302 protein-coding genes, 4 tRNA genes, 6 pseudogenes and 1 riboswitch (2 of these 313 cut by a window edge) are annotated in these 361,801 nt (G+C 71.7%); of the genes and pseudogenes, 173 read left to right on the forward strand and 139 right to left on the reverse strand.

Going from position 1 to position 361,801, the window contains the following annotated elements:
* Positions 1–565, reverse strand: partial view of a GlxA family transcriptional regulator gene (locus O7595_RS18805; RefSeq protein ID WP_269729812.1) — the 5' portion only. Its footprint begins 509 nt before the window's first position; only the first 565 of its 1,074 coding nucleotides appear in the window; the start codon lies at positions 563–565; its stop codon lies beyond the left edge, outside the window.
* A 71-nt stretch (positions 566–636) separates the two neighbouring features.
* On the opposite strand from O7595_RS18805, the gene O7595_RS18810 reads away from it, so the two are divergent.
* On the forward strand, positions 637–1,956 hold the full coding sequence (locus tag O7595_RS18810) for an MFS transporter (protein ID WP_269729813.1): 1,320 nt from the start codon (positions 637–639) through the stop codon (positions 1,954–1,956).
* A gap of 183 nt (positions 1,957–2,139) precedes the next feature.
* Here the strand turns inward: O7595_RS18810 and O7595_RS18815 are convergent, their stop codons facing one another.
* From O7595_RS18815 to O7595_RS18825, 3 genes are all read right to left on the reverse strand, one after another.
* Entirely contained in the window at positions 2,140–2,457 is a 318-nt protein-coding gene (locus tag O7595_RS18815) for a helix-turn-helix domain-containing protein (protein WP_269729814.1), read from the reverse strand.
* Positions 2,447–2,749, reverse strand: a complete 303-nt coding sequence (locus tag O7595_RS18820; RefSeq protein WP_269729815.1) for a type II toxin-antitoxin system RelE/ParE family toxin — start codon at positions 2,747–2,749, stop codon at positions 2,447–2,449. Before O7595_RS18820 ends, O7595_RS18815 begins: the two co-directional genes overlap by 11 nt.
* 151 nt (positions 2,750–2,900) lie before the next feature.
* Positions 2,901–3,500, reverse strand: coding sequence for a flavin reductase family protein (locus O7595_RS18825; protein WP_269732536.1), 600 nt, complete (start codon positions 3,498–3,500; stop codon positions 2,901–2,903).
* A 223-nt stretch (positions 3,501–3,723) separates the two neighbouring features.
* On the opposite strand from O7595_RS18825, the gene O7595_RS18830 reads away from it, so the two are divergent.
* From O7595_RS18830 to O7595_RS18840, 3 genes are all read left to right on the forward strand, one after another.
* Positions 3,724–4,344, forward strand: coding sequence for a phosphoribosylanthranilate isomerase (locus tag O7595_RS18830; RefSeq protein WP_269729816.1), 621 nt, complete (start codon positions 3,724–3,726; stop codon positions 4,342–4,344).
* Between the two features lie 201 nt (positions 4,345–4,545).
* Entirely contained in the window at positions 4,546–5,139 is a 594-nt protein-coding gene (locus O7595_RS18835) for a GNAT family N-acetyltransferase (RefSeq protein WP_269729817.1), read from the forward strand.
* A gap of 46 nt (positions 5,140–5,185) precedes the next feature.
* Positions 5,186–5,824: a LysE family translocator gene (locus O7595_RS18840; RefSeq protein ID WP_269729818.1), complete on the forward strand. Its 639-nt coding sequence runs from the start codon at positions 5,186–5,188 to the stop codon at positions 5,822–5,824.
* Positions 5,825–5,866: 42 nt separating this feature from the next.
* Here the strand turns inward: O7595_RS18840 and O7595_RS18845 are convergent, their stop codons facing one another.
* From O7595_RS18845 to O7595_RS18855, 3 genes are all read right to left on the reverse strand, one after another.
* Positions 5,867–6,850: an enoyl-CoA hydratase/isomerase family protein gene (locus tag O7595_RS18845; protein ID WP_443071655.1), complete on the reverse strand. Its 984-nt coding sequence runs from the start codon at positions 6,848–6,850 to the stop codon at positions 5,867–5,869.
* On the reverse strand, positions 6,841–9,063 hold the full coding sequence (locus tag O7595_RS18850) for an acetate--CoA ligase family protein (protein ID WP_269729820.1): 2,223 nt from the start codon (positions 9,061–9,063) through the stop codon (positions 6,841–6,843). The genes O7595_RS18845 and O7595_RS18850 overlap by 10 nt, the downstream gene beginning before the upstream one ends.
* 541 nt (positions 9,064–9,604) lie before the next feature.
* On the reverse strand, positions 9,605–10,753 hold the full coding sequence (locus O7595_RS18855; protein ID WP_269729821.1) for a flavin-containing monooxygenase: 1,149 nt from the start codon (positions 10,751–10,753) through the stop codon (positions 9,605–9,607).
* A 118-nt stretch (positions 10,754–10,871) separates the two neighbouring features.
* Here O7595_RS18855 and O7595_RS18860 point away from each other — a divergent pair, with 118 nt between their 5' ends.
* Both O7595_RS18860 and O7595_RS18865 read left to right on the forward strand, forming a co-directional pair.
* Entirely contained in the window at positions 10,872–11,324 is a 453-nt protein-coding gene (locus O7595_RS18860; protein WP_269729822.1) for a DoxX family protein, read from the forward strand.
* Positions 11,325–11,509: 185 nt separating this feature from the next.
* Positions 11,510–11,968 carry a Zn-ribbon domain-containing OB-fold protein gene (locus tag O7595_RS18865; protein ID WP_269729823.1) on the forward strand — a complete coding sequence of 153 codons (459 nt, stop codon included), beginning with the start codon at positions 11,510–11,512 and terminating at the stop codon, positions 11,966–11,968.
* A gap of 1 nt (position 11,969) precedes the next feature.
* Here O7595_RS18865 and O7595_RS18870 read toward each other — a convergent pair whose 3' ends face one another.
* Both O7595_RS18870 and O7595_RS18875 read right to left on the reverse strand, forming a co-directional pair.
* Positions 11,970–12,179: a hypothetical protein gene (locus O7595_RS18870; RefSeq protein WP_269729824.1), complete on the reverse strand. Its 210-nt coding sequence runs from the start codon at positions 12,177–12,179 to the stop codon at positions 11,970–11,972.
* Between the two features lie 11 nt (positions 12,180–12,190).
* The gene (locus O7595_RS18875) at positions 12,191–12,601 is read right to left on the reverse strand and encodes a hypothetical protein (protein WP_269729825.1); all 411 of its coding nucleotides are present in this window, start codon (positions 12,599–12,601) and stop codon (positions 12,191–12,193) included.
* A gap of 132 nt (positions 12,602–12,733) precedes the next feature.
* On the opposite strand from O7595_RS18875, the gene O7595_RS18880 reads away from it, so the two are divergent.
* The 4 genes from O7595_RS18880 (at position 12,734) to O7595_RS18895 (ending at position 16,404) form a co-directional block, all read left to right on the forward strand.
* The gene (locus tag O7595_RS18880) at positions 12,734–13,510 is read left to right on the forward strand and encodes a helix-turn-helix domain-containing protein (protein WP_269729826.1); all 777 of its coding nucleotides are present in this window, start codon (positions 12,734–12,736) and stop codon (positions 13,508–13,510) included.
* On the forward strand, positions 13,507–13,761 hold the full coding sequence (locus tag O7595_RS18885; protein WP_269729827.1) for a DUF397 domain-containing protein: 255 nt from the start codon (positions 13,507–13,509) through the stop codon (positions 13,759–13,761). Before O7595_RS18880 ends, O7595_RS18885 begins: the two co-directional genes overlap by 4 nt.
* A gap of 321 nt (positions 13,762–14,082) precedes the next feature.
* Positions 14,083–14,307: a DUF4287 domain-containing protein gene (locus O7595_RS18890; RefSeq protein ID WP_269729828.1), complete on the forward strand. Its 225-nt coding sequence runs from the start codon at positions 14,083–14,085 to the stop codon at positions 14,305–14,307.
* Positions 14,308–14,643: 336 nt separating this feature from the next.
* Entirely contained in the window at positions 14,644–16,404 is a 1,761-nt protein-coding gene (locus O7595_RS18895) for a hypothetical protein (protein WP_269729829.1), read from the forward strand.
* A 3-nt stretch (positions 16,405–16,407) separates the two neighbouring features.
* Here O7595_RS18895 and O7595_RS18900 read toward each other — a convergent pair.
* From O7595_RS18900 to O7595_RS18920, 5 genes and pseudogenes are all read right to left on the reverse strand, one after another.
* A pseudogene (locus O7595_RS18900) lies at positions 16,408–16,605 on the reverse strand (hypothetical protein); the annotation flags it as partial.
* An 84-nt stretch (positions 16,606–16,689) separates the two neighbouring features.
* Complete coding sequence (locus O7595_RS18905; protein WP_269729830.1) at positions 16,690–18,297, reverse strand: alpha/beta hydrolase; 1,608 nt, start codon at positions 18,295–18,297, stop codon at positions 16,690–16,692.
* Positions 18,298–18,620: 323 nt separating this feature from the next.
* Positions 18,621–19,310 (reverse strand): pyridoxine/pyridoxamine 5'-phosphate oxidase, encoded by a 690-nt coding sequence (locus O7595_RS18910; protein WP_269729831.1) that lies wholly within the window; start codon positions 19,308–19,310, stop codon positions 18,621–18,623.
* Between the two features lie 10 nt (positions 19,311–19,320).
* Positions 19,321–19,749, reverse strand: a complete 429-nt coding sequence (locus O7595_RS18915; RefSeq protein WP_269729832.1) for a pyridoxamine 5'-phosphate oxidase family protein — start codon at positions 19,747–19,749, stop codon at positions 19,321–19,323.
* A 174-nt stretch (positions 19,750–19,923) separates the two neighbouring features.
* The gene (locus O7595_RS18920) at positions 19,924–21,099 is read right to left on the reverse strand and encodes a thiolase C-terminal domain-containing protein (protein ID WP_269729833.1); all 1,176 of its coding nucleotides are present in this window, start codon (positions 21,097–21,099) and stop codon (positions 19,924–19,926) included.
* Positions 21,100–21,233: 134 nt separating this feature from the next.
* Between O7595_RS18920 and O7595_RS18925 the strand changes: the two genes are divergently transcribed.
* A complete protein-coding gene (locus O7595_RS18925; protein WP_269732537.1) occupies positions 21,234–22,508 on the forward strand; it encodes an acyl-CoA dehydrogenase family protein in 1,275 nt (424 codons plus the stop codon).
* Positions 22,508–22,999 carry a nitroreductase family deazaflavin-dependent oxidoreductase gene (locus tag O7595_RS18930; RefSeq protein ID WP_269729834.1) on the forward strand — a complete coding sequence of 164 codons (492 nt, stop codon included), beginning with the start codon at positions 22,508–22,510 and terminating at the stop codon, positions 22,997–22,999. The genes O7595_RS18925 and O7595_RS18930 overlap by 1 nt, the downstream gene beginning before the upstream one ends.
* 424 nt (positions 23,000–23,423) lie before the next feature.
* Here O7595_RS18930 and O7595_RS18935 read toward each other — a convergent pair whose 3' ends face one another.
* Entirely contained in the window at positions 23,424–24,071 is a 648-nt protein-coding gene (locus O7595_RS18935; RefSeq protein ID WP_269729835.1) for a TetR family transcriptional regulator, read from the reverse strand.
* 272 nt (positions 24,072–24,343) lie between these two features.
* Here O7595_RS18935 and O7595_RS18940 point away from each other — a divergent pair.
* Both O7595_RS18940 and O7595_RS18945 read left to right on the forward strand, forming a co-directional pair.
* Positions 24,344–25,132 (forward strand): annotated as a pseudogene (locus O7595_RS18940) (VOC family protein); the annotation flags it as partial.
* A gap of 370 nt (positions 25,133–25,502) precedes the next feature.
* Complete coding sequence (locus O7595_RS18945; RefSeq protein ID WP_269729836.1) at positions 25,503–27,887, forward strand: outer membrane protein assembly factor BamB family protein; 2,385 nt, start codon at positions 25,503–25,505, stop codon at positions 27,885–27,887.
* A 58-nt stretch (positions 27,888–27,945) separates the two neighbouring features.
* Here the strand turns inward: O7595_RS18945 and O7595_RS18950 are convergent, their stop codons facing one another.
* Positions 27,946–28,650, reverse strand: coding sequence for a hypothetical protein (locus O7595_RS18950; RefSeq protein WP_269729837.1), 705 nt, complete (start codon positions 28,648–28,650; stop codon positions 27,946–27,948).
* 236 nt (positions 28,651–28,886) lie between these two features.
* Between O7595_RS18950 and O7595_RS18955 the strand changes: the two genes are divergently transcribed.
* Entirely contained in the window at positions 28,887–29,756 is an 870-nt protein-coding gene (locus tag O7595_RS18955) for a hypothetical protein (protein WP_269729838.1), read from the forward strand.
* 10 nt (positions 29,757–29,766) lie between these two features.
* On the opposite strand, the gene O7595_RS18960 is transcribed toward O7595_RS18955, so the two are convergent.
* From O7595_RS18960 to O7595_RS18970, 3 genes are read right to left on the reverse strand one after another with little or no spacing between them, the layout of a single operon-like run.
* Positions 29,767–30,546 (reverse strand): enoyl-CoA hydratase/isomerase family protein, encoded by a 780-nt coding sequence (locus O7595_RS18960; protein WP_269729839.1) that lies wholly within the window; start codon positions 30,544–30,546, stop codon positions 29,767–29,769.
* Positions 30,546–30,992: a Zn-ribbon domain-containing OB-fold protein gene (locus tag O7595_RS18965; RefSeq protein ID WP_269729840.1), complete on the reverse strand. Its 447-nt coding sequence runs from the start codon at positions 30,990–30,992 to the stop codon at positions 30,546–30,548. Before O7595_RS18965 ends, O7595_RS18960 begins: the two co-directional genes overlap by 1 nt.
* A gap of 8 nt (positions 30,993–31,000) precedes the next feature.
* Complete coding sequence (locus O7595_RS18970; RefSeq protein WP_269729841.1) at positions 31,001–32,149, reverse strand: lipid-transfer protein; 1,149 nt, start codon at positions 32,147–32,149, stop codon at positions 31,001–31,003.
* A 72-nt stretch (positions 32,150–32,221) separates the two neighbouring features.
* On the opposite strand from O7595_RS18970, the gene O7595_RS18975 reads away from it, so the two are divergent.
* On the forward strand, positions 32,222–33,802 hold the full coding sequence (locus O7595_RS18975; protein ID WP_269729842.1) for a FadD3 family acyl-CoA ligase: 1,581 nt from the start codon (positions 32,222–32,224) through the stop codon (positions 33,800–33,802).
* A gap of 62 nt (positions 33,803–33,864) precedes the next feature.
* Here O7595_RS18975 and O7595_RS18980 read toward each other — a convergent pair whose 3' ends face one another.
* Positions 33,865–34,182, reverse strand: a complete 318-nt coding sequence (locus O7595_RS18980) for a hypothetical protein (protein WP_269729843.1) — start codon at positions 34,180–34,182, stop codon at positions 33,865–33,867.
* A 203-nt stretch (positions 34,183–34,385) separates the two neighbouring features.
* Positions 34,386–37,349: an AfsR/SARP family transcriptional regulator gene (locus O7595_RS18985; RefSeq protein ID WP_269729844.1), complete on the reverse strand. Its 2,964-nt coding sequence runs from the start codon at positions 37,347–37,349 to the stop codon at positions 34,386–34,388.
* A 183-nt stretch (positions 37,350–37,532) separates the two neighbouring features.
* Here O7595_RS18985 and O7595_RS18990 point away from each other — a divergent pair, with 183 nt between their 5' ends.
* The 9 genes from O7595_RS18990 to O7595_RS19030 all read left to right on the forward strand — a co-directional run bounded on the left by O7595_RS18990 (position 37,533) and on the right by O7595_RS19030 (position 50,458).
* The gene (locus tag O7595_RS18990) at positions 37,533–38,753 is read left to right on the forward strand and encodes an amidohydrolase family protein (protein ID WP_269729845.1); all 1,221 of its coding nucleotides are present in this window, start codon (positions 37,533–37,535) and stop codon (positions 38,751–38,753) included.
* A gap of 79 nt (positions 38,754–38,832) precedes the next feature.
* Positions 38,833–39,246 (forward strand): PaaI family thioesterase, encoded by a 414-nt coding sequence (locus O7595_RS18995; RefSeq protein WP_269729846.1) that lies wholly within the window; start codon positions 38,833–38,835, stop codon positions 39,244–39,246.
* A 250-nt stretch (positions 39,247–39,496) separates the two neighbouring features.
* A complete protein-coding gene (locus O7595_RS19000) occupies positions 39,497–41,014 on the forward strand; it encodes a helix-turn-helix domain-containing protein (protein WP_269729847.1) in 1,518 nt (505 codons plus the stop codon).
* Between the two features lie 662 nt (positions 41,015–41,676).
* Entirely contained in the window at positions 41,677–42,600 is a 924-nt protein-coding gene (locus O7595_RS19005; RefSeq protein WP_269729848.1) for an LLM class F420-dependent oxidoreductase, read from the forward strand.
* 9 nt (positions 42,601–42,609) lie between these two features.
* On the forward strand, positions 42,610–43,362 hold the full coding sequence (locus O7595_RS19010) for an SDR family NAD(P)-dependent oxidoreductase (protein ID WP_269729849.1): 753 nt from the start codon (positions 42,610–42,612) through the stop codon (positions 43,360–43,362).
* Between the two features lie 116 nt (positions 43,363–43,478).
* Entirely contained in the window at positions 43,479–44,597 is a 1,119-nt protein-coding gene (locus O7595_RS19015; protein WP_269729850.1) for an LLM class flavin-dependent oxidoreductase, read from the forward strand.
* A gap of 701 nt (positions 44,598–45,298) precedes the next feature.
* Complete coding sequence (locus O7595_RS19020; protein WP_269729851.1) at positions 45,299–47,038, forward strand: N-acyl-D-amino-acid deacylase family protein; 1,740 nt, start codon at positions 45,299–45,301, stop codon at positions 47,036–47,038.
* 140 nt (positions 47,039–47,178) lie between these two features.
* On the forward strand, positions 47,179–48,666 hold the full coding sequence (locus tag O7595_RS19025) for an aldehyde dehydrogenase family protein (protein WP_269732538.1): 1,488 nt from the start codon (positions 47,179–47,181) through the stop codon (positions 48,664–48,666).
* Between the two features lie 232 nt (positions 48,667–48,898).
* Positions 48,899–50,458: an APC family permease gene (locus O7595_RS19030; protein ID WP_269729852.1), complete on the forward strand. Its 1,560-nt coding sequence runs from the start codon at positions 48,899–48,901 to the stop codon at positions 50,456–50,458.
* Between the two features lie 169 nt (positions 50,459–50,627).
* Here O7595_RS19030 and O7595_RS19035 read toward each other — a convergent pair whose 3' ends face one another.
* Entirely contained in the window at positions 50,628–51,644 is a 1,017-nt protein-coding gene (locus O7595_RS19035; protein WP_269729853.1) for an alpha/beta fold hydrolase, read from the reverse strand.
* Between the two features lie 333 nt (positions 51,645–51,977).
* Positions 51,978–52,439, reverse strand: coding sequence for a MarR family winged helix-turn-helix transcriptional regulator (locus tag O7595_RS19040; protein ID WP_269729854.1), 462 nt, complete (start codon positions 52,437–52,439; stop codon positions 51,978–51,980).
* A 106-nt stretch (positions 52,440–52,545) separates the two neighbouring features.
* Here O7595_RS19040 and O7595_RS19045 point away from each other — a divergent pair, with 106 nt between their 5' ends.
* Positions 52,546–53,409: an SDR family NAD(P)-dependent oxidoreductase gene (locus tag O7595_RS19045; RefSeq protein ID WP_269729855.1), complete on the forward strand. Its 864-nt coding sequence runs from the start codon at positions 52,546–52,548 to the stop codon at positions 53,407–53,409.
* A 57-nt stretch (positions 53,410–53,466) separates the two neighbouring features.
* On the opposite strand, the gene O7595_RS19050 is transcribed toward O7595_RS19045, so the two are convergent.
* On the reverse strand, positions 53,467–54,990 hold the full coding sequence (locus tag O7595_RS19050; RefSeq protein ID WP_269729856.1) for a CehA/McbA family metallohydrolase: 1,524 nt from the start codon (positions 54,988–54,990) through the stop codon (positions 53,467–53,469).
* A 254-nt stretch (positions 54,991–55,244) separates the two neighbouring features.
* On the opposite strand from O7595_RS19050, the gene O7595_RS19055 reads away from it, so the two are divergent.
* From O7595_RS19055 to O7595_RS19065, 3 genes are read left to right on the forward strand one after another with little or no spacing between them, the layout of a single operon-like run.
* On the forward strand, positions 55,245–56,075 hold the full coding sequence (locus tag O7595_RS19055) for an LLM class F420-dependent oxidoreductase (RefSeq protein ID WP_269729857.1): 831 nt from the start codon (positions 55,245–55,247) through the stop codon (positions 56,073–56,075).
* 41 nt (positions 56,076–56,116) lie between these two features.
* The gene (locus tag O7595_RS19060; RefSeq protein WP_269729858.1) at positions 56,117–56,401 is read left to right on the forward strand and encodes a hypothetical protein; all 285 of its coding nucleotides are present in this window, start codon (positions 56,117–56,119) and stop codon (positions 56,399–56,401) included.
* Positions 56,398–56,796, forward strand: a complete 399-nt coding sequence (locus O7595_RS19065) for a hypothetical protein (RefSeq protein ID WP_269729859.1) — start codon at positions 56,398–56,400, stop codon at positions 56,794–56,796. Before O7595_RS19060 ends, O7595_RS19065 begins: the two co-directional genes overlap by 4 nt.
* Before the next feature lie 315 nt (positions 56,797–57,111).
* Here the strand turns inward: O7595_RS19065 and O7595_RS19070 are convergent, their stop codons facing one another.
* The 6 genes from O7595_RS19070 to O7595_RS19090 all read right to left on the reverse strand — a co-directional run bounded on the left by O7595_RS19070 (position 57,112) and on the right by O7595_RS19090 (position 65,285).
* The gene (locus O7595_RS19070) at positions 57,112–58,350 is read right to left on the reverse strand and encodes an IS256 family transposase (RefSeq protein ID WP_269729860.1); all 1,239 of its coding nucleotides are present in this window, start codon (positions 58,348–58,350) and stop codon (positions 57,112–57,114) included.
* A 156-nt stretch (positions 58,351–58,506) separates the two neighbouring features.
* Positions 58,507–59,001: an Imm50 family immunity protein gene (locus O7595_RS33905; RefSeq protein WP_443071658.1), complete on the reverse strand. Its 495-nt coding sequence runs from the start codon at positions 58,999–59,001 to the stop codon at positions 58,507–58,509.
* Entirely contained in the window at positions 58,898–59,437 is a 540-nt protein-coding gene (locus O7595_RS19075) for an Imm50 family immunity protein (protein WP_269729861.1), read from the reverse strand. Before O7595_RS19075 ends, O7595_RS33905 begins: the two co-directional genes overlap by 104 nt.
* Positions 59,382–64,073 carry a putative T7SS-secreted protein gene (locus tag O7595_RS19080; protein ID WP_269729862.1) on the reverse strand — a complete coding sequence of 1,564 codons (4,692 nt, stop codon included), beginning with the start codon at positions 64,071–64,073 and terminating at the stop codon, positions 59,382–59,384. Before O7595_RS19080 ends, O7595_RS19075 begins: the two co-directional genes overlap by 56 nt.
* Positions 64,073–64,720 carry a hypothetical protein gene (locus tag O7595_RS19085; RefSeq protein ID WP_269729863.1) on the reverse strand — a complete coding sequence of 216 codons (648 nt, stop codon included), beginning with the start codon at positions 64,718–64,720 and terminating at the stop codon, positions 64,073–64,075. The genes O7595_RS19080 and O7595_RS19085 overlap by 1 nt, the downstream gene beginning before the upstream one ends.
* Positions 64,701–65,285: an SseB family protein gene (locus O7595_RS19090; protein WP_269729864.1), complete on the reverse strand. Its 585-nt coding sequence runs from the start codon at positions 65,283–65,285 to the stop codon at positions 64,701–64,703. Before O7595_RS19090 ends, O7595_RS19085 begins: the two co-directional genes overlap by 20 nt.
* A gap of 364 nt (positions 65,286–65,649) precedes the next feature.
* Between O7595_RS19090 and O7595_RS19095 the strand changes: the two genes are divergently transcribed.
* Both O7595_RS19095 and O7595_RS19100 read left to right on the forward strand, forming a co-directional pair.
* Complete coding sequence (locus O7595_RS19095) at positions 65,650–68,259, forward strand: bifunctional FO biosynthesis protein CofGH (protein ID WP_269729865.1); 2,610 nt, start codon at positions 65,650–65,652, stop codon at positions 68,257–68,259.
* 214 nt (positions 68,260–68,473) lie between these two features.
* The gene (locus O7595_RS19100; protein ID WP_269729866.1) at positions 68,474–69,589 is read left to right on the forward strand and encodes an ADP-ribosylglycohydrolase family protein; all 1,116 of its coding nucleotides are present in this window, start codon (positions 68,474–68,476) and stop codon (positions 69,587–69,589) included.
* Between the two features lie 268 nt (positions 69,590–69,857).
* Here the strand turns inward: O7595_RS19100 and O7595_RS19105 are convergent, their stop codons facing one another.
* Positions 69,858–70,640, reverse strand: a complete 783-nt coding sequence (locus O7595_RS19105) for an SDR family oxidoreductase (protein ID WP_269729867.1) — start codon at positions 70,638–70,640, stop codon at positions 69,858–69,860.
* Positions 70,641–70,740: 100 nt separating this feature from the next.
* On the opposite strand from O7595_RS19105, the gene O7595_RS19110 reads away from it, so the two are divergent.
* The 3 genes from O7595_RS19110 to O7595_RS19120 all read left to right on the forward strand — a co-directional run bounded on the left by O7595_RS19110 (position 70,741) and on the right by O7595_RS19120 (position 74,536).
* The gene (locus tag O7595_RS19110) at positions 70,741–71,583 is read left to right on the forward strand and encodes a hypothetical protein (RefSeq protein WP_269729868.1); all 843 of its coding nucleotides are present in this window, start codon (positions 70,741–70,743) and stop codon (positions 71,581–71,583) included.
* 131 nt (positions 71,584–71,714) lie between these two features.
* Positions 71,715–72,128, forward strand: a complete 414-nt coding sequence (locus O7595_RS19115) for a hypothetical protein (RefSeq protein WP_269729869.1) — start codon at positions 71,715–71,717, stop codon at positions 72,126–72,128.
* A 266-nt stretch (positions 72,129–72,394) separates the two neighbouring features.
* Positions 72,395–74,536: a tetratricopeptide repeat protein gene (locus tag O7595_RS19120; protein ID WP_269729870.1), complete on the forward strand. Its 2,142-nt coding sequence runs from the start codon at positions 72,395–72,397 to the stop codon at positions 74,534–74,536.
* 40 nt (positions 74,537–74,576) lie between these two features.
* Here the strand turns inward: O7595_RS19120 and O7595_RS33665 are convergent, their stop codons facing one another.
* From O7595_RS33665 to O7595_RS19135, 3 genes are all read right to left on the reverse strand, one after another.
* Positions 74,577–74,900 (reverse strand): DUF397 domain-containing protein, encoded by a 324-nt coding sequence (locus O7595_RS33665; protein WP_332328194.1) that lies wholly within the window; start codon positions 74,898–74,900, stop codon positions 74,577–74,579.
* A gap of 57 nt (positions 74,901–74,957) precedes the next feature.
* Positions 74,958–75,815 (reverse strand): helix-turn-helix domain-containing protein, encoded by an 858-nt coding sequence (locus O7595_RS19130; RefSeq protein ID WP_269729872.1) that lies wholly within the window; start codon positions 75,813–75,815, stop codon positions 74,958–74,960.
* Positions 75,816–76,400: 585 nt separating this feature from the next.
* Positions 76,401–77,120 (reverse strand): GOLPH3/VPS74 family protein, encoded by a 720-nt coding sequence (locus O7595_RS19135; protein WP_269729873.1) that lies wholly within the window; start codon positions 77,118–77,120, stop codon positions 76,401–76,403.
* A gap of 215 nt (positions 77,121–77,335) precedes the next feature.
* On the opposite strand from O7595_RS19135, the gene O7595_RS19140 reads away from it, so the two are divergent.
* A complete protein-coding gene (locus tag O7595_RS19140) occupies positions 77,336–80,242 on the forward strand; it encodes a hypothetical protein (RefSeq protein WP_269729874.1) in 2,907 nt (968 codons plus the stop codon).
* 805 nt (positions 80,243–81,047) lie between these two features.
* A complete protein-coding gene (locus O7595_RS19145; RefSeq protein WP_443071842.1) occupies positions 81,048–82,715 on the forward strand; it encodes an MFS transporter in 1,668 nt (555 codons plus the stop codon).
* A gap of 390 nt (positions 82,716–83,105) precedes the next feature.
* On the opposite strand, the gene O7595_RS19150 is transcribed toward O7595_RS19145, so the two are convergent.
* A complete protein-coding gene (locus O7595_RS19150; RefSeq protein WP_443071659.1) occupies positions 83,106–83,960 on the reverse strand; it encodes a MerR family transcriptional regulator in 855 nt (284 codons plus the stop codon).
* A gap of 463 nt (positions 83,961–84,423) precedes the next feature.
* Here O7595_RS19150 and O7595_RS19155 point away from each other — a divergent pair, with 463 nt between their 5' ends.
* The 4 genes from O7595_RS19155 to O7595_RS19170 all read left to right on the forward strand — a co-directional run bounded on the left by O7595_RS19155 (position 84,424) and on the right by O7595_RS19170 (position 88,753).
* The gene (locus O7595_RS19155) at positions 84,424–85,371 is read left to right on the forward strand and encodes an adhesin (RefSeq protein ID WP_269729876.1); all 948 of its coding nucleotides are present in this window, start codon (positions 84,424–84,426) and stop codon (positions 85,369–85,371) included.
* Positions 85,372–85,606: 235 nt separating this feature from the next.
* The gene (locus O7595_RS19160; protein WP_269729877.1) at positions 85,607–86,407 is read left to right on the forward strand and encodes an adhesin; all 801 of its coding nucleotides are present in this window, start codon (positions 85,607–85,609) and stop codon (positions 86,405–86,407) included.
* Positions 86,408–86,815: 408 nt separating this feature from the next.
* Complete coding sequence (locus O7595_RS19165; RefSeq protein WP_269729878.1) at positions 86,816–87,955, forward strand: hypothetical protein; 1,140 nt, start codon at positions 86,816–86,818, stop codon at positions 87,953–87,955.
* 165 nt (positions 87,956–88,120) lie between these two features.
* On the forward strand, positions 88,121–88,753 hold the full coding sequence (locus O7595_RS19170) for a MarC family protein (protein ID WP_269729879.1): 633 nt from the start codon (positions 88,121–88,123) through the stop codon (positions 88,751–88,753).
* A 280-nt stretch (positions 88,754–89,033) separates the two neighbouring features.
* Here the strand turns inward: O7595_RS19170 and O7595_RS19175 are convergent, their stop codons facing one another.
* Positions 89,034–90,389, reverse strand: a complete 1,356-nt coding sequence (locus tag O7595_RS19175) for a macro domain-containing protein (protein WP_269729880.1) — start codon at positions 90,387–90,389, stop codon at positions 89,034–89,036.
* 286 nt (positions 90,390–90,675) lie between these two features.
* On the opposite strand from O7595_RS19175, the gene O7595_RS19180 reads away from it, so the two are divergent.
* A complete protein-coding gene (locus tag O7595_RS19180) occupies positions 90,676–91,485 on the forward strand; it encodes a macro domain-containing protein (RefSeq protein ID WP_269729881.1) in 810 nt (269 codons plus the stop codon).
* Between the two features lie 81 nt (positions 91,486–91,566).
* Here O7595_RS19180 and O7595_RS19185 read toward each other — a convergent pair whose 3' ends face one another.
* The 3 genes from O7595_RS19185 to O7595_RS19195 are packed head-to-tail and all read right to left on the reverse strand — an operon-like array spanning position 91,567 to position 94,671.
* The gene (locus O7595_RS19185; protein WP_332328354.1) at positions 91,567–92,259 is read right to left on the reverse strand and encodes a nucleotide-binding protein; all 693 of its coding nucleotides are present in this window, start codon (positions 92,257–92,259) and stop codon (positions 91,567–91,569) included.
* Between the two features lie 17 nt (positions 92,260–92,276).
* Positions 92,277–93,893 (reverse strand): hypothetical protein, encoded by a 1,617-nt coding sequence (locus tag O7595_RS19190; protein WP_269729883.1) that lies wholly within the window; start codon positions 93,891–93,893, stop codon positions 92,277–92,279.
* Between the two features lie 34 nt (positions 93,894–93,927).
* Entirely contained in the window at positions 93,928–94,671 is a 744-nt protein-coding gene (locus tag O7595_RS19195; RefSeq protein ID WP_269729884.1) for a hypothetical protein, read from the reverse strand.
* Between the two features lie 426 nt (positions 94,672–95,097).
* Between O7595_RS19195 and O7595_RS19200 the strand changes: the two genes are divergently transcribed.
* Positions 95,098–95,409 (forward strand): hypothetical protein, encoded by a 312-nt coding sequence (locus O7595_RS19200; RefSeq protein ID WP_269729885.1) that lies wholly within the window; start codon positions 95,098–95,100, stop codon positions 95,407–95,409.
* An 825-nt stretch (positions 95,410–96,234) separates the two neighbouring features.
* On the opposite strand, the gene O7595_RS19205 is transcribed toward O7595_RS19200, so the two are convergent.
* Together O7595_RS19205 and O7595_RS19210 are read right to left on the reverse strand one after the other, a co-directional pair.
* Positions 96,235–97,317 (reverse strand): serine/threonine-protein kinase, encoded by a 1,083-nt coding sequence (locus O7595_RS19205; RefSeq protein WP_269729886.1) that lies wholly within the window; start codon positions 97,315–97,317, stop codon positions 96,235–96,237.
* Between the two features lie 146 nt (positions 97,318–97,463).
* Positions 97,464–98,831, reverse strand: coding sequence for a serine/threonine-protein kinase (locus O7595_RS19210; RefSeq protein ID WP_269729887.1), 1,368 nt, complete (start codon positions 98,829–98,831; stop codon positions 97,464–97,466).
* A gap of 106 nt (positions 98,832–98,937) precedes the next feature.
* On the opposite strand from O7595_RS19210, the gene O7595_RS19215 reads away from it, so the two are divergent.
* On the forward strand, positions 98,938–99,540 hold the full coding sequence (locus tag O7595_RS19215; RefSeq protein WP_269729888.1) for a TetR/AcrR family transcriptional regulator: 603 nt from the start codon (positions 98,938–98,940) through the stop codon (positions 99,538–99,540).
* Positions 99,541–99,662: 122 nt separating this feature from the next.
* On the opposite strand, the gene O7595_RS19220 is transcribed toward O7595_RS19215, so the two are convergent.
* Positions 99,663–101,375 carry a serine/threonine-protein kinase gene (locus O7595_RS19220; protein WP_269729889.1) on the reverse strand — a complete coding sequence of 571 codons (1,713 nt, stop codon included), beginning with the start codon at positions 101,373–101,375 and terminating at the stop codon, positions 99,663–99,665.
* A gap of 321 nt (positions 101,376–101,696) precedes the next feature.
* Positions 101,697–102,521 (reverse strand): SDR family NAD(P)-dependent oxidoreductase, encoded by an 825-nt coding sequence (locus O7595_RS19225; protein WP_269729890.1) that lies wholly within the window; start codon positions 102,519–102,521, stop codon positions 101,697–101,699.
* A gap of 152 nt (positions 102,522–102,673) precedes the next feature.
* Here O7595_RS19225 and O7595_RS19230 point away from each other — a divergent pair, with 152 nt between their 5' ends.
* The 5 genes from O7595_RS19230 to O7595_RS19250 all read left to right on the forward strand — a co-directional run bounded on the left by O7595_RS19230 (position 102,674) and on the right by O7595_RS19250 (position 107,022).
* A complete protein-coding gene (locus tag O7595_RS19230) occupies positions 102,674–103,210 on the forward strand; it encodes a hypothetical protein (RefSeq protein ID WP_269729891.1) in 537 nt (178 codons plus the stop codon).
* Between the two features lie 353 nt (positions 103,211–103,563).
* Positions 103,564–104,019, forward strand: a complete 456-nt coding sequence (locus O7595_RS19235; protein WP_269729892.1) for a hypothetical protein — start codon at positions 103,564–103,566, stop codon at positions 104,017–104,019.
* 80 nt (positions 104,020–104,099) lie between these two features.
* Positions 104,100–105,122: a DUF2599 domain-containing protein gene (locus O7595_RS19240; RefSeq protein ID WP_269729893.1), complete on the forward strand. Its 1,023-nt coding sequence runs from the start codon at positions 104,100–104,102 to the stop codon at positions 105,120–105,122.
* An 844-nt stretch (positions 105,123–105,966) separates the two neighbouring features.
* Complete coding sequence (locus tag O7595_RS19245) at positions 105,967–106,416, forward strand: helix-turn-helix domain-containing protein (RefSeq protein ID WP_269729894.1); 450 nt, start codon at positions 105,967–105,969, stop codon at positions 106,414–106,416.
* A gap of 57 nt (positions 106,417–106,473) precedes the next feature.
* Entirely contained in the window at positions 106,474–107,022 is a 549-nt protein-coding gene (locus O7595_RS19250) for a PIN domain-containing protein (protein WP_269729895.1), read from the forward strand.
* Positions 107,023–107,160: 138 nt separating this feature from the next.
* Here the strand turns inward: O7595_RS19250 and O7595_RS19255 are convergent.
* Positions 107,161–107,233: transfer RNA gene (locus O7595_RS19255), tRNA-Arg, on the reverse strand.
* A gap of 205 nt (positions 107,234–107,438) precedes the next feature.
* Positions 107,439–107,759: pseudogene (locus tag O7595_RS19260) on the reverse strand (SAM-dependent methyltransferase); the annotation flags it as partial.
* Positions 107,760–107,992: 233 nt separating this feature from the next.
* Here O7595_RS19260 and O7595_RS19265 point away from each other — a divergent pair.
* Positions 107,993–109,729, forward strand: a complete 1,737-nt coding sequence (locus O7595_RS19265) for a class I adenylate-forming enzyme family protein (protein WP_269729896.1) — start codon at positions 107,993–107,995, stop codon at positions 109,727–109,729.
* Positions 109,730–110,002: 273 nt separating this feature from the next.
* Here the strand turns inward: O7595_RS19265 and O7595_RS19270 are convergent, their stop codons facing one another.
* Positions 110,003–111,271, reverse strand: a complete 1,269-nt coding sequence (locus tag O7595_RS19270) for a M6 family metalloprotease domain-containing protein (RefSeq protein WP_269729897.1) — start codon at positions 111,269–111,271, stop codon at positions 110,003–110,005.
* 300 nt (positions 111,272–111,571) lie between these two features.
* On the opposite strand from O7595_RS19270, the gene O7595_RS19275 reads away from it, so the two are divergent.
* Both O7595_RS19275 and O7595_RS19280 read left to right on the forward strand, forming a co-directional pair.
* The gene (locus O7595_RS19275; RefSeq protein WP_269729898.1) at positions 111,572–112,222 is read left to right on the forward strand and encodes a TetR/AcrR family transcriptional regulator; all 651 of its coding nucleotides are present in this window, start codon (positions 111,572–111,574) and stop codon (positions 112,220–112,222) included.
* A 195-nt stretch (positions 112,223–112,417) separates the two neighbouring features.
* Positions 112,418–113,986 (forward strand): MFS transporter, encoded by a 1,569-nt coding sequence (locus tag O7595_RS19280; RefSeq protein ID WP_269729899.1) that lies wholly within the window; start codon positions 112,418–112,420, stop codon positions 113,984–113,986.
* A 310-nt stretch (positions 113,987–114,296) separates the two neighbouring features.
* Here O7595_RS19280 and O7595_RS19285 read toward each other — a convergent pair whose 3' ends face one another.
* The gene (locus O7595_RS19285; RefSeq protein WP_269729901.1) at positions 114,297–114,803 is read right to left on the reverse strand and encodes a MarR family winged helix-turn-helix transcriptional regulator; all 507 of its coding nucleotides are present in this window, start codon (positions 114,801–114,803) and stop codon (positions 114,297–114,299) included.
* A gap of 160 nt (positions 114,804–114,963) precedes the next feature.
* On the opposite strand from O7595_RS19285, the gene O7595_RS19290 reads away from it, so the two are divergent.
* Together O7595_RS19290 and O7595_RS19295 are read left to right on the forward strand one after the other, a co-directional pair.
* The gene (locus O7595_RS19290; protein WP_269732540.1) at positions 114,964–115,731 is read left to right on the forward strand and encodes a dioxygenase family protein; all 768 of its coding nucleotides are present in this window, start codon (positions 114,964–114,966) and stop codon (positions 115,729–115,731) included.
* 608 nt (positions 115,732–116,339) lie between these two features.
* Positions 116,340–117,341, forward strand: coding sequence for a sigma-70 family RNA polymerase sigma factor (locus O7595_RS19295; protein WP_269729902.1), 1,002 nt, complete (start codon positions 116,340–116,342; stop codon positions 117,339–117,341).
* 347 nt (positions 117,342–117,688) lie between these two features.
* Here O7595_RS19295 and O7595_RS19300 read toward each other — a convergent pair whose 3' ends face one another.
* Positions 117,689–118,651 carry a helix-turn-helix transcriptional regulator gene (locus tag O7595_RS19300; protein ID WP_269729903.1) on the reverse strand — a complete coding sequence of 321 codons (963 nt, stop codon included), beginning with the start codon at positions 118,649–118,651 and terminating at the stop codon, positions 117,689–117,691.
* A 62-nt stretch (positions 118,652–118,713) separates the two neighbouring features.
* Between O7595_RS19300 and O7595_RS19305 the strand changes: the two genes are divergently transcribed.
* The 4 genes from O7595_RS19305 (at position 118,714) to O7595_RS19320 (ending at position 124,894) form a co-directional block, all read left to right on the forward strand.
* Positions 118,714–120,381, forward strand: a complete 1,668-nt coding sequence (locus tag O7595_RS19305) for an MFS transporter (RefSeq protein WP_269729904.1) — start codon at positions 118,714–118,716, stop codon at positions 120,379–120,381.
* Positions 120,382–120,900: 519 nt separating this feature from the next.
* Entirely contained in the window at positions 120,901–121,662 is a 762-nt protein-coding gene (locus O7595_RS19310) for a DeoR/GlpR family DNA-binding transcription regulator (RefSeq protein ID WP_269729905.1), read from the forward strand.
* The gene (gene pfkB, locus O7595_RS19315; protein WP_269729906.1) at positions 121,659–122,612 is read left to right on the forward strand and encodes a 1-phosphofructokinase; all 954 of its coding nucleotides are present in this window, start codon (positions 121,659–121,661) and stop codon (positions 122,610–122,612) included. The genes O7595_RS19310 and pfkB overlap by 4 nt, the downstream gene beginning before the upstream one ends.
* The gene (locus O7595_RS19320) at positions 122,609–124,894 is read left to right on the forward strand and encodes a PTS fructose transporter subunit IIABC (protein WP_269729907.1); all 2,286 of its coding nucleotides are present in this window, start codon (positions 122,609–122,611) and stop codon (positions 124,892–124,894) included. Before pfkB ends, O7595_RS19320 begins: the two co-directional genes overlap by 4 nt.
* Before the next feature lie 191 nt (positions 124,895–125,085).
* Here the strand turns inward: O7595_RS19320 and O7595_RS19325 are convergent, their stop codons facing one another.
* The 3 genes from O7595_RS19325 to O7595_RS19335 form a co-directional block, all read right to left on the reverse strand.
* Positions 125,086–125,919: a DUF6227 family protein gene (locus O7595_RS19325; protein ID WP_269729908.1), complete on the reverse strand. Its 834-nt coding sequence runs from the start codon at positions 125,917–125,919 to the stop codon at positions 125,086–125,088.
* Between the two features lie 195 nt (positions 125,920–126,114).
* Positions 126,115–127,158: a P1 family peptidase gene (locus O7595_RS19330; RefSeq protein WP_269729909.1), complete on the reverse strand. Its 1,044-nt coding sequence runs from the start codon at positions 127,156–127,158 to the stop codon at positions 126,115–126,117.
* Between the two features lie 145 nt (positions 127,159–127,303).
* Positions 127,304–128,539 (reverse strand): low temperature requirement protein A, encoded by a 1,236-nt coding sequence (locus O7595_RS19335; protein WP_269729910.1) that lies wholly within the window; start codon positions 128,537–128,539, stop codon positions 127,304–127,306.
* 191 nt (positions 128,540–128,730) lie between these two features.
* Between O7595_RS19335 and O7595_RS19340 the strand changes: the two genes are divergently transcribed.
* Entirely contained in the window at positions 128,731–128,940 is a 210-nt protein-coding gene (locus tag O7595_RS19340) for a hypothetical protein (protein WP_269729911.1), read from the forward strand.
* A gap of 52 nt (positions 128,941–128,992) precedes the next feature.
* On the opposite strand, the gene O7595_RS19345 is transcribed toward O7595_RS19340, so the two are convergent.
* The 5 genes from O7595_RS19345 to O7595_RS19365 all read right to left on the reverse strand — a co-directional run bounded on the left by O7595_RS19345 (position 128,993) and on the right by O7595_RS19365 (position 134,827).
* Positions 128,993–129,307: a hypothetical protein gene (locus O7595_RS19345; RefSeq protein ID WP_269729912.1), complete on the reverse strand. Its 315-nt coding sequence runs from the start codon at positions 129,305–129,307 to the stop codon at positions 128,993–128,995.
* 721 nt (positions 129,308–130,028) lie between these two features.
* Positions 130,029–130,880 carry an S-methyl-5'-thioadenosine phosphorylase gene (locus O7595_RS19350; RefSeq protein ID WP_269729913.1) on the reverse strand — a complete coding sequence of 284 codons (852 nt, stop codon included), beginning with the start codon at positions 130,878–130,880 and terminating at the stop codon, positions 130,029–130,031.
* A 235-nt stretch (positions 130,881–131,115) separates the two neighbouring features.
* Positions 131,116–131,457 (reverse strand): FmdB family zinc ribbon protein, encoded by a 342-nt coding sequence (locus O7595_RS19355; RefSeq protein WP_269729914.1) that lies wholly within the window; start codon positions 131,455–131,457, stop codon positions 131,116–131,118.
* Between the two features lie 68 nt (positions 131,458–131,525).
* On the reverse strand, positions 131,526–132,686 hold the full coding sequence (locus O7595_RS19360) for an MFS transporter (protein ID WP_332328355.1): 1,161 nt from the start codon (positions 132,684–132,686) through the stop codon (positions 131,526–131,528).
* A gap of 602 nt (positions 132,687–133,288) precedes the next feature.
* On the reverse strand, positions 133,289–134,827 hold the full coding sequence (locus tag O7595_RS19365; RefSeq protein ID WP_269729916.1) for a potassium/proton antiporter: 1,539 nt from the start codon (positions 134,825–134,827) through the stop codon (positions 133,289–133,291).
* A gap of 195 nt (positions 134,828–135,022) precedes the next feature.
* Here O7595_RS19365 and O7595_RS19370 point away from each other — a divergent pair, with 195 nt between their 5' ends.
* Positions 135,023–137,800, forward strand: coding sequence for a penicillin acylase family protein (locus O7595_RS19370; RefSeq protein WP_269729917.1), 2,778 nt, complete (start codon positions 135,023–135,025; stop codon positions 137,798–137,800).
* Here the strand turns inward: O7595_RS19370 and O7595_RS19375 are convergent.
* Complete coding sequence (locus tag O7595_RS19375; RefSeq protein WP_269729918.1) at positions 137,790–138,383, reverse strand: 5-formyltetrahydrofolate cyclo-ligase; 594 nt, start codon at positions 138,381–138,383, stop codon at positions 137,790–137,792. The genes O7595_RS19370 and O7595_RS19375 overlap by 11 nt on opposite strands.
* Before the next feature lie 106 nt (positions 138,384–138,489).
* Between O7595_RS19375 and galU the strand changes: the two genes are divergently transcribed.
* From galU to O7595_RS19410, 7 genes are all read left to right on the forward strand, one after another.
* Complete coding sequence (gene galU, locus O7595_RS19380) at positions 138,490–139,392, forward strand: UTP--glucose-1-phosphate uridylyltransferase GalU (RefSeq protein ID WP_269729919.1); 903 nt, start codon at positions 138,490–138,492, stop codon at positions 139,390–139,392.
* 90 nt (positions 139,393–139,482) lie between these two features.
* Positions 139,483–140,772: a molybdotransferase-like divisome protein Glp gene (glp, locus tag O7595_RS19385; protein WP_269732541.1), complete on the forward strand. Its 1,290-nt coding sequence runs from the start codon at positions 139,483–139,485 to the stop codon at positions 140,770–140,772.
* Positions 140,773–140,827: 55 nt separating this feature from the next.
* A complete protein-coding gene (gene moaC / locus O7595_RS19390; protein WP_269729920.1) occupies positions 140,828–141,319 on the forward strand; it encodes a cyclic pyranopterin monophosphate synthase MoaC in 492 nt (163 codons plus the stop codon).
* Complete coding sequence (locus tag O7595_RS19395; RefSeq protein WP_269729921.1) at positions 141,316–141,918, forward strand: MogA/MoaB family molybdenum cofactor biosynthesis protein; 603 nt, start codon at positions 141,316–141,318, stop codon at positions 141,916–141,918. Before moaC ends, O7595_RS19395 begins: the two co-directional genes overlap by 4 nt.
* Before the next feature lie 17 nt (positions 141,919–141,935).
* A complete protein-coding gene (locus O7595_RS19400; RefSeq protein WP_269729922.1) occupies positions 141,936–142,541 on the forward strand; it encodes a GNAT family N-acetyltransferase in 606 nt (201 codons plus the stop codon).
* Between the two features lie 142 nt (positions 142,542–142,683).
* Positions 142,684–143,739 carry a divisome protein SepX/GlpR gene (sepX, locus tag O7595_RS19405; RefSeq protein WP_269729923.1) on the forward strand — a complete coding sequence of 352 codons (1,056 nt, stop codon included), beginning with the start codon at positions 142,684–142,686 and terminating at the stop codon, positions 143,737–143,739.
* 107 nt (positions 143,740–143,846) lie between these two features.
* A tRNA-Ala gene (locus tag O7595_RS19410) sits at positions 143,847–143,920 on the forward strand.
* A 73-nt stretch (positions 143,921–143,993) separates the two neighbouring features.
* Here the strand turns inward: O7595_RS19410 and O7595_RS19415 are convergent.
* From O7595_RS19415 to O7595_RS19445, 6 genes are all read right to left on the reverse strand, one after another.
* A complete protein-coding gene (locus tag O7595_RS19415; protein WP_269729924.1) occupies positions 143,994–144,692 on the reverse strand; it encodes a site-specific integrase in 699 nt (232 codons plus the stop codon).
* Positions 144,693–144,874: 182 nt separating this feature from the next.
* On the reverse strand, positions 144,875–145,099 hold the full coding sequence (locus tag O7595_RS19420; RefSeq protein WP_269729925.1) for a hypothetical protein: 225 nt from the start codon (positions 145,097–145,099) through the stop codon (positions 144,875–144,877).
* The gene (locus O7595_RS19425; RefSeq protein ID WP_269729926.1) at positions 145,096–145,305 is read right to left on the reverse strand and encodes a helix-turn-helix domain-containing protein; all 210 of its coding nucleotides are present in this window, start codon (positions 145,303–145,305) and stop codon (positions 145,096–145,098) included. Before O7595_RS19425 ends, O7595_RS19420 begins: the two co-directional genes overlap by 4 nt.
* Positions 145,306–145,776: 471 nt before the next feature.
* The gene (locus O7595_RS19435) at positions 145,777–146,613 is read right to left on the reverse strand and encodes a DUF6461 domain-containing protein (RefSeq protein WP_269729927.1); all 837 of its coding nucleotides are present in this window, start codon (positions 146,611–146,613) and stop codon (positions 145,777–145,779) included.
* 252 nt (positions 146,614–146,865) lie between these two features.
* The gene (locus O7595_RS19440) at positions 146,866–147,195 is read right to left on the reverse strand and encodes a hypothetical protein (RefSeq protein WP_269729928.1); all 330 of its coding nucleotides are present in this window, start codon (positions 147,193–147,195) and stop codon (positions 146,866–146,868) included.
* A 16-nt stretch (positions 147,196–147,211) separates the two neighbouring features.
* The gene (locus tag O7595_RS19445; protein ID WP_269729929.1) at positions 147,212–151,228 is read right to left on the reverse strand and encodes a polymorphic toxin-type HINT domain-containing protein; all 4,017 of its coding nucleotides are present in this window, start codon (positions 151,226–151,228) and stop codon (positions 147,212–147,214) included.
* 450 nt (positions 151,229–151,678) lie between these two features.
* Here O7595_RS19445 and O7595_RS19450 point away from each other — a divergent pair, with 450 nt between their 5' ends.
* Positions 151,679–154,207 (forward strand): FG-GAP-like repeat-containing protein, encoded by a 2,529-nt coding sequence (locus O7595_RS19450; RefSeq protein ID WP_269729930.1) that lies wholly within the window; start codon positions 151,679–151,681, stop codon positions 154,205–154,207.
* A 76-nt stretch (positions 154,208–154,283) separates the two neighbouring features.
* Here the strand turns inward: O7595_RS19450 and O7595_RS19455 are convergent, their stop codons facing one another.
* On the reverse strand, positions 154,284–154,436 hold the full coding sequence (locus tag O7595_RS19455; protein ID WP_269729931.1) for a hypothetical protein: 153 nt from the start codon (positions 154,434–154,436) through the stop codon (positions 154,284–154,286).
* 463 nt (positions 154,437–154,899) lie between these two features.
* On the opposite strand from O7595_RS19455, the gene O7595_RS19460 reads away from it, so the two are divergent.
* Positions 154,900–155,808, forward strand: coding sequence for an aldo/keto reductase (locus O7595_RS19460; protein ID WP_443071843.1), 909 nt, complete (start codon positions 154,900–154,902; stop codon positions 155,806–155,808).
* 51 nt (positions 155,809–155,859) lie between these two features.
* Here O7595_RS19460 and O7595_RS19465 read toward each other — a convergent pair whose 3' ends face one another.
* The 4 genes from O7595_RS19465 to O7595_RS19480 form a co-directional block, all read right to left on the reverse strand.
* On the reverse strand, positions 155,860–156,846 hold the full coding sequence (locus O7595_RS19465; protein ID WP_269729933.1) for a 2-hydroxyacid dehydrogenase: 987 nt from the start codon (positions 156,844–156,846) through the stop codon (positions 155,860–155,862).
* Positions 156,843–158,018: a lactate 2-monooxygenase gene (locus O7595_RS19470; protein WP_269729934.1), complete on the reverse strand. Its 1,176-nt coding sequence runs from the start codon at positions 158,016–158,018 to the stop codon at positions 156,843–156,845. Before O7595_RS19470 ends, O7595_RS19465 begins: the two co-directional genes overlap by 4 nt.
* An 86-nt stretch (positions 158,019–158,104) precedes the next feature.
* Positions 158,105–159,076: a trypsin-like serine peptidase gene (locus O7595_RS19475; protein ID WP_269729935.1), complete on the reverse strand. Its 972-nt coding sequence runs from the start codon at positions 159,074–159,076 to the stop codon at positions 158,105–158,107.
* Positions 159,077–159,336: 260 nt separating this feature from the next.
* Positions 159,337–159,822, reverse strand: a complete 486-nt coding sequence (locus O7595_RS19480) for a GNAT family N-acetyltransferase (protein ID WP_269729936.1) — start codon at positions 159,820–159,822, stop codon at positions 159,337–159,339.
* Between the two features lie 52 nt (positions 159,823–159,874).
* Between O7595_RS19480 and O7595_RS19485 the strand changes: the two genes are divergently transcribed.
* Positions 159,875–160,684, forward strand: a complete 810-nt coding sequence (locus O7595_RS19485; protein ID WP_269729937.1) for an exodeoxyribonuclease III — start codon at positions 159,875–159,877, stop codon at positions 160,682–160,684.
* Between the two features lie 214 nt (positions 160,685–160,898).
* Here the strand turns inward: O7595_RS19485 and O7595_RS19490 are convergent, their stop codons facing one another.
* Positions 160,899–161,561, reverse strand: a complete 663-nt coding sequence (locus O7595_RS19490; RefSeq protein WP_443071663.1) for a MerR family transcriptional regulator — start codon at positions 161,559–161,561, stop codon at positions 160,899–160,901.
* A 138-nt stretch (positions 161,562–161,699) separates the two neighbouring features.
* Between O7595_RS19490 and O7595_RS19495 the strand changes: the two genes are divergently transcribed.
* The 4 genes from O7595_RS19495 (at position 161,700) to O7595_RS19510 (ending at position 165,415) form a co-directional block, all read left to right on the forward strand.
* Entirely contained in the window at positions 161,700–163,232 is a 1,533-nt protein-coding gene (locus O7595_RS19495; RefSeq protein WP_269729938.1) for a flavin-containing monooxygenase, read from the forward strand.
* Positions 163,229–164,188, forward strand: a complete 960-nt coding sequence (locus O7595_RS19500; RefSeq protein ID WP_269729939.1) for an alpha/beta fold hydrolase — start codon at positions 163,229–163,231, stop codon at positions 164,186–164,188. Before O7595_RS19495 ends, O7595_RS19500 begins: the two co-directional genes overlap by 4 nt.
* A complete protein-coding gene (locus O7595_RS19505; RefSeq protein ID WP_269729940.1) occupies positions 164,185–165,066 on the forward strand; it encodes an SDR family oxidoreductase in 882 nt (293 codons plus the stop codon). Before O7595_RS19500 ends, O7595_RS19505 begins: the two co-directional genes overlap by 4 nt.
* Before the next feature lie 97 nt (positions 165,067–165,163).
* Positions 165,164–165,415 carry a hypothetical protein gene (locus O7595_RS19510; RefSeq protein ID WP_269729941.1) on the forward strand — a complete coding sequence of 84 codons (252 nt, stop codon included), beginning with the start codon at positions 165,164–165,166 and terminating at the stop codon, positions 165,413–165,415.
* 191 nt (positions 165,416–165,606) lie between these two features.
* On the opposite strand, the gene O7595_RS19515 is transcribed toward O7595_RS19510, so the two are convergent.
* On the reverse strand, positions 165,607–169,221 hold the full coding sequence (locus O7595_RS19515; RefSeq protein WP_269729942.1) for a S41 family peptidase: 3,615 nt from the start codon (positions 169,219–169,221) through the stop codon (positions 165,607–165,609).
* A 187-nt stretch (positions 169,222–169,408) separates the two neighbouring features.
* On the opposite strand from O7595_RS19515, the gene O7595_RS19520 reads away from it, so the two are divergent.
* The gene (locus O7595_RS19520; protein WP_269729943.1) at positions 169,409–169,996 is read left to right on the forward strand and encodes a TetR/AcrR family transcriptional regulator; all 588 of its coding nucleotides are present in this window, start codon (positions 169,409–169,411) and stop codon (positions 169,994–169,996) included.
* A 136-nt stretch (positions 169,997–170,132) separates the two neighbouring features.
* Positions 170,133–172,295, forward strand: a complete 2,163-nt coding sequence (locus O7595_RS19525) for an MMPL family transporter (RefSeq protein ID WP_269729944.1) — start codon at positions 170,133–170,135, stop codon at positions 172,293–172,295.
* Positions 172,296–172,486: 191 nt separating this feature from the next.
* Here the strand turns inward: O7595_RS19525 and O7595_RS19530 are convergent, their stop codons facing one another.
* Complete coding sequence (locus tag O7595_RS19530) at positions 172,487–172,852, reverse strand: SsgA family sporulation/cell division regulator (RefSeq protein WP_269729945.1); 366 nt, start codon at positions 172,850–172,852, stop codon at positions 172,487–172,489.
* A gap of 184 nt (positions 172,853–173,036) precedes the next feature.
* Here O7595_RS19530 and O7595_RS19535 point away from each other — a divergent pair, with 184 nt between their 5' ends.
* The 4 genes from O7595_RS19535 to O7595_RS19550 all read left to right on the forward strand — a co-directional run bounded on the left by O7595_RS19535 (position 173,037) and on the right by O7595_RS19550 (position 176,947).
* The gene (locus O7595_RS19535) at positions 173,037–174,110 is read left to right on the forward strand and encodes an energy-coupling factor ABC transporter permease (protein ID WP_269729946.1); all 1,074 of its coding nucleotides are present in this window, start codon (positions 173,037–173,039) and stop codon (positions 174,108–174,110) included.
* An 18-nt stretch (positions 174,111–174,128) separates the two neighbouring features.
* A complete protein-coding gene (gene cbiQ / locus O7595_RS19540; RefSeq protein ID WP_269729947.1) occupies positions 174,129–174,890 on the forward strand; it encodes a cobalt ECF transporter T component CbiQ in 762 nt (253 codons plus the stop codon).
* Positions 174,887–175,663 (forward strand): energy-coupling factor ABC transporter ATP-binding protein, encoded by a 777-nt coding sequence (locus O7595_RS19545; protein WP_269729948.1) that lies wholly within the window; start codon positions 174,887–174,889, stop codon positions 175,661–175,663. Before cbiQ ends, O7595_RS19545 begins: the two co-directional genes overlap by 4 nt.
* A 123-nt stretch (positions 175,664–175,786) precedes the next feature.
* Positions 175,787–176,947, forward strand: a complete 1,161-nt coding sequence (locus tag O7595_RS19550) for a serine hydrolase domain-containing protein (protein WP_269732543.1) — start codon at positions 175,787–175,789, stop codon at positions 176,945–176,947.
* On the opposite strand, the gene O7595_RS33910 is transcribed toward O7595_RS19550, so the two are convergent.
* Complete coding sequence (locus O7595_RS33910) at positions 176,922–177,167, reverse strand: DUF6193 family natural product biosynthesis protein (RefSeq protein ID WP_443071844.1); 246 nt, start codon at positions 177,165–177,167, stop codon at positions 176,922–176,924. The genes O7595_RS19550 and O7595_RS33910 overlap by 26 nt on opposite strands.
* A gap of 347 nt (positions 177,168–177,514) precedes the next feature.
* The gene (locus O7595_RS19555; protein WP_269729949.1) at positions 177,515–179,134 is read right to left on the reverse strand and encodes a penicillin-binding transpeptidase domain-containing protein; all 1,620 of its coding nucleotides are present in this window, start codon (positions 179,132–179,134) and stop codon (positions 177,515–177,517) included.
* A 137-nt stretch (positions 179,135–179,271) separates the two neighbouring features.
* On the opposite strand from O7595_RS19555, the gene O7595_RS19560 reads away from it, so the two are divergent.
* Positions 179,272–179,946, forward strand: a complete 675-nt coding sequence (locus O7595_RS19560) for a histone deacetylase (protein ID WP_269729950.1) — start codon at positions 179,272–179,274, stop codon at positions 179,944–179,946.
* A gap of 87 nt (positions 179,947–180,033) precedes the next feature.
* Here O7595_RS19560 and O7595_RS19565 read toward each other — a convergent pair whose 3' ends face one another.
* On the reverse strand, positions 180,034–180,189 hold the full coding sequence (locus O7595_RS19565; RefSeq protein ID WP_171053047.1) for a DUF6131 family protein: 156 nt from the start codon (positions 180,187–180,189) through the stop codon (positions 180,034–180,036).
* Between the two features lie 265 nt (positions 180,190–180,454).
* Positions 180,455–182,218, reverse strand: a complete 1,764-nt coding sequence (locus O7595_RS19570; RefSeq protein ID WP_269729951.1) for a dolichyl-phosphate-mannose--protein mannosyltransferase — start codon at positions 182,216–182,218, stop codon at positions 180,455–180,457.
* 74 nt (positions 182,219–182,292) lie between these two features.
* On the opposite strand from O7595_RS19570, the gene rsmI reads away from it, so the two are divergent.
* The 7 genes from rsmI to O7595_RS19605 all read left to right on the forward strand — a co-directional run bounded on the left by rsmI (position 182,293) and on the right by O7595_RS19605 (position 189,857).
* The gene (gene rsmI, locus O7595_RS19575; RefSeq protein WP_269729952.1) at positions 182,293–183,171 is read left to right on the forward strand and encodes a 16S rRNA (cytidine(1402)-2'-O)-methyltransferase; all 879 of its coding nucleotides are present in this window, start codon (positions 182,293–182,295) and stop codon (positions 183,169–183,171) included.
* Positions 183,172–183,329: 158 nt separating this feature from the next.
* A complete protein-coding gene (locus O7595_RS19580) occupies positions 183,330–183,842 on the forward strand; it encodes a hypothetical protein (protein WP_269729953.1) in 513 nt (170 codons plus the stop codon).
* A gap of 122 nt (positions 183,843–183,964) precedes the next feature.
* Positions 183,965–184,891, forward strand: coding sequence for a TatD family hydrolase (locus tag O7595_RS19585; RefSeq protein ID WP_269729954.1), 927 nt, complete (start codon positions 183,965–183,967; stop codon positions 184,889–184,891).
* Between the two features lie 166 nt (positions 184,892–185,057).
* Positions 185,058–186,620: a resuscitation-promoting factor gene (locus O7595_RS19590; protein WP_269732544.1), complete on the forward strand. Its 1,563-nt coding sequence runs from the start codon at positions 185,058–185,060 to the stop codon at positions 186,618–186,620.
* Positions 186,617–187,492, forward strand: coding sequence for a 16S rRNA (adenine(1518)-N(6)/adenine(1519)-N(6))-dimethyltransferase RsmA (gene rsmA, locus O7595_RS19595; RefSeq protein ID WP_269729955.1), 876 nt, complete (start codon positions 186,617–186,619; stop codon positions 187,490–187,492). Before O7595_RS19590 ends, rsmA begins: the two co-directional genes overlap by 4 nt.
* Positions 187,489–188,382, forward strand: a complete 894-nt coding sequence (locus O7595_RS19600; protein WP_269729956.1) for a 4-(cytidine 5'-diphospho)-2-C-methyl-D-erythritol kinase — start codon at positions 187,489–187,491, stop codon at positions 188,380–188,382. The genes rsmA and O7595_RS19600 overlap by 4 nt, the downstream gene beginning before the upstream one ends.
* Before the next feature lie 149 nt (positions 188,383–188,531).
* A complete protein-coding gene (locus tag O7595_RS19605; protein ID WP_269729957.1) occupies positions 188,532–189,857 on the forward strand; it encodes an acyltransferase family protein in 1,326 nt (441 codons plus the stop codon).
* On the opposite strand, the gene O7595_RS19610 is transcribed toward O7595_RS19605, so the two are convergent.
* Positions 189,825–190,070, reverse strand: a complete 246-nt coding sequence (locus O7595_RS19610; protein WP_269729958.1) for a DUF397 domain-containing protein — start codon at positions 190,068–190,070, stop codon at positions 189,825–189,827. The two genes, O7595_RS19605 and O7595_RS19610, sit on opposite strands and share 33 nt — an antisense overlap.
* Positions 190,067–190,900, reverse strand: coding sequence for a helix-turn-helix domain-containing protein (locus O7595_RS19615; protein WP_269729959.1), 834 nt, complete (start codon positions 190,898–190,900; stop codon positions 190,067–190,069). The genes O7595_RS19610 and O7595_RS19615 overlap by 4 nt, the downstream gene beginning before the upstream one ends.
* Positions 190,901–191,355: 455 nt before the next feature.
* Between O7595_RS19615 and O7595_RS19620 the strand changes: the two genes are divergently transcribed.
* The 5 genes from O7595_RS19620 (at position 191,356) to O7595_RS19640 (ending at position 197,045) form a co-directional block, all read left to right on the forward strand.
* A complete protein-coding gene (locus tag O7595_RS19620; protein ID WP_332328199.1) occupies positions 191,356–192,051 on the forward strand; it encodes a S8 family serine peptidase in 696 nt (231 codons plus the stop codon).
* Between the two features lie 501 nt (positions 192,052–192,552).
* Positions 192,553–192,714: a hypothetical protein gene (locus tag O7595_RS19625; RefSeq protein WP_269729960.1), complete on the forward strand. Its 162-nt coding sequence runs from the start codon at positions 192,553–192,555 to the stop codon at positions 192,712–192,714.
* 67 nt (positions 192,715–192,781) lie between these two features.
* On the forward strand, positions 192,782–194,365 hold the full coding sequence (locus O7595_RS19630) for a hypothetical protein (RefSeq protein ID WP_269729961.1): 1,584 nt from the start codon (positions 192,782–192,784) through the stop codon (positions 194,363–194,365).
* A 677-nt stretch (positions 194,366–195,042) separates the two neighbouring features.
* Complete coding sequence (locus tag O7595_RS19635; protein WP_269729962.1) at positions 195,043–196,056, forward strand: hypothetical protein; 1,014 nt, start codon at positions 195,043–195,045, stop codon at positions 196,054–196,056.
* A 695-nt stretch (positions 196,057–196,751) separates the two neighbouring features.
* Positions 196,752–197,045, forward strand: coding sequence for a hypothetical protein (locus O7595_RS19640; RefSeq protein ID WP_269729963.1), 294 nt, complete (start codon positions 196,752–196,754; stop codon positions 197,043–197,045).
* Between the two features lie 25 nt (positions 197,046–197,070).
* Here O7595_RS19640 and O7595_RS33915 read toward each other — a convergent pair whose 3' ends face one another.
* A complete protein-coding gene (locus O7595_RS33915) occupies positions 197,071–197,367 on the reverse strand; it encodes a recombinase family protein (RefSeq protein ID WP_443071666.1) in 297 nt (98 codons plus the stop codon).
* Positions 197,368–197,388: 21 nt separating this feature from the next.
* On the opposite strand from O7595_RS33915, the gene O7595_RS19650 reads away from it, so the two are divergent.
* The 7 genes and pseudogenes from O7595_RS19650 to O7595_RS19680 all read left to right on the forward strand — a co-directional run.
* A complete protein-coding gene (locus tag O7595_RS19650; protein ID WP_269729965.1) occupies positions 197,389–199,218 on the forward strand; it encodes an ABC-F family ATP-binding cassette domain-containing protein in 1,830 nt (609 codons plus the stop codon).
* Positions 199,219–199,449: 231 nt separating this feature from the next.
* On the forward strand, positions 199,450–201,303 hold the full coding sequence (locus tag O7595_RS19655; RefSeq protein WP_269729966.1) for an outer membrane protein assembly factor BamB family protein: 1,854 nt from the start codon (positions 199,450–199,452) through the stop codon (positions 201,301–201,303).
* A gap of 79 nt (positions 201,304–201,382) precedes the next feature.
* Complete coding sequence (locus tag O7595_RS19660) at positions 201,383–203,236, forward strand: outer membrane protein assembly factor BamB family protein (RefSeq protein ID WP_443071667.1); 1,854 nt, start codon at positions 201,383–201,385, stop codon at positions 203,234–203,236.
* A gap of 207 nt (positions 203,237–203,443) precedes the next feature.
* A complete protein-coding gene (locus tag O7595_RS19665) occupies positions 203,444–204,148 on the forward strand; it encodes a helix-turn-helix transcriptional regulator (RefSeq protein ID WP_269729967.1) in 705 nt (234 codons plus the stop codon).
* 170 nt (positions 204,149–204,318) lie between these two features.
* Positions 204,319–204,669 (forward strand): annotated as a pseudogene (locus O7595_RS19670) (galactose-1-phosphate uridylyltransferase); the annotation flags it as partial.
* A complete protein-coding gene (gene galE, locus O7595_RS19675; protein WP_269729968.1) occupies positions 204,666–205,631 on the forward strand; it encodes a UDP-glucose 4-epimerase GalE in 966 nt (321 codons plus the stop codon). The pseudogene O7595_RS19670 and the gene galE, both read left to right, overlap by 4 nt.
* Positions 205,632–205,644: 13 nt before the next feature.
* Positions 205,645–205,839, forward strand: a pseudogene (locus tag O7595_RS19680) (galactokinase family protein); the annotation flags it as partial.
* Between the two features lie 206 nt (positions 205,840–206,045).
* On the opposite strand, the gene O7595_RS19685 reads toward O7595_RS19680, so the two are convergent.
* Complete coding sequence (locus tag O7595_RS19685; protein ID WP_269729969.1) at positions 206,046–206,492, reverse strand: GNAT family N-acetyltransferase; 447 nt, start codon at positions 206,490–206,492, stop codon at positions 206,046–206,048.
* Between the two features lie 249 nt (positions 206,493–206,741).
* On the opposite strand from O7595_RS19685, the gene O7595_RS19690 reads away from it, so the two are divergent.
* Entirely contained in the window at positions 206,742–207,521 is a 780-nt protein-coding gene (locus O7595_RS19690; protein ID WP_269732546.1) for a LuxR C-terminal-related transcriptional regulator, read from the forward strand.
* Here O7595_RS19690 and tamR read toward each other — a convergent pair.
* A complete protein-coding gene (gene tamR / locus O7595_RS19695) occupies positions 207,480–207,977 on the reverse strand; it encodes a MarR family transcriptional regulator TamR (RefSeq protein ID WP_269729970.1) in 498 nt (165 codons plus the stop codon). The genes O7595_RS19690 and tamR overlap by 42 nt on opposite strands.
* Before the next feature lie 132 nt (positions 207,978–208,109).
* Here tamR and O7595_RS19700 point away from each other — a divergent pair, with 132 nt between their 5' ends.
* Both O7595_RS19700 and O7595_RS19705 read left to right on the forward strand, forming a co-directional pair.
* Complete coding sequence (locus O7595_RS19700; protein WP_269729971.1) at positions 208,110–208,931, forward strand: trans-aconitate 2-methyltransferase; 822 nt, start codon at positions 208,110–208,112, stop codon at positions 208,929–208,931.
* A 25-nt stretch (positions 208,932–208,956) separates the two neighbouring features.
* On the forward strand, positions 208,957–209,319 hold the full coding sequence (locus O7595_RS19705) for a VOC family protein (protein ID WP_269729972.1): 363 nt from the start codon (positions 208,957–208,959) through the stop codon (positions 209,317–209,319).
* A 192-nt stretch (positions 209,320–209,511) separates the two neighbouring features.
* Here the strand turns inward: O7595_RS19705 and O7595_RS19710 are convergent, their stop codons facing one another.
* Complete coding sequence (locus O7595_RS19710) at positions 209,512–210,192, reverse strand: TetR/AcrR family transcriptional regulator (protein WP_269729973.1); 681 nt, start codon at positions 210,190–210,192, stop codon at positions 209,512–209,514.
* Positions 210,189–211,169 carry an acyl-CoA desaturase gene (locus O7595_RS19715; RefSeq protein ID WP_269729974.1) on the reverse strand — a complete coding sequence of 327 codons (981 nt, stop codon included), beginning with the start codon at positions 211,167–211,169 and terminating at the stop codon, positions 210,189–210,191. Before O7595_RS19715 ends, O7595_RS19710 begins: the two co-directional genes overlap by 4 nt.
* 216 nt (positions 211,170–211,385) lie before the next feature.
* On the opposite strand from O7595_RS19715, the gene ppc reads away from it, so the two are divergent.
* Positions 211,386–214,115 carry a phosphoenolpyruvate carboxylase gene (gene ppc, locus O7595_RS19720; RefSeq protein ID WP_269729975.1) on the forward strand — a complete coding sequence of 910 codons (2,730 nt, stop codon included), beginning with the start codon at positions 211,386–211,388 and terminating at the stop codon, positions 214,113–214,115.
* Between the two features lie 215 nt (positions 214,116–214,330).
* On the opposite strand, the gene O7595_RS19725 is transcribed toward ppc, so the two are convergent.
* The 7 genes from O7595_RS19725 to O7595_RS19755 all read right to left on the reverse strand — a co-directional run bounded on the left by O7595_RS19725 (position 214,331) and on the right by O7595_RS19755 (position 219,967).
* Complete coding sequence (locus O7595_RS19725) at positions 214,331–214,801, reverse strand: hypothetical protein (RefSeq protein ID WP_269729976.1); 471 nt, start codon at positions 214,799–214,801, stop codon at positions 214,331–214,333.
* A 65-nt stretch (positions 214,802–214,866) separates the two neighbouring features.
* A complete protein-coding gene (gene pth / locus O7595_RS19730; protein WP_269729977.1) occupies positions 214,867–215,466 on the reverse strand; it encodes an aminoacyl-tRNA hydrolase in 600 nt (199 codons plus the stop codon).
* A 92-nt stretch (positions 215,467–215,558) separates the two neighbouring features.
* Positions 215,559–216,170: a 50S ribosomal protein L25/general stress protein Ctc gene (locus tag O7595_RS19735; RefSeq protein WP_269729978.1), complete on the reverse strand. Its 612-nt coding sequence runs from the start codon at positions 216,168–216,170 to the stop codon at positions 215,559–215,561.
* 193 nt (positions 216,171–216,363) lie between these two features.
* Complete coding sequence (locus O7595_RS19740) at positions 216,364–217,338, reverse strand: ribose-phosphate diphosphokinase (protein ID WP_269729979.1); 975 nt, start codon at positions 217,336–217,338, stop codon at positions 216,364–216,366.
* A 117-nt stretch (positions 217,339–217,455) separates the two neighbouring features.
* Positions 217,456–218,904: a bifunctional UDP-N-acetylglucosamine diphosphorylase/glucosamine-1-phosphate N-acetyltransferase GlmU gene (gene glmU / locus O7595_RS19745; RefSeq protein WP_269729980.1), complete on the reverse strand. Its 1,449-nt coding sequence runs from the start codon at positions 218,902–218,904 to the stop codon at positions 217,456–217,458.
* Positions 218,905–219,017: 113 nt separating this feature from the next.
* Positions 219,018–219,088: transfer RNA gene (locus O7595_RS19750), tRNA-Gln, on the reverse strand.
* Positions 219,089–219,094: 6 nt separating this feature from the next.
* Positions 219,095–219,967 (reverse strand): hypothetical protein, encoded by an 873-nt coding sequence (locus O7595_RS19755; RefSeq protein WP_269729981.1) that lies wholly within the window; start codon positions 219,965–219,967, stop codon positions 219,095–219,097.
* 155 nt (positions 219,968–220,122) lie between these two features.
* Between O7595_RS19755 and O7595_RS19760 the strand changes: the two genes are divergently transcribed.
* A complete protein-coding gene (locus O7595_RS19760) occupies positions 220,123–221,469 on the forward strand; it encodes a sensor histidine kinase (RefSeq protein WP_269729982.1) in 1,347 nt (448 codons plus the stop codon).
* Between the two features lie 338 nt (positions 221,470–221,807).
* Here the strand turns inward: O7595_RS19760 and O7595_RS19765 are convergent, their stop codons facing one another.
* Both O7595_RS19765 and O7595_RS19770 read right to left on the reverse strand, forming a co-directional pair.
* Entirely contained in the window at positions 221,808–222,302 is a 495-nt protein-coding gene (locus O7595_RS19765) for an SUKH-3 domain-containing protein (RefSeq protein ID WP_269729983.1), read from the reverse strand.
* Between the two features lie 10 nt (positions 222,303–222,312).
* Positions 222,313–222,834, reverse strand: a complete 522-nt coding sequence (locus O7595_RS19770) for a YwqJ-related putative deaminase (RefSeq protein ID WP_269729984.1) — start codon at positions 222,832–222,834, stop codon at positions 222,313–222,315.
* A 227-nt stretch (positions 222,835–223,061) separates the two neighbouring features.
* On the opposite strand from O7595_RS19770, the gene O7595_RS19775 reads away from it, so the two are divergent.
* The 3 genes from O7595_RS19775 (at position 223,062) to O7595_RS19785 (ending at position 227,815) form a co-directional block, all read left to right on the forward strand.
* On the forward strand, positions 223,062–224,069 hold the full coding sequence (locus tag O7595_RS19775) for an SMI1/KNR4 family protein (RefSeq protein WP_269729985.1): 1,008 nt from the start codon (positions 223,062–223,064) through the stop codon (positions 224,067–224,069).
* 8 nt (positions 224,070–224,077) lie between these two features.
* Positions 224,078–226,621: an SUKH-4 family immunity protein gene (locus O7595_RS19780; RefSeq protein WP_269729986.1), complete on the forward strand. Its 2,544-nt coding sequence runs from the start codon at positions 224,078–224,080 to the stop codon at positions 226,619–226,621.
* Positions 226,622–226,927: 306 nt separating this feature from the next.
* Positions 226,928–227,815 carry a hypothetical protein gene (locus O7595_RS19785; protein WP_269729987.1) on the forward strand — a complete coding sequence of 296 codons (888 nt, stop codon included), beginning with the start codon at positions 226,928–226,930 and terminating at the stop codon, positions 227,813–227,815.
* Between the two features lie 295 nt (positions 227,816–228,110).
* On the opposite strand, the gene O7595_RS19790 is transcribed toward O7595_RS19785, so the two are convergent.
* From O7595_RS19790 to O7595_RS19800, 3 genes are all read right to left on the reverse strand, one after another.
* On the reverse strand, positions 228,111–229,724 hold the full coding sequence (locus O7595_RS19790) for a sodium/solute symporter (protein WP_269729988.1): 1,614 nt from the start codon (positions 229,722–229,724) through the stop codon (positions 228,111–228,113).
* Positions 229,721–230,254, reverse strand: a complete 534-nt coding sequence (locus O7595_RS19795) for a DUF485 domain-containing protein (protein WP_269729989.1) — start codon at positions 230,252–230,254, stop codon at positions 229,721–229,723. Before O7595_RS19795 ends, O7595_RS19790 begins: the two co-directional genes overlap by 4 nt.
* 190 nt (positions 230,255–230,444) lie before the next feature.
* A complete protein-coding gene (locus O7595_RS19800; protein ID WP_269729990.1) occupies positions 230,445–230,588 on the reverse strand; it encodes a hypothetical protein in 144 nt (47 codons plus the stop codon).
* Positions 230,589–230,923: 335 nt separating this feature from the next.
* On the opposite strand from O7595_RS19800, the gene O7595_RS19805 reads away from it, so the two are divergent.
* The gene (locus O7595_RS19805; RefSeq protein ID WP_269729991.1) at positions 230,924–231,712 is read left to right on the forward strand and encodes an ABC transporter ATP-binding protein; all 789 of its coding nucleotides are present in this window, start codon (positions 230,924–230,926) and stop codon (positions 231,710–231,712) included.
* A complete protein-coding gene (locus O7595_RS19810; RefSeq protein WP_269729992.1) occupies positions 231,709–234,282 on the forward strand; it encodes an ABC transporter permease in 2,574 nt (857 codons plus the stop codon). The genes O7595_RS19805 and O7595_RS19810 overlap by 4 nt, the downstream gene beginning before the upstream one ends.
* A 100-nt stretch (positions 234,283–234,382) precedes the next feature.
* Here the strand turns inward: O7595_RS19810 and O7595_RS19815 are convergent, their stop codons facing one another.
* Together O7595_RS19815 and O7595_RS19820 are read right to left on the reverse strand one after the other, a co-directional pair.
* Positions 234,383–234,895, reverse strand: coding sequence for a hypothetical protein (locus O7595_RS19815; RefSeq protein ID WP_269729993.1), 513 nt, complete (start codon positions 234,893–234,895; stop codon positions 234,383–234,385).
* Positions 234,888–235,412, reverse strand: coding sequence for a SigE family RNA polymerase sigma factor (locus O7595_RS19820; RefSeq protein ID WP_269729994.1), 525 nt, complete (start codon positions 235,410–235,412; stop codon positions 234,888–234,890). The genes O7595_RS19815 and O7595_RS19820 overlap by 8 nt, the downstream gene beginning before the upstream one ends.
* A 209-nt stretch (positions 235,413–235,621) precedes the next feature.
* On the opposite strand from O7595_RS19820, the gene mfd reads away from it, so the two are divergent.
* The 3 genes from mfd to O7595_RS19835 all read left to right on the forward strand — a co-directional run bounded on the left by mfd (position 235,622) and on the right by O7595_RS19835 (position 242,389).
* Positions 235,622–239,152: a transcription-repair coupling factor gene (mfd, locus tag O7595_RS19825; RefSeq protein WP_269729995.1), complete on the forward strand. Its 3,531-nt coding sequence runs from the start codon at positions 235,622–235,624 to the stop codon at positions 239,150–239,152.
* Positions 239,153–239,562: 410 nt separating this feature from the next.
* Positions 239,563–241,254, forward strand: a complete 1,692-nt coding sequence (locus O7595_RS19830) for a hypothetical protein (RefSeq protein WP_269729996.1) — start codon at positions 239,563–239,565, stop codon at positions 241,252–241,254.
* Positions 241,255–241,627: 373 nt separating this feature from the next.
* The gene (locus O7595_RS19835; RefSeq protein ID WP_269729997.1) at positions 241,628–242,389 is read left to right on the forward strand and encodes an HNH endonuclease family protein; all 762 of its coding nucleotides are present in this window, start codon (positions 241,628–241,630) and stop codon (positions 242,387–242,389) included.
* Positions 242,390–242,535: 146 nt separating this feature from the next.
* Here O7595_RS19835 and O7595_RS19840 read toward each other — a convergent pair whose 3' ends face one another.
* Entirely contained in the window at positions 242,536–243,300 is a 765-nt protein-coding gene (locus O7595_RS19840) for a hypothetical protein (RefSeq protein WP_269729998.1), read from the reverse strand.
* A gap of 71 nt (positions 243,301–243,371) precedes the next feature.
* The gene (locus O7595_RS19845; RefSeq protein WP_269729999.1) at positions 243,372–244,181 is read right to left on the reverse strand and encodes a DUF4190 domain-containing protein; all 810 of its coding nucleotides are present in this window, start codon (positions 244,179–244,181) and stop codon (positions 243,372–243,374) included.
* Positions 244,182–244,425: 244 nt separating this feature from the next.
* Here O7595_RS19845 and O7595_RS19850 point away from each other — a divergent pair, with 244 nt between their 5' ends.
* From O7595_RS19850 to O7595_RS19860, 3 genes are all read left to right on the forward strand, one after another.
* A complete protein-coding gene (locus O7595_RS19850; RefSeq protein WP_269730000.1) occupies positions 244,426–246,483 on the forward strand; it encodes an N-6 DNA methylase in 2,058 nt (685 codons plus the stop codon).
* A 457-nt stretch (positions 246,484–246,940) separates the two neighbouring features.
* Complete coding sequence (locus O7595_RS19855; RefSeq protein WP_269730001.1) at positions 246,941–247,591, forward strand: hypothetical protein; 651 nt, start codon at positions 246,941–246,943, stop codon at positions 247,589–247,591.
* Complete coding sequence (locus O7595_RS19860; protein WP_269730003.1) at positions 247,588–249,126, forward strand: serine/threonine-protein kinase; 1,539 nt, start codon at positions 247,588–247,590, stop codon at positions 249,124–249,126. Before O7595_RS19855 ends, O7595_RS19860 begins: the two co-directional genes overlap by 4 nt.
* A 73-nt stretch (positions 249,127–249,199) precedes the next feature.
* Here O7595_RS19860 and O7595_RS19865 read toward each other — a convergent pair whose 3' ends face one another.
* Positions 249,200–250,096, reverse strand: a complete 897-nt coding sequence (locus O7595_RS19865; RefSeq protein ID WP_269730004.1) for a class I SAM-dependent methyltransferase — start codon at positions 250,094–250,096, stop codon at positions 249,200–249,202.
* Between the two features lie 162 nt (positions 250,097–250,258).
* Complete coding sequence (locus O7595_RS19870; protein WP_269730005.1) at positions 250,259–250,906, reverse strand: DUF4230 domain-containing protein; 648 nt, start codon at positions 250,904–250,906, stop codon at positions 250,259–250,261.
* 236 nt (positions 250,907–251,142) lie between these two features.
* Between O7595_RS19870 and O7595_RS19875 the strand changes: the two genes are divergently transcribed.
* Together O7595_RS19875 and O7595_RS19880 are read left to right on the forward strand one after the other, a co-directional pair.
* Positions 251,143–251,796 carry a SurA N-terminal domain-containing protein gene (locus O7595_RS19875; protein ID WP_269730006.1) on the forward strand — a complete coding sequence of 218 codons (654 nt, stop codon included), beginning with the start codon at positions 251,143–251,145 and terminating at the stop codon, positions 251,794–251,796.
* Between the two features lie 176 nt (positions 251,797–251,972).
* A complete protein-coding gene (locus tag O7595_RS19880) occupies positions 251,973–252,971 on the forward strand; it encodes a nucleoside triphosphate pyrophosphohydrolase (RefSeq protein WP_269730007.1) in 999 nt (332 codons plus the stop codon).
* A gap of 31 nt (positions 252,972–253,002) precedes the next feature.
* Here O7595_RS19880 and O7595_RS19885 read toward each other — a convergent pair whose 3' ends face one another.
* Complete coding sequence (locus O7595_RS19885; RefSeq protein WP_269730008.1) at positions 253,003–253,632, reverse strand: Uma2 family endonuclease; 630 nt, start codon at positions 253,630–253,632, stop codon at positions 253,003–253,005.
* A gap of 108 nt (positions 253,633–253,740) precedes the next feature.
* On the opposite strand from O7595_RS19885, the gene O7595_RS19890 reads away from it, so the two are divergent.
* The 7 genes from O7595_RS19890 (at position 253,741) to O7595_RS19920 (ending at position 260,907) form a co-directional block, all read left to right on the forward strand.
* A complete protein-coding gene (locus tag O7595_RS19890) occupies positions 253,741–254,991 on the forward strand; it encodes a cytochrome P450 family protein (protein WP_269730009.1) in 1,251 nt (416 codons plus the stop codon).
* A 163-nt stretch (positions 254,992–255,154) separates the two neighbouring features.
* On the forward strand, positions 255,155–256,135 hold the full coding sequence (locus tag O7595_RS19895) for a transglycosylase family protein (RefSeq protein ID WP_443071671.1): 981 nt from the start codon (positions 255,155–255,157) through the stop codon (positions 256,133–256,135).
* 256 nt (positions 256,136–256,391) lie between these two features.
* Positions 256,392–256,555: riboswitch (cyclic di-AMP (ydaO/yuaA leader) on the forward strand.
* A gap of 3 nt (positions 256,556–256,558) precedes the next feature.
* Positions 256,559–257,209: a transglycosylase family protein gene (locus O7595_RS19900; protein ID WP_269730011.1), complete on the forward strand. Its 651-nt coding sequence runs from the start codon at positions 256,559–256,561 to the stop codon at positions 257,207–257,209.
* 321 nt (positions 257,210–257,530) lie between these two features.
* Positions 257,531–258,811, forward strand: a complete 1,281-nt coding sequence (eno, locus tag O7595_RS19905) for a phosphopyruvate hydratase (protein ID WP_269730012.1) — start codon at positions 257,531–257,533, stop codon at positions 258,809–258,811.
* 116 nt (positions 258,812–258,927) lie between these two features.
* Positions 258,928–259,392, forward strand: coding sequence for an FtsB family cell division protein (locus O7595_RS19910; RefSeq protein ID WP_269730013.1), 465 nt, complete (start codon positions 258,928–258,930; stop codon positions 259,390–259,392).
* A gap of 37 nt (positions 259,393–259,429) precedes the next feature.
* The gene (locus O7595_RS19915; RefSeq protein ID WP_269730014.1) at positions 259,430–259,984 is read left to right on the forward strand and encodes a DUF501 domain-containing protein; all 555 of its coding nucleotides are present in this window, start codon (positions 259,430–259,432) and stop codon (positions 259,982–259,984) included.
* The gene (locus O7595_RS19920; RefSeq protein WP_269730015.1) at positions 259,981–260,907 is read left to right on the forward strand and encodes a Ppx/GppA phosphatase family protein; all 927 of its coding nucleotides are present in this window, start codon (positions 259,981–259,983) and stop codon (positions 260,905–260,907) included. Before O7595_RS19915 ends, O7595_RS19920 begins: the two co-directional genes overlap by 4 nt.
* 37 nt (positions 260,908–260,944) lie before the next feature.
* On the opposite strand, the gene O7595_RS19925 is transcribed toward O7595_RS19920, so the two are convergent.
* Together O7595_RS19925 and O7595_RS19930 are read right to left on the reverse strand one after the other, a co-directional pair.
* Positions 260,945–261,214 (reverse strand): type II toxin-antitoxin system RelE family toxin, encoded by a 270-nt coding sequence (locus O7595_RS19925; RefSeq protein ID WP_269730016.1) that lies wholly within the window; start codon positions 261,212–261,214, stop codon positions 260,945–260,947.
* The gene (locus tag O7595_RS19930) at positions 261,211–261,483 is read right to left on the reverse strand and encodes a type II toxin-antitoxin system Phd/YefM family antitoxin (RefSeq protein WP_269730017.1); all 273 of its coding nucleotides are present in this window, start codon (positions 261,481–261,483) and stop codon (positions 261,211–261,213) included. Before O7595_RS19930 ends, O7595_RS19925 begins: the two co-directional genes overlap by 4 nt.
* A 505-nt stretch (positions 261,484–261,988) precedes the next feature.
* On the opposite strand from O7595_RS19930, the gene O7595_RS19935 reads away from it, so the two are divergent.
* Both O7595_RS19935 and O7595_RS19940 read left to right on the forward strand, forming a co-directional pair.
* Positions 261,989–263,368 (forward strand): NAD(P)/FAD-dependent oxidoreductase, encoded by a 1,380-nt coding sequence (locus tag O7595_RS19935; RefSeq protein WP_269730018.1) that lies wholly within the window; start codon positions 261,989–261,991, stop codon positions 263,366–263,368.
* Between the two features lie 199 nt (positions 263,369–263,567).
* Positions 263,568–264,875 carry an SAM-dependent methyltransferase gene (locus O7595_RS19940; RefSeq protein ID WP_269730019.1) on the forward strand — a complete coding sequence of 436 codons (1,308 nt, stop codon included), beginning with the start codon at positions 263,568–263,570 and terminating at the stop codon, positions 264,873–264,875.
* 102 nt (positions 264,876–264,977) lie between these two features.
* Here O7595_RS19940 and O7595_RS19945 read toward each other — a convergent pair whose 3' ends face one another.
* Both O7595_RS19945 and O7595_RS19950 read right to left on the reverse strand, forming a co-directional pair.
* The gene (locus tag O7595_RS19945; RefSeq protein ID WP_269730020.1) at positions 264,978–267,509 is read right to left on the reverse strand and encodes an ABC transporter permease; all 2,532 of its coding nucleotides are present in this window, start codon (positions 267,507–267,509) and stop codon (positions 264,978–264,980) included.
* Between the two features lie 52 nt (positions 267,510–267,561).
* Positions 267,562–268,332 carry an ABC transporter ATP-binding protein gene (locus O7595_RS19950; RefSeq protein ID WP_269730021.1) on the reverse strand — a complete coding sequence of 257 codons (771 nt, stop codon included), beginning with the start codon at positions 268,330–268,332 and terminating at the stop codon, positions 267,562–267,564.
* 425 nt (positions 268,333–268,757) lie between these two features.
* Between O7595_RS19950 and O7595_RS19955 the strand changes: the two genes are divergently transcribed.
* Both O7595_RS19955 and O7595_RS19960 read left to right on the forward strand, forming a co-directional pair.
* Positions 268,758–268,839, forward strand: a tRNA-Leu gene (locus O7595_RS19955).
* Between the two features lie 377 nt (positions 268,840–269,216).
* Positions 269,217–270,104: a Bax inhibitor-1/YccA family protein gene (locus O7595_RS19960; RefSeq protein WP_269730022.1), complete on the forward strand. Its 888-nt coding sequence runs from the start codon at positions 269,217–269,219 to the stop codon at positions 270,102–270,104.
* Between the two features lie 94 nt (positions 270,105–270,198).
* Here the strand turns inward: O7595_RS19960 and O7595_RS19965 are convergent, their stop codons facing one another.
* The gene (locus O7595_RS19965; RefSeq protein WP_093656142.1) at positions 270,199–270,429 is read right to left on the reverse strand and encodes a DUF4287 domain-containing protein; all 231 of its coding nucleotides are present in this window, start codon (positions 270,427–270,429) and stop codon (positions 270,199–270,201) included.
* A gap of 99 nt (positions 270,430–270,528) precedes the next feature.
* Here O7595_RS19965 and O7595_RS19970 point away from each other — a divergent pair, with 99 nt between their 5' ends.
* On the forward strand, positions 270,529–270,852 hold the full coding sequence (locus O7595_RS19970; RefSeq protein WP_269730023.1) for a hypothetical protein: 324 nt from the start codon (positions 270,529–270,531) through the stop codon (positions 270,850–270,852).
* Between the two features lie 54 nt (positions 270,853–270,906).
* Here the strand turns inward: O7595_RS19970 and O7595_RS19975 are convergent, their stop codons facing one another.
* The 3 genes from O7595_RS19975 to O7595_RS19985 all read right to left on the reverse strand — a co-directional run bounded on the left by O7595_RS19975 (position 270,907) and on the right by O7595_RS19985 (position 274,900).
* Positions 270,907–271,761, reverse strand: a complete 855-nt coding sequence (locus tag O7595_RS19975; protein ID WP_269732547.1) for a hypothetical protein — start codon at positions 271,759–271,761, stop codon at positions 270,907–270,909.
* Between the two features lie 386 nt (positions 271,762–272,147).
* Positions 272,148–273,368, reverse strand: a complete 1,221-nt coding sequence (locus tag O7595_RS19980; protein ID WP_269732548.1) for an acetyl-CoA C-acetyltransferase — start codon at positions 273,366–273,368, stop codon at positions 272,148–272,150.
* Between the two features lie 524 nt (positions 273,369–273,892).
* Entirely contained in the window at positions 273,893–274,900 is a 1,008-nt protein-coding gene (locus O7595_RS19985) for an SGNH/GDSL hydrolase family protein (protein WP_269732549.1), read from the reverse strand.
* Between the two features lie 143 nt (positions 274,901–275,043).
* Here O7595_RS19985 and O7595_RS19990 point away from each other — a divergent pair, with 143 nt between their 5' ends.
* Positions 275,044–276,429, forward strand: coding sequence for a cystathionine beta-synthase (locus tag O7595_RS19990; RefSeq protein WP_269730024.1), 1,386 nt, complete (start codon positions 275,044–275,046; stop codon positions 276,427–276,429).
* A gap of 615 nt (positions 276,430–277,044) precedes the next feature.
* Entirely contained in the window at positions 277,045–277,884 is an 840-nt protein-coding gene (locus O7595_RS19995) for a MurR/RpiR family transcriptional regulator (protein WP_269730025.1), read from the forward strand.
* A gap of 132 nt (positions 277,885–278,016) precedes the next feature.
* Here O7595_RS19995 and O7595_RS20000 read toward each other — a convergent pair whose 3' ends face one another.
* The 7 genes from O7595_RS20000 to O7595_RS20030 form a co-directional block, all read right to left on the reverse strand.
* Positions 278,017–278,391, reverse strand: coding sequence for a hypothetical protein (locus O7595_RS20000; protein ID WP_138054836.1), 375 nt, complete (start codon positions 278,389–278,391; stop codon positions 278,017–278,019).
* Positions 278,392–278,552: 161 nt separating this feature from the next.
* A complete protein-coding gene (locus O7595_RS20005; protein ID WP_269730026.1) occupies positions 278,553–278,936 on the reverse strand; it encodes a roadblock/LC7 domain-containing protein in 384 nt (127 codons plus the stop codon).
* A gap of 38 nt (positions 278,937–278,974) precedes the next feature.
* Positions 278,975–279,721: a transcriptional regulator gene (locus O7595_RS20010; RefSeq protein WP_269732550.1), complete on the reverse strand. Its 747-nt coding sequence runs from the start codon at positions 279,719–279,721 to the stop codon at positions 278,975–278,977.
* 11 nt (positions 279,722–279,732) lie between these two features.
* Positions 279,733–280,143: a hypothetical protein gene (locus O7595_RS20015; protein ID WP_269730027.1), complete on the reverse strand. Its 411-nt coding sequence runs from the start codon at positions 280,141–280,143 to the stop codon at positions 279,733–279,735.
* Positions 280,144–280,557: 414 nt separating this feature from the next.
* Positions 280,558–281,934 carry an APC family permease gene (locus tag O7595_RS20020; protein ID WP_269730028.1) on the reverse strand — a complete coding sequence of 459 codons (1,377 nt, stop codon included), beginning with the start codon at positions 281,932–281,934 and terminating at the stop codon, positions 280,558–280,560.
* Positions 281,935–282,082: 148 nt separating this feature from the next.
* On the reverse strand, positions 282,083–282,547 hold the full coding sequence (locus tag O7595_RS20025) for an SRPBCC family protein (protein WP_269730029.1): 465 nt from the start codon (positions 282,545–282,547) through the stop codon (positions 282,083–282,085).
* A 36-nt stretch (positions 282,548–282,583) separates the two neighbouring features.
* Positions 282,584–283,909, reverse strand: a complete 1,326-nt coding sequence (locus O7595_RS20030; protein WP_269730030.1) for a diaminopimelate decarboxylase — start codon at positions 283,907–283,909, stop codon at positions 282,584–282,586.
* A 190-nt stretch (positions 283,910–284,099) separates the two neighbouring features.
* Here O7595_RS20030 and hutU point away from each other — a divergent pair, with 190 nt between their 5' ends.
* The 3 genes from hutU (at position 284,100) to O7595_RS20045 (ending at position 288,402) form a co-directional block, all read left to right on the forward strand.
* Positions 284,100–285,764 carry a urocanate hydratase gene (gene hutU / locus O7595_RS20035; protein WP_269730031.1) on the forward strand — a complete coding sequence of 555 codons (1,665 nt, stop codon included), beginning with the start codon at positions 284,100–284,102 and terminating at the stop codon, positions 285,762–285,764.
* Positions 285,765–285,868: 104 nt separating this feature from the next.
* Positions 285,869–287,059 carry an allantoate amidohydrolase gene (locus O7595_RS20040; protein WP_269732551.1) on the forward strand — a complete coding sequence of 397 codons (1,191 nt, stop codon included), beginning with the start codon at positions 285,869–285,871 and terminating at the stop codon, positions 287,057–287,059.
* Entirely contained in the window at positions 287,050–288,402 is a 1,353-nt protein-coding gene (locus O7595_RS20045) for a formimidoylglutamate deiminase (protein WP_269730032.1), read from the forward strand. The genes O7595_RS20040 and O7595_RS20045 overlap by 10 nt, the downstream gene beginning before the upstream one ends.
* A gap of 5 nt (positions 288,403–288,407) precedes the next feature.
* On the opposite strand, the gene O7595_RS33920 is transcribed toward O7595_RS20045, so the two are convergent.
* Positions 288,408–289,052 (reverse strand): helix-turn-helix domain-containing protein, encoded by a 645-nt coding sequence (locus O7595_RS33920; protein WP_443071672.1) that lies wholly within the window; start codon positions 289,050–289,052, stop codon positions 288,408–288,410.
* A gap of 31 nt (positions 289,053–289,083) precedes the next feature.
* Here O7595_RS33920 and O7595_RS20055 point away from each other — a divergent pair.
* The 8 genes and pseudogenes from O7595_RS20055 to O7595_RS20090 all read left to right on the forward strand — a co-directional run.
* A pseudogene (locus O7595_RS20055) lies at positions 289,084–289,233 on the forward strand (PPOX class F420-dependent oxidoreductase); the annotation flags it as partial.
* Between the two features lie 189 nt (positions 289,234–289,422).
* The gene (gene hutI, locus O7595_RS20060; protein ID WP_269730033.1) at positions 289,423–290,595 is read left to right on the forward strand and encodes an imidazolonepropionase; all 1,173 of its coding nucleotides are present in this window, start codon (positions 289,423–289,425) and stop codon (positions 290,593–290,595) included.
* A gap of 256 nt (positions 290,596–290,851) precedes the next feature.
* On the forward strand, positions 290,852–291,928 hold the full coding sequence (locus O7595_RS20065; protein ID WP_269730034.1) for a GNAT family N-acetyltransferase: 1,077 nt from the start codon (positions 290,852–290,854) through the stop codon (positions 291,926–291,928).
* 262 nt (positions 291,929–292,190) lie between these two features.
* Positions 292,191–293,555, forward strand: coding sequence for a glycosyltransferase (locus O7595_RS20070; protein WP_269732552.1), 1,365 nt, complete (start codon positions 292,191–292,193; stop codon positions 293,553–293,555).
* 308 nt (positions 293,556–293,863) lie between these two features.
* Positions 293,864–294,622 carry a polysaccharide deacetylase family protein gene (locus tag O7595_RS20075; protein WP_269730035.1) on the forward strand — a complete coding sequence of 253 codons (759 nt, stop codon included), beginning with the start codon at positions 293,864–293,866 and terminating at the stop codon, positions 294,620–294,622.
* Between the two features lie 107 nt (positions 294,623–294,729).
* A complete protein-coding gene (locus O7595_RS20080) occupies positions 294,730–296,631 on the forward strand; it encodes a hypothetical protein (protein ID WP_269730036.1) in 1,902 nt (633 codons plus the stop codon).
* 6 nt (positions 296,632–296,637) lie between these two features.
* Positions 296,638–297,141: a hypothetical protein gene (locus O7595_RS20085; RefSeq protein WP_269730037.1), complete on the forward strand. Its 504-nt coding sequence runs from the start codon at positions 296,638–296,640 to the stop codon at positions 297,139–297,141.
* Positions 297,138–298,247, forward strand: a complete 1,110-nt coding sequence (locus O7595_RS20090) for a glycosyl hydrolase (protein ID WP_269730038.1) — start codon at positions 297,138–297,140, stop codon at positions 298,245–298,247. Before O7595_RS20085 ends, O7595_RS20090 begins: the two co-directional genes overlap by 4 nt.
* On the opposite strand, the gene O7595_RS20095 is transcribed toward O7595_RS20090, so the two are convergent.
* From O7595_RS20095 to O7595_RS20105, 3 genes are all read right to left on the reverse strand, one after another.
* Complete coding sequence (locus tag O7595_RS20095) at positions 298,222–300,405, reverse strand: lipopolysaccharide biosynthesis protein (RefSeq protein WP_269730039.1); 2,184 nt, start codon at positions 300,403–300,405, stop codon at positions 298,222–298,224. The two genes, O7595_RS20090 and O7595_RS20095, sit on opposite strands and share 26 nt — an antisense overlap.
* Positions 300,398–301,606 carry a DegT/DnrJ/EryC1/StrS family aminotransferase gene (locus O7595_RS20100; RefSeq protein WP_269730040.1) on the reverse strand — a complete coding sequence of 403 codons (1,209 nt, stop codon included), beginning with the start codon at positions 301,604–301,606 and terminating at the stop codon, positions 300,398–300,400. The genes O7595_RS20095 and O7595_RS20100 overlap by 8 nt, the downstream gene beginning before the upstream one ends.
* 124 nt (positions 301,607–301,730) lie before the next feature.
* A complete protein-coding gene (locus O7595_RS20105) occupies positions 301,731–302,711 on the reverse strand; it encodes an RNA polymerase sigma factor SigF (RefSeq protein ID WP_269730041.1) in 981 nt (326 codons plus the stop codon).
* 226 nt (positions 302,712–302,937) lie between these two features.
* Between O7595_RS20105 and O7595_RS20110 the strand changes: the two genes are divergently transcribed.
* The 6 genes from O7595_RS20110 (at position 302,938) to O7595_RS20135 (ending at position 308,109) form a co-directional block, all read left to right on the forward strand.
* A complete protein-coding gene (locus tag O7595_RS20110) occupies positions 302,938–303,306 on the forward strand; it encodes an STAS domain-containing protein (RefSeq protein WP_269730042.1) in 369 nt (122 codons plus the stop codon).
* A 159-nt stretch (positions 303,307–303,465) separates the two neighbouring features.
* Positions 303,466–303,966, forward strand: coding sequence for an ATP-binding protein (locus O7595_RS20115; protein ID WP_269730043.1), 501 nt, complete (start codon positions 303,466–303,468; stop codon positions 303,964–303,966).
* Between the two features lie 156 nt (positions 303,967–304,122).
* Entirely contained in the window at positions 304,123–304,797 is a 675-nt protein-coding gene (locus O7595_RS20120; protein WP_269730044.1) for a peptidase, read from the forward strand.
* Positions 304,761–305,633 (forward strand): COG1470 family protein, encoded by an 873-nt coding sequence (locus O7595_RS20125; RefSeq protein WP_269730045.1) that lies wholly within the window; start codon positions 304,761–304,763, stop codon positions 305,631–305,633. The genes O7595_RS20120 and O7595_RS20125 overlap by 37 nt, the downstream gene beginning before the upstream one ends.
* Positions 305,634–305,728: 95 nt before the next feature.
* The gene (locus O7595_RS20130; protein ID WP_443071846.1) at positions 305,729–306,757 is read left to right on the forward strand and encodes a hypothetical protein; all 1,029 of its coding nucleotides are present in this window, start codon (positions 305,729–305,731) and stop codon (positions 306,755–306,757) included.
* Between the two features lie 14 nt (positions 306,758–306,771).
* The gene (locus O7595_RS20135) at positions 306,772–308,109 is read left to right on the forward strand and encodes a hypothetical protein (RefSeq protein WP_269730046.1); all 1,338 of its coding nucleotides are present in this window, start codon (positions 306,772–306,774) and stop codon (positions 308,107–308,109) included.
* Positions 308,110–308,321: 212 nt separating this feature from the next.
* Here the strand turns inward: O7595_RS20135 and O7595_RS20140 are convergent, their stop codons facing one another.
* Positions 308,322–309,824: a peptide MFS transporter gene (locus O7595_RS20140; RefSeq protein WP_269730047.1), complete on the reverse strand. Its 1,503-nt coding sequence runs from the start codon at positions 309,822–309,824 to the stop codon at positions 308,322–308,324.
* Between the two features lie 465 nt (positions 309,825–310,289).
* Between O7595_RS20140 and O7595_RS20145 the strand changes: the two genes are divergently transcribed.
* Together O7595_RS20145 and O7595_RS20150 are read left to right on the forward strand one after the other, a co-directional pair.
* Positions 310,290–310,967 carry a response regulator transcription factor gene (locus O7595_RS20145; RefSeq protein WP_269730048.1) on the forward strand — a complete coding sequence of 226 codons (678 nt, stop codon included), beginning with the start codon at positions 310,290–310,292 and terminating at the stop codon, positions 310,965–310,967.
* 157 nt (positions 310,968–311,124) lie between these two features.
* Positions 311,125–312,393, forward strand: coding sequence for an ATP-binding protein (locus O7595_RS20150; RefSeq protein ID WP_269730049.1), 1,269 nt, complete (start codon positions 311,125–311,127; stop codon positions 312,391–312,393).
* 60 nt (positions 312,394–312,453) lie between these two features.
* Here O7595_RS20150 and O7595_RS20155 read toward each other — a convergent pair whose 3' ends face one another.
* Positions 312,454–312,963, reverse strand: a complete 510-nt coding sequence (locus O7595_RS20155; protein WP_269730050.1) for a GtrA family protein — start codon at positions 312,961–312,963, stop codon at positions 312,454–312,456.
* 107 nt (positions 312,964–313,070) lie between these two features.
* Here O7595_RS20155 and O7595_RS20160 point away from each other — a divergent pair, with 107 nt between their 5' ends.
* The 3 genes from O7595_RS20160 to O7595_RS20170 are packed head-to-tail and all read left to right on the forward strand — an operon-like array spanning position 313,071 to position 316,009.
* The gene (locus O7595_RS20160) at positions 313,071–314,267 is read left to right on the forward strand and encodes a 5-(carboxyamino)imidazole ribonucleotide synthase (RefSeq protein WP_269732554.1); all 1,197 of its coding nucleotides are present in this window, start codon (positions 313,071–313,073) and stop codon (positions 314,265–314,267) included.
* Complete coding sequence (gene purE, locus O7595_RS20165; RefSeq protein WP_269730051.1) at positions 314,264–314,803, forward strand: 5-(carboxyamino)imidazole ribonucleotide mutase; 540 nt, start codon at positions 314,264–314,266, stop codon at positions 314,801–314,803. Before O7595_RS20160 ends, purE begins: the two co-directional genes overlap by 4 nt.
* A gap of 9 nt (positions 314,804–314,812) precedes the next feature.
* Positions 314,813–316,009, forward strand: a complete 1,197-nt coding sequence (locus tag O7595_RS20170) for a dipeptidase (protein WP_269730052.1) — start codon at positions 314,813–314,815, stop codon at positions 316,007–316,009.
* Between the two features lie 137 nt (positions 316,010–316,146).
* Here O7595_RS20170 and O7595_RS20175 read toward each other — a convergent pair whose 3' ends face one another.
* The gene (locus tag O7595_RS20175; RefSeq protein WP_269730053.1) at positions 316,147–316,659 is read right to left on the reverse strand and encodes a CGNR zinc finger domain-containing protein; all 513 of its coding nucleotides are present in this window, start codon (positions 316,657–316,659) and stop codon (positions 316,147–316,149) included.
* Positions 316,660–316,756: 97 nt separating this feature from the next.
* Between O7595_RS20175 and O7595_RS20180 the strand changes: the two genes are divergently transcribed.
* Positions 316,757–317,119 (forward strand): VOC family protein, encoded by a 363-nt coding sequence (locus tag O7595_RS20180; RefSeq protein WP_269730054.1) that lies wholly within the window; start codon positions 316,757–316,759, stop codon positions 317,117–317,119.
* Positions 317,120–317,162: 43 nt separating this feature from the next.
* Here O7595_RS20180 and O7595_RS20185 read toward each other — a convergent pair whose 3' ends face one another.
* The gene (locus tag O7595_RS20185) at positions 317,163–318,503 is read right to left on the reverse strand and encodes a UDP-glucose dehydrogenase family protein (RefSeq protein ID WP_269730055.1); all 1,341 of its coding nucleotides are present in this window, start codon (positions 318,501–318,503) and stop codon (positions 317,163–317,165) included.
* Between the two features lie 184 nt (positions 318,504–318,687).
* Here O7595_RS20185 and O7595_RS20190 point away from each other — a divergent pair, with 184 nt between their 5' ends.
* Positions 318,688–319,845 (forward strand): acyl-CoA dehydrogenase, encoded by a 1,158-nt coding sequence (locus tag O7595_RS20190; protein ID WP_269732555.1) that lies wholly within the window; start codon positions 318,688–318,690, stop codon positions 319,843–319,845.
* A 329-nt stretch (positions 319,846–320,174) separates the two neighbouring features.
* On the opposite strand, the gene O7595_RS20195 is transcribed toward O7595_RS20190, so the two are convergent.
* The 3 genes from O7595_RS20195 to O7595_RS20205 form a co-directional block, all read right to left on the reverse strand.
* Complete coding sequence (locus O7595_RS20195; protein ID WP_269730056.1) at positions 320,175–320,750, reverse strand: HAAS signaling domain-containing protein; 576 nt, start codon at positions 320,748–320,750, stop codon at positions 320,175–320,177.
* Positions 320,747–321,139: a PadR family transcriptional regulator gene (locus O7595_RS20200; protein WP_269730057.1), complete on the reverse strand. Its 393-nt coding sequence runs from the start codon at positions 321,137–321,139 to the stop codon at positions 320,747–320,749. Before O7595_RS20200 ends, O7595_RS20195 begins: the two co-directional genes overlap by 4 nt.
* Positions 321,140–321,215: 76 nt before the next feature.
* Complete coding sequence (locus tag O7595_RS20205; protein ID WP_269730058.1) at positions 321,216–321,656, reverse strand: ATP-binding protein; 441 nt, start codon at positions 321,654–321,656, stop codon at positions 321,216–321,218.
* 154 nt (positions 321,657–321,810) lie between these two features.
* Here O7595_RS20205 and O7595_RS20210 point away from each other — a divergent pair, with 154 nt between their 5' ends.
* Both O7595_RS20210 and O7595_RS20215 read left to right on the forward strand, forming a co-directional pair.
* Positions 321,811–322,683, forward strand: coding sequence for a helix-turn-helix domain-containing protein (locus tag O7595_RS20210; protein ID WP_269730059.1), 873 nt, complete (start codon positions 321,811–321,813; stop codon positions 322,681–322,683).
* A complete protein-coding gene (locus O7595_RS20215) occupies positions 322,680–322,886 on the forward strand; it encodes a DUF397 domain-containing protein (protein WP_269730060.1) in 207 nt (68 codons plus the stop codon). Before O7595_RS20210 ends, O7595_RS20215 begins: the two co-directional genes overlap by 4 nt.
* An 88-nt stretch (positions 322,887–322,974) precedes the next feature.
* On the opposite strand, the gene O7595_RS20220 is transcribed toward O7595_RS20215, so the two are convergent.
* Complete coding sequence (locus O7595_RS20220; RefSeq protein ID WP_269730061.1) at positions 322,975–324,201, reverse strand: LCP family protein; 1,227 nt, start codon at positions 324,199–324,201, stop codon at positions 322,975–322,977.
* A gap of 119 nt (positions 324,202–324,320) precedes the next feature.
* Here O7595_RS20220 and O7595_RS20225 point away from each other — a divergent pair, with 119 nt between their 5' ends.
* Positions 324,321–324,869, forward strand: coding sequence for an acyl-CoA thioesterase (locus tag O7595_RS20225; protein ID WP_269730062.1), 549 nt, complete (start codon positions 324,321–324,323; stop codon positions 324,867–324,869).
* A gap of 148 nt (positions 324,870–325,017) precedes the next feature.
* Here O7595_RS20225 and O7595_RS20230 read toward each other — a convergent pair whose 3' ends face one another.
* On the reverse strand, positions 325,018–326,601 hold the full coding sequence (locus tag O7595_RS20230) for an LCP family protein (protein WP_443071674.1): 1,584 nt from the start codon (positions 326,599–326,601) through the stop codon (positions 325,018–325,020).
* Between the two features lie 188 nt (positions 326,602–326,789).
* Here O7595_RS20230 and O7595_RS20235 point away from each other — a divergent pair, with 188 nt between their 5' ends.
* A complete protein-coding gene (locus O7595_RS20235) occupies positions 326,790–327,827 on the forward strand; it encodes a glycosyltransferase family 2 protein (protein WP_269730064.1) in 1,038 nt (345 codons plus the stop codon).
* Between the two features lie 143 nt (positions 327,828–327,970).
* Here the strand turns inward: O7595_RS20235 and O7595_RS20240 are convergent, their stop codons facing one another.
* The 4 genes from O7595_RS20240 to O7595_RS20255 all read right to left on the reverse strand — a co-directional run bounded on the left by O7595_RS20240 (position 327,971) and on the right by O7595_RS20255 (position 333,883).
* Positions 327,971–329,653 carry an LCP family protein gene (locus O7595_RS20240; RefSeq protein ID WP_269730065.1) on the reverse strand — a complete coding sequence of 561 codons (1,683 nt, stop codon included), beginning with the start codon at positions 329,651–329,653 and terminating at the stop codon, positions 327,971–327,973.
* A gap of 67 nt (positions 329,654–329,720) precedes the next feature.
* A complete protein-coding gene (locus tag O7595_RS20245) occupies positions 329,721–331,448 on the reverse strand; it encodes an LCP family protein (protein WP_269730066.1) in 1,728 nt (575 codons plus the stop codon).
* 232 nt (positions 331,449–331,680) lie between these two features.
* Complete coding sequence (locus O7595_RS20250; RefSeq protein WP_269730067.1) at positions 331,681–332,940, reverse strand: LCP family protein; 1,260 nt, start codon at positions 332,938–332,940, stop codon at positions 331,681–331,683.
* A gap of 190 nt (positions 332,941–333,130) precedes the next feature.
* Positions 333,131–333,883 carry a TIGR03089 family protein gene (locus O7595_RS20255; protein ID WP_269730068.1) on the reverse strand — a complete coding sequence of 251 codons (753 nt, stop codon included), beginning with the start codon at positions 333,881–333,883 and terminating at the stop codon, positions 333,131–333,133.
* Between the two features lie 127 nt (positions 333,884–334,010).
* Between O7595_RS20255 and O7595_RS20260 the strand changes: the two genes are divergently transcribed.
* From O7595_RS20260 to O7595_RS20270, 3 genes are all read left to right on the forward strand, one after another.
* A complete protein-coding gene (locus O7595_RS20260) occupies positions 334,011–335,462 on the forward strand; it encodes a peptidoglycan recognition protein family protein (protein WP_269730069.1) in 1,452 nt (483 codons plus the stop codon).
* 138 nt (positions 335,463–335,600) lie between these two features.
* Entirely contained in the window at positions 335,601–336,692 is a 1,092-nt protein-coding gene (locus O7595_RS20265) for an NDP-sugar synthase (RefSeq protein WP_269730070.1), read from the forward strand.
* A gap of 337 nt (positions 336,693–337,029) precedes the next feature.
* A complete protein-coding gene (locus O7595_RS20270) occupies positions 337,030–338,037 on the forward strand; it encodes a DNA-3-methyladenine glycosylase family protein (protein ID WP_269730071.1) in 1,008 nt (335 codons plus the stop codon).
* A gap of 157 nt (positions 338,038–338,194) precedes the next feature.
* On the opposite strand, the gene O7595_RS20275 is transcribed toward O7595_RS20270, so the two are convergent.
* The 3 genes from O7595_RS20275 to O7595_RS20285 all read right to left on the reverse strand — a co-directional run bounded on the left by O7595_RS20275 (position 338,195) and on the right by O7595_RS20285 (position 341,085).
* Positions 338,195–339,493, reverse strand: a complete 1,299-nt coding sequence (locus O7595_RS20275; RefSeq protein ID WP_269730072.1) for a coenzyme F420-0:L-glutamate ligase — start codon at positions 339,491–339,493, stop codon at positions 338,195–338,197.
* Positions 339,490–340,446: a 2-phospho-L-lactate transferase gene (cofD, locus tag O7595_RS20280; RefSeq protein ID WP_269730073.1), complete on the reverse strand. Its 957-nt coding sequence runs from the start codon at positions 340,444–340,446 to the stop codon at positions 339,490–339,492. The genes O7595_RS20275 and cofD overlap by 4 nt, the downstream gene beginning before the upstream one ends.
* A 135-nt stretch (positions 340,447–340,581) precedes the next feature.
* Positions 340,582–341,085, reverse strand: coding sequence for a cysteine dioxygenase (locus tag O7595_RS20285; protein WP_269730074.1), 504 nt, complete (start codon positions 341,083–341,085; stop codon positions 340,582–340,584).
* Positions 341,086–341,768: 683 nt separating this feature from the next.
* On the opposite strand from O7595_RS20285, the gene O7595_RS20290 reads away from it, so the two are divergent.
* From O7595_RS20290 to O7595_RS20300, 3 genes are all read left to right on the forward strand, one after another.
* Entirely contained in the window at positions 341,769–342,032 is a 264-nt protein-coding gene (locus O7595_RS20290) for a WhiB family transcriptional regulator (protein ID WP_017945871.1), read from the forward strand.
* A 753-nt stretch (positions 342,033–342,785) separates the two neighbouring features.
* Positions 342,786–346,565 (forward strand): glycosyltransferase, encoded by a 3,780-nt coding sequence (locus tag O7595_RS20295; RefSeq protein WP_269730075.1) that lies wholly within the window; start codon positions 342,786–342,788, stop codon positions 346,563–346,565.
* A complete protein-coding gene (locus O7595_RS20300; RefSeq protein WP_269730076.1) occupies positions 346,562–348,133 on the forward strand; it encodes a DUF5719 family protein in 1,572 nt (523 codons plus the stop codon). Before O7595_RS20295 ends, O7595_RS20300 begins: the two co-directional genes overlap by 4 nt.
* Before the next feature lie 167 nt (positions 348,134–348,300).
* On the opposite strand, the gene O7595_RS20305 is transcribed toward O7595_RS20300, so the two are convergent.
* A complete protein-coding gene (locus O7595_RS20305) occupies positions 348,301–348,729 on the reverse strand; it encodes a metallopeptidase family protein (protein ID WP_269732556.1) in 429 nt (142 codons plus the stop codon).
* A gap of 397 nt (positions 348,730–349,126) precedes the next feature.
* Between O7595_RS20305 and O7595_RS20310 the strand changes: the two genes are divergently transcribed.
* The 6 genes from O7595_RS20310 to O7595_RS20335 all read left to right on the forward strand — a co-directional run bounded on the left by O7595_RS20310 (position 349,127) and on the right by O7595_RS20335 (position 355,850).
* Positions 349,127–349,558, forward strand: a complete 432-nt coding sequence (locus tag O7595_RS20310; RefSeq protein WP_269730077.1) for a DUF3499 domain-containing protein — start codon at positions 349,127–349,129, stop codon at positions 349,556–349,558.
* Between the two features lie 507 nt (positions 349,559–350,065).
* Positions 350,066–351,442 (forward strand): phosphomannomutase/phosphoglucomutase, encoded by a 1,377-nt coding sequence (locus tag O7595_RS20315; protein ID WP_269730078.1) that lies wholly within the window; start codon positions 350,066–350,068, stop codon positions 351,440–351,442.
* A gap of 506 nt (positions 351,443–351,948) precedes the next feature.
* Positions 351,949–352,131: a Trm112 family protein gene (locus tag O7595_RS20320; RefSeq protein WP_138054901.1), complete on the forward strand. Its 183-nt coding sequence runs from the start codon at positions 351,949–351,951 to the stop codon at positions 352,129–352,131.
* Positions 352,132–352,183: 52 nt separating this feature from the next.
* The gene (locus tag O7595_RS20325; RefSeq protein ID WP_269730079.1) at positions 352,184–353,317 is read left to right on the forward strand and encodes an SIS domain-containing protein; all 1,134 of its coding nucleotides are present in this window, start codon (positions 352,184–352,186) and stop codon (positions 353,315–353,317) included.
* Positions 353,318–353,598: 281 nt separating this feature from the next.
* The gene (manA, locus tag O7595_RS20330; protein ID WP_269730080.1) at positions 353,599–354,750 is read left to right on the forward strand and encodes a mannose-6-phosphate isomerase, class I; all 1,152 of its coding nucleotides are present in this window, start codon (positions 353,599–353,601) and stop codon (positions 354,748–354,750) included.
* Between the two features lie 122 nt (positions 354,751–354,872).
* Positions 354,873–355,850, forward strand: coding sequence for a cation diffusion facilitator family transporter (locus tag O7595_RS20335; protein ID WP_269730081.1), 978 nt, complete (start codon positions 354,873–354,875; stop codon positions 355,848–355,850).
* 267 nt (positions 355,851–356,117) lie between these two features.
* On the opposite strand, the gene O7595_RS20340 is transcribed toward O7595_RS20335, so the two are convergent.
* Positions 356,118–358,313: a fructose-specific PTS transporter subunit EIIC gene (locus tag O7595_RS20340; RefSeq protein WP_443071847.1), complete on the reverse strand. Its 2,196-nt coding sequence runs from the start codon at positions 358,311–358,313 to the stop codon at positions 356,118–356,120.
* Positions 358,314–358,765: 452 nt separating this feature from the next.
* Between O7595_RS20340 and ahcY the strand changes: the two genes are divergently transcribed.
* Complete coding sequence (gene ahcY / locus O7595_RS20345) at positions 358,766–360,223, forward strand: adenosylhomocysteinase (RefSeq protein WP_269730083.1); 1,458 nt, start codon at positions 358,766–358,768, stop codon at positions 360,221–360,223.
* A gap of 132 nt (positions 360,224–360,355) precedes the next feature.
* On the forward strand, positions 360,356–360,970 hold the full coding sequence (locus O7595_RS20350) for a hypothetical protein (RefSeq protein WP_269730084.1): 615 nt from the start codon (positions 360,356–360,358) through the stop codon (positions 360,968–360,970).
* A gap of 101 nt (positions 360,971–361,071) precedes the next feature.
* Here the strand turns inward: O7595_RS20350 and O7595_RS20355 are convergent, their stop codons facing one another.
* On the reverse strand, positions 361,072–361,801 hold the 3' portion of the coding sequence (locus O7595_RS20355) for an RDD family protein (protein WP_269730085.1). It continues 329 nt past the right edge of the window; 730 of the gene's 1,059 nt are visible here — the last part of the coding sequence; its start codon lies off the right edge, out of view; it ends in the stop codon at positions 361,072–361,074.

The raw sequence follows: 361,801 nt of genomic DNA on the forward strand, positions 1-361,801 counted from the left end.
CGTCGTCGATGAACAGCACGTCCGCGTCCACCTGGACCTTCGGGAACGTCCTCTGGAAGTGCTCGGCCGACGACCAGTGCGTCGTCGCGGGCCGGCCGTCGAGGAACCCGGCGGCGGCGAGGACGTACCCGCCGGTGCAGATCGACACCAGCCGGGTGCCGGGCCGCAGCCGGGCCAGGGCGGCGGCCAGTTCGGGGGTGAGCCTGCCCTCGGTGTGCACGGGGCCGAGCTCGTACGACGCCGGCACGATCACCGTGTCGGCCCTGGCCAGCGCCTCGGGGCCGTTCTCCACCAGCACCGCGAAGTCGGCGTCGGTGCGGACCGGACCGGGCGGCCGCACCGAACAGGTCACCACCTCGTACAGCTTCCGCCCGGTGGCGTCGGCCGCGCGGCCGAAGATGCGCTGCGGAATGCCCAGCTCGAAGGGGAGGCAGCCGTCCAGCGCCAGGACGACGACGCGATGCGGGCGCGTGGCGCTGTGTGGCGCGGCGGATTCGGGAGGCGGGGCGGATGCCTGGACCTCGGCGGTTCCCGGAGGCGGGGCGGATGCCTGGTGACGAGCCATGGCCCGATCGTATCGAATGCTGTCCTTCAGGCCACTCGTTCCCGACGGTCCGCCGCGCGGATGCTGGTGACGTGACCCAGACAAGCGATATCCCCGCAGCTCCGGCCGCCTCCCCCACGGGGGAGGCGGTTCGCCGCCGCCGTCGCGTCCACCGCGCGTGGTTCGTCGCCGCCGTCGCGTTCGTGACGATCATCGGCGCCGCTGCCTTCCGCTCCCTGCCGGGGCTGCTGATCGACCCGCTGCACCAGGAATTCGGCTGGTCACGCGCCACGATCGGGCTCGCGGTCTCCATCAATCTCGCGCTGTACGGACTCACCGCGCCGTTCGCCGCCGCCCTGATGGACCGGTACGGCATCCGCAGGGTCGTGGCGGCCGCGCTGACGGTGATCGCGCTCGGTTCGGGCCTGACGGTCTGGATGACCGCGGCCTGGCAACTGCTGCTCTGCTGGGGCCTGCTCGTCGGCCTCGGCAGCGGCTCGATGGCACTCGCCTTCGCGGCGACCGTGACGAACCGCTGGTTCACCGAGCGCAGGGGTCTGGTCACCGGAATCCTGACGGCGGCCGCCGCGTCCGGGCAGCTGATCTTCCTCCCCCTGCTGTCCTGGATCGTCCAGGAGCACCAGTGGCGTCCCGCGGCCGTCACGGTCGCGCTCGCCGCCCTGGCCGTCGTCCCGTTCGTCTGGCTGCTGCTGCGCGACCACCCGGCGGACGTCGGGCTGGCCCCCTACGGGGCGAAGGAGTTCGTGCCCAAGCCGCCGCCGGTGCCGGGCGCGGCCCGGCGCACCCTGTCCGTCCTGTTCTCGGCCGCGCGGACCGGGCCGTTCTGGCTGCTGGCGGGCACGTTCGCGATCTGCGGCGCCTCGACGAACGGCCTCGTCCAGACCCACTTCGTCCCGGCCGCCCACGACCACGGCATGCCCATCACGGCCGCGGCCTCCCTCCTCGCGGTCATCGGCGTCTTCGACGTGGTCGGGACCGTCGCCTCCGGCTGGTTCACCGACCGCTTCGACACCCGCCGGCTGCTCGCCGTCTACTACGCGCTGCGCGGCGTCTCACTGCTCTTCCTGCCGATGCTGCTGGCGCCGTCCGTGCACCCGCCGATGATCTTCTTCATCGTCTTCTACGGCCTCGATTGGGTCGCGACCGTCCCACCGACGATCGCACTGTGCCGGGAGCACTACGGCGACGACAGCGCGATCGTCTTCGGCTGGGTCCTCGCCTCCCACCAGGTCGGCGCCGCGGCCGTCGCCTTCGCGGGCGGCCTCGCCCGCGACGTGTTCGGCACCTACGACGTGGTCTGGTACGCCTCGGGCGCCCTGTGCGCGGCGGCGGCCCTGATGGCGCTGGTGATCCGGCGGGGCGCGCCTTCACGGGCGGTGGCGGCGGTCTGAGGCCCGGGGGCGCCGTGCGTGTCCGGCGTCGATCGGTCGCGGCCTCGCCTGCGGTGGGCGAGGTGCGTTCGGGCCGCTGCAGGGGTCATCTCCGCGCCGTGCCGCCCCGGGCGGGCGGGGATTGCCACGAGGTGGGACGTGTTCCGCGCGGGCGGCCGCCCGCGCGGGGTCCCACCGCTTGTGTCAGCCCGCACGGTCGAGCGGTTCGAATCCCACCTGGAGACGCATGCCCAGCGCGATCGCGAGCCGGTCCAGCATGGGCAGCGTCGGCATCGTGCCCCCGGCCTCGAAGCGGGCGACGGCGGGCTGCTGCAGCCCGGCCGCCTGAGCGAGCTGGGCCTGACTCATTCCGAGCGCTTCCCTGCGCTCACGGACGGCCCGCCCCAGCTCGAAACGGAACCGCGTCGCCTCATAGGCCGCTCGTGCGCCCGGATCGTCGAGGGCCTCGGCCCTCAGCTCCCCCCACGTCTTCCGCCCGGCCATTGCGTCATCACCCTTCATCAGCTGTGTGCTCCTCGGCGATGCATGTGCGCATCGCCCTCAGGGCCCGCTGGATCTCCACCGGCTCCCACATGCGTTGCTTGCGGAACGCGGTCAGCAGGATGATGCGGCGGCCGCTCCCGATCCAGTAGGTGATACGCATGGCGTCGCCGTCCAGGTGGAACCGCAGTTCCCGGAGTTTGCCGGCAAGCTGCTTGGTGTAGGGCTCGCCCAGGAAGACGCCTGCTCGGCAAGCAGGTCGACGTAGAACGCGACCGTACCGCGGTGCCGCGGACTCAGCCCGAGGAACCATTTCTCCACCTCCGGCTCGACTTCGACCCCACCCCATGCCATAACGAGGACGTTATGGAGAGCCTAGCGCCGTCCGGTCGAGAACGCCCGTCGTTCATCCGCCCGAGTGTCGCGCCCGCGGCACTTGACGGGCGCCAGACGGCCCTCCCGCCCTAAGCCTCGAAGCGCCCGAACCGCCCCCGGTGGAACAGCAGCGGATCGCCGTCGGCCTCCGCGCCCAGGGCCTCCACCCTTCCCACCACGATCAGATGGTCGCCGCCGGTGTGGACCGCGCCGATCGTGCAGTCGATCCAGGCGGGCACGGAGGCGAGGCGGGGGGAACCGGTCGCCGGGGCGGGGGTGTGGGCGACGCCCTTGAACTTGTCGGCGCCGCTCACGGCGAACGCGCGGCAGAGGTCACCCTGGTCCGCCCCGAGGACGTTGACGCAGAACGCCCCGGCGCGAGCGATGCGCGGCCAGGTCGTCGACGTACGGGCGACCATGAACACCACCAGGGGCGGGTCGAGCGACAGCGAGGCGAAGGACTGGCAGGCGAAGCCCGCCGGGCCGCCGCCCGCCGCGTCGTGGGCCGTGACGACCGTGACGCCGCTCGCGAAGTGCCCCAGTACACGGCGGAATTCGGCGGGGGCTACCGGTAGCCGTTCGTCCTCCCCGACGGTGCGCAGCGCGGGACGCGGCAGCGCGTCGAAGGACGGTTCGCCCGGCGGGGCGGTGCCGGTGGTGCGGAGGTAGCGGACGGCGGTCGCGGCCATCCCGGCGTGTCCCATCACGCCCCTCATTGAACCTGACGGTACGTCAGATGAGAACCCTCCGCACTCGCTCGCCCTCTTGTCGTGAAGGGCCGCCCCGGTGGACCCCACCAGGCACCGGTCCGCGCGCGCCTTCGTTCCGCGCGGCAGCGGTCCCCACCCGGCAGCGGCCCGTGCCAGGTAGCGTGGAGCCGACCAGTCGCCGCCGTCACGGAGAAGCACCGACATGGGCACACCCCTGTTCGTCAAGGTCTGCGGTCTGCGCACGGAACGGGACGTGGACACCGCCGTCGAGGCCGGAGCCGACGCCATCGGCTTCGTCTTCGCCGCGAGTCCGCGGCGCATCGACGCCGGTACCGCGCGGCGCCTCGCCGCCCGAGTGCCCGACGGCGTACTGACGGTCGGCGTCTTCCGCGACCAGCCGCTCGATTCCGTCCGCGCCCTGCTGGGCGAGACCGGCATGCGCGCCGTGCAACTGCACGGCCAGGAGGACCTCGCGTACTTCGACGCCCTGCGTCCGGACGGCCGCACCCTGATCCGGGGGGTCGCCGTCAGGGGCGCGGTACCGCGGTACGGCGAGCGCGGCGAGGACGTCCTCCTGCTCGACGCGCCCGTGCCCGGCGCGGGCGAGACCTGGGACCGCAGCGGCAAGCAGCTCCCGGCCCCCGGCCGGCGCTGGCTGCTCGCCGGTGGACTCGACCCGCACAACGTCGCGGACGCGGTGCGCACGGCCCGCCCCTGGGGCGTGGACGTCTCCAGCGGCATCGAGGTCAGCCGCGGGGTGAAGAGCCCCGAACTGATCACGGCGTTCATCGCGGCAGCGCGCGGCGCCTCGACGGTGTCCTGAGCGGCGGCAGCGTACCGAGCGTCTCCCCGGCGTCCCGGGCGTCCCGGGCGTCCGGCCCCCCGGCCTCCCGGGCCCCCCGGCCTCCCGGGCCCCCGGGCCTCCCGGCGTCGCCCGCGCCCTCGTCCGTCACCGCCCTCCGCACCGACCGAGGAACCGCTAATCCGATTGCCGCGGGCCGGTCCGGCCGGATAGGAAGCCTGCATGCTACGAGGCGGCAAAGTCGGGCTCAGGGCCCGGTACGAGGACGACATCCCGATCCTGCGGGCAGAGCTCTACGACGACGTGGTCAACGCCTCGCGGGCCGAAAGCGGGCCGTGGCGGCCGATCACGCCCGGCGCGAAGGATCCGCGGCTCGTGGTGGACGACGAGGAGCAGGGGAGCGTCCCGTTCTCCGTGGTGGAGCTGGACGGCGGCACACTGGTCGGCACCGCGACGCTGTGGGGCATCGACGACCACAACCGGTCCGCGCACATCGGGCTGGGGCTGCTGCCGTCCGCCCGCGGCAAGGGCTACGGCACCGACGTGGTCGCGGTGCTCTGTCACTACGGTTTCGTCGTGCGCGGCCTGCAGCGGCTGCAGATCGAGACGCTGTCCGACAACGAGGCGATGCTGCGCTCCGCCGAGCGCAACGGCTTCGTCCGCGAGGGCGTACTGCGCTCCTCGGCCTGGGTGATGGGCGAGTTCCTGGACGAGGTGCTGCTCGGCCTCCTCGTCCGGGACTGGAAGCAGGGCCCGCAGGTCCGGACCGCCGTCCGGCCGGCAGGTGCGGGGCGCGCAGCGGCCGAGGGCGGCTGAGGAAAACGGGTCGCGGGGGGCGGCCGTCCCCGGGTTCCATGAGCCCATGGTGTCCATCGACCGTCTTTCGGCCTTCGCGGCCATGTCGTTACTGCTGATCGTCATCCCGGGCCCCAGCGTGCTGTTCGTCATCGGGCGCGCACTGGCGCAGGGGCGCCGTGCCGCGCTGACCACGGTCGTCGGGAACACGCTGGGCGCCTGTCTGCTCGTCGTGACCGTCGCCCTCGGGATCGGCACCGCCGTGGAGCGGTCCGTCCTCGTGTTCACGGCGCTGAAGCTCGCGGGCGCCGCGTATCTGGTGTACCTCGGGGTCAAGGCGGTACGGGAGCGGCGGTCCCTGCAGTCCGCGATCACGGCGGGCGGCCCGGGGCAGGGGAGTGCTCGGACGCTGTGGGAGGGGTTCGCGGTCGGGGTGGCGAACCCGAAGACGATCGTGTTCTTCGCCGCCGTGCTGCCGCAGTTCGTGGACCGCGAGTCCGGGCACGTCGTCCTGCAGATGCTGCTGCTGGGGCTGGTCTTCAACGTCATCGCGCTGGTCTCCGACAGTGCCTGGGGCCTGGTCGCGGCGACCACGCGAAGCTGGTTCGCCCGGTCGCCGCAGCGGCTCGCCGTGATCGGCGGGGCCGGCGGACTCACGATGATCGGCCTCGGTGTCACCGTCGCGGCGACGGGCCGCGAGGACTGAACGCGCGAGGCCGGGAGCCCCGTAGGTGGGGGCGACGCGCCCCTATCGTCCCCGGTACTCCGGCGCCCGGCGCTCCACGAAGCCCGCCACGCCCTCGTTGGCGTCCCGCGTCGTCATGGCGATCTCCACCGCCGACGCCTCCGCCGCGAAGGCGGCGGCGCGGTCGACGTCGAGCGAGGCGTTCACCAGCTGTTTGGTGAGCGCGAGGGCGCGGGTCGGGCCGTGGGCCAGGCGCTCGGCCCACGCGCGTGCGGTCCTCTCCAGTTCGTCCGCCGCGACGACCCGGTTGACCAGCCCCATCCGCTCGGCGTCGGCCGCGGACAGCGCCTCCCCGAAGAACATCAGCTCCTTCGCGCGCTGCGGTCCGACCAGTCGCGGCAGAAGATACGCCCCGCCCCCGTCCGGGACGAGCCCGCGCCGTACGAACACCTCGATGAAGCGCGCGGATTCGGCGGCCAGGACCAGGTCGCAGGCGAAGGCCAGATGGGCGCCGATGCCGGCCGCCGTGCCGTTGACGGCGGCGATCACCGGCTTCTCGCAGTCCAGGACGGCGGAGATGAACCGCTGCGCGCCGAGCCGGATCATCCGGGCCACGTCGCCGGGCACGCGCTCCCGCCCGCCCGCCGAGGGCGAACCGGGCGCGGAATTCGCGGGTACGTGCTCCTGCCCGCCCGCTGAGGGCGAAGCGGAGCTCGCGGGCGCGGGATCCCCGCCCGCCGAGGGCGAACCGGGCGCGGAATTGGCGGACTCGGAATTCCCGGGAGCGGGGTCCCCGATCGCGGATGTCCCGGGATGCTCACCGCGCAGGTCCGCGCCGGCGCAGAAGCCCTTGCCCGTCGCGGTGATCACGACCGCCCGGACGTCCGGATCGGCGGTGGCGTCCGCGAGGAGCGTGATGATCCGCTCGCGCTGGTCCCAGGTAACGGCGTTCATCACCTCGGGCCGGTCGAGTGTGATCCACGAGACGCCGTTCTCCGTGCGGTGCAGTACACCGCGCGTCACCGGCTCCGGCTCGCTCACCGGCACACCGCCAGCGCGTCCAGTGCCACCGCGCCCTGGCCTCGGGGCAGCACCATCAGCGGGTTGATGTCCAGTTCGGAGAGGTCCCCGCCGAGCTCCAACGCCATCCGCTGGACCCGCAGGACGACTTCGACGAGCGCGTCCACGTCGACGGGAGGCCCGCCCCTGACCCCGTCGAGCAGGGCTCGCCCGCGCAGTTCGGCGAGCATCGAGCGCGCCTGGTCCTCGCCGAACGGCGGGACCCGCACCGCCACGTCCCGCAGCACTTCCACGAGCACCCCGCCGAGACCGACCGTCACCGTGGGCCCGAACAGCTCGTCCCGCGTCACGCCGACGACCATCTCGACCCCGCGCTCGACCATCTGGCAGACGAGGACGCCGTCCAGGTCCACGCCCTCGTACCGGGCGATGTCGGTCAGTTCGCGGTACGAGTCGCGGACCTGACTGGCCGACGTCAGTCCGATCTTCACCAGGCCCAGCTCCGTCTTGTGCGCGAGCTGCGGCGCGGACGCCTTCATCACCACCGGATAGCCGACCAGCCCCGCCGCCCGGACGGCGGCCGCCGCGCTGGTCACCAACTGCTCGCGCGGAACCCGGATCCCGTACGCGCGCAGCAGCTGCTTCGCCGCGTGCTCGCTGAGCCGGTGGCCGGGTCGGAGCAGTGCCTGTGCCTTGCGGAAGGAGGGGGAGAGGGTGCGGGGCGCCTCGTCGAAGGGGGAGCGGTAGCAGGTGGTGAAGCGGTGGTGGTCGAAGTACGCCTTGACCGCGGTGATGCAGTTGCCGAACGTGCGGAAGGTCGCGACCCGGGACGAGCCGAGCAGTGTCGTCCGGTACGCGTCCTCCGTCCCGACCGGTGAACCCCACACCACGCACACCAGCTTGTCCGTGGTCTCCGCCGCGTCCACCAGATCCTGGGCGAGCTTGTCGCTCATGGGTGGGAAGGGGCCGGTGATCGGGCAGATCAGCACCCCGACGCCGGGGTCGGCGAGGATCGCGTCGATGATCCTCCGGCCGCGCCAGTCGCCGACGGGGTGCCCGCCGTTGTCGACCGGGTTGGCGACGCTCAGGTATTCCGGTATCCACTGGTGCAGTTCGGCCTGGCGGTCCGCGGACAGCGGGGGCAGCCGCAGCCCGGCCGCGGTGGCGAGGTCCGCGAAATGGGCGCCCGTGCCGCCGGAGATCGAGTAGACGACGACCCCGTCGGCGGCGGGCCTGCGGGCCCGGGCCAGGAGGGCCGCGGTGTCCTGGAGTTCGTCGAGGCCGTCGACGCGGATCACCCCGTACTGGCGCATCGCCGCGTCCACGACCCGGTCCGCGCCGGTGAGTTTGCCGGTGTGCGAGGCGGCCGTCCGGGCGCCCGCCTCGGTGCGGCCCACCTTGACCGCGACGACCGGGACGCGGCTGCGGGCGGCCCGGTCCGCGGCGAGCAGGAACGAGCGGCCGTCCTTGAGGCCCTCCACGTAGCAGGCGATCGCCCCGACCTCGGGCCGCCCGGAGAAGTACGAGATGAAGTCCGCGGTCTCCAGGTCGGCCTCGTTGCCCGTCGGCGCCCAGTGGGAGAGCCGTACGCCGAGTTCCTGCAGGGCGAAGACGGGGCGGCCCTGGTGGCCGGACTGGGTGACCAGTGCGATGGCGGGGCCTTCGAGATCGTCGCGGAACCGCTCGAAGGCGTTGAGGTTGGTGTTCGGGCCGAGCAGCCGCAGCCCGGTCCGCTCCACCGCGGCGGCGAGCCGTCGCTGGGCGTCGGCGCCGGCCTCGCCGGTCTCGGCGAACCCCGACGCGAAGGCCACGGCGAACTTCACCTTCGCCTGGCCGAGTTCCTCGATGACGGGCAGCGGGTCGCCGACGAGGAGCACGGCGAGGTCCACGGGCCCGGGCAGTTCCGCGACGGACGGCACACACGGCAGACCGAAGACGGCGGTACGGGTCGGGTGGACCGGGTGCAGTCTCGCCCCGACGCGCTCGGACCAGGCGATCAGCCGGCGGGTGATCCCGGTGTTGGGCCGGCCGTCCGCGTCGGAGGCGCCGACGACGGCGACCGCCTCGGGCCGGAAGAAGCGGTCGAGATCGGGTACGGGCGCGTACAGCGGACGGCCGCTGACGTCGAGATCGCCCTCGCCCGCGGTGACGCCGCGGACGGCCGCCCCGGTCTGCTGCCCGCAGGCCACCACTCGGGCGCGGAGGTCGGTGGTCAAGGTGCCGTGGGTTGATCCAAGCATCGTTCCGCCGCTCCTTGCTCGTCGGCCATGTTACTGACGCATAGTCAGATTACAGAACTGACGGCATGTCAGGAACGGTCCGTGCGCGGGGAACCGCCTGGGAGCGAGCCCGCCCGGGCAGGACGCCCGGGCATGCTGCCCCGGGCGGCCCGGAAGGAACCCGTCCCCCGGCGATCGGGCCCCAGGATGGCCGGATGTACGGGAGGGGCTGGCCGGATCACCGGTACCGGTGGGGCTGCGGGGGCCCCGCGGCGGGGCCTCGCACGTACCGCTCCGAACCTCCCGCGGGCGCTCTGGAGCCCGGTGCGCCGATGTCGATCCCGAAGTCGAAGCCGAAGCCGATGCCGGCGCCGAGGCAGGCGCCGATGCCGATGCCGATGCCGATGCCGATGCCGATGCCGGAGCCGGCGCCGGGGCTGCCGCGAGCCGATGCCGGCGCCGATGTCGATCCCGGCGCCGAGGCAGGCGCCGACGTCAGGACTGCCGCGAGCCGGTGCCCGGTCCGCCCCCGAGGGGAAACTCCCCGCCCCGGGACGGGGAGTCACTTCGACAGGGCCTTGGCGATCTTCCGCGCGTCCAGCGCCATCTCGCGGAGCATCCCGCTGATCGGGTTGGTGAAGCCCGTGAAGTACAGGCCCGGGGCCTCGCGAGGGGTCCGGCCGCCGTGGACGGCCGGCCGGCCACGGTCGTCCAGTACACCGAGATGCCCCAGCAGCGGTTCCAGTGCGCGGTGGTAGCCGGTGGCCGCGATGACCGCGTCCGGCGATATGCGGGAGCCGTCCGCCAGGACCACCTTGCCGTCGTCGAACGACTCGACGGCGGCGACAGGCTCCACCGTCCCGCCGCGGACCGCGTCGATCAGGCCCACGTCCTGCACCGGGATGGCGCCCTGCCGGACCCGGGTGTACAGGCCCGCCCTCGGGCGCGGCAGACCGTGCTCGGACAGATCCGGCACGGCGACCCGGGCCAGCAGCCGGCCCGCCGCGTCCACCAGCCGCACCGGCAGCCGCCGGACGAGGATCCCCGTGCGCTGCGCCGGCCAGCCGGCGGTCGAACGGCGGACGATGTGCGGCGCGGTCCGCACCGCCAGGCGCACCCGCGAGGCCCCGGCCCCGGCCAGGTCCGCCGCTATCTCCGCACCCGTGTTGCCGACCCCGACGACGAGCACGTCCTTGCCCGTGTAGGGGGAAGGGTTGCGGTACGCCGAGGCGTGCAGCAGGTCGCCCGTGTACGTGTCCCGTCCGGGCCAGTCCGGCATGCGGGGGGTGTGGTTGAACCCGGTCGCCACGACGACGGCCCGCCCGGTGAGCCGGCGCCCGCCGCTCGCGTGGAGCACCCAGTCCGGGCCCTCGGGCTCGATCCTGGACACCTCCACGCCCGTCACCAGCTCCAGCTCGTGGAACTCGGCGTACTTCTCCAGGTAACGGACCACGTCGTCCCGGGCGACCCAGCGCCCGAAGCGGCGAGGCATGGGCAGACCGGGCAGCCCCGACAGGCGCCGGGTCGTGTGCAGCCGCAGCCGGTCGTAGTGCCCGCGCCACGACGCCCCGACGGTGTCCGACTTCTCCAGGACGACCGCTCTCACCCCGCGCTCCCGCAGTGCGGCGGCGACGGCGAGTCCGCCGGGTCCGGCCCCGATGACGTACACGGGGCGGTCGTTGGTGAGGTCGATGGCTCTGTGGTCGGGCATGAGTGCTCACTGTAGTGCCGCGCGGTTGCGAAACGGTCACGGCCGGCTACCTCTTGCGTACACGGAGCGCTTCCGGTGAACTGACGTACCGTCAGAATCTGTGGGGAGGGGACCGGCGATGCGGACGATCTGGCTCACCGGCGCCGAATGGCTCGCCGTCCTGCGCATCGGCCTCGGCCTGTGGTGGCTGGAGAGCTGGCGGCACAAGGACAGGAAGGGCTGGCTCCAGCGCGGCACCGGCATCGCCTGGGCCTCCGACATCGCCGCCAAGCACCGCTGGACGGCGGTCAGGTCCGGCTTCGACCGGATCGTGGCCCCGCGTCCCAGAGTGATGGCGTACGTCGTCGTCCACGCCGAACTGGCCCTCGGCCTCGGGCTGATCACCGGCTTTCTCACCCCGATCGCCCTGATCGGAGGACTGGTCCTCAATCTCCTCTACCTGGTCCTGATGATCCACGACTGGGCCGAGCAGGGGCAGAACGCGATGATGGCGCTGATCTCGCTCGTCGCACTGCTCGCCATGTCGTGGCAGGCGTGGTCCCTCGACAGCGCGCTGGGACTCTTCCCGTGAGCGCGGGACGGAACGACGACATGAGCAGCACCGACCGAACGGCCGCGGCCCCCACCCGGGCCGTGTCCCCCTCGGCCCCGACCGTGTCTCCGGCCGCCGGGGCCCCTTCGTCTGCCCGGCCCCCGTCGCCTGCGGACCGGCAGGCCTCGGCCCCGGGCCGAACCGCTTCCCCCGCGGCCCGGACCGTGACGGCTCCCGCCCGGACCGGGTCTTCGGCTGACCGGACCGTCTCCCTCCCACACAGGACCGCGGCGACCCCGGACGTCGACGACTTCACCCGCCCCTGGTGGGACGCCGCGGCCGAGGGCCGGCTGCTGGTCCGCCGCTGCGGCGCGTGCGGCCGCGCCCACCACTATCCGCGCGAGTTCTGCCCGCACTGCTGGAGCGACGACGTCGCCTGGGAGCCGGTGAGCGGCCGGGCGACGCTCTACACCTGGTCCGTCGTGCACCGCAACGACCTGCCGCCCTTCGACGCCCGCACGCCCTACACCGCCGCCGTCGTCGATCTCGCGGAGGGCCCGCGGATGATGACCGAGATCGTCGAGTGCGCGGAGGCGGACCTGCGGATCGGGATGGAGCTGGAGGTGGCCTTCCGGGAGGAGGGCGGGGGAGTGGTGGTGCCGGTGTTCCGGCCGGTGCCGTAGCTCAGCCGGCCGGCTCCGCCATCCGGCGCATGACGGGGACGGGGATCGTCGGGTTCACCAGGGCCGGTTCCGTGCCCATCGCGGCGACCGGCCGCCAAGCGGTCCGCGGCGGCAGGACGCCCTCGTCCCCTGGCCGGTCGCCCACGATCTCCAGCCCGGCGCGTTCCATCAACCCGGCGAACTCTTCTCTCCACCCCGTCATTCCGGCCATGATCCCCCTCCTCAGCCCTCCGGCGACAGGCACAGCTGCGCGGTGACCACGGCGAACAGCAGCTCCGGGTCCACGAACTCGCCCACGGCAGGCGGCCCCGAGCGCCATGACAGCGGATACGTGTTGCCGTCTGCGGCCGGGACGCCGACGTACTGGTCCCGGGCGCACGGGCCGAAGCAGGCGGCGCCGGGCGGCCAGGGATGCTCCTTGCTGCTGCCGGGAGGGATGAGGAAGTACGTCCACCTCCCGCGCCACATCTCCCGTACGACGGGCCCGGGATGCCCACCGGTGGCCCGTACGAGGTGGTGCAGCACCGCCTCGCCGCGGACCCCGCGGACGCGTACGGCGTCGAAGTGGACCCCCGCGAGTCGTAGCCGCACACCGGACGCCGGGACCCAATCGGGCAGTTTCTCGCTGGTCATGCCCCCGAGGATCGCCTCGGTTGCGTAGCGTGACCAGAGGGACACGGTCCACATCGGGCTGATGTGGGAAGGGCGGTGGGAGCTGTGGGATCGGCGGGATCGGGCAGGGAGCCTTCGCCCGCGCGCAGGCACGTGGGCGAACTGGTCAAGCTGTTCCGGGGCCTCGCGGACATGACGCAGCGGGACCTGGCGGAGCGATTGCTGATGTCGGAGTCGCTGCTGGGCGCGTACGAGCGGGCCGAGCGGATCCCGACGACGGCGTTCCTGGTGGAGGCGGACGCGGCACTCGGGGCGAAGGGGGTGCTGGCGTCGTGCGTGGCGATGATGGAGGAGGAGAAGTACTCGCCGAAGTTCCTGAGCTGGGTGCGGACTGTGGTCGATGCGGCGAGCTTCAGCGCGTACGAAACCATGGTGGTCCCCGGCCTGCTGCAAACTCCCGCGTACGCGCGGGCGCTGTACGAAGTCCGAGTGCCGACGTACGAGCCGGAGGAGACCGACCGATACGTCGAGGCACGGCTGGAGTTGCAAGCCATGCTGGATCGCAAGCCAAGGCCGACGATCAGTTACGTGGTCGAGGAGTCGGCGTTCCTCCGGCCGATCGGCGGTGAGGCGGTCCTCAAGGAACAGCTGCGACACCTCATTGAGTCGGTCCGTGCCAGAAACCACCTCACGGTCCAGGTGATGCCGACCCAGCGGTCCGTACACGCGGGCCTGCACGGCCCGTTGCAGCTCCTGAGCACCCTGGAGGGTCGGAATCTGGGGTTGGCCGAGGGACATGGCGGAGATACCTTGATCTCGAAGCCCGAAGAGGTGAACAGGCTCATCGATCTCTTCGGCGTACTGCGTGCCCAGGCCCTCACCCCCTGGGATTCCGTAGACCTGATCGAGAGAATGGCGGCGAAGCTATGACCCCGGGCCTGGTCTGGTTCAAGAGCAGCTACAGCACCAACGAGGGCGGAAGCTGCATCGAGATCGCCTACGACTGGCGCACCTCCAGCTACAGCAACAACGAGGGCGGCGAGTGCGTCGAGGTCGCCGCCTGTCCCCACACCGTCCACGTCCGCGACTCCAAGGTGCCCGGCGGCCCCGTGCTCGACGTGGCCCCGGGCGCCTGGGCCGCGTTCGTCTCCACGACCGCCGCCCCGCCCGCGGCACGGTAGTTCGGCAGAGCGCCCGCGTCGGCTCCATCCACGTCGGCCCGCCCGGACCGGGCGGGCTCGGGCATGTGCGCTCCGTCCGGCGTGCGGGCTTCGGGCCGTTGGCGGCCTCTGCCCCTCCGACCACGCGGCGCTGTTGCCGACGTCCTGGACGTCCTGCTGTCCGAGTCCCCGGGCCCGTCGCGCCCGCCGCGAATGTGATGCAGGTCTCACAGGTCGACCGGTCACTTCGGCGCGCCCCGTCGGTCATACCCGCAACAGCACCGCATACCAACGGTGTTGGCACCCACGTAGGACGCGCACGGACGACAGGAGACCGCCGCCATGACCACGCAGAGCAGCAGCGCCGTGAAGGGCCCCGCCAGCTACTTCCCCTCGATCGAGAAGAAGTACGGCCGCCCGGTGGCGCAATGGAAGGAGCTCATCCGCTCGTCCCCGCTGACCAAGCACATGGAACTCGTCTCCTGGCTCAAGACCGAGCACGGTCTGGGCCACGGCCACGCCAACGCCCTCGTCGCGCATACCCTCGCCGAGAGCGGGGCTGCGTAGCGAACGGTCGTACTCGGTCGGTTCATGCCCGGCGGCGTCCGGCGGTGAGTCGGTCGTCGAAGGTGATGTCGAGTCGAAGCGACAGTCCGGGTGACAGGGCGAACCGGGATGCGGGCAACGGGGCTCCTCGGCGACCAGCAGCAGTCCCGGCGGACCATCTGATCACCGCTGACCGTTGCCGGCGTGTGGGCGTGAACCCGTATGGCGTAGTGCGGCGACTCCACTCCCTAAGTACTCGATTTTGTCGCTTATACGATGGTTTGATGTGTGCTGCGACTCGAAGGGGGGATCGCACCTGACCAGCCATCACACGGCCCACCGGCCGAAGGAGTCGACATGCCTCGACCGCAGGAACCAACCCCCCACCCGGACTCAGGTGCGGCTGCGCAGCCCGCCGCCGTACGGACCGCCGGGCTCAGCAGGCACTGGGCACTGACCGTCATCGCGGCCGCCGGGCTGGCCACCGCCGCCACCACCGCGACCCTGCTTCCCGCCACCGCCGCCACACCGGCCGGAACCGATCGAGGCGCCCGTGCCACGGCCGTCGATGTGCAGGCGTCCGCACATCCGGCGGGCGTGTCCGGCAAGGGAGGCGGCGCGGTCGAGGACGAGGACGGGGAGCACTGGGTCGAATACACAGGCGACCCCGGCCGGCCCCGCTCCGCCGACACCGGTGGGCCCCGGGATGGCCTGGAACAGAGCCAGGGCCAGGGCTGGAGCGGCGAGGCCGGCACGGGCCGGACCGTGAGCGGCAAGAGCGGGGAAGGTCACGCCAGGGGGGATGAGAGCGGGACCAAGGGAGACGGGGGCGGGGACGGGCAGGCGAAGAACGACCAAGGCCGGGGTGAGGGCGAGGGCCATGCCCCGGGGCGTTCAGGCAAGGGCGACGGCCCTGCCGTACCGGTTGCGTGCAGTCCCAACGCGCTGATCGCCGCGATCACGGTTGCCAACCAGCAGGGCGGCGGCCACCTCAGTCTCGCCTCTCACTGCACCTACACCCTCACCGCCAACGAAGACGGCAACGGCCTGCCCGTCGTCATCCAGCCCATCACCATCGACGGCAACGGCGCCACCATCGCGCGGGCCGCCAACGCCGACCAGTTCCGCATCTTCAACGTCGGCACCGGCGGCGACCTGAAACTGCGCCATCTCACCGTCGCTCGCGGCAAGACCGCCGGCACTGACACCTACGGCGGCGGCGCCTACGTCAACGCCGCGGGCCGTCTCGACCTCGACTGCGTCACCTTCGAGAACAACACCGCCAAGGGCGTTGCCACCGGCACTACCACATTGGACGGTTTCGGCGGCGCCATCTACAACCAGGGCATCACCCGTATCCACCGCAGCACCTTCACCCGCAACAACGCCGTCAGCGCCACCCCCGCCGAAGGCAACCCCGCGGAAGGCGACGGCGGCGCCGTCTACAACGACAACGGCAAACTCGAAATCGCCAAAACGGAATTCACCCGCAACACCGCCGGCGATGACGGCGGCGCCATCTACAGCGCCGGCTCCACGACCATCGGCAAGAGCCTGTTCAAGAGCAACACCGCCAGCGGCACCACCGGCTCCGGCGGCGCCGTCCACGTCGCCGAGGGTGGGCCGACGGATATCGACAGCAGTGCCTTCCTCTACAACTACGCCGAAGGCGGTGGCGGCGCCTTCTTCACCGACCTCAACGGGACCCTGTACGTCCGCAGGAGCACCGTCGCCCGCAACACCAGCGACTTCGGTGGCGGCCTCTACGCCGACAACGACTCCCACACGGTGATCTCGGACAGCCGGTTCCGTGGCAACACCACCTTCGAAGGCGAAGGCGGCGGCATCTACCAGGACGGCGATCTCGCCCTCCGGCGCACGGTGGTCAGCGGTAACCAGGCCCCGACCGACGGTGCTACCGGTGGCGGCATCTACATCGAGACGGGCGAGGTCCTGAACCTGACCGACAGCAAGATCATCGATAACACCTCCGACACCGCACCCGGCGGTATCGACAACAACGGAACCGTCAACACCTACGGCACCAACACCATCGTGGACAACGTGCCGACCAACTGCGACGGCAGCACCAACCCCGTCCCGGGCTGCTTCGGCTGACGCTCACCCCCTTGCCCCGGGCCGGGATGCGCCGCGAGCGGCCCCCGCCCGGGGCACCCACGACCGCACGCACACCCCCGCCTCCATCCCGACGGACACGCTCCCGTCGCTGCCCGCCAGGTGGGCCGGGTCGAGCGGGGAGTAGCCGAACCAGGGTGATGCGCGGGGCAAGGGCGGCGTGTCGCCGAGGGCGACGGCGAGCACTCCCGCGGACGCCCGACCTGCGACGTGGGGCCCCGCCCGGCGGGAGCCCCACGTCCACTCACTCCACTCACCCCCGCCGGGTCAGAAGCGGTCGCGCGTCCCCTGCAGCCCCGGGACTCCCGGAGGTGTCGGCAGCGGAAGCCGCAGCCGGTCCTTGCGCTGGCCGGCCGGGGTCCGGCAGGTCAGGTCCTTCGCCGGGAGCCTGCCCGTCGTCAGATAGGCGGTGGCCGTCTTGTCCGCGCAGGACTTGGAGCCGTAGATGCCGTGGCCCACGCCGCCGAGTACGGTGACCATGCGGGAGCCCTTCATGGCCCGGCGCAGGCCCTGACCGCTGGTCAGCGGCGTCTGGGAGTCCCACTCGTTCTGCAGGACGAGCGCGCCGACCCTGTTGTCGATCCTGGTGGCCTGCTCGGGGCCGTTCTTCCAGAACGCGCACGGCTTGATGGTGGACGCGAAGTCCCCGTACAGCGGGTACCTGGCCTTGTCGCGGATCGCGTCACGGCGGTACTGCTCGGGGTCGCGCGGCCAGGAGCGGGTGTCGGCGCACACCACGGCCCAGAAGCTCGCGTCCGTGTTGTCCGAGGGCACGGCCCGGGCGAACGACGGCGGGACGGGGCTCGGCGAGGAGCTGCGCTCGCGGGACGGCGCTGGCTTCCTGCCCGCGGCGGCCTTCTTCAGGTCGGCGACCGTCTGCGCGGCGCCGGCCACGTCGAAGAACATCGCCCGTCCGGAGCGGATCTCGTCGCCGGTGACGGGCGTCCCGTCCAGGTCGATGGGCTTGCGGTCGGCCTGGGCGACGAGGCCCCAGAAGGTCTTGCGGACCTTCGCCGGGGTGTTCCCGAGCCTGTACGTGGCGTGCCGCTTGGCCGTCCACTCGCTCCAGTGCGTGAAAGCGGGCTCGGTGCCCTCCGCCCACACCTGGATCATGCCCCGCCAGATCCGCTGCGGGTCGACGGCGCTGTCCAGCACGAACCGGTCGGCCCGCTTGGGGAACATCTGCGTGTAGACGGCGCCGAGGTAGGTGCCGTAGGAGTACCCCAGGTAGGAGATCTTCTTCTCGCCCAGCACGGCGCGGATGACGTCCATGTCGCGCGCGGTGTTGCGGGTGGTGAACCGGAGCAGCGCGTCACCGCCCTTCGCCCGGCACTTCTCGGCCACCGTACGGGCCCACTTCACGTCCTTGGCGAACGTGGCGGCCTTGTACGGGCGCTCCCAGTTGCGTTCGTCGTCGTTCAGCCCGCAGCTCACGGGGGAGCTCTGGCCGACACCCCGCGGGTCGAACCCGATGAGGTCGTACTGCCTCTTCACGGACGCGGGCAGTTCGCCCGACAGGAACAGCGGCATGCTCAGGCCCTCGCCGCCGGGGCCGCCGGGGTTGAGCAGCAGCACTCCGCGCCGCTCCTTGGCGCTGGTGGCCTTCATCCGCGACACCGCGATCTCGATCTTCTTGCCGCCGGGACGGCCGTAGTCGAGCGGCACCTTGACCGTCGCGCACTGGAAGCCCGCCGGGTTCTGCGCGTCACAGCGCTTCCAGCGCGGCTTCTGCTGCGTGTACTGCTTCAAGGGGTCCGCCGCGGCAGGGGCCTTGCGCGCCGGGACGGCCGCCGAGGCGACGGCGGGGGTGAGCGCGGGGACGAGGGACGCGACGGCGCTGACGGCCAGAAGGGGGGCTATTCGTCTGCTTCGCACAATGATGCGGTCCTTGTGAGGGGGGTGGTCGAACGTCATCCACCCTTTCGCAGGACGCAGTTGGGCGAATCCCTCGCCGGGCCCGAGGTCGGTCCGACCGCAGGAGGAGGGCGCGCCACGGCGAATGGTCCCCCCGGCTGAGAACGGAAGCGGCCGATTTCCCGTCGGGGGTCCGTAGGCGTTCGGACGAACGTCCTTCCGGTGGGCGGGGACTGACGGCGTCTCCGGGGAGCCGGAGGGGAGGCGGCGCGGAGGCAGGGCGAAGCCGCCGGAGTCAGGACGCAGCCCTCACGGCCCCCTGTCCGTCTCGTGGCCCGCCCCCTCTAAGGCCAGAGCATTTCCCGGACCCACGCGTCCGCGTCGTCCTCTCGCCGGTAGCGCAGCCGGACGTGCCGGCGTCGCGCGTCCCCCTGGAAGAACTCGACCTCGGACGGGACGAGCACGTACACCGTCCAGGTCTCCGCCGCCGCCTCCGGATCGGTCTCGGCACGCTCCCACGCGGCCGCGCTCGCCCGCCGCAACTCCTCCTGCGAGCCGAGGACCTCGCTCTGCCGGCCGACGAGCGCCGCCGCCAGCGCCCCGGTCGACCGGGCGTGCAGATCGGCGTACGCCTCCTCCGGGGTGCCCGACACGACCCGGCCGCGGACGCGTACCTGCCGGCCGTGCACGGGCCAGTAGAAGCCGAGCGCGGCCCCCGGGCGGGCCGCGAGCTGGCGGCCCTTGGCGCTGGTCGCGTGGGTGGCGAAGTGCCACCCGTGGGCGTCCGCGCCGTGGAGCATGAGCGTCCGCAGGTCGGGCCGGCAGTCCTCGTCCACGGTGGCGAGGGTCATGGTGTGCGGTTCGGGCTGGCCGGCGGCCGCGGCCTCCACGAACCAGCGGTGGAACAGCGGCAGCGGCTCCGCCGGGGCGCCGTCCGGGTCGAAGGAGGGCAGGTCCGTGTCCCAGACCTTCAGCGACCTGAGCAGCTCACGGAACTCTCGGGCGGTGCCGTCGCCGCCGGGATCGTGCGTCATGCCCCGATCATCACACCTGGCCCAGGTCGGACGACAGCCACCGCTGCGGCCGCATCCGCAGCACGACCGTTTCGCCGTGCTCCTTCAGCGCGAACTCGACGTACCCGTCGACCTTGTCCGGCGGCAGGTAGCGGGTGGCGAGCTCCCGCAGCGCCGCCTCGGTGCCGGGTTCCGTCGAGGTGACGGGCCCCTCGACCTGGACGTAGCGGACCGTGGGCTGCAGCCGGTCGACCATCAGCGAGAACCGCCCCGCCGCGCCGATCAGCCGGTGCTTGCGCGAATCGCGCCCGGTCAGGATCCAGACGTCCCCGCCGGGTTCGTACTGGTACCAGATCGGCACGCTCAGCGGCGCCCGGCCCTCCTCGCCGGAGTCGATCGCGATCGCCGCGACATGGGGCTCCGCCAGGAACTGCTCACGCTCTTCGCGACTGAGGGCCACCGGAATCTCCTCACGGGCTCGTGAACGGTCTGCGGGAAGGCGTCGCCCTCCCGTCCTCGTCCCACTGTGCCGCAAACGCCGCCCGGGCCAGGCCCCGGACGCGCGGGGGAACCGGGGCCGGGCACCGGGGACCGGTTCGTGGCCCCGGGCCGCCCCCGTGCCCGCCCGTGTCGTTCAACGGCCCAGTACCACCGTCCCCGACGAGCAGAACCAGCCGCCCGTACCCGAGGCCACGGCCAGTTCCGGAACTCTGCCGTCGGCCCGCCGCACCTGGTGCCCGCCCGCCTCCCCGCGCAGTTGGCGCACCGCTTCGACCATCAGGAACAGGCCGCGCATGCCCGGATGGCAGGCGGAGAGGCCACCACCGTCGGTGTTCACGGGCAGCTCCCCGTCCAGCCGCAGCCGGCCCTTCTCCACGAACGCCCCGCCCTCTCCCTTCGCGCAGAAACCCAGGTCCTCCAGCGTCACGAGCGTCATGTAGGTGAAGGCGTCGTAGATTTCGGCGATGTCGACGTCCTCCGGTCGTACGCCCGCCCGCTCGAACGCCAGCCGCCCGCTCACCGCGGCCGGTGAGACCGTGAAGTCGTCCCACTCCGACATCGTCGTGTGGGACACGTGCTCGCCGCTGCCGAGGACCCACACCGGCTCCTTCGCGGTGTCCGGGACGTACTCCTCCGCCACGAGCAGCACCGCGCAGCCGCCGTCGCTGCGGACGCAGCAGTGCAGCTTGGTGAACGGGTCGGCGATGACGGGCCCGGACAGCACGTCGTCCACGGTGATCGGGTCGCGGAACATCGCCTCCGGGTTGCGGGAGGCGTTCGCCCGCGCCTGGACGGCGACTTCGGCCAGCTGCTCCGCCGTCGTCCCGTACTGGTGCATGTGGCGGCGGGCGGCCATGGCGTACTTGGCGATCAACGTGTGCCCGTACGGCACCTCGAACTGCAGCGGCCCGCGGGCGCCGAAGGAGAGGTTGGAGGTGCGCCGGCCCGCGCGGACGTCGGCGCGGGCCGTCGAACCGTAGACGAGGAGCACCGCGTTCGCGTGGCCCGCGGCGATGGCGTCCGCGGCGTGCGCGGCCATGACCTCCCAGGTGGCGCCGCCGACGGAGGTGGAGTCCACCCAGCGCGGCCCGAGTCCCAGGTAGTCGGCGACCTCGGCCGGGGCGAGGGTGCCCAGACCGGCCGAGGCCAGGCCGTCGACGACGTCGCGGCCGAGCCCCGAGTCGGCGAGGGCGCGCCGGGCGGCCTGGGCGTGCAGTGCGTACGGGGTGGTGCCGTCGACGCGGCCGCAGTCCGAGAGGGATATGCCGACGACGGCGACCTTGCGGGGGTGGCGCTGACTGCATGGCATGAATCTGACGGTACATCAGGTATATGTGCGGCGGTACGGCCCTCGGCGCCCGCGGTCCCCGCCCGCCCCCGCTCTGGGCTTCTGCCGTCACCACCTCTAACATGACGGCCCGTCAGAAGACGAGGGGAGCACCGATGGACGCCGCGTTCACCCCGGAGCAGTGCGAGATCCGCCGTACCCTGCGCGCCGCCCTCTTCGAAGGCGGCCCGCCGGGACCGCCCCGACGCGACGCCACCGCCCCCACCGCCGGGCCCGGTTACGACCCCGACCTGTGGGCACGGCTCGCCGACGGACTCGGACTGCCCGGACTCGCCCTCGACGAGAGGTACGGCGGCGCCGGCTGCGGCATCACGGAGCTCGCCCTCGCCTCCGAGGAGACCGGCCGGGCACTCGTACCGCTGCCGCTGTTCGCCACCTCCGGACTCGCCGCCCCACTGATCGCCGCACTCGGCACCGAACGGCAGCGCGCCGAGCTCCTGCCCGGAATCGCCGGCGGCTCGCTCACCGCCGCCCTCTGCGTACCCGGCACCGCCCTCGCCACCGCCCTCGCCCTCACCGGCGGCGACGCGCACGGCACCTGGGCCGGCGGCGGCCGCGCCGGCGGCATCCAGGCCCGGCCCGAGAGCCACGGCGGCTGGCGGCTCTACGGGGAGGCCGAACAGGTCCTCGACGGGCACAGCGCCGGACTCCTCCTCGTCGCCGCGCGCACCGGCGGCTTCATCCGAGGCCGCACCCTCCTCTTCCTCGTACGCGCCCGGGACGCCGACGGCCTGCGCCGCGCCCGGTGGACCGCGCTCGACGAGACTCGGCCGCAGGCCCGCGTCCAACTCCGCGACACACCGGCCGAACTGCTCGGCGACGACCCCGGCGCGGACGTGCCCGCCGCGCTCGCCGCCACCGGCCGCACCGCCGCGACGCTGCTCGCGGCGGAGGCCGTCGGCGCGGCCGCGGCCGCACTGGCCCGCACCGTGGAGCACGTGAAGGACCGGCAGCAGTTCGGCCGGGCCGTCGGCTCCTTCCAGGCCGTCAAACACCGCCTGGCCGACCTGTACGTACGCGTCCAGGCGGCCAGGTCCGCCGCGTACTACGCCGCCTGGGACCCCGGCGAGAGCACGCTCGCCCTCGCCCAGTGCCTGGAGGCGCTCCGGACCGTCACCGGCGAGGCGATCCAGCTGCACGGAGGCATCGGCTTCACCTGGGAGCACGTGGCCCACCGGTACTTCAAGCGGGCCGCCTCCGACGAACTGCTCTTCGGGCCCGTCCACCGGCTGCGCGCACGGGCGGCGGAGACGGCGGGCCTGCTCGCCCCGGCAGCCGCCGCCCCCGCAGCCGCGACGGCGGCGCTCGCCCACGGGTCCCGGGACGGGACCGGGGCGGGACCGGGCGCGCGAGAGGCGGCGGGCGTCTGATGCGCACCGGAATCCGCATGGTCCGGAAGATCTCCTCGACCCGTGCCTTCACACGGCTCGCCCCGCACGTCATCCCCGCCCTGGACCGGGCCGTCCACCGGATCACCCGGGGCAAGGTGCTGCCCAGCGCGCGGATGCTGCCCGGGCTCGTGCTGACCGCGCGCGGCGCGAGGACCGGGCTCCCGCGCCGGACGCCGCTCGCGTGCATGCCCGAGGAGGCGACCGGCGGCTGGATCCTCGTCGGCTCCAACTTCGGCCGGCCGGGTCACCCGGCGTGGACGGGCAATCTGCTCGCGCACCCCGAGGCGGAGATCAGCTGGCGGGGTGGGGACGTGCCGGTCCGGGCGGAATTGCTGACCGGCGAGGAACGCGCGGCGGCCTGGGGCGCGGCGCTCGCGTTCTGGCCCCCGTACGCGACGTACCAGGCGAGGATCGACAGGGAGATCCGGCTCTTCCGGCTGACGCGGCGGAACACCGAGGCGGACGACTGACGCCGCGGGGCCGCGCGGGCGTGCCCGACCGTGCGGAGCGGCCACGACGGACCTGCCGGGACGTGCCGGGGCAGGGGCGTGGGCCCGTAAGGGGTTCGTGCGGGCGTGCCGGGGGAGGGGCGTGGTCCCGTGAAGGGGTTCGTGCGGGTCGGCGGAGGCGCGTCCCCCGCCGGTGCGGGCCTCCGCAGTGGTCGGCGGGGGCGTGCTCGGCCGGTCCGCGGCCCCGCGTGCGGACCGGTCAGGGTGTACGCGCGGGAGGCGGAAGGTGCGACGGCGAGAGGGCGTGCCGGTGGAGCGCGGGCCGCCGCGGGCGCGGTCATGACGGCGACGAGCCGCCGCTGCCGACGGCCGACGTGGCCGGAGGTGAACGGGCGTGCCTGTGACAGGACTTGGCGCGAGCGCACCCGTCATCGCGGCCCGCCCGCTACTTCGTCGGCTTCCTGCCCGTGATACCCAGGTGCACCAACAGCGCCAGGTTCGGCCTCAGTTCGGCCTGCTTGACGCCCCACGTCTGGAAGCCCTTCTGGTGCGAGGCCACCGAGGCCAGCATCGCCACCAGCGAACCCGACACCGCCATCGGGCTGACGTCCTTGTCGACCTTGCCCTTGGACTGGAGCTCCTTCACCGCGTCCGCGAGGGAGTTGGTGACCGAGTTCAGGATCTTCATGCGGAGCTTGTAGAAACGTTTGTCGCCCTCGGCCGCGCCGAGGTCCACCACGCGGAGGATCGCGTCGTGCCTGCGCCAGAAGTCGAGGAATCCCTCGACGAGTTGCTCCGCGGTCTGCCAGCCCGCCTTGCCGACCCAGGACCGGCCCGCGACCAGGTCCGTCAACGCGGCGCCCTCCGTGGCCATTTCCTCCGCGAGTTCGAGGACCGCGCCCTCGACGTCGGGGAAGTACTGGTAGAAGGTCGCGGGTGAGGTCCCCGCTTTCCGGGCCACATCGATGACCTTGACGTCCCGGTACGGCGAGGAGCTGAGCATCTCGCTGAGACAGTCGAGCAGCTTCTGCCGCGTCGCCTGTCCGCGACGGCCGGCGACCCGGCCGTCGACGGTGCGTACTTGTCCTGTCATGCCGTCAGCTTACCGAGGGGTGATCGGCGCGCGATTCGGCCGAGTGCAAATGGGGTGCTCCCGCACCGTCCCCCGGGTGGGCCAACAGTGTTATCAACAGCCTGTGGATAATTTCGGTGGACAACTCAACGAACGGGCCCCTCTGCGTGCGGCGCATGCCGCAGTCCGATTGACTGTGACTGACATCACACCCTGTGTCGAGGGCTCTGCGCCGTGGAATCCGCACCAGGAACCCGCCCCCGCGGAACCCGCGCCGAGGAAGGGGCCGGACCATGGCCGCATTCACCGAGGGCACCCCCTGCTGGGTGGACGCCCAGCTGCCCGACCTCGAAGCGGGCAAGCGCTTCTACGGCGAACTGTTCGGCTGGACGTACGGCGGGAAAAGCGCTGATCACGGCCCCTACCCGCACTACACCGACGCCCTCCTCGACGGGAAACCCGTCGCGGCCCTCGCCTCCAAGAGCGACGGCCGCATGCCCACCACCTGGGGCGTCTACTTCGCCACCGGCGACGCCGCCGCGACCGCCCGGAGGATCAGGGACGCCGGCGGTCAGGTGATCACCGCCCCCACGCCCGTCGACGGCCTCGGCACCGTCGTCCTCGCCGCCGACCCCGCGGGCGCCGTGTTCGGCCTCTGGCAGAAGGGCGAACGCGACGGCTTCGCCCTCCGGGGCGAGCCCGGCTCGTTCTGCTGGACCGAGGTCTACACCCGCGACAAGGACGCCGTCGACCCCTTCTACCAGGAAGTATTCGGCTTCCAGGGCACCCCGCTGCCCGACGACACCGTCGACTACCTGATGTGGTCGCCCGCCGGGACCGAACCCGGTGAGGACACCGCCGTCGGGGCCCGCAGCGTCATCACCGACGCGTTCCCCGCGGAGATGCCCGGCCACTTCCTCGTCTACTTCACCGTCGGCGACACCGACGCCACCGTCGAACACGCCACCCGGCTCGGCGCCCGCGTCACCGCGCCGCCCTTCGACATCCCCTACGGACGTATGGCCGTCCTCACCGACGACCAGGGAGCCGCCTTCGCCGTACTGGCGGAGCCCGGGCCCGGGGCGCCCCTCGGACCCGCATCCGGGAACGCGCTCGAACAAGAGCCCGAACAAGAGTCCGACCGGAAGTCCGAACGGCAGCCCGAGAAGCCGGCCGGGCCCGACGCGGAACCGCCCGGAAACAACCGGGCCGGACCTCGAACCGAACGCGCGGACGAGCCCACATCCGAACAGCGGCCCGACACCCCGGACCGGCCCGCCGACTGAAGCCGCCGAACCCACCGAACCCGCCCACCAACCCCCCGGCAGCCCGGCAAAATAGCCCGAGACACCCCGATACCGCCCCGGGTTCGCAACCGTGCCCTCCGGCAGGAACAATCAGGTGGCGACGGGGCCGTACCTACATGGCCCCTACGGGGAGGTGGCAAGCGAAGTGGAGCAGCTGACGCAGCACGACCCGAGGCGGATCGGCCCCTTCGAGGTGCTGGGACGGCTCGGCGCCGGCGGCATGGGGCTGGTCTATCTCGCACGGTCGGCGTCCGGCCGGCGCGTGGCGATCAAAACGGTGCGCACGGAGCTCGCCGAGGACCAGTTGTTCCGCGTCCGCTTCACACGCGAGGTCGAAGCGGCACGAGCGGTCTCCGGCTTCTACACCGCGGCCGTCGTGGACGCCGACCCGCGCGCCGCCGTGCCCTGGCTCGCCACCGCCTACGTCCCCGCCCCCTCCCTCGAGGAAATAGTGAACGAGTGCGGGCCCCTGCCCGCCCAGGCGGTCCGCTGGCTGGCGGCCGGAATCGCCGAGGCCCTCCAGTCCATCCACGGCGCGGGCCTGGTCCACCGCGACCTCAAGCCGTCCAACGTCCTCGTCGTCGAGGACGGCCCCCGCGTGATCGACTTCGGCATCGCGTCAGGCGTCTCCAACACCCGCCTCACCATGACCAACGTCGCCGTCGGCACCCCCGCCTACATGTCGCCCGAACAGGCCCGCGACTCCCGCAGCGTCACCGGCGCCAGCGACGTCTTCTCCCTCGGCTCCACCCTCGTCTTCGCCGCCACCGGACACGCGCCCTTCCACGGCGCCAACCCCGTCGAGACCGTCTTCATGCTCCTGCGCGAAGGCCCCGACCTCGCCGGGCTCCCCGACGAACTGCGCCCCCTCATCGAATCCTGCATGCAGATGGACGCCACCCTCCGGCCCAGCCCCGAGGACCTCCAGGCACAACTCGCACCCCACCTCTTCTCCTCCGGCGGCGACGACAGCGGCACCGCCTCCGCCTGGCTGCCCGGGCGCGCCGTCTCCCTCATCGAGGACCGCCGCGGCGGACGGCTGCCCGGCGCCGGCGGCCCCGCAGCCCGGCCCCGCCCCCACACACCCCCCGTACCCCCCAGGCCCGAACACGCCCCCGCCCGGCACACCGGCGGACCCGACCCCCGCAACACCGCGCCCGTACGCCCCCAGCACGCCCCGCCCGGCCCCGACCACGGACCCGTCCAGCTGCCCGGCGCCAAGGTCCCCATCGGCCCCGGCCCCCGCGCCGCGGCCGACGCCCGAGCCGTCGCCGTCGACGCCGGCCCCGCCACCGGCTGGATCCGCCCGCCCGGCGGAGAAGCCGCCACCAACGCCATGACCGCCGCCCCGCCCGTACCCGCACCCACCACACCCCCGGACACCGGCCCCGCACGCTGGCGCCCCTGGCGCTTCCGCATGTCCAACGACGTCTGGGGCACCCCCGTCGTCGACGGCGACCTCCTCTACGTCACCTCCTTCGAGGTCCACGCCCTCGACGTCGCCAGCGGCCGCCGCCAGTTCAAGACCCGCGACGTCGCCTGGGCCATGACCGTCCACGGCGGACGCATCCACGCCTCCGACGGACCCACCCTCTACGCCCTCGACGCCAACGACGGCAGCGAACGCTGGCGCACCCAGACCGACGCCTGGGTCTACTCCCTCGAAGCCGCCCGCGGCACCGTCGTCACCGCCACCCGCGGCGGCGGCGTCCAGGGCCGGGAAGCCTCCAACGGCGAAAAACTCTGGGAGATCACCGGAGCCCAGAGCGACTTCGAAACCCCCGAAGCCGGACCCGCGCTCCGCGACGACACCGTCTACGTGTGGCGCAACGCCCGCCTCCAGGCCCTCGACGCCCGCACCGGCACCGAACGCTGGTCCTACCCCGTCGGCGACGCCGCCTCCTGCGGCGGCGCACCCGTACGCGTCACCCAGGCCCCCGACGGCTGCACCTACCTCGCCGCCGGCACCCGCGTCCTCTGCGTCGACACCATCACCGGCCACGTGCGCTGGCACTTCGAAGCCCCGGCGGTCTTCCTCTCCCCACCCGCCTTCGCCCCAGGCCCCGCCGTCACCGGCGGCGGCATCTACCTCGCCGACTACCTCGGCACCGTCTACGCCCTCGACGCCACCACCGGAAAGGACCGCTGGCGCATCGCCACCGAGGCCCGCCAGTCCATCGAACCCGTCCTCGTCGCCGACGGCAGCATCCACGTCGGCAGCGGCAGCGCCCTCTACACCCTCGACGCCGTCACCGGCACCCCCAAATGGAGATTCGCCGCCGGCGGCGAGGTCACCGGCAGCCCCGCCGTGGCCGACGGCCGGATCCACTTCGGCTCCGCCGACCACGTGCTCTACACCCTCGACGCGGCCGGCGGACAACTCCGCTGGAAACTCGCCACCGGCGGCGAGATCACCGGCTCACCCGTCGCCCGCAACGGCGTCGTCTACGCCTGCTCCAAGGACCGCTGCGTCTACGCCCTCGACGCCGCCAAGGGAACCGCCACCGGCCGCACCGCCGCACCCCGGTAACCCTCGACGGACCCCCCGGCCGGGAGCCCCGGCGCCCCGGCCGGGACGACCGCGAGAACTACGGCCCCCGCCCCTCGTCACGGAACGGATCCTGAGCCGGACCAGCACCGTACGGGTCCCGCCGAGGCTGCCGCGGCCCCGACCCGTACGGCGGAGGAGGCGGATACGCCGGCAGCCGCTGCGTGTCGTCCGGCTCAGGCGACCACGCGTACGGACCCGCCACCTCCGGCGGATACGCCCCCGGATCCCCCGGCGGATAACCGGCCGGATACGCCCTCGGATCCCCCGGATACCCGGCCGGATCCTCCGGCAGGCCGTCGTAGCCCGGCTCCTCGAACGCCACCACCCTCGGCGCACGCCCCCGCATCACGACCGCCGCCAGCAACAGCAGAAGACCGCCGCCCAGCGCCGCCGCGACCCCCTCACCCAGCCCAGGCAGCCCACCACCCACCGACAGATAGCCCGCCGCCTGACCCTGGCGCACCATCCACAGGACCGTAAACCCCAGCACCACAAGCCCCGCCAGCGCCACCAGCAACCGCGACCGCAACACCACACCGAGCAACGTCACCAGCGCGGCGAACGCATACGGCAGCACGATCGACGACACGACCTCCGTCTGCGCGTCCGTGATACCGCCGAACAGATCCTGGATCCGGTAGTCGATGCCGAGACGGCCGTCGTACCAGGCACGGAAGGGGCTGCATACGGCGGCCGCCGCTCCGGCGAGAGCCAGGACCGACCCGATGACGTTGCGGACCATGGCCGGCCTCCTCTCCGCAGCACGACGCTACGCCCGTGGTACCCCGATCGCGACCCCTGAACCGACCCCCGCCCCGCACCCGCCCCGCCCGGGACGGACCCGGCCACGGGCAACGCCGGCACACGGTCCTCACCCTCCATACGGCCGACCGGGCCCCCGCACTCACCACCGGACGCCCCAACCGCCCCACCACCCCCCGCCGCTACATTGGTGGCCGCCCCACCGAGGAGAAGCCCGTGCCCGCCCGCCCCAGCGTCCTGTACGTCACCGACCTCGCCTACCCGGCACGCGGACGGCGCTACTGCGACGAGGACATCCACCTCACCTCACGACTCCGCGCCGACTTCGACCTCGCCCTCTGCCACCCACTCGACACCGCCGCCCTCATGGACGGCTTCGACGCCGTCGTCGTCCGCAACAGCGGCCCCGTACTCCACCACCGCGACGCCCACGACACCTTCCGCGCCCGGGCCACCGCCCACGGCACCCGCGTCTACAACCCGCTCACCGGCCGAGGCGACATGGCCGGCAAGCAGTACCTGCTCGACCTCACCCGGGCCGGACACCCCGTCATCCCCACCGTCGACCGACCCGAGGACCTCCACCTGCTGCCCCGGGCCGACCAGTACGCGGTCAAGCCCCGCGACGGAGCCGACTCCATCGGCCTGCGATTCCTGACCCACGACGAACTCGCCACGTCCATCCGGTCCACCGAGGCCACCGGCCCCGACCACGGCGACGTCCTCGTCCAGCCGCGCATCGACTTCCGCTACGAGGTGTCGTTCTACTACGTCGACCACACCTTCCAGTACGCCCTCCACGCCCCCGACCCCGAACGCCGCTGGGCCCTGGAACGCTACGAGCCCACCGACGCCGACCTCGCCTTCGCCCGGCGCTTCATCGACTGGAACACCCTCGACCACGGAATCCAGCGCGTCGACGCCTGCCGCACCCGCGAGGGCGACCTCCTCCTCGTCGAACTCGAGGACCTCAATCCCTACCTCTCCCTCGACCTCCTCGACGAACCGACCCGCGACGCCTTCGTCGCCGCCATGACCGCCTCGCTCCACCGGTTCCTGGACACGACGCCGCCGGCGTACCGGTGATCCCGCGGCGTCAGCGCAACCGGAACCCCGGCCGGCGCGCGGCGAACAGCTCCGCCTGCCGCTCCGGCGGCAGATTCCCCAGCGACACCAGCTGCGGCGCCTGCGCCAACGCCTGCGCGCGGACCGCCTCCTTCGCCGACCACACCGCACGGACCGTTCCCTGCACCGCCTCCGTCGGGTACGAGGCGATCACCTCCGCGCAGCGCACCGCAGCCGGCACCTCGTCGCCGGGCGGGGTCAGCTCGCTGACCAGCCCGGTCTCGTACGCCCGCCGGGCCGACAGCCGCTCGGCCGTGCCCATCAGCGCCGTCCTGGCCACCTCCCCGAACGGCATGCGCATCGCCATGTACACCGACTCGTACGCGCTGACCATGCCGTACGTGGTGTGCGGGTCGAAGAACACCGCGTCCTCGGCGGCGATCAGGAACTCCGCCTCACCGAGCAGATAGAACGCGCCGCCGCACGCCAGCCCGCGCACCGCGGCGACCACCGGTTTCCACAGGTCGTTCGCCTTCGGCCCGATCCGCACCAGCGGATCGTCCACCGAGTACGGCGACGCCGGCTGGGGCACGACGGCGGACCGGTCGACGCCCGTGCAGAACGCCTTCCCGCCGGCGCCCGTGACCACCACCGCGCGCACGGAGTCGTCGAAGCGGAACCCGCGCCAGACGCCGGACAGTTCCGCCGCCATGGCCAGGTCCACGGCGTTGTGCCGACCGGGCCGGTCGAGGGTGACGACGGCGACCCCTGACTCCTCGTCCCGCTCCACCCGCACGCCGGACCCCGGCATCACCGCTCCAGCAGCCAGCGCGGCACGGCCACCCCGCCGCCCGCCACCGCGAACGTCACCCGCACCGGGGCCCCGACGCGCAGCCGCGCCGGGTCGACCGAGTTCAGCGGGGCGTCCGCGGCGGCCACGACGTTCCCGACCAGCCGGATGTGGGGGGCGTCCGCGAGCTCGACGACGACCGCGTTGTAGGGGGCCTGCTCGGCGTAGCCGGGGAGCAGCGGCGGATGCGGAAGCACATACGACCAGATCCGGCCCCGGCCGCTCATGCGCCGCCAGGTGCTGTCGAAGGACTGGCAGTGTGGGCAGCAGGGGCGGGGAGGGAAGCGCAGCTCGTCGCAGGAGGCGCAGGCTTGGACGCGGAGTTGTCCTTGGGCGGCGTAATCCCAGAAGGGAGCGCCGTCCTCGTCGATGACGGGTGTCAGATACCCGGTATCAGAATCTGTCATCTGTCAGTTCAGCTCCTCAGAAGCAACGCCGAAGTCGGGACACCCTCGCCCGCCGTCACCAGACACGTCGACGCGTCCGGCACCTGAGCCGTGGAGGCACCGCGCAACTGCTTCACGCCCTCGTTGATCAGGTTGAAGCCGTGGACGTACGCCTCGCTGAGCCCGCCGCCCCCGGTGTTGAGCGGCAGCCGACCGCCGATCTCCAGGGCGCCTCCCTCGGTGAACGGCCCGCCCTCCCCGCGCTCGCAGAAGCCGTATCCCTCCAGTGACAGCGGGATCAGGGGGGTGAACGCGTCGTATACCTGGGCGACATCGACGTCCTGCGGCCCGAGGTCGGCGGTCTTCCACAGCTGCCGGGCCGCGGTCCAGGCGGGCCCGGTCAGCGGGTCGTCGTTCCAGTAGTTGACCATGCCGTGGTGCTGGGCGGGCAGACCCTGGGCGACGGAGTGGATGTAGACGGGCCGGTGGCGGCAGTCGCGGGCGCGCTCGGCGCTGACGACGACGCAGGCGAGCGCCCCGTCCGTCTCGAGGCAGTTGTCGAAGAGGCACAGGGGTTCGCTGATCCAGCGGGCCGTCATGTACATCTCGCGGGTCAGCGGCCGGTCGTACATGATCGCGGCCGGGTTCTGGTTGGCGCGGTTGCGGCAGGCGAGGGCGACGTTGAACAAGTGGTCGCGGGTGGCGCCGTACTCGTGCATGTAGCGCCGGGTGAGCATGCCGATCTCGTCCGCCGGCCGCAGCAGCCCGAAGGGCCGGGTCCACTGCCCGGGGGTGGGCAGTTGTACGGAGGTGTTCTTCCAGGGGCGGGGTCCGGAGCCGCGCTTCCGGGAGCGCCAGGCGACGCCGACGGAGGCCTGCCCGGTGGCGATGGCCGCGGCGAGGTGGGCGACGGTCGCGCAGGAACCGCCGCCGCCGTATCCGGCCTTGCTGAAGAAGGTGACGTCTCCCGCACCGATCGCCTTGGCGATCTCGACCTCGTCGGTCTCCTCCATGGTGTAGGAGGCGAAGGCGTCGACCTCGGCGGGGCTCACTCCGGCGTCGTCGAGCGCGGCGAGGATGGCCCGGCAGGCCAGGGTCCGCTCGGGTTCGAGGAGGTGTTTCGCGAAGGCGGTCTGCCCGATTCCGGCTATCGCGGTCGCGTCCTTGAGGGTCGCCATGCGGGGGAGCGTACAGCTAATCTGACGGGTAGTCAGCTAGTGGGACGCAGTCGAGGGCGGGAGGTTCGGGCTATGCGCGGCGACCTGGAGTGGGGCTCCATCCCGAGGCTGGTGAGGAGCGCCGCGGAGCGCCACGGCGACCGGGAGGCGGTGGTCGAGGGCCGTAACCGGGTGAGCTACGCCGAGCTGGGCGAACGCGTCGAACGTGCGACCGCCGCCTGTGTCGCCGCGGGCGTGGAACCGGGCGACCGGGTGGCCGTCTGGGCGCCGAACACGCTCGAGTGGATCGTCTCCGCGCTGGGCGCGGTGTCGGCCGGCGCGGTGCTCGTGCCCCTCAACACCCGGTTCAGGGGTACGGAGGCGGCGTACGTCCTGGCCCGGTCCCGGGCGAAGCTGCTGTTCGTCACCGGCACGTTCCTCGGCACCTCGTACGTGGCCTCATTGCGGCGCGCCGAGGTCGAACTGCCGTATCTGGAGCAGGTGGTGGTGTTCGCGGACAGTGCGCCGGAGGACTACCGCACCTGGAAGGACTTCCTCGCGGGCGGGGACGGGGTGCCGGTGTCCCGGGTGCGTGCCCGGGCGGACGCGGTGGCGCCGTCGGCCCCGTCGGACATCGTCTTCACCTCGGGCACGACGGGGGCGCCGAAGGGCGCGGTGATCACTCATGCGCAGACGCTGCGCTGCTATGCGGTCTGGGCGGAGCTGGCGGGCCTGCGGCGGGGGGACCGCTATCTCATCGTGAACCCGTTCTTCCACACCTTCGGCTACAAGGCGGGGATCGTGGCGTGTCTGATGCGGGGTGCGACGATGGTGCCGCAGCCGGTGTTCAGCGTGGACACGGTGCTGGCGAACATCGCGTCCGAGCGGATCTCGGTCCTGCCGGGCCCGCCGACGCTCCACCAGTCCCTGCTGGACCATCCGGCCCGGGACGCGTACGACCTGTCGGCGCTGCGGCTGGTGGTCACGGGGGCGGCCGTGGTGCCGCTGCGTCTCGTGGAGCGCTTGCGGGAGGAGTTGCGCATCGGGACGGTGCTCACGGCCTACGGGCTGTCGGAGGCGTCGGGCATCGTGACGATGTGTCGGCGCGGGGACGACCCGGCCACGATCGCGTCGACGTCGGGGCGTGCCATTCCGGGCACGGAGGTGCGGGTCGGGGCCGGGCCGGGGGAGCCGGGGGAGCCGGGGGAGATCCTGGTGCGCGGCCACAACGTGATGCGGGGCTACTTCGAGGACCCGGCGGCCACGGCGGAGGCGGTCGACGCGGACGGCTGGCTGCACACGGGCGATGTGGGGGTCCTCGACGCGGCGGGGAACCTGCGGATCACCGACCGGATCAAGGACATGTTCGTCGTGGGCGGCTTCAACGCGTATCCGGCGGAGATCGAGCAACTCCTGGGCGTGCATCCGGATGTGGCGGACGTAGCGGTGATCGGCGTGCCGGACGGGCGGCTGGGCGAGGTGGGGAAGGCGTACGCGGTGCGCCGGGCGGGTTCGACGCTGACGGCGGACGATCTGATCGCCTGGGCGCGGCGGGAGATGGCGAACTACAAGGTGCCGCGGTCGGTGGAGTTCGTCGCGGAGCTGCCGAGGAACGCGAGCGGCAAGGTGCTGAAGACGGAGCTGCGGGCGCGCGCCGAGGCGCACGCCCGCTGAACGCACCGCGGCCGCGGCGGCTCCCCCTCCGCGCCGCCGCGGCCGCACCCCGTCGTGTGCGGTCAGGGCTTCGGTGGGGCGGGGACGTGGTTGTCCATCGTGGTGATGGGGCCGTCCTTGGGTGGGGCGGGGACGTGGTTGTCCATCGTGGTGATGGGGCCGCCGTCCTTGGGTGGGGCGGGGACGTGGTTGTCCATCGTGGTGATGGGGCCGTCCTTGGGTGGGGCGGGGACGTGGTTGTCCATCGTGGTGATGGGGCCGTCCTTGGGCGGGGCGGGGACGTGGTTGTCCATCGTGGTGATGGAGCCGTCCTTGGGCGGGGCCGGCACGTGGTTGTCCATCGTGGTGAAGGTCTCGTCGCTCTTCTGTGCTTCGCTCATCGTCTGCTCCCCGTAGTGTCTCGGATCCGGTCGGTGACGCCCGTTCGGCGACTCCCCCGTGGGTCGCCGAACGGGCGCCTCGGGACCGCTCACCTTAGTGGTGAGTCCCCCGTGACCCGTCTGCCCCCCGATGTGACGGACCGATGAGTACGAGAGTGCCGTGCCGGCATAAACAAACGCTGAACGTGCGGGTCGGGGGTCCGTCAGGCGGCGGCGAGGGGTGTGAGCAGGGCGCGCACCTGGTCCGCGTCGGACACGCCGAGTTGTTCGTAGACGGACAGGGCTTCCCGCCAGCAGGCGCGTGCGCGGTCGGTCTGGCCGAGGGTGTCGAGGGCGCGGCCGAGGAGGGTGAGGACGTTGCCGCGCATGCGGTCGCCGCCGATGCAGCCGCCTGCGAGGGCCTGTTCGGCGTGCTGGGCGGCGATGGCCGGTTTGCGGGCCTTGAGCTGGGCCTCGGCCATGCGGAAGTGGGTGGTGCCCTCCCACAGGCGCTGGCGGTCGTCGGCGAACATGCGCAGGGCGTCGCCGAACTGTTCCAGGGCTTCCGCATGCCGTCCCGCGTGGGTGAGGGCGACGCCGAGGGCGTAGCGGCCGTTGGCGAGGCGCACGGTGATGCCCATGCCGTCGTAGATGGCGATGCCCTGCTGGGCGAGGTCTATGGCGCTGGCGGTGCGGCCGAGGAGGAGGTGGACGCGGGAGAGGTTGCACAGGGCGCTGGCGGCGCCGACGAGGTTGGCGTCGGCGCGGAAGCCTTCGACGGCTTTGAGGAGGTGCTCCTCGGCCTGTTCGTAGCGTTCCTGGACGATGGCGATGATGCCGCGGTCGTTGTCGGACCAGGGGACGGGGGCGTGGTCGCCGGTGCCGGACGCGAGGGTGCGGGCACGGGTCGCTTCGTCGTCGGCCTCGTCGTAGCGTCCCGCCACGAGGTGGACGCTGGTCAGGGTCGTTCGTGCGCGTCCTTCCGCGTGGGCGTCGCCCGACGCGCGTGCGGCCTCGCGTGCGGCGAGGGCGGCGGATTCGTACTGCTTGCTGTTGGCTCCGGACTCGGCGAGGTCCTTGGCGGCCCACAGCAGGTCGACGGCTCGGCGCAGCCGGGTGCCGACGAAGGACTGGCGGGCGCAGGCGAGGAGGGAGTTGGCCTCGCGGTAGAGCCAGTCGAGGGCTTCGTGGCGGTCGGTGAAGGCGAGTCCGGCGTAGACGGTGGAGGCGAGGTGGTCGACGAGCCGGTCGCCGGGGCGTTCGAGGGCGAAGACGCGGGCCGTGGTGGCGAGGTAGAAGTCCAGCAGGCGGGACAGGGCGGCTTCGCGCTCCGCGGGGGGTTGTTCGTCGCGTTCGGCGCAGGCACGCGCGTAGAGGCGGACGAGGTCGTGGAAGCGGTAGCGGCCGGGGGCGGCGGATTCGAGGAGTGAGGTGTCGACGAGGGCTTCGAGGAGGTCCTCGGTGTCGTGTTCGGGGAGTCCGAGGGTGGCCGCGGCGGCGGTGAGGGAGATGTCGGGGCCGTCGGCGAGGCCGAGGAGGCGGAAGGCGCGGGCCTGGGCGGGTTCGAGCTGGCCGTAGCCGAGTTCGAAGGTGGCCTTGACGGCGAGGTCGCCGGCCTGGAGTTCGTCGAGTCGGCGGCGTTCGTCGGCGAGTTTGGCGGCGAGGACGGACACGGTCCAGGTGCGGCGGGCGGCGAGGCGGGAAGCGGCGATGCGGATGGCGAGGGGGAGGAAGCCGCAGGCGCCGACGACGTCGAGGGCGGCTTCGCGTTCGGCTGTGACGCGTTCTTCGCCGACGATGCGGGTGAAGAGCTGGAGGGCTTCGTCGGGGGACATGACGTCGAGGTCGACGAGGTGGGCTCCGGCGAGGTCGACCATGCGGACGCGGCTGGTGACGAGGGCGGCGCAGCCGGCGGTGCCGGGCAGCAGGGGCCGGATCTGGGCGGCGTCGCGTGCGTTGTCGAGGAGGACGAGGACGCGGCGGCCGTCGAGGAGGGAGCGGAAGAGGGCGGCGCGTTCGTCGAGGGTGTCGGGGATGGCGGTGTCGGCGGTGCCGAGGGCGCGGAGAAAGGCGCCGAGGACGGTGTCGGGTTCGGCGGCGCGGGCGCCGGCGCCCTGGAGGTCGACGTAGAGCTGCCCGTCGGGGAAGTGGGGTTTGGCTTCGTGGGCGACGTGGACGGCGAGGGTGGTCTTGCCGACGCCGCCGATGCCGGCGAGGGCGGAGACGGCCATGACGGAGCCTTCGGCGGAGGCGAGGCGTCGGCCGAGTTCGCGGACGAAGGAGGTGCGGCCGGTGAAGTCGGGGACGGTGGCGGGGAGCTGGGCGGGCCGTGCGGGTTGGGGGGTGGTGGGGGCGGGCTGTTCGGCGGGGCGGGCGAGTTCGGCGTCGGCCTGGAGGATGCGCTGCTGGAGGGCGGCGAGTTCGGGTCGGGGGTCGACGCCGAGTTCGTCGGCGAGGAGTCGCCGGGTGTCGGCGTAGACGGCGAGTGCCTCGGCCTGGCGTCCGCTGCGGTAGAGGGCGAGCATCAGGAGTTCGCGCAGGCGTTCGCGCAGGGGGTGTGCGGCGGTGAGGGCGGTGAGTTCGGAGACGGCTTCGGCGTGGCAGCCGACGTCGAGGTCGAGTTCGAGGCGGGTCTCCAGGAGTTGGAGGCGCCATTCCTCGAGGCGGGCGCGCTGGGTCTCGGCGTAGGGGCCGGGGACGGAGGCGAGTGGTTCGCCGTCCCAGAGGCCGAGGGATTGGTTGATGAGGGCGCGGGCGTGGCAGCGGTCGCCGCCGGCGCGTGATTTCTCGGCTTCGGCGACGAGTTCCTGGGCGATTTGGAGGTCGAGGGTGTCGGCGGGGATGCGGATGGCGTATCCGCCGGATTCGCTGACGAGGACGCCGGGGTCGAGGATCTTGCGCAGGCGTGAGGCGTAGGTGCGTACGGCTGCGAGGGCCTGGGAGGGCGGGTCCTCGCCCCAGATGGCGTCGATGAGTTCGGCGGCGGTGGCGGTGCGGCCCTCGCGGAGGAGGAGGGCGGCGAGGAGGGCGCGCTGCTGGGGTGAGCCGGGGGGCAGGGCCTGTCCGGATCGCCAGGCGCGGACGGGCCCGAGCACGCTGAAGCGCAGGTGCCGGTCGTCGTCCGACGGGTCCGGAGTCCGCGGCTCCGGAATGTGTGGCTGTGCGGAGGGCCCGTCCTCGCGGTGCATCGCTACCCCCTGCCGGTACCGCCTTCGTCCCGCTTCGTTCCGCTCGTGTCGCGGGTTCGCCCCCGACAGTCTGCCTTGTGTGGGCCTGCCTCGTCAGCAAGGGGTGACGCTCTGCACAGGATCTGCGGGTTCCCGTCCACCGATGAGCTGACGATCCGTCAGATCGGCGCTACCGTGGGAGACATGGAGACCTTCCCGAAGATCATCTCGGTGGACGACCACACGGTGGAGCCTCCCGGCGTCTGGCGGGACCGGCTCCCGTCGAAGTACCGGGACAGCGGCCCCCGTGTCGTCCGCGCGCCGCTGAAGGAGATGACGTTCCTCGGTGGCAGGTTCGCCCCCGTCATGGGGGCGCCGGGCGACGAGGGGCCGGTGGGGGACTGGTGGGTGTACGGGGATCTGCGCCGGCCGCTGACCAGGCTCGACACCGCCGTCGGCTATGACCGCGACGAGATCAGGCTCGAGGTCATCACGTACGAGCAGATGCGGCCTGGTTCGTACAGCGTGCCGGACCGGCTGGCCGACATGGACGTCAACCACGTCCAGTCCGCCCTGTGCTTCCCCACCTTCCCGCGCTTCTGCGGCCAGACGTTCACCGAGGCGAAGGACCGTGAGCTGGGGCTGCTCGGGGTGCGCGCCTACAACGACTGGATGGTGGAGGAGTGGTGCGGGCCCGAGGCGCGGGGCCGGCTGATCCCGCTCACCCTGATCCCGCTCTGGGACGCGGAGCTCGCCGCCGCGGAGGTGCGGCGCAACGCGGCGCGCGGGGTGCGGGCGGTGGCGTTCTCCGAGATACCCCCGCACCTGGGCCTTCCGTCCGTCCACACCGACGCGTGGGACCCGTTCCTGGCGGCCTGCGACGAGACCGGCACGGTCGTGGCCATGCACATCGGCTCCTCCTCCCGGATGCCGTCGACGTCCGCCGACGCCCCGCCCGCCGTCGGCTCCACCATCACCTTCGCCAACTGCTGCTTCTCGATGGTCGACTGGCTGATGAGCGGCAAGTTCGAACGCTTCCCGAATCTGCGGGTCATGTACGCGGAGGGCCAGATCGGCTGGATCCCGTACATCCTGGAGCGCGCGGACGTGGTGTGGGAGGAGAACCGAGGCTGGGGCGGTGTCGCCGACAAGGTGCTGCGTCCGCCCTCGGAACTCTTCGCCGGGCACGTCCACGGCTGCTTCTTCGACGACGCCTTCGGCCTCCGGAACCTCGACGCGATCGGCGTCGGCAACGTCCTGTACGAGACGGACTACCCGCACTCGGACTCCACCTGGCCCAAGTCCCGCGAGGTCGGCGAGGCGCAGATGGGGCATCTGGCGCCCGACGTGGTGGAGCGGATCGTGCGCGGCAACGCCATCGAGCTGCTGGGGCTGACGGAGGACGGGCTCTGGGCCGGACCGTGATCGGCCGGCGCGGACGGGCGTACGGCCCTCGCGGTCGATGGCGTGGACATCGGCCCGTGACCGCCGCCACCATCGGGACATGACGCTCACTCCGGCCGAAGCCGACAAGATCCTCGCCGACAACTTCGCCCCCTGGGTGCTCGACCTCGGGCTGACCGTGGTCGGGACGGGCGAACTGCACGCCGTCCTGCGCCTGCCGTGGACGGACCGGCTGGCCCGGGAGGGCGGTGCCCTGTCCGGCCAGGCGCTGATGGCGGCGGCCGACACCGCCACGGTGATCGCCGTGTCCTCGGCCCGGGGCGCCTTCGTCCCCATGACGACGGTCCAGCAGTCGACGACGTTCCAGCGGGCGGTGGCCGGCGCGGACGTCCTCGTCGACGCCCGGATCTCCAAGCTGGGACGGCGCATGGCGTTCGCCGACATCACGATGACGGCGCACGGCACCGAGGAGCCCGCCGCACGCGCCTCGACCGTGTACGCGTTGCTCGGGTAGGGCCGTCGCCGCTCGGGTAGGGCCGTCTAGGGTTCTGCTGTCGGGTCCGCTGTCGGGTTCCGGGCCTGCAGGTTCGGGCCTGCAGGTCCGGCCGTCCGGCGGAGCCCGCCCCCGTGTTGCGCGGCTCCACGGGGGCGGGCAACGCCGGGAGCGGGGAACGGCGTTGCCCGCCGGGTCCGGCCCGCGGACGGGCGCCGTCCGCGGTGTGTCGTGGGGGAGGCGGCGGGAGGGCCGCGGGAGAGTGGGAGTGGTGGTGCAGGCGGGAGCGCTCGGGGCGGAACTCGACGAACTGCTGCGTGTGGTGCGGCGCCGGAGCCCGGCCTCGGTACTGGCCTGGCTGGGCGGCAGAATCGGGGCGGACGTCGCATGGGTCGGCAGGGCGGGCTCGGTCGACGCGGCGACGCCCGGCTTCCCGCCCGGGATCGCCCGGGTGCTGCCCCAGCACACCGGCCCCCTCGCCGGCGGAGGGCTGGTCGCGGCCACGACGCACCTGAACGGCCGGGAGGTGCGCCTGGAGGCGTTCGGCGGACGGGCGCCGCGCCCGGTGCTCGTGACGGCCGCCTCCGCGCCGCTCCCGCGCGACTGGGTGGTGCTCGCCTCGCACGCCGGCGGCCTCCTCGAACTGCTCGACCGGGCGGGGGCGGCCGACGAGGACGCCCACGGCTACGAGGCGAAGTCCCGCCAGCTGCGGTTCGCGGTGCTCACCGCGCTGATGAGCGGCGATGTCACCCTGGCCCGGCGCATGACCACGGGCGATGTGCCGCCGCTGCTGGGCGCGGAGCGCATACGGGTCCATCTGCTGCACTGCACGCCGGCCGACCGCGACCGGTTGGCCCGGACGTATCTCGACCCCGCCGGCTACCACGGGGCCGCCCTGATGGTGCACTGCCCGGCGTTCAAGGAGCATCTGATCTGCCCCATCGCCGAGGACGCCGAGCCCGTGGGCCGACTGCGGCAGGGCGAGGTGCTGCGCAGGCTGGTCCGGGAGAACCCCGGATACGCGCTGGGCGTCAGCAGGCCGCATCCGCTCGCCGCGACGGCCGACGCATACGGAGAAGCGCTGCACGCGCTCACGGTCGCCCGCAACTCCCCGGACCGGCTCGCCGTCTACCGGGGCCGGCCTTCGCTGGTGCAGGTGCTCGACCGCCGGCCCGCCGCCGCGTGGGCTTCCGCCTTCCTGGAGCCGCTGGCCGCCGTGCCCAAGCCGACGGTGGACATCACACGCCTGGCGGTGACGTTCCCCCGCGCCGCCGTGGCACGGCTGCTGCAGATCAGCCGCACCACCGTGGCGGCGCACTGCCGCCGGGCGGAGGAGGCGCTGGGCGCCGACCTCGGCGACGTGCGCACCCGTGCCGCACTCGATCTGGCCCTGTCGCTGACCGCCGTCCACCCCGGCCCCGCCGACGACCGCCGGCCCGCGCCGACGCTGCCCGAACTGCTGCGTACCGTGCCCGCCGTGAGCTGGGCGGAGAGCTTCGTGGGTCCGCTGCGCGGCAGCCGGCACGGTGATCTGCACCGCACCGCGGAGGCGTGGATCGGCGCCGGTACGGATGCCCGGGCGGCGGCCGAGCGGCTGGGGCTGAGCCGGAACACGGTCCGGGCGCGGCTGCGCGCCGCGGAGCGGCTCCTCAACCGCGATCTGCTGACGACCGGTTCGGGGATCCACGACCTCGTCCACGCGCTGGAGGTGACGGGTGGGCAGCGTGCACGGCCCGCCGCCGAATCTGATCACCGTGCACGGTGGCCCGGGGGCCGGGTCGCCTCCTAACGTGCTGATGGCGCGGAGGACTTCCTTCCGCGCGGCCGCGAGCACGTGCCGCCGCGGGGTGAGGGCGTTCGCGTTACGGGGGTACGCGCATGCCCGTACGCCCCCGGCCCGTGCACGGTCCGCCCGCGGCCCCCGGCGTCGCCTCCGGCGCCGGGCCCGGTCCAGGACCGTGACCCTCCCGGTTCCGGCTGGGCTCCTCCCGGTCCCGGCCCGACCCCTCCCGGTCCCGGCCGGGCCCCTCCCGGTCGCGGACCGACCCGGTCGGAGTCCCTTGTCGCTCCGGCCCTGCACGCCCGCGCGCCCGCGGCCCCGTACACCGCAGTCCACTGCGCACGCTCGTACGCCGCACCCCGATCGGAGTCCCTTGCCGCCCCGGTCCGCCTCACACGCCCGCGACCCGCGCCTCTACGCCGCGCCCCCACGCCCACGCCCCCACGCCCGCGGCCCCGCCGGCCCCCACACCTGCGCCCCGCGCCCCCACGCCCGCGCCCCCGCGCCCGCCGCCCCCGGTCCGCCCCGTCCGAGCGTGACCCGCAGACCCCTTGCCCGATCAGACGCCGGCCAAGACCATGGAGACTCAACAGATATGACGATCTGTCAGATCGTTGCTCCGGGCGGCGCCCGCCGGACGACGTCGGATCCAGTGGCGAAGGGGCCGAACCATGGTGGTCTACGGGATGCAGCTCCCGGTTCAGTCGCAGAGCACCATCTACGCCGAGTCCTGGGAGGCGGCCGCGGGCCCGGACGATCTCGTGGCGATCGCGCGCACCGCCGACCGCGCCGGGTTCGCGTACATCGCCGTATGCGACCACGTCGCCATCCCGCTGCGGCTCGCCGGGGCGATGTCCACGGTCTGGTACGACCCCGTCGCCACGCTGTCCTTCCTGGCCGCGGCCACCGAGCGGGTGCGGCTGCTCAGCCATGTCGCCGTCGTCGGGCTGCGCCATCCGCTGGTCACCGCCAAGCAGTACGCGACGCTCGACCACCTGTCCGGCGGCCGACTGCTCCTCGGGGTCGGGGCGGGGCACGTGCGCGAGGAGTTCGAGGCGGTCGGCGCCGACTTCGAGGGGCGCGGCGCCGTGCTCGACGAGACGATCGACGCGCTCCGGGCGGCGCTCGGACCGGAGGAGTTCCCGCGCTTCGCGGGGGAGCGGTTCGCCTTCGAGGGGCTCGGCCAGAGACCGCGGCCCGTCCAGGCCCGGGTGCCGCTGTGGGTCGGCGGCTCCTCGCCCGCCGCCGTGCGCCGGGCCGCCCTCAAGGGGGACGGCTGGCTTCCGCAGGGCGATCCGCGAGACCGCCTCCCGCGGCAGATCGCCCGGCTCCGGACGCTGCGAGAGGAGGCCGGAGTCGAGGGCCCCCTCGTGATCGGCGCGATCACCGAGCCCCTGTACGTCGGCGACGCCGGCTGGGACACGGGCCGGCGCACGCTGACCGGCAAGCCCGACGCGCTCGCGGAGTCGCTGCGCGAGTACGGCGCCATGGGCGTGGACCAGATCCAGGTGCGGTTCCGAAGCCGGAGTCGCGGCGAGCTCATCGACCAGATGGCGGCCTTCGCCGCCGACGTGGCTCCGCACCTCGACCGTTAGGAGTACGGCATGGGAAAGCTGGACGGGCGCGTCTTCGTCGTCACGGGCGCGGCGCGCGGGCAGGGCGAGCAGGAGGCGCGGCTCTTCAGCGCGGAGGGCGCCCGGGTGGTCCTCGCGGACGTGCTCGACGACCGGGGCGAGGCGCTGGCCAGGGAACTGGGGGGCCTGTACGTCCATCTCGACGTCGGCGACGAGGCCGGCTGGGCGGCCGCCGTCGCCGCCGCCAAGGCCGCCTTCGGCCGTATCGACGGACTGGTCAACAACGCGGGCATCCTGCGCTTCAACGAGCTGGTCAGCACGCCCCTGGAGGAGTTCCAGCAGATCGTCCAGGTCAATCAGGTCGGCGCGTTCCTGGGAATCAAGACGGTCGCGCCCGAGATCGAGGCGGCGGGCGGTGGCACGATCGTCAACACGGCCTCGTACACGGCGCTCACGGGCATGTCGTACGTCGGGGCGTACGCCGCGACGAAGCACGCGATCCTCGGTCTGACGCGGGTCGCCGCGATCGAGCTCGCGGCGAAGGGGATCCGGGTCAACGCGGTGTGCCCGGGGGCGGTGGACACCCCGATGAGCAACCCGGACGGCGCGGACCCGGACGCGCTGGACGGGCTGTACCGGCAGCTCGTGCCGCTCGGGAGGGTCGGGCAGCCGGAGGAGGTGGCGCGGCTCGCGCTGTTCCTGTCCTGCGACGACTCCTCCTACATCACCGGGCAGCCGTTCGTCATCGACGGCGGCTGGCTGGCCGGCGTCAGCGTGCTCTGACGAATCGTCAGACAGGCCGCCCTCCCTCTATTGACGCCCCGGACGCGCGGTGGAACAGTCGACGGAGTCAAATCTGACGATGCGTCAGAAAAGCAGGGACGGGACGGTGAACCCCCTTGGAATTCGGGCTCTTTGTTCAGGGTTACGTCGGCAAGCGCGCCGAGACCGACCCGCTCGCCGAGCACAAGGCGCTCATGGAGGAGACCGAGTACGTCGTCCAGGCGGACGAGTCCGGCTTCAAGTACGCCTGGGCCTCCGAGCACCACTTCCTGGAGGAGTACTCCCACCTCTCCGCCAACGACGTCTTCCTCGGCTACCTCGCCCACGCCACCGAGCGGATCCATCTCGGCGCGGGCATCTTCAATCCGCTCGCCCAGGTCAACCACCCGGTCAAGGTCGCCGAGAAGGTCGCCATGCTCGACCACCTCAGCGAGGGCCGGCACGAGTTCGGCTCCGGGCGCGGCGCCGGCTCGCACGAGATCCTCGGCTTCCTCCCGGGCATCACCGACATGAACCACACCAAGGAGATCTGGGAGGAGACCATCGCCGAGTTCCCCAAGATGTGGCTCCAGGAGGAGTACCAGGGCTTCCAGGGGAAACACTGGTCACTTCCCCCGCGCAAGGTGCTGCCCAAGCCGTACGGGAAGTCCCACCCGCCCATGTGGTACGCGGCCGGATCCCCGCCCTCCTACGCCATGGCCGCCCGGAAGGGGCTCGGCGTGCTGGGCTTCAGCGTCCAGAAGGTCTCCGACATGGAGTGGGTGCTGGAGCAGTACAAGACCGCGATCCGCGAGGCCGACCCCATCGGCGACTACGTCAACGACAACGTCATGGTGACGTCGACCGCCGTCTGCGCCCCCACGCACGAGGAAGCGGTGCGGATAGCGGCGGGAGGCGGGCTGCACTACCTCCAGTCGCTGGTGTTCCGCTACCACGACACCTTCCCGCGGCCCGAGGGGTTCCCCGTGTGGCCGGAGACCCTGCCCGAGTTCAACGAGGAGCTCATCGAACTCCTCATCCAGGAGGAACTGCTGATCTGCGGCGACCCGGACGAGGTGCTGGCGCAGTGCAAGCGGTGGGAGCAGGCGGGTGCGGACCAGCTCTCGTTCGGCCTGCCGATCGGGATCTCCAAGGAGGACACCCTCCAGACGATCCGGCTGGTCGGCGAGCACGTCATCCCGAAGATCGACACGGACCCGGTCCACCGCACGACCCGCTTCCGCGAGTCCGCGTGAGCGGGTACCGACGGCCCGCCCCCGACCGGCCCGGACGGTCCGATGGACGCCCCGCCCGAGCGGGACGACCTGCCGGGACGGTCCGCAGGACCCGCCGTCCGCGTGCCCGCCCCGCCGTCCGGCGGCCCTGAAACCGTGGGGACGGACGGCCTGACCCGTGGGGACGGACGTGCCTGACCGTCGGTACCGAGGGGACCGCGCCGAAACCCGACCGGTCGCTACCGACCCGGACCGTCCACCCGGCGGCCGCCGCGGGCCGTCGGCGGGTGCGCGGCACCGGTGGCGCTCATGACCGACGGAGGGGCCGCCTCCCGAGCGGGGGTTCGTGGCGCGCGTCCCGTGCACCGAGGACCGCGGGCGGTGGCATCCCGGGCCGCCTCCCGCTTCCGGCCCGGTCGGAGGGCCACGCGGCCGCGGCCGGCCGCGGCGCCCCCGACCGGGCCACGCCCGTACCCACCACATCCCGTCCACCCACGCCACCGGACAGCACCACCCGTCCACCGCGTCACCCGGCCACCCCCACCCGTCAACCCCCCACCCGGCCGGCAGCCCCCCGCGAGCACCGCCCCGAGCCGATCGACCGATCGACCGATCGACCGACCGACCTACCGCCCCAGCCGACCGCACCGCGCCCGACGCCCACGGCGCCGACGCCCGTACCCCGATGCCGGCGCGGCGCCCCGCACGCGAAAGGGACGACCATGCTCGACCACCTCATCACGCGCGCGACCGTCGTCGACGGCACCGGCGCCCCCGCCTACACCGCCGACGTCGGCATCCGCGACGGCCGTGTCGCCGTCATCGCCGAACCCGGCACCACCACCGAGGAGGCCCGGTCCACCGAGGACGCGACCGGGCTCGTCCTCACGCCCGGCTTCGTCGACCCGCACACGCACTACGACGCCCAGCTGTTCTGGGACCCGTACGCCACCCCGTCCCTGAACCACGGCGTGACGACGATCGCCGGCGGCAACTGCGGGTTCACCCTCGCGCCGCTCAACCCCGACCGCCCCGAGGACGCCGACTACACGCGGCGGATGATGTCCAAGGTCGAGGGCATGTCCCTGGTCTCCCTCGAAGAGGGAGCGCCGTGGAACTGGCACACCTTCGGCGAGTACCTGGACGCACTCGACGGCCGCATCGCCGTCAACGCCGGCTTCATGGTGGGCCACTGCGCGCTGCGCCGGCACGTCATGGGCCCGGACGCGATCGGCGGTCGGCCCACCGGGGAGCAACTCCGGCAGATGCTCACGCTCCTCCACGACGCCATGGACGCCGGTGCCTGGGGGCTGTCCACGACCCAGTCGGCCACGCACTCCGACGGTGACGGCAACCCCGTGGCCTCCCGGCACGCGGAGCCCGCCGAACTCCTCGCGCTCTCCCGTGCCGTCGGCGAGCACGAGGGCACCCAGCTCGAGGCGATCGTCGCGGGCTGCCTCGACCGGTTCGCGGAGGAGGAGATCGACCTGCTCGTCGAGATGAGCGCCGCCGCGGGCCGGCCGCTCAACTGGAACGTGCTGACGGTCGACGCCGCCGTACCCGAACGCGTCCCCCGCCAGCTCGTGCCGAGCGAACGGGCCCGCCGCGCGGGCGGCCGGATCGTCGCCCTCACCATGCCGATCCTCACCCCCATGAACATGTCGCTGGGCACCTTCTGCGCCCTCAACCTCATCCCGGGCTGGGGCGAGATCCTGGGTCTGCCCGTCCCGGAGCGGATCGCGAAGCTCCGCGACCCGGACGTCCGCGCGGAGATGCTGCGCCGCGCCGGGTCCAGGGAGGCGGGCGTCTTCCGCAGGCTCGCCGACTTCGAGCGGTACGTCATCGGCGACACCTACTCCGCCGGGAACGAGGGCCTCACCGGGCGCGTCGTGCGCGACATCGCCGCCGAGCGGGGCCAGGACCCCTTCCGGTGCCTGGTGGAGATCTGCGCCGACGACGGTCTGCGCACGGTCCTGTGGCCGATGCCCACCGACAACGACCCGGCCAGCTGGGCGCTGCGGGCGGAGACCTGGCAGCACGAGGACGTACTGCTCGGCGGCTCCGACGCGGGCGCGCACCTGGACCGGATGTGCGGGGCGCCGTACACGACGAGGTTCCTCGGCGACTGTCTGCGCGGCCGGGGGCTCCTGGGACTGGAGGCCGCGGTGAAGATGCTCACCGACGACCCGGCGCAGCTCTTCGGGCTGCGCGAACGCGGCCGGATCGTCCAGGGCCACCACGCGGACCTGGTCCTCTTCGACCCGGAGCGGATCGACGCGGGCCCGGCGACCCTCGTCCACGACCTGCCCGGCGGCAGCCCGCGGCTGGACTCGCGCGCGCTGGGCGTCGTGTCCGTGCGCGTCAACGGGGTCGAGGCGATCCGCGAGGACCGGGTCACCGGAGCCGTGCCGGGGCGGGTGCTGCGCTCGGGCCGTGACACCAGGACGGTGAGCACCAAATGACCAGAGATCGCCAAGTGGCCGGGGAGCACCGGGCAACCGGAGAGCGCCAGGTGGCCGGCGGGCGGCAAGTAACCGGAGAGGGCCGAGTGGCCGGAGAGCGCCAGGTGGCCGATGGGCGGCAAGTGGCCGGCGGGCGCCGGGTGACCGGGCGGTCCGCCGTTACGCGGACGGTCCCCGAGCAGCGGCTCTTCATCGGCGGGGAGTGGGTCGAGCCGGACCGCGGCCACTACGAGGTGATCGACCCGGCCACCGAGGAGGTCGTAGGCCTCGCACCCGAGGCGAGCCGCGACCAGGTGTACGAGGCGGCCGCGGCCGCCCGGGACGCGTTCGAGGAGTGGTCTCGCACGGCCCCCGAGCAGCGGGCGGCGGTCCTGGACCGGGCCGCGGACGTCATCCAGCGCGAGTTCGACGCGTACGCGGAGCTGGCCCGCGCCGAGACGGGCGCCACCACGGGCACCGCGCGGGGCATGCAGGTCGCGGTCGGCTTGTCCCGGTTCCGCCGGTACGCGAGGGGTGCGCTGGAGCCGGTCGAGCAGGGCCTGCCGCCGCAGGTCAACGAGGCCGGGCCGATGGGGCGGGCGGGTGTCCTCGGCGCGCTCGCCGCGCGTCGCCCGGTCGGCGTGGTCACCTGCATCACCTCGTACAACAACCCGTGGGCGAACCCGGCGGGCAAGGTCGCCCCGGCACTCGCGATGGGCAACACCGTCGTGGTGAAGCCGGCCCCGCAGGATCCGCTGTCGGTGTACCGGATGGCCGAGGCGCTGGCGGAGGCCGGCGTCCCGCCGGGGGTGGTCAACGTGGTGAGCGGTTCCCGTACGGAGGCAGGGGAGGCGGCCGTGGACTCGCCCGACGTCGACATGGTCAGCTTCACCGGTTCCACGGCCGTCGGGCAGCGCATCGGCGAAGTGTGCGGGCGGAGCATGAAACGGCAGCTGCTGGAGCTGGGCGGCAAGGGCGCCGCGCTCGTCTTCGACGACGCCGACCTCGACTCCGCGGTCCTGGGCATCGGTACGACGTTCGCCTTCTACAGCGGCCAGATCTGCACCGCGCCGACCCGGGTGCTCGCCCAGCGCGGGGTGTACGAGCGGCTGGTCGAGCGGCTGGGCGCCTTCGCCGGGCGGCTGAAGGTCGGCGACCCGGCGGAGCGGGACACGGTGGTCGGCCCGGTGATCTCCGCCGCCCACCGGGAGCGGGTCGAGTCGTACGTCGAGCTGGGGAGGAAGGAGGGCGCGCGTCTGGTCGTGGGCGGGGAGCGCCCCGATGCGGCGCGCGGCTTCTATGTGGCGCCGGCGCTGCTGGCCGACTGCGGCAGCGGAATGCGTGTCGTCCGGGAGGAGATCTTCGGCCCGGTGGTGGTCGTGGTGCCCTTCGGCGACGAGGAGGAGGGCGTGGCGCTGGCCAACGACAGCGACTACGGACTGATCGACTACGTCTGGTCGGGCGACGTCGCCCGGGCGTTCCGGGTGGCGCGGCGGCTGCGGGCCGGCGGCGTCGGCGTCAACACCGTCGGCCGGAACATGGAGGCCCCGTTCGGCGGCTTCAAGAAGAGCGGGGTGGGGCGGGACGTGGGCTCGTACGCGCTCCACGCCTACAGCGAGCTGCAGGCGATCGTGTGGCCCGGTGGGTGAGCCGCCAGCCGGGCGACGAAGTTCACGGGAAATTTTGCAACCGGCACAAAACGGACACGGCTGCGGTTTTCGCAATCCGGAACACTTCGCTCGTTGCCTGTGAATGCAGCGAGATTGGGCTTGTGGATCTTCAAAGTTATGGCAAATGGTGCATGGATTGATGGATGTAAAGGCCCTGTCTCCGAAGTTGATGCCTCCGGATACGGGAACCGCAGCACTTAACGTCCTCCTCATGACTCAGCTGGAGACGCGGCCCCAGGTCGGAGACACGGTAGGGGGACGCTCCGAAGGGGGCGTCCGGGCCAAGGGGCTGGAGAAGAACTCCGTCGGCCTCCTCGGCAGTGCCGTCATCGGAATCTCGACGGTCGCCCCCGTGTACTGCCTGACCTCGACGCTCGGCTCCACGGCCGGCGAGGTCGGGCTGCAGATGCCCGCCGTGTTCCTGGCCGGCTTCCTGCCGATGCTGCTCGTCGCCTTCGCCTACCGCGAGCTGAACCGGGTGATGCCGGACTCCGGCACCTCCTTCACCTGGACGGTGAAGGCCTTCGGCCCGCGCGTCGGCTGGATGTGCGGCTGGGGCCTGGTGATCGCCACGATCATCGTGCTCTCCAACCTCGCCGGCGTCGCGACCTCGTACTTCTGGCTGCTGGCCGGAGAGATCACGGGCAGCGGGTCGGTCGCCGCCCTCGACGGCAACAAGGCCGTCCACATCCTCACCTGCCTCGTCCTCATCGCCGTCGCCACCGCCATCAGCTACCGCGGCATGACCGCCACCAAGCGCGTGCAGTACAGCCTGGTCGGACTCCAGCTCGTCGTCCTCGCCGTGTTCGTCGCGATGGCCCTCCAGAAGGCCGGCAGCGGCGCGTTCGACACCGGCATCGACTTCTCCTGGTCCTGGATGAACCCCTTCGCGGTCCAGTCCTTCGCGGCCTTCACCGCCGGCCTGTCGCTGTCGATCTTCATGTACTGGGGCTGGGACGCCTGCCTGTCGACCAACGAGGAGACCACCGGCTCCGACCGGACCCCCGGCCGCGCCGCCCTCATCGCGATGGTCGTCCTCGTCGGCTCCTACCTCGCCACCGGGGTCGCCGCCCAGATGGCCGTCGGTTCGGGCGACAAGGGCCTCGGCCTCGCCAACCCGGACACCTCCGACAACGTCTTCGCCGCGCTCGCCGGCCCCGTCATGGGCCCGCTCCTCGGCGTCGCGCTCTTCGTCGCCGTGCTCGCCTCGGCCGCGGCCAGCCTCCAGACGACGTTCATTCCGGTCGCCCGCACCGTGCTCGCCATGTCCTCGTACGAGGCGCTGCCCGAGTCCTTCTCCAAGGTCCACCCGCGCTTCAAGGTCCCCGGCCGCGCCACGGTCGTCGCGGGCGTCGCCACCGGCGCGTTCTACACGGTGATGACGCTCGTCAGCGAGCACGTCCTGGTGGACACGATCTACGCGCTCGGCCTCATGATCTGCTTCTACTACGCGCTGACCGCCTTCGCCTGCGTCTGGTACTTCCGCGCAGAACTCTTCCGCTCCGGCCGCGACTTCGCCTTCAAGGGCCTCTTCCCCGTCCTGGGCGGTGTGCTGCTCTCGGCGGTCTTCGGCAAGACGCTCTACGACATGTGGGACCCGGCCTACGGGTCCGGCTCCGCGGTCTTCGGCGTCGGTTCGGTCTTCGTGATCGGCGTCGGTCTGCTGCTGCTCGGCGGAGTGATCATGCTGGTGATGCAGCGGCGCAGCCCGGCGTTCTTCCGCGGAGAGATCCTGACGAAGGACACCCCGTCCCTGGTGATCCCGGACTGAGTCGCGGTGGTCCGTGGCCGGGACCCCGGACCGGGTCGCCGGTGGTCCTGGAGTCTCCCCGGCCCGGACGGTATGCCCCCGAAGGGCCGGCCCGCGTCCCCGGCGCTCTCCGGGGGCCGGGGCCGGGCCCTTCCGGTGCTCGGCGCCCTTCCCGTGCTCGGCGCCCTTCTCAGGGCTGCCCGGGGCCGCCCGGCAGGGATCGCAGCCAGTCGACCAGCAGCGTGCCGACCTCGTCCGCCCGTTCCTGCTGGACCCAGTGACCGCAGCCCTCCAGGATGTGTGAGGACACCAGGCGGGGCAGCGTGGTCGGGTAGGCCTTGATGGCGTCCGCCATCCACAGGGTGGGCCCGTCGCGCTCCCCGCCGATGAACAGGGACGGCTGGGTGATCGGCGCCCCGTCCCAGGCCGCGAGATCCACCCAGTCCCGGTCGATGTTGCGATAGCGGTTGAGCGGGCCGGTCAGGCCGCCGCGCTCGAACTCGCCCGCGTAGAAGTCCAGATCGTCCTCGGCCAGCCAGGAGGGCAGCGGGCCGGTCGGGAACCGGTCGGAGAGCCTGCCCCCCGGCGGGACGGAGAAGCGCGGGCCGTCGGTGGAGGGCTGCACCTCGCCCGAGGCGCCGGCGTAGAACCCGGCCAGCCAGGACCTGACGTCCGGCTCGATCTCGGCCTCCGCCCTGCCGGGAGTCTGGAAGTACTGGATGTAGAACTCCTCCGCCCCGCCGAGCAGTGCCAGCGCCTCCGTGGGAGGCAGCCCACCGCCCCGCGGCGCGTAGGGCACGCTGAGCAGCGCCACGGCCGTGAAGAGATCCGGTCGCAGCAGGGCGGTGTTCGCCGCGATGGGCGAGCCCCAGTCGTGCCCCACGATCACCGCGGACTCCGCGCCGAGGGCCTTCACCACCGCGACGTTGTCGGCGACGTGCGCCAGCATCCCGTACGCGTCCGGGTCGACCGGCTTCGAGGACCGCCCGTAGCCGCGGACGTCGATCGCGACCGCGTGATAGCCCGCGGCGGCGATCACCGGGAGCTGGTGGCGCCACGAGTACCAGGACTCGGGGAATCCGTGGACCATCAGGACCAGGGGTCCCGAGCCCTGTTCCACCAGATGGATGCGTCCACCCGGGGTGTTCACCAGGCGGTGCCGCGGCGGCTGCCCGGGCGCGGCGGAAGAGCTGACGGGGTGCGACATCCGGCCTCCTGGAGTGCCCTCGGGCCCCGGCGGGGTAGCCGGACGGCGGCCCGCGCGCAGATCATGGGTACGCCTCAGGCATACCGCCCGGCGGCGCTCCTCGCACGTGCGGCACCGAGGCGGGGTACTCGCCGGCGGCCCGGCCCCTGGAGGCCGTGCCCGGCTCCCGTGCGGCCCGGTTCGTATGCCCCGGCTCCCGTGTGCTGGCTCCCGTGTGGCCGGGTTCCTGCGGCGCGGTTCTGTGCGGCCCTGCCCCCGCGGCCCCGTTCCCGGCGGCCGTGCCCGGCTCCCGTGCGGCCGGTCCCCGCTCCCCGGCGCCCGTGGCCTTCGCCGTCAGGCGTCCTTGTGCGCCTTCAGTTTGCGCCAGACCGCGCCCAGGGCCGCCATGTCCCGCTGGTCCAGGACGTCGGTGAAGACCGGTGCCAGGCACGCGCGCCGGGTCGCGTCGGCCTCCTCGAACACCCGGCGCCCCTCGGCGGTGAGCGCCACCTCCACCGAACGGGCGTCCCTGGCCGACGGCGTACGGGAGACCAGCCCGCGGGCCTGCAGCGCGTCGAGGACGCGGGAGACCTGGCTGCGGCTCAGCATGGTGCTGTTGCCGAGTACGGAGGCGGCGACGGGCTCGTCGCTGCTTGCGAGCCAGAGCATCACCTCGAACCAGGAGACGGGCAGGTCGTGGGCCTTGGACAGGGCGCGGTCGACGCGCTCCGTGAGCACGGTCCCGGCCCAGACCAGGCCGTAGAAGGCGTGGTCGGCCTCGGACATCTCGGCCGGGGTGAGTTTCCTGGTCGCCATGCGTCCGATCATACCGGCTTGCGTGTGTGCACACACAATGTTTAAGGTGTGTGCACACACACGAATTTCCCTGGTGTGCTTCCCCTCCACTTCCGAAGGAACCCTCATGTCCTCCTCCACTACCCCCTCCACCACTCCCAAGGTCGCCCTCATCACCGGCACCTCCTCCGGCATCGGTCTGGCCGCGGCGGTCGCAGCGGCCAGGGCCGGCTGGCGCACGGTCGCCACCCTCCGCGACCCGGGCCGCGCCGACGCGCTCCGCAAGGCCGCCGCCGAGGCCGGGGTCGAGCTCGACATCCGGCAGCTGGACGTCGTTGACGAGGCCTCCGTCACCGCCGCCGTCGAAGGAGTGATCGCCGACCACGGCCGGCTCGACGCCGTGATCAACAACGCGGGCGCCGGACAGCTCGGCACCCTGGAGAACCAGACCGTCGCCGACGTCCGCAAGGTCATGGAGGTCAACTTCTTCGGCGTCCTCAATGTCTCCAAGGCCGCCTTCCCCCATCTGCGCGCCACCGGCGGCCGACTGATCACCGTCACCAGCGTGGGCGGAGTCGTCGGCCAGCCCTTCAACGAGGCATACTGCGCAGCGAAGTTCGCCGTCGAGGGCTACATGGAGAGCCTTGCGCCGGTCGCCGCGTCCGTCGGCGTGAGCGTGTCCGTCGTCGAACCGGGCGCCGTGGCGACCGAGTTCGTCAACAACGTCGGCCTCGACCTGGAGGCCGAGATCGCGGCGGCCGGCCCCTACGCCCCCGCCCTCGACGCCTATGTCAACCGCACCGTCGCCCAGTTCCTGACCGGCGCCCAGACCCAGGACGAGGCCGCCGTGGCCGTACTGGAGGCACTGACGGCGGACCGTCCCGCGTTCCGCCTCCAGACCTCCGACTGGGCACGCGAATTCACCGGTATGAAGCTGAACGACCTGGACGGTTCCGCGGTGCTGGCCACCACGGGCGGCTGGGTGGCGTGACGGTCCCGGCGACGGGCCGAGCCGGGCGGGCCGCCCGGCTCGGCCTCTCACGCCGGCCTACCCCTGGTGGCGCCCCAGGAACACCGGGTTCGTGAACGCGGCCAGCGGCCCGGGGAAGCCCGGGATCGGCACGAGCGCCGGGTGGCGCACCTCCGCGCGGACGTACGCCGCGTACGCCGCCGTCGTACGCCACTCCACCGTGCCCGTGCCCTCCACCGGGAGCGTCGCCGTGTGCAGCACCCCCTGGTCGGTCACGATCCGGGCGGTGCGGCCCGGGGCGCCGGTGACCTCCAGACGGACCGTCACCGGGTCGTCGGCGCCGACCCGGAGCCGCTCGCCGATGCCCGCGCGCCGGCCCCGGCCCCCGTGCGCGGCGAACGACAGCGACACGGCCGACGACTCGGCGACGTACGAGCGGCCCGCGCGCAGACCCTCCAGGATCGCCTCGCGCGCCAGGTCGTCGGCGAGGACGACGGTCTGCGGGGTGCCCACCACGTCCGGGTCCCGGTGCGCGTCGCTGCTGCCCATCGCCGGGGTCCAGCGGCCGCCCGAGCGGACGGCGGCCACGAGGGTGCTGTCCCAGTGAGCGAGGGACACGTCGTCGTCCGGGGTGTAGGGGCCGTTCCACACCTCCACCGCGTCCGCCTCGCCGAAGCCGAACTTCCAGTTGCAGCCGATGCAGGTGGCGTGCGGATGGGCGGGCACGACGAGGCCGCCGGCGCGGCGGATCGCACGGGCGTAGTGGCCGAAACGGTTGTCCCTGGCCCGGTAGCGCCAGTCGACGAAGGTGCCCGGGTCGGTGCCGAGGGCCACGACGTGGCCGTTGCGGGTGGTGACCTCCTCCCCGAGGAGCACCAGCAGGTCGTCCCCGGCGGCGTCCGCCCACGCCCCGTGCCCCGCGTGCGTGTTGTGCTCGCTGCTGTTGACGAAGTCCAGCCCGGCGGCGCGGGCGAGGGCCGCGATCTCGTCGGGGGTGCGGCGGCCGTCCGAGTACCACGAGTGCAGATGGCAGTCGCCCCGGTACCAGGCCCGGCCCCGGCCCTTCGCCCGCTCCGGTGGGTACACGGGCTTCGGCGTCGGCGCCGGCCCGCCGAACGCGAGCGTGACGGCCACGGTGTAGGCGAGGCCCTGCGGCGCGATCGTGTACGGGCCGAGCGCGATGTGCCATGTGCCCGCCCGGACCGGCCCGGGGACGTAGCCGGGCGTCGCCTCGTCGCCCCGGATGAAGAACTCGCTGCGCGCCCCGCCCGACCAGCCGCGGAAGCCATCGCCGCCGAGCGCGGTGCCGCGCTCGTCGAAGATGCCGATGTCGAGGGCGTTGCCCTGTGTGCCGGCCGGGACCTGCGGCCTTTCGTACGTGTACGACACCCTGATCTCCGCGACCCCGCGCGGGACCTCGACGGGCAGGTACACGAAGTCGGGGGAGCCGGGCGGCAGGGTGCCGCGCACGACTTCGGTGGTCTGTCCGGCCGCGGTGCCCGCTGCCTCGGCGAAGCTCACACCGCCCAACGTAAGCGCGGCGGCGGCTCCCGTCACGAACAGTCCGCGTCTGCTGAGGTCCGCGTCGTCCTCGTTGCCCATGCCGTCGGCTCCCCGGGGGTGGTGAGAGGGACAGGAGTGGTCTCGTGCCTGGTGTCCTCAACCTCGTACCCGGCCGTGAACGGCTCGGCAAGGGGCGGGGGGCGACCGATGACCGGGACATGGCGCTCCGCCCTCCCGCACGCGGGGGGACGCGCGCCGTCCCCCGTCCGGTCCCGGGCCCTCGGAAACTCGCGCCGCAGCGCGTAGCTTGGGCCCCGGCCACCACGACAGCCGACGAGGGCGGAGGAGCCGCTGTGCGGATCTCGACCACGATCTTCCTGACGGACGAGACGATCACCCCGCCGCGGCTGGCGCGGGAACTGGAGGAACGCGGCTTCGCCGGTCTGTACCTGCCCGAGCACACCCACATCCCGGTCGAACGGACCTCCCCGTACCCGGCGGGCGGCGACCTGCCGCCCGAGTACGGCCGCACCCTCGACTCCTTCGTCGCCCTCGGCCAGGCCGCGGCGGTCACCACCACCCTCGGCCTCGGCACGGGCATCACGCTCCTCGCCCAGCACGACCCCATCGCCCTCGCCAAGCAGATCGCGACCCTCGACCACCTCAGCGGCGGTCGCTTCACGCTCGGCGTCGGCTTCGGCTGGAACAGGGAGGAGGCGGCGGACCACGGCGTGGAGTGGTCGACGCGACGTGACCTCAGCCGCGACCGCATGCACCTGATGCGCGCCCTGTGGGCCGCGGAACCGACCGCCTACGAGGGCGACTTCGGCTCCGTCCGCGCCTCCTGGGCCTACCCCAAGCCGGCGAACGGCCCCGCGCCCCGCACCCTGGTCGGAGGCGCGGCCGGCCCGAAACTCTTCTCCCACATCGCCGACTACGCCGACGGCTGGCTCCCCATCGGCGGCCGGGGCCTCACGGAGTCGCTGCCGGTTCTGCGGGAGACCTGGTCCGCGGCGGGCCGCGACCCGAAGGCCCTCCAGATCGTCCCGTACGCGGTCCTCCCCTCGGCGGGCAAGCTCGCGCGCTACGCGGAACTGGGCTGCGAGGAGGTCGTCCTGCAGCTGCCCCCGGCGGGGGAGGGGGAGGTGCTGCGGGTGCTGGAGGAGTACGGGAAGTACGTGTGAGAAGTCAGTATCCTCAACCATCATCGCGCTATAGTGACGCTATGGCGTCAACGACGATTCAGGTGTCCCGTGAGACCCGCGACCATCTTGCGGCGCTCGCGGCCGAACGTGGCCTCACCCTCGGGCAGCTCGTCCAGCAGCTCGCGGAACGTGAGCCGACCCAGGCGCAGACCGCCGAGCGGCTCCACGCCGACCGCGATGCCGCACGCCGGAACATGGGGACGGACATGAGTGACGACGAGTTCGAGCATGCCCCCGACATTCTCGGCAACATTTACAAGATTGCGGCGGAAAAGGTTCGAGCGGCACGGGGCACCGCAGCGTGATCATTCTTGACGCCACGGCTGTCCTGGCATTGGCCGAGGGGCACAAATCTCTCAATCAGCTCGCAGCCAACATGGCAAGGACCCCCGGTGACGCCTTGTGGGTACCGGCCCTGTGCCTGGCTCAGGCAGAGGCGGACAGCGCGGACGCCGGGCGTGCGGCACTGGCCTTCTCCTCCGTCATGGTGGACGCGCTTGACACAGTGGCCGCAGTCACCGTCGGCACTCTCGTCCGCGACGGCTTCGGCGGCCCTGACACCTGCCACGCCCTCTACTGCGCCTCCCCCCGCCCCCAGTTCACCGGAATGTCCATCCTGCTGACCGCTCGCGAGGACCGCTATCCGCCCGGCATCGTCTCCGTGGACATCGACTCACCGGGGATGCTGGGCTTTCACTGAAGGAACCCGTTGGGGCTGCACGAGTGCGCCAGGCATACGTCATACGTCGCACGGCATCCTCGCTCCCGCCTTAGTGGACGAGCCCCGCCATGTCGTAGTTCAACCGTCACGCTGGCAACAAGATCCCTGTCGGCAGCATGTCCATCTGACGGCCCCAAACCTCGCGGCAGTGACTACATTTTCAGCTCCAATCCCTATTGCTTGACCACCCGCCGTTTCGCAACGTGACGCTCTCGACGCCCCCTCATGAAGTCGGGGCGGTCACGTCCGCTGGAGTGGTGTATCGACGGCCACTCGGTGATCTCGTATTTGAGGCTATGCGGTGAGTTCGGTGGGCAGGACGGTGTCGTCGGTTTCTGACTCGATCGGGTGGAGTCGGGCCTTGGCGAGGAGTTCGCGGCCCATGTAGCGGCGGGCTTCGGTCCACTCGTCGTTCTGCTCGGCCAGGACCGCCCCGACGAGCCGGATGACGGCGGTGCGGTCGGGGAAGATGCCGACCACGTCGGTGCGGCGGCGGATCTCCTTGTTCAGCCGCTCCTGCGGGTTGTTCGACCAGATCTGCCGCCAGATCTCCCTCGGGAAGGCGGTGAAGGCGAGCAAGTCGTGCTGCGCGGCGTCCAAGTGGGCTGCAGCCTTGGGGAACTTGGCCTCGAGTGCGTCCAGGACGTGCCGCATCTGTGATTGGACCGCGTCGGTGTCGGGCTGTTCGAAGACCGTCCGCAGCAGCGTGGCCACCCAGGGCTGGGCCGACTTCGGGACCTGGCTCAGCAAGTTCCTCGCGTAGTGGGTGCGGCAGCGCTGCCACGAGGCGCCGGGCAGAACGGCACCGATGGCGTCGACGAGGCCGGCGTGGGCGTCGGAGATGACGAGCTGGACGCCGGACAGGCCACGGGCGATCAGGGAACGCAGGAAGGCGAGCCAGCCGGCGCCGTCCTCGGCGGTGGCGACGTCCAGGCCGAGGATCTCGCGGTGGCCGTCAGCGTTGACGCCGACCGCGATCAGTGCATGCACGTTGACGATGCGGCCGCCCTCGCGGACCTTCTGCGTGAGCGCGTCGACCCAGACGAACGAGTACGGGCCGGCGTCCAGGGGACGGTTACGGAAGGCGGTGACCTGCTCGTCCAGGTGCTTGGCCATCGCACTGACCTGGGACTTCGACAGCTGCGTCACCCCGAGGGACTCGGCGAGCTTCTCCACTCGGCGAGTGGAGACACCGAGCAGGTAGGCGGTGGCGACCACCGAGATCAGGGCCTGCTCGGCCCGGCGGCGCCGTTCCAGCAGCCAGTGCGGGAAGTAGCTGCCCTGCCGCAGCTTGGGGACGGCGAGCTCGACGGTCCCGGCGCGGGTGTCCCACTCGCGCGGGCGATAGCCGTTGCGGTGGTTGACCCTCACGTCGCTGACCTGCCCGTATTCGGCGTTGCAGAGCGCGTCGGCCTCCGCAGACATGAGCGCGTCGGCGAACGTTTTGATCATCGCGCGCAGCAGATCGGGACTCGCCGCGGCGAGATTCTCCTCGGCGAGAGCGTGCAGGGGCAGACTGTCGGATGCGGTCATCGTGCTGATCTCCTTCGAGCTTCGACAACTCGAAGATCAGCCGGTGGCCGTTCTCATATCCGGACCCTCACTCCGACGCCGGGCCAAACACCCGGATCAGGTGGGAGTCCGTACACCACTTCCCTGGACGCAACCGTCGGGGCTGTCGGCACCTCTCTATTCGCTCGCCGCGGCCAGGTAAACCCTGGAGTGGCATACGGAGGCAGATTCCGCTTCAAGTGAAATTGACTCGCTGGAGTTCTCGATGCGCACCGAGATCCCATCGCGAGTTGACCGAGCGAGTGTCACTGATCTATTGGTAATAGAATTCCAGCCAGAGATGGATAGTTCCCTTACCTGACTGAATGTGACGAAGAACTCGAAAGCGTTAAAATTCTTCCGCACCCACTCGGGTCGGGGCCTGTCGGGGATTGATCGAGTGTCGAATCCCAAGGTAACCCCGTTGCGTTCGTCGATGTGAAAATAAAATAGGAAGCAATCGCTCAGGGCGGGCACCTTAGTGTAGATATCCTCCAGGTCCTCAGGGTTCGAGAGGAATTGAATCCAGTCAGATGTGTTCATAAAAGGTCTTCTCGTGGACCGGTGGGATCGCGTCATACTTCTTTGTGTCGAGTTTTCTGACGAACTGGTGAGGCCCGCCGTCGGATCCATTCGGGAGCGCCCTATAAGCGCTCATGTGCCCCACCAGGATCGAGTCAGTCGCTACGAAGGAAAGATGGAAGCCATCCGACTCCATGCGCGCAAGGATTTTGTTGTGATTGTGCATGTGAAGCTCAAGGCTCGCGTGGCCATGGGGAATCCATCCCTTCAGTTCGAGGTTTTCGATGGCGATGAACTCCAGGTGGCATTGAAACTGGTCGAGTCCGGCGTCGACCCATTCGGGTGGCGGATTCTGAGGGAAAACCGGTAGGTCGATCCGAAGCGTGAGGCATGGCCCGAAGTGGTTCAGGTGGATTGATCTGACGGTCAGGTCTGTCAGTGAGGGCGTATCTGTGTAGAGGCTCTGCAAGTCCGCTGAATTACGAACGAGGTCAGCCCAGTTTCGGATCGTAATAGTAGTGCTCCTCGCAGCCTGGTATCTGTCCATTGCGCGTATCATCGTAGGGTCGCACATGAAGATGTGGGGGCTGATATCCCTCCTCTCCCGGCTTCCTGTGGCCGAACCAGTGATCCTGGAAAACGACTATATTCCCATCAAGGGTCTCGTACCATTCCTCGCGGTAGAAGATAGGGCGTCCCGCCTCGTCGAGTTCTGCTCCTCCGCCCTGCCACTCAGGCTTCCGAGCCATGGCATAGTCGGTTGAGTCGAAAGGCTCCTGTCCCTCGGGCACTCCTGCATCCCGCAATGCGTCCGCCTTCCTTTCGGCGAGGCTTGCATTCGGGCACGGGGTGAGGCCGAGCGGGTCTGCCCACAGGTGTGGATTGTTTACGTATCGCGAAGGGTGTGGCGCCGGCCTCAACCCAAGCGGGTCTAGTGATGTGTACCGCGCCGTCTCAGGATCGTAGTACCGGAAGTAGTTGTAGTGCAGCCCCGTCTCCGGGTCGAAGTACTGCCCCGGAAACCGCAGCGGCGTGTACGCCGTGCTCGACCGCGCCCATGTCGTCGTGCCCCACAGCGTGCTGCGCGTGTGCCACGCCAGTTCGCCGGACTCGTCGATGAGTTCGCTCGGCGTTCCCACCAGGTCCGTGACGATGGCGAAGAAGCGCTCGTCGATCGCCTCCTGCGAGGCCCGCGACGCCTGCGATGTCCGCGACGCCTGCGATGTCCGCGACGTGCCCGCCGGGAGGATGCGTTCCGTCTGGGCGAGCGGGTGGAGGCCGTCGTGGTCCCAGGTCAGCGCCACCGGGTGGGGCAGGTCCACGGACTCCGTGGTCTGCTCGCACAGTGTCGCGCCGTCCCAGGTGAACGACACCTGTTCGACCACCGTGACGCCGTCGTCGCCCAGGCGCTGCTTCGCGATGCGGCGGCCCAGCGCGTCGTAGCGGTAGCGCCACACCGTGCCGTCCGGTGTGGTGACCGATGTGAGCCGGTCCTCGGCGTCCCATACGTAGCGCCAGGTGTCCGGCTTGCGTGACAGGCGGGTCTTCTGGCGCAGTACGACCCGGCCCTGGGCGTCGTGCTCGTAGCGGACGTTGCCGGCGCGGGTGATGCGGGTGCCCGTGTAGGCGCGGGGGCCGGTGGCCTCGTGGCCCGGATGCGTGGCGGGCCAGGACGCGTCGGTCTGGTTGCCCGCCGCGTCATAGGCGTAGCGCTCGGTCCAGTTCGCGGCGTGGACGGCGGTGACGCGTCCGTCGGCGTCCAGGTCGAACGTCCTCGTTCCGGAGAGCCGGTCGTCGACGCCGACGAGGTGGCCGTCCGCGCGGTAGGAGTAGCCGCGTCGCTGGAGGCTGCCGCTCGCGCCCATGACGTGCTGGTCCGTGAGCCGGCCCATCGGGTCGAAGACGTGGTGGAGCGTGACCGTCCCGCCGATGCGGCGGGCCAGTTCCTGGCCGGCCGCGTCACGGTCGAAGCCGATCGTCCGTCCCGAGGTCGTCAGCTCCGCGCGGTGCCCGGCCGCGTCGTACGACCAGGAGCTGGCCGCGCCGCCCGGCGTCGTCCGTCCGGTCCGCCTGCCCAGGGTGTCGTACGCGAACGTCGTCTCGCGGCCGTCCACCGACTCCGACCTCAACCGCCCGTAGCGGTCGCGCAGCCGGGTCAGCGTCGCGTCCGGGCCCGTCGCCACGGCGAGTTCGTCGAAGATGTCGTACTCGTACGTGGTGACGGATCCCTCGGCGTCCTTGCGGACGATCTGGCCGAGCGCGTTGCGTGTGAACCGCACGCGCTGGCCGAGGCCGTTGCTGCGGGACGCGAGGCGGCCGGCGGCGTCGTACTCGTATGCGAGGGTCCGGTCGTCGAAGTCGGTCTCGGACTTCAGCAGGCCGGCGGGGTCGTATTCGTAGTCCCAGGTCAGGCCCTGCGGGTTGGTCACCCGGGTCAGACGCAGATTGGAGTCGTGGGCGAACTCGTACCGCACCCCGTCCGGTCCCGTCCGTGCCACGAGGAGGTCGAAGTCCGTGTACTCGAAGGTGGTGACACCGCCCATGGCGTCGGTGTGGGAGGTGCAGTTGCCCTCGCCGTCGTACGTCCAGGACTGCACGCCGCCGTCCGCCTCGACTCGCCGCGCGAGCCTGCCCTCGACCGTCCATTCCAGTCGTGTCACCGCGCCCAGCGGGTCGGTGATCGCGACCGGCCGTCCGAACCGGTCCCGTTCGCAGCGTGTGGTCGCGCCCAGCGGGTCGGTGATCTCCAGTGGAAGCCCGGCCCTGTCGCAGCGCACGCGCGTGGTGTGCCCCAGGGCGTCCGTGACCGACGTCGGGTGACCGGCTCCGTCGTACGTGAAGTGCGTCGTCGCGCCGGCGGCGTCGGTGGCGGAGGTGCGGTTGCCGCGTTCGTCGTAGGTCCGGCGCACCACCGTCCCGTCGGCGCCCCGGACGCGCACCGGCAGGCCCAGGCCGTCGTACTCGACCGACAGTTCGCGGCCGTCCGGGCGGCGTACGGTCACCGGGCGGCCGGCCTCGTCGTACGTGGTGCTCGTGACGTGGCCGAGCGGGTCGGCGGTGGCGAGGAGCCGGTTGAAGGGGTCGTACTCGAAGCGCGTGACGCGGCCGTTCGCGTCGATCTCGGCGACGACCTGCTGCCGCTCGTTGACCAGGTGGCGTTTGGTGTGGCCGAGGCCGTCGGTCATCGAGGTCATGCGCAGCCCGGTGTCCGGGTCCGTGTCGTCCCAGGTGAAGTGGGATTCGACGTGGCCGTTCGTGCCGGACTGATGGACGCACCGGTCGAGGCCGTCGTAGACGTAGTCGTAGTGACTGCCGTTGGTGTCGGTCCACGACGTCATGCGGCCGAGGTCGTCGTACCCGAACCGCACCGGGAGACCGGTGGAGTTGACGACCTCGGTCAGATGGCCGTCCGTGTAGCCGTACCGGAGGAGCTCCTGGTCCGATCCGTCGGCGGCCGCCCCCGCGAGGTGCAGGGCGGTGACCCTGCCCTCGTCCGTGGTGAGCTTCAGGTGGTAGCCGCCGTGGTGCACGATCGACGTCGGTGCGCCGGACTCGTCGTGGTCGAAGCTGATCCAGCGGCCGTTGCGGTCGTCGATCCGGTCCAGGAGCGCCAGTTCGTCGGTGTGGTCGGTGAAGTGCCACACCCGGCCGGTGTCGGGGTCGGTGACCGTGTAGCCGTCGTCCGTACGGTCCAGGGGCCAGCGCCTGCCGTGCGTGGGCAGCACGGGAACGCCCGGCGCGGGATGCGGATAGGCGAGCAGACTGCCTTCGTCGCAGGCGAGGACGACGCCCTCGGAGTCGATCTCCAGGCGCTGGTCCACGGTGCTGGACCAGGTCGGGCCGAACCAGCGTCCCGCCCGGTACGAGGAGTCGAAGGTGCGCCGGAACACCAGCGGCAGCGAGCCGGGGAGGGCGATGTCCGTCTGCGGCAGCAGCACGCGGCCGCTCGCGATGTCGACCGGGTCCCCGTCGCACTTGGTCTCACTGCACTGCTTGCCCTTGCCGTCGGGATCCTTGGTGTGCCCGTCGCGGACCTTCGACGGGCTGTCGGGAACGCCCTTCGTCCCGGCCCTGATGCCGCCGCGGACGAGCCCTGCGCCCTTGCTGCCGACGATCTCCGGGATGAGGCGCCCCAGGAACTCGGCCGGGTCGCCCTTCGCCGCCTCCCAGGCGTTCTTCAGCGCACGGTCGGGGTTCGCGGCGGTGGAGACGAGCCCGGCGAGGGTCATGTTGAGACCCTTGTAGTACTCGGCCGGGTGCGTCAGGTTGTACGCATCGAGCGGGTTGACCGAACGGACGAAGTTGACGAGGCCGGCCGCCCCCTTGACGACACCACCGGTCAGATGGGTCATCTCCACGCCCTGGGCCAGACCGTAGTCCGCCAGCTCCAGCTTGACCTTGTCGCGGCCCGTGGGCTCCTTCGGGGCATGGGCCATGGCCGCCGTGACAGCCGTCTTCGCGGTGTCCGCGGCCTCGTTGCGGTGCCGGCGGGCCTCCTTCAGGATCTCCTGCGCCCGCTGCCGCTTGGCCTTGCCGGGGTCGGTGAACGGTCCGGGCCTGGGCGGGGGACTGTCGCTGTTGCGGGCGGCGTTGTAGGCGTCGACCTTCTTGTTGTACGCGTCGGCCGCCGTCCTGGAGTCCGCGTCGCCCTCCTTGTGGAGGGCGATGGCCTCCCGGGCCTTGCCCTGGGCGCCGACGACAGCCTTGGAGTATGTCTCCAGCGCCTTGGCCGCGGCCTCGAAGGCATCGGCGGCGTGCAGCCAGTCAGTCGGCAGCGTCTCGAACTTCTTGCGGAAGGTGTCCGCCGCCTCGCCCTTCCAGTGGGCCGGGTCGAGCTTCTTCATCCCGGCGCCGACGAGGTCGAACGCCTTCTGGAAGTCGCGGAGGTTCTTCACCGTCGAGGCGATCGCCTCCGGGTTGCCGTGGATGAGCTCGTTGGCCTCCTCGGTCTGTCCCAGCTGCTGCTCACCCACGTCCGCGCCGAGCGAGGAGGCGGCCTCGTCGCCCCAGTCCTCGACGCTGTCCGCCCAGTCGTCCGCGCCGACCTTCTGCAGGCCCTCGCCGATCCGGTCGGTCGTCCAGTCGACTCCCTCGCCGACCTTCTCCTTGGCCTTGTCGATGCCGCTGTCGACGACGTCGATGCCTCTGTCGAGGGCCTTGCCCAGATCGCCCAGATCCACCATCAGCGGCGCTCCCCCCAACGCGGCTCCTCGGCCTGCGCGACCGTCTCCTGGGACGGATCGAGCGTCTCGCGCAGCCGGGCGTCCGTCGCCTCACGCAGTCCGGGGTCGATCAGCCCCTGCCGCTCGAAGGCGTCCATCTGCGCGTCCATCACGTCGTAGCCGGTGTTCTTCCAGGTCTGCTTGACCTCCTGGTGTGCCTCGGAGAACGACTCGGCGCTCCAGTCGGGGTCGTCGGTGGCGGACTGGGTGCTGATCTCTTCCCAGCTCTTGCCCTTGACCTCGTCCTCGCTGAGGTGCGGGTTGCCGTTCAGCGAGTTCACGCCGATCTTGATGGAGTCCTTGACGTACTGCTCCTGCTCGGCGAACGACCCGGCCGACAGGCCCACGGCCTGCGCGAACCCGTTCCCCTTCAGCGTCAGCGCCCGGACGCCCCACTCCCAGCGGTCGCAGAAGGTCCCGAACTCGTCGGCGAGACCGCCGTGGCCGAGTTCCACTCCCGACAGGGAGAGTTCCGAGAAGCCGCGCCCCGCGGTCGCCTCGCCGATCATGCCGAGGTCCTTGAGTTCGGAATGGGCGAGGTCGATGCCCTTCACGATGGCCGCGAGCGCCGCCGGCGGCGCCTTGAGATCAGGATTCTGCCCGCTCATCGCTTCCTTCCCCCGTCTCCCCGAGATCCACTGCCACCGCTTCGGGCACGATGCCCCTGACCGGTGGGAACAACATGCCGTCGGCACTGCCCGCGTCCAGGGCCACGCCGCCCGGCCCGGGCAGCACGGGCACCATCGCGTCCAGCAGACGGGCGCCGAGCACCGTCCGGTACTTCCACTCGCGGCGTGTCTCTCCCCGCGCCAGGGCGAAGCGCGCCAGGGCCTCCTCGTTGGAGAACGCGCAGATCCAGCGGACGCCGTTCTGGTCGGCGGTCCACAGGCTGTCGTGCTCGTCGAACGGGACGAGTACGGCGGTGCGTCGGAATTCCCCGAGCAATCGCGCAAACTCCCGGCGAGCGGATTCCAGTTCGCTGTCCGCCGCCGCACCGGCTATGGTGCCCGTGGTGGTCGAATACGGTGTTTCTGCGGATAATTCGGGCGCTGTGCGGTCGCCGGTGGCGCCGCTCGAAGGTTCGGGCGCCGTCCAACTGGCCAACTCGGCCAGTTTGGAGGCCCGATCGGGCTTTGTGGTGCCGTTTGTGGCGTCGTCCCCGTTCTGACTCACGGGGGAATGCTGCCATGGGCTCGTTCCCGACTGCAACGCGTAATTCCCGCTCAGAGCGGGGCGATTCGGGTGTGTGGGGCTCCCTCGTGCGGACGCGGACGCGGACGCGGAAGCGGAGGTGGACGCGTGTGCGTGTGCGTGTGTGGGTGCGGACGCTGGTGCGGGGTCGGGGTCGGGGTCGGGGTCGGGGTCGGGGTCGGGGTCGGGAGCCGTGGGCTCCGTGCGCTGTTCCTCGCCGGGTGGTACGTCCGCCCCCGCGCGCACTCCCTTCGGGCGCGCCCCCCGCCCCTCACCACCGACCCTTTTCGGCGCATACGCCCCCACCCCCCGTCCCGTTTTCCGCTCGCGCTCGTATGCTCGCTGCATGACGGATCACCAGGCCGGAGACCGGGTCGGAGACCAGGCGGGTCGTCCGACCGCCAACGCGATGCGCCGTGCTCTCAAGCGGGCCCGGGACGGTGTCGCGCTCGACATCGGCGAGGCCGCCGTGCTGCTGCAGGCGCGCGGCGCGGACCTGGAGGACCTGTGCGCGTCCGCGGCGCGGGTGCGGGACGCCGGGCTGGAGGCGGCGGGGCGCCCCGGGGTCATCACGTACTCGAAGAGCGTGTTCATCCCGCTCACGAGGCTGTGCCGGGACAAGTGCCACTACTGCACCTTCGCCACCGTCCCCGGCAAGCTCCGCCGCGCCGGTCAGGGGATGTTCATGTCGCCCGACGAGGTGCTGGACATCGCGCGACGCGGTGCCGAACTGGGCTGCAAGGAAGCCCTCATCACCCTCGGCGACAAGCCGGAGGACCGCTGGCCGGAGGCGCGCGAGTGGCTGGAGGCGGAGGGGTACGACGACACCATCGCCTACGTACGGGCCATGGCGATCCGCATCCTGGAGGAGACCGGGCTCCTGCCCCACCTCAACCCGGGCGTGATGACCTGGACGGACTTCCAGCGGCTCAAGCCCGTCGCCCCCTCCATGGGCATGATGCTGGAGACCACCGCCACCCGCCTCTGGTCCGAACCCGGCGGTCCGCACCACGGATCGCCCGACAAGGAGCCGGCGGTGCGGCTGCGGGTGCTGGAGGACGCCGGGCGCAGCTCCGTCCCGTTCACCAGCGGGCTGCTGATCGGGATCGGTGAGACGTACGAGGAGCGCGCGGAGTCGTTGTTCGCGCTGCGCCGGGTCTCCCGCGCCTATCACGGCATCCAGGAGCTGATCGTCCAGAACTTCCGCGCCAAGCCCGACACGGCGATGCGCGGCATGCCGGACGCCGAACTGGACGACCTCGTCGCCACCATCGCCGTCGCCCGGCACATCATGGGCCCCTCCGGCTGTCTCCAGGCACCGCCGAACCTCGTGGACGAGGAGTACGGACGCCTCATCGCCGCCGGCATCGACGACTGGGGCGGTGTGTCGCCGCTGACGCCCGACCACGTCAACCCCGAGCGGCCGTGGCCCCAGATCGACACGCTCGCCGAGCGGTCCGCGGCCGCCGGATTCCGGCTGCGCGAACGTCTCGCCGTGTACCCGGAGTTCGTCCGGCGCGGCGAGCCCTGGCTGGACCCCCGGCTGCTCCCGCACGTGCGGGCCCTCGCCGACCCCTCGACCGGCCTCGCGGACGAGGCCGCGCTGCCCGCCGGCCTTCCCTGGCAGGAGCCGGACGAGGGCTTCGTCGCGAGCGGACGGACCGATCTGCACCGCACCATCGACACCGACGGCCGGACCTCGGACCGCCGGGACGACTTCGACGAGGTGTACGGGGACTGGGGCGCCCTGCGCGAGGCGGCGGCGCCCGGCATGGTGCCGTCGCGCATCGACACCGACGTACGGCACGCGCTGGCCACGGCGGCGGACGATCCGGCGAAGCTCACCGACGACGAGGCCCTCGCGCTGCTGCACGCCGACGGGCCCGCGCTGGACGCGCTGTGCTCGATCGCCGACGACCTGCGCCGTGACGTCGTCGGCGACGACGTCACGTACATCGTCACCCGCAACATCAACTTCACCAACGTCTGCTACACCGGTTGCCGCTTCTGCGCCTTCGCCCAGCGCCGCACGGACGCCGACGCGTACACCCTGTCGCTGGACCAGGTCGCCGACCGCGCCCAGCAGGCCTGGGACGTCGGCGCGGTGGAGGTGTGCATGCAGGGCGGTATCCACCCCGACCTGCCCGGCACCGCGTACTTCGACATCGCCCGGGCCGTGAAGCAGCGCGTTCCCGGCATGCATGTGCACGCGTTCTCCCCCATGGAGGTCGTGAACGGCGCGACGCGCACCGGCATGTCGATCCGCGAATGGCTGACCGCAGCCAAGGAGGCGGGACTGGACTCCATCCCGGGGACGGCCGCGGAGATCCTCGACGACGAGGTGCGCTGGGTACTGACGAAGGGCAAGCTGCCGACCGCCACCTGGATCGAGGTCGTCACCACCGCACACGAACTGGGCATCCGCTCGTCGTCGACGATGATGTACGGGCACGTCGACCAGCCCCGGCACTGGCTGGGCCACTTCCGCACCCTGTCCCGCATCCAGCAGCAGACGGGCGGGTTCACCGAGTTCGTGACGCTGCCCTTCATCCACACCAACGCACCCGTCTACCTGGCCGGCATCGCCCGGCCCGGGCCCACGACCCGCGACAACCGCGCCGTCACGGCGATGGCCCGGCTGCTGCTCCACCCGCACATCCCGAACATCCAGACCAGCTGGGTGAAGCTCGGCGCGGAAGGCGCCGCGGAGATGCTGCGCTCCGGCGCGAACGACCTCGGCGGCACGCTGATGGAGGAGACCATCTCCCGGATGGCCGGGTCGAGTTACGGCTCGTACCGCTCCGTCCGCGACCTGATTGCCATCGCCGACGCCGCCGGACGCCCGTCGAGGCCCCGCACGACGCTGTACGGCGAGGTCCCCGCGGAGCGGCAACGCGCCGCGGCGGACTCCGACGGCCACCTCCCGGAGCTGCTGCCGGTACTGGAACAGGGCTGAGGAGCCCCGGTCGGGGCTTCCCGGTCCCGTCCCGGAAGGGCGTCCTGGAAGAGCACCGCGGAAGTCGTCGCGTGCCGCGTCTCGGGCGCGATCGGAACCGGCCCGAAGCTGACCGTGGCATTCCGCTTCAGAGTCCGTTCCGGCTGGATTCCGCCCCATGAAGCGATCTCTCGCGGTCGATTACAGTGCTGCGCACGAGAAGGTAGGGAGCCGCGTGACCACACCAGCCGCAGCCGTCTGGGGACGTGCCGAGCAGCAGGACTTCCGCGCCCGGGTGCGCGGCTGCCTGCTGGGCGGGGCCATCGGCGACGCTCTGGGCGCCGGGGTCGCCGCGCTGTCCCTGGACGAGATACGCGCCGCCCACGGTCCGGACGGGGTCACCGATCTCGTTCCCGCCTACGGCCGCCGCGGCGCGGTCACCGCCGCCACCCAGTTGACCCTCTTCACCGTCGACGGCCTCATACGCGCCCAGGTCCGCCGCGACACCGGCGCCTGGCACCCGCCGACCGACGTCCACCGCGCCCATCTGCGCTGGGCGGCAACCCAGCGCGACTGGGGGCCCGACGAGCGTCGCAAGGACAACGGCTGGCTCGCCCGTGAGGAATGGCTCTACACCCGCCGCGACCCGACCCCCGCCTGTCTCACCGGTCTCGCGGACGAGGTGCTCGGCACCGTCGACAAGCCCAAGAACCCCACCGCCCGCGACGCCGGTGCGCTCGTCCGCTCCGCTCCCTTCGGGCTGCTCGTGGGCTGGGAGCCGCAGCTGGTCTGCCAGCTGGCCGTGGAGTGCGCGGCGCAGACCCACGGCCACCCCACCGCGTACCTCTCGGCCGGCGCCTTCGCAGTGATCGTCCACGGGCTGGCCCGGGGCGAGACCGTCGACGGGTCCGTCCAGCGGGCGCTGTCCCTGCTCACGCCCAGGCCAGGGCACCAGCCCGTGAGCGACGCGCTCAAGCAGGCCCTGGGCGCCGTACGCCAGGGCATTCCGAGTGCCGCCCGCATCGACGCGCTCGGTGACCCCGAGAACGCCGAGGACGCTCTCGCCGTAGCCGTCTACTGCACCCTCGTCAGCGAGGACGTCCGCCACGGGCTCCGTCTCGCCGTCAACCACGACGGTCCCTCCCACACCACCGGCACTCTCTGCGGCGCCCTGCTCGGCGCGCTGCACGGAGAGACGGCCCTGCCGCCCGCCTGGCTGTCCGAGATCGAGGGCCGCTCCACGGTCCTCGAACTCGCCGACGACTTCGCCATGGAGATGACGCAGGGCCCGGCGCTCCACGGTCCCGCCGCCTCCGCCCCCGGCTGGCTCCAGCGCTACCCGCGCGGCTGAGTGCGGCCGGCCCCGGCCTGCTCGCACGACGGTCGAGGGCGGTCGGCCTCCGGGCAGTCGGCACGCGCTCCGGCCCGAGCGCCGGGGCGGGGCGGCTTCCACTACGGGTGAGCGCTCCGGCACTCCCCGGGCGACTGGGTCCGGACCGTAGTGGTGCCGCCCGGTCCGATGTGGTGACTGCCGTACTGCCCGGGTCTGCGGCGGTGGGGGCAATGCTGCCTGGTCTGCGGTGGTGGATGCCGTGTCGTCCGGTTTGTGGCGGTGGCGGCTACCGCATCAGTTCTCCGGCGTTGACCAGGAGGGACTGGCCCGTGATCGAGCGGGCGCGGTCCGAGGCAAGGAAGGCGACGGCCTCGGCGACGTCCCCGTCGGTGGCGAGTTCCGGGAGGGCCATGCGTTCCGTGAGGCGGGACAGCACCTCGGACTCGGGAACGCCTTCGGTGCCGGCGGTGAACCGGACGTACGCCTGGACCGGTGGGCCCCACATCCAACCGGGGAGCACCGTGTTGACCCGTATCCGGTGCGGGCCGAGCTCGCGGGCCAGGGAGTACATGGCGGAGGTCAGCGCGCCCTTCGACGCCGCGTACGCCGCCTGCCGGACCTGGGAGGGGGCGGCCACCGCGGACTGGGTGCCGATGATGACGACCGATCCGCCGCGCTCCTTGAGGGCGGGCAGACAGGCGCGTGTCATGCGCAGGGTGCCCAGCAGATTGACGTCGACGATCTGCTGCCAGGTGGCGAAGTCTGCGTCCTCGACGCCGCCGAAGTGGGTGTCCCATGCAGCGACGTGCGCGACGGCGTCGATGCGCCCGAAGCGCTCCAGCGCGAGGGCGGCGAGCGCTTCGCACTGGGCCTCGTCGGTGATGTCGGTGGGGCGGTGGGCGGTGTGGGTGCCGGCGGGGTCGATCTCACCGGCGGTCTTCACGAGGTTCGCCTCGGTGCGGGCACCGAGGACGGCGTTGCCGCCGTCCCGTACCACGGTCTCGGCGACGCGGTGTCCGAGTCCGGCGCCGACGCCGGACACGATGACGGTCTTCTTCTGCAGCAGCATCTCGGCGGCTCCCGGCTCTGGCCCTTTACCTGACGGTGCGTCAGAGTAGGTCCGTCGACCCCGGGAGGGAAGGGGAGCGCCGTGCTGGGAAGGGAGCGTCGTGAGCGAGGACACCCGGTCCGGGCTGTACGCGGAACTGGCGGCCGTCGGCCCTTACGGGGTGCGTCCCGGCCATGCGCTGATCACCATGGTCGAGCCGCGTCCCGGCCATGAGTACGCGTACAACCGCTGGTACGAGGACGACCACTACTACGCGGGCGCCATGGCGATGCCCTGGGTGTTCGCGGGGCGCCGCTGGGTCGCCACCCGCGATCTGCAGCTGCTGCGCTACCCGGAGAAGTCGGCGGTGGCACAGCCGGTCACCGCAGGCTGCTACATCTCCACCTACTGGATCACCGAGGGGCGTTACGACGACCACATGCGCTGGACGGTCGGGATCAACAGGCGGCTCAATCGCGACGGCCGCGTCCACCAGGCCCGCACCCATGTGTTCACCGCCTTCCAGGACCATGTGGCGACCGTCTACCGGGACGGCGCCGCGGGTCCGCGCGACTACCACGCGCTCGACCATCCGTACGCGGGGCTGGTCGTGGAGGTGGTCGACGCGGAGAGTCCGGAGTGCCGGGCGGAGCTGCTGGAGTGGCTGCGGTCGCGGGAACTGCCGAAGCGGCTCGCGCCGAAGGGCGACACCGTCTGCCCGGCGGCGATGGTGACCGTGTTCCGGCCCACGCCTCTGCCGCTGGACCGGATGACATACGTGAAACAGGTGGAGGGCGTCGACACCCGGCTGACGCTGCTGTGGTTCCTGGAACAGGACCCGAGACACGGCTGGGAGGAGCACTTCGCCGGGCTGGAAGCGGGAGAGCTGGGGAGGATCGAGCTGGTGGCGCCGTTCATTCCGACGGTCCCCGGTACGGACCGCTATGTGGACGAGCTGCGTTAGCGGCGTTTCGTGCAAGACGGTGAGGCCGCTCAACGGGGGCCGGCAACCACCTGACAGTGATCGCAGTCCCACCTATTGTGGTCGTTCGGACCTGTTTCTGACGGGCGGATTGTCGGGCAAGGGGGACTTGCGTGGAAGCACAGATGATGGATCTCGCGCGCACCGCCGGGACTGCAGTGGTGACACTCATGGCCACTGATGCGTGGGAGAGAACCCGAGAGGGAGTCGTCGCGCTGTGGCGGCGGGTCAGTCCCTCCCGCGCAGACGGCGTGGAGGGGGAACTGGAAGCCGCTCGGGACGATCTCCTGCTCGCGCGGGAGAACGGCGACGAGCTCGTCGAGCAGGAATTGAGCGAGGAGTGGGCAGGCCGCCTTCGCCGTCTTCTTCGTGACCGGCCGGATGTTGCGGTGGAGCTTCGCCGGATTCTCGCGCACCTAGACCCGGATGAGCAGACCCAGACCAGAACGGTTCGGATGAGGGCCGAAGCGTCAGGGAGTGGACGTGTCTATCAAGCCGGTCGCGACCAGCACATTGCAGAGAGGTGACTGAGCCACCACGCGCGGAGGGCGTGGTACACGGCCGTGCGTCGGGCCAGGGGCGTGTGTATCAGACCACGGGCGACCAGCACATTACGGAACACCATCACTATTACGGGGCTGGCGAGGCCGGATCGCTTTTTGGATCGTCAGTGCCGCGCCGTATCGTGCACGCCCATGCGGACGTGCTGCGGAATGGGCCAGCAGCACCCGACTCCGTCCGGTTGCCGCTCGTCGGGAGGATGCCACGCCACCTCCGGGACCGTAAGGCCCTCATGGCAGGGCTGCTTGAGGCTGCCGGTGGCCATGGAGGGATCCACGTGCTTCACGGGACGGGGGGATGCGGCAAGACGGCAGTCGCGCAGGCGCTGTTCCACTCGGTGACGAGTCGCCTCGACGCTGTCGGTCTCTGGGTCAATGCGTCGGAGCGAGCCACGTTCCGGGCAGGCATGCTGGCAGTGGCCGCAGATCGCGGCGCGCAGTCCGTGGAATTGGCCTCGGCCTACGCGGGCCAGCGTGCGGCAGCAGATCTTGTCTGGCACTACCTGGACAGCTCGCCGCAGAGGTGGGTTCTTGTACTGGACAACGCGGACGATCCTGCGGTGCTGGAAGAGGGTAGGTGGCTGCGGGCCAGCCAGCAGGGAACCGTCGTCGTTACTACCAGACAAGGAACGTCGCCGGTATGGCAAGGGGCGCAGTTGCACCGAGTAGGCACTCTGCCGGTGGAGGACGCCGCACTCATCCTTCGAGATCTCGCACCCGACTCCGGCACGCTTGAGGAGGCACGGTCCATGGCTCAGCGGCTGGACTGCCTACCTCTCGCTCTGACGCTGGCGGGGTCGTTCTTGTCCCGGCAACTCCTGGAGAGCTGGTCCATGAGTGACTACCAACGCCGTCTTGAGGACGACTCTACGGAATTGATCGACCGAGGGGCGGATTCCGAGGGAGACGCACGGCATATGGTCGGCAGGACCTGGCAGATCTCTCTCGACAGGCTGGAGAGGGCTGGAGCGCCTGAATCAGTCACGCTCATGCGGCTGTTGTCGTGCTTCAGTTCCGACCCGCTGCCCCTGGCGTTGCTCCACCCACGGAAACTGGCCATGACCGACCTGGACCATGCCACGCCCTCTCTGAAGGCCCAGCGAGTGGAGGTCGCCCTGCGCGGCCTCTTGGACCATTCCCTGGTCGCACTCGTGGACGTCGAGCGTGGTGACGTCGGGGTCCGGTGTATCAGGGCTCACGGGGTACTGCTGGACAGCATTGCCGCCTCGGTACCGGACAACCAGAGGGTGCTCCTCATGACATCGGCGGTTCGCCTGCTCGCCGAGGAGTTCCCCGAGGATCTTCGGGCGGCTCGGGCGGTCGGTGGTGTTGGGTGGCTGGCGCCTCACGTGGTGAATCTGCTGCGTCGGGTTCCTGACTCGGAGGTTACCCTGGAATTGGTCGAGCTGGCCGTTCGATTGGCCGCCTTGACGTTCGACATGGGTGACTATCACGCGTCATCCTCGGTGGCACGTTCTGCAGCCGAGGCCGGCCAGCGGCAGCTGGGTGGGGACCATCATGTGACATTGAGGGCTCGTCATCGGTTGGCCCTTGCGCTGTTCAGGCTAGGCCGATTCGAGGAATCCGAGAGATTGCACCGGAATGTCCTCGAGGTCCGGGTCCGGCTCCTTGGTCAGGAGCATGGCGAAACACTGGCGAGCCTGCAGGACATTCACGAGCCGCTAGGTCAGTTGGGCAGGCTAGAGGACTGCGTGGCCTCGCTTCGGGAGGTCGAGGCGATCCGAGCGCGGATTTTGGGTTCTGATCATCCTGACACTCTCCACGTGCGTGCCCTTCTCATTGAATACTTGGCGAATCCAGGCTCGGAGGAAGAGTTCGACGAATTCGCGCCCGCTGCGGTCGCGATATGTGAGGAACGCTTGGGGGATGAATCCTTCACAACGGTAACCGCTCGCCATAATTTCGCTTACGGACTCTACGTCTTCGGTCGATGGGCGCAAGCGGAGGAAGTGGCTCGTATGGCGGTGTCGGACCGCGAGCGGTTCCACGGTGCGGAGCACTACCTCACCCTCTCGGCGAAGGTCCTCCTGAGTTGGATTCTGGAGAAGCGCGGGCGCCGTGAGGAGGCCGTCATCCTTGCGCGAAGCGTCGTCGAAGGGCAGGAAAGGGTGCTTGGTGTTGAGCATCCGTACGTGCTGGCCAATCGGGCCAGCCTCGCGGCTTCTCTCGCTGCGAGCGGCCGCGTCGCGGAGGCGGTTGCCCTGGCGGCCCGGAATCTCCCACTGTGTGAGCGGACTCTCGGTCCCAGTGATCCTGTGACCGTCAAATCTCGTGCCGTCGTGGACGAACTGGGCGGAGCCGGGGCAGAAGGCAGCCCCCTCGGCCAGGACGGCGGGCCGGTCGAGAGGGCTTGACTGCAGGTTCTGCTGAGACGTGGTCGGCGAGGGTTGCCGGTCAGCCCTCGCAGCTGATTCCGGTGATGAATGCCGACCATGTCTCAGCGGTGAAGCCCAGCGGAGGGCGGTGAGGCGCCTTTGAATCACGCACGGCTACCAAGATCTGATCTTTCGCCTTGATCTCCACACAATCGCCGTTGACGGCAGAGTACGAGGACTTGGTCCATTCCGTCAGGGACGCAGCTTGCCGGATGTGCATAGTGACTCCGATGGTTGTGCCAGGTGTGCGGGTGCCTCGAGCCGCTGTCTCCAACGGCTCCGAGATCGAAGCTACGCTCCAACATCCCTTACGGCAGGGTGTGTTCACCCATCCGGATGGCATTATCTGTCGAAGTCTATTCAGCCTGAGCTCATGAGTGTATAGTGCCCGCGCTCCCGGTCAGCCTCCGTAACTCTCCGATACCTGGTGGATGAATTCCATCGACTGCTCGGCGCTGAGTGCCTTGGCTCGAAGATGCTCGTACATGACTGTGTAGCTTTGTACGTCGTTGGGCTTCTCAAGGTAGAGGTCGCTGGTCACACCCTCGAGGTAGACGACGCTGGCGTCCATGGCGTCCTGGAACTCCAGGATGGCGAATTTTCCGTACATGCCAGGATGAGCCCCTACGGCATAGGGCAGGACCTGCAACGTCACGTGCGGCTGCAGGCTCAGCTCAGCGAGGTGTTTGAGTTGGTCTGCCATGATCCGGTCATTGCCGACTACGCGGCGCAGCAGGGCCTCGTCGATGACGGCCCAGAACCGGAGTGGGTTGTCGGGGTCCTTGAGGCGGTCCTGTCGCTTGAGTCGGATCTGAATGCGCTTGTCGATCTCGCTCTGTGTGGCTTCGGGCCACATCCCCTCGATGACTGCATGGGCGTAATCGTGTGTCTGGAGTAGGCCGGGCACGATCAGCGATTCGTAGACCCGGAGGCTGGCCGCGTCCGTCTCCAGGCCGATGTAGACGCTGTAGGGGATGTCGCCGAAGGCGTGCCACCAGCCCTGCTGGCGCGAGTCCTTGGCCATCTGCATCAGAGAGTCGACCACGCGGTGGTCCTCGACCTCGTACACTCCGCAGAGGTCGCGCACATCGCGCTGGCTGATCGAGCGCCTGCCGTTCTCCAGTCGACTGATCTTCGACTGGGAGACGAGCAGGCGATCCGCCACCTCCTCCGCGGTCATGCCCTTGAGTTCGCGGAGCCGGCGCAACTCCTGGCCCAAACGGCGGCGCCTGACGGTGGGGTTGACGTTGGACGCCACGGGAACTGCACCTCCGGCTGTGGACTGCTGTGCTGTCCTTGTTGCTGTGCGTATCTACGTCTCAGCAGACTGCCACCAAAGGTGCTGCTCGCGCTGGAAAACGACGACACGCACGCACAATGCGGGGGACAAAACACCGGCTGCGCGCGGCGCGTGGTGGAGGCGCGCACCCGTGGGCGCGCGAGGAGGGCGCGGGTGCGCGCGTGTGAGCCCGCAGCGGGCGCGGTCGCATGCGTGGGAACGCGACGCCGGCGCGGGGTCATGCGTACCCGAGTGTCCTCGTGAAGTGGGCGCGGGACTGAGGGCGCGAGGGCGGGGTGCGCGCGTCAGGTGTGCGCATGCCGAAGAGAGAGCGCGGGGCGGTCGACGGTGCGACTGCCCCGCGCTCTCTGCGGCTCCCGAACCGGTCTCGTGCGACGCCGGTGCGGCGGTTCTCCCGGGCGGGCGGGCGCGCTAACGGGTGGTTCACGGCCGCGTCCACCGTCGCGCGGGTGCGTCGTGCGCATCCGTGCGACGTGTCCGCTTCCGAGTGCCCAGCCCGGTCCGTACCCCTACGCGTATCCGGGCCGTTGGCCTCTACGGGTACTAGTGAGCGGCGGCGCGGGCCATGCTGCCGCGTCCTGACGGCATCTGGACGGCCGACTGCCGACCCGGTGCCGCCGAACCACGGCGCGGCTGCGCCGATGCGCCGTTCTGAACGTCCATCACGGCGTGCGCCACGAGTCCGCCCATGGGGTCGTGCCTGATCAGATCCCGGAGCCGGGAGCGGGATGACCGCCCCTCGTTGCCGGGATAGAGGTGCTTGCCCAGGCCGACCGCGTGCGCCAGTGCGGCGAGTGCGGCCGTCCGGGGGTCCGGCGGTACGCCGGTGCGGATCGCGCTGTCCAGCCGGGCCCTGATCTCCCGGCTGATCGTCGTGTCCGTCGCCTGGTAGCGAGTCGTCGGCAGCACCCCGCACATCTGGCCCGCCACGGCATGGACCATGCCGCACCTTTCCAGATGTGAAAGGTAGGTCTGGCGCAACCCCAGCCGGGGCCCGCCGATCCAGTGGACAGCGCGGACCGGACTGCCGCGCCTGCGCAGCAGTTCCAGTGCGGAGTCCAGTGTCGGATCTCCTGTCGGCCGTGGCATCACCACGGCGATACGATCCCCGTCTGGGGCTATCCGTCCTGCCAGGGCCAGCTCCACTAGCTGTGCTCCGGCCAGGCCGAGGTCGAGCGACTGCGGCTGCGCTGTGGTACCCGTGGCCGGGTCCAGAGCGAGCAGCAGAAGCTCCTCCGGAAGTGTTCTGCGGCTCCTGCCCATCCATGCCTCCCCGCGTGGATGAATGACAGAGTGACGCCTCTCACATTGGTCTGTCGAGAGCGCCTGGGTGCTTCGTGTGGGAACCGGCAGGTATGTCGTTCTCGTCTAGCACGGGGGCCAAGGGGTTCACACAGGACACTGAGAGATGGTTCGGACAGTGGTGCGGGTGGTACCAGCGCCACGGCGGATTCAGTTTGAGGCACGGAGGAGGCACGGTGGCGGGCGAGTCCCCCGACAAGTCGGAGCAGCAGAAGTCGTCGGGGGAGACGACTCCGGGCGAACGTGATCCGCGGCTTGCCGTGGCCCGTTCGGCGGGGGCGTCCACCGAGGGGCGTGCCGACCAGCCGACGGCGGTGTTCAGGACGCTGCCGTCGGAGCCGGAGGAGCGCGCCGCGGCCTCGAAGTCGTCCGAACCGACGTCCTCGGACCCGTCCGCCGGCGCCGACGCCGACGGGCGCACGGGCACGGGCACGGGCACGGATGGGGACGCACCCGAGTCCGCGACCGTTTCCGACGACCCGGCCGGTTCGGCCACCTCCGGGGACCGCCCCGCCGACGGCGACGACCGCCTCCGTGCGGCGGTGGCCGCGTGGGTCTCCGGCAAGGGCGACACGGCGGACGAGACCGCGGACGAGACCGCGAAGGCGGGTCCCGCCGCGGACGGAGGTACGAGCGAGGGAACGCGTGATGGGCAGGCCCCGGCCGCCGCACCCGCCGCCGCACCCGCCGGCGAGGCCTCCGACGACGACGAGGCGGACGCGGACGTTCCGGGGGCGGTGGAGGGCGAGGACGCCCCTGAACGTGCCTCCAGCGCCCACCAGGCGGCCGACAGGGCAGGGAAGAGGTCCACGGCGCCCCCGCCCCGCAAATCCGTGGACGCGGAAGCGTCGGCCGACACGGACCAGGGCGAGGACGACGAGGACACGGCCGGCAGGAACGCGGCCGGCAGGAGCGCGGTCGGCAGGAGCGCGGGCGCTTCGACCTCGGACGGTTCGAGCCCGAGCGAGCAGGGCTCCCGGACGAGGGCGCCCAGCTGGGCCGCTGCCCGGAGCGCCGACAAGGACACCGCCACCGCCGAGAACGGCCCCGCGGAGGGGCCCGCGAGCGGTACCGACGGCGCCGTCGCGTCGACGGGTTCCGCCAGGGCGGCCGATGACGACGCCGGGAACGCCGGTGACACCCGGGACCGGACGGCCGTCGACCAACCGACGGCCGTCTTCAAGGCCCTGTCCCGGCCCGCCGTGGACCAGCCGACCACCGCGTTGAAGATCACTTCGCAGCCCGCCGCACCGAAGCGGGCCGCGACGTCCTCCGACTCGTCCGCCGGCTCGGCGCAGTCGGACGCGGACGGCGCGGATGCGGAGCGTCCGGGCTCGGAGGGTACGGAGAAGGAGGCCGAGCGCACCACTGCGCTCAGGGTCACCGGGCCCCCGAGCGAGAGGTCGGGGCCCGAGTCGAGGTCCGGCGCGAAGTCGGCGTCCGACGACGGGGCCGGGGCCAGGGGCACCACTGGCGAGAAGGCGGCGTCCGGCCGCAGCGGTGCCTCCGGGTCCGCGCCGGCCGCCCCGGCGTCCGGGTCCGCCCTCGACCGGACTTCCGGCGACGCCCCCGAGTCCGCTGCCGAAACCGCCGGCGAAACCTCTGCCGACTCCGCTCCCGAGGCCGCCGCCGAGCGGACCAGCACGTTCGTACCGCTGCGGCGCGACGACGTACGCCCCGCCCCGCCCCCTGCGCGGTCGGCGCCTCCGACCGCGAAGCCGGCCGGGCCCGTGGCGTCCCCCGCCGCCCCGCCCGCCGCGCTCACCGAGCCCGAGCGCACCAAGCAGCAGCCGCTGCCGCCCAAGCCGCCGCTCGATCTGCTCGCCGAACTGACGAACACCCCGCCGCCCCCCCAGACCCCCGTCCGCACCCTGGTACGGCGGGTCAGGATCTGGACGCCGCTCGTCGTGCTGCTCCTGATCGTCTTCGCAGTCGTACAGACCGTACGTCCGCTCCCGGACCCCACTCTCTCGCTGACGGCCGAGCCGACGTACGAGTTCGGAGGGGCCGCCCCGCAGCTGCCCTGGCCCGCCAAGGGCCAGGCGTACATGGCCGCGTCCGGGCTCGGCACGCTCGGCTCCTCCGGGGAGCAGAAGCCCGTGCCGATCGCGAGTGTGACCAAGTCCATGACGGCGTACGTGATCCTCAAGAACCACCCGCTCAAGCCGGGCGAGCCGGGTCCCATGATCGAGATCGACGCCAAGGGCGAGGCGGAAGGACAGCTCGACAAGACGGACAACGAGTCGACGCTCAACACCGTCAAGAAGGGCGACAAGATCAGCCTGAGGGACGCGCTGGCGGCGATCATGATTCCGTCCGCGAACAACATCGCGCGCCAGCTCGCGCGCTGGGACTCGGGCTCCGAGAAGGCGTTCGTCGAGAAGATGAACGCCGCCGCGGACGAGCTCGGGATGGAGAACACGACGTACACGGACCCGTCCGGGCTGGACGCGACGACGGTCAGCACGGCCGAGGACCAGGTCAAGCTGGGGCTGAAGCTGGTCGAGATCAAAGCCCTGATGGACATCACCAGATTGCCCGAGTGGACGGACCCGTCGGGCAAGACATGGCGGAACTACAACGAGCTGCCGCCCTACGACGGCGCGCTCGGAATCAAGACGGGCAGCACCACCAAGGCCGGTGGCAACCTCCTGTTCGCCGCCCACAAGATGGTCGGCGACACGGACCAGCTGATCGTCGGTGCCGTGCTCGCGCAGTACGACACCCCGATCCTCGGTACCGCGATCAAGGCGAGCAGGGAGCTGATGCTCGCGACGCAGGACGCCCTGAAGAACGCGACGATCGTCAAGAAGGGCCAGGTCGTCGGCGTGGTCGAGGACGGCCTGGGCGGTTCGGTCCCGCTGGTGGCCACCAAGGACGTCAAGGCCGTCGGCTGGTCCGGGCTCACCGTCAAGCTCGAGTTGACGAACGGCGGCAAGCTCCCGCCGCACGAGGCGGCGGCCGGCACGGTCGTCGGGTCGCTGACCGTCGGCGAGGGCGCCAGCCAGGTCACCGTGCCGGTCGCCCTCCAGGAGGCCCTCGTGGAACCCGGGTTCGGTGCCAGGCTGACCCGCCTGGGCTGACATCGGGCGGCCGGACGGGGGGCACGGACCTCCGTGCCCCCGTCCGGCGCATCAACACCGTGCTAGCGTCCCCGGATCGCGGCGTCTCCCGGCCCGGGGGCACTTCGCGAAGCCGGGACGGCGTCCCCGAGCACGGGAAGCGACCACGGGAGCCGCAGTGACCACCGTCGAGCCGACACACGCGGGCGAGAGCAGCGCCGTGAGAGGTCCACGAGCCGCGAAGGACCCACGAATAGGGGAGGATTCCGGATCCGGATCCCCTGAGTCCGTCGCGTGCCCCGTCTCCTCCGGGCGCCCCGCACCCCACGAGACCGCAGCATCGGCCGCGTCCGTCGTGGCTGCTGCGCCCGCCGTGACTGCCGGATCCGTCGTGCTTACCGGGTCTTTTGCTCCCTCGTCCGCCTCGTCCACCTCGTCCGCGTCCGCCTCGGCCTCCGGGACCCGCGTGGCTCCGGGGCCGCGTGAGGCCGCCGCGAGCCGGGAGTTGTCCACGTCCCCTGGAATCCCCGCACCTCATGGGCCGGTCGGGACGTCCGAGGCTCCCGCGTCTGGCGAGGCTCCCGTGTCTTCCCGGCGCCCGGCCTCGCGCGCGGCACGGCTCGACGGTTCGGAACGCGGCTCCGAGGCCCAAGGCACCGACTTCGACGGCTCAGGCGTCGAAGGCGCCGGGCTCGACGGTGCTACGCGCGACGGCTCTGGGCCCACCGGCTCCCGGTTCGCCGGCGCGCGGCCCACCGGCTCCCTGTCCGCCGGCTCCCGGTTCGTCGGCGCGCTGTCGCCGCGCCCCGTCCTCGTGGCAAGCGGGCTGGCGGCCTTCCTCCACCTCGGGTGGTTCTTCTTCTTCGCCAACAGCGGCGGTGACATCGCCGCTCAGGACGCCTGGGCCGAGTTCGTCGGCCGGCACCCCGACTCGGCGTACAACCTCGCCTGGTACGGCGGGATGCACCCGGTCTCGTACAGCGTGGTGTCCCCGTACCTGATGTCCCTCCTCGGCGTGCGCACGACGATGATGGTCGTCGGCACCCTTTCCGCCGCGCTGACCGCGCTGATCCTGACGCGAGTACGGGCGGTCCGGAACCCGCTGGCATGCGCGCTGGCCGGGGTGTTCGCGTTCTTCTGCAACGCGCTGTCGGGGCGGGTCACGTTCGGGCTGGGGATGGTGTTCGCCCTCGGGGCGGTCGCCGCGGTGTTCTGCTGGCCCCACCGCTGGCGGCGGAAACGCTGGGCCAAGGCCGCGTTCGCCGCGCCGCTGGCCGGCCTCGCGACCGCATCGAGCCCGGTCGCGGGCCTGTTCCTCGGGGTCGTCGCCGCGGCGCTGTTCCTGAACGGGCGCCGTCCGGGCGCCTACGCGCTCGGGATCGCCCCGGTCGTGGTCGTGGCGCTGTCGGCGTGGCTGTTCCCGTTCTCCGGTACGCAGCCGATGTCATTGGGCTCGACCTCGCTGCCCTTCCTCTTCGGGGTCCTCGTCCTCGTCCTCGTACCGCGTGAGTGGCGCACCGTCCGTACCGCGGCCGGGGTGTACTCCGCGGGCACGCTGCTGACCTTCCTCGTGGACTCGCAGATCGGCTCGAACGTCTCGCGGCTCGCGATGCTGTTCGCGGGGGTCGTGCTGCTGGCGGCGCTGCCGTACGCCGCGCCGCGTTCGCGCAGGTGGTACGCGGTCGTCCTGGCGTTCGCGGGGCTCAACGCATGGATCGGCTTCAAGAGCGTCGACGACATCGTGCGCACCGCGCCGGCGGCGTCATGGACGCGGGAACTCGCGCCACTGGTGAACGAACTCCAGGAGGTCGGCGCCGAGAAGGGCCGTGTGGAGGTCGTACCGGCCAGCAGCCACCGCGAGGCGTCGGCGCTCGCGCCCTACGTCAACCTCGCGCGCGGCTGGAACCGGCAGGCGGACATGGAGCGCAACCCGCTCTTCTACGACGACACGCTCGACGCCACGAACTACCGGGAGTGGCTGGACCGCTGGGCCGTCCACTACGTGGTGCTGCCGAAGGGCAAGCCGGACTCGGGTGCCCGGCAGGAGGCGGAGCTGGTCGAGCGCGGACAGCCCTATCTGAAGCCGGTGTGGTCGGACGCGAACTGGCGGCTCTTCGCCGTCCGCGAGCCGACGCCGCTCGCGGACCCTCCGGCGACCGTGGACCGGGCGGGAGCCGGTGAGCTGCGGATCCATGTGCGCGAGGCGGGCAGGGTGTTGATCCGCGTCCCGTACTCGCCGTGGCTGGGGCTCGTGGACGAGCAGGGCCGGAGTGTGGAGCAGCCACAGGAGACCGCGGCGTCGATGCTCCGGGAGGACGACGAGCCGAAGACCTTCGTCAATGTCGCCGGCTGTCTGACGAAGGCGGAGGAGGACACGGAGGGGGACGAATGGACGGAACTCCTCGCCCCGCGCGCGGGTGTCTACCGGCTGGCGGCCCCGTACCAGCTCCCTCGCGGTACACCGTGTCCGGAGGAGCTGAGCGGGAGGCGCTGAGCGGGACGGGGAGCCGGGGGGCCGGGCCGGAGGAGCTGAGGGGGAAGGCGCTGAGCGGACGGACGGGCGGACGGGCGGGCGCCCCCGGTCGCCGGGGCGGCGGCGAGCGACTTCGGGCCGACGGCGGGGCCATGGGACGCCCAAGGCCGCCCGCCCCTGACTCCCTGCCTGCCCCTGCGCCCAGTGCCCTGCCCCCAGCGCCCTTCGCCCCCTCGCCCGGCCGTCCGCCAGTCCGCCAGTCCGCCCGGCCGCCCGCCTCGGCATCGGACCGTCAGCGGCCCGCCCGTCCGACCGACCGTCCGGAGACAAGCCCCAGCGCCCCGCGGCCGTCACTTGCCGGTGCGCCGTGTCGCCGCCGCCCTGGCAGCCGTTGAGTGAGGGCCGCGCCCGTCAGGCCACCGGGAACGCCACGTCACAGACCTCGTCCGTCGCCGATGCCGCGTCCCAGTCCGCGAAGTACACCTCGCGGCACGGGCCGGCGACCGTCAGCCCTTGCCGGGCGGTCCAGCGCTCGACCGCGTCGAAGGCCGACCCGATCTGCGGATACGCCACCTGCGCCTTGGTCACCCTGGTGTAGGCGAGGCGGCCGGCGGGCTCCATACGGAGCACCGCCCCCGTCCGGTGCTCATCGATCCAGAGTTGTGCGGCGCGGACGTCGGCGACCGGCACGCACGCCTCCGCCGGGCCGTCGCTGTCCGGGCCGACCTCGGCGTGGTAGACGACGTACGGCGGGCCCGCGACGCCACCGCACTCCTCGGCCGCCCGTTCCAGGCGGCCGAGGGCCGCCGGGATCCAGCGGGGCAGCTCGTCCGCCGGCAGCCTGCGGCGCTCGGTCAGGACCGCCTGCTCGGCCACGTCCATCGTCCTGATCTCATACATCGTCTGTCTCCTGCCTGAAAGCCGGTCACGGAGATGGGCCACGACGGCGCCCTGCACGGCACGGCGTTCCTCGACCTCGGCCCAGTACGCCGTCAGCGCCCGAGCGGCCTGCGGCCCCGGCAGTTCCACCACGTCGGCGATCCGCGCCAGCGGCATGTCGATCTGCCGCAGGAGCGCGACGAGCCGGGCGCGATCGACCTGTTCGGTGCGGTACCAGCGATAGCCGGTCGCCGCGTCGACGTACGCCGGGGTGAGCAGGCCGAGCCGGTCGTAGAGGCGCAGCGCCTTCGGCGAGAGCCGCGCCCGCGTTGCGAAGGCCCCGATGGTGAGCAGGGAGTCGTCGTGCACGGGCCCATCCTCCGTCACCGGACGGGAGGTCCGCCCGGTTGCCGAGGACGATGCGGCCTGCCCCTGGGGCAAGGTCAACAGACGCCATCGCCTTCGCGACGGGCCTTCGTCCGTCCCGTGCCGGGCGCACCCGCGACGGGCACGCGAAGACGCCATGCGCACCCGCGACGGGCACGCGTCGCCGTGGGCCCCCGCGACGGGCACACGAAGACCCCGTGGGCCCCGCGAGGGCACACGATGAGGGCGTTCCATGGGACCCCCACGACCGACGGTCAACGACGTCCGCGCGACGGGTACCTGACATCCGTACGACGGACGTCCGACGTCCTTGCGACGGCCACCGGCAGTTCCCGTCGACGGGCACTCGCCGCCCTGTAACGGCCGGCCCGTGCCCACCCGTTGGACGGACCCCGGATTGATACCGCGTTGATATGCCCGCACGTCTACCGGCCGGTATTCCGCTCGCTGCATAGTGACCCGCATGGTTTGCGAGAGATGCGGAGGGACGCACCGGGGCGCGCTGCCGGGGATGGTGCTCGACTCCTGCACCGTCGAGTCCGTGCCGGCACACCGGACGCCCGGCGAGCCGGTCCTCGAGCGAAGGATGATGGCGGCGGGGGCGGCAGCCGTCCTCTCGCTGTGTCTGCTGGCGCTCGGAGTCACGATCATCGCAACCGCCGGCGGCGACGGTGACGGCGAACGCACCGACGACGCGCGACCGGTCGTGGAGGACATCGCGCTGGGCGGGATGCCCCAGAGGATCGGCCCGACGTTCTTCCCGGAGGACGTGCCGGAACCGAGCGCCACGTCCGCGAAACCGAAGCCCCGGCCCACGGTGAGGAAGCCGACACCGCCCGTGTCCGCACCCGCCCCCGGGGCGGAGCCGTCCGTACCGGCCGACGCGTCGGCCGGGGACGCGGCCTGGTTCAGCGAGTGGGCCGGGCCGGGCTGCCCGAACGGCGTCCGTACGCAGGGCCGTTACTCGGACGGCCGTGACGGCTGGTACGAGGTCGGCTCCGGCGGCCACCGCGGCAACGGGTGCGACGGCCGGTTCATCGCCGTGCCGATGTCCGGTGCACGGGACCAGGACGGCGGCAACACGGTCACCTGGAGCTGGCACCCGGGCAGCGGCTACTCGACGTGCTCGGTCGCGGTACGTGTGCCGTGGAGTCACCGTGAGGAGGACGTCGCCGGCGATCCGACGCGGTACCACGTCCTCGCTGACGCCCGGGACTCCGGATCCGTGCTCGCCGCGTTCGAGATCGGCCAGCGGACGATGCGCGGCGGGTTGGTCGTCGTGAACGACCTGCCCGTCCGGGAGGGCGAGTTGGCGGTGCAGCTCGTGGACCGTGGCCGGAACTGGGGGTACGGCGGGCGCGACGGGGCGCATCACGCGGCAGCGCAGATCCGAGCCGACTGCAGGTCATGAGCCTTCACGCCCGGCTCGGCAGAGTGCAGGTCATGAGCCGGTGCACGGCGCGGCCCGGCTCCCGCTGAAATGCCGATCGCGGGGGAGGGCCGACTCCCGGTCATGGGTCGACTGCGGATCGTGAGTCGACCGCGGATCACGGCGGTTCCCGCCCGTGACGCACGAGGTTCCTGCATAGTGGGCTGGTATGGCGTGCGAACGGTGCGGCAGTGAAAGGCACACGCCTCTGCCCGGTATGAGTTGCCCCGACTGCGGATACGTTGCCCCGGTCGAGCGGCGTCCCGGGCCGTCATGGGTCGCCCGCGAGACGATCGCCGGCCGCATCTCCCTGCTCTCCCGTTTCCGCAGGGCTCTGTTGGCGGGCGGAACCGTCGTCGTTCTGGGCTGTTTCGTCGCGGCTGCCGCACTGCTCACCGGCTCCGACGGTGACGGCGGGGGTGGTGCACAGGCCGCCGAGACCGACGTCCCGGGGCGCTCCATCCCGACTCGTGTGGGTCCGACGGAGCTGCCCGGAGGCGGGCAGTTCGAGGAGTGGGCGGGCCCGGGGTGCACCACGGGCACGTACCGTGAGGTGGGCCGTTTCGAGAACGGCGACGCCGCCTGGTACTCGGTCCGCCGCGGCGGCCGCAGCAATTCCGACTGCGACGGCAGCTTCACGGCCGTCCCCATGTCGGGCAGCACGGCCAAGGACACCCGGGCCACGGCCATCTGGAGCTGGAAGCTGGACGACGACTACCGGACGTGCGCCCTCGAGGTGTTCGTCCCCAGGACCAACCGCGCCTCGGAGTCCGCCGGTGACCCCACCTTCTATCGCGTCCTCGCCGACCCGGACGACGTACGGTCCGGCTACACCGGCTTCGGCGTCCGCCAGACCGTCCACCGCGGCGAGCTCGTGTCCGTCAAGAGCTACCCGGTCAAGGGGGACAAGGTCTTCGCGGTGCAACTCCTGGACCGCGGGCGGGACTGGGGCAGCGCCGAGCGCATCGGGGCGCACCATGCGGCGGCCCAGATGAAGCTGACCTGCGGGTCGGAGTAGAGCGGTCGGCCCGCCGTCCCGCCGCCTCGACGGATGACCACCCCCGTCCGTTCGTCATACCGGTACGACGAACGGGGTGCGGGCGCAGGGGGCACGATCACGCCCGGACACACGACAGATGTGCGCCATTCGATGCGTTCGGTGCCGCCTTCAACGCGTTGAGTGACCGGCGGGGTTACTGTGGCGGCCGCTGTTGTTGTGATCAACGGGCCGCCCCGCCCGCTTCCGGCTCGCGGGGCGGCCCGCCACGACCGGACAGGTACGCCCATGCGTCTCGCATCCCCCCGCCCCCGCCTCCTCAGGGCCGTCGCAGCGGCGTGTGTGCTGACGGCGCCCTTGGCCACCGCCGCCGCTGCGGGAACGCCCGCAGACGGGAACGACCCCCACCGTGCGGGTGAGGTCATCACCGTGACGACCACCAGGGTCGGTGCCCCCGGCAATCCCCCGGTGAGCGTCGTCCCCTTCACCGATGCCGTCTATGCCGACTGCTCCGCGGCTCCCGAGACAGCGCGCGGCTGCCTCACGGTCGGCGGGGTCGACTACCCGTACGAGATCGGCAAGCTCGAGGTCACCGTCGCGCAGTGGGTGGCGTTCCTGAACACCGCCGACCCCGACGGACACGATCCCTTCGACCTCTACGACGAGAGCGAGAGCGGCGCGACCTGGCCCAAGTACGGCCAGGTCGAGTTCTCCCAGGACGCCCGCAGGGGCCGCCACTACGCGATCGCCCGGCCGGAGTGGGCGGACAAGCCGTACGGCTTCGCGGACTTCCTCGACGCGGCCCGGCTCGTCAACTCCCTCGTCAACGGCCGCGTCCTGGCCAAGGCCACCCGTACCGAGGGGGCGTTCACCTACGTCACCTACAAGGTGCGGCTCTCACCGCGGACCGAGCGCGGGATGTACGACCTGGACCGCCCGGACACGACACGGACCGAGCACACCGGCTTCGTGGTGCCGAGCCAGAACGAGTGGATCAAGGCGGCGTACTACGACCCGAACGGCGGGGGTACGAACTCGTACTGGAAGTACCCCACCAACCCTGGCGTCTTCGGCGACGGCGACGCGACCGCTCCCAGCCCCACGGTCCTCAACCCCACCACCGGCGACGTCACCAACGCCTCGACCCAGCCGCTGGCCTCGTACCACCCCTCCGGCGGCGCGGCCCCCACCTGGTGCCCGGCCCAGGTGCCGCCGGCCGACTGCGACACCGTCAATCCGCTCGGCCTGGACCCCGCGACCTACTCCGATCTCTACCAGGGCAGCCTCAGCACGGTCGGCCGGGCCCGCACCACCTCCCCGTGGGGGACCCGCGACCAGGGCGGCAACGCGGTCGAATGGACCGACACCATCACCCCGCCTCCGACCGGGCAGGACTTCGGCCGCGTCTGGCGCCGGCTGCACGGCGGTGTGTCGAACTCGGCGCCCTACCAGATGTGGCCCTCCGCGGTCGGACTGCAGCCGCAGGACAACTTCTTCTACCGGCACACCTATCCGTGGCTCGGCATCCGGATCGGGGTGGTCGGGGACGTGGGGCCGAAGGGGCCCTGACGACCTGGCCCGGACCCCCGGCGGCGGGGCCACTTCGGCGAGCCGGGCGAACGGACGGACGGGACGCCTACCGCCGCCCGGGACGGCTCGAGTGCGGTCGCCGGGCCGGGGAGCCGACCTCCGCCAGTGGCGAGAGGCCGACACAGGACAGCGGGAGACGACGGCATGAGTACCCTTGAGCTGACCATTCAGGCGACCATCGCGATGGTCCTGCTGGTCGACCCCTTCATCCGAGGCGTCTTCTTCCGTGTGCTCACCGACTACGAACCGGAGCGGCGGCGGGAGTACGTCGGCCGCATCATGGTGGTCATCGCGATCACCCTGGGCGGCGCGGCCCTGATCGGCAAGCCGGTGCTCGATGTGGTCGGCATCGATCTGTCAGCGTTCGGTTTCGCCGGTGGTCTGGTGCTCCTGCTGATGGGGTTCGAGATGCTCTTCGGCGGCGAGCCGACCCGGGCGCAAGGCGGTGCCGCGGCGCACGAGCAGCCGGCGCCGAGATCGGCCGAGGACTCGATCGTGGTGCCCTACGCCATCCCCTTCATGGCCGGTCCCGGGGCCATCACCACGGTCATCGGCATCGCCTCGACGGGGCGGGGCTGGTCGGGCACGGTCGCCGCGCTCATCGCCGTCGCCATCACCGTGGCCCTGATCCCGGTGGGACACCTGCTCCTGGTCGACAGGTTGAGGATGTCGGCACAGACCATCGCCATCGTCACGCGGTTCGGCGGACTGATCGTCGCCACGATCGGGATCCAGCTCATGCTCAACGCGATCAGGACGTACTTCGGCCTCGGCTGAGCCCCGCGGACCCCGCAGACCGGCACGCCGCAGCGGTCGGTCGGGCCGGCACCCGCGGCTGCGGCACGTACCGCCGCCAGGAGCACCTCGGAACCGGATCGGAAGCGGTTGACGGGTACCGGCGGAAGCGGCCGGGGTGGTCTCGTGGACGGCGATGAGGCCGGGCGCAGCGGCCCGTGGCCCGGACGGCGGGGATCCGCGAAGGGGGAGCTGGGAGATGCGGAGCAGCCCGCCGATCCGGGGCACACGTCGTGGCCCGCGCCCGGCCTCGCCTTCGCCGTCAGTCCGCCGCGCGGGGGCCGAGTACGAGGTCCTGGAAGCGCTGCTCCACCGGAGCCAGGTCGGTCCGGGCCAGTTCCTGGGGCCGGACGACGAGCCGGAGCTCGGGGGTCAGGGCGGGGTGGCGGCGGCAGGCGTCGATGAACGAATCCGCGATCAGGGCGACCAACTGGCCCCGGTCCAGCTCCGTGACACGGGCCAGCCCGGAACCGATCAGCGGGATGGCGACCGGCTTGAACAGGCCGTGAACCGCCACCGAGGCCCACAGACTCTCCAGGCTCAGCCGCAGATCACGGTCGCTGGACCTGGCTACCAGATCGTTGCCGAGCCGCGAATAGGCGATGGCGAACACCCGGCGGCCGTCGACCGGCACCACCACGGTGGTGCCCACCGGGTAGCGTACCCGTCGGCCCAGCGGCTTGGACCGTGCGCTCTCGGTGCCCACCGCCTTCGTCTTGCGCAGCCCCGCCCGCAGCTTGTCGTCCAGCAGGCGGCGCCGCCCGCCGAACAGCCGGTCGACGAGCTGGCTCTGCACGCTCTCACGGCTGATCACGAGATCCTCGGCGGTCTCGGTGTCGAAGGTGTCGGAGAACCCGATCACCAGGTTGCAGTCCTCTTGGTCGAACAAGTCGCCGCGCAACAGCACCACATCGGCCCGCTGCCCCGGCAACGGCACCCGGTGCCGGAGCAGCTCCGCCCCGTGCCGGGCGCGGAGCTGCGCGCGGAGTGTGTCGAGGACCCGTGCGGCCTCGGCGTCGTCGGGGTGGTCGTGGGCGATCGTTTCGGCGACCGGCAGCGCGAGTTCCGGGCGCCCCAGGTCCGTCTGCACACGCACCAGTTCACGCCGGGCCGACTCCTGCAGGGCGGTCAGGCGGCGTACGAAGGGCACCGCGAACCCCTCGCCGCTCACCTCGGCCAGCGGTCGGCCGCGCACGAGGGACAGCGCCTCGGCAAGCCGGTGTGCGGCGGTTGCGGGCGGCGCGAGCAGGGCGTTGCTGACTATCGCGGTGAACCGCGCGCTGTCCAGTTCCTCGGGCCGCAGCACCAGACGGTAGGCGGTCTCCGGGCCCTGCACGGTGACCTGCTGCTCGGTGCGCAGCATGTTCGTTCCGACCCCGTCCAGGCCGGGTGCCAAGGCCCGCCGCAGCTCCAGGACCCGTTTCTGGACCTCGTTGCGGTTGCGCTGGTCCAGATGGCGGGGCTCGTCCGCGAGCCCCCACACGTCGCGACGCAGCTGCCGCACCGGCACAGCCTCGCCCTCGGCCGCCACCAGACGGACCAGCAGCCTTACGGTCAGCGGCGTCAGCCGGACCGGAACCCCGTCGACTTCGAGCTGAACCGGGCCCAGGATCTTCACTTGGACACGTGCTCCCGCACCGGCCATACCCGTCGCCCCCCCACGGTTGAACGTCACTCTGCGTCAGGCATTGGTGACCGAAAGGCTATCATCGGGCCCTGGGGTAACCGTGAGTTCGGGTGATTCCGGCGGTCCGGACCCGAGAGACCCGATACGATCCCCCGACTCCTCCCGGCCGCGCGCCGAGCCGTGTCCGCGACGGCGGCCGGCTCGCCCCCGCTCCCTTCTCTTCCCGCGTCTGCCGCGTGGCGCGCGGCGCGCCCGGCAGGTCTTCGTACGCGACACGATGGTGGCGTTCGGCGGGCTGTCGGCCGTGCTGCAGGTCCTGGGGCCGTTCGTGCCGCACAGCGGTTCCGCCGCCGCCGTCGGGCTGTCGGTGGGGGCGTGCCTGGGCTGGGGGTTGATGCGGGCCCGTCCTGCGGCCCGGGTGCAGCAGGTGTTCCGGCGGCCCGACATGACGGTGGTCGTTGAGGCGGGCGACTTGTTCGACCAGTCGACCCACCTCGTCGTCGGCTTCTGCGACACCTTCGACACCCTGTCGGCCGGCGGCCGAGTCATCAACGGCGACAGCCTGCAGGCGCAACTGCTGGACCGCGGATACGGCGGCGACGTGGCCCGGCTGGACGCGGAGCTGAGCGCGGCGCTCGCCTCGGCCGAGCCCGTCGCACGCGAGGAGCGGGCCGACAAGCCGCTCGGCAAGCTCGACCGCTACCCGATCGGCACGGTCGCGGTACTGGGCACTCGACCGCGGTTGGTGTTCGGCGTGGCCTACAGCCGGATCGGCAACGACTACGTGGCCGTCTCCGGGGTGGAGGACCTGTGGCGGGGCCTCGGCGGGCTGTGGGACGGGCTGCGCGCGCACGCCCAACTGGACCGGGTGGCCATGCCCTTGGTCGGCTCCGGGCTGGCGCGGATCGGCTATCTCGACCGGGACAGCCTCCTCCGGCTGATCCTGATGTCATTCGTGGCCCGCTCCCGGGAGAGCGCGATCTGCCGTGAACTGCGCGTGGTGGTACGGCCTGAGGAACTGGAGAGCGTCGACATGCGGGAGCTGGCGGCGTTCCTGGACGCCCTGGCGTCGGACCCGGACCGGTAGCGTACGGACCGAACGGCGTGGGTACATCCGTTGGCGTACGAAGGGGCGGAACTCGGCGTCCCGCCCCTCTCGCACCGTCCGTCAGGCCAGTCGGCGGTATGCCGCGAGATTCCTGAAGTACGAGATGTCGCGCCAGTCCGGCCGGGTGTCGTCGAGATCGCACTCGGCGCCCTTGAGCCGTTCGACGATCTTCGAGACGGCGGCCTCGGAGCCGTCGAAGTGGACCACGTTGCGGCCCGCGAGGTCCGCGGCGGGCCGCACCTGGCCGACCTGCACGATGATCGTCCGCTCCGGATAGGCCATCAGCGCCATGCCGAGTTCGATCAGCACGTTCTGGCGGGGCTGGCCGGTCAACCGGTCCTCGTAGGGGGGCTCGTTGAAGCCCTGCAGGTGAGGATGGAGCATGGCGACGTCGTCCGGGGTGAGCAGCACGAGCGCCGCCTGCGCCTGCGACAGTGCCTTCTCGATGACCTCGCCGAGGAACGGAGCGGTCCCCCCGGTGGCCCGAACCAGCCGCTCCCACTCCAGCGGGCGCAGGTCGAGCCGGCGCAGCAGCCCGAACATCGCCGTGCGGACCTCCTCGTCACGGCCGTGCACGACGAAGACGCTGCGGCTGCGGCCGTAGTCCGCGCGCGCCCGGGCCGCGCGCTCAGCCTCCTGCTCGACGGACGGCTGTTGCTGCTGCGGAGTGTTGTGGACGTTGTAGCCGAAGTTGCTGTTCTGGCCACCGAATACGTTCTGGCTGTTGTCACCGAAGGTGTGGCCCTGGTTCATGGTCGTTTCCCTGTTCGTCATGATGATCGGCCGTCCTGCGGCTGGTAGTTGTAGCCGAAGTTGCTGTTCTGGCCGCCGAATACGTTCTGGCTGTTGTCGCCCAGCAGGATGTTGGTCTGCGCGCGGTCGTGCTCGGCGAGGTCCACGTCGTGCTCGTCGAGGAACGCGCGGATGTTCTGGAGCAGACGGCGCTCGATGATCTCCATGTACTTGGTCGCGTCGGAGTGCTGGAAGAAGTGGTGGTAGTGCTCGCTGGTGGCCAGTTCCCTGACGCTGGCCACCGCGCCGCAGTTGAGCCACGGGTTGACGTAGCGGCCGAGCCCGAACTCGCTGGTGTCCGTCATCTGGTCCGCCTGCAGCACCGCGGCCATCGCCCTCCTGGCCCTCCTGGCCCGCCAGGGCCGGATCCACGGGACCGCCCACGTCGGCAGGAACCGCTCCGGGACCAGCCACAGCGGCCAGAGCCACAGCACGGTGGACCAGCGCACCGTGGTCGTGAACATGTCCCACGCCAGCCGCACTGCCAGACGCCCGTCGATGGTGCGGGGCAACTGGTCCACGAGGTGGAAGTCCTTCACGAGCGGGCCGAGCACATAGGTGTAGAACTCGGTGTGCAGTGTGTTGCCCCGGATGTCGAACCCGACGAAGATCGAGGTCACCAGTTCCTCGTCCCACGACCCGACGCGCACGCACAGGTATTCGCGGGCCGCGTCGTAGTCCTCGCGCCAGTGGACGCCGGGCAGGTCGTCCGTGCCGGGCAGTTCGGACCAGTCGGCACCGGTGGACCGGTCGTTGGTGCGGATCGCGGTGGTGTAGCGGCGCTGCTCGACGGTCAGCCCTTCGATCCGCTCGTCGGGGTGGGCCTCGTCGCGGAGATCGGCGGCCATCCGGGCGGCGACCTGGCCGGTGATGTCGCGCACGGTGAACGGGATGACCTGCCTGCGCTCGACGGTGTCGAGGTCGGGCGGCAGGCCGTTCTCGCCCTTGCGTGCCATGATCCGGGTCTTCGGGGCGCCCAGCAGCAACTGGGCGTTGGACCACTCGCGCATGGGCAGGCCCGCGCCGACGAAGGGCCGGTAGCCGCCGTAGAAGACCAGTCCGCTGCGGCTGGCCTGCTCTTGGTCGATCTTGCGGGCAAGCTCGGAGGTCAGCTTGTCGTGCGACGGGCAGGCGCCGCCGAAGCCGCCGTCCGGCCCGCTCTCCCGGAGCCGGGTCATCAGGATGTGCAGGGTGACGATCCGGCGCAGATAGGCCGCCGCCCACGGCACCCAGAGCAGCACGACGACACCGAGGGGCCCGCTGAGTACCCCGCTGCTCATCAGCAGCAGGACCGCGGCCGCCGTGCCGGCCGCGGCCGCCCACTGGGTGCGGTGCAGCCGGCGTGCGGCGAGGGCGTGTGCGAGCACCGACACGGCGTCGTAGCCGAAGGAGGGCGCGACGACCCGGAAACGGCTGTCCAGCAGTTCCCGGATGACGGCACCCCGGTAACCGGGATCGAGGTAGGTGCCCGCTGACAGCAGCCGGGTGGCTCTGGTGCGCAGGTACTCGCGGTGTGCCGGCGGCCTCTGCGGCGGCGGGCCGGGTGGACGGGGGGAAAGTTCTTCTGTCGCCATGGTGGTTCGCGCTCCGCTCATGTGGGCGCACCTCTCCGGCACGCCCGGTGGGGTGTCAGTCGGTCCGGGTGGCCGTGCCGCTGGTGATGACACCGTCACGGACGGTGTAGGTGGCGTCGTACGAGTGCGTCGTGCCGTCGACCTGGAGGGCCTCGATGGTCAGCCGCACCTTGGTGCCTTCCACGGACACGATGCCGATGGCGTCCCGCTTGGTGGTGGCGTAGCCCGAGACGAAGCGGTCGTAGCTGGAGTCGAGGTTCTTGCCGCCGAGAGCCCAGGCGGTCTGGTAGTCGCGGGCGTTGATCGCCTCGAAGTAGGCGGTGACGACATCGCTCGGTCCGCCGCTCGCGCTCGCGGCCGGGGTGCCGGTGGTGGTGTCCGTCGGGTAGGCGAACCCGCCGTCGCCGTACCCGTCGGTCGCGGTCGCCTCGGGGGTGCTGTACCGGTCCGGTGTACTGGTGCCGTCGTACGGCCATGCGGGTGCCGTCGTCGACGGCGTGTGGCTCGGCCGGCCGGCCGGGCTTCCGCCGTCCGTGCCGAAGGTGTCCGAACCGAACAAGCCCGACCCGGACGATCCGGACGGCCCGTAGGGCTCGGACGAGGCGGAGTCGTCGGCTGCGCCGCCCAGCAGGACCACCGTCATGGCGAGCAGCAGGGGCGTGGTGATGACCACGAGCCCCCAGGTGCGGGCGGGACCGCTCGGGGGTATCAGCCCCGGGGCGCGATAGGAGGGCGGCGCGCGGTGGGTGGACGGTGTGTCGGGGCGCCCGGCGTACGGTGTCAGCCCTGGGTCGGTCATGGGGTTCTCCACAGGTCACTGCAGTGCAGCGCGCCCGCCCCGAATGGCCCATGGCGGTCCGTACGGTACGTGTGTACGCGATGGGTCCGCCGTGAGGCGACGATGGACAGCGGTGCGCGGAATGGCGGTTGACGCCTCCGATGCGACCAGCGCCCCCGCTTCCGTGCCCAGAACCGACCTGCTTCCGATCCGCTTCCGGCCCGCTCCGGGCCCTTGGGACGGCCGGTCCGTACCTCCCGTTGTGCCGCGCAGGCCGCCGACCGCGAGGGGCAGCACCTCCGGCCGGACCCGCTCGATCTGGCGCGGTTGTGGCCCGAGCCCGGGAGCGCGACGCGTTCCCCCGTGCAGCCCGGCGAGTAGTCGAACATGTTCAATACTGCTGGCAGGATGACAAGCGCGTGATCGACGCCCGGTCGAACCGCGGTCATGTGGCAGGAGTTCGACTTCGATGACGGGTGGCGGCTGTCAGGGACCGGGCAGTGGGAGCTGACCGACGAGCGCACGGGGTGGAACGCCGGTCAGCATGTCCGGATGGCTCTCACCTCGCGCATGGCATCGGCCACACGTACTCCGGATTCCGCCGAGCTCGACCCGTCGTCCGAGCATGAGCCGGCACCCGAGACCTGCACGTGGACCTTCGAGTTGCAGCGCGACGACATGAAGCAGCTGCTGTTGTACTTCTCTTTCGGCGACCCTGACTCTCGCAGCTCCTACGTCCTGCAGCGAAAGCAGCCGTAGCAAGTCCAACGGTGCTGGCCACCGCTTGAAGACCCTGTTGAACGCCTTCCAGATCGCCTTCGAAGGACGCCTCACCCCCACCAGCCACTGACACCTCAACAACCAGGATCAGCCGTTGATTGGACAGAACGGGGGCCCGGCCGGTCTCCCGGCTCGAAGAACAACAGCGTGCCAAGCGCCACGACGTCGGCAAAACCGTCAAGCGCCCTGAATCGAGCAAGGAACAGCAACCCCAACGAGGTCAAACGCCAAGCTGAGACCGAGCCCGCGCATAACTCGGGTGACGGCGGGCTCCGGTCGGCGCTAGCGTGCGGCGGTGATCAGCAATGAGGGGGTGTGCCTGGGTGTCGAGGCCGCACGTCGCCTGGCAGAGACAGGTCTCCACGAGTTCGAACCAGGGTTGACAGACGCCGAGTTTGCGCGCATTGAGCGCGAGTATGGCTTCGAGTTCGCGGACGACCACCGGGCGTTCCTTGCGGCAGGCCTCCCCGGTCAACGTCCCTCCCGAGGAGGGACAGACCTGGTCCAGGCCGTGGCCGGAGTGGCGCGGTGGTGATCGGGACAGCTTGCGGCGACAGCTCGCCTGGCCGGTCGAGGGCCTTCTCCTCGACGTTGAGCACAACGGGATCTGGTGCGACGACTGGGGCGAGCGGCCGGCCGAAGGGACTGCGGCACTGAATTCGGCGTGGCGTCATCTGGCGGAGGTACGGTCCTGGTGCCCGTGTATGGCCACCGATACCTGCCCGCTGGCCAGGGAAGCTTCGGACATCCGGTGCTCTCGATGTGGCAGACCGACATCATTTATTACGGGCTGGACCTGGTCGACTACATGCACCAGGAGTTCGCCGAGGCGCGGGGCGAGGTCGACGAGAGCTGGAACCCGCTGGCAACGGTCCCCTTCTGGCGGGACCTCCTCTGACTCCTCTGGACCATGGGGACGGCGGCCTTCGAGAGTTGGCAGAGGAATCTACGCGGGTTTGTCGCCCGGCCTGGTTCCGTTGTGGGCGGTGCGGGCCGGGCAGGAGCTACGTTCTCGGTGTCGTCGCGGCCGGACGGGTTCGCGGTGCGCATGCCGGAAGCCGCCGTGGGCGGCAGGCCGCGGAGGCGGTCGCAGACCTCGCTGGCGGAGACTGGACGGTCTTCGGGCTCTTTGGCGAGCAGTTCCATGACCAGGTCGTCCACCGAGGCGGGCACCCCGGACCGGACCCGGCCCGGGGGCACGGGGGCCTTCGCCAGATGTGCGCTCATCATCGACGCCGGGCTGGTGGCGTGGAACGGGACCTGCCCGGTGAGGAGTTCGTGGAGGACGCAGCCGAGGGAGTACAGGTCGGAGCGGACGTCGCCGGGGTGCCCATCGAACCGCTCCGGCGGCATGTACGGGAACGTCCCCATCACCCTGCTCGACGGCAGTGACTCAATGAACCGGGCGATGCCGAAATCGAGAATCTTGACCCGTCCGTCTGGGGTGAGCATCAGGTTCGCCGGCTTGAGATCCCGGTGGACCACGTCCATCTCGTGCGCCCGAGCCAGTGCAGCCGCCGCCTGCGCTACCCAGTCGACAGCGGCCGCCACCGGTGGCGGCCCGTCCTCTTTCAGCACCGTGGCCAGGTCACGCCCCACGAGAAACTCCATGACCAGGAACAGCGAGCCGTCCTCCGTGTCCTGGCCGAAGTCGTGCACGGTCACCACGCCGGGATGATTCAGCGCCCCGGCTGTGCGGGCTTCGCGCTGGAACAACGCGGCGCCGGGGGTGTCGCGTCGGTCGTGCGGGAGCAGTTTGATCGCCACCTGCCGCCCGATCACCCGGTCCCGGCCCTCCCACACCTCGCCCATGCCGCCGCGGCCGACAAACCGCACGAGCTCGTATCGCCCGGCCAGAACCCGCGTCATCATCGCACCCCCGAACACGACCGCCACACCTTCGGCACGAAGCCCGCCCGCCCTTTCCCATTCCTGAAAGCACCGCTGCCAAGCTGCCCAGTCCTACGGCACGGAGCGTCGGATCCTTGAGCCCGGGTAGTCGTGGGCCCAGGAACACGTCCCTTGCTGTTGCGTCAGCCGACCTCGATCTCCAGGACGACGGCGGCTCGGAAGCCCGTAATGGTGACCTTCACGTCGAGGATGGCCGGTTCTCCGCGCGGCTCAACCGCGATACTGCACGTGCGGGAGCAACCAGAGGAGTGGGTGTCCTCCACTTCGCCCACGCTCGTGACGTAGGGCGAGTCCCTGAGCCACTCGCGGAGGGCATCGCGGTCACCGTCGGTCAGACACCAGTTGCATACCTCTCCACTCGTCTTCGTGTAGCGCGCGAGTACCTTTCCGCCCCCGGCCTGCTCCTCGGACTCGATGGCGAAGCCGTCCGGGTTCCCCAATTCCTTGAGCACACGGTGGCTGAGCTCGTGCGTCGCACGCTCCTGGTAATCCTGGTACTTCACGTACCCGGTGACCGACCCGCCCACAAGGAGGGCCGCCAGCATCGCGCCCGGAAACACCGGGAAGCGTCTATGCCGCCGTCGTCTGCCTGCTGGGGGCGGCGGCTGATCCGGCATGGGGGGAAGAACCAGGGTGGGACGGCCCACGTCGAGGTCGGCAGGCGGCACGGCGGCGGCCACCTGCGCGAGGACCTGCTGGAGCTGGTCGGCACTCATCCGCTCGGCGGGGTCTTTGCGGAGAAGTCCGGTGAGTGCGGACTCCAGCGGGCCTGCGAGGGCCGTGGGTGCGGGGTCCTCCGTGGCGACGGCTACAAGGACCGCTCCGGGGTTGCCTTCCGGGAACGGAGGATGCCCTTCCACCGCGGTGTAGAGCGTCGCGCCCAGCGACCACAGGTCCGAGGCGGCGGTGGCCGTGAGGCCACGCACCTGCTCGGGCGCCATGAACGCCGGGGTCCCTATGATCACGCCAGACCCGGTGAGCGTTGCGTCACCGTCCACGGCCGCGATGCCGAAGTCAGTCAGGACGACGCGATCGCCCTCCAGGAGGATGTTCGCGGGCTTGATGTCGCGGTGCGTAATACCCGCCCGGTGCGCGGCCATCAGCGCCGACAGGACCTGCACACCTATGAGGGCGACCTGCGCGGGCGGCAGGGCGCCCCGCCGGGCGAGCAGGTCGGCCAGGGATCCGCCCTGCACCAACTCCATGACGATCCACGGGTGTCCGGTCTCAGGATCGACGACGCGATCATGAACCGTGACTATGCCGTGATGCTTCAGGCTGGCCGCCGCCCGCGCCTCGCGCTCCAGGCGGGCGATCCAGTTCTCCCGCTCGGCGGCGGTCAGGTGATCCGGCAGGCGCAGTTCCTTGATCGCCACGTCCCGCCCCAACTGCTCATCCCGGGCTCGCCAGACGACACCCATGCCGCCCTGCCCCAATTTCCCCGTCAGCCCGTATCGGCCGAGCAGAACCCTCCCAAGATCCCCATCCACAGCAGGAAATCTAGTCCACGCTCGTGACGCTCAGCGCGTTCTTCTAGAAATTTCTTCTACTTCAGGTGCATTAGGCTGTCTGCCATGACGTCAACGAGATCGAGCCATGTCTCCTAAGCAGCAGCGCGGCGAGGCCACCGTCGACCGTCTCTTGACGGCCGCCCTCGAGGTGTACGCCTCATCGGGCCAGCAGGGGTTCACGGTGAACGCAGTCACCGAGGCCAGCGGCGTCAGCCTCGGCAGTCTCTACCACCATTTCGGCAGTTTCGACGGCCTCGCAGCAGGCCTTTACACCAGGTGCATGCAGGAGCTGTTCGACGAGTTGACCGCTGCCGTGACCCGTACCCGCACCGCCCGCACCGGTGTCCGCGCGCTCGTAAGGGCCTACCTGCGCTTCACCGAGGAGCGGCCCGACGCCGCGCTCTTCATCCACGCCTCCGCGTACTCCGGCTATCTCGTGGCTCACGCCGACCGCATCCGCGCCGCCAAGGCCGTCATGCTGGGAGGCATCGTGGACTGGATGCGGCCGCGGATCGAAGCCGGCGAGATCCTGCCCATCCCCGAGCCCCTGGTCGAGGCCCTGGTTATCGGACCGGTTGCCGAGACTGCGCGTCGCTGGCTGGCCAGCACGTACGACATCGACCTCGCCCAAGCGGCGCGGATCCTTCCCGACCGGATCTGGCGGTCCCTGCGACCGGACTGTGACTAGGTGTGCTGTCCGGGGACGGGGACGCCGCTGGCCCGCAGGGTGCGGGCGGATGCCTGACCTTCGAGGGACCGCCTGGCACAGTCGAGCCCTGCACTGAACGGCCATTTTGCCCTCTCGGACGCTCATTCACCCCAGGCTTCGGCATCGCTCTTACCCTGCCCATATCGAGTGAGGGCTTCTGTCACCGCGGCCCGCTGCTGGTCCGTCATCGGCCCGAGGACGCAGATGGGCACCATCCCGTTACGGCCGCGGGTTTTAGTCCCGTAGGGCCACCCTGGCGGGCGGTGCGGAGTCGAGGGCTTCTCACCCTGCGCGAACTTGACGTGGAGTCCGGCTCTGGCGCCGTGCAGAACCCGATCGGGCAACTCCTCGTGGTATCCGAAGACTTCTTCGACGGCGAACGTCCGCACCTGACTCCATCGGTATTGATGCCTGTCGAGTTGGGTGGTGGTTCTGATGCCCCGTGGCCCGATCTCCAGAGACCACGCGGACCTGCGGTTTGGCTCGAGAGATTTCACGATGGCAGCCAGGAGCAACATGGACAGGCAAAATACCCCGATGCAGCTGAAAACTATCGCTGTGACCGTCCATGCGGGCGGGTGTCCGGGTTCGAACTCAAACGGCTCGTCCGGCGCCAGTGCGAGCGAGATAAGGAAACCGGCCAGCGCCACCGCCGACGTGATCGTGAACCCAACGACCACGCCACGTCCTTGCCCAGTCATGTAGGCAGACAGTGGCTCTTTTCCCGTCCATGAGATGGTGACCGGGCCGTTGGCGCGGGACGGTGTTCCGTCCAGCGGGAGCGTACGCGGTGGAGGCGGCTGCATCGCCGTGGTCTGCTGGTCCGACGCCTCGCGATGCTGAGCGTCAGGGATACGGCTTGCGGCAACGTCGTGCGCAGCTCGCATGGCAGTGGCGAGCCGGGCGAGGAGGGCAGCGCGGGACTCCCGATGTGAGGGGACCCTGATCGGCCCGGCGGTTGTGAGGATGTGCGTTCGGTCGAGTTGTTGCAGGGCCTGGGAGAGGTTGGCGGCGTTCGGGTACCGCTGGGTGGGGTCCTTGTGGAGCAGGGTCAGCACGAGGTCGTCCCAGGCGGATGGGATGTCCGTGGACACCGAGCTGGGGGTGGGGGGCTCCTGGGTGAGGTGTGCCGAGAGGTAGCCCACGGTGTCGGGGGCCTGGAAGGGCAGTTGGCCTGTGATCAGCTCGAAGAGCAGGCAGCCGAGCGCGTACAGGTCGCTGCTTGGTTCTGGGAAGCCGCGTGCTTGTTCGGGTGCCATGTACGGGGGTGTGCCCACGATGAGGCCGGTCTGGGTGAGTCGGTCGGCGGTCGCGTAGGGGTCGGCCGCCCGCGCGACGCCGAAATCGAGGACCTTCACGTTGCCGGAAGGCGTGATGAGGATGTTGGAGGGCTTGATGTCCCGGTGCATGATTCCGGCTTCGTGCGCGTCAGCAAGTGCGTCACATATCTGTGCGCCCCATCGGGCCGCGTCCGGCAGGGTGACGGCGCCTCGGCGAAGCATCGTGTCCAGGCCCTCGCCTCGGATCAGCTCCATCACCAGGAACGGGGCCCGGTTGTCCCCGGTGTCGGTCTCGCCGAGGTCGTGGATGGTGACGATGTGGGGGTGCTGCAGTCGGGCGGTGATCCGTGCCTCGCGCAGGAACCTGGTGCGTGCCTCGCCGCCGCGGCTTCCGCCACCGGCGAGCAGGGAGATCACCTTGACCGCGACGGGCCGGCCCAGCGTCTTGTCCTGTGCCTCCCACACCTGCCCCATACCGCCCTCGCCGAGCTGCCGCACCAACCGGTAACGGCCTCCGAGGAGCTGGTCTCGCACCGCCGTGCCTCCCGTGATTCGATCATTCCTGCCCTTCCGCCTGCGAGCCGGCGCCCTGGAATCATGACGCGACCGCGAAGGCAGCACGCCCGAAACGCCGGAACTTGCCACCAGCAGAGATGCTCGCCAAGAAGGCCACTCCGGTCCGGATCGGCCTTCCATCCCAGGTGTGCCGCCGACGGGCGATCCGGCTCAGTGAGCGTCGCTCACCTCGGCGTCGAGAACCCGGCGCAGATCGACGCATGCCCCGGTCGCACAGGACGGCAATGCGTCACCCGCTGCGGAGAACGTCCCGCCCAACCGGAACCTGGTGGCTGCTGTTCAGGCGACACCACGCACCCCTGTCAGCATCTTGGCCTGTTCCCAGACCCGTTGCGCCAGGGCCTGGTCTGCCGCGACGGGCTCGAGGGGGACCTGCCGGTCGGCATCGAAGTAGCGACCGGAGGCGTCGCCGGGTTCGAGCGCGAGCCGGACCACGGGGGCGGCACCTTGCTCAGGGGCGGCCCAGGAACGCTTCATCGCCTTCAGGACAAGGCCCAGCACCCCGCCAGGGTCTCCAAGTCCGGTCCTGATCACGCCCGGGTGGATCGCGTCGATGGTCACGCCCGTGCCCTGCCAACGGCGGGCGAACAGCGGGACCATGAGGAGGTTGGCGAGTTTGGTGGTGCAGTAGGTGCGCATCCGGTGGAAGTCAGCACCTGTGGGTGTCCGGTCCACGTCGAGTCGCCCCTTGACATACAGGCCGGCACTGACCTGGACGACCCTGGTCCGGCCTTCCAGGAATCGCTTCTCCAGCAGGTGGTTGAGCAGGAACGGCGCCAGATGATTCACGGCGAAAGCCTGCTCCAACCCGTCCGGGGTGCGTACCAACCGGGCAGGCCACACGCCGGCGTTGTGCACCAGCACGTCGATCTGCTCGGACCGCTCCATCAGCTCGTTTGCCACCGACCGCACCTCGGAGAGCACGGATAGATCGCCGACCACCAGGCCGACGGAGCCGCCCAGTGCCGCGGCCGCCCGCTCACCCCGTTCCCGGTCCCGGGCGACGAGCACAACCCGGCAGTCCCGCCGGACGAGTTCAGCGGCCACCGCGTAGCCGATGCCCCGGTTGCCGCCTGTGACCACCGCCGTGAAGTTGTCATCCATGCCAGGTACTTTAGAGGCAACCTAGAAGATCATTCTAGAAAAGTGCTTTAATCGCGACGTCCCGTCGCGCACACTGGACCGGGGACCATGAGGCTGCGCTCACGGCCGCCGCTCTCCTGCCTGTGCGGAGATGCCCACCATGAGGAGTGTCGATGAAGTTCCGGGCCCCTGGTGCTGTCGCAGCTTGCGTCCTCGTGCTCGCCGGCTGCTCCGACTCCGGCGAACAGCTGACGTTCGGCGAGACGGCCACCGTCTCCGCCGAGAAGGGCGGCACGCTCGATGTGACCGTGCTGCGGATCGACGAGGGCAGCAACTCGGATCTCAGCGCACTGGAGAATGCGTCGCAGTACACCGGAGACACGCCGTACTACGTGCACTACAAGATCGCGAAGACCGAGGACAGTCGCGACACCCTCCGGGAGTCGTTCGTCGTGTCCGCCGGAGGCGAGCGATTGACGGAGCTGAACGTGATGGCGGCCGTGGACTTCAGCGACCCGTTCCGCCCGACCGTCCAGGAGTTCGACCGGTGCACGGCCGCCGACAGTACTGAATTCGAGAAGGCCGCGAAGGGGCAGAGTGTCAAGGGCTGCGCCATCTTCCTTGCCGACAAGGGCATCGGGGCACCGACAACCGTCCAGTGGGCCCCGGACGATGCGGACAAGCCGCTCGTCACTTGGAGGCGAAGCTGACGGGTTCTGGAATGAGTTCGAGCGATCACACAAGGGTACGAACGCTCACGGTGGGGGGAGATCATTTGGCCCTCCTGATGCTGTCACGTCAATTCCGCTGTGACTGCTGGCTGTTCATCTCGATCGACGCGGCAACGCACGGACTTCACGGACTTACGGGGAAGCTACGGAGGAAGGCCATGACACTCGACGCGGGCGAGCCCGGTCCGGTCACCGAACCACCAGAGGATGCGGAAGCAGGCCCGCCCGGAGGGCCGGAACGCGGCCCCCGGCATCGGCCGTGGATACCGTCGCCGCGCGGTAGGTGGTGGCGGCTCGGTAGGGATGTCGCCCGGATCCAGAGGGGGCGGGGCATGACTGTCCTCATGTCGGCTCGTCGTCCGGTTCGTGTTCGCCACAAGGGTCTGGTTTTGGCCTTGGCGTTGGTGGCGATGGCGGCTGTGGGTGCGGTTCCGTCGGAGTCGGTGCGTTCGGCGGGGCCGGCGGCGGATGCGGATGCGGCGGTGACGGTTCCCGAAGCCGTACCCGCACCAGCAACCTCGAATGGCTCAACTACCGGCTCACCGCCTGAACATCAGGAACTGAGCAGCAGAGTCGAAGTCAAAGCCAAAGCCGAAGTGCTGCCGTTGCGGATGATCACGGACGTCCTCACTACCGACGCGACCGTCCCGGACGTGAAGGCCACCCGGCCGGTCCAGCAGAACCTCGCCGACTGCGGCCTCACCCCTGGTGAGCACTACCTCGACGCCGGCTACCCGTCCGCAGACCTGATCCATGACGCCACCCATCGGCGCACCTGCACCCTGTAGGCCAAGCAGGCGTCGTTGTCCCCGGCGGCACCGCTTGTACGGTCCGACCACCAATGACCGACTACTGAGAGGAACCACTCGTGGAAGTGTCGCCTCGACTGTTACGGCGAAAGGCCACCCTGTTCAAGGGCGTGGTCGTCGCCCTTGCCTCCCTCGCAGCCCTTACTGTTCAGGCATCCCCAGCGGCCGCGGACGACGTCTGCGGCAAGCAGGTCGGCGGAGCGATCCTCGTCAAGTACATCGAGCTGGACCGTGAGACAGGGCCACTCGGCTGTCCGATCAACATCGAGCTGGACAACCCCGACGGGCACGGAAAGCGCCAGGAGTTCGCGGGCGGCACCATCTACTGGTCCGCCGCCAGCGGCGCGCACCCCGTATGGGGCGCGATCGGCGGCAAATGGGGGGCGCTCGGCTGGGAGGGCGGGAAGCTCGGCTATCCGGTCGACGATGAACGCACCAACCCCGACGGCGTCGGGAAACGGCAGCAGTTCCAGGGTGGCACCGTCTACTGGCATCCGACGCTGTCGAACGGGGCGCACCCTGTGTGGGGGCGTATCGGTGAACTGTGGGCCGCCTACGGATGGGAGGGTGGTGCGTTCGGGTATCCGACGTCGGATGAGACGTGGGACGAGGCGTACGAGTCGATGACGCAACGCTTCTCCAACGACGGCCTGGCCCTGTTCTGGAGTCCGGGCGATCCGGACGACGAAACGGCCTGGTGCAAGCAGGAGTGCGTCGGCTACTCCGGCGCCGCCGGTACCGACTGGTTCAAGGAGACCCGGGTCGAGACCTATGTCGGCACGGACCATGTGAAGGTCCGCGCCATCCCCACCAGGAACGGGTTCGTCAACGCCCGCACCGACTTCCACGGCGCGTGGAACCAGGTCTGGTCCATGGCCCCGTACCCGAAGGGCATCGACCAGGAAGAGCACCAGTCGTTGTACGAGCAGTTCGCCTGTCACGCCGCGTGGGCGGAGGAGCGCCTGCCCGGCGACTGGAATACCGGCCCCACCTGGGACCTGGAGTCGTGGCTGCCGAGCATCGGCATGCAGAAGGCGATCGACCCGATCGAGGCCCTCGAGCACGAGTGCAACTGGAGCTGACGCTTCGCGTCCCGGCCTGAACGTAGATACGCCTGCGTGCCCTGAGAGACTCTCTTCGGTGGGCGCAGGCGTATGACGCAATCAAGAAGGTGCCGCCAGGCTATCGGCAGCCAAAGAGAGAGGGCGGCTAGATAACAGGGTTGCGGAGTCCTCCCGCCGATGCGGGAGTGATCCACGGAGCACAAACACTCCGCACCCGCCGCCTGAGTGCTCCCGCCAACGCGGGAGTGAACCGATCAAGGGTGCGCCGGTCAACCATCGGACAGGCCCTTAATGCCGTCGCACATCGACGTACCGGGGCTTTCCCGAGGATGGGCCGTGGCCCTGGCGATCAAGACGTGGGTTGGCCGCCAGATCGTTAAAGAATGTCCAAAGTGCGAATAATGTGCACTTCGGTGTTCCCAGGGCGTTCCCATTGCGCACCTGAAGGCCTTCCAGGGAGGTTCCCTGGAAGGCCTTTAGCGTGCTGACCTGCAACTTTGTGGTGCCCCCGGCAGGATTCGAACCTGCGACACCCGCTTTAGGAGTGTGATCGAGTCCTTGCCGGGGGGTGCTCGGCGCTGCCGCGCGGTGCGGCTTCCCCTGGTCAGCGAGATGCGGCTGCGTACTCGATCCGGCACATGACGCTTCGTGCCGGACAGTTCGCTCACGCATCGCGCACGCACGAAGCCCGCGTCCTGGAATGCGAAGGTGCGACTCTGGGCCAGGTCCCTCCGCGAGGCACCGTGGAGACAGTTCCTCCGCCCAGGTACACCCTGTTGGCCCTCACGGTTGTCCGCGCAGGACCTCTCGGTTACAGTTATTGCAGATGAGTTTTTGCCTGGATCGGCTACTGGAGGCGGCTATGGCTCGTACGAGCGTTCTTGCCCGTGCTGAGAAGGTCGAACCGAATCCCTCGCATCGGTGCGCGCTCGCCGCGACTGCCCGAATGGTGCCAGAGCAGGTTCAGGTTCTGGTGCGCACCTCCGATGGCGGCGAGCTGGCGCTGCCACGGGAACTGGTCCGTATCCTCCTCGCCTCCGCCGGCGAGCTGGCCCGCGGGCATGCGGTCACTGTCCTGGCCTCCGAGGTTCAGCTGTCGCCGGCTGAGACTGCTGAGCTTCTGGGCTTGTCGCGACCGTTCGTCACCCGCCTGCTTGATGCCGGCGACATCCCGTCGATGAATCTGCCCGGAAGTAGTCACCGTGTGGTGCGCCTTGCCGATGTGCTGGCGTTCCAGCAGCGGCGTGAGCGCCGCAGTGAGGGGCGGCGTCAGATCGCCGATGTGTTGGGCGACGCCGAATCGGCCAGTTGATTCGGTTCTCAGTGCCAGCGGCGAAGCAGAGGGGGAAGCGTGGCACCGCGGGTCTTTGTGGACACCAACGTCTTGTTTCCGTTCTCGGTGATGGACGTGATGCTGGCCCTCACGGAGGACTCCGTTCACGAGATCGTGTGGTCCGAGCGACTCCTCGCGGAGTGGGAGCGGGTCATCGTCCGGGAAGGTAGGCGTTCAGCGGAGTCGGCCGCCGCGGTTGGCAACGCCGTTCGACGCTTCTTCGCTGACTGTGAGATCGCGGCGGCGTCCTATGAGCATCTTGTGGATGAGATGCCTGGCGGTGATCCCGACGACCGGCACCATGCGGCGGCTGCGGTGGCTGCCGGTGTCGCCGCGCTGATTACCTGGAACCTTGCCGACTTCCCTGCGGGTGACTTGGCTGAGCGCGGAGTGCGGGTGATCGACCCGGATTCGTACTTGTGCGGGCTGTATGGCGAGTTGCCGGATGAGGTGGTGGACACGGTGGTCAGGCTTGCCGGAGAGAAGCGCAACCCGCCCGTCACGATCACTGATGCCATCGCCCGACTCGCGAAGGCCGGTCTACCAGGCTTCGCCGACCTCCTGACGCAGCATCTCGGGCACTGAACCCAGGTGCTGCGACGGCGGTTCGCGAGCGGAGGACGGAAGTCGAATGCTCACGCAAACGGCCCCGGACGAGGTGTCCGAGGCCGAATAAAGCGCCTCCCCGGGGAAGAAACCCCAGGTCAGCGATGTAACACGTTGTGCCCCCGGCAGGATTCGAACCTGCGACACCCGCTTTAGGAGAGCGGTGCTCTATCCCCTGAGCTACGAAGGCGCGTGGATCTCTGCGAGATCCGGCGTCTAGCCTAGCGGATACCTGCTGCCGCCCGGCAAGATTCACGTTTCGCCTGTTCGGGGTGTGTGCAGGATCGAGGTGGAGCGGGCCGAGGGGTGCAGCCGGGTGGCTGATTGGTCCGGTTTGTATGGTATGTGCCGTTTGTGTAGAGGTCGCAGGTGCGTTGCCGTCCGCATGGGCACCTTCAGGTTCGGCCCCACCCCCTGGTCTTCCGTCCCACCCCGCCGTACATCGCCACCTCGTCCGGTAGCGGCTCGTCGGCGGGGTCCGGACGCCAGCGGTTGCAGGGGGCGACGCCTGGGGTGAGGAGATCCAGACCGTCGAAGAAGCGGGTGTCGTCGGCCGGGGGGCGTCGGGTGGGTTTCGGGGCGCCGTGCTCGTTCCGGAAGGCGACCGCCGCGTCGACGTCCGGCATGGCGGGGCCGGCGATGGTGTGGGAGAGCGCCAGGTGGCTGCCGGGCGGGAGGGCGTCCATGAGGCGCCGGACGAGGCCGTGGGGGTTCTCGTGGTGCCGTCTCCGTCGGGGTTGTTGAGGGGGAGTTCTCGGTGCGCCTCATCGCCGTCGTCCCGCGCCTGGTCGTGGCCATGTCCGTTACCGCAGGTGGGCGGGGGCGCGGCGGGAGTCGGTCCGGGTTCCCGGGCTGGGGGCGGCAGCCCCCAGCCCCGGCCTTGACTGCTCGCGGGGCGCGGCATAGCGTCGGCCCGCGAGCTGAGCGAGCGCTTAGGGAGGGACCGTTCATGCCGTTCTCCGGAGACCCTTCGGATCGCCTCACGGCCCCGGGCGCCCCGTTCGCGGTCGAGGACGGGGTGTACGCGTCGGGCCCGCGCACCCTGCGGGAGTTCGTCGAGGCCACGTGGGCGTTCGGGGGCCGGCCGTTCCTGGTCGCGGAGAGCGGGACGTACACGTACGGGGAGTTCTTCGCGGCCGCCTCCGCGCTGGCGAACCGGCTCGTGGAGGTGCACGGACTGCGGCCCGGGGACCGCGCCGTCGTCGGCATGCGCAACCACCCCGAGTGGCAGATCGCCTTCTGGGCCGCGCAGTTGGCGGGACTCGTGACGGTGCCGCTGAACGCGTGGTGGACCGAGGAGGAGTTCGCGTACGCGCTCGACGACTGTTCGCCCGGAGTGCTGCTCGTGGACGGTGAGCGGCTGCCGAGGGTGCGGGCGTGGGCGTCGCGCAGACAGGTCCCCGTGGTGCTCTTCCACGACGAGGGGCCGGCCGGCGGCGGTGCCGGGGTGCCGGCGGGCTGGGAGGGGATCGAGCGGTACGAGGACCTGCCCGTACCGGACCCTGGCACGGCCCCGCCGGATGTGGACGTACGTCCTGAGGACGACGCCACGATCATCTACACGTCCGGCACCACGGGCCGGCCCAAGGGGGCCGTCGCCACCCAGCTCGCTCAGGCGGGCGCGGCGATGAACCCGCGCTACACGGCCGCCGCCTCGGCTCTCGCCAGGGGAGTTCTCCCCGGACAGGGCCCGGCGCCCGTCACCCTCATGACCTTCCCGTTCTTCCATGTGGCCGCGTTCACCACGGTCTACTCGGTGATGGCCGTCGGCGGCACGCTCGTCCTCATGCACAAGTGGGACGCCGAGCGGGCGGCGGGGCTGATCGAGCGCCACGGGGTCACGCACTACTCGGGTGTGCCGACGACCGCGCTCCAGCTGCTCGACGCCGTCGAGCGCAATGGGAGCGCGCTGCCGAGCCTCACCCACCTCAACACCGGTGGCGCCGCAGCCCCACCCGGTCTCGTCGCGCGGCTCACCGCGCTCTTCGGCGAGCGTGTGGAGCCCCGCAACGGCTACGGGCTGACCGAGACCTGCGGGGGCGTGACGGCCAACTCCGGTGCCTCCTACAGGGAGTTCCCGGACAGCGTGGGCCGACCGACCCCGGCCACCGAGGTGCGGGTCGCCGGACCGGACGGCGAACCACTGCCGGAGGGGGCGGTGGGGGAGCTGTGGCTGCGCGGCCAGTCCCTGGTCCGGGGCTACTGGCGGGACGAGGACGCCACGGCCGGGGCCTTCACGGCGGACGGCTGGTTCATGACCGGAGACCTCGCGACCCTTCGGGACGGCCGGGTCTCGATCGTCGACCGGCTGAAGGACATGGTCGTCCGCGGCGGTGAGAACGTCTACTGCGTGGAGGTCGAGGCCGCTCTGCACGAGCACCCGGCGGTCGTGGACGCCGCCGTGCTGGGCGTTCCGCATCCCGTCCTCGGGGAGGAGGTGGCGGCCGTCGTCCAGCCGGCGCCGGGCGCCGTCGTCAAGGCCGACGAACTCCGGACGCACGTCGGGCGGACGCTCGCCGCGTTCAAGGTCCCGGCGCACGTCCTCGTGCGGGACGAACCACTGCCCCGCAACCCCACGGGGAAGATCCTCAAACGGGAGCTGCGCGAGGCGCTGGCGCGGCAGGTCGTGGGCGGGGGCCATGAGCGGCGGGCTCGCGCCGACGGAAGGGGCGCGGCGGCCGGTTGAGGCTCGCGCCCGAGGCCGTACCCCTCCATGCGAGGCCGCAGAGGTGGTGCATGCGAGGCCGCAGAAGTGGTGCGCGTGAGGCGAGGGCGGCGTCCGCGTCCTCGTGGGGTTGCGGGGTGGTGAGTCCGCGCGGGGAGGCCACCGGGCCCGTCCGCGTCCTCGTGGGGTTGCGGGGTGGTGTCGTCCGCGGGAGGCCACCGGGCCGTGCGGTGCTGTCGCGGGACCGTCGGGGTGTGCCCGCAGCCGCCGGGCCGCCGTGCGGTCGCGCCGAGGTCAGGAGCGGGTGACCCGCACCCGGTAGGTCCCGTTCGCGTTCTCCGAGAGGACCGTGATCCGGAGCCTGTTCCCCTCGTCGGTGAACGTCTCGCCCGGCCGGTACGGGGCGTCCGACAGCTCCGCGTGCACATTGGGCCGACGGGTGCAGCCCCCGCTGTTCTTGTCGCTGTCGGCGACGGCGACCGGCCCGTGGCCCGTGTCGACGTCCGTCTTGACGTGGTAGACGAGGACGCCCGGTTTGCAGACCGCCTCGTCGTTGCCGGCCCGGGTGCGGACCTCCAAGGCGTACCCGGACTCCGAGTCGAGGGGGACGACGACCAGCTTGCGGCCACCCTTGAGGGCGAGGGGGGTGAGATCGTACTCGCTGCTGCCGGTGGCGGCGGCGCACTGGATCTGGTCGTTGTCGAGCCAGCCCAGTTTCCACTTGTGCCAGCCGAGGAGATCGTTGTTCGCGCCCCAGTCCTCGGACATGATGTCCCAGTGGCCGACCGCGCCGCCGCCCTCCGCCGTGTAGAGGTCGGGCAGGCCGAAGACATGGCCGTTCTCGTGCGGCAGCACCCGGAACCCCGTTTCGGAGTAGCTGCCCGAGCCGTCGTCCTGGCGGCTGTAGACGAAGCTCGTGTTCGCGAGCGGCACCCCGTCCGCGTACGGCGCCTCATGGTTGCCCGAGAACGTCACGGACAGCACGGTGTCCAGCGCCGACGGTCCCGCGTTGGGCGTGACCAGCACGTTGACCAGGTCGTACGAGCTGAAGTCCACCTTGTGGTCGGTCGCGGTCACGATGTCCTGCACAAGCTGGCGGTAGCCCGGCTCGTACGGCGAACCGCGGTCGATCCCGTACGCGCTGAACGCCATGGGCATCCGCAGCCAGCTCGGCAGCGGCGTCTCGGGACGGTAGTCGAGCCTTCCGTAGGAGCTGGTGGCGAACCACTGCTCGGTCTGCGGGAAGAACTCCGCGAACCGGTCCAGCGCAGAGCCCGCCCCCTCGGCGTCCGGGAAGTCGATCATCAGGTTCAGGGCGCGGATCTCGCCCGTGGAGCGCACGTAGCCGGACGGGGTCGGGATCCCCTCGGACATCTGGACGCCGGTGGTGGAGGTGAGGCGGCACGGTTCGAGCGCCGATTCCTCCGCCGTGGCGATGGGGCCCGCCGTGGTCCGAGACCCGCCGTGGAGCATCGAGCTCGCCGAGGTGAGGGTGGCGAGCGTGATGACGGCGAGGGCGCCGAGCGTGCCGGGTCTGCGTATCCGTCGGCGGGTCTGCTGCATGCGGTCGTCCGCCTTCGGCTCGGCGGCAGCCGGCCGGGCCCGGGCTGCGCTCGTGCGTTCAGCCTGTTCGGAGGTGTGGCGGGGCGCGCGCCGGGAGGGCCGATCGTGGGACACGCCGGAATAGTGACGTGATTCAGATCACATCGATTGATTCGACGGCGGGGAAATAACCGGGGACCCCTTCCCCGTTTGCCTTCATGTCCGCAGGAACCGGGGAGCCCTTCCCCGGTTCTGCGCGGGCGCCGGACGCGGTCGCAGCCAGGGGCCGTGTCACCCAGTCGATCGAGAGGACGTGGAGCCGTGAGCCCCGCCACCGACACCGCGGCGCGGCGCGCCACCCGGCCGCGGGCGGACGCCCTGCGCAACCGGGAGCGGATCGTGACGGCGGCCCGGGAGATGTTCGTCGAGTTCGGCGCCGAGGTGCCGCTCGACGAGATCGCCCGACGCGCCGGCGTCGGCAACGCGACCCTGTACCGGAACTTCCCGGACCGTTCCTCCCTCGTGCACGAGGTGGTCCTGTCCGTCCTGCGCCGCACCGCCGAGCGCGCCGAGGAGGCGGCCGCGACGGAGGAAGATCCCTTCGCCGGGCTCAGCCGCTTCACCCACGCGGCGGCGGACGAACGGGTCGCAGCCCTCTGCCCGCTGCTCAGCGGCGACTTCGACAGGGACCATCCCGACCTGGTCGCCCAGCGCGACCGGCTCGAAGGGGCCGTCCAGGCGCTCGTCGACCGCGCTCACGAGGCGGGCCGGCTGCGCGCCGACGTCGCGGTGGGGGATCTGATGGTCATGCTGTCCCAGCTCACCCGGCCGCTCCCGGGCACCGCCTGCCTGGACATCGACCGGTTCACCCACCGCCATCTGCAGCTGTTCCTGGACGGGCTCGAAGCGCCGGCGCGCTCCGAACTGCCGGGTTCGGCCGTGACCCTGGAGGACCTGAGGCGCTCGCGGTGAAACACACGACCTCGTGACCTGCCGGCCGTACGGCCGTAGTCACCGGGCCACCCGGTTACTCGGCCACACCCGGCCGCACGGCCCGTGGCCACCCGATCAACGTCGACTCCCTCCGTCCTTTCCATTCCCTTTACTCCTCTTCCTTCGTCTTCCTTCGTTCTCTTCTCCGCTCCGCACACCTAGGTGGCTACCTCCATGTCAAAAGCGGTCGACACGCGCCTTTCCGACGGCTCCGACGGCTCCGACGGCTCTGCCGGTCCCGATCCGAGCCGGTGGAAAGCGCTCGTCTTCATCGCCCTCGCCCAGCTGATGGTCGTGCTCGACGCGACGATCGTGAACATCGCCCTGCCCTCCGCCCAGCAGGACCTGGGCATCTCCGACGGCAACCGGCAGTGGGTCATCACCGCCTACGCCCTGGCCTTCGGCGGACTGCTGCTCTTCGGCGGCCGCATAGCCGACCTGTGGGGGCGCAAGCGCACCTTCGTCGTCGGCCTGGTGGGCTTCGCCGCCGCGTCCGCGCTCGGTGGCGCGGCGACCGGTGAGGCCATGCTGCTGGGATCGCGAGCCCTGCAGGGCGCCTTCGGCGCGCTGCTCGCACCCGCGGCCTTGTCACTGCTCGCCGTGATGTTCACCGACGCCAAGGAGCGGGCCAAGGCGTTCGGTGTCTACGGTGCGATCGCCGGCGGCGGTGGAGCGGTCGGTCTCATCCTCGGCGGATTCCTCACCGAATACCTGGACTGGCGCTGGACGTTCTACGTCAACATCCCCTTCGCCGTGGTCGCCGCCGTGGGTGCCTGGCTCGTCATCCGTGAGCCGGCAGGCGGACGCAACCGCTCGCCGCTCGACGTCCCCGGCGTCCTCCTGTCCACCCTCGGCCTGGTGACCCTGGTCTACGGATTCACCCGCGCCGAGTCGCACGGTTGGTCCGACGCGACGACCCTCGGCCTGTTCGTCGCCTCCGCCGCGCTGCTCGCAGCCTTCGTCGCGGTCGAGGCACGGGTGGCGTCGCCGCTGTTGCCGTTGCGCGTGCTGACCGAGCGCAACCGCGGTGGGGTCTACCTCTCGCTGGGGCTGGCCATCATCGCGATGTTCGGCCTGTTCCTCTTCCTGACCTACTACCTGCAGATCGTGAAGGGCTACTCGCCGGTTCGGACCGGGTTCGCCTTCCTGCCGATGATCGCCGGCATGATCACGGGCTCCACGCAGATCGGCGCCCGGCTGATGACCCGGGTGCCGCCCAGGCTGCTCATGGGCCCCGGCTTCCTGGTCGCCGCGACGGGCATGCTGCTGCTGACGCAGCTGGAAGTCGACTCCTCTTACGTCGGCCTCATCCTCCCGGCGCAGTTGCTGCTCGGACTCGGCATGGGTACGGCCTTCATGCCGGCGATGTCGCTGTCGACGTACGGCGTCGAGGCGCGCGACGCCGGTGTCGCCTCCGCGATGGTGAACACCTCGCAGCAGGTCGGCGGGGCGATCGGCACTGCCTTGCTCAACACCGTCGCCGCCTCCGCAACCACCTCGTACCTCGCCGCGCACGCGGCCGGTGCGACGGGGGCCGAGGCGCAGCGGCTCCTCCAGCTGGACGGCATGGTGCACGGCTACGCGAGCGCCATCTGGTGGGCGGTCGGCATCCTGGCGGCCTCGGCCGTCATCGCCTTCACGCTGATCAACTCCGGGCGGCCCGGCGCCACGACCGTCGTGTCCGCTGCCGCTTCCGAGGACGAGGACGAGGACGAGGTGAAGATCCCGGTCGTCGCGCACTGACGCCGTACGGGACGAGCGAGCGGTGACAAGAGCGGGCGGCAAAGAGTGAGCAGTAACAGCCGCAAGAGTCAGCGGTAACAAGAGAGAGCAGCAGTAGCAAGAGAAGCGAGCGGTAACAGCGGGTCCTCGTCGGTGCGTACGGCACCGACGAGGACCCGCTCATGCCCGGGGCCGGGGGCCGTGCGCGCCCCGGGCGGTGCGGCCGCCCGTGCCCGGCCCGGTGAGGCTGCGGCGGCCGGCGGTCAGCGCGCCGGGAGAGTCGGCGCGCCGGGAGGCCAGGGAGATCAGCTCGGCCGGGTGGCGGTGGCGGTCAGCGCAGCCAGGGGAGGTCGGCGTCGGTGCCGTCCGGCTGGAGGCTCTCCGCCATGATCCGGGTGATCTCGCCCAGCTGGCGCACCTGCTCGGGGCTCAGCCGGTCGAAGACCGCCTGCCGTACGGCCGTGACATGGCCCGGCGCGGCCTTCTCCAGCACCTCGAAGCCCTGGTCCGTAAGGCAGGCGTTCTGGCCGCGTCGGTCGTTCGGGCAGTCCTCGCGCCGCACCCAGCCGTTCCTCTCCAGCCGGGCGATCGCATGGGAGAGCCGGGATCGGGTGATCTTGGCGTGCTTGGCGAGTTCGGTCATGCGCAGACGGCGGCGCGGAGCCTCGGCGAGTTGGACGAGCAGGCCGTAGTAGACGTGTGGCATGCCCGCGTCCCGCTGGAGCTGCCGGTCGAGACTGTCCTCGAGGAGCGTGGTGGCGTGCAGGTATGAGCGCCACACATGCTGCTCCTCGGCGGTGAGCCAACGGGGTTCGCCCGAGTTCGGTGCCGTGGTCATGCATCTATCCTACGAGCAATTCTTGAAGATTGAACTAGATTGGCGTACGGTGTCCTCTCGGAACTTGAAATTTCAAGTTCGTGGCTCGGGCCTGGGAGGATCTCGCGTGAACGCCGCTGATGGGCCACGCGCCACTGGTGCTGCGACTCCCGCGGTGCGGATGCCCGCCCGGATGCCCGCCCTCTATCTCTCGCACGGCGCCCCGCCCCTCGCCGACGACCCGGTGTGGCCCGGCGAACTCGCCGACTGGTCTGCGTCACTGCCCAGGCCCACGGCGATTCTCGTGATCTCCGCCCACTGGGAGGAGGCCCCCCTGGCGATCGGCGCGACGCGGAGCGTGCCGCTCGTGTACGACTTCTGGGGCTTCCCCGAGCGCTACTACCGGGTGCGGTACGAGGCGCCCGGCGCCCCCGGGCTCGCCGAGTCCGTGCGCCGACTGCTGCGCACCCCTGGCACTCCCGTGCAGGACATCCCGGACCGCGGCCTCGACCACGGGGCCTACGTCCCGCTCGTCGAGATGTTCCCCGAGGCCGACGTCCCCGTGCTCCAGGTCTCCATGCCGACGCTCGATCCGCGGCGTCTCCTCGAAGTCGGGCGCAGGCTGGCGCCGCTGCGCGGCGAGGGCGTCCTGATCATCGGCAGTGGGTTCTTCACCCACAACCTCGCGGCACTGCGGCACACGGAAGTGCCCGGCTGGTCGGCGGAGTTCGACGACTGGGGGTGGCGGGCGCTGGCCGCCGGGGACGTGGACGCACTGCTGGACTTCGAGCGCAAGGCGCCGGCGGGCAAGCTCGCCCATCCGCGCACGGAGCACTTCGCGCCGCTGTTCGTGACGATGGGGGCCTCTGAGGGTGATCTTTCGAGCGGGCGCAGCGTCATCGACGGCTTCTGGAGGGGACTGGCGAAGCGCTCGATCCAGTTCGGCTGAGCCGAACGGCCGTCGATGCGCGGCGGCCGGGGCGGGGCCCGGAAGTGGCTGCGAGTCGGACCGTGGGCACGGACGGGTGGCACGAGGGACAGGCGATTGGTGGCCGGGCGATGGGTGAGGGTGCCTGAGGCGGGCGCCGTTGTCCGGGGTGGACGGCGGAGGTCCGGGGCTGCCCGGGATCCCGGCGGCACGGGCCGCCCTCGCGGGGTGGATCGCTCGCTGCCGATGGGGTCGCGGGGGTGGTGTCCGGCGGGCCGATGGGGTCACGGCGGTCGTGCCACGGGCCAGCCCCGGTGGGTCGGCCGAGTGGCGGAATGATCCGGGCCTTCTGGGTATCGGGCCTTCTGGGTATACGGAGCAACCAGGAGTGCGGCCCGCGTCGTCCTGACGGGTGGGGGATGCGGCGGCTGGAGGGGTCTCCCGACCTGCGCTTCGAGATGGCCTCGCGGGGGCCGGCTGCGCGGATCAGCCCCAGATCGGGGGCAGGGTACTGCAAGATCACAAAAATCTATGCACCCGTGGGAATTCTGTCCGGATTCCAGTCGTTGTTTCCGTCGGATGCAGGGCACCCGGAAGGGTGTCGCGACCTACTCAGCAAGGGAGCACGCATGGCAACCCGTGCCGTCGCCCGTCGTAAGTCCGCCAAGGGGACCGGGGCCGATGGAGCAGAGAGCGTTCGTTCCACGAGTGGGGAGATCGCCGACCGCGATCTGGTCGGCATGTACCTCGACGAGATCGCGCGTACGCCGCTGCTGGATGCCGCCAAGGAGGTCGAGCTCTCGCAGACGATCGAGGCGGGCGTCTACGCCCGGCAGATCCTCGAAGGCGAGGTGGAGAGCGACGCGGCCGGGGCCACACGCGAGGAGCTCGAGGCGCTGGTCGCAGCGGGCGAGCGCGCGAAGGACGTCTTCATCAAGTCGAACCTCCGCTTGGTGGTGGCCGTCGCGCGGCGCTATCCGCGCAGTGGTCTGCCGCTGCTCGACCTGATCCAGGAGGGCAACGCCGGCCTGGTCCGCGCGGTCGAGAAGTTCGACTACACGAAGGGCTTCAAGTTCTCCACGTACGCCACGTGGTGGATCCGTCAGGCCATCACCCGCTCGATCGCCGACCAGTCGCGTACGATCCGGCTTCCCGTCCATCTGGTCGAGGAGCTGGGCCGGATCCGGCGGGTGCAGCGCGAGTTCAACCGGGAGCACGGCCGCGAGCCCGAGCCGGCCGAGGTGGCCCAGGAACTGGGCTCCACCCCGGAGCGGGTCACGGACGTGCTGGACTGGGCCCGCGACCCGGTCTCGCTCAACATGTCCGTGGACGACGAAGGCGAGACGCAGTTCGGCGATCTGCTGGAGGACACCTCCGCGGTCTCCCCGGAGCAGTCCGTGCTGACGCTGCTGCGCAGCGAGGAGCTCGACGACCTCATCGACCGGCTCGACCACCGCACCGCATCGATCATCCGGATGCGGTACGGCATCGAGGACGGCCGGGAGCGCACGCTCACCGAAGTCGGCAAGGAGCACGGCCTCACACGTGAGCGCATCCGGCAGATCGAGAAGCACGCGCTGCTGGAGCTGAAGCGGATGGCCCGTAGCACGGGCTTCGACGAAGCGGCATGACGCCGGCGGGGCCCGCGCCCCCGCCGCGCCCCCTGAACGACCCCGGCACCCTTCCCCCCCCGGTGCCGGGGTCTTCCGCTGTCCGTGCGCGGTCGGTGGACCGCGAACCGCTCGGTGGACGGCCCCACCGCCCCCCGGAACGTGCCCCGTTCCCGGTGAATCCGCGGATCGCGAACGGCCCTCTTGGGCTCCGCGTGCCTCGCGGTTCCCCGCCTCGTGACCGCGTGACCTCGTGACCTCGTGCCCGCGTGACCTCGTGCCCGCGTGACCTCGTGCCCGCGTGCCGTTCGCCCAGCCGCGTCCCACCTCGGCGAGGCGTGCTCGTCCGCCTCAGCCGCTCGTCCGCCTCAGCCGCCCGCCCGTGTGAGACGCGCGCCCATCTCCCTCAGATGCTCGGAGAGAGCCGGCGGGCCGTGGACGGTGAACTCGCAGTCGACCAGGGCGAGCCGCAGCGCGATCCACTCCAGTGAGTCCTGGGAGCGGCTGCGCAGCCGACAGGTCTCCGGTCCCGTCGGCTCCGGTGTGCCGAGATGGCCGGGCAGCCGGGAGGAGACGCGTTCCGCCGGTGCCGCGAAACTGACGTCCAGTGCCAGTTCCGGCTGGTTCCGGGTCATGGAGGCCGAGAAGAACTCGGCGGCGTCGCCGCCCGTCGGCAGCTCGCGCGGGGTGAAGCGGGCACCGGTCGCGAACGGTTCGCGGACCCGGTCGACCCGGAACGTTCGCCAGTCCTCGCGCCCGAGGTCGTAGGCCACCAGGTACCACCGCCGACCGGTCGAGACCAGTCGATACGGCTCCACCAGGCGTTTCGACTCCGCGCCGTCGCCGGAACGGTAGCCGAATCGCAGCCGCTCCCGCCCGGTCACGGCCGCCGCGAGGGCGGTGAGGGTGTGCGGGGCGACGGTGGCGCCGTCGCCGCGGGTGAGCGGGATCGTCGCGTTCTGGAGGGTGGACACCCGTCGGCGCAGCCGGGCGGGCAGCACCTGTTCCAGCTTGGCCAGGGCCCGTACGGCAGCCTCCTCCACCCCTTCGATGGCATGGCCGGCGCCCGCGCGTAGTCCGACGGCGATCGCCACGGCCTCCTCGTCGTCGAGGACCAGCGGAGGCATCGCGGCGCCCGCGACGAGCCGGTACCCGCCCACCGCGCCCTTCGTCGCCTCGACGGGATAACCGAGCTCGCGCAGCCGGTCGATGTCCCGGCGGATGGTGCGCGGGCTGACCTGGAGTCGTTCGGCGAGTTCGCTGCCCGGCCACTCCCGCGGCGTCTGGAGCAGAGACAGCAGATTCAGCAGTCGTGCCGGCGTGTCCGTCATGGGGGCAGACTGCCAGGTTTTTAGGACGTGATCTGTCCTATATCCGCCCTAGCTTCTCCCGCATGAGCTCCCACGCCGCCGTACCGGATACGGCTCCCGATCAGCCCGCAGCCCCCGACCGGCGACGTTGGACCGCCCTCGCCATCGTCATGACCGCGGCCTTCATGGACCTGGTCGACGTGACCATCGTCAACATCGCCATCCCGTCGATCGAGCACGACCTCGGTGCCTCGTTCGGCGCGATCCAGTGGATCACCGCCGGTTACGCCCTGGCTTTCGCCGCCGGCCTGATCACCGGTGGCCGGCTCGGTGACATCTACGGCCGCAGGCGGCTCTTCCTGGTCGGCATCAGCGGATTCACGGTCGCTTCGGCGCTCTGCGGGCTGGCAGTAGGGCCCGAGATGCTGGTCGCCTCGCGGCTTCTGCAGGGCGCGATGGCCGCGATGATGGTGCCCCAGGTCCTCGCGATCGTCCATGTGACCTTCCCCGCCCACGAGCGGGGCAAGGTCTTCGGGATGTTCGGCGCGGTCGTCGGTCTCGGGGCCGTCTCCGGTCCGCTGCTCGGCGCCCTGCTGACCCAGTGGAACCTGTTCGGTCTGGAGTGGCGGCCGATCTTCCTGATCAACCTTCCCGTCGGTATCGCGGGTCTCGTACTCGGCCGGAAGTACATCAGCGAGTCGCGTGCGGAGAAGGCGCTCCGGCTCGACCTCGTCGGTGTCGCACTCGTGACCGCCGGACTGCTGATGCTGATCTACCCGCTCACACGCGGACGCGAGCTGGACTGGCCGCTGTGGGGACACCTGTGCATGGCGGCGAGTCCGCTCGTGTTCGCCGCGTTCCTGGCCTATGAGCGCCACAAGACGCGCAAGGACGGGTCACCGCTCGTGGAGCTGTCGCTGTTCCGGGTGAAGAGCTTCGCCGCCGGCATCGCCGTCCAGCTCACCTTCGGCGTGGTCCTGGGCATCTTCTTCCTGGTCTGGACGCTGTACATGCAGATCGGCCTGGGCTGGAGCCCGCTCAAGGCCGGTCTGACCGGCGTGCCCTTCTCCGTGGCGGTCTCGCTCGCCGCGGGTGTCTCGGTGCAGAAGCTGGTGCCGCGCTTCGGGCGGAAGGTGCTGCAGGCGGGGGCGCTGACGATGGCGTCGGGGCTGCTGCTCTACATCTGGGAGGCCGACCGCTTCGGCACGGGAATCGAGCCGTGGCAGATGACGGCACCGCTGGTGATCATGGGGCTCGGGATGGGGCTGATCGTGGCGCCGCTGACGGACGCGGTGCTGTCCGAGGTGCCGCGCGAGCACGCGGGCTCGGCGTCCGGGCTGATCAACACCACCGGGCAGATGGGCAACGCACTGGGCCTCGGGCTGGTGTCGGTCGTGTTCTTCACGGTGGTCGACGAGACGCCGCTGACCTCGCAGGCCGCGGTGGGCCGGGCGTTCGCGGATGCCTTCCGGGGCTCGCTCTGGTGGGTCGTGGCCGTGCTCGCCGTGATCTTCCTGATGATGTTCGCCCTGCCCGCACGCCCCAGGCGGCATCCGGAAGGTGGCGCGGGCGGCGCCGGTGCCGCGGACGCGGCCGCCGGGGCGGGCGAGACCGGCGACGAGGCGGACGGTGCGGGGCCGGACTCCGCCGTCCCGTCGCAGGAGAACCCGGACGCGGGCGAGCACCCGGACGCGGGTGAGCACCCGGACTCGGGGGCGGAGGGGGAGCGGCAGCCGGTGCTGTCGTACTGACCCGGGCGGAAGGGCACGGCAAGGGTTTCGGGGGCCCGCGGTCTGCGGCCACGGTCCGCGGGCGTGCTTCACGGGCCGTGGCCGCAGGGCTGTGATTCCGCGATTCCGCGGAGCGGCTGGACCGCTGCCGCGTGGGGTCGTCGATGGGGATGGGGATGGGTGTGTACGGGACCGTGCGGCAGGCGAGCCGGTCGGTGATGTGTCCCCCGCCTCGTCGCCCGTGCACGCCGTCCGCTCGACGGAGTCGGTCGTTGCCTTCCCCGCGAGGCCGGGCACCGGGGAGCCCCCGGTGCCCGGCCTTCGCCGATACCGCCCGCACACCACGGCTGCCTGCCCCGGGCTGCCGCGGCTCCGGGAATGCGTGAGGTGTGTGCCCGGCCTGCTGCCACCCCCGGCGAGCGTCCTTCCGGCCGGGTCCGGCCGTACCCCTTCATGCCCGAATCTGTTTACTTTGCGAGTATCAAGGCGTAGCCTGACGGTGAAACCACAGGTTCGGGCATGGAATGGAAGTAAACCCACATGTACGCACCGGAGCGCCAGCAGGAGATCCTCCGTCTCGCACGTGAAGGCGGACGGGTCGAGGTGCTCTCGCTCGCCGACGAGTTCCAGGTCACCGCCGAGACCATCCGGCGCGACCTGAAGGCGCTCGACCGGGCCGGACTGGTGCGCAGGGTGCACGGCGGTGCCATCCCGGCCGGCCGGCTCGACTTCGAGCCCGACCTCGCCGAGCGCGAGTCCACCGCGGCAGACGAGAAGGACCGCATAGCCCGGGCGGCGCTCTCCGAGCTTCCCGAGGACGGCAGCGTCATCCTCGACGCCGGCTCCACGGTGGCGCGACTGGCTGCCGCGTTCCCGCTGGAGTGCTCGCTGACCGTCGTCACCCACGCCCTGCCCGCCGCCGCCCGGCTCGCCGACCACCCGGGCATCGATCTGCATCTCGTCGGCGGTCGCGTCCGGCACCGCACCCGTGCCGCCGTCGATGCCTGGGCGCTGCGGGCGTACGGGGAGATCCGCGCCGACGTGGTCTTCCTCGGGACGAACGGCTTCTCCGAAGTCGGCGGGCTCACCACGCCCGACCTCGCCGAGGCCGCGGTCAAGCGGGCCCTCGTCGCGGCGGCGCGCCGCGTCGTGCTTCTCGCGGACTCCGCGAAGTACGGCGAGGAGCACTTCGCCCGCTTCGCCGACCTCGCCGACGTCGATCTGCTCATCACGGACAGCGGGCTCAGCCCCGAGGAAGCCGCGGCCGTCGGGGCCGCGGGCACGGAAGTAGTGCGTACATGATTCTCACCGTCACCCCGAATCCCTCGCTGGACCGGACGTACGAGATCCCGGGACTGGAGCGCGGCAGCGTGCTGCGGGCCACCGGTGAACGCATGGATCCCGGCGGCAAGGGCGTCAACGTGTCACGGGCGGTTGCGGCGGCCGGACACCGCACCGTCGCCGTCCTGCCGCTCGGCGGCGCCCCTGGAGCACTCGTCGCGGAACTGCTGGCCGGGCAGGGCATCGAGACCGCGCCCGTCCCCATAGCCGGAGTGACCCGCTCGAACGTCGCGCTCGCCGAGTCCGACGGCACTCTGACGAAGATCAACGCTCCCGGCCCCGAGCTCACGCCGGACGAGGCGCAGGCGCTGCTCACGGCGGTCGCCGCGCAGTCCCGCACCGCCGACTGGATCGCCTGCTGCGGCAGCCTGCCGCGTGGACTGACGCCGTCCTGGTACGCCGAACTCGTCACTCGTGCGCATGCGTCGGGGGCCCGTGTCGCACTGGACACGTCCGGGCCCTCGCTGACGGCCGCCCTCTCCGCGCGGCCCGATGTCGTCAAGCCGAACGCCGCGGAGCTCGCCGAGGCGGTCGGCCGTCCGCTGGCCACCGTCGGCGACGCAGTGAAGGCGGCGGAGGAACTGCGCGCGCTCGGCGCGGGTGTGGTGCTGGCCAGCCTCGGAGCCGACGGGCAACTGCTCGTCTCCGACGCCGGAACCTTCTACGGAGCCGCATCCGTCGCCGACGTTCGCAGCGACGTCGGGGCCGGCGACGCATCCCTGGCCGGATTCCTGGCCGCGGGCGGCGACGGCGAGGACGCCCTCACCGCCGCCGTCGCCCATGGCGCGGCAGCTGTCCGGCTTCCGGGCAGCGTGATGCCCACGCCGTCCGATCTCGATCCCGCCGCGGTCCTGGTGACCGCGGACGTCCCCCTGGACCGCGCACTCACCCAGCAAGGGAGCCCGCGATGAGCGACATGATCACCGCGGACCTGGTCGACCTCGACCTGGCCGCCGCTACGAAGGAGGAGGCGGCCCGCTCGCTCGCTCGGCGCATGGTCGCGCTCGGGCGCGTCACCGACCTCGACGGCTTCCTGGCCGATGTGGCCGCACGCGAGGCCCAGATGCCCACGGGGCTGGACGGCGGTATCGGCATTCCGCACTGCCGCAGCACGCATGTCACCGAGCCCACCCTGGCCTTCGGGCGGGCTTCCGCGGGCATCGACTTCGGCGCGCCGGACGGCCCCGCGGACCTCGTCTTCCTCATAGCCGCCCCGGCGGGTGCCGACGACGCGCATCTGACCATTCTCTCGGCCCTCGCCCGACGGCTGATGGACACGGGGTTCACCACCGCCCTCCGCGGTACCGCTTCGGCGACGACCGCGGCGGCGTTGGTCCGCGGGGACATCGAACCGTCCGCGGCGGCGTCGACCGGGACCGGGACCGGGACCGCGACCGGGACCGGGACCGCGACTGAGGAGAAGACGACCGAGGAGAAGACGACCGAGGCGAGGGGGACCGAGGAGAAGACGACCGAGGAGAAGACGACCGAGGGTGAGGCGTCGGGCGGAGATGCGGCGGCGACCGCCGCCGCGACGGTACCCGCCGGCGCGGAGGCGCCGGTGCCGGGGGAGAGCTCCGAACGCGACGCCACCCGGGCCGTACCTGCCGACGCACTGAGTACCGAACCCGCCGACGCCGGGGCGGAGAGGGGTGAGGCGGCGAGTGCCGAACCCCCGGACGCCGGGGCCGGGCCGGACGGGGCCGGTGCCTCGCCGCCGCCCTTCCGGATCGTCGCCGTCACCTCCTGCCCGACCGGCATCGCGCACACCTACATGGCCGCGGAGGCCATCGAACGGGCCGGTCGGGAGGCGGGGGTCGAGGTCTCCGTCGAGACCCAGGGCTCCGCCGGGTTCGCCAGGCTGGACCCCGACGTCGTCACCGCGGCCGATGCCGTGATCTTCGCGCACGACGTGCCCGTACGCGAGAAGGAGCGCTTCGACGGCAAGCCCGTCGTGGACGTCGGAGTGAAGGCCGGGATCAGCCGCGCCGCCGAACTCGTCGCCGAGGCGCGGGACAAGGCCGCCCGCGGCGTGGTGACGACCGTGACCCGGCCGACCCCCGTTGAGGGAGCCGGGGAGCCCGGTGAGGGCTACGGAACCAAGCTCCGCAAGTGGCTGATGTCCGGCGTCAGCTACATGATCCCGTTCGTTGCCGCCGGCGGTCTTCTGATCGCGCTCGGCTTCGCCATCGGCGGCTACGAGATCGCCGACGCGAAGTCCGTCGCCGACTCCTTCGTCTGGAGCGACCAGTCCAGCTGGGCCGCACTCCTCTTCCAGATCGGCGGACTGGCGTTCAGCTTCCTGATCCCGGTCCTCGCCGGATACATCGCCTACGGCATGGCCGACCGACCCGGACTCGTCCCCGGCTTCGTCGGTGGGGCGATCGCCATCACCATCAAGGCGGGCTTCCTCGGCGGTCTGGTGGCGGGACTCCTCGCCGGTGCCGTGGTGCTCGCGATCCAGAAGGTCCGAGTGCCCGCGGTGCTGCGCGGCATCATGCCCGTCGTGGTGATCCCGCTGCTCTCCTCGGCGATCGTCGGCTTCCTGATGTTCCTGGTGATCGGCAAGCCGCTCGCCTCGCTCCAGAAGGCACTCACCGACTGGCTGAACGGCCTCAGCGGGGCGAATGCCGTCATCCTCGGCGCGATCCTCGGCCTGATGATGTGCTTCGACCTCGGCGGCCCGCTCAACAAGGTCGCGTACACCTTCGCGGTCGGCGGCCTCGCCAGTCCGACCGAGGGCTCGCTGAAGGTCATGGCGGCCGTGATGGCGGCCGGCATGGTGCCTCCGCTCGCGATGGCACTGGCCACGACGGTCCGCGGCCGGCTCTTCACCAAGGCCGAGCGGGAGAACGGCAAGGCGGCCTGGGTGCTGGGCGCTTCGTTCATCACGGAGGGCGCGATCCCGTTCGCCGCGGCTGATCCGCTGCGGGTGATTCCGTCGGTCATGGTGGGCGGCGCCGTCACCGGAGCCCTGTCGATGGCCTTCGAGTGCACGCTACGGGCCCCGCACGGCGGCATCTTCGTCGTACCGTTGATCGGCAACGCGGTCCTCTATCTGCTCGCCATCCTGGCCGGCACGGTGATCAGCGCGGCCCTGGTCGTCCTGCTGAAAGGTCTGCGGAAGAACTCCGAGGCATCGGTCCGGCCGACGACCGCACCCGACAAGGCCAAGGTCGTCGCGGCGGTCTGAGCACCGCGCCGTGGTCTCCCGACCTCCGGCCCCGGGCCCGCGGTCCACGATGTCAGGCCTGCTGCCCCGTGTTCGCGGGCCGCCGGAGGGGCCGAACGGGCCTTGCGGCGGCACGACCTGCCGTACGGGGCCCTGTGGCGGCACCCCGTGGGCGCCGCCCGCCGATCCGGCGTCACCCGCAGGGGCCCGCGTCAGCGCACCCTGGCGCGGAGCTCCATGGCCTCGCGTGCGGTGCGCTCGTCCGCGTACACCTCGCACATGTGGCGACCGTCGGGTGTGGCCGTGTGCTCGACCTCCCACAGACTCAGCTCCGTGCCGTCGAGCAGCAGGAAAGCGTGCTCGTAGAGCGTGAAGACGGCGTCCCGCACATCGGCGGCCGGGCACTGCCGGCCGAACGCCTGCCCGATGTGGTGCGCGAAAGCGGCGCGCAGCAGCCCGGCCGTCTCTTCGCCCGGCCGGTCCGGGTTCTCGGCCCGGCGCAGCAGTCGCCGGGCATGGTCCGCGGAGTCGTCGGGGACGTAGGTGCGTGCCAGGGGCATCGGCGGAGTGGCCAGCAGGCGGCCCAGCAGCTCCAGATCGGCGTCGAGGTCGTCGACGGGCCTCCCGTCCGGGCCGTCGTGGCCGGTGCCCTCGGGCGCCGCGCCGAATATCGCGGCGAGTTCGTCGGTCTGTCCGTCGTCCGTACCGTCCGCGCCGGGCCGCCGCCCGCGGTCCGGACGCAGCCGGGACGCCGCGAGTCGGGCCTCTCCCTCGTCCGCGTACAGCTCGTGCCGCGTGGCGCCGTCACGGCCGGTGTTGTGCACCAGCTCCCACAACGTGAGGGAGGAGCCGTCCGCCAGGAGATACGCGTGCCGGTAGGTCGAACGGTCCAGGGCCGCGCTGTGGTGCGATGAGTGCAGCGAACTGTCATGGGCCAGAGCCGAGTCGAGCCGCTCCACCACGCTGTCGGGAAGGTCGAAGGAATTGAGAGCCCGACCCAGGAGCCGCTCGAGGTGCGTCTCGGTTGTCTCATACGGATCGTTCAAGGTGGATCTCCCGGATCTCCAGGCCGTTGCCACACGTCACTTGATGACTGCTTAACGTAGTCCCTGGGTCTGACATCGCGTCCCGGGTTCGGGAAAACGAACGGCGCACCCGCCGAAGTTCCGCCGCATCCACGCGCCCCCTCAACTCCCGTGCGCCGCACGTCAGTCCGCGCTCCCGGAGCTGAACCCTGCGCCCTACCGGCCCTCGTGACGCCCCCCGTACAGCTCGGTGTACGAAGGGAAGTCCCCTCCCGGTCCGTGCACGCTCTCGGCGGCCAGCACCGCCCGGACGACCGCACGGGTGACGACGTCCGCACCGGCGGCGAGCACCGCGTTGAGGGCGAGCGGATGGCCGTCGAGCGGGCGGGTGCCGGTGGCGAGGGCGAAGACGGTGTCCCCGTCGTTGAGGAGATGGACGGGCCGCACGGCGCGCGCGATGCCGTCGTGCGCGGTGCCGGCGAGCTTGTGCGCCTGGGCACGGGATAGGTCGGCGTCGGTGGCGACGACGGCGAGGGTCGTGTTCAGCGGAGGCGCCCCATTGCGCTCGGACGCCTGGGCCAGCCGGTGCAGCGCCGCCGCATGGACCTCCGGAGCGGGTGCCACCGGCTTCGCGCCGAAGAAGTGCCGCCCGTAGAGCACACCTGTGTCCGGGTCGAGCGCGGAGCCCGCCGCGTTGGCCACCACCAGTGCGGCGACCGTCGTACCGTCCCCCAGCACCGTGCCGGCGGTGCCCACACCTCCCTTGATCCGGCCCACCACCGCGCCGGTGCCCGCGCCGACAGAGCCCTCCTGGACCGGCGCGCCGGACTCCGTGCGCGCCGCCGCCTCCACCGCGGCGCGTCCCGTCGACGCGTCCGGCCTCGCCCGCCAGTCGCCGCCGCGTCCGAGGTCGAAGACGCACGCCGCGGGAACGACCGGCACGACCTGTCCGGGCTCCCGGCCTGCCGGCACCCCGCGCCCCCGCTCTTCCAGCCACGCCATCACGCCTGATGCCGAGTCCAGGCCGAAGGCGCTGCCTCCGGTCAGCACGATCGCCTCGATGCGCTGGACGAGATTGCGGGGGTCGAGGGCGTCGGTCTCCCGGGTGCCGGGACCCCCTCCTCGGACGTCCACCGCAGCCACGGCGCCGCCCTCGGGCGCGAGGACGACCGTGGTGCCGCTGAGCGCGCCCTCACCGCCGAGCCGGGCGTGGCCGACCCGAATGCCGCTCACATCGGTCAATGCGTCGTTGAGTCCCATGACTTCTGGGTATCACGCGGTCGCCTACGGTGAGACGGCCTCGGCGCTGACGTGGTCCCACTCGTCGCCCTGGCGTCACTGCCCGGGCGTCGTCGCCGTGGCGTCCGCGCAGTGGTGTCACCGGGCTCCGATCGGTGAAGACTCGTCACACCTCCGAGGGGGGAGTACCGGAGGCCCGTTTCGCCTCGGGGGTGCGGCTCGCCAGGGCGACGCCCGTCGCGACGGTGGCCGCGGCCACCAGCCCCGCCGCCAGGACGGCCCAGTGGCCGGCGAGAGTGCAGAGGAGGACCGCGGGGACGGCGACCGGGAGGACCAGTTGCTGAGCCAGTGTCTCCTTGAAGTGCCGGGCGTGGAGGAACCACACCGTCAACAGGTAGATCGCCGTCGGCACGGTCACTGCGGCCGAGGCGGTCGAGGTGGGGATGTGCGCCTTGCCGACGGACTGCTCGACCGCGACCTCCAGGCCCGCCCCGATCGCGGCGGCCGAGGCGAAGATCAGGAAATGGCCGTAACCCCATGGAATGGATTCCCGGTTGCTCTTGAGGCGTTCGTGGGCGGGTACCGCGAAGTAGATCCACCAGGCCGAGAAGATGATCAGGATGCCGCCCCCCGCGATGGGCGCCAGTTCGGAGAACTCCTTGACGTCGCCCAGGGCCGACTGGACCGCCACCGTGGTCGCGAACATCGTCTCGCCGAGCACGATGATCGTGAACAGGCCGTAGCGCTCGGCGATGTGGTGCGGATGCCAGGGCGTCTGGTGGCGACGCTCGGCCACGACCGGCACCAGCAACTCGGCCGCCACGAGGATCAGGAAGAGCCAGCGTCTTGAGTCCGCGGGTGCGAGGAGCAGGCTGATCCAGCCGAGCTGGCACAGGGCCACACCACAGGCGTAGATGAGCGCGGTTCTGCGTGCGGGCCCCCGGTCCTCGGACGCGGCGGCGCGGAGCCACTGCGCGGTCAGCGCGATTCGCATCACGACGTAGCCGATGACGGTGATCGTCCAGTCGTTGTCGGCGAACGCCCTCGGCACTCCCGCCGCGTAGATCAGCACTCCGCAGATCGCGAGCAGTGTCGCGATCCGGTACGGGACGTCGTCGCAGTCGTAGGCGGAGGCGAACCAGGTGAAGTTCATCCAGGCCCACCAGATGCCGAAGAAGACGTACAGATAGCCGACGACGCCGTCGGCGACGTGGTTCTCCGCGACCGCGTGCACCAGTTGAAGCCCGGCCTGCCCCACCGCGACGACGAAACAGAGGTCGAAGAAGAGCTCCAGCGGAGTCGCCGTGCGATGCGCCTCGTCCCGGCGCCGGGCGTGCATGTGGCGCAGCGCCCCGAAGCCGACGTGCCCGCGGGAAGCGGATGGAGAGGTCGAGGAGGTCATGGATCCAGCACAGCAGAAGGCACCGGATCCGCATCCCGCAGGACACCGCCGGCCGGTCCGGCTCGTCGGCGGACCCGGCCCGTTTCTCGGGCCGGGGCGAGGTGTCCGCCGGTCGGGCCCGCCCCTCCGCCGGCCGGGCGGCGCGGTCCGGGGCAGTGAGGTGCCGGCCCGCGCCCGCGTACGCTGGTTCCATGAGCACCGCCCCCGCCACCGGACCGCGCGATGCGGAGGAGCCCCGGCCGCAGCCCCTTCCCAAGCCGGGACTGATCTTCGACGACCCGCTGGACCAGCAGTCCTCGGACGACACGGACCGCGGGTGGGGAGAGCGGTCTCCGGCGAGCGGTGACAGCGCCGCGGACCTCGCTCGCTTCCTCGACGAGAAGCCCCCGCACCACCTCTGACGGCGGGGCCGTGCCGGCGCGCGAACGGCCCTCCCGTGCACACGGGCTCGGCTCAGCACAGTGTCACCGCCAGCCGTGAGGTGGCGCCCGCGCCGGCCAGCGCCGTGGCGACGGGGCGCGGCACGGCCAGGACGATCAGCGCGCCGCCGTCCCGGACCCCTGCCGCCGCCCGAGGCACCTCCGCCACACGGGCGCCCGTCACGATGACGCGTGCGTCGGGACCGGTGCGCGACGCGCCGCCGATGCCCGTCCCGCGGCCCGGAGCCGTGCCCGCCGACACCTCGGGGGCCGCGATCACATCCACGCGGTCGCCCGGCTGCAGCAGCCGCACGGTCTCTGCGTCCGCGATGCGCACCGGAGCGGACACGATCTCCGTCGACCGAGCCGAAGCGCCCCCCGACAACGCGTCGCCCTGCGCGGTGTCGTCGGGTGAAGCGCCTCCCGCCGAAGCGTCCTGCTGCGGGCCCGCCGCAGTCGAGGGCGGTGTCGGCGGTCCCTGGGAGGTCGGGGAGTGCCGCGGTAGTGCGGCCGGCTCGCGCGGTGTGTCCGGACCGGGCTGCACCCGCGGCAGCCAGGCCGCCAGCGCGGCGGCGGTGACGGCCAGACCCGCGGCCAGTGCCCGTCGCCTCCGCCGTAGCACCCTTCTCAACCGGGGCCTTTGCCACGGGCGTCCGTCCGGCACCCTCAGGGGGGCGAAGGCGGGCACCCCGCAGGGCTCCGGCGCGGGAGCCGGGGGCAGCCCCGGCGCCCAGGTCGCCGAGGAGCCACCGGCACCTGCCGAGCGGGGAGGCCCCCAGGAGCCCGGGGAGCCCGAAGGGCCGAAGGGGGCGGAGGGCACGTGGCCGTGGGAGGAGGGCGCGGAGAGCAGCGTCATGGTGGTGACCACCTGTCGTGTGCGGGGACGGTGACGCGGGCGAGGTACGCCCGACGCCCCTCACGATCCCCGTTCACGCTGCGGCCCGCTCCGGCCTGTGGACGACTTGAGGAGTGTGGAAAAGGCCCTCACCCTCTCAGGTGACAGTGGCTCGGGCACCACCCCGAACCCGCCCGCACTCCATGGCGCCCGTCCCGCACTACGGCAGGGCGCACTACGGCAGCGTTATGCCCGTCTTCAGGCCGTTCAGCGCGCTCTTGCAGAGGCAGTCGCGTTCCCCGTTCGCCGGCAGTCCGGCCACCGCGTCGAACAGGACGTCCCTCAGCCGGTCGACGTTGGCGGCGAATACCTCCAGGACTTCCTCGTGCGAGACGCCCTCGCCGCTCTCGGCCCCGGCGTCGAGGTCCGTCACCAGGTTCATGGACGTGTAGCAGAGCTCCAGCTCACGGGCGAGCGCGGCCTCGGGGTGCCCGGTCATGCCGACCACCGACCAGCCCATGGCCGCGTGCCATCGGGACTCGGCGCGGGTGCCGAAGCGCGGCCCCTCGACCACGACGAGCGTTCCGCCGTCGACCGGCTCCCAGTCGCGGCCGCGCGCCGCGGCCAGCGCCGCCGCCCGGCCCGCAGGGCAGTAGGGGTCGGCGAGCGACACATGGACGACGTTGGGCACCTCGCCGTTCGTCAGCGGCTCGCCGTCGAAGTAGGTGTCGGCCCGGGACTTGGTCCGGTCCACCAACTGGTCGGGGACCAGCAGCGTCCCGGGCCCGTACTCCGGCCGCAGGCCGCCGACGGCGCACGGCCCCAGGACCTGGCGAACGCCCACGGACCGCAGGGCCCACAGATTGGCCCGGTAGTTGATGCGGTGCGGCGGGAGGCGGTGGCTGCGGCCGTGCCGGGGCAGGAAGGCGACCTTCCTCCCCGCGATCTCGCCGAAGAACAGGGAATCACTCGGGCTGCCGTACGGCGTCGCGATCTCCGCCTCGGTCACGTTCTCCAGGAACGAGTAGAAACCCGAGCCGCCGATGACGCCGATCTCCGCGCGCTGTGCGCTCTCTGCGTTGGCCATGGCCGTCACAGTAGCCGCGCTCGAACACGGGCCGGTATCCGCCCATCGGCCGCCCGCCACCGCCCGGTGGATCCGTCGACCGGGCCACGCCCACCGCCCGGAGAACCCGCCCACTCCACGACTCCCATGACCGCCACGACTCCCCCGCCCGCCGAACCCATCGGGCACGACGTCCGTCGCACATGCGAAAGGTCCCCGCCGCCCGAAGGCGGTGGGGACCCTGCGAGCTCTGGAGTCAGGCGGCCGTCGTGCTGCCGGACGAAGCCGACGATCCGGACGAGCTGGAGGAGCTCGCGGACGCCTTGGAGTCCGACGACGAGGAGGAACCCGGGGAAGAAGAGGACGCCGAAGACGCCGAGGACTTCGCCGACGAGGACGACGGAGTGCTGCTCGACGAGGAGCCGCGGCTGTCGTTGCGGTAGAAGCCGGAGCCCTTGAAGACGATGCCGACGGCCGAGAACACCTTCTTGAGGCGCCCCTGGCAGCCTGGGCACTCGGTCAGGGCGTCGTCGGTGAACTTCTGCACCGCCTCGAGGCCCTTGCCGCACTCGGTGCACTGGTACTGGTACGTCGGCACTTGTCTTCCTCCTGGCACTCTCACTCGATGAGTGCTAACGACGGTCCATAGTGACGCATTCCCTCGTCTCAGTCCACCGTCACGGGCACTCGGTGACCGACACCACGTGCGACCGTACGGCTGTGCGGGCGCGGCGCGAGGCGCGCCCGCAGTGCCACCAGGGTGGCCAGGGCCAGCACGGTGCCCACCAGCGGCACGAGGAATCCCGCGGTCGCGCCGTGGGCGTCGGCGAGTCGGCCGGCGACCGTCACCGCGGCCGCCTGGCCGAGCGCCACGGACCCGGTCAGCCAGGTGAAGGCCTCCGTCCGGGCCGACGCCGGAACCAGCGGTTCGACGAGTGTGAAGCCGCTGATCAGCGCGGGTGCGATGAACACTCCGACGAGCAGTCCCAGCCCGCCGAGCAGCACGGCGGAGTGGGCCGTCCAGAGCAGCGACGCGGCGAGCGCCAGACCCGCGTAGCCCACCAGCATGCGGCGCCGCGGACCGGACTTCCAGGCGATCGCGCCGACGGCGATGCCCGCGAGCATGTTGCCCGCGGCGAAGAGTCCGTAGAGCAGACCGTTCATACCGGGCTGCCCGATCTCCTCGGTGAACGCGGTGAGCGAGACCTGCATGCCGCCGAACACCGAACCGATGCCGAGGAAGGCGATCGCGAGGACCCGCACACCGGGCACCGACAGGGCCGAAGTCCGGACGGCCGGCCCACCGGACACGGGGCTGCCGAAGGGCGGCTGCGTACGGCGCTGGGCGGCGAACAGCAGACCGCCGGCCAGGGTCAGTCCGGCCTCGGCGACGAGACCGGCGGCCGGGTGGACGCCGGTGCACAGGGCGGTGGCCAGCACCGGTCCGACCACGAAGGTGAACTCGTCGGTGACGGACTCGAACGCCGCGGCCGTCGGCATCAGCCGGGACCCGCCGAGCTTCGCCGCCCAGCGGGCCCGCACCATCGGGCCGACCTGCGGCACCGAGGCGCCGGTCGGCACCGCGGCGGCGAAGAGCGCCCACAGGGGGGCGCCCGCGAGCGCGAGCGCGGTCAGTGCGCCGCCGGCCGCGGCGTGCACCAGCACACCCGGGACCAGGACGGCCCGCTGGCCGAAGCGGTCGGCGAGCTTGCCGCTCTGCGGGGCGAAGAGCGCCATGGAGACGCCGGTGACGGCGGCGACCGCGCCCGCGCTTCCGTAGGAACCGGTGGTGTGCTGGACGAGGAGGACGATGCCGATCGTCAGCATCGCGAACGGCTGCCGGGCGGCGAACCCGGGCAGCAGGAACGTCCACGCGCCGGGAGTGCGGAGCAACTGTCCGTAGCCGGGACGCCGGCCGCCGGACGGTGCGCCGGAGGGCGGCTGCTTGTGCGAGGACGAGGAGGTGCCCACGGACGGGGCCGTGTCCGACGCGACCGGGCTCGTGGACGAAGCCGTGCCGGAAGACGGCGTGGGGGGAGTGCTCGCAGGGGTGCCGGTGGACGTGTCAGAAGCGACCGTGGACTCCACGGCCCTTGCCTTTCTGCCGCCTGGTAGCGCTCTCCCGGGGTGCCGGGGATCGCCGAGAGCTGTCCTCTTGCGCGGAACTGCGGTAGATACCGGGCCCCACTGCAGGGAGTCGCTCGGCCGCCATACGGTCGCGCCAGCTCTGCGTCAGGCAGAGTTGGTCGATCAGTGTGCCTTCATGCTACAGGGACCGGAGGCGTCCCGGCCTCGGAATGCGCCGACTCAATGGGATCGTCACCTGGGATTGGCCGGCCGACGCCTCCACGTCCGCACCGCCGTCCCCGCCGGCATCGGTCCGCCGCCCGTCCCGCGTCCCCGAGCCCCGTCCCCGGCCTCCCGGCCGGCTAGCCGCCCGTGCCCAGCCAGCCGGCCAGCTTGCCGCCCTGTCCCACGGCCCGCAGGCGTGCCTCCGCCGCGTCCCGCACCGGATCGGTCGCCACCACCAGCAGTTCGTCGCCGCGCCGCAGCACCGTCGTCGGGCTCGGTACGAAGCTCTTGCTCTCGCGGACGACGAGCGTGACGGCGGCGCCGGCGGGCAGCCGCAGTTCGCCGACCTCGACGCCGTGCATCCGGGACTTCTCCGGGATCGCGACCGACAGCAGATGGCCGCGCAGCCGCTCCAGCGGCGCCGACTCGATGCCCAGGTCCGCGGCCTCCGCGCCGTTCCCGAGCTTCAGTGCCTTCGCCACCCAGGGCAGCGTCGGGCCCTGGACCAGGGTGTAGACGACGACCAGAACGAAGACGATGTTGAAGATCCGCTCGCTGCCCTCGATCCCGGACACCAGCGGGATGGTCGCCAGGATGATGGGCACGGCGCCACGCAGACCGGCCCACGACATCAGGGCCCGCTCGCGCCACGGGATGCGGAACGGCAGCAGGCTGACGACGACCGACAGCGGCCGTGCCGCCATCGTCAGCACCAGTCCGATGACCACCGCGGGCCAGAAGTCCCGCACGAGCTCGTGCGGGGTGACGAGCAGTCCGAGGAGGACGAACATACCGATCTGGGCGATCCAGCCGAGCCCGTCGGCGAATCCGCGGGTGGCCGGCCAGTGGGGGAGCTTGGAGTTCCCGAGCACCATCGCCGCGAGGTAGACGGCCAGGAAGCCGCTGCCGTGGGCGAGGGCGCCGACGGCGTACGCCGTCACCGCGATGGCCATGACGGCGATCGGGTACAGGCCGGAGGCGGGCAGGGCGACGTGGCGCAGCCCGTACGCGCCGAGCCAGCCGACCGCGAGGCCGATGGCGGCGCCGATCGCCAGTTCCAGCAGGATGGTTCCGACGAGGATGTACCACTCCTCGATCGGTTCCGTGGTGGAGAGCGCGATGACGAGGATGACGACGGGGGCGTCGTTGAAGCCGGACTCGGCCTCCAGGACACCGGTGATGCGGGAGGGGAGGGGGACCCTGCGCAGCACGGAGAAGACGGCGGCGGCGTCCGTCGAGGAGACGACCGCTCCGATGATGACGGCCTGCTGCCATTCCAGTCCGACCAGGTAGTGCGCTCCGGCCGCGGTGACTCCCACGCTCACGGCGATGCCGACGGTCGACAGCATGGCCGCCGCGGGCAGGGCCGGTTTGATCTCCTTCCACTTGGTGCCCAGGCCGCCCTCGGCCAGGATCACCACGAGTGCGGCATAGCCGATCACCTGCGTGAGTCCGGCATTGTCGAACTCGACGTTGAAGATGCCGTCCTGTCCTATCGCGACCCCGATGCCCAGATACAGCAGCAGGCTGGGGAGCCCGCTCCGGGAGGAGACGCGCACCGCCGCGACGGCGATGAGCAGAACGAGCGAGCAGATGAGCAGGAGTGCATTGAGCTGGTGGACAGTCAGCGGCCGATCCTTCCCCTCGCGCTTGTCGCCGGACAGTTCCCCCGGCAAGCGACACTTCGTTACCTTACCTAATCTTTAACGTTTTCTTGACGCTCCCATGACGGCTTCCTTCCGGTAATCGCCAGTGCGTTCGAATGACTGCTGGTTGGCGTCGCGTTACTGATACCGCGTCCGGGCCCGTCGATCGCTGCGCCTATGGTTGCTCCAGCACTCCCAGGACCACACTGCCCTCGAAGGACAGCGATGCCCTCCAACACAACCGCCTCCCCCGCCCAGAAGCCGGCAAGGAGGAGGGGCCGCCGCGGCCGTCTCATCGTGCTCGCCCTGGCCCTGGCGCTGGTCGCGGGTGTCGGCGGCGGTGCGTACTGGGGCGTCAGTACCGTGCGTGCCTCCTTCCCGCAGACCACCGGGACGATCAAGCTCAAGGGTCTGACCGCCCCGGTCGACGTCAAGCGGGACGCGAACGGCATCCCGCAGCTCTACGCGAGCACCGACGAGGACCTGTTCCGCGCGCAGGGCTACGTGCACGCGCAGGACCGCTTCTGGGAGATGGATGTACGCCGCCACGTCACCGCGGGCCGGCTGTCCGAGATGTTCGGCGCGGGGCAGGTCGAGACCGACGCCTTCCTGCGCACCCTCGGCTGGCACCGGGTGGCACAGCAGGAGTTCGACGAGAAGCTCTCGCCCGCGACCAAGAAGTACCTCCAGGCGTACGCCGACGGCGTCAACGCCTATCTGGCGGGCCGTGACAACGGCGACCTCTCCCTCGAGTACGTCGCCCTGGGGCTCACCAACGACTACAAGCCGGAGAAGTGGACGCCGGTCGACTCGGTGGCCTGGCTGAAGGCGATGGCCTGGGACCTGCGCGGCAACATGCAGGACGAGATCGACCGCTCGCTGATGACCAGCCGGCTGAGCGAGCAGCAGATCAAGCAGCTGTACCCGGAGTACCCGTACGACCTGCACCAGCCCGTCGTCACGGCGGGTGCCGTGGACGACGACGCCGAGAAGTGGGACCCGAAGGGCAAGCCCTCCCCGGACTCCCCGGGCTCGTCGGGTTCCGCCGGCTCCCCCGGCTCCGCCGGCAGCGGCCCGGGTGCCGGCTCCGGCGCGGGGCAGGGCGCGCAGACGCAGCTCTCCGGCCTCTCCGATGTGCTCGACCGCGTCCCGGCGCTGCTCGGTCCGAACGGCAACGGCATCGGATCCAACTCCTGGGTCGTCTCGGGCGAGTACACGACGACCGAGAAGCCGCTGCTCGCCAACGACCCGCACCTCGCGCCGCAGCTGCCGTCCCTGTGGGCGCAGATGGGCCTGCACTGCCGTGCCGTCTCGGAGAAGTGCTCCTTCGACGTCGCCGGGTACACCTTCTCCGGTATGCCGGGGGTGGTCATCGGCCACAACCAGGACATCGCCTGGGGCTTCACCAACCTCGGGGCGGACGTCACCGACCTCTACCTGGAGAAGGTCTCCCAGGCGGGCTGGACGTCCGGCAGCCGGATCAAGCCGTTCAAGGTCCGTGAGGAGACCATCAGGGTCGCCGGCGGCGGCAGCAAGAAGATCACCGTCCGGGAGACCGACCACGGACCGCTGATCTCCGACCGCAGCGCCGAGCTGGAGCGCGTGGGAGAGCGGGCGCCGGTCAGGACCCCCGCACCCGACCGCGGCAACGGCTTCGGGGTGGCGCTGCGCTGGACCGCGCTGGACCCGGGCAACTCACTGGACGCCGTCTTCAAGCTCAACCGGGCGAAGGACTTCCAGGGCTTCCGCGCCGCGGCGAAGGACTTCGACGTCCCCTCGCAGAACCTGATCTACGCGGACGCCAAGGGCAACATCGGATACCAGGCGCCGGGGCGCATCCCGGTCCGCGCCGAGGGCTTCGACGGCTCGATGCCGGCCCCGGGCTGGAACCCGACCTCCGGCTGGGAGGGGTACATCCCCTTCGACGAGCTCCCGTACGAGTACAACCCGAAGCGCGGCTACATCGTCACCGCCAACCAGGCCGTCGTGGACGCCGAGAAGTACCCGTACCTGATCACCAAGGACTACGGCTACGGCTCCCGCAGCCAGCGGATCAACGACCTGATCGAGCTGAAGATCAAGGACGGCGGGAAGATCTCGACGGACGACATGCGCACCATGCAGACGGACAACCAGAGCGAGATCGCCAAGCTGCTGACGCCCCATCTGCTGAAGATCGACGTCTCCGACCCGTATGTGCGCGAGGCGCAGAAGCTGCTGGAGGGCTGGGACTACACCCAGGAGCCGGACTCGGGGGCCGCGGCCTACTTCAACGCCGTCTGGCGCCATGTGCTCAAGCTGGCCTTCGGCAACAAGCTCCCCAAGGAGCTGCGGATGCGGGGCGAGTGCCTCAACGTCCGTCCGGCCGACAGCACCGGACCGGTCGACGACCTGAACTCCCTGGTGCGCGAGTGCGGCCAGCGCGACGCGGACTCGGCCCAGCCGGACGGCGGCGACCGCTGGTACGAGGTGGTCCGCGGGCTGATCGACGACGAGGACAGCGAGTGGTGGCAGGCGCCGAAGACCCGCAAGGACGACGCGACGACCACCCGTGACGAACTCCTCGCCCGGGCCATGAAGGACGCCCGTTGGGAGCTGACGGCCGAGCTCGGCAAGGACGTCGGCGGCTGGAGCTGGGGCAGGCTGCACCAGCTGACGCTGAAGAACCAGACGCTCGGTACCGAGGGCCCCGGCATACTGCGGCGGATGCTCAACCGCGGCCCGTGGAACCTTGGCGGCGGCGAGGCGGCGGTCAACGCGACCGGCTGGAACGCGGCCGGCGGCTACGACGTGATCTGGGTCCCGTCGATGCGGATGGTCGTCAACGTGGGCGACTGGGACAAGTCCCGCTGGATCAATCTGACGGGTGCCTCGGGCCACGCCTACAGCGAGCACTACACCGACCAGACCGACAAGTGGGCCAAGGGCGAACTGCTGGACTGGGCCTACAGCGACAAGGCGGTCGAAGCGGCGACGGAGGACACGCTGGCGCTCAGGCCGTAGGCCGGGCCGCGAAGCGGCGGACGCCCTCCGGGGTCACCACGGCATGGACGGGGTGGTCGTGCGGTTCCTCCGGGACCCGCGCGACCACCTCGTTCGCGTACAGGAGCACGACGAGCGCGGGCCGGGTCGCGGCCGCCTCCAGCCGGGCGAGGACCCGGTCGTACGAGCCTCCGCCGCGGCCGAGCCGCATGCCCCGCTCGTCCACCGCGAGCCCCGGCAGCAGGACGGTGTCCGCCTCCAGTACGGCCTTGTGACCCAGTAGTGGGCCGTCCGGTTCCATCAGCCCGCGACGGGCCGGCACCAGCCGGTCGGACCCCTCGTACACCGCCCACTCGAGGTCGTTGTCGTCCAGCAGCACCGGCAGGAGCACCCGCACGCCCCGTGTGCGCAGCGCGTCGAGCAGCGCGCGGGTACCGGGTTCGCGCCCCACGGAGACATAGGCGGCCACGGTACGGGCGGTGGCCAGCTCGGGGAGCTCCAGTGCGTGCCGGGCGAGAACCAGCGAGGCCTCACGGACGTCTTCAGGGGACAGCAGGCGTCGCGCGTCGAGCAGTTCACGTCGAACCGTGCTCTTTACGGACATCTCGGGGTCCACCGCAACCTCACAATCCACTGTCAATATGCCTGTATGAGGAGAAAGTTAACCGGAGGCTAATCTTCCGCCCATAGGTACCGGATATGGTGCCCGCATGAGCGAGTCGCACCCCCGGATCAGCAAGGCTGTCATCCCCGCCGCAGGCCTCGGCACCCGGTTCCTGCCGGCCACGAAGGCCACTCCCAAGGAGATGCTGCCTGTCGTCGACAAGCCGGCGATCCAGTACGTGGTCGAGGAGGCGGTCGGCGCCGGCCTCTCGGATGTTCTCATGGTCACCGGGCGCAACAAGCGCCCCCTCGAGGACCACTTCGACCGCAACTACGAGCTGGAGGAGGCGCTGAGCCGCAAGGGCGACGCGGAGCGCCTCGCCAAGGTCCAGGAGTCCAGCGACCTCGCCACCATGCACTACGTGCGCCAGGGTGACCCCAAGGGCCTCGGCCACGCCGTCCTGTGCGCCGCCCCGCACGTCGGCGAGCAGCCCTTCGCGGTGCTCCTCGGCGACGACCTGATCGACCCGCGCGACCCGCTGCTGTCCCGGATGGTCGACGTCCAGGAGCGCGAGGGCGGCAGCGTCATCGCCCTGATGGAGGTCGAGCCCTCCCAGATCCACATGTACGGCTGCGCGGCCGTGGAGGCCACCGGCGAGGACGGCGTCGTCCGGGTCACGGGGCTGGTCGAGAAGCCCGACCCGGCCGAGGCGCCCAGCAACTACGCGATCATCGGCCGCTACGTCCTGGACCCGGCCGTCTTCGAGATACTCCGCAAGACCGAGCCGGGCCGCGGTGGCGAGATCCAGCTCACCGACGCCCTGCAGATACTCGCCGCCGACGAGAAGATCGGCGGGCCCGTGCACGGCGTCGTCTTCAAGGGCCGCCGCTACGACACCGGCGACCGAGGCGACTACCTGCGTGCCATTGTCAGACTCGCGTGCGAACGTGAAGACCTGGGCCCGGACTTCCGAGCCTGGCTTCGCCGTTACGTCACCGAGGAGATGTAGCACGTGAGCAGCACGGCAACACCCGGCACCGGCTCCGGCACCCCGGCCGCCGACGGCCCGGCCGCCGACGGCCCCGGCGGCGGACAGGCCCTGTGGTCGGTGGACGCCCATCTGGAGGACATCCTCGGCGCGCTCCACCCGCTGGATCCGATCGACCTCCCGCTGTCCGACGCCCAGGGCTGTCTGCTCGTCGAGGACGTCACCGTCCCCGTGGCCCTGCCCCCGTTCGACAACAGCTCGATGGACGGGTACGCGGTCCGTGTCGCCGACGTCGCGGGTGCGAGCGAGGACTTCCCCGCCGTGCTGACCGTCATCGGGGACGTGGCCGCGGGCGGCGACGAGGCCCGCACCGTCGGCCCCGGGCAGGCCGCCCGGATCATGACGGGCGCCCCGCTCCCGCCCGGTGCCGAGGCCGTCGTCCCCGTCGAGTGGACCGACGGCGGCACGGGAGGCGGGGCCGCCACGGCCATGCGGCCGGCCGGCGCCGCCCCCGAGGGCGCGACCGGCGAGGTGCGGGTCCACCGGCCGGTGGAGCCCCGCGCCCATGTGCGCGAGCGCGGCAGTGACGTCCGGGCCGGGGACCTCGCCCTGACCGAGGGCACGGTCCTCGGACCTCCGCAGATCGGTCTGCTGGCCGCGATCGGCCGCGGCACTGTCCGGGTGCGCCCGCGCCCGCGTGTCGTCGTCCTGTCCACCGGCAGCGAACTCGTCCAGCCCGGTGAGGAGTTGGGCGAAGGCAGGATCTACGACTCGAACAGCTTCGCGCTCACCGCCGCCGCCCGTGACGCCGGGGCGATCGCCTACCGTGTGGGCGCGGTCACCGACGACGCCGACGAACTGCGCGCCACCATCGAGGACCAGCTCATCCGCGCCGATCTGATCGTCACCACGGGCGGGGTCAGCGTCGGCGCGTACGACGTGGTCAAGGAGGCGCTCTCCTCCGTGGGCGACGAGGACGAGCCCGGCGGCGGGGTCGACTTCCGCAAGCTGGCCATGCAGCCGGGCAAGCCCCAGGGCTTCGGCTCCATCGGCCCCGACCACACGCCGCTGCTCGCCCTGCCGGGCAATCCCGTCTCCTCCTATGTGTCTTTCGAGCTGTTCGTCCGTCCCGCGATCCGCACCCTGATGGGGCTGCGGGACGTGCGGCGGCCCCGGGCGTGCGCGGAGCTCCGCACGGACAAGGCGCTGACGTCGCCCGAGGGGAAGCGGCAGTTCCTGCGAGGTGCCTACGATGCGGAGAAGGGCACCGTCACCCCCGTCGGAGGCAGCGGGTCACACCTGATCGCGGCCCTCGCCCAGGCGAACGCGCTCATCGTCGTCCCCGAGGACACGACCTCCGTCGAGCCGGGCACGGAGACGGAGGTGGTCCTGCTCGGATGAGCGCGTGGCCGTGGCGGTAGCGTGTCTCACCACACAGTGACCGGGAGCCACAGCCATGAGCGCGCAGCAAGGACTCACACACATCGACGAGGCCGGCGCGGCCCGTATGGTCGACGTCTCGGAGAAGGACGTCACCGCGCGCACCGCCCGCGCGAGCGGCCGGGTCCTCGTCTCACCGCGTGTCGTGGAGTTGCTGCGTGGCGAGGGGGTACCGAAGGGCGACGCCCTCGCCACCGCCCGGATCGCGGGAATCATGGGCGCGAAGCGCACACCGGACCTGATCCCGCTGTGCCATCCGCTTGCGGTGTCGGGGGTGAAGCTGGAGCTGTCCGTGGCCGACGACGCCGTCGAGATCCTCGCCACCGTGAGGACGACCGACCGCACGGGCGTCGAGATGGAGGCCCTGACCGCGGTGTCCGTGGCCGCGCTGACCGTCGTCGACATGGTCAAGGCGGTCGACAAGGCCGCGGTGATCACCGAGGTCCGGGTCGAGGAGAAGACCGGCGGGAAGTCCGGCGACTGGGTCCGCGAGGAGGCCCGGCGATGACCCCCCGCGCCGGTGAGGTCCACAGCCACGCCCACGCCGGGAAGCCAGGGCCCGGGGGAGCCGGACCAGGGCACCGTCCGCGCCGCGCGCTCGTCGTGACCGCCTCCAACCGGGCCGCCGCGGGGGTCTACGAGGACAAGGGCGGCCCGCTGCTCGCCGAAGGACTCGCCGGGATGGGCTTCCAGGTCGACGGCCCCCGGGTCGTCCCGGACGGGGACCCGGTCGAAGGGGCCCTGCGCGACGGCGTGGCCTCGGCGTACGACGTCATCCTCACCACCGGTGGCACCGGGATCTCGCCCACCGACCGCACCCCCGACGCCACGGCCCGGGTCCTCGACTACGAGATCCCCGGCATCCCCGAGGCGATCCGCGCGCACGGTCTCGCGAAGGTGCCCACCGCGGCGCTGTCCCGGGGCCTCGCCGGGGTCGCGGACCGCACCCTGATCGTGAATCTCCCCGGGTCCGCAGGCGGTGTGCGCGACGGGCTCGCCGTGCTGTCGCGAGTGCTGCCGCACGCGGTGGACCAGCTGCGCGGCGGCGACCACCCGCGGCCGGCCGAAGTCGCGGGCCCCCCGGGCTCCCCAGGGAGTCCCCGCTGAACACTCACTCGTGGCCGGTGGTCCTGGCGGACGGTGATGTCACCCTCCGCCCGATAAAGCTGCGTGACCAGCGGGCGTGGCGGGAGGTGAACCGACGCAACCGGGACTGGCTGCGCCCCTGGGAGGCGACGATCCCGCCGCCGGCGCCCGGCGGCCCGGTCGCGCAGCGCCCCACGTACCGCCAGATGGTGCGCCATCTGCGTGCCGAGGCCCACGCCGGGCGGATGCTGCCGTTCGTGGTCGAGTTCCGGGGCGAGCTGGTCGGTCAGCTGACCGTCGCCGGCATCACCTGGGGCTCGATGTGCTCGGGTCATGTCGGCTACTGGGTCGACCGCGAGGTCGCGGGCCGAGGGGTGATGCCCACGGCCGTGGCGCTGGCCGTCGACCACTGCTTCGGAAGCGTCGGGCTGCACCGCATCGAGGTCTGCATTCGCCCCGAGAACGGGCCGAGCCGCAGGGTCGTGGAGAAACTCGGATTCCGCGAGGAGGGGCTCCGCCCGCGCTATCTCCACATCGACGGCGCTTGGCGGGACCATCTGGTGTTCGCGCTCACGGCGGAGGAGGTGCCCGGGGGACTGCTGCGCCGCTGGCACCAGGCACGACCCGCGCGACACGAGAAATAAAATAATTGTTCGAATTTCATCCCCGCTCGATCGCTCTGTGATCTGAAGAATCACAAAAAAAGTCAGTGGTATCAGCCAGATCGTGCGACACACCGGGCCAATTGGCCGATGCCCTCGTGCGAATCCCTCTACGGTGTGTTGCGTGAGCAGCAGCGGCCTCATCTACGCAGTCATCGTCGGGGCCTGGGCCGCCTACTTGGTGCCGATGTGGCTCCGCAGGCAGGACGAGCTCAACGAGGCCCGTCCGACGGAACGCTTCAGCACCGCCATCCGGCTGCTGTCCGGACGGGCGGGAATGGAGCGCCGGTACGCCAAGGAGCTGCGTGAACGCCCCACCGAGGACGGCCCCGCCCCCGACGCCGACCCGGAATCCGAGACGGACCGACTGAGTTCCGTCGACGTCCGGGCCTTCGCCGTGCCCCCGGCCAGGACCGAGGCGCGGCTGGACGTGTCGGCCGCCCCGGTCGGGGCGCGCAAGGAGCGGGCGCCCAAGCCGCACGGCGCGGCCGCCTCGGAACGCGCACGGCGCACCAAGGCCCTGGCCCGGCGCCGGCGCACCACCGTTCTCCTCTTCATGGCCTTCACCCTCGGCGCGATCGTCGCGGCCGTCGGCGGTCTGGGCCTCCTGTGGGCACCGGCGGTTCCGGCCGTCCTCCTCAGCACCTACATCGCCTACCTGCGCGCCCAGGAGCGGCGCCGCTTCGTGTACGTGATGGACCGGCGCCGTGCGGAGGCCGCGGCGCAGCGGCTGCGCGAGACCCGTGTACGGCGCCGGCCGGCCGTCGCCGAGGAGCCGGACCAGGTTGCCCCGGCAGGGCCCGAGCCCGAGCCGGCGCCCGCCGTCTCGCCGCAGGAGGCGGGCCGCCGGGCCCTGGTCGAGCAGACCGACCACGCGGAGTGGGTGGACCAGCAGCGCGACCCGGGCCCCGGGCGCGGCGACAGCTGGGACCCGGTCCCGGTGCCGCTCCCCACGTACGTCACCGCGCCGGTCGCCCCGCGCGCCACGAGCGGCATCGACGTCACGGACCCGGAGACCTGGAGTTCGGCCCGCTCCTCCACGGCCGATCCGGCCTCGCCCGCGGCCCCGCAACCCCCGCGGCAGCGGACCACTCCGCCGCGCCGTACCCGCGAGCACGGCCGCACCCCGCTCTTCGACCAGTACGAGGACGAGGACCGGCCCCGCGCCGCCAACGAGTGAGACCGGGCCGGGCAGGCGCCCGACCTTCGGAACCCTGCCCGGCCCGACCAGCGAGGAACGGATTTCCAAGCACCCCGATCGGGGTGCTAAGGTTTCACTCGTTGCAAGGGCCTGTGGCGCAGACTGGTAGCGCACCTCGTTCGCATCGAGGGGGTCAGGGGTTCAAATCCCCTCAGGTCCACAACAGGTCAGAGCCCCTGTCGGAGAGATCCAGCAGGGGCTTTGTCGTGCCGTACAGCAGCGAAGTACAGCAACTACTTCCGATCCGGCCCGTCCAGGTGCTTGCCGAGCTTCCGCAGCACCTTGCGCGTCGCCTCGGACGGGATGTGTGTGTAGACCTCCATGGTCACCGCGATCTTGCTGTGCCGGAGAATCTGCATCGCGATGCGCGGGTGCACGTCGAGGGCCGCCAAGAGCGAGCCGCATGTGTGGCGAGTGTCGTACAGCCGGATCCGGCGCACGCCGGCAGAGGCCGACCGGGCGGCGAACGACCGGTTGAAGTTTCGCGGCTCGATCGGGCTGCCGAACCTCGTGGTGAACACGAAGTCGGACTCGACCCACCCTGCACCCGCAGCCTGCCGCGCCACAGCCTGAGCCTTCTGCCTGAGCTGGACTGCGGTGACACAGATCTGCGGGAGAGGAAGGGCCGCCGTCGAGGCCTCGGTCTTGGTCTCGTCGTGCACCAGCTGACGGTTGATCCGCTGCAGCTGGTGTTCCACCGTGATCTCTCCCGCGTCGAGATTCACGTTCTTCCAGGTGAGTGCCAGCGCCTCGCCGCGACGCAAGCCGAGAACGAGCACCAGGACGTCCGGGTACAGCGGGTCGACAGCCGTCCGGGCGGCTTCCAGAAACGTCCGCGCTTCCTCGACGGACCAGGGTTCCCGCCGGCGCTTCCGTCCGGAGCGAACCTTGACCCATGCAGCGACGTTCTTGTTGATCAATTCCTCTGACATGGCGTAGCTGAGCGCCGAGCGGAGAACAGCCCGAGCATCCTGCACCGTCCGACGCGACGGGACCTGATCGCAGCACTGACGAGGCGCTTCTCGCCGAGTCCCGGAGCGATGTACAGGCGGACGTGCATCGCATAGGTCTCGGCAGTCTTGGGCTTGAGGTCCTGGAGCACGAAGTTCTTGAGTCAGTACGCAAGATGCTGGGCCAGCGTGGGCGAGCTGGTGGCCACGGGCCCCTTGGACGCCTCACCGTGGAGCTTGACCCACTTCTCATGCACGACCGCCCTGGTGGGACCGTAGTCGTACGTGCGCTTGCGGTCGCCCTCGGGAGTATCCACCCAGACGTAGGCGGCGTATCCGTTCTTGTAGGGGTAGATCGAGCCTTCGCCGTTGCCGCGCTTGCCACTCATGCTGTCAATCCTTCCTGGGCCTCACGGGCCCGACGTTCGACGTACTCGTCGACCCAGCGAGGAAGGATGCGGCGGCTACGGCCCTCCTTCAGGGAACGGATCTCGCCGGTGAGGACGAGCATTTTGGTCTTGGACAGGCCGAAGCCGAGCATTTCGGCGACCTCGGCGGTGGTGTACCACTTGCCCTCGATGACGGTCGTGGTCATGCGGGGGTGTCTCCTTCCTGCGGGTCGTGTGTGAGTGAGGCGGCGAGCCATTCCTCGCTGCGGGTGAGTCCGGTGCCGGCGAAGGCCCGGTGGGCGAGGACGAGGGTGGTGTCGTCGTCGGCGGGGTCGGCCGTGGCTTCCTGGTCGCAGCGGGCGATGGCGGCTTCAACTGCGAAAGCGCCGGATCCTGCCGGTCATCTCCCGCAGAGGCGCACCAAACATCGAGGGCTTTGGCAAGCTCCGTTACGTCGTCGAGCAGACCTTCGCGCTGCTCCACCACTTCAAACGACTCGCCGTCCGATGGGAACGCCGCACCGAACTCCACGATGCCTTCGCCTCCCTCGCCTGCAGCCTCATCCGCTACCGACGGCTCAAGAGGGCTGCCGCTCCATGATCGAAAAGGCTCTCATGGCGGCAATGTCCATCGGAAGGGCGACGGTTGCCCGGGGACACTCGCCACGCGCTCGTTCGCTACTCACCCGTCTCGTGCTTCGGACGGTCCTGGGCGAGAGGCTCGTTGTAGGTGATCACGACCGGCGCGTTCGCCTCTGCCCGTGCGCGGTCGGAAGCCGCTGCGATCTCCTCGTAGGTCCATTCCTGGTACAGACGCTCTCCGTGGGCATCGGTGATGTCGATGACCAGGCGTGTCCACTCCTCGGCGTGCTGTTCGGGGACGAGTCCCAGTTCGTACGTGGCGTCCTGAAGGAGGGATTCGGTGACGCGTATGCCGGTGAGTCTCTCGGCCAAAGCGAGGACTGCCGCCTTTCCGTCAACGGCCGGGGCGTTCTCGTCGTGCTCTCCCTCTGGAGTCAGCGGGAAGCCGACTTCCCGCAGCAGGGGAACCAGTTCATCGGGGCTGCTGCCATCGCGCGCCGAGGGGCCCTCAAACGTCGTACGGAGCTCACCGTCCTCAAACCAGTGGAAGAGGTGGATGGGCTTGCCTCTGTTATTCGAGTGCGCCACGACCCGGCCGCCCTCCGACAGCGTCTCCGCACACGGCATTCCAAGGCCACCGTCAAAGCCGAGGACAACTGTCCAGTCGCCCTTCTCTCCTGGGACCTTGAAGGCGCCCGCGACGTAGGACTCGTCCCAGTCGGCGTAATCCACCTCGGCACGGTGAGCGTCATCCGCCTCGATCAGCCCAACCGTACCCTCCCCGGTGCCGCGCGGTTCCGCCTCCATCGCACGCAGCACCGCCCGGGGGCTCCGCCCTCGTATCAGTGTCAGGGTGTATCCGCTCTCCATCATGTGGCGGAAGAGCGGCGAGGTGCGGATCCAGGCGTAGTCGTGTGCGGTCACCAAGTTCATACGGCGCAGTGTGCCTGACGCCTCTGACAGTGCCCGAAACGCCGGTTCTCACAGCTGGAGCCGGTGTTGAGCTCCAAGGCCCTCATGAAGCCGACCGGCCAGCTCAGCAGACCTCAGCGACCGCTCACGCTTTGAAGGTCAGTAGTTGGGGGTTGTCTGGTTAGGGGTCCGCTTGGAGGGTCCCCAACCAGAATCAAACGGGCGTCGCGCCCGATCAGCCCGCCCCGATCACTCCGACCGGAAAGTGCCCTGCTATTGAAGCGGACGGCCCACTTCAAGGAACTGCCGATAAACGAGATCGAGCAGCGCCGCGTATGCATGTTGCGAGTGAGCGACGGCTTGGTCGCCACCCGATGTCATCTCACCGAGCCGATCGATTCGCTGCATCAGTGCTTGAAGCGTCGAGAGGACATCAACCGGAGCCGGCTTAAAGATCCCACGTTCCACATATCGGATCACCGTAGTCACGTACTCGTCGGCTTCCGCCAGATCGCTGTGCGCCAGAATGAGGTCCTTGCTCGATCCGCTCCGAGGGAACGGCAGGTTGCGCCACAGGGTGTAGGCGTCCATGAAACTGAGCATCACGTTTTCCTTGCTCCTAGTGGGTCTCGTCGTACCAGAAGGAAACGACTCGTCCGTCCGGCCCGATGATCCCACCCATACCTCCGTTGGGATCCGAATACTTCACGCCCCATTTACCGTCGTCGAATGGCATCCTCTTTGCGTTGTAGCCCTTTTTGCCCCCTGGCTCAGCCAGACGCTGAGCCCAGTCAATCGAATCTTGCAAGTACTTCTCGCGCGTAACGTTCAATGGGCTGCCATGCTTTCCCCAATGGTATTCGAAACTGCCTCCGGGGTTGTCGAACGTGCCCTCGTGCCAGGCATCTGCAACCCCCTTAGGGCATGGCCCCGAATTGTGCACCAAGACCGGCGTGGCGCCCGCCAGCACATAGTACGTGTGGAGGTCGTTGACCGTGAGGTTGTAGGCAGGTTGAAGCGACTTCCATTGACGGACAGTGGAGATCGCTACGGTCTTGCCGTCGGCCTTGAGGAGTGTGTCGCCGGGGTTGAGGTCGGCGGCGTCGGTCCACTTCTGGGTCTTCTCGGACCGGAAGGGGTGGTGGTCGGTTGCCGTGACGGTGCCGCCTCCGGCCGCCGCGTCGAGCGTAAGGTCGGTGAAGTCACGGTCGTCAGGCGTGTATATGGTCGCCTCTACCCGGCGAGCTCCACCGGACCCGGTGAGCGGATCGGTAGCTTCGACGTAGTCGCCGGTTCGGATCTGTTCGATTGGCTTGGTGGAGCCGTCACCCATGAGGACGTGCGTGCCGGCGGGGAAGCTGTTTTTTCCGCAGGAGGGTGTCTTCTTGAGTAGTTTGGAGAGTGCTTCGAAGACAGGGCTGAGGTCGACTCCGAACTTATCAAGCCAGCCGAGTCCCTTTGCCCCGGAAGCGGCCCATCCGGCGATCGGCGTAGCGGCAAGACATGCCAGGCCGGCATCCTTGTATGCCTGTTCGCTGTTTCCCCATTGAGGAACGTACTTGTAGAGCCAGCCTTCGGCGCCGTAAATGATGCAGTTGCCGATGTCGAGGGGTTCTCCCACGCCGGGAATGAGCCCGAGGGCGTCCAGGGTCGTGTGGATCTGGTCCATCGTGCTCATGTCCGGGAGTTCGTTGTTCCCTCCCGGCATCAGCCATTGCAGGAGCCCGTAGAGCGAAGAGGCAGCCGACTTCTCACGGGCCGCCTCGGCGGCTGCCTGTTCCTGGAGCCGGCGTTGGATCTCTGCCTTGCGGCGGTCCTCGGCGTAGCGGTGCAGGGTCTCCTTGTACATGGCTGCGACGGCGGCGTGGCTGTTGCCGGCGTTCTTCGCCGACTTACGTGCCTGTTCGGCTGCCTGGTAGGCGCTGGCGGCGTATCCGCGTGCGGCGTTGGCGCTGGCCTCGGCCCGAGCGGCTGAAAAACTGGCGTAGTTCGCGCTGGTGCGGGCTCGAGACTCCGCCTTGCGTGCGGTGGCCGCGGATTCGGCCGCCTGGTCGGCCGAAGTGCGGGCTCGGTCAGCGGAGGCCTCGGCGTCCTTGGCGTAACCATTGGCCTGTTGGGCGTACTTGTCTGCCGTCGATGCGTGGCCTCGGGCCTGGTCTGCGTGGCCTTGGGCGTCGGCTGCGGCTTTGGCGGCGAGGGAGGCGTCCTGGTAGGCGCGGGCGGCAACCTCGCTGGAGGTGGCGATGATGCCTTGGATCTGCTCGATGTGGCCGGCGGTGAGCAGATCGCGGCGCTTGGCGCGGTACTGGCCGGATTCCACGAAGGTGATCAGATGGGTGTCGGGGCTGGCGAGGGCGGTCTCGGCGGCTGCTTTGAGCTCGAGACCCCCTCCCTCGGCCATGCGGGCCGCTTCAACCCGGTAGTCCTCGATGCGGGCCTGGTACTGGCCCTTGGCGAGGAAGGTGTCCAGGGCCTGAGGGTCCGGGTCGTGGAGCGCTGCCTGGGCGGCTTCCTTGATTCCGGTTCCGCCGGCCTCCGAGATTCGGGCGACCTGGATCCGGTTGTCCGGTGCCGCGGCCTGGTACTGGCCCTTGGTCAGGAACGCGTGAACTGTGGCCTGGTCCGCCGCCTGGGCGCTCTTGGCCGCTGTGCGGACATCCTCATACGGGGAGGTCCAGGCGAGGGCGTCGACGGCCTCCCGTTCGTCCTGGTCTTCCGCAAGCTTCCAGCCGGTCCGGGCATAGAGGACGACGGCGTCGTCGTCGCCGGTCAGAGCCGCCTCGGCGGCGGCCTTGCTCCACGGTCCACGGACCTGCAGGGCCAGCAAGGCCATCTTCCGGCCAGCGGCGGCGATCTGGGCCGGCTGTGCGTCGGGCTTGGCGGCCTCGGTAGCGAGCGTGTCGAAGTCGCTGTCGAGCTTGACCGCCTCCTGAAGCTTCTTCTCCGTGACCGCCTTGGCCGCGTCGACCGCTTCCTTGGTGTCCCTGGCCTCGTTGACCAGCAGCTTGGTGCGGGCCTTGGCCTCTTCGGCCTCGTTCTTGCGGGCGGTTTCCTGGACCTGCTTGGCCTTCTCGACCGCCGCTCCGGCCGCCTTCGCAGCTGTGAGGGCCTCATCCGCGTTGATTTTGGCCTGGTTCGCCGCCGCCTGGGAGTCACCGGCATGTTCGGCTGCCTTGCGAGCGGCTTGTGCGGCCTTGAGGGCATGGGCGGCCGACGAGCGTGCCGCGTCACGGGCCTGCTCCGCCGCGAGAGCCGCGTCGTCAGCGTAGGCGGCGGCGACGTCCGCGGCCCGCCTGGCTTCGGCCGCGTGGCGGCGGGCCGAGGCTGCGGCTGCCTTGGCCTGAGTCTCGTGAACGCCGGCCTGACCGGCCCAACCCGCGGAGTCTTCCGAGTACTGGGCCGCGTCGGTCATCGCCTGGATGGTTCCGCGCACCGCCACGATGCTGGACTTCAGGGCCACAAGCGTGCGGCGTGCGGCCTCTGCGGAATCGGCCATCTTCGAGGTGATCTTCGCGACGGCCTCGGCCTCCGCCGCGGCCGTTTCATGGACCTTGCCGGACGCTGCCGCCTTCCAGGCCTTACTGGCGGCCCGAGAGGCCTGCAAGGCGGCGTGGGAGGCGTTCTGTGCGGCGAGCGCGGCCGTCTGCGCTGCGGCGTTCGCCGCCCGGGCAGCGGAGATCGCGGCTTTCGCGGCGTCCGCGGCACGGCGGGTGGACTCGGCGGCACGGCGAGCAGCGTCTGCGGCCTTGACGGCATCGTTCTTCGCCGCCTTGGTCTCGGCGGCAGCCTTGGCAGCCTCCTTCTTCGCCAGCTCCGACGCCGTCTTGGCCTTCTCGAGGTTCTCCTGGGCGTTCAGCTTGGCCTTCTCGGCCGCCGCCGCCGCATCGGAGGTCTGCTTGGCCAACGTGCTGATGGTGGCGTGTTCCTGATCTTGCGCGCGAGAGACGTGCTGCCCGTACGCGAGAAACTCGCGGATGTCGTCGATGCTGCCGGCCAAAGCCTGCGCGGCAGCGCGCTTGGTCGACGGTCCGCCCGTGGCCTCGATCTGAGCGACGCGCACGCGAGCGTCGTCGTCACGTTGCCTGTACTGCCCCTCCGTGAGGAAGGCCCGGATGTCATCGATGGAACCCCGCATCGCTGAGTCGCCGACCTCACGGACCCCGACCCCGCCGCTCTCGATGACCCGGGCGGCCTCGACACGCTGGTCGTCCGCGAGCGGGGCTTTCCAGCCGTCCTTCATGAAGACTTCGAGCTGCTCAGGTGTCCCGTTGAGCGCGGCTTGCGCGGCCTCGCGCAGAGCCGAGCCTCCCTCGGTCACCAGCGTGAGTGCGGCCTCACGCCGGTCCAAGTCCTCGGCGATCTTCTGTCCGGTGTCCAGAAAAGCGCGGACCTCGTCGTCATCTCCGGAAAGCGCGGCTCCGGCGGCGGCCTTGACGGCCTGTCCGCCGGTTTTCCAGCTCTGCAGTACACGCTCACGTTCGGACGGCCGGGGTGGTGCCGGGTCGTCCGCGGCGGCGGGTGCCGCGGAGACCAGCCCGGCAAGCAGAGCAAGCGGAAGCAGGCCACGAGCAGCCTTACCGACTGCCGCGTACCCCCTCTGCCATCCCCGTGTGCGCCGGCTTCTGTTGAGAAGCACGAAGTTGGTTTCCCCTCAATGGTCTCTGGGCGCAGCACCCGACGCGGCAGGATCCCCCCGATGAAACACAGAGGCTGTGGGCGCCATTGCCCCCATCACCCGCGCCGCAGGTCAGTCACCCTCCATGAATCGGCTTCCCCAGGCCGGAGGAGGAAAGACCGTTCCCAAACCTCACGGCCGGTACGGCACTGCTTGAACAAGAAGGCAGATTCAACCAGGAGTTGGATGGTTGTAGGCCCCGCCGGCACCGTTACAGGATCTTGATCAATGGCCTGTGTGGGGCGCGGTCACGTCATGCAATGCGATGGGTTCTGCTGCCGGGAGCGGCTATGCTCCTTCTCGGCCCCCCAGGCGATTACGACCATCCGCAGCGAAGCGTTGACGGTCCCGTTGTGCTTCCGCCTTCCCTCCCGCCTGATCGGGGGGCTCATTCGTGAAAGCGAAACACCTGTGCGTATACGCAAATGGCTGCCCGCAGCGATCGTGATCGCAGCCACCGCCGTGGGGATGCCCGCTCCCGCGGCGACTGCCGCAGACGAGAATCCGACCGACACCACCGCCCCCTACGCCGTCGAGGACGGTGCCTACCCCGGCGCCGATGAGATCCTCAAGTACACGGGGGCTCAGCTCATCGCCGGTGACGGGAGCATCACCTTTACCTCGTGCGCCGCGGATTTCCAGATCATGGTCTGGGCCCGGAACCTGAAGACGAACGAGTCACGGATCTGCTTCAAGGCTGCGAGCACCGGCCATCTGTCCGTGAAGATTCCGCGCGCCTACCGGATCGAGACCGCCGGCCGGGATATCCGGGCCGAGGTCAGCATCGACGGTGACACGGAGACCTTGAACGTCCCCAAGGACACCGCCAAGGGCTTCGGGGAGGCCGATCCCGCCGGCCCCAAGCAAGCGGTGCTGCTCGATCTCCAGGTGTCGGGGCCCGGGGTGAAGCCACCCACCGGGGAGCAGAAGGACATCAGCCTGCCCTTCACCGGCAAGCTCACCATCGGCACCCTCCGCTCCTGCACCGCGACACTGGTCGCCCCGCAGTGGGTCGCCACCTCGAAGAGCTGCTTCGCCGAGAACCCGGCAAAGAGCATCGACATCCCCACCGGGCCCCCGAAGGAGAAGACCACACTCACCCTCGGCCGCAGCGACCTCGCCCTCGGCGGCGGGCACACCACCGAGATCACCACACTCGCCCCGCGCGGTGACCGTGACTTTGTCCTGGCCCGGCTCGCCGAGCCCGCCACCGACATCACTCCCGTGCCGCTCGCGACCTCAGCAGCCGGCAAGGGCGAGGCGGTGAACGTCGTCGGCTTTGGACGCACCGCGGACCAGTGGGTACCCACCAAGCGCCACACCAGCGGGTTCACCGTCACCGATGCCACCGCCACCGAGGTCAATCTCGACGCGAAGTCCGAGGCCGCCGTCTGCAAGGGTGACGCCGGCGCGCCCGTGCTGCGTACCAAAGACGGCGAGAGCGAACTCGTCGGCATCGCCAGCCGCTCCTGGCAGGGCGCTTGCTTCGGGGAGACTAGCGAGACCCGCACCAGCGCTGTGGCCACGCGCGTGAACGACATTCTCTTCGGATCCCGGCTGACCGCCGCCAGGCGCCTGGACCCCGGTGACATCCTCGTGTCCGCTTCCGCCCAGCTGACGATGCGCACCGACGGCAACTTGGTCATCACCTCGAATGCCGGCAAGACCCTCTGGTCCACGGACACCGCAGGCAACCCCGGAGCGTTCACGCGTCTGAGCAAGGGCAACCTGATGGTGCGCAACGCCGCAGACACCACCACGCTGTGGGAGTCCAAGACCAGCGCGCCTGACGGCTACGCCGTCCTGAACGACAAGGGCGACTTCGTCATCCACGACAGCGAGGGCGAGTCGCAGTGGTCCAGCGGCACCGCGCTGCGCCACGACCAGGACGGTGACGGGCGCAGCGACCTGGGCGCCTGGTACAGCTACACGGCCGGCAATGACGGCATGTACACCTTCCGCAGCGACGAGGACGGAGCGATCGGCGCCCCCGAGCGGTCCTACCTCGCTCCCGCCGGTGAGTGGGAAGCCAAGGCCATGAAGTTCGTCACCGGCGACTTCAACGGCGACGGCCACGGCGACATGGCCACCGTGCGCGGCTACAGCGACACCAGCGTCAAGATCTGGATCGCGCTCGGCAAGCCCGACGGCGGCTTCAACAAGCCCGTCGCCACCTGGAGCTCGCCCGCGGGCGGCCCGTTCCACATCAGCTACACCACACCGCAGGCCGGCGACTTCAACGGCGACGGCCGCGACGACCTCGCCGTCTGGTACGCCGCAGGAGACGGCACCACCAAGCTGTGGACCTACCTGGCCACCGACAAGGGCAAGCTGGGTGCCCCCACCAGCTCCTGGTCCGCCCCGAGCGGCACCTGGGCACGCAACCGGGCCAAGTTCGTCACCGGCGACTTCAACCAGGACGGCCGCACCGAGATCGGCGTCTTCTACGGCCAGGGCAACAACGACGTGAAGACCTACGTGTTCACCACCACCCCTGCCGGCGGTTTCACCAACCCCACCGTGTGGTGGGAGAGCGCCTCGATCGACTGGGACCGCACCGAGCCGCACTCCGGCGACTTCAACGGTGACGGTACCGATGACGCCCTGATCTGGTACGACTACGCCGACGGCAGCGACAAGGCCTCCACCATCCTGGTGCAGAAGGTAAATGGCGCGAACCGGTTCGGCGGGGCCAAGGTCGTCCTCGACAGTCCCAAGGGCAACCTCGACGTGAAGCGCTTCCAGATCGTCATCGGCGACTACAACGGCGACGGCCGCGACGACCTCGCGATGCTCAACCACCAGCCCGACAACGCCGTGAAGATGTGGACCTGGACCACCAAGTCCGACGCCACCCTCAACAGCCCCAAGGTCGGCTGGACCGCACCCGCCACCAGCTGGCTCTACGCCAACACCACTCTCCTCAACACCTACAACTGACCGCGGCCCGCAAGCCGCCGAACCCGGGGCGCCGGACCCGCGTACAGCGCGGGTCCGGCGCCCCGGTGCCACATCTTCAGCCCGCTGCCCTCGCCGCAGCGACAGCGGCCGCCGCGGCTGCCTCGGCCTTGGCGTTCAGCCCCTCGTCCCTCCCCGGTTTCGCCCGCCTGATCTTGCTGTTCGCGAGGAACACACCCAGTCGGGCGTCCGTGCCATCCTCCAGCGTCACCGCACACGAGTGGCTGACGGGCCCTGCGGTGCCGGCACTGCCCATGGGCCGCGCACCCGCGTTCGAACACCGCGGACGGCACCTGAGACCGCTTGGCGGGTGCTTCCGTGAGTGGCCACGTCCTCCACGTGCCCGCTCGGTCCAGATCCAAGCGGTGCGCAGCGGTCGCCGGGGCGCTCCACCTCATGCGAACGGCCCAGAGAAACCGCCTTGCCTGGTCGGGGACCGCTCACATGCGGTGGTGCCCCACGACAGCAGGTCCCCTGCCGGGGAGATACGGCCGGGGTCCTGCCGTGCGGTACGGGAGCGGGGCACCGCGATCCGGCCCCGGCCCCGGCCCTGAGCTGCGTCCCGCCGGTCCGCTCCGCGCGGAGCCCCGGCGACCGCGTGGAACCGCGGCCAGTAGGGTCACGGGGTGACGACGAAGACGGACGCGACGGACGGTCGGCTGCTGTACGGGTGCATGGGGCTCGGTGGGACGTGGGACACCGCGCCGTACGGGCCCGGGGACATAGCCGCCGCGGAGGCGGCGGTCGAGGCCGCGCTGGACAGCGGGATCACCAGGTTCGACCACGCCGACATCTACCGGCACGGCAAGGCGGAGGCCGTCTTCGGCGAGGTCCTGGCCCGTGCTCCGGGGCTGCGGGAGCGGATCGTCGTGCAGACCAAGTGCGGCATCCGTCTCGCGGACGGCGAACGCCCGGGGATCTACGACCTGCGCGGGTGGACCGTCGTGCGGCGGGTCGAGGAGAGCCTGGCGCGGCTGCGCACCGACGTGATCGACGTACTGCTGCTGCACCGGCCCGATCCGCTGGCCGACCCCGACGACATCGCAGAGGCGCTGACGTCGCTGCACCGGCAGGGCCTGGTGCGGCAGTTCGGGGTGTCCAACATGGGAGCGGCGCAGATCGCCCCGCTCCAGGCACGGCTGGACGTGCCGATCGTCGCGAACCAGCTGGAGATGAGCCTCCGGAAGCGCGACTGGCTCGAGGCCGGTGTGGTCGTGAACACCCCCGAGGCGGCCGTGAACGGCTTCCCCTTCGGCACCCTCGAGCACTGCCGGGACAACGGCATCGAACTGCAGGCCTGGGGCGCGCTGGCGCAGGGCCGGTTCACCGGGCGTCAGGAGACCCCTGAGGAGCAGGCCACCGCGCGGCTCGTCGCCTCCCTCGCCGAGCGGAAGGGCGTGACGCCGGAGACGGTGCTGCTGTGGTGGCTGCGGCGCCATCCCGCCCGGATCTCGCCGGTGATCGGCACCGCCAACCCCGAGCGCATACGCGCCTGCCGGCAGGCCGCCCGGCAGGAGCCGGACCTCGACCACGAGGAGTGGTACGCGCTCTGGTTGACGGCCCGCGGTGTGCCGCTGCCCTGAACCGGGTGCGGCGTGGGCCGTTCGGGCCGGGCGCGGACACCCGGGGCCCGGCTACGACACGACGTCCCGCAGTGGTTCTCCGGCCAGGTGGTCGACGACGTTCTGGACCGCGGCCAGGGCGATGCGGACCAGGGTCTCCCGGGTCACGCCCCCGACGTGCGGGGACAGTACGACGTTCGGCGCGTTGAGCAGACGCAGGGCGGCCGTCGGCGGTTCGGGGTCGAAGACGTCGATGCCGGCGCCCGCCAGGGTGCCCGCGGTCAGCGCGTCGGCGAGGGCGTCCTGGTCGACGAGCGCCCCGCGGGCGGTGTTGACGAGGAAGGCGGTCGGCCTGAGGAGCGCCAGCCGCCCGGCGTCGAGGAGATGGCGGGTGTCCCGGGTGAGCGGCGCGTGGAGACTGACGTAGTCGGAGACGCGGAGGAGTTCGTCGAGGGGGAGGTAGCGGGCGTCGCCCAGCCGGGACTCGGTGTCGGCGGGGGCCCGGCGCCGACCGGTGTAGGCGATGCGCATGTCGAACGCCAGGGCCCGGCGTGCGACTTCCTGCCCGACGCCGCCGAGGCCGACGATGCCGAGGGTCTTGCCGGACAGCTCGGTGAGGGACTGCTGGAGGCGGGGCAGGGCCCAGTCGGCCCGGGTGAGCGCGTTGTGGGCGGGTACCACCTGCTTGGCGAGCGCCAGCATGAGCGCGAAGGTCTGCTCGGCCACGTTCTGCGCCTCCGCGCCGCTGGAGCCGATGTTGCAGACCGCCACGGACCGGGCGCGGGCGGCGTCCAGATCGACGTAGTCGTATCCGTGGCTCGCGCACTGGACGAGTTCCAGGGCGGGCGCGGCGGCGATGTGCCCGGCGGTCACCGGGGCGAGGGCGGTGATGATCGCGTGGGCCTCGCGCAGCGCGGCCGGGTCCTCGTCCGCCGACTCCACGACGGTGACGCGGGCGCCGGGCACGAGGCCCGCGAGCCCCGTCCCGGTCGGACGGCCCCCCATGTGGGGCGGGACGATCGCCAGGACGTTCCTGGCAGCCGGCCGGTCCCCGCTCATGCGGACTCCCCGGTCAGATCGTCGGGCGTGAGCGAACCGGGGCCCGCGTGGCCCGACAGCGCCAGTGTGAGGTCGAGTTCGGCGAGGAGGCAGCGGATGACGTGGTCGACGCCCGCCTGCCCGTCGAGGCCGAGTCCGTAGGCGTACGGGCGGCCCAGGAGCACCGCCCGGGCGCCGAGGGCGAGGGCCTTGAACACGTCGTCGCCGGTGCGGATGCCGCTGTCGAAGAGGACGGTGAGCCGGTCGCCCACGGCCTCGACGACGCGGGGCAGGGCGTCCGCCGCGGCCACGGACCCGGCGACCTGCCGGCCGCCGTGGTTGGAGACGACCACGCCGTCCATGCCGGCGTCGGCGGCGCTGCGGGCGTCGTCGGGGTGGAGGATGCCCTTGAGGACGATCGGCCCGTCCCAGTGTTCGCGCAGGAAGGCCAGGTCGGGCCAGGTCTTGGCGGGGTCGGCGAACATGCCGACGAAGTGCATCACGGCCGCGTTCGGGTCCTCGTGCACGGGCTTTGCGAGCCCGGCCCGGAAGGCCGGGTCGGAGAAGTAGTTGGCGGTGCCCACGCCGTGCAGGAACGGCAGGTAGGCCTGGTCGAGGTCGCGGGGGCGCCAGGCCAGCAGCGGGGTGTCCAGGGTGACGACCAGCGCCGTGTAGCCGGCGGCCCTCGCCCGGTCCAGGAAGCTCGCGGTGACGTCGCGGTCCTTGGCCCAGTACAGCTGGAACCATCGCTCGCCTTCGCCCATCGCCTCGGCGACCTGTTCCATCGGCGTGCTGGAGGCGGACGACAGGATGTACGGGACTCCCCGCGCGGCGGCCGCCCGTGCCGCGGCGCACTCCGCGTCGGGGTGCATGATCGACAGCACACCGATGGGCGCGAGGGCGAGCGGCGCGGGCAGTGGCCGGCCCAGCACCTCCACGGACAGGTCGCGTTCGTGGACGTCACGCAGCATGCGCGGCACGATCCGCCGGCGGTCGAGTGCGGCGCGGTTGGCGCTGGCGGTGCTTCCGCTGCCCGCGCTGCCGGCCACGTAGCCGAAGGGCCCCGGGCCGAGCCGGTGGCCGGCCATCTCCTCCAGCCGGGTCAGATCGGTGGGCAGCCGGGGTACGGCGCCCGTCATGCCGTTCAGATAGATCTCGTACTGGAAGTCCGCCCAGTGCCGCGTGGTCGCCATCCGATCATCCTTGCGGGGCGGGACGGGCCGCGTCCATGGGTGTGCAGCGGCCGGCGGGGCCCGGGTCCCGCCGGCCGCTGCCGCCGTCAGGAGGCCTGCGCCTTGTCGTACAGGGCCTTCGCCTCATTGCCGAAGTACGGGCCGAACATCCGGTTCGGCAGGAAGATGTAGCCGAAGCTGTTCACCGAGACCTGCAGTCCCGTGCCGGCCGTCTCACTGAACCCGGTGAACCAGGGGCCGCCGCTGGAGCCGCCGGTCATGTTGCAGCCGAGGCTGTGGTCCTGGGTGAACAGCCAGTCCTTGGAGCTGTTTCCGCTGCAGTAGATCAGCTTCGTGCCGTCGTACGGGGACGCGGCCGGGAAGCCGAAGGCGTACATCTGCTTGTTGTAGCCGCCGTTGAACTGGATGCCCTGGGCGCCGGTGACCGCGGTCAGCTTCTGGCCGTTCAGCGGGGCGAGCACGGCCGCGCCGATGTCGTAGTTGATGTCCTCGCTCGCCTCCCACTGCGGGGTGGTCAGCGTCTTGGTGGCGGTCCACTGGCCGTACGGGGCCTGGCCGTTGGCGTACGCGGGCACGAAGACGAAATTGGTGTGCCAGCTGCCCTGGTACTTGACGCAGTGTCCGGCCGTCATGACGGTGCTGGCGTTCTGGCTGGTCACGGCGTTCGCTGAGCAGGACGCGGTGCGGCCCTGGAAGGTGAAGAAGACCCGGCCGGAGGTCTTCACGACCGCTCCGCCGCCGGTCCAGGCGCCGCCGGCCTGGGGGAAGGCCGTGGGGGCGACGGTCGTCGTCACGGCCCCGGGCTTGGGGGGCTTGAGGGTCTTCAGCGCGTCCGCGCCGAGGCGCAGGTCGAGCGGGACCGCGGCGCGCATTCGCTCAGCGGTCCAGAAGGTGCGGGCCTGGTGCTGCTCGGCGGCCGTGGCGTGGTGGGCCACGGCGGTGGGAGCGGGCGCGGGGGCCGGGGCGGTGGCGTGGGCCGAGGTGGCAGCCGTCAGACCGCCGGTGAGCAGAGCGCCGACTGCTGACAGGATCGCTGCGGCTGTGCGATGGCGTCTCACGCATGTCTCCTTCTGCCGGGGCAGGTGGGGGATGAGAGCGGTGCGGATAGACGTGCGTGAGGAAGCGTGTCATGACTGCGCCAATTTTGTCAGGAGCGCGTCATAGTCTTGTTGGCGCCGTCCATGGGAGTGCCGGGACTGGTGGGATCGGCGGGGCTGCCGGCGCGGGCGCCAGTGCCGTGAGTGCCGGGGTCGGCGGGGCTGCCGGGGTCAGGGGCGGCGGGATCGGTTGGATCGGTGGGACTACCGGAGCCGGCGGGTCATCGCGGGGCGAGCGGTTTGGCGAAGCAGCGGCTGTTCTCGTAGTCGCGGTAGTGGCCGAACTTGGCGCACGGCTCGTAACCGCTGGAGGTGTACAGCGCGATGGCCTCCGGCTGGGCCGTGCCGGTCTCCAGGACCATCCGGGTCCGACCGGCCGCGCGGGCGTCCTCCTCCAGTGCCGCAAGGACGCGCCGCGCCAGACCGAGGCCGCGCGCCTCGGGGACGACGTACATGCGCTTGAGCTCGGCGTCGCCGTCCGCGTACTCCTCGGCGTTCTCGTCCTGGGCGCGCCAGCCGCCGGTGGCCACCGGGCGGCCCAGCCCGTCGTACGCGAGGAGGTAGAGTCCGCGCGGCGGGACGAACATCGACGGGTCGAGCGGTGTGACATCGCCCTCGCCGCCGTAGCGCGCGGCGTACTCCCGCTGCACCTGGTCGTTGAGTTTGACCGCGTCAGGGTGGTCGAAGGACATCGGCCGGATATTCATGCGAGCAATCGTACATGTATGCGAGCTGTGCTTCCTCGGATAGGGTGCCGGGGTGCTCACTGTGACCAGCGTGAATGTGAACGGGCTGCGGGCCGCCGCGAAGAAGGGCTTCGTCGAGTGGCTGGCCGGGACCTCCGCCGATGTGGTGTGCCTCCAGGAGGTACGGGCCGAGGCCCACCAGCTCCCCGACGAGGTGCGCAGCCCCGACGGCTGGCACGCGGTCCACGTCCCGGCCGCCGCCAAGGGCCGCGCCGGTGTCTCCGTCCTCACCCGGCGCGAGCCGGACGCGGTTCGGACCGGTTTCGGCAGCGAGGAGTTCGACGGCAGTGGACGCTATGTGGAGGTCGACCTGCCCGGCGTCACGGTCGCCAGCCTCTACCTCCCGTCGGGTGAGGTCGGGACCGAGCGCCAGGACGAGAAGTACCGCTTCATGGACGCGTTCCTGCCGTATCTGAAGGGCCTCGCGGAGCGGGCCGCCGCGGACGGCCGCTCCGTGCTGGTCTGCGGTGACTGGAACATCGCCCACCAGGAGGCCGACCTCAGGAACTGGCGGGGCAACAGGAAGAACTCCGGATTCCTGCCTGAGGAACGCGAGTGGCTCGGCCGTGTGTACGGCGACGGCGGGACCGGCGCCGGCTATGTGGACATCGTCCGTGCCATGCACCCCGATCAGGAGGGCCCGTACTCGTGGTGGTCCTACCGGGGGCGCGCCTTCGACAACGACACGGGCTGGCGCATCGACCTGCTGGTGGCGACGCCGCGGCTCGCGGACAAGTGTGTGAAGGCGTACGTGGAGCGCGCGGCGAGCCATGCCGAGCGGTGGAGCGACCACGCGCCGGTGACGGCGGTGTTCGAGCTGTAGTGCCGGACCGGCGCCCGGGCGCCGGCCGTCGAGGCGGGCCGCCCGGCCCGGGGCTTCGCGGGAGGTGCGCCCGCGCGCGGTCATGGCGTGCTGAGAACCGTCCGATGGGCCATCAGCCGGTTGCGGTGCGCCCGCGCGCGGCCGTGTTGCTCACCGGTGCCGGGGGAGGGCCCGACGGGCCCGCGGGTGGCCGCCGGACGGGCCGGCCCGTCCGTCACGACCCGCGCAGGCGGCGGTCCATCGCCATCGAGAGCTCCGCGTCCACCACGCTCTTCGCCAGCGGGCGCAGCCGCTCCAGGTCCCCCTCGGCCGCGTGGGAGCGCAGCAGTTCGACGAAGAGGGACGCCAGCGCCTCGGCGTGGCCGCGCACCTCGCGGCCCGCCGCGAGGACCGCCGACAGCGGGACGCCCTCCTTCACCAGTGCGGACGAGACGTCGAGCAGCCGGCGGCTGATGTGGACGATCTCGTCTCCGTCGGTGGCCAGATAGCCGAGGTCGAGCGCCGCCGTGAGGTTCTCCGCGGTGGCGTCGCCCTCGAAGTAGTCGGCCAGGTCCTCGGGGGTGAGCCGGACCGGGGTCTCCTCGGTGGGCTCGCCGAGGCCCAGCACCTCGCCGACGTCGCGGCCGCTGTCGAAGGCGGACGCCAGATCGGCGATTCCGCTGAGGGTGTGGCCGCGTTCGAGCAGGGCCGCGATGGTGCGCAGCCGGGCCAGATGGTGGGCGTCGTACCAGGCGATCCGGCCCTCCCTGCGGGGCGGGGGTATGAGTCCCCGCTCGCGGTAGAAGCGCAGGGTGCGCACCGTGATGCCGGCCTCCTCGGCCAGCTCCTCCATGCGGTACTCGCGGATTTCGCGATCCGTGCGCTGCTCGTCCGTCACGTCCGCAAGCCTATGTTGTACCGCCGGTAACTTGTTCGGTTCCACCCCTACCGCTCGGTATGCGGAGGCTCTACTCTCCCATCGTGCCAGTGATTGCTGGCACGGTTCGGCGGAAGTCTGACTGCGGGAGGCGGCGGCATGGGCCAGCAGTGCGAGCACGTGCGAGTGGCGGTGATCGGATCCGGATTCGGCGGCCTCGGCGCCGCCGTCCGGCTGCGCCGCGAGGGGATCACCGACTTCGTCGTCCTGGAGCGGGCCGACTCGGTCGGCGGGACCTGGCGGGACAACAGCTACCCCGGCTGTGCCTGCGACGTACCGTCCCATCTCTACTCGTTCTCGTTCGCGCCCAACCCCGACTGGCCCCGGACCTTCTCCGGGCAGGAGCACATCCGGGCGTACCTGGAGCACGTCACCGACGTCTTCGGGATCCGCCCGCACATCCGCTTCGGCCACGACGTGCTGATGATGCGCTGGAACACGGACGAACTGCACTGGGAGATCGAGACCTCGCGGGGCGCGTTCACCGCCGACGTCGTGGTCTCCGCGACCGGCCCGCTGTCCGACCCCAGGACGCCCGAGATCCCCGGACTCGACGGATTCCCGGGCAAGGTCTTCCACTCGGCGCGCTGGGACCACGACTACGACCTGCGCGACAAGCGGGTCGCGGTGATCGGGACCGGGGCGTCCGCGATCCAGATCGTGCCGTCGATCCAGCCCCTGGTGGCGAAGCTGACCCTGTTCCAGCGCACCCCGCCCTGGGTGATGCCCCGGATGGACCGGGCGATCGGCGCCGGCGAGCGCTGGCTGCACCGGCAACTGCCGCTCACCGGGACCGCGCGCCGCGGACTGCTCTGGGGCATCCGGGAGTTGCAGGTCAGCGCGTTCACCAAGCGCCCGAACCAGCTGGGCCTGATCGAGTCGCTGGCGAAGGCCAACATGGCCAAGTCCATCAAGGACCCGGCGCTGAGGGCGAAGCTGACGCCGTCGTACCGCATCGGCTGCAAGCGGATCCTGCTGTCCAGCGACTACTATCCGGCGCTCGCGCGGCCCAATGTCGACGTCGTCGCCTCCGGGCTGACCGAGGTGCGCGGCTCCACCGTCGTGTCCGCCGACGGCACGGAGGCCGAGGTCGACGCGATCGTGCTCGGCACCGGCTTCCACGTCACCGATATGCCGATCGCCGACCGGGTGGTGGGCGCGGAGGGCGTCACCCTCGCCGAGGCATGGAAGGACGGCATGGAGTCGCTGCGCGGCGCGACCGCCGCCGGCTTCCCCAACTGGATGACGGTCATCGGCCCCAACACCGGCCTCGGGAACAGCTCGATGATCCTGATGATCGAGTCCCAGCTGAACTACATGGCCGACTACCTCCGTCAGCTCGAAGTCCTCGGAGGCCGGGTCGCGCTCGGCGCGCGGCCCTCCGCCGTCCACGCCTGGAACCGGCGGGTCCAGGAGCGGATGAAGCGGACCGTCTGGAACACCGGCGGATGCACCAGCTGGTACCTCGACGCGAACGGCCGCAACACCACCATCTGGCCCGGCACGACCGGGGAGTTCCGGCGGCGGACGCGCACGGTCGACCTCGCCGAGTACGAGGTGGTCCGAGCCCCCCGCACCCCGGCCGGGGGCACCGGAGCCGTCGCGGCGGCCGTGGGGGAGGAGGGCGCATGAGCCGGCTCCTCAAGCGGTCCGCGACGGCCCCGGCCCCGCCCGTCGCCGCCCGCGAGCTCACCGCCGTCTCGGCCGACGGCTCCCGCCTCCACGTGGAGGTGCACGGCCCCGACGGAGCACCCGCCGTCGTGCTCGCCCACGGCTGGACCTGCTCCACCCACTTCTGGGCGGCGCAGATCAGGGAGTTGGCCGCCGACCACCGGGTCATCGTCTATGACCAGCGAGGGCACGGCCGCACCCCCGCCGTCACGAAGGCCGGTCACACCACCGAGGCCCTCGCCGACGATCTGGAGGCGGTACTCACCATCGCGCTGGAGCCGGGTGAGCGGGCCGTGCTCGCCGGGCACTCCATGGGCGGAATGACGCTCATGGCGGCCGCCGCCCGGCCGAAGTTCGCCGAGCACGCCGCGGCCGCGCTGCTGTGCAGCACCGGCAGTTCGCGGCTCGTCGCCGAGTCGCTGGTGGTGCCGATGCGGGCCGGCGGGCTCCGTACCCGGCTCACCGGGGCGATCCTCGGCTCGCGTGCCCCGCTCGGACCGGTCACACCGGTCTCGAAGGCGATCCTGCGCTACGCGACGATGGGCCCGGGCACGGCGCCGGAGCGCGTCACCGAGTGCGCCCGTATCGTGCACGCCTGTCCGCGCCCGACCCGGGTGGCCTGGGCGCGTGTCCTCGCCGGGCTCGATCTCGACGCCGGGGTACGGGAGATGAGGCTGCCCACGGCCGTCGTCGCGGGCACCGCGGACCGGCTCACCCCGATCGTCCACGCCCGGGCGCTCGCGGCGTCGCTGCCCGAGTGCGTGGGACTCGTCGAACTCGCCGGCACGGGGCACATGACCCCCGTGGAGGCCCCGGAGGCGGTCACCGCGGAGATCAGGAAACTCGTGGACGCCCAGCCGAAGCGGAAGGCCCCCGCGCGGCCCGACGCCCGTACGAAGCAGGAGGAGAACGCATGACCAGGGTCAGCCTCGAAGGGCAGGTCGCCGTCGTCACCGGGGCCGCCCGTGGTGTCGGCGAGCTGCTGGCCCGCAAACTCTCCGCGCGCGGGGCGAGGATCGCGCTCGTCGGCCTGGAGCCGGACGAACTGAAGGCGGTCGCGGGGCGGTTGCACACCGAGTGCGAGCACTGGCACGCCGACGTCACCGACCACGAGGCGATGACACGCGTGGCCCACGAGGTCAAGGAGCGTTTCGGCAAGGTCGACGTCGTCGTCGCCAACGCCGGTGTGGCGTCGGGGGGCCCGTTCGCGGACTCCGATCCGACGGCGTGGCGGCGGGTCGTCGAGGTCAACCTCATCGGAAGCGCGGTCACCTGCCGGGCCTTCCTGCCGGTCCTGGTCGAGTCCCGCGGCTACTTCCTCCAGATCGCCTCGCTCGCCGCGATCACCCCGGCGCCGATGATGACGGCGTACTGCGCCTCCAAGTCGGGGGCCGAGGCCTTCGCGCACAGCCTGCGGGCCGAAGTGGGCCACAAGGGGGTGAAGGTGGGCGTCGGCTATCTGTCCTGGACCGACACGGACATGGTGCGCGGGGCCGACCAGGACGAAGTGATGCGGGAGCTGCGGCAGCGGCTCCCGTGGCCGTCGAACCGCACGTACCCGCTCGGCCCCGCGGTGGACCGGATCGTCGCCGGCATCGAGCGGCGCTCCGCCCACGTCTACGCGCAGTGGTGGTTGCGCGGGATGCAGTCGGTCCGCGGGTACCTGCCGGGCCTCATCGGGGTCGTGGGGCAGCGGGAGATGAGGCGTTTCGAGCCGCGACTCACCGGGATCCGCACGGGGCTCGTGGGCGCCGGCGGGGCCGCTGACGAGCGGGAACGCACGGAGCGTAACTGATCGAAATGCGCGGAATGTCCCTGCATGCCAGTCTGGTCGAGGCCCCGGGGGCCGCCCAACGGCCCCCGTCCCCCACACCCTTCCAGGAGTGAACCAGATGGGTATCCAGGAGCAGTTCAAGGACAAGGCGGAGCAGCTCAAGGAGCAGGCGAAGCAGAAGCCCGGCACGAAGCAGGAGGCTTCGCAGCGCTCGCCGCAGCAGCGGCCGCAGCAGCGCCCCCCGCAGGAGCGCGGTCAGGAGCGCGGTCAGGAGCGCGGTCAGGAGCGCGGTCAGGAGCGCGGTCAGGAGCGCCGCCGCCCGGAGCGTGAGATGAGCGACGAGCCGATGCACCGTCGCCACGACGCCTGACGTCCGAGGCACCCGGGAGGGGCGCACCCAGTGCACGGGGTGCGCCCCTTTCCCGCGACCGAACACCGCCGCCGGCCGCCCGGTTCCGCGGTTCGGGCTCCTTGCCCGTCGTCCGGGTGGCCGGGTTCGGTGGTGCGGCGGCGGGCCGGGTTTCCGGACCGCGGTCGTCCTCCGGTGCCTCGGTACGGCGGTCAGCGACGTGGCGGCAGCGGAGGCCGGCGCCGGTCGGGGACGTTCTCGTACCCCGGAGGCGTCTTGGCCGGGTCCTTCGCCAGCCGGTCGAGCGCGACCTGCACCGCGGTGTCGAGGTCGGTGCGCTTGCCCTCGGCCCAGTGGAGCGGCGGGCGTTCGGCGAAGATGTCCGGCTCCACGCCGTGGTTCTCCACGGACCAGCCGTACGCCTCGAACCAGGCGGCGTTCATCGGCACCGTGATCACCGTCCCGTCCGCGAGCCGGTGCCGGCCGGTCATCCCCACCACACCGCCCCAGGTGCGCTGGCCCACCACGGGACCGAGGCCCAGTAGCTTGATCGCTGCCGTGATCATGTCCCCGTCGGAGGAGGTGGCCTCGTCCGCGAGCGCCACGATCGGTCCGCGCGGGGCGTTCGAGGTGTACGAGACCGGCTGCGCGTTCCGCGTCAGGTCCCAGCCCAGGATGGTGCGGCTCAGCTGCTCGATGACCAGCTCGCTGATGTGTCCGCCCGCGTTGCCGCGCACGTCCACGATCAGCGACGGCCGGGACACCTCCATCCGCACATCGCGGTTGAACTGCGCCCAGCCGGAACCGCCGAGATCCGGGATGTGGAGGTAGCCGCACTCGCCGCCGCTCATCTCGCGCACGACCGCGCGCCGTTTGGCCACCCAGTCCTGATAGCGCAGGGGGCGCTCGTCGATCAGCGGCACGACCGCCACCCGCCGCGGCCGGCCCTCCCCCTCGGCCGGTCGGAACGTCAGCTCCACGGTCGTCCCGCCCGCCGCGGACAGCAGCGGGTACGGGCCGGTCACCCGGTCCACCGGGCGTCCGTCGACATGGGTCAGCACGGCCCCCTCGCGGATGCCGGTGCCGGCGAGCGGGGAACGCGCCTTGGAGTCCGAGGAGTCGCCGGGCAGGATGCGCACGACGGCCCAGCCCTCGTCCCTGCGGGCCAGGTTGGCGCCGAGCAGGCCCATCGCCCGCTGGTAGTGGGGAGGTCCCTCGTTGCGGCGCGCGGGGGTGACGTAGGCGTGCGAGGTGCCCAGCTCGCCGAGCACTTCGCGGAGCAGGTCGGCGAACTCGTCGGGGGACGCGACCCGTTCGAGGAGCGGACGGTACTGGTCCAGCACGCCGCTCCAGTCGATCCCGCACATACCCGGGTCCCAGTAGTAGTCCCGGATGAGCCTGCCGGCCTCCTCGTACGCGCCGCGCCACTCCGCGGGCGGGTCCACCTCGTGCAGGATCCGGCGCATGTCGAGGTACACCGTGGAGTCGCTGTCGCCGGACTCGGTCGCGGGCACGGCGCGCAGCTCCCCGTCGTCGAAGACGACCAGCCGGGAGCCGTCGCCGCTGACCGCGAACCAGTCGAGATGCGCGACGAGTTCGTTCCTGCGGGCCTTGGGGATGTCGAAGTACTCCAGGGTCGGTCGGTGCGAGGGGTCGGCGGGGTTGGCGAACGTCTCGCCGAGCGCGCCCGAGATCGGCCACCTCAGCCAGACCAGACCGCCGCCCGCGACGGGGTGCAGGGACGAGTACTTGGACGCGGCCACGGGGAACGGCGTGACCCGGCTCTCCAGTCCCTCCACCTCCACCATCGCCGCGCCCTCCCCCATGTCGGCCTCGGTGGGGTCCAGCCCGCCGGCCGCCGGCCGCCCGTCGGGCAGCAGCGCGAACGGCGACGGCGTCGCGGACGACAGCGGTACGAGGTAGGGGCGGCAGCCCAGCGGGAAGGACAGGTCGCCGGTGTGCACGTCGTACACGGGGTCGAAGCCGCGCCAGGACAGGAAGGCCAGATAGCGGCCGTCGCGGGTGAAGACGGGGGATTCGTCCTCGAAGCGGCCGTTGGTGACGTCGACGACGGTGCGCGGGCCGGGGCCGTCGATGCGGGCCATCTTGATCTGCCGCAGGGAGCGGCCGATGAACGGGTGCGACCAGGTGAGCCAGTTCCCGAGGGGGGAGAAGGCGAGATCGCGGACGGGCCCGTTTTCGGAGCGGATCAGCTCGGTGACGAGGTCCTCGCCCGTGCCTCCGGGTTCGTCGGTGGAGCCGGAGTCCGTGCCGGCGGGGCCGCCCGTGCCGGCGGGGCCGCCCGTCCCGGCGGGCCGGGCCGTGGAGCCGGCTTCCGCGCCGCCGGAAACCCCGGCCCCGGCTCCGGGCGCGGGCCCGGCCACCTCGGCTCGGGACGCCCCGGACGCTCCGGCTCCGTCGGGACGAGTTCCGTCCGCCGTCCCGGTCTCGTCCGTTCCGGCTCCGTGCGTTCCGGCCCCGGCGGTCTCGTGTCCCGGTGCCCCGGTTCCGTCCGCCTCGTCGGTCGCGGACGCTCCCCCGGCGTTCCCCTCGTCCCCCGTCCTCTGCGCCCGCTCCGCCCCGGTCTCCTCCTCCGCCACCGTGAGGAGCAGCAGGCGCCCGTCGTGCGAAGCGATCGCGAGCCGCTCCCCGGCCGGGTCCGAGACCATCTCCAGCACCCGGCCCAGCCGGCCGGTGGCCAGTCGCCGGGGCGGCCGGTCGCCGCTGGCCCGGGGCAGGTACGCGATCTCGACGGCGTCCTCCCCCTCGGCGTCGGTGACGTACGCGACCTGTCCGCCGCCGCTGCCGAGCATCACCGGCAGCCGCACCCGGACGCCCGGGGTGTCGGCGATGGTGCGCGCCGGGCCGTCGCGGTGGGTCAGCCAGTAGAGGCTGCCGCGTACGACGACGGCACTCGCCCTGCCGGTGGTGTCCACGGAGAGCCCGTCGACGTGGCTGGCGGCGGGGACCTGGTAGCGGCGCCGTCCGGCGCGCGGGCCGCCGAGCCGGACGTCCAGCTTCCGCGGCCGGGAGTCGGGCGCCAGGTCCTCGACGATCCACAGGTCGCCGGCGCACTGGTAGACGACCCGGCTGCCGTCGCTGGAGGCGTGCCGGGCGTAGAAGGCGTCATGGTCGGTGTGGCGGCGCAGATCCGTGCCGTCGGGCAGGCACGAGTAGAGGTTCCCGACGCCCTCGTGGTCGGAGAGGAAGGCGATGCGGCCGTTCACGAACATCGGGCAGTCGAGATGGCCGCCGATGTCGGCCAGCAGTCGTTCGCCGTGCAGGTAGAGGCGCCCCATCGCGCCGCCCCGGTAGCGCTTCCACCCGGCCGGTTCGTGCGGCGGCTTCCCCGTGAGCAGCAGGGTGCGGTGCTGTCCTTCGCCGCCGGTGACGGCGATGTCGGAGACGGGCCCCCACGGGAGGCGTTTTCCCGGGTCGCCGTCCGTGGGCACCTTGTAGGCCCAGGAGAAGTAGGAGAACGGCTGGCCGTGCGAGGAGACCGCGAGGATGTTGCCGTCCGGGTCCCAGCCGCAGACCCGGGTGTCGGTCGAGCCCCAGTAGCCGAGGCGTCGTGCCGGGCCGCCCTCCACCGGTGCCAGATGGATCTCCGGGTCCAGACTGCGCCAGGTCGTGTAGGCGATCAGACCGCCGTCCGGGGAGAAGCGGGGGTGTCCGATCCGGGTCCGGTCGACGGTGAGCCGCCAGGCCCGGCCGGGGCTCCGGCCCGCGGGGACGAGGGGGGCGATCCAGAGATCGTCCTCGGCCGCGAAGCACAGCAAGTCGTCGTGCAGATGCGGAAAGCGGAGATACGCGACGTCTTCACTCACTCCTAAATGCTTTCCGCGTGCGGGGGGCCCGGCAACTTTTGGGGGACGGACTCTCCCGTGAAGGCCGGAGCGGCCCGCGACGGCCCGGGCGAGGCTGTGGCTCAGGACACGTACGAAACGGTTTCGTTTCGTACGGCGGCGGGGTACAGTCGTGTTGTACGAAACCGTTTCGTTCGGAAGGCCGGTCATGGCACGTAGCAGACTCACGCCCGAGCGCGAGGCCGAGTTGTACGAAGCCGTGCTCGACCTGCTGCGCGAAGTCGGTTACGACGCCCTCACCATGGACGCCGTGGCCGCCCGCACCCGCTCCAGCAAGGCCACCCTCTACCGCCAGTGGGGGAGCAAGCCCGAGCTGGTCGCCATGTCGCTGCGGCACAGCAAGCCGGTGGACATCTCCCGGATCGACACCGGCAGCCTGCGCGGCGACTTCCACGAGATGGTGTCGCAGTCCGACGACTGCCAGATGGAGCGGGACACCGCGCTGATGCGCGGCCTCGCCCGGGCGGTCCACGAGAACGACGATCTGCTGCAGGCGCTGCGCGAGCTGTTCATCGAGCCGGAGATCACCGGGCTCGACGTGCTGCTGCAGCGGGCGGTCGGCCGCGGTGAGATCTCCGCGGACAACCCCGCCCTGAAGTACCTGTCGCACATGCTGGTGGGCGCGTTCGTGGCCCATCCGCTGATCAGGGACGAGCCCATGTGCCAGGGCTTCCTGCACGAGTACCTGGACGCCGTCGTGCTCCCCGCGCTGGGTGTCCCCGCCGACGGCGACTGACGTCCCTCTCCCCTCCCCGCGCCACACCCTCCCCACCCCGCATTCCGCAAAGCCCCACCTGACGCGCACCGCTCACGTCGTCGGGCTGGTCGAGCCTGCCCATCCGCCCCAACGACCTGACCGGGAGATCCATCTCGTGGCCACGTTCCTCTACAAGCTCGGACGGTTCGCCTTCCGGCGCCGACGGCTCGTCGCGCTGCTGTGGGTGGCGCTGTTCGCCCTCGCCGGCGTCGCCGCCTCCTCCGCGTCGACCGCCGCGTCCAGCTCCTTCTCCATACCGGGTACGGAGGCCCAGAAGGCCTTCGACCTGCTCGACGAGCGCTTCCCGGGCACCAGCGTCGACGGCGCGACCGCACGCGTCGTCTTCAAGGCGCCCGAGGGCGAGAAGATGACGGACCCCGCCCACCGGGCCGAGGTCGAGAAGGCCGTCGCCGCGCTCGAGTCGGGTTCGGACCAGGTCGCCTCGGTCGTCGATCCGTACCGGGCCAAGGCGATCAGCCGGGACGGCACCATCGCCTACACCCAGGTCTCCTACAAGGTCAGCGGCATGGAGCTGGCCGAGGAGGACCGCGAGGCCCTCACCGAGGCAGGTGAGGAGGCCGAGGGCGCCGGGCTGACCGTCGAGATCGGCGGCGACGCGCTGCAGGCGGCCCCCGAGACCGGCGCGTCCGAGGTCATCGGCGTCGGCGTCGCCGCGGTGGTCCTCGTGATCACCTTCGGTTCGCTGGTCGCGGCCGGTCTGCCGCTGCTCACCGCCATCATCGGCGTCGGCATCGGCGTCTCCACCATCACGGCGCTCGCGAGCACCCTCGACCTGGGCTCCACGACGGCCACCCTGGCCACGATGATCGGCCTCGCGGTCGGCATCGACTACGCGCTCTTCATCGTCTCCCGCTACCGGGCGGAGCTGGCCGAGGGGCGTGACCACGAGGAAGCCGCGGGACGGGCAACCGGCACGGCCGGCTCCGCCGTCGTCTTCGCGGGACTGACCGTGGTCATCGCCCTCGTCGGCCTGGCCGTCGTCAACATCCCCATGCTGAGCAAGATGGGCTTCGCGGCCGCCGGCACGGTCGCCGTCGCCGTGCTCATCGCCCTCACCCTGATACCGGCCCTGCTCGGCTTCGCCGGCAAGCGGGTGCTGGGCCGCAAGGCGCGCAAGCAGACCGCGCAGGCGGGCGACAAGCCCAACATGGGCACGCGGTGGGCACGGTTCGTGCTGCGCCGCCCGGTCGCCGTGCTGCTCGCCGGTGTCGTGGGCCTCGGCGCCGTGGCCGTGCCGGCCGCTTCGCTGGAGATGGGACTGCCGGACGACGGCTCCCAGCCCACCAGCACCACCCAGCGCAAGGCGTACGACCTGCTCTCCGACGGCTTCGGCCCCGGCTTCAACGGGCCGCTGCTCATCGTCGTCGACGGCGACAAGGCCGCCGCGGACGGCACGGCGAAGGAGATCGCGGGGCTCGACGGCGTCGCGGCCGTCACCCCGGCCACGTACAACAAGGCCGGCGACACGGCGATGATCACGGTGATCCCGGAGGACCGCCCCAGCTCCACGGAGACCGAGGACCTCGTCCGCACGATCCGCGCGACCAGCGGCGACAACGTGCACGTCACCGGCGCCACGGCGATGAACATCGACTTCTCGCAGCGGATGAACGACGCGCTGGTGCCCTATCTGGCGCTCGTCGTCGGTCTGGCGTTCCTGCTGCTGATGGTGGTCTTCCGGTCCGTCCTCGTGCCCCTGAAGGCGGCGCTCGGCTTCCTGCTCTCGGTGGTCGCCGCCCTCGGCGCGGTCGTCGCGGTCTTCCAGTGGGGCTGGCTCGGCTCGCTGTTCGGCGTCGAGCAGACGGGCCCGATCATGTCGATGATGCCGATCTTCATGGTGGGTGTCGTCTTCGGTCTCGCCATGGACTACGAGGTGTTCCTGGTGACGCGGATGCGCGAGGCGTTCGTGCACGGCGAGCGGCCGGGCCAGGCGATCATCACCGGTTTCCGGCACGGGGCCCGGGTGGTCACCGCCGCCGCGGTGATCATGATCGCGGTGTTCGCGGGCTTCATCGGCTCCAGCGAGCAGATGGTGAAGATGATCGGCTTTGGTCTCGCGATCGCGGTCTTCTTCGACGCCTTCGTCGTCCGGATGGCGATCGTGCCGGCGGTGCTGGCGCTGCTGGGCGGCCGGGCCTGGTGGCTGCCGCGCTGGCTGGACCGGGTGCTGCCGAGCGTGGACGTCGAGGGCGAGAAGCTGGGTGGCGCGGACGATCCGGCAGGCGGCGGCAAGGAGCGGGAACTGGTCGGCGCCTGAGCGTCCGCCCGGCCGCGCGCGGTCCGCGTCCGCCGGTCCGTCCGGTCCGCCGGTCCGACTCCGACCGCACAGCTCCGGGACGTCCGTCCGCACCCGCTCGGCGACCGGGAGAGCGCCGCAGGAACGCCGGGCGCCCACCGGTCGTCGACCGGTGGGCGCCCGTGAGCCGGAAGGCGCGGTGGCCGCGTCCGTCACACCCTGGTGGCGGGCGCGGCCGCTTCCGCGTAGGTGCGGCGCAGGAAGCGCACGAGGGGGCCGGTGTCGAACTGGATCACCGCCACACCGTCCGGTGAATGGAACTCGACGATCACCTGGGCGCGGCCGCAGGGCCAGACGGCGACCGGACCGCGACGCGCGGGCGCGCGCAGTCCCGTCTCCAGCAGTTCGCGGCGGAACGCCCATTCGATGCCGCTCGGGAAGACGCACCGCACGGCGTCGGGGTCCGTTTCGGGCGTGTAGCGGAGGGCCACGGGCACCGATCGGTAGTGAGGGGCGTCGTTGATGATCCGGGCCTTCGCATGCTCTTCGACAGAGGGGCTCTCGACACTGTGGGACATCGGACGCTCCTCACCTTTTTGGTTCTCTTTGTCATCCAATGTCGCATATTTTCCTTCGAAGGACCTGGGCGTGTTGCTTGCATCTGCCGGTGAGACACTCTTGCAAGGAGTTCGCAACAGGGCGCATCATCGGACGGTTGACCAGCCAGACCGATGTGGTCTGCCCCCGGAAGCGGAGCCCGCCATGCATGTCCCCGACGGATTCATCAATGTCCCCGTCTCCGCGGCGGCCGGGGTCGTCGCCGCCGGTGCCGTGGCCGTGAGCCTGCGCGGTGCCCGGCGGGAGCTCGGGAGTGCCATCCACGCCGGCGGCTACGGGGGAGAGCGGACCGCCCCGCTCGCGGGGCTCGTCGCCGCCTTCGTCTTCGCCGTCCAGATGCTCAACTTCCCGGTCGCGGCCGGGACCAGCGGCCATCTGCTGGGCGGGGCGCTGGCGGCGATACTCGTCGGGCCGTACACGGGGGTGCTGTGCGTCTCCGTCGTACTGCTGCTCCAGGGCGTCCTCTTCGCGGACGGCGGCCTGACGGCGCTCGGCGTCAACATCCTGCTCATGGGCGTGGTCACGGTCGTCGTCGCCTACACCCTGTTCCGCGCGCTGCTCCGGGTCCTGCCGAAGAAGCGCAGGTCGGTGACGGTCGCCACGTTCCTCGCCGCCCTGGTGTCCGTGCCGGCGTCGGCCGTGGCCTTCACACTCCTCTACGCGATCGGCGGCACGACCGACGTGCCGATCGGCACGGTCCTGGGCGCGATGACCGGGGTCCACCTCCTCATCGGCATCGGCGAGGCCGCCATCACGGCGGCGACGGTCGGCGCCGTCCTCGCCGTGCGGCCCGACCTCGTCCACGGCGCCCGCGGGCTGTCGGCGCCGCTCAAGCTGCGCGTGGACGGCGAACTGGTCGACGCCCGGCCCGAGGCCGCGCCGGCCCCCGCCGCCTCACCGCGTCCGGTGCTGTTCGCGGGACTCGTCATCTCCCTGATCCTCGCCGGATTCGTCTCCTTCTACGCCTCCGCCAACCCCGACGGACTGGAGCGGGTCGCCGCCGACAAGGGCATCGACAAGAAGGTGGAGGACCACGCAGCCGCCGACTCCCCGCTCGCCGACTACGGCGTCGGCGGCATCGAGAACGCGCGGGTCTCCGGCGGCCTGGCGGGAGTGATCGGCGTCGGCGCGACGCTGGTGGTGGGCACCGGCGTGTTCCTGGTGGTCCGCCGCCGCCGCGACACCGCCGAGGCCCCGAAGGAATCCGTACGCGGCTGAGGAGGCGGAAGCGGAAGAATGGGCACAGGTCACGCCCACAGGCTGTACCGGCACGGCGAGTCGCCGGTCCACCGGCTGCCGTCGCACTGCAAGATCGCCGCCGCCCTCTGCTTCGTGCTGGTGGTGGTCTCCACCCCGCGCGAGGCGGTCTGGGCCTTCGGCCTCTACGCGCTGCTGCTGGGCGCGGTCGCCGCGGCGGCCCGTATCCCGGCAGGCTTCGTACTGCGCCGGCTGGTGATCGAGATCCCGTTCGTCGCCTTCGCGCTGCTGATGCCGTTCCTGGTGCCGGGCGAGCGCACCGAATGGCTCGGCATCTCCCTCTCCGTGCCGGGGCTGTGGGGCGCCTGGAACATCCTCGCCAAGGGGACGCTGGGCGTCGCCACCTCCGTCCTCCTCGCCTCGACCACCGAGCTGCGCTCCCTGCTCCTCGGGCTGCAGCGGCTGAGACTGCCGCCGCTGATGGTGCAGATCGCGTCCTTCATGATCCGCTACGGCGACGTCATCACCGACGAGATGCGCCGGATGTCCGTCGCCCGGCGCTCGCGCGGGTTCGAGGCCCGCGGGGTGCGCCACTGGGGCGTGCTCGCCAAGTCCGCTGGTGCGCTGTTCATCCGCTCCTACGAGCGCGGCGAGCGGGTGCACCTGGCGATGGTCAGCCGCGGCTACACCGGCACCATGCCCGTCATCGACGAGGTGACCGCGTCCCGGGCGCAGTGGGCGTACGCCGCCGCGCTCCCCTTCTCGGCACTCGCCGTCTGTCTGCTTGGCTGGACCCTATGACCTCGCTCTCCCCGGCAGCCGCCGTCCCGCCGTCCCTCGACGTCCGCGGGCTGGCGTACGCGTACCCCGACGGCCACCAGGCCCTCTTCGGCGTCGATCTGACCGTCGGCCGCGGCGAGCGCGTCGCCCTGCTCGGCCCCAACGGCGCCGGCAAGACCACCCTCGTCCTCCATCTCAACGGCATCCTCACCGGCGGCGCCGGCTCGGTCGCCGTCGCCGGGCTGCCCGTCGGCCGGCAGCACATGGCCGAGATCCGGCGGAAGGTCGGCATCGTCTTCCAGGACCCGGACGACCAGCTGTTCATGCCGACCGTCCGGGAGGACGTCGCGTTCGGTCCGGCGGCGGCCGGGCTGCGCGGGGAGGAGCTGGAGAAGCGGGTCCGCACGGCGCTCGACCGGGTGGGGATGGCGGAGTACCTGGACCGGCCGCCGCACCACCTCTCCTTCGGACAGCGGCGCCGGGTGGCGGTCGCGACCGTCCTCGCCATGGAGCCGGAGATCGTCGTCCTCGACGAACCCTCGTCCAATCTGGATCCGGCTTCGCGTCGTGAACTCGCCGACATCCTGCGCTCGTTGGACGTCACCGTCCTGATGGTCACGCACGATCTGCCGTACGCCCTGGAGCTGTGCCCGCGGTCGGTGATCCTCAGCGAGGGTGTGATCGCCGCCGACGGGCACACCCAGGACCTGCTCGCCGACACCGGGCTCATGCGCGCGCACCGGCTGGAGCTGCCCTTCGGCTTCGATCCACGGGCCGTGACCACGGACGCGTGAGCGGGCGGCGGGCGTCCGGGGCCCGCCCCACCGGCCCGGGACCGACCCGGAATCCGGTCACGTCCCGGCACATTGCACCATGGTGGGGCGAGGGGCAGGCCGGAACAGCAGGGAGAGGTGGACGTGGACGTCCAGGGCACGGTTGCGGAAGGCTTCGAGCCCGTCCGGGACGCGTTCATACGCAACTTCGAGACGCGCGGGGAACGCGGCGCCGCCGTGGCCGTCTACAGGGACGGGGTGAAGGTCGTCGACCTCTGGGGCGGCACCCGGGACGTGGACGGCGCCGAGCCGTGGGCCGTGGACACCGCGCAGGTCGTCCGCTCGGCCACCAAGGGTTTCGCCGCCGCCGTACCGCTGCTGCTGCACCAGCGCGGACAGCTCGACCTGGACGCGCCCGTCGGCACGTACTGGCCGGAGTTCAAGGCCGCGGGCAAGGAACGCGCGCTCGTACGGCATCTGCTGTCCCACCGGGCCGGAGTGCCCGCGCTCGACCGGCCGCTCACCGTGGCGGAGGCCGCCGACGGCACGTCCGGGGCACGGGCCGTCGCCGCCCAGGCACCCGCGTGGGAACCCGGTACCGATCACGGCTACCACGCGCAGACCTACAGCTGGCTGCTGGCGGAACTCGTACGCAGGGTCACCGGACGTACGATCGGCCGCTGGACCGCCGAGGAGATCGCCCGCCCGCTCGGCCTGGACTTCTGGATCGGCGTTCCCGACGACGAGGCCCACCGCACCGGCAGGATCGGACGGATCGAGGAACCGCCCACGGCGTCCGGCGGCGGGCTGAAACTGCGCCCCAAGCGTTCCGTGGCCGAGGCGTACCGCGACCCGGACTCCCTCACCCGCCGGGCCTTCGGCGCCATCGACCCGATGCCGGACGAGAACGACCCCGCCTACCGCGCCGCCGAACTTCCCGCCTCAGGCGGCGTCTCCACCGCCCGCGCCCTGGCCCGCTTCTACGCGGCGACGATCGGCGCGGTCGACGGCCACCGGCTCTTCGCCCCCGCCACGCTCACCCTCGCCCGCACCGAGGAGTCCACGGGCCCCGACCGCGTCCTCGTGGTCGGCACCCGCTTCGGCCTCGGCTACATGCTCCACGGACCGGCCTCCCCGCTGCTGGGCCCCGGTTCCTTCGGCCACCCGGGCCGCGGCGGATCGCTCGGCTTCGCCGACCCGGAGTCCGGCACCGCCCTCGGCTACGTCACCAACGGCATGCGCAGGGGAGTCACCGCCGATCCCCGGGCGCAGGCCCTGGTCAGGGCGGTCCGCTCGGCGACATGATCGGCGCATGCGGCGTTTCGGCCGCTTCCACCTGCCGTCCCGAGGCCCTCTCGTGGGCGGCCGGTTCCTCTGCGTTGCCGACGAGGGCCGGGCCGCAGCGCGATGGCAGGCGGTCGACGACCATCGCTACCGCGGCTTGCGCACTGACCGGTTCGGCGATCCGCGGGTTGGTCCTGCTCGGACCATCGACGTGGTACCTGCCGTCTCCCAGGGTGCCGATTCAGGGGGATGTCCGGGTGTGGCCGATCTCCGTGCACTTGCTGAAGTGCGGCTCCCACCACTCGTCGAGCGGTCCCCGACGGTCCGGGCCGGGACGCACGGCGCGGAACATGCCGGGCTCATCGACCTCCTGGCCGGCGAAGTTGCCGCCGCATCAACGGGAGTTGACCGAGGACGCGCGCAGGGCCTCGGCGAACCGGGGGTGGGCAGGGGCTCGGAACCGCTCATGGGCGGTCACCCCGACGGTGTACGGGCCATGCGACAGCGTTTCGCCCAGCGGTACGCGGGGGAGGGCGGGTGCGGCCACCGGTGCGGGTGCGGGGCGCGGCCGGGCCCCGCACCCCGCCCTCAGCCGGCCTTGAGCACCGACGCCACCAGCGGCCCGGCCGCGTCGCCGCCGTGTCCGCCCGACTGCACCACCGCCGCCGCCGCCAGGTCCCCGGCGAAGCCGGCGAACCAGCTGTTGGACGTGACCTGCCCGTCCACCTCCGCGGACCCCGTCTTCGCGCCCTTGTCGCCGGGGACTCCGGCCATCGCCCGTGCTCCCGAGCCCCATTGGGCGGTGGCCCGCATCATGTCCCGCAGCTGTCGCCACACCGATCCCGACAGCCGCCGGTCCGCGGTGGCCAGTTCACGGCCGTCCAGCGAGCGCGGCACGATGACGGGCTGCCGGAAGCCGCCGTTCTTGGCCGTGGCGGCGACGGAGGCGACGGTCAGCGCGTTCATCTGGACCGTCCCCTGGCCGATGTACTGCGCGGCCGCTTCGCCACCGCTGCCCTCCGGCACCGAGCCGTCGAAGGTCTGCACCCCGGTGCTCCAGTCGAGCCCGATGCCGAAGGCGTCCCGCGCCAGCTTCGACAGTGCCGCGTCGTCGTGGACGTCGTCGATCAGCTTGATGAAGGCGGTGTTGCAGGAGCGCGCGAAGCTCTGGGTGAACGTTCCGCCGGGGATGTCGAAGTGGCCCAGGTTGTGGAAGGTCCGACCCTGGTACATCGCCTCCTTCGGGCATTCCGCCTTCCGGTCGGCGGCCACCAGCCCCTTGTCCAGCAGGAGCGCGGCCGTCACGATCTTCATCGTCGAACCGGGCGCCTGCTGTCCTCCGAGCGCCGCGTCGAAGCCGTCCTTGCGGTTGTTGGCCACCGCGCGGATCTCTCCGGTGCTCGGCTTGATCGCGACGACCGATGCCTCGCTGTGCCGCTTCACGGCCTTTTCGGCCGCCGCCTGGAGGTCCGCGTCGAGCGTGGTCGGCAGCTCACCCGGCTCTCCCTCGGACAGCGTCAGCAGCGTGGTGTCCGCGCCGTTCGGCGGGCTGACGACCAGCTCGACTCCCGCCTTGCCACCCGCCTTGTCCCCGTACCTCTGCCGCAGTTGGTCGAGCACCGGACCGAGCGAGGGGTACTTCTCCTTCGTCAGTTCCCTGCCCCTGCGGTCCACGGCCCTGATCGGCGGCGCGGCAGCGGGGCCCGTCCTCAGCCTCTCCTGCTTGTCGAGCTGCGGGTGGACGACGGACGGAGCCCAGTCGACGAGCGGACGGCCGGTGGTCAGACCGCGGACGACCGTGAGCTCGGAAGCGTACGTCCAGGGCTTGCTCGCGCCCTCGTACGAGACCGTGGCGCTGACCGTGAACGGCACCTTCGGCCCGACCGGCTTCCCCTGCTTCATCGTCACCGCGCTGACGTGGGCCCCGTCGCGGAACGAGCTGAGCAGGGGCTCCGCCTCGGCGGCGTTGTTGGTGAGCTGCGCGGCCCGTGGCGCCTCCCCGGACGCCCAGGCTGCGAGGAAGTCCTCGGCGGTCGTGCGGATCTCCTCGGCGCTCGGCGGCCCCGATCTCTTCGTGACGGCACCGGACCTCGACTCCGTCCCGCCGTCGTCACCGCCGCTCAGGACGTTGTGGGCGCCGTACCCCACCCCGCCCGCGAACAGCACGAACACACCGCCGACGACGGCGATCTTGGCTCCACTGCGCATGTCGCAGTCCCTCCCCGTGGCCCCCCTGAGGACCTTGAACGCGTTCAAGAGTATCCAGCGGGCACTCTACGGGACAGGAGTGAGCCAGGAGACGGGCGTTACCGGACCGTGCCGTCGAACCGGGTAGGGCAAGGTCCATGAACCGCACGCGCACCATCGACACGACGACACCGCCCGGCGATCCGACGCCGGACACCGTCTGGTACACCGCCTACGGCTCCAACACGCATCTGGAGCGGCTGTCGCACTACCTCACCGGCGGCCGCCCGCGCGGCGCCGCGCGGACCTACCCGGGCTGCCGCGACCCCCGTCCGCCCGTGGCTTCGGCGCCGGTGGAACTGCCGGGCACGCTGTACTTCGCCACCCACTCCCCGGTCTGGGGCGGCGGCCGGGCCTTCTACGACCCCGGCGCGGCCGGCACGGTCCGGGCCCGCGCGCATCTGGTGACGGCCGGGCAGTTCTCGGACATCGTGGCCCAGGAGATGTACAGCGAGCCGGGGCGCGATCTGGACCTCTCCGAAGCGCTGGGACGCGGCAGGGCAGAACTCGGCGGCGGGCGCTACGAGACGCTCGTCTGCCCGGGAGTCCTGGACGGAGTGCCCGTCCTGACCTTCACGGCCCCCTGGACCCTCCACGACGTGGAGTGGACCCGGCCGTCGGCGGCCTATCTGCGCCATCTCGTCGCGGGACTGTCGGACGCCGGCGCGTGGCCGGCGTCCGACATCGCCGCCTATCTCGCGGCCTGTCCCGGCGCCGCGGGCCATTGGACCGCGGAGGCGGTCGCGGCGCTCGCGGCAGCCCGCCGACATTGAACCCCACGTGCAGTTCGGGGACTCGGCGGGCTGGACGGGGAACGGGCCGGTCAGTGGAAACCTGCCTGTTCGGTGGAACGGGCCTCGTCAGTAGAAGTGGCGCCGGCCGCCGACCGCGTGGCCCATCGCGCCGAGGACCCAGAGCAGGGCTCCGACGGCGACCAGGATGATTCCGATGGTCCACAGGATGTTGATGCCGGCGACCAGCCCGATGATCAGAAGGATGAGTCCGAGGATGATCATTTGGTCCTCCAGGTCGGGACCCCCACAACCCGAATCTTGCCGCTCCGGACCGCCGCAAACGAACGGTGGGGCTGATCTTTTCGGCCCTCCTCCGCCACGGGCCTCCTCCGCCACGGCCCTCCTCCGCCACGGGCCGCCCGGGGGACGCGGCGGCCCGTTCGTCCGCCGGCCCGCGCCCGGCCCGCAGGCCCCGGGACCGCGCGCCCCTGCCGCCTCGGCGCCCGCGGGGACGCGGCGACACGCCCCCCCACGAGCGCTCATCCGGCTACACCCAGGTGTCCAGCCACATCCGGGCCCGCCAGTCGTCCATCGGGATCGGATCGCCCGTGAACAGCGGCCAGAAGTAGATGAAGTTCCAGATGACGAGCAGCACCAGCACGCCCGCCGCGACCGCGCCCACCGTCCTGCGGCGCTCTCCGGGGGCGAAGCCCGCTTCCGGCGGGGCGGCGGGGACGCCGGGGCGCTGGGCCGGGCCGATGATCGCGCCCAGCAGCATCGCGACGGCCAGGCACAGGAACGGGACGAAGACGACCGCGTAGAAGATGAAGATCGTCCGCTCCTGGTAGAGGAACCACGGCAGCCAGCCCGCCGCGATCCCGCAGGCGATCGCGCCCGCGCGCCAGTCGCGGCGGAAGGCCCAGCGCCACAACGCGTAGACGACCGCGAAGCACGCGATCCACCACAGCACGGGAGTGCCGATCGCCAGGACCTCGCGGGCGCACTTCTCGGTGGCGGTCACCGGGCAGCCCGCGGTGCCCGCCGCCGGGTCCTCGTAGAAGTAGGAGACCGGACGGCCCAGGACGATCCAGCTCCACGGGTTCGACTCGTATGTGTGACCGGACGTCAGATTGACGTGGAAGCTGTAGACCTCGGTCTCGTAGTGCCAGAAGCTCCGCCACCAGTCGGGGAACACCCCGCTCCAGGGGCTGTCCTTGCCCGCCGTCGCAGCCCAGTCCCGGAAGTAGCCCTTGTCCGTGAAGATCCAGCCGGACCAGGAGGCGATGTACGTGGCGATCGCCACCGGCAGGCCGACGAGGGCCGGGAGGAGGTCGCGTTTCAGCACGGCCCTGTACGGACGGACGGCCCCGGCCGTCTTCCGCGCGCCCACGTCCCACAGCAGCGTCATCAGACCGAACGCGGCCAGGAAGTACAGGCCGTTCCACTTCGTGCCGATCGCCAGGCCCAGCATCACCGCTGCCGCGACACGCCAGGGCCGCAGGCCCGGCCGGAGGTTCTCCGCGACCGTCGGGTCCGGGCGCAGCACGCCCTCCGCGTCGACCGGGAGCGCGTCCGCGAACCGCCGTCTCGCCCGGTCGCGGTCGATCAGCAGACAGCCGAACGCCGCCAGGACGAAGAACATCAGCACTTGGTCGAGCAGCGCCGTGCGGCTCATCACGAAGTGCAGCCCGTCCACGGTCATCAGCGCGCCCGCGAGGCACCCGAGGAACGTCGAACGGAACAGCCGCCTGCCGATCCGGCACAGCATCAGGACCGACAGCGTGCCGAGCACGAACACCATGAAGCGCCAGCCGAACGGGGTGAACCCGAACATCTGCTCGCCGAGCCCGATGATCCACTTGCCCACCGGCGGGTGCACCACATAGCCGGGTTCCGACGGGATCGCGACCGCGTCCGGGTTCGCCAGGATCGCCTTGTCGACGTCCTTCGGCCAGGAGCCCTCGTAGCCCTGGTTGACCAGGGCCCACGCGTCCTTCGCGTAGTACGTCTCGTCGAATATCACCGCCTTGGGGCTGCCCAGCTGCCAGAACCGCAGCAGCCCGGCCACCAGCGCCACCAGCAGCGGGCCGCCCCACGCCGCGAAGCGCTCCACCCGGCGGGCAGCCCCCGGTGGCACCCCGAGCAGGGACCACAACCGGTCGGAGGGCCGGGCGTACGGCGGCACCAGCCGTTCGCGCAGTCCGATGCCGGGTCTGGGCACATGGCCGAATCTGCGCAGGCGCTGCTGCCAGGACGGCGGCTGTTCCACGACGTCCCGACCGTGCTCGGCCCGTGGGGCGGTACTGGTCACCGCGCCATCGTAGGGAACGCGTCCGTGCGAGGGGCGTGGCCCGCCCTGCGAGGATTGCTCCTGTGACTGGATCGGTGACTGGAACACTCGTACTGGCAGGGACCCCCATCGGTGATGTGGCGGACGCCCCGCCGCGGCTCGCGGCCGAGCTGGAGAACGCCGACGTGGTCGCCGCGGAGGACACCCGGCGGCTGCGCCGCCTCACCCAGGCGCTGGGGGTGCACACCCGCGGCCGGATCGTGTCCTACTTCGAGGGCAACGAGTCCGCCCGCACCCCGGAACTGGTGGAGGCGCTGGAGGGCGGCGCAAGGGTGCTGCTCGTCACCGACGCCGGGATGCCGTCCGTGTCCGACCCCGGCTACCGTCTCGTCGCCGCGGCCGTGGAGAAGGACATCCGGGTCACCGCCGTGCCCGGTCCGTCCGCCGTGCTGACCGCGCTGGCCCTGTCGGGCCTCCCGGTGGACCGGTTCTGCTTCGAGGGCTTCCTGCCCCGCAAGGCGGGCGAGCGGCTGGGCCGGCTGCGTGAGGTCGCGGACGAGCGCCGTACGCTCGTCTACTTCGAGGCGCCGCACCGCCTCGACGACGCGCTCGCCGCCATGGCCGAGGTGTTCGGCGCGGACCGCAGGGCGGCGGTCTGCCGGGAGCTGACGAAGACGTACGAGGAGGTCAGGCGCGGCGGGCTCGGCGAACTGGCGGCCTGGGCGGCGGAAGGCGTGCGCGGGGAGATCACCGTCGTCGTGGAGGGCGCCCCGGCCCCGGGGCCGTCCGAGCTGGGCGCGGACGAGCTGGTGCGCAGGGTGCGGGTGCGCGAGGAGGCGGGGGAGCGGCGCAAGGAGGCCATCGCGGCGGTCGCCGCCGAGGCGGGCCTGCCCAAGCGGGAGGTGTTCGACGCGGTCGTCGCGGCAAAGAACGCGGCAGGAACAGGACCGTCGAACGGTAAAGGTCTATCGTGAAAGGCAAAGCTCGGACCGCGCGATCACGCCTTCCGGAACGAGCCGGCCAAATCCTCGCCAAATAGCCGGAAGGCCCGATGTCATCCCGCGGCGGCAGGAGTCCACTGGTAGAGGACGCACCCCGCCGAACAGGGGGCAGTGGATCAGGAGGAGCTGGCATGAGCGACACAGCGGGCACCCCGAGCGGCGCGGTACCCCTTCCGGTCGGCGCGACGGAGACGGTGCAGGAGTCCTACGCCTTCGCCTGTATGCGGTGCGGCTACGGCTGGGAGCAGACCTACGACATCGAGCACCACATCGACGGCACGGGCCGGCCCTTCTTCACCTACCGCGTGCAGGGGCAGATCGTTCCCTCCCCGCTGAACCGGCTGACCTGCCTCAACTGCGGCGGGCAGAAGGTCCGCATCATGCGCGCGGGGCAGGTGTCCGGCCTCGCCGAGTCGCTGCGCCGCCAGCACTTCGCGCCCCCGAACTTCGCCACCGCCGGGCCCGTTCCGGCGTCCGAGCCTGAGCCGAGGGTCCCCGGGCGCCGCCACGGGGCACGCGCCGCCGACGTGTCCGCGTCCGAGGGCGCCGTGGCCGAGGAGGCCGTGGCCGGAGCCGCCGTACCCGAGGACGAGCCGCGTCGCGGCCTCGGCGGGATGTTCCGCGGCTTCCACCGTCGCAAGTGAGTCCGGCCGGTCTCGTGCCCGCGGCGGGTCGACCGTGAGCGCGGTCTCCTGCCGGTGAACCCCGTCCACCGGCCCGCCGCCGTGCGTGAGGCCGTGGCCATGGTCCTCGTACGATCGTGGGCATGAGTGCCAAGCCCAACGACACCCCTCCGCCGCTGCCCGCACCACTGGCCGTGCAGGTCGCCGATTCGCACACCCATCTGGACATGCAGAGCGGCACCGTCGAGGAGGCGCTGGGGAAGGCGGCGAAGGTCGGTGTGACGACCGTCGTCCAGGTGGGGTGCGACATCAACGGCTCGCGCTGGGCGGCCGAAACGGCGGCACGGCACCGGAACGTCCATGCGGCGGTCGCGCTTCACCCGAACGAGGCACCACGAATCGTCCACGGCGACCCCGTCGAGGAGGCGTCGCGAAGCGAATCGGCCAAGGGGGGTGGCGGGAGTCGGCCGGGACGACCCCGGCAGGGCGCGCGGCCGGGCGGCGGCGACGCCGCGCTCGACGAGGCGCTCGCCGAGATCGACCGGCTGGCGGGTCTCCACCAGGTGCGGGCCGTCGGCGAGACCGGGCTCGACCACTTCCGTACGGGTCCGGAGGGCATCGCCGCCCAGGAGCGGTCCTTCCGCGCCCACATCGAGATCGCCAAGCGCCACGGCAAGACCCTCGTCATCCACGACCGCGACGCCCACGCCGACGTCCTGCGGATCCTGGCCGAGGAGGGCGCCCCGGAGCGCACGGTCTTCCACTGCTACTCGGGGGACGCGGAGATGGCGCGGACCTGCGCCGACGCCGGGTACTTCATGTCCTTCGCCGGCAACGTCACCTTCAAGAACGCCCAGCCGCTGCGGGACGCGCTCGCCGTCGCCCCGCTGGAACTCGTCCTGGTGGAGACCGACGCGCCGTTCCTGACGCCCGCGCCCTACCGCGGTCGGCCCAACGCGCCGTATCTCATTCCGGTCACGGTGCGCGCGATGGCAGCGGTGCGGGGAATCGACGAGGACGCCATGTCGGAGGCGATCGCTTCGAACACGGCTCGTGCATTCGATTACTGAAGGATAACGAACCGTCACATTACAGGACCTGTCTGGCATGGCACCGCGACACCGGGTAGTCGTCCTGCTTTGGAGAGTGACGAGGAGCGGCTAGGGTCCCGGCCTCGTGAGCACTTCGCAGGGCAGTCACCGTGCCGCACGCGGCGGTCGCCGCGCCGCCCGGCTCATGGAGCCCCCGCCGCCGCCCGTGCCGCCGGCGCCCGTCAGGGTGCCGCCCCACGGTCCGGCCGCGCCGGTGTCTCCGTACGCGCCGACGGTCACGGCGTTCCGGCCCGGGACGACCGAGGGTCCGCCCGGCGGTCGCGGGGGCGGCCGCCCCGGTCCCGACGGCTCCGTCCCGGCCGGGCGGCCTCCGGGCCCCGGCGCACCGGGCCGCCCCGCCGGTCCCGGCGTCGCCCCCGCCCGTGAGACCGCGGGGCCGGCGACTGACGCGGTTCCCACCACTCCCGTGCGCCGCGGCACCGAGGCCCGCCCGACCCCCGCCCCTCCCGGCAACCCCGCCGCCACCCGGGCCGAGGCCCGCCGGGCCGCCACCGTCGCCGAAGTACCGGCCCCTGCCGGTGGCCGCGCCGCCACCCGGGCCGAAGCCCGCCGCGCGGCCCGGCGCCGCAGGAGCGGACCGTTCGCGCTCGGCGGCACCGACGGACTGCGCCGCCTCATCCCGCAGGCCCTCGTCGTCGCCTTCCTCGCCGGCGGCACCACCGCCTTCGTCGCGGCCGACAAGGCGGTCCGCCTCAGCGTCGACGGAGTGCCCCGCACCCTGCACACGTTCGCCGACGACGTGGAGGAACTCCTCGCCGAGGAAGGGCTCACGGTCGGCGAGCACGACATCGTCGCCCCGGCCCCCGGCGCGGAGCTCTCCCACGGCGACGAGGTCGTCGTCCGCTTCGGCCGACCCGTCACCCTCACCATCGACGGCCGCAGCCGCCGGGTGTGGACGACCGCCCGCACCGTCGAGGAGGCGCTGCACCAGGTCGGGGTGCGGGCGAACGGCGCGTCCGTGTCCGTCTCGCGCTCCCGGTCCATCTCCCGCGGCGGTCTCGACGTCGACGTGCTGACCGAGCGGACCGTCACGCTCATGGCCGACGGCCGGGCCCGCACCGTCCGCACGAACGCGGCTACCGCACGGGAGGCCGTCGAGGCGGCCGGCATCACCCTCGGCGGTCAGGACACCACCTCCGTGCCTCCGGACAGCTTCCCGCGCGACGGCCAGACGATCACCGTCCTGCGCATCAGCGACACCGAGGAGGTCCGTGAGGAGCCCATCCCGTACGACACCGTCCGGACCGACGACCCGGAGCTGCACCGGGGCACCGAGGTCGTCGCACGGGCGGGGCGGGCGGGCGTGCGGCGGGTCACCTACACGGTGCGGACCGTGAACGGCGTCCGGCAGAAGCCCCGGAAGGTCTCCGAGGAGGTCGTGCGGCAGCCGGTCGCCCGGCAGGTGAAGACCGGCACCAAACGGCCGCCCGAGTCGGTACGGGGGGCCGACGGGCTGAACTGGAACGCGCTGGCGCAGTGCGAGTCGGGCGGGCGCCCGGACGCGGTGGACCCGTCGGGCACCTACGGCGGGCTGTACCAGTTCGACACCCGCACCTGGCAGTCGCTCGGCGGCCGCGGCCGACCCCAGGACGCCTCCCCCGAGGAACAGACGTACCGGGCGAAGAAGCTCTACGTGCAACGGGGGGCGAGTCCGTGGCCGCACTGCGGCCGTAGGCTGTACCGGTGAGCACCACCGATCCCGATGCCCTCCTCGGCCCCGCCGACATCCGAGAACTGGCCGCAGCGCTTGGCGTCCGCCCCACCAAGCAGCGCGGCCAGAACTTCGTCATCGACGCCAACACCGTCCGCCGGATCGTCCGCACCGCCGAGGTGCGGCCCGACGACGTGGTCGTGGAGGTCGGCCCCGGGCTCGGCTCCCTCACCCTCGCGCTGCTGGAGGCCGCGGACCGGGTGACCGCCGTCGAGATCGACGACGTGCTCGCCGCCGCACTGCCCACCACGATCGCCGCCCGGATGCCGGAGCGGAAGGACCGCTTCGCGCTGGTCCACTCCGACGCGATGCACGTGCGGGAGCTCCCGGGCCCCGCGCCCACCGCGCTCGTCGCCAACCTCCCGTACAACGTGGCCGTCCCGGTCCTGCTGCACATGCTGGAGCGCTTCCCGACCATCGAGCGGACGCTGGTCATGGTGCAGTCCGAGGTCGCCGACCGGCTCGCGGCCCGGCCCGGCAACAAGGTCTACGGCGTGCCGTCGGTCAAGGCGAACTGGTACGCGGAGGTCAAGCGGGCCGGGGCCATCGGCCGGAACGTCTTCTGGCCCGCGCCGAACGTCGACTCCGGGCTCGTCTCCCTGGTCCGGCGCGCCGAGCCGCTGAAGACCACCGCCTCCAAGGCCGAGGTCTTCGCCGTCGTCGACGCGGCCTTCGCACAGCGCCGCAAGACGCTGCGGGCCGCGCTCGCCGGCTGGGCGGGCTCCCCGGCGGCCGCGGAGGCGGCACTGGTCGCGGCCGGGATCTCGCCCCAGGCGCGGGGCGAGTCGCTGACGGTGGAAGAATTCGCGCGGATCGCGGAGCACAAGGGAGCCGGGGAAACCACGTGAGCGTCACCGTACGGGTACCTGCCAAGGTCAATGTCCAGCTGGCCGTCGGCGGGGTCCGCGACGACGGGTACCACGACCTGGCCAATGTGTTCCTGGCCGTCGGGCTGTACGACGAGATCACCGTCACCCCCGCCGAGTCGCTGACCGTGACCTGCACGGGCCCCGGCGCCGACCAGGTGCCGCTGGACCGCACGAACCTCGCCGCGCGGGCGGCGGAACTGCTCGCCGCGCGGTGCGGCATCGACCCGGCCGTGCACATCCACATCGACAAGGACATCCCCGTCGCCGGCGGCATGGCGGGCGGCAGCGCCGACGGCGCGGGCGCCCTCCTCGCCTGCGACGCGCTGTGGTCCACCGGGGCGTCGCGGGAGGAACTGCTCGGCATCTGCGCCGAACTGGGCAGCGACGTGCCGTTCAGCCTGGTCGGGGGCGCCGCCCTCGGCACGGGTCGTGGCGAGCGGCTGACGGAGCTGCCCGTCGGCGGGGCGTTCCACTGGGTCTTCGCCGTCGCCGACGGAGGGCTGTCCACGCCTGCGGTCTACCGGGAGTTCGACCGGCTCAACGAGGGCACCGACGTCCCCGCGCCGGTGGCGTCCCCGCTGCTGCTGGACGCCCTGCGCACCGGCGACGCGGGCGCACTGGCCGGCGCACTCGTCAACGACCTCCAGCCCGCGGCGCTCTCGCTGCGCCCGTCGCTCGCGGACACGCTCCGCACCGGCACCGACGCGGGTGCGCTGGCCGCGCTCGTCTCGGGCTCCGGGCCGACGACCGCGTTCCTCGCCAAGGACGCCGACGCGGCGGGGCAGATGGCCGAGGCGCTGCTCGCGTCGGGGACCTGCCGCACGGCCCGCGTAGCCCAGGCTCCGGCGCGGGGCGCGACGATCCTGTAGCCGAGCCGAGCCGAGCCGAGCCGAGCCGAGCCGAGCCGAGCCGAGCCGAGCCGAGCGCGGCGGATTCGGCGGCTCCTCGCACGTACTCAGGCGGGAGTTGAGTACGAACGCGCTGACCGCCACGCACCCCCGGACGGGACCGTGGGCGCATGGGATCACGCGTACGAACGCTCGCCGAGGCGACACCGGACACCCGGGACCGTTACGTCGACCTGCTGAGGGTCGTCTCCCTCGGGACCGTCGTGCTCGGGCACTGGCTGATGGCCGCCGTCACCGCCGACGGCGTCGGCAACCTGCTCGCCGTCGTGCCGGAGCTGCAACTCCTCACCTGGGCACTGCAGATCATGCCGGTGTTCTTCTTCGTCGGCGGCTTCTCGCACGCGCTCTCCTACCGCTCCCTGCGCCGCAGGCACCCCGCGGACTACGGCGTCTCGCTCTACGCGGCGTTCGTGCGGGCGCGGCTGCGCCGACTGCTGCGGCCCACGATGGTCTTCGTCCTCGTCTGGGGCGCGGCGGCGCTGCTCGTGCAACTGCTCGGCGGTGGCGGCGGACTGACCGGTGTCTCCCTGCGACTCGTCACCCAGCCGCTGTGGTTCATCGGGATCTATCTGGCGATGGTCGCCTTCACCCCGCCGCTGCTCAGGCTGCACGAGCGGTACGGCTGGGGCGCGTTCGGGGCGCTCGTCGCCGGCGCGGTCCTCGTCGACGTGCTCCGGTTCGCGCTGGGGGTCCCGTTCGTGGAGTTCCTGAACTTCGCCTTCGTCTGGCTGGCCGTGCACCAGCTCGGCTTCCTTCGGGCCGACGGGCGCCTCCGGCTGCCCTCGGCGCTGGCGGCGACGGGACTGGCCGGGGCCGCGCTGCTGGTGGCGGTCGGGCCCTACCCGCTGTCGATGGTCGGCATGCCGGGGGAGAAGGTCTCCAACATGGCCCCGCCCACGCTGGCGCTGCTCTGCCACGGCCTGTGGCTGGTCGGCGCGGTGGAGCTGCTGCGCGGACCCGGCGCCAAGCTGGTGGAGCGTCCCCGGGTCTGGCGCACCGTCGTCGCCGCGAACGGCGTCGCCATGACCGCGTTCCTGTGGCATCTGACCGCGATGCTCGGCGTCTACGGAGCGCTGCTCGCCGCCGGAGTCACCCTGCCGGAACCGGCCTCGGCCGCCTGGTGGGCGCAGACCCCGCTGAGGATCGCCGCCGCCGCGCTCCTGACGGCGGTCCTGGTCGCCGTGTTCCGCGGCTTCGAACAACCCTCACCCGCTCCGGTCCGCCCCGGCTCGGGCCCGCTCGCCGCGCTCGGCATCACCCTGTGTCTGTTCGGCGTGCTCGGCCTGTCCATGGTCGGCTTCGCCGGCCTGCTGGACGGCCGCACGGCGACCCTGGTCGCGGTCCCGGTCAGCGCCCCGGCCGCGGTCGCGATGGCGCTGGCGGGCTGGTGGCTGGTGGAACGGTCAGGCTTCGCCGTATGCCGAGACGAAGGCTGACCAGACCGCGGCGGGGAGGGCGAGCCGGGGGCCGTCGGGGACCTTGGAGTCACGGACGTGGACGGTGCCGGGGCAGGCGGCGACCTCGACGCAGTTGTCGCCTTCGGTGCCGCTGTAGCTGGACTTGTGCCAGGACAGGGCGACTTCGACGCAGCTGTCGCCTTCGGTGCCGCTGTAGCTGGACTTGAACCAGGCGAGTTCGGCGGTGCTCATAACACTCCTCGGATCCGCTCCAGCAGACCCCGGGACTCACCAGGGGTCAGAGCCTGTGAGCGCAGTGTGTCATAGCGCTGTTGAAGCGGGACCACCTCTTTCGGGTCGCCGATCAGCCGGCCGTTCTTCTGTCCTTCCGAGTACGCGTACCGCTTCCCGTCCTGTCCCTCCAGCAATTGCAACGGGCCGTCCAGGCAGGCGTGGAACTCGCAGCCCAGCGGCATGACTTGCAGCGTCACATTCCTCGGCTCCGTACTCGCCAGCACATGGTCCAGCATCCCCCGCGTCACCTGCGGACCGCCGAGCCGCTCGCGGAAGACGGCTTCCGCGACGATGAAGCTGAAGGGGACGTTGAGGCGCGTACGCAGCAGTTGTTGGCGCTCCATCCGGGCGGAGAGCTGTTCCTCCACCTGCGCGTCGCTCAGCGGCGGCACCGCGTTCTCGAACAAGGTCCGTGCGTACCCCTCCGACTGCAGCAGCCCCGGCACCATCCTGCACTCGTACGTGCACAGGCTCACCGCCGTCCTCTCCCGCCGCGCCCACTCCCTGAACCACGACGCCAGCCCCGGCTGCCGCGTCAGATGCCCGAACGCCCGCCGCAGCGCGCCCGTGTTCCCCAGCGCCGCCTCCGCCAGCTCGACGAACTGCGTGTCCGGCATCCGGCGGCCCAGCTCGATCGAGGCCACCGTGTGCCGGGAGAAGCGCACCATCGGTGCGAACGCCTCCCGCGTCAGCCCCGCGTGCTCCCGCAGCCCCTGCACGAACGCCCCGAACGTCCTCAGACTGTCCGACGACACCGGCTCGTCGTCCACCCCGGCCAAATCCGCCACCTCCAGGTGCGTTCCCCAGGCCCGGGCCCCACGGCTCCCGGCCCCACGCCGACAGCCACCACGGAGATCCGCGGGCCCGACGAGGTCGACTCGGTCGGCTTGCTCACCCAGCGTCGCGACCCGGCAACGTACTGTCCACTCTCCGTGGGTGTACGGTCGCGCACCGTACGCGCGGACGGTGCGCCCCGACTAACCTGGTAGGTCGATCGATCCCCCTGTCAGGAGAGAAACGGCCGTCATCTGGTCAACGTCGAGGCGTAGACGGATCAAATACGTTCTGGTCTGAGCATTCTGTGCATCGTGCACGGCTGCCCGGGATCACGGTAGCCCGTGCGAATAGGTGCATATGCATCGAGGGCACTGGATCGGGCACTGCCTGTGGGGAACAGGGCCTTGTGGTGTCGGTGGTGATGGATAGGCTGATCATCCAATGCCGTCTTTACGGGAGGGAACGGGTGGCTGACGGGGGCGGGGCCGAGGGTTCCTCGGGCCTGGGTGGTTGGCCGGCGAGGATCAAGCTGTCGTCGTTCACTCGTTTCCGGGATCGCGCCGATGAGCTGATCCGCGATCTGAAGGCGTCCCCGGCCGGTCCTGGGCAGGTGTCCCAGGAGCAGGTATCGCGTGAGCAGTTCTGCGGGGGCGCGAGTGCCTGGGGCGAGGCGGCGGTGAAGTACGCCCTCGACCACGGTGCGCTGATCTTCGCAGCGGTCGGCAACTCCGGAGACGCCGACAACACCGTGTACCATCCGGCTGCCACGCCGGGCGTGGTCGGAGTCGGCGCGGTCGGCAAGGACCTGAGCAAGACCGAGGAGTCCCAGTACGGCCGACAGGTGGACCTCGCCGCACCGGGCGAGGAGACGGTGCAGGCCTGCACCGGCAAGTCCGGGATCTGCACCGGTCACGGGACCAGCCCTGCCACCGCGCTCGCGTCCGCGAGCGCGGCCCTGATTTGGACCAAGCACCCTGACTGGACCAACAATCAGGTGTTGCGCGTCCTGCTCAACACCGCAGGCGCACCGACCAGCGGGGAGAAGCGTAACGACCACATCGGCTACGGCATCGTCCGCCCCCGCATCGCCCTGACGAATCCCGGCGACCCCGGCCCCGCCGACGAGTACCCTCTCCCGGACCTTGCCGCAGCCACCAAATAGCCGAGTCCCGCACCCTCGCAGCCGAACCGGGACGACAAGCAGCAGAACGTCGCGAACACCTCACCAGTCGACACCGAGGACGCTGGCACCTCCTGGCCCGTGCTGGCGGGCAGCGGCGCCGCAGTACTCCTCGCGGGCGCGGTCACCGCTGTGACGGTGCGCCGGAGACGCGCCTCATGACCCCGGGCACGCCAGCAATCATCGATCGCGAAGCACGCGAAGGCAGGGAAGGGAGTACGGCAGTGGGATGGGATGAGTGGGACCAGATGAAGACACAGGCCGGCGAGCGCATACAGCTGAACCAGGTGGATCCCGGCAACGGACGTATCGGCGGACCTGACCTGGCGTCGACTCCAGCACAGAAGAGCCGCCGCGAACGCGATCGAGCAGCACCTTGAGCCGGACACCAAGAAGGCCGGCAACGTCGCCGAGGAGAAGACGAACACGGCGGTCAAGGAATTCAACGGCAAGGACGGCAAGGGCTGGGACACCTCCGGCGCCTTGAAGAAGGCCCACAGCACCTGGGAGAAGCAGGTCAAAGCGCTGATGGACCGACTTGGCGCGGACAAGAGCGCGCTGCGCAGCACCCACATCCTGTTCCAGAACAACGACGTCGGCATCGCCAACCAGGTCCGCCTGTCATCCGACCTCGACAACTACTGATCCACCGCGCCCACGCCACACCTGCGCCACCTCCACGGGGGAGAACATGCCGACGTACCACGAAGCGATGACCACCGATCTGTCCACGCTCACATCCGCGGCGGACAAGTGGGACGACATGGCAGCCGAGTTCAAGAAACTCGAAGACGCCTACAAGCGCGACGTACACAAAATATCCCTCGGCGAGACCTGGCGCGGCTTCGCCGCCACCGCCGCGAACGGCCGCTTCGACGCCACCCTGCGCGAATACCAAGCAGCCCAGAAGGAAGCCAAAGCACTCGCCGCCGTACTCCGCGAGGCCCACACCCAGTTCACCGACCTGCGCGGCCGCCTCAAGTCGGTGCGCGCCGACGCCATCGCCGACGGCATGCTCGTGTCCGAGCAGGGTAACGTCGCCTACGACTACGACAAGCTCAGCGACGGTGCACTCAAGGCCTCCCGGAACGACCCCGACTTCGAACCCACCGTCCGCGCCAAGGAAAGCGAGTGGCACCAGGCGATCGCCGGCGCGGTCAAGGCAATCAACGACGCCGACGAGGGCGTCAAGATCGCCCTGGAAGCCGTCGTCATCGACAGCAACCCGATGGACGGCATCGGCTTCAACGGCCAAGCCGATGCGAAGAAGGACATCGAGGAGTACGAGGCGGACAACGCCGCGGACATCGCCACCCGCATCAACAGCGGTGAGAACGTCTCAGCCGCCGACCGCGCCGAACTGCAGCGCGCCTTCCGCGACAACACCGGCAACAAGGACTTCACCCAAACCTTCCTCAACAGCCTCGGCGCCGACGACACGTTGAAGTTCACCAACAAGCTCAACGACTTGGCCTACTTCGACGACAAGGGCCGCAAGCAGGAGTACCTCGGCCTGCAGAAGGGTCTTGCCGCGACTCTCGCCACCGCGACCAAGGACACCGACTCCAAGTTCTACAAGGACTTCCGGGCCGAGTTGAAGAAGGCCGGCGTCGAGCAATACGACCTGAAGGCCGTCACCGAGAAGTTCGAGGGACGCAAGGGCGGCGATCAGGAGATACGCGGCTACCAGGCCCTGGTGACCCTGATGCAAAACGGCGAGGGCTACTCCCCTCAGTTCTTGAGCGACATCACCGACGACATGCTCGACGCGGAGGAAAAGGACCCCAATCTCTGGGACCTGCGTGGAAGCTTCGGCAACAAGGAGACCGCGTGGTTCGCTCACGACCCGGTCGATGGCGCACTCGGCATCATGAGCAAGGATCCTGCCGCCGCTACCGCCTTCCTCGATCCCGGTGAGGGAGGTAAGGATGCGGAGCACCGTGGAAACGATCGCCTGGAGAGGCTGCTCGACCGGGAGACCGACTTCGTGGACCGCTATGACTGGGGTGTAGCCGCCGAACACAAGCTTGGCGACTCGATGGATGGTGATCTCCCGACCAGCAAGCAAGGGCTGGCGGCAGCCATCGAAGCGGCGAGCACCGGGCGGGAACCGGGCGCCGAGGGTGCTGAGTTCGGGCGCCACTCGGCCGCAGAGGCCCCGTGTCATGCAGGACACCATCACGCTCCTCGATCGGGACGGCAAGGGAGACACGGTCCCAGAGAACCTGAAGGTTCCCCTCGGCCGCGCTCTGGCCGACTACACGGTCGACACCCACTCGATTCTGAGCGGCATTGAAGAGACCAGCCCAGGTGGCGAGCTAAATGCCAGGGACAACGGTGACGAGTCGAACCTCACGAACAACAAGGACAGCCTGCTCCGCGTCATGCGCGGCGTTTCTGACGCCGAGTACGCCAAGACACCCGACGGTGATCCCGTCCTCGTATATGACTTGCTGTACGAAAACGAGAAGCTCTACTCGGCGGAGTACCTGGGCACTGCCAGGGAGGCAGAGGCTGGTCAGCAGAACAACGTTGTTGGCGACTGGGACAACAAGGCCCGGCATGTAGCTGAAGTGAACGGCGCGATGACCGCGATCGGGGCTGATTTGATCTTGGATGATCGCGACGCCAAAATCGGCCAGCTCAACGATGACATGCGTTACGCGTACCACGGTATCGGCGGTGCTTTCACGCAAATTCCGATCGTCGGTGACCCGATCCAGCGCATGGTCGACGCGGTTACCTACGAGCACTCCAAAGATGTATCGGCCGCAGCCGAGGACGCGGCCCGCTACGAATCGAGCTCGAACTCTTCGGCCGGCATAACGGGAACGAATCAGCTTCTGAACGGCTGGGGCGAAGAACATGGAATCAAGGGAACGGAAGCCCACAGGCATGCGCTGGGCGAGGCCGATCAGAGCTTTATTACAGGGCGCGAGGACGCCTTCACCGCTCTGCGAACAAGGAAATGAGATGACGAACAGTAAGGGTCGGTTCACTCGCGGACGAAAGGCCATCATCGCTGCTTTGGCGCTCTGCCTCGTGGCCGCTGGTGTCCATGTGTCGCTGAACACCAATCTCTTCGGGCGGGACCGTGTGTGCGGTGGGCTGGTGCCTGCCGGCAAGGCTGCCGATGCCTTCGGGGAGTCCGGACGCATCAGCGACGGGGTCGAACTGAACGGCGAGGCAAACGATCCGTTGACGTTCGACTGCATCGTGGACAGCACGTCCTTCGCCCTCGGGTTCGAGGTGAAGGAGTTGAGAGTCAGCGGGGAGCGCGCGAGGGGAGCGCTGCCTGATGCAACCCTGGATCAAGTGGACGGGGCCGCCAGGATGTCGTACTTCACCGGTGACACCACGGGTGGGGTCTACGGGCGGGGCGGCTGGATCCTTTTGCCCGCCTCCTGCACGAACGACGCGGGCCCGGCCACCGCGCGCGTGTCCCTTGGGGAGGACACCGACCCGCTCGCCACCGCCCGCCTCCTGACCGAGGTAGCCAACAACGCGGCCAAGAAGGCCAAGTGCGCGGGCGAGAAGCCGCTCGCCGCACCGCAGGCAGTCACCGCCGCTGCGCAGCCGAGCACGGTCAAGGACGGCGAGGTGTGCGGCCTGGGCGGCCTGACGTTCCCCGGGAGGAAGTTCCAGGCGGGCAGCACGGAGCGGGTGCAGGATCGCGCGAAGGGCATCTGGGCCTGCGAAGTCGAGGATCGCGCCACCTATGTAGCGACCCAGGACCCGCATCTGCTTGCCGGCATCCAGGCCTCGCCGGAGTACGAGAAGCAGCAGCCGGTCGAGGGACTGAACGTGTCCGGCTTCGATGATCAACGCATCGTCGCCGATTGCTCGGGCACACCGACCTACTTCTCCTTGAAGACCGGGCAGGCTTTCCAGGACGACACGGACTATCCCGAGACGCCCAAGTGGAGCGAGCTCATGGAGAACTTCGTAAAGGTCGCAGGCAAGCAGTACGGCTGCAGCGGGCGTTGAGCACGCGCCTGTAGCGGGTACGACATCACCTTCGTCGGCCGGCTCGCCGCCGGACGCCGCTGAACAAGACCGACCGAGTTCCACCGTTCGCTACCCAGACCCAGGCGCATGAACAGCGTTCGCCGCTCGCCCCGGGACACCCGGGCGGTCACCCAGGCCTGCCGGATATCGGCGAGGTGCGCGAACAAGAGTCCCGCGGCCTTCGGGGCGCCCGTGCCCTTCGGCATGTCCGCGTCCGGGGCGGTGGGGTTGCGGATGCCGTACGCGGCTTCCTGGTCCCACACCGTCGGCAGGAGGTGCTCGACTAGTCGCCGGTCGTAGGCCGTCACAGGCCGTTCCTCTCTTCCTTGTGCCGGGCGGCCTCGTAGGAGATGTGCGTGGTGCGGTGTTTCGCCTCGGTCAGCCAGCGGTCGCGTAGGCGCTGGGACAACCAGCGGTGCATCAGACCGGGCCCTGCGTCGGCGAGAATCTGACGTACGTACGTGGCCCGCTCGGCGACGATGATGACGGCCTCCTGGTAGGCGTCGTCGTACTCCAGGGTGAGCCCCTAGTCGCGGGCGAAGGCGCGGGCTACCGGCCTGGGCGACGCTCTCGACCTGTGGCTCGGCGAGGACGGACCAGTCGGCTGCCGTGGCGGGCTCGGATCGGGTCGAGGCCGTGTACGAGGTGGTGACCCCCGCGTCCCGCCACTCGCGGTGGATCGCGGCCAGCCGCTTGCCCTTCACGAGATCCTCGTGCGCCTTCTTGATCATGTCTGCCTGCTCGGGGTCCACGTGCTCGGCGTCACGCCAGCCGAAGGCGGTCCGGCCTTTGAATGCAATGCCTTCCCCGCTCTCGCGTCCGCGAGTTTCTGCCGTGCGACGCGGCGGGCGGCGTCGGCGCTGGCCTTGTTCGCGACGTTCGCCATGAGCCGCGCGAAGAAGCGGCCGTCGGAGCTCGTGAGATCGAAATCGTTCGTCGCCATGGCGAAGATCAAGCGGGCGGCGTGACTGCTCGTAGATGTCGATCAACCGCTCAAGATCGCGAGGCTGCCGGGCGATGCGGTCGATGTTGTGCCCGACGATGCCGTGGATCACCCGCTCTCCAGATTTTCAGGAGCTGCTGGAACTCGGGGCGCTTGACGTTCCGCTTGTATGCGGAGAGATCGTTGTCCTCGTACACCCGGTGAATCCGCAGACCGCGACTGGCCGCGATCTCGGCGGCGTCCTCGCGCTGGTGCTCCACCCCCTCGCGGCCGTCCCGGCCGTCCCCGATCTCGCCGATCTCGCCGACCTCGCTGAGGCGCGTATGAGCGCCGACCGGTGGCTTCATCGTCCCCTCTAGACTGCTTGTATGGCTCGTGGCTCAGGTAACCCGGTACGTATCTCACTCGTCAATGTCGAGGCAGTCAGCAAGGTGTACGGCACCCGTGCCCTGCTCGACGGAGTGTCGCTCGGCGTCTCCGAGGGGGACCGCATCGGGGTCGTCGGGCGCAACGGGGACGGCAAGACCACGCTGATCCGCATGCTCGCCGGGCTGGAGGAGCCCGACACCGGCCGGGTCACCCACAGCGGCGGACTGCACATCGGGGTGCTCACCCAGCACGACTCGCTCGACCCGTCCGCCACCATCCGCCACGAGGTCATCGGCGACCTCGCCGACCACGAGTGGGCCGGCAACGCCAAGATCCGCGATGTGCTCACCGGTCTCTTCGGCGGACTCGACCTGCCCGGCTTCCCGCAGGGCCTGGACACGGTCATCGCCCCGCTGTCCGGCGGTGAGCGGCGCCGGATCGCGCTCGCCAAGCTGCTGATCGCCGAGCAGGACCTGATCGTCCTCGACGAGCCCACGAACCACCTGGACGTCGAGGGCATCGCCTGGCTCGCCCAGCACCTCCGGGCACGCCGCTCGGCCCTCGTCTGCGTCACCCACGACCGCTGGTTCCTCGACCAGGTCTGCACCCGCATGTGGGACGTCCAGCGCGGGACGGTGTACGAGTACGAGGGCGGCTACTCCGACTACGTCTTCGCCCGCGCCGAGCGCGAGCGCATCGCCGCGACCGAGGAGACCAAGCGGCAGAACCTCGTCCGCAAGGAGCTCGCCTGGCTGCGCCGCGGCGCACCGGCCCGTACGTCGAAGCCCCGCTTCCGCGTCGAGGCCGCCAACGAGCTGATCAAGGACGTGCCGCCGCCGCGCGACACCTCCGAGCTGATGAAGTTCGCCACCACCCGGCTCGGAAAGACCGTCTTCGACCTCGAGGACGTCACCGTGCAGGCCGGCCCGAAGGTCCTCCTCAAGCACCTGACCTGGCAGCTCGGCCCCGGCGACCGGATCGGCCTGGTCGGCGTGAACGGCGCGGGCAAGACCTCCCTGCTGCGCGCCATGGCCGATGCCGCGATCAGCGACGGCGAACGGCAGCCCGCCGCCGGGCGGATCGTCACCGGCAAGACCGTGCGGCTCGCCTACCTCTCGCAGGACGTCACCGAACTCGACCCCGAACTCCGGGTGCTGGAGGCCGTCCAGCAGATCCGCGACCGCGTGGACCTCGGCAAGGGCCGGGAGATGACCGCGGGCCAGCTGTGCGAGCAGTTCGGTTTCTCGAAGGAGAAGCAGTGGACCCCGGTCGGCGACCTGTCCGGCGGTGAGCGGCGCCGACTCCAGCTGCTGCGGCTGCTGATGGACGAGCCGAACGTCCTCTTCCTCGACGAGCCCACCAACGACCTCGACATCGAGACGCTGACCCAACTGGAGGACCTCCTCGACGGCTGGCCGGGCTCGATGGTCGTGATCTCCCACGACCGCTTCTTCGTCGAGCGCACGACCGACCGCGTGCTCGCGCTCCTCGGTGACGCGACACTGCGGATGCTCCCGCGCGGCATCGACGAGTACCTGGAGCGCAGGGCGAGGGTCGTGCAGGCCGCGGCTCCGGCGCCCGCCGCGTCCGCGAAGCCCGCCGGAGCGGAGAAGTCCGCGGCGGACCAGCGCGCCGCGAAGAAGGAACTGCAGAAGATCGAGCGGCAGCTCGACAGGATCTCCGAAAAGGAATCCGCGCTGCACTCGCAAATCGCCGAAAACGCCACCGATTTCGAGAAGGTGGCGGAACTCGACGCACGCCTCCGCGAACTGTCCGGCGAGCGCGAAGAGTTGGAAATGCGCTGGCTCGAACTCGCCGAGGACGCGTAGCGGCGGCGCGCGCCGGTCGCGTAACAACGGCATCACGGGCCGGTTCTCCCTTGGGTACAGGGGCGGACCGGCCCGCTTCTTGACATGCCCCGGGTGATAGAAAGAAGCCCCGCTCGACTGACGTGACGTTGCGGAATCCATGTCCGATTCGCTCCATTTCCAAAGGCACATGCCCGAGGGAATCGCGGGGGAGGCCGGTCGGGCAGCGGGCCGCACGAAGGGGGAGAGCTGATGACTCAGCCACCCAGCCAGCAACCGCCGCAGGGAGGCTCCGGGTCTCCGCAGGACCCTCAGCAGGGCACTCCCCAGCAGCCCGCGCAGCCGCCGCAGCTGCCGACTCCGCCGCAGGTTCCGCCGGGGCCGCCGCAGACCCCGCCGGCACAGCCCGCCGGCCCGCCGCAGGACGCGCAGCCCGGGTACGGCTATCCGCAGTCGGCTCCGCAGCCCGGGTACGGCTATCCGCAGCAGGCTCCCGGTCAGCCGGGCCCGTACGGTCAGCCGGGACCCTATGGCCAGCAGCCGGGGCCCTACGGTCAGCAGCAGGGTCCGTACGGTCAGCAGCCCGGTCCCTACGGCGCCTACCCCACTCAGCCGCAGTACCCGGGTGCGCCCGTCCCGCCCCCTCCGGGCGGCGGCAGAGGCAACTTCTTCAAGGGCAAGCCCGCCGCGATCATCGGCGCGGCCCTGGCGGCGCTCCTGGTCATCGGCGGCGGCACCTGGTTCGCGCTCAGCGGCAGCGAGGACGACCCCAGGCCCGACGCCAAGCAGAGCAGCGGCCCGCAGCCGACCGGCGACGAGTCGGTGGACCAGGGCGACGGCAACGGCACCGGGCGCAAGGAGGTGGACGACCTCAACGCCGGCCGCAAGGACGGCGAGTCCAAGGTGCTCTGGCTGGCGAAGAACGACGTCGACCTGCCGCGCAACGGCGCCGAGGTGTACGGCCCGTGGTTCGCCGGCGACATCGTCGTCAAGGGCATGTACAAGGAGGTCGCGGGCTACTCGGCCGACGACGGCAGCAAGAAGTGGAGCCTGCCGCTGCCCGCCGAGCTGTGCGCGGCCCCGGTCCGCGGCACCGACGACGGCAAGCTCGTCATCGCCTACAAGGACGGCACGAGCGACAAGGCCAACTGCACCCAGCTGCAGCTCGTCGACCTCAAGACCGGCAAGGCCGGCTGGAAGAAGACGATCACCAAGAAGGGCGCCTTCGACCTGCTGTCCAGTCTCACCCTGGCGATCAGCGGCAACACCGTGACCGCCGCCCGCACGGGCAATGGCGAGGCGTTCCGGATCAGCGACGGCGCACCGCTCTTCGGCAAGCTGCCGGGCAACTGCCAGCCGCAGGCGTTCGCGGGCGGCCCGAAGCTGATCGCCGCGGAGACCTGCCGCACCGGCGACTACGACAAGACCCAGGAGCAGCTCCAGGAGCTGGACCCGACCACCGGCAAGGCCCGGTGGACGTACAAGCTCCCGGTCAACTGGCAGGTCGACAAGGTCTATTCGGTCGATCCCCTCGTCGTCTCGATGTCGCAGCCCGACCAGAAGAAGTGGAGCGTCGTCGCGCTCAACGCCAACGGGACGCTGCGTTCGCAGATCGACGGCGGCACGGACCGCTACCAGCCGCGCTGCGGCGGCGGCTTCGTCGTCTTCGGCGAGATCCTCGAGGGCTGCGTCGGCGTGGCGGCCGACGCCGACACCTTCTACATGGCGACGGAGCCCAAGAAGGGCGGCACGGCCCGCACCAACGCCGTCGTGGCGTTCGACCTCGACACCGGCAAGCGCAAGTGGCGTGCGGACGCTCCCGCCGAGCAGACGATGATCCCTCTCCGCATGGAGGGTTCGAACGTCCTGGTGTACCTGGAGCCGAAGTACGACTCGGGCGGTGCCGTCGCGACGCTCGCGCCGACCGGCGGCAAGCCCACCGTGCTGCTGCAGAACCCCGCGTCGACGTCCTCGATCGAGCGAACCTTCTGGAGCCCCAAGCTCGCGTACCACAACGGCCGGTTCGTCATCGCGAGCGGCCGGGTCAGTGCGAGCAACGACAAGGAGGAGAAGGAGACCAAGACGATGATGGCCTTCGGGAAGTGACCGCGTCCGGCCGGACGCCCCGACCCGGACCACCGGAACGAATCGTTTCCTTCCCACATCCCCCCAGAGGTACGCAGGAATGACGCAACCACCCCAGCCCGCGAAGCAGCCGGGCGAGCAGCCGAACCAGCCCGCGAAGCAGCTGGGCGAGCAGCCGGACCAGTCGCCGCAACAGCCGTCCGGACAGCCCCCGCAGCAGGCCAACCCGCCCCAGCAGCAGCCTGCGCAGCCTCCGCCCGGCGGCTTCGGCGCGCCGCAGGACCCTGCCCCCGGCCTCGCTGGTGGGAACCCCACGCCCGGCGGCTTCGGCGCGCCCACCACGCCGCCGCAGCCCGGTTACGGCTATCCGCAGACGCCGCCCGGTCAGCCCCCCGGTTACGGCTACCCGCAGGCACCGGGCCTCCCGGCGCAGCCGATGGGCCGACAGCCCTACGGCTACGGCTCCCCCGGGCAGTCCACCCAGCCGCCGTACGGCCCGCAGCCGGGTGGCCCCGGCGGCAAGAAGCCGAACACCCAGATGCAGATCATCATCGCCGCGGTCGTCGCCGTGGTGCTGATCATCGGCGCGGGCGTCTGGTACGCCGCGGCCAAGGGCGACGACGAGCGCGGCAACGCCAAGGGCTCCAGCCGGGGCGCGGACGGCGGCAAGGACAAGGCCCTCGGCGGCGGCAAGGAGAAGGCGCCGTCCAACCCGGCGGCCAAGGTGGCCTTCCAGCTGCCCCAGCCGAAGGTCACCGACGTCACCGACGTGAGCGGCTCGTGGGTCACGGACTCGCTGTACGTCAAGACCGGCATCAACTCCGTCGTCGGACACGACCTCACCACGGGCACGGTGAAGTGGACCCTTCCGCTTCCCGGCCAGGTGTGCGCCGCCTCGCGCCACGCCACGGCCGACCACAAGACGGCCATCGCCTTCGAGCCCGCCAAGCGCAAGCCGCCCCGGAACTACGAGAAGTGCACTGAGGTCGGCGCGATCGACCTCACCACCGGCAAGCTGCTGTGGAGCAAGTCGGCCACGGGGTCCGGTGACGACAAGGCCCGCTTCAACGAGGTCACCCTCAGCGGCGGTACCGTCGCCGCGGGCGGCACCGACGGCGGAGCGGCGTTCGACCTCGCCACCGGCGCCGTCCGGTGGAAGCCCCAGGTGAACGCCGAGAACTGCTACGACATGGGCTACGGCGGAGGTCCCGCCCTCGTGGCGGCCCGCAAGTGCGGCGACTACGGCAGCCAGTACGTCGTCATCCAGTCCCTGAACGCGCAGACCGGCGCGCCGGTCTCCTCGTACAAGATGCCCACGGGCGTGGAGTACGCGAGCATCGTGTCCACCAAGCCCCTGGTGGTCGCCGCCGACGTCGGCGACACCGCCGGGGACGGCAGCGGCATCTCGGACTTCTTCGTCGTCGACGAGAAGACCGGCAAGCTGAAGGTCAAGATCTCCGCCGACGCCGACCGGTTCGCCGCACGCTGCGGCTCCACCGAGGTCGAGACCTGCCGGCACATCGTCGTCGGCAACAACCGCCTGTACCTGCCCACCGAGGAGCACGAGGGCAGCGGGGAGTACGGCGACACCAACGAGATCGTGTCCTTCGACCTGACCACGGGCAAGCCGACCGCCGACAAGGCGGACGCCGGGGACCGGTACACGATCTCGCCGCTGCGGATGGACGGCGGCAACCTCATCGCCTACAAGCGGCCCCCGTACGACAAGGGCGGGCAGATCGTCAGCATCGACGGCGGCACCTTCAAGCAGACGGTGCTGCTGGAGATCCCGTCCGACGAGTCCGTCCGAGAGGCGGAGTCCAGTTTCAGCGAGGACTACTCGGAGATCCTCTACGCCGACGGACGGCTGTTCATCTCCGAGACCATGCTCAGCAAGCGGAGCGGATCGGCCTCGCGACAGGAGTACCTGGTGCTCTCCCTGAGCACGAACTGAACCACCGGTGCACGAGCGACTGAGGTCCCCCGACCGCACGGTCGGGGGACCTCAGTCGTTCGTCAACTTGCCCCGAACGACACGCATTTCACCGATCCGAGGGATTTCTGATGCGTAGGGCAGCGCGACGTCGAACAAGCGTGTAGCTTGCCGGGTCAGTAGTACTGGGGGCGGGGGGCCGGCTCCAGGGGTATGGGGGGTTGCTCGATGGGTGTGCGGCTCATGGTGGTCGACGACCACCGATTGCTGGCCGAGGCGCTGGCCTCCGCGCTGAAACTGCGCGGACACCGGGTGCTCGCCGCGGCGGCGCCGACGGCGGGGGCGGCCGAACTCGTGGTGAGCAGGGCGCCCGAGGTGTGCCTGCTCGGGACGGCGGCACCGGCGGAGCCGGGCGCCTTCGACCCCATCGTGCGGATCAAGCGTGAGCGTCCGCAGGTCGCCGTGGTGGTGCTCGGGCCCGTGCCGTCGCCGCGGGGGATAGCGGCGGCCTTCGCGGCCGGCGCGTCGGGCTATGTGCGCCACGACGAGCGGATCGAGGGCGTCGAGCGGGCCATGGCCAAGGCGCGGGCGGGCGAGGCGGCCGTGGCGCCGCAACTGCTGCAGGGCGCGTTCACGGACCTGCTCAACCCTGCGGCCCAGCCGGACGACGAGGGCCAGCGACTGCTGCGCATGCTGACCCCGCGCGAGGTGGAGGTGCTGGTGCGCGTCGCCGAGGGCGAGGACACCCGGCTCATCGCCGCGGGCATGGGCATAGCCCCCAGTACGGCACGCACGCACGTCCAGCGGGTGCTGATGAAACTGGGCGTCGGCTCCCGGCTGGAGGCCGCGGCCCTCGCGGCCCGCACGGGCCTCCTCGACCACGCGGCGAGCCGCCCGCCGCTTCCGGCCGACCCGGACCTCGACGTGGACTGAGGGCGCACGGCGCTGCGCGGCATGCTGACGGCTGAGGTGTTCCGCGCCCCACCATCCGTACTCACCCCGTCGTTGGCGAGCCTGTCGGCTCGTGCTCTGTCGGGTGCGGTCATGCTGAGTGCGGAATGGGATCCTGGAGGCGCTCCGCACGAAGAGGACGGCACCCGCCGGTGCACCTGTACCCGCGCCGCCGGGTGCCGGACCTGCGCGCGCTCGACGACGCGGCGCGCACAGAGTTCCCACAGGTCCATCTGCAACTCTTGAGGCGCTTCGACCGGATCTTCGGTGCCGATCGGCCACCGACGCCGTACACCGCCGCCTGGCACCAGGCCCCGTTCCACGACGGCGCACGCGCGACGGGCGGCGAGGACTTCGCGCCGCACCTCGAGCTTTTCACCGTCCGCCGAACTTCCGGAAAGCCGACGTTCCTCGCGGGTTACGAGTCCGGCACGAGCGTGTTCATCAACGATGTGCCGCCGGAGTCAGCAGCCCGGCGACTGCGAGAGGTGGCGAGCGAGTGAGCAAGTACCTGGTGACGGGCGGAGCCGGCTATGTCGGCAGCGTGGTGACCGCGCACCTGCTGGAGGCGGGGCACGAGGTGACGGTCCTCGACGATCTGTCCACGGGATTCCGCGAGGCCGTCCCCGGGGGTGCCGTCTTCGTCGAGGGCCGGGTCCAGGACGCGGCCCGTCACATCGGCCCGTCGTACGACGGCGTCCTGCACTTCGCCGCGTACTCGCAGGTCGGCGAATCGGTCGCGCAACCCGGCAGGTACTGGGAGAACAACGTCGGCGGGACGATGGCGCTGCTCGCCGCGATGCGCTCCGCGGGGGTCCGCAGGCTGGTCTTCTCCTCCACGGCGGCCACCTACGGCGAGCCGGTCTCCACGCCGATCACCGAGTCCGACCCGACGACGCCGACCAGCCCGTACGGCGCCACGAAACTCGCCGTCGACCACATGATCGGCGGCGAGTGCGCCGCGCACGGACTGGCGGCGGCGTCCCTGCGGTACTTCAACGTCGCCGGTGCCTACGGCGACTCCGGGGAGCGCCACGACCCCGAGTCGCACCTCATCCCGCTCGTCCTCCAGGTCGCGCTCGGCACCCGCGAGACGATCTCCGTCTTCGGCGACGACTACCCGACGCCGGACGGCACCTGTGTGCGGGACTACATCCATGTCGCCGACCTCGCCGAGGCCCATCTGCTCGCCATGGACGCGATCACCCCCGGGGAGCATCTGGTCTGCAACCTCGGCAACGGCAACGGCTTCTCCGTACGTGAGGTCGTCGAGACCGTCCGCAAGGTCACCGGCCACCCGGTCCCGGAGACCGTCGCCGCCCGCCGCGCCGGCGACCCGGCCGTCCTGGTCGCCTCCTCCGCCGCGGCGCAGGAGCGGCTCGGCTGGTCCCCGTCGCGGCCGGACCTCGCGGGGATCGTCGCCGACGCCTGGGACTTCGCCCGCTCCCGGCAGGCGGGCGGGTGAGGGTCCCCGAGCGTTCCGGGAGCGGTACGGGTACGGGTCCGAGGGCGTCCGCGCCGCGCCGGGCAGGGTCGGTCCGGTCGGCGAGTGCACCGACTTCAACGACGGCTTCGTCATGCCGTTCGCCCTCCCGCACACCGCGGTCGCTGCGAAACGCCGGCTCGACCGACACCTCACGGGTGCGCGTCGGATCGGCCGGGCTGACCCCGACCGAGCGGGTCCCGTGCCCGCCTCGCGCCGGGTCCGTGCCCGGCCGAACGCCCGGCGGTCCCGTGCCCGCCTCGCGATGGTTCCGCAGCCGAGCTCCGCCGGTCCCGTGCCCGCCTCGCGCCGGGTCCGTGCCCGGCCGAACGCCCGGCGGGTGCCTGCCCCGGCGAGCCCCGACGCTTCCCGGTGTGCGCCGGCGCGCCCGTCGACTCAGCCGAGGTGCTTGGCCAGGAGGTACTCCGTCACGCCCGGCGGGTAGTCGGGCACCCGGCCGACGATCTCGTAGCCGTGCTTCCGGTAGAAGCCGGGCGCTTGGAAGTCCCACGTCTCCAGCCGGGACCAGGAGCAGCCGCGGCCCACGCGGGCCTCGCGCTCGGCCGCGGAGAGGAGCTGGGAGCCCAGGCCCGCGCCGCGGTGCCGGGCGTCGACCCAGAGGAGGTCGACATGGAGCCAGCGCGCCCAGGTGCGGCCCGTCAGACCCGCGGCCAGTTCGCCGGTCGCCTCCTCCACCACCCAGACCTGCAGGGGGACTTCGTCCTTGTGCCGGCTCACCGCCAGGGCCCGCATCGCCGGTGAGCGCTGGGCGTTGGCGGCTTCGAGCCTCTCACCGAGCAGGCCGAGGCGTTCTTTGTCGACTTCTGTCTCAAAACGAAACATGCGGCACACCCTAAACACGGCGTCCAGCCAGTTCTGCAAATGCCCTTCCCCTCAGGGCCGTCGGCCGTACTCTGAAGCAGGTGCACCGGTGGGGGCCGGTGCTGATCAGGGGGCGAGACGGTCGGGTACGACGCCCGGGGCGGGGTATCGGTCAATCGCGGCGGCGGCCGCGGCGGCCCACCCACTCCTGTCGGGCGCCGTACCCGTCGACGCATGGCCTCCGCCGGAAAACGCAGCCTGGGGGTGTCTGTGGTTCGTATCCGGGTCCTCGTCGTGGACGACCACCGAATCTTCGCCGAGTCCCTCGCGGCGGCACTCGCCGCCGAGCCGGACGTCGAGGTCGCCGCGGCGGGCAGCGGCCCGGCCGCGCTGCGCTGCCTCGAGCGCGCGGCGACCGAGGGGCGCAGATTCGACGTGATGCTGGTCGATGCCGATCTGGGGATCGCGACGACACCGGGCGGCCCCGTGGTGGCGCGGGCCGTCCCCGACAACGGCGACGGCTTCGTCGACGGGATCTCCCTGGTCGCCGCGGTCCGCACCGCGCGCCCCGCCGTCCGTACGGTCGTGCTCGCCGAGAAGGACGACCCGCGCCGGGCCGCGCTCGCGCTCCAGGCCGGTGCCTCCGGCTGGGTCGCCAAGGACTGCTCCCTGCAACGGCTGCTCACGGTGATCCGGGGCGTGCTGCGCGACGAGACGCACCTGCCGCCCGCGCTGCTCACCGGCGTGCTGCGAGAGCTCACCGCCGCGCGCAAGCACCGCTCCGAGAGCGAGCGGCTCGTGGAGTCGCTCACCCCGCGCGAGCGGGAGGTGCTGCGGTGCATGGTGGCCGGACTGGGCCGCAAGGCGGTCGCGGAGCGGCTGTTCCTCTCCCCGCACACCGTGCGCACCCATATGCAGAACGTCCTGGGCAAGCTCGGAGTCCACTCGACCCTCGCCGCGGTGGCGCTGGCCCGCCGGGCCGGGGTCGGCCCCGCGGAACTCGCCCCCTCAGCCGGGGACGTTGTCGAACGGGGCGGTCAACTGGCGTAGCAGACCGGCGAGTTCTCCGCGCTGCGCACGGGACAGCTCGCCCAGGATCGCGCGTTCCTGGGCAAGCAGTCCGGCGAGCGCCTGATCGGCGCGGTCCCGCCCCTCGGCGGTGAGCCGCACCAGCACGCCGCGACGGTCGCTGGGATCGGGAAGCCGCTCGACCAGGCCCTTCTTGGCGAGCCGGTCGATGCGGTTGGTCATCGTGCCCGAGGTGACCAGGGTCTGGGTGAGCAGCTGGCCGGGGGAGAGCTGGTAGGGCGCCCCCGCGCGCCGCAGCGACGTCAGGACGTCGAACTCCCAGGGCTCCAGATTGTGCTCGGCAAAGGCGATCCTGCGTGCGCGGTCGAGATGGCGTGCGAGTCTGGAGACGCGGCTGAGCACCTCGAGCGGCTCCACGTCGAGGTCGGGGCGCTCGCGGCGCCAGGCAGCGACCAGTCGGTCGACCTCGTCCTCCATGACGATCAGTGTAGAGGGTCTGTCGACATGAAGTCTCTTGACGTCAAGATATATTTGGATGGACTATTGGGCATGGTCGGGCCGGAACCCCTGCTCCGGTTCCGGCGAACGTTCCTGCAAGGGGGATCGAACATGCATTCCGTTCCAACCTGGGATCCACAGCAGTATCTCCGTCACTCAGGCCATCGAACCCGCCCGTTCCTCGATCTGCTCGGCCGGATACCCGAATTGCCCCACGGAAACCGCCCGCCCCGTATCGCCGACCTCGGCTGCGGCCCCGGCAATGTCACCGTGCTCCTCGCCGACCGCTGGCCGGACGCGCGGATCACCGGATTCGACCTGTCGCCCGAGATGCTCGCCCGCGCCGAGAAGGAGTACGCGGGCACCACCAGCGGCGGCGGCTGGATCGACTTCCGCCCCGCCGACGCCGCCCACTGGACCCCCGACGAGCCCTACGACCTCATCGTCTCCAACGCCGCGCTCCAGTGGGTGCCCAACCACCCCGAGTCCTTCGCCACCTGGATCGACGGCCTCACACCCGGTGGCACACTCGCCTTCCAGGTGCCCGGCAACTTCACCTCGCCCAGCCATGCGCTGCTCGGAGAGCTCTGCGACACCCCGCAGTGGCGCGACCGCCTCGCCGACCAGGGCCGCCGCTTCGTCCACGTGCTGGACCCGGCCGACTACCTCCTCCGGCTCGCCGACCTCGGCTGCGCCGCCGACACCTGGGAGACGACCTACCTCCAGCTGCTCACCGGCGAGGACCCCGTCCTGGACTGGGTGAAGGGCACCGCGCTGCGCCCGGTCCTCACCACGCTCGACGGCGACGAGGAGGCCACCGACGAGTTCCTCTCCCAGTACCGCGATCTGCTCCGCAAGGCCTATCCGCCCGGGCCGCACGGAACGGTCTTCCCGTTCCGCCGCATCTTCGCCGTGGCCCGCAAACCGCGGTAGGCCCGTCGGGAAAGGACGCGAACCTGTGCTGACCGCTCTCGACCACGTCCAGCTCGCCGTGCCCGCGGGCTCCGAGGAAGCGCTGCGGGCGTACTACGTCGGCGCCCTGGGAATGACCGAGATCGCCAAGCCGCCGTCGCTCGCCGTCCGCGGCGGCTGCTGGTTCCGGACCGGCGACGTCCAGCTGCACCTCGGCGTCGACCCCGCATTCCGGCCCGCACGCAAGGCCCACCCGGGGCTGCGGGTGACCGGTATCGAGACGTTCGCCGAGCGCCTGCTCGCCCACGGCGCCGAGGTCGTCCGGGACGAGGGTCTCCCCGGGCACCGCCGCTTCTTCTCGAGGGACCCGGTGGGCAACCGGCTGGAGTTCCTGGAGCCGGTGGAGTGATCGGCCCGGCCGCACGGCCGGCGGACCCGCCCGCGGCGAGCGGGGAACCGGACGCCGGCCGCGCGGGGCGCGTGCTCGGGGGTCGGCGCGGCGCGCGCGGGGGTCGGCGCGGCGCGTGGGCGTCACGCCGAGCGCCTCCGCCCGCGCATGCCCCCGACGCGCCGCGACCGGCCCGCCGGGCGCCGCTGCCGCTCAGCTCTTGCGGTGCCCTATCAGCCGCGGCTTCTGCTCCAGCCCGTCCAGCCCGTGCCAGGCCAGGTTCACCAGGTGGGCCGCGACCTCCGCCTTCTTCGGCTTGCGTACGTCCAGCCACCACTGGCCCGTCAGCGCCACCATCCCCACCAGCGCCTGCGCGTACAGCGGCGCCAGCTTCGGGTCGAAGCCGCGGGCCTTGAACTCCAGGCCCAGGATGTCCTCGACCTGCGTGGCGATGTCGCTGATCAGCGACGCGAACGTACCCGTGGACTGGGCGACCGGCGAATCACGGACCAGGATGCGGAAACCGTCCGTGTAGGTCTCGATGTAGTCCAGTAGCGCGAACGCCGCCTGCTCCAGCAGCTCCCTCGGATGCCCCGCGGTCAGCGCCCCGGTCACCATGTCCAGCAGCTGGCGCATCTCGCGGTCGACCACGACCGCGTACAGGCCCTCCTTGCCGCCGAAGTGCTCGTACACCACCGGCTTGGACACCCCGGCCTTCGCCGCGATCTCCTCCACCGACGTGCCCTCGAAGCCCTTCGCGGCGAAAAGCGTGCGACCGATGTCGAGCAGCTGCTGGCGGCGCTCCGCCCCGGTCATCCGGACCCTGCGCCCACGCCGGGGCTTCTCACTGCTGCTGCTGGTGCTGCTGCCGTCGATCGCCACGCCCTCAATCATGCCGCCTCCGCGGCTTCCTTCCGGCGCCGGGCGGCAATCCGGTCCGCACTCGGCCAGCGCACGTCGTACGCCCAGCCCGCCTTCTCGAACCAGCGGATCAGCCGGGCGCTGGAGTCGATCTGCCCGCGCTCGACGCCGTGCCGGGCGCTCGTCGGGTCGGCGTGGTGCAGGTTGTGCCAGGACTCACCGCACGACAGCACCGCCAGCCACCACACATTGCCCGAACGGTCACGCGACTTGAACGGGCGCTTGCCGACCGCGTGGCAGATCGAGTTGATCGACCACGTCACGTGGTGCAGCAGTGCGACCCGGACCAGCGAACCCCAGAAGAACGCCGTGAACGCGCCCCACCACGACATCGTCACCAGACCGCCGACCAGCGGGGGGATCGCCAGGGACACGATCGTCCAGATCACGAACTGGCGCGAGATCGCCCGGAGCGCCGGGTCCTTGATCAGATCGGGCGCGTACTTGTGCTGCGGCGTCTGCTCCTCGTCGAACATCCAGCCGATGTGTGCCCACCACAGGCCCTTCATCAGTGCCGGGACCGTCTCGCCGAAACGCCAGGGGGAGTGCGGGTCGCCCTCGGCGTCGGAGAACCTGTGGTGCTTGCGGTGGTCGGCCACCCAGCGCACCAGCGGACCCTCCACGGCCAGCGATCCCATGATCGCCAGCGCGATCCGCAGCGGCCGCTTGGCCTTGAAGGAGCCATGGGTGAAGTAGCGGTGGAAGCCGATCGTGATGCCGTGGCAGCCGATGAAGTACATCGCCACCAGCAGGCCGAGGTCGAGCCAGCTCACACCCCAGCCCCACGCCAGCGGGATCGCCGCCAGGAGCGCGAGGAAGGGCACCGTGATGAACATCAGCAGGGCGATCTGCTCGATCGAACGCTTGCTGTCGCCGCCCAGCGTGGCGGAGGGAAGATCGGGCGCGGACGACTTCCGGGCGTCGTCGATCACATCGGGACTCGTGGTCATGGGGTGTCCCCTGGGGGGTGAGGGTGCGGCTGAACCGTCCGGCTACGGAACCGTAACCTACGGGGTCGTAAGTATGGCAGCGCGAAGCCTCGCGGCAAGAGGGTGGTGGACAACGTCGAGTGAACGGACACCTATCCTGGAGTCGTCGGACAGCGTGGTCCGCAAAGCCTCCGGAAAACCTCCAGACGTGCTCAAACACTGCAAGGAGCCGCACCTGTGAGCAGTGCCGACCAGACCACATCCGCCAGCGCGGAGCTGCGTTCCGACATCCGCCGACTGGGCGATCTGCTGGGCGAGACCCTCGTACGGCAGGAAGGCCCCGAACTTCTCGACCTCGTGGAACGCGTACGCGCCCTGACCCGGTCCGACGGCGACGCCGCCGCGGAGCTGCTCGGGGACACCGACCTGGAGACCGCCGCCAAGCTGGTGCGTGCGTTCTCCACCTACTTCCATCTTGCCAACGTCACCGAGCAGGTGCACCGCGGCCGCGAGATGCGCGAGCGCCGCGCCGCCGAGGGCGGGCTGCTCTCCCGGACCGCCGACATGCTCAAGGACGCGGACCCCGAACACCTGCGCGATACCGTGCGCAACCTCAACGTGCGGCCGGTCTTCACCGCGCACCCCACCGAGGCGGCCCGCCGGTCCGTGCTGAACAAGCTCCGGCGCATCGCCGAGCTGCTGGAAACCCCGGTCAACCCCGCCGACCGCCGCCGGCACGACCTGCGGCTCGCCGAGAGCATCGACCTGATCTGGCAGACCGACGAGCTCCGCGTCGTGCGCCCCGAGCCGGCCGACGAGGCCCGCAACGCCATCTACTACCTCGACGAGCTCCACGCGGGCGCCGTGGGGGACGTCCTGGAGGACCTCGCCGCCGAACTGGAGCGAGCCGGTGTCGAGCTCCCGCCCGGTACCCGGCCCCTCACCTTCGGTACCTGGATCGGCGGCGACCGCGACGGCAACCCCAACGTCACCCCCGATGTCACCCGCGAGGTCCTGATCCTCCAGCACGAGCACGGAATCACCGACGCCCTCGAAGCCGTCGACTCGCTGCGCGCGCTGCTGTCCAACTCGATCCGCTACGCCGGCGCCACCGAGGAACTGCTCGACTCCCTCCAGTCCGACCTGGAGCGACTGCCGGAGATCAGCCCCCGCTACAAGCGGCTCAACGCCGAGGAGCCCTACCGGCTCAAGGCCACCTGCGTCCGCCAGAAGCTCGTCAACACCCGGGAACGGCTCGCCAAGGGCACCCCCCACGAGAAGGGCCGCGACTACCTCGGCACCGCCGAGCTGCTCCAGGACCTCACCCTCATCCAGACGTCGCTGCGCGAGCACCGCGGCGGGCTGTTCGCCGACGGCCGCCTCGACCGCACCATCCGCACCCTCGCCGCCTTCGGGCTCCAGCTCGCCACCATGGACGTGCGGGAGCACGCCGACGCGCACCACCACGCCCTCGGCCAGCTCTTCGACCGGCTCGGCGAGGAGACCTGGCGCTACGCCGACATGCCGCGCGAGTACCGGCAGAAGCTGCTCGCCAAGGAGCTCCGCTCCCGGCGGCCGCTCGCCCCGACCCCGGCACCGCTGGACGCCGCCGGCGCCAAGACCCTCGGTGTCTTCCACACGGTCAAGGAAGCCTTCGAACGCTTCGGGCCCGAGGTCATCGAGTCCTACATCATCTCGATGTGCCAGGGCGCGGACGACGTCTTCGCGGCTGCCGTGCTGGCCCGCGAGGCCGGGCTGGTCGACCTGCACGCCGGCTGGGCCAGAATCGGCATCGTGCCGCTGCTGGAGACCACCGACGAACTCCGGGCGGCCGACGTCATCCTCGACGAGATGCTCGCCGACCCCTCCTACCGCCGGCTCGTCGCCCTCCGCGGTGACGTCCAGGAGGTCATGCTCGGCTACTCCGACTCCTCCAAGTTCGGCGGCATCACCACCTCCCAGTGGGAGATCCACCGCGCCCAGCGCAGGCTGCGCGACGTCGCCCACCGCTACGGGGTCAGGCTCAGGCTGTTCCACGGCCGGGGCGGCACCGTCGGCCGCGGTGGCGGCCCCACCCACGAGGCCATCCTGGCCCAGCCCTGGGGCACGCTCGAGGGCGAGATCAAGGTGACGGAACAGGGCGAGGTCATCTCGGACAAGTACCTCATCCCCTCCCTGGCCAGGGAGAACCTGGAGCTCACGGTCGCCGCGACCCTCCAGGCGTCCGCCCTGCACACCGCGCCCCGGCAGAGCGACGAGGCGCTCGCCCGCTGGGACACCGCGATGGACACCGTCTCCGACGCCGCCCACGCCGCCTACCGCAGGCTGGTCGAGGACCCGGACCTGCCGGCGTACTTCTTCGCCTCCACCCCCGTCGACCAGCTCGCCGAGCTGCACCTGGGCTCCCGGCCCTCCCGCCGCCCCGACAGCGGCGCCGGCCTGGACGGTCTGCGGGCCATCCCGTGGGTGTTCGGCTGGACCCAGTCGCGGCAGATCGTGCCCGGCTGGTTCGGCGTCGGCTCCGGACTGCGGGCCCTGCGCGAGGCCGGCCAGGACTCCGTCCTGCAGGAGATGTACGAGAAGTGGCATTTCTTCCGGAACTTCATCTCCAACGTCGAGATGACCCTCGCCAAGACCGATCTGCGGATCGCCCGCCACTACGTGGACACCCTCGTGCCGGACGAGCTCAAGCACGTGTTCGCCGGCATCGAGACCGAACACGAGCTGACGGTGCGTGAGGTGCTGCGCGTCACCGGCGGCGAGGAGCTGCTCGACTCCAACCCGGGACTCCAGCAGACCTTCGGGATCCGGGACGCCTATCTCGACCCGATCTCCTACCTCCAGGTCTCGCTGCTCGCCCGGCAGCGCGCCGCCGCCGAACGCGGCGAGCCGGCGGACCCGCTGCTGTCGCGGGCGCTGCTGCTGACGGTCAACGGCGTCGCGGCCGGACTGCGCAACACGGGCTGACGCCCCGCTCCTCCGCCCCGACGGCAGGGGGCCCGGGAACCCTCCCGGGCCCCCTGCCCTTTTCCGGGATCCCGCCGGGCCGGTCCGGGTCGGGTGGGTCGCTGTGGGTCGCGCTGCCGGGCCGGTCCGGGTCGGGTGGGTTGCTGTGGGTCGCGCTGCCGGGCCGGTCCGGGGCGGCTGGGCCGCTGCGGGTCGCGCCGCCGGGTCCGCGCTGCTCAGAGCGCGAAGAACGCGCCCACCAGCAACGCCCCGCCCGCAGCGGCCGTCCCCCACGCCGTTCGCGTCATCCGCAGACCGCCGCCGATCACACAGGCGGCGAGCAGCAACGCACCGCCGAGGGGCAGCCATGCGTGCAGAGCCCCGGGCCAGCCGGTGCGCACGACCTCGTCCGTGCCCGGCTTGACCACCACGGCGAGCTCCGCGCCCTCGGCCACCGCCACCGACCGCTCGATGACCATGCCCGACCGCGCGCCGCCCGGCCCGTCGGGGTCGTACGGGCCCGTGCACGTCTTGTCGCCGCAGTCGGCGACGGTGAGTGTCCCGTGCTCACGGCCCTTGGACAGCAGCACGTGCTGGGCCGTGCCCCAGGACGACCAGAAGCCGCCGACGAGCAGCAGCAGCGCCACCGCGGCCATGGACGCACGGCGGCCGTGGTCGAGTATCCGGCCGGAGGACTTCCGCTTCATGGGGCGCGATCCTTCGGCACCCGACCGCGCTCGGTCAACTCATGGCCGACGCTATAGGAGGCTTGTCAGGAGTTGTACGCACTCTGCGCGCGCTCCAGCCCCTCCGTCACCAGACACTCCACCGAATCCGCCCCGCGGTCCACGAAATAGCCCAGCTCCTTGCGCTCGGCACCGGAGAAGTCCTTCAGTACGAAATCCGCCACCTGCATCCGCCCCGGCGGACGCCCGATGCCGAACCGCACCCGGTGGTAGTCCGAACCCATCGCCTTCGTCATCGACTTCAGACCGTTGTGCCCGTTGTCACCGCCGCCCAGCTTCAGCCGCAGCACCCCGAAATCGATGTCCAGTTCGTCGTGCACCGCCACCACGTGCGCCGTCGGAACCTTGTAGAAGTCCCGCAACGCCACCACGGGACCACCCGAAAGGTTCATGTACGACATCGGCTTCGCCAGGATCACCCGCCGGCTCCCCGGACCCGCCGGACCGATCCGGCCCTCCACCACCTGAGCCTGCGCCTTGGCCGCCCGCTTGAACTTCCCGCCCATCCGCTCCGCGAGCAGATCGGCGACCATGAACCCCACGTTGTGGCGGTTCCCGGCGTACCCCGGCCCCGGATTGCCCAGCCCCACCACCAGCCAGGGCGCGCCGGCGTCGACCGTCGTCATGAACGTCTCCTCGAGTCCGCAAACGAGTCCGAAAACAGAGAACGGGGTGGTGGGCCGCGCGGCCCGCCACCCCGTCAAGCAGAGCGTACGGCTCAGGCCTCGGCGCCCTCGGCGGCCACGGCCTCGCCCTCCTCGGCCTCCTCGGCCTCGGCAGCCGGCTCCTCGGCCTGCGCGGCCAGGACCTGCAGCACGACCGCGTCCTCGTCCACGGCCAGGGAGACGCCCTTCGGCAGCGCGATGTCCTTGGCGTGGACGGAGGCACCGGCCTCCAGGCCCTCGACGGACACCGTGAAGGACTCGGGGATGTGGGTGGCCTCGGCGTCGACCGGCAGCGCGTTCAGCACGTGCTCGAGCAGGTTGCCACCGGGGGCCAGCTCACCCTCGGCCTGCACCGGGACCTCGACCGTGACCTTCTCGCCGCGCTTCACCAGCAGCAGGTCCACGTGCTCCAGGAAGCCCTTCAGCGGGTCGCGCTGCGCCGCCTTCGGGATGGCCAGCTCCTTCCTGCCCTCGATGTCCAGCGCGAGCAGGACGTTCGGGGTACGCAGCGCCAGCAGCAGGTCGTGGCCCGGAAGCGTCACGTGGACCGGGTCCGAGCCGTGACCGTACAGAACGCCGGGAACCTTGTTGTCGCGACGGATGCGCCGGGCGGCGCCCTTGCCGAACTCGCTGCGGAGCTCCGCGGAAATCTTCACCTCGGACATGTGCACTCCTCGTATGCGGTGACGAACATGAACAGTCACCCGGCCACGACTGGCCTGCTACGAAGAGCGCGTCGATAACGGACCGCCGTACCGAAACGGGTACGGCCTCCCTCGCCGAGCAACCCGATGAGTCTACCCGGAGGGAGGCCGTAGCCTAAATCGATCTCGGATCGGGCGGCCTGCCGCCCGTCGGCTACTGCTCCTCGAACAGGCTCGTCACCGAGCCGTCCTCGAAGACCTCACGCACCGCACGCGCGATCGTCGGCGCGATCGACAGGACCGTGATCTTGTCCAGCTCCAGATTGCTCGGGTCCGGCAGCGTGTCCGTGAACACGAACTCGCTCACCTTCGAGTTCTTCAGCCGGTCCGCGGCGGGACCCGACAGCACCCCGTGCGTGGCCGTGACGATCACGTCCTCCGCGCCGTGCGCGAACAGCGCCTCCGCGGCCGCGCAGATCGTGCCGCCGGTGTCGATCATGTCATCGACCAGGACGCAGACCCGGCCCTCGACATTGCCCACGACCTCGTGGACCGTCACCTGGTTCGCCACGTCCTTGTCGCGGCGCTTGTGGACGATCGCCAGCGGCGCGTCCAGACGGTCGCACCAGCGGTCCGCCACCCGCACCCGGCCGGCGTCCGGGGACACCACCGTCAGCTTCGAGCGATCGACCTTCGCACCGACGTAGTCGGCGAGCAGCGGCAGCGCGAACAGGTGATCCACCGGACCGTCGAAGAAGCCCTGGATCTGGTCCGTGTGCAGATCCACGGTGAGGATCCGGTCCGCACCGGCCGTCTTCATCAGATCCGCCACCAGGCGCGCCGAGATCGGCTCACGGCCGCGGTGCTTCTTGTCCTGACGGGCGTAACCGTAGAACGGCAGGATCACCGTGATGCTCCGCGCGGAGGCCCGCTTCAGAGCATCGATCATGATCAACTGCTCCATGATCCATTTATTGATGGGAGCCGTGTGGCTCTGCATCAGGAAGCAGTCCGCGCCACGCGCCGACTCCTGGAAACGGACGTAGATCTCACCATTGGCGAAGTCGAAGGCCTTCGTCGGCACGATGCCGACACCCAACTGATCGGCGACCTCCTCGGCAAGCTCGGGGTGGGCGCGGCCGGAGAAGAGCATCAGCTTCTTCTCGCCGGTCGTCTTGATCCCGGTCACAGCACTGTCTCCTCAGACGTGTTCTCTGCTGCTGATCCGCCCGTCCCTGGTTGCGGCGAGCCAGCCGAATCATGTGCACGTATCACGGTACGCCGAGATTGACGCACCCGTTTCCGGTCAGCCCTCGCGCTCCACGGCCTCACCCGCGGCCTGAGCCGCCTGCGCGGCCGCACTCCCAGGACGCTTCCGCGCCACCCAGCCCTCGATATTCCGTTGCTGACCGCGGGCCACGGCCAGCGAACCCGGAGGCACGTCCTTCGTGATCACCGAGCCCGCCGCAGTGTACGCACCGTCCCCGACTGTGACAGGAGCAACAAACATGTTGTCCGACCCCGTCCTGCAGTGAGAACCGATCGTCGTGTGGTGCTTCGCCTCACCGTCGTAGTTCACGAACACCGAAGCCGCACCGATGTTCGTGTACTCACCGATCGTCGCGTCACCCACGTACGACAGGTGGGGCACCTTCGTGCCCTCGCCGAGCGAGGCGTTCTTCATCTCCACATACGTACCCGCCTTGGCCTTCGGGCCGAGCTTCGTCCCTGGACGCAGATACGCGTACGGACCCACCGACGCGGACTCACCGATCACCGCGCGGTCCGCCACCGTGTTGTCCACCCGCGCCCCACGGCCCACCACCGTGTCCCGAAGCCGCGTGTTCGGACCCACCTCGGCGTCCTCCGCCACATGCGTCGCGCCCAGCAACTGCGTACCCGGGTGAACCACCGCGTCCCGCTCGAACGTCACCGTCACGTCCACCAGCACCGACGCCGGATCCACCACGGTCACGCCGGCCGTCATCGCCCGCTCCAGCAGCCGCTGGTTCAGCAGCCGACGCGCCTCCGCCAGCTGCACCCGGTTGTTGATCCCCAGGATCTCCCGGTGATCCCCGGCCACCGACGCACCCACCCGGTGTCCCGCCTCACGCAGGATCCCGAGTACGTCCGTCAGATACTCCTCGCCCTGGCTGTTGTCCGTGCGCACCTTGCCCAGCGCATCCGCCAGCAGCCGGCCGTCGAACGCGAAGACACCCGAGTTGATCTCCTTGATCGCCCGCTCCGCCTCGGAGGCGTCCTTGTGCTCCACGATCGCGGTCACCGCACCCGTGGCGGCGTCCCGCACGATCCGGCCGTACCCCGTCGAGTCCGGGACCTCCGCCGTCAGCACCGTCACGGCGTTGCCGTCGGCCGCATGCGTCGCGGCGAGCACCGACAGCGTCTCGCCGGAGAGGAGGGGAGTGTCACCGCACACGACGACGACCGTGCCGTCCGGGGCCTGGCCCAGCTCCTCCAGAGCCATCCGCACGGCATGCCCCGTGCCGTTCTGCTCCGCCTGGAACGCCGTGCGCGTCCCCTCGTAGTGCGCGGCGAGATGTTCCCTGACCTGTTCGCTCGCATGCCCCACGACCACGACGAGCTGCTCGGGCTCGAGCTCACGGGCGGCGGACACGACGTGCCCGACGAGCGAGCGCCCGGCGATCTCGTGCAGGACCTTGGGGGTCTTCGACTTCATGCGGGTGCCCTCACCCGCTGCAAGGACGACGACGGCGGCCGGGCGGTTGGCGCTCACGGGAATGCCCTTCGGCTTCGGGTGGTGGACACCCGAAGGATACCGGGGGCATACAGGCGTGAAATAAGTGCGGGTCCTGACCGTGAGGTCAGGACCCGCACTGAGCATGTTTGCTCCCGGGGGAGGACTCGAACCCCCATGATCAGAACCAAAATCTGACGTCTTGCCCTTAGACGACCCGGGATTGCCGTTATGTCCGATTTAATGGATCGGCTGCGGATGCAGCCCCTACTATGCCGTACCACCAGCCTTCGATGCGACGGTACAACTCGGCGCTCTGCCGCACCTGGATGACGAGGCAACCCCGATAGCGCGGGCCCACGTTCTTGCGGACGGTCTTCGGGTTGTGCCGTTTGAGCGTGGTCTTGCCGAACGTTGCGACGTCCGCCCCGACGAGGTCGGCCCAGTATCGCTCTGCGGCGTGTACCTCGGCCGACTCGTGGATCATCACGTGGAACCTCAGGCGAACCCTCTCGACTCCGACCAGGTCGAGCCATGCGAGGAATAGTGTGATCATGCTGGGGTCGCTGTTGACGAAGGTCACCCGCTCCCGGCGCGCATGAGGTTTGTCCTTGGTGCCCTCGGCCCAGTACAGGCCGACTCCGATCAGGTGAAGCTCCCGGTCGGTGAGCGAACCGACCTCGGCTGCGGCGCGGGACTTGGCCTGCTGTCGCTCCGCCTCCCTCCTCGGGCCCTCGTGCTCCCAGCGCTTGCGGGCCGCCAGACCGGCCTGCTCGGCCGGTGTGCGCCGGACCGGCGCCGGCAGGTCACGCACCCACAGTGAGATCGAGCTCTTGGAGCACCCCAACTCGACCTGGATCTGGTCGTAGGTCATCCCTTGCAGTCGGAGCTCGCGCGCCTTCGCCCGCAGGTCGTCCTTCGCGTTCGGGCGCCTGGTCCAGTCGGGTGGCGGCTCCCCCTTCACGAGGCGGTTGAGGATGTCGTTGTTGCCGATGTGGAGCCGGTCGCGGATCTGGCGGAGGCTGAGGCCTTCGCGGCGCAGCGCGATCGCCTGTCTGCGGAGGCCTTCGAAGTCGGCGTACGGGCCGGTCGTGGAGGTCATGCGCCCAGGTTCGTCCGGAATGCGGACATCCGGGTCGAAGATGTGGTCGATTCACCTGTTCGAGCGGTCGTCGCGGGTTGTGACCTCGTTCGATCACGTTCCGTGCTGTGGAAGCCGCCGGAAAATCGCTCGACCGCTTTCGTAGTCTGGGAGGCATGACCACAACGGGGGCACACCAGGACTCCGCGGACGACGCGTCGCCGCGGAGCCTGCTGTGGTGGGGACGGCGGCGGAGTGCGGTGCTGGACGTGGGGCTCGGTCTCGTGTCCGCGGCGGAGTGCGCGCTGGAGGGGGTGCGGTTCTCGGAGACGGCAGCGCTGCCCGTTCCGGTGGGGGTGGTCTTCGGGCTGCTCGCCGGGTCGGTGCTGGTGCTGCGCCGGCGCTGGCCGGTCGCCGTGGTGCTGGTGTCGATCGCCATCACGCCGGCCGAGATGGGCTTCCTGATGGGGATCGTCGGGCTGTACACGCTCGCCGCGTCGGAAGCGCCGCGGCGGGTGATCGCGGCGCTGGCGGGGATGTCGTTGCTGGGGACGCTGATCGTCACGTTCGTCAGGACGCGGCAGGACGTGGCGACGGCCGATTTCGATCCGGGTCCCTGGTACGTGCCGGTGGTGTCGGTCGTGATGTCGATCGGACTGACCGCTCCGCCGTTGCTGCTGGGGCTGTACGTGGGGGCGCGGCGGCGGCTGATGGAGAGCCTGCGGGAGCGTGCGGTCAGTCTGGAGCAGGAGTTGTCCCTGCTGGCCGACCGTGCGGAGCAGCAGGCGCAGTGGGCGCGTACGGAGGAGCGGACGCGGATCGCGCGGGAGATGCACGACGTGGTGGCGCACCGGGTGAGTCTCATGGTGGTGCATGCGGCGGCGTTGCAGGCGGTGGCGTTGAAGGATCCGCAGAAGGCGGTGAAGAACGCGGCCCTGGTGGGGGACATGGGCCGGCAGGCGTTGACGGAGTTGCGGGAGATGCTGGGGGTGCTGCGGTCGGGCGAGGAGGTCGCGGCGCGGGCGGCGGCGGAGCCGGTGCCGTTGGCGGCGGTGGGAGCGGCGGCCGCGGCTGCCGCCGAGGCCGCCGAGGCCGAGGTGACGGCTGAGGGGCCGTCGTTGGCGGATCTCGGCTCGTTGGTGGAGCAGTCGCGGCTGGCGGGGATGGTGGTCGAGTTCTCGGTGCACGGTGAGTCGCGCGGGTACCGGCCGGAGGTGGAGCAGACGGCGTTCCGGGTGGTGCAGGAGGCGTTGACGAACGTGCACAAGCATGCGGCGGGTGCGAAGGCGTGGGTGCGGGTCGCCCATCGTGATGCGGAGATCGCGATGCAGGTGGAGAACGGTCCGTCGGAGCGGGGTGCGGCGGACGCGGGTCTGCCGAGCGGGGGCAACGGTCTGGTGGGTATGCGGGAGCGGGTGTCGGCGCTGGGCGGTGTGTTCGTGTCGGGGCCGACGGACGGGGGCGGTTTTCGGGTGTCGGCGGTGCTGCCGATGGAGTTGCCGGTGGAGTCGTCGGTGGTGTGAGCGTCCGCGGGCGCTCTTCGGCTTCCGCGCGATGGTGGCCCGGTGTTCCGGGCGTACGGGGTGGTCCGGTGTGCCCGGGGGAATCGGCCGGTCGGTCCGGTGTTCTCGGTGAACCGGCCGGTCCGGTGTGCCGGGGGGATCGGCCGGCCGCCCGGGGTGGCGCTCTGTTGGTCCGGTCCGGTGGGCCGGTGTTCCGTGCCGTGGTGGCCCGGCGGGGGTGGTCGCCCCCGCCGGGCCTTGTGCTGTCCGTCGCTGTCCGTCCCGGTGCCCCGGGGTTGTGGTGCCCCGTGCCTGCGCCGCCCCGGGGTTGTGGTGCCCCCGTGCCGCGGGGCCGGGGCTCAGGACGTGGTGAGGCGGGCGGGCTGGTTGCCGTTGACGAGTGTGACGAGGGCCTGGTCGAGGTCGGGGCCGAGGTACCAGTCGCCGGTGTGGTCGACGCTGTAGACGCGGCCTTCGGTGTCGATGGCGAGGACGGCCTGGGCGTCGCCTTCTTCTCCGAGGGGGGCGATCTCGGTGTCGAGGGCGCGGCCGAGGTCGCTCAGGGTACGCGCGAGGTGGAGTCCGGCGAGGGGGTCGAGGCGGAGGGCCGCCGGTGCGGTCTGGCGGCCGGGTCCGGGCGGGGTGATGTGGAGGGCACCGAATTCGGCCCAGGCTTCGACGGCCGCGGGGAAGACGGCGTGCCGGTGGCCGCCGGGGGAGACGTGGGCGCGCAGGGTGTCGGCCCAGTGCTCGGCGAGTTTGATGTCCCAGCGGCCCGGTTGCCATCCCGCGTCGCGCAGGGCTGCGTCGACGGCGACGGGGAAACGGGTGGTGCTGAGGGGGTGGTCGGGCATGTGTGTGCGTTCAGCCGTTCTCGTTCAGGGTGGGGTCGACGGTGCGTACGCCGAAGTGGGCGAGCATCGCCGTGCAGGAGCGGCAGGGGGCGGCGTAGCTGCCGTGGAGGGGGTCGCCGTCCTCGCGGATGCGCCGGGTGGTGAGTTTGGCGTGCTTGAGGGCGCGGCGGGCTTCGCCGGGGGTGAGGGGTTTGCGTTGGGCGCGTTTGGAGCGTGCCGCGTCGGTGGCGCCGATGTGGCGGGAGAGCAGGATGGCTTCGGGGCACCGGCCGGTGAAGCGTTCGCGCTGGCCGCTGGTGAGGGTGTCGAGGAAGTCCTGGACGAGCGGGTGGAGGGTGGGGGCCTGGTCGCCCTTGGCCGCGGTGCAGGTGAGGATCGTGCCGCGGACGGAGAGCGCGGCGGCGACGGTGGGCAGGATTCCGTCGCGGCGGAAGCGGAGTACGGGCGGGCGTGCTGCGGCCTCCGCGCTGCTCCAGCTGAGCCTGGGGTCGCCTGTCGTGGCTGATGGCGACGGTTGCGGTGCCGTGTGCATGGTGCTGTTGTCCCTCCCTGCAATCCCCCGAGTTGCTGGGACAGCCTGCCAAATGGGGCGGGTGGTGCGGAAGCGGGGTGGCTGAAACGTGTATCCGTGTCGTCGGTCTTGGGCTGAGGGTCACGCGGGTGTGACGGTTCGTTACGGGAGCGGAGGGGCGGTGGCCGTTGTCGCCCCACCGCATAGGCTGTGGTGAACCAGCCGGACGCAGCAGGGGGCATACCGCCATGACGACAGGTCGGATCGGGCTGGGGGCACCTCCCGGCCCCCAGGGCCGGGAGATCGCAGCGCCGCCGAACGCGGCCTACGCCGGGCAGGTCGTTCACTTCCCGGATCCGGTGAGGGCTGCTCGGCATCCTATGGGTGTCCGGGTGGATGAGCGCGGTTTTCCGGATTTCTCGCCGTATGCGCGGGCGGCGGCGGAGATCGCCGAGCCCCCGGAGGGTTTCGGCGTCGACGAACTGCGGCTGACGGACTACGTGTCGGCGAACGCGGTTCTGGCCGCGACGGGTCATGAGCTGTGGGACACGATTCCGCCGGTGGCGACACCGCACGGATGGACGTGGCACCACGTGGCGGGGAGCCGCCGGCTGGAGCTGGTGCCGGTCGAGGTGAAGGCGCTGCTGAGGCATCACGGCGGTGTGGCGACGACCGTGGTGGACCACGGGAAGCGCGGGACCCGTCCGCTGCAGGAGACGCGGCCGGCGCACTTCGGTCTGCCGAAGGGCGCGGTGTCGGTGTCGGAACAGCAACTGCTCGGTGTGGAGGAGGACTTGGGGTACCGCCTGCCGGGTGCGTACCGCTCGTTCCTGAAGGCGGCCGGTGGGTGCGCGCCGGTGGGTGCGGCGCTCGACGCGGAGCTGGGGCTGCTGGTGGACCAGCCGTTCTTCACGGTGCGTGAGGAGGCGGCGGTCAACGACCTGCTGTATGTGAACAAGTGCCTGCGGGACCATCTGACGAAGGACTATCTGGGCGTCGGTTTCGTCCAGGGCGGTCTGCTGGCGGTCAAGGTCCGTGGCGCGGACGTGGGTTCGGTGTGGTTCTGCGCGTACGACGACGCACGGGACCGGGACGGCTTGACGGTGACGGAGTGGGTGGAGCGCCTGTTGCTGCCGTGTGGTGAGGACTTCGACGCGTTCCTGGAACGGCTGGCGGGGAATCCGCCGGAGCTGGAGACCGTGGCGAACCTGATGGTGGACGGCGGCTTCGCGCGCGCCGTCCCGGTGGGGGAGTGAGCTTCTCGATGGTCACGTTCGCGCAGGCGCAGGAGCGCGCGGAGGAGTGGGTCAACGGCGATCTGCCCGCGTACCAGCACCGCGAGGTGCGGGTGCGGGAGTTCGAGCTGGGCTTCGTGGTGTGGGCGGAGGACCGCCCCGAGGGGCCGACGTCGGACGGCGGCCGGCAGCGGATGGTGATCGCCCGGGACAGCGGGGAGGCCACGCTGTGGCCGGGGCTGCCGGTGGGTGAGGTGATCCGCCGCTATGAGGAGGAGTACGGCGTTCCCGGGGCGGGTGCGGCTCCGGCCGCGGCGCCGGCGGAGCGGATCGATCTGAATCAGACGTCGTTCCTGCTGAGTCCGCCGGAATGGCTGCAGGACGCGGCGGACAGGCTGGGCATTCCGGATCAGCGGGGTGCGCGCGGCGAGGCGGGCGTGACGGCGGCGGGTACGTCCGCGGTGGACGCCTCGGCGGGTGCCGGGCCGGGTGCCGGCGCCGTGCCGTCGGAGCGGGACGCGGTGCCCGCTCAGGACGGGACCGGTGGCGGCGTCACGAACGGCCGTGGTTCGCACGTGGGCGGGAGTGCGTGGCCGGGTGCGGCGGCGGCTTCCGCGTCTCCGGAGCCCTCTGCCGCGGGAGCGGCCGCCTCGGGCGAGGGACGCCCGCAGGGCGGGACCGGTGGGGACGAGCACGAGCCGTCCGCTTCCGACGGAGTGCCGGCCGTGCCCGCGGGTGCGACGCCGTGGGCCGGGACGGACACGAACGCCGGCTCGGAGGACGGTTCCGTTCCGCTGCCGGCGACGGTGTTCGCGCCGCCGCTGGCGGGTGCGGACGACGAGGACACCCCGCCGCCCTCGGTGGGTGCGGACGCGCCGACGGCGCTCATGTCGGGCGGCAGCCAGTTGCCGCGTACGGCGGTGTCGCCCGCCCTCGACCCGCAGGACCGCGGTGCCGGTGCGGCCGCCACGCCGCCTCAGGGCACTCCCGCGCCGCATTCGGCGGGGGACATCGCGGACGCCGCGACGAGCAAGGCCACGGTGCCGCCGCGGGGTGCGCGCGTCTCCGGGCAGACGACTCCGCCGCCCCCGGGTGCGCCCGGCGTTCCGGGAGGGCGGCCCGGTGCGGCGCCGGCTCCGGCGGGGCCCGCTGCGCCGGCGGGCGGTTACGTGCCCACGCAGATGGTCTCCCAGCTCGGCCCGGACGGACCGCAGCCGCCGGGTGCGGGTGCGGACGGTCCGGGTGTGCCGCGGCCTCCTGGTCCGCCGGGGGTTCCTGGTACGCCGCCGGGTGGGGTGCATCATGCGGCGACGATGCTGGCGAATCCGAGTCCGGTCGGCCCGGGGGCGCCGCAGCCGCCCGGCCCTCCGGGGCGGGACGTGGGTGCGGACGGTCCGGGTGTGCCGCGGCCTCCTGGTCCGCCGGGGGTTCCTGGTACGCCGCCGGGTGGGGTGCATCATGCGGCGACGATGCTGGCGAATCCGAGTCCGGTCGGCCCGGGGGCGCCGCAGCCGCCCGGCCCCCCGGGGCCGGTGCCGCACGCCCCGCAGCCCGGTCCGCAGCCCGCGTACGGCTATCCGCAGCAGCCGCCGGCCGCTGTGCCGACCGTCGGCCCGGGCTACCAGGCCGTGCTGCGCTACCGTGCGCCCGACGGCTCCGAGCAGCAGCTCATCCGCCGTTCGGCGCCGGGCACGCCGCACCCGGAGTGGCAGATCTTCCACGAGCTGCGCGCCATGAACGTCCCGAGCGACCAGGTCCTCGAGCTCCACACGGAGCTGGAGTCCTGCGAGCTGCCCGGTGGCTACTGCGCCCGGATGATCCGGGAGACCTGGCCGCAGGCCCGGATCACGAGCATCGCCCCGTACGGCAAGGACCACGCCAGCAGGCAGGGCGGCATGCGGCAGCTGCTGACCCACCAGGGCGAGTTGCACCAGGTCGCGGACGGCCCGGCGCGGCCCGCTCCGGTGCGCGCCCCGCTGCCGCAGGTACCGCCGGCTCCGCCCCTTCCGCCGGAGGGCGTCGCGCATGAGCTGGTGGGGTCGTTCGGGCCGCAGGGCATCTGCCGGTTCGACCAGCGGGCCGTGTCCCGTCAGGGCGTGCCGGAGATCGTCGCGCGGACGCTGGTGTGGGCGGGTCTCCCGGCGGACTTCGGGCCGTTCTTCTGGGCGCAGCCGGCCCAGCCGGTGGTGCCGACGCTGGCGGAGCTCGCCGCGCAGCGGCAGGTGCAGCCGGCGTCGGACGCGGGCTCGTACCTGGTCGTGGGCACCGACTTCGGCCGGGCGATCTGTGTCCAGTACGGGACCGCGCACATCGTGGCGGTGCCGGTGGAGGGCGGTCCCGGCGGGCAGCCGATGGCGCCCCAGTTCGTGAACAGCGGGCTGCCGGAGTTCACCCGCTCGCTGGCGCTGCTCGGCCGGATGTGGCGGCTGCGCTTCGGGCTCAACCCCGAGCAGGCGGGCCGCTGGACGGTCGACTTCCAGGCGCAGCTCGCCGCGCTGGACCCGGCGGCGCTGTCGTCGCCGGAGAGCTGGTGGTCGGTACTGCTGGAGCAGATGTGGGACGGACTGATCTGATCCGCTGAGCGCCGCTCGGCGGCCGGCCCGCCGACGGCCCGGTCGCCGAGCCCTTCGGTGGTCGTGCCCGCATGCCGTCGCCGGCTGAGGGCCCGGCGGCCGGTCGGTGACGAGGGCGCCCGCGGCCGGGAGCCGTTGCGACGGCGGCGCGGGCAGCGTCCGTGCGCCGGAGCGTGCGCCGTCGGGCGCCCGATCTGCCTTTCCGGTCGGGCACCCGCTTCCGTGTGGCGGAGTGTCGCGTCATGGGTGCTTCGCCGCGATCCAGCACGATGTTCCCGCGTCGACCGCTCCGAGAGGAGTCCAGGGATGAATGCGGGATCGGCTCATGGCGGGTTCGTCACCGTACGAGGCCGCGGCTACCGGCTGGACCAGGTCGACCGGTACGTCGAGGCGCTGGCGCGGGAGCGGGACGACGCGTGGCGACGGGCGGCGCGGTTGACCCGGGTGGTCGAGGAGCTCGCGGCCGAGGCGGTGTCGCTGCGGCAGTTCGCCGAGGCGCTGGGGCCGCCGACGTACGAGCCGCTCGGTCCGCGTGCCCAGGAGGTCCTCGACCTGGCGGAGAAGGAGGCGGCGGCCGTGCTGTCCACCGCGCGGGAGGAGGCGCGGGCCGCCTGCGAGGCGGCGGAGGCCGAGGCGCGCCGGGTGCGGGAGCTGGCGGCGGTGCGGGCGGGCCAGACGTGTGAGGAGGCGGACTCGCGGGCTCGGCGGACGGTCCTGTCGGCGCGGGCCGCGGCGGAGGAACTGCGCGACGCCGCCCGGGTGGAGGCCGCGGCGGAGCGCGGTGAGGCGATGGCCGTTCTGGAGGCGTCCAGATGCCGTGCGGCGGGGATGCTCAAGGAGCTCGACCGGATGCGGGTGTCCCGCCGCTACGAGGCGGAGCGGGAACTGTCGGCCCGGGACGCGGAGTCGGCGGAGCGTTACGGGGGACTCACCGCGCGGGCGCAGGCCCGGCTGTCGGAGGCGCTGTGCGCGTTCGCCGAGGCGGAGGAGTCGGCCCGCCGCGGCGAGGAGGAGGCGCGTGCGCTGGCGGCGCGTGTCGTGGAGGAGGCCGCTGTGCGGGCGGCGCGTGTTTCCCGGGAGACGGACCGGGTCCTGCGGGAGCATGTGCGGCGCGCCGAGGAGATCCACGCGCACCTGGACCACATCCGCGAGGGCCTGGCGAGCCTCGTGGAACGGCCGCCTTCGCGGGACTGACCGGCTTCCGCGGTCGGATGGGGTCTGGACGCGGCGCTGCGGGCGGCTGTCCCGGGCCGCGATCGCCGCGCTGCGGGCGGGACCCGTGGGCCGCGGTCGCGTCGCCCCCGGACCGCTGCCTCTTCGGTCCGGGGCCCCGGACCCGTCTTCGCCTCGGACCCGGACCGCTCCCGGGAACCGCCGGTCGGAGGCCCCGACCGCCGGGCCGTTCGCCGCTCCTCCCGGGAGCGCCGGACGGCCCTGGTCCGGGCTCCTCCCGGGAGCGCCGGACGGCCCTGGTCCGGTTAGGCGGGGGTCAGGGGGTGTCGCCGGGGCCCGTCGTCGCGCCGGCGAGGATCACCGGCTCGATCTCGGCGTACCGCTCGCGCTGGGCGGACGCCTCGCGCGGGGAGCGGATGCTGCCGTACCAGCCGGCGAGGAAGCCGGCGGGGACCGACACCAGACCCGTGGTGGTGTAGGGGAACCAGTTGAAGTCGTGGTCGGGGAACACGGACTGCGGCGAGCCGGAGACCAGGTTGCTGCCGGTCATCAGCAGGATCGCGGTGCCGGTGCCCACGATCAGGGTCCACAGCAGACCCTGGCGGGTGTAGCGGCGCCAGAACATGCTGAAGACGAGCGCCGGGGCGACCGCGGACGCGCCGATGCAGAAGGACAGCGTGACCAGCGCCTGGAGATTCCAGTCCTGGACGAAGGCCGCGAGCGCGATGGCGAGGAGGCCGACGCCGGCCGCGGCGCCGCGGGCGATGGCCATCTCGGCGGTGTGCGAGACGGTGGCCCGGCGCAGTCCGTGGGCGATGAGGTCGTGCGCCAGGGTGTTGGCGCAGGCGAGGGTGATGCCGGCGACCGAGGCCAGCAGGGTCAGGAAGATCGCCGTCGCCACGGTGGTGAACACGAGGGATTCGAACGTGTTGGCGTCCGCGCCGAGCACGGCCTGACTGACCAGCAGGAACGCGGTCTTGCCCTGGGGGTCGGCGAGGACGAGGTTCTTGTGGCCGACGATCGCGGCGGCGCCGAAGCCGATGAGGGCGAGGAGCAGGCAGGTCACGACCACGGTGGACACGGCCCAGGACATCGAGCGCCGTACGGCGGTGGCGCTGCGGGCGGTGAACATGCGCATCGTGATGTGCGGGAGGACCGCCGCGCCGAGCACGACCGTGAGCTGGGCGCTGATCATGTCGATCTCGTCGCCGCCGAACTGGAGTCCGGAGGTGAGGTAGAGGTCGCCCGCCCCGCTGCCCTTCTTGGCCGCGTCGAGCAGCCCGGGGAGGCTGAAGTCGAAGCGGTCCAGTACCAGGACGGCGATGACGGTGGCGGAGCCGAGCAGCACGACGGTCTTGACGATCTGGATGAAGGCGGTGCCCTTCATTCCGCCGATGGCCGCGTACGAGATCATCAGCACGCCGAGGAAGACGATCGCGCCGGTCTTGAACCCCTCGGCGTCGAAACCGAGGACGAAGGCGAGCAGGTCACCGGCGCCCGCGAGCTGGAAGACCACCAGGGGCAGCAGTGCGGCGAGGGTGACCGCGCAGGCGGCGATGCGCACGGCCGGGCCGGGGGCGCGGCGGGTGAGGATGTCGCCCATGGTGAACCGGCCCGCGTTCCGCAGGGGTTCGGCGAGCAGGAACATCATCAGCACCAGGGAGAGCACGGTGCTCAGGGCGAGGGTGAGTCCGTCGTAGCCGACGAGGGCGATGACTCCGATGGTGGCGAGCACGGTCGACGCGGAGATGTAGTCGCCCGCGATGGCGAGGCCGCTCTGCATCGGGGACAGGGAGCGGTAGCCGGTGTAGAACTCGCCCAGGTCGTCGCGGTCGGGTCCGGTCATCACGCACAGCAGCAGCGTCACGGTGATGACGGCGATGAACGCGACGAAGGACATGGTCTGGGCGTCGGAGTTGAAGCCGCTCATATGCGCATGCCTCCCGTGGGCCGGTCCCAGGCGGAGCCGCCGGGGCGCTGCCGGCCGGCCTGCCGGTCCGCGGACGTCGTGGCGTGCCCTTCCTCGTGGGCTGTTCGGATGGCCGCGGCGAGCGGGTCGACCCGCTCGCGGGCGATGCGCTCGTAGACGGCGATGGCGGCCAGGGCCACGGGCAGCGTGAGGAGGCCCAGCAGTACGCCGGTGGTGAGGCCGCCGCTGATGCCGTCGGTCATCAGGTCGGGTGCGTAGCCGGACAGGACGAGGAAGAGGACGAAGTAGCCGAGCGCGGTGAGCGTCGCGACACGGCGGAGCCTGCGGTAGCCGGAGCGCAGTCGGGGCAGCTGGTCGTCCGGGGCGTGGCCGGACGGCTCGGTGTACGGGTCCGGGTACGGGGCGGCGGGCGCCTCACCGAACGGGTCGCCGAACGGATCGCCGTATCCCCGGTCGGGCGGTGGTTGCGGCGCCTGCCAGGGCTGCCTCGCCGGGCCGGGGGGATCGGGGAAGTAGGGGTCGTACGACATCGTGCTGCTCCTTGCGGCGGCCCGAGGGCGGCCGGGCTCCCCCGTGCGCGGGCGCGCGGGGGCGAGGGGGTCAGGGGGGTGGAGGCGTACGTTACTTGTCGGTACTGGGCTGGCGTAAGGGGTTACCGACTGGGAGGTATGTAGGTTTGGCAACGGTCGTGTCACGCCCCGCACACGACGCCCTCCCAGGTCAGAGGTCCGGTCGCGGTTCCGTGAGGACCGGGAACCTGCGCGGCGCGAGCAGTAGCGCGAGCAGGGCGATCGCCGCGGTCGCCGCGGCGCCGACGAAGGCGAGATCGACCGCCACGCCCTTCGAGATCCCTTCCCTGTGCATGTATCTCTGCGGGACACGCTCTCTCACCTCACGCTCCCACCCGGGGAGGGGTGCGCCTTCGAGGGCGGGTGCCGCTCCGGCGTCGCGGCCCCCTAGGGGGATCTCCTTACGCCCGGCCGGGGACCGCTCGTCCCGCTGGAGGACGAGCAGGCCACGGGGCCTTCCCTACCGTGGACTCACGTCGGCGGCACGGCCCCCCGAGCCGCCGTGGGGCGGGGAAGACCCCCGCCGGGAACTGCGCTGCGCAGCAGCGCGCCGGGGCCGTTCCTCCCCGCGGACTCGTACCGCACACGGCGCGCTCGTCCCTTGCCATTCACCGACATAGGAGACTTACCGTGACAACGGCTGTGACCACTCCCAGGCACGGGGGTACCGGAGGGCGTACGGCCGTCGCGGCTCGAGCGCGACAGGTCGTGAAGGCGTACGGATCCGGCGAGACGCGGGTCGTCGCGCTCGACCACGTCGACGTGGACATCACGCGGGGTCAGTTCACCGCCATCATGGGGCCGTCCGGCTCCGGCAAGTCCACGTTGATGCACTGCCTCGCCGGACTCGACACCGTCACCTCGGGGGAGATCCACCTCGACGAGACCGAGATCACCCGGCTGAAGGACAAGAAGCTCACCCGGCTCCGCCGCGACCGGGTCGGCTTCATCTTCCAGGCGTTCAACCTGCTGCCCACACTCAACGCCCTGGAGAACGTCACGCTCCCCATGGACATCGCGGGCCGCAGGCCGGACGCCGCCTGGCTGAACCGGGTCGTCGAGACGGTCGGGCTCGCCGACCGGCTGGGGCACCGTCCCAACCAGCTGTCGGGCGGCCAGCAGCAGCGCGTCGCCGTGGCCCGCGCCCTCGCCGCCCGGCCCGACATCATCTTCGGCGACGAGCCGACCGGAAACCTGGACTCCCGCGCCGGTGCCGAGATCCTGGGCTTCCTGCGCCGGTCCGTCGACGAACTCGGCCAGACCATCGTCATGGTCACACACGACCCCGTAGCCGCCTCCTATGCCGACCGCGTGCTGTACCTGGCCGACGGCCGGATCGTCGACGAGATGCTCGACCCCACCGCCGAGCAGGTCCTCGACCGCATGAAGGACTTCGACGCCCGGGGGCGGACCTCGTGACCGTGCTCAAGACCTCACTGCGCAACTTCCTCGCGCACAAGGGGCGCATGGCGCTGTCCGCCGTCGCCGTCCTGCTGTCCGTGGCGTTCGTGTCCGGCACGCTCGTGTTCACCGACACCATGAACACCACCTTCGACAAGCTCTTCGCGGTCACCTCCGCCGACGTCACCGTCAGCCCCCGGAGTGCCGAGGACGACGACGAGACCCCGCGGAGCGGCCGCCCCGAGACCCTGCCCGCCTCGCTCCTGCCGGCGGTGGAGAAGGCCGAGGGCGTGAAGTCCGCCGAGGGCGCCGTCGTCTCCATGAGCGTCACCGTCGTCGACGCCCGCAACAAGAACATGGGCTCCAGCAACGGCGCGCCCACGATCGCCGGCAACTGGACACGGGGCGAGCTGCGTTCGATGGAGATCACCGCCGGACACGCGCCGCGCGGCCCCACCGACGTCATGGTCGACGCCGACACCGCCGGGAAGCACGGCCTCGAGATCGGCGACGAGCTGCGGACCATCGCCGTCACCGGCGACTTCACCGCCACGATCTCCGGTATCGCCTCCTTCAAGGTCACCAACCCCGGCGCGGCCGTCGTCTACTTCGACACCGCCACCGCCCAGCGGGAACTCCTGGGCGGGACGGGCCGGTTCACCCACATCGCGGTCACCGCCGAACCAGGGGTGAGCCATGAGCGGCTGAAGAGGAACGTCGCCGCGGCCGCCGGCGGGACGTACCGGTTCCAGACGCAGGCCGAGGCGGCCGACGCGGGCCGCGAGGACGTCAGCGGCTTCCTCGACGTCATGAAGTACGCGATGCTCGGCTTCGCCGGGATCGCCGTCCTCGTCGGCGTCTTCCTCATCGTCAACACCTTCTCCATGCTGGTCGCCCAGCGCACCCGCGAGATCGGTCTGATGCGCGCCATCGGTTCGAGCCGGCGCCAGGTCAACCGCTCGGTCCTCGTCGAGGCGTTCCTCCTCGGCGTCATCGGCTCCCTCGCCGGCGTCGGCGCCGGTGTGGGGCTCGCCGTCGGCCTGATGGAGCTCATGTCGTCGATGGGCATGAACCTCTCCACCTCGGATCTGACCGTGAAGTGGACCACGCCCGTCATCGGCCTCGTGCTCGGGGTCGTCGTCACGGTCCTCGCCGCCTACGTCCCTGCCAGACGGGCCGGGAAGGTCTCCCCGATGGCCGCGCTGCGCGACGCGGGCACCCCGGCCGACGGCAGGGCGGGACTCGTCCGGGGCGGCATCGGGCTGGTGCTCACCGGCGCCGGCGGCGCGGCACTGTGGGCGGCGGCCAGGGCCGACGAGGCGGCCAAGGGCTCGATGTGGCTCGGCGTCGGCGTCGTCCTCAGCCTCATCGGCTTCATCGTCGTCGGCCCCCTGCTGGCGGGCGGTGTCGTGCGGGTCCTCGGCGCGGTCGTCCTGCGGGTCTTCGGGCCGGTGGGGAGGATGGCCGAGCGCAACGCCCTGCGCAATCCACGCCGGACCGGTGCCACCGGCGCCGCGCTGATGATCGGACTCGCGCTCGTCGCCTGTCTGTCCGTCGTCGGCTCGTCCATGGTCGCCTCGGCGACCGAGGAGCTCGACAGGTCCGTCGGCGCCGACTTCATCGTCCAGTCCACCAACGGCCCGATCGTGCCGCAGGCGCAGCAGGCCCTGGAGAGGGCGCCCGGTATCGCCCACGTCACCGAGTACAAGGGTGTCAAGGCGACCGTCACGGCCCCCGACGGGACGTCCACCGACGACGAGTGGCTGGTCGCCGCCGACCCGACGTACGCACAGGACCTGCGCCGCGAGACGGTCGCCGGTGAACTCGCGGCCGCCTACGGCGAGGACGCCATGTCCGTCGGCGAGACCTACGCCGAGAAGCACGGAGTGGAGGTCGGCGACACGATGACGGTGGCGTTCCGGGGCGGCGGGACCGCGAAGCTGAGGGTCGCGGCCGTCACCTCCGACGACACCAACGTCGACAAGGGCGCGATGTACATGGCCGTCAGCACCGCCGAGCGGTACTTCACGCCCGAGCGGATGCCGAAGAACATGATGATGTTCGCCGAGGCCGAGGAGGGCGGGGAGAAGGAGGCCTACCAGCACCTGAAGGACGCCCTGGCCCCCTACCCGCAGTACCGGGTGCTGGACCAGACCGACTTCAAACAGGACCTGAAGGACCAGGTCGGGCAGTTGCTGAACATCGTCTACGGGCTGCTCGCGCTCGCCATCATCGTGGCCGTCCTCGGGGTCGTGAACACCCTGGCCCTGTCGGTGGTCGAGCGGACCCGGGAGATCGGCCTGATGCGGGCCATCGGCCTCTCCCGCCGCCAGCTGCGCCGGATGATCCGTCTGGAGTCGGTCGTCATCGCCCTCTTCGGCGCCCTGCTCGGCCTCGGCCTGGGCATGGGCTGGGGCACGGCGGCGCAGAAGCTGCTCGCCCTGGAGGGCCTCGGCGTCCTGGACATCCCCTGGCCGACGATCCTGTACGTCTTCGCCGGGTCGGCCTTCGTGGGACTGGTGGCCGCGCTCGTGCCGGCGTTCCGAGCCGGCCGGATGAACGTCCTCAACGCCATCGCCACCGATTGAGGGCTGTCCGTAGGATGAGGGCTCCGGCCCGGTGAGCGTCCTCCACGCTCACCGGGCCGGGGTCGTCGCCGCCTCGCACGCGGTCACCGACGGGGGCCCGTCAGCGGCCGCCGGGGGACGGGCTGCCGGAGACCGTGGGCTCCCGCGCGCTGCCCGGGGTCGCGGACCCGCCCGCGCCGGGCGCCGGGCTTCCCGTGGACGTGGGGGGTGCGCTCGGCGTGGGACCGCCGGCCGGGCCGGGCGGCGGTACGGAGGGCGAGGCGGAGCCGGGCGGTACCGCCGGGATCCCGGGCGGCGGCGACGCGGGGGGCGTGGACGCGCTGGGGGAGGGCGTGGCCGGCGTCGCGGAGGTGCCGTTGCCCGAGTCCACGGGCTTCGGTGGCGCGGCCGGCGCCGTGGACCGCGGGGTCAGCTGCAGCGCGGCCACGGTCGCGCCGCCCGCGAGGAGGCACACCGCGCAGGCCGCTGCGACCGCCGTGCGGCGCGCCCGGTGACGGGCGCCCAGCGCCGCCACGCGGCCGGGCGGCGCGGGCGCGGCCAGTGCCCCGCCCGTCGCGGCGGCCCGCTTGAGCGCCTCCGCCAGCGGGGCTTCCTGCTCGTCGAAGTCAGACACCGTGCTCCTCCGCCATGGTCGCGCCGACCCTGTCGGCCGCGTCGTCGAGATGGGGTGCGAGTGCGGCCCTCGCGCGGGACAGATGCGACTTCACGGTCCCGGAGGCCATTCCGGTCTCCGCCGCCACCTGGTCCACGGACAGATCGCACACGTAGTGCAGGACGGACACCCGCCGCTGCCGCTCGGACAGCCGCCGCAGCGCCGCGACCAGCGCGACCGTGCCGGGGTCCGGCTCCGGCACGGCCGGTGCCCGGCCCTCCTGGTGGTGCCGCCGCCAGGCCGCCGCGGCCCGTACCCCGCGCCGCCAGCGGCTGATCGCGAGGCGTCGGGCGACCGTCCGTATCCAGGCCTCCGGACCGGCGTCCGCCCGCAGGGCCGACCGTCGTCCCCAGGCGCGGACGAACGCCTCCTGGACGACGTCCTGGGCCTCGTGGAGATCGCCGGTCATCAGGTACACCTGGCCGACCAGCTGTTTCACGGAGCGTGCGTAGAACTCCTCGAACTCGTCGTCGGTCACATGCGGCTCCGTGGTGCTGGTCGGGTGGTGAGATCTCACGCGGTATACGCACCGGGGGCGGGCCCCGGTTTACCCGCCCCGCGGGATTTCCGGCGGGCGTACCCTGGAGATCCCCGGCCCGGCCCTGGTCCTCGACACAGGGAACCCCAGACGTGTCGGGCTGTTCGCGTTGCCCACCCTCCTACGGAACCCCGGACGGATAACCCTTCATGAGCCTGCACGGTCTGCTCGACGCCGTCGTCAAGGACCCCGCCCTCGTCGAAGCGGTGAAGGCCGCGGGCGACGGTCACCGGCCCCACGTAGACCTGGTCGGGCCGCCGGCCGCCCGGCCCTTCGCCGTGGCCGCCCTGGCCCGCGAGGCATCCCGGCCCGTGCTGGCCGTGACCGCGACCGGCCGCGAGGCCGAGGACCTGGCCGCTGCGCTGCGGTCGCTTCTCGACCCGGACACGGTCGTGGACTACCCCTCGTGGGAGACCCTGCCGCACGAGCGGCTCTCGCCCCGCTCCGACACCGTCGGCCGCCGGCTCGCGGTACTGCGCCGGCTCGCGCACCCCAGCACGGACGACCCGGCCACCGGGCGGGTCAGCGTCGTCGTCGCCCCCGTGCGGTCGGTGCTGCAGCCCCAGGTCAAGGGCCTCGGGGACCTCGAGCCGGTGGCCCTGCGCACCGGGCGGACCGCCGACCTGGAGGACGTCGTCGCGGGGCTCTCGGCCGCGGCGTACTCGCGGGTGGAGCTGGTGGAGAAGCGCGGCGAGTTCGCCGTGCGCGGCGGCATCCTCGACGTCTTCCCGCCGACCGAGGAGCATCCGCTCCGGATCGAGTTCTGGGGCGACGACGTCGAGGAGATCCGTTACTTCAAGGTCGCCGACCAGCGTTCGCTGGAGGTCGCCGAGCACGGACTGTGGGCGCCGCCGTGCCGTGAGCTGCTGCTCACCGACGAGGTGCGGCGGCGTGCCGCGGCTCTCGCCGAGGCCCATCCGGAGCTCGGCGAACTGCTGGGGAAGATCGCCGAGGGTATCGCCGTCGAGGGCATGGAGTCCCTCGCCCCCGTCCTCGTCGACGACATGGAGCTGCTGCTCGACGTGATGCCGCAGGGTTCGATGGCCGTGGTGTGCGACCCCGAGCGGGTCCGTACCCGGGCCGCCGACCTGGTGGCCACGTCGCAGGAGTTCCTTCAGGCGTCATGGGCCGCCTCGGCAGGCGGCGGCAAGGCGCCGATCGACGTCGGAGCGGCCTCCCTGTGGGGTATCGCGGACGTACGGGACCGGGCGCGCGAGCTCGGCATGATGTGGTGGTCCGTGTCGCCGTTCGCCGTGGACGAGGAGCTGACGGACGACACCCTGACGCTCGGGATGCACGCCCCGGAGACCTACCGGGGCGACACCGCCCGCGCGCTCGCGGACACCAAGGGCTGGCTCGCCGACGGCTGGCGCACGGTCTTCGTGACCGAGGGCCACGGGACGGCGTCCCGCACCGTCGAGGTGCTGGGCGGCGAGGGGATCGCCGCCAGGCTGGAGGCGGACCTCGGGGAGATCGGCCCCTCCGTCGTCCACGTCGCCTGCGGCTCGATCGACCACGGCTTCGTCGACCCGGGCCTGAGGCTCGCGGTGCTGACGGAGACCGATCTGTCCGGGCAGAAGGCCGCGGGCAAGGACGGCGCGCGGATGCCTACCCGCCGCCGCAAGCAGATCGACCCGCTCACGCTGGAGGCCGGCGACTACATCGTCCACGAGCAGCACGGCGTCGGCCGCTATCTGGAGATGGTGCAGCGCACCGTGCAGGGCGCCACGCGCGAGTACCTGCTCGTGGAGTACGCCCCCGCCAAGCGCGGGCAGCCCGGGGACCGCCTCTACATCCCCACCGACCAGCTGGAGCAGGTCACCAAGTACGTCGGCGGTGAGGCGCCCACGCTGCACCGACTCGGCGGGGCGGACTGGACGAAGACGAAGGCGCGTGCGAAGAAGGCGGTCAAGGAGATCGCCGCCGACCTGATCAAGCTCTACAGCGCCCGGATGGCGGCGCCCGGGCACACCTTCGGTCCGGACACGCCCTGGCAGCGGGAGCTGGAGGACGCCTTCCCGTACGCGGAGACGCCCGACCAGCTGACCACCATCGCCGAGGTCAAGGAGGACATGGAGAAGTCGGTTCCGATGGACCGGCTGATCTGCGGCGACGTCGGCTACGGCAAGACGGAGATCGCGGTCCGGGCCGCCTTCAAGGCCGTCCAGGACGGCAAGCAGGTGGCGGTGCTCGTCCCTACGACGCTGCTGGTGCAGCAGCACTTCGGGACCTTCTCGGAGCGCTACTCCCAGTTCCCCGTCGTCACCCGGGCCCTCTCGCGCTTCCAGTCCGACACCGAGGCGAAGGCGACCCTGGAGGGTCTGCGGGACGGCTCGGTCGACATCGTCATCGGCACGCACCGGCTGTTCTCGTCCGAGACCAGGTTCAAGGACCTGGGCCTGGTCGTCGTGGACGAGGAGCAGCGGTTCGGCGTCGAGCACAAGGAGCAGCTGAAGAAGCTCCGCGCGAACGTCGACGTCCTGACGATGTCCGCGACACCCATCCCCCGGACCCTGGAGATGGCGGTCACCGGCATCCGCGAGATGTCGACGATCACCACCCCGCCGGAGGAGCGCCACCCGGTGCTGACGTTCGTCGGCCCCTACGAGGAGAGGCAGATCGGCGCGGCCGTCCGCCGCGAACTGCTCCGCGAGGGCCAGGTTTTCTACATCCACAACCGGGTCGAGTCGATCGACCGGGCGGCGGCGCGGCTGCGGGAGATCGTCCCGGAGGCGCGGATCGCGACCGCCCACGGCCAGATGGGCGAGAGCGCGCTGGAGCAGGTCGTCGTCGACTTCTGGGAGAAGAAGTTCGACGTGCTCGTCTCGACGACGATCGTCGAGTCCGGCATCGACATCTCCAACGCCAACACGCTCATCGTCGAGCGCGGCGACAACTTCGGCCTCTCCCAGCTGCACCAGTTGCGCGGCCGGGTCGGCCGGGGCAGGGAACGCGGCTACGCGTACTTCCTCTACCCGCCGGAGAAGCCGCTCACCGAGACCGCGCACGAGCGGCTGGCGACGATCGCCCAGCACACCGAGATGGGCGCGGGCATGTACGTCGCGATGAAGGACCTGGAGATCCGCGGCGCGGGCAACCTCCTCGGCGGCGAGCAGTCGGGCCACATCGCCGGCGTCGGCTTCGACCTGTACGTCCGCATGGTGGGCGAGGCGGTCGCCGACTACCGGGCCTCCCTGGAGGGCGGCGCGGAGGAGGAGCCGCCGCTGGAGGTCAAGATCGAGCTCCCGGTCGACGCGCACGTCCCGCACGACTACGCGCCGGGCGAGCGGCTGCGCCTCCAGGCGTACCGGGCCATCGCCGCCGCGAACTCGGAGGAGGACGTCAGGGCGGTGCGCGAGGAGCTCGTCGACCGCTACGGCAAGCTGCCGGAGCCGGTGGAGAACCTGCTGCTGGTCGCCGGGCTGCGGATGCTCGCCCGGGCCTGCGGGGTCGGCGAGATCGTGCTCCAGGGCCCGAACATCCGCTTCGCGCCGGTGGAACTGCGCGAGTCGCAGGAGCTGCGGCTGAAGCGGCTGTACCCGCGCACGGTGATCAAGCCCGCGGTCCAGCAGGTCCTGGTGCCCCGGCCGACGACGGGCAAGATCGGCGGCAAGCCGGTGGTGGGGCGTGAACTGCTGGCGTGGACGGGCGAGTTCCTGACGTCGATCCTCGGCTCCTAGTGCCGCGTCAGGCGACGTCCACCCCGTCGCGACGCCCGGCACGGCCACTCGCGGCGTTGCCGAATCGACCGAGTAGGCCCACTGCGAGGTCGATCCGGCGCCTTGCGACCCTTTGTCTCGGCCGGGTCCGGGGGGACCTCCATGCGCCGGACACCGCTCCTCGACGGGCAAACCTCGCCACGAGGCCGGCGATCCCGGTGGCTTGCTCGCGCGGCCCGTAGCGGCTCGCGGCGGCGCCTGCCGCCTGGGGCCCGTGGCCGCGGTGCGCGGGCGTCGTCGTCCGTTCGGGGCACGGCTCGCCCGGACGGATCAGGCCGGGGCGACGACGGGAACGGGACGTGTTCGGCTTGGCTCGCGAGGGCTGTGTCCCCGGTGGCCGGCCGTACCGCCCCAGCAGTGAGGAGCCTTTGATGTCTCGTCAGCACGTTCCGGCCGTCGTAGGTCTCGTGGCGGGCGCGCTGGTCACGGTCCCCGTCACTGCCGCCGGAGCCGCCCCGTCGCCTCCGCCGCCGCAGCAGCGGCCTCCGGCGTCCGTGCCCGCGGCCCCCCTGGTGCCGAGGGCTCCCGCTGTCCCCGCTCCCCCCGGCGTGGGGGCTGTCGCACCGTCGGCTCCGGCCGTTCCCGGCCCCGGTGCCGCCCCGCCGGTTCCCACCGCCCCTCCGCCGCCGGCGCCGCCGGCGGCCGCCCCCTCCCCGGTCGCGTCCGGAGGTGCCGTCGCCGGGCCCAAGCCGCCGGGACCCGCGAAGCCCCCCGGCCCCGCGAAGCCCGCCGTACCCGCCAAGCCCACCGCGCCGCCGAAACCGCCCGCGGCCCCCGGCGTCATCGACGTACCGTGCTCGGTCCCGCATCTCCTCACCGCGATCCGCGCGGCCAACGGCACGGCCGCCCCGGAGACCCTGCGGCTGGCGCCGGGCTGCACGTACCGTCTGGCGGCCGGGGCCAACCCCTTCCACCCGGTCAACGGCCTGCCGGTGATCACCGGCACGATGACCGTCGACGGCCAGGGCTCGACGATCACCCGCGTCGCGACGGCTCCGAGGTTCCGCATCCTGCTCGTCGGCAGAACGGCGCGGCTGACGATGCTCGACACCACGATCAGCGGGGGCAGCGCGACCGACTGCCCGGCCTACCCGGACGTCCCCGGCATGGCCTGCGGCGGAGGGATCGCCAACCTCGGCCGGTTGTTCCTGACCCGCAGCCGGGTGACCGGCAACCGGGCCGAGTCGGAGCTGTACGCCCAGGGCGCCGGCATCGACAACCCGGGCAACGCCACGATCCGCAGCTCGGTCGTCAGCGGCAACACCGTCGCCTACTCCGGATCCGAGCGCGGCGGCGCGGCGGCGGGCGGCGGTATCGCCAACGACGGGCCGCTGACGGTCGAGGGCGCCCAGGTGATCAACAACCGGGCACGGGTCAGGGAGGACACCCGGAGCTTCGCGTTCGGCTCCGGCATCGCCGGCATGGCGCAGAGCACCGTCAAGAACTCCGTGATCAGGAACAACCGCGCGTCCGCGCCGGGCGGGTTCGCCCGTGCCGCGGTCACCAACAGCGCACCGGCGTCGGGCCGGATGACCGTCACCGGCAGCTTCGTCCGGGGCAACGTCGCCGACGCCCCCGACGGCACGGCCCAGGGCGGCGGCATCACCAACTCCGCGCGCATGACCGTCGACAACACCCACGTCAGCGGCAACACGGTGACGGCCCGGGGCGGCACGGCACGCGGCGGCGGCATCCGGCTCGGGCCGGGGAGCGAACTGAAGCTGCTGCGCAGCTCCGTCGTCGGCAATGTCGTCGAGGCCTCCGAGGGGGTGGCGCAGGGCGGCGGCCTGGACAACCCGGACGGCGGCACGCTGGAGACCACCCGGTCGAGGATCATCGACAACTCGGTCACCGCGCAGGACGGAACGGCGCTGGGCGGCGGGCTCTACCACGCGGTCGGCACGTCCACGCTGGACCGGACCGTCATCAACGGCACCCGCGCCATCGACGGCGGCGGCATCTTCCGGCGGTCCGGGACCGTGAGGCTCCTCGGTTCCCAGGTCATGTTCAACACCCCGAACAACTGCAGGCCGACCGACTCCGTGCGCGGCTGCGTCGGCTGACGCTCCGCGCACCACGAAGGTCCGCAGCGCCCCGGTCCTCCGGGCCGCGGCGGACGGGTCGGCCCCCTCTTCATCACCCGGTCATCGACCTGCTGTCGCGCGAGACGACACCGGGCATCGGCGAGGTCCGAGGCCCGGTCCGGCCCCGCGGGGAGGGCGCTCCCCGGGATCCGGTCCTCGCGCGGGCCGTCGCGCCCCAAGGGCTGTCCCGCCGTCACCGGTGGATCAGCGCGCGGCGTCAGATGCGGTGCGTCGCAAGGCGGGTGGTATCCCTCATACCGGGTGGATTCGGGCGATCCGACAACGCGGCGAGGTGCCGCAGCTGTCGTCGTGCGCCCGTTGGGGACCAAGGGACAGCCCATAGGATCCCTGCGTGCCCGACTCCCTGCGCAAGCGCTCGGCGCTCTTCGCCGTCGTCCTGTCCGCCGCCGTCCTCGCGGGCTGCGGACCCGGTTCCGGCACGCCCGATGGAGGGGGCTCCGCCCCCGGTCCGTCGGCGGGCCGCGCGGCCGGCCCGCTCGGCAACCCGGACGGCACGAAGCCAGGGCTCGCGCCGGTGACGACGGACGCGGACAAGGCCGCGGCTCGCGGCCTCATCGGGGAGCTGACCACGAAGGGGCGTGGGCCGAGGACGGGCTACGACCGAGATGAGTTCGGCTACGCGTGGATGGACACGGCGGACGGAGTACCGCTGGCGAGGAACGGTTGTGACACGCGGAACGACTTGCTGAAGCTCCATGGGCGGCATGTCCGGTTCCGAGCGGGTTCCGACTGCGTGGTCGTTTCGATGGACCTGTACGACCCGTACACCGGCAAAGACATCGCCTGGAAGAAGGCGAGGGCGGCCGAGGTGCAGATAGACCACGTGGTGCCCCTGTCGTACAGCTGGCAGATGGGCTCGTCCCGCTGGCCGGAGAGCAAGCGTGAGCGGTTCGCCAACGACGTGCTCAATCTCCTGCCCGTCGAGGGCCGTGCCAACTCGGCCAAGGGCGATTCCGGACCGGCGTCGTGGCTGCCGCCCAGCAAACAGATCAGGTGCGCGTACGCGGTCCGCTTCGCCCAGGTGGCGCTCAAGTACGAACTGCCGGTGACGTCTGCGGACAAGCGGATGATGCTGCGTCAGTGCGAGGGCTGAGTACCGGCGTCGGCCCCGTGGCCGCGCGGACGGAGAGCGAAGGACTGTCGGCCTCGCCTCGCCGCCCGCATACGGAGAGGCCGGGAAGGCCGCCCCCTCCTGCGGCCCTCCCGGCTGTCCCCCCCCCCGCTCCTCGCGGACCCGTGTCAGTCGAGGTCCACGATGTCCTTCTCGGCCTGCTCCTTCACGGGCACCGGCCGGTCGAACTCCGAGAAGGTCATGTCGATCGGCTCCGCGCCCCCGGTCACCTGGAAGCGGAGCAGGTACGGCGTGCCCTTCGCGGCCACGTGGGCGGTGGCCTTCTCGCCCCGGTAGGACTCCCTGAGGACCACCGTCGGCGTGCCGTCGACCGTCGAGCCGCCGGCCCGCTTCGCCTCGGTGTCGTCGGCCTCGAACCCTTCGAGGTAGCTGTCGAGGTCGCAGAACTGCGCGAGGTCCTTGGCGTCCTGGGCGTCGGCCTTCTCCCGGACCCACTTGCCCAGGAGCGTGTCCAGGGCGGCCCGGGTCTCCGCCTCGGAGCCGCCCTTGGTCTGCGAGCGCAGCATCCTCTCGTCGAAGCGCAGGTAGACCGTGTCGCCGGTCCTGACGAGCTCCGTGGTGCCCTCCGCGCCCATCTGGACGGTTCCCGCGCAGTTCCCCTTGGTGTCCACCGCGAGGTCCCCCCGGACCGGGCCGTCCGCCGTCGTCATGGTGACCTTGAGTCTGAGCGAGGTCGCCTTCTTCGTCGTGGTGATGGCCTTGTTGAGGATCTCGGGGCCCGAGAGGCCGGGGTACGGGCCGGACTCCGCGCTCGGCTTGCCGTCGCCGGCCGTCCCGTCGAGGGGGCCGCACGCCGACAGGGCGAGGGCGGAAGCGGCGCACAGCGAGGCGAGGGCGAGGTGCTTGACGCGGGAGGGCGGGACGGCGGGCATGACGGCTTCTCCGTTTGGGGGCTGGGGGTGGGGCGGGTCGTGCTGGGTGGGCGTGACGGCTGGGGCGAGGTTCAGAGCTTCAGGTCCCAGACGCCGGCGTCGTACGCGAAGCCGGGGCTGACCTCGACGGTCAGGTTCTCGGCGTCGGCGGGGGCGTCGAAGGCCCAGACGGCGGTGACCTTCTTGCCGGGCAGGATCGTGCCGGTGAACGGCTCGCCGACCTTGCCGTCGTAGATCGACTCGGCCTTCACGCCGTCCTTGCCGGCGCGGGCCTCGGCGGTCACGAGCGCGGCCTCGAACTTCTCCTTGCCGGAGTTCTCGATGGTGACGGTCACCTTGTACGCCTTGTTGCCCTTGGTGTGGCCGATGGCGTACTCGCCCGGTGTCCAGGACGCGGGCTCGGAGACGGTGACGGTCAGATCGTCGTCGTAGACGGCGGAGTCGCCGGCGGCGAGGGCCTTGCCGCTCGCGTCCTCGCCGTCCTTCGCCTTCTCCAGCGGCTCGTCGCTCCCGGAGGGCTTCCTGGAGGCGGACGACCCGGACGTGACCTTGTTGATCTCGTCGACCGCCTCGTCCACGGCCTTGAACGTGATGACCGCGCCGACCACCGACAGGACCAGGGACACCAGGCCGAGCACGATGCCGGCCACGGCGACTCCCTTGTTGGTGGCTTCGCCGCGCTTCACCCGGCCCTTCGCCGAGAGGCCGAGGATCAGCCCGATCAGGCCGAGGATGCCGGCGAGCCAGAAGAGGAGCGGGATCAGCCCGGACAGGGCTCCGATGATCCCCAGGATCAGCGCGGCGGTCCCGAGACCGTTGCGGGCCGGCCCGGCCGGCATGGGCGCCTGCGGGAACTGGGGTTGCTGCGTGTACTGGGACATGGGTGTCCTCCAGGGAACGTGTCATCGGCGCCTGTTGTAGCGGCCAACGGGGCGCTGCGTGGTCCGGCCCGTTCGACGGTCCGGCGGTGCGACGGGTCAATAAGAGCAGAGCCTGTGAACCGAGTCAACATTGTTCACGGCGTTTGGATTCACGCACACTGTGAAGCGTTCCGTCGCGCAGTCATCGCTATGCTCGGTGTCACATCAGCGCCGGCGAGTCGCCGACGGAGAACAGGAGCAGCCCGTGCCGGAGAACGCAGCAGAGGTGACGGCTGCCGGAATCGCCCGGCTGGCGGGCGTCGGGCGAGCCGCGGTCAGCAACTGGCGGCGCCGGCACGCCGACTTCCCCAAGCCCATCGGCGGCACCGAGACCAGCCCCTCCTTCGCACTGCAGGAGGTCGAGCAGTGGCTGCGGGTCCAGGGGAAGCTCGCGGAGGTGCCGCTGCGGGAAAGGGTCTGGCAGCAGCTCTCCGGCCATCCGGCGGGGGCCGTCAACGCCTTGGGGCACGCCGGCCGCGTGCTGCTGCTCGTACGTGACCGGCCCACGGCCTGGCTGGAGTTGGCGGTCGTGTCGGACAAGCGGCTGATCGCCAGGCTCCCCGCCGCGCTGGACGGCGTGCTCAAGGCCCGCTTCGGCGAAAGGCGTGCCGCCGTGCCGACCCCGGGCCCCGCCGAACTGGAGCCTTCCGTGCCCCTCCTGCGGGGCGCTGCCGAGCTCGCCGCCGAGATCGGTGCCCGCCAGGCCTTCGAGTTCCTGCTCGGCCGGCACCTGGACGCCAACCCCCGCCAGTTCACGCTCACCCCTGCCGGACCGGCCGAGCTGATGGCCGCCCTCGCCGGGGCGGACACCCCGGGAAGGACGGTTCTCGACCCCGCGTCCGGCACGGGCGAACTCCTGCGTGCCGTAAGGCAGCCCGCCGCCCTGTACGCCCAGGACGCCGACCCCGAACTGGCGTCGCTCACGGCGCTCCGTCTCGCCCTGCACGGCGACGCCGACATCCGGGCGGCCGCCGGTGACAGCCTCCGAGCCGACGCGTTCCCCGGAGTCACCGCCGACGCCGTGCTCTGCCACCCGCCGTTCAACGAGCGGAACTGGGGCCACGACGAACTCGCCTACGACCCCCGCTGGGAGTACGGCTTCCCGGCCCGCACCGAGTCCGAACTGGCCTGGGTGCAGCACGCGCTCGCCCGGTTGCGCCCGGGCGCCACTGCGGTGCTGCTGATGCCGCCGGCCGTCGCGTCCCGCAAGTCCGGCCGCCGGGTCCGCGCGGACCTGCTGCGGCGCGGGGCGCTGCGCGCCGTCGTCTCCCTCCCCGCGGGGGCTGCGCCGCCGTACGGCATTCCGCTCCACCTCTGGGTGCTGCGCCGTCCGGTCGCCGGCGACCGCCCCGGGCAGGAACTGCTCCTGGTCGACACCGCCGAGCTCGCGGAGCCGGGCGGCGGGCGCGACAAACTCGACTGGCCGGCCGTGCACCGTGCGGTCGTCGGCGCCTGGTTGCCCTTCGATCGCGACGGCAGCGTGGAGGAGCGGCCCGGCAGGAGCCGCTCCGTGCCGGTCATCGAACTCCTCGACGACGACGTGGACCTGGCCCCGGCCCGCCATCTGCCGCCGCCCGCGACCGGAGGGGGCGCGGCCGAACTCATCGACGTGCGCGATCGGCTGGCCGAGACGCTGAGGCTCACCCGCGACCTCACGCCGGAGGCGGCCTCGCCGACGGCGGAGGGGTCGGCCGTCCGCCCCGGCACCACCGTCGGCGAACTGGTCCGTGCGGGAGCCCTCGAGCTGCGGTCCGGCGGTACGGGCACCGGTCCGGTGCCCGTCCTCACCGAACAGGACGTCCTCGACGGCACCGCACCCTCGGGGGCGCTCCCCGACGGTCCGGCACCCGGCGAGGAGCCCGTCGAGCCGGTCCTGGTCCGGGCCGGGGACGTCGTCGTGCCCGTACTCGGGGTCGGCCCGTCGGCCCGCGTCGTCGACGAGGCGACGGCCGGAGCCGCGCTCGGCCGGAACCTGCAGCTGCTGCGGCCCGATCCGGCTGCGCTGGACCCCTGGTTCCTCGCCGGCTTCCTGCGCGGCACCGCGAACAACCGTCAGGCGAGCAGCTACGCCTCCACCGCCACCCGGCTCGACGTGCGCCGTCTCCAGCTGCCCCGCCTGCCGCTCGCCGAACAGCGGCGCTACGGGGACCGCTTCCGGGCGCTCGCCGAGTTCGAGTCCGCGCTGCGCCTCGCGGGCCGGCTGGGCGGGCAGCTGGTGCAGGGGCTGTACGACGGGCTGGCGGACGGCACGGTCGAGGCCTGAGCCGGGAGCGGCGGTGACGCCCGTCCCGGGTGGTCCCCGGCGCCGGTGTTGGCGTGGTGGTGTGGCACGTCCTGGGTGGTCCCCGGCACCGGTGTGGGCGTGGTGGTGACGCACGACCCGCGTGGTACGGCGACGTGCGACCCGCGCGGTCGGCGTCGCGGCGTCGCGGCGTCCCGCGGCGGTGCGGCACGGCGTCCCGCGGCGGTGCGGTGACGACGGCGGTGCGGCACGGCGTCCCGCGGCCGGCCGGCCGCCCCGAGCCCGGGGGCCGGCGACCGGCCGTCCTGGCACGGGCGGGGCCGGCGGCCGGATCCGGGACCGGTCGCGGCGTGATCGGTTCAACAACGGTTCGGTACAACCCACGGCCGGATGTCGCTGTCGATGTATACGCTCGGACCTCGTCCGACGAGCAGTCCGTGAACTCACGCCAGTGAACGCACCAGTCCCAGGAGCAGCCATGCAGGGCCACGGCCACGGCTACCCGCCTCCACCCGCCGGCCGTCCCTCCGACGGCACGCTGATCACCCTGCGCGTGGTCTTCATCGCGGCGGCCGTGCTGAGCTGCAGCCTGCTCGCCTGGGTGCCGATGCTGCGGCTCGCGATCGTCACCCGCAAGCCGGTCGACTGGGTCCTCTTCTGCGCCACCGTCGCGGCCAACGTGGGAATGATGGTCTTCGCCGGTGTCTCCACCCCGGAGAACGGGGAGATGACCGACGCCGTGGGCTTCACCATCCTCGGCTGGGTCACCCTCGTGATGGTCGGGTCCATCACGTACTACGTGCTGGCGGAGACCCGGCACTACGAGCGGCTCAAGTCCGGCGCGGGCCCGGCCGCGGGGTACGGACTGCCGCCGCACCCGCCGGCGTACGGCTATCCGCAGGGCACCGGGGCGGCGGCGCCGAACCCGTACGCCCGGCCCGTGCAGCACCCTCCCGTGCCGCGGCAGTCGCCCTCGCCGGCGCCTTCGCAGTCCGGGCCGCAGCCGCCGGCCTCCGGCCCGGCCGCGGGCCACGAGCCGAACCGCCGTATCGACCAGGTCCGCGCCGAACTCGACGAACTCAGCGACCTCCTTCGCCGGGAGCCCCGTTCCGACGGCGGTGACCGGTGAACGGTCGCGTCATCGCCGGACGCTACGAACTCTCCACCGTCATAGGCCAGGGCGGCATGGGCCAGGTCTGGACGGGCTACGACCAGCGGCTCGACCGGCGTGTGGCCGTGAAACTGCTCCGCCCCGACCACATGGCGCCCGCGACGGCCGCCGACGAGATGCGGCGCCGCTTCGTCCGCGAGTGCCGCGTCACGGCCCAGGTGACCCACCCGGGTCTGGTCACCGTGCACGACGCCGGCAGCGACGGCGACGACCTGTACCTCGTCATGCAGTACGTGGAGGGGGCGGACCTCGCCGACCACCTCGCCGAGCACGACCCGTACCCCTGGGAGTGGGCCGTCTCCGTCGCCGCCCAACTGTGCTCCGTCCTCGGTGCCGTGCACGCCGTCCCGATCGTCCACCGTGACCTCAAACCGCGGAACGTGATGGTGAAGCCGGACGGTACGGTCACCGTCCTCGACCTCGGTGTGGCGTCCGTCATCGACACGGACACCACCCGCCTCACCCACACCGGATCGCCGATCGGCAGCCCGGCGTACATGGCGCCCGAGCAGGCCATGGGCGGTGCCGTCGGCCCGTACACGGACCTGTACGCCCTCGGCGTGCTGCTCCACGAACTGCTCAGCGGCAATGTGCCGTTCGCGGGTTCCACCGCGCTGGGCGTGCTCCACCGCCATCTCTACGAGCCCCCGCTGCCGGTGCGGCAGCTGCGGCCCGAGGTCCCCGAGCAGCTGGAGGCGCTGGTCCTGCGGCTGCTCGCCAAGGACCCTCAGCACCGGCCCTCCGGTGCCCAGGAGGTGTACGAGGCCCTGACGCCGCTGCTGCCCACGGGGCCCGGCGCGCCCGCCGGGCCGCTCGATCCGACCCGCCCCTTCCTGCGCCCGCACGCGCCGTGGCCGGACCGGGCGACGGCGACGTCGCCACCCGATCCGCGGGTGGTCGCCGCGGCGGCTCCGGTGGCCGACCGCCCCGACGTCGCCGCCGCCGTCGACGAGGTCAAGCGCCTCCTCGGCGAGGGCAGCATCACGCGGGCCGTGGACATCCTCGGCGGCATCCTCCCGGCGGCCGCCGCGGAGCACGGCGAGCGGTCCCCGGTCGTCCGCATCCTGCGCAAGCAGTACGCGACGACGCTGATGGACGACGGCCAGTACCGCCGGGCCCTGCCCGAGCTGCGGCGACTCGCGGACGACCGGGCCGCGGAGGCGGGGCCGGGCGACCCGCAGACGCTCCAGTTCCGCTACGACGCGGCGCAGTGCCTGGAACAGCTGGGGGAGACGGCCGCGGCGCTCGCCGAGTACCGGGCGGTGCTTCCCCACTACGAGAGCCGGCACAGGACCGGGGGAGACCCCTCGCGGGCCTTCGACATCCGGCACCGGATGGGGCATCTGCTCCTGGCGATGGGCGACCACACCGCGGGGCATCAGCAGCTGCAGAACCTGCTGTTCGACACGGAACGCGTGTACGGCCCCGGCCACCCGCTCGCCGTGGAGCTGCGCCGGTCGCTGGACCGCCAGCGCCAGTTCCGCACCGGTTGAGGGGCCGCTTCCGATCCGGCGGGGTTGCCGGAGCGAGGCCGCCGGGGGAGCGGGCGGCCGCGATCCGGCGGGGTCACCCGGCCCGGAGGAAGGCCGTTCCCGCGACCACACCCAGCAGCCTCAGGCGGGAGCCGTCGGCGAGCCGCTCGGCGAGGGCCCCGGCGACTCCGGGGCGGGTGTCGTCGCCGTGTCCGTCGAGGACGACGACCGCGCCCTCGGCGGCGAGTTCCTCCGTGAGGTCCAGATCCGCGAGCACGCCCTCCACGGACGGGTCACCGGCCAGGACGACCACGCCGTAGCGCCGGTCGGACACCTCGGCGCGCACTCCGGAGTCGGCGGACGCCCCCCGCAGGAGCCGGGCCTGGGCTCCCGAACGGCTCCCGCACAGCGCCAGGTTGGCCCGGACTACGTCCTCCCTGACCGGGGCGGGCGCGGTAGCGGTCGGCACGAGGGCGCCGGCAAGCGGGTCGACGACCGTCAGCCGCGGTTCGACGCCCGCGCGGTGCAGCATGCGCAGCAGGGCGGCCGCGAACAGTCCGTGCTGGGTGCCGATCTCCAGGACCTCCTCGTTCGGCGGGGCCAGCAGTGGCACGGTCGCCAGCTTCCCGCAGATGTCCGAGGTCGAGCCCGCCAGCCGACCGACGCCCAGCGCCTCCAGTGCCACCACCGTGCGGTACGCCACCGTCAGATCGCGGCGCGCGTGCTCACCGGAGGCGCCCGTCACCGTGGTCACCTCCCGCACCAGTGTGTCCAGTTGGGTCGCGGTGGGCATCCGGTGGCCGTCCCGTCCGGAGTGGTCGAGCAGCAGCCCGAGCCCGTAGCTCTGCCGCCGCAGGTCGGCCACTTCGTGGTGCAGGGCGTCGAGATCGGCCTGGAGTGAGGTGGTGGCACGCTCGAGGCGCTGCTCCACCAGTGAGAACGCCGGACGCAGCATCCGCTTCGCCAGCCGGTTGCTCAGGAGGGAAGGCATGGCCGGGAGGTTACGCCGCGATTTCCGCTCAAGGGGCCACCAACGGGGGCCATTCGGGTGAAGTCTTGGTGTCCTTCCGTTGACGCCCCCGTACAGCGGGTAGCGGTCCGGTCGGCCTTCGCGCTTCCCGCGACGAGGGTCCGCCGCCGCCGGGGGCGCCGTTCATCCCCCGTAGACGACGGTGACCTTGCTGAACCCGAGCGAGCGCAGGAGCCCTTCCAGCATCCGCGTCGTGTTCCGCTCCGCCTGCGCCGTCAGCCGGCTCTCCCTCGCGGCGGTGGCGATGTGCCGTACCGCGAGCTGCTGGACGGCCTGTTCGCTGTTGGGGTTGCCGGAGAAGAGATCGCCGAGCCGGTCGAGCAGACCGCGCTGCTTCGAGACGGCGTAGGAGCGGTCCGGGTCGAGCGCGGGCCGGTCGAGGACGGCGTGCGGGAGCCGGATCGTCGCGGCCGTGCGCTGCTCGTCCACGGTGACGTCCCTCTCCCCGAGAGCCCCCATGTCGACGTACGCGTCCACGGTGCCCGCTCCGACGTACAGCACCCTGGTGCCGCGCAGGGCGTCCGGCAGGTACCTGGTGTCCTTCTCCAGGTCCACCACGACCTGGAAGTTGCCCGTGGCGGCCTGGTAGCGGCTCATGTCCTGGACGGACTCCAGCACCGCCGGCCCCGAGCGGTCGTGCGTCTCCTCATCGAACAGACCGCCGAGCCCAGGCAGCGCCCGCAGCTGGGTGCCCACCACCAGCAGCGCGGTCACCAGCAGGACGCCGACCGACACCTTCACCCACCACGACACAGCCCTGAGCGCACCCATAGCCCTGCCCTCCCTCGTCCGACGGATGCCCCGTTCCCCGCCGATCAGGCCTGCCCGTACGGAACGGGTGCGCGGCGCCGCACCCCGACCGCCTTCCGAATCGTTGACCGAATCAGTGGCGGCGAAGTAGTGGCCTGCGCCACGCCGACTGCCTACCATCGATCACCGCAAGGTCTTTGTGCACCGCGTCACAAACGCTCCGCGTCACGATCACCACCGCACGCCAGGAGGCCCCTTTGCACCGCCGCCGTCGCACCGCGCTCGCCCTCTCCGCCGCGCTCGTCTCGGCGGCGCCCCTGCTCGCCGCCTGCGGGACCGAGGCGCACCCGGGCGCCGCTGCCGTCGTCGGGGGCGACCGGATCGAGGTGTCCGCGCTCCAGGCGGAGGTCAGGGACGTGCGGGCCGCCCAGGAAGCGTCGCCCGAGGCCGCCCAGCTGATCAAGAACACCGGACAGCTGAACCGCGCCAAGCTGCACGGGATGATCTTCGACCGGATCCTGGAGCACGCCGCCGCGAAGAACGGCGTCACCGCCTCGCGCAAGGAGGTCCAGGACACCCGCGCCTCCTTGGCCCAGCAGTCCGGCGGCGAGGAGCAACTGGCCGCCATGCTGCTCCAGCAGCGCGGAGTGGCTCCGGACCGGATCGACCGGGCCGTCCGCGAGGAGGTCCTGCTGACCGGGCTGGCCCGGGCGCTCGGTGCCGACCTCGGCACTCCGGAGGGCCAGCAGAAGGTCGGCGCGGCGCTGACGGCCGCGTCCAAGGAGCTCGACATCGACGTGAACCCCCGGTACGGCGCGTGGGACGACACGAAGATCCAGCTCGGTGACTACAAGGCACCGTGGATCACCCAGGTCACCAAGCAGCCGGAGGCGATCCAGGCCGGGGCGTAGCGACGGCCGCCCGGGCCGCGGTCGGCCGGTGGGACCCGGCGGCGGTGGCCGCTTGCACGGGGCCCGGTGGGATCCGGCGGCGATGGCTCGCACGGAAAGGGGCCCGGTGGCGGTGGCTGCCGTGCGGCCGTGAGACCCGGCCCCGGCGCCCGTCCGTCCCGACGTAAGGTCGAGGGGTGAACGCTGAAGCGCCCGTCGAGCCCGGCCGAATCGTCCTGCTCACCGCCAGCCATCGTGTCGCGCCCGGACTGCTGTCGTGGCCGGCGTGGCAGACCCTGCGTGCCGCCGACCGCGTGCTGTGCGCCGACGCGGAGCACCCGCAGCTCCCGTACCTGAGGGAGGCCGGTGTCGGCGTGGAGGTGGCCGCGCCCACCGCTCAGGAACTCGTGGACGGTTGTGCGGGAGGCCGGACCGCCGTGGTCCTCGCGACCGGTGAGGGCGACCAGGCCCTCACCGACGGCCTGGCCCGCATGGCGGGCTCCGGCCGGGTGCGGATGCCCGACCTGGAACTGCTGCCCGGCTCCTACGACCTCCCGGGCGCGCGGCTCCTCGACCTCGTCCAGGTCATGGACCGGATCCGCCGCGAGTGCCCGTGGTCCTCGCAGCAGACCCACAAGGGCCTCGCCAAGTACGGCATCGAGGAGGCGTACGAGCTGGTCGAGGCCATCGAGGACGGCGACCGCGACGAACTGCGCGAGGAGCTCGGCGACGTCCTCCTCCAGGTCGTCTTCCACGCGCGCATCGCGCAGGAGGCGAGCGGGGAGGAGGGGGACGAGCCGTTCTCGATCGACGACGTCGCCGGGACCATCGTCGACAAGCTCGTCCACCGCCACCCGCACGTATTCGGGGACGCACGTGCCGAGACCCCGGAGGACGTCAAGGAGCACTGGCTGCGCACCAAGGCGATCGAGAAGCGGCGGGAGTCGGTGACCGACGGCGTCCCGCTCGGCCAGCCGGGACTCGCGCTCGCCGCGAAACTGGCGGGCCGGGTGCGCACGGCCGGGCTGGAGGTGGAGCTGCCCACGGAGCACGGCGACCGCGCCGTCGGCTACGAACTGCTGGCGATGGCCGTGCGCGCGGAGGCCGAGGGCCACGACCCGGAAGCCGCCCTCCGCGCCGCCGCCCGCGCCTACCGCGACGCGATCCGTGCGGCGGAGTCCGCGGCCCGGGGCTGAAAGGGGAGGGGCGGCCGCTCCGGCGGGTGCGTCAGTCCCGCTTCCCGCGCCGCCGGTCCACGGCGGTGAGGTCGACCTCGACGGGGTACGGGACCTCGACCTTCAGCCGGTTGTGGTGGATGCCGGTGACGGCGTAGGCGTTCGTGGCGGGGTCGAGCTCGTAGACGTAGACGACCGGCAGGTCGTCGCTCTTCTCGACCCGCCAGAAGTGCCGGATGCCGGCCGCCGCGTACTTGCGCGGTTTGAGCTCGCGGTCGCGCTGCACGGACTCGTCCGAGACGATCTCGACGGCGAGCAGGATGTCGTCCGGGGCGTACCAGGTCTGCTGCGGTCCCGTGCGGGCGCTCCACGGAACCACCATGAGATCGGGCTCCGGCCGGTCGCGTACGCCCAGTTTGGTGGTCATCTCGCGGACGACATAGAGGTCGTCCGGTGCCTGCTGCACCAGTGCGTTCTCCAGCAGCCGCAGTGCGGCCATGTGGAAATCGGTCTGCGGAGTCACGAAGAACAGTCCCCCGTCGATCAGCTCGGTGTGCGGCGGGAGACCCTTGATCCGGTCGAGGTCGTCCGCCGTCCACCCACCGGGGGGCGGGACCGGGAACACGTACTGTTCCTCCCGGCCGTCCTGGTCTTCCCTCCGGTCTTCGGCTGCGGCACTCATCAGCGCTCCCATGCGACGGAGTCTGGCGTGTACGGCAAGCCTACCCACGGGGAACGCGGAGAGGTCCGCCGAACGGGTGACCGGCCCGGCGCGGGTTAACGTCGTCCCATGCACGACCGGCCGTCCCGCGTCCCCGACGCCCCCGAGCTCTTCACCTGGGAGTTCGCCACCGACCCGTACCCCGCCTACGCCTGGCTGCGCGAGCACGCGCCGGTGCACCGGACCAGGCTGCCCAGCGGGGTGGAGGCATGGCTGGTGACCCGGTACGCGGACGCCCGGCAGGCCCTCGCGGACCAGCGGCTCAGCAAGAACCCGGCGCATCACGACGAGCCCGCGCACGCGAAGGGGAAGACGGGGATCCCGGGGGAGCGCAAGGCGGAGCTGATGACGCATCTGCTGAACATCGACCCGCCCGACCACACCCGGCTGAGGCGGCTCGTGTCGAAGGCGTTCACCCCCCGACGGGTGGCCGAGTTCGCACCCCGGGTACAGGAGCTGACGGACCGGCTCATCGACGGTTTCGCACAGAGGGGGAGCGCGGACCTCATCCACGAGTTCGCGTTCCCGCTCCCCATCTACGCCATCTGCGACATGCTCGGCGTCCCGCGCGAGGACCAGGACGACTTCCGGGACTGGGCGGGGATGATGATCCGTCACGGCGGGGGGCCGCGCGGCGGTGTCGCCCGGTCGGTGAAGAAGATGCGCGGCTATCTCGCCGACCTGATCCACCGCAAGCGCGAAGCCCCCGGCGACGACCTCATCTCGGGTCTCATCAAGGCGTCGGACCACGGGGAGCACCTCACCGAGAACGAGGCCGCCGCGATGGCCTTCATCCTGCTCTTCGCCGGGTTCGAGACCACGGTGAACCTCATCGGGAACGGCACGTACGCGCTGCTGCGGAATCCGGGGCAGCGGCAGCGGCTCCAGGACTCGCTGGCCGCCGGCGAGAACGGTCTGCTGGCCACCGGGGTCGAGGAACTGCTGCGCTACGACGGGCCGGTCGAACTCGCCACCTGGCGGTTCGCGACCGAGCCGCTGACGCTCGGCGGACGGGACATCGCCGCCGGCGACCCCGTCCTCGTCGTGCTCGCCGCAGCGGACCGCGACCCCGAGCGGTTCGCGGAGCCCGACACCCTCGATCTCGGCCGCCGGGACAACCAGCACCTCGGGTACGGGCACGGCATCCACTACTGCCTGGGCGCGCCCCTCGCGCGGCTGGAGGGGCAGACCGCGCTCGCGACCCTCCTCACCCGGCTGCCCGACTTGCGACTTGCGGTCGATCCGTCGGAATTGCGGTGGCGTGGGGGACTCATCATGCGCGGATTGCGCACTCTGCCCGTTGAATTCACCCGGCGCTGAATCTGACGACCAGTCAGTAATGTGACTTTCACGTGATCTCCGCTGCATCGACTTGTGACTGACGTCGGAGTGCGGCTACGTTCACCCCGACTCCGGGTCATCGAGGTTTCAATCGCCTCGAGAAACCCTGGAGTTTTCTGTAGTCACACGGAAGGCACACCGCATGCTGTCCGGGAACGGCCGACACCGCCGACCTCGTCAGGCCCCCGCCCTCATTGTCGCGGCAGGGGTGACCGGATCGGCCATCGCCATCCCGCTGCTGGGTGCGGGTTCCGCGTCCGCCGCCGACACCGCCACCTGGAACCGCGTCGCGGACTGCGAGAGCGGTGGTGACTGGAGTGCCAACCTCGGCAACGGTTACTACGGCGGCCTCCAGATGTCCCAGGAGACCTGGGAGGCCTACGGCGGCACCGCCTACGCGCCGCGCGCCGACCTCGCCAGCTCCTCCGAGCAGATCTCCGTCGCCGAGATGGTGCTCGCCGCCCAGGGCGCTACCGCCTGGCAGAGCTGTGGAGTGATCACGGGCCTGGGCGGCGGTGGCTCCGAGTCCGCCGGCACTCCGTCGGCCGACCCGCTGGGCGACCTCGTGAAGGGGCCCTCGTTCGGCGACGGGGCGGATTCCGTGCCCGAGCCGGACGCCGGGGCCTCCTCGCCGGACGGGTCCCAGCCGGGCGCGGGCGAGTCCTCGTCCGAGCCGTCCGGGCCGCCCGAGCCGTCCGAGCAGTCCGAGCAGTCCGAGCAGTCCTCCTCGCCGGCCGGCTCCTCGGAGTCCGCCGGATCCGCCGAGGGCTCCGGTGGGGGCGCGGAGGCGTCCGGTGAAGCCGGGGCGGAGGCGGGCGCCGGCAAGCACCGGGGCACCCCGGCCGCCGAAGGGGATGAGTCGGGTAATTCGGGCGATGAGCGTGAATCGGGGCGCCATGCCTCACGAGGTGACGGATCGGCACGGAGCGACGCCGCCACGGGAGACGAGTACGTCGTTCGCACCGGAGACAACCTCTCGTCGATCGCCGACGCGAACCAGGTGCCCGGCGGCTGGCCCGCCCTCTACGAGGCGAACCAGGATGTCGTCGGCTCTGACGCGGACCTCATCCTGCCTGGCCAGAGCCTCGATCTCGGCCTGGGCGAAGGCGAGTTGAAGGAGTAGTTCGGGTACTTATGTCCGGTTCTGTGCGAGTGAGACAAGAGTCTCTTCCGGTCAACTGGCGCCGCTAGGCGGTCAACTCCGGTCATCACGGCTCTCACCTGCGAAAACGGACATGTTGCCCCGTCAGTTTTGGGCGATTTCTCCCCGATGTTCGTCTTTGAACATCGGGGAGACGTGTGTTTACGGTCTGAACTGCTCGCAACGCGGGCCCCGTCGACCGCACGCCGAATCCTGCCGGCGGCCGCCGGGAACAGTCGTCGCGCAAGCGCCGAAGGCAGGAGCGGGGGACCCAAGGTAAGTGCCGGACAGGCCCGATGAGGGCTGCCCGGCTAGGGGTGGAGCCGTGCGCTCGTCGCACGGCCGGGCACCACATCGGCCCGAACCCGACAGCTCACCTCGCAGGCGTCGGTGAGGAGAACTTCGATGCTGCTTTCCGGCAAGGGCAAGCACCGTCGCCCGACGGTCTTCCAGCGGTCCACCCGTGTCGCCACGCTCGCCGGTGTCGCCGGTGCCGCCATAGCCGCACCGCTGATGGCCTCGGGCACCGCGTCCGCCGCCACCGCCTCCGAGTGGGACGCCGTCGCCCAGTGCGAGTCCGGCGGCAACTGGTCGATCAACACCGGCAACGGCTACTACGGCGGGCTGCAGTTCTCGGCCTCCACCTGGGCCGCCTACGGGGGCACCGCGTTCGCCTCCACCGCCGACAAGGCAAGCAAGGCGCAGCAGATCCAGATAGCCGAGAAGGTCCTGGCGGGCCAGGGCAAGGGTGCCTGGCCGAACTGCGGCACCGGACTGTCGAACGCCTCGTACGACGGCGCCGCCCCGGCCGCCCCCAAGGTCGCCGAGCCCGCCGCCCCGAAGCGAGCCGAGGCCCCGACCAGCCGCTCCGAGCGCGCCGCCGCCCCGGTCAGGAAGGGCGACGGCGAGTACACGGTCAAGGCCGGCGACACCCTCAGCAGGATCGCCGAGGCCGAGAAGGTCAAGGGCGGCTGGAAGAAGCTGTTCGAGTTGAACAAGGACATCGTCGAGGACGCGAACGTCATCCACCCCGGCCAGAAGCTCCACCTGAGCTGACGACCGGCCCCGGGGACCCACTGCGGTCCCCGGGGCGGCCGCCGTCCGGTGGGCCCGGCGGACCACCCGACGGCACACCACCGTCCCCCGGCCCCGGCCCGGTGCGGCATCCCCCGTACCCCCCGCAGTCCGGCGGGCACGGGAGGTGCCCCCGGGCCGGGGCCTTTGTCCGTTCCGACCGCTTTTTCGTCCCACGGGGCGGGCATCTGCCGGCCGATGCCTCCCAGGCGGTTAGGCTCTTGCCGCAAGGCCAAAGCGACCCTGCACCGACACGGCTCCGCTTGTGTCACCTCACGCGTCACATCCCAGAAGGAGATGCTCGTGCCGTCCATCGACGTCGTCGTAGCCCGGGAAATCCTGGACTCCCGAGGCAACCCCACGGTCGAGGTCGAGGTCGGCCTCGACGACGGCAGCACCGGGCGTGCTGCCGTTCCGTCCGGTGCGTCCACCGGCGCCTTCGAGGCCCTCGAGCTCCGCGACGGCGACCAGAACCGCTACCTGGGCAAGGGTGTCGAGAAGGCCGTCCTCGCCGTCATCGAGCAGATCGGCCCCGAGCTCGTCGGCTACGACGCCACCGAGCAGCGCCTGATCGACCAGGCGATGTTCGACCTCGACGCCACCCCGGACAAGTCCTCCCTCGGCGCCAACGCGATCCTCGGCGTCTCCCTCGCCGTCGCGCACGCCGCCTCCGAGGCGTCCGACCTGCCGCTGTTCCGCTACCTCGGCGGCCCGAACGCGCACCTGCTGCCCGTTCCGATGATGAACATCCTGAACGGCGGCTCGCACGCCGACTCCAACGTGGACATCCAGGAGTTCATGATCGCGCCCATCGGCGCGGAGTCCTTCTCCGAGGCACTGCGCTGGGGCACCGAGGTGTACCACACCCTGAAGAAGGTCCTGAAGGAGAAGGGACTCTCCACCGGACTCGGCGACGAGGGCGGTTTCGCCCCGAACCTGGGCTCCAACCGCGAGGCCCTCGACCTCATCCTCGAGGCGATCAAGAAGGCCGGCTACACGCCGGGCAAGGACATCGCGCTCGCGCTCGACGTCGCCGCCTCCGAGTTCTACAAGGACGGCGCCTACGAGTTCGAGGGCAAGTCCCGCTCGGCCGCCGAGATGACCGAGTACTACGAGGAGCTCGTCTCCGTCTACCCGCTGGTCTCGATCGAGGACCCGCTGTTCGAGGACGACTGGGACGGCTGGAAGACGATCACCGAGAAGCTCGGCGCCAAGGTCCAGCTGGTCGGCGACGACCTGTTCGTGACCAACCCCGAGCGCCTCGCCCGCGGCATCGACGAGGCCGCCGCCAACGCCCTCCTGGTCAAGGTCAACCAGATCGGCTCGCTGACCGAGACCCTCGACGCGGTCGAGCTGGCCCAGCGCAGCGGCTTCAAGTGCATGATGTCCCACCGCTCCGGCGAGACCGAGGACGTCACCATCGCCGACCTGGCCGTCGCCACCAACTGCGGTCAGATCAAGACCGGTGCCCCGGCCCGTTCCGAGCGCGTCGCCAAGTACAACCAGCTCCTGCGCATCGAGGAGATCCTCGACGACGCCGCGGTGTACGCCGGCCGCAGCGCGTTCCCGCGCTTCAAGGGCTGATTCCGTACGGACCCGCCGGGCGGCTAGCCCGGCGGGGGCCGGAGGTTGCGTACGTCCCCGCACACGGTCCCGTACCGTGTGCGGGGACGTACGCACGTGAAGGGGAAGGCGCACTGATGGCCCGGGACCGGTTCTCCACCGCGACCAGGCTGCGGCTGCTCGGTGAGCAGACCGCCGCCCGCGTCTACCGTTCGCAGTCCCGCCGGCAGGCCCGGCGCTCCCGGCTCACCGGCCGGGCCGCCTTCCTCGCACTCGTCGTATGCTCGATGATCGTCGCGCTCGCCTATCCGATGCGGGCGTACGTGTCGCAGCAGAACGAGATCGCCGAGCAGCAGCGGCTCGCCGCCGCGGCCCGCGAGCGCGTGGAGCGGCTGCGCGACGAGAAGGCCCGCCTCCAGGACGACGCGTACGTCATGCGGCTGGCCCGTGAGCACCTGCACATGGTCCGGCCCGGCGAGACCGGGTACATCGTGGTCGACCCGCGGGCGGCCCGTGAGCCCCGTGCCGAGGAGGCCGGTGTCGGCCGTCCCTGGTACTCGAACGTCTGGGACGGCGTCGACCGCGCCGACGCGCGACGCTAGCCAAGACACGGAACCGACGAAGAGACATACACATCCCATGGACACGCCCCCGCCGAGCACCGCGCCCACCCCGCCCACCGCGGAGGACATCGCCGCCTTCAAGGAGCAGCTCGGCCGCCCGCCGCGCGGTCTGCGGGCCATCGCCCACCGCTGCCCCTGCGGCCGGCCCGACGTGGTCGAGACGGCGCCGCGGCTGGAGGACGGCACGCCCTTCCCCACGCTGTACTACCTGACCTGCCCGCGGGCGGCCTCGGCCATCGGCACGCTCGAGGCGAACGGCGTCATGAAGGAGATGACCGAGCGGCTGCAGACCGATCCCGATCTGGCGGCGGCGTACCGGGCGGCGCACGAGGACTACGTCCGGCGCCGGGACGAGATCGAGGAGCTGGAGAACTTTCCCAGCGCCGGCGGCATGCCGGACCGGGTGAAGTGCCTCCACGTCCTGGTCGCCCACTCGCTCGCGGCCGGCCCCGGGGTGAACCCCCTGGGTGACGAGGCCATCGCGTTGCTCCCGGAGTGGTGGGCCAAGGGCCCGTGCGTGACCGCGGGAGCGGGGGGCTGCGCGAGCGCGGGTACGGAGGACGGAGCATGACCCGCGTCGCCGCCGTCGACTGCGGCACGAACTCGATCCGTCTGCTCATCGCCGACGTGGACGCCTCGACCGGTGAACTGACCGAGCTGGACCGGCGGATGACCATTGTCCGGCTCGGCCAGGGCGTCGACCGCACCGGTCGGCTGGCCCCCGAGGCCCTGGCGCGCACCTTCGCGGCCTGCCGGGAGTACGCGGGGATCATCAAGGAGCACGGGGTGGAGAGGGTCCGCTTCGTGGCGACCTCCGCCTCCCGGGACGCGGAGAACCGCGACGAGTTCGTGAACGGCGTGGTCGGCATCCTCGGTGTCGAGCCCGAGGTGATCAGCGGTGACCAGGAGGCCGAGTTCTCCTTCACCGGTGCCACCAAGGAACTCCCGGGCCACGAGGAACGGCTGGTCGTGGACATCGGCGGCGGATCGACCGAGTTCGTCATCGGCCGCGGCCACGTCGAGGCCGCCCGCTCGGTGGACATCGGTTGCGTCCGGCTGACCGAGCGTCACGTACGCAGCGACCCGCCGGCGCCGGAGGAGATCGCCGCGGTCCGGGCGGACATCGAGGCGGCGCTGGACCTGGCCGAGGAGACCGTGCCGGTCCGCGAGGCGAGCACCCTGGTGGGCCTCGCCGGCTCGGTGACCACCGTCGCCGGGATAGCGCTGGGCCTCGACGCGTACGACTCCGAGGCGATCCACCACTCGCGGGTCTCCCGGGACCGGGTCGCGGAGATCACCGAGCGGCTGATCCGTTCCACCCACGAGGAGCGCGCCGCGATCCCGGTGATGCACCCGGGGCGGGTGGACGTGATCATCGCGGGCGCCCTGGTGCTGCTCGCGATCATGGACCGCGCCGGAGTGCCGGAGGTCGTCGTCTCGGAGCACGACATCCTCGACGGGATCGCTCATTACGCGGCGAGCGAGGCACGTTGAGGGGCGGTGCCCGGCGGTACGGGCCCCGGGCGGGGCGTCACAGGGTGCGGTAGACGTCCCGCCGGTCGCCCACCTTGACGACCAGGATGACGAGTTCGCCGTCGTTGATCTGATAAGCGATCCGGTAGCTTCCGACCCGGAGACGGTAGAGCCCGGACGGGCCGGTGAGCTTCTTGACGTCGGCGTCCTGGCGGTACGGGTCGTCACCGAGTGCGGTCAGCGCGGTCAGGATGCGCATGGCGTCGGGTCGGCTGATGGCCCGGAGCTGTCGCTGTGCCGCCGTGGTGAACCGGAAGGCGTACTTCACGCCGCCTCGCCGTCCTGCTCGGTGAACAGGTTCGCCAGCAGTTCCGCCATGGTCACGGTGGTGCCGCCCTCGGCCAGCACCGCTTCGGCCTCGCGCGCCAGCATCACGTCGGCCGCTTCCTCCAGCGCTTCGAAGTCCGAGATCGGAACCACGGCCGCCACCGGGGCGCCATTGCGCGTGATGACGGTCGGGACGCCTTCCTCGGCCCGGTTGATGTGATCGGCGAGATGGGCGCGGGCTTCACGTACGGTCACGGTGTTCTCAGTCATGAGCCGAGTGTACGCGCGCTCGTGTACACGCGTGCAGATACCGGGAGCCGCGTTCGTGAGCGATCCTCGACGGGATCACGTTCTCCCTCGCCTGAGCGTGGGACCGAAGGCGGCCGAAGGCGGTTTCCGGGGCGGTTTCCGGCCGCGGGGGAGCGGTCCGCGAGAAAGTTCGTGAAGTTCTTCACAAGGAATTGGGCCCGGTCGGCCGTCGAAAGTGCTCCCAGAGGGCCCGCCGGGCCTGTGCTTGTGCCCAACTCGGTCCGTCCGACCGCGCTCCGGCAGGTGGCCGTCGTGTTGCGTACCCATGGAGAAGGGGCCCGGTTCACCTTCCGGCGGGAGCGTGGGGCCAGCTCAGCGGGCCTTGACAACGTCTCCCGTTACACCGGGGTTCCCGGGGTTCGCCATGACCTCGGTCACGTGGCCGGCGGAGTGTAGCAGAGGGTCCCCCTGTGCTTGTGAAGGGGCTCACGAGCACCCCCTCCGAGGGGGGTGGATACTCGATGGCATGAGCACCACGGAGCGTCCCAGGATCCTCGTAGTAGGCGGTGGGTACGTAGGCCTGTACGCAGCTCGTCGCATTCTGAAGAAGATGCGGTACGGGGAGGCGACCGTCACGGTCGTCGACCCGCGGTCGTACATGACGTACCAGCCCTTCCTTCCCGAAGCAGCCGCAGGCAGCATCTCGCCGCGGCACGTCGTCGTCCCGCTGCGACGCGTGCTGCCCAAGGCCGAGGTACTCACCGGCCGGGTCACCACCATCGATCAGGACCGCAAGGTCGCCACGGTCGCGCCGCTCGTCGGCGAGGCCTACGAGCTGCCCTTCGACTACCTGGTCATCGCCCTCGGCGCGGTCTCCCGCACCTTCCCGATCCCCGGCCTCGCCGAGCAGGGCATCGGCATGAAGGGCATCGAGGAGGCCATCGGTCTGCGCAACCACGTCCTCGAGCAGCTGGACAAGGCCGACTCCACCACCGACGAGGAGGTCCGCCGCAAGGCCCTGACCTTCGTCTTCGTCGGCGGCGGCTTCGCCGGCGCCGAGACCATAGGCGAGGTCGAGGACCTGGCCCGCGACGCGGTCAAGTACTACAAGAGCATCAAGCGCGAGGACATGCGCTTCGTCCTCGTCGACGCCGCGGACAAGATCCTTCCCGAGGTGGGCCCCAAGCTCGGCAAGTACGGCAAGGAGCACCTCGAGGCCCGCGGCATCGAGATCTACCTGAACACCTCCATGGACTCCTGCGTGGACGGCCACGTGGTGCTGAAGAACGGCCTCGAGGTCGACTCCAACACCATCGTCTGGACCGCCGGTGTGAAGCCGAACCCGGCCCTGGCCCGCTACGGCCTGCCGCTCGGCCCGCGCGGCCACGTGGACACCCGGCCGACGCTCCAGGTGCAGGGCACCGACTACATCTGGGCCGCGGGCGACAACGCCCAGGTCCCGGACATCGCCGCCCGCAAGGCCGGTGTCGAGAACGCCTGGTGCCCGCCGAACGCCCAGCACGCGCTGCGTCAGGCCAGGGTCCTCGGCGACAACGTGATCTCCGGCATGCGGGGCTTCCCGCAGAAGGAGTACAGCCACGCCAACAAGGGTGCGGTCGCCGGTCTCGGCCTGCACAAGGGCGTCGCGATGATCGTCATGGGCAAGGTGAAGATCAAGCTCAAGGGCCGGCTGGCCTGGTACATGCACCGTGGCTACCACGGCATGGCGATGCCGACCTGGAACCGCAAGATCCGCGTCTTCGCCGACTGGACCCTCGCGATGTTCCTCAAGCGCGAGGTCGTCTCGCTCGGCGCGATCGAGTCGCCGCGCGAGGAGTTCTACGAGGCCGCCAAGCCGGCCCCGGCGGCGGCCAAGCCCGCCCCGGAGAAGGCCAAGGCGTCCTGATCCCGCAGTAGTACCCCCGAAGGGGCCGTCCGCCATCCGTGGTGCGGACGGCCCCTTCGGCGTACTTTGGGCGCACTCCGCACGGGGAAGTTGTCTGTTTTGCCGTCCATTTGCCCACCAGGGGACTGCGTTCGCACGCCGAGGGCGTTTACGTGGTGTTGGGCATTTCCGTCAAACAGCGATCACGGAGGTGTGCGCCATGGCCGATGCCGCTTCGCGGCTCACCGCTCTCACCGAAGAACTGCTCGGGGCACCGCCCCCGGTCCGCATCCGGGCCTGGGACGGAAGCGAGTCGGGTCCCGCCGACGGCCCGGTCCTCGTCGTCCGGCACCGGCGCGCCCTGCGCCGGTTGCTGTGGAAGCCGGGCGAACTCGGCCTGGCCCGCGGCTGGGTGGCCGGGGAGATCGACGTCGAGGGCGATCTGTACGAGGCCCTGGGGGCTCTCGCGGGGCTGATCTGGGAGCGTTCCGAACCCGGTCCCGGGCTGCGCTCGATGGGCGATCCGCGGCTGCGCTCGGCCGTCGGTGAGCTGATCGCCCTCGCCGGACCCCGCTCCTGGCTGCCGGTGCCGCCGCCCGCCGAGGAGGTGGCCGGACGCCGCGGCCCGCTGCACACGAAGGCGCGCGACCGGCAGGCGATCAGCCATCACTACGACGTCGGCAACGCATTCTACGAGCAGGTGCTCGGGCCGTCGATGGTCTACTCCTGCGCCTACTGGCAGGACGGGGGTTCGCTCGAGGACGCTCAGCGCGACAAGCTCGACCTCGTCTGCCGCAAGCTCGCGCTGCGGGACGGGGACCGGCTGCTGGACGTCGGCTGCGGCTGGGGCTCGATGGCGATCCACGCGGCCGGGGAGTACGGCGCCCGGGTCACCGGGGTCACCCTGTCCCGGGAGCAGGCCGCGTACGCCCGCAAGCGGATCGCCGAGGAGGGACTGACCGACCGCGTCGAGATCCGGGTCCAGGACTACCGGGACGTCAAGGACGGTCCGTACGACGCGATCTCGTCCATCGGGATGGCCGAGCACGTCGGCTCCGCCCGGTACCGGGAGTACGCCGACGCGATCCACGGGCTGCTGAGGCCCGGGGGCAGGCTCCTCAACCACCAGATCGCGCGCCGCCCCGAGCAGGACGAAGCCGCGTACCACGTGGACGACTTCATCGACGCCTACGTCTTCCCCGACGGCGAGCTGGCGCCGCTCGGGAGGACCGTGTCGATCCTGGAGGAGGCCGGCTTCGAGGCCCGCGACGTCGAGTCCCTCCGCGAGCACTACGCCCGCACGCTGCGCGCCTGGGTGGCCAATCTGGAGTCCGACTGGGAACGGGCGGTACGGCACTCCTCACCTGGCCGCGCCCGGATCTGGCGCCTCTACATGGCCGCCTCGGCCGTCTCCTTCGAGCGCAACAGGATCGGGGTCAACCAGATCCTCGCGGTGAAGGGCCGGGACGGCGGCGCCTCCGGCATGCCGCTGAGAACGCGCAGCTGGACCAGGGCCGACGTCCGCTGAGGTCCGGGGGCCGGGGCGCCGCCCCGGCCCCGTACGCGTCCGGGCCGGGCCCCGCCGCAGGGGCCCGGCCCGGACGCGTGTCCTCGACCGTCCGTGGTGCCGCTACTCGGTCTTGATCGCGGTCAGCATGTTCAGCTTCGCGGCGCTGCGCGCCGGCCACAGCGCCGCGAGGACGCCCACCAGCCCGGCGAGCACCAGGAAGAGGCCGATGCGGTCCCACGGCAGGACCAGGGCGTAGCCCGGGACCTTGTCCCGGAAGGTCTCGCCGAGCGCCCAGCCGAGGAAGGTGCCGAGGCCGATGCCGACGACCGCGCCGAACACGGAGATGACGACGGCCTCCAGCCGGACCATCCGCTTCACCCGGCGCCGGTCCAGGCCGATCGCGCGAAGCATGCCGATCTCCTGCTGCCGCTCGAAGACGGACATCGCCAGGGTGTTGACCACCCCGAGCACCGCGATGATCAGGGCCATCGCGAGCAGGCCGTACATGATGTTCAGCATGGTGTTGATCGCGCCGCCGAACTGCTCGCGGATGTCCTGACGGTCCATCACCGCGATGGCGGGGTTGTCGCCCAGCGCGTCGATCAGGGCCTTCTCGTTCGCCTCGCTCTGACCGCCCTCAGTCTTGACGAAGATCTCCGGGATGTGCGGCTTCACCTCGTGCCGGTCGGCGACCTCGGTGCTCACCAGGACCGGCGAGAGGAACTCGCGGTCCTTGAAGACCGCGCCGACCTCCAGGGTCCCCTTCTTCCTGTCGTTGAAGGTGACGGGGAGGCTGTCGCCGACCTTCCAGCCCTTGCTCGTGGCCGTCTTCTCGGCGACCGCGACGCGCCCCTCGGCGAGGGTGTCCAGGCTGCCCTTCACGACCTCGATGTTCAGGACCTTCTCGACGTCCCCGGGCGTCACCGCCGACGCTGACGGGTAGTCGCCCTTCACCTCGAGGTACACGGCCTGCTTCGGGGAGACCGCCGTGACGCCCGGGGCCTTCTCCAGTGCTGCCAGCACCGACCGGTCGAGGGCCCTGCCGTTGGCCATCGTGACCATGTAGTCGGCCTTGATGTTGTCCGTCGTCGCCTTGTCGACGGCCCTGCCGACGGTGACCCCGAGCACCGAGAGACCGGTGACCAGGGTCAGCCCGATCGCGAGGGCCGAGGCGGTGGCACCGGTGCGCCGCGGGTTGCGGACGGCGTTCCGCCCGGCGAGCTTGCCGGCCACCGAGAAGACGCCGACGAGCAGCGGCCGTACGAGGGCGATGACGGGACGGGAGAGCTGCGGGATCAGCACGATCACGCCGATCAGCGCGAGGAACGCGCCCGCCGCGATCAGCATCCGCCCGGCGTCGCCGCCGGCGGTGGCGCCCCAGACGATGCCGCCCGCGCCGAGGCCCGTCAGGACGCCTCCGATGGAGTTGCGCAGCACCAGCGACTTGGCGCCGGGAGCCGCGTGGACGCTGCCCATGGCGGCGACAGGCGGGATCTTCGCGGCCCGGCGGCCCGGCAGCCAAGCGGCGAACATGGTGACGAGGACACCGACGGCGAACGCGGCGATCACCGGACTCGCGGAGATCACGAGCGGCCCGTCCGGCACCTTCATGCCGAAGGCGGCCATCCCCGAGCGCAGACCCGTCGTCAGTCCGATGCCGAGGACGAAGCCGACGGCCGAGGCCACGGCACCGACGATCGCGGCCTCGATGAGCACCGAGCGGGTGATCTGGCGGCGGGAGGCGCCGACGGCCCGCATCAGGGCGAGTTCCCTGGTGCGTTGGGCGACCAGCATCGTGAAGGTGTTGGAGATCAGGAAGACGCCGACGAAGAGTGCGATGCCGGCGAAGCCGAGCAGGATCTGCTTGAGGGTGCCGAGCCCCTGCTCTATGTCCGCGGCCTGCTTCTCGGCGAGCGCCGTGCCGGTCTGCGCCTCGGCGTTCTCCGGCAGCAGCGGCTCCACCGCGGCCAGGATGCTCGCGGCGTCCGCGCCGGGGGCGGCGGTGACGGTGACGTCCCGGTAGTAGCCCGGCTTCAGGTAGAGCTTCTGGGCCACGTCGGTGTCGAAGAGGACCAGGCTGCCGCCGGCGTTCACGGCACCGTCCTTGGTGGTGAAGACACCGCTGAGGGTGTACTCCTCCACCGGCCCGTTGGTGGCGACGCGAACCCGGTCGCCCACCGCGTACCTGCCCTTGGCGGCGCTGTCCGCGTCCAGGGCGATCTGGTCGGCCTTCGCGGGGCCGCTGCCGTCGGTGAAGGTGTAGGCGGGGTCCTTGCCGTCCTTGCCGGGGGCGAAGTTGGAGCCCTTGTTCGACCAGCCGACGCCGATGAGCTTGCCGTCGGGGTCGGCGACCCCGGCGAAGCCGTCGACGCGGCCGTGGGCGGCGTCGACGCCGTCCAGCGCGGCGACCTTGCCCAGGGTCTTCTCGGAGATGCCGGGCTCCTGCTCGGCGTCGTTCTCGTCGGCGTACGAGGTGACGGCCACGGCGACGTCGTCGTAGCTCTTGGCCGTCTGGTTGCGGAAGGCATTGGAGAGGGTGTCGGCGAAGACCAGGGTGCCGGAGACGAACGCCACGCCGAGCATCACGGCGAGCACGGTCATCAGCAGCCTGGCCTTGTGCGCGAGCACATTGCGCAAGGCGGTACGGAACATGGTGTGAGTCAGTCCTGAGGTGAGGGCCGGAAGTCTGTGGTGGAGCCGCGGGTCAGCTGGTCCGGCCCTTGGCGTCGAACTCCTTCATGCGGTCCAGCACGCCGTCGGCGGTCGGGGCGATCATCTCGTCCACGATGCGGCCGTCGGCCAGGAAGATGACGCGGTCCGCGTACGACGCGGCCACCGGGTCGTGCGTGACCATCACGACGGTCTGGCCCAGTTCCCGTACGGAGTTGCGCAGGAAGCCCAGGACCTCGGCGCCGGAGCGGGAGTCGAGGTTCCCGGTCGGCTCGTCGCCGAAGATGATGTCGGGGCGGGAGGCGAGCGCCCGGGCGACGGCGACGCGCTGCTGCTGGCCCCCGGACAGCTGGGTGGGCCGGTGGCCGAGCCGGCCGGAGAGCCCCACCATGTCGATGACGAGCTGCAGCCACTGCTGGTCGGGCCTGCGCCCGGCGATGTCCATCGGGAGCGTGATGTTCTCCAGCGCCGTCAGCGTCGGCAGCAGGTTGAAGGCCTGGAAGATGAAGCCGATCTTGTCGCGGCGCAGCTGGGTCAGCTGCTTGTCCTTGAGCGAACCGAGTTCGGTCTCCCCGATCCGCACCGAGCCGCCGCTGAAGCTGTCGAGGCCTGCGACGCAGTGCATCAGCGTCGACTTGCCCGAGCCCGACGGGCCCATGATCGCGGTGAACTCCCCCTGCCGGAAGTCCACGGTGACTCGGTCCAGGGCGACCACCTGGGTCTCGCCCTCTCCGTAGACCTTGGACAGATCCATGGCGCGGGCGGCCACCGCGGTGGCGCGGGCGGTGGTGGGTGTGGTGGTCACGAGTCGGCTCTCCTGTCGCGGCGTTCGTGGGGACCGCACCATCGTGCTGCCCGGGGCCACGCCGGATCGTCCGTCCCGGTGCCCGTTCCCGGGGCCCTCTCGGGTCTGACGGGGCACCACCCCCGTCCTCCTTTGGTATGACGGCGCCCCCCGGGCCGCGTCCGGGTCCGGCGCGCGCTCCCGGGGCGCCGCCTGCGGGTTGTCCGAGGCGTGCCCGGGCGGCGACTTTCCGTCATTCCCACCGGCGGCACCGGGCTCGCCGGGAGCACGCCTCGGCAGGTGCAAACAGCCGCGAACGAGGGCTGACGCACCCTCAGGCGTCAATAAAATAAGACAACATCGGATCGTTGTTCCGCTGTTGGGGTGAGCCGTACGGATAGGCTCGTGTGCGAACGCAGAGCCGCGTAAGCAGGACCGCGTAACCAGCCCGGATGGTGGAATGCAGACACGGCGAGCTTAAACCTCGCTGGCCTTCGGGCCGTGCCGGTTCAAGTCCGGCTCCGGGCACGTTCATGCGTCCGTGGCGCGAGCGGCAATCGTTGAATTCTTGAACGCTTGCTCGCGCCCGCGCGGCCGCCGGCGTCGCCCGACCGAAGTCCGCCGCCTCCTCCTCTCCCCCCTCCTGGCCTCTCCTCCCGCCGCCCGCCCTGCCGGGCCCGGGCCTCCGTCCGCCGCTCCCGGCACCCCACCCTGCGTGAATTCCGCCGAGCCGGGAATGAGTGAGTCCGTTCACTGGCTGTCATGGGAGGAGAGAGAGCGGTGCGGGGCCCGGGGCCCCGGTCAGTCACGATCGAGGAAAGATCCTCCTTCAGCACTAGGCCGAGGTCTTTGCCCCCGCATTACTCTTGTGTCAAGGCCGCGCAGGGCGGCCATGGAGGAGTGAGATGAGGAGCAGCAACCCGGTCTTCTCGCGACGGGGGTTCAGCCGCGACAACGGCTACGCGGGCTTCAACACCGCGCCGCAGGCCGGGGGCCCCGCAGTCGGCGACAACCCGTACGCCCAGGGCGCGGGCAACCCGTACGCCACCAACCCCTACGCGCCGGCGGACGCCCAGCTGGGTGCCCCGCCGCAGGCGCCTGCCCGCACCAATGTGATGACGATGGACGACGTCGTGGCGCGCACCGCCATGACGCTCGGCACCGTCGTGCTCACGGCGATCCTGTCGTGGGTGCTCCTGCCCGTCGACCCGGCCAACATCGGCAAGTCGTACGGCATCGCCATCGGCGCCGCGCTGGTGGCGCTGGTGCTCGGGCTCGTCCAGTCCTTCAAGCGCAAGCCGTCGCCCGCGCTGATCCTCGCCTACGCGGCGTTCGAGGGCGTCTTCCTCGGTGTGATCTCCAGCGCGGTCTCCACGTACATCGCGGACGGCGTGGTCGCCCAGGCCGTGCTCGGCACGATGGCGGTCTTCGCCGGTGTGCTGTTCGCGTACAAGATGCGCTGGATCCGCGTCACCCGCCGTTTCTACGGCTTCGTGATGGCGGCCGCGATGGGCTTCCTGCTGCTGATGGCGGCCAACCTGCTGTTCGCCGTCTTCGCCGGCGGTGACGGTCTCGGCTTCCGCAGCGGCGGCCTCGGCATCCTGTTCGGCGTGATCGGCATCATCCTCGGTGCCTGCTTCCTCGCCCTGGACTTCAAGCAGGTCGAGGACGGCATCAACTACGGCGCTCCGCGTGAGGAGTCCTGGCTGGCCGCCTTCGGCCTCACCATGACCCTGGTGTGGATCTACCTGGAGATGCTGCGTCTGCTGTCGATCCTGCAGGGCGACGACTGACGCACCGGACGGCCGTACGCCGTCCGGTGAACCGACGAAGGGCCTGTCCGGCATCCGCCGGGCAGGCCCTTCGCCCGTCCTCGAGCCGGGTCCGCTAGAGCAGCTTGCGGGCCGCCCTCCTCAGGTCGTACTCATGGATGATCGCTTTCGCGTGGCCGTACGCGAGATTGTGTTCGCTCCGGAGCCAGCTGACCTTCTCCTCGAAACGGAACAGGGACGGTCCTTCTTCGACGGTGCGCAGCCAGTCGGCGACTTCACGACCGGTGCAGTGAGGGATGCGGGAGAGCAGGTTGCGATGGGTCTCTTCGGAGAAGACTTGGGACATCGGCGCCTCCGGACGCATTGCGCGTGTGGTCCTTCACGTCACCGTGCCTCAGTGTTCGCGTATTGGCAACAGTCCCGCACCGGCGCATAGGGTCGCAGCGTGCTTGATACGACACCTCTGACGGCGGCCGTGGAGCGGTTCGCCGACCGGCTGCGGGCGGCCCCGCAGAGCCGGCTCCAGCGCGGCGCGGCGGCCGAAGGCCTGGCACTGGCCAGGGAGTTGGCGGAGCGCGCCCAGCGGATCGAGACGCCCGGGCGGCAGCCGCGGATCATGCCCGACGCGGGCCTCTTCGCGGTCGCGGACCAATTGGTGGTGGCCGGGACGGATTTGGCCGAAGCGGTACGCACGGGAACGGCCTCGCCGGGGGAACTGGACGAGGCCGTGGAACTGGTCGAGGCGGCGGCGCGGCGGGCGCAGCTCTGAGAGCGCACCCGGGAGCCCTGGGGGCCGGGGCCTGCGGGCCTGACCGTCCGGGGCTCAGAGCGAGGCGATGACGCGGTCCGCGAGGATGTAGACGTTCTCGCCGTCGCCGCCGCAGCAGAACGTCAGGGCGTACGCGCCGGAGACGCCCGAGCCGCCGAGCAGGACCGGCGTCCGTCCGGCGCGCAGCGCCTCCCCGAGCCGCTCCGCGGTCTCGCGGTGCCCGGGGGTCATGCACAGGGTCGTACCGTCGGCGAACACGTACACGTCCAGCGTGCCGAGCGGGCCGGGCCGTACGTCGGTGAGGGCGGTCGCGGTCTCCGCGAGTTCCTCCAGGCGTGCCACGGTGCGCTCGTGGTCGGTCACCACGGGCGTCTGCACCGGTACGAAGTCGGGGTGCGAGGGGTGCCGCCGGCGGGCCGCCGCCAGCTCCGGGGAGTCCTCCGCGAACTCGGCTGCGGGCTCGGCGAGCTCCGCGAGGTCGTCGAGGGCCTCCGCCGCCTCCAGGTCCATGGCCTCCAGCCCCACGAAGTCCGCCTGCCGGGGGACGTAGAGCGGACCGTCCTCGCCGAGGTCCGCCGCCCCGCCGAGCATCGACAGCGGCGACTCGCCGGCGAAGTGCGGTGCGTCGGCCGCCTCGCGGGCCTCCTGCGCGGCCCAGAAGGCGCGCGCCTCGGCCAGCTCGCGCTCGCGCTCCTCGGCCAGCGCCTCGGCGACGGCGGCGCGTATCTCGGCGGCGGGTGCGCTGCGGGCCTGCGGTACGGAGCCGAGGGGGACGCCGCCCTGACGGCTCACGGCGGCCAGCTCCGAACGCAGGGCGGTGACCTGCCTGCGCAGCCCAAGAGTGTTGTGCAGGGCAGCGGCGCCCACGGCCGTGGCAGCGGCGGTGGTCAGCAGCAGGGCGAGGGACATGGCGCTCACTGACGTACTCCCGGTTCTGAGGATTCCCCGACTTACTACATCAGCTTGTCGTGAGCCCACACCTGGTGTCAGTGCAATACGTCACGAAAGGGACGCGACTTTGGGTCGGATGTTTACCTGCGTGACGCTTGCGACCTGGGAAAACGCGTGCCTGCGGGAGATAGGTCACATCCTGGGGGAGATTAGGTCACGGCTGGGCGACGGCGGGGTTGAGAAAGCGGTTGCCGAGGGACGGGGAGGGGTTTCGCTGCCCCCCGGTGCCGCGCGCCATGTGCGCGGAAACGGGGCGCGGCGCGCACGGCCCCGGTCCCGTGCGGGCGGGGCGTCGCACACGGGCGCGACGCCCCGCGCCGAGCGGCGCTCAGCGCGCTCGCGCCTCAGCTGAGGCGCTCGATGACCATCGCCATACCCTGGCCGCCGCCCACGCACATCGTCTCCAGGCCGAACTGCTTGTCGTGGAACTGGAGCGAGTTGATCAGCGTGCCGGTGATGCGGGCGCCGGTCATGCCGAAGGGGTGGCCGACCGCGATCGCGCCGCCGTTGACGTTCAGCTTCTCGAGCGGAATGCCCAGGTCCCGGTACGACGGGATGACCTGCGCGGCGAACGCCTCGTTGATCTCGACCAGGTCGATGTCGTCGATGGTGAGTCCGGCCCGCCGCAGCGCCTGGTTGCTCGCCTCGACCGGTCCGTACCCCATGATCTCGGGGGAGAGGCCGGAGACGCCGGTGGAGACGATCCGGGCCAGCGGGGTCAGGCCCAGCTCCCGTGCCTTGGTGTCGGACATGATCACGAGTGCGGCCGCGCCGTCGTTGAGCGGGCAGCAGTTGCCGGCGGTGACCAGTCCGTCGGGGCGGAAGACCGGCTTCAGGCCCTGAACGCCCTCCACCGTGACGCCGGCGCGCGGGCCGTCGTCCTTGCCGACGACCGTGCCGTCCGGCAGCGTCACGGGCGTGATCTCGCGCTCCCAGAAGCCGTTCTTGATGGCTTCCTCGGCGAGGTTCTGGGACCGCACGCCGAACTCGTCCATGTCCTGGCGGGTGACGCCCTTGAGGCGGGCCAGGTTCTCCGCGGTCTGGCCCATCGCGATGTAGGCGTCCGGGATCAGGCCGTCCTCGCGCGGGTCGTGCCAGCTCGCGCCCTCGCTGGCGGCGACGGCGGCGGTGCGGGCCTCCGCCTCGGCGAAGAGCGGGTTGTGGGTGTCGGGCAGGCCGTCGGAGGTGCCCTTCACGGAGCGGGAGACCATCTCGACACCGGCCGATATGAAGACGTCGCCCTCGCCGGCCTTGATGGCGTGAAGCGCCATGCGGGACGTCTGCAGCGAGGACGAGCAGTAGCGGGTGACGGTGCAGCCGGGAAGGTGGTCCATTCCCATCTGCACGGCCACGATCCGGCCCAGGTTGTGGCCCTGCTCGCCGCCGGGCAGGCCGCAGCCGAGCATCAGGTCGTCGATGTCCTTCGGGTCCAGCTCGGGGACCTTGGCCAGTGCGGCCTGGACGATCGTCGCGGTCAGGTCGTCCGGCCGCAGGTCCTTCAGCGAGCCCTTGAAGGCCCGTCCGATGGGGGAGCGGGCGGCAGAGACGATCACGGCTTCGGGCATCACGGCTCCAGTGAGGTGCTTGGGGACGACTGTCTGGAAGTTACCCCTACGTATCGCGCGGGTCACGGTACGGACCGTGTGATGCGGGACTCTTTTCTAAGCGCTCGCTTAAGCATAGGGCGCTTCGGGGTCGGACGGTCGGGGTGGCGTCCCTCCCGGCCCGCGGCCCCCTTCCCGGGCCCGATCGCTCCGGTACGGGACCGTTCCCGGTTCCCCCGCGCGGCCCGCGGCGGCGCGGTTGCGGTCCACGATGGCCGGCCGCCCGGTCCGCGGCGACGCGGTTCCGTTCCCGGCGTCGGCTCGTCCGGCCCGTGGCGGCTCGGGACGGGAGCGTTCCCGTTCCGCTTCCCGGGCCCGATCGCTCCGGTACGGGACCGTTCCCGGTTCCCCCGCGCGGCCCGCGGCGGCGCGGTCCCGGCCCGTCCACGGCGACCCGGTCCCGGCCCGTCCACGGCGACCCGGTCCCGGCCCGTCCCTGCTCGTCCCGGACCGGACCGGGCGGAGGACCGGCACGGGCCGCGGGTTCACTCCGCTCCCCGGCCCCGCGCCTCCGCGGCCCGGCTCTCCGAGGGGGCGGGCTCCGTCGGGACCGGCAGGCGGCGGCGCCTGCGGTGCTTCAGCAGCGCCCACGGGGCGCGGGCACCCGTGACCTCGGTGCCGGCCTCGCTCGCCGCCTCCGCCGCGGCCTTGGCGACCGGAAGCATGCCCTCGCGGCGGTCGGCGTCCAGCCTGTCCGTCTCCGGCCACAGGCCGAGCGCCGCGCACAGCGTCGGCAGGACCGCCATCGCCGCCGTGGCGTACCCCTCCGCCGAAGGGTGGTAGTTGTCCGGGCCGAACAGCTCGCGGGGGTTCGCAGCGAACTCCGGGCCCAGCAGGTCGCCCAGAGAGACCGTTCGGCCGCCCTGCTCCACCGCGCCGATCGTCTGCGCGGCCGCGAGCTGCCGGGAGACCCGGCGGGCGAGCCAGCGCAGCGGCTGGTAGACCGGCTCGATGGTGCCGAGATCCGGGCAGGTGCCCACCACCACCTCCGCGCCCGCCGTCCGCAGCCGGCGCACCGCGGCGGACAGGTGCCGCACCGACTGCGTCGGGGGCATCCGGTGCGTCACGTCGTTCGCCCCGATCATGATCACGCAGACGTCCGGGGCCCGGGCGGGATCGCGCAGGGCAAGCCCCACCTGCCGTTCCAGGTCGTCGGAGCGCGCACCGGGCTGGGCGACGTTCATCAGTTCCACCGGGCGCTCGGCCACGGCCGCGAGTCCCGAGGCCAGCAGCGCCCCCGGGGTCTGCCCCGCCCGGCGCACGCCCTGCCCGGCGGCCGTCGAGTCGCCCAGCAGGGCCAGCCGTAGCGGATCGGAGAGCCCGAAGGCCGTGCCGTAGATGCCGTCCGCCCCGGGGGGAAAGGGTGCCGTGCCGCCCCCCACCGATCTTTTCGCCAGCTGCACCTCGGCCAGCAGAAGAGTCACCGCCGCAGCTCCGAGCAGACCGATCCCGCCTCCGCCGTATGCCGCGCCCGCCGCGATGCGCCGCGCCACCCTCGCCCTCGACACAGTCCCAGCCACCTCCTCGTAGCCGTGCAGTCGTCCAAGAGCTAACTGCCCCGTAACGGCCGCAGCCCAATCTCGCGCCGAATGCGCATACGCTGACGGAACCACTACGGAGATCCCGGAGACTTACGGTGCAATTCCACGACTCGATGATCAGTCTGGTTGGCAATACCCCGCTGTTGAAGCTGAACAGCGTGACGGCGGGCATTCAGGCGACGGTCCTCGCCAAGGTCGAGTACTTCAACCCCGGCGGATCGGTGAAGGACCGCATCGCCCTGCGCATGATCGAGGCCGCCGAGCAGAGCGGAGAGCTCAAGCCGGGGGGCACGATCGTCGAGCCGACGAGCGGCAACACCGGCGTCGGGCTCGCCATCGTGGCCCAGCAGAAGGGCTACAAGTGCGTCTTCGTCTGCCCGGACAAGGTGTCCACGGACAAGATCAATGTGCTGCGCGCCTACGGTGCCGAGGTCGTCGTCTGCCCCACGGCGGTCGACCCGGAGCACCCGGACTCGTACTACAACGTCTCGGACCGGCTGGTGCGCGAGACGCCGGGGGCCTGGAAGCCGGACCAGTACTCGAACCCGAACAACCCGCGTTCGCACTACGAGACGACCGGTCCCGAGCTCTGGGAACAGACCGAGGGAAGAATCACCCATTTCGTGGCCGGTATCGGCACCGGCGGCACCATCTCCGGCACCGGCAACTACCTGAAGGAGATCAGCGGCGGCAAGGTCCGCGTCGTCGGGGCGGACCCGGAGGGCTCCGTCTACTCCGGCGGCTCCGGCCGGCCGTACCTGGTCGAGGGCGTGGGTGAGGACTTCTGGCCCACCGCCTACGACCCGAACGTCACGGACGAGATCATCGCGGTGTCCGACAAGGACTCGTTCCAGATGACGCGCCGTCTGGCCAAGGAGGAGGGCCTCCTGGTCGGGGGCTCCTGCGGCATGGCAGTCGTCGCCGCGCTGCGCGTGGCCGAGGGCCTCGGTCCGGACGACGTCGTGGTCGTGCTGCTGCCGGACAGCGGCCGCGGCTATCTGTCGAAGATCTTCAACGACGAGTGGATGAACGACTACGGTTTCCTGGAGCAGGCAGGCGACCAGCCGCGGGTCGGCGACGTGCTGGAGCACAAGGAGGGCGCGCTGCCGTCCCTCGTGCACATGCACCCCGAGGAGACCGTCGGCCAGGCCATCGAGGTGCTGCGCGAGTACGGCGTCTCCCAGATGCCGATCGTGAAGCCGGGCGCCGGGCACCCGGACGTCATGGCCGCCGAGGTCATCGGCTCCGTGGTGGAGCGGGAGCTGCTGGACGCGCTCTTCACCCAGCGCGCCTCGCTGAACGATCCGCTGGAGAAGCACATGAGCGCCCCGCTTCCCCAGGTCGGTTCCGGTGAGCCGGTCGGCGACCTGATGTCCGTGCTCGGCTCCGCCGACGCCGCGATCGTGCTGGTCGAGGGCAAGCCCACCGGTGTTGTGAGCCGCCAGGACCTGCTGTCGTTCCTGGCGCTGTCCGGGAAGTAGACGGCACGGGACCGGGGTCCCCGCGCGAAGCAGGGATGCGCGGGGACCGCCGCACCCCCGTGACCGGGGGGCGGGACGACGGCGGTCCCCGCGAGGGACGCGGTCCGGGTCAGGCCGGTCTCACGTCCGGGCGTCCATGGAGGTCCGGGAGCCGCTCCGGAGGTCCTTGACGCCGACACACCTCAATGTGCCGGACGCGTGTTAAGCGGGTGCTGCGCCGACGTGTCGCGCTCGTACCACTTCGGCGAAGCTCCGTACGCGGCAAGCCCGGTGGAGCCGTCGGCCGTACGCGGCACGCCCCGTGGACCCGGGGTCGGCAGGGGCACCGGGCCGGCGCGGCCGGGAGCCGTCGAGGTCGTGCCGCTGGGGTCGGCCCCTCGGATTCGGGTCGGCCCGTCCCCCGGCCCGGCAGGGTCACGGCGGCGCGGCTTGCCCGCTCTGCATATGGTCATGCAGAGTTTAAGAAGACTGAATAGCCGGTGGGCCGTAGTTCTCGGCGATCTTCGTGTCCGTTCCGCCTCCCCGTACCGCTCTCTCGCGGTACTGTCCGGCGTCCGGGGGCGGGCCGGTACCTCCGGCACGCCGGGCGAGAGACGAACTGGGGGACGGGACGGCATGAACGACACCAGCCCTGCCGCACGGCTGCAGCAGCTCTTCGAAGGCCACCGCCTCACCCCCACCCAGCGCCGCATCGCCCACTGCATGGTGCGCAGGGCGGCCGACGTGCCGTTCCTGTCCAGCGTCGAGCTGGCAGAGCTCGCCGGAGTCAGCCAGCCGTCCGTCACCCGCTTCGCCGTCGCGCTCGGCTTCGACGGCTATCCGGCACTGCGCAGGCATCTGCGCGAGGTGGCGCCGGCCGAACCGGCGGAGGAGCTGCAGGAGTTCACCGAGTACCAGCAGGCCGTCCACGCCGAGATCGAGAACCTGCGCCATCTCGCCGAACTGCTCGCCGACCCGGGCCCCGTGGAGCGGGCGGCCCGGCTGCTCGCCGCATCCCGCCCGCTGCCGGTCCTCGGGCTGCGCGCCGCTTCCTCTCAGGCCCGTGGCTTCTCGTACTTCGCGGCCAAGGTCCACCCGGACGTCCGGCTGCTCGACGAGGGCGGCTCGATGCTGGCCGACCGGGTCGACGCGGCACGGCGGGCCGGCGCGACCGCGCTGCTCTGCTTCGCCCTGCCCCGCCATCCCAAGGAGGTTGTGGAGGCGCTCGCGTACGCGCGGGGGGCCGGCCTGACCGTCGTCACGGTCGCGGACTCGGCGTTCGCGCCCGTCGCCGCCCACAGTGATGTGCTGATCCCGGCCGCCGTCGGGACCGGTCTCGCCTTCGACACGGCGTGCGCGCCGATGCTGCTGGGCCGGGTGCTGCTGGAGGCGATGTGCGACGACCTGCCGGACGCACAGGCGCGGTTGGAGGAGTTCGACGTCCGGGCCGCGGACCGCGGGCTCTTCGCCGACTGACGGTCCCCCGACCAGCCGACCAGCCGACCGGGCGAGTGACCGGCTGCCGCGCCGCCGGCCCCGCCGCCGGGGACGCCGCCCCGGGCGGGGCTCGGCGCCGCTGAACGGTCGGCGGGGCGCCGGTGGGGCCCGTCAGACCTCCAGTTCGGCCTCGATCTTGCGCAGCTGGTGGCGGGCCATCGCCAGGTTGGCGCGCTGGTTGTCCAGGGCCAGGTACAGGAACAGCCCGTTGCCGCCGCGTGCCTTGAGCAGCCGGATCAGGTGGTACTGCCCGCCCAGGGTGATGAGGATGTCCTCGATCTCGTCCTGGAGGCCCAGCATCTCCATCGCGCGCAGCTTCGCCCGCACCACGTCGGTGTTGCCCGCGGCCGCGACGTTCAGGTCGAGGTGCTTGCCGCCGCCGAGGGTGCCCAGGGCCATGCCGCTGGTGTAGTCGACGAGGGCGACGCCGACCGCACCCTCGATCACGGTCATCGCTTCCTTGAGGGTCGTCTCGGTGTTCGCCATGGTGGTGCCTCTCCTTGTTGGGGAACTGTTCGGTTCGATTGGTGTGTTGTTGTGTCGGGCTGTCGGGCTGTCGGGCTGTCCGCGGCTCCGGGGGGTGCCGGACTGCGCGAGGCGGCGGCAGGCCTCCGGCCGGGGACGCACGGTCGTCGCCGCCGGCTGGTTCAGGGGCGTTCGAGTGCTCCGTTCACGAGTTCGCCGATGCGCGCCCCGGCCCTGCGGGCCTCGAGGTGCAACCGGCCGACGTTGACCCGGGGTTCGGCGGTCACGGTGAGCACGGCGGCGGTGCCCGCCGCGTACGTCGCGACATAACCGCTCTCGCCCCGGACGAGCAGTTCACGGAAGCGGCCCTGGCCGGTCGCCTCGGTGAGCCGCACGGCCACGCCGAGTGCCGCGGCGGTCAGCGCGGCGATGGTCTCCGCCTCCGCGTCCGGTGTGTCCCTGGCCAGCACAAGGCCGTCCACGCTGGCCGCGAGGGCGCCGGTGAGCTGCGGTAACCGGGTCCTCAACCGATGCAGTTCGTCGAGGACCCCGGTGCTCGCGGTCATCAGCTGTCTCCTCTCGGCGCGCTGCCTCATCGCGCGCATCACAGCGTTGCCTCCAGGGCGTCACGGAGCCGGCGGAGCAGGGCGATGTCCGGATCCGCGGACACCTCCATCACGCGCGCGACATCGAGTGGCGGGTCGGGCGCCATGGCGCTCGGTCGCGGGGTCTCGACGAGCCCGGCTGCGGCCAGCCGGCGTACGTCGATGAGGGTGTGGAACGCGGGACGGCCCAGGGCCCGGGCGATGTCGGCGGGAGTGCGCACCCCGTCGGCAAGGTCGAGGACGGCGCGCTGCCGCGGGGCGGCCCGGATCGGGACGGGCCGGGAGGAGGGCACCACGGGGGCGGTGTCCGTCTCCGGATGCGCCCAGAGACGGTCCAGCAGGGCCCGGCGCCGCAGGGTCTCGCGCTCGACCGCCTCGGCGGCCACGGGCCGTACCGGGCCTATCCAGTGGGCCACGCCGTAGCGGAAGCGAGTGGGGCCGCTGCTCGGTGCGAGGGCGAAGAACGCCGCGTCGTAGAGCGCACCGAGATGGCAGATCTCCAGCTCTCCGCCGGACACCAGGCCGCTGTCGACGAGGTACCGGCCCACCGCGCCGCTCGCCCCGGCCTCGCGGAGGGCCTCCGTCCAGCCCTCGGCGCGCAGCCGTCCGGTCGCGGCGAGCAGTACGTCGATCCCCGGAGCGGCGGGGCTCTCGGCGTGGACGACGCGGCCCTCGACGAGATAGAGCGTTCCCCGGTCCCGTAAGAGGGCGCCGGTGGCCCGCTCGGAGGCGAGCCGCAGCAGCATCGGGGAGACGGTCACTCCAGCACCAGCCGCTCGGTCAGGTCGCGCATTCTGAGCCGGGCGAGGGCGAGGTTGCCGTCCGCGCGGTCGAGCCAGAGATGGAGCAGGACGCTGCTGTCGAAGCTCGTCTCGACGAAGCGCAGAACGTGATAACACGTACGGGTGGTGACGACGAGATCCTCCACCGGAGGGTTCTTGCCGTGGTGCGCGTCCGGGCCTTCTGCGGCCCCCACGGGGGTGAAGGTGGGATGCTCCGCCGCCATGCGCGCCAGTTCCGCGGTCTCGGCCGCCGCCGTCTCGTGGTCGTTCCCGGCCGCGTCCCCAACCGTGCCGAGGGCGAGTCCGCTGGTCCAGTCGACGAGGGCGGCACCGCGGACTCCGGGCAGCCGCATGGCGTGGAGCAGACACTCGTCGATCCCGGGCACGCGGAAATCCCCCTCCAGCACGTGTGCGTACGGCTCGGACGTATGTCCGTAGCCGTAAGGTTACGCACCGCAGTGGCGGCAGGTGGAAGTTCTGGCATTTTCCATCGGAACATGCGGGCGGTCCGCTAAGGTCCGCCCGCCCGACGCGGTCCGGGTCGGCCCTGGCGCGGCCCGACGCCGCCCTGAGCGGACGCCCCTGCCGTCGCCGGGCCACGCCGGGACCCGGTCCTCGCCGCGGCCGGGGCGCGGGGCCCGGCCGACGGTGTCACGGGCCCGCGAAGCCCGTCGCCCGTGCGCCGCGGAGCCCCGGGCCCGTCCGGTCCCGGCCCCGCTGGTCCCGTCCGTCGGGTCCCGGCCCCGCTGGTCCCGGCTTGTCCGGTCCCGGTCCGCCCGGTTCCGGTCCCGGCCGGGACCTCAGTCCGCGGAGCCCCAGGCCGCCGTCTCCTCGTGCCGCAGCCTCATCCACAGCTTGTTCACGCCCCACAGCACGATGCCGATGGCGACCAGCACACCGGCCCGGATGTACACGTCCGAACCGCGCTCCGAGAGCGGGCTGGCCAGGATGACGGAGGTGATCGCACCCAGCACCGGAAGGACCGTCGGGGTACGGAAGTGGGCGAGTTCGACGCGGTCCCTGCGCAGCACCAGCACCGCCACGTTGACCACCGCGAAGACGCACAGCAGCAGGAACGCCGTGGTGTCGCCGAGTCCTTCGATCTCACCGGTCGAGACGAGGCCGATGGCGAGCAGGGTGACGAAGACGATGCCGGTGATGGGGGTGCGGCGGTGGGGGAGCACCCGGGCCATGCCGCGCGGCAGCACCTTCTCGTTGGCGAGGCCGTAGCAGAGCCGCGAGGCCATCATGATGTTGATCAGCGCGGAGTTGGTGACCGCGAAGAGCGCGATGGCCGCGAAAAGCTTGGGCGGGAAGGCGACCCCGCCGGCCTTCACCACCTCCAGCAGCGGGCCGTCGGACTCCGCGAGGACCCGGTAGTCCACGAGCAGCGACGACACCAGCGCCACGAGGACGTAGATCGTGCCGGTCACCCCGACACCGATGAAGATGGCGCGGGGGAACGTGCGGACCGGGTCCTTCGTCTCCTCCGCCATGTTGACGGAGTCCTCGAAACCGACGAAGGCGAAGAACCCCAGTGCCGTGGCGCCCAGCACGCTCGTCAGCAGGGCGTAGCCGGTGCCGCTCGAGTGGAACTCGCCCAGCCGGGACGGCTCCCCGCCGCCGCTCAGCACGGCCCACGCACCGATTCCCAGGACCACGGCCAGACCGGACAGTTCGACCAGCGTCAGCACCATGTTCGTCTTCACCGACTCCGCGACACCCCGCAGGGCGATCGCGGCGAGACCGAGGATGAAGGCGATCGCGATCGCGGTCGGCGGGATCGCGTCGGTGAACTCCTGGAAGTAGTCACCGCTGAACGCGCGGGCGGCGGCGCTCGCCGACGACAGGCCCGAGCACATGACCATGAAGGCGATGATGAAGGTCAGGAAGGGGAGCCGGAACGCCTTCTGGGTGTAGAGCGCGGCCCCCGCCGCCTTCGGGTACTTGCCCACGAGTTCGACGTACGACGCCGCCGTCAGCAGGGCCACGACGAAGCCGATCAGGAACGGCAGCCACAGCGCCCCGCCGATCTTCCCCGCGACCTTGCCGGTCGTGGCGTAGATGCCGGTGCCGAGGATGTCGCCGATGACGAAGAGGATCATCAGCTTCGGGCCGATGGCGCGTTTCAGCGCCCCCTCGTGCTCCTGCGGTCCCGTGGACGTGGATGTGGCCATGGATCCTCTCCCGTTCCCGTTGCCGGCTGGGAAAGTCTCTGCCCGACCACCGGTCCATGATGCCCGCGGCACGCCGGGTCGTTGGGCCGTCCGGGGCGCGGGGTGCCGGGTACGGGTTTCGGGCCGGGACGGGGCCGCGCACCCGGCGTCAGTCGCCGCGCGCCTCCACCGCGGCCGCGACGTCGGCGAGGTCCTTCGCGACGGCCTTGGCCACGGCCCGCTCGCCCAGCGGGCCGAGCACCTTGGCGAGCAGCCCCGCGACGCCTCCGGGCGTGCTGCCGGAGAACGTCATCCGGACCGTCGTCGTCTCCGGGCCGTCGGGGCGCAGCGCGAATTCCGACACGTAGTGCGTGCCGTGGCTGTCGGCCTCGACGACGAAGCGCTCGGTCGGCTCACTGGCCGTCACCCACATCTCCTCGGTGGCCTCCTTGCCGAACATCCGCCGGGTCTCGCGCCAGCGGGTGCCGACACCGAAGGGGCCCTCCGTGAGCTTCTCGATGCGTTCCACGCCGCTGAGCACCCGCTGGGAGCCCTCGACGTCGGTCAGCGCGTCCCAGACGCGGTCCACGGGCGCGGCGATGCGCCGCTCGACGACGACACTTCTGCTTGTCATGGCTTCATGGAACCACCGGGGTACGACAGTCGCCCGCTACAGCAGTGCGTCCGGGCTGTCCCCGCCCGACTCGGCCACTATCTGCCGGACCGTCTGCGGCGCCCGTACGGTCGAGAACCGGACCCCGCCAGGATCCGCGTGGAAGCCGTGCACGCCCGGTCGGGCGAGGCTGTTGTAGGCGTAGTGGCTGCTGAAGTAGTACGCCCCGGTGTCCAGCGCGGCGACCACGTCACCCGGCTCCAGCAGGGGCAGCTCCCGCGCCTCCGCCAGCAGGTCGCCCGCGAAGCAGGCCGGCCCCGCGACGTCCTGGACCACGGCGGCACCGGCCTTCGGCGCGCCCTCGGCGTCGTACGCGGCGATCCGCAGCGGCCACGAGGCCGGGTCGTACACGGTGCGGGTGGCGACCTGGACACCCGCGTGGGTGACGGCGATGGGCCGGGCGCCGGTGGTCTTGGTGTACTCGACGCGGGTGAGGACCGTGCCGTGCTTGGCGAGCAGTGACCGGCCGAACTCGGTGACCAGCCCGTAGCGCCCGTCGAACAGTCCGGGGACCGCGATCCGCAGCGCACGGGCGTAGTCGGAGAAGGTCGGAGTCTCCTCGTCGGTGGCGAAGTTGACCGGCAGACCGCCGCCGATGTCGACGGTGTCGATCTGCTGACGGCCGGCGGCCGCGTTGATCTCCTCGGCCAGCTCGTACACGGCCCGGACGCCCTGGGTCATGAGCTCCAGCCCCAGTCCCTGCGAGCCCGAGTGGGTGTGCAGGCGCGTCAGCCAGGGCCGGTCGAGGTAGGCGCGTACGACGAGCTCGCGGGTGCCCTCGTCGCGGAGGGCGACGCCGAACTTCGAGGTCGCGGTGGCCGTGGACAGCGCCCCGATCGCGCCGGCGCCGATCTGCGCGTTGACGCGCAGCCCGAGCTGCGAGCCCCCGGAGCCGGACCCGGAGCGGATCAGGTCGTCGATGCGGTCGAGCTCCTGGAGGTTGTCGGCGTTGACGGCGATCCCGAGGTCGAGCGCCTCGGCCAGCTCGGCCCGGGTCTTGGCCGGCGAGTCCAGCACGATCCGCTCCGGCCGTACCCCGGCGGCGAGCGCCAGCGCGAGCTCGCCCGGGCTCGCGACCTCCGCCCCGACGCCCTCGGAGTCCAGCAGCCGCAGCACCGGCACCAGCGGTGCGGCCTTCACGGCGAAGGCGTGGAGGACGGGGGCGTCGGTGATCTCCTCGAAGGCGGCCCGCAGCGCGGCGGCCGAGGCCCTCACGCCGGCGATGTCGAGAAGCCCGGCGACGGGGTCGGCCTCCGTGAGCAGGCCCTGCTCCACGGCCGCTCGTACGGCCTGGTCACGACGGTCTGAAGCCTGATGCGCCATGGTCTCCAGTCAATCATCCGTGCCGGGGGCGGGGTCCACCCGTACCGAGGGACCGTGCCAGGCTCCCCGCGGCCACGGGTGCCGCGCCCCGCCCCTGCGTTCCCGCCCTCTTCGCGAGGCCCTGTTGACTGGATTTATTCAGGGCGCAAGGATGTGAATAGTCGAATCAACGCCGCGAGGAGGCATCGGCATGTCTGGACCCCGCCCCGTACGGGCACCGCGTGGTACGGAACTGAGCGCCCTTGGGTGGCAGCAGGAAGCCGCGCTGCGCATGCTCCAGAACAACCTCGACCCGGAGGTCGCCGAGCACCCCGACAAGCTCGTCGTCTACGGTGGCACCGGCAAGGCCGCCCGCGACTGGCGCTCCTTCGACGCGATGGTCCGCACGCTGAGGACGCTGAAGCAGGACGAGACGATGCTCGTCCAGTCCGGCCGCCCGGTCGGCGTGATGCAGACCCACGAGTGGGCGCCCCGCGTGCTGATCGCCAACTCCAACCTCGTCGGCGACTGGGCGAACTGGGAGGAGTTCCGGCGCCTGGAGGCCCTCGGCCTCACCATGTACGGCCAGATGACCGCCGGTTCCTGGATCTACATCGGCACCCAGGGCATCCTCCAGGGCACGTACGAGACCTTCGCGGCCGTGGCGGCCAAGAAGTTCGACGGCACGCTGGCCGGCACGATCACGCTGACCGCAGGACTCGGCGGCATGGGCGGCGCCCAGCCGCTCGCCGTCACCATGAACGACGGCGTCGCCATCTGCGTCGACTGCGACCCCCGGGCGATCGAGCGCCGTATCGAGCACCGCTACCTCGACGTGAAGGCCGACAGCCCGGAGCACGCGCTCCGGCTGGCCACCGAGGCCCGTGACGCCCGCCGCCCGCTCTCCATCGGCGTGCTCGGCAACGCGGCCGAGCTGGTGCCGCAGCTGCTCGCGATGGGCGCGCCGATCGACATCGTCACCGACCAGACCTCCGCGCACGACCCGCTGGCCTACCTCCCGGTGGGCGTCGACTTCGACGACATGGCCTCGTACGCGGCGAAGGACCCGGCCGGGTTCACCACCCGCGCCCGCGAGTCCATGGCGCGGCACGTCGAGGCCATGGTCGGCTTCATGGACGCGGGCGCCGAGGTCTTCGACTACGGCAACTCGATCCGCGGCGAGGCGCGACTGGCGGGCTACGAAAGGTCTTTCGCGTTCCCCGGCTTTGTGCCCGCCTACATCCGGCCCCTCTTCTGCGAGGGCAAGGGCCCGTTCCGCTGGGCCGCGCTCTCCGGCGACCCCGCCGACATCGCCAGGACCGACAGGGCGATCCTCGACCTCTTCCCGGAGAACGAGTCCTTGGCCCGCTGGATCAGGATGGCCGGCGAGCGCGTCCACTTCCAGGGCCTTCCGGCCCGTATCTGCTGGCTCGGCTACGGCGAGCGGGACCGCGCCGGCGAGCGGTTCAACGACATGGTCGCGAGCGGCGAGCTCCGGGCTCCGCTGGCCATCGGCCGCGACCACCTCGACTGCGGCTCCGTCGCCTCCCCGTACCGCGAGACCGAGGCGATGCTCGACGGCTCGGACGCCATCGCCGACTGGCCGCTGCTGAACGCCATGGTCAACGTGGCCTCCGGCGCCTCCTGGGTGTCGATCCACCACGGCGGCGGCGTCGGCATGGGCCGTTCCATCCACGCCGGCCAGGTCACCGTCGCCGACGGCACCGGGCTCGCCGGCGAGAAGATCCGCCGTGTGCTGACGAACGACCCCGGGATGGGCGTCATCCGGCACGTCGACGCCGGTTACGACATCGCCGAGTCCGTCTCCCGGGCGAAGGGCGTCCGCGTCCCGATGCGGGAGGGTGATGCCCGGTGACCGTGCACGACCGGCAGCCGGACGGCCCTCCCGCGGGCGACCGCTCCCTGGACGCCCCCGCCGGGGGCGGGGCTGCGGCACCGAGGCCCCGCTCGTTCCAGGAGATGTGGGCCGATCTGCGGCACATCGGCCGGGACGCGACCAGCGGCGGATACCGCCGGTACGCCTGGACGGGGGCCGACGCCGACTGCCGCGACTGGTTCCGGGAGCAGGCCGAGGCCCGCGGCCTCGCCCACGAGACCGACCGCAACGGCAACCAGTGGGCCTGGCTGGGCGACCCCACCGCCGGTGACGCCGTCGTCACCGGCTCCCATCTGGACTCCGTGCCCGACGGCGGTGCCTTCGACGGCCCCCTGGGCGTCGTGTCCTCCTTCGCCGCGCTCGACGAACTCCGCCGCAGGGGTGTGGAGTTCACCCGGCCGTTCGCGATCACCAACTTCGGCGACGAGGAGGGCGCCCGCTTCGGCCTGGCCTGCGTAGGCTCCCGTCTCACGGCCGGGCAGCTGACGAAGGAGCAGGCGTACGCGCTGCGCGACTCCGACGGCGTGAGCCTGCCCGAGGCCATGGAGGCCGCCGGCCACGACCCGGAGGCCATCGGCGCCGACCCCGAACGCCTCGCCCGCATCAGCGCGTTCGTGGAACTGCACGTCGAGCAGGGCCGCGCCCTGGACGTCTCCGGCGACCCCGTCGGGATCGCCAGCGCCATCTGGCCGCACGGCCGCTGGCGCTTCGACTTCCGGGGCGAGGCCAACCACGCGGGCACCACCCGCCTCGCCGACCGCCGCGACCCGATGCTGACGTACGCGCAGACCGTCCTCGCCGCCCGGCGCGAGGCCGAACTCGCCGGTGCCCTCGCCACCTTCGGCAAAATCTCCGTCGAGCCGAACGGCGTCAACGCCATCCCGTCCCTCGTCCGCGGCTGGCTCGACTCGCGCGCCGCCGACCAGGCCACCCTCGACACGGTCGTCGCCGCGATCGAGCAGGCCGCCAAGGACCGCGCCCAGCGCGACGGCGTCGACCTCGCCGTCGTACGGGAGTCGTCCACCCCCGTCGTCGAGTTCGGGCACGCGCTGCGCGACGAGATCGGCCGGCTGCTGGGCGGACGGGCCCCGCTGCTCGGGACCGGCGCGGGACACGACGCGGGAATCCTCTCCGCGGCCGTGCCGACCGCCATGCTGTTCGTAAGGAACCCGACGGGCGTCTCCCACTCCCCGGCCGAGTACGCCGCGGAGGACGACTGCGTCGCCGGGGTCCTCGCACTCGCCGACGTACTGGAGGGCCTCGCGTGCAGGTGACGACGTACTGGCTGGAGCACGCCTGGCTCGGCACGCACGTCGAGCCGGGCGTGTCCCTGGACGTCGCGGACGGCCGGATCACGGCCGTACGCACCGGGGCGGAGACCCCGGAACCGGGGACCGAGGTGCTGCGCGGCCTGACGGTCCCCGGACTCGCCAACGCCCACTCGCACGCCTTCCACCGAGCGCTGCGCGGCCTGGTGCAGGTCGGCTCCGGGACCTTCTGGACCTGGCGCGAGTTCATGTACCAGGTCGCCTCCCGGCTCACCCCGGAGAACTACCACGCGCTGGCGCGCGCCGTGTACGCGGAGATGGCGCTGGCGGGGATCACGGTCGTCGGCGAGTTCCACTACGTGCACCACGCGCCCGGCGGCAAGCCGTACGCCGACCCCAACGCGATGGGCGAGGCGATGATCGCCGCCGCGGCGGACGCGGGCATCCGCATCACGCTGCTCGACACGGCGTACCTGTCCTCGGCCATCACCAACAAGCACGGCGGGGAGCCCCCGGACCAGCACCAGCTCCGCTTCTCCGACGGCACCGCCGAGGCGTGGGCCGAGCGGGTGTCCCTGCTCAAGGGCGGGGAGCTGGCCCGGATCGGCGCGGCGGTCCACTCCGTACGCGCGGTCCCCGCGGCGCAGCTGCCCGTGGTCGCCGCCTGGGCGGCGGAGCGCGGTGCGCCCCTGCACGTCCATCTCTCCGAGCAGACCGCCGAGAACGACGCCTGCCTGGAGGTGCACGGCTGCACGCCGGCGCGGCTGCTCGCCGACCACGGAGTGCTCGGCCGGCACACCACCGGAGTCCACAACACCCATCTCACGGGCGAGGACATCCGCCTCCTCGGCGACAGCGGGACCGGCACCTGTATGTGCCCCACCACCGAACGGGACCTCGCCGACGGCATCGGCCCCGCGAAGGCGCTCCAGCAGGCGGGCTCACCGCTGTCGCTCGGCAGCGACAGCCACGCGGTGATCGACATCCTGGAGGAGGCGCGCGCGATGGAGATGGACGAACGGCTGCGCACGCGCACCCGCGGCCACTGGACGGCCGCGTCCCTGCTGCGCGCCGCGACTGCGGACGGGCACGCGGCGCTCGGCTGGGACGACGCGGGACGTCTGGAGCCGGGAGCGCTCGCCGACTTCACCACCGTCGCACTGGACTCGGTGCGCACGGCCGGCCCGCTGCCGCGGCTGGGCGCGGAGACCGCGGTCTTCGCGGCCACCTCGGCGGACGTCCGCCACACGGTCGTGGCCGGGCGCCATGTCGTACGCGACGGGGTCCACACTCTGGTGCCGGACGTGCCGTCGGCCCTGTCGGAGGCGATCGGGGCGCTGCGCGGCTGAGCGGCTCACCGGGCGCGGGCACCGGGCGTCGGAGCGGGCCGCGGGGCGGGCGCGGCGTCGTGTGCGAGTCGATGGCCATGGCGCGCGCTCCTCGTCTGTGCCCTGGGGCCCGAGTCATCACGTTCATCCAGGCGTCCTTCGTGGGGGCGGTGGGGCGGGGTGGGACTCCGCACGACCACCGCAGAGGCCGGGCTCCGGTGCGCGGAGGGCGTGGTCGCAGCGGTCGCAGTTCTGCAGCGGGTCGACGGACGGTCGCGCCGGGGGTCGTGGGCAGGGGCGCGGGCGTACGCCGGCTTCGCAACCGGTCCCGGACCGGACTCGGGGGGCGCATCGGCCGCCGCCTCACGGGCGCGCCTGGCGGTGGTGGCGGCCGGGTTGTTGTACGCGTACGTCACGGTGGTCCAGGTGCCGTCGGGGAGCCGTTCCCGGCGCCGTTCCAGGTAGCCGTGCCTCTCCAACTCGCGGAGGGCGGCGGCGAAGCGGTCCCGGCCCTCGGGGAACCGCTCCGTCGGCGAGCGGATGTCCACCGGCGAGCCGGCGCGCAGCGACTGGATGTGGACGGCGAGTCCGATCGCCAGGCAGGACAGGCCCCGGTGCTGGGCGAGGTGGTTGCCCACGACCGTGAATCCGGACGTGTGTGCCTCGGTCACCTTGCGGACGCCGCGGCGCGATCGGTGAACCGGTCCTGAGGCGGAGGCGCTGGTGGAGTACTACCGCCGGGCCGCCGGTGAGCACCCGGACTGGGACGAGTACCGGTCGGTGATGGTGTCCGACCGCAGGGTGCTGATGACCATGCCGGTCGACCACGTGTACGGCTCGAAGATCGTCTGACCCGCACACGGTGACCCCGGCCGGCTCCCTCGGGACCGGCGCGGGCGGGGATCGTCCGACGCGCGCACGGAGAACGTGCCCGGGGCCCCTCGGGGCCGGCCGGGGCCGGTGAGAGGGGCCTGTGGAAGCATGGGACCCGTCACGGTGTGCCCCTCTCCGTAGGGGGACGGAAGGCCACGGAGAGGAACCATGAGCAGCACTCTCATCACCCGCATCGGCACCCTCGTCACCAACGACCCCGCCCTCGGCGACGGCAGCCCGCTCGGTCTGATCGAGGACGCGGCCCTCGTCCTCGACGGCGGCACCGTCGCCTGGGCCGGCCGTGCCGCCGACGCCCCGGACGCCGACGAGCGCCACGACGCGGGCGGCCGCGCCGTGATCCCCGGGTTCGTGGACTCGCACTCGCATCTCGTGTTCGCCGGCGACCGCACCGCCGAGTTCAACGCCCGTATGTCCGGCCGCGCCTACTCGGCGGGCGGGATCAGGACGACCGTCGCCGCGACCCGTGCCGCGAGCGACGAGGAACTCGAGGCGAACCTCACCCGCTACCTCGACGAGGCGCTGCGCCAGGGCACCACCACGTTCGAGACCAAGTCCGGGTACGGGCTCACCGTGGCCGACGAGGCCCGCGCCCTGCGCATCGCCGCGCGGCACACCGAGGAGGTGACCTACCTCGGTGCCCACATCGTGTCACCCGACTACGCCGACGACCCCGCCGCATACGTCGCGCTCGTGACGGGCGAGATGCTCGATGCCTGTGCCCCGCACGCCCGCTGGGTCGACGTGTTCTGCGAGAAGGGCGCGTTCGACGGGGACCAGGCCCGTGCGATCCTCACGGCGGGGACGGCCAGGGGACTCGTTCCGCGCGTGCACGCCAACCAGCTGACCTACGGACCCGGCGTCCAGCTCGCCGTCGAGCTGGAGGCGGCCTCCGCCGACCACTGCACACACCTCACCCAGGCGGACGTCGACGCCCTCGCGAGCGGAAACACGGTCGCGACCCTGCTCCCGGGTGCCGAGTTCTCCACCCGCGCCGAGTGGCCCGACGCCCGCCGGCTGCTCGACGCGGGGGTGACCGTCGCGTTGTCGACGGACTGCAACCCGGGCTCGTCGTTCACCTCCTCCGTGCCGTTCTGCATCGCCCTGGCGGTACGGGACATGGGGATGACTCCGGACGAGGCCGTCTGGTCCGCCACGGCGGGCGGAGCCGCAGCACTGCGTCGTACCGACATCGGCCGCCTGGCGCCCGGCGCCCGCGCCGACCTCGCCGTCCTGGACGCCCCGAGCCATGTCCATCTGGCCTACCGCCCGGGGGTTCCGCTGGTGCGCGAGGTGTGGCGACGGGGGGCGCGAGCCATCTGAGGTACCGGCGGGGCGCGAACGCCGCGGAAGGCGTCCGCCAGGAGCCGCGAGCTGTCCGGCGGAGGGTTTCGGCGCGTCGGTCCGGGGGCGGGCGACTCCACGATTCGCCCCATTGGCACCGCCTTCCACAGGACTTCACACCTCTTCCCGGGTTGGTCACAGCTTGACCCTCACTCCCTGTTGCGGGGCGTTTTCGGCCGGTACCGTCCTGTCCGGGAGAGCTCGAGGGGGAGACCGGGGGGTCGAGTTGAGCGGTGTGCGCATTCGTGTCGTCAGGCCCGGGGAGCTGGACGAGGGGGAGGCCGAGTCCTGGCGCGAACTGCGCGCCAAGTCCGGTGCGCCCGCAAGTCCGTTCATGGAGCCGGAGTTCACCCTGGCCGTCGCCGGTGTGCGACCGGCCGCCAGGGTCGCGGTCGTCGAGGACGACGGAGTACCGGCCGGCTTCTTCCCCTACGAGAAGGGCCCGTTCGGATACGGCCGGGCCATCGGGTTCGGTGTCTCCGACTGCCAGGGGGCCGTGCTGCGGCCCGGACTGGTCCTCTCCGCGCGCGAGTTGCTGCGGGCCTGCTCGCTCTCCGTGTGGGAGTTCGACAACCTGGAGGCGGGACAGGGCCTCTTCGAGCCGGGCGGAGCCGAGGAGTTCGCCTCGCCGGTGATCGACGTGGGCGAGGGGTACGCCGCGTACGAGGAGCGGCTGCGCGAGCAGTCGCCGAAGTTCCTCAGGACCACCACGGCCAAGGAACGCAGGCTGGGCCGGCAGGCGGGCGAGGTGCGGTTCGTCTTCGACGAGCGCGACCCCTCGGCGCTGCGCACGCTCATGGCCTGGAAGTCCGCCCAGTACCGGAGGACCGGCCGCCGGGACCGCTTCGCCCGGGAGTGGATCAGCACGCTCGTGCGGCGGCTCCACGACACACGGACGCCGGGCTGCTCGGGCGTGCTGTCCGTGCTGTACGCGGCGGATCGCCCGGTCGCCGCGCACTTCGGGCTGCGCTCGCGCACGGTGCTGTCCTGCTGGTTCCCGGCCTACGACACCGCGTACGCGAAGTACTCGCCCGGGCTGATCCTGCATCTGCGGATGGCCGAGGCCGCGGCGGGCGCCGGCATCGGGATGCTCGACCTCGGCCGCGGCGCCGCCGAGTACAAGGATGCGCTCAAGACCGGTGAACTCCGGGTCCGCGAGGGCTCGTCCGTCCGGCCGGGGCCGGCGGCCGCGCTCCACCGGTTGAGTCGCGAGCCGGGGCGGCGCGCCCACAGCTTCGTCCGCGGCCGGCCGCGTCTCGCCGGGTACGCGCAGCGGACCCTCAGCCGGATCGGCCGGCTGAGGGGTGCCTGACCGGCCGACCGGCGCACCGGTCGTCGCACGTGTTCGCGCACCGGTCGCGTACCGGTCGCGCGGTTCACCGGACCGCGCCGGGACGGGGACGACGAACGCCGGGCGCGTACGGGGCGACCGGACCGGACCGGGACGGGGCCGCACCGGTCGACCGGACCGGAGGGACCGGAACGGGGCCGACCGCACAAGGGCAATGCCGACGACACCACTCGGGGAGACCTGCATGCCGAACGTCCCTCCCGTCCCGCCGCGACCACGCGCCATGCAGGTCGCCGAGCTGGACCTCGAAACCCTCGATCCGCCGTCGTCCGCGGAACCGCACGCGGCCCGGCGCGCCACCGCCCACGGCGTGCTCGCCCTTCGTCCCGGGCCTGGCGGGGCCCCCGTGGGGCCGGGGGAGGTGTTCGTGCTGGTACGGCGCCGGGGCCGTCCCGTCGGCACCCTCATCGCGACCGTGCCGGACGGGGCCGACCCGGCGGAGGTCCTGGCCGCGGTGGCCCGTGACCGACTGGCGCCGGGCGCCGCGGGCCGCCCGGCGCGCGGAGCCGTCACCCGCCGTCGCGCCGCACCGCACCCTGCCGCGCCCTCGGCTCCCGCCGCTCCGGGAGGGGACGCGCCCCGGGCCGCTCCGCCCCGGACCAGCGTCGTCGTCGCCACCCGTGAGCGCCCCGGACCGCTCGCCCGCGCCCTGGACTCCCTGCTCGCCCAGGACCATCCGGACTTCGAGATCGTCGTCGTCGACAACGCACCGCTGACCGGCGCCACCCGGGAGCTGATCGAGCGCAAGTACGGCGAGCGGGTGCGGTACGTGCACGAGCCCGTGCCGGGTCTCGCCGTCGCCCACAACCGCGGTGTCGCCGCCGCCGACGGCATCGTGCTCGCCTTCACCGACGACGACGTCGTCGCCGATCCGCACTGGCTGACCGCGCTCACGGCGCCGTTCGCCGAGGACCCCCGCATCGGCTGTGTCACGGGGCTGATCCTCCCCGCGCGACTCGGCACACCCGCCCAGATCCTGCTGGAGAGCCACGGCGGCTTCGCCAAGGGCTTCGCTCCCCGCACGTACGACCCGGCGCGGCCGCCCGTCGACGATCCGCTGTTCCCCTTCACCGCGGGCCGTTTCGGCTCCGGCGCCAACATGGCCTTCCGTGCCCGGGCGCTGAGGGGGGCCGGCGGTTTCGACCCCGCGACCGGAACCGGGACCGCGGCCCGCGGTGGCGACGACCTCTACGCGTTCGTACGAATCCTCGCTGACGGTCACCGGCTGCGGTACACGCCCGACGCGCTGGTCTGGCACCACCACCGGGAGACCGAGCGCGACCTGCGGAACCAGGCGTTCGGCTACGGCGCCGGTCTCACCGCGTACCTCACCGCGCTCGTCGCCCGCCGGCCCGGTCTGCTGCCTGCGCTGCTCGCCCGGCTGCCCCGCGGCCTCGCCCACGCCCGGGCGACGACCGCGCACCGCGACGGCGCCGTGGGTGTGCCCGGGGAGCACGGGGCCGCGAGCCACCCCTGGCCGCGCAGCCTTTCCCGGCTGGAGCGGCGCGGGATGCTCGCGGGGCCCCTCGGATACGTCAGGGCCCGTCGCCGGGTCCGCGGCCTGCCACTCCCCTGGGAGGAGAGATGACCCCATCACGTGCACCACAGGAGCCCTGCATGCCATATGAACCTCGTGTGCCTCACGGACCCCACGAACCCAAAGGACCCCACGAACCCAAAGGACCCCACGGACCTCGCGCCACCTCAGAACCCCCAGAACCCCGGGAACCCCGAGATCCCCCGGAACCCCGGGAACCCCGAGATCCCCCGGAACCCCGGGAACCCCGAGAGCGCCCGGAACCCCGGGAACCCCGAGAGCGCCCGGAACCCCGGGCGACCCGAGCACGGACAGAGGGCCGAACAGCCCGTATTCCCGTCCTGCTCTACCACGCCGTCATGGACGACCCGCCGGACTGGATCGCCGAGTTCACCGTCAGCCCCGCCCAGTTCGCCGCGCAGCTCGACGCCGTCGTCGCCAGCGGCCGCACGCCGATCCTGATCAGCGCCCTCTCGGACCACCTCGCCGGACGCGGTGCCCCCCTGCCGCCCCGACCCGTCGTCCTCACCTTCGACGACGGCTTCGCAGATCTCCCCGGACCCACCGCCGAGGCCCTCGCCGACCGCGGACTGCCGGCGACCGCGTATCTCACCACCGGCGCCATCACCCCCGGGCTCCGCAGTCTGCTGCCGCCCGCCCCGATGATGACGCTGGCCCAGGCTCCGCTGCTGGAGCGGTACGGCATGGAGGTCGGCGGCCACACCGTCACCCACGCGCAGCTCGACACGCTCGGGGCCCGGCGGCTGCGGTACGAACTGCGCCATTCCAAGGCCGTCCTGGAGGACGCGCTCGGCCACGAGGTGCGCCATCTCGCCTATCCGCACGGCTACAACAGCCGGGCCGTGCGCCGGGCCGTCCGGGCGGCCGGGTACGAGTCCGCCGTCGCCGTACGCCACGCGCTCAGCTCGGAGACCGACGAGGCGTACCGGATCGCCCGGCTCATCGTGCGCCGCGGCCACGGTGTCGCCGACGTCGAGGCGTGGATGGACGGCACGGGCGCGCGGGCCGCCCCGTACCCGGACTCGCTGCCCACCGTGGGCTGGCGTCTCTACCGACGGGCACGGGCGGCGGTGAAGGGCCCGGAATTCGCGGGCTGACGGGTGAAGATGGTCGAGAGCCGCGCAAATCAGAATCAGGTTCCTATACTTCGCTGAAGGGGCAGTGGCGTGACAGCCGTGCCCACATCCGTGGGGGGAGTCGCACGGTGCAGCAGCAACGCGTGCCCACACCGGTCACCGGGAGCAGCGCGCTGCCGCCCGTGGCCCGGTCCGAGGACCACCGGCAACCCGCCGGGCACGGCGCCCCGCCGCGGAGCGGGCCGCCCCTCCCCGACCCCGCCTGGCTCCCGCTCCTCCTCGGCCTCGGTCTGTGGGTGTACGCGCTGCCGCGCATCGGCTTCCGCACGATGGGGGAGTACGGGCTCCTCGACCGGCTGCCGGCCGTGTTCCTCGCCGCGCTGCTGGTGCTCACCGGCGGTTTCCTGCTCGCGCTGCGACGCGCGGGCACCGCGCCCTGGTGGCCGGCCGCGCACTGCGTGGCGATGCTGTTCGCGCTCAAGGCCCCACCCGCGGTCCTGTACGACTCGGTGCGCTACCCGTGGGCCTCCAAGCACGACGCCGTCGTCAACACCCTCCTGGCCAACGGCGAACTGCGGCCCCATGCCGCGCTGTCGGGGAACATGTCGGCCTACGACCAGTGGCCCGGCTTCTTCGGACTCAACGCCGCCCTGGTGCGCGCCTTCGGCGTCGAGAGCGCCGCCGCGTACCTCAACTGGGCCCCGGTGGTGCTGGGGCTGCTGCTCATCCCCGTGCTGGTCCTGATGTACCGGACCTTCACCGAGGACTGGCGTCTGGTGTGGACCGGAGTCTGGATCTTCCAGCTCGCCAACTGGGTCGGCCAGGACTACCTCGCCCCGCAGGGCTTCGCGTACCTCCTGCATCTGACCGTACTGGCCGTGGTGCTGCGCCACTTCGTGCTGCCGGGGTCGGCCGGGAGGCTGCGCGACCGCACCTTCCTCGACCCGGCCGCGGCCGCCGTGCCGCCGCCGACCGGCAGGCGGCAGCGGGCCGTCTGCGTGCTGGTCCTCGCGCCCCTGATCGCCGCGATCAACGCCTCGCACCAGCTCACCCCGGTGATGCTGTGCGTATCGCTGTTCGCCCTGCTCTTCACCCGCCGCTACCGCAACTACGGGCTCCTCGCCGTCGCCGGAGCCCTGATGCTGGCCTGGGACCTGACGATGGGACGGCCGCTGTTCATCGAGACGCTCGGCACCCTGCGCGAGTCCCTGGGCGAACTGACCCGCAACTCCCGTGCGGGGTACGCCGGACAGCTCACCGGACCGGGACCCGAGCTCGCCGGCCGGGCCAACGTCCTGATGGTGCTCGCGATCGCCGCGCTCGCCGCCGCCGCCGTGTTCACGCGCCGCAGGCTGACCCGGAGCGCCCTTCCGCTGCTGCTCGTGTCGGCGGCGCCGCTCCCGCTGTTCGCCGTCAACGACTACGGCGGCGAAATGCTCTTCCGCGTCTATCTGTTCGGGCTGCCCGGCGCCGCGTTCTTCGCCGCCGCGGCCCTCGTGCCGGCCGCCGGCGTGTCCCGGGACGCCTCGGCGCGCGCCAGGACCGTCCGCCGGCGCGTGGCCCGCGTCGCGCTGCCCGTGTCGCTGGTGGCGCTCGCCGCCGGATTCCTGCCGTCGTACTACGGCAAGGAGCGGATGAACTACACCCCGCCCGCCGAGACGGCACTGGTCACGAGGGCCGTCGACCGGGCGCCCGAAGGGAGCCTCCTCCTCGCCGCCACCGGGTCCTTCCCGATGGCGCTGCACCGCTACGACCGGCTGGAGCACTGGTTCTTCGCCGAGCAGGAGCTCCCCGCGAACGAGCGGATGCTCGCCGACCCGGCCCGCTATCTGGCCGACGGCATCCCTCCCGGGACGCGGGCGTACGTCGTCCTCACACGCACCCAGGACATCTACACCGCGGGCGAGGGGCTGCTGCCTCCCGGCGGCTTCGCGACGCTGCGCGGCAAGCTGGCCGCGTCCCCGCTCTTCACCGTCGTCGAGGAACACCCCTACGGCGTCGTACTCGAATACCGATCACCAGCGAGGTGAGTCCCGATGCCGAAAGAGATCCCGCTCAGAGCCGCCGTCGCGCTGTCCGGCTGGGTGGCGCTCGCGGCGACCCTGCTGCCCGGGGGCTCACCGGCGAGGTGGGTACCGGTGCTCCTGTTCGTCTGCTTCGGCCCCGGCCTCGCGCTGCTGCACCCGCAGCCGGAGGGCCTGCGGCCCGGCGCCAGGCTGGAGGCGTTCGCGCTGGCCGCCCCGATCAGCCTCTCGATCGGCGTGCTCACCGCCACCTCGCTGTTCCTGGTCCGGGGATTCACGGTGACGGCGTTCCTGCTGCCGCTCGCCGCCTTCGCGACGGTCGTCGCCGCACTGCCGGGACTCCCGCTCCCCGCGGCCACGCGCGGCGCGGCCGGACGTGCGCGTGGGTTCTCCCGGGAGGCGCCTCCCGCAACCCCGGCCGGGGAGACGGTCCCGCGATCGGGGAGCGAAGGCACGGCCGACGGCGCGAGCGGCGACGCGGCCGGACGTGCTCAACACGACGGCGGTGGCCGATGAGCGGACGGCATTCGGGATCCCGCCGGCGCGCGGGGGCGGCGGTCGTCCTCGCCACCGTCGCCGCCTTCCTCGCCGGGATCGGGATCTGGGCCACCGCCGACGGCGGCCCCGCGGACGAGGACCTGCCGGAGAACGCGGTGTCCGGTGGGCCCCCGGGCGGGCCCTGCGCCCCCGACGCCGTACTCGCTCCGCGCTGCGGCGCCTGGTGGGGCGCGTACATCCCCTACGACGAGAACGGCTCGCTCACCGCGCCGGTGTACGCGTTCGAGAAGAAGATCGGGCGCCGGCTCGACCTCGTGTACACGTACCATGACATGTCGGGCAACGAGCTCGACGGCCGGCTGCTCACCCCGGACGAACAGGAACTGGGCCGTGACCGGCTGCTCATGCTCGCCTGGGAGTCCACGGTGTGGAAGGAACCGCACCACGCAGGCTGGACCGAGACGCAGCTCGGCTGGAAGAACATCGCGTCGGGACGGTACGACACCGAGATCGTCGACCCGCAGATCCGCCGCATCAAGGCCTACGGGAAGCGGGTCTTCCTCTCCTTCGACCAGGAGGTCGACGCCCGGATCAAGGAGGGCGCCGGGACTCCGGAGGAGTACGTGGCCGCCTACCGGCACCTGCGGGACCGCTTCGAGAGGCTCGGCGCGCGCAACGTGGTGTGGGTGTGGACGGTCTCCGGCTACCTCGGCAGCGCCGACCTGATGAAGCGGCTCTACCCCGGGGACGAGTACGTCGACTGGCTGGCCATGGACCAGTACAACTACTACACCTGCCACAAGACCACGGACTGGAAGGACTTCGAACGCAGCCAGCGCCCCAGCCACGACTGGCTGATCGAGAACATCTCCGGCGAAAAGCCCCTGATGCTGGCCGAGTTCGCGACCGTGCCCGATCCGGCCGACCCCGACCGGCAGCGCGAGTGGTACGCCGCCGTCCCGCAGGTCGCCAGGACCATGCCCAAGGTGAAGGCGATGGTCCACTGGAACCGCGCGGTGCCGGGCGAGGGCTGCGATCTGACGGTCAACGGCGGACCGGGCCTGGAGGGCTACCGGCTCGCCGGCCGGGACGACTGGTTCAGACAGCCGGTCCCGAGCCGCTGACGGACTTCCGCCGGACGGCGCCGCGGGTCGTCCGGCGGTGGGCGAGCGCCGCCACCGTCGTTGCGAGGAAACCGGCCGACACCGGCAGTGCCGTGGCGGCGAAGGCGTCCTGGGCGGCCCAGCCGGTCACCGCCAGGACCCACACCGTGGCCGCCGTGATCCGCCCGGGCACGCCCAGGGCCCGCAGGGCGGTGGCGGCCAGCCCCAGGCAGAGCAGCTGGAGCACGGGCGGCAGGACGGTGAACACGTCAGTGCCGCCGACGGCCCCGGCCGGCAGCACGTCCGCCAGGGCCTCGTGCCCGGGGCCCGAGGCGGGAGCGGGCCGCACGCCCAGCAGGGCGGGGGCGGTGTGCAGCGCGGCGGCGGTGGTGAGCAGGGCGGTGGTGAGCAGGACCGGCCGCATCCGGTCCAGCGCCACGGCCCCGCTGTACACGACCACCAGCAGCACCCCGGCCGTCACCGTCAGCGGCGGCAGCGCGTGCAGCAGTTCCCGGCCCGACAGCGGTCCGGCCGGTACGTCCCGCGCCCCGGCCAGAGGGAACCAGAACAGTCCGGCGGCCAGGCCCAGCAGCAGCCACAGCCAGACGGCCGTGCCGGACTCCTCGCGCCCCGCGGACGCCGGGGGTTCCGGCGGCGCGTACACGGATATCCCGAACGCCGGGGTCGCCGCCTCGTGCACACCCCGCAGATACACCGTCTCCCGGGTCCGGCCCGGGTCCTGCCCGACCGCCGCGGAGGCCCGCCGTTCGGCCGTCCGGCGCGCCCAGGTCGTGCCGTAGTCGTCGGTGGCCGGCCGCCGACGCGGCACGAACGGCCGTGTCCCGCGCGGCGGACGGGGCTCGCGCCCGGCGAGCGCCGCCCGGACGCCGGGCGCGGAGACCAGCGCCATGAGTGACATGGACAGCAGCATCGCCAGGCCCGCGCCGGAGATTCCGGCCGGGCCCGTCAGTACCGCCGCGCTCCCCAGCACCATCGCGCACATCGCGCCCTGGAGCGCCGCGAGCACGCCCGTACGGCCCTGGACGCGCAGGACGCCGATGTACAGCTCCACGACGACGCGGGGCAGCGCGGCGGCGGCCAGCAGCCGCAGCACGGTCGTGCCGTGCTCGGCGTAGTCGGCGCCGAACGGGGCGAGGATCAGCGGGGCGAACGCGACGAGGACGGCGACGACCGGGACGAGCAGCACCGCCATCCGGCGCAGCGCGCCGCGCACTCCCTCGGCAAGGCCGCCGGGGCTGTGCGAGGCGTGTGCCGTGAGCGACGAGGCCATGTTGATGGCCATGAACTCCATCGTGCCGCCGACGGTGTAGGCGATGTAGAAGAAGCCGTTGTGGGCGGCGTCGAAACGGACGGCGACCATCACCGGCAGGAGATTGATCATCGCCAGGGAGAACAGGGCGCCGACGGAGTCCCCGGCGAGGAAGCGGCCGACGTCACGCATCCGCGGCGGTTCGCGGTCGCGGTCGGCAGCGGCCTGACGAGGTATCAGCCGACGGAACACCAGCCAGCCGAGGGGGAGTACGGACAGGGCGATCGCCGCAGCCCACGACACGAAGACCCCGAGGACAGGTACCGCGCCCGCGAAGACGATGAGCAGCAGCAGCTTGCCGATGGAGAACACCGCGTTGCCGACCGGCACCCAGACCGCCTTGCGCAACCCGGTCAGCACCCCGTCCTGCAGGGTGAGCAGCGCCCAGGCGACACAGGCCGCGGTGAAGACCGCTCCGGCGACGGGGCCGTGCAGCGGGGCGTACGAAGGGCCCCACAGGTCGAGCGTGACCAGGAACGCCGCACAGGCGGCGCACACGACGGCCGAGCTGACCGCGTACGCCCGCCACACCAGCGGGCCGGTGGCCCGTCCGGCCCTCGGGACGTACCGCACCACCGCGCCGATCATCGTCGTCGCGGTGATCGAGGCGAGCAGCCGCATCGCGGCGATGGCGGCCGATCCCTGCCCCACGGCCTCCTCGGTGTAGTACCGGGCGGCCACCAGCCAGAAGCCCAGCCCGAGTGCGGCGGAGACCCCGGTGGAGAGCATCAGCGCATAGGCGTTGCGGAACATGGAGTCGCCGCCGGCGGACCCGTCGGCCGCCCCTTCGGCAGGCGTCCCTCCGACCGCGGCGGTGCCGGGCTGCCGCACCCGGGTCGTCTCAGCCACCGGTCCCGCCTCCGGGGCCGCCGGCCGGACCGGGGCCCGGGATCGGCGGGGCACCCGCCGGCCGCACCCCCGCCGCTTCCAGCACGGCGATGATCCGCTCCGCCCCGAGCGGATCGGCCGGGAGGGCGTGACGGGCGAACCAGCGGGCCGGTCCCGGGTCGGGCGACGGATCGGTGAAGAGATCGGAGGCGTAGTCGTCGAGCGGCGGGTCGTAGAGGTAGCCGGTGGTGATGCGGCGCCGGGCCAGCGCGGCGATGGCCGCGTCCCGGTCGGCGACCAGGAGAGGGACGCGGAACAGCGGTTGGACAGGGCCGGGCCCGGGTTCCGCCCAAGGGCTCGCCAGCAGCCGCCGGGTGCCCTCGAGATGGGCCGCGAGACGGTCGTCGAGGCGGTCGAGCAGCCGCGCTGTGCGGTGGAGCCGGGCGCGCCCCGGGCTGATCCGGTAGTCGTGCATGTCGACCCGCGCCCAGGAGTGGAACGGCGGGAGCGCGGGCGCCTGCGCGACCGCTTGCCTCAGCTCGTCCGGCCGCAGCGGCATCCGTATGCCCTCGCGCTCCTCCATGCCGAGGAGCCGCATCACGGCCCGCGCCACGCGGACGAGGCGCAGCCCCCGCACGCCCGCCTCCGCGTACGGCCGTAAGGCGAAGACGAGTTCGGCGGAGAGCCGGGAGGGGACGAGGAGGGCGTCGCGGGCCTCCAGAAGGGCGCTTCGCAGGGCCGGGTCGGCGAACGTGAGGAAGCCCCCGGTCTTGGCGGCGGTGTGCTTGGAGAGGCTGAACACGGACGCGTCGCCGTAGGAGCCGACCGGCCGGCCGGCCGCCATCGACCCGATCGCGTGCGCCGCGTCCTCCAGCAGCGGGATGCCCAGCGCGTCGCAGCGGGCGCGCAGCGCGGGCGCCGGGTCGGGGTTGCCGTAGAGATTGGTGGTGACGACCGCGTCCAGGCTGCGCCAGGTGGCCCCGGGGACGGCGGACGCGTCGATCGAGCCGTCCCTCGGGTCCAGCGGCGCCTGGACGGGACGCAGGCCCGCCGCCAGCACCACGAAGAAGATGACGTCGTCGTTGACGGGCGACATCAGCACCCGCCCGCCGGGCCGGCACCAGTGGCGCAGGGCCACGTACAGCCCGAGCCGGCACGACGGCACGTACAGGCACTCCCTGCCGAGGCGGTCGCGCATCCGCGCTTCCAGCGCCTCCCCCATGGCCCCACCATCCCCCCTGAACCCCGGCTCAATGTGGCCCATACCGGACCCCACCGTCAATAAGGCGGAAGGGCCCATCCCTTGACGGAATGGACCCTTCGGGCGGGGTTCTGCGGGCGGGGAGTCACTCCTCGACCGTGAGGCCCTTTCTGAGCCTGTTCAGCGTGCGGGCCAGCAGACGCGACACGTGCATCTGCGAGATGCCGAGCTCGTCGCCGATCTCGGACTGGGTCATGCCCGCGACGAAGCGGAGGGACAGGATCTTGCGGTCGCGCGGCGGCAGCGAGGCGATGAGCGGCTTCAGGGACTCGATGTACTCGATCCCCTCGAGGCCGTGGTCCTCGTAGCCGATGCGGTCCGCCAGCGTGCCCTCTGTCTCGTCCTCGTCGGGCTGCGCGTCCAGGGAGCTCGCGGTGTAGGCGTTGCTCGCGGCCATCCCCTCGACGACCTCGTCCCTCGTGATGCCGAGGCGCTCGGCGAGCTCGCCGATCGTGGGGGCGCGGTCGAGCTGCTGGGCGAGTTCGTCGCCGGCCTTCGCGAGGTCCAGCCGCAGCTCCTGCAGCCGGCGCGGGACGCGCACGGACCAGGAGGTGTCGCGGAAGAAGCGCTTGATCTCGCCGATGATGGTCGGCATCGCGAACGTGGGGAACTCCACGCCCCGGCTGAGTTCGAAGCGGTCGATCGCCTTGATCAGGCCGATCGTGCCCACCTGGATGATGTCCTCCATCGGCTCGCTGCGGGAGCGGAACCGGGAGGCGGCGAACTTGACCAGCGCGAGGTTGAGTTCGACGAGGGTGTTGCGCACGTAGGAGTACTCGTGCGTGCCCTCCTCGAGGGCTTCGAGCCGGGCGAAGAGCGTCTTCGACAGAGCGCGCGCGTCCACGGGGCCGACCTCGTTGAACGGCGGGAGTGCCGGGAGGTCGAGGTCCTCGGACTGCTCGGTGTGCCCGTGCTGCCCGTACTGCTCGTACGGGGGGTGCTCGTCGTACGCGTCGAACGCGTGGCGCCCGGCGTGCTCGGGGGACTCGAGGTGATCGTGCTTGTGTGTCGACGGCGCGTACGGGGTACGCGTTTCGTCGAGCCGGGGTGACATGGTCTCCTCCATCGTTCTCGGCATATGGCTGCCGATGCCCATACGCGGTGCTGCGGTGTGCGGCGCCTCCAAAGCCGGCCGTGTCGGTGGTGTCCCTCTAGCCCTACCCGGTCCTTGCCGGACGTTGCAAGTGTTGAAAGTCATGTATGTCCGATTTATGGGGGAGTTCGGCTACCGATCGGCGTACGAAAGGCGTAGTGTTCTGCGGACGTCAACGTCATCGGCGAAGAGGACGGGCATGGACCGCGGGACGGTCGGTAGTGCGAATCGAGGCCGCCTTCGGGTCGAGGTAAGGACCGAAGGCCCGAGCGAAGTGGTGACTCCGGCGGGTGAGCTCGATCACCACACGGCGGAATTGTTGCGTGCGCCACTCGAGGACGCGCTCGACCAAGGCCGTGCACGCCTGGTGGTCGACTGCTCACACCTCGAGTTCTGCGACTCCACGGGGCTGAACGTGCTCCTCGGTGCCCGCCTCAGGGCCGAGGCCGCCGGGGGCGGGGTCCATCTGGCCGGGATGCTTCCCGTCGTGGCCCGGGTCTTCGAGATCACCGGTGCGGAGGCGGTCTTCACCGTCCACGACTCGGTCGAAGCGGCCCTGGCGGAGTGACTCCCGCCGCATGACCGGACCGGGGGGTGTCGTCCGGGTCCGGCCGGGCAGAAGACCCCCGCAAGGATCCCTCCGGGACCCCTCGCAAAAGTGTGCGGAGCCCCGCACGCTCCGTATCGACCCACACGCGAACTGGTGAATCGGTGAGGTGAAGCGCTGATGAGCACCACCCGGCAGCATCCGCCGGGCGACCTCGGCCCCGAGCCGGACGGCGCCCCCGCCGGCGGTGGACCCGGTACCGTCCTGCCCGACGGCCGGGTGCGCACCCTGGCGCTCGGGAACGCCAGCGGCATCGTCCCGCTCGCTCGCGATTTCACCCGGCAGGCCCTGTACGACTGGGGCTGGCTGCCCGCGGCCAACGCCGACCGCCGCGCCGCCGCCGAGGACGTCCTCCTCGTCGTCTCGGAGCTGGTCACCAACGCCTGTCTGCACGCGGAGGGCCCCGACCGGCTGCGTGTCTCCAGCGACTCCAAGGTGCTCCGGCTGGAGGTCACCGACCTCGGCGCCGGCCAGCCCGCGCCGCGCACCCCGCACCGGGCCGGCCGTCCGGGCGGTCACGGCATGTTCATCGTCCAGCGGCTGTGCCTGGACTGGGGCGTCGTCAGGACGCCGGGGACGACCGGCAAGACGGTGTGGGCGGAGCTCGCGGCGCCCTCCTAGCCGGAACCCGGGCCCCGGGATTCGAAGCTGTTGTGGAGCACGGCGATCCGCCGTGCTCTTTGTCTTCCCTCCACAAGGGCCCCGGCGTACCTTGAGCGCCCGATCTGATGTGTCGTCAGTTACCTGCGGCGACTTCCGGCATGAGGGGAACTCGAGGTGTCGTACCAGAAGCGGACAGCTCTCGCGCTGGCAGCGGCCGTGGCGGGCTCGGTGGTGCTGACGGCCGCGCCCACCGCCCATGCCGCCGTCGTGGACGTCGACTACCGGTGCCAGACGCCCATCGGGCCCAAGGGCGCGGTGTCGCCGATCGAGATCAAGGCCGTCAGGAGCGGTGGTGGCTACGAGCTCACGATGTCCTTCCGGAAGGGCGTCTCGTCCAGCCCGGTGGAGCTCGGCAAGGGGGCGATGAACCCGAGCGCGGTCATCGAGCTCGGCGGCGCGGAGAAGGGCGAGGTCCCGGTCTCGGGGCCGCCGAACGCCGAGGCGATCCCCGCCAACACCCCCATCAGGATCAACGACTTGAGCGGGACGTACACCCCCGGGAAGAGCGGCAGGGTCACCTTCACCGCCGGGGTGCTCACCATCAAGGCACTCGGCACGACGACCACGTGCACGCCGGGGAACGACCCGAAGCCGTCACTCGAACTGGACGTCACGGGCGCGGGCGGCGGCGGTGCGCAGTCCGGCTCCGGCTCCGCGGCCGGTGAGCTGCCGAGGACCGGCCCCCTCGACTCCGCGCCCGCGCTCGGCACGCTCGGCGGAACGGTGCTCCTGACCGGAGCCGTCGGGGTGCTGTGGCTGACCCGCCGCGGTCCGCGGTCCGCGGGCTGACCGTGCCGGCCCGCGCCCGACTCGCCGCCGCGGCCGGCGCCCTGCTGTCCGTGCTCTCCCCGGCCGCGCCCGCGGCGGCCGGGCAGGACTGGACGGCCGAGCCGGCGACGGGCGGCAGACCGTACGTCTATCTGGAGGGCCCGCCCGGCACGGTCATGGAGGACGGGGTCTCCGTGACCAACCCCGGGGCGGAACCGCTGACGGTACGGCTGCGGGCCGCCGGGACGGCCGGGCCGGTGTTCGCCGAGGACCGGGTCACCGTCCCCGCCCGCACCCGGGCCGACGTACCCTTCGCCGTGACGGTCCCGGCCTCCGCCTCCCCCGGCGACCGGTCCGCGCGGGTGGTGGTGTCGGCCGGCGGCCGTGAGGCGGTGGTACGCGTCCATGTGCGCGTCACGGGGCCCGAGCTGGCGGCGCTCACCGTGGAGGACGTCCGTGTCGACGGCCGCGTGATCCGCTACACCCTCGTCAACCGGGGCAACACCGTGCTCGTACCCAGGCTGGCCGTGCGCGCCGACGGGCTCACCGGCGAACTGCTGAGACGCCCCGCCCGGACTCTTCCGGTCGAGCTGGGTCCCGGCCGGAGCCTCGAACTGACCGAACCCTGGCCCGATCCGCCCGCCCTCGACTCCGTCGACGTCACGCTCCGCGTCACGGCCCCGGGGGCCCCTTCCGCCGAGGCGACGGCCTCCGCCCGGTACGTACCGTGGGCCGCGGCGACGGGTACGGCGCTGGCGCTCGGTGCGGCGGCGGGCGGTCTCGCACTGTGGCGCGGCCGCGGACACACCCCCGACCGGCCCGAACGGACCCCGGCACAGGCGGGAGCCCAACCGTGAACGGCGTCGCGCACACCCCGTCCGCCCGCCCCCGCCTTCTGCGATGGCCGCGCCGCGCGCTCCGTGTGTCGCGCTGTGCCGCCGCCGGCCGCGGGATCGCGGTGCGGCTGTCGGCCGTGCTCCTCGCCGCGGCCGTCGCCGGTCCGGCTCCGTACGCCGCCGCGGACACGCAACCCGCCGTCCGTCTCTCCGCCGAACAGGCCGGCGGGGGCGGTGACATCACCGTCAGCGGCTCCGGCTGGCGGCCCCAGGCGTTGCTGATGCTGCTGATCTGCGGGCAGTCCGCCCCCGGCAGAGGGGTGATCGGCGGCACCAACTCCTGCGCCAACGCCGAGGGCCGGGCCGTGACCACCGACGCCAAGGGCGCCTTCAGCAGGAAGATGCCGGTCGCCGAGCCTCCTGAACCGTGTCCCTGTGTGGTCCACGTCGCCACGGTCACCGGCGAACGGGCCGCCGTGGACGCGCCGTTCACGGTCGCCGGCCATCCCACCGCCCCGCTGCCACGGCAGACGGACGGCGGCAGGCTCGCCGTGCTCGCGACCGCCGAACTGCGGGGGTCGAGCGGGCTGCTCGTCCGGTTCGGCGCTCCACCGGAACGTGAACTCGTCTTCACCGTCGGCAATCTCGGCACCGCCCCGGTCGAGGACCCCGTCTTCCGGGTCGGTACCGCCCACGGCGTCTTCGCCCCCCAGTGGGAGGAGCGCCAGTGGCGCGGCACCGTACAACCGGGCCGGAAGGCGCAGATCAAGCTGCCCGTCCGACTGCCGGCGGGGGCGCACGGCGACTACCGGATCTCCGTGAAGTACGGCTCGAAGGTGCTCGTCGAACAGCCCTGGGGCGTGGGCAGGCCCTGGGGCGTGACGCTCTTCTGGGTGCTGCTGGCCGTCGTCGTCCCGGCGGCGCTGTTCCGGATCGGGATGGCGGTCGTGGACCGCGTGCGGCCGCGGCACCCCGGCCGGCACCGCACCCCGCACCGCACCCCGCCCCACCCCGTCCCGCCCAGGGACGGGACGGCCTCCTCGGCGGAGGACGGCCGTCCCGTCACCACGCCCGCGGCCCTGCCGTGGTTCACCCCGGACTCCGCACCGTCAGAGAACCGACCCACGACGAAGGGACACACGTGAGCACGCAACGGAGGATGAGCGCGGCAGGGCTCGCGCTGATGCTCGGCGGCGCGGGGATCCTGCTGGCCGCCTCCCCCGCCCAGGCCGCCGACGTCTCGTACGCGACGGAGTGCGTCCCGCCGCCCGTATCCGGGCTGCCGCCCGTCCGGGGCACCACCGCGGTGCAGATCACCGCGCCGGCGGAGGCCGAGGTCGGGGACGAGATCGAGGTGGTCTGGAAGACGGTCGAGGCGGCGTCCAAGAACCCCGACGTGCTGGATCTGCAGAAGGACACGGTCAAGCCGACGGGCACCCTCGAGGTGGCCGGGGCGCAGACCGCCGAGCTGGCGATGGAGGGGCCCCGGCAGAACCCCCCGATCCCGAAGAACAGCCAGATGGTGCTGTCCGACATGAAGGCCAAGCTGAGGCTGACCGCACCCGGCGAGATCACGCTGACGCCGGGCGCGTACACCATCAACGTCTCCAAGCCGATCTCGACCGACACCGAGTGCACCCCGAAGGAGGCCGTCCAGCCGGGGGCGACCGTCAAGGTGGTGGAAGGCGGTGGTGGTTCGGGCGGGACGACGGGCGGCGACGCCGGCGGTTCGTCGAGCGGTGGTTCGTCCACGGGCGGTTCGTCGAGCGGTGGCGGCGACTCCGGCGGAACCACGGGCGGTTCGTCGAGCGGTGGCGGCGACTCCGGCGGATCCACGGGCGGTGGCGGCGGCCAGACCGATTTCGAGGGCAGGGAGGTGCGGGTCGCGTACGCCTGCAAGACGCCCATCGGCGACAAGGAGGCCGTCTCCCCGGTCAGGATCAACGCCAGGAAGAACGGCGGCGACTTCGACCTCACCGTGAAGTTCTCGAAGTCCGTGATGGACAGCCCCGCGGACATCCCGGCCGACTCCGTGAAACCGTCGATGGAGGTCCGGCTGGGCGGTGCCGACAAGGGCTCCGTGCACGTCGAGGGCCCCACGAACAAGGAGCCCATCAAGGCGGGCGACCCGATCGAGATCCCCGATCTGACCGGCACGTACAAGCCGGGCGCCGGCGGCAGGTCGACGCTCAGCCCGGGCGTCCTCACGGTCGAGGCGCTGGGCACCACGACGACCTGCGCCCCGCCCGCCGACGTCGCGGTGTCCCTGGAGCTCGACACCTCCGCCCAGCCGGGCGGTGCGAGCGGCGGCTCCGGCGGTGCCGCCTCAGGCGCGGCAGGCGGCGGTGACGCCGCCTCGGGTGGCGGCCTCGCCGACACCGGTGCCGGGGACGACGGAGCCCTGCGCGCCCTCGCCCTCGTGGCCGGCACGGTCATCCTGACCGGTGGCGCGGTCTTCACGTTCACGCCGTGGGGGAGGCTGCGCGGGGCTCGGTGAGCCGCACGGGCGCGGCCGGCCGGCCAGGGCTTCCGCGCCAGGCCTCGCGACGGCGGCGACGAGGTCACGACGACGAGGTCGCCCCCGGCTACGGGCACGGCGTCCTGAGTCCGGGGACGACGGCATGGGAACGGGGCCGGCCCGGCACGCGGTTGTGCGTGCCGGGCCGACCCCGTTCCGCGGAGAGCGCCCGCGCCGGCGGACGCGTGACGTCAGCGGACGTCGCCCATGAGGGCGCGGATCTTCCTGCCCGCCATCATGAACGTCAGGCCCGCCACGATCGCGATCACCGCCCACATCGAGTAGTACGCGGCGTCGCCCAGCGGCTCGTTGAGCTTGGTGGTCCAGCCGTTCAGGGCGTTGCCCGTCGCGGTGGCCAGGAACCACAGGCCCATGATCTGGCCGACGAACTGCTTGGGGGCGAGCTTCGTGGAGAGCGACAGGCCGACCGGCGACAGGCACATCTCGCCGAGGGTCTGGACGAGGTAGACGCTCAGCAGCCAGAAGACGGTGACCTTGCCGGTCTCGCTGTTCGCGGCCGCGGCGCCCGCCAGGCCCATGATGGCGAAGGAACCGCCGATGAGCAGCATCGCCAGGGCGAACTTCATCGGGGTGCTGGGCTCGCGGTTGCGCTTGGCGAGCCTGACCCAGAGGGCGGCGAAGAGCGGGGCCAGCACGATGACCATGGCCGGGTTCACCGACTGGTACCAGGACGCGGGGAACTCCCAGCCGCCGATCACGCGGTCGGTCTTGTTGTCCGCGAACAGGGTCAGCAGCGAGCCCGACTGGTCGTAGATCATCCAGAAGAGCACGGCCGTGGCGAAGAACCAGGCGAACGCCTGGATCTTGGGCTTGTCGGTCGCGGTCAGCGCCGGGTTCCGGTACATCGCGGCGAAGTAGACGACCGGCACGACGATGCCGAGGACCGCCAGGACGTTGACGATGTGCTCGATGTCGTACGTGCCGAGCAGCACGTCGACGGCGAGGGCGGCGACGGCCAGGCCGCCCCACAGCAGGACCTTGCGCAGCGCGGTCCGCTTCTCCTCCGGCGTCGCCGGGGTGCCGGGCTCCTTGCCGACGTCGCCGAGATGGCGGCTGCCGAGGACGTACTGGACGACCGCCAGCGTCATGCCGATACCGGCGACGGAGAACCCGAGGTGCCAGTTGACGTTCTCGCCCAGGTAGCCGACGACCAGCGGGGCGGCCATGGCGCCGATGTTGATCGCCATGTAGAAGAGCGTGAAACCGGCGTCCCGGCGCGCGCTGGACTGGCCCTCGTAGAGCCCGCCGACCATGGCCGAGATGTTCGGCTTCAGCAGACCCGTACCGGCGGCGATGAGCACCAGACCGGCGAAGAAGGCGGTGCCGGACGGGATGGCCAGGGTGTAGTGGCCCAGCGCGATGACGATTCCGCCGACGAGGACGGCCTTGCGCGCGCCCCACAGGCGGTCGGCGATCCAGCCGCCGGGCATGGCCGCCATGTAGACGACGGCGTTGTAGACGCCGTAGATCGAGGCGGCCAGCGCCTCCCTGCCCTGGAGCGGTCCGTCGAGGACTCCCGCGACCAGATAGAGGACGAGGATGCCGCGCATTCCGTACCAGGAAAAGCGCTCCCACATCTCCGTCATGAAGAGCGTGGCCATACCGCGTGGGTGGCCGAGGAAGGTCTTCTCGCCAGGAGTGCTGGACGAGTCCTTCGTCAGGCTGGACGCCATGTCGATCCTTGCTGCTCGGGACGCGCCGCCTCGTGAGCGGTTTCCGCGCCCGGTGGGGGGCGGCCGGCACCGGCGGGGGAGCGGTCCCGCCCCGCGCCCGAGGGGCCCGTCCCAGGGTGGGGGACGAGGGACGGTCCTCGCCGGGATCCACACCCCGCGCGCGTCGTCGCGTGCGGGGCCCGGCCCAGGTCATTCACCGTCACGGAGGGGCGGGGCTCCCGCCCGACTCCGCGCAGAAAAGAGACCTTTGGCGGTAAAAGCAGCCAAAGGTCCCCGTGTAGTGCTGTAGGCGCCTTGACACCATAAGGCATGACAGCAACATGTTTAGACCACTTGAGAGAAGGATCACAGGCGTTCGTGGAACCGCCTGCCCATATTCGAAGGCGCAAACCAGGATGCATCGCCGACATCGGGGGTCTGCCCAGGACCCCCCTGAGCGTGACCGCCGCGGACTACCATCACCCCATGACCCGTGTACTGCTCGCCGAGGACGACGCATCCATCTCCGAGCCGCTGGCGCGTGCGTTGCGCCGGGAGGGGTACGAGGTCGAGGTCCGTGAGGACGGCCCGGCCGCGCTCCACGCCGGGCTCCAGGGCGGTGTCGACCTGGTCGTGCTGGATCTCGGGCTGCCCGGGATGGACGGGCTCGAAGTGGCGAGGCGGCTGCGCGCCGACGGCCACAGCGTGCCGATCCTGGTGCTGACCGCCCGAGCCGACGAGGTGGACACGGTGGTCGGCCTGGACGCCGGTGCCGACGACTACGTGACCAAGCCCTTCCGGCTCGCCGAACTGCTGGCCCGGGTACGGGCCTTGCTCCGGCGCGGCGCCGCGGAGCCCGCGGCGGCGCCCGCGACGCACGGCGTGCGGATCGACGTCGAGTCCCACCGGGCCTGGATGGGCGAGGAGGAGCTGCAGCTCACGGCGAAGGAGTTCGACCTGCTGCGCGTGCTGGTGCGGGACGCCGGCCGGGTGGTCACCCGCGATCAGTTGATGCGCGAGGTCTGGGACACCACCTGGTGGTCGTCCACGAAGACCCTCGACATGCACATCTCCTGGCTGCGCAAGAAGCTGGGGGACGACGCGGCGAACCCGAGGTACATCGCGACGGTCCGAGGCGTCGGTTTCCGCTTCGAGAAGAACTGACCACAGGGGACCGGCCGGCCGCCCGGCGTGACCGCCCGGGACCGGTCGGGACACCGCGGTTCGGGACAACAGGGCCTCGGGGCCGCACCGTCCCGGGCCGGCAAGGACCGCGGGGGTCCGGCCCCCGCACGACCGCAAGACCCGCCCGGAGGGCACCGTGCGCCGCCGACTGATCAACTCCACCCTGGCCGTGGTGCTCGTGGTGATCGCCGTCTTCGGTGTGTCGCTCGTCATCGTCGAGACGCGCACCATCAGCAACAGCGCCCAGGAGAGCGTCGACTCCGAGGCGTTGCGGCTGGTCAGCGTCATCGAGGCCAAGGTCCTGGAGCACGAGCGGGTCGACGACGGGGTGCTGGCCGACCAGATCGGGCCGGACCGGTTCGCCAGGATCGAGATCCCCGGCAGCCCGCCGGTCGAGGTGGGGCAGCGGCCCTCCGGCAGCGTGATCCGCGGCACCGCCACCGGCGAGCAGGGCGAGCGGGTCACCGTCGAGGAGTCCCGGGCCACCGTGACCCGCGAGGTCGGCCGTTCCCTGATGATCATCGGTGCGGTGGCGCTGCTCGCCGTCGTCGCCGCCGTACTGCTCGCCGTGCGGCAGGCCAACCGGCTCGCCTCGCCGCTGACCGATCTCGCCGAGACCGCGGAGCGGCTGGGCTCCGGTGACCCGCGGCCGCGTCACAAGAGGTACGGCGTTCCCGAACTCGACCGCGTCGCCGACGTCCTGGACGCCAGCGCCGAGCGGATCGCCCGGATGCTGACCGCCGAGCGTCGGCTCGCCGCCGACGCGTCCCACCAGCTCCGTACACCCCTCACCGCCCTGTCCATGCGGCTGGAGGAGATCTCCGCCACGGACGACCCGGACACCGTCAAGGAGGAGGCGAACGTCGCGCTCACCCAGGTGGAACGACTCACCGACGTGGTGGAGCGGCTGCTCACCAACGCCCGGGACCCGAGGACCGGGTCCGCGGTCGCCTTCGACCTCGACGAGGTCGTCAAACAGCAGATCGAGGAGTGGCGCCCCGCGTACCGCAGCGCGGGTCGCGCCATCGTCTGCTCGGGCAAGCAGGGTATGCGGGCCGTTGGAACACCGGGCGCGGTCGCCCAGGTGCTGGCGGCCCTGATCGAGAACTCGCTGATGCACGGGGGCGGCACGGTGGCCCTGCGTACGCGTGTCACCGGCAACCAGGCCGTCATCGAAGTGACCGACGAGGGGCCCGGAGTGCCGGCCGACCTGGGGGCGCGGATCTTCGAGCGCACCATCAGCGGGCGGAACTCGACGGGCATCGGTCTCGCCGTGGCCCGGGACCTCGCGGAGGCGGACGGCGGACGGCTGGAGCTGCTGCAGCAGCAGCCCGCGGTGTTCGCCCTGTTCCTGAGCCGCGAGGCGCGGCCGCGCAAGGAGGAGCCGGAGCACACGGTGCGCTGAGGCGGCGCGGGACGTACCGGACGGGGTGCCGGGGGAGGGCGCGACGAGCGGCGGGCCGGTTCAGCTGCCGACGCGGTCGGGCGCCTCCGTGCGCCGCTGCTCCAGGAAGGACTCCGCGGTCTGCACGGCCTCCCGTGCCGGCAGGGCCCGGAAGACCCAGGTGCGGTACGACCAGAAGCGGAACAGCGTCGCGACGGCGATGCCGAAGAACTTGAAGAAGTTGCTCTGCAGCGGGTCGTCCCAGCCGAACCCGTAGGTCGCGACGTACAGCACACCGTTCTCGATCACCAGGCCGACCGCGCTGAACAGCAGGAACAGGGTGAGTTCCTTGGTTCGGCCGCTCTTGTCCCGGTCCCGGTACGTGAAGTAGCGGAAGCCCACGTAGTTGAACAGGATCGCGATGACGGTGGCGAGGAGGCTGGCGCGCACCACCGGGATCTCGGTGGTCTGCCGCAGCAGGTTGAAGACCGCCATGTTGACCAGGAGGCCCAGGGCGCCGACCGCGCCGAACTTGGCGACCTCGCGCGCGAGCCGGTTCAGTCGCACACGCAGTGCGCCCCGTTCGCTCATGGTGTCCGCTGGTCCCGTCCGGTCGACTACGTCAACCAGACCACTCTAACCAGCACCTCCGCCGCGTGCCCGACGGACGGCCATGAAGGAGCGCACACCCTTGTGGGATCGTACGAAGCGGTGGGGCGGGCAGGACCGTACGGAGCTCCGGATACCCTGAGAGGGTGACGTTCCCCGTAGTCGGCATGGTCGGCGGCGGACAGCTCGCCCGTATGACACACGAGGCAGGCATCCCCCTCGGCATCAGGTTCAAGCTCCTCAGTGACACCCCCCAGGACTCGGCGGCCCAGGTGGCCGGTGAGGTCGTCGTCGGCGACTACCGGGACCTGGACGCACTCCGCGACTTCGCGCGCGGCTGCGACGTGATCACCTTCGACCACGAGCACGTGCCCACCGAGCACCTGCGGGCCCTGGAGGCGGAGGGCATTCCCGTCCGCCCGGGCCCGGACGCGCTCGTGCACGCCCAGGACAAGGGCGTGATGCGCGCACGGCTCGACGCGATCGACGCACCCAGCCCGCGCCACCGCATCGTCGCCGACCCGGCGGACACGGCCGCCTTCGCGGCGGAGGTCGGGGGCTTCCCCGTGGTCCTCAAGACGGTGCGCGGCGGCTACGACGGCAAGGGCGTGTGGATCGTCCGGAGCGAGGAGGACGCCGAGCCGCCGTTCCGCGCCGGTGTGCCCGTCCTCGCCGAGGAGAAGGTCGACTACCGCCGCGAGCTCGCCGCGAACATCGTCCGTTCTCCGCACGGCCAGGCGGTCGCGTATCCGGTCGTGGAGTCCCGGCAGGTCGACGGCGTCTGCGACACCGTGATCGCCCCCGCGCCGGACCTGGACGAGGAGCTGGCCGGGCAGGCCCAGCAGCTCGCGCTGCGCATCGCCCGCGAGCTCGGCGTCGTCGGCCATCTGGCGGTCGAGCTCTTCGAGACCACGGACGGCCGCGTCCTCGTCAACGAGCTGGCCATGCGTCCGCACAACTCCGGCCACTGGACCCAGGACGGCGCGATCACGTCCCAGTTCGCCAACCACGTGCGGGCCGTGCTCGACCTGCCGCTCGGCGACCCCCGCCCCCGGGCGAGGTGGACGGTCATGGCGAACGTCCTCGGCGGCGACTACCCGGACATGTACCAGGGCTACTTGCACTGCATGGCCCGGGACCCGCAGCTGAAGATCCACATGTACGGCAAGGACGTGAAGTCCGGGCGCAAGGTCGGACACGTCAACACCTACGGCGACGACCTGGACGACGTGCTCGCACGCGCCCGTCACGCGGCCGACTACCTCAGAGGAACGATCACCGAATGACCACCGCTCCCGATTCGGCCCCCCTCGTCGGCATCGTGATGGGCTCCGACTCCGACTGGCCCGTCATGGAGAACGCCGCACAGGCCCTGGACGAGTTCGAGATCCCGTACGAGGTGGACGTCGTCTCCGCGCACCGCATGCCGCGCGAGATGATCGCGTACGGCGAGGAGGCGGCCGACCGCGGGCTGAAGGCGATCATCGCGGGCGCGGGCGGCGCCGCCCATCTGCCCGGCATGCTCGCCTCCGTCACCCCCCTGCCCGTGATCGGCGTGCCCGTGCCGCTGAAGTACCTCGACGGCATGGACTCGCTGCTCTCGATCGTCCAGATGCCCGCCGGCGTGCCGGTCGCGACCGTGTCGGTGGCCGGAGCGCGGAACGCGGGCCTGCTCGCGGCGCGGATCCTCGCCACCCAGGACACCGACCTGCTGGCCCGGATGCGCGACTTCCAGCAGGAGCTGAACGACCAGGCGACGGAGAAGGGCAGGCGGCTGCGCACCAAGGTGGAGGGGTCCGCGGCGTTCGGCTTCGGCAAGTAGGCTGCGACCGTGGATTTTCTCGCCGAAGCCCGTTCGCTGCTCACATCCTTTCCCGTCGTCGACGGTCACAACGATCTTCCGTGGGCCCTGCGCGAACAGGTCCGCTACGACCTGGACCGCCGCGACATCGCGACCGACCAGACGGGCAGGCTGCACACCGACATCCCGCGGCTGAGGGCGGGCGGGGTCGGAGCGCAGTTCTGGTCGGTGTACGTGCGCAGCGACATGGCCGGTGACGAGGCGGTCAGCGCCACGCTGGAGCAGATCGACGTGGTGGACCGGCTGCTGGCCCGCTACCCGGCGGACCTGGCGCGCGCCCTGACCGCCGACGACATGGAGGCGGCGCGCAAGGAGGGCCGGATCGCCTCGCTCATGGGGGCGGAGGGCGGCCACTCCATCAACAACTCGCTCGCCACGTTGCGGGCGCTGCACACGCTGGGCGTCCGCTACATGACGCTGACGCACAACGACAACAACGACTGGGCGGACTCGGCGACCGACGCGCCGCGCTTCGGCGGACTGTCGGCGTTCGGCCACGAGGTCGTGCGGGAGATGAACCGCACGGGCATGCTCGTGGACCTCTCGCACGTCGCGCCGACGACGATGCGGGACGCGCTGGACACCTCCGTCGCCCCGGTGGTCTTCTCCCACTCCTCCGCCCGGGCGGTCTGCGACCACCCGCGGAACATCCCCGACGACGTGCTGGAGCGGCTCCCGGCGAACGGCGGAGTGGCGATGGCCACGTTCGTCCCGAAGTTCGTCCTGCAGGAGGCCGTCGCCTGGACGCGCGCGGCGGACGAGAACATGCGGGAGCACGGCCTCCACCCCCTCGACACGACCGAGGCGGGCATGAAGGTCCAGCGGGCGTACGAGGCCGCGCACCCGCGTCCGATGGCGACGGCCGCCACGGTCGCGGACCATCTGGACCACATGCGCGAGGTGGCCGGGATCGACCACATCGGCATCGGCGGCGACTACGACGGCACCGCGTTCACCCCGGCCGGTCTGGAGGACGTCGCGGGCTACCCCAACCTGATCGCGGAACTCCTGCGCCGCGGCTGGTCCCACACGGACCTGGCCAAGCTCACCTGGCAGAACGCGGTCCGCGCCCTCCGCGACGCGGAATCCGTCGCCCGGGACCTCCAGTCCCGCCGCGCCCCCTCGAACGCGACGCTCCGTTCGACGACGAGCGAGCCCACGCCGTAGCCCGGGGCGCGCCGCCACCGCACGCGCCCTGTGCACGCCTTTCGGTCGCGGCACGGTTGACGGCCGTGCCGCGCGCGAGGGACCTGTCGCTCACCGTTCGGGCGTCACGCGTACGGTTGTCGGCTTGCCGCGCCCGGCTACCCGCCCCGCCGTGCGCGGTACGCGCGCATCTTCGCGCGGCTGCCGCAGACCGCCATGGAGCACCAGCGGCTGCGGCCCGCCGGGCTGCGGTCGTAGTAGGCCCAGAGGCAGTCCTCCGCCTCGCACGCCTTCAGACGGAGCCAGCTCCCGTCGGCCGCCGCCTCCGCGATCGCCGTCGCGACGCGGGACAGCAGGGAGGCGGGGTCGGCCGTGGGGCGGAGGGCCACCCCGCCCGCGTCGTCCACGGAGACGCGCAGCGGCGCACCGGCCAGCATCCGGTCCAGTTCGGCGGCACTGCGGCCGGGTGAGGAGTGGCCGGCGTGCGCCAGGCACGCCGCCCGCAGCGCCTCGCGCAGTTCCCTCGCGGCCGGCACCTCCGCCGCGGTGAGACCGAACGCCGCGCGCCCGTCCTCGCTGTCCAGCCTGTCGGCGCCCGTGTCGACGCTCAGCGTGTTGACCAGGGACTCGATCAGCGCGAGCCCACCGGGTGCCGGGGCCCTGTCACTCATGGTTGCGACGTTACCTCCACTACGGGACCATGTGGTTCACCGGTTACCGGTTCAAGGTGGTTGCCGGTAACTATCCGTCCGTACGAGAGGAAGCACCATGGCCATCGCCTCACTGGGAACCGTCGTCCTGGACTGTGCCGACCCGCACGCACTCGCCGCCTTCTACGCCGAGATCCTGGGCGCACGGGCGGAGTCGGACGACGACACCTGGGTCTCCCTCACCGGGTACCGGGGCACGCCCCTCGCCTTCCAGGCCGCCCCGGGGCACACCGCTCCCGAGTGGCCCTCGCCGGGGGCCTCGCAGCAGTTCCACCTCGACCTGACCGTCGAGGACCTGGACGCCGCCGAGGGCCGGGTGCTGGCACTCGGGGCCAAGCCGCTGGACACCGGCGACCGGACGCGCGGCTTCCGCGTCTACGCGGACCCCGCCGGGCATCCGTTCTGTCTCTGCGCCGGCTGACGCACCGTCTCTCGGCCCCCGCGTCTGCTGACGCCGGCGTGCCTCAGGCGCGGGGCCGGCCCATCGCGCGGTACGTCCACCCGGCCTCGCGCCACTTCGTCCAGTCCAGCGCGTTGCGCCCGTCCAGCACGATCCGCCTGGACACCACTTCGCCCAGGGCGGCCGGGTCGAGCTCACGGAACTCGGGCCACTCCGTCAGATGCAGCACGACGTCCGCACCGCGCACCGCATCCAGCGCGCTGTCCGCGTAGCCGAGCGTCGGGAACACCAGCCGGGCGTTGGCCATGCCCTTCGGGTCGTAGACCGTGACCTGGCCGCCCTGGAGGTGGATCTGGCCGGCGACGTTCAGCGCCGGCGAGTCGCGTACGTCGTCCGAGTCCGGCTTGAACGTCGCGCCCAGGACCGCGACCCGCGTGCCCAGGAACGACCCGCCGCCCACGGCCTCCCGGGCGAGTTCGACCATGTGCCCGCGGCGGCGCATGTTGATCGAGTCGACCTCGCGCAGGAACGTCAGTGCCTGGTCGGCGCCGAGCTCACCGGCGCGCGCCATGAATGCCCGGATGTCCTTCGGCAGGCAGCCGCCGCCGAAGCCGATCCCGGCACGCAGGAATTTCTTGCCGATCCGCTCGTCGTGGCCGATCGCCTCGGCCAGCTTCACCACGTCGCCGCCGGCCGCCTCGCACACCTCGGCCATGGCGTTGATGAACGAGATCTTCGTCGCGAGGAACGAGTTCGCGGAGGTCTTCACCAGCTCCGCCGTCGGGAAGTCCGTCACCACGAACGGCGAGCCCTCGCCGATCGGCGTGGCGTACACCTCGCGCAGTACCTTCTCGGCCCGCTCGCAGTCCACGCCCACCACGATCCGGTCCGGGTGCAGGGTGTCCCGCACGGCGAAGCCCTCGCGCAGGAACTCGGGATTCCAGGCCAGGTCCACTCCTTCGGGCGCATGCTCGGCGAGCAGACGGGCGAGCCGGTCCGCCGACCCCACCGGCACGGTGGACTTGCCGACGACCAGTGCGCCGCCCTTCACACGCGGTGCGAGCGAGGTGAAGGCGGCGTCGACGTACGACATGTCGCAGGCGTACTCGCCGTGCTTCTGCGGGGTGTTCACGCAGACGAAGTGGACGTCTCCGCCGAAGTCCTCCAGCTCGTCCCAGGACGTGGTGAAGCGCAGCCGCCCGCTGGATCCCTCGAACCCGGCCACATGGCGGGCGAGCAGCTCCTCCAGGCCCGGCTCGTACATCGGGACCCGGCCGGCGGCCAGCATCGCGACCTTCTCCGGGACGACGTCGAGGCCCAGAACCTCGAAACCCAGCTCCGCCATGGCCGCTGCGTGGGTGGCGCCGAGGTACCCGGTGCCGATCACGGTGATCTTGAGGGCCATGGGCTTGCTCCTGGGGTGGGCGGACGGAGTGCGGGCCCGAGCATAACCGGGAGCGCGCAAGGGCATTTTTCCGCTGTCAGCAAGGTCACGTATGCCCGGTCGGGGCGCGCACACTAAAATTTGTGTTACTTAACGGTAGTTAGCAGTTGCTCAGGGGCGTGAGAGACCTTGGCGCCAAAGGGAGATAAGCACAGTGCCTGACTTCGACCTGTACCGCCCGTCCGAAGAGCACGACATGCTCAGGGAGACGGTCCGCTCGCTCGCCGAGGCGAAGATCGCGCCGTTCGCGGCAGCGGTCGACGAAGAGGCCCGCTTCCCGCAGGAGGCCCTGGACGCGCTGGTCGCCTCGGACCTGCACGCCGTGCACGTCCCGGAGGAGTACGGCGGCGCCGGCGCCGACGCGCTCGCCACCGTGCTCGTCATCGAGGAGGTCGCCCGCGTCTGCGCCTCGTCCTCCCTGATCCCCGCGGTCAACAAGCTGGGCTCGCTGCCGGTGATCCTCTCCGGCTCCGAGGAGCTGAAGAAGAAGTACCTGGGCCCGCTCGCCAAGGGCGACGCGATGTTCTCGTACTGCCTCTCCGAGCCGGACGCGGGCTCCGACGCCGCCGGCATGAAGACCCGCGCCGTGCGCGACGGCGACTTCTACGTCCTCAACGGCGTGAAGCGCTGGATCACCAACGCCGGTGTGTCCGAGTACTACACGGTGATGGCCGTGACCGACCCCGAGAAGCGCTCCAAGGGCATCTCGGCCTTCGTCGTCGAGAAGTCCGACGAGGGCGTGTCGTTCGGCGCCCCGGAGAAGAAGCTCGGCATCAAGGGCTCCCCGACCCGCGAGGTCTACCTCGACAACGTCCGCATCCCGGCCGACCGCATGATCGGCGCGGAGGGCACGGGCTTCGCCACCGCCATGAAGACCCTGGACCACACCCGCATCACCATCGCGGCGCAGGCCCTCGGCATCGCGCAGGGTGCCCTCGACTACGCCAAGGGCTACGTCAAGGAGCGCAAGCAGTTCGGCAAGCCGATCGCCGACTTCCAGGGCGTGCAGTTCATGCTCGCCGACATGGCGATGAAGATAGAGGCCGCCCGCCAGCTCACCTACGCGGCCGCGGCCAAGTCCGAGCGGGGCGACAGCGACCTCACCTTCCAGGGCGCCGCCGCCAAGTGCTTCGCCTCGGACGTGGCCATGGAGGTCACCACCGACGCCGTCCAGCTCCTCGGCGGCTACGGCTACACCCGTGACTACCCGGTCGAGCGGATGATGCGCGACGCCAAGATCACCCAGATCTACGAGGGCACGAACCAGGTCCAGCGGATCGTCATGGCGAGGAACCTGCCCTAGTAGGGTCCTCGCAGGTCAGTGGGCGTTTTGAGGTTCCAGAGGGCCGCTCTCGGTTCCTGCCCGTTGCGGCCCGGTCAAGGCCGTCTCCGGGCGGGCGCCATGCTGGGACGTCCTGGGGAACGAGCGCCCCGAGAACGCCCGCTGACCAGCGCAGAACGTCCTCCGCGCGATCGCATGACATGCGACGGCCGCGGGGCCGACCGGCACCATCGGCGACCGGCCGTCGACCGGCCTGGGACGGTCCCCCGCAGATCCCGACAGCCCGGCCCCGCGCGCCGGCCGGGACCTCGTCGGCGCCCCCTCGGTCCGACGCGCCGCCGGCATCGGCTTCAGCGCTTCCGGGTCAGCCAGAGCCACCCCGCGGCACCGAGCGGCATGACGGCCATCAACATGACCATCGCCACCCCCCAGTACAACGGAGGCGTCGCATGGCCGAAGACAAGGTTCGTGACCACCAGTGTCAGTTGTGGCACCACAACGATCGACGTCGCACCGAGCCACTTCTGGCGCGCCGTCCAGTGCCGGGACCTGCACAGCACCACGACTCCGGCGACCTCGAGCACCGTTGAGAGCATCAGGAGCCAGAAGTTCCACCAGAGAGCGAACTTGAGCAGCATCAGCAGTAGCGGCACCCATGCGGGCGAACGGCGCCCGGGCGTCTCCCCGGTGCCCGTCCCGGACTCCTGGAGCGCGGCGGCGGCGATCACCCGCGGGTCGCCCACCTCGCGCAGAATGTCCTGGAGTTCACCGGGCCGTTCGGCGCGCGCGATCTCGATGTGCTCGGCGATGTCGGCGACGAGCTCCTGTCGGCGGTCCGCCGGGAGTGCCGAAGCCTCGCGCTCGACCGCCTCGAGGTAGCGCCGGACCGCCGCGCTCCCGGATGTCTCGGCGTTCTTGGTGTTCATCGTTCCGTCCCTCCAGATGCTTGTGTGCGCCCCGTCTTCGGCGGGAGAAGATGATCGACGGCGTCCCGGAACCTCGGCCAGATCCCGGCGAACTCCTCGAGGGCGGCGTGTCCGGCCTCGGTGAGCTGGTAGTAGCGCCGCGGCGGACCGGATGTCGACTCCTGCCAGCTGGTGACGACGAGTTCGTCCCGTCGCAGTCGCGACAACAGCGGGTACACCGTGCCCTGACTGGTCGCGAGCGCCCCGGTCTCCTCCAGTTCCCGCAGCAGCTCCACCCCGTAGCGCGGTCCGTCGCGCATCAACGCGAGCACGCAGTATTCGAGCACGCCCTTGCGAAGCTGACTCTCGGCCTTGCTCGCGGCGCGGTGACTCGGCTCACCTAGTACCATGCGAAACATAGTACCTTGCGGTCGGTCACTCCGGGAGGCGTGGGGCGGCTGGGTGCGTCCGCGGCGGGTTGCCCGGTCACGGCACGAGGTCGAGCTCTGCCCACACGGTCTTGCGCGGTACGGGGCCCGCGGTCACGCCCCATCGTGCGGCGAGCGCTTCGACGATCAGCAGGCCGCGCCCCGACTCCGCGCCGTCGGCCGGAGGAGTGAGGGTGCCGGGGACGGGCGGAAGCCGGTCCCACCGGGTGTCGGTGACCTCGATCCGCAGGCGCCTGCCCTCGTCCTCGACGGCGAGACGGAGCCGGAAGTCCCTGCCCGGTACGCGCCCGTGGAGCGCGGCATTGGCGGCCAGTTCGGCGACGATTCGCCCCGCCGACTCCGACGGGATGCCCCAGCACGCCAGTTGGGCCGCGGTGAGCAGCCGGGCGAGCCGTGCTCCCCGGCGGGTGGGGGAGAGCAGGACGGTGAACTGCCGGGCAGGAGCGGAAGGTTCGGTTCGGGTGATTTCCACGTTCACATCACTCAGCGTGGCCGGTTCGCTCGTACTCTGAACAGAGCGCCACGTGTACGGACAGTGACTGTCCAGGCGTTGGGCGGCCCTGTCCATCGTGTACGGGCGCCGATTGTCGGGTGTGGTGCGGTAGCGGGGGCACGGACGGAGGCGGTGTCGTATGGCGGATGGGCTCGGCGGGGCCGGTGCGGCTGGCGGGGTGGACGAGCCGGACCGGGACATGGGGCCGGAGGACGACTCGGGAGCGGTGATCGCGGTGGTCGGCCGGCAGGTGCGGCTCTGGCGCGAGGCGGCGGGGATGCGCGCGGCGGAACTGGGCGCGGCGATCGGGTACGGCGAGAACCAGGTCTACAAGGTCGAGACGGGCAAGCGCATCCCGAAGCCGGAGTTCCTGGACAGGGCGGACAAGGCCCTGGGCGCGGGCGGGAAGTTGGCCGCGATGAAGCAGGACGTGGCGGAGGCGAGGTATCCGAAGAAGGTCCGGGACCTGGCGAAGCTGGAGGCGGACGCGGTCGAGATGGGCGCGTACGCCAGTGCCGTGGTGCACGGCCTGCTGCAGACCGAGGAGTACGCCCGTGCGCTGTACCGGGGTCGGCGGCCCGCCTTCTCCGAGGATCGGGTCGAGCGCCTGGTGGCCGCGCGGATGGCCCGCCAGTCGGTGTTCGACCGGCAGCCCGCGCCCCTTCTCACGTTCGTCCAGGAAGAGACGACGCTCAGGCGGCCGGTCGGGGGCAGAATGGTCCTGCGTCGTCAGCTCGAACACCTGCTGGAAGTCGGCGCGTTGAGGCATGTCGAGATCCAGGTGATGCCGACGGAGACCGAGGAGCACTCGGGCCTGGACGGCTCGCATCAGGTACTCAAGCTGAGCGACGGCACAGCTGTTGCGCACAACGAAGTCCAGCTCACCAGCCGGCTGATCAGCGAGCCCAGGGAGGTCCAGATCCTTGAGATGCGGTACGGCTTGATCAGGTCGCAGGCGCTCACGCCTCGGCTGTCGCGGTCCTTCATCGAGAAACTGCTGGGAGAGATATGAGTGTCATGCCCTCGGCCGGGGTTGGTTCCGGGCTGGTGTGGGTCAAGAGCAGCTACAGCACGGCCGACGGCCCCGAGTGCGTCGAGGTCGCGGTGGCAGTCGGCGCGGTCCACGTCCGCGACTCCAAGGACGTGCCCGGCCCGCAGCTCGGCTTCACCACCGAGGCGTGGGGGAAATTCTTGGCCTACGCCGCCGGAGGCTGACCGCCGAGCCCGGGCCACCGGGCCGGGACGCACCCGGCCCCGGACCGAAGTCGGCGGCCCGGGTGCCCGGGGCGGCCGCGTACGGCCGTCAGTCCGCGGTGACGGTGACCTTCTCGTCGTTCTTGATCTGGTTCACCAGCTGGCGCACCTTCTCCTTGTCCCAGACCAGGTTCCCGCCGCGGCTGCCGGAGATCGGCATGTTCATCGACGTGCCGTCGCCGCCGCTGATGCCCTTCATCGCGAAGAACATCTGACCGAGGTCGAAAAGGGACATGTCCTTGTCGACGATCAGGGTGTCCAGGCCCGAGCCCAGGGTCGGGTAGAGCTTGAACGGGTTGAGGATCGTGCCGGGGGTCGCGGCCTGGTTGGCCAGCGTGGCGAGGAACTTCTGCTGGTTCTTGGTGCGGTCCAGGTCGCTGCCCGCGAAGGCGTACCGGGTCCGGACGAAGGCGAGGGCCTGCTCGCCGTTCAGGGTCTGCTTGCCAGCCTGGAAGTCGGCGCCGGACTTCTCGTCCTTGAAGGCCTTGGGGATGTCCATCTCGACACCGCCGAGGGAGTCCACGATGTTCGCGAAGCCGGCGAAGCCGATCTCCGCGTAGTGGTCGATCCGCAGGCCGGTGTTGTGCTCGACGGTGCGGACGAGCAGTTCGGGGCCGTCCTCCGCGTACGCGGCGTTCAGCTTCACCCGGCGGCCCTGGCCCGGGAAGGTCTTGCCGGACTCCGAACCCACGAAGGACGGGATCTCCACGTCCGAGTCGCGGGGGAGCGAGATCATGGTGTTCCCGCTGCCGCAGGCGGCGAGGATCATCATCGAGTCGGTGCGCTTGCCGTCGGCGGAGCCGGTGTGCAGGCGCTTCTTGTCCTCCGACGTCAGGCCCTCACGGCTGTCGGAGCCGACGATCAGGTACGTCGTGCAGTCGCCCTCCTCGGGCCGCTCTATGACCTTCGCGAGGTCGACCTCGCGGCGCATCTTGGAGTCGGCCCAGAAGTAGGTGCCTATGGAGACCCCGAGGGCCAGCACGAGCACGGTGATCGAGCCGACCTTGAGGCGCCGGCGCCAGTCGGGGGCCGGGCGGCCGTAGGTGGGCGGCTCGCCGTAGCCGTCGTGTCCGCCCTGCCCGCCGTGTCCCCGGCCGGACGGCGAACCGTAGACCTGGCCCGTGTTGTACCCGCTGTCGTACGGGGCGTCGAACCTGTCGTCGTAACCCTGCGGCTGCTGCGGGATCGGGCGTCGCCGCACATGGCGCATCACACGCGGACCCTCGGGTTCCGCGCTGCGGCCGCCGTGTCCGTATCCATCGGGCCAGTCATTCATGCGGAACAGTGTGCAGGCCGTCGCCGAAAGCCCGACAGAGCGGGTGACGAATCACACCGGGGCTGTAGCGAACCTGATGCAATGCGGCGGTGTCCGGGGGTCCGCATAGGGTGGAGGGCATGACAGACCAGGCCCAGCGCTCGGAGAGCGATATTCCGGGTAAGCCGACATCGGCTTCGCGTACGACCCTCAGCCACATCATGACGCACGGTGACACCAATCTCCTCGGGACGGTGCACGGCGGAGTGATCATGAAATTGGTGGACGACGCGGCAGGCGCCGTCGCCGGCCGGCACTCCGGCGGACCGGCGGTCACGGCCTCCATGGACGAGATGGTCTTCCTCGAGCCGGTCAGGGTCGGCGACCTGGTGCATGTGAAGGCCCAGGTCAACTGGACGGGCCGGTCCTCCATGGAGGTCGGCGTCCGGGTGCTCGCCGAGCGCTGGAACGAGTCCACCCCCGCGACCCAGGTCGGCTCCGCCTACCTGGTCTTCGCCGCCGTCGACGCGGACGGCAAGCCCCGGCCCGTCCCGCCGGTGGTCCCCGAGACGGAGCGCGACAAGCGGCGCTACCAGGAGGCGCAGATCCGGCGGACCCACCGGCTCGCCCGCCGTCGCGCGATCAAGGAACTCCGCGAGCGCCGCGCGGCCGAGGGGTACGAGGACTGAGTCGTCCTCGGCGCCCGCTCCGAGGAGGTGCGCGGGCGGCCGGGGCGTCCCGACACCGCGGGTGCGCCTGCGCCGCCGCCCGGCGTCCCGGCGCCTTCCGGCTGCCGTCGCCCCGGCGTTCGACGTGTCGGCGCCCTCCCGCGACGCGTCAGCGGCAGAGGACCTCGTCGCCGGTGATGGCGCCGAAGGCGCCCCTGGCGCGCGGGGTGTCCGCCCGGACGGGGGTCACCGAGGTGAAGCCGGAGCCCGCAGTCACCTCGAGCGTCGGGCCCTGGCCCTTCACGGGGCGCAGCTCGGCGCCGGGCAGCGCCACCGCCAGGGACCTCGCCGAGCGGTCCCAGCGCGGGTCGTAGGTGATGAAGGTGCGCTTCACGTTGCGGTCGTCGGCGTTCAGCGGGGCCCGCGTCGTGTCGAACCCGGTCGCCTTCAGGGCGCTGTCCACGCGGGAGCCGAGCCCGTCCAGCTGCGTCCCGTTGTAGACCTGCACCCGGATCTGCTTCGGCGGGACGTCGACGACCTTGGCGGCGCGGGCGGACGCGGCCCCCCGCGGCCGCTCCGGGGCGAGCGGCTTGTCCTCGCGCAGGGCCCGGAAGAGCCGTTCCGCCTTCACCGGGTCCCACTTCACCGTCGAGCCGACCCCCTTCACCGGGAAGCTCGGGTCCTTGACGGGGACCGACACGAACTCCGTCGACGCCGGCGTGAAGCTCCGCATCGCCTTGCCGAGCGTCAGCAGCTGGTCGGTGCCGAAGCCCCGGTCTGCCCGTACCGAGTTGAGCGCCGCCGTGCTGACCTGGCGGAACTTCACCGGGTTCAGCAGCACCCCGCTTCCGGTGGCCTGCTGCACCAGCGCCGCCACGAACCGCTGCTGGCGCTCCATCCGCCCCAGGTCGGCCGCCCCGTCGACATGGCGGGCCCGCACGTACTGCAGGGCCTCGGCACCGCCGAGGCGGTGGGTGCCCGCCTTGAGGTCGAGGCCGGAGTGGGTGTCCTTCAGCGGCCGGGCCGTGCAGACCTCCACCCCGCCGATCGCGTCGACCGTCTTCATGAAGCTGCGGAAGTCGACCTCGAGGTAGTGGTCGACCCTCACCTTCGTCAGGTCCTCGACGGTCCGCACGGTCAGCGCGGGCCCGCCCTCCGCGTACGCCGCGTTCAGCTTCACCGCGTGCAGGCCGTGCTTCTTGCCGGTGGTCAGGTCCGTGTGGGCGGGGATCTCCGCGTACGAGTCACGGGGGAGGCTCACGATGCTGGCCCGCTCCCGGTCCTCGGAGATGTGCACCAGCATGATCGTGTCGGTGCAGCGGCAGGGCGCGCCCCCGAGCCGGTACTTGCGGCGCTCCTCCTTGGTGATCGTGTCCCGGCCGTCGGTGCCGACGAGCAGGATGTTCATACCGTTGCCGTCCTCCGGCCGGTTCTTCATGTCCCTGAACGGGTCGACCCGTCCGATGCCGCTGTCCAGCCCGGTCACCAGCGCGTGACCGATGCCACCCACGCCGAGCACCAGCACCGAGAGGGTCGTCACCAGCCGCATTCCCCAGCGAGGACGCTCCGGCTGCCCCCGCCCGCGGGTGCGCGGGGCCGGTCCCCGGCGGTTCTTCCCCGCCGCCCCCTGCCGCTGTGCCGCCCCGGCCCGCCGCTGTGCCGCCGGTCTCGGGCGGCCCGCCGTCGGCCCGGGAACCGGCCTCGGACGGGCCGCCGCCGGTCGCGGACGGGGCGAGCGGGGCGGTGTGGGCACGAGGGGCACCTCCGCGGGGCAGCAGACCGGTGATCCTGAGCACCGTAGGCCCATACGATCTGCGGCAGGGGGAGGCCGGGGGGAGGCGCGCATCGCTGTCCCCCGTTCGCGGTAACGTGGCGGGCGACGCCGCTGTCTCCCCGAGGCCGTTGTCTCCCGGGGGACGACCCCAGGACCCCGAGGAACCCATGCCAGCCGCCCCGCCCGCCGTCTCCGTGATCATGCCGGTCCTCAACGAGGAACGTCATCTGCGCGACGCCGTCCGTCACATCCTGCAGCAGGACTACGCGGGCGAGATGGAGGTGGTGATCGCGCTCGGCCCGTCGACGGACCGCACCGACGAGATCGCCGCCGAGCTGGTGCGCGAGACGGCGTCGAACCCCTGGGGCCGGGTGCACACGGTCCCCAACCCCACCGGCCGTACGCCCGCCGCGCTCAACGCCGCGATCAGGGCGTCCCGCCACCCGATCGTCGTGCGTGTCGACGGGCACGGGATGCTGTCGCCGAACTACATCGCGACCGCCGTCCGGCTCCTGGAGGAGACCGGCGCGCAGAACGTCGGCGGCATCATGCACGCCGAGGGCGAGAACGACTGGGAGCACGCCGTCGCCGCGGCGATGACCTCGAAGATCGGCGTCGGCAACGCCGCCTTCCACACCGGCGGCGGGGCGGGCCCGGCGGAGACCGTGTACCTGGGCGTCTTCCGCCGTGAGGCGCTGGAGCAGCAAGGCGGTTACAACGAGGAGTTCATCCGCGCCCAGGACTGGGAGCTGAACTTCCGCATCCGCGAGGCCGGCGGACTGATCTGGTTCTCGCCCGAGCTCAGGGTGCAGTACCGGCCGCGCCCCTCCGTGAAGGCGCTCGCCAAGCAGTACAAGGACTACGGCCGCTGGCGCCATGTCGTCGCCCGCTACCACTCCGGCTCGATCAACCTCCGCTATCTCGCCCCGCCGACCGCCGTCTGCGCGATCGCCGCCGGCCTGGTGGTGGGGGCGACGCTGACACCGCTCGGCTTCGTGATCCCCGGCGGCTACCTCGCGGTGATCGCCGCGGGCTCGGTCCCGGCGGGCAAGGGCCTCCCGTTGAAGGCCCGTCTCCAGATCCCGGTGGCGCTCGCGACGATGCACATGTCGTGGGGCTTCGGCTTCCTGACGAGCCCGCGTTCGCTGGCGAGGAAGGTCATCGAGAGCCGCAGGCCGGCGGTGACGGCACCGACACAGGCCTGACCGCGGGCCGACGCCCGACGAACGGGGCCGTCCGAAGCACAGCGCTTCGGACGGCCCCGTTCGTGGAGGGAGCCGGCCGGCCGCCTTCGAGGAGAGGGGCCGGCCGCGGGGCGGAGTCCCGCGGGACGGGCGGCCGTCGCGGACTACCAGGTGAACCCGGGCTGCACGGGCATGCAGGCCTTGGTGTCGCCGGCACTGAGCGGCTTCGCCGACGAGGGGGCCTTGCCGTCGTCCTCGGCGGCGGACTTCGGGTAGGCGGCGCCCTCCCGCCAGTCCGCGCCCACCACCAGCGTCACTCCCGACACGTCGGTGGACCTCTTCACCGCGGAGACGGGCAGTCCGACGGCCTTGGCCACCGCCTGCGCGTCGCCCGCGAGCTCCACGCTGGGGTAGAACACCACGGTCCGTTCCTGCGGGTTGGTCTGCTTGTCCGCCGTCGTCCTGGTGAAGCCCTTGCCGGTCAGCACGCCCGCGATCTCCGTCGCGCGCCCCCTCGCGGACCCCAACTCATCGGTGTACGTGCCGTTCTGCACGCTCACGCCGATCTCGCCCGGTGCCGCTGCGGGGTCCTTCGTAGCGGCCGGCGCCTTGCGCTTGGACCCCTTCCCGTCGAGCGGGATGTCCTCGCGCACCATGCGGAACACCTGCTCCGCGTCCGGCTGCAGCGGTTCGACCTTGCCGGCGAAATAGGACCGCTGGGTGTAGAAGTTCGGCATCGTCGTCATGGTGATGCGCTCGGTCGGGACCTGCTGGAACTCCTCGGCGAGGTCGTACAGCTTCGCCACCGTGTCCAGCCCCGCGTCGACCGTGAGCGCGGACGTGGCCGCCTCGGCCAGGTTCCGCAGCTTGGCGGGGTCGGTGAGCTTGGTGCTCTTGCGCAGCTCGCGGACCATCGAGTTCATGTACATGTGCTGGGCTTCCGTACGGGCCAGGTCGGTACCGTCCTTGAAGCCGTAGCGGGTACGCAGCCACTGCAGCGCCTGCTCGCCCTTGACGGAGGTCGTGCCCGCCTTGAGTTTGAGACCGGAGCCCTGCCCCGCGCTGTTGCGGGAGTGGACGTTGTCCGTGACGCAGACGGGTACGCCGCCGATCGCGTCGGCCATGGCGACGACCCCGGCGAAGTCGACCTGCATGAAGTGGTCGATGGTGATGCCGGTCAGCTTGTACCAGGTGGCCACCGTGCAGCCGGGCCCGCCGCGCTGGAGGGACTCGTTGGTGAGGGTCCAGCCGGTCGCCTCGAAGACCTTGCCGTCGCGGTCCGTGCACTCCGGGATCTTCAGCACGGTGTCGCGCGGCATGCTGATCACCGACATGTTGCTGCGGTCGGCGGACAGGTGGACGAGCATCTGCACGTCCGCCAGCGGGGGTCCGTCGAAGGTGTCCCGGGCGCCGCCGAGGGCCTTGTTCGCCTCCGAGTCGCGCGCGTCCGAGCCGATCAGCAGGATGTTCAGCGGTGTCTGGCCGGCGGCGTTCGCCTTGTGGTCGGCCATCCCGTTCTTGCCGAGGTTCAGGTGGTCCGTCTTGATGTTGGCGTTCAGATGCTCGTAGTAGAGGTATCCGGCTCCCGCCGTCCCGAGTATCAGCAGCGACAGCACGGAGGCGACCCAGCGGAGGGTCCGGCGTCTGCCCCGTCTTCCCGGGCCGCGCGGGTTGCCGCGCGGCCGGACCCGTCCGCCGCCGCTGCCGTCCGCCGCCGCTGCCGGTGAGGATCCTTCCCCGCCGTCGTCCGGGCCGGCGGAGCCGCCGCGCTCCCCCGCGCCGCTGCCGCCGGACCGGCCCGGTTCTCCGGCGTGCCGGACACGCTCCCGCGTGTCCTCCCCTTGCACGCTGCTCCGTCCCACCCCTGGACCCCCCTGTGTCGTCAGGCGCGCCGCGTGACCCGGTGATCCGGGATCACTGGGCGCACACCTGCTTGTCTGCTTCGACCTTGTCCACCGGCGGCTTCGCCGGTGCGGTGATGGGCACCCCCGCGCCCTTGAAATCGGCACCGAGCGTGAGGACCATCGCCTCCGTGCCCTCGGCGTCCTCCGTGCCGGGCTTGAGCGCCGTGGCCGGCAGACCCATGAGGTCCGCGAGCTTGCGGGCCTGGTCTGCCTGGTTCGGCGCGTACTCCAGTGTCGTCTTGGCCGTCTTCTCCGGGGCGTTGCTCTTGTTGGTGGACTTGAGCACGCCCTTCTCGACCTGGAGCCAGTTGAGCGTCCTCTGCGCCGCACCCGGGGTGTCGCTGCCGTTGTAGACGTCGACCCTGACCTGGGAGGCGTCGGCCCGCGGGCCCTTGAGCAGGGCGGCCTGCTTGCTCTTGGCCGCCGACTCCTTCCTCTTGACCTCGGTGAAGGAGATGTCGTTCTGGAGCATGCTGAACACCTGCGGCGCCTTGACCTCGTCGAGGAGGACGGTGGCGCCGTCGGTGTTGTCGACCACCGGCACGGTCGCGAAGCTGATGTGCTTGACGTCAATCTTGCCGAGCTCCTGGGCCATGGCCGTCAGTTTGGGGATGTCCCCGATCGCGCTGTCGACGGTGAGGGCCTGGGTCGCGGCCTCAGCGACCGCGAACATCTTCTTCGGGTTGCCGAGCGTGTCCTCCTTCATCTGCCGGATCATCGACGCCACGAACTGCTGCTGCTGCTTGATGCGGTCGAGGTCGCTCTCGTTGCCGAGGCCGTGCCGGTTGCGGACGAAGGCGAGGGCGTCCTCGCCCGCGACCTTCTGCTTGCCGGCCGGGAGATCCAGCTTGGACTCCTTGTCCTTGATGGGCTTGACCAGGCAGACCTCCACACCGCCGACGGCGGTCGAGAGCGTCTTCACCGCGTTGAAGTCGGCCATCATGAAGTGGTCGACCGGCACGCCGGTGATCTGCTTGACCGTGCGCATCGTGCAGCCCGGGTCGCGGCCCCCGACGCCGAAGCTCTCGTTGAAGCGGACGCCCTGGGAGCCCTTGATTATCTTGGTCGAGCCGTCGGGCTGCTTCGTGGGGCAGTCCGGGATGTCCGTGATCAGGTCGCGCGGGATGCTCAGCGCGGTCGCGTTGGTGCGGTCCTCGGAAACGTGGAAGAGGAACGTGGTGTCGGCGTGGCCGGTGCTGCCCTTGTCGCCGTACCCCTCGTTTCCCGCGCCGGTGCGCTTGTCGGTGCCGAGGAGAAGGATGTTGACGGGACCGTCCTTGGCGATGCCCTTGGAGCCGGCGTCACCGACGTCCACCGTGTTGAGGTTCCCGTTGAGCCGTTCGTACAGGTAGAAGGCGAAGGCCGAGCCGGCGACGAGGACGCAGGCCATCACGCCGCCCGTCCACAGCATCGCCTTCTTCTTCCGGCTCTTCTTCGGCCTGCGCTTCCGGCGCCCCGCGGCGGTCTGCTGGGCGCCGCGCCCTCCGTCCCCGCCCGGCGGGTTTCCGCCACGCGCCGAGCGCCGCGTGCGCTGCCCCGGAACCTCGGCTGTCGTGGGAGCGGCACCGGAAGGGCCGCGGCGGCCGGCAGTTCTGGAGGCGGCGCCGGCGGAGCGGGAGGGGGGCGGCTTCGGAGCGGAACGGTCCAGTCGCAGCTCGTAATTGCCCGTCTGCGGGTTCAGTACCCACTGGTCGGCGGGGTCGATCTCGTCCGCCTGCCCACGGCTCTGCGCATCCACGGTTGTTTGAGTCCTCCGTCGGTGCCACGCGCGGCGTCCCTCCCCCCGGGAGACGCTCGATTCGTCGGTCCGGTTGTGTGTGACCGCGGCCTGGCCGGCCGGATGTACCGGATCGCGTCACACTATCCGCCCAGTTCAGCGGTGGGCGACGTCCGTGACAAATTCCACGCCCCTTACAACCGGGCAATCCGCCCAATCTTCATGGACTGCCGGTGACTCTTTGGGCAGGGCTTTACTCGCACCCGGCCGATGTCGCGTTGGTGCCGGAGAACGTGGGTGTCGCCGACGGGTTCTGCGACCCCGTCCCACTGTCACGTTCCGTGTCCCCCGCGGTGCTCGCCGTCGTCTCCTTGGGCACCACACGCACCGGGGCGTCCTTGCGCAGCCGCTCGAAGAGCCGGCTCGCCGCCGGCTGCGCGAGGACATCGCGGTTGGGGTCGTGCGGGTAGGACCGGCGAGGCACGGTGAGGAACTGCACGCGCTCCGTCGGTACGCCGCGCAGGGAGCGGGCCAGATCGAACAGGTCCTTCAGGGAGTCCAGGCCCGGATCGGTGGTGAGCGACCTGGTCGCCGCGTCGAGCACGGGGTAGAGGCGGGCCGGGTTCAGCAGGACCCCGTTGCTCTGGACCTTGTTGAAGAGCGCGCCGAGGAACTGCTGCTGCCGGTCCATGCGTTCGGTGTCGCTGCCGTCCCCGAGGGACTTGCGGGCGCGGACGTAGCCGAGGGCCTGCTCGCCGTTCAGGGTGTGCTTGCCGGCCTTCAGCCTCAGATGCGCGTCCGCGTCGTCGATGGGCGCCGGCAGGCAGACCGTCACCCCGCCCACGGCGTCGACCATGCTCTTGAAGCCGTGGAAGTCGACGACCATGTGGTGGTCGATCCGGACTCCGGTGAGCCGTTCGACGGTGCGGATCGTGCAGGCCGCGCCGCCGATGGCGAAGGCCGAGTTGAACTGGGCGTACTGCGCCCGGCTGCGGGTGCCCTCGGCGGTACGGCAGCTCGGGATGTCGACCAGGAGGTCGCGGGGCACGGACACCGCGGTCACGCTCCGGCGGTCGCCCGCGACGTGCAGCAGGATCGTGGTGTCCGAGCGCTGCACGCCCTTGTCGCGGCCGTACTTGCCGTTCTCGGTGCCGGCGCGGCTGTCGGAGCCGATCAGCAGGATGTTCTGCGCGCCGTGCGGTGCGGGCAGCGGGCGCTCCCTGTCGTAGCGCTCCAGTTCCTCCACGGCGGTCAGGTCCGTGGTGATGTTGCCCTCCAGCTTGCGGTACAGCCACCAGCCGACGCCGGAGACCAGCAGTACGAGGAGCGAGACGCCCAGCGCGACCCATCGCATGCTCCGGCGCCGCCGCCCCTTCCCGCCCCGGCGCCGTCCGCCGCCCGCACCGTAGCCGTCACCGGCGGCGTGCTCCGCGGTGTCGTCCGGTTCGGCGGGCGTGCCGGCGCTGTCGGTCACGTGGCGTCCGTCCTCGCGGTGGTCTGTCGCAGTACCCACCGCCGATGATCCACCGGACCTGCCGCCGCGGCCTGCGGGCCCGGTGCCCACTGGGCCGAACGGGTGAACTCCGCGGCGCTCGCCGTATGAAGTCGCTGGTCAGGGCCGTGCCAGGCGGGCGGGTGCGGGCGGCATGGGCCGGGGCGACCGGGGCCCGGGTCCGCCGGCGGTGCCGTGCCGCGCCGGCGGATCAGACCGCCGTGCCCGTCACCCGCTCGCTCCCCATCCGCTTCTCCAGGTCCTGCGCCGGCAGCCGGTCCAGGTTCCGGCAGAGCACGACCGAGCCGCCGGACGCGAGAGGTGCGTACAGCCCGGCGGACAGCCCCTCCCAGCTCGCGTACCCGTGGCCCGACAGCAGTCTCGACCCGGGCGCCAGGCCCAGCTCGGCGGCGTCCGCACGGGCGCGCTCGACGAGCTGCGCCCCGGTGAACTCCACCCCTCCGACGGCGAGCGCGGGAGCGTCCGCGTCGACCGGTACGTAAGGGGTGAAGCGGTCGCCCTGGCCGGGGACCTCCACCGCGTAGTCGGCGAAACCCTCGGGCGCCTGCGGGAACCGGCCGCCGAGCGGCCGCAGCGCCAGCGCGATCCGCTCACCGGAGCAGGCGCGGGCGGCGTCGAGGGTGTCCGGGCCGCTCACGACCAGGTCCGCGGCCGCCGGGTCGCCCCCGACGTCCGCGACGACTCCCACCGAGGAGCAGGAGAGCAGCCACACCGCCGTCTGCCAGTGCGCGGGCAGCAGCAGGGCGAGCCGGTCGCCCGGTTCGGCGGACAGGCCGTCCTGGAGGAGGTTCGATGTCTTGGCCACCCAATTGGCGAAGGTGGCGACGGACAATTCCACGCGCTCACCGGTGGCATCGTCGTAGAAGGTGACCAACGGGCGTGCGGGGTCCGCGGCGAGCGCGGATCGCAGCAGGTCGGCCGGGGTGCGGTCGCTGGCGTTCACCCGCGCAAGGGTACGCCGCGCCCGCCGCGCCCGTGCCGCCGTCCCGGTGAGGAGCTCCCCCGGACGGGCCGACGGCGCGCCGGTTTCCCGGTGGGCGGATCCCCGGCCGCCGCCCGAGGATCGAGCCATGCGTGCCTACCTTGCATCCTCCATCGGAGTCGCCTGCACCGCCGCCCTCGTTCTTCCCGCACTCACCCCCGTGGCCTCCGCCGCGCCGCGCGTGCCGGATCTCCCGGGCTCGACGCAGTCGTTGCCCCTGGTGCCCCTGCCCGGCTACGAACGCGCGGCCGGCGGGGCGGTCGTCCAAGGTCTGCCGCAGCGCGAGACCCGGCCGTTCTCCCTCGTCGGTGTCGTGTGGGAGGACCCGGACAGCGAGCTCCACGGCTCGGTCCAGGTCCGTACCCGCGCCACCGGCTCGGGCGCGTGGTCGGAATGGCAGGACGTGGAGACCCACGACTTCGAACACGCCCCGGACCCCGGCTCCGAGGAGCGGGCCGGGGGTACGGTGCGCGGGGCGACCGCCCCCCTGTGGGTCGGCGACTCGGACGCGGTGGCGGTCCGGGTCCGGCCCGAGCCCGCCCGGGGTGCGACCCGCGCCGCCACGCCGCCCCTGCCCGGGGGCCTGCGGCTGGAACTCGTCGACCCGGGTGAGGAACCGGAGAGCCCGCCGCCGGGCAGTCCGGAGAGCCCGCCGCCCGGGAGTCCGGAGATCCCGCAGCCGGGCAGCCAGGAGAACCCGGCGCCGCTCGCCCCCTTCCCGGAGAGGCCGGAGATCCCCGTGCCCGGCGAAGGCGTGTACGAGGAACTGCCGGGAGCCACGGGCGATCCGGCCCTCACCGCGTCGCTCACGCCCGAGTCGGCGGCCGCCTCCGCCGTCAACGCGGACCTCGCGCCTCTCGGCTCCGACGCGATCCTCCCGCTGAGCAAGGCGGAGACGGAGGCGGAGGCCTCGGCGTACGGGGTCGCCAAGCCGTACATCGGACCCCGGCCCGGCATCGTCACGCGCAGGGGCTGGGGTGCCGACGAGGCCCTGCGCGAGAAGCAGTTCGTCTACACGAAGACGGTCCAGGCCGCCTTCGTCCACCACACCGCCACGGGCAACCGGTTCACCTGCCGGCAGTCCGGCTCCGTCCTCCGCAGTATCTACCGCTACCACGTGGAGAGCAGTGGCTGGCGCGACATCGGCTACAACTTCGCCGTCGACAAGTGCGGAAACATCTACGAAGGCAGGGCGGGAGGCGTGGCCAAACCGGTTCTCGGCGCACATACACGTGGTTTTAACACGAACAGCATGGGCATCGCCGTGCTCGGGACGTACAGTTCGACCCCTCCGACCAAGGCCGCGGTGGACGCCATCGCCAAACTCACCGCATGGAAGCTCGGGCTCTTCGGGGCCAACCCGAAGGCCACGACATATCTGACGTCGGGTGGCGGCAACAGATACGCGAAGGGCACGAAGGCCAGGCTCCACGTCATCTCCGGGCACCGGGACGGATTCGCCACCGACTGCCCGGGCGCCCGCCTCTACGGCCAACTCGGCACGGCCCGCGCGGTCGCGGCCAGACTCCAGGGCCGCTGAGGAACCACCCGCCGTCATCCGGCGCATCCGCCGGACCGATCGGCCCGGCGGTGCCGCATACGTACGTACGCACAGGCTGCATACACTGGCCGGTCATACGCGCGAATCGCCCGGCCCCAGAAGGAAGCAGAGAAGGCATTGACCCAGGCCCAAGAAGCGATCCTCCTGGTCGGCGGCAAAGGCACACGACTCCGCCCGCTCACCGTGAACACGCCGAAGCCCATGCTCCCGGCGGCGGGGGTGCCGTTCCTCACGCACCAGCTGGCGCGGGCGCGCGCCGCGGGCGTCGAGCACATCGTGCTGGCCACGTCGTATCTGGCGGAGGTCTTCGAGCCGTACTTCGGGGACGGTTCGTCGCTCGGTCTGCATCTGGAGTACGTCACCGAGGTGGAACCGCTGGGCACGGGCGGGGCGATCCGGAACGTCGCCTCCCGACTGAGGTCGGGGCCGGACGACCCGGTGCTCATCTTCAACGGGGACATCCTCACGGGACTGGACATCCGGGCCCTCGTCGACACCCACCGGTCCTCGGGAGCCGATGTGTCGCTGCATCTGACCCGGGTCGAGGACCCCCGCGCCTTCGGCCTGGTGCCCACGGACGCCACGGGCAGGGTCACGGCGTTCCTGGAGAAGCCGCAGACCCCGGAGGAGATCGTCACCGACCAGATCAACGCGGGCGCGTACGTCTTCCGGCGCTCCGTCATCGACGGCATCCCGGCGGGCCGGCCGGTGTCCGTCGAGCGCGAGACCTTCCCCGAGCTGCTGAGCTCCGGGGCCCACCTCCAGGGCATGGTCGACTCCACGTACTGGCTGGACCTCGGCACCCCGCAGGCGTTCGTCCGCGGCTCCGCCGACCTCGTCCTCGGCCGCGCCCCGTCACCGGCGGTGCCGGGCCGCTGCGGGGACCGCCTCGTCCTGCCGACCGCGACGGTCGCCGCCGACGCCAAGCTGACCGGAGGAACCGTCGTCGGCGAGGGCGCCACCGTCGGCGAGGGCGCCAGGATCAGCGGCAGCACGGTCCTGGACGGCGCGGTGGTCGAGGCCGGCGCGGTGGTCACCGACTCGCTCGTCGGCGCGGGCGCGCGCGTGGGCGCCCGCACGGTGCTCACGGACGCGGTCGTCGGGGACGGAGCGGTCATCGGATCCGACAACGAGCTGCGTGACGGCATCCGGGTCTGGTGCGACGCAGCGATCCCGGCGGGCGCGATCCGCTTCTCCCCGGACCAGTAGCCGCGCGCCGGCCCGGTGACCCGGCGCCGGTGCGGCAGCACGCCGCCCGTCCGCCGCGCCGGTGCGGTTGTGCCGCGCTGTTGCCGGTGGCCCGTTTCGGAGCGGCGGCTTCGTCGGTCTCGTGCCGGTGCTCCGGGAGGGTGGGTGTCGTCGCCGGTGCGGCTGCAACCTGCAACGTGTCCGGCCCGACGGACCCGCGCCGGACCGGCGGACCACGGGTCCGCCGCGCCGGACCGTGGTCCCGTGGGCGGTCGCGGGGTCCCGCTGCGAAGCCGCACCCCGACCGCCTAGGCTCGGGTCAGACCTCGGCACACCCCCGCACCCAGGACACCCCTCCGTGGCAGGACGCTTCACCCCCCGGCCCGCCGTCACCCGCACCACGGTGCGCGGCGGCGAGGTCGCCGTACCCGCGCCCCGGCCCGGGGCGGCGACGGCCGGGGGCCGGGAGCGGACATACGTCCCGCCGGGCCCACTGGACCTCGGACTGGTGCTGGGACCGCTGCGGCGCGGCCCGGGCGACCCGACGTTCCGTACGACCCCCGACGGCTCCGTGTGGCGCGCCGCCCGGACGCCCGCCGGCCCGGGCACGCTGCGGGTAACGGCGAAGGGCACGGCGGTGCACGCCGAGGCGTGGGGTCCCGGAGCCGAGTGGCTCCTCGATCAACTGCCCCAGATGCTGGGGGACCTGGACGACCCGGACGTGTTCGAACCGCGCCACCGCCTGGTCGCGGCCAGCCACCGCCGCCGCCGGGGACTGCGCCTCACCCGCACGGGACTGGTCCTGGAGAGCCTGATCCCGTCGATCCTGGAGCAGAAGGTCACCACGGACGAGGCGTACCGCGCCTGGCGCCTCCTCGTACGCAGGTACGGCGAGCCCGCCCCCGGCCCGTGTTCCGACCGGATGCACGTCATGCCGGACGCCCGCACCTGGTCGATGATCCCTTCCTGGGAGTGGCACCGCGCGGGCGTCGACGACAAGCGCGCGTCCACGATCCTGCGCGCGGTCCGTGTCGCACGCCGGATGGAGGAGGCCGCGGCGATGGAGCCCGAGGCGGCCATGGCACGCCTGGAACTGATCCCCGGCATCGGCCCCTGGACCTCCGCCGAGACCGTCCAGCGCAGCAACGGCGCACCGGACGCGATCACCGTCGGGGACCTCCACCTGCCGCGCATCGTCGGTTACGCCCTCGCGGGAGACCGCGACGCGGACGACGCGGCGATGCTCGAACTCCTCGCCCCCTACGCCGGCCAGCGCCACCGTGCCGCCCGCTTCATCCTCCTCGGCGGCCGGACCCCGCCCCGCCGCACACCGAAGATGCCGCGCTGGGACATCGGCGGACTGTGACCGGAAGGACGTTCCCTCCTCGAGGTGCTGGGGGAGGAGCGGGTGGCATGCGCACGTGCCGAGCTCACCGACCTGCTGCCGGGGGACCAGGGCCACGGACAGCGGCTGGGGGAGAGGCGCGCCGCGGCCGTCGCGCCCGTCACCCGCCGACCCGCGCTCACCGGACCTCGACGAACGCCTCCGCGTCCCGCGCCGGCCGATCCCTCGGCGCCTGTGCCGCGTGCCCGATCGCGACCGCGCCCATCGGGTCCCAGTCGGACGGCAGGTCCAGCACCTCCCGGACGACGTCGCGGCAGAACATCGTGGACGACACCCACGCCGACCCGAGTCGCTCACCGGCCAGCGCCACCAGGAAGTTCTGGACGCCCGCGCCCGTCGCGACGACGAACATCTCGCGCTCCGCGGCATCGCGGCGCCCGTCGCCGTAGTGGTGCGAGCCGTCCACGACCATGCACGGCACCGCCAGATACGGCGCGTTGCGCAGGACGTCGCCGCGCCGCACGCGCTGCGCGATCGATTCCTCGGACTTGCCGTCGCGGCGCAGGTCCGCGATCCAGACGTCGCGCATCGCGTCGAGGAGGCGCAGCCGTGCGGGCTCCGACTCGAGGAGCACGAAGCGCCAGGGCGTCGTGTGGTGCGGAGCCGGCGCGGTCACGGCGGCCGCGACCGCGCGGCGGACGGCGCCCGGATCCACGGGCTCGTCGGTGAAGGCGCGCACCGTGCGGCGCTGGGTCACCGCCTCCCGTACCGCCTCGGAGGTGCCGAGCCGGAACATGTCGTCCGCCGCGGGGCGCACCAGCGCGCGGGCGCCGTCGGTCCCGTCCGCGACGACATGGCCGAGCCCTCGGACCACCGCCACCGGCAGCCCGGCCGCCTTGCCCTTGACCAGATCGCCGGCCGCGGCGAGTTCGTCGGCGGTGGCGACGACGGTCGCGTCGAGCCGGTTGCCGTGCGCGTCGGTGCCGCCGCGCAGGTCGTCCAGGACCCGTACGCCCGCCGCGCCGACGGCGACGTCGGTGAGCCCCGCCCGCCACGGGCGGCCGAAGGTGTCCGTGATCACCACGCCCACTTCGACGCCGAGCGCCTCCCGCAGTCCTTCCCGGATGCGCGAGGCCGAGGCGTCCGGGTCCTCGGGCAGCAACAGCACGGTCCCGGCGGCGGTGTTGGAGGCGTCCACCCCGGCCGCGGCCATCACCAGCCCCTGCCGGTTCTCGACGATGCGCAGGGCACCGCGGCGGGCCACCACCCGTACCGTCTCCGCGTCGATGGCCGCCTCACGGTCGCGGGCCTCGACGATCCGGCCCTCCGCCTTGCTCACGATCTTCGAGGTGACGAGCAGGACGTCGCCGTCCACCAGTCCGGGCTCACCGGCCGCGATCAGTTTCGCGACGTCGTCTCCGGGCCGAACCTCGGGCAGTCCCCGCAGCGCCCACACCCGGTAGGACGGTGCGGTCATCCGCGGACCTCCTCGGCGAGCGCCAGCGCCTCGCGCGCCATCGCGGCCGTGGCGTCGAGGTCGGTCATCATCAGCGGCACCGCCCGGCAGCGGATCCCGGCCTCCTCGACCTCGGCCACCGCGGTCGCGTCCACCGTGTCCACGAGCCAGCCGTCCAGCAGCCCCGACCCGTAGTGCCGCGCCACGGCGGCGGCCGTCGACTCGACGCCGACCGCGGCCAGCACCTTGTCGGCCATGCCGCGCACGGGGGCGTCGCCGACGATGGGGGAGAGCCCCACGACCGGAACGCCCGCGTCGGCGATCGCCTCACGGATTCCCGGCACCGCCAGGATCGTCCCCACGCTCACGACGGGGTTCGACGGCGGGAAGAGGATGACGTCGGCCTCGGCGATCGCCTCCAGCACGCCGGGTGCGGGCTTGGCCTGCTCTGCCCCGACGGGCACGACGGCCTGCGCGTCGACGGACGCCCGCAGCCTGACCCAGTACTCCTGGAAGTGGACGGCCCGGCGTTCGCCGTCGACATCGACGGCGACATGGGTCTCGACCCGGTCGTCGGACATCGGCAGCAGCCGCACCCCGGGCTGCCACCGCGTGCACAGCGCCTCGGTGACGGCGCTCAGCGGATAGCCCGCACCGAGCATCTGGGTCCGCACGATGTGCGTGGCGAAGTCGCGGTCACCGAGCCCGAACCACTCGGGCCCCACTCCGTACGCCGCGAGCTCGCTCTTGACCTGGAAGGTCTCCTCGGAACGTCCCCAGCCCTGCTCCTCGTTGATGCCGCCGCCGAGCGTGTACATCACCGTGTCGAGGTCCGGGCAGACCTTCAGCCCGAACAGATGGATGTCGTCACCGGTGTTGCCGATGACCGTGATGTCGGCTTCGGGGGCGGCCGCCTTGAGGCCACGCAGAAAACGAGCACCGCCGATGCCACCGGCCAGAACCACAATGCGCATGCTCAGAGTGTGTCAGGCGCCGGCACCCGGGATGAGTCGCGGTCCGCGGGCCGAGGCCGGACGCAGGCTGCGGGGTGCGGGGTGCGGGGTGCGGGGTGCGGGTGTGTGCCGGGCCGGGCGGTGGGCGGTCCGCGGTCAGGCCACGACCGCGTCCTGCCGGGCGGCCGGCGAGCAGTGGGCCGTGTGCATCGGCATCTCGGTCAGGCCCGGGAAGTAGACGTGCAGGCTCACGGCCGGCTCGAGCGAGTCGTTGACCACCTCGTGCACATATCCGGGGGCGAAGACGCGCTGCGCGCCGGCGGCCAGGGCGCGATCGGCCCGCGCGGTCCGCTCCGTCAACTCGCCCTCCAGAACGGTCAGTACGCCGGAGGACGGACCGTGGTCGTGAAGCCCGCTGCCCTGTCCCGGGACCCAGGACAGCAACCAGACCTCGTAGCCGGGGCCGGTGCGCAGCCGGTGGTACCACCGTGTCGTGGCGTCGTACCGGACGAGCGGGGCCCACCGGGTGCGGTCCTCGGCGATGGACCGGGCGAGTCCGGCGAACTCGGCCACGGTGGACGGGTGCTCCTTGGCGGGCTGGAGGAGGTGCGGGACCTCGAGGATGTCGCCGGCGATCTGGAGGTCGCTGTCGCTGTTCATGGGGTGCGGTGGTTCCTCGGCAGAAACGGAAGGTCAGTGCTGGGGTGTCGCGAGGCCCGCCGGGAACGGGCGGACCGGGGAGAGAGCTGGAGCGCTACGGCATCAACAGCTGGAACAGCAACAGCGCGCCTGGACAGCGCTGCGGAACCCACGGATCGCGTGGGTCGCGGAGGGCGCTGTGGTCGCTGGCATGCCATCCAAGGTGACGACCACGGCTCCGGATGTCAACTCAGTGACCGATTTGGCGGCAATGTTTCACCTCATCCGGTTACTCCGGTCGGAGAAAGGTTTGTGCGTCGACGGGGCCGGAGACATGGCGCTGCAACTGTGCTCTCAAACGCCGTTGCGCTCTTGTGATCGGACTGTGATCCGGATCGCTTGTGTGGCTGGATCGCAACAAGATCGAAGCGCGAGACGTCCTTCCTTGTGGAGCCGGTGAACGCCGGTGCTGCAGCGCGGAAGGGGGAGGGTGCGGTCAGGCCAGTGGCAAGTGTCATGGTTTTTGGTGATTTGAACACTTTCCGCATACGCTTGGTTCCGCAGAGTGAATACGGGGCCCAATAGCAGATCTCGGCTTGACTGGCCCGGATCCACACACTTGTAATTTCACTCGTGTCGTTCGGCCGAAATCGGTACGGCTCACGGCCGGATCACGGGGACGCAAAGACAGACGAGGGGCGCAGATGACCGAGCTGTTCCAGCAACTGCTGGTCGAGGACGCGGACGAGGAACTCGGCTGGCAGGAGCGCGCGTTGTGCGCCCAGACCGACCCCGAGTCCTTCTTCCCCGAGAAGGGCGGATCCACCCGCGAGGCCAAGAAGGTCTGTCTCGCCTGTGAAGTCCGTTCCGAATGCCTCGAGTACGCCCTCGCCAACGACGAGCGGTTCGGCATCTGGGGCGGCTTGTCCGAGCGTGAGCGCCGCCGACTGAAGAAGGCCGCGGTCTGAAGGGCTGAGGAAGGCCGCGGTCTGAGGCCGGCCTACGGTCTGAAGCAGGTCCGCGTCTGAAGCGGGGCCACGGTCTGAAGGGCCGCGCTCCGGAGAAGGCCGCCGGCCGTCCGGTCGGGGCGCCGCCCGACCCGCCGCCCCACCTCCCGGCCGGTCGTCGACCACTCCCGTCGCCGGCGTCCGTCACGGCCCACGACGCCCGGTCGGCACCCGCTCCCGTCGCGACGCCCGTGACCGCCGCCACCTCGACCACCCGCCCGCGACGGCCCACCAGGCACCCCGCCCGTTGCGCACGGCCCTCCGCCGCCCCCACCCGCACGTCCCGCGCATCCTCATCACTGCGTATCCGTTTCGCCCGCGCGCCCGTGCATCGCACAGGAGGCGTCCGCGCATCGGACGCGTCCGCGCATCGCGTACGAGAAGGTCCGCCGCCCCCGGCTCCGCCGCCGGACGGCGGGCCTCCTCGTACGCCCGCCGGTGTCCCCGCCCCGGGCGGGATCCGGTGGCCGCTCGCCGACCTCCCCGCTCCGGCCGCGATCCGGTTCCCACCCGCCGTCCCCGGTCCGACCTCTCCGGTCCCCCGTCCCCGGCCCGCCGAACGCCGGGCCGCCCGGGAGCGGTCCGCCCCGGCCGCCGGCCCCGCCTGGACAGCCCGCGCCACGGCGCTCCGCCGGACCGTTAGTGTGGGGCCCCGTCCCAGACGCTCCAGCGCCCCCCTCCCGGGGGCGAACCGGCCGGAGGGCCCGTACCTCAATGTCCGCCACCCCTGCGGAGTTTGTTCCCGCCACCTCGGCGGGGCTGGTTCCCGCCACCCCGCCCGAGTTTCCGCGGCACGTCGTCACCGCCGTACTCGTCTCCCACGACGGTGCCCGGTGGCTGCCCGACGCGCTCGCCGGGCTGCTCGGTCAGGAGCGCCCCGTACAGAACGTCGTCGCCGCCGACACCGGCAGCGCCGACGATTCGGCACGGCTGGTCACCGAGGCTCTGGGCGCCGAGCGGGTCCTGCACCTCGCCCGCCGCACCGGTTTCGGTGCCGCCGTCGACGAGGCGGCCCGTCTCGCACCCGTGCTCACCCCGGACGACCTGCCCTATCTGAAGCGTCCCAGCGGCTGGGACCCGGTGACCAGGACCTGGCGCGACGAGGCGTACGACATGCCGGAGCTGCCGCACGGCGAACCGGTCCAGTGGCTCTGGCTGTTGCACGACGACTGCGCACCCGCCCCCGACGCCCTCGCCGAACTCCTCCGCGTCGCCGACTCCGACGAACACGCCGCGGTCATCGGCCCCAAGCTGCGCGGTTGGTACGACCGCAAGCAGCTCCTCGAGGCCGGCGTCTCCATCGCCAACAGCGGCCGCCGCTGGACCGGGCTCGACCGCCGGGAGCAGGACCAGGGCCAGCACGACCAGGTCCGCTCCGTGCTCTCCGTGTCCTCCGCCGGCATGCTCGTCCGCCGCGACGTCTGGGAGGGACTCGGCGGCTTCGACCGGCGGCTGCCCCTGATGCGCGACGACGTGGACTTCTGCTGGCGCGCCCACGCCGCGGGCCACAGTGTGTACGTCGCCCCCGGTGCCGTGCTGCGGCACGCCGAGGCCGCCGCCCGCGAGCGCCGCACCGTCGACTGCGCGGGCCGCTCCGTCGCCAGCCCGCACCGCGTCGACAAGGCGGGAGCCGTCTACACCCTGCTCGTCAACGCCCGCGGCAGGTCGCTGCCCTTCGTCCTGCTCCGCCTCCTCCTCGGCACCCTGCTGCGCACCCTCGCCCATCTGGTCGGCAAGGTGCCCGGCCAGGCGGTCGACGAGGTCATGGGCCTCCTCGGCACCCTGCTGCGCCCGGAGCGGATCCTCGCCGCCCGCCGCAGGCGCGGCAGAGCCCTCGTCGACGCGAGCGAACTGCGACCGCTCTTCCCGCCGCCGGGCGCCACCGTCCGAGCCACCTTCGAACAGGTCGCCGGAAGTCTCGGCGCCGGACGCGACTCCGACTCCGGGGGCTCACGGCACGGCGCCGTCGAGTCCGGTCCGGGCGGCGACGAGGCCGACTTCCTGGAGGTCGAACAGTTCGCCCGGCTCAAGAAGATCGCCCGCAAGCCGGGGCCGGTCCTCTTCGCGCTCCTGCTGGTCGTCTCCCTCGTCGCCTGCCGCGGCCTTCTCGGCGGCGGCGCGCTCGCGGGCGGCGCCCTGCTGCCCGCGCCGGGCGAACTGTCCGAGCTGTGGAGCCGCTACGCCGACGCCTGGCACCCGCTCGGCACCGGCGGGACCCAGACGGCACCGCCGTACCTCGCGATCCTGAGCGTCCTCTCCGGACTCTTCCTCGGCTCCACCGGCTTCGCGCTCACCGTGCTGCTCGTCTGCTCGGTTCCGCTCGCTGGCGTCACGGCGTACTTCGCCTCCCGTCCGCTGATCGAGTCCCGGCTGCTGCGGGCCTGGGCGAGCGTCGCGTACGCGTTCCTGCCCGCCGCCACCGGCGCACTCGCCACCGGGCGGCTCGGCACCGCCGTCCTCGCCGTCGTGCTCCCGCTGATCGCCCGCGCCGGGGTCGCGGCCTACGGACTGGCCCGTACCGACGGTGCGCGCGGCAGCTGGCGGGCCACCTGGGCGTACGCGCTGCTGCTGACGTTCGCGACGGCCTTCACCCCGGTCGTCTGGCCGCTCGCCCTCGTCCTCGGCCTGGCCGCCCTCGTGCTGCGCCGAGGTGACATCACCGCCTACGGGCTGCGCTTCCTCGTCGTGGCCGGTACCCCGCTGCTGGTGCTCGCTCCCTGGTCGCTGTCGCTGCTGACCGACCCGTCCCGCTTCCTGCGCGAGGCGGGACGGGAGTTCGGCACCGGCGCGGCCTCACCGCTCGACCTGCTCGGCATCAGCCCCGGCGGTCCCAAAACCGTCGGCGGGCTGCTCCTCATCGGCGTGGTGCTCGCCGCTCTCGCCGCCCTGCTGCGCGCCGAGCGGCAGCTCGCGATCCGCACCGCCTGGGCCGTCGGGGTCGCCGCGCTGGTCTTCGCGGCCCTGGCCAACGGCTCGGGCTGGGCCGGACCCGCCACCCTCGTCTACGGCATCGCCCTGATCGCCGCCGCGGTCGTCGGCGCGGAGGGCGCCCGCCGGCGCGTCGCCGCCCAGAGCTTCGGCTGGCGCCAGCCCGTGGCCGCGCTCGTCGCCCTCGCGGCCGCGGCCGCCCCGCTGTTCGCCGCGGTCAACTGGATGATCAGCGGAGCCGCGGGCCCGCTGGAGCGCCGAGACCCGGTGCAGGTCCCCGCCTTCGTCGCCGAGGAGAGCGGCACCCGCGACCAGCCCCGCACGCTCGTCCTCGGCGGCTCGTCGCCGGCGAAGGTGTCGTACACGCTGGTCCGCGGCTCCGGCGGGCGCCTCGGCGACGCCGAGCTCAGCGAGGCCGCCGGCAGCGACCCGCGCCTCGACAAGGTCGTCGCCAACCTCGTCGCCGGCTCCGGCGCCGACCAGACCAGCCAGCTCAGCGGCTTCGCCATCCGGTACGTCCTGGTCCGCGACGGCGCGCCGCGCCAGATGAGCCGCGTCCTCGACGCCACCCCCGGCCTCTCCCGGCTCAGCCAGCTCGACGGCAGCGCGCTGTGGCGGGTGGACAGCCAGGTTGCCCGCGCGGTCATCGTCAGCGGCGGGGCGGAGCCGCTGCCGGTGGCCTCCGGACCGGTCGAGGCCCACACGGACGTCCCCAAGGGCCCCGAAGGCCGGGTACTGCGCATCGCGGACCGCGCCGACGACGGCTGGCAGGCCACGCTCGACGGCCGCCCGCTGGAGAGCACCACCGTGGACGGCTGGGCCCAGGGCTTCGAACTGCCCGCCGAGGGTGGACGGCTCGATCTCGCCTATGCGACCCCGATCACCCACACCGCCTGGATCTGGACACAGGGCGCCCTCGCCCTCGTCCTGGTCGTGCTGGCCCTGCCCGGCCGGCGCCGCGAGATCGACGACGACCTGCCCGAGGAGGATGCCGCGATCCCGGCCCAGCCCGTCGAGGGCGAGGGCCGCCGGGCCCGCAGGCTCCGCGCGGCGCAGGCCGAGGCGGCGGCCGCCGCCGAGGAGGAGCCGGATCCCGCGGTGGGCCCGCAGCCCGAGGCCGGAGCCCCGGAACCGTACGCGGCGGTCCCCCGGCAGCCGCAGTACGGCGCCGAGTGGGACGAGCAGGCCTACGCGGACGAGGGCTCCCCGGCCGCCGCCGGCTACGGCTCGTACGGGAACGGCGGGTACGCCGATCCGTACCCGGGCCAGTACCAGGACGCCCCGGGACAGCGGTACGCGTATCCGGAGACCCAGCAGTACGACGGCCCCCAGGGGCAGCAGTACGAGCCCGGGCAGTACCCGCCGGGGCCGTACGAGCCGCAGCAGTACGACCCCCGGTACGGCGGCCAGGCCCCCCAGCAGTACGACCCGCAGCAGTACGACCCGCAGCAGTACGACCCGCAGCAGTACGACCCGTACGGCACGGACCCCGGCCCGGAAGCGGGCCCGTACGACCCCTACGGCCACGAGAACGAGCAGCGTCCCGACGGGAGCAGCAACCAGTGAATCGCACGACCCTCTCGCTCCTCGCGGCCGTGACGTCCCTCGCGGCGGTGACCGGATTCGCCGCGCTCACCGCGCCGGACGGCGGGGCGGCGACCGGGGCGACGGCTCCGGCCCGGCTGCCGGTGGAGCGCTCCAGCCTGCTCTGCCCGGCCCCGGCGACGTCGGACCTCGCCGAGACCGTGTACACGTCCTTCACCCCTGGGCCCGGCAGCGGCGGCGGCTCCGCCACCTCGGGCGCGGTGGCCGAACTCAAACCCTCCGTCGCGACGTTGAGGGGTCCGGCCGGCGGGGAGAAGAAGGACGAGGCGGGCGAGGAGGACGGGGCGGACGGGGCGGAGAACGACGGAAGCGCGAAGAAGCCCCCGTCCGACAAGCCCGTCGTCACGCTCAAGCAGCCCGGGAAACCCGTCGCCGCCAAGGCGAGCGGCAGCGCCGCCCCCGCGCTGGTCGGCACCGCCACCGGCGGTCTCGCCCCTGGCTGGACCACCCAGCAGACGACCGTCGTGAGCGCCGGCAGTGGCCGCGGAGTGCTCGGAGTCCACTGCACCGCACCCGACACGGACCTCTGGTTCCCGGGCGCGAGTCTCGCCGAGGACCGGCAGGACTACGTCCACCTCACCAATCCCGACGACTCCGGCGCGCTCGTCGACATCGAGCTCTACGGCAAGGACGGCTCGCTCAAGTCCCAGCTGAGCGACGGCATCCAGGTCCCCGCGGGGGCGAGCGTCCCCGTCCTGCTCTCCACCCTGACGACCGATCCCGCCGATGACGTGACCGTGCACGTCACGACGCGCACCGGCCGGGTCGGCGCGGCGGTGCGGGGCGCCGGGGACGAGATCGGGAGCGACTGGCTGCCGGCGTCCGCCGACCCGGCCGGCACGCTGGTGCTGCCGGGTGTCCCGGCGGACGCGACCTCCGTGCGGCTGGTCGCGTTCGCGCCCGGTGACGACGACGCGGAACTGAAGGTGCGCCTCGCCGGCGCGACCGGCACGCTCAACCCCGCCGGCGCGGAGAGCCTGCGGGTGAAGTCCGGGATGACGGCCTCGCTCGAGATGAAGGACGTCACCAAGGGCGAGGCGGGCTCGATCCTCCTGTCACCGGCCGAGGGCGCCCCGGCGACGGGTGTGGTCGCGGCCCTGCAGGTCACCCGGGGCAAGGGCGACAAGCAGGAGATCGCCTACATCCCGGCGACCGCGCCGGTCACGGAGCGGGCCACCGCCGCCGACAACCGGGCCGAGGGCTCGGTGCTCTCCCTCGCCGCGCCCGGTGCGACCGCCCAGGTCAGGGTGACGGCCTCGGCCGGTACCGAAGGCGGGTCCCGAGCCGTCAAGACGTACACGGTCAAGGGCGGTACGACGCTGGCGGTCAGCCCGCCCGTCCCGGCAGGGCTGAAGGGCTCGTACGCGCTGACGGTGGAGCCGCAGTCCGGCGGGCCGGTCCACGCGGCCCGCACGCTGCTGCTCCCGCAGGACGGCATCCAGATGTTCACCGTCCAGACCCTGCCGGACGACCGCGGTCTGGTCGCGGTCCCGGCGGCGGAGCAGGACCTCTCCGTCCTCGACGACTGACGGAATCCGGCCACCCGGGCCCGGTGGGCGGCGGACGCGGTTGCCGCGCACCGGGCCGGGAGCCGAGCACCGTGCCCGCGGGAGGGGAGCGGCGCACCGGACGCGCCACGGGTCGTATCGGGCGGGGCGGGTGAGTGCGGCCGCTGCCTCGGCCGGACCTGCTCGCCCTAGTCCTGGCCGTAGCGGGGGTCGACCGACTCCGGCGCGAGGCCCAGCAGGTCCGCCACCTGCTCCACCACCACCTCGTGCACCAGCAGTGCCCGTTCGTCCCGGTTCTTCGTGCGGATCTCGACGGGACGCCGGTAGACCACGATCCTCGCCGGGCTGCCCTTCCCCGCCGGTACCGAGCGGCCCAGCGGCACGCTCTCGTCCAGCGACCCCGGTACGTCCAGCACCAGGAAATCCACCTCGGCCAGCTGGGGCCAGCGCCGCTCCAGCCGTTCCACCGAGTCCTGGACGAGATCGCGGAACGACTCGGCCCGGCTGGCGGAGAGCGGCACCTGCGGCGGGGCGACGGGCCCGCGCATCCCCCGGCCGTGACGGTCGCGGCGGCGCGGCCTGGGCTCGGTGGGGCGGGGCGGTACGGGACTGTCCATCACTGACGCAGGGTAGCTCTCCCGGACCCTGCCGCAGCGGGGCCGTGCCCCTCTCGAACCGGGGGCCATCGCCCTCGGGGGTGACGGCGTACCACCCGGAGGCGTGAAGGTTTCGACGGTCCCCGCCGGACGTCTCCCGGGCGCCCCGGCGCCGCCTGCCCGGGGCGTCCTCGGTGGGCCACATGGGCTTGTCGCCTATTGAACATTCAAGCCAAGGTTGGGTTCGATTCGACATCGTTCTTCGATCGCCATACTCGCCGTGAATGACGCGATTCATATGCAGTGGTGACCGGATCGCATGGGGTCCCGGATCGGCCGCCGTTCCTCCCGCGCAGGTCAGTCCAGCCGGCCGGAACGCGGCTGTGCGGGACCTCACAGCACGACACGGTGGGGTGACGTGGCGGAGAGTCGTCGCGGCCCGCTCAAGAGTGCGGTACCGTCCAACGTCGTGAGCCCTGTACGTCGCTGTTCGCGCACCGCGTGCGGCCGTCCTGCCGTCGCGACACTGACGTACGTCTATGCCGATTCGACCGCGGTCCTCGGCCCCCTCGCCACCTACGCCGAGCCCCACTGCTACGACCTGTGCGCCGAGCACAGCGAACGGCTCACCGCGCCGCGCGGCTGGGAGGTCGTCCGGCTCTCCGACGCCTCCGGCCCGGCCAGGCCCAGTGGTGACGATCTCGAAGCCCTGGCGAACGCGGTCAGGGAGGCGGCTCGCCCGCAGGAGCGCGCGGCCCAGGCGGGCGGGGGCCCGGGAGCCCGCAGGTCCGACCCGATGGAGGTCGCGCGGCGGGGGCACCTCCGGGTGCTGCGCTCGCCCGACTCCTGAAGAGGCGTTTCCTCTCCTGTGGTTCCTGGCACACCTGCCTCTCGTGCCGTTCCGCCGTTCCTCCCTTCCGCGGCGCGCTGACTGCGGTGCGCCGACCGGGACGGGCCGACTGTGGCGGACCGACCGGGCGCGGGGCTTCCGCTCTCCGTCCGGGCCGCTTCCCCGTTCCCCGGCCGCGGGCTGCCGCCGTACCGGCCGTGTGGCCGCCGGCTCTCCGACTGCGCTCTCCGATCTCCGCGCCGCAGATCCCGGACGGAGGGTCTCCCGGGGGCAGATCTCCCCCGCCCCAGGTCTCCCGTCCGATGGTCGTCACCCCTGACGCCGCCGCCCCCGGGTTCACCGCCGGCCGGTGAGTCCGCCCCGGGTCCGCAGCCGGCCCGGCCGGCCAGTCGCCCCGTCCGGCCCGGCGCCCGTGCCGATCCGTCCCGAATCTCGGGCCTGGCCCCGGCTGCCCCCGCCCCGACAGGTAGTTTGTTGCGACCACAGGGAATTCGGGAAGGTTGGGCCGTGGCTGCATCCTCTGCTGCTGATCTGTCACAGATCGTGAAGGCGTACGACGTGCGCGGGGTGGTGCCGGACCAGTGGGACGAGTCGCTGGCCGAGCTGTTCGGGTCCGCTTTCGTCCAGGTCACCGGTGCCGACGCCATCGTCGTCGGTCACGACATGCGGCCCTCGTCGCCCGGTCTGTCCGCCGCCTTCGCCCGGGGTGCCGCTGCCCGCGGCGCCGACGTCACCATGATCGGTCTCTGCTCGACGGACCAGCTGTACTCGGCCTCCGGTCAGCTCGCGCTGCCGGGCGCGATGTTCACGGCGTCCCACAACCCCGCCCGGTACAACGGCATCAAGATGTGCCGCGCGGGCGCGACCCCGGTGGGCCAGGACACGGGCCTGACGGAGATCCGAGAGCTCGTCGAGTCCTGGCGCGCGTCCGGTGCCCCCGCCCCCGCGACCGCCCCGGGGACGGTCTCCGAGCGCGACACCCTGGACGACTACGCCTCCCACCTGCTCTCCCTCGTGGACCTTGCGACGATCCGCCCGCTGAAGGTGGTCGTGGACGCGGGCAACGGCATGGGCGGCCACACCGTCCCGAAGGTCTTCGCCTCCCTGCCGGTCGAGCTCGTCCCGATGTACTTCGAGCTGGACGGAACGTTCCCGAACCACGAGGCCAACCCCCTCGACCCCAAGAACCTCGTGGACCTCCAGCAGCGGGTGCGCGCGGAGGGCGCGGACATCGGCCTCGCCTTCGACGGCGACGCCGACCGCTGCTTCGTCGTCGACGAGCGCGGCGAAGGCATCTCCCCGTCGGCGATCACGGCCCTGGTCGCGGCCCGCGAGCTGGCCAGGCACGGCGGCGGCGTCGTCATCCACAACCTGATCACCTCGTGGTCGGTGCCCGAGGTCGTGCGCGAGCAGGGCGGCACGCCGGTCCGCACGCGCGTCGGGCACTCCTTCATCAAGGAGGAGATGGCCCGCAGCGGCGCGATCTTCGGCGGTGAGCACTCCGCGCACTACTACTTCCGCGACTTCTGGAACGCCGACACCGGCATGCTCGCCGCCCTCCACGTCCTGGCGGCCCTCGGGACCCACGACGGCCCGCTGTCCGACCTGGTGGGCCGCTACGACCGCTACGCCGCCTCCGGCGAGATCAACTCCACGGTCGAGGACCGGGCCGGCCGCACGACGGCCGTCCGCGAGGCTTTCGCGTCCCGCGACGGCGTCACGTTCGACACCCTCGACGGGCTCACGGTCTCCACCGCCGACTGGTGGTTCAACCTCCGCCCCTCCAACACCGAGCCCCTTCTCCGCCTCAACGTCGAGGCCCGTGACGAGGCCACGATGTCGGCCCTGCGGGACGAGGTCCTGGCGTTGGTGCGGAACGGCTGAGGCCGGCCCGGAACGCCTGGTGCCGGCGGGTGGGCGGGGGTCCGTGGGTCACCGGCGAGTGGCCCACGGACCGACCCGCGCCGCCTCCCGTACCGGAGAGGCACAGCACGCGCCCCGCTCCGACGCCCCGCCCCTTCCCGCCGGTCCGGCCCCACTCGGTGGACCCGCGGACCGGCGGACCGGGGGACCTGGTGGGTCGGTCTCGATGGGCCCGCCGTCCCGGTCGGTCTCGGTGGACCCGCGGACCGGGGGACCAGGGGACCTGGTGGGTCTCGAGGGGCCCGGCGTCCCGGTCGGTCTCGGTGGACCGGCGGCCCCGGGCCCCCTCGGCTGACCCGCCGCCCCCGGCCCACCGCAGCGGACCGCGGAGCGCGTCGAAGCCGCGGCCGCACCGCGCGACGCGGCGTCTCCGCCCCGCCCGCCGCACCCGCACGCCGAGCCGCGCCGGCCGCCCCCCGGCGGTAGGCTGACGTGGCCCGATCCGCATGTTCGAAAGGACGATCCACATGCCGCTCGAAGCCGGCCTTCTGGAGATCCTCGCCTGTCCGGCCTGCCACGCTCCGCTCGACGACGCGACGGCCGCCGAAACCCCCGAGCTGATCTGCACCGGCAAGGACTGCGGCCTGGCGTACCCCGTCCGGGACGGCATCCCCGTACTCCTCGTGGACGAGGCCCGCCGCCCCGCGTAAGCGTCGAGCCCCCCACCTGTCCGGCTGTTCGGCGAATCGGAGGCACACCCCCATGCTCGACGAGTCACTCCTCGACGCCCCGGAAGCCCTCGCCCGCGCCGACCGCCGCGGTCTGCTCCGCGGCGCCGCGGAGGCGGGGGCGCGTGTACGTACCGCCGCCCGGCACGCCGCCGAGGCGGGCATCGCCGAGCTGACACCGGAGGGCCGCCCGCGGGCCGTCCTGATCGCGGGCGCCGGCACGGCGGCGACGGGCGTCGCCGACCTCCTCGCCGAGCTGGCCGGACCCACCGCGCCGGTCGCCCGCCTCCACCCCACCGGCGTCGCCCCGGCGGCCGGCGCCCTGCGCTGGGGGCTCCCGGGCTGGGCGGGCTCCGTCGACCTGCTGCTCATCGCCACGACCGACGGCAGCGAGCCGGGACTCGCCCTGCTCGCCGAGCAGGCGTACCGGCGCGGCTGCACCGTGGTCGCCGTCGCCCCGCAGCGCTCGCCGCTGTCCGAGGCCGTCGACGGCATCCACGGCCTCGTCGTGCCGATGGCGACGGCGCCGTACGAGCTGTACGAGGAGACCCGGAGCGCGGCGAGCCCCGGCGCCTTCTGGGCCCTGTTCATCCCGCTGCTCGCGCTCCTCGACCGGGTCGGCCTGATCCCCGCCGACCCTGAGGTGATGCAAGGCGTCGCCGACCGCCTGGACCGCATCGCCGAACGCTGCGGACCCGCGATCGCCACGTACAGCAACCCCGCCAAGACCCTCGCGGCCGAGCTCGCCGACACGCTCCCGCTGATCTGGACGGAGGGCGCGACGGGGCCCGTCGGCCGCCGGTTCGCCGCCGTACTGGCCGAGCTCGCCGGCCGGCCCGCCATCGCCGCGGAGCTGCCCGAGGCGCTACCGGCCCACGGCATGCTCCTCGCGGGCGACTACGCGGCCGGGGCGGACCCGGACGACTTCTTCCGCGACCGAGTCGAGGAGCCGCAGGCGGTCAGGGCACGGGTCCTGCTCCTGCGGGACAGCCTGGACAACGGGTTCACGGCGGCCCCGGCCGCGCGTGAGCTCGCGCTCAGCCACGACACCGCCATCAGCGAACTGGAGCCGGAGGAAGGCAGCACGCTGGAGACCCTGGCGGAGCTGCTCGCGGTGACGGACTTCGCCGCCGGGTATCTGGCTCTCGCGAGCAACGGCCACGCCTGACCTCGCACCGGCCCGGCACCCGGACCGGGGGTGCCGGTACCGGATCGACCGGCGCCGCGGAACCGGCGCCGAGCCTCGGGGACCCGGTGGCCCGGCACCCGGAGTTCCCGCCGGTTTCCGCCAACGACAACCCGACGTTCCGGCAAGGGTCCGTACTCCGGACACGGTGACCCGTGCCCGGAGCAGGGCCGTCGGACCGGCCGGACGCACACCGCACCGGTCACACTGCAGACACGCACCAGCCACGCATCCGCCACGTACCGAGTCGAGGATCACCCCTCATGGATCGCCTCTCCAACATCGTGCGCCCCTACGCCTGGGGATCCACCACGCTCATTCCGGAACTCCTCGGCATCGCCCCGACCGGCGAGCCACAGGCGGAGATGTGGATGGGCGCCCACCCCGGTGCCCCGTCGCAGACGGGCCGCGGCTCCCTGCACGACATCATCGGAGCCGATCCGCTGCGCGAGCTCGGCCGCCCCGCGCTCGACGCCTTCGGCCCCCGGCTCCCCTTCCTGCTCAAGCTGCTCGCCGCCGGCGCGCCCCTGTCCCTCCAGGTCCACCCGGACCGCGCGCAGGCGCAGGAGGGCTTCGCCGCCGAGGAGAAGGCCGGCATCCCCCTCGACGCGCCCCACCGCAATTACAAGGATGAGAACCACAAGCCCGAACTGGTCTGCGCGCTCACCCCGTTCGACGGCCTGTGCGGCTTCCGTCCGCCCGTCGAGGCGGCCGACTTCATCGCCGGTCTCGACGTCGACTCCCTCAAGCCGTACGTGGACCTCCTCCACGCCCACCCCGAGGAAGCCGCCCTGCGCGAGGTCCTGACCGCGGTCCTCTCCGCCGACCCGGAGGAGACGGTCCACACCGTCGCCGAGGCCGCGGCGGCCGCGGAACGCCTCGGCGGGCCGTACGCCCCCTTCGCCGCCACCGCGCACCATTTCCCCGGCGACCCGGGCGTCATCGCGGCCATGCTCCTCAACCACGTGCGGCTGCAGCCCGGAGAGGCGCTGTTCCTCGGAGCCGGTGTCCCGCACGCCTACCTCGGCGGACTCGCCGTGGAGATCATGGCGAACTCCGACAACGTGCTGCGCTGCGGGCTGACCCCGAAGCACGTCGACGTCCCCGAACTGTTGCGCGTCGTGCGCTTCGAGGCGGGCGACCCCGGCGTCCTGCGGCCCGAGGCCTCGCCCTCAGGCGAGGAGCTGTACGACACCCCGATCGACGAGTTCCGGCTCTCCCGCTTCGTACGGCCGGAGGGCGCGGCTCCCGTGGACCTCACCCTGCCCACCCCACAGATCCTGCTGGCGACCGCGGGTCGGCCGAAAGCCGGGGAGCTCACCCTCGCCGCAGGGGAGTCGGTGTTCGTTCCCGCGGGCGAAAAGGCCGAACTGTCCGGTACGGGCACGGTCTTCCGGGCCACTGTGGCGGTCTGACTCGGCGTCCGCCCGGGCTGCTGCAACAATGTCCCGCCGTAACGCCGGAGCTCCACCCCGGAACCCCGGGGAGGCAGGAACCACGGAACCCCGGGAACGAAACGAAGGGACACCACGCACCCATGAGCGCGTCAGGCGGAACCAAGGCGATCGTCGCGGCCCTCGTCGCGAACCTCGCGATCGCAGTAGCCAAGTTCGTGGCGTTCCTCTTCAGCGGCTCCTCGTCGATGCTGGCAGAGAGCGTCCACTCGGTCGCCGACTCCGGAAACCAGGGCCTGCTGCTCCTCGGCGGCAAGAAGGCCAAGCGCGCGGCCACCCCGGAACACCCCTTCGGCTACGGTCGCGAGCGCTACATCTACGCGTTCCTCGTCTCGATCGTGCTCTTCTCGGTCGGCGGCATGTTCGCGATCTACGAGGGCTACGAGAAGATCGCGCACCCGCACGCCATCGAGGACTGGTACTGGCCGATCGGCGTGCTCGTCTTCGCGATCATCGCGGAGACCTTCTCGTTCCGGATGGCCATCAAGGAGTCCAACGTCCTGCGGGGCAAGCGCTCCTGGAAGGAGTTCGTCCGCCACGCCAAGGCCCCGGAGCTCCCGGTCGTCCTCCTCGAGGACCTCGGCGCGCTCGTCGGTCTGGTCCTGGCCCTCTTCGGCGTGGGCCTCGCCCTGATCACCGGCAACGGTGTGTGGGACGGCATCGGCACCCTCTGCATCGGTGTCCTCCTCATCCTGATCGCGCTGGTGCTCGCGGCCGAGACGAAGTCCCTGCTGCTCGGTGAGGCGGCAGGCGTCGAGGACGTCGAGAAGATCAAGGCGGCGACGGTCGACGGCGACACGGTGACCGGCATCATCCACATGCGCACGCTGCACATCGGCCCCGAGGAGCTGCTGGTGGCGGCCAAGATCGCGGTCCGGCACGACAACACGGCGGAGCAGGTCGCCGTGGCGATCAACGCCGCCGAGGACCGCATCCGCGCCGCGGTCCCGATCGCGCGCGTCATCTATCTGGAGCCCGACATCTACAGCGAGGAGGCCGCCGCCGCGGGTGCGGACCCGGCCAAGTCCCCGGGCGGCCCCGGCCCTGAGCCGGCTCACTGACGACGACGCCTCCGCCGATCGACGGGAGGGGGCCCGCACCACCACGACCGGAACCCGAGCGTGGTGCGGGCCCCCCGCTTGTTCGGAGGACCGCGGTCGGGCCGCCCCGCAACGCGTCGTCGCGCGGCCACCTGAATCGGTGACCGGGAGATCTCCGGGGTCGTCGTCACACGACCCCGGAGCCGGCACCGGTGCGCGAGCCCGTGCCGGCACCGGTGCCCGAGCTGGAGCCCGGATCGGTGCCCGAGCCCGTGCCCGGAGCCCCCGTTACGCGATGTCCTTGAGCACCCGGAGTACGGCAGGTTCGTCCGGGGCCGCGAGAAGCCGCCCACGGAATTCCGCGTCCATCAGCTTGCGGGACAACAGCGACAGGATTCGCAGGTGCTCGTCGCCCGCGGCTGCCTCCGGAACCGTGATCATGAAGATCAGCCGTGCCTTCGTGCCGTCGGGCGAACCCCACTCCACCCCCTCGGGCGAGCGCGCGAAGCCGACGACAGGGGCGGTGACCGCGTCGGTCTTCGCGTGCGGGACGGCGATCTCCTCGCCGAGACCTGTCGTGCCCTGGTCCTCTCGGGCGAGCGCGGCCCGAACCAGCCCTTCGACGTCCGTGACCCTGCCCGTCGTCGCGAGCATCGCGGCCATCTCGCGGATGGCGGCGTCCTTGTCCGTGGCATCGAGCCCGACCTTCACGGAACGGGCGGTCAGATGACCGGACAGCACCCCGGCGTCCGGTCCGGATCCGGACCCTGATCCGGCATCCGCCTCATCCGTGTCATCTGCCCTGCCGGTTCCGGTTCCGGTTCCGGTGCAGGCGCCGGGGTCCTCGGCGTCCGCAGCGGTGGCCTCCGCCGCACCACCGGTGCGCGTCCCTCGCGTCGGTTCCCCTTCGGCCGACGCCCCTCCGGTACGCGTTCCACCGGCCGGTGCCCCGGCGAGCGCCGGAGCGAACGTCGCTCCCTCCGTGTCCCGTGCGTCCGCCGGCGCACCGGCCTGTGCCGGGACGCGGCCGTGCGCGCCGCCACCCCCTTCCGCGCCCCGCTCCCTGACGCCGATCAGCGCATTCGTGGTCAGCGCCGTCACGACCGTGCCGACGACGACCGCAAGGAAGAACATCGGCACGCCCCCCACCGCGCCCAGTACCGCGACGATCGGCCCGCCGTGCGGCACCGCGTCCTCCACGCCCGCGAGCCCGGCCAGCGCACCGGCGACAGCGCCGCCGAGCATGTTCGCCGGGATGACCTGGGCGGGCCGCGCCGCCGCGAACGGGATCGCCCCCTCCGAGATACCGAAGAAGCCCATGAACAGCGCCGCCATACCGGTCTCGCGCTCCTGCTCCGAGTAGAGCCTGCGCCGGATCAGCGTGGCGAGGCCCTGCCCGAGGGGCATCACCGGGATGGCCGCCGCGCACATGCCCATGACCGTCTGGTTGCCGGACGCGATGAGGCCGGCGCCGAAGAGGAACGCGGTCTTGTTGACCGGGCCGCCCATGTCGAACGCGATCATGAGGCCGAGTACCGCGCCCAGCAGGATCGCGCTGGTGCCGGTCATTCCGCTCAACCAGCCGGTCAGATGCTCGAAGACCCAGGCGATCGGCTTTCCGATGACGTAGATGAAGAACAGGCCGAGCGCCGACGTCGCCACGATCGGGATCACGATGATCGGCATGATCGGCTGTGCGAACCGGGGGACCTTGATCTTCTTGATCCAGAGCACCAGGTATCCGGCCAGGAAGCCGGTCACGATCGCGCCGATGAACCCGGCGCCGGCCTCGGAGCCGTACAGCGCTCCGGTGTTCGCGATCCAGCCACCGATCATGCCCGGCACGAGCGCCGGCCTGTCCGCGATGGCGTAGGCGATGTATCCGGACAGGATCGGCACCATCAACCGGAACCCGATCTCGCCGATCCTGAACACGCTCTCCCAGAAGGAGCCCTCCGGAATCGCGTAGCCCTCCGGCGTCGCATGGCCGCCCAGAGCGAGGGACACCGCGATCAGCAGTCCGCCGACCACGACGAACGGGATCATGTACGAGACGCCGTTCATCAGCGCCTTGTACGCGACGCTCCGCTCCTTGCCACCACGGTCACCGCCACTGTCACCGTCCCCGCCGTCGGCGCCCTCGGCGCCGTCGCGTGCGCCGGACGGGCCGGCGGCCGTCGGGCCCGAGGCCTCGTGAACCGGCGCGCTGCGCGCCCGCTCGATCAGCCTCTCAGGATGACGGATGCCCTCTGCCACGCCGGCCTTGAGCACTCGCTTGCCGATGAAGCGGCTGAGGTCCACGTCCTTGTCGGCCGCGACGATGATGGCGTCCGCGTCTCTGACATCGTTGTCAGAGAGAATGTTCTCGGCCCCGATGGATCCCTGCGTCTCCACCTTCATCTCGACGCCGAGGGCGTCCGCGGCCTGCGCGAGCTTCTCCGCGGCCATATAGGTGTGGGCGATGCCTGTGGGGCAGGCGGTCACGGCGAGCAGCCTCGTCCTCCGCTGCTCGTTTTCCGGACTGGTCACGAGATCTCCTCACGCTAAGGGTGCGGATCGCGCGGGCTTCCCGATCCGCGACGAGCATGGTGCACCACACGACGGCTGGACCAAAAGTCTTGGAACACGAGCCTCCGTATTACCGCGCGCCCCGGAATCCGGCCGGAAACCGGGCATGGGCGGGCTGTGGGCCGCGACGGCGATCGGTGTAGATTCGTGACAAGAGCCAGACGTCGCTGCTGATGGCGGTCGGGCGGTCCCGAGCGGACCGGCCGAGGGAGAGAGGGCCTCCGACGGACTGCGCTGCGGACGTCCCACGGCGTCCGGACACGCACGTGCGGCACCCGTGTGTGCTCGTGCGCGTGTCCGTTTTCGCCGTAGCGACCGCAGAGCCATCCCGCCCGAACACCCTCGACCCCTCTGAGGAGCAGCTCGCAATGACGACTGTCGCCACCGGTCAGGACTTCAAGGTCGCCGACCTTTCCCTCGCCGACTTCGGCCGCAAGGAGATCACCCTCGCCGAGCACGAGATGCCCGGCCTGATGGCGATCCGCAAGGAGTACGCGGAGTCGCAGCCGCTTGCCGGTGCGCGGATCACCGGCTCCCTGCACATGACGGTGCAGACCGCCGTGCTGATCGAGACCCTGGTCGCGCTCGGCGCCGAGGTGCGCTGGGCGTCCTGCAACATCTTCTCCACCCAGGACCACGCCGCCGCGGCCATCGCCGTCGGCCCGGACGGTACCGCGGACAACCCCCGGGGCATCCCGGTCTTCGCCTGGAAGGGCGAGACGCTGGAGGAGTACTGGTGGTGCACGGAGCAGGCCCTGACCTGGCCGGACTCGCCCACCGGCGGCCCGAACATGATCCTCGACGACGGCGGTGACGCCACGCTCCTCGTCCACAAGGGCGTCGAGTTCGAGAAGGCCGGCGAGGCCCCGGATCCCTCCACCGCTGACAGCGAGGAGTACGGCCACATCCTCCGCCTGCTGAACCGCACCCTCGCGGAGAACCCGCAGAAGTGGACGCGGCTGGCGTCGGAGATCCGCGGCGTCACCGAGGAGACCACGACCGGCGTCCACCGCCTGTACGAGATGCAGCGCGACGGCTCCCTCCTCTTCCCGGCGATCAACGTCAACGACGCCGTCACCAAGTCGAAGTTCGACAACAAGTACGGCTGCCGCCACTCGCTGGTCGACGGCATCAACCGGGCAACCGACGTCCTCATCGGCGGCAAGGTCGCCGTCGTCTGCGGCTACGGCGACGTCGGCAAGGGCTGCGCCGAGTCCCTGCGAGGACAGGGCGCCCGCGTGATCATCACCGAGATCGACCCGATCTGCGCCCTGCAGGCGGCCATGGACGGCTACCAGGTCACGACGCTGGACGAGGTCGTCGACCAGGCCGACATCTTCATCACCACGACGGGCAACAAGGACATCATCATGGCCTCGGACATGGCCAGGATGAAGCACCAGGCGATCGTCGGGAACATCGGTCACTTCGACAACGAGATCGACATGGCCGGTCTGGCCCAGGTGCCCGGCATCGTCAAGGACGAGGTCAAGCCGCAGGTCCACACCTGGACCTTCCCGGACGGCAAGGTGATCATCGTGCTGTCCGAGGGCCGCCTGCTCAACCTGGGCAACGCAACCGGTCACCCCTCCTTCGTGATGTCCAACTCCTTCGCGGACCAGACCCTGGCGCAGATCGAGCTGTTCACCAAGCCGGAGGCGTACCCGACCGACGTCTACGTGCTGCCCAAGCACCTCGACGAGAAGGTCGCCCGCCTCCACCTCGACTCGCTCGGCGTGAAGCTCACGACGCTCCGCCCCGAGCAGGCCGCGTACATCGGCGTCGAGGTCGAGGGCCCGTTCAAGCCCGACCACTACCGCTACTGACCCACCGCCGGGCGGCCCTCCGATCGACCGACCGGAGGGCGCTCCCGCCGGCAGTGGCACCAGCGCACCAGGCAGGCCCCCGCACCCCCGTGCCGGGGGCCTGCCCGTACTCCGGAGAAGTCAGGCACCCCCATGCCCCGCGGCCGCTATTCGCTTCATGACCCGCACGATCGCACCCCCTTCGGTGAAGAGCACTTCCACTGCGCACCCGGCCCGTCGGGCTGGCGCTACGTCTCCCAGCTGACCACCCCCTCCGGAGAACACGCGGGCTCCGTCGACCTGGCGCTCGACGAGCTCGGACGCCCCATCCGGCTCGAGCTCCACGCCGCGAGCTGGCAGGTCCGCGGCGCTGCCATCGACGGCGTCACCTGGGTGCGCACCGACCCCACCGGCACGCACGCCACCGAAGGAAATGTCCGCGCCCACGCCTTCACCGGAACCTCCCCCGCGTTCGTCGTCGCGACGGCCCGACTGCTCCGGCTCTCACCCGGTGCCCCCGCCACGCGTGTCCGTCTTGTCGCCTTCACGGACCCGGTCCTCGCCCCCCTGACCGTCGACCAGTCCTGGGCCCTGGTGAAGAGTGAAGCGCACACCACTGACAACGGCCTTCTGACCGTCGACGAATACCAGGTCAGCGCCCTGGACACCGGTGAACAGCACACGGTCCACATCGCCGGCGACGTGGTCCTCGCCGCGCCCGGCATCGAGCTCGAGGACCTGGAGACCCCACCCTCCGTGTTTCCGTGAGCGGTCCGCTCCCCGAACGGATCCGCGTCCAGAAGGGGTGGACCTGAACCGGCCCTCCCGGGAGCGTCGTCACACCGCAGACGGTCCTCCCGAGCCGCCCCTCAAGCGGGCGGCGCGAACCCCGTGGCCGCCCGGACCGGCCCCGCTCCCTCACCACCGCTGCCTGCCCCGGCGGGCCCGGGGGAGGACGCCGGAGCGGGGGCGGGCCCGGCAGCAGGGACGGAATCAGCGGGGGCGCCCGGCACTGCGAAGCCGGTGGAAGCGGGGGCGGAATCAGTACGCGCCGCGTGCCCTCGGACCGTCCCCCGCACGGAGTGGTCCGTCGGCACCGGCCAGGCCCGGTGCGGCCCCGCGTAGGCGCGGTGCATCTGCGGGGCCGAAAGGGCCACCGGCACCACGGGCTTCCCGGCCGCCGCCGCATGCGCGCGTCGCGTGTCCCGGGTCTGCCGCTCGTTCACCACAGCCGCCAGGAACGCTCCCGCCGGCACACCGGCCGGGACGGGTGTTCCGGTGCACGCGGCCAGATCGACGGCGAGCCGCTCGGCCAACGACCGGCCCACCTCCGCGTCCAGATGGTTCATCCGCGTCAGGTACTGGCGCACCGCAAGCCACAGATCGTCCGGCACACCGGACAGGTCGAGCTCCGTGAACCGCCCGAGCAGCCAGGGCGGCGGCGCAGGCACGTACACGGACCGTGCGGCGGGCACCCGCTCCCGGACGACGAGGGTCCCGGCGAACACATCGCCGACACGCCGCCCGCGTGCGGACACCAGCGAGGCGATGCAGGCGACGGCTCCGAAGGTCATCAGGATCTCCACGACCCCGATCGCC

This window comes from Streptomyces sp. WMMC940 (assembly GCF_027460265.1).
Classification (GTDB): Bacteria; Actinomycetota; Actinomycetes; order Streptomycetales; family Streptomycetaceae; genus Streptomyces.

Bases quoted from the DNA above. Each gene is read 5' to 3' on its own strand.
- O7595_RS19785 (WP_269729987.1), top strand. From the start codon at position 226,928: ATGAATGCGGGATCGGCTCATGGCGGGTTCGTCACCGTACGAGGCCGC.
- O7595_RS19480 (WP_269729936.1), bottom strand. From the start codon at position 159,822: ATGAATATCCGGCCGATGTCCTTCGACCACCCTGACGCGGTCAAACTC.
- O7595_RS19010 (WP_269729849.1), top strand. From the start codon at position 42,610: ATGGGAAAGCTGGACGGGCGCGTCTTCGTCGTCACGGGCGCGGCGCGC.
- pth (WP_269729977.1), bottom strand. From the start codon at position 215,466: ATGACGACGGTCGACGCCGGCGCGCCCTGGCTGGTGGTGGGGCTGGGC.
- O7595_RS20185 (WP_269730055.1), bottom strand. From the start codon at position 318,503: ATGGCCCTCAAGATCACCGTGATCGGCACCGGGTACCTCGGCGCCACC.
- O7595_RS19285 (WP_269729901.1), bottom strand. From the start codon at position 114,803: ATGACCACGGCACCGAACTCGGGCGAACCCCGTTGGCTCACCGCCGAG.
- O7595_RS19500 (WP_269729939.1), top strand. From the start codon at position 163,229: ATGAGCCGGCTCCTCAAGCGGTCCGCGACGGCCCCGGCCCCGCCCGTC.
- O7595_RS19765 (WP_269729983.1), bottom strand. From the start codon at position 222,302: ATGCCCGACCACCCCCTCAGCACCACCCGTTTCCCCGTCGCCGTCGAC.
- O7595_RS19375 (WP_269729918.1), bottom strand. From the start codon at position 138,383: ATGTCCGTAAAGAGCACGGTTCGACGTGAACTGCTCGACGCGCGACGC.
- O7595_RS20140 (WP_269730047.1), bottom strand. From the start codon at position 309,824: ATGGCGTCCAGCCTGACGAAGGACTCGTCCAGCACTCCTGGCGAGAAG.
- O7595_RS19505 (WP_269729940.1), top strand. From the start codon at position 164,185: ATGACCAGGGTCAGCCTCGAAGGGCAGGTCGCCGTCGTCACCGGGGCC.
- O7595_RS19635 (WP_269729962.1), top strand. From the start codon at position 195,043: ATGACGAACAGTAAGGGTCGGTTCACTCGCGGACGAAAGGCCATCATC.
- O7595_RS20090 (WP_269730038.1), top strand. From the start codon at position 297,138: ATGAGCGGACGGCATTCGGGATCCCGCCGGCGCGCGGGGGCGGCGGTC.
- O7595_RS19310 (WP_269729905.1), top strand. From the start codon at position 120,901: ATGTACGCACCGGAGCGCCAGCAGGAGATCCTCCGTCTCGCACGTGAA.
- O7595_RS19980 (WP_269732548.1), bottom strand. From the start codon at position 273,368: ATGCCCGAAGCCGTGATCGTCTCTGCCGCCCGCTCCCCCATCGGACGG.
- O7595_RS19370 (WP_269729917.1), top strand. From the start codon at position 135,023: ATGCCCTCCAACACAACCGCCTCCCCCGCCCAGAAGCCGGCAAGGAGG.
- O7595_RS19030 (WP_269729852.1), top strand. From the start codon at position 48,899: ATGACTCAGCTGGAGACGCGGCCCCAGGTCGGAGACACGGTAGGGGGA.
- O7595_RS19320 (WP_269729907.1), top strand. From the start codon at position 122,609: ATGAGCGACATGATCACCGCGGACCTGGTCGACCTCGACCTGGCCGCC.
- O7595_RS19245 (WP_269729894.1), top strand. From the start codon at position 105,967: ATGGCTCGTACGAGCGTTCTTGCCCGTGCTGAGAAGGTCGAACCGAAT.
- O7595_RS20285 (WP_269730074.1), bottom strand. From the start codon at position 341,085: ATGAACAGCGACAGCGACCTCCAGATCGCCGGCGACATCCTCGAGGTC.
- O7595_RS19360 (WP_332328355.1), bottom strand. From the start codon at position 132,686: ATGCTGACGATCGGCATCGTCCTCCTCGTCCAGCACACCACCGGTTCC.
- O7595_RS20195 (WP_269730056.1), bottom strand. From the start codon at position 320,750: ATGAACACCAAGAACGCCGAGACATCCGGGAGCGCGGCGGTCCGGCGC.
- O7595_RS19230 (WP_269729891.1), top strand. From the start codon at position 102,674: ATGAAGTTCCGGGCCCCTGGTGCTGTCGCAGCTTGCGTCCTCGTGCTC.
- O7595_RS19890 (WP_269730009.1), top strand. From the start codon at position 253,741: ATGCACGACCGGCCGTCCCGCGTCCCCGACGCCCCCGAGCTCTTCACC.
- O7595_RS20040 (WP_269732551.1), top strand. From the start codon at position 285,869: ATGTGGGCCGATCTGCGGCACATCGGCCGGGACGCGACCAGCGGCGGA.
- O7595_RS19350 (WP_269729913.1), bottom strand. From the start codon at position 130,880: ATGGCCAACGCAGAGAGCGCACAGCGCGCGGAGATCGGCGTCATCGGC.
- O7595_RS19290 (WP_269732540.1), top strand. From the start codon at position 114,964: ATGCCCGCCCGGATGCCCGCCCTCTATCTCTCGCACGGCGCCCCGCCC.
- O7595_RS19710 (WP_269729973.1), bottom strand. From the start codon at position 210,192: ATGATTGAGGGCGTGGCGATCGACGGCAGCAGCACCAGCAGCAGCAGT.
- O7595_RS20260 (WP_269730069.1), top strand. From the start codon at position 334,011: ATGCGTGCCTACCTTGCATCCTCCATCGGAGTCGCCTGCACCGCCGCC.
- O7595_RS18920 (WP_269729833.1), bottom strand. From the start codon at position 21,099: ATGCCATGCAGTCAGCGCCACCCCCGCAAGGTCGCCGTCGTCGGCATA.
- O7595_RS19760 (WP_269729982.1), top strand. From the start codon at position 220,123: ATGACCACAACGGGGGCACACCAGGACTCCGCGGACGACGCGTCGCCG.
- O7595_RS18850 (WP_269729820.1), bottom strand. From the start codon at position 9,063: ATGCTTGGATCAACCCACGGCACCTTGACCACCGACCTCCGCGCCCGA.
- O7595_RS19770 (WP_269729984.1), bottom strand. From the start codon at position 222,834: ATGCACACGGCACCGCAACCGTCGCCATCAGCCACGACAGGCGACCCC.
- O7595_RS19155 (WP_269729876.1), top strand. From the start codon at position 84,424: ATGGTTTGCGAGAGATGCGGAGGGACGCACCGGGGCGCGCTGCCGGGG.
- O7595_RS18910 (WP_269729831.1), bottom strand. From the start codon at position 19,310: ATGACGCACGATCCCGGCGGCGACGGCACCGCCCGAGAGTTCCGTGAG.
- O7595_RS19650 (WP_269729965.1), top strand. From the start codon at position 197,389: ATGGCTCGTGGCTCAGGTAACCCGGTACGTATCTCACTCGTCAATGTC.
- O7595_RS19005 (WP_269729848.1), top strand. From the start codon at position 41,677: ATGGTGGTCTACGGGATGCAGCTCCCGGTTCAGTCGCAGAGCACCATC.
- O7595_RS19565 (WP_171053047.1), bottom strand. From the start codon at position 180,189: ATGATCATCCTCGGACTCATCCTTCTGATCATCGGGCTGGTCGCCGGC.
- O7595_RS20225 (WP_269730062.1), top strand. From the start codon at position 324,321: ATGACAGACCAGGCCCAGCGCTCGGAGAGCGATATTCCGGGTAAGCCG.
- O7595_RS19610 (WP_269729958.1), bottom strand. From the start codon at position 190,070: ATGAGCACCGCCGAACTCGCCTGGTTCAAGTCCAGCTACAGCGGCACC.
- O7595_RS19135 (WP_269729873.1), bottom strand. From the start codon at position 77,120: ATGGGCAGGAGCCGCAGAACACTTCCGGAGGAGCTTCTGCTGCTCGCT.
- O7595_RS19435 (WP_269729927.1), bottom strand. From the start codon at position 146,613: ATGAACTTGGTGACCGCACACGACTACGCCTGGATCCGCACCTCGCCG.
- O7595_RS20000 (WP_138054836.1), bottom strand. From the start codon at position 278,391: ATGGCGAACACCGAGACGACCCTCAAGGAAGCGATGACCGTGATCGAG.
- O7595_RS19190 (WP_269729883.1), bottom strand. From the start codon at position 93,893: ATGAGCGGAGCGCGAACCACCATGGCGACAGAAGAACTTTCCCCCCGT.
- O7595_RS18820 (WP_269729815.1), bottom strand. From the start codon at position 2,749: ATGGTTCCTCGGGCTGAGTCCGCGGCACCGCGGTACGGTCGCGTTCTA.
- hutI (WP_269730033.1), top strand. From the start codon at position 289,423: ATGAGCAGCACTCTCATCACCCGCATCGGCACCCTCGTCACCAACGAC.
- pfkB (WP_269729906.1), top strand. From the start codon at position 121,659: ATGATTCTCACCGTCACCCCGAATCCCTCGCTGGACCGGACGTACGAG.
- O7595_RS20175 (WP_269730053.1), bottom strand. From the start codon at position 316,659: ATGAGTGACAGGGCCCCGGCACCCGGTGGGCTCGCGCTGATCGAGTCC.
- O7595_RS19425 (WP_269729926.1), bottom strand. From the start codon at position 145,305: ATGACCACGACCGTCATCGAGGGCAAGTGGTACACCACCGCCGAGGTC.
- mfd (WP_269729995.1), top strand. From the start codon at position 235,622: ATGAGCCTGCACGGTCTGCTCGACGCCGTCGTCAAGGACCCCGCCCTC.
- O7595_RS18860 (WP_269729822.1), top strand. From the start codon at position 10,872: ATGCGGACGATCTGGCTCACCGGCGCCGAATGGCTCGCCGTCCTGCGC.
- O7595_RS20105 (WP_269730041.1), bottom strand. From the start codon at position 302,711: ATGGAGGAGACCATGTCACCCCGGCTCGACGAAACGCGTACCCCGTAC.
- O7595_RS18855 (WP_269729821.1), bottom strand. From the start codon at position 10,753: ATGCCCGACCACAGAGCCATCGACCTCACCAACGACCGCCCCGTGTAC.
- O7595_RS19775 (WP_269729985.1), top strand. From the start codon at position 223,062: ATGACGACAGGTCGGATCGGGCTGGGGGCACCTCCCGGCCCCCAGGGC.
- O7595_RS20075 (WP_269730035.1), top strand. From the start codon at position 293,864: ATGGACGACCCGCCGGACTGGATCGCCGAGTTCACCGTCAGCCCCGCC.
- O7595_RS19755 (WP_269729981.1), bottom strand. From the start codon at position 219,967: ATGACCTCCACGACCGGCCCGTACGCCGACTTCGAAGGCCTCCGCAGA.
- O7595_RS18885 (WP_269729827.1), top strand. From the start codon at position 13,507: ATGACCCCGGGCCTGGTCTGGTTCAAGAGCAGCTACAGCACCAACGAG.
- O7595_RS19070 (WP_269729860.1), bottom strand. From the start codon at position 58,350: ATGACCGCATCCGACAGTCTGCCCCTGCACGCTCTCGCCGAGGAGAAT.
- O7595_RS18870 (WP_269729824.1), bottom strand. From the start codon at position 12,179: ATGGCCGGAATGACGGGGTGGAGAGAAGAGTTCGCCGGGTTGATGGAA.
- O7595_RS19900 (WP_269730011.1), top strand. From the start codon at position 256,559: ATGCTGCTTTCCGGCAAGGGCAAGCACCGTCGCCCGACGGTCTTCCAG.
- ahcY (WP_269730083.1), top strand. From the start codon at position 358,766: ATGACGACTGTCGCCACCGGTCAGGACTTCAAGGTCGCCGACCTTTCC.
- O7595_RS19975 (WP_269732547.1), bottom strand. From the start codon at position 271,761: ATGTCCCTCGCCCTGCTGCTGACCACCGCCGCTGCCACGGCCGTGGGC.
- O7595_RS19665 (WP_269729967.1), top strand. From the start codon at position 203,444: ATGGGTGTGCGGCTCATGGTGGTCGACGACCACCGATTGCTGGCCGAG.
- O7595_RS19685 (WP_269729969.1), bottom strand. From the start codon at position 206,492: ATGTTTCGTTTTGAGACAGAAGTCGACAAAGAACGCCTCGGCCTGCTC.
- O7595_RS18935 (WP_269729835.1), bottom strand. From the start codon at position 24,071: ATGACAGGACAAGTACGCACCGTCGACGGCCGGGTCGCCGGCCGTCGC.
- O7595_RS19195 (WP_269729884.1), bottom strand. From the start codon at position 94,671: ATGACCGACCCAGGGCTGACACCGTACGCCGGGCGCCCCGACACACCG.
- O7595_RS19395 (WP_269729921.1), top strand. From the start codon at position 141,316: ATGACCCCCCGCGCCGGTGAGGTCCACAGCCACGCCCACGCCGGGAAG.
- moaC (WP_269729920.1), top strand. From the start codon at position 140,828: ATGAGCGCGCAGCAAGGACTCACACACATCGACGAGGCCGGCGCGGCC.
- O7595_RS18840 (WP_269729818.1), top strand. From the start codon at position 5,186: ATGGTGTCCATCGACCGTCTTTCGGCCTTCGCGGCCATGTCGTTACTG.
- O7595_RS19545 (WP_269729948.1), top strand. From the start codon at position 174,887: ATGACCTCGCTCTCCCCGGCAGCCGCCGTCCCGCCGTCCCTCGACGTC.
- O7595_RS19830 (WP_269729996.1), top strand. From the start codon at position 239,563: ATGTCTCGTCAGCACGTTCCGGCCGTCGTAGGTCTCGTGGCGGGCGCG.
- O7595_RS19510 (WP_269729941.1), top strand. From the start codon at position 165,164: ATGGGTATCCAGGAGCAGTTCAAGGACAAGGCGGAGCAGCTCAAGGAG.
- O7595_RS18875 (WP_269729825.1), bottom strand. From the start codon at position 12,601: ATGACCAGCGAGAAACTGCCCGATTGGGTCCCGGCGTCCGGTGTGCGG.
- O7595_RS33905 (WP_443071658.1), bottom strand. From the start codon at position 59,001: ATGGATCCGACGGCGGGCCTCACCAGTTCGTCAGAAAACTCGACACAA.
- O7595_RS19045 (WP_269729855.1), top strand. From the start codon at position 52,546: ATGTCCTCCTCCACTACCCCCTCCACCACTCCCAAGGTCGCCCTCATC.
- O7595_RS20070 (WP_269732552.1), top strand. From the start codon at position 292,191: ATGCAGGTCGCCGAGCTGGACCTCGAAACCCTCGATCCGCCGTCGTCC.
- O7595_RS19795 (WP_269729989.1), bottom strand. From the start codon at position 230,254: ATGTCGTACGACCCCTACTTCCCCGATCCCCCCGGCCCGGCGAGGCAG.
- O7595_RS19420 (WP_269729925.1), bottom strand. From the start codon at position 145,099: ATGAGTGGCAAGCGCGGCAACGGCGAAGGCTCGATCTACCCCTACAAG.
- O7595_RS19495 (WP_269729938.1), top strand. From the start codon at position 161,700: ATGGGCCAGCAGTGCGAGCACGTGCGAGTGGCGGTGATCGGATCCGGA.
- O7595_RS18830 (WP_269729816.1), top strand. From the start codon at position 3,724: ATGGGCACACCCCTGTTCGTCAAGGTCTGCGGTCTGCGCACGGAACGG.
- O7595_RS19780 (WP_269729986.1), top strand. From the start codon at position 224,078: ATGGTCACGTTCGCGCAGGCGCAGGAGCGCGCGGAGGAGTGGGTCAAC.
- O7595_RS33665 (WP_332328194.1), bottom strand. From the start codon at position 74,900: ATGCCATCCGGATGGGTGAACACACCCTGCCGTAAGGGATGTTGGAGC.
- O7595_RS19845 (WP_269729999.1), bottom strand. From the start codon at position 244,181: ATGTCCCAGTACACGCAGCAACCCCAGTTCCCGCAGGCGCCCATGCCG.
- O7595_RS20350 (WP_269730084.1), top strand. From the start codon at position 360,356: ATGCCCCGCGGCCGCTATTCGCTTCATGACCCGCACGATCGCACCCCC.
- O7595_RS19655 (WP_269729966.1), top strand. From the start codon at position 199,450: ATGACTCAGCCACCCAGCCAGCAACCGCCGCAGGGAGGCTCCGGGTCT.
- O7595_RS19895 (WP_443071671.1), top strand. From the start codon at position 255,155: ATGCTGTCCGGGAACGGCCGACACCGCCGACCTCGTCAGGCCCCCGCC.
- O7595_RS20110 (WP_269730042.1), top strand. From the start codon at position 302,938: ATGGACCGCGGGACGGTCGGTAGTGCGAATCGAGGCCGCCTTCGGGTC.
- O7595_RS19870 (WP_269730005.1), bottom strand. From the start codon at position 250,906: ATGGGTGCGCTCAGGGCTGTGTCGTGGTGGGTGAAGGTGTCGGTCGGC.
- O7595_RS19265 (WP_269729896.1), top strand. From the start codon at position 107,993: ATGCCGTTCTCCGGAGACCCTTCGGATCGCCTCACGGCCCCGGGCGCC.
- O7595_RS19470 (WP_269729934.1), bottom strand. From the start codon at position 158,018: ATGGCGACCACGCGGCACTGGGCGGACTTCCAGTACGAGATCTATCTG.
- O7595_RS19560 (WP_269729950.1), top strand. From the start codon at position 179,272: ATGAACCGCACGCGCACCATCGACACGACGACACCGCCCGGCGATCCG.
- O7595_RS33915 (WP_443071666.1), bottom strand. From the start codon at position 197,367: ATGAAGCCACCGGTCGGCGCTCATACGCGCCTCAGCGAGGTCGGCGAG.
- O7595_RS19280 (WP_269729899.1), top strand. From the start codon at position 112,418: ATGTCAAAAGCGGTCGACACGCGCCTTTCCGACGGCTCCGACGGCTCC.
- O7595_RS18835 (WP_269729817.1), top strand. From the start codon at position 4,546: ATGCTACGAGGCGGCAAAGTCGGGCTCAGGGCCCGGTACGAGGACGAC.
- O7595_RS19035 (WP_269729853.1), bottom strand. From the start codon at position 51,644: ATGTCGCACCCCGTCAGCTCTTCCGCCGCGCCCGGGCAGCCGCCGCGG.
- O7595_RS19945 (WP_269730020.1), bottom strand. From the start codon at position 267,509: ATGTTCCGTACCGCCTTGCGCAATGTGCTCGCGCACAAGGCCAGGCTG.
- O7595_RS19790 (WP_269729988.1), bottom strand. From the start codon at position 229,724: ATGAGCGGCTTCAACTCCGACGCCCAGACCATGTCCTTCGTCGCGTTC.
- O7595_RS19305 (WP_269729904.1), top strand. From the start codon at position 118,714: ATGAGCTCCCACGCCGCCGTACCGGATACGGCTCCCGATCAGCCCGCA.
- O7595_RS20275 (WP_269730072.1), bottom strand. From the start codon at position 339,493: ATGACCGCACCGTCCTACCGGGTGTGGGCGCTGCGGGGACTGCCCGAG.
- O7595_RS19050 (WP_269729856.1), bottom strand. From the start codon at position 54,990: ATGGGCAACGAGGACGACGCGGACCTCAGCAGACGCGGACTGTTCGTG.
- O7595_RS19605 (WP_269729957.1), top strand. From the start codon at position 188,532: ATGGGATCACGCGTACGAACGCTCGCCGAGGCGACACCGGACACCCGG.
- O7595_RS19095 (WP_269729865.1), top strand. From the start codon at position 65,650: ATGACGGATCACCAGGCCGGAGACCGGGTCGGAGACCAGGCGGGTCGT.
- O7595_RS19930 (WP_269730017.1), bottom strand. From the start codon at position 261,483: ATGACTGAGAACACCGTGACCGTACGTGAAGCCCGCGCCCATCTCGCC.
- O7595_RS19295 (WP_269729902.1), top strand. From the start codon at position 116,340: ATGGCAACCCGTGCCGTCGCCCGTCGTAAGTCCGCCAAGGGGACCGGG.
- O7595_RS19520 (WP_269729943.1), top strand. From the start codon at position 169,409: ATGGCACGTAGCAGACTCACGCCCGAGCGCGAGGCCGAGTTGTACGAA.
- O7595_RS19340 (WP_269729911.1), top strand. From the start codon at position 128,731: ATGAGCACCGCCCCCGCCACCGGACCGCGCGATGCGGAGGAGCCCCGG.
- cofD (WP_269730073.1), bottom strand. From the start codon at position 340,446: ATGCGCATTGTGGTTCTGGCCGGTGGCATCGGCGGTGCTCGTTTTCTG.
- O7595_RS19935 (WP_269730018.1), top strand. From the start codon at position 261,989: ATGAGCACCACGGAGCGTCCCAGGATCCTCGTAGTAGGCGGTGGGTAC.
- O7595_RS19940 (WP_269730019.1), top strand. From the start codon at position 263,568: ATGGCCGATGCCGCTTCGCGGCTCACCGCTCTCACCGAAGAACTGCTC.
- O7595_RS19080 (WP_269729862.1), bottom strand. From the start codon at position 64,073: ATGGTGGATCTGGGCGATCTGGGCAAGGCCCTCGACAGAGGCATCGAC.
- O7595_RS20155 (WP_269730050.1), bottom strand. From the start codon at position 312,963: ATGAGCGAACGGGGCGCACTGCGTGTGCGACTGAACCGGCTCGCGCGC.
- galU (WP_269729919.1), top strand. From the start codon at position 138,490: ATGAGCGAGTCGCACCCCCGGATCAGCAAGGCTGTCATCCCCGCCGCA.
- O7595_RS19840 (WP_269729998.1), bottom strand. From the start codon at position 243,300: ATGCCCGCCGTCCCGCCCTCCCGCGTCAAGCACCTCGCCCTCGCCTCG.
- O7595_RS20320 (WP_138054901.1), top strand. From the start codon at position 351,949: ATGCCGCTCGAAGCCGGCCTTCTGGAGATCCTCGCCTGTCCGGCCTGC.
- O7595_RS19715 (WP_269729974.1), bottom strand. From the start codon at position 211,169: ATGACCACGAGTCCCGATGTGATCGACGACGCCCGGAAGTCGTCCGCG.
- O7595_RS18815 (WP_269729814.1), bottom strand. From the start codon at position 2,457: ATGAAGGGTGATGACGCAATGGCCGGGCGGAAGACGTGGGGGGAGCTG.
- O7595_RS19800 (WP_269729990.1), bottom strand. From the start codon at position 230,588: ATGCACAGGGAAGGGATCTCGAAGGGCGTGGCGGTCGATCTCGCCTTC.
- O7595_RS19700 (WP_269729971.1), top strand. From the start codon at position 208,110: ATGCATTCCGTTCCAACCTGGGATCCACAGCAGTATCTCCGTCACTCA.
- O7595_RS18895 (WP_269729829.1), top strand. From the start codon at position 14,644: ATGCCTCGACCGCAGGAACCAACCCCCCACCCGGACTCAGGTGCGGCT.
- O7595_RS19535 (WP_269729946.1), top strand. From the start codon at position 173,037: ATGCATGTCCCCGACGGATTCATCAATGTCCCCGTCTCCGCGGCGGCC.
- O7595_RS19085 (WP_269729863.1), bottom strand. From the start codon at position 64,720: ATGAGCGGGCAGAATCCTGATCTCAAGGCGCCGCCGGCGGCGCTCGCG.
- O7595_RS19530 (WP_269729945.1), bottom strand. From the start codon at position 172,852: ATGTCCCACAGTGTCGAGAGCCCCTCTGTCGAAGAGCATGCGAAGGCC.
- O7595_RS19040 (WP_269729854.1), bottom strand. From the start codon at position 52,439: ATGGCGACCAGGAAACTCACCCCGGCCGAGATGTCCGAGGCCGACCAC.
- O7595_RS20235 (WP_269730064.1), top strand. From the start codon at position 326,790: ATGCCAGCCGCCCCGCCCGCCGTCTCCGTGATCATGCCGGTCCTCAAC.
- O7595_RS19075 (WP_269729861.1), bottom strand. From the start codon at position 59,437: ATGGACAGATACCAGGCTGCGAGGAGCACTACTATTACGATCCGAAAC.
- O7595_RS18925 (WP_269732537.1), top strand. From the start codon at position 21,234: ATGGACGCCGCGTTCACCCCGGAGCAGTGCGAGATCCGCCGTACCCTG.
- O7595_RS19185 (WP_332328354.1), bottom strand. From the start codon at position 92,259: ATGAACCAGGGCCACACCTTCGGTGACAACAGCCAGAACGTATTCGGT.
- tamR (WP_269729970.1), bottom strand. From the start codon at position 207,977: ATGGAGGACGAGGTCGACCGACTGGTCGCTGCCTGGCGCCGCGAGCGC.
- O7595_RS20005 (WP_269730026.1), bottom strand. From the start codon at position 278,936: ATGACCGCGAGCACCGGGGTCCTCGACGAACTGCATCGGTTGAGGACC.
- O7595_RS20115 (WP_269730043.1), top strand. From the start codon at position 303,466: ATGAGCACCACCCGGCAGCATCCGCCGGGCGACCTCGGCCCCGAGCCG.
- O7595_RS19415 (WP_269729924.1), bottom strand. From the start codon at position 144,692: ATGTCAGAGGAATTGATCAACAAGAACGTCGCTGCATGGGTCAAGGTT.
- O7595_RS19630 (WP_269729961.1), top strand. From the start codon at position 192,782: ATGACCACCGATCTGTCCACGCTCACATCCGCGGCGGACAAGTGGGAC.
- O7595_RS18970 (WP_269729841.1), bottom strand. From the start codon at position 32,149: ATGGCGACCCTCAAGGACGCGACCGCGATAGCCGGAATCGGGCAGACC.
- O7595_RS19910 (WP_269730013.1), top strand. From the start codon at position 258,928: ATGGCCCGGGACCGGTTCTCCACCGCGACCAGGCTGCGGCTGCTCGGT.
- hutU (WP_269730031.1), top strand. From the start codon at position 284,100: ATGTCTGGACCCCGCCCCGTACGGGCACCGCGTGGTACGGAACTGAGC.
- O7595_RS19335 (WP_269729910.1), bottom strand. From the start codon at position 128,539: ATGACCTCCTCGACCTCTCCATCCGCTTCCCGCGGGCACGTCGGCTTC.
- O7595_RS19460 (WP_443071843.1), top strand. From the start codon at position 154,900: ATGGGGCTCGGTGGGACGTGGGACACCGCGCCGTACGGGCCCGGGGAC.
- O7595_RS19215 (WP_269729888.1), top strand. From the start codon at position 98,938: ATGTCTCCTAAGCAGCAGCGCGGCGAGGCCACCGTCGACCGTCTCTTG.
- O7595_RS19590 (WP_269732544.1), top strand. From the start codon at position 185,058: ATGGAGCCCCCGCCGCCGCCCGTGCCGCCGGCGCCCGTCAGGGTGCCG.
- O7595_RS19440 (WP_269729928.1), bottom strand. From the start codon at position 147,195: ATGCTCAGTTTCATGGACGCCTACACCCTGTGGCGCAACCTGCCGTTC.
- O7595_RS20335 (WP_269730081.1), top strand. From the start codon at position 354,873: ATGAGCGCGTCAGGCGGAACCAAGGCGATCGTCGCGGCCCTCGTCGCG.
- O7595_RS19180 (WP_269729881.1), top strand. From the start codon at position 90,676: ATGGTGGCGTTCGGCGGGCTGTCGGCCGTGCTGCAGGTCCTGGGGCCG.
- O7595_RS19915 (WP_269730014.1), top strand. From the start codon at position 259,430: ATGGACACGCCCCCGCCGAGCACCGCGCCCACCCCGCCCACCGCGGAG.
- O7595_RS20215 (WP_269730060.1), top strand. From the start codon at position 322,680: ATGAGTGTCATGCCCTCGGCCGGGGTTGGTTCCGGGCTGGTGTGGGTC.
- O7595_RS19865 (WP_269730004.1), bottom strand. From the start codon at position 250,096: ATGCCTTCCCTCCTGAGCAACCGGCTGGCGAAGCGGATGCTGCGTCCG.
- O7595_RS19660 (WP_443071667.1), top strand. From the start codon at position 201,383: ATGACGCAACCACCCCAGCCCGCGAAGCAGCCGGGCGAGCAGCCGAAC.
- O7595_RS19725 (WP_269729976.1), bottom strand. From the start codon at position 214,801: ATGAAGCGGAAGTCCTCCGGCCGGATACTCGACCACGGCCGCCGTGCG.
- O7595_RS19885 (WP_269730008.1), bottom strand. From the start codon at position 253,632: ATGAGTGCCGCAGCCGAAGACCGGAGGGAAGACCAGGACGGCCGGGAG.
- O7595_RS20290 (WP_017945871.1), top strand. From the start codon at position 341,769: ATGACCGAGCTGTTCCAGCAACTGCTGGTCGAGGACGCGGACGAGGAA.
- O7595_RS18990 (WP_269729845.1), top strand. From the start codon at position 37,533: ATGGAGACCTTCCCGAAGATCATCTCGGTGGACGACCACACGGTGGAG.
- O7595_RS18825 (WP_269732536.1), bottom strand. From the start codon at position 3,500: ATGGCCGCGACCGCCGTCCGCTACCTCCGCACCACCGGCACCGCCCCG.
- O7595_RS19160 (WP_269729877.1), top strand. From the start codon at position 85,607: ATGAGTTGCCCCGACTGCGGATACGTTGCCCCGGTCGAGCGGCGTCCC.
- O7595_RS19225 (WP_269729890.1), bottom strand. From the start codon at position 102,521: ATGGATGACAACTTCACGGCGGTGGTCACAGGCGGCAACCGGGGCATC.
- O7595_RS20180 (WP_269730054.1), top strand. From the start codon at position 316,757: ATGGCCATCGCCTCACTGGGAACCGTCGTCCTGGACTGTGCCGACCCG.
- O7595_RS19965 (WP_093656142.1), bottom strand. From the start codon at position 270,429: ATGTCCCAAGTCTTCTCCGAAGAGACCCATCGCAACCTGCTCTCCCGC.
- O7595_RS20200 (WP_269730057.1), bottom strand. From the start codon at position 321,139: ATGGTACTAGGTGAGCCGAGTCACCGCGCCGCGAGCAAGGCCGAGAGT.
- manA (WP_269730080.1), top strand. From the start codon at position 353,599: ATGGATCGCCTCTCCAACATCGTGCGCCCCTACGCCTGGGGATCCACC.
- O7595_RS20305 (WP_269732556.1), bottom strand. From the start codon at position 348,729: ATGGACAGTCCCGTACCGCCCCGCCCCACCGAGCCCAGGCCGCGCCGC.
- O7595_RS19580 (WP_269729953.1), top strand. From the start codon at position 183,330: ATGAGCGACACAGCGGGCACCCCGAGCGGCGCGGTACCCCTTCCGGTC.
- purE (WP_269730051.1), top strand. From the start codon at position 314,264: ATGACCACCGCTCCCGATTCGGCCCCCCTCGTCGGCATCGTGATGGGC.
- O7595_RS18995 (WP_269729846.1), top strand. From the start codon at position 38,833: ATGACGCTCACTCCGGCCGAAGCCGACAAGATCCTCGCCGACAACTTC.
- O7595_RS20010 (WP_269732550.1), bottom strand. From the start codon at position 279,721: ATGCTGCTGCGGCTCGCCTCCGAGCGGGCCACCGGCGCCCTCTTACGG.
- O7595_RS19465 (WP_269729933.1), bottom strand. From the start codon at position 156,846: ATGAGCGGGGACCGGCCGGCTGCCAGGAACGTCCTGGCGATCGTCCCG.
- O7595_RS20025 (WP_269730029.1), bottom strand. From the start codon at position 282,547: ATGACAAGCAGAAGTGTCGTCGTCGAGCGGCGCATCGCCGCGCCCGTG.
- O7595_RS19120 (WP_269729870.1), top strand. From the start codon at position 72,395: ATGGCAGGGCTGCTTGAGGCTGCCGGTGGCCATGGAGGGATCCACGTG.
- O7595_RS19855 (WP_269730001.1), top strand. From the start codon at position 246,941: ATGCAGGGCCACGGCCACGGCTACCCGCCTCCACCCGCCGGCCGTCCC.
- O7595_RS20085 (WP_269730037.1), top strand. From the start codon at position 296,638: ATGCCGAAAGAGATCCCGCTCAGAGCCGCCGTCGCGCTGTCCGGCTGG.
- O7595_RS20100 (WP_269730040.1), bottom strand. From the start codon at position 301,606: ATGGGGGAGGCGCTGGAAGCGCGGATGCGCGACCGCCTCGGCAGGGAG.
- O7595_RS20145 (WP_269730048.1), top strand. From the start codon at position 310,290: ATGACCCGTGTACTGCTCGCCGAGGACGACGCATCCATCTCCGAGCCG.
- O7595_RS20030 (WP_269730030.1), bottom strand. From the start codon at position 283,909: ATGGCGCATCAGGCTTCAGACCGTCGTGACCAGGCCGTACGAGCGGCC.
- O7595_RS20295 (WP_269730075.1), top strand. From the start codon at position 342,786: ATGTCCGCCACCCCTGCGGAGTTTGTTCCCGCCACCTCGGCGGGGCTG.
- O7595_RS19170 (WP_269729879.1), top strand. From the start codon at position 88,121: ATGAGTACCCTTGAGCTGACCATTCAGGCGACCATCGCGATGGTCCTG.
- O7595_RS19960 (WP_269730022.1), top strand. From the start codon at position 269,217: ATGAGGAGCAGCAACCCGGTCTTCTCGCGACGGGGGTTCAGCCGCGAC.
- O7595_RS19020 (WP_269729851.1), top strand. From the start codon at position 45,299: ATGCTCGACCACCTCATCACGCGCGCGACCGTCGTCGACGGCACCGGC.
- O7595_RS20325 (WP_269730079.1), top strand. From the start codon at position 352,184: ATGCTCGACGAGTCACTCCTCGACGCCCCGGAAGCCCTCGCCCGCGCC.
- O7595_RS19060 (WP_269729858.1), top strand. From the start codon at position 56,117: ATGGCGTCAACGACGATTCAGGTGTCCCGTGAGACCCGCGACCATCTT.
- O7595_RS19735 (WP_269729978.1), bottom strand. From the start codon at position 216,170: ATGTCCGAGGTGAAGATTTCCGCGGAGCTCCGCAGCGAGTTCGGCAAG.
- O7595_RS19585 (WP_269729954.1), top strand. From the start codon at position 183,965: ATGAGTGCCAAGCCCAACGACACCCCTCCGCCGCTGCCCGCACCACTG.
- O7595_RS19235 (WP_269729892.1), top strand. From the start codon at position 103,564: ATGACTGTCCTCATGTCGGCTCGTCGTCCGGTTCGTGTTCGCCACAAG.
- O7595_RS18930 (WP_269729834.1), top strand. From the start codon at position 22,508: ATGCGCACCGGAATCCGCATGGTCCGGAAGATCTCCTCGACCCGTGCC.
- O7595_RS18980 (WP_269729843.1), bottom strand. From the start codon at position 34,182: ATGAGCGAAGCACAGAAGAGCGACGAGACCTTCACCACGATGGACAAC.
- O7595_RS20135 (WP_269730046.1), top strand. From the start codon at position 306,772: ATGAGCGCGGCAGGGCTCGCGCTGATGCTCGGCGGCGCGGGGATCCTG.
- cbiQ (WP_269729947.1), top strand. From the start codon at position 174,129: ATGGGCACAGGTCACGCCCACAGGCTGTACCGGCACGGCGAGTCGCCG.
- O7595_RS19330 (WP_269729909.1), bottom strand. From the start codon at position 127,158: ATGGGACTCAACGACGCATTGACCGATGTGAGCGGCATTCGGGTCGGC.
- O7595_RS19270 (WP_269729897.1), bottom strand. From the start codon at position 111,271: ATGCAGCAGACCCGCCGACGGATACGCAGACCCGGCACGCTCGGCGCC.
- O7595_RS19200 (WP_269729885.1), top strand. From the start codon at position 95,098: ATGTGGCAGGAGTTCGACTTCGATGACGGGTGGCGGCTGTCAGGGACC.
- O7595_RS19300 (WP_269729903.1), bottom strand. From the start codon at position 118,651: ATGACGGACACGCCGGCACGACTGCTGAATCTGCTGTCTCTGCTCCAG.
- O7595_RS19920 (WP_269730015.1), top strand. From the start codon at position 259,981: ATGACCCGCGTCGCCGCCGTCGACTGCGGCACGAACTCGATCCGTCTG.
- O7595_RS19105 (WP_269729867.1), bottom strand. From the start codon at position 70,640: ATGCTGCTGCAGAAGAAGACCGTCATCGTGTCCGGCGTCGGCGCCGGA.
- O7595_RS19995 (WP_269730025.1), top strand. From the start codon at position 277,045: ATGAACGACACCAGCCCTGCCGCACGGCTGCAGCAGCTCTTCGAAGGC.
- O7595_RS18890 (WP_269729828.1), top strand. From the start codon at position 14,083: ATGACCACGCAGAGCAGCAGCGCCGTGAAGGGCCCCGCCAGCTACTTC.
- O7595_RS18975 (WP_269729842.1), top strand. From the start codon at position 32,222: ATGCGCGGCGACCTGGAGTGGGGCTCCATCCCGAGGCTGGTGAGGAGC.
- O7595_RS18985 (WP_269729844.1), bottom strand. From the start codon at position 37,349: ATGCACCGCGAGGACGGGCCCTCCGCACAGCCACACATTCCGGAGCCG.
- O7595_RS20020 (WP_269730028.1), bottom strand. From the start codon at position 281,934: ATGGCCACATCCACGTCCACGGGACCGCAGGAGCACGAGGGGGCGCTG.
- O7595_RS20210 (WP_269730059.1), top strand. From the start codon at position 321,811: ATGGCGGATGGGCTCGGCGGGGCCGGTGCGGCTGGCGGGGTGGACGAG.
- O7595_RS18965 (WP_269729840.1), bottom strand. From the start codon at position 30,992: ATGACAGATTCTGATACCGGGTATCTGACACCCGTCATCGACGAGGAC.
- O7595_RS20220 (WP_269730061.1), bottom strand. From the start codon at position 324,201: ATGAATGACTGGCCCGATGGATACGGACACGGCGGCCGCAGCGCGGAA.
- O7595_RS18960 (WP_269729839.1), bottom strand. From the start codon at position 30,546: ATGCCGGGGTCCGGCGTGCGGGTGGAGCGGGACGAGGAGTCAGGGGTC.
- O7595_RS19555 (WP_269729949.1), bottom strand. From the start codon at position 179,134: ATGCGCAGTGGAGCCAAGATCGCCGTCGTCGGCGGTGTGTTCGTGCTG.
- O7595_RS18950 (WP_269729837.1), bottom strand. From the start codon at position 28,650: ATGGTCCGCAACGTCATCGGGTCGGTCCTGGCTCTCGCCGGAGCGGCG.